This window comes from Halomonas fontilapidosi, assembly GCF_014192285.1.
GTDB lineage: Bacteria > Pseudomonadota > Gammaproteobacteria > Pseudomonadales > Halomonadaceae > Halomonas > Halomonas fontilapidosi.
Map to the genome: position 1 here is coordinate 147,046 of NZ_JACHXQ010000002.1, position 376,706 is coordinate 523,751.

Here is a 376,706-nt window from a genome sequence, read left to right on the forward strand (position 1 = left end):
GTTGGGAAAGCTCACGGCGCGCCCTTCTCATCCAGCGGGCGCACCGCCATACCCGGCGTGAGCAGGTGGGTCCCCAGGCTAATCACCACCTGGCCCACCTCGAGCGCCTCGCCGCTGACCCAGGCATGCTCGCGGGTGATGCGCTCTACGCTCACCGCCAGCGGTTGCGCCTGGCCATCGACGATCTGCCAAAGCTGGGCACTCTCGCCGCGCTCATCCAGCGCCGCCACCGGCACCCGGAAATGCCCGGCAGCCTCGCTGTCCCCCAGCGGGAAACGGGCCTCGACAATATCGCCCAAGCGACGCGCCTCCAGCGGCGCGTCGAGGCGGTAGCGGGCGCGCCAGGTGCGACTGGCCGGGTCGGCGGCACCGGCCACCTCACGACGGGTCAGGGCGATGCGGCGCTCGTCCAGCAGCAGCTCGCCGGTTTCCGGCGGACGCAGCCGAGCGGGAAAATTGACCTCGACCTCGCGCGGGCCCTCCTGGGCCAGCCGAGCCACCGCCTGGCCGACGCCGATCACCTGCCCCGGCTCGCCGCTGACCTCGATCAGCACGCCATCGGCCTCGGCACGCAGGGTCGCGTACGCCAGCGCGTTGCGCGCCTGGGCCACCCGAGCCCGGGCGGCGTCACGGCGGGTGGTGGCCTCGCGCACGCCAAGCTCGGCGCGCTCGAACGCCTGGCGGCTGAGGTAGTCCTTCTCCAGCAGCTGCCGGTCGCGGGCCAGGTCCGCCTCGGCCACGGCCACCGATGCCTCGGCCGCGTCCAGCTCCGCGCGCGCCGCGGCCAGCGCTTCTTCCAGGTCGCTCGGGTCGAGGGTAAACAGCACCTCCCCCTGGCGAACCACCTGCCCGGCATCGACATGACGCGTGGCAATCTGGCCGCTGACCTGAAAGGCCTGGGGGGTTTCATAGCGGGCGCGCAGCACCCCGGTCAGCGAAAGCGTTGGCGCCGTGTCAGCCGCCAGCGCGGTGGTCTTGACCCAGCGCGGCTGGGACGCGGACGGTTCGGGTTCCCCCTGCTGGCAGCCGACCAGCAGCAGGATCGACAGCAGCAGCGGTGTGACGAGTCTGGACATCGTTCATCCCTGACGCTAAGGCGACGGCGCGGCAATGGCGAAGCGAGACGCTTCGCCATACCGGCCCATGAATCAGCCTATTCTAAACGAGACGTTGCCTCGATGCCGTGGGACAAACCGTCGCCGTGCCGGGCGAGCGCCGCCTCACCCTATCGATGAACGATCTCCTCCTTGAGTGAATAGGCAACGCCCAGCACTTCGTTGCAGACCGGCTGTGAGTACTCCATCTCATGCATGGCCTGCAGGATATCGTCGACTACGGCGACAAATTCGGCCGCGCTGACGTTCATTCCGGTGTGCGTCTCGATCATCGAGCGCCCCGTGTACTCCACCGGTCCGCCGGCGCCGGCGGCAAGGAACTCCTTGGTCTTCTCGCGGGCGTGGGCGACTGCCTCCTCATCGAGGGCGTGGTAGCGGGGTCCGGCCACCTCGTTCTCAAGGTGCAGCTCGACAATGCGATTGACGAGCTTGTCGATACCGGCGAAACCGCCGAGTCTGTCATACAGGGTGTCACTCATGGCACTTGCTCCTCTACTTGGGGGGGGTGCTCGCCAGGTGCACTGGGCACCTACCCTGAAGAGCGTGACAATCCTTGTGACAACCGGAACAAGGAGGGCCAAGCGATGACGACAACGGAGCTATCGCCGGTTCGCGCTGCCCTCGACAGCGGCGACTTCGTCCGGGCGCGGGAGCTGCTCGCCGGGCTCTCCGCGCCGCCCTCGGCCGAGCTGCTGGAGCTGCGCGCCCAGGCGGCATACGGGGCCGGCGACCTGGAGGGCACGCTGGCCGCGTATGGCGAGCTCTACCACCTGCACCTGGAAGGCCAGCGGCTTCACGAGGCAGCGTTCGCCGCGGTCATGGTGGCCATGTACCTGATGATGGACACCGGGCTGATGGCGACCGTGCGCGCCTGGCTGTCGCGAGCCGAAACGCTGGTGGCCGACGCGCCCGAGAGCCCGGTCTGGGCGTGGCTCGCCGCGGTGCGCACCTACGAGCGGCTGATGTGTGGTGACATGCCGGGAACGGGGCAATGGGCCCGACGGGCCATGGCGGGAGGCAAGCAGCACGGCCTAGCCCCGCCCTCGATCATCGGCCAGGTGGCCCTGGCCAGGGTCCGCATCCATGACGGCGAACTCGATGAAGGGCTGAGCGCGCTGGACGATGTGGCCGTGGAGCTGAGCTCGGGCAACCTCGACCCCCTCACCACCGGGCAGATGTGGTGCGAACTCATCTGCGCGATGCAGTGGATTGGCCAGCACGACCGCGCGGAAGAGTGGACCGAAGCCATGGAACGCTGGCGCCAGGGTGCCGCGTTCGGGGGCCTCCACGGCCGCTGCCGGGTGCACCAGGCGGAGATCATGCGCCTGCGCGGGCCGTGCGACGCCGCCGAACAGGAAGCCCTGCTGGCCTGCGAGGAGCTGCGTCCGTGGATGCGGCGGGAGTTCGGCTGGCCATTGACCGAGCTCGGCAACGCGCGGCTGCGTAAGGGCGATTTTCCGGGCGCCGAGGATGCGTTCCTGGCGGCCCACGAGAATGCCTGGCTGCCGCAGCCGGGGCTGGCGATGTTGCGGTTGGCCCAGGGCCGCGTCGATGACGCCTTCTCGATGATCGAGAGCGCCCTCGCCTCCCCGTTCGACGTCCCGTCGAAGGAGCGCCCGCCGACAGGCGGCCTGAGGCGGGCGCCCCTGCGCGAGGCCCAGGTGGTGATCGCGCTGGCGGCCGGCGACGACAAGGCGGCGCGAGAGGCCGCCGCCGACCTCGCCGAGATCGCCCGGATGTACCGGAGCCGCACCTTGCAGAACTCGGCGCTCGCCGCGAGGGGGCGCCTGGCAAGGCACGACGGGCGGGCAGGCGAAGCGATCCGGCTGCTCGGCGAGGCCGTCATGGAGTGGATTGCGCTGCGCATGCCCTTCGAGGCGGCGACCCTGCGCGTCGAGCTCGCCGCGGCGCACCGCACGGCGGGCGACGACGGCTCGGCCGAGCTGGAACTCGACGCCGCCTGTCGAGCGTTCGAGGCACTCAACGCCGGGTTCTGGGCGGAGATGGCGCGCGAGCGGCTGCCGACGACGCCCGCGCGGCAGGCGGCTAGCCCCGAGCATTGCGTCTTCCGCCGTGAGGGCGACATGCGAACGGTCACCTACGGCGGCACCACTGTCCACTTAAGGGACCTCAAGGGCATGCGCTACCTGGAACGCCTGCTGACGGCCCCCGGCCGGGAGTTTCACGTTCTCGACCTGGTCTCGGTAGAGCGCGGGGCGCTCACCATCGGCACGCCTCGGGAAGATCTCGGCGTGGCGGCCCCGTGCGGGCTTGAGGTGTTCGATTCCAAGGCGCGCGAGGCCTATCGGCAGCGGCTCGCCGAGACGGAGGAGGACATCGAGGAGGCCGAGGCGAACAACGACCTGCACCGCGCGGAGCTCGCGCGTGCCGATCGCCAGTTTCTGGTCGACGAACTCCGCCGCGGCGTCGGCCTGAACGGTCGGGCCCGCAGCGTCGGGGGTGGCGTCGAGCGCGCACGCACCAGCGCGACCCGTTCGCTGCGCTACGCCCTGGAGCGGATTGCTCAGCACCACGCAAACCTTGGCGAGCACCTGGAGCGGACGATTCGCACCGGCACCTATATCGCCTACGAGCCGGATCCCCGCGCACCGGTGGACTGGACGACCTGACCGCTCTCGCGCAGGCCGCGTGCCGGTGCACTCAAGCCAAGCGCGGTTAGCCCGGCACCCCTTCGGCTCGGGTCACACGAGTCCCACCGGCAGTAGCATGCCGCTTGGCGCGGTGGTCATGCAGCTTCTGGTAGCTCTCGATCAAGCGCTGGTGCTTCTCCAGCCCCTCCAGCGCCATGCTGGTCGGGGTCAGGCCGTGGAAGCGCACGCCGCCGTTCACCGAGCCCACCACGGCTTCCATGGTCGCCTCGCCGAACATGCGCCGGAAGTTGTGCAGGAAGTCGTCCAGTTCCAGCTCGTCATCGAGGAGGACCTCGAGGACCGCGCTCACCGCACGGTAGAAGAGGTTGCGCGCTACGGTGTTGTCGTTGTACTGCAGGAAGATGTCGACCCGCTCCAGCGCTTCCTCGTGCTGGCCCAGCGCCAGGTTGATCAGCAGCTTCAGCTCGAGGATGGTGAGCTGGCCCCACTCGGTGTTCTCGTCGAACTCGATGCCGATCAGGGTGATGATGTCCTGATGGTCGTCGATCTGGGTCTCTTCCAGGCGCTCGAGCAGGTCGGCGAGCTGCGCGTCGCTCAGCTCGTGCAGGTGCAGGATGTCCTCGCGGAACAGCAGCGCCTTGTTAGTGTTGTCCCACACCAGGTCATCCATCGGGTAGACCTCGGAGAAGCCGGGCACCAGGATGCGACACACCGGCGCGCCCAGATCATCAAAGATGGCCATGTAGGACTCGAGGCCCAGTTCGTCGAGGATGCCGAACAGGGTCGCCGCCTCCTCAGCGGTGCTATCTGTACCGCTGCCGGAGAAGTCCCAGTCGACGAATTCGATATCCGAGCGGGCGCTGAAGAAGCGCCAGGAGATCAGTCCGGACGAGTCGATGAAGTGCTCGACATAGTTGTTGGGTTCGGTGACGGCCAGCGAATTGAACGTCGGCGGCGGGAAGTCGTTGAGCCCCTCGAAGCTGCGCCCCTGCAGCAGCTCGGTGAGACTGCGCTCCAGTGCCACGTGAAAGCTTGGGTGCGCGCCGAAGGAGGCGAAGACACCGCCGGTCTTGGGATTCATCAGGGTCACGCACATCACCGGGAACTGCCCGCCCAGCGAGGCATCCTTGACCAGTACCGGGAAGCCCTGGGCCTCCAGCGCCTCGATGCCCTCGACGATCTCGGGGTAGCGCGCCAGCACCTCCTGGGGCACGTCGGGTAGCGCCAGCTCCTCCTCGATGATCTGCTTCTTCACCGCCCGCTCGAAGATCTCCGACAGGCACTGCACCTGCGCCTCGTGCAGGGTATTGCCCGCGCTCATGCCGTTGCTGAGATAGAGGTTCTCGATCAGGTTCGACGGGAAATAAATCGTCTTGCCATCGGAGTGGCGCACGAAAGGCAGCGAGACGATGCCGCGATCCGCCCGACCGGAGTTGGTGTCGACCAGGTTCGAGCCGCGAAGCTCCCCTTCGGGGTCGTAGAGCTCGCGGGTGTAGGCATCGAGAATGCCGTCGGGCAGTTCGTCGTTGGGACCAGGCTGGAACCACTTCTCGTCGGGGTAGTGGACGAAGTCGCTGGCGGCGATCGCCTCGCCGAAGAACTGGTCGTTGTAGAAGAAGTTGCAGCTCAAGCGCTCGATGAACTCGCCCAGCGCCGAGCACAGCGCGCTCTCCTTGGTGGCGCCCTTGCCGTTGGTGAAGCACATCGGCGAGGCGGCGTCGCGGATATGCAGCGACCATACGTGGGGCACGATATTGCGCCAGGAGGCGATCTCGATCTTCATGCCGAGCTCGGCCAGCATCGCCGACATGTTGGCGATGGTCTGCTCCAGCGGCAGATCCTTGCCCTCGATCCAGGTGTCGCCCTCGCCCTGCACCTTGCCCATCAGCAGCGCCTGGGCGTCCTCGTCGATGTTCTCCACCGCCTCGACCTGGAACTCGGGCCCGGTCTGCACCACCTTCTTCACCGTGCAGCGGTCGATGGAGCGCAGGATGCCCTGGCGATCCTTGTCGGAGATGTCTTCGGGAAGCTCCACCTGGATCTTGAAGATCTGCTGGTAGCGGTTCTCCGGGTCGACGATATTGTTCTGCGACAGCCGGATATTCTCGGTGGGGATGTCCCGCGCGTTGCAGTACACCTTGACGAAGTACGCCGCGCACATCGCCGACGAGGCCAGGAAGTAGTCGAACGGCCCCGGCGCCGAGCCATCCCCCTTATAGCGGATGGGCTGGTCGGAGATGACCGTGAAGTCGTCGAACTTGGCCTCCAGCCGGAGGTTGTCGAGATAGTTGACCTTGATTTCCATGGACGGGGCACCGAAGCGTTGGGCGAAGCGAGGGGGAGAAAACCCGCCATTATCCAGTTTTTTGGGCGCCTCGTCTTGGGCAAGCGGTCAAAAAATCGCCAATCCGAGCGCACGTGGGGCCAGCCCCCCACGCCGACGATGCTCAATACCGGTAGCGGAACTCGATCATATGGAAATCCGCCCCGGTCGTGTCAGACCCATTCACACCGGCATCGGAATAGTGCAGAAACCGGTAGCCGAGCCCCAGCTGTCGATATAACGGCCCCCCGATGCCCAGGGTCAGGGCGAACTGGAAGGGCCCACCAAAATCCTGCGTGCCGAAGCGATGCCGACTGAACAGGGCGCCACCCACACCCAGGTCCATGAGCAAGCGCCCATCTTGGCTCCCGAGCGTCACCTCCGGGATGACCGACACGACAAGGGCATTTTCCCCCGCTCCCCGCAACACGCCGGCACTCGCCATCAACCGGGTGCCCATCCCCCAGCCTGACGTGGCGTAGTGCTCCCACGGCAGCGCAACGTTGGCCGACAGGTCGTACTCGTTGAAATCCTCCGGCGCCTCATCCCCCAGCAAGGTCTTCTCCGAGACGCGGGCACGCAGGCCGAGACTCTGCAGCTCCAGGTTATCGGCGGCGCTCGGGGGCGGATCGAGCAGGCTGGCGAGGACGATCGCTGACAGCGCGAGGACTACTGAATGGCGAGGCATTCCGATCACTGGCATCGTCGGCACACCTGAAGGAAAGACTTGCGGATCAGGCTCATGTTAGCGGCGGGAAGCGAACCCGGCGAGTCGATTATTCGTGGGAACCGCGGCCGCCTCGGCCCCCCACAGGTCACGCAGCGGTGGTTTCCCGGCACGCGGCTCAGGCGTAGGCTGGACGGGCACCCGCGCGGAGGAGCACGCTGTGTCTCGATCGAACGATTTCCCTGCACCCGACGAGGCCCGACGACTGCGGCTGGTCTACGATGGCGACTGCCCGATGTGTCGGCGCTATGTGCGCTGGCAGCGCATTCGCCGCGACATCGGCGAACTCGAGCTGATCGACGGGCGCCAGGCCAGCGAGGCACGCCGCGAGCTCAGCGCCCAGGGCATCGACCTGGACCAGGGCTTCGCCCTGCAGGTCGGCGATCGCTGGTATCACGGCAGCGAGGCCCTGCATCGCCTCACCCTGCTCGGCACGCGAAGCGGCGTGTTCAACCGGCTGATGTATCGCCTGTTCGCCAGTCCCCGGCGCGCCGCCCGCCTCTACCCTTGGCTCAAGGCCTGTCGCAATACCCTCCTGCGCCTGTGCCGCATTCCGCCGATCGACAACCTGCGCCGCTGAGCAGCACCGCTCGTGTCAGGCATTCATGGCATCACTGACGATACGTCCATCCACCAGGTTGATGGTGCGGTCACAGGTGGAGGAGAGACGCGGGTCATGGGTCACCAGCAGCACCGCACAGCCGCGCTCACGATTGAAACGCCGAAATAGCTCGAACACCTCGTCCGCCGTGCGCGTATCGAGGTTGCCAGTAGGCTCGTCGGCCAGCAGCAGTGCCGGCTCGGTGATCAGCGCACGGGCGATGGCCACACGCTGCTGCTGGCCACCGGAGAGCCGGTTGGGCCTGGTATCGGCGAAGGTATCCAGCCCAACGGCGGCGAGCAGCTCGCGTGCGCGCTCGATGGCCGCCTGGTCGGGCTTGCCCCGTGTCAACATCAATGGCATCAGCACATTGTCGAGGGCACTGAAGGCCTGTATCAGGTGGTGGAACTGGAAAACGAAGCCGATGGAACTGCCGCGCAGCGTGGTGCGCCCGGCATCCGCCATCCCGCTGGTCGCCTGGCCAAGCAGGGTGAGCTCGCCGCTGCTCGGCGTGTCGAGCAGGCCGATCAGGTTCAGCAGCGTGCTCTTGCCCGAGCCAGAGGGCCCGACCAGGGCGGCGAAATCACTACGGCCGATGACCAGGTCGATTTCATGCAGTACCTCGGCCTCGTTGGGCAGCCCGATATTGTAGGACTTGCTCAGCGCCTCCAGGCGCAGCACCTCGCTTGCCGCATCAGACATAGCGTATCGCCACCACCGGATCCAGTCGCGCGGCACGCCGCGACGGCACGGCGGCTGCCAGCACGCCGGTCAGCGTGGCCAGCAGCAGCGCTGCCGCCACCAGTGTTGTGGACACCGTAATGATGAAAAGTCCCGGCCCGAAAGTGTTGAACACCCACACCAGGAGGTAGCTGACTGCGATACCCATGACCGAACCGAGCAGGCCGAACAGCCCCCCTTGTATCAGGAACACCCGCATGATCTGCCGTCGGGTGGCGCCGGTGGCCCGCAGGATGCCGATTTCCCGAGTGCGCTGCACGACACTCACCGACAGCACGCTGGCAATGCCGAACGCCACCGAGATGGCCACGAAGACGATGATCATATTGGTGGAGAGGCTCTGGGCCGTGAGGGCATTCATCAGCTGAGCGTTGGTTTCGATCCAGCTTTCCGCCTTCAGCGAGGTCAGGCGCCCCACCTGCTCGGCAATCGCCTCCGCCGAGAAGATGTCCGCGACCGTCAGGTCGATGACCGTCACCCCGCCGGGCAGGTCCAGCAGCGATTGCGCTTGCTTGAGATCCAGATACACATAGCGCGAATCCAGCTCGCGAACCCCCAGTTCGAAGATGCCGGCGATGTTCACCACCCTGCTGTTCTGCTGGCCGGTTTCCAGCCGCAATTTCATGCCCACGTTAACGCCCAGATCATCGGCCAGCCGCTTGCCGAGCATCGCCTCGTCCGCCCCTACGCGAAACCGGCCGCTGACCAGGTAACGCTCCAGTGGAATGATCCGTCGGTAACGCGCCACATCGATCCCGGTCAGTGCCACCGACTGCACGGCCTCGCCACGGCGGGCAAATGCCGGCCCCGAAACCACTGGCGATACCGCTGTCAGCTCCGGCAGCCGATCAAGCGTCGTGCTGATCTGCTGCCAGTTGTTGATCGAGCGCAGGCGTTGCCCACGCTTGTCCTCCTGGACCAGCTGCAGGATCCCGGGAGCAGCCGGCAACACTCGATTGACCTCGTCCGGCGACAGCAGGCGGATGTGGGCCTGGGTACCCAGGGTGCGCTCGATGATGTTGGACTGAAGGCCCTGAATCAGGGCCGCGATAAACACGATCACCGCCACGCCCACCGCCACGCCCAGGGCGATCATCAGCGACTGCGCACGCCCCTCGCGCAGGAACGCGATCGCGATGGTCCACTCGGTCCACAAACCTCGCAGCAGGCGCCTCAATTGAAGTTCACCGGCAGTTCGTTGCGGGTGGCGTGGTCCTCGCTGTTGCCGCCCCCAGGCGCCGTTCGTCGGGTGAACCGCACCCGCCTGCCCTCCGCGAGTGACACCGTGGGGTCCGCCAGCACCCTGTCACCTGCCGTCAACCCGTCGAGCACTTCGGACATGGCCAGGCCGCGCAACCCCAGTGTCACCTCTTGGCGGTGCACCCTGCCCTCGCGCACCACCCACACCCGCGCCTGGTCGCCCTGGACGTCAGCGAGGGCATCATTGGGGATCGCCAGCGCCTGCTCACGCCGGCCGGTCTCGATGTTCACCGACACCGTCATGTCCTGGCGCAGGAAGTCGGGGACCGGGTCGACCGCCAGGCGAACCTCCACGGTGCCGCGTTGGGGGTCGATACTCGGTGCGATCACGCTGACGTGGGCGGGAAACGAGCGCTGCGGATAGGCATCGGCAACGACCCTGGCGTCCTGCTGCAAGGCCAGCAGGGAGAGGTTGCGCTCATCGAGCGGCACAAGGATCTCGGTGGCGCCGCTCAGCGCGATGCTGAACAGCACCTGGCCGGGCTGTACCAAGTCACCGGGGGCCACGTCGCGGGTCAGCACCGTGCCGGCTACTTCGGAACGTATCACGGTCTTGGCGAGCCGGGCCTGCAGTGCGGCAAGGCGTTCTCGCAGCAGGGTCTCCTCGACGTTGCCCGGTGCCAGCGCCGTCGCCGTCAGGCGGGCGGTCTGGTAGGCATTTCGCGCCAGCATCTGCGCCTGTTCGGCCTGCTCCAAAGTTTCGGTGGAGAGCAGCGAGCGCTCGGCCAGCGCGCGACGCCGGGCCGTCTCGCGACGGGCCTGGGCCAACTCGGATTCGGCGCGCTCGAGTGCCACCTCGGCCTGCGGGCGCCGTCTGGTGGCAAGCTCCGTCAGCGCCGCCTCGGCCTCACGTACCTGTGCGGCGAGTTCCTCCGAACGCAGCACCAACAGCGTATCGCCGGGCGTCACGATGTCACCTTCTTCGACATGGCGCTCCAGCACGACACCGGTGATTTCACTGCCCACCTGGGCCCGGGAGGGCGTCACGACTCGCCCCGTCGCCACCACCGTTTGCACCAACGGCTGCTTTTCAACCACATAGCCCTCAACCTCGGGTCCCTGCCACCAGCGCAGCGCGCCATAGCCCACGGCGAGTGCCAGGGCTAGTATCACGATCACAGGCGTGTAATACGCGCCACCCAAGGGTTGTCTTCTGGTCAGAACCCCCTCCTGTCTACCCTGAAAACACGCAATAAGCGCAGCTGCTGCGCTGCGCTATCCTGGGCTCGGCAGACGCATACCACCCGGTCAGAACGCCCAGTGACCGATCAGGGCCGTGAAGCCGTTGAGCCGGTAGCTTTCGCGGCGTCGGGTCACCTCAGACTTATCCAGCCAAGTCTCCGGCGAAACGGCCGAGTGCTGCAGCACGGCATCGGCCGGCCGAGGGAGCCAGGGTCACTGCAGGGTGACCGGCGAGACGAACCCCGGCGGCTTCAGTGCCAGCACCGAACACTGCAGTTGCGATATCACCGACTCGGCCGTGTTGCCAATGATAAAACCGGGGATCCCGGTTCGCGCCACCGTCCCCATCACCACCAGATCAGCCTTCAACTTTTCGACCAGCTGGGGAATCTGTTTACGGGCCGACCCCATGGGCAAGTGGACCCGAGGGGACAGGTACTCATAGGCCTCTTCGCCGATGCGCTCGCTAAGCCTGAATGTCATCCTGTGCATGGCGACCTGATGGCGGGAATGTTCTCCCTCGATGATATGGCGCTCCGTCGTGTCGGGGTCATTGGACCACATGCCCACGAAACCGGCCGTCGGTGCATCCCAGGCATGCACGAGATGAAGTTCGGCAAAGTCCGACAACGCCAGGGAACTGGCGAGATCCAGGATGCCGTCATTCAGCACCTGTTCGTCGGGCACGGTTCGCAGAACGTCGACATCGACGGCCGCGACGATGCGTTGATAGTTCGGCTTGTCGTCCGGCTTCATCAGCCAGACCGGACAGGGGCACTTACGCATCAGGTGCATGTCATCGCTACCGAACAACAAGCGGCTCCATTCGGGGTCTTCCGCTGTCTTGATGACGAGATCATGGCCATCCCTCAGCACGGCCCGAATCACCTCGATGAACGTGATTCCGACCAGTACGTCGACCTGGCAGTCAACGCGGTCGGCATGGGGGGCGATCAGCGATTCGATCCATGTCCGGCGCTCGGCCATCACCGCGTCCCTGAGTTCATCGGCCGAGGGGCCCTTTGGCGCCAGGGAGCGATTCAGCATGTCTTCGGGGATGACCTCGATGAGGGTCAACCTTGCCTGGTTGTTCTCCGCTAGCGACACGGCTCGGGCGAGACCCGCCTGCTGGGAGACCGAGCGCTCAATGACATAGAGGATGTTCTCGAAATGTTTCATGCGTTCTACCCTCCCGAGGGCTCGACCGACGATCAGGGGGCCATGACCCGAATGGCCGCTTCTCTTGCAGCGTCTGCGTAAGGCACCAGCACCAGGTCCACCCCCTCCTTCTCAAAGCGTCGGGCGTCTCGATGGTGGGAAACGGCGATCGCGACTTTCCCCGCGAAGCCTTGCTGGCGAAGGCCATGCAGTAGCATGCGATTGACCATGGGGTCGCGGATAGTGCTGACCACCCAGCTCGCCTGTTGCAATGGCAAGGTTGCCACAAATTCAGGATCTTCTGCGTCCCCGTAGCAGACCTGGTAATGACTTCGTGCATGTTGCTCGACCGTGGTGGGATCGAAATCCACCGCCAGCAGACGACAGCCACGCTGCCTGAGGTCTGACGCGAGAGCCGCACCGTAGCGACCCAGCCCGATCAGCAGCACATCCACCGTCTTGTTGGCATCCGCCTGGTTGCCGAGCTCCCGGTGCGGCACCTGGCGCTCGAAGATCGATAACCAGGGCGCGAGGCGCTCATAGATGGCATGCGAGTAGAGGATCATGTAGGTAGACACGCTGATTGTGATCAGGCCCACCAGGGTGATCAGCCCCACCGTCTCCTGCTGCAGGTGTCCCAGGGCCAGCCCCATCGCCGCCAGGATCAGGGAGAACTCGCTGATCTGGGCAACCGTGAGCCCGGCGAGGAACCCGGTACGCTTGCGATAGCCCATGTAGCCCATGATCGCCATGACGATCAGGGGATTGCCGATCAACACGAACAGGGAAAGAAGCGCCGAAGCTCCGAGCTGCGCCCCCAGGGTGCCAAGGTTCAGGGTCGCCCCGAGTTCGATGAAGAAGAACAGAAGCAGGAAATCGCGGAGGCTCACCAGCCGAGAGGCTACCTGTTCCCGGTAGGGTGTCGAGGCAATGGATACGCCGGCAAGAAAGGCGCCAACTTCCTTGCTGAAGCCGAGGGCGTCCCCGACCATGGCGCCAACCACCGCCCAGGCAATGGCGAAGAGCATCAAGAGTTCCGACGAGTGGGCCAGCCGATGTAGCAGCCCCGGCAGGACATAGCGCATCAACAGGGCCACTCCCGAGAGCATGGCGGCGCCTGTCAGCAGGACCTTGAGGGCCTCCCAGCCCATGTTGACGTCGCCGTCGGCTTGGCCGTAAGCGGTCAGGCCGATCATGACCAGCACCACCACGATGTCCTGCACGATCAGAAAACCGACCGCGATCCGCCCATGCAGGGAATCCACCTCACGCTTGTCGGACAGCAGCTTGACGATAATGATGGTGCTGGAAAAGGTCAGGGCCACGGCCACATAGAGGGCGGTGACCGACGACATGCCGAGCCCTAACGCAATGACGTAACCCAATGCCGAGGTGAACAGCACCTGCCCCAGGCCGGAGGCAAGCGCCACCGGCCCCACTGACCGAATGATATGCAGGTCGAGTTTCAGTCCCACCACGAACAACAGCAGGGCAATGCCAAGCCGGGCGAAAAGCTCGATCTCGGTGCGTTGCTCGACCAGGCTGAAGCCCGACGGTCCCAACAGGATGCCCACGCCGATGAAGGCGACGATCAAAGGCTGGCGCAGTTGCTGCGCCAATACGCCCCCCAGCACGGCGAGGCCGAGGATCATGCCTATCTGGGCAAACACGCTCTCGAGCAACTTGACCACCCTCGCAGTTGATAAGACGACATGCTGATTATGCTTGCTTCCCAACCTACGCCTTGTCGATACCTGACACTATCCGCTAGCCCGTGGCGCAGAACGTCGTCTGGAGCGCACGAGAGCCGGCATACACGCCCGCTTGATGCCGAGTTCGTCCATCACGGCGCTGACGTCGTCGACGTTATCACGCTCTCCACCGGACGTCGCAGCGAGCGCGGCATGGCCGGGCCACGGCCGAAGCGTACCACCAGGTCGGGGCGTCCGCCGGCGCGCCCCAGTGCTTTGGCGAACTCGGGGCGCAGGCTTGCCTCCTCTACCGGCTGGTTGACGAAGGCGTTGCGAATGCCCAGCGCCGTGGCCTGCAGGGCGAAGCGCTGGTAGCAGCGGCCGGCTTGCACCCAGTGCGCCCGGTCGTCCGCCGCCGAGACGAACACCGCCAGCCCCGAGGAACTGCGCACCTGGCGGGCCAACTTGGCGTTTTCCGATTTCGGCTTCAGCATGGCGCGCATCAGGAACTTGCCCAGCCAGCGTGGCGCCTGGGGGTTACCGGTCGCCCGGCCACTCAGGCCATCGCCCTTCTTCACCGCCTCAGCGTCATTGAAGCGAATCCAGGCCTCGAGCTCACGCCGAAAGGCGGGATTCTCCAACTGTCGGGTGTTGGCGCGCTGGATGTATTCCAGCGCCCGCTCGATGGCGTCCTGTTCGGTGAGCAGCACCACCGAGACGCCGTCCCCGCTGCCTGCCGCCTCCAGCAGCGCCAGCTCCTCGGCGGAAAGCGTCGTGCCGTCGTAATCGCTGCGCGTGCACTGCCGGTGGGCGATGGCCTCGAATAGCGGCGACACCTCGGCCTCGCCGGGCGTGAGGCTCACGCGGATCGCGCCGTCGCCTTGCGGCCGGAACTCGGCCTGGGCAGAAAGCCCCATCGCTTGGGCGGCCAGGCACAGGTTCTCCGTGGCACAGCCCAGTGACACATAGAGATGATGGTCGTCCGGGTCGACCACTGGCGTGCGCCTGGCCAGGTCCGGCAGAAGGGTAATGGCGTCTTCCTCCACCCGGATCTGCCAGCACTGGGTATTGTGGCCAGAGGGGGCCAGGGTGGCGTAGCGGATGAGCAAGCGCATTCGCTCGGCTTTGTCCCGCGGATGCCCTTCTTCTAGGTTCCAGGTGTGCTTCACTGCCTCGTCGTAGTTCATGATGCCCTCGCGATGGCCGGCCAATCCCCTTCAGAGTATGTCGCAATTCTTTCGCGGTAGTGACCCCCGACAAGACAGCACGCGACATGGCAGGCAAGCTGAGTCCAGGGTAAACAGACGGTGAGAGGAAGCCCCATGACACGCCTGATCGACTTTCAACATGCGGACGAGGCGACGCGCTGGCGCGCCATCAACGATGACGTGATGGGCGGTGTCTCGCGCGGCCACCTGCACATGGAAGACGGCATCGGGGTGTTCAGCGGCGAGACGTCGCTTGAGAACAACGGCGGCTTCGCCTCGGTGCGTCGCGAACCCGAGGCGTTCGATCTGAGCAAGACCGCAGGCCTGCTGCTCAGAGTCCGCGGCGACGGCCGCCGCTACCAGCTGCGCCTGCGCACCGACCGGCTCTTCGATGGGGGGGCCTACCGCGCCCTGTTCCAGCCGGCTGCCGGCGAGTGGCAGCAGTTTGCCCTGCCCTGGCACGAATTCGAGGCCGTCTTTCGCGGCCGACGGCTGGAGGATGCGCCGCCGTTCGACCCCGGGGCGATCCAGCAGGTGGGCCTGCTGATCGCCGACCGCACCGCAGGGCCCTTTCGGCTGGAGGTGGACTGGCTCGATGCGATGGAACGCGACGAGACGCCACGAAGGAAAGCATGACCTGCGCTGTTTTGTCGTCCGCCTCAGCGAGGCCCCCGTCCCCACCTGCGTTATCACGCATATTGCCTATGCTGAGGCCAGGGGGCGAAGAGCGGGAGGCCGATCGCCTGCCTGATATCGCCGATCAGGCAATGGCCTTGCTGTCTCGGCAGTCACCTATCACTAACGCGTCCACAGGAGGCAGGCACGTGATCATCAAGGGAATCGCACTCAGTCTCGCCCTCATCGGCTCCGTTGGCCTGGCCAGCGCCGACTACGCCGAGGGCATGCGCCATTACGAGCAGCAGGCGTACCGTGAGGCACTGCAGGAGTTCGGCGACGCGGCCAGACGCGGCGACGCCGATGCCCAGTACATGCTGGGCCGCTTGCATGAGGCCGGCAACGGGACCGCCCAGGATTTCGTCGAGGCGCACAAGTGGTACAACCTCGCGGCAGCCCGTGGACACCGCCATGCCGCCGACGCTCGGGATTCGCTGGCCGAACGCATGACGGCCGGCCAGGTGGCCGAGGCGCAACAGGCGACACGGGGCTGGCAACCGCAAGCGCCGCCGGAACGGCAGGAACAAACGGCCTCCTCTCAACAGCAAACGGCGACCTCGCGACCCGATATCGAGAGCCTGTCGGATCGGCAAGGCATTGCCGAGATACAGCGCGAGCTCAATCGGCTCGGCTATGATGCCGGCCCGGTGGATGGCGTCATGGGCAGCCGAACCCGAAGCGCGATACGCGCCTATCAGGCCGACATGGACATCGCTCGCAACGGCCGCGCATCGGCTGACCTGCTGAAGCGCCTGCGCCAGACGGAGCAGGAGCAAGTGGCCGAGGTCTCGGAGCCACCCACCATGGCCTCGTCTCGCGTCGCCTTGCAGGACGACTTCAGCGACGGCGATTACCGTCGCAACCCCGCCTGGACGGTATTGAGCGGCGACTTCGAGGTCGATGAAAACGGACTGCGCAGCATCGTGGCAGCCGGTCGGAGAAGCGACCGCGACACTCGCGACCTCAGCACCGACCGCCCGGAGGAGCTGGGCCTGGCCGTACTCGAGCTGATTCTCGAGCAGACCAGCAATAACCGACAGGGCGAGGGCCCTCCGCCGAGCAATCCGGCGCAGATCTTCGTCAATGCGCCCGTCGATAACGCCTTCCGAATGGAGCTCGAACTGGCCTCCCGGCAGCGGCCTGGCAGCCTGCAACTGGGGCTCTTCCAGGGTAACCGGCCCAATGGCACCGGCTATCGGCTGGTCTATACGGCCGGCGCCCGCCCGGGGCTCAGCCTGATCAGGCTGATTTCCGGCAACATGGAAGTGGTGGCCCGCCACGAAGGCCAGCTCGACCTCGAGGATGGCCAATTCCACCGCATTGTATGGACCCGCGACGAGAACGGCCGGATGCAGGTACGCGTGGATGACCAGCGTCTGCTGCGCGTGCAGGACAACGGCCTGCGCGATCCCTTCCAGGGTGTGGTGATGGCCAACCGGCAAGGCGACTACACCCTGCGCCGGATCAGGCTGGAGGAATAGGCGTCTGTGCCGACCCGCTCCAGGCGGTGTCACCTCATCCGCTCACTGGCGAACAGACCGAACACTGCCCGATTCCACCGGCGGGAATCGGTGCCACTCGGTCGAGCTACCGACAATGGGCACCACAAGGATCACGCCGAGCGCGGAAGCACTCACCTGTACTACCAAGGCGCCATCGTTCGCCCTGCGAAAGCGATAGGTCATGGACTCGAAGCCACTCACTTGTTCCGCCACCCAGCGAGACGACTCCAGCAACAGCCACCCGTCCTCGCAGCGATAATCCTCCTGCCGCTGCAGGATGCGTGGCTCGAGGGAAGCGCCCTCGCCGAGCGCTTCGACCATGAGCTCCGCGTTCGCATCGCCCGTGATCCGAACGCGCGTCGCCTGCGCCGCTGCAGCGATATCCGCAAGGAAATAGCTGGAGAGATAAGGCGGGGAATACTGCGGAGAGCCACCCTCCGGTACGGCTCGCTCACCCGCGTTCTGAAACTCCCCCGCAAGCGAGGGGCAGCTATTGCCTGGGGATGCCGAGAGGCCGCCCCATTCGACGGGATAGGCGCCGTATGAAGAACAACCCGATGAAAGGACGGCGGCGACGATCACCGGATACCAGGCAGCATTGACTGAGCACCCCATGGGCGATTTCCTTCAGAGGACAGTGGGAACGCGCCCCAGGTCACGGCAGCGCTCTTTCACGACCGCGATTCCTGCCTACCCCCGCTCAACGCAAGGCACTATCCCTTCTACCCCAACGGGTGGCCATGAGCCTCGACCCGGCGTCTGAGCCAGGCGCCGGTCAACAGCAACAGGGTCAGCGCAACCAGTGGCAGGATAACGTCGAGGCGAACGGCCTCTTGCTTTTCCACCGCTTCCAGGGCGCCATGAATGGCGCTGGCGTAGACCGCCCACTTGATACCCAGACCGAGGATGGCGGCCATCACGAAGGTCGCCAACGGCAGGCGCAGCAGGCCGGCAGAGAAGTTGACCACATAGTGAGGGAAACCCGGCAGCACGCGCAGCGCACACTGCGTCAGGAAATCGCTGCGCTGCTCAAGCTTGTTGGTGATCTTGCGCGTGAGCCCCTTGGGGCTCCAGCGGTCGCTGAAGCGTGACGCGAGGTAGTAGGCCCCCAGAGCACCCGCCACGCTGCCGGCAGTCAACATCGGGGTAGCCGCCAACGGGGTATAGAAGGGGGCGATCAACCACAGCCCGATGCTGCCAGGAAGGCCGAACGTCAGCGTCACTGCCATGACCAGAATCACCGAGATGATCACCGCGGGATGGTGGGAGGCCTCGTCAGCCCAGCGCTGCAGGTCGGCCAGTTCGGGCGAGTACCAGATCCACAGATAGGCCGCTGTCAGCAGTGCAGCGCCGATCGCCACCCAGCGCCAGAGACGGCTTAGCGAACTGTCGTTGGGCATCAAGGGCTCTCGGTCATCAACCAGCTGCCATGGTGCCATGCCACATGCACGGGGTCACGGCGCCCAGTACGCGGCAATGGCATCGGTACAGGATGCCGGAGCGGGTGTGCCATGACGTCGCGCTGGGTCTACTGGTACACCTGAAAAGGTTATAACCTTATATTTCAGGTTGGCGCCAGGTATTTTCGCACGCGCCCAGGACACCTACCCTGTGGCAACCCCCTCACCGCGCACTCCCGGAACCCGTGAACGAGGTCCCCATGGACACTTCCCTCTGGTTTGTCATCGCCGCCGCCATGCTGACTGCCATCATGACCGGGGTCGGCGCACTGCCCTTCCTGTTCGTGAAGCGCCTGGGACAGCGCACCATGGGCTGGTCGAACGCCGCAGCGGCAGGCTTGATGCTGGCCGCCAGCCACAGTCTGATCGCTGAAGGGGTCACGCTGGATATCAGCTTGACCTTTATCGGCGTGCTGCTCGGGCTGGGTGCCATCGTGGTGTCGGATAAGCTGCTGTCCAACAAGGGCGAGGTCGAGGTGGCGGAGCTGAGGGGGGCTAACGCGACCAAGGCCCTGATGATTCTCGGTATCATGACCGCCCACTCCTTCGCAGAGGGCATCGGCGTGGGGGTCTCCTTTGCCGGCAGCGAAGGGCTTGGCACTTTCATCACCACTGCCATTGCCTTTCACAACGTGCCGGAAGGCCTGGCCATTGCGCTGATCCTGGTCCCGCGCGGCACGCCGGTCTGGAAGGCCGGCCTGTGGGCCATCTTCACCAGCCTGCCGCAGCCCCTGATGGCGGCTCCCGCCTATCTCTTCGTGGAAACCTTCCGGCCGCTACTGCCGGTAGGACTCGGCCTGGCCGCCGGCGCCATGATCTGGATGGTCTTCTCGGAGCTGTTTCCTGAGGCGTTGGAGCGGGTAAGCAGCGGCTCGGCTGCCACGGTCGTCACGCTGGCGTTTGCCGCCATGATGGCCTTCCAGATGCTGGTGCTCCCCCACTGACAGGCTCCCCTGCTTCCTCAATCGCCCCGCCAGAGGTTTAGCCTTAGGTCGAAGGTCGTTACAATGCCATCGCTCTAGTCGGCGTCGTGTTCCATCGACGCACACATCCTCAGCAACTAGAGCGTATTCATGCCTTCGAACCAGCCTCCCTCCCCATCCGGAACCTCGGCGCTATCGCGCCTGGGCGACCCCATCGTGCTGCTGCTCACGGTCGGCTTCATCGTTGCCTTCGTCGGCCTGTCGCTTTACGACATCGACCTGGTGGCCGACAGCATCAGCGCCGGTTTCGCCTGGACGGCCGCGACACTGGGCACCTACTTCCAGCTCCTGCTGCTGCTGACCTTCCTGATCGCCATCGGCGTGGCCATCTCCCCGGCGGCCGGGGCGCGGGTCGGTAACCTGGACACTCCACAGATCAGCACTTTCAAGTGGCTGTCGATGATCATGTGCACCCTGCTGGCCGGGGGCGGCGTGTTCTTCGCCGCAGGCGAGCCGATCTACCACTTCGTGGTGACGCCGCCAGCCTTCGACACCCAGGCGGGCAGCGCCGAGGCCGTGGCCGGTGCGCTGGCCCAGTCATTCATGCACTGGGGCTTTCTCGCCTGGGCGGTGCTGGGCTCGCTCTCCGCCATCGTGCTGGCCCACGCTCACTACGTTAAGGGCCAGCCGCTGCAACCGCGCACCCTGCTCTACCCGGTGTTCGGCGAGCGCATCATGAGGGGGGCGCTCGGCAGCCTGGTCGATGCCTGCTGCGTGATCGCGGTCGTGGCTGGAACCGTCGGCCCCATCGGCTTTCTCGCCACCCAGGTGAGCTTTGGCCTGCACGAGCTGTTCGGCGTCAGCGAGGGCTACGCCACCCAGCTCGGCATCCTGGTGCTGCTGGCGGGGGTCTATGTCACCTCGGCGATGACCGGCATCCACAAGGGCATCCAGATCCTGTCGCGCTTCAACGTCTTCCTGGCACTCGCCATCGCCGCGGTGATCCTGCTGGCTGGCCCCACCCTGTTCCTGGTCAACGCCTTCGGACAGGGCTTCGGCGAGTACCTGTCGTCGTTCTTCGCCATGGCCACCATGACCGCCGAAACCGCCCCGGCCTGGTGGATGCAGTGGTGGACGGTGTTCTTCTTCGCCTGGTTCATCGGCTACGCGCCGTTGATGGCGATCTTCGTGGCGCGCATCTCTCGCGGGCGCACCATCCGCGAGATGATCCTGGCCGTGGCGGTGATGGCCCCGGTGGCCACCGCGATCTGGTTCACCCTGCTGGGCGGCTCCGGCATCCACTACCAGCTGACCGGTGTGATTGACCTCACCGAGGCGCTCAACAACTTCCAGTTCGACGTGGCGACCCTTACCGTGGCCCAGGCGCTGCCGGGCGGTGGCCTGATGGCGCTGGCCATCCTGCTGCTGACCAGCATCTTCGTGGCCACGACCGGTGATTCGATGAGCTACGCCATCGCCGTGGTATGCACCGGTCACGACGCACCGAACCGGATGGTGCGCGCTTTCTGGGGGATCACCATGGCCCTGATGGCGGGCATTCTGCTCTACATGGGCGCGGGACAGATCGGCGCGCTGCAGCAGTTCATCGTGATCACCGCCATCCCCGTCTCCCTGATCCTGCTGCCGTCGCTGTGGACCGGCCCACGAGCCGCCTACGCCCTGGCCCGGGAACAGGGCATCATCGCGCCCCATTCGGCGGCCAGCACAGCGACGCGTTAACCCGCCGCAAGCGACGGCAGGCGTTGAGCGCCTGGCGTTTCTTCCGCAAGGAGGGCTCGGCTAGTATGGGGAATCCCTGATACACCGAGCCCCGTCCATGCAAGCCACCCTCGAGCAGCGCGCCCTCAAGCTCTCCATCCTCGTGACCCTGGGGGTCTCCAGCCTCGGGGTCACCTTCGGCCTGCTGGCCGGCTCGCAGTCGATCCTCTTCGATGGCGTCTTCTCCACCATCGATGCCGCCATGTCGGGGCTGGCGCTGCTAGTGGCGCGGCTTGCCGTGCGCGAGGCAAGCGAGCGCTTCCAGCACGGCTACTGGCACCTGGAGCCGCTGGTCGCCGCGCTCAATGGCAGCATCCTGATGCTGCTGTGCTTCTATGCCTTCCTCACCGCCCTGCTCGACCTGCGCGAGGGGGGCCGTGAGCTCGCCTTCGACCTGGCGATCGGCTATGCGGTGGTGGTGGCCATCGTCTGCTTCGCCATGACCGCCTACCAGCGGCGCATCAATCGCACGGCCGACTCGGAGTTCGTGCACATCGACATGCAGGGCTGGCTGATGGCGGCGCTGATCACCACCTCGCTGCTGGTGGCCTTCATCATCGCCCGCGTCCTGCAGGGCACTGCCTGGGCGCATTTTACCCCCTACGTGGACTCAGTGCTGCTGATGGTGCTGACGGCCAGCTTCATGCCGGTGCCCATCGGCATCGTGCGTCGCGCCATGAAGGAGGTGCTGCTGATCGCGCCCAGCGAGATCGACCGCGAGGTGCATGCGGCCATGGCCCCGGTGATGGCGCGCGATGGGCTGCTGCGCTATTACAGCCACGTGGCCAAGGCCGGCCGCGGCCACTACATCGAGATCCATATCGTCACCACGCCCGAGTACGGACAGGGCCAGGGCATCGCGGTACTCGACGAGATCCGCGAGCAGATCAGCGCCGGGCTGAGCCCGCCGCCGGAGCGGCGCTGGTTCACCGTGGCCTTCACCGCCGACGAGCGCTGGGCGTGACGCTAAAGCCACCCCTTAGCTCTCCCTCGGGACCCACTGCCCCGCCTGCTGCACGGCGCGTCCCTCGGCCTCGAGCTTGAGCAGGTGGGCCAGCGCCGAGCGCGCCGCCACCCCCAGCTTCTCCGCCGGCACGTCATCATAGGCGTGGCGCGTCAGTGCCTCCAGGCTCGCCGGGGCGTAACGTGCCAAGGCCCGGCGAACCTTGTGCTCCCGGGCCAGGCGATGGGTGACCAGAAAGTCGATGGCGGCATGGGCCTCGCCGATCAGGAAGCCGTGCCCCGGGGCAATGGTATCGAAGGGCTGCTCGCCCAGGGCCTGCAGGGCAGCCAGATAGTCGGCCATGTCGCCGTCTGGCGGATTGATCACCACCGTGGAGCCCTGCATCACCTGGTCGCCGGCGAACAGCAGCCGCGCAGACTCCAGCAGGTAGCAGAGATGATTAGAGGCGTGCCCCGGGGTATGCAGCACCTTGAGCGCGCCCGCGGGCGTTTCGAGGCGCTCGCCGTGGCGGGGGCAATAATCAGGCGCGAAGTCGGCGTCCTGGCTCTCTCCTGCCGGTGGCGGAAGGCCCACCAGTTCGGCGCCGGTGCGCGCCTTGAGCCAGGTCGCCCCCGGCGAATGGTCGATATGGGTATGGGTCACCAGTACCCGTGAGATCTTGCCCGCGGTCAGTGCCAGCAGCCGGTCCAGGTGGACTGGATTGGCGGGGCCGGGATCGATCACCAGGACGTCATCGCCATCGCCGAGCAGGTAGCTGTTGGTACCGGAGCCCGTCATTGCCCCGGGATTGGGGGCGGTGACCCGGGTGACGCCCGGGGCCAGTTGGACCGCCCGGCCGGGCACGATCTCGGCGCTGGCCGTCCCCTCTCGGTGAGGGTCCAGACGACGCACCTCGGCATAGGCCGGGGCATCGGGCTCTACCTGCCAGGCCTCACCACCCTTGCGGGCCGGCCAGGGCCGGCTGGGGCGCGGCGTCGGCGGATTGGCATGGGCATAGCGCAGCAGCGCCTCGCTGGTGGAAAAGTCGCCCAGCAGGCGCAGGGTGCGCAGGGTGGGATAGCCCAGCGACAGCCGGCCGTCGCGATGATCCGCCAGGGTCGCGGCAGGTGTGCGCCAGGCGTGGGCGATGGTCTCGCTGCCGTCATGCCCCGCCTGCTGGCCCGGCGGCGCCAGGGCCACGAAGAAGCGCGTGTCGAAGCGACGCGGCGCGCCCGGGGGCGTCATCCAGTGGCCCAGATAGGCCAGCCGGTCCAGCGGCAGGCCGAGGCCATGACGTTCACACAGTGCGCGAAAGCTGATTTCCCCGCGCCGCAGCGCCTCGCGCCCTTCGGTCAGCACCGGATGATTCGCCGCGGGCAGGTGTCCGTGGGCGTCCACGGCCAGCAGCAGGCCGGCTTCCTCGAAACACTCCCGCAGGGCCGCGATCATGTAATCGGCCCCGCCCTCGTCGAGGCTAAGGGTCTGGCTGATGGTGGCGTCGTCGCGGCCCGAGGCAAAGGCACGAACCTCTGGGTCCTGGGGGTCCACGGCGCCGCCGGGAAAGACGAAATAGCCGGGCAGGAAGGCTGCCTGCCAGGTGCGCTGCAGCAGCAGGACCTCCAGGCCGCGGTCGCTGTCGCGCACCAGGGCCAGGGTTGCGGCGGGACGAATCTCGATCATGGCCTGCTCCACCTCGACGTGCCAGTCGGCGCAGGTGGAACATGGGGGGGCGTAGCTCATTGGTGGGCTCTCGTCAGTGGGTACGTCTGAGCCCAGAAATACCATGCCGATGGCGAGGCGCCCAGCTCCCGATAAGCGCAGAACGCCACGCTGAAGTTTCGACGGCAGCACGACGACATGACTAGACTCTTCAGGTATCGCGAACCAAAACGAGGGTTTTCATGCCTGACTACCACAACGATTCCACCCTGCCCCTGCCGCTCTTTCCCGGCAGCCACATGGTAATCGACGACGACTATGTCTTCCTGTCGGGACTGACCGCCGCGGATATCCAGGGCGGCGAGACGGTGATCGGCGACATCGTCGAAGAGACCCGCCTGGTGATGCGCAGCCTTCAGCGCATGCTGCGCTCCGCCGGCTGCGACATGGCCGATGTGGTGCGCAGCGACGTCTATATCACCGACCTCGACCTGACCCGCGACATGGACGCTACCTACGCCGAGTTCTTTGCAGACCATCGCTATCCGGCGCGCACCTGCACCCAGACACCACGCCTCTATGGCGGGGGCCATGTCGAGATTACCGTGATGGCACGTCGCCCCGCCGAGCGCGAGGCGTCCGACTCGGAGGCAGAGAAGGAGAGCGACTGACGGCGGCCAGCGCCATGCCCTTATCCGTCGCGCCAGACTTGCTCCCGCGCGCCCGGGAAGCGGACCTCGGTGATCTCGGCGATGAAGAACGGGAAGTAGTCGTGCGTGCCGAAACCGTTTCCGGCCTCCACTCGGAACGGCAGGCGATAGCCGTCGACCTCGCGGAAGTCGGACAGACATCCCCCGAAGGGCTGGCGGCGATAGACCCTCTGGGAATTGGCATCACTCCAGCGCTGGAAGCTCACCCGGACCGGACATCCCTCGGCATCGACACTGACGTCCACGGCCTGGGAGAGCGTGCCCCGGGTCAGCGTGACCCGCGCCGTGTTCGCGTCCACGTCCTCCCAGGCAACGCCCGGCCCCGGCAGCACGGCGGCAGGCGACCAGAACACCGCCTCGGCCGCCTGGCGGCCGTAGGCCGAAAGCGCATGGTCGGCATTGCCTCCCAGGCGCGCCACGGGCAGCAGTCCGAAAAGCCGAAAGCGCGTCCAGCGGCCCGAGTCCGAACCGGAAAGCGGCAGGCCGCTGCGGGTGCGCATCGCCCAGACGAAGCCGTGGGGCGCGGCCAGGATCTGGCGCGCCTGCATGGCCTGGTAGCGCGGCGTGGCGCGGGTACCGAGACCGAACTGACCACGCATGGCCAACTCGACTACCGGCCAAAGCGGTGTGCCGGGCCGGATGACGAAACGAAAATAGCGCTGGGCCGGCTCGGGCAGCCCGTGCAGCATAGCCTTTGAGAAGCGCGCCGGCTCGGCTGGCTGGTGGGCGGCCAGTCGTGCCCATTCGTGTCGCCGGGCGCGGCGGTCGCACAGTGCGAGAACCCCCAACCCCAGTAGGGCGACACCTAGCACTCCCACGGCGCCCCACAGCATCGTCATCGCGACCTCCCTCTCTCACTCGGGCACGGCGAAGGCTTACGCCAGCTCCCGCCCCGCTTTCCGATCGGGCCAGGCGCGATTCGCCGGTCTGCCCATTGCTTGCCGACTTAACCGGATGATGTCTCGCCGCCCTGCGTCGGCGGAGCCTCGACCTCCTCCACCGTGGCCGGTCGTCTGAGCCGTCGCTTGGCCGGGATGTCGCCGCGCGCGATATCGTGCTCGCTGAGCACCACCACGTCGCGGGGCCACCATTCGGGATGCTCGTCGCGGATGAAGGCCATCAGTTTCTCCCGGACCTTGGCCTCGGCTTCCCAGGCGCTCATGGCCTCGGGGCCCATTAGATAGAAGGATATCTCCTGGGTGGCCTGATGCTGACCGGTGACGAAACACGCCAGCTTGTGGTGGTCGATGACCCCTTCCTCGGCCATCGCGAACTCCTTGAACTTCTCCCTGAGGGTTGCCACGTCGGCGCTGAGGTGAAGGGTCAGCTCAATGGTCCGATAAAGCTTGGCATGCTTCGAGGAGAGGTTCTCGTAAGGCTTCGAGACGAAGTACTTCACCGGCACGACCAGGCGCCGCTCATCCCAGGTCCGCAGGCGAATGAAGGTATAGAAGATGGCCTCCACGTAACTCCATTGCCCCTCGAAGACCACCAGGTCACCGATGCGGATCGCCTTGGTCAGCGAGATCTGGAAGGAGGCGAGAATGTTGCCGAGTACTGCCTGGCCGGCGACCCCCACCAGCACCGTCACCACACTGGCCGAGGCCAGCAGGGTCACGCCGAGGGTCTCGAACAGGCTGACCTGGGCGATGACGTAGATCGCCACGACCATCACGGTCATCAGGATCACGGCGCGACGCAGGGCAAAGAGGGTGGTCAGCAGTTTGCGCTCGTCGCGACTCCGGGAGTCGTCGATTTCGCCCACCAGGCGCCGCGTGATCCTGATCAGCAGGGTATCGACGAGGCGAACCGCGACAAGGCCCACGCCCCAGGCCATGATGACGACCAGCAGGCCGCGAAAGATGGCAGTGACCATGCCAGAGAAGGAGACCACATAGTCGAGCAGCCACTGCGCCAACAATGCCATGGCGATGAAGGCCATGGGCAGCCGGATCATCTGCGCAAAGACGCTGGTCAGTCCCGCCGGAAGGCGACTGGCCAGCAGGCCCATCAGCGCATGGATCAACCACCCGACCGAACCGGTGATAAGCAGGAAAACCGGGATGGCGAACCACTCCCAGAGCTTCAGTATGCCGGCGGCGCCCTGGAAACGCTCCGGAATGTGGTCCTCCAGCCAGGAGGGGCCATATTTCTTGTAGAGGGCGGGAATCGCAGCGATCGTCTCCGGCACGATCAGCCAGACAGGGTCCTGCTCTCCCGCCCGGAATCGGGCGGCCCGCACCTCATAGCTCTGACCGTCGATTTTGAGAGTGGCGAGCCTGAGGTTGCGTCGTGACTGGCCGGCACGGGGGCTCTGGCCCGAGGTCGCCTCGACCATGGCATCCCGACGGGAGGAAAGCGTCGAAAGGTTGATCCACTCGCCCCGCTGAAGGACGGCGGCAAGTTGCCTGGCAATCACCGCCCCGCGCTCGGCCTGCTGTTCGGGACTCAGGTCGCGAAGATCGAGGTGATGGGCCGCGGCTGAATAGTTCTCCTCCGCAGACAGCGCCAGGAAGCTGCGTACCGCATCACGAGGCGTCTTGCGATCGACCTCCTCGGGAGGCGGACCGAGGCCGGCATTCACCGAATCGACGCTGAACCAGCGCGTCTCCTCTCCCTCGTTCTGGGCCACGGCGAGGCAGGAGACGATCAGCAGCAGCCATACCGGCAGAATCCGTGCATGCGGAGTCTTCATACGCGTCCTTCCCGAGTTGTCGAAAACGTCCTGTCACGACCGTCGTTACCCCTCCCGGCGAGTCTCCAGCTGACCGTGCCAGGGTCGCATGGCCAGGATCTCGTCGAACCAGCGCAGCGGCTCGGGCGCGGTGACCGCTTCCGGCAGCGGCGCCAGTGCGACCGGCTGCCAGCTGCTGGCCTCCAGCGATTGGCGCAGCCGCGCGTAGTCCACGGCCATATCGGCTGCGGCCTCGTTGGCCTGCAGCTGGCTGAGCGCTTCCAGCAGGTCCCCCATGCCATTCTGCTGATCCGAGAGGGGCTTGAAGGACTGCACGTAGAGGCGCTCGCCCTCCAGCCCCACCTTCACCGGCATGTCGATGAGGTTGACACGCTCACCGACCTCGATACGCGAGAACAGCGCTTCGATGGTCTCCGGCATCATGCGAATACAGCCGCGGCTGGCGCGCATTCCGATACCATCCGGGCGGTTGGTGCCATGGATCAGATAGCCCGGAATATCGAGCATGATGGCATGCTGGCCCAGCGGATTGTCAGGACCGGGCGGCACCACCTCGGGCGGCGGCTCGCCGTTCTCCCTGGCCTCCTGACGGACCGACTCGGGCGGATACCAGGCCGGGGCCTTGAGCTTCATGGTGGTCCTGGTCACGCCCAGCGGGGTATCGAAGCCCTCCCGACCGATGCCGATGGGATAGGTCTCGACACGCGGCGTATCGCCCTCGGGCGTATCCGGATAATAGTAGAGGCGCAGCTCCGACAGGTTGATCACGACACCCTCGCGCTGTACCGGCGGCAGGATGTAACGCGCTGGAATCACCACCTCGGTGTCCGGCGCAGGCGCCCAGAGACTGACCTCGGGGTTGGCGTTGCGGATCTCCTCGTAGCCGACGTTGTGCTCACGGGCAATGTCGAGCAGCGTCTGACCCTCTCGGGTCTCGACGGTATAGACCTCACCGACCATATTGCCGGTCTCGGGCAGCGGGTAATGGCCGCGAGGCCATTGCGGCTCGGCCATGGCTGCCACCGACGGGAGCAGCAATGCGAGAGACAGCGCCAGAGGACGGCAGCGCCTGGCCAGGGGAGCAATCGTAAAAGCGTTCATGGTGCGCAGGGACTCTAGGACGTCATCGGGAAGGGAGTTTTGCGAACAGTGTTCCATGGGGCCCGCGTCACGGCAACAGGCCATGCAAGACCCCGTTTCACCCGCTCCCCAGCCGCTCGATACGCTCCAGCGTCAGCCGCCGCCCCTCGCTTCTCGAGAAACGGAACAGGCCTTCGACGCGCACGGCCTCGCCCAGATAGGGAGCGATCCGCTCGTGGGGGAAGACCTCGACCCGGTTGAGGTCCTCATCCTCGATCCAGTAATGCAGCGGATCCTCGAAGTGGCGCACCACGCCGTGGGTCGCCACCTGGCGCTCATCGTGGGCGGCGGGATTGTTCGCCAGTACCGGCAGCGGTACCTCGCTGACCGGTGCCTCCCCGCCGCAGCCCGTGAGCAGTAGCGCGACAAGCAGTGTCACCGCCGTTGGGTTGGCGCTTCTCCGGCGTGCTTTCATCGTGTTTCTCCCGCTGGTCGAGGGTCGTCCACTATGAACGATGCCGGCGTCAGTATCGCCCAGAGGCTGCGACGCCGTCATGGCCTGAGCGCTTTTCGTCCAGGCGGGCTCGGGGTAACGTGAGCCAACGCCCTTCTATCGAGAGTCGCCAATGTCGCGAATCCGCTCCCTCTCCGTTCGTTCACTGTGCGCCTGGGCCGCCCTGGCCTGGCTGGCCCCGCTGCCGGCCCTGGCCGATGACTGCCCCGCCCCCGGCCAGTGGCAGGTCAACGGCAATGAAACACTGACCACCGCCGACCTGGCGACGCAGCTCGCCGATACGCGCGTGGTGCTGCTCGGCGAGCAGCATGATCGTCTCGATCACCATCGCTGGCAGCTTCACACCCTGGCGGCCCTGCATGCCCATCGCCCATCGATGGTGATCGGCCTGGAGATGCTGCCACGCGAGGCCCAGCCGGCACTGGACGCTTGGGTGGCCGGCGAGCTCGACGAGGCGGCCTTCCTCGAGCAGAGCGACTGGCATCAAGCCTGGGGCTTCGACCCCGAGCTCTACCTGCCGATCCTGCACTTCGCCCGCATGCAGCGCATCCCGCTGCTGGCGCTCAACGTCACCCCCGAGCTGCGCGGCCGGCTGGCCAACGACGGCTGGGCCGCGGTGCCGGAGCAGGAGCGTTTCGGCATCACGCCGCCGGCCCCGGTGCTGCCCGCCTACCGCGCCTCGCTGGAGGCGGTCTATGCCCAGCATGCCAACCGCGATGGCGACCCGGCGGATGTCGAGCGCTTCATCGCCGCCCAGCTGGCCTGGGATCGCGCCATGGCCACGGCCCTGGCCGAGGCCGCGACGGACGGCACCCTGGTGGCGGGGCTGATGGGTGGGGGCCATCTGGCCAACGGTGACGGCGTGCCCTATCAGCTTGACGACCTGGGCCTCGAGAACCACCGCAGCCTGCTTCCCTGGGCACCGGGTGCCGACTGCCAATCCCCGCGGGCCGAGGCCGATGCGTTCTACGTGCTGGGCGACGAATCTGCCTTTCAGCTGCCGGACCCGCCGCGCCTGGGCGTGCTGATCGGCGAGCATGAGGACGGCGTGCTCGTTCAAGGCATTGCGCCGGACAGCGTGGCCGAGAAAGCCGGCCTCGCCGAGGGCGATGTCATCGTCACCGCCGCCGGCCAGCCCATGGCGGCGCCTGCCGACCTCACCACGGTGATCCGACGCCAGGCCCCGGGCACCCTGCTGCCACTGGACATTCGCCGCGACGGTGAGCTCAGGGAAGTGCTGGCACGCTTCCCGAGCCCGGGCGCGTGAATCGCTCGGCTCAACGGCTGGCGAGCGGGCTCTGTGGCCTGCTCTGGCTGGTAAACGTGGGGCTGGCCTGGGGCGAACCGGCAGCCCACACGGCGGCCCGCACCCTGAGCATCCAGTTCGATCCGGCCACGCGCGCCCTGCAGGGTGAACTGCGCCAGCCCCTGCCGGAGGGCGGACACTTCCGCCTGATGGAGGGCCTGACGGTGATCGCTGCCCAGCGCGGCGATGAGACCATCCGGGTCACACAGGATGCCAAGGGACGCTGGCAGCTGCCGCCGGGCGACACCGGCACGGACGACGAGGCCTCGGTAACGCTTCGCTGGCAGGGCACCCTGCCCGAGGCCGGCGAGGGTGATCGGCATCGCGTAAGCGTCGAGGGTAGCCTGCTGCCGACGCGCGCCGGCTGGTACCCGCACCTGGCCGACGCGGCCGTCCCGCTGCGGTTGACGGTGCGAGTGCCGGCAGGACAGCGGGCCCTGGGCAGCGGCTCGCTGCTGGAAGAGCGAGAGGTAGAAGGCGATTACCTGGCACGTTTCCACCACCCCCACACCCGCGAGGTGGAGATCGCCACCGGCCCCTGGCAGCTGCGCGAGCGCGAGACCGAGGGCGTGCGGCTGCGCACCCTCTTCCCGCCGGGCCTGGATGCCGCCTTTGCCGAGACCTATCTGCAACACAGCGCCGAGCACCTGGCCCTCTTCCAGTCGCGCCTGGGACCGCTGCCCTATTCGAGCTTTTCCATCGCCGCCTCGCCGGCACCGGTAGGCATTGCCTTCCCCGGCTTCACCCTGCTCGGCGAACGCGTCATCCCGCTGCCCTTTATCCCCCGGACCTCGCTGGCCCATGAGCTGATGCATGCCTGGTGGGGCGCCGGGGTGAACGTCGACTACGCCAGCGGCAACTGGTCCGAGGCCCTCACTACCTACCTGGCCGATCACGCCCTGGCTGAACAGAGCGGCGAGGCCGAGTCCCTGCGCCGCCGCTGGCTGACGGACCTGGCCGCCCTGCCAGCCGCCCAGGAATCCGCCCTGGTGGCCTTTCGCGGTGACCCCGACCCGGCTGGCCGTCTGATCGGCTACCAGCACGGCGCCCTGCTCTTCCACATGCTGCGCCAGCGCATCGGCGACAAGGCCTTCGATCGCGGCCTACGGCGCCTGGCCGAGCAGTGGATGCACCGCACCGCCGACTGGTCGGCCTTGATCGACGCCTTCGGCGAGGCCGCAGGCGAGCCGCAGGACGCCTTTTTCGCCCCCTGGCTGACACGGCCCGGGCGCCCCTCGCTGCAGCTGGAATCAGTGCGGCTGGACGCCAAGGGCAGCGGCTACCGGCTCCGCGGCGAGCTGGTCCAGCGCGGCCCCCATGCGCCCTGGCCGCTTGAGGTGCCCCTGGTGGCGGAAACCCAGACCGGTCCGGTCCGCGTCATACAACCCATGGAGGGCCAACGACAGGCCTTCGATATAACGTTGAGTTCGTACCCCCTGGCCATGGAGGTGGATCCAGGCGCCGACCTCTTGCGCCATCCCGGCGCAATGCCGGCCATCCTGCGCCAGCTGATGCTGGACCCGACCACCCGGGTGCTGGCCCTGGACGAGGCCCATCGTCCCCTGGCCCGCCAGGTGCTGGGGCGCCAGCCTGATGCGCTCGACGCGTTCGCCGACCGGCCGAAGGATGCGCCTTCGCCGCTGCTGGTGATCGGAACCACCACCGCGCTGCGCGAATGGCGCCAGGCCAACGACCTGCCCGCGCCGCCGAAGCCGCTGGAGACAGCGGGACAGGCCCGCTTCTGGATGATCCCGGAACAGCGGGTCGGCCTGCTCAGCGGCGACGATGCCGGCGCCCTGGCGCGGCTTGCCGGTTCCCTGCGCCATCACGGCCAGCGCAGCTATGTGGTACACGGCGGCGATGGCGAGACCCGTGACGCGGGTACCTGGGAGGTCGAGGAGAATCCGCTACGCGTGACCTTCCCCCGCTGACGGGATAGCCCCGGGGCGCTCGGGCAGGCATCATGGTCGCCCCTGACCATCCATCGTCCACGAGGTTGATGACTGCCGATGAGAATCCTGATTCGCACCTTCTTCCGTGGCCTGCGCGCCGTGCTGGGGCCGGTCATGCTGGCTTCCGAAAAGCTCTCCACCCCCAAGGCCATCGCGCGCAGCCCCGATGAGCAGGCCCGCGTCGACGCGGCATGCCGCAACCTCTCGCTCTACCAGTTCCGCACCTGCCCGTTCTGCATCAAGGTCCGCAAGGAGATCGCCCGCCTGGGACTTGATATCGAACTGCGCGACGCCCGGCTCGACCCCGATCACCGCCGCGAGCTCGCCGAGGGCGGCGGACGCGTCAAGGTGCCCTGCTTGCGGATCGACCACGACGACGGCACCACCGAGTGGCTCTACGAGTCCGACGACATCAATGCCTGGCTGAACCGCCACTTCGGCGAGGCCGACGCCCAGGCCGCCTGACCGTCGCGCCTGCCCCCTGGCGCCGGGCGCGGCGCCCCGGCAATTCGCGGCAGCACTTGCCCTGCCGCGAGTGGCCGCCTAAACCTTGTGCATGGACACCCTTCCGCTACGCCCCGTTTCCCGCCGTGGTCCGATGGCCGTCATCCGCTTCCTGGGGCTGGTGCTGCTGGGGGCCATCGTGGGTGGCGTCGCCGCCCTTCTCGCCGTGGCCTTCGTCAGTGCGGTCTTGGCCCTCAACGATCTGCTGCTGATCTCACCGCGCAGCCGCATGATGTTCGACCATCCCGGCCTGCTGCTGGCCGCGACAGTTGCCGTGCCGGCGCTGGGCGGCCTGGTGGTGGGCCTGCTGCACCGCGCGATCCCCGAACAGCGCCCCCATACGCCGGCCGACGTCATCGCTGCGGTTCAGACGCGCCACGGCCGGCTGCCGGCCCGGGCCGGCGGGCTCTCGGCATTGAGCGCCCTGGTCTCGCTGGGCGCCGGCGCCTCGGTGGGGCAGTACGGTCCCCTGGTGCAGCTGGGTGCCAGCCTTGGCTCGCTGGGGGCGAGGGTGCTGCGGCTGGGGCGCTCCGACGACAACATCACCATCGCCTGCGGGGTCGCCGCGGCCATCGCCACCGCCTTCAATGCCCCACTCGCGGGCATCGTCTTCGCCCACGAAGTGGTACTTCGCCACTATGCGCTGCGCGCCTTCGCCCCGGTGGCCGCGGCGGCGCTGGTCGGCTACGTGATCGCTACCAATGTGCTCGACCAGGGCGCCCTCTTTCACGTTGCCGAGACCGCCGTGCCTCGCCCCTGGGAGTTCATGGCCTTCCTCGCCATCGGCGGCCTGGGCGCCCTGGTCGCCGGGGCCTACATGCACACCATTCTGGGGATGACGCGAATCGCCGGCTCGCTGCCCCTCGCGCCCGCGCTGCGCCCGGCCCTGGCCGGCGCCCTGCTGGGGCTCACCGCCCTCTGGGTCCCCGACATCCTCGGCATGGGCCAGGAGACCCTGCGTTTCGCCACCATCGCCGGGGCCTTCGGCAGTACCGAGCTGCTGCTGGTGCTGGTGCTCAAGATCGCCGCCACCGGTCTCTGTCTGGGAATGGGCTTCAGCGGCGGCGTATTCAGCCCGGCGCTGGTCATCGGCATGCTGTTCGGGGCCCTGTGCGGCAGCCTGGTCGGCCAGCTCAGCGGCGCGCCTCAGGAGACCTTCGTCTTCTACGCCGTTTGCGGCATGGTCGCGGTGACCTCGCCGGTGATCGGCGCGCCGCTGACCAGCCTGCTGATCGTCTTCGAACTGACCGGCAGCTATGCGCTGACCACGGCGGCCCTGGCCAGCGTGACCCTGGCGAGCCCCATCGCGGCCCAGCTATTTGGCCGCTCGCTGTTCGATATCCAACTCGAGGGGCGCGGCCTGGACCTCTCCGCCGGGCGCGGGCGCGCCGTTCTGCGCGCCACCCCGGTGACCGAATACCTGACCAAGGCGTGCGTGACCCTGGACCCGCAGAGCACGGTGGCCGAGGCCGTAACCGCGCTGTGTCAGGCACGCCATGGCGAGGGCTATCTGGTCGACGGCCAGGGGCGCTATCGCGGATGCGTGAGCCTCGCCGACCTGGAAGCCGCGCGGGAGGCGGCAGCGGGGCCGGTTCGCGTCGACGAGGTAGCCCCCCTGGCACGACCGGTGCTAAGGCCGGACACCTCGCTATGGGACGCCATGGCCGAACTGCAGGACGTCACCGGCGAGGCCCTGCCGGTGATCGATCCCCACGCCGATGATGCCTTCCGGGGGGTGGTCTTCGAGTCAAGCATTACCCGCGCCTACCTGGCGCACAGCGACGAACTGAGACGGGAAGAACATGGCACGGGATGACCGGAGCCGCCGTTGGCCGGCAAGCGCACCGGGGTTGGCGCTACTGTGGCTGGCGTTATTCATCGCCATGCCCGTCCAGGCGGAGGACGATACCCTCAGCGTGCTGAGCTGGGGCGGGGCCTATGAGCGCGCTCAACAGGCGGCCCTGTTCGCGCCCTATACCGCCGCCACCGGCATGCGTATCGAGGTGGCACGCTACGACGGGGGGCTCGAGGGCCTGCGCCGTGCCGTGGCCGAAGGCGAGGTGCCCTGGGACCTGATCGACATGACGCGCAGCGAGGCCATGGCCGCCTGCGCGGAAGGGCTGCTCGAGCCGCTCTCCCCCGAACTGCTGGCACCGGCCCCGGACGGCACCCCGGCGGAGCAGGACTTCCTGCCGAACTCCTTCGGCCGCTGCGCGATCACCCACAGCATTTTCGCCACCGTGGTCGCCTACCGCCAGGACGCCTTCCCCGGCACGCGGCCCGAGAGCATCGCGGATCTCTTCGATCAGCAGCAATTCCCTGGGCCCCGGGCGCTGCAGCGCACCCCGGCGGTCAATCTGGAGTGGGCACTGCTCTCCTATCGCGTCCCCCACGAGGAGCTCTACGACCTGCTGAGCACCCGGCGCGGACTGGATCTGGCGTTAGCGCGCCTCGACGAGTTGCAGGAGATCCAGTGGTGGGAAGCCGGAGACACGCCGGTGCGGCTGCTGACCGAGGGCGAGGTGGTCATGGCGTCGGGCTACAACGGCCGCTTCTTCGATGCCATGGTCAATCGCGGGGCGCCCATCGACATCCTCTGGGACGGCCAGGTCCAGGAACACGAGACCTGGGCCATCCCCCGCGGCGCCCCCAACCCCGAGACGGCCCGCGACTTCCTGCGCTTCGCCACCACCACCGAGCGCCTCGCCGACCTGTCGCGGCACATTCCCTACGGCCCGGCCCGTCGCTCGGCAGCGGCGCGCGTCACCACCCATCCCGATAGCGGCATAGACATGCGTCTGCATATTCCCACCCATCCGCTGAACGCCGAACGCGCCCTGGCCAAGGACGAAGCCTGGTACGCACGCACGCTGGGGCGCATCGAGGACTACTTCCGGGCCTGGCTCGAGGAGCGGGAGGGGCCGTAGCACCCTCCGGTCACGTCACTCGTCGAGGGTCTCCCCCGTGCCGCCCAGCTCGGCGGGCACGTCGCGCATCTTGGGCAGGCCATCGGCAATCCGCAGCACCGTCTCCTGATAGTGGACATGCAGGGCCGGCTCGAAGGTCAGGCCGGGGAGGATCGCCGCATAGACGTCGACCAGCCCCATACCGGGATGCTCTGTCAGCACATGGCCGCCGCAGCTGCGACACCACTGGCGCAGGCTGGCCGGCGTCCGCTGGTAGCTCCCCAGCGTGTCGGCCCCCTGGACCACCTCCACCGCCTCCGGCTTCCACAGCGTGAAGGCGTTCACCGGCCCCGCTGACCAGTGGCGACAGTCCTCGCAGTGGCAGAAGCCCATGGCCTCCGGCTCGCCGGTCACCCTCAGCTGGACAGCACCGCAGAAACAGGCGCCGTGATAGGTCTTGGATTCGCTCATCTCACACCTCCAGGGAAGGGTTCTCTCTACAAGAGAATCCCCCTGTAGTGTAGAAGCTACGTCTCTGACCCCGCGAGGCCGCAGCGCGAGAGACAACATGTCGCTGCGAGCGTCGCGGGACGACGCGTCTGCGTCAATACGCCATCAGAGAGTGCACCAGCATGATCTCACAAGCCCCCTGTCCGGTATCGGTGCGCGTGGTGCTGGTCCGCCATGCCCAGTTCTCGCCTTCGATATCCACCAGATGGCCTCGCAGTGTCACCCTATCCCCGGCCTCGAGGCGCTTGAGCGACGCCAGCGTCGTGGCATTGCCGGCCAGCATATGGATGTTGCTGCTGTTCAATGCGATCGCCCGAGCCGGGATAGGGGGCCGTGAGTCGGTGCGCCAGTAGTACCAGCGATTTCGCTGCGAGATCTCCAGCGCCTCAATCACCCGATCCTCGGCCATTGGCCCCCAGCCCAGCGCCAGGTCGAGCGGCGAGAGACGCGCGTCCCGGCCCAGCCGATAATCCTGTACCGACAACACTCTGGCCTTGAGCTCGAAGGTGGCACGGGGCACCACCTGGACGTCATGACCCTCGACGGGCAAGCGACGCGATGCAGCATCGATATCGCCCTGGCGAGGCGGCTCCGTGATGGAGAGCAGCGGCTCACCCGCGGCAAGCGGATGATGCTCAGCGATGGCCGTCGCTACCTGCTCGGCGGGCGGCGCTATCACGAAATGAAAGATCCCCCAGCCGATCAGGCCAATCAGCGCAATACGTTTCCAAGGCATGGTTCAATGCGTCTCCCAATCCGGAGAGGGATGGCGGCTTGTCCGCAGCAGCAGATTGCGCGGCGTCAGCTCGCGGTCGCAGAAGGTGCCGAGCTCGACCCGAAACCCCGCCTCCTCGAGGCGTCGCTGGCGGTCCAGCACCAGCCACACCTCAAGCGGGCGACGGAAGAGGTGGCGCACCAGCTCGAGGCGCGTCACCTCGGCCAGGCGTTGCTGGCCTTGCTGCTCGAAGGCGTGCCAGTCGACGTCAGTCGGCAGCGTCAACCCCTTGCGTTCGGCCGCCCAGCGGCAGAACCCGGCGAAGCTGTCGGGCATGCGACCATAGGCGAGGCTTGGCACCGGCAGATAGGCATCCCGGCCACGAACCTGACGCTGCAGGGCATCGAAGCCCAGCCGCCAGGCATTGGCCCGCTCGCGATGCCGGCGCACATGGCGCGGTGCGGTCACGGTCTCCTGCACCGCCATGGCCAGGTCCTCGCGGGAGAGCGACAGGCCGTGCTCGGCGACCAGCTCGCGCCCCTGCTGCGAGAGGGGCCGATAGTGCGCGTTGGCGGTGCGGTGATAGCAGCAGGGCGCCAGGCTCACGGCGCTGCCCCGCTCGGCGGCCAGCTCGATCAGCCGTTCGTGCAGGTCGCCGCAGGCATGCAGGGCCGCCACCTGGGTGTCTGCCGTCAGCCAGCGGGCGGCATCGGGGGCCAGCACGTCCTGCTGCGCCAGCTGCACCCGGGCCCCCTGTCGCTCGGCCAGCGCCTCGCCATCGCGGCAGAGCGCGGTCTGCCACTCCAGGCCGGTAACATCGCGCTCGAGGTGGCGGGCCAGGGTTCGGGACAGATGGCCCTTGCCCGCACACCATTCCACCAGCCGGACGTTCGGCAGCGCCGCCATGCGGGGGACGAAGGCCGCCACCTGCTGCCATTTACGCCCCCCCATGTGTTCGGCCCACGGTGCTGGCGGGCCAGGGCCCTCGGCCGGCAGCTCGGGTAGCTCGACAAGCGCGGCGAGTTCCGCCACCGGCAGGTGCTCGGCCAGAGGAGAGGCGCAAAAGGGGTCGGCCTGAAGACGCGTGCAGGCGTCGTCGTCAAGAGAGAGCAGCGTGTCGGCGAGGCCGGGGTAGGTCGACCGCCATGGGAGCCGGCGATGCTGGAACGGCATGGGCTGCCACAGCGGCTGCCACTCGGCCAGCAGTTCGGTCAGTCGCGCGAAGCGCTCGGCATGGTAAGAGGTATCGGGCATGGCAAATCGACCTCGGCACAAGCACGCATTGTAAGGGCAACACGACCGGCTTGCATGGCCTGCCCGCAGGCGACAGAGTGCGAACGAGACGTCGAACTCGTCCGCCACCCCTGTCAGGAGCCCCACCGATGCCCTCCTCTCCCGACGCCGCCCGCCGCAGTGTGCTGGTGAGCGGCTGCTCCAGCGGTATCGGCCTCGCCGCCGCCCAGGCCCTGGCCCATCGCGGCTGGCGGGTATTCGCCACCGCCCGGCGCGACTCAGACCTGGCCAGGCTACGGGATGCGGGCCTAGAAGCCGTGGCCCTCGAGCTGGACGACAGCGCCTCGATCGAGGCCTGCGTCGCGTCGGTGCTGGAGGCGACCGGCGGCCGGCTCGATGCGCTGTTCAACAATGCCGCCTATGGCCAGCCCGGGGCCGTGGAGGATCTCAGCCGCGAGGTGCTGCGCGCCCAGCTGGAGACCAACCTGCTCGGCACTCACGAGCTCACCTGCCGAGTGCTGCCGACGATGCGCCGCCAGGGCCACGGGCGCATCGTGCAGAACAGCTCGGTGCTGGGCCTGGCTGCCCTGCCCTACCGCGGTGCCTATGTCTGCTCCAAGTTCGCCCTGGAGGGGCTGACCGATACCCTGCGCCTGGAACTCAGCGGCAGCGGCATCCAGGTCAGTCTGATCGAGCCGGGGCCGATCTCCAGCCGTTTCCGCGAGAACGCCTATCGCGCGTTCAAGGCGCATATCGACACCGCCCACAGCGCCCATGCCGAGACCTACCGGGCCGTGGAGGCGCGGCTGGCCGGCGAGGATGACGGCGGGCGCTTCACGCTCGGCGCCCAGGCGGTGGTCAACAAGCTGGTGCACGCGCTGGAGAGCCCGCGCCCCAGGGCGCGCTACTACGTAACCCTGCCCACCCACCTGTTCGGTACCCTCAAGCGCCTGCTCGGCAGTCGGGCCCTGGACTGGGTGCTGCTACGCTCCACCCGCGACGAGCGCCAGCTTTGAGGACCCGGCAAGACGAGCGCTGATCATTGCCACGCCAACACCATCGGCGATGACGCCGATGCCTTTTGCTAGCACTCGAGGCCCAGGCGCTGATGCCACTCGGCGAGGCTCTCCTCGGGGTAACCGGCAAAGCACTTGTCGTTGTCGTGGGCTTCGACCTCTACCCAGGAAGCCTTGCTGTCGAGCAGCAGATGGACTCGTTCCGGCGGGACCGGCAGCTTGCTATCGATCGCCGAAGCAAAGGGATGTACCAGTTCGGGCCAGCTGGGGTCGAAGACCCATAGCGCGCTGGCGCAGCGGCCGCAGAAGTGACGCTCGCCCGGGCTCTCTTCGCCGTCGATCACCGCATGGTAGATCCGCGTGTGCTCGGCACCTTCCACTTCGAGGGTCTCGGCGAGGGCGCCCAGGTTGATGGCGTAGCCGCCACCACCGGCAGTCTTGCGACAGATCGAGCAGTAGCAGCGCTGGTAGGGATAGGGATGGGGAGAGTCGACGCGAAAATGCACCGCGCCGCAGTGGCAGGACCCTTCGAGCAGCATGTCGATACCTCGTTGGTAAGCACGGGAGGAACGGGCCATCGGGCTCCAGCCGGGCCCTGCCCCTCAGGATGGCCATCCCGCCGGATGGGTGCAATGCATGAGCGAGGCAGCGAGTAACGGGCCGTATCGCTTGTCGTCAGGACAATTGACGCGCGTCAAGGGGCAGCGCGCCTTACGAACTACGCTGAAGAGGAGTTAATGCCGAGAACACGGCGCTACCTGGCGCAGGCAAGACGCTGCGCCGACAACGTTGGTACCCAAGGAGTGACGTCATGAATCTTCGCACGCGGTCGCAGGCCATCGCGCTGGCCCTGATGCTGGGGGCCGCTGCCAGCGGCACCGCCCTCGCCCAGGGCATGATGGGCCAGGGGTATGGCCAGATGGGTCCCGGCATGATGGGGCCCGGGTTCGGGCAAGGCTATGGCCACATGGGGCCCGGCATGATGGGACCCGGGTTCGGGCAAGGCTATGGCCACATGGGGCCCGGCATGATGGGACCCGGGTTCGGGCAGGGCTATGGCCACATGGGGCCCGGCATGATGAGACCCGGGTTTGGGCAAGGCTATGGCTACATGGGCCTGCAGCAGCTATTCGACGAAGAGCAGCGCAATGCGGCACGGGAGCTGATGCAGGAGCACCGTCCCGCCCAGTTCGAGCGCATGAATCGAATCATGGAGTTGCGCGAGGAGATGTTCTCGCTGATGCAACAGGAGCGCCCCGATCCCGACGAGGTGAAAGCGCTGCATGCTCGCATGGCCGACGTGCATGGCGAGATGATGGCCGAGCAGCTGCGTCTGCGTAACCAACTTCAGGACCTGCTCACCGACGAACAGCGACAAAGGCTGCGCGATGCCATGCCGTATAATCGGTAACGTGGCGGCGGCGCGCGAATGACGCGCGCCACTGCGTGCCAGCGGGCCTCAGGGGATCGTGGCCAGCGGGCCGAGCAGGCTTTGCGGCAATCGGGTGCCGCTCAGCCGACGTAGCCCTGCCCACAGGGTCACCTGATTGGCGGTAAGCAGTTCCCGGCCGACCTCGCGGCTCAGGGCCTCGCGCAGGAACAGCGAGTTGACCGCGGTGTCGGGTATCAGCAGCGGACGCGAGGAGTCGGGATAACGGGCGCAGAAGCGACGCACTTCGGTGCCGATATCGGCCCGATGGGAATCAGCGGCATAGGGGCAGTCAAGTGCCTTGTCGTTGACCACGCAGACACCACCTTCACGCAGAAAGCTCGCCAGCCGCAGGGTCACCTCGTCCGGATAGGGGCTGAGCAGGTCCACCCGATCATGACCGAGCGCAGCCAGCGCCTCCTGGAAGGCCAGCGCGGTGCTGGTGACCGGCACACCCAGCCGCGCTGCCAGGGCTGCACTCTGTGCCCGGGCCCACTCGAGCCCGCCGATGAAGCTGGCACTGGTGCAGGCCCATACCACGGCCTCGGCGCCGTCCTGCTCCACCAGCGCCTGGCCGACCGGCGCCAGCCGCTCCACCTCGCCCAGCCTCAGTAGCGCTGCCAGCGCGTGGTGGCCGTCGCTCGGCACCTTGCCCATGCGGATCGGCGGCAGCCCGGGCGCCTCGTCACTGAGGCTATACCACTCGTAATCATCGGGTCCGTCATCGGGCAGCAGGATACCGAGGCAGGGTTGTGGCGACATACGATGATCTCCCGATCTGGCGGTAGATATTTGACGAGTCACGTTTGCACGCGGGACACGTTCCGACCTCAGGCTATCGCAGCACCTCCGGCGTCTGGCAATGCCCCTTAGGGGGCACGACGTTCGTGCTCACAGGTATTCGCGCGTGGCCTCCATCACGCGGCCGTCGACGGTGCGCTGCAGCTTGTCCTCGATATCGCTGCACAGCGACGCCACCTCGCGTGAGGAGGCAGCGGCCACCACGAAACTCCATTCGCTGGCCTCGTGGCGATCCCGGTCGCCGCTCTCGCAGACCGCGATCGACGGATGGCGCCCGAAGCGCTCGTGCAGCCCGCCCATGCGCTGGCGCTTCTCCTTCAGCGAACGACAGCCCGGCAGAGCAATCTTGATGGTGAGGACGGCGATATCCATGAGCTCTCCTTTCACGACGAGGGCGCTGGGGATGCCCCCGATCCAATACGCGCCTACCCAGGCTGCAGGCAGCATAGTAGCCTTTGCCCATGGCCTGCCCCGACGTAGATCAATATCCGCTCAGGAGACCCCATGATTCAGCTCCATCACTGCGTCAGCGCCCGCTCCTTCCGTCCCCTCTGGATGCTCGAGGAACTGGGGCTTCCCTATGAGTTGACCCTTCATGACTTTCCACCACGCGTCCACGATGACGCCTTCCTGGCCATCAATCCGCTGGGTACGGTACCCGCCTTTATCGATGGCGAGGTATGCATGACCGAATCGGCGGCCATCTGCCAATACCTGGCCGAGCGTCACCCCGAGGCCGGCCTGGACGTGGCCAGCGACGAGCCCGCCTATGGCGACTATCTCAACTTCCTGCACTTCGGCGAGGCAACCCTGACCTTTCCGCAAACCCTGGTGCTGCGCTATAGCCAGTTCGAACCCGAGGCGCGCCGCCAACCCCAGGTCGTGGAGGACTACAGTCGCTGGTTCCTCTCGCGACTGCGGACCCTGGAGCCACGGCTGGAAACACGGCACTGGCTTTGCGCCGAGCGCTTCACCGCCGCCGACGTCTCGGTTGGCTATGCGCTGCTGCTGGCCAGCTACCTGGGGCTGGACGAACGCTTCAAGCCGCATGTGCGCGACTACTGGGCTCGCCTGCAGGCCCGCGAGGGCTTCCAGCCTGCCCTGCAGGCGCAGCAAGCCGCCGCCGAGGATCAGGGCATCTCGCCCACGGCCTCCATGGAGGGCCGCTGAGCCTGAAGGTGGGCATGGCACCCGGCCCGGCGCCGACGGTATCCTTGGTAGACCCGACAGCGTTCTGGAGCCGGCCCCCCATGCACACGCCTCCCCTCGCCATCCATCGCACGCCCCTGGTCGCCGTGTACGGCACCCTCAAGCGCGGGCTGCGCAACCACCACTGGCTGGAAGGCGCCGACTTCGTGGGAGCGGATATCCTCACCTCGGCCACGCTCTACGATCTCGGGCCCTATCCCGCGGCCAAGCCCCAGGCATCGAAGGGCATCGAGGTGGAGGTCTTCGAGGTCAGCGCCCGGCTGCTGGCCGGGCTGGATCGGCTCGAGGACTACCGGGTGCGGACGCCCAAGCACGGCGACTTCGAGCGGGTGATCCGTGCTACCGCCTTCGGCCCCGCCTGGCTTTACCTCTATAATCATGACGTGGCCGGCTGCCCGGTGATTCGCCAAGGGGGCTGGCGGCCCCGCTAGCCTCACCACCCAGGAGACGGCCATGGTCCGCTTCATCTTTTATCTTGCCGTACTGGCCGGCCTGGCCTACGGCGGGCTCTACTTCTACTACGGCGTGGAGATCAATCGGGCCCTCGACCAGCGGCTGGACGACCTCGGCCTTACTGCTGTGGAAGTCAGGCGTGTCGACTTCGCCCCCATGGCACCGCTGACCAGCGACAGCCGCGTCACTGCCGAGGTGACCTACGGCGGTGCCGAGGCGAGCCTCGACATTCGCGTCATCGGTCATCCGGTATTCTCCGAACAGACCCGCCTGGAACTCGACAGCCTGCAGGCCCTGCGGCTGACCATCGGCGCCGGCGGCTGAGCCGCGGACCAGCAGGCAGCCACCGTTACCCCGCGCCACCGGAGCAGATTGGCCGGCTCACTTCGCGGGCAGACAGCCGTCGGGACTCGCCCCAGCGGGCAACTCGCGAAGGCGAACCTCCAGGTCGTGGCGCCGGTAGTCAGTATCGAAGGCCATCACCTCGACGACGGTGTCATCGCGCCGGCTGACCAGCCTCGGCGCCGAATGGTACACGAACCGTTCGCCATCCACGGTCAGCTGCAGGCGCGGCAGGTCCTCCTCGTCGTACACCAGGCGCAGCGACGCGAAGCGCCACGTCAACGGCGCATCCACGGCGCAGCTCGGCAGGTCCAGCGGCGTGCCCGGCTCAAGCTCGAGGTTCTGCCGCTCGAGTACCCTGCCCTCAACGTCGGTTACCGTCAGCCGGTAGGCACGCGGGCCCATAAGGGGGGCACCCTCCTCGGGCAGGCTCGCCAGCAGCGCGGCGCGCACCGGCGCCACCGGAAACAGCGGCGGCTGATAAGGCAGCGTCTTGCCGGGGCCGAGACGGTAGACGAAGCGCAGCGAAAGCAGCCGCTCGCTGATGGCATCCAGCCCCGGCACGGAACCCGACATCGCAGTCACCGCGCCGGGTTCCCAGGCGAGCTTGGCGTAGCGATCCTGCGAGGTACTTAGGAAGAGCGTGCCGGGGGTAGCGTCCAGCGTCAGCCGGTCTGCGACAGGCGGCTCGGGGGAGGCATCCACATAGCGCAGCAGGTAGTCATAGGAAGGATGGGCAATCCCCTGCGCCTCGGCCGGCAGGAAGAACAGCCCGCCACCCTCGGCAACGCCAAGGGTGGCACGGAAGGGCTCGCGCTGCATGGCCACGGGATAGAGATCGACCCTTGCCAGATCGCGTGTCGGGGCGTGATCGATGAAGGACCAGCCGAAGGGATCGCCTGCCAGGTCCCAGCCCAAATAGGCAATACCGCCGGGCAGGCGCTCGTCGCGGTTGGCCACCGTCTGCAGGGTAAGCCGTGCGCTGGGGGCCACGTAACCCGCATCGAGGCTCTGGAAGCCTTCAGACTCGACCCGCAATTGGCCAGAGCCCCTGCCAAGCAGCCATGCTGGCCCGGGCATGGGTACCTTAAAGCGCCCGTCGGCATCGGTTGTCGCGGTTGCCGAATAGCGCTTGTCCCAGACCAGCTGGCGATCCGGGCCGCTCAGACCCCAGCCGTGGCGACTCAGGGTCACGGTGGCGCCGGCCACCGGCGCATCACTGTGGTACTCGACCAGTTGTCCCGACACAGGGGGCGGTGTCAGCCGCCACAGCACCAGCCACACCGCCAGTACAAGCCCCGACGCCACTGCGCCCGAGACCACGACCCACCGCCAACGGCGCCTGGAATTCTCGCTCATGCTCCCCCTCCCCTCCTCGCCCTTGGCAGCGTAGCACCCGTGGCATGGACCAGATGTTGCTGCGCTCGACAAGGGATGAGTGGGAGTGACGGCGAACGGCGGTTCTGAGGGCAAGGGCAGCCTACCGATCCAGCCCCCAGTACCTGATCCGGCGGTAGAGCGCGGCGATGGCGCCACTGCCCAGCATCATGCCAAGGCCCGCCACCACCACGAACAGGGCGTCGTAGGCGACGGCACCCGCACCCGTGTAGGCCGCCACCAGCATGCCGACGTGACGCACCACCAGGTATACGCCGATCAGGAACGTGCCGGCCCGCACCAGGTCGTCGTCCGCAATACGCGCGCCCGTCTCGGTATCGCCATGCAGCCTCTCCGCCAGGCGGCCGGCGAAACACCACAGCAGCACGCCGCCAAGCATGGGCACGCCCACCGTTGCCAGATAGACCAGCAATAATTTGCCGACCTCGGGCTCCGCGGCATTGGGTCCCAACAGCGCCAGCGCCGGTACCACCGCGAACAGTGTCTTCAGGAAGAGATAAAGCCCGAGCAGGCGGATCAGCAGGATGGAGAAGGGCTTCATGGTGGCTCCGTGTCAGTCCTCCGCCTCGTCGTCCTCGATGGGCGTGCCCAGCGTATCCACTAGCATGCTGTGGCACTCGACATCGAACCACTCGTCGAAGCGCTTCAGGGTGCGCTTCGGCCACAGCGTGGGGTCGGTGTACCAGCCCTCCAGTTCCGACTCGAACAGGCCGCGCCAGTTGGCCTTGATCCACCGCCTGACCTCCTCCGGCGAATCCGCCACCTCGTCGCTGACCAGATAGACGGTCAGATCGCTGTTGACCTCTGCCAGGGTAACGCTGCTGCCACCCGGCGAGGGATCGGCGTCGTTGATCCACTGCACGGCCGGAGCCTTGTAGCGCAGCAGCAGGGCGGAGCGGTTGAGCATGGAGCACTCCTCTATCGATGGCGGCTCTGAAGTTCAGGTTGAAGGAGGGGTGATGGAACGATGAACGCCCGGCCTGAAGCCAGCCTGCAACGCCCTCACGGTGGACTTCGGCGTCAGCACATCTACCACAGTCCTTGAACCGCAAGGCTCTGCCTGCTGGTAGCCCTCGAAGGTCCAGCTCCAGTGATTGCCATCCCAGACGAGATACGCCTGACCATCATGCTCAAAGATGGCACCATCCGGCAGTGCTGCAACCGGACTCTGCCAGGTCACCTTTCGCCGTCGAGCTATCCGCTCGTGGTGCAGCTGCCTATCCATCTCGGGCATGCGCACAGCATCCGGGTCATCAGGTCGGTTGGCCAGGGCCCAATGGCGCTTGAACTCGAGGGCCCGCTCTCGCTGGCACTCCTGACAGGGTCGATGGCCCGCTGCAAGCGCCGTTGCCTCGTCGAGAAAGAAGAGCTCCGTGTATTTACCAGGACTCATCAGCTCCCTGCTCTGGCCCTTGAACTCCAGCACACAGATGATCCAGCGCTGCACGGAGTGGGTCTTGACCACATTCTTCTCGGCATCATGAAGGGTGCCGCGGTTTCCCATCAGGGTGCCGCGTGCCGGAGATGACAAGATCTGACCAAACGGATCGACTCGGTTTTGTAGTGGCATCGGCTTCACTCACCCTCTTTGCCCGCGGCCTTAAAGACATGCTCACGATGGTGCTGAAGATATTGGCAATGCTCGGGGGTGATTCTCGACAGCTTCAAGCCAGCATCGACACCCAGGCTGGCAGCATCTTCGGGGCTGAGCGCATCGGAGATGATGATGGATCGGTCATCCGCGAAGGTGATGTAACCGGCATCGAAACAGGCATCCAGGGTAGGTGACAACAGCAGGCCGTTGCTGGGATCCAGGCGTTCATCGTTGTCACATCTCGCCCACGGCTTGATATGAGACGCCACCAGTAGGCTGGTATTTGCACAGCTTGTGACGGCACACGCATTACCCCAATCCGCCAGCAGGCTCTTTCGGAAGACACCCTGGCCAATGCGGGACCTGACGATTGACTCCCTTTCTGTCTTCTCGCGACGGCCGAAGTCGCTCACGCTCCGTTCAAGGTCAACTTCCTGGCTCAGCTGTGCCACCAGCATCCAGACGAAGGAGTGGGCATCTAGCAACCTGACCGAGTTGCTCAGCCGCCCTTCCAGCAACAGCCGAACCTGGTTGATCGCATCGAGAAACCCGATGTAGTTTTCCCATGAGCATTTGGCAGTGGTCTTGATATCCACGCCCAGCAGTTCGAACGCTCTGTCAAAGCTTGTTGTCGCGATGGGAAGGTAACGGCTCGAGTCCTTGAGGAACATGAGGTAGGCGAGAAGCGAGTATTTCCTGCCAAGAAGTCTCACCAGCTCATCAAAGCATGCGCCATCCCTATCCTGCCTGTAGAGGTTGTAGAGTGTGCGCTCCACCCCCTCCAGCAGCGCCTTATCATCCAGAGCAAGATGGAGTCCGTGGTGGGGGCGTTGTTCATCTCCAAAGCGTGCCTGCCAGGGCACGGTATTGTTGCCTGAAAGCTCTATGGCCGAAATGACGTTGCCAACGATCTTTCCACTGCCGATATCCGATTCTTTCCATGACTCAACATCCAGCTTCCCTCTCCCTTCGAAATGGAGTTCCTGCTTGTAGCCCTCCTCCCTCTTGAGATACGCGTTATCCTGAAACCCTGTAAACTTCTGGCCCGACTTTTGCTCCACGAAGTCGGAGAAAAGCCCGAAAAGAAACTCGAATCGGTACGGATCGACCTGTATTCCCTGCACGGTTCAACCTCCCTGGTTACCTGGCTCGTTCTTGTTGTCTTGCTTCATGCCTTATGGGATTCATACAGCCTCGCCTGGAACCCGATGAAGACGTCACGGATATTCTCGACGCTGCCGAGCTCGGCGATGGCGTCGGTGGGTGTCTGGTACTTCAGCTGGATCAGGTCCGGTAGCTTGTGCTGGGCGAGTTCGCCGACACCGTTCTGGACGTAGTGGTCCAGGATAAAGCTCAGGAACTCTCGCTGGCGGTAGTCGTACTCCGCGAAAAGCTGGCGGCGGTGGCTGGCGACCCGCTCCTCGCGACTGATCGGCGGTAGCGCGAAGGCGATGTAGGCCAGCACGTCGAAGAGATCGCTGTTCTCGGCATCCACCAGGCGTGCGATATCACGCAGCTGCTCGCCGCCGTAGCCCTTCTCGGCCAGGCGTTCCAGCAGCCCTTGGCGGGTATCCGGCCGGCTCCATAGCGCGCGCAGGGTTGCCTCGTCCTGGAACAGCGCCGGCAGGTCGCCGTAGAGCCGGCGGATGAAGTCGGCGGCGCTGATCGGCGTGCCATCCGGGCTCCAGAAGCTGGTCGCACTCATGTGCTGCAGTTGCCGGACCTTGCCCGGCGCCAGCTCGATCTCCACCACCGGCCTGCCGCCCTCGCCGCCGCACTGGCAGGGCGACTCGCCACACACCGGGCAGGGCTCCGGCGGTTCCTTCTCACAGGTGCAGGGGCGGTTGCCACATGCCTCGCAGAGGGCCGGCGGCGAGACCACGCAGACGCAGGGAGTCTCGCCGCAGCGGCCACAGGGCTCGGGCGCCATGGGCTCGCCATCCCACTCCGGGTCATTGAAGTGCTCGTAGGCGCGCACGAAGTCGAGGATGGTGAAGTGGTCCTTGCCGTCGAACAGGCGCGTGCCGCGACCGATGATCTGCTTGAACTCGATCATCGAGTTCACCGGGCGCATCAGCACGATGTTGCGGATGTTGCGTGCGTCCACGCCGGTGGAGAGCTTCTGCGAGGTGGTCAGGATGGTGGGAATCGTCTTCTCGTTGTCCTGGAAGCGGCGCAGGAAGCGCTCGCCCTCTGCCCCGTCATCGGCCGTCACGCGCACGCAGTAGTTGGGGTCGGGGTGCGTCTTGGCCTGGTTGATCAGGTCGCGCACCGCCAGGGCGTGTTCCTGGTTGGCGCAGAACACCAGCGTCTTCTCGCGCGGGTCGATCATCTCCATGAACACCTGCACCCGATACTGCTCGCGCGCCTTGATCCTGATCAGGCGGTTGAAGTCGGCCTCGGTATAGCGCCTGCCCTGCTCCACCTCGCCCTGCACCACCTCGTCATCCGGGGTGTAGACGTAGTCGTCCAGGGTGGTGGCGATCTGGCGCACCTTGAACGGCGTCAGGAAGCCGTCGTTGATGCCCTCCTTCAGCGAGTAGACGTAGGCCGGCTCGCCGAAGTAGGCGTAGGTGTCGGTATTGGTGGTGCGCTTGGGGGTGGCGGTCAGGCCGAGCTGCACCGCCGGCGAGAAGTACTCGAGGATGGCGCGCCAGCTGCTCTCGTCGTTGGCGCCGCCGCGGTGGCATTCGTCGATGATGATCAGGTCGAAGAAGTCCGGCGGGTAGTCGCCGAAGCTGGGCGCCGGATTGCCCTCCGCATCGCGGCCGCTCATGAAGGTCTGGAAGATGGTGAAGAAGAGGTTGCCGTTCTTGGGCACCCTGCCCTGCTTGCGGATCGCATCGGGGGCAATGCGCACCAGGGCATCCTCGGGGAAGGCGGAGAAGCTGTTGTAGGCCTGGTCGGCGAGGATGTTGCGGTCGGCCAGGAAGAGGATGCGCGGTCGGACGCGAGTGTCATCATCACCCTGCCAGGCCGCCAGGTTCCAGCGGCTGTGGAACAGTTTCCAGGCGAGCTGGAAGGCGATGGCGGTCTTGCCGGTGCCGGTGGCCAGCGTCAGCAGCACGCGCTGGCGGCCGGCGGCGATCGCCTCCAGCGCCTGGTTGATGGCGTTGTGCTGGTAGTAGCGCGCCTGCCACTGGCCGCCGTTGTCGTGGAAGGGGACCTCGCCGAAGCTCTCGCGCCAGGCGTTGGGCTCGGGGAAGCTCTCGGCCCACAGCGCCTGGGGCGAGGGGTAGCCGGCGACCGGGCCTTCCTCACCGGTGTGCATGTCGACCCGGTAGAGGCCCACCCCGTTGGTGGCATAGGCGAAGCGGGCCTGCAGCCGTTCGGCGTAGCGCTTGGCCTGGGCCAGGCCCTCGGTGACGGGAAGGTCGCGCTTCTTGGCCTCGATCACCGCCAGCTTCTGGCCCTGGTAGAAGAGCACGTAGTCGGCGATGTCGCCGCGGGTGCGCTGCCCCGCGCCCTGCAGCCGCCCCAGGGTGATGACCTCGCGCCGAACCCGGCTGCTCTCCACCAGGCCCCAGCCGGCCTCCTTCAGGGCGGGGTCGATCAGCTCGGCGCGGGTATCGGCCTCGTTCATCGGTCATCCTTGTCCGGTCGGTGCGCGATCAGGGGCCTGGCGGCTCGGTAACACTTCACAACATATGGGTTTCTACCGGTCAAAGCCAGTTTCAGCCTTTTCGGGAGCGGTGGTCCGTCAGGCGTCTGCCGGGCTGGCCAGCATGTTCATGATCAGCCGGACCATGGTCTCCTTGTTGGCGGGATCGGACTCGGCGATCAGCAGCGTCAGGGCGGCGAGGCCCACGTCATTGACCACCACCTCGCCGTGGGCATCGAGCAGGCGGTCGTTGCGATGTAGGAAGTCGACGAAAAGGTATGCGGCGCTGCGCTTGTTGCCATCGGCGAAGGGGTGGTTCTTGACCACGAAGTAGAGCAGGTGCGCGGCCTTGGCCTCAACCGAGGGATAGGCCGGCTCGCCGAATACCGTCTGGTCGAGGTTGCCGAGCAGCGCATCGAGGCCGTCGCCCCGCTCGCGGGCGAACAGCTCGGTGGCTTCGCCCTTGGCGATCAGCTCGGCCTTGAGCGAGGCCAGCGCGGCTCGGGCCTCCTCCAGCGTCGGCAACCGGCCGCCGGCCTCGGCGCGGGGTTCTGTGAGCAGGCCCTCGTCGTAGCGCTGCAGCAGCAGGAAGGTCTGGGCGTAGCGGGTGACGATATCCACCAGGCCGCGGCCGCTCGACGCATCCAGCGCCGGGCTGCCGGCGGTCTTGCGCACCAGGGCCATGGCGGCTTCCAACTCGCGGGCGTTCTCCTCGAAGCGCTGGCGGTTCAGCGTCCAGCCCTGCGTCAGATGCTCGCGCAACACCCGAGTGGCCCACTGGCGGAACTGCACGGCGCGCCGGGAGTTGACACGATAGCCCACCGAGATAATGGCATCGAGGTTGTAAAGCTCGATTTGGCGGCGAACCTGCCTGGCACCTTCTTCTTGAACTGTTGCATTTTTTGCAACTGTTGCCCGGCGCTCCAGCTCGCCTTCCTTGTAGATATTACGCAAGTGACGAGAAATCACGGACTTATCGCGACCGAAGACCTCGGAGAGCTGCTGCAGGCTCAGCCAGACGGTCTCGTGTTCAGCATCCAGCCGCACCTCGACCGCCTGGCCGGCCTCCTGGTAGATGACGATGGGGGCCTGGCTCTCGGACCTCATGCCGTCGCCTCCTCTACCGCCGCCTCGGCCTCCCTGGCCGTCAGCTCGCTGGAGAAGGCCTTTTGCAGCAGGGACTGCTTGAGTTCGGCAAGAGCGGTGAGTTTGTGCTGGTAGATGGCCTCAAGCTCCTGGGTCCTTGCACTCATTTCATCCAGCCGCCCGCATATTGTCTTCTGGGTATCAAGACTTGGAAATGCCAAGCGAATATTTTTAAGTGACTTATAGTATATAGCCGACACATTTGTTGTGCCGCTCTTCATGTTTTCCAGCTGCTTCTTTACTTTTGGCGAATGAAAAAGATAGGCAGCGAAATTGGGAGAAATCTCCTCCACAAACCTAATCCTCATAATATTATTATTAAACAACACTGGCTCTTTCTTTTCGATATCATACAGACAGCTTTTCCCGACGAGCTCATAACTATTTCGAGTACTAAACAACAGATCACCTTTTTTAAGGCTATATTTTTCAACCTCTGACTGCTTGGCTTCAACGCGAACTATATTCTTACTGTCAAAATAATTGTTAGGCGTTATGTTGTCCATTTTAACGTAACTATACTCTAAACTATCGCCTTGCTCCTTTCGGTTTCTGACAAGTCCAATTTGTGTTGAAGATGCTATCTCTTCCAGCCTCCTTTCAACCCATACATCACCCCGCTGACTGAACACCGAACTCAGATAACTCTCGAACATCTCGCGGGCGTTGGCGAGGTTCTTTTCGGTATTGGCGACGACCGTATCGATTCCCTCAAAGGCCTCATCAAGGGTGGCGACGATGTTTTTCTGTTCGGGGAGGGAGGGCAAATCGACAAGGATGCTTTTAAATTTTGACTTATTCACAATTGAAACAGTAGTCCCAGATGCCAGCCTGTGTAGTTGGTCACTAAAATGAGGGGCTTGCACAAGATAAAAAACGAACTCGGGAAATGCTTTGCCGGCATTCGGCTTGATCGAATTTATTTGCTGATTAGTCGCGAGTTCAACTTTGGAGATCCCAATTTTCCCCAAATTTCCAATACATGAAACAAGCACAGAACCTACAGGTAGAATTCGAGACGCAGCAGCCCCCTCCTCGCTAAGAAAATCTTCACCCGACTGGACTCCGGCTCCCGTCAACTCAGGGGGCTTTACGAGAGGCATATAGCTTCCATACATCTCTTTCTTAGCTTTGGGAGGCGTTCCACCAGTTACTATTTCAAAGAAATCTCCCAACTGCCCGGTTTGCCAATCAGCCCTCATAATATCCCCCGAATCCCTTCCAGGATCTCCTCGGCCTCGCGGTCCAGCGTCTCAATCTCGTTGATGATCACCTCGGGGTCGCGTAGCGGGGCTTCCTCGACTTTGTTGGGGTTCTTCACCGAGAGATCGAAGGTGTCGCGGTCCAGGTCGTCGACGCTGACCTTCCAGGAATTGTCGGAGTCGGCAAAGCTGGCCTGAAGCGTGACGAACTCGGCCAGGTCGTCGTCATTGAGCGGGTTGGTCTTGCCCAGGCTGCGGCCGGGGTCGAGCTGGTAGTACCAGATATCGCGGGTGGGGGCGCCCTTCTCGAAGAACAGCACCACCGTCTTCACGCCGGCGCCGAGGAAGGTGCCCCCGGGGCAGTCGAGCACAGTGTGCAGGTTGCAGCTCTCCAGCAGTTCCTGGCGCAGCGCCTTGGAGGCGTTGTCGGCGTTCGAGAGGAAGGTGTTCTTGATCACCACCGCGGCGCGGCCGCCGGCCTTCAGGCGCTTGATGAAGTGCTGCAGGAAGAGGAAGGCGGTCTCGCCGGTCTTGATCGGGAAGTTCTGCTGGACCTCCTTGCGCTCCTTGCCGCCGAAGGGCGGGTTGGCGAGGATCACGTCGAAGCGGTCTTTCTCCTGCAGGTCGGCGAGGTTCTCGGTCAGGGTGTTGGTGTGCACCAGGTTGGGCGCCTCGATGCCATGGAGGATCATGTTCATGATGCCGATGACGTACGGCAGGCTCTTCTTCTCCTTGCCGAAGAAGGTGTGGTTCTGCAGGGTGTCGAGCTGCTCGGTAGTGAGACGCCGCGGCTCGTCGCTATTGATGCCATAGCGCAGGTAGTCGTGAGCCTCGCAGAGGAAGCCCGCCGACCCCGCCGCGCCGTCATAGAGGCGCTCGCCGATCCTGGGGCCGATCACCCGGATCATGGCGCGGATCAGCGGGCGCGGGGTGTAGTACTCGCCGCCGTTGCGCCCGGCGTTGCCCATGTTCTTGATCTTGGCTTCATACAGGTGCGAGAGCTCGTGCTTCTCGGCCTGGGAGCGGAACTGCAGGTTGTCGACCAGCTCCAGGGCATCGCGCAGGCTGTAGCCGCTCTGGAACTTGTTGCGCACCTCGCCGAAGATCTCGCCAATCTTGTACTCGATGGTATCCGGCCCGCTGGCGCGTTCGCGGAAGCCCTGCAGGTAGGGGAAGAGCTCGCGATTGACGAAATCCAGCAGGTCGTCGCCGGTCAGGGCGCGGTCGCGATCCAGGTTGCCGTCGCGGTCGCGGGGGGCGGCCCAGGTGGACCACTGGTAGGGCGTGTCGATGATGAAGTCGAAGGACTTGCCAGCCAGGGTGGCGTTGATGGCGCGGCTCTGCTCCAGGTCGTCCAAATACTTGAGGAACAGCAGCCAAGAGGTCTGCTCGGTGTAGTCCAGCTCGGTGGCGCAACCGGCCTCTTTCCACAGCACATCGTCGATGTTCTTGAAGGTCTGCTCGAACATGGGGGTTCGCGGGTCCTTGCGATGAGAATCGTGGGGGCAATGCTACGCCGCGGCGTCGGGAGGCGCCAACTGCTGGTGAAGGAGAATATCGCGCTGCAAGCAGTGCTCCTACGAGACAGTATCGCGCTACAGCAGCGCTCCCACGAAGACCTGCCGAGTGCCCGGGGTGAGTGTCGAGTCGGGGCTTCGCGCTGCGAGCAGCGCTCCCACGAAGATCCGCTATGAATAGGGCCACGCAGGGCAGGACCGGATAGAGCAGGCAGCCTGATTTGCCTCTCCAGCACCCAGGCTCAGAAAAAACCGATTCTTGCGAAAACATGTGAACCGAAATCTGACGAGCGACGACATAGGGGAGAACCAACCACAGAACGGAACCACCACAATGAAAACATTCAACTTCAAAGCCCACGCAACGGCAGTTCTGTCTTCCATGCTCCTGCTGGGTGTGTCCCTGTCCAGCCACGCCCTCTCACCCCAGGCAGCCATGGAACAGGGACTGATGGACGAACCTAGGACGGAGTACAGAATAGAGTGCATGGACGGCACCATATTTTTAACCTTCCACCCGACTTCAACCATCTGTGATGGACATGGCGGTATAAACGCTTCCGGCGGTGGCGGGATTGGCGGAGGCAAAGGGGATGCGGGCACTGTCATCGGCGTCGATAACAACCCCGCCGGTCTTCGGACGAACAACAACCCGATCGGGGTCCAAGCCGATAAAGCACGCCTTCGTACAGCACCGTCACAGGATTACAATTCCAGCCGTTCCAATAAACCCAGCGAGTGATCTCCCCGCTCATCACAGCCCCGGCCACCGCGCCGGGCTTTATGTTTGTGCAGGCAGCGCGTGCTCTCGAACGGCTCCGGGTGCCAACAGTGAGCGCCGCTGGGGAGTCGCGAACCCGCGTTCGCCCCGCGAAAAACCGACGGATGGCATGCTATGCTCGCGAGTACATCAACCGGCCCTTGTGCCGAACATCGAGGAGAGCAACATGGCTCAGGCAAGCGCACGTCATATCCTGGTGGACAGCGAAGCGAAGTGTAACGAACTCAAGGCCGAGATCGAGGGCGGTCGCGACTTCGCCGAGGTTGCCCGCGAGCACTCCTCCTGCCCGTCCGGCAAGCAGGGCGGCGAGCTTGGCACCTTCGGCCCGGGCCAGATGGTGCCGGAATTCGACAAGGCGGTGTTCGAGGGCGACGTCGGCAAGGTGCAGGGCCCGGTCAAGACCCAGTTCGGCTACCATCTGCTGGAGGTCACCGAGCGTAGCTGAACGCGCGTCGCGCCCTGATCAACGCCGTGCATGGCTGCCATGCACGGCTTTTTCTTGTACAACCCCTGTATCATCCGGCCAGTCGCGCTAGGATGGAGCCATCAGCCATCACCAGAAAAGGAGCAGTACATGAACGACGAGGCCTTTCAACACAGCATTCGCAAGCTGCTGAAGAACGTCGGCGTCACCACCCAGCAGGAGATCGAGAAGGCGGTGGAGCAGGCGCTGGCCGATGGGCACCTCAAGGGTAACGAGCGACTGCCGGCACGGGTGACCGTGGAAGTGGATGGTCTGAGCCTGGCGCTTAACTTCGACGGAGACATCACCCTTGAGTGATGCACCGATGATACAGGTCGAGGAACTCTCGAAGACCTTCGGCGATGGCTTCAAGGCGCTGGTGGATGTCGACCTGACCATTCAGCGAGGCGAGATCTTCGCCCTGCTCGGCCCCAACGGCGCCGGCAAGACGACCCTGATCAGCGTGATCTGCGGGCTGGTCAACGCGAGCCGCGGCCGGGTACTGGTGGATGGCCACGACATCGTCCGTGACTACCGCGCCGCCCGTTCCTTGATCGGTCTGGTCCCCCAGGAGCTGACCAACGAGGCCTTCACCACGGTGTGGGACACGGTGAGCTTCAGCCGCGGACTGTTCGGCCAGCCGAAGGACCCGGCGCACATCGAGAAGGTGCTGCGCTCGCTGACGCTGTGGGACAAGCGTAACAGCCGCCTGCTGGAGCTCTCCGGTGGCATGAAGCGCCGGGTGCTGATCGCCAAGGCGCTCTCCCATGAGCCCCAGGTGCTGTTCCTTGATGAGCCCACCGCCGGCGTGGACGTCGAATTGCGCCGCGAGATGTGGGAGGTGGTACGCGGGCTGCGCGATCAGGGGGTGACCATCATCCTCACCACCCACTACATCGAGGAGGCCGAGGAGATGGCCGACCGCATCGGCGTGATTCGCCGCGGGGAGATCGTGCTGGTGGAGAACACCCACAAGCTGATGCGCAAGCTCGGCAGCAAGGAGCTGACGTTGCATCTGCAGGAACCACTGGAGGCCGTGCCGGAATCATTGGCTGGCCATGGCCTGACGCTCGCCGACGAGGGCCATGCGCTGGTCTACAGCTACGACGCGGCGCGCCAGGAAGGGGGCTCGACGATTTCGGGTCTGCTGGCCGATCTCGAGGCGGTGGGGCTGAGGGTCAAGGACCTGCATACCCGCCAGAGTTCACTGGAGGATATCTTCGTCAGCCTGGTCCAGGAGCGTCAGTAAGCATGAAGCGTTTCAACCTGCAATCCGTCAAGACCCTGTACCTGGCCGAGATGGCCCGCAGCCTGCGCACCGTGCTGCAGAGCATCGTCTCGCCGGTGATCTCCACGTCGCTCTACTTCGTGGTGTTCGGGGCGGCCATCGGCACCCGCATAAGCGAAGTGAACGGGGTGAGCTACGGGGCCTTCATCGTGCCGGGCCTGATTATGCTGATGCTGCTGACCCAGAGCGTCTCCAACGCCTCCTTCGGCATCTTCTTTCCGCGCTTCTCGGGCTCGATCTACGAGATCCTCTCGGCGCCGATGTCCTATGTCGAGGTGGTACTGGGCTATGTGGGCGCGGCGGCGACCAAGTCGCTGATCCTTGGCGCCATCGTGCTGGTCACGGCGCGCCTCTTCGTGCCCTACTCCATCGACCACCCGTTGATGATGGCGGTGTTCCTGGTGCTCACCGCGGTGACCTTCAGCCTGCTAGGCTTCATCATCGGCATCTGGGCCGACGGCTTCGAAAAGCTGCAGCTGGTGCCACTGCTGGTGATCACCCCGCTGACCTTCCTGGGCGGCACCTTCTACTCGATCGACATGCTACCGCCCTTTTGGCAGGCGGTGACCCTGGCCAATCCGGTGGTCTACCTGATCAGTGGCTTCCGCTGGAGCTTCTACGGCATCAGCGACGTCAGCCCGCTGATCAGCCTGGGCGTGATCCTGCTGTTCCTGGCCGCGGCGCTCGCGGTGGTCGGCTGGATCTTCCGCAGCGGCTACCGGCTGAAGCCGTAGCGCCAGGTGGCGCAGCAGGGGGCTGATGAGCAACGGGCTTGTCGGCCCCCGTCGAAATGAAGGGGGCACCCTCGGGCTGCTGTTGGCTATGCTGTGCGTTGTCGCAACGCAATCTGGAGGTGCTGTATGGCCCGCTCGAGCCGGCCCTTAACCCTGTTGCCCGCCGCGCTGCTGCTGGGCGCAACCCCTGCCATGGCCGAGCGCGTTGGTGTCATGGTGCTCGATGCCTCGGGCTCGATGTGGAACCGCGTCGAAGGCGATGTCACGCGGATCGAAGTGGCCCGCGAGGTGATCGATGAGTACCTGCAGGGTCGCGACCCCGAGGTCCCCCTGAGCGTGCTGGCCTATGGCCACAACCGTCGGGGCGACTGCGGCGATATCGAGGTCATCGCCGCCATGGAGCGCCAGGACGCGGCGACCCTCGCGAGCCGGATACGGGCCCTGAACCCCCAAGGCATGACACCCATCGCCGAGAGCTTGCGTCTGGCCGCCGAGCAGATCCCGCGTACCGCCGAAGCCGCGGACATCATCCTGGTGACCGACGGACTCGAGACCTGCGACGGCGACCCCTGCGCCGCGGCGGCACGTCTGGCCGAGCAGGGGCTGGCGATTCGGGCCCATGTGGTCGGCTTCGGACTGACCGACAGCGAGATCCAGCAGCTCTCCTGCGTGACGGAGCAGACGGGCGGAGAACTCTTCCAGACTCACTCCGGCGCCGAGCTGGCTAGCGCGCTGAACCAGGTCGAGCAGGTCGCCGCCGCCTCCGTTGCGGAACCTGAGCCCGAACCAGAACCCGAGCCGCCGGCGCCGAGCTGACCGCTCCCGCTGAGGCGCCGGCGGGCTCGGTGATCGAGGTCTAGTGGACGGGACCCGACGATGACAAGGACTACGTCACCATCGTCGAAGCCGGCGCGCCCGAGGGCAGCTACACCGACTACACCCGCACCAGCCGGGGCTCGCCGCTGACCCTCACCGCGCCGGATGCGCTGGGTAACCACGAGATTCGCTATGTGCTCCAGCAGTCCGGGCGCACCCTGGCCTCTCAGCCCATCACGCTCCTCCCGGTGTCCGCCAGCGTCACCGCCCCCGAGGAGGCCGTCGCGGGTTCGGTGATTGAGGTGGAGTGGGAGGGCCCCGACAACCCCAAGGATTACATCACCATCGTCGAGGCCGGTGCCCCTGAGGGCAGCTACACCGACTACACCCGCACCAGCCGGGGCTCGCCGCTGACCCTCACCGCCCCGGATGCGCTGGGCAACTTCGAGATCCGCTACGTGCTCCAGCAGTCCGGACGCACGCTGGCCACTCAGCCCATCCGCCTGACACCCGCCACGGCGCAATTGATGGTCAACGCACCCATCGTGCCAAGCGGCGAATTCCAGGTGGAGTGGACGGGGCCCGATAACCCCAAGGATTACATCACCATCGTCGAGGCCGGGGCGCCCGAGGGCAGCTACACCGACTACGTGCGGACCAGTAGAGGCTCACCGATCACCCTCGAGGCCCCGCAAGAGCCCGGCGACTACGAGGTCCGCTACGTGATCCAGCAATCGGGAAGGACACTCGCCAGCCTGCCGGTCAGCGTGGGGGCCGGCGAGGTCAGCCTGGCCCTCGAGGGAACCCCCGAGGCCGGCGGCGTCGTCACGGTGAACTGGCAGGGACCGGGGCGCTACGAGGATTTCATCCAGATCGTGGCCGCCGATGCCCCCGAGGATGCCGACGCCATACGCGAGGCACGCGCCAGCCAGGGCAGTCCCCTGCAGCTGTTCGCACCGGCATCACCCGGGCCCTATGAGCTGCGTTACAAGGCCAGCGACAGCGGTGAGGTGCTGGCACGCCTCCCCTTCAGTGTGGAATAGCGTACTGCAAGGAGCGGCAAGGTGACGACGGCAAGGCAAAAGCCTCGCCGCTTTTCGACTGCGACAAGTGTGCTCCTATCATTCAGCGTCGTGGCATCAACTTCCGACAGCATTGCCAGTAGGAATTTGGTCAGACTCAGGCCTGGCCCCTGAGCCGCCCTGTTCGCCGGGGAGCGCTACTACCGGTCGTTTGCCACGGCGCGTATCATGCGCCCTCTCGTCCATCACCGCGGGAGGCCACATGCCGATCCTCAACGCCATCGTTCATCGCATCGCAGACGCCGCCGGCGAGGCGTCGATGAGCCTGGTGCCCGCCACGGCGGCACTGCCCGTTTCCTCGGCCCTGGACGACCTGCTGGCGGGCGTCAACGATGCCTTCAATGCCAAGCCCAAGGCCTGGGGTCATTTCGCCGAGACCACGCCCGAGGGCGAGGTGAGTTCTCCCCTTGCCAGCGAACTGGGCGACTATCTCGACGGGGGCCGCGACTTCGTTCGCTTTTCCCGCGACCTGGCGGCTCGCATCGCCGACCTGGTCAGTGCACACCTCTCGCTTTCCGGTGACCTGCTGGTGCTTGACCACCAGGTGGGCGACAACCGCTATCTCAGCCTCGCGCTGCTGCACCACCGCCAGGGCTTCGGCATCGATGACCAACTGGCCGTGGTGCCGGTGCGCCAGCTGAACCTGACGCAGATGAGCCTGGCGGCACGCATCAACATCAGCCAATGGCAGGCCGGCGACGCAAAACCGTACCTCTCCTGGACTCACGACCGCGGCGGCAAGAAGATGGCCGAGGGATTTGCCGCGCTGGTCGGCGCCGAGGAGAGCGTCGACGCCAGCGGCGAGACCCGCACCCTGCTCAAGGCCTTCAGCGATTACGTGGAGCAGGAGGGCCTGCCGGAGGAGGCCAGCCGCGAGAAGACCGATGCACTGATCGACTACGCCAGCGACCAGGTTCGACGCGGCGAGCCGATGACCCTGGAGGCCCTCTCGGAAGTGCTCGATGAGCAACAGCCGAAGGCCTTCTACGACCATATCCGCAACGCCGACTACGGCCTTTCGCCGGAGATTCCGCCGGACCGGAAGACCCTCAACCAGTTTCGTCGCTTCACCGGCCGCGCCGGCGGGGTATCGATCAGCTTCGACTCCCACCTGCTCGGCTCCAGCGTGGAGTACGACGAGGACCAGGACCGGCTGATCATCAAGCAGGTGCCCAAGCAACTACGCGAGCAGCTCACGCGTCAGGGCTGAGACTGGCTCATCCGGCGTGGGCTCATCCCTCGAGGGCCGCAAGCGACTCGTCGGTGTCGATATCCAGATGGATGCCGGGATCAGTGACCGCCAGGGTGCACAGGCATGCCGGATAGCGGCGCAGGATCGGCGAGCCGCCGGTATCGCCCTCGAGCGTTTCCAGCGCTGGCCAGAAGTCGCGGCCAAACAGCACCGGATGCCCCGGCCGACCGTCCTGGCTGGGGCGCAGGATGCACTCTGGCGCGGCAGCATCACGCAACCGCCTGAGGGTAGCCGGGGTGATAGCGGGCATGTCGCCGAGCAGTACCGCCGCCGCCCGTGCATTCGAAAGCCTGGGGTCGCGCCCCAACGCCACGAAGGCGTCGGCCAGACTGGCGCCCAGCCCCGCCTCACCGTGAGGCGCCCGAATGAGGCGCAGTGCCGGGTCAACAAGGCCCAGCGCCACCGGGTCATCCGCCTCGCGCAACACCACCCGGACATCCGCAAACGCCTGCCTGGCCAGCGCGCAGCTGCTCGCCAGCAGGGAGCGACCGTCAGGCAGCACGGCAAGACGCTTGTCGGTGTCGCCGAAGCGCCGCGAGCGTCCGGCCGCCATCACCAGCGCCACCACGTGCTCAGAGGGCATCGCGGGGGCGACCACGCTGCACGCGGACGATATCGGCCATCACCGCCAGGGCGATCTCTGCCGGTGTCTTGCTGCCCAGGGCCAGGCCGATGGGCATGCGGATGCGCTCGAGCGCCGTCTCGTCCAGCCCTCCCGACCGTCGCAACCGCTCGGCCCGGGCCTTAGAGGTGCGCTGCGAGCCCATCACGCCGATGTAGAAGGCCGGGGTGCGCACCGCCTCGATCATCGCCAGGTCGTCGATACGCGGGTCGTGGGTCAGCGCCACCACCGCGGTGGCGGCGTGGCAGGCACCCGAGGCGATGAACTGCGAGGGCAACACGGACTGCACTTCCACACCGGGAACCGCGAAGCCGGCGCGAGCCTCCTGGCGCGGGTCGCAGACGATGACCTCGAAGCCGAGACCGCGTGCGATATCGGCGCAGGCCTGACTCACCGGCGAGATGCCGGCGATGATCAGTCGGGCTGCCGGACCGATGCGCAGGCGCCATTCGCGACCTTCGGCGTCCTGCTCGACCCGCGCGCCCAGGCCGCTGTCCTCGCTCAGGTAGACCCGGCCACCGTCGCGGACCACATGGCGCACCAGCGGCCGGCGGCCCATCAGGCTGGCGTGAAGCACCTCGAGATGCACCAGGGTGGCAGGGTCGGGGTGCAGTCGTTCCACCAGCACGTCGAGGATACCGCCACAGGGCAGGCTCACCCTGGGCCGGCCCGGTTGTTCATCGTCGCCATCCCCGTAGCGGATCTCGCTGAGCGGGGCTTCGAAGGCGCCGTCACGCAGCCGCTCGAGGAAATCCTCCTCCACGCAGCCGCCGGATAACGAACCGACATGGGAGCCGTCACCCCGGGCGGCGAGCAGCGAGCCCGGCTCCCGCGGCGAGGAGCCGAAGGTTGCCAGCACGCTGCACAGCCATACCGGCTCGCCCGCCCTCGCCCATGCCAGCGCCTGCTCGATGACCTGCAGGTCCAGGTGCTGCATGCTCAACTCGCCAGCTGCTTGCCGATCGGCAGGCGCCGGATGCGCTGGCCGTTGCTCATCAGCTTGACCATCCCTCTCTCCTCCTCGTTGCCTCGCTCAGTAATGACTCACTGTAGCAAAGCGAGAGGACCGAGAAGTACATGCCCCCTGCTAACGCGACGCCGACGACGCTCGCAAGTGATTAACCCGCCGAGAGAAGCTGGGCGCCGAGGCAGAATAAACGCTGAGTCCCCCTCTAATACGTGACTCACACTTGCGCTGTAAGCGATCACTTACACACTTCGTAAGCCTGCTGTGACAATTGCGCAAGGTAGCTGGCGGGATGGGCAAATTGTCGCCATGCTTCCCCCGTATCACAGCCGTCCGAACACGCCACAGACGACAGAACATTCACGCAATCACCCACTCAAGGGAGGCGGAATGCCGCCGCCCCTGAAGGAAGAACCAATGGCAACCAACGCAGGGGATAGCAACGACCTGAATTGGCGCGGCGAATTTCGGGACGCCAACCGGGAGGCCCTGTTTCGTCGGACCATGCAGGCCCATGACGCCTGCCAGCTGCGTCACGCCCTGGTGATAGCCGCCGGACTCTTCCTCGCCTTCAGTCTGACCGACTTCAGCCTGCTCGGCTCGAGCCCTGCCTTCATGGTGCTTCTTGGCATGCGTGCCACTGTCGCTACGACCTTACTATTGCTGGCGCTATGGGTATGGCGACGCCCCTCTCTGGCCCAGGCACCGCTGCCGATCAACTTGGTCTGCCTGTTGGCCGTCAGTGGCCTGCTGCTTACCATCCCCTTTCGGCCGGAAGGCACCTTGACCAACCTCGCCTCGACCGTGGCCGCCAGCATGGCCCTCTATCTCTTCGTTCCCAACCGGCTACCCTGGATGCTGATCAGCAACGCCTACCTGATCGGCGGCTTCCTTATTGCGATGGTCATATGGTCACCACTGCCTGGCGGAGTCATGGTAAACAGCCTGATGCTGCTCGGCTTCGTTAATCTGCTGTGCTGGCTGACGGTTTCCCGGATTCATCGGCTACAACGCGCCCAATTCGGAAGCTTGCTGGAGGAGCGCTCGAACAACCGCCTGCTGAAGAATGAGATCGAGAAGCGTACCCAGCTGGAGCAGGGCCTGCGCCATATGGCCAGGACCGACGAGCTAACGGGGATCACCAACCGCCGGCGCTTCTTCGAGCTCGCCGAGCAGGAGCGCCGCCGGGCTCACCGTGACGGCACGCCGCTATCGCTGTGTATGGTGGATATCGACTACTTCAAGGCCATCAATGACGTCCACGGTCATGCCATCGGTGACCTGGCGCTGACGGTTGTTGCCGCCCGCTGCCAGTCGGCACTGCGCGAAAGCGACATCATTGGCCGCTACGGTGGCGAGGAGTTCGTCATCGCCCTCCCCCTGGCCAACCTGATCACTGCCAGGGAGGTTGCCGAACGTCTACGTGAGGCCGTGAGTCTCCGTCCTCTGGAGGTCAACGGTGTGACACTGGACCTGACGGTCACGGTGGGCATCAGTCGGGTCGACGATGGCGAGACCAGCATCGATCCGGGCCTGCTGCGCGCCGATCGTGCCCTCTATGCCGGCAAGGAGGGAGGACGCAACTGTGTGGTAGCCACGCCCCACGGCCCCGAATTGGTTCTGCTGGAAGGCGTACCGGCCACTCTCACGCCAGGTGCGGTTCGAGCCACTGCTTCAGCTGCGGCCCCTGCAGCAGTCCCGGCTGGCGGGCCACTTCCCGACCGTTCCTGAAAACGATCAGGGTGGGAATGCTGCGGATGCCGAAACGCGCCGCCAACGCCTGCTCTGCCTCGGTATCCAGCTTGGCGAAACGCATGCGGGGCTCGAGCTCGCGGGCCAGCTCGGCGAAAATCGGCGCCATCATCTTGCAGGGCCCGCACCAGCTGGCCCAGAAATCCACCACTACCGGCAGCTCACTGCGCTCGACCAGGGTAGGGAAGTTGGCTGAGGTCAATGCCACCGGCTCGCCGCTGAACAGCGGCTGTTTGCACTTGCCGCACGTCGGCCCATGGTCGAGGCGTGTGCGGACGACACGATTGAGGGCACCGCACCGGGGGCAGCCCAGGGTCAGGGATTCGGCCATCTCGCTCTCCATCGGGAAGGAATTTTCTGCACTATGCTGGCCCCCGACCCCACCATCAAGCGGCATGGCGTCGCAGACGCTCCTGCTCGGCCATGCAGCGGCCTCGCGGTGCTGCTATCGTCGCGGCAACACCCGCCGACGATGCCGCCGAGACCCCATGGCCCGACAACCCGACCCCCGCGTGCTGCTGCGCCTGCTGACCCTGCTCCGTCCCTACCGCTGGCGCCTGGTGGGGGCGTCACTCGCTCTGCTCGCCGCGGCCGCCAGCGTGCTGCTGCTCGGCCAGGGACTGCGCCTGGCCATCGACCAGGGGTTCCTGGCCGAGGATCGCACGCGACTCAATCAGGCTATCGGCCTGTTGCTCGTCGTGGTAGCGGGACTGGCAGTGGCCTCGGCGCTGCGTTACTACCTGGTCACCTGGATCGGCGAGCGTCTCGCCGCGGATCTGCGTCGCCAGGTCTTCGACCACCTTCTGGAGCTCGAGCCTGGCTTCTTCGAGAGCAGTGCCGGAGAGAGCGGCGGCGCCGGAGAGATCACATCACGACTGACGGCCGACACCAGCGTCCTGCAGAGTCTGTTCGGCTCCTCGATCTCGCTGGCCCTGCGCAACTTGCTGATGCTGGTCGGGTCGGTGGCGCTGATGCTGGTGACACAGCCGTGGCTCTCGGCCATCGTGCTGCTGGGCATCCCCGCTACGGTGCTGCCGATTCTCTGGCTCGGGCGTCGGGTACGTCGTCTCTCGCGTTTCAGCCAGGACCGGGTGGCCGAGCTCGGCCGCTATGCCGGGGAGGCCCTGGCCGGCATCCGCACCGTCCAGGCCTTCAGCCATCAACGCCATGATCGCCGGGCCTATGGAGCACGCGTCGAGGAGGCCTTCGCCACCGCCGTGGCCCGAACCCGCCAGCGCGCCTGGCTGACCGGTATCGCCATGCTGGCGGTCTTCGCCGCCGTCGGCGTGATGCTCTGGCAGGGCGGTCAGGCGGTGCTGGCCGGCAGCATGACCGCCGGCGAGCTTTCGGCGTTCGTCTTCTATGCCGTGCTGGCCGCGGGTGCCGTGGCGACGCTGGCCGAGGTGGCAGGCGACGTACAGCGCGCGGCGGGGGCCGCAGAGCGGCTGCTGGAGCTGCTCGACACCCGCCCGAGCATTGTCCCGCCGGCCAACCCGGCGCCGCTGCCGGAACCGCTTTCCGGCGAGATTTGCCTGGAGCGGGTGAGCTTCACCTACCCGGGGCGCACGATACCGGCGCTGGATGAGGTCGACCTGACGATTCGCCCCGGCGAGCGCGTCGCCCTGGTGGGCCCTTCTGGCGCCGGCAAGAGCACCCTGCTTTCGCTGCTGCTGCGTTTCCATGACCCCGATACCGGCGCGCTGCGCCTCGATGGAATCGACCTGCGTGACCTGGCCCCCGACGCACTGCGCTCGGCGCTGGGACTGGTGGCCCAGGAACCGGTGCTCTTCACCGGCAGCGTGGCCGAGAACCTGCGCTATGGCGATCCCGAGGCCGAGATCGACGACCTGCGAGAGGCCGCCCGGGACGCCAATGCCCTGGCCTTCATCGAGGCCCTGCCCGAGGGCTTCGACACCTCGCTCGGCCCCGGCGGCGTGCAGCTCTCCGGCGGGCAGCGCCAGCGCCTGGCGATTGCCCGGGCGCTGCTCAAGAAACCTCGCGTGCTACTGCTCGACGAGGCCACCAGTGCGCTGGACGCTGAGAGCGAGCGGCTGGTGCAGCAGGCCCTCGACCGACTGATGGTGGGCCGCACCAGCCTGGTCATCGCGCATCGCCTGGCCACCGTGGTCGCCGCCGACCGCCTGCTGGTGCTGGAAGACGGCCGGCTGGTGGCCGCAGGCCGCCACGCGGAGCTGATGCAAAGCAGCCCGCTGTATCGCCACCTGGCCGAGCTGCAGTTCGGGCGAGCGCCGTCGGACGGTACGCCTGAAGAGCCCGCTTTCCGCTGACACCCCCGGCGGCTCAGAACAGCCACAGCTGGCGGTCGATCAGACGCTCGAAGTCATCGCCGACGAAGGGCAGGATGGCGTCGGCCACCGGCTGCAGCTGGCGGGTCAGGTAGTGGTCGATATCGATGGGGGAAGAGTGCGCTTCAAGGGGCTCGGGGCCGGCCACGGTCATCACGTAGCGGATCCAGCCTCCCCTCTGGTACTGCCGGGGCCGACCCAGGCGGTCGTTTTCCGTATCGGCCAGCCTGGCGGCGCGCACGTGGGGCGGCACATGGCGCGTGTAGTCGGCAAGCGAACGGCGTAGCCGCTTGCGATAGATCAGCCGCTCGTCGAGCCCGGGCTCGCGGGATCGACGGACGAACGCCTGCACATAGTCGCGGATATAGTCCTGCCAGGGCTCTCCGGCAAAGATGCGTCGGTAGAGCTCCTGCTGGAACGCCTTGGCGAGGTCCGTCCAGTCGGTGCGTACGCTCTCGAGCCCCTTGAACACCAGCCGCTCGCTGCCATCGCCCGCCTGCACCAGGCCCGCATAGCGCTTCTTGCTGCCCGCCTCGGCGCCGCGGATGGTCGGCATCAGGAAACGCCGGTAGTGCGTCTCGAACTGCAGTTCCAGGGCGCTTTCCAGGCCATACTCCTCGGCCAGGTGCGCTCGCCACCAGGCGTTGACCTTGGCCACCAGCCGCCGGCCGATCGCCGCGGCGTCGGCTTCCTGATGGGCCCGCCCCAGCCAGACGAAGGTGGAGTCGGTATCGCCGTAGATCACGGTAACGCCCTCGGCCTCGATCAGCGCCCGGGTGCGGTGCATGATGGCATGGCCGCGCAGGGTGATCGACGAGGCGAGCCGGGCATCGAAGAAGCGACAGCCCTTCGAGCCCAGTACCCCGTAAAAGCTGTTCATGATGATCTTCAGCGCCTGAGAAAGTGGCGCATTGCCGTCGCGTTTGGCGGCCTCGCGCCCCGCCCATACGCGTTCGACGATGGCCGGCAGCGCGTGACGGCTGCGCGAGAAACGCGCGCCCAGAAAGCCTGGCACCGAGGCCTCGTCCGTCGGGTCGGCCAGCCCCTCGACAAGCCCCGCCGGATCGATCAGGAAACTGCGAATGATCGAGGGATAGAGGCTCTTGAAGTCGAGCACCAGCACCGAGTCATAGAGGCCGGGGCGCGAATCCATGACGAAGCCGCCGGGGCTTTCGTCCGGCTGCCCTTCCCCGAGGTTGGGGGCCACCAGGCCCAGGCGATGCAGGCGCGGCAGGTAGAGATGCGTGAAGGCCGCCACCGAGCCGCCGCTGCGATCGGCGGGCAGGCCGGTCACGGAGGCTCGTTCGAGCAGGAATTCCAGCAGCTCGGTCGCCTCGAAGATCCGCGTGACCAGCTCGCAGTCCTTGAGGTTGTAGCGGGCCAGTGCCGGCTTGTCCTCGGCGAACATGCGCAGGATATCGTCGAGACGCTGGTAGGGGTTATCGATCGCCTTGCCCTCGCCGAGCAGGGTGCGGGCGACGTTCTCGAGGCTGAACGAGGGAAAGTGCCAGGTGGCCGAGCGCAGTGCCTCGATGCCGTCGATGATCAGCCGCCCGGCGGCCGAGGCGAAGAAATGGTGTGGCGAATGGCCGTGAGCCCGCCACGCCATCTCGGTGCCGTCGCGACCCAGCCGCAGCGGCACGCCGAGCGCGCGAGAATGCTCATGCAGGACACGCAGGTCGAACTGCACCAGGTTCCAGCCGATGATCGCATCGGGGTCATGCTCGGCGAACCAGCCATTGAGCCGCTCGAGCAGTTCGGCGCGCGAGTCGCAGTAGTCGAGTGCGAACTCGGGCTCGCTCACCTCGCCCGAGCGCTTTCCGGGGGATGGCCCCAGCATGAAGACCTGGCGCGCACCACAGCCCTCCAGGGCAATCGACAAGAGCTCGCCTCGGGCGCTGGTCTCGATATCCAGCGACGCCGTGCGCAGCCGCGGACGGTAGTCAGGGGCTGGCTGCAGGCGCGCTTTCATCAGGCCGCCCTCGCCATCCGGGGTGCCGCTTACCGCGACAGGGGCCGTGATGAAGCGCTCCATCAGGTAGCGCTCCGGCGGACGGATGTCGGCCTCGTAGAGCGTCAGGCCGGCCGCCGTGAGGCGTCGCTCGAGGGCACTCAACTGACGGTAGTGAGCACAGTAGAGACCCAGCACCGGACGCTGGTGGAAGTCGCGCAGTTCGAGGTCACGCTGCGTGACGCCCGGCTCGCCCTCCAGCAGCGCCTCGGCGAACGCGCGCTGTTCGGAGGGCAAAAAGGCCACGGCGGGCTGAGCCGGCAGGCGAACCCTGAGCGGTCCCTGGTCGGTGGCCAGCCAGAAGCTGACCTCGGTCCCCCGAGACGTCTCCTCCCAGTGACGGGTCAGGATAAAGCCGTGGCGCATCGACAAGGCGGCTACCCTAGGCCAGCCGACTGGCGGAAGCCCGCCAGCAGATCAGCCGCGATAAGCCGCATCATGGGGTATCTACCTCGATGACCAGGTCAGGAATGAACTGCGGTGGGTCGAATTCGTCGGGATAGCCGCCCGGGTTGGCGACAACCCGCGTTCCCGCCGCCTCGAGATCGACCGGCTCGTGAACATGGCCATGAATCCAGAGATCCATGCGGCCCATCAGCTGGGGCAGATGGGAGGCGAAGGCCGGCGAGAGCACATCGCCCTGGTAGCATCGTGGTATGCACGCCGCCAGGGGCGCATGGTGGCTGATCACTACCCTGGGGCCGGCGAATGGCCGGGCCAGCTCCGCTTCCAGCCAGTCTCGCGCTACCGCATGCAGACGTCCGCTCTCCGCCGGGGTGAATACCCGACCCTCGGGCTGCTCGATGATATGAAAATCCGGCATCATAGCCAGTGCCCGGGCCTCGCTGATCATCGGCTCGAGCCCAGGCTGGCCGTCGTAGAGGGCGAAATCGGTCCACAGCGTGGTGCCATGAAAGCGCACGCCATCCAGGGTCAGCGAGCGATTGTCGAGCAGGTGGATACCCAAGCGTGCCGCCTCGAGAGCCAGCTCCCGCCGCATGGCAGCCATCTCGGTGCCGTAGAACTCGTGGTTGCCGGGCACATAGAGGATCGGGGTATCGGCAAAATGCTCGGCGGCCCAACCGAGCCCCTGGATGCCGGCATGAATGTCGCCGGCGAGAATCACCGCATCGGCGCTCACCGCCGGCAACGCGGGCGGGCTATCGACGTGTTCCAGGTGCAGGTCCGAGAGTATCCTCAGGCGCATCGTCAGTTCTCTGTGTTGCGCGTCATCCGCGCGTCGAATCGCCAACCTCGCCCGGCTGGCCTCATTCGTAGTACACCGCCAGCCAGACGGTCTCCTCGTTGGGGTCGGTCCAGGCGACACGGTGCCGACAATGGGCGGGGATCGTCAGATAGTCCCCCGCCGCGAGCGTCACCGGCTCGCCGTTCTCGAAGGCCACGACGCCTTTGCCCTTGAGCACCAGCACCCACTCATGGTGCGGCTGATCATACCAGCCCTGGGCCGGTGAGGTGTGCCCCCGTGACACGATGCGCTCCACCCGCATCGCCTCACCTATGACCAGTGTCTCGAACATCTCGTCATCGAGATGCGCCGGGATCGCATCGAAGAGGTTCAGCATCGCTATCTCCAGGTAGGACGTTTCATACGTCGATCACCCGATCGGGACGCAGCAGTGATCCGGCCACTCGCCAAGCCCCCTGATACACATCAGATGACCGCTCTGTGGGGACGGCCCACTCCCCGACCATAGCATTCTGGCCTCCGCCCCCTTGCCTGACCTTGGCTAGACTGAACTAAAGGCTAGACAGGAGGTGTCATGACACGACTCAACGTGACTCAGAAACTGATCGACGCCCATCTGCTGAGCGGTCGCTTAGTGCCGGGGGAAGAGATCGGGCTGGCCATCGACCAGACGCTGACCCAGGACGCCACGGGCACCTTGGTGATGCTGGAGTTCGAAGCCATGCAACTCGACCGTGTGCGCACCGAGCTCTCGGCCCAGTATGTCGATCACAACCTCATCCAGGAGGACTTCAAGAACCCCGACGACCATCTGTTCCTGCAGAGCGCCTGCCGCAAGTTCGGCGTCTGGTTCAGCCCGGCGGGCAACGGGGTTAGCCACCCCGTCCATCAGGAACGCTTCGGCATCCCCGGCAAGACACTGGTCGGTTCGGACAGCCATACGCCGGCCGCAGGGGCGCTGGGCATGTTCGCCACCGGGGCGGGCGGGCTGGAAGTGGCCTTGGCCATGGCCGGCAAGCCGCTCTACCTGAAGATGCCCCAAGTGGTGGGCGTGGAGCTGACTGGCGAATTGCCCGACTGGGTTAGCGCCAAGGATGTGGTGCTGGAGATGCTGCGCCGCTTCGACGTCAAGGGCGGGGTGGGCAAGGTATTCGAGTACTACGGCCCCGGCCTCGATAGTCTAAGTGCCATGGATCGCCACGTGATCGCCAACATGGGCACCGAGATGGGGGCCACGACCTAGGTATTTCCCTCCGATGGCGAAGTCAGGCGCTTCCTGGAGCAGCAGGAACGCGGCGACGACTGGCGGGAGCTGCTCGCCGATGCCGGCGCCGACTACGACGAGCATGTGTCGCTCCACCTGTCCACGCTGGAGCCGCTGATCGCCCTGCCCAGTAGTCCCGGCAATGTCCGCCCGATTCGCGAGGTCGCCGGCGAGACGATCTATCAGGCCTATATCGGCTCTTCGGCCAACCCCGGGCTTCGCGATTTCGCTGTGCCGGCGATGATGGTCGAAGGTCGTCAGGTTCCCCCCGGGGTATCATTCGACGTTAACCCCACGTCACGCCAGATCCTGGAGATCCTCTCCAACGAAAGCTACCTGACACGCCTGATTCGGGCCGGCGCCCGCCTGCACCAGGCCGGCTGCAATGGCTGCATCGGCATGGGCCAGGCCCCGGCCAGTGGACGCAACAGCCTGCGCACCGTGCCGCGCAACTTCCCGGGGCGTTCCGGCACCCCCGAGGACTGCGTCTTCCTGTGCAGCCCGGAGACCGCCACCGCCTCGGCCCTGACCGGCAAGATCACCGACCCGCGTGACCTGGACATGGACTACCCGCGCTTTCGCGAGCCCGAACGAGTGGTGGTTAACCGCGAGATGCTGCTCGCCCCTGCCGAGGACAGCGGCCTGGTGGAACTGGTCAAGGGACCCAATGTAAAGTCGCTGCCGGCGTTCGAGCCCATTCCCGCCTCGTTTGCCGGGCCGGTACTGCTCAAGCTCGGCGACGATGTCTCGACCGACGAGATCATGCCCGCCGGCGCCGAGGTGCTGCCGCTGCGCAGCAACATCCCGGCCATCGCCGAGCACGTGTTCCAGGCCGTCGATGGCGACTTCAGCCCGCGTGCCCATGATCTGGAGGGGGAGGGTTTCTTCCTCGTCGCCGGGAAGAACTACGGCCAGGGCTCGAGCCGCGAGCACGCTGCCATCGCCCCGCGCTATCTGGGGCTACGCGCAGTATGCGCGCTCTCCTATGGGCGAATTCACTGGCAGAACCTGGCCAACTTTGGCGTGGTGCCGCTGACCTTCACCGACCCCGAGAATCTCGAAGCGATCGAGCAGGGCGACGAGCTGGCTCTAGACGATATCGTCGCTGCCCTCGATAGTGGTGAGGACATCACGCTCCACAACAGGACGCGCGATCAGCGCTATACCCTGCGCCACGACCTGAGCCGACGCCAGATCGACATGATCCGTCACGGCAGCCTGATCGAGCTGGTACGACAGGAGACCAAATAGGCCTGCGGTGGTGAAAGCAAGCGGCCTGTTCTGCCAGGTATAAAAAAGGCCCCCCGAAGGGGACCAGTTGGAGCACGCCAGCTCACTCGGTGATTCGCCACACGGGTGGCGATCATGTCTTTAATAAAGCTAAAAGCGGGCCAAAAATAAAAAAATTCAGTTAAAACGTGGCGTTGAGAAATACTATTGGATTCTACCCCCTTTCCGAGACGGTCGGCATCATGCCGCACTGCACCATACGGGCGCCTGACAGCAAGGCCATGCGCCATGATGAGGCGGTGCCGAGCTATTGTGCACCTGCTCATTACGACCTCGTCATCGGTCCCTGGCCCTTGCCTGGCTGTCCTTTGCCGACGTGCCGAGTTGCCGAAAAACCCATGCGTCACGCATGCTGCTCTCTCACACCCCCTTTGCCCGGAGACCCTCACATGACCCAGCCTCGCCTCGGCTTTATCGGCATCGGCTTGATGGGTGACCCCATGACGCGACGACTGCTGGCCGCCGGTTTCGACGTGACCGTATGGAACCGCACCCCCGCCAAGGCCGAGGCCCTGAGTCAGGCCGGCGCCCAAGTCGCCGACACCATCGCCGAACTGATGAACGCGGTGGACGAGGTACTGCTCTGCCTGGCCAATACCACCGTGGTGGAAGACGTGGTGTTCGGCGAGGGCGGCGTGGCCCAGCATGGTCGTGCCGGCCAGCGGCTGATCGACCTCTCCAGCAGCGACCCCGCCGCGACGCGCGACTACGCCGAATGGCTCGAGAGCGAATCCGGCATGCGCTGGGTGGATGCGCCGGTCTCCGGCGGTGTGGCCGGTGCCGAGGCAGGCAGCCTGGCCATCATGTGTGGCGGCGAAGGCAAGGACATCGAGGCCATTCGGCCCCTGCTGGCGCCGCTCGCCGCCCGCGTGACCCACATGGGCCCGGTGGGCAGCGGCCAGGTGACCAAGGTATGCAACCAGATGGTGGTCGGCTGCCAGGCGACCGTGATCGCCGAGATGGTAGCCCTGGCCGAGGCCAGCGGGGTGGATGCCGGGCGACTGACCGAAGCGCTGGCCGGCGGCTTCGCCGACTCGACACCCTTCAGGATCCTCACACCCCGCATGGCGGCAAGCGACTTCGCCGACCCGCCCTGGCACCTGCGCACCCTGCTCAAGGACCTGGACATGGCGGTGGCCCAGAGTCAGCGCAGCGGCAGCGCCACGCCCATGAGCGGCCTGGCCGCCCAGCTGATGCGCGCTCATGCCGGGCGCGGCCACGCCGGGCATGATCCGGCGACCCTGGTCGAGGCCTACCGCACCGCTGGCCAGATCGAGGAGGACAACCGATGAACCCGCCAAGCGTGGTGTACCTCACCGGTGGCGCCCAGGGTATCGGCCTGGGCATCGCCGAACACTTGCTGGCCCGCGGCGACTGCGTGGCCCTCACCGACATCGACGCCGAGGCGCTGGCCGAGTGCCGCGAGCGCCTCGGTCATCCGGAGCGCCTGCTGGCCATGGTCTCGGACGTGCGCGACGAACGCCAGGTGGCCGAAAGTATCGCAACGGCAGTGACGCGCTTCGGCCGGCTCGACGGGGTGATCCACAACGCCGGCCTGGCCGATCCCTTCCAGGGCCCGGTGGAGGCGCTGGATCTCGCCACTTGGCAGGCCTACCTCGACACCAACCTCACCGGGGCGATGCTCTGCGCCAAGCACGCCGCGCCCCACCTGCGCGAGAGCCGTGGGGCCCTGGTATTGATGGCTTCCACTCGAGCCCTTCAGTCGGAACCCGATACCGAGGCCTATGCCGCCAGCAAGGGCGGCGTGGTGGCGCTCACTCATGCGCTGGCGATCAGCCTGGGTCCCGAGATTCGCGTCAACGCCATCAGCCCGGGCTGGATCGAGGTCGGCGACTGGCAGAAGGCGGCCAGCCGCATGCCGGTGGAGCACCGAGCGGTCGATCGTGACCAGCACCCGGTCGGGCGCGTCGGCCAGCCGAAGGACGTCGCCGCCATGGCGGCCTTCCTGCTCTCCGACGACGCGGGCTTCATTAGCGGACAGAACCTGGTCGTGGATGGCGGCATGACGCGCCGGATGATCTACGCGGAGTGAGGCCGGCGCGGCCGGCGTGTCGCTCCATGGCCGCGATAGCGCTCACCTCTGGCACAGCGCTCGAGGGTATTCTTGCTAATGCTGATGTCGTCGGCCTACCTTCCTCTAGTACGACGCCGCTATCGAGTCGTCCTCACCAAGGGGCAAGGCCATGAATGACCAGAAACCGTCTTCAGCGAAACAGGGCGATTCGTCTGCATCGTCCCATGAGACGTCGCCCGACGCCTTGGCACAGCGCTATGCCGAGACGCTCGCGCGATTGTCGACCGGCTCATCCCGGGCCTGGCAGGGCTGGCTCGAACGCCAGGCGCGCGGGGACTTCTTCACCCTCCCCGACCCGGCGGTCGCGGCCAAGGCGCTCGGCCGCCTGAGCCAGCAGTTTCTCTACCATCCGCATCAGGCTCTGGAGCTTCAGCAGCAGCTCTGGCAGGGCTATGCGGCGCTGTGGCAGAACACGACACAGCGTCTGCTCGGCGACGCATCACCTCCAGATGCGACGCCCACCCCGCGAGACAAGCGCTTCAAGGGCAAAGGCTGGGAGGAGAACCTGTTCTTCGATGCGCTCCGCGAGGCCTACCAGCTGACCGCCGAGCAGTGGTTGAAGGGAGTGCATGAGGTCACCGAGGAGCTGGACCACGACGAACGGACGAAGGTCGAGTTCTATGCCCGTCAGCTGATCGACGCCCTCGCCCCCAGCAACTTCGCCGTGACCAACCCGGAAGTGATCGAGGCCACGGTTCGCACCGGGGGCGCCAACCTTCTGCAGGGCCTGGCCAACCTGATGGAAGACATGGCCCGCGGCGAGGGCCTGCTGCGCATCAAGCAGAGCGACCTGGACGAGCTGCAACTGGGCGAGAACCTTGCCGTGACCCCGGGCAAGGTCATCTACCAGAACGACTTGATGCAGCTCATTCAGTACGCCCCGACCACCGAGGCGGTCGACCGCCGGCCGCTGCTGATCGTCCCGCCCTGGATCAACAAGTTCTACATCCTCGACCTGACCCCGCAGCGCTCCTTCATTCGCTGGGCCGTGGCGCAGGGCATCACCGTCTTCGTGATTTCCTGGGTCAACCCCGATGAACGGTATGCCGAGGTCGCCTTCGACGACTACCTCACCCAGGGGACCCTCAAGGCCATGGACGTCGTGACCGAGGTCACCGGCGAGGAGACGCTCAACGCCATCGGCTACTGCATCGGCGGCACCCTGCTGAGCTGTACCCTGGCGCACCAGGCCGCGCGGGGCGATGAGCGGGTGCAGAGTGCCACCTTCTTCACCACCCTGCTCGACTTCAGCGATGTGGGGCCGCTGGAGGTGTTCATCGACGAGGAGCAGATCCGCTACATGGAGCAGCACATGGCGCAGCGCGGCTATCTGGAGGGCACGCATCTGGCCAACGCTTTCAACCTGCTGCAGTCCGCCGACCTGATATGGGGGTTCGTGATCAACAACTACCTGCTCGGTCGCGAGCCCAAGGCCTTCGACCTGCTCTACTGGAATTCCGACTCCACCCGCATGCCGAGGCGCATGCAGAGCTTCTACCTGCGCAACATGTATCTGGAAAACCGCCTTGCCGAGCCCGGCGGGATCTCCCTGGCGGGGGAGTCCATCGACCTGGGCAAGGTGCGCATCCCGACGTTCTTCGTGGCAGCCGAGAAGGATCATATCGCCCCCTGGCAGTCCAGTTACCGCGGTGCACACCTGCTGGGCAAACAGCCTCGCTTCCTGCTCGGTGGGTCAGGGCACATCGCCGGGGTCATCAACCCGGCCGACTCCGCGAAATACGGCTTCTGGACCTATGGTCGCCTGCCGAAGGATCCGGAGCGCTGGCTGGCCTCGGCCACCCACCACGAGGGTTCCTGGTGGCCGGAATGGCGCAACTGGCTCAAGCGCCACGCCGGCGGCCAGGTGGCGCCCCGAGCGCCCGGCAACGACCAGTTCCCGCCCCTCGAGGAGGCGCCGGGCTCCTATGTCCGGGTGCGGGTCGACGACACGGGGCCAGCCGGCGAGTGAAAGACCGGCGGCGTGCCATGAGCAGCAACAAACGTTTGCCATGCCCCATTGCCCGTCGCCTTCCCCCCAATTTCTCGAAAGGCGCCGGGAGACCGTATGAACCGAACGAGACAGGTGCGGGTGGGAACGTCAGGCTATCAATACGATCACTGGCGTGGCGTCTTTTATCCCGACACGCTGCCTCGTGAGCAATGGCTCGCGCATTACGCCGAGCATTTCGCCACCGTCGAGATCAACAACACCTTCTACCAACTGCCCGACGCCGCCACCTTCCGCGCCTGGCGCGACGCCGTCCCCGACGGATTCCGCTTTGCCGTCAAGTTCAGCCGTTACGGCAGCCACATCAAGAAGTTGAAGGATCCGCATGACACCATCGGCCGCTTCCTGGAGAGGGCCAGCCTGCTTGGCAATAAGTTGGGGCCAATTCTGGTGCAACTCCCCGGCAAGTGGCACGTCAATGCCGAGCGCCTGGATGCCTTCCTCGAGGCCGCGCCACGCGACCAGCGCTGGACGGTGGAATTCCGTGATGCCTCCTGGCTGTGCGATGAGATCTACCAGGTGCTGCAGGCCCACCGGGCGGCCCTCTGCCGCCACGACAGGCTGCCCGACCACCCGCAACGGCTCACCACCGACTGGACCTACCTCCGCTTTCACGGCGACCCGCAGCGAGGACGCTACACCCCGCAGTATCTGACCGCCCAGGCCCGTCGACTGGTGGCGTCTGCAACGAACGACCCAGACGTCTATGCCTACTTCAACAACGACGAAGCCGGACACGCCATCGAGAACGCCCGACAATTGCGACGCTACCTGGCACACCGAGATCCCCGGCTGCTGGGGTAGATGTCACACACGGGCGTGGAGAATTGTCCCGGCGACGCCGCTTACGTACACTCGTTTGAATTTTCCGAGAACCTTCATGCGAGGCGCATCCATGGCGTTTGATTCGACATCCACCTACGTGGCCAGCGAGGCTCTGAAGCAGGCAGTGAATGCCGCCGTCACCCTTGAGCGCCCGTTGCTGATCAAGGGCGAGCCAGGGACCGGCAAGACCCTGCTCGCCGAGGAACTGGCCGCGTCCCTGGGCACACGACTGCACACCTGGCATATCAAGTCTTCCACCAAGGCCGCCCAGGGGCTCTACGAGTACGATGCGGTGAGTCGCCTGCGCGACTCCCAGCTCGGCGTCGAGGGCGTGGAGAACGTCGCCAACTACATCAAGCCCGGCAAGCTGTGGGAAGCCTTCACCGCCAGCGAGCGGGTCGTGCTGCTGATCGACGAGATCGACAAGGCGGACATCGAGTTCCCCAACGACCTGCTCCAGGAGCTGGATCGCATGGAATTCCATGTCTACGAGACCGGCGAGACGGTTCGCGCCCGCCACCGCCCGATCATCGTCATCACCTCCAACAACGAGAAGGAGCTGCCCGACGCCTTCCTGCGGCGCTGCTTCTTCCACTACATCGAATTTCCCGACCGCGAGACCATGCAGGCGATCGTCGACGTGCACTTCCCCGAGATTGCCCCCCGGCTGGTCGGGGAAGCCCTGGAGGTGTTCTTCGACCTGCGCCAGGCGCCGGGCCTGAAGAAGAAGCCCTCCACCTCGGAGCTGGTGGACTGGCTGAAACTGCTGATGAGTGACGAGCTGGCCAAGGAATCGCTCTACCACCGTGACCCGGCAAAGGCGCTGCCGCCGCTGGCCGGCGCCCTGGTCAAGAATGAACAGGATACGCAGCTACTGGAACGGCTGGCCTTCATGATGCGCCGCCAGAGCAACCAGAGGCGCTGACGCATGTTCATCAGCCTGTTCGAAACCCTCAAGCGCCATGGCGTTCCAGTCTCGCTGCGCGAGCTTCTCGACCTTCACGCCGTGGCCGAGCGCGGCGTGGTATTTGCCGACATTGAAGCCTTCTACCGCATCGCCCGGACCGTGATGGTAAAGGACGAGCGCCACTTCGATCGCTTCGATCGCGCCTTTACCGCCTGGTTCGAGGGACTGGAGAACATGGACGCCGCCATCGAAGCGTTGATTCCCGACGACTGGCTGCGCCGTGAGTTCGAGAAGCAGCTCTCCGAGGAAGAGAAGGCCCGTATCGAATCCCTGGGCGGGCTGGAGCAACTGCTCGAGACCTTCAAGCAGCGCCTGGAGGAACAGCAGGAGCGCCACGCCGGCGGCAACAAGTGGATCGGCACCGGCGGCACCAGTCCCTTCGGCGCCTACGGCTACAATCCCGAGGGCATTCGCATCGGCCAGGACGGCTCACGCCATCGCCGGGCGGTCAAGGTGTGGGACGAGCGCCGCTTCCGCGACTACGACGACTCGCTGGAACTGGGCACCCGCAATATCAAGATGGCGCTGCGCCGGCTCAGGAAGTTCGCCCGTCAGGGGGCCGCGGAGGAGTTCGACGTCGATGCCACCATCCGCGAGACGGCCCGGGACGCGGGCCTGCTCAACGTGCGGATGCGTCCGGAGCGTCACAATGCGGTGAAGGTGCTGCTGCTGCTCGATGTCGGCGGCTCCATGGACGACCACATCCGCACCTGCGAGGAGCTCTTCTCGGCAGCGCGCTCGGAATTCAAGCACCTGGAGCCCTACTACTTCCATAACTGCCTCTACGAGGGGCTATGGCGCGACAACTCCCGTCGCCATCATGAGCGCATTGCGACGATGGACGTGCTGCACACCTATGGCGACGACTACCAGGTGGTCATCGTCGGCGACGCCGCCATGTCGCCATACGAGATCACTCACCCCGGCGGCAGCGTCGAGCATTTCAATGACGAGCCGGGCGCGGTGTGGCTCAAGCGCCTGGTGGACACGTTTCCCCACCTGGCCTGGCTCAACCCCATGCCGGAACGCGCCTGGGAGTTTACGCACTCCACGGCGTTAATCCGCCAGCTGATCGACAGCCGCATGTATCCCATGACGCTGGCAGGGCTGGAGGACGCCATGCGCGAACTGGCCCGGTAGGCTATTTATTGCCCTTATGGGTTATTTGTCGTAAATATAGCCTTTAAAGGCTATTAAATTGATAAATAGCCTTTAAAGGCTATACTAGAGGCGGGTTCCCGGAGGATAACACCATGCCACCGCGCATCGCAGTGCTGACCGGCGACGTGGTCGACTCGCGCAAGGTCGAGGACCGGCCCCGCCTCTACCGGCTACTGGATGATAGCCTGGCCGAGCTGGCCGCCCGGCATGGCGGCCACGGCGAACGCTTCCGGGGCGACGGCTTCCAGCTCGCCCTGCCCCAGGCGGCGCCGGCCATGGAGGCGGCAGTGGTCCTGCGCGCGGCGCTGATCGAGCACTCCGAATCCAACCAGCGCTGGGATGCCCGTATCGCCGTGGCGGTCGGGCCGGCGGAGCGCGGCATCGCGGCGGCCGACGGTTCCACCTTCGTCGCCTCGGGCCGCGCCCTGGATGCTCTGGCCGACACTAGCGCCCACCTGTCACTGACCCGGCTCGAGGCGCCAGAGGATGCCGGACTCACCCTGCTGGTGCGCTTCCTCGACGACCTGCTCGATGGCTGGTCGCCCTATTCCGCCGAGGTCGTCGGCCTGAACCTGCGTCATGATGCCTCCCAGCAGGCCCTGGCCGAGCGTCTCGGCATCCGCCAGCCCAGTGTCCACAAGCGGCTGCGCGCCGCCCGCTGGGCCCTGCTGTCCGACACCCTCGACTACCTGCGAGAGCGCATCGCCGACGCGGAGGGCACGCCATGAGCGCCGATGTCCTGTCGCTGCTGATGGGGCTAATTCTCGCCCACCTGGTCGGCGACTTCCTGCTGCAGCCGCGCGCCTGGGTGGAGCAGCGCTATCGTCTGCGCCACCGCTCCCCGCGCCTGCTTCAGCATGCCGGCCTTCATGGCCTGCTCGTTGCCGGCGTGCTGCTGGTGGCGAGTGCAGGCACGCCCCGGGGCCTGGCCGCGGTGCTGCTCGGCGCCCTGGTGGTCGCCGCCAGCCACTGGCTGATCGACCTGGCCAAGGCCCGGCTACCGGCCGACGAGCTGCGCTGGTTCCTGCTCGACCAGGCGACGCATCTGCTGGTGCTGCTGGGGCTCTGGCTGGCGTGGCTCGGCAGCCTGGCTCCGCTGCGCGAGCTCGCCGACTGGCTCGCCACGCCGACGGTGCTGGGGATGGCGGCCGCCTACCTGCTGGTGACGCGCCCGCTGTCGATCGCCATCGCGCTGGTCATGCAGCGCTGGAGCGAGCAGCTCGAAGAGACAGGCACCCTGGCCAGCGCCGGGGCACGTATCGGCGTGCTGGAACGGCTACTGGTGCTGACCCTGGTGCTGCTGGACCAGCTCACCGCGGTCGGCTTCCTGCTCGCCGCCAAGTCGGTGCTGCGTTTCGGCGACCTACGCGACTCTCGAGATCGCAAGCTCACCGAATACGTGCTGCTCGGTACCCTGCTCAGCGTCTCCACTACCCTGGTGCTGGGCATGCTGGTGCGTCTGCTGCTGCTCGAGGGCTGAACGGGCCGGCGCTCCCGCTCCACGGCTCGGAGAAACACAAGCTTTTGCCGCCTCGGGCGGCGGCCCGTACAATGCTCGGTCATTGCCGCCGCCCTGTGCGGCCCTGCTTCCGTCACCTGCACGAATACGCTCGAGGAATCGCCGGACCCATGCGCGCTAGCCAACTGTTGATCGCCACCCTGAAGGAAACGCCCGCCGATGCCGAGGTCATCAGCCACCAACTGATGCTGCGTTCGGGGATGATCCGCCGTCTCACCTCCGGCCTCTATACCTGGCTGCCGATGGGTCTCAAGACCCTGCGCAAGGTCGAGCGCATCGTGCGCGAAGAGATGGACCGCGCCGGGGCCCAGGAGGTGCTGATGCCAGCAGTGCAACCCGCCGAGCTGTGGCAGGAGTCGGGCCGCTGGGAGCAGTACGGCCCGGAGCTGCTGCGCCTCAAGGATCGTCACGAGCGCGACTACTGCGTCGGCCCCACCCACGAGGAGGTGATCACCGACCTGGTGCGCAAGGAGATCGCCAGCTACAAGCAGCTGCCGGCCAACTTCTACCAGATCCAGACCAAGTTCCGCGACGAGATCCGACCGCGCTTCGGGGTGATGCGCGCCCGCGAGTTCATCATGAAGGACGCCTACTCCTTCCACGTCGACGAGGCCTCGCTGATGGAGACCTACCAGGTGATGTATGACGCCTATGTGCGCATCTTCACCCGCCTGGGCCTCGATTTCCGCCCGGTGATCGCCGACAACGGCGCCATCGGTGGCACCGGCTCCCACGAGTTCCACGTGCTGGCCGACTCCGGCGAGGACGACATCGTCTTCTCCACCGAGTCCGACTACGCCGCCAACATGGAGAAGGCCGAAGCGCTGGCGCCACAGGGGGAGCGCGCCGCGCCTGCCGAGGAACTGCAGCTGGTCGATACCCCGAATGCGCGGACCATCGCCGCTCTGGTGGAACAGCACGGTCTGCCCATCGAGAAGACCCTCAAGACGCTGATGGTCCACGCCGCCGAGGGCGGCCTGATCGCCCTGCTGGTGCGCGGTGATCATGAGCTCAACGAGGTGAAGGCTGAGAACCTCCCCGAGGTGGCCACCCCGCTGACCATGGCCAGCGAAGAGGAGATTCGCGCCGCGGTGGGTGCCGGGCCGGGCTCGCTGGGCCCGGTGAACCTGGAGATGCCGATCATCATCGACCGCAGCGTCGCCCTGATGAGCGACTTCGGCGCCGGCGCCAACGTCGACGGCAAGCACTATTTCGGCATCAACTGGGAGCGCGACGTGGCACTGCCCCGGGTGGCCGACCTGCGCAACGTGGTGGAGGGTGACCTCTCACCGGACGGCAAGGGTGTACTCGCCATCAAGCGCGGCATCGAGGTCGGCCACGTTTTCCAGCTAGGACGCAAGTACAGCGAGGCGATGAACGCCACCGTGCTTGGCGACGAAGGTCGTGCCGTGCATCCCTGGATGGGCTGCTATGGTATCGGGGTGACCCGCGTCGTGGCCGCCGCCATTGAGCAGAACCACGACGATGCCGGCATCATCTGGCCCGATGCCATCGCCCCCTTCCAGATCGCGATGGTACCGATGAACGCCCACAAGTCGCAGCGCGTGCGCGAGGAGTCCGAGCGGCTCTATCATGCGCTAACTGCTGCCGGCTTTGAGGTGCTACTGGATGACCGCGACCTGCGCCCCGGCGTGCGATTTGCCGACCACGAGCTGATGGGCATTCCCCATCGTCTGGTAGTTGGCGACCGTGGCCTGGACAAGGGAGAACTGGAATACAAGGGACGCCGTGACAGTGACGCTACCATGGTACCGGCCGAACAGATCCTCGACTTCCTGGGCGAGAAGGTCGCTCGCTGAGACACGGCGGGCCGCCGTTCTGGCGGCGGCCTGCTGTCTCTGCGCGACCGCGGCGCTGGCCCAGGGCGAAAGGAATTTCATCGCCGCCCTGCCCCACTCGCTCTCATCCGAACCGCCTGCCCCCGTCGTGCGGGCTCTGCCGGAGGTACCCGCCAGCCTGCGCGGCACCCTCGACAGCATCCGCGCCGCACCCGTGGCACCCTCCGAGATCTGGGCCGCCCGCCAATGGCTCAACGACATGGAACCGCGCCTTGCCCGCTATCTGCCGAATCCGGTAAGGCGTCGTGAGCTGCTGGGTCGCGTCCATCATGAGGCACGACTGGCCGGCCTGGCACCGGAGCTGGTGCTGGCGGTGATCCAGGTGGAGAGCGCCTTCAAACCCAAGGCGGTCTCCTCGGCCGGCGCCGTGGGCCTGATGCAGATCATGCCGTTCTGGATTCGTGAGCTGGGGCTGCCCGCCGACGACCTCAAGGACCCGCACCGCAACCTGCGCTATGGCTGCACGATACTGGCGCACTATCTGGCCGTGGAAGGTGGCGACCTGACGCGGGCATTGGCGCGCTACAACGGCAGCCTGGGCAAGACCTGGTACCCGGAACGGGTGATGCGCGCCCTGAACCGTCACTGGTCGACTGCGAGTCGTGCCCCGCTGCACACCACCGCCGAGCGCTGATCTCTGGCCGGAATGAATAGCCCCCTGAGGGTGGCCCTGCTGCTTTCAGATAAAAAAAAGCCGACCCAAGCGGGTCGGCTACTGGGGGGAAGCTCCCCCCTCCCCTGACGACTCTTGAAGCGGCTGGATCAGTGCTTGTTCTTGCGATGATGATCGCGAACGATAAAGGCGATCCAGCCCCCCATGAAAGCGACCATCATCGCGACGGTTACGAGCCCAAAGATTACGGCGTCATCCAGATACATGGTGGTGTCCTCCCGTCCCGATGTGTTGGGAGAACTGTAGCCCGAGGAGCGGAGGGGAAAGCTGACCTGAATCAATTTTGCCCGCGACCACGCCGGGTCGCCGGAAAACCGTTGATCCAGGTCAGTTTTCACGGCATCTTCTTGTCCTCGACCTCACCGGGATCGGTACCCGGGGGCAACGGATGCCCCTTGGCAAGTTCGGCACGGGTGGCCTCGCGCACGTCGAGTATCTCGAGGCGGTAGCGAAGGGTCTGGCCGGCCAGCGGATGATTGGTATCGATGACCACGGCGTCGTCACGGACCTCGAGGACGGTGACGATCTCGGGACCGTCGTCACCAGGGGTCTGAAAGCGCATGCCCGGGGCGACCTCCGCCCCCCGAAAGGCATGGCGGCCAACCTCGCGTACCAGGGCCTCGTCGCGTAGGCCGTAGGCCTCGGCCGGCATCAGGGTAACGGACAGCTGGGCCCCGGCGCCCTGGCCGGCCAGGGCACGCTCCAGGCCCGCCATGAGATTGCCGTGCCCGTGTAGGTATTCGAGGGATTGCCCGCGGGCACGCGAGTCGTCGAGAACGGTGCCGTGCTGATCGCTGAGCACATAGTGCAGGGTCACGACACGTTGGGGGGCGATGGTCATGGGGTCTCCTGAAGCCATTGGGTGAAGCGGGGGAAGTGTCTCGGCTAATCTCGGCGACGCAGCTGGTCGACGGACATCTCCAGGCGCTGCTGCTTTTGCAGCATGTTGAGCAGCACGATGGCGCGCTCCTCGCCCTTGTGACTGGCGAATACGGCCTGCAGGTCCTTGAAGGGACCTCCGGTGATCTCCACCGCCTCGCCAGCACGGAAGTAGACGTTCGCGGTCGCGTCTTCCTCGCCACTGCCGTGGGTGAGCAGCGTCTCGACCAGCGCATCGCTGACCGGCACCGGCAAGTCAAGACCGAAGGTAACGATCTTCAGCACGCCGCGGGTCGAGCGGATGGGCCGCCAGTTGCTGGCCAGGCGATCGAGCCGGATGAACAGGTAGTAGGGGAACAGCGACTCGCCGACCCATTCGAGCTTGCCGCGACGCTTTTTCTGGACACGGAGCACGGGGTGAAAGATCTCGTAGCCCTGATTGGCAAGGTGCTCGGCGGCGCGGAAGGACTCGCCACCCTTGCACTGGATCACGTACCAGCGGCGCAGGGCGTCGTCGGCCTCGGTCTGGCGAATCTCGGAATCGCTCATGTCGCTCCTGATAAGGGTTCCTGCAAGGAGCCTGTCGGATTTGACCGATCGCCGCGGGAGAGAGTCGCATCTCACAGCCGATCAGCGTTAAGTTCGAGAGGCTCCTGGTTTCACTGCCGGGGCTCTGCAACAATCCCGGCGCATGCCAGCCCGGCAGACATTACGTGCATGACAGGGGGGCAAGGAGTGCAAGGCCCGCCTGTAATCGGGAATTTTATCACTGATGGTCGAGACCTGCGTCGCGTCCGAGACAAGCAAGGAGCGCTGAACGAGATGCCATCCCCTATCGCCCAACGCAGCTGGCGTGATGCCCTGGCCGTCTACCTGCGCGCGCCAGTGATCACCATGCTGTTCCTTGGCTTTTCCGCCGGCCTTCCTTTCCTGCTGGTGTTCTCGACCCTTTCGGCCTGGCTGCGCAGCAGCGGGGTCGAGGTGGCGGCCATCGGCTTCTTCGCCTGGATCGGCATGCTCTACTCGATCAAGTTCTTCTGGGCCCCGGTGGTGGACCGGCTTGCGCTGCCGCTGCTGACCCGCACCCTCGGCCAGCGCCGCGGCTGGATGCTGCTGGCCCAGGCAATGATCGCCAGCGGCCTGGTGGGCCTGGCCGGAGTTGACCCGGCGGGCCACCTGCCGCTGGTGGCCGCCTTCGCCCTGCTGGTGGCCTTCGGCAGCGCGACCCAGGATATCGCCATCGACGCCTTCCGCATCGAGTCCGCCCCCGACGATGTCCAGGCGGCCATGGCCTCGACCTACATCATCGGCTATCGCGGCGGACTGCTGGCGGCCGGCGCGGGCGCCCTCTACGTGGCCTCGCTGGCCTCCTGGGAGGCAGCCTATCTGACCATGGCCGCGCTGGTGGGCATCGGCGCGGTCACGGTGCTGCTGCGCCCGGAACCCGAGCGCCTCTCGCTGACCACCCAGCTGATCCATGAACCTCGCGTGCGGGCCTTCCTGAGGGCTTCTCGCGGCCGGTCCAAGCCGCTGCGGCGCCTCGGCGCCTGGGTGATCGGGGCGATCGTCTGCCCCTTCACCGACTTCTTCACCCGTCACCGGCGCAAGGCGCTGTGGCTGCTGCTGTTCGTGGCGGTATTCCGGATCAGCGATCTGGCCATGGCCTCCATGGCCAACCCGCTCTACATCGATCTTGGCTTCACGCTCGCCACCATCGCCAATGTTACCAATGTCTTCGGTATCGCCATGAGCATCGGCGGCGGGATACTCGGGGGGTTGCTGGTGGTTCGCTACGGCATCGGGCCGATCCTGGTATTGGGGGCCACTGCCGCGGCCTTGACCAATCTGCTGTTCACGACCCTGGCGCTGGCCGGAGAGAACCTGCCGCTGCTGGTGATGGCGATCACCGGCGACAACCTGGCCAACGGCCTGGCCAGTGCCGTCTTCATCGCCTTCCTGTCGAGCCTGACCTCACGCGCCTACACGGCCACGCAGTACGCGCTCTTCTCGTCGCTGATGACCCTGCCAGGCAAGTTCCTCAGCGGCTTCGGTGGCCTGGTCGTGGAGATCGAGGGCTATGCCACCTTCTTTCTGGTCTCCACGCTGCTGGGGCTGCCGGCCGTGCTGCTGGCGATCTGGATCAGCCGCGACCCTGAGCTGGTGCCGTCTCCGCGGACGGCCTGACCCCGGGACACGCCGCCTGCTCACTCGGCCAGCCGCACCCGCAGCCAGTCAAGCGCGCCGGGCGTGGCGCGCCACTGATCACGCATCAGGGTGCGGTATTGCCAGGCCTCGGCGCGGGAACCGGGCTCGGCGACACTGTCGACGCCGCCACCGACCGGACGGGGATTGTCGGCACATAGCATGGCCACGGCATGCGGATTGTGGCGGATCACCACGGCCAGCGCCTCGGCCGCCTCGTCACGGCGTTCCAGGCGATAGAGTGCCAGCACCCGCCCCATCAGCAGCCCCAGCGGCGGCGCCTCCTCGTCGCCGTCCAACTCGCGCTCGCTCACGTCCAGGGCCGCGCGATCGCGGCCTTCCCGCAGCAGCTGGTCGAGCACCAGCTCGCGCAGGCCCAGGCTGTCCTGGTCGTCCAGGGTGAGCAGACGTTCGGCGAGTTCACGCGAGCGCGCCCGGGCCCCGCGCTCCATCCCCACCACCAGCGCGAGCCCGGTGCGTAGCAGCAAGGCGTTGTCGGCGCTGTCCCACAGGAAGGCCCCCTCACCCTCGGCGCGAACCTGCTCGAGCCAGCGCTCCAGCCGGCTCGACAGCGGTTCGAACAGGCTTGCCGCCATCCACGGCAGGCTACCGAAGCGGCTGGCCAGCGCCAGCGCCAGGGATTGCACCACAGCGGGAGCATCCAGCCACTCGGGATGGGCGCAGAGCGCCGGCAGCCACTCCCCGGCATGCTGCCAGGGATCCTCGTCGAAGCCCATCGGGGCATCGCTCTCGACCCGCGCCCGGAAGACCTTCTGCCAGGCCGCGAAGAGAGTATCCTCGCGGGCGGTGGTGTGGTACTCCAGATTGTCGTCGTCGCCGCGGCGGATCTCCAGCCGCGGCGCCACCGGCAGCGATTCCAGCAGCGCCTGCAGGGCCACCAGCGGCTCGGCCAGATCCTCTTCGGCACTGAGCAGCTGGTCGGCGAGGGTCGCCCCGGGGTTCTCGGCCAGGTCGGCGAGGAACTGCAGCTGGTCGGGGTCAAGGTCGCCCTGGCGCGCCAGGCGCCGGAACCAGAAGCGCGAGCGCTCGGCAGCCTCCTGCTCATGGCCCTCATGCAGCAGCAACATGGCCTCGATATAGGCCAGCGTCGGCGAGTCGGGCAGGGCCTGCTGGGCACGCACGAAGGCCTCACGAGCGCTGTCGAGGTCGTCGTTGTCCAGGTGCATCAGGCACAGACGCTCCAGTGCCACGCCCCGCAGGAACAGCGGGCCGCGATCGAGCACCGCATCGAGCAGCGCCTCACGCTTGCGGTGAAAGCCGCGCTCCTGATAGAGATCGATCAGGATCTCGAAGGCGGGCTCGGCTTGCTCGGGGAGATTGAGCCAGTCGGCGCGCTCGAACAGCGACTCGAGAATCTGCTGCGCTCGCCCGCGCTGGCCGGACTCGGCCGCGATCAGGCCGGCTTCCAGCAGCGCCTGGGCCGGGGCACGGCCGCTGGCCAGGGCCGCCTTGAGCGTATCGCCCTTCCAGTCGCGCAGCGAGAGCATCCACATCAGGTGGGGCGGAACATGACCGGGCAACCTGACCGCCCCGCAGCAGTGCTTGGTCTTGCGTCCGGAATCACACCAGCAGGGTTCGTTAGGCCCGGGCCTGGCCAGGGGCTCGGCAGCGAAATCGAGCCGCGCCAGCGGCGTCTGCGACCACAGCTCAGGGGCCAGCGCTTGGGCAAGCGACAAGTCGCCGCCGACCAGCGCCGGTCCCTCGTCGCGAGCCCATGCCATCAGCGTAGGGTAGCGCTCATCCTGGCGAATCGCCTTGAGCGCCCCCGAGGCAAAGCCCAGCAGCTGTTCCACCCATACTGCCAGCATCGCGCACTCCAACCTTTGGAAAACGGCATAGTCTACCAGTCCGGCGCCAGGCTGGGCAGGAGGGTCAGGCGCCTGTCCGTGAGGGTCAGGCGCCTGTCCGTGAGGGTCAGGCGTGTCGTCGGGAAAACAGCGGCCGGGTGCGCTCGGCCATGTCGAGCCTCGCGCCAAGGCGTACCAGGTTCCAGTAGTGGCCATTGAGGGTGCGCGACAGCAGCAGCGTGTCCGCCGGGGGCTGCAGGCGGTCCATGGCCGCCCAGACCTTGGGCGACAGGTCACGCAGACGACGGTGAACGCGCACGTCGCCAAAGTCCTGCTCGCCGGGGCGAAACAGCGGTTCCACCGCTTCGGCCGCCTCGCGGTAGAGGGAAAGAGGCGCGCCCTGCCCCTGGCGACCGCCCATCTTGAGCAGCGCCTCGTCCATGGCCATGGGGTCCTTCGCCAGGGTGGCCTCCAGCAGCTGCATCATCGCGGCCAGACGTGCCTCGGGCACCGGAATCACCGCGCCCAGGTCATAGATGACCAACTGCCCCTGGTCGTTGACGGCAAAATTGCCGGCATGGGGGTCGGCATGAAGTTCGCCGTGAGTGAAAAGCTCTTCGGTAATCCAGTCCGCCAGGGTCTGGGCCACGCCCTGACGCAGCGCGTCATTGCCCGCCTCCAGCTCACGTAGGGGCGTACCGGGCTCGTAGCGCATGGCCAGCACTCGTTCGCCGGAGAGGTCCGGTAGCGGCTCGGGGATCACCAGGCTCTCGAGGTAGGCGTAGCGCTCACGGTAACGCGCCAGCGCCTGGGCCTCGGCGTGGTAGTCCAGTTCGCCACGCAGGCTGACCGCCAGCTCCTCGAACAGCGCATCGAGGCGCGCCTGGGGCACCTTGAACCAGCGCCCCAGGCGCATCAGGCGTCGGACCTGCGCCAGGTCGCTCTCCAGCACTTCGGCAAGTCCCGGATACTGCACCTTGAGTACCAAGGTATCGCCATCCCGTGTCGTGGCACGGTGAACCTGCCCCATGGAAGCACTGGCGAACGGCCGTTCCTCGATCTCGGCGAACAGCTCTTCCAGGTCGCCATACTGCGCGACCAGGGTGCGGCGGATGCCTGACCAGGGCATCGGTTCTGCCTGTCGCTGCAGGCGGGAGAGCTCCTCGGCGAGGTCTGGTGGCAACAGATCGTCCCACTGCGACATGATCTGGGCCAACTTCATGGCCGGGCCCTTCAGCTCGGAAAGCCCTTCGAAGAGGGCCTCTCCGAGGGCCCGCCAGTCCGCCTGCCCCCCCATTCGAGTACGAATCAGTGCCCCGCCGGTGCGGGCGCCGAGTCCAAGCAGGCGCCGAGTACGGCCACTTTCGCGCATGTGTTCATTCTCCTGGACGATCTGTTGTACAAGCATTGTACACGTCTCGGTGCAGCTTACACCTGGCGAGTCATGATGAACACTGGAAGAATGTCCATGTCATTCACCACGACGAGCCATCATGCGACTGATCATCGCCGAGAAACCGAGCCTGGCCCGGGCCATCGCCGAGGCCCTGCCCGGCGCGCAAAGCAAGCAGGAGGGTGCCCTGACGGTGGGCGATACCACGGTGACCTGGTGCCTGGGGCATCTGCTTGAACAGGCGCCACCCGATGCCTATGATCCGGCTCTCAAGCAGTGGCGGCTCGATCAGCTGCCGATCCTGCCTGGCCGCTGGAAGCTGATGCCTCGCCCCAAGGCGCGCGGCCAGCTGACGGTGATCCGTTGCTTGCTCAAGAGTGCCCACGAGGTCGTGCATGCCGGCGACCCCGACCGCGAGGGCCAACTGCTGGTGCAGGAGGTGATCGAACATCTGGGCTGGAAGGGGCCGGTGTCGCGGCTGCTGGTCAGCGACCTTAACCGCCCGGCAGTGCAGCGCTCGCTCGCTCGGCTAGAGGATAATGCCCGCTTCGAACCGCTCTATCGGGCGGCTCAGTGCCGCGCCCGGGCCGACTGGCTGTACGGCATCAACCTGACCCGCGCCTGGACGCTCACCGGCCGCCAGGCCGGTCATGACGGGGTGCTCTCGGTGGGGCGTGTCCAGACCCCGGTACTCGGGCTAGTAGTGCGCCGCGATGCGGAGATCCGCGACTTCACCCCCAAGCCCTTCTTCGTGCTCTGGGCCGACCTCAGCGTGGCCCGAGGCCAGCTGCGCGCCTGGTGGGCGCCCGACGAAGCACATCCCCTCGATGACCAGGGGCGATTGCTCGCCCGGGAACCGGCTGCCGCCCTCGCCGAGCGCCTGCCCGGTGCCGAGGGGCGCCTCACGTCAGTCGAGAGCCGCGACAGGCGCCAGACGGCGCCGCTGCCCTACTCGCTCTCGGCCCTGCAGGTGGACGCCGCCCGACGCTTCGGACTCTCCGCTCAGGCGACGCTGGACATCTGCCAGCGGCTCTACGAGCGCCACCAGCTGATCACCTATCCGCGCTCGGATTGCCGTTACCTCCCCGAGGAACATTTCGCCTCGGCCCGAAGCACGCTGGAGGGCGCCTGCCGCCAGGACGACGCGCTGGCTCAATGGCTGGCCGGCGCTGACTTCTCGCGGCGCTCCCGCGCCTGGAATGACAAGCAGGTCGGTGCCCACCACGCCCTGGCCCCCACCGGCAAGCCCGCCGATCTCTCGCGTCTCCAGAAGGCCGAAGCCGATATCTTCCGGCTGATCGTGCGCAACGTTCTCGCGCAGTTCTACCCGCCGCTTGCCACCCGCGAGGTGAAGGCAGCATTCACGATTCTGGCGGAGTGCTTCCGTGCCCGGGGACAGGAGATCCTCGACCCCGGCTGGAAACCGCTGTTCACCACCCGAGACGAGGCGCCACCGCTGCCGCCGCTCACCGAGGGCGAGGCGTGCCGGGTCCAGGAGGCCGGGGTCGAGGACCGCGAGACCCGCCCGCCGGAGCCCTTCACCGACGCCAGCCTGATCAAGGCGATGATGAACATTGCCCGCTACGTCGAGGACCCCAGCGTCCGGCGCACCCTGCGCGAGCACGACGGCCTGGGCACCGAGGCAACCCGGGCCGGGATCCTCGAGACGCTGGTGACGCGCGGCTACCTGGTCCGCCAGGCCAAGGCGCTGCGTGCCACGCAGCTCGGCAGCGCCTTGATCGCCTCGCTGCCGGACGCCGTGAGCCGTCCCGAGCGGACCGCGCTCTGGGAGCAGCGCCTGGGGGCCATCGCCGAGCAGGACGAGGCGCCAGCCCCTTTCCTCGCGGCGCTGGTCGAGGACCTGCAGGGCCTGCTCGGAGCCGCCGACGCGGGGCGCATGCGCGAGGCGCTGCACAGCGCCCAGGGCGAGCAGGCCCCGGCGTCGCGCACGTCTGGTAGCAAACGCCGCGTCGCGCCGCGCCGCAAGGCCGCCACGACGCGACGCACTCGCCGTTCATGACCCCGGAGGTAGCCCTCATGCCCCCAGCGACACACTGGATTGTCGGCCCCGGCGCCATGGGGCGGCTGATCGCCCTGCGACTGGCCGACCAGGTTCCCGTGACACTGATCGGCCGCCGCCGGCTTCCTGCCCGCCAGACTCTGGTGACTCCCGAAGGCGACACCCGGATTGCGCCGCTGGCCCTGGAGCGGATCGATGCCCTACCCGCGGACATCCCGACCATGGTGCATCTGACCACCAAGGCCCACGGTAGCGAAGCGGCCCACGCCGCCCTGGCGGCTGCATTGCCTGATGGCGTGCCGCTGGTGCTGTGGCAGAACGGCTTCGCCTGTCAGCCACGGCTCACCGAGCAACATCGCGGTCCGGTGCTCTGCGCCAGCACCACCGAGGGTGCCCATGTGCAGGGCGATGATCGGGTGACCCATGCTGGCCATGGCCAGACCTTCCTGGGCGCCCTGGATGGCCGTCATGCGCGCCTGGCCAGCTCCCTGGCGCAGACCTTGTCCGCTGCCGGGCTTCCCGCCGAGGCCGTCGACAATATTCACGTGCGGCTATGGCGCAAGCTGGCCGTGAACGCCGCCATCAACCCCCTGGTCGCCCAGTTCGCGATCCGCAACGGCCAGCTTCGCGACCGCCCCTTTCGCCCCATGGTCGAGAGACTGATCGCCGAGGTCGCGGCGACCCTCACCGCTGAGGGCATCACCCCGCCCGGAGGGGGCGGCCTGGAGGGCTGGCGGAAGCTGGTGTGGCAGGTCGTCGAGGCGACGGCGACCAATCGGGCCTCGATGCTGCAGGACGTTCAGGCCGGTCGTCTCACCGAGCATGAGGCGATCCTTGCGCCGCTGCTGGCGGCCGCCTCTCGTCATCGGCTGTCGGTCCCCTGCCTGGCGTGGCATCTGCATGACCTGCGCCGCCGGGCAGCGGCATTGGCGGAACCTCCGGCCGCTTGCTAGGCTGGAGGGGATGACTCCGGATCGGCAGCCATCAAGGACTGCCGCATCAAAGGTCGGGGGAAACATGCAACTGGATTCACCTCTCGTCGCTGTCGTGGCCGCTATGCTGATGTTGGGCGCACTGCCCTCACAGGCCGACTCGACCTCGCCCGCCTACGGGAGCACCGAGCAGAATCTGATGCTCCTCGACAATGGTCTGGTCGTTCAAGGAAACGACGTCGAAACGCCCGACGGCTATACCTCAGGATTTCGCCTGACTGCCGGCTTCACGCCGCAGCGCATGCCACTGCTCGATCTGGGCGCCGAGTTCAGCTATCGCGAAAGCGACGACGTGCCCGTCTCCCTGGCCGACGGCCAGCAACTTCTCGACACCACGAGCCTGGGAGGCAGCCTGATCGCCGGCGTGCGCCTCGGCCCGCTTGGCCTCTACGCCAAGTCAGGCCTGGCCGAATGGCAGGGAGAGCCGGTAAGCGACGGTGACCGGCTACGCGATGGTGGAGGCACGGCCAGGGTTCAAGGGTTCGGTGCTCGCCTGCAGCTGCGTCGTCTGGTCAGCCGCCTGGAATACGAGGAGATTGATGCCCCGGCCATGGATCACCTCAACCTGATGACCGCCTCGCTTCACTTCCCGTTCTAGGTGCGAGCAGCAAGGAGCAAGGAGCAAGGAGCAAGGAGCAAGGAGCAAGGAAGCACGATGGCACTCCCCTACCACAGGCCGCAATAGTTTTCCTTGGCGCTTGCCCCTTGAAGCTTGGCGCTGGCCGAAGGGCTCAGCCCGTATTGCGCAACCCGGCGGCGATCCCGGCCATGGTCACCATCAACGCGCGAGAAAGGTCTGCGCTGATGGCGCCGTCGGCATCGCGATTACGCTGCAGCAGCTCGGCCTGCAGACCATGCAGCGGATCGATATAGGGGTTGCGCACCTCGATTGCCTGACGGATCAGCGGCGTCTTCTCGAGCAACTCCTGCTGGTCGAGCACCTGCAGCAGGCACTCGTTGAGGCGGCCGAAGCGCGTGCGAAGTCGTTCACCCAGCGCCTTGAGGGACGGCTCATCGACCAGGCGGTGCTCATAGTAGGCGGCGATCCCCACGTCGGCCTTGGCCAGCAACATCTCCAGCATGTCCAGGTACGTGCCGAAGAACGGCCACTGGTCGCGCATCTCGCGGAGCATCTCGAGGCCGCCCTCCCCCTCCAGGCGCTGACTGAAGGTCTCGCCACTGCCCAGCCAGGCCGGCAGCATCAGCCGGATCTGGGTCCAGGCGAAGATCCAGGGAATGGCCCGCAGAGTCTCCACGCCGCCGTCCTGCCGCCGCTTGGTGGGCCGAGATCCCAGCGGCAGGCGTCCGAGCGCGCCTTCCGGGGTCACCGAACGGAAATAGGGGACGAAATCGGGATCTTCCCGCACCAGGCCGACATAGGCGCCGTGAGCCACTTTGGCCAGGCGGTCCATCTCCTCGCGCCACTCTGGCCGGGGCGCCGGCGGCGGCAGCAGGCTCGCCTCGAGCACCGCGCACGCATAGATCTCCATGGAGCGCAGGGCGATCTCCGGCTGGCCGAACTTGAAGCGGATCATCTCGCCCTGCTCGGTCACCCGCAGACTGCCGTTCACCGAGCCTGGCGGCTGGGACAGGATGGCCGCGTGAGCAGGGCCACCTCCCCGTCCCACGGTACCGCCGCGACCGTGAAAGAGCGTGAGGTCGACACCGTGGCGATCGCAGACCTCCACCAGCGTCTCCTGGGCCCGATACTGCGCCCAGGCCGCCGCCAGTTGGCCGGCATCCTTGGCCGAATCCGAGTAACCGATCATCACCTCCTGACTGTCGCCCGCCAGGGCGCGATATCCCGGCAGCGCCAGCAGGTGATCGATGACGTCGCCGGCATGGTCGAGATCATCGAGGGTCTCGAACAGCGGCGCGATGGGCAGGCTGACCGTGCCACCCACCTCCTTCATCAGCAGCGCCACCGTAAGCACGTCGGAGGGCTGGGCCGCCATCGAGATAATGTAGGTTCCCAGCGCCTCGCGGTGTTCCGAGGCGATGACCCGGAAGGTCTCGATCACCTCGCGGGACTCCGACGAGCACTCCCAGCGCCTGGGGATCAGCGGGCGCCGGGATGCCAGTTCGGCGAGCAGGAATTCCTGGCGCTTTGCCTCATCCCAGTCACGGTAATGGCCAAGCGCCAGGCCATGGGTCAGTTCCTCCATCACTTGCGCATGGCGACTGGCCTCCTGGCGCAGATCGAGCTTGGTCAGGGTCACGCCGAACACCGCGACGCGACGCAAGGTATCGAGCAACACGCCGTTGGCAATGGTGTCGAGCCCCACGTCACACAGCGAGCGATAGCAGGTCAACAGGGGCGCATAGAGCTGGTCACGGGTCTCGATGATGGGACCGCCCTCGTAGCTGCACCCGTCAAGCTCGGCCTTGGCCCAGTCGCGGGTTGCCTCGACACGGCTCGACAGGCGCTTGAGCAGTTCACGGTAGGGCTCGGCGACATCGCCGACCTCGGCCTTGAGCGCGCTGTTAGCCTTCCACATGGAGAGCTCGGCCTTGAGCTGATCCAGGTCACGCAGATAGAGATCGGCCGCCATCCAGCGGCCCAGCAGCAGCACCTCGCGGGTCACCTTGGCCGTGACGTTGGGGTTGCCGTCACGGTCACCACCCATCCAGGAGGCGAAACGGATCGGCGCGGCATCCAGCGGCAGGCGCTCGCCGGCGGTCCCCAGCAGCAGGTTGTCCAGGTCGCGGTGAAAATCGGGCACCGCCTGCCACAGCGAGTTCTCGATGACCGCAAAGCCCCACTTGGCCTCATCCACCGGCGTCGGTCGCTCATGGCGGATCTCGTCGGTATGCCAGGCCTGGCTGATCAACTCCTCCAGGCGGCCCTGGGCCCGCGCCCCGCGCTCCGGGTAGTCGCCGGAGGACTCGATCGCCGTGAGGCAGTCGTCGATGGCGTCATACTTCTGGATCAGGGTGCGGCGAATGACCTCGGTGGGGTGCGCGGTCAGGACCAGTTCGACGCGCATGCCGGAGAGGGTCTCGACCAGCTTGCGCGGCGAATGGCCCTCGCCCCGAGCCCGCTCGAGCAGCTCGGAGAGCACCGGCTGAGAGCCGGGACGGTAGTCCTCGACCCGGCGGAAGCGCGCGCGATAGTGCTGCTCGGCGATGTTGGCCAGGTTGAGGAACTGGTTGAAGGCCCGAGTCACCGGCAGCAGGTCACGGTCGGGCAGCTTGCGCAGGTACTCGATCAGCGCACGCTGACTGCCGTCCTCGCCCTGGCGACCACGCTTGGCGAAGCCGCGGATGGTCTCGATACGATCAACGAACCCCGGCCCCAGGTCATCGGCGATAGTGCGGCCCAGGCTGTCGCCCAGGATACGGACATTGTCACGCAGTGATTCATGCAGGTCATGGCTCATGCCGGGACTCTCCTTGCGGCGGTTGCTGATCGGGAGGCTCGACGTGCTTGGCGGCCTGCCAGTGGTGCTGCATGGCCGCCAGCCCGGCCTCCTGCAGCGGCACCTCGGCGGCGGCCAGGGCGGCCTCCACATGGCGAAAACGCCGCTCGAACTTGGCATTGGTGGCACGCAGGCACTGCTCGGGATCGGCCTTGAGCGTGCGCGCCAGGTTGGTCACCGCGAACAGCAGATCGCCCACCTCCTCGACGGCATGGTCCCGGTCCCCGTCTGCCAGCGCCTCTTCCACCTCGTCGAGTTCCTCGCGGATCTTGGCCAGCACGCCGCGAGCATCGGGCCAGTCGAAGCCGACACGAGCGGCGCGCTTGGAGAGCTTGGCCGCCCGGGAGAGGGCCGGCAGGGCCCGCGGGACATCATCGAGGACGGATGCCGCCGCGTTATCCTGGGTGTCGCTTGCCCGCTCGGCACGCTCCTCGGCCTTCAGCGATTCCCAGCGGGAGTGGACCTGGGCCGTCTCGACCTCCTCGGCGGAAACGCCCGGCGCGCGGCGCGAGGCCAGGGTGCCGTCGGGGAAGACATGGGGATGGCGGCGCAGCATCTTGGCGGTGAGGACATGCACCACCTCATGGAAGTCGAAGCGCTCTTCCTCGGCCGCGAACTGGCTGTAGTAGACCACCTGGAAGAGCAGATCACCGAGTTCGCCGGGCAACTCGTCCCAGGCCCGCCGCTCGATGACGTCGGCAACCTCGTAGGCCTCCTCCAGAGTATGGGGCACGATGGTGTCCCAGTCCTGCTTCACGTCCCAGGGGCAGCCCTGAGCGGGGTCGCGCAGCACGGCCATCAGCGTGAGCAGGTCATCGAGGTCGTAGCGGTGCTGGCTCATGTCATTTTCCCATTGCGCTTGCCAGACTTGCCCTTTCCGCTGCCGCTGCGCAGCCGACGCACCTCGATGACGTTGGGCAACTGCTGGATCCGCGAGAAGAGGCGTCCCAAGGTCTCCAGGCCGTCGACCTCGACGGTGATCGACATGCGTGCGATGCCGTCCTCGGTATCGGTCAGGGTGCTTACGGAGAGCACGTTGAGGCGGTCGTTACTGAGCACCGCGGTCACATCGCGCAGCAGGCCCGAGCGGTCCCAGGCCTGGATCTCGATGTCCACCGGGTACTGGGTGCGCGCCCGCTCGCCCCACTCCACCTCGATGATGCGTTGGGGTTCGTCCAGGCGCAGCTGCAGGATATTGGGGCAGTCCTGGCGATGCACGGTGACGCCGCGCCCCTGGGTGATGAAGCCAACGATGGCATCACCGGGCACGGGACTGCAGCAGTTGGCCATGCTGGTCTTGAGATTGCCGACCCCGAGCACGGTGATGTCGCTGGCGGTGCCCTTGCCGGGCATCTTGCGGGGCTTGGCCAGCAGGCGGTCGAGCTGCTCCTGGTCATCGCTCTCGCCAAACAGCTGCTGAGCCTGGTGGAGGACCTGGCCGATGCGCAGGTCGCCTGCGCCGAGCGCCGCGTACATGTCGTCCGCGGTGGGGTAGTTGACCTTGTTGGCCAACTTGGTCAGGTCCATGACGTCGACGTCGAGACGCTTCATCTCGCGCTCGAACAGCGCCCGCCCCTCCTCGAGGTTGCGATCGCGGGCCTGCAGCTTGAACCATGCCTGGATCTTGCCGCGCGCCCGCGATGTCCGCACATAGCCCAGGCTGGGATTGAGCCAGTCGCGGCTCGGCCCACCCTTGCTGGCGGTGAGGATCTCCACCTGCTGGCCGGTCTTGAGCCGATAGGTGAGCGGCACGATGCGGCCATCGACCTTGGCGCCCCGACAGCGATGACCCACCTCGGTGTGCACCCGATAAGCGAAATCGATCGGCGTGGCGAGGCGAGGCAAGTCGATCACGTGGCCGTCCGGCGTGAAGACATAAATGCGGTCCGGGGCGACGTCGCTGGTCAGCCCTTCGCGCAGGTCGCCGAAGTCGCCCACCTCCTCATGCCACTCCAGCACCTGGCGCAGCCAGGCGATCTTCTCCTCGTAGCTCGCGCTGCGCGCGCTGGTGTCGTGGCCCTTGTAACGCCAGTGGGCGCAAACCCCGAGTTCGGCTTCCTCGTGCATGGCGAAGGTGCGGATCTGGATCTCGAGGACCTTGTTCTCGGGACCCAGCACCGCCGTATGCAGTGACTGGTAGCCGTTCTTCTTGGGGTTGGCGATATAGTCGTCGAACTCGTTGGGGACGTGATGCCAACGCGAGTGGACAATCCCCAGCATCGTGTAGCAGTCGGCCACCTCGGGCACCAGGATACGCACCGCCCGGATGTCGTGGACCTGGGAGAAGTCGATGTGCTTGCGCTTCATCTTTCGCCAGATCGAATAGATGTGCTTGGCACGTCCGTCGACCTGATAGCGCCTGATGCCCTGGGCGGACATCAGCGACTTGAGGGTCTCCACCACCTCGCTGATGTAGTGGTCGCGGTCCAGACGCTTCTCGGCGAGTTGGCGGGCGATGGCCTTGTACTCCGCCTCATGCAGGTAGCGAAAGGAGAGATCCTCGAGTTCCCACTTGAGCTGTCCGATACCCAGGCGGTGAGCCAGGGGAGCATAGATGTCGAAGACCTCACGAGCCACCTGCATGCGCTTCTCGCGCGGGGCATCGCGCACCTGACGCAGCGCGCAGGTGCGCTCGGCGATCTTGATCAGGGCCACGCGGACATCGTCGATGAGGTTGACCAGCATCTTGCGCAGATTGTCCTGCTGGTCGTGCTGGCTGAGCCCTTGGCTCGGCACTTCGAAGGTGCTGATGGCCGCCATCTGCAGCACGCCGGCGATAAGGCCGGCGACCTCGCCGCCGAAGCGCTTTTCGACCTGCTCCAGGCTGATCAGCGCCTCGCGGACGGCGCGATAGAGCACCGCGGCCTCCAGCGCCGGCTGGTCGAGCTTGAGCTCACCCAGGATATCGGCCATCTCCAGACCCATGCGAAAGCTCGAACCATCCTTGAGCCAGGCCTTGTGAGGTCGGTCGGAAGCCAGCTCCAGCTGCTGCGCCAGCTCGCAGATACGGCGCATCTCCTCGATGTCACGCAGCTTGACGTCTTCCTGCAGGCGCGAAAGCCACTGCTCGATATCGACCCTGCCGTCCCGGGTCAGTGGCTGCTCTTCACGCACTTTAACCATCGCTTGACCCTCCTTGGGCCTGCTGCGGCGAGCCGGAGAACTCGAACAGCAGCATGGATTCCAGGTGTGAGGTGTGCACGAACATGTCGGCAACGGCCGCACGCCGGATGCGATAGCCACCGCGCACAAGATGTGCCGCATCCCGGGCCAGGGTGGCCGGATCACAGGAGATATAGAGCAGCCGCGACACAGGATGTTCCACCAGTGCCCGGCTCACGGCCTCGGCCCCTTCACGCGGCGGGTCCAGGACCACCACCTCGGGGGAGGTTTCCTGAAGCAGCGAGCGCACGGCCGCTGGCCCGGTGAGATCCGCCTGGCGAGCGACGACCTGCAAGGACTGAGCGTGAGCATTGGCTCGGGCATTGTCGCCAAGCCGCGTGACCATCGCCGGGTTGCCCTCGGCCGCCATCACGTGAGCACCGGCAGCTGCCAGCGGCAGGCTGAAGTTGCCCACGCCGGCGAACAGGTCCAGCACACGCTCGCCGCGAGACAGAGGCGACAGCCAGGCAAGCGCCGTGCTTACCATCAGGCGATTGACCTCGCCATTGGCCTGCAGGAAATCCCCCGGGGCGACGCCCAGAGTGAGCTCCCTGTCGGGCCCCGGCACCCGGCACTCGATCGCCGGAACGCGCGTCAACCAGTCAAGACTTGGCGCCTCGCGGCCCAACCAACGCGCCACGTGCACGTCTTGGGCCCGGGCGAAGGCCTGCCAGCGCCGGCTATCGCCGGGGTGGTCACGCAACTGGCGCACCACCACCACGACGGCCCGGTCACTCTCCAGGAGTTCGATATGGCCCACCTGCCGCGGCGCCTCAAGCTCTGCCAGCAGCTGGCGCATCGGCACCAGCAGTGCTTCCAGGGCGGGCACAAGGACGGTACAGGTCTCAAGGTCGACCAGGTAATGGCTGTGGCGCGTGCGAAAGCCCAGGTGAACCACGCCCTCGGCATCGACCTTGACGCCCAGACGAGCACGGCGACGATAGCCCTCTCCCGCCCCGGCAACCAGCTCGGGCGGCGAGGCGAGCGTGATGCCCTGACGCCCCAGCAGCTCTTCCAGTACCGCCTGCTTATGGCGGCGCTGGGCCGGCAGAGCGAGATGCTGAAGATCGCAGCCCCCACAGCGCCCGAAATGCGGACAGGGCGGCACGACACGCTCGGGCGCAGCCTGAACGATGTCGCGCACATGGGCCTCGTCGAAGCGCTTGCGGGTGCGATGAACGGCAACCCTCACCTGCTCGCCCAGCAGCGCGCCCTCGATAAATACCGTCTTGCCCCCGGCGGTGCGCGCCACGCCGCGGCCATCGTGGGCCAGTCCACGTACATCCAAGATGTCCGCCTCCCCGATTCCGGTGGTCTCGCGGGGCTGTTGTCCCTGGCTGCCCTGCAACCCCGACACGCCCGACGAGGCGAGCCTGGGGCGACGCTTGCCCAGCATGGCCATGCTCAGCGCTCCGGGGCAAACAGACCGGTGGAGAGATAGCGGTCGCCACGGTCGCAGACGATAAAGACGATCACCGCATTCTCGACCTCGGCGGCGACCCGCAGTGCCCCGGCAAGCGCCCCGCCGGACGACACACCGGAGAGGATACCCTCCTCACGGGCCAGGCGACGCATGTGCTCCTCGGCCTCCCGCTGGCCAATGTCCAGTACCCGGTCGACGCGGCGTGCATCGAAGATGCTAGGCAGGTACTCCGGGGGCCAGCGGCGGATGCCGGCGATGCTGGCACCGTCTTCGGGCTGCAATCCGATGATCTGCACCTCGGGGTTGCGCTCCTTGAGATAGCGCGACACACCCATGATGGTGCCGGTGGTGCCCATGGAACAGATGAAATGGGTGATGGTGCCGCCGGTCTGTTCCCAGAGTTCCGGGCCAGTGGTGCGATAGTGCGCCAGGGGGTTATCGGGGTTGGCGAACTGGTTCAACGGCTTGCCCTCGCCGCGGGCGATCATGGCTTCGGACAGGTCACGGGCCTCTTCCATGCCGCCGTCCTTGCTCACTTCAATCAGCTCGGCGCCGTAAGCGGCCATGGCCTGCTTGCGCTCAGCGGAAGCGCTTTCCGGCATGATCAGCACCATGCGATAGCCCATGATGGCAGCCGCCATGGCCAGGGCGATCCCGGTGTTGCCCGAGGTCGCCTCGACCAGTGTATCGCCGGGCGCAATCTCGCCACGAGCCTCGGCCTGCTGGAGCATGGAGAGCGCCGGCCGGTCCTTGACCGAACCGGCGGGATTGTTGCCCTCCAGCTTGGCCAGCAGGGTATTGCCGCGCCCGGCGGTGATGCGCTTGAGACGGACCAGCGGCGTGTTGCCGATGGTCTCCTCGAGAGTGGGGAAATGCATGTAACCTTCCTGATGGAAACGCCTTCGCGGCATTATATCCCTGCGGCTGCGCACTGGACAGGCATCTGCCTGCCCTGTGGCATACTGGGTACCGTTTCATCATCCCATGAGCCCGCCGATGTCTCTCAAGACGCGACTGATGCTGCTGATCCTCGGCCTCCCTATGCTGCTGCTGGCTCTGCTGGTCGGCACCGCGCTGACCCTTGAAGATCGCCAGCGCCAGGCGGCGCTGCGCGACGAGCTGACGCGGGGCGTCGAGTTGGTCGCCCCGGCCCTGGCCGAGGCCGCGAGGCAAGGCGATGAGCCTGGCCTGATGCGCCTGGGGGACGGCCTGCTGGCATTGCCGCATGTCCAGGCATTGCGCCTGCAGGATGGGCAAGGCGCGACGCTGCTGGAGCGTGGCAGGATTCGCGATCTGCCGGCACCAGCCGACCACGACGGCATTCAGCTGCGTGAGCACGAGCATCGCTGGCTGCTGTACGCGCCCCTTGGCGTTGGCGAGCCGATACTCGCCTGGCTGGTCCTGGACATCGATACCACGCCCTTGCTGCTGACACGCTATCGCCACCTGGCTATCGGCGGGCTGGCGCTGATGCTCGCCGGTCTGCTGCTGTTCCTGGCGGCCTATGCCACCCTGCGCTGGCTGAGCCAGCCGCTGGAAGACGCCACTCGCGCGCTCGATCGCCTGTCCTTCGGGGTAGTGCCCGAGCCACTGGCCACGCCGCCCACTCCGGAACTGGCGGGACTGGCCCGTCGCGTCAACGCGCTGGCCGCTCATATGGACAGAGCTCGCGAGGAAATGCAGAGCCAGATCGAACAGGCCACCGATGAGCTCCAGGAATCCATGGAGACCATCGAGGTGCAGAATATCGAACTGGATATCGCCCACCGCCGGGCGCTGGAAGCCAACCGCGTCAAGTCGGAGTTCCTGGCCAACATGAGCCACGAGATTCGCACGCCGCTCAACGGCATCGTCGGCTTCTGTCGGCTGCTGGGCCGCTCGCAGCTGGAACCGCGCCAGCAGGAATGGCTGGACCAGGTACAACGCGCCTGCGACAACCTGCTGATGCTGGTCAACGATGTGCTGGATTTTTCCAAGTTGGAGGCCGGCCGCGTGGCGCTGGAGAGGCTGCCGCTGGATATGGTGGGACTGGTCGACGAGGTGCTCGGCCTGCAGGCGCCCCTGGCCCAGCAGAAAGGGCTCCAACTGCTCGGCCTGGTCTATGACGACGTGCCCGCCGACCTCGACGGCGACCCATTGCGGATCCGCCAGGTGCTTACCAACCTGGTCAATAATGCCCTCAAGTTCACTCACCAGGGGGAAGTGATCGTACGGGTCATGCTGGAACAGGCCGAGACCAGCCGAGTGGTGCTGCGCGTAAGCGTCAGCGACACCGGCATGGGCCTCAACGAGGAGGCCCGCCGCCACCTGTTCCAGGCGTTTCACCAGGCCGATATCAGCCATCCCAGGGAGTTCGGCGGCACCGGTCTGGGGCTGGCCATCTGCCGGCAGCTGGTGGAGCAGATGGGCGGGCAGATCGATGTCGAAAGCACGCCCGGCAGAGGCTCGACGTTTTCCTTCACGCTCCCGCTGCCGGGTAGCGCGGAGAACGAGCGCACCCCGGAACTCAGCCTGGACGGGGACGTCGTGGGCATTGAGGAGTCCCATACGCCAACGCGACGCGCCCTCATGCATCTGATGACCCGCTGGGGCGCCTGTGCCACCCCCCTGGCAAAGGTGGAGAGCGATACGGCGCCCGCGCTGGTCGTGGCAGGCCTGAACAGCGACGACCTGGAAGAAGCACGCCTGGCGCGGTGGCGAGGCCGGCTGGAAGGGCTTGGCTGCCCCGCTCTGCTGCTGGTCAACGCCAGCCCCCCCGACCTGCCGACCCTGCCCCTGCCGCATGGCGGCGAGGTCCTCGGCAAGCCGGTCTCCCGCTCGGCCCTGGCCGATGCGGTGTCGCGTCATCTGGTGGCAGCACCGCGGGCGCTGCCGGTAGCGGCGCAAGATCCATCGCCAGCAGCATCGGCACGCCTGCTGGTTGTCGATGATAGCGACGCCAACCGACTGCTGCTGAGCGAGCTGCTGGCCGGGCTGGGCCTGCCGGTGGCCCAGGTGGCAAGTGGCGAAGACGCCCTGTCGCTGGCCCATGACCGGGACTTCGACCTGGTATTGATGGACATCCGCATGGCCGGCATGGACGGCGTGGAGACGACCCGGGCGCTGAGGTGCCTCGGCGGTGGCTGGCGGCGAACACCGATCATCGCCGTCACCGCCCATGTACAGGGTGAACAGCATCAGATGCTGCGCGACAACGGACTCGACGATGTCCTGATCAAGCCGCTGCAGCCCCAGCGCCTCGCTCGGCTGCTGGAGGAATACCTGGGTATCGTGCTGCCGCATCAAGACGCGACGAGCGAACCGGCGGCACACCTTGATACGCCAGGGGAAGAGGGCCAGGAGCTGGCGGTGGTCGACCTGGATCTGGGCGCCCGGCTGGCCGGCGGCCGCGAGTCCCTCGCGCGGGAACTGCTGGCTACCCTAGCCGACTCCCTGTCACACACTGAGCAGGCCATCCGAGATGCCATTGCCCACGACAATGAGGTGGCCCTGCTCGATGCCCTGCATGCCCTCAATGGGGCGTGCCGCTATTGCGGCACGCCGCGCCTGGGCCTACTGGCGGAGACCCTGGAGACCCGGCTGCGATCGCGCGGCATGTCTGCCGTGGCGCCGCTGCTGCCCGACCTGTATACCGCCATGGACGAGCTGCGTGCCTGGCAGGCGGATCAACCCTCGAGCACCACGAAGGCCATGGCCAACGCCTCCTCGTCGGATAGCGACAGATGAACCAGGCGCACGCCGGCCGCCTTGGCCAACTCATGGGCCTTGCCGGAGAGCACCAATGATGGACGTCCCAGGGCATCGTTGACCACCTGGATCTCGGTCCAGCGCATGCCCCGACGCAGGCCGGTGCCCAGCGCCTTGACGAACGCTTCCTTGGCGGCGAACCGCTTGGCCAGGAAGGCTGCCGGCAAGGCATGGCCGCGATACCGTTCGAGCTCCCATTCACCGAGCAGGCGCAGCGCAAAGCGTTCACCATGGCGCCCCATGGCCCGCTCGAAGCGGACCACCCGGGCGAGGTCGGTACCGATCCCGATAATCATCGGTCGTCGTCGACCTCCGCGTGATGGTCATGATCGTGGTCGTGCTCTTCGAGCGATGCCACGAAGCCCGCCTCCTGGCCGGCAATCGCCAGCCGCTTCATATCGGCGACTGCCTCCTTGAGGCCGACGAACAGCGAGCGGGCAATGATCGCATGACCGATGTTGAGCTCATGAATGCCGGGTAACGCGGCGATCGCCTCGACGTTATGGTAGTTGAGGCCGTGACCGGCATTCACGGTCAGGCCCAGCTCGAGGGCCATCTCGATGGAGGCGGCGAGACGCGCGTGCTCGCGACGGGCGGCCTCGCCGGTAACCTCGGCGTAGGCCCCGGTATGCAACTCGATCACTGGCGCACCGGCCCTGGCAGCCGCCTCGATCTGAACAGGCTCGGGGTCGATGAACAACGACACCTCGCAGCCTGCCGAGGAAAGTCGCCGGCAGGCCGCGGCGATGGCCTCGACCCCCCCCGCCACGTCGAGCCCGCCCTCGGTAGTCAGCTCCTCGCGCTTTTCGGGCACCAGGCAGACATGGGCCGGGCGCAGCTCCTCGGCCAGGGCGATCATCTCCTCGGTGACCGCCATCTCCAGGTTCATGCGGGTATTGAGCACATCAACTAGCAGGCGAACGTCGCGCTCCTGGATATGGCGACGGTCCTCGCGCAGGTGCACGGTGATGCCATCGGCACCGGCCTCCTCGGCGAGCAGGGCCGCCTGGACCGGATCGGGGTAGCGGGTGCCACGGGCCTGGCGCAGGGTGGCGATATGGTCGATGTTGACGCCGAGCAGGATACGGGGGGGGTGCATGGGGATCTCCAGGAGTCGAGGGAAAAGTGGCAAGGGGTCAAGGGTAAAGCGATAAGCTGGAAGCTGGAAGCTGGAAGCCAGCATATTGCCACCAACACCTGGGACAAGGCGTTACTTCAAACCCAGGCCGCAATGCGGATGCTGTTCCAACGGCGGGCGAAGCGTGATTCTTAGAGCTTCAAGCTTATGGCTTACAGCTCCTGGCGAAGCCCGGCTCGGCGGCGCTGGGCAAGCTGGCGCATCAGTTCGCGGGAACGAAGTGGACGACTGCCAAGCAGCGGGGCCAGCGCCGCCCGGGTAACCGCCTTGGCGGGGCCGGCCAGCCCGTGCTCGGTCCAGTCGCCGCGCGCCAGCAGGCGCAGGGTGCGCCCGTCGATGCCGCCCTCGCCGGCCACGAAGGCCCGTGAGGCCGGATCGAGCACGTAGCGACGCTGGGGGTCCAGCTCGCCGCCCTCGGGGTCGGTGAAGCGCGGCCAGGCGTCCAGCGCTTCGAGCGCTGCCACCTCGAGCCGACGCAGCGCACCGGCGCGCCCTTCGGGCCGCGGCAGAACATCGAGCATGGCCGTGTAGAAGGCAAACACCTCGTCGACCGGCAGCTCCACCGGCAGCACTCGCGTCAGCAACTCGTTGGCATAGAGGCCACACAACAGTCCCTCGCCGGCGAGCAGGGCCGCACTGCCGCGCCCCTCCATCAGCCGCAGACGCTTGAGCTCACCCTCGCCGACCCAGCTGACATGCAGCGGAGCGAAGGGCTGCAGCCGGCCTCGCGACCGAGACCCGGGGCGCTGAACGCCCTGAGCGACGGCCCTGACACGGCCGTGGTTCAGGGTCAGCAGATCCACCAGGGCGCTGGTCTCGCGGTAGGGCCGCTTGTGCAACAGGAATGCCGGTTCGGGGGTCATAGGGCCTTCGCCAAGGAGCAAGGCAGTTGCCTGCTTCCATCACTGCGGGTCACGAGGGGTTATCCTTGAAGCTTGCCCCTCGTTCCTTGAGCCTTAATCGAGGTCGTAGCCCAGGCTCTTCAGCGCCCGCTCGTCATCGGACCAGCCGCGCTTGACCTTGACCCAGAGGTTAAGCATGACCTTGGCGCCCAGCGCACGCTCCATGTCGAGGCGCGCTTCCCGTCCGATGTTCTTGATACGCTCGCCGTTCTCGCCGATCAGAATCTTCTTCTGGCCGGCCCGCTCGACGAGAATCAGCGCGCTGATATGCACCACGCGCCCCTCGTCGCGGAACTCCTCGATCTCCACGGTCATCTGGTAAGGCAATTCATCACCGAGCTGACGCATAACCTTCTCGCGCACCAGTTCGGCGGCCAGGAAGCGCTGACTCTTGTCGGTGACCTGATCCTCGGGGAAAAAGTGCACGCTTTCAGGCAGATGCTTGGCAACCTCGGCCTCGAGCTCGGGCACGTTGGTGCCATGCTTGGCGGAGATCGGCACGATGGCGGCGAAGTCTCGGCGCGCGCCCACCTGCTCCAGCCAGGGCAGCAGACTGGCCTTGTCCTGCAGGCGATCGACCTTGTTGACGGCCAGGATCACCGGCGCCGCGACGTGCTCGAGGCGCTGCAGCACTACCTGGTCCTCGTCGCTCCAGCGGGTCCGGTCGATGATGAAGACCACGCAATCCACGTCGCGCAGGGCCTGGACGGCGGCCTGGTTCATGAAGCGATTGATCGCTTTGTTGCGATCCTTGGCCATGATATGAATGCCGGGGGTATCGACATAGATGAACTGGGCCTCCCCCTCGGTCTTGATGCCCATCACCTGGTGACGGGTTGTCTGGGGGCGACGCGAGGTGATCGAGACCTTTTGGCCGAGAATCCGGTTCATCAGCGTGGACTTACCGACGTTGGGACGGCCGACGATGGCCACGAAACCGCAGGTGGAGGTCATGGGCGGCTCCCCGTGCTCTTGGACTTGACCGGTTCGAGGCGACTCAGCGCCCGTGCCGCGGCCTGCTGCTCGGCATGGCGACGGCTGGTGCCGACGCCCAGAGTGTGGCCCTCGAGTACCTCGACATGACATTCGACGGTGAAGGTCTGGGCATGGGCTTCGCCCTCCACGGAGGTCACCTCGTAGCGCGGCAGCGGCACCTGGCGTGACTGCAGGAATTCCTGCAGGCGAGTCTTGGGATCCTTCTGGGTATCATCGAGGCTGATGGCCTCCAGGCGATCGGCATACCAGGAGAGCACTCTGGCCCGGGCGACCTCCATGCCGGCATCCAGGTAGATCGCGCCGAGCACCGCCTCAACGGCATCGGCGAGAATCGATTCGCGTCGATGCCCACCGCTCTTCATCTCGCCGGACCCCAGCCGCAGACACTCGCCAAAGGCCATTTCCCTGGCCAGCTCGGCCAGCGTCTGGCCCTTGACCAGGCGTGCGCGGAGCCGTGACAGCTGCCCTTCCCGGGCCTGGGGAAAGCGCTGGAAGAGCGCCTCGGCGATGATGAAGTTGACGATGGAATCACCGAGAAACTCGAGGCGTTCATTGTTCTGACCGCCGTAACTGCGATGGGTCATGGCCAGCTCGAGCAGACCGGGGTCGGCAAACGTATGGCCGAGGCGGCGGCTGAAGGCGTTGAGGGAGTTGCTCACGGAGCTCCTGACTATTCGATGACAAATTTCGGTGTTGATATCGGCGGCGCGTCACCCCGCGTGGGGTGACAGGTCCACAGGCGACCGCTACCGCCGCCCTAATGAATTCGGCGCACACTGGTAAAGCTCGGTAGCCCACCGTCCCACTGCATCCACACGGCGAAGGCCTCGCCGACGATGTTCGCCTCCGGCACAAAGCCCCAGTAGCGGCTGTCGTTGGAATGGTCACGATTGTCGCCCATGGTGAAGTAGTGCCCCTGTGGCACCACCAGCTCACGCACCTGAGGACCGGGGTCTCGAGGATTATTGTAGATACGGTGCTCTCGCTCGCCCAGCTGTTCGGCCAGCAGCAGTTCGGTGGGCGCGGAGACCGGCCCCGCCTCGAGCAGCCGCTTGGGTACTGCCTGGCCGTTGACGAAGAGCTGCTTGTCCTCGTAACGGATCCGGTCGCCTGGCAGGCCCACCACCCGCTTGATGAAGTTTATCGCCGGCTCGTCGGGAAAGCGGAACACCATGACGTCGCCCCGCTCGGGCTCGCCCAGATCGACGATTTCGGTATGTAGCACCGGCAGGCGCAGGCCGTAGGCGAACTTGTTGACCAGGATGAAATCCCCGACCTCGAGGGTCGGGCGCATCGAGCCGGAGGGAATCTGGAAGGGTTCGACCACGAAGCTTCGCAACACCAGCACCACGAGCAGCACCGGAAAGAACGAACGAGCGTAGTCGACCGGCCAGGGCTCCTTGAGCGCCTTCTCACGCGCCCGCTCATTGAGGCCTTCGGTGGTACCGACTTCAGCCGTGTCCAGCCGCTGCTGACGGGCAGGACGCCACCAGAGCAGATCGAGCAGCCAGACCACGCCGGTAACGGCCACCGCCACCACCAGCATCAAAGAGAAATCCATGCGGTTATCCGTCCCTAGTCATTGACCCTGAGCACGGCGAGGAAGGCATCCTGGGGAATTTCCACCCGACCGACCTGCTTCATGCGTTTCTTGCCTGCCTTCTGCTTCTCGAGCAGCTTCTTCTTGCGGCTGACGTCGCCGCCGTAGCACTTGGCGGTCACGTTCTTGCGCAGTGCCTTGACGGTGGAGCGCGCCACCACCTGGCCACCGATGGCGGCCTGGATCGCCACGTCGAACATCTGCCGCGGGATCAGCTCCTTCATCTTCTCAACCAGCAGGCGGCCGCGGCTGTGGGCATGGTCGCGATGGATGATCACCGCCAGCGCATCCACCCGGTCACCGTTGATCAGCACGTCCAGGCGCACCAGCTTGGCCGCCTCGAAGCGCTCGAAGTTGTACTCGAGCGACGCATAGCCCTTGGAGATGGACTTCAGCCGATCGAAGAAGTCCATCACCACCTCGCTCATCGGCAGCTCGTAGGTCAGCTGGATCTGGCTGCCGAGGAACTGCATGTCGAGCTGGGTGCCGCGGCGCTGCTCGCACTCGGTAATGACGTTGCCGACGAAGTCCTGGGGCACCAGGATGCTGGCACGCACGATGGGTTCGCGCATCTCCTCAACGTCGGCCATGTCGGGCAGCTTGGAGGGATTGGCGACGTAGATGATCTCGCCATTCTTCATGGCCAGCTCGTAGACCACGGTGGGCGCCGTGGTGAGCAGGTCCAGGTCGTACTCGCGCTCGAGGCGCTCCTGGACAATCTCCATGTGCAGGGTGCCGAGGAAGCCGACCCGGAAGCCGAAGCCCAGGGCGTCGGAATTCTCCGGCTCGTAATCCAGCGAGGCATCGTTGAGCGCCAGCTTCTCCAGGGCGTCGCGGAAATCCTCGTAGTCGTCGGCACTGACCGGGAACATCCCGGCGTAGACCTGCGGCTTGACCTTCTGGAAGCCGGGCAGGCGGGGGACGTCCGGGGTCTTGGTATGAGTGATGGTATCGCCCACCGGCGCGCCATGAATGTCCTTGATGCCGGCCACGATGAAACCCACCTCGCCGGCGCGCAGGATGCCGGTTTCCTTGCGCAGTGGCGTGAAGATGCCGACGTCGCCGACCGGCCAGTCACGACCGGTGGAGGTCATGCGGATCTTCTCGCCCTTCTTGAGGGTGCCGTCGAAGAGCCGCACCAGCGAGACCACGCCCAGGTAGTTGTCGAACCAGGAGTCGATGATCAGCGCCTGCAGCGGTGCCTGAGGGTCTCCCTTGGGGGGCGGGATGTCGCGCACCAGGCGTTCGAGCAGCGCGTCGACGCCCAGCCCGCTCTTGGCCGAGACCTGACAGGCGTCGGTGGCATCCAGGCCGATGATCTCCTCGATCTCGTGTGACACCTTGTCCGGGTCGGCCTGGGGCAGGTCCATCTTGTTGAGCACCGGCAGCACCTCGAGGCCCTGCTCGATGGCGGTATAGCAGTTGGCCACCGACTGGGCCTCGACACCCTGGCCGGCGTCGACCACCAGCAGCGCGCCCTCACAGGCGTAGAGCGAGCGGGACACCTCGTAGGAGAAGTCCACGTGCCCCGGCGTGTCGATGAAGTTCAACTGATAGATGTTGCCGTCTTTCGCGTGGTAGTCCAGCGTCACCGACTGGGCCTTGATGGTGATGCCACGCTCGCGCTCGAGGTCCATGGAGTCGAGCACCTGCTCCTTGAGCTCACGCTCGGTCAGCCCTCCGCAGGTCTGGATCAGGCGATCGGCCAGGGTCGACTTGCCGTGATCGATATGCGCAATGATCGAGAAGTTGCGGATGTGACTGATTTTGCTACGGCTTTCGCTATTAGACATGCATCATAATCCGGTTCATGTACGCACCCGTCCTTCGGGCTGTAGAAGCTACCCGAGCGAGCACGCGAATAGAGGCTGGCGCCATTGTACAGCGAGGAGACGATGATGTCGTCGGCACCGATTCCCGGGGACCCGGGTGCGAAGCAGGCCTTGCTCACAGTTCGCCAAGAAATTGGCTCAAGGTCGCTTCGTCGGAAAGATCCCCATAGAGCACGGTCCTGGGCCGCTGCTCGCCGGTTCGCAGCAGAGCGGGCGTGGCGAACATGCCGAAGTCAAGCGCCTGACGGGGCTCCTCGAGTAGATCGATCTCACGCGGCCAGCCATCGATACCTGCCTCACTGAGGGCGGCTGCCAGATTGCGGCGAGCACGGCGGGTACGCGGTGCATCACCGGTCACGAACAGGATGAGGTGCCGAGAAAGCAGGTTAGCCGGTGTCGACTTCTGACTCATTGCCCATCCTCCTGGCGCCGCGTCTGCCGTTTCTCCCGGTTCAACGTGTTTTCGGGTTCGCGACGCTGGCGAATGGTCTCATGATGACGTGCCAGTTCCCGGTCACTGCTTCCCTGATACGCCGACTCATCCTCCAGCTCGGCGCGAAGTCTCTGCAGCTCAGTCTCCTGCTCGCTGATCTGAAGGAGGGTCTTGTCGATTTGCCTGCCGAGAAAGCGCCGGCGCTGCTCGCGCTCTCTCTTCTGCCGCTGCCGAGCAGCCTCCTCCTCGCTCTCCTTTTCCACTCGGGCCGTACCCATGAGAACCTCGGTGCCGTACTGGTAGACATCGGCCAGATCGACGCCGCACGAGGAAAGGACAAGCTCACGCACCTGATTGGAGTGCGCCGTACCCCGAGACTTGACGACGGAGAGCGCGCGATTCCGCTCACCGCCGCGGATCTCGTAGCGAAGCACGATCCAGGTATCGGCGAGGGTCGAGACATGGGTCAGGGTCGATTCATCGCTCGGGTCCTCGTCGGACGACAGCGAGGTCAACAGGGTTGTGATGCCGTCGCGTCGCGTTCTGTCGAGAAGGCGCTCCAGGGCAATGTGGGGACTCTGCGCCGAAGAAGCCTTGAGCAGCGCAGAGGCGGGATCGATCACCAGGCAATGCGGCCTGACCTCGTCGATACGCTGTTGCAGGGCCATGAAGTGCTGCTCTGCCAGCGAATGCCACGACGTATGGGTCTGCAGCGCGAGTCGATCGCTGTCGATATGGGGCTGCAAATCGATACCCACGGAGGCCACATTGCGCACGATCCGTGAGGCGAGTTCATCGAAGCTGACAAACAGCGCGCGCTCGCCTCGCTCACAGGCCGCCTCGACGAAAGCCGCGGCGAGCGTGGTCTTGGACGTCCCGGGCTGACCGGAGATCAAGGTCGTGGAACCCTGATAGAGCCCCCCTCCCAGTACATCGTCGAGACGCTCGATACCCGTTCCGATACGCTGTGAGCTTGCCATTACCTCCTCTTCGTCGGCGGTGTTGGCATAGGGAAGATGGATGCCATCATCGTCGATCAGCAACGCCAGCTCATCGGGATCGTGATGGGTGCCACGGTACTTGGCGATACGGAAGCGACGGTGCAGCCGCCGATCCACCAGAATACTCGACAGCACAAAGATCGTCGGCAGCAGAAATTCAATGCCGGCCAGGTGCTCGGGACGGGTGAGCCGATCGCCACTGTGCTTGCCGGTGAGCAACAGAGTATAGCCCTGACGTTCACACCAGTCGTTGATCTGGGCGACCTGCTCGATAGCCTGCTCCTGGTCAGGCTGGTGGCGCAGTAGCTGATCGATACCATCGAGCACGATCCAGGTTCCCTCGACCCGGTTGGCACAGCTCGCAAGCATCGCGAGCAATCCCTCGATATCGAAGGCGCCGGCAAATTCGGCTCCCTTCATTCCCTTGGCATCGATCACCTCGCAGCGCGAGGCGTCATGCAACAGCCCGCCCCAGGAAAAGGTCGCGGCATTGCGCAGTAGCTGGGTACTCGACTCCTCGAACGACATAAAGACGCCCCCCTCGCCACGGCTCAGGGCGCCGGCAAGAATCTGCAATCCCAGAATCGTCTTGCCGCACCCAGGCTCGCCGACAATCAGCGTGGCTCCCCGCGCCGGCAGGCCCCCACGAGTCACCGCGTCGAGACTGCGGATTCCCGTTGCGCGTTTGACGAGCGCAAGCTCTACCTGATCCTTTTGCGTAGGCGTCATCTCATCTCCTGGTGGCTGAATTCGAGGCGGGGAGGGGCTGAATCACCGGCGTTGCTGCTATGTCGCCCCCGACGACGGAGGAAGAGCGGCCTTCTTTTCCAACAACCATTGGAAGTCCTCGGCCGCCAGCGGCACGCTGTAGTAATAACCTTGGCCGACGAAGCAGCCCATATCGAGAAGCATGTCGCGAATTTCCGGGCTCTCGATTCCTTCTGCCACGGTGTCTGTACCGAGCACCCGGCTGATCCCCAGCACGGTATCGACAATTCGCTGACTGTAGGGGTCGTCCAGCATCCGACGCACGAACCCCATGTCGATCTTGATCTCGTCAAACGGGTAGCGTTTCAGATAGAGCAGCGACGAGTAACCGGTACCAAAATCGTCAAGCGACAGGCGTACACCGAGCTCATGTAACTCGTGCATCTGCTCGAGCAGCATCTCAGACTGATGGACGAAGACATTCTCGGTGATCTCCAGGGTAAGACTGCCTGGATCGACACCGTGCGTCGTGACCGCCTGGCGCACCTGGTCGACAAAGCCTCCGAGTTCGAACTGGACCACCGACACATTGACGGCCACCTGCACCACGTCGAGATTGGCGTCCTGCCATTGACGCAGCTGCCGGCAGGCCTCGAACACGACCCAGTCGCCCATCGGGCCGATCAGCTGGCTCTGTTCGGCAACCGGAATGAACACGCCGGGAGACAGCATGCCACGCTCGGGGTGCACCCAACGCAACAGGGCCTCGCAGGCGATCATCTTCCCGGTATGCAAATTCACCTTGGGCTGAAAGTGCAGCTCGAACTGGCTTTCGGCGAGAGCACGCTGCAGATCACGGGCCAACTCGATGCGCTCATGAATTTCTTGATCCAGGCGTTGGGTATATTGACCCCAGTCACGGATGCCACGGCGACGCGCCTCGAACATTGCCAGTTCTGCTTCGTGCAACAGTCTCTCGGCACTGCGCTGCTGCTCACCAAGCAGGGTGAAACCGAAGCGTGCGGACACCTCGATGGCGATGCCGTCGACCTGGAAAGGCTGATGCAGCAAAAGACTCAACCAGTGCCACTGTTCATCGCCGTCTTGCGTCGTACCCTCTTCCCCTGACAGGACGAAGATAAAGGAGTCGCCGTTGATGCAGCCCACCAGCTGGCTGTCCAGCCTCGCCTTGAGGCGATGGCCAATCTGGGTGAGCAGCCTGTCTCCGATTTGATAACCGTGGGCATCGTTGATATTGCTCTGTCCCTTGATGTCCATCACCACGACCTGGTGGTGGGCCTGCCAACCCTCCTCCTGCAGCTGGCGGTTGAACGCCGTGGTGAAACCGGACCGATTCAGCAAGCCGGTAAGCGGATCCTCAAAGGCCAGCTTCTCCAGTTGCTGTTCGGCAAGCTTGCGCTCAGTGATGTCGATGTGCATGACCACGGCACCCAGCGATAGCTCGCTCTCCTCGGTTGAGTCGAGGCGCCTTGCCATCAGGCGAAACCAGCGCTGGCGCGTCGGTGAGTGACAGGGATATTCCAGAGAGAACTCGTCCTGCCTGCCGTTCAACAGGGCGGCTAGCCCCTCCTCTGCCTGCCGCGCATCCCTGGCATCATTACCCGCGACCCCTCGGCAGATGGCAAGATAGTTGCTGTCCAGTCCGAGGTTCTCCTCGCATGCGCCATTTTCTATGCCGAACTGTCGCCACTGGTTGTTGGTATCAAGAATATTGCCCTCGCTGTCAATCATCGCGATGTTCGCCGGAAGGGAGTCGATCAAGGCAGAGCGCATCTTCAATGCGTGATGAAGATGCTTTTTCATCTCGTACTGGGCCGTGATGTCCTGGAAGGCACCCTCGACTTTCACCACGGCGCCCTGATCATCGTGAACCGGGACGCCGATGGTTCTCACCCAGCGACGCTCTCCCTGGGCGGTAATGATCTGGAGTTCCTCGTCGAAGGGGGTGCTCGTCTCGATGCAGGCGAAGAAACACTCACGGATGCGTTGCCGATGCTCAGGCGCATAGAAGCCGATGCCATCCTCCACGCAGGGAGAAAAGTCGTAGGGCATGCCATGGATCTCGGCCACCATGTCGGACCAGTAGATTTGATCGTTGCGCAGATCGACCCACCAGCCCCCGAAACGCGCGATATCGCCGGCGATGTCTAGCAGGCGCGCGCGTTCTTCAAGGCTATCCTGATCCTTCTGCTGCTGGTCGCGCATGCGATTGAAGGTTCTGGCCAGTTCGCTGAACTCGTCATTGCCCCGGGGTTGCACGCGAATGTGCCGATCGCCACTTTCCACCCTGGAAGCGACCCTGATAAGCGACTGCAAGGGGCCATGAATGCGACGGTAGAGCAAGGCAAAGGCCAGCATGCAGAACAGGCCGAACAGCAGAGTGGTCGTGGCGAAACTGGCTACGATCCAGTTGGTACTGTTACTGATGGCTCTTCTCTGCTGATCGGCGATTTCCCTCAGCGCCATGTCGATGGCGATCCCCAGACCGGCCACCCGGGTGGTAATGATCTGGCCTCGCTGTGAGCCACCAATGGGACTGGAGCCAGACAAGACGTCGTCTTTTTCCACATCGTCGCCATCTTCGGCATAGACGGCTTCGAGTATCGTGACGATCTCACCGATGTGATGAATGGCGCGCTGGGCGGCGGGATAGGCTTCCCGCCGCTTCTCCAATTCTTGCTGAAGAACATCGACATCGGCGAGATAAGCCTGCCACAGGGAAGGGTCGGCCCGCTGATTGAGCAGGCCATCACTTGCTGCAGAGAAGTTGTCGATATGATTCTGCAAGACCATGAGGGAATGCATATCCGACTGCCTCGCCCTCATCTTCTGCAGCATGATGCCGCCCGCTAGGGCAATGACCATCAGGCCGATCAGGCAGCCGGCGATACAGGCAAGGGAAAGCCGCGAGAGCTTCATGGTGGTGGCGCCCTCTCTGCCAGGTCGAGCGACGGGATGCCGACATGCAGCGGCAATAGGCGTCGCATCAATTCCGGTTCAATCCAGGAGAGAATATTCGGCGCCTCAAAGCGTTCTGTTTTCCCAGCCTTCTCGGCCCATTGGACCATCTGCTGCAGATCGAAGAGCAGCGACCAGTCCAGATTCAGCCCGAAGTGCGGCAGGCGGGACTCCCTGAGCGCTGTCTCGGGATCGAGATCCATGAATTCAGCATATTTCTCCCGAGACTGGACGGGATGGGTCTGGATGGAGTCAATGGCGTCTCGATAAGCCTGAAGTATCCGGAGGACGGTATCGGCACGCTGCGATGCCGTCTCCCGGGTGCTCACCAGCACCCAGTTCTCGGCGTAGAGCTCACTTCCGGCAAGGGTCTGGATCGCCCCCTCGGCGCGGTTCGCGAGCCTCGACGTCCACGGCTCCCAAGTCACCAGGGCGTCCACCTCACCCGCCATCAGCGCCTCGGGCTGGTCAGCCGCCGGGATGTCGACCACGGTCACCCGAGAGCTGTCGAGGCGATGATAGATGCTGAACAGCCACCACAGGTATTCGCTGTTAGTGCCTTTCATCAATCCTACCCGCTTGCCCTCGAGGTCCGAGGGCTGGCGAATCCTACCGGCCCGTTTCACCACCACGTGATTCAGCCGAGCTGAGTAGACCAGACTCGCCAGGATGACCGGCTCGTTGGGGCGTGAAGGCCCAATCGTAGCGAGCCGATCAAGCACCAGCGGCGAGAGCGCCATGAGTGCGAAATCCGTGTGTCCCGCCTTGAGTGCCTTGAGGTTATCTCTACCTGAATCTCGGCGAATAACGTCGATATCCAGCCCCTGACTCGCGAAGAAGCCTTCCTCCTCGGCTATCAGAGTGGGAAGGTCGCCAAGATAGGTGACGCCCGAAAGCCGAACGCCATCACGGGGATCGCCGGCGGCACTGACAGGCACAACCAAGCAGAGCAGCACTAGCAACAATAACGGGACGCAGGCAGTGCAAATCCATCCACGTTCTTTCAGCGGTAATATGGCGATCATTGCTGAGTAGAGTGCGACCCGAAGTTCGAAGTTTATATGAACTCTCCTGAAGGAAACCGGACAATCAGCGCAACATAATAGCCAATTTCCATCACAAGAAAAGGTGGCTCGATATGCCGTTGAATTCAAGATCAATCCCGGCAGGCAGGGGACGCAGCGAGATCATGCCGTAAAAGTGGTCTTCGCCCAGCGGGCGGAAGGTGTCGGCAACCGTCACTCTCGAGGGGTAACACGGGCGGAGTATGCGGCCTGCGAAAAATGCAATGACCCGATGGCAGGTGCCATCGGGTCACAAGATCACTGCCGTAAAACCCGGCTGCGAGTTCAGTCGCGCGAGAGGCGCAGCGCCACGAACAGCGAGCGGCCGTCACGATAGACACGCACCGGAATCGCACGATCATCGGGCAGATCGGCAACCAGTTCGGTCAGCTGATCAGGCCCCTGTACGGCGCGATGGTCAATGCTGACCAGGATGTCACCGGTACGAATGCCCGCCTGTGCCGCCGTGCCGCGCGGATCGACCTCACGCACTAGGACACCACCCTCGATGCCGAGTTCACGGCGTTCTGCCTCTTCTACCGGGCTCACGGCGATGCCCAACCGCGCCGGCGCTGGATCCTCTCCCGTACCATTCGCCGTCGCGCTCTGGCTGTCGGGCCAGTCACCCACGGTGATGGTCTTCTCGCGACGCTCACCGTCGCGCAGCAGCGTCAGCTCCACCTCGCTGCCCGGGCTGACTGGCCCGATCAGCCGTGGAAGGGTGTTGGAGCTCTCCACCACCTCACCATCGACTTCGAGGATCACATCGCCGGCCTGAAGGCCGCCACGGGCCGCCGGCCCGTCTGGGTCCAGATCGGCGATCAACGCGCCTTCGGCGTTATCCATGCCGAAGGACTCGGCCAGGTCACGGGAGACCGGCTGGATCATCACCCCCAGCCAGCCGCGGCTGACGCGACCGTCATCACGTAGCTGGTCGGCCACATCCAGGGCCACGTTGATGGGGATCGCAAAGGAGAGCCCCATGAAGCCACCGCTGCGGGTGAAGATCTGCGAGTTGATGCCGATCACCTCGCCATCGAGGTTGAACAAGGGTCCGCCGGAGTTACCCGGATTGATCGCCACGTCCGTCTGGATGAAGGGGACATAGGCATCACGCGGCAGGGTGCGATCGATGGCACTGACGATGCCTGCGGTTACCGAGTGATCGAAGCCAAACGGCGAACCGATCGCGGCAACCCACTCGCCGACGCGAAGACCATCGGAATCCCCCAGATTGAGGGTGGGCAAATCGTCGCCGTCCACCTTGAGCAGGGCCACATCCGTCTTGGCGTCGGCTCCGACCAGCTCGGCCAGCAGTTCACGCCGATCGTTGAGCCGCACCAGAATCTCGTCGGCGCCCTGCACCACATGGGCATTGGTCAGGATATAGCCAGCCTCGTCGATGATGAAACCCGAACCCAGCGACTGACGCTCCTCGCTGCGTCCCGGGCCCCCGCCATCGGGCGGCGACGGCATACGGTCGCCAAAGCGATCACCGAAGAAATGGCGAAAGATTTCGGGAATTTCCTGCCCGCCAAAGTCGTGGAAGGGCGATGCCCGGCGTTCCACCGTGCGCGAAGTGGAAATATTCACGACACCGGGCGCGGCCTGGTCGACCAGCTCGGTGAAGTCCGGCAGGTCACGGGCCATGGCCGTCTGCCACGTCAGTAGTGCCGCAGCAAGCAGCACCCACAGAGAAAAGTGTCGAGTCATGCGCTTCATGAAAGACTCCTGCGTCGACAAGAATGGATAAGGGGTGACTACCAGATACCGCCTGAGAGTCGAAAGGTTCAAGGCATCTCGTCTTCGTCGTCGTTCTGCCACTCCACAGAATCGGCCACGCGCAGCAGAACAGCGGGGGGCAGCTCTCCCATCACCACGATCTGGCGGGTTCGGCCGCCGAGTTCACGGTGGCGAACCGCCGCGTGCGAAACACCCAGGCGGTGCATGCCGGGGATCAGCTGATCCGGCCCCTCGACGGGTTCCAGGAAGAGACTGAGGGTGGCAAGCCCATCGCTGTAGACGCGGTGCCCGACGTCTTCGTCATGACGGGCACTCAACGTCTCCACCGGCTGGGGAATGAAGCCAGTCGGCAGCCAAGCGGGATGCCAGGGGTCCTGTGGTCGAGCACGGCGGCGGTCGAGATCCACCTCTCCCAGATAAAGCTGGGGCTGGTGAAGCTCGGTGATCTGGAAGGTTTCCACCACGCGACCCTGCTCATCCAGCAGGATCTGCTTGAGCGGCAGACTCGTGGCGCTGTCGAGCCAGAATCGGTGACCGTAGCGCATGCCGTCCAGCGGCTCGATATCGAGTCGTAGCGTGGTGCGATTGGCCAGACGATCCTCGCCGCTGAGTTGCAGACGATAGAGACCATCGAGGTGCTTGGCGATACCGGCCGGGGAGCTCGCCACCGGGGCATCATCCTCGGCCCAGCTCAGGCGACCGATGCGACCGCGACGCTCGAAGACCACCGACGGGCCGTCCAGGAAGCGCGCCACTTCGCGCTCGACACCCTCGACGACGTCATGGGAGAGCGCCAGGGATCGCACCCCGTCGACGCCAATGCGAACCGCCCGAGCCTGGAACTCATAGCAGTGGTTGGCCCAGAAACTGCGCTCGAGCCACTCAAGAGCGGTCTCGGGTGACGCTCGCTCCTCCAGAGTGCGGCAATCGAAACGTTCGGGCTGGCTGTTGTCGCCCTCCGGCTGTGCCAAGGCAGTTGAGGTGACTACCATCAAGGCCGTGACCAACATCCCGCCTGGCAGGAGGTGAAGACGACCCGCACGCATCACTGCTGCCCCAGAGACTCGCTACCCGAGGCGCGCAGCAGCGGCATCCAGGTATCGCCACTACGATAGGCCGCACCCTCGGCATGGCGATCCAGGTAGGATTGCAGCAGTTGGGCCTGCTGCTGATTGCTGCGAGCCGACTGCCGTGGTGAAAGAAACAGCGGGGTATCAAACTCAGACCCCACCGTCATCGCACCGCGCGTCGCACCAGAAGGCGTCTGGAAAAGCGGGAGCCCGGGCAGAGAGGGCCGGCTTTCCCCACCAGAAGCCACCAGCCCAGACCCGTCGAACGCGGCGGTACTCCCCTGCCCATCACCTGCTGGCAGGGCCTGGGAGGCAACCTCCGGGGTGTCTTGTCCTGAGCCGAAGCCGCCGTTGTAGAACTGCACGCCACTGATGACCATCAACATCACCGCCGCCGCAATGCCGGCGCCCCGTGCCAGCGGCACAGTGCGTCCAGAGACACCACTGCCCTCCATGCGAGGCAACGGTTCGTCCTTCACACGCGCCATGATGCCTGCGGACAGGTCGGTGGCGACATCGACCTCCGGTTCGTGTCGCATCAAGCTTCGCATCAAATGATAACGACGCCAGGTATCGGCCGCATCCGGAGAGTCGTCCAGTGACTGAAGCACTCGACGCAGTTCCAGCTCGTCCCCTTCGTTATCCATCAGGGCAGAAAGCGATTCCCGTGCGTTCTGACTCATTCTTAACACCCTCACACTCGACAAGGCGACCCGATCCGGGTCCTTTGACAGCCTGTTGATCCCGACATCAGCGCATGTCGCCCTGGCCATGTCGGCATGTTGTTGCCCGCTGGTCGCGAGCCAGTCACGGCATATGACGCCACGAATGGCGGACAGTTCAGCAAATCGTCAAAAAGGTTGCAGATCCTGGTTGCGGGACGTGGTCACGAGCGGGCGGATGTGCTGATCCACCGCCTCCCGGGCCCGAAAGATCCGTGAGCGGACGGTTCCGACAGGACACTGCATGATGGCCGCGATGTCTTCGTAGGAGAGACCGTCGAGCTCCCTGAGCGTTATCGCGGTGCGCAGGTCATCGGGCAAGGCCTCGATCGCCTCGAAAATGGCCGACTCGAGCTGGTCGCGGGCCATGGCAGCCTCGGGTGTCTCGGCATCGGCCAGGCGGCCGCTGTGATCGACGATCTCAGCATCCACGATGTCCAGGTCACTGCCTGGCGGTCGCCGCCCCTTGGAGACCAGGTAATTCTTCGCGGTATTGATGGCAATGCGGTACATCCAGGTATAGAAGGCGCTCTCGGAGCGAAACTTGCCCAGGGCGCGGTAGGCCTTGATGAAGGCCTCCTGGGCCACATCCTGCACTTCGGCATGGTCGTGTACGTAGCGGCCGATAAGACCGATGATCTTGTGCTGGTACTTCTTGACCAGCAGATCGAAGGCTCGGGTATCCCCCTTCTGGGCGCGCTCGACGAGTTGCTGGTCGGTTTCCCGGGTGCCCATTCAGGCCCTCCCTGAAAGAGGCGTCGCGAGAGGCAACCCGCTAGCGGGTCGCGAACGAACTGGCATAGCTAGCATAGTGTCAACCTAAGGCCTTGGCGTCGCGGAATAAGCAGGATCATGAATCTCGAGGGGTACAAGTGTTCCTGTTTCTTGAATGTCCATCAAGCTGATTGGCGTGCCCCGCTGCCCGCGATGGGACTATCCGGGGCCCCGCAGGTTCCCGTGGCGATTGAATTTGCGGGCCCCGCGCGCGATAGTAGAGGCCACTGGACATCGCCATCCGCGCAGCCACGAGACAGGAAGCACAATGTCAGATCAGCAGGTCAACAACCTCAACGTTCTCGCCCAGGACGTCCTGGTCACCCCCGAAGCCCTGAAGCAGGAAATTCCTTTGACCGGTGCTGCCGAGCGCACGGTGATCGAGGGGCGCGAGACGATTCAGGCGATCCTCGACGGCCGTGACCCCCGCCTGCTGATGGTGGTCGGCCCGTGCTCCATCCACGACGTCGATGCCGCCCTGGACTACGCTCGCCGCCTGCGCCGGCTGGCCGACGAGGTCAAGGATAGCCTGTATATCGTGATGCGCGTCTACTTCGAGAAGCCGCGGACCACCGTGGGCTGGAAGGGACTGATCAACGACCCCCACCTCAACGGCTCCTTCGAGATCGAGGAAGGGCTGCACATCGCCCGCAAGCTGCTGGTGGAGCTGGCAGAGCTCGGCCTGCCGCTGGCCACCGAAGCGCTGGATCCAATCTCGCCGCAGTACCTGCAGGACTGCATCAGCTGGTCGGCTATCGGCGCGCGTACTACCGAATCCCAGACCCACCGCGAGATGTCCTCGGGACTCTCCTGCCCGGTCGGATTCAAGAACGGCACCGATGGCAGCCTGGACGTCGCGGTCAATGCGCTTCAGTCCGTCTCCCATCCCCACAATTTCCTCGGCATCGACCAGGCCGGCCAGGTGGCCATCATCCGCACCCGTGGCAACGCCTACGGCCATGTGGTGCTGCGCGGCGGCAACGGCAAGCCCAACTACGACAGCGTCAGCGTGGCACTCGCCGAACAGGAGCTGAAGAAGGCCGGTATCCAGCCCAACATCATGATCGACTGCTCCCATGCCAACTCCAACAAGGATGCGGCGCTGCAGCCGCTGGTGCTGGAGAACGTCACCAACCAGATCCTCGAGGGCAACCGCTCGATCATCGGCCTGATGGTCGAGTCCAATATCGGCTGGGGCAACCAGAAACTGACAGAGGATCTCAGCCAGCTGACATATGGCGTCTCCATCACCGACGCCTGCATCGACTGGGATACCACCGTCGAATCCTTCAAGCGCATGAACGAGAAGCTCGCGCCGGTACTGGCCGAGCGACACCAGGCCGCCTGATACCTACCTCGCGTGACGACATGAGCACGGGCCCGCCGAATGGCGGGCCCTTCTGCTGCTGACATCACTCTCCCGAGCGCGATGTTCTCCCTGGCCCCTCCCTCTCATCTCGGGCCTTGGCGCAGAGATTCCCAGGCGCTTGCTGCCTAGACCTCACGTACGCCGTCGATCTCGCGCACGAAGGGGGGCAAGGCATCGAGCAACGCCCGGCCATAGCGGCGGGTCAGCACCCGGCGATCGAGCAGGGTGATGCGCCCACTGTCAGCTTCCTTGCGGATCAGCCGGCCACAGGCCTGCACCAGCTTGATCGAGGCATCCGGCACGCTGATGCGCATGAAGGCATTGCCGCCGCGGCTCTCGATCCACTCCGCCAGCGTCGCCCCGACCGGATCATCCGGCACCGAGAACGGCAGCCGAGTGATTACTACATGGGTGAGGTAGTCACCGGGAAGGTCGATGCCCTCGGCAAAACTCGCCAGCCCGAAGATGATGCTGCCCTCCCCCGCGTCGACCCGCGCCCGGTGGCGGCTGATCAGCTCACGCTTGGGCAGGCGATCCTGGGCCAGCACTCGCTCACGCCGGGCCGTGGAGAGCGCCTTTTCGACCCCCCGCAGCTGAGCGCGCGACGAGAACAGCATCAGCACCGCTTCGTGGTCATCGAGCGCTTCCACGAAGTCGACAATGGCCTGCTCGTGCCCCTCGCGGTCAGCGGGGTCAACGGCTTGGCGGGGCACGCTGAGCACTGCCCGGGAGTAGTCGAAGGGACTGGGGAGGCGCTGGTAGCGATAGCGGTTGGCCAGCCCGGCCCGCTCCTGCAGCCGCTCGAAGCGCCCCAGGGCGGTGAGCGTTGCCGAGGTCACCACGGCCCCGAAGGTGCTACCCCACAGGCTTTTCGCCAGGGTATGGGCCGCCGAGACCGGGCTCGCGGAGAAGGTCAGCTCCGGCTCCCCATGGAATCGCTCCAGAGTCAGCCATCGTGCGCGCGGAGGCTCGCCCTCGGGATCCGTCTCGGCGAAGGCCAACCATAGCGCATGGGCCTCCAGGGCACGCCCGTGGAGCAGCGCCACCAGCGGTAGCCAAACCTCGGCCTGTTCACGCGGCAAGCCGGTGTGCTTGTCGGGGTCAAGGCTCTCGCGCAGGATATCGGCCATGCTCTCAAGGGTGCGCGAGAGCTCGGCGAAGATCACGACCAGGCCCTCCGCCTGCTCGCGCAAGACCTCGGGCGCACGCCCCATCGCCAGGCGGTGGTGGCGGCTCTCCTCGCCATCGGCCAGTCCCTGGGGGCGGCCCGCCAGCTGGTGGCCGAGGGAGAAGGCCTCGCCAAGTCGGGGCTCCAGGGCATTGATCGCCTCCGGGAGCCCCGCCAGCAGCCGTGCGAGGGTCGGCTGTACGGCCAGCGCCTGGTTGAGCTCGGTCAGCGAACTCTTCAGGGTCTTCAGCCAGCGCAGTGCCCCGCCCACGGCGAAACGGTAGGTAAAGTGCTGAAGGGCCTTGTCGGGCAGGTGATGCCCCTCGTCGAAGATGTGGATGCAGTCCCCCGGCGCGGGCAGCACTACGCCGCCCCCCAACGCCAGGTCGGCCAGCACCAGGTCATGATTGGCGACGATGACATCGGCACTCTCGAGGTGGCGACGAGCGCGGAAGAAGGCGCAGGCGCCGAAGTGGCCACAGCGACGATTGGTGCACTGGCGATGGTCGACGGTGAGGCGACGCCAGTGGCCGTCCTCGATGGCCACCGGCCAACTGTCGCGGTCGCCCTCCCAGCGGCCGTTGCCATAGGCATCGCCCAGTTCCTTGACCAGTGCCTGGAAGTCATCACCGCCTCTGGCCAGCGACTGCTCGAAGAGCGACAGCGTCGCGTTCTCTTCGCCGCCGTCCAGCGCCTGGTCGAGGCGCGCCACGCAGACGTAGCGTCCGCGTCCCTTGGCGAGGGCGTAGTCGAAGTCGAGTCCGCTATGGGCCTTGAGCGCCGGCAGGTCCTGATGGAGTACCTGCTCCTGCAGGGCCACGGTGGCGGTGGCGATGACCAGCCGCTTGCCGCGGGCCTTGGCTACCGGGAGCGCGGCGAGCAGGTAGGCCAGCGTCTTGCCGGTCCCGGTGCCGGCCTCGAGCACGCAGACGTGCTCGTTGCTGACGCGTTGGCCGGCCTCATCGGCCTCGATGCCCGCCAGGGTGCGGGCGATCTCGGCAATCATCAGCCGCTGGCCGTAGCGCGGCGTCAGTTCGAGGCCCTCCAGCACCCGTCGATAGGCGTCCTGGATCTCGGCCTTCAGCACGTCTTCAAGCATGGGCCGTCAGAGCAGGCCTTCCGGCGGGTGTTCGCAGGGCAGCTTGTCGTTGACGTAGCGCTCGATCTCGGGCAGGGAAAAGGCATCCTCTTCGCCCACGAAGCTGATCGAGACACCCTTGGCGCCGGCGCGGCCGGTACGCCCGATACGGTGAACGTAGTCCTCGGGGTCTTCCGGCAGGGTGTAGTTGATCACGTGGCTGACATCCTCGATGTGAATGCCGCGCCCTGCCACGTCGGTGGCAACCAGCACCTGGATCTGGCCTTCGCGAAACTTCTCGAGGGTCTCGATGCGCTGGTTCTGGGGCACGTCGCCAGAGAGCATCGCGACGTTGATGCCGGCCTTGTTGAGCAGGTCATCGAGCTTGCGCACCAGGTCGCGACGATTGCCGAACACCATCACCCGGTCGAAACTCTCCTGCTTGAGCAGGTTGACCAGCAGGCGCTGCTTGTCGTCATCGCTAACCAGATAGACGCGCTGATCGATGTCGGCGGCGTTGTCGACGGTGACCTCGATGTCCACGTGAGCCGGTTCATGGGTCCACTGGCTGGCCAGGTTGAGGATGTCCTGACTGAAGGTGGCCGAGAACAGGAAGGTCTGGCGCTGCTCCTTGTTGGGCGTGTGGCGGATGATGCGCTTGACGTCGGGAATGAAGCCCATGGAGAGCATGCGGTCCGCCTCGTCCAGCACCAGCACTTCTACCTGGGTGAGGTCGACGTCGCGCTTTTCATGGAAATCCAGCAGGCGGCCCGGGGTGGCGACCAGGATGTCGAGCTTGCCGCCCAGCGCCTCGCGCTGCTTCTGGTAGTCCATGCCCCCCACTACGCTTGCCACCTTGAGGTCGGTAAAGCGTGCCAGGGCCTTGGCATCCTTCTCGATCTGCAGCGCCAGCTCGCGGGTCGGCGCCACGATCAACGCCCGCGGCGCGCCCGTTTTCTGACCATTGGGCGCCTCCTCCTCGAGGAAGTAGGCAAGGATCGAGATCAGGAAGGCGGCGGTCTTGCCGGTGCCGGTCTGGGCCTTGCCCACCACGTCACCGCCCAGCAGGGTCTGGGCCAGGGCCTCGGCCTGAATGGGCGTGCAGTACTCGAAGCCCAGGGCATGGATGGCCCGCATCAACGGCAGCGGCAAGTCGAAGTCGTGGAAGCGCCACTTGCCTGCCACGGCGGGGACCTGGAACTGGCGCAGGTCCCAGTTCGACTGGCGACGGCGCGGTTTGCGACGGCGGCGCTTGGGCTTGCGATTCTGGGCCGGTGCTGTGGTCTGTTCCGACTCGCTCATAGGCTGTGCTGTCTTGTCCGTATCGATGGATGGGGTGCATGACGCAAACCGCCATTGTACCAGTCTCCGGCGTCGAGAGCGCGCCCCGGACGCCGGCTGGCGGTTCACCGCTTCGGCAAGACCGTCGCGGCTGGTAGAATGGCCGGCATTCATGCAAGGAGTTGCATCATGACACGCCGAAAGAAGACCCGTTCGCTCGCCGACAAGGTGCAGATTCGCACCGGCAAGCGCAAGGATTTCAAGAAGTGGCGCCACGAGAATCCCGATCAGGTGGCGTCGACGACCCGCTTCACCCAGAAGAAGCGCCAGCAGCGCAAGCTCCAGGCGGCCCGCAAGATGGCCCGCCAGGACTCGGGGCAGCCGATCGCCATTCACCCCGAGACCTCGGACAACGACACCCCCGACCGCAGGGACGACTGACGATGCGTCTGGTTTCCTTCAACATCAACGGCATTCGCGCCCGTCTGCATCAGCTTACCGCCCTGGTCGAGACCCACCGCCCTGCGGTGATCGGCCTGCAGGAAACCAAGGTCCAGGACAGCGAGTTCCCGGTGGCGGCGGTGGAAGCACTGGGCTACCGCGTCTTCTACCATGGCCAGAAGGGCCATTATGGGGTGGCGCTGATGGTCGACACGGCCCAGTGCGGCGAGCCCGAGGAGGTGCGCTATGGCTTTCCCGACGACGGCGAGGAAGCCCAGCGTCGCATGGTCGGGGTGCGCCTGCGGCCGGGCGGCGACGCCCCGCTCACGGTGTGGAACGGCTACTTTCCCCAGGGCGAGAACGTCGAGCACCCGGTTAAATTTCCGCACAAGCGCGCCTTCTATGCGCAACTCCAGCATCTACTGGAGAGGCAGCATCGCCCCGACGAGCGCCTGGCGGTGATGGGCGACTTCAATATCTCTCCCGAGGACCGCGATATCGGCATCGGCGAACCCAACCGCAAGCGCTGGCTGCGCGAGGGCAAGACCAGCTTCCAGCCGGTGGAGCGCGAATGGCTGAAGGGCATCAAGGCCTGGGGCCTGACCGACAGCTACCGGACCTGCTACCCGACGGCAGACGACCGCTTCAGCTGGTTCGACTATCGCTCTCGCGGCTTCGAGCGCGAGCCGCGTCGCGGCCTGCGCATCGACCATATCCTGGTCAGCGCATCGCTCGCCGAGAAGGTGTCGGACGCCGGCATCGACTATGATCTACGCGGCATGCAGAAGCCCTCCGACCATGCCCCGGTATGGACCGAGCTCACGCTGTAAGCCGTCAGGCGATTCAGCGGTCATCAATTGACGCTGACGGCCGAGGACTTCCGAGTGGCCGTCGACACCATCGCCTCGAGCCAGCGCTTGGCCTCGGCCACTCCCCGCTCACGGGCTTGGTTCAGTGCCCGCTCGGCCAGCTCCCGATGGCCCCAGGCGTGGGCCAGTTGCCCCAGCCTCAGCCAGTCGTCACCGTCACGGCTCCGCCTGGCCAGGACCTCCCACGCCGACAAGGCACGATCGCGGTCCCGCGCCGCTTCCCAGGCCTGGGCCAACAGGCGGCGATGCGCCTCGCTGTCTTCCAGATACCCTGCCTTCAAGGCGTCTTCGAGGTACTCGGCGGCTCGTGCCGGCGTGCCGCCGGCAAGGTGCAGGTCAATCAGATGCCGCAGGTCATCGCAGCCTTCCAGCACGTCGCGCCGCCAGCCGGCTTCCCAGATGGCAGCGGCGAGGCCGGCATCGCCCACTCGCCGAGCCAGTGCCGCCGCCTCGCGCCAGCGCTCGGGGTCACGACTGCCGGTGAGGTCATCACTGAGCAGGGCGAGCGCGGCCGCCTCGCGGCCGGCGCGGCGCAGTACCGCGGTGGCCAGGACCCGCTGTGTCTCGTTCGGCTCGGGCGTGACAGCCAGGGCATTCTCCAGGCGGTCGGCGGCGGCGTCCCAACGCCCGAGTTCGGCCAGGGCGCGCACCAGGCGCCAGCGGTCCTGTGGCTGAGCCTCGTGGCGCGTGAGCCAATCGGCCAGCAGGGCCGCGCCCCGTTCGGCCTGCCCCGCCGCCAGTCGCAGCCGTGCCTCGTCGCGCTGCCAACGATCCTGCTGCGATGGCTCCACGCCTCGAATCTCGCGCGCGACGCGGAGATAGTCGGCGGCCGTCGCCGGATCGTCGTCGCGGGCGGCGGCCCCGGCGGCCAGTTGCAGATAGAGGGCCCGCGCCCAGCGGTCGGCAGCGTTGCCGCCCGCCAGGCGTTCGGCCTGGGACATCGCCCGCTCGCCGACCGCCTGGACCTCGCCAGCCTCGAGGCGCTGTTGCAGACCCTCGAGGTCATCGATGAACGAAGCCGGCAATGCCGGCGCCGCCCAGCCCGGTGACACGCCAAGCAAACAGCCAACGGCGACGAGGGGAAGGAGTCGAAGAGGCGACATGGGGGCTCCCTGGTGCAGACTATCTCAGCTGGAATTCCAAGCGCTGCCGGGCCCGACGCAATCCCGTCGACGGCTCGAAGCGCCAGCGCGACACGGCCTCTCGCGCCGCCTCATCGAAGACATTCCGCGGCCGGGCGGACAGCACGCGAAGGCTCGAGGCGTCGACACTGCCGTCGGCGCGGATCACGAACGCCAGCTCCACATGGCCCTCAAGGCCGCGGCGCTGCGCGCGGGCCGGGTAGGCGGGCGGCACCTTCTCGGTCGGCGTTAGCTGCCCCACGTCTAGCGGCTCGTTGCTGGCCGGTGAGGCGCTGACTTTCTCGCTGGACGACTCGGCGGGCTCCGCCTGCTGGGCGGGCGACGCGGCTTTCGTCCGGGGCTCGGGCGACGGTTGCGGCTCGGGCTCAGGGTCGGGCTGTGGCTCGAGTTTCGGCTGCTCCTCGCGGAGCTCCGGCAGCTCGCTGTCGAGCTGCGGTGTCTCGGCCAACGTCTGCGGGAGCTCCGGGTCGGGCAGGGCCATCTCGCTCTGTGTCAGTGGCGCGGGCTCAGGCATCGGTGGGGGGACCACGGCCTCTGGCGGCGTCGAGGGCGTGGCCTCGACGGCTGGCTCGGCCACCTCAGGCTCCTCGGGTGCCTCGACGCGGGTCAGCGGCATGCGCATCTCCAGCACCTCGATCTGTGCCTCGGGGGGCGACACCAGCAGCGCCAGCAGCCAGAACAGCAGCAGCGTCATGGCCGCCCCAGCCAGCATCGCGACAGGGATTCGGGTCATGGCCCGCCCCGCGTCGCGGCCACTGCGACCTGCTCGACGCCGGCCTCGCGAATGCGGTCCATGACCTCGATCAGCAGGCCGGTGGTGGCCTTTCGATCGGCCTGGATCACCACCCCGCCGTCGCCGCTGACAAGCGCGGCGACCTCATTGCCGACGCGATGGGCATCCACCGGCTGGCCGTCCACCCAGATGGCGCCCTGCGCGGTGATCGCCACCATCAGCTGAGCATCTGGCTGGGGGCTGGCAGCGCTGGACTCGGGACGCTCGATCTCCACCCCGCTCTCCTTGATGAAGCTGGTGGTGACGATAAAGAAGATCAGCATGATGAAGACCACGTCCAGCATCGGGGTCAGGTTGACCTCGCCGGCATCGCCGCCCTCGGCGGCCAGGCTGCGGCGTCTACGCATGGGATTTCTCCACGGCGCGAGCCAGGCGATCATGCAGCCGCTGGTCCTCGCGTCGAATGATCTGTTCGAGTCGACTGGTAAACAGCAGGCCCACTACCGCCACGGCCATGCCGGCCAGGGTTGGCAGGGTGGCCCGTGCCACGCCGTCGGCCATGGCCCGTGCCTGGCCGGTATCGCTCAGCGCGAGGCTGTCGAACACGGTGATCATGCCGGTGACGGTGCCCAGCAGACCGAGCAGCGGGCAGAGCGCCACCAGCAGCTTCAGCCAGGGTAGCGGGCGACGCAGCCGGGCGATCAGCTCTCGGGTCCAGACCTCACGCAGCGTCAGGGCACTCCAGCTATGATGGTCGAGCCTCGCCGTCCAGCGGGTGATCAGACGACGTCGAGCGCGGCGATAGGTGAGGCGAAAGAACAGCACGCGTTCCAGCGCCAGGCTGAACAGCAATGCCGCCACCCCGGCGATGATCACCAGAACGATGCCACCGGCATCGACCAGCCGCGACAAGGGCTCAAGCCAGAGCGGTAGCACGCGAATTACTCCCAGCGGGATTCGAGGATGGGTGGCGATGCTCGAGCTGTTCAGCCAGGGCGGCACTGGCCTGTCCCTCCATCACGCCGGCCAGGTCGCGGCTGCGCCCCGTCAGGGCCGTATGCGCGAAGAGCAGCGGCACCGCGGTGATCAGGCCCAACACGGTGGTCACCAGCGCCTGACTGATCCCGCCGGCCATCAATTGAGGATCACCGGTGCCGAAGACGGTAATGGCCTGGAAGGTCACGATCATGCCGGTGACCGTGCCCAGCAGGCCGAGCAGCGGCGACACGGCGGCCAGCAGCTTGACCAGCGGCTGGCCACGCTCTAGGCGTGGCAGCTCGGCGAGCACCGCCTCGTCGAGGCGCGCCTCCAGGGCTTCGGGGACCGGGTCGTCGGCGAGTGCTCGGAAGCGCAGCAACACCCGACCCAGGGGGTTGTCCTGGCGCAGCCGACTCAGATCACGCAGTTGGCGGCGCGTTGCCAGGCTAACCCTGAGCAGGTAGGCGTACTGGGCCAGGGCCACCAGCAAGCCGACGGCGCCCAGGCCGACCACCACATAGCCTACCACCCCTCCCTGATGGAAGCGTTCGATGAGGCTTGGCCGCTGGGCGAGGGCAGCGATCACCTCGCCGCGGGTGGGATCCAGCGCCAGGCGCTCGCCCTCTCCGGCCTGGAAATCGACCAGCAGCTCGCTCACATGCGGCGGGGTGCGAGACGCCATGGAAAGCACGCCCTCCTCGGCGCCGCGCTTGAGCAAGCTGCCCTGGCTGAACGCCGCCAGATCGCCAAGCCGCACCACCTCACGGGAAGCGATCTGCCCGTCGACGCCGGCCACTGGCGCATCGAAGGCGATGATCCGACCGGTCTCGGCGGTCAGCGCCATCAGGCGGTCGCCCAGGGTCTCCAGGTGCTCGGGCTTGAGCACATCGGCATCATCCAGACGGGGCGGCAGCTCGGCACGACCTACCGTAACCCAGCTCTCGGCCAGTTCATCGCGCAGCTCACCGCTATGACGCGCCAGGGTGTCCAGCACCGCCGAGAGATCGTCACCCTGCTCGGCCTGGCGGGCGTCGAGAGCCTCGCGCTGTCTCTGCTGTTGCGCCTGCTGCTCTTCCAGCGCCGCGAAGCGTGTCTCCGCCTCATCATGGGCCTCGCGGGCGTTCTCTAGCGCCGCCTGCAGGGCGTCGCGATCCTCGATCAGTTCGGCCAGCCTCGCCGCATCACGGGCCTCGGCCGCCTCGCGCTCGGCACGCAGGGTGAACGGAGCCTCGGGCTCGGACTGCGCCTGGGCCTGGGCAAGCAGTGCCGCCGCCAATATCAGCAACGCCGCGCCGGCGAGCACGGCATACTTGACGCGTATCGTGAAGGCGGCAGTCATAAGGCTTCCCCGACGTCGACCCGTTGCAGGGGGTGGGAGATCGGCAGCGTCAGCAGTTCCGGCGCCCGCTGGTCGCGGGCGATGCGCAAGCCGTGACGCAGCTCGACACGTTCTGCCTCATTCAGCGCCTGCCAGCGCTCGACATCGGCGCGCCAGACGCCGCCTTCCCGGCCGTCCGGCGTCAGGAAGTAGAGTCCGACTCGCCCCAAGCGAAGAAAATCGACCTCGCGGCGGGCATCGCCCTCGTCCCCCTCGTTCAGGATGCCGCGCCAGGCATCCAACTCGCGGCCGTAGTCGAGTTCAGTGCGCCAGGCGGCAAGGAGTCGCTCCAGGCGTTCGGCGGCCGAGGCATCGGGGTCGTCAAGGCCGGCCTCGAGGCTCTCGACGCGGGCCAGGCGTTGGTCCTTGAGGAACGGCAGATCACCCACCACCCAAGTCTCCAGGTGCGACACCAGGGCCTGCTCGAGCTGGGGCAACACGTCACGGGTCTCGGCCAGGGACGCCAGGGCCTCCTCGCGGCGGCTCAGCCGCTCGCCCTGGCGCTCAAGACGTGGTGCCAAGGCATCGCTGCGTTCCTCCAGACGGTGGGTATCGGTTTCCAGCCGGCGCAGCTCGGCCAGCATCTCGCGACGCTCGTCGTCGGCCGCATCGATGCGCGCCTGCAGCTCTGCCTGGGCGCGCTGAGCCCGGCTGGCGTCCTCGATGGCCGCCTCCTCTGCCTGCAGCATGCCGAGGGCCAGCAGACTCAGGACAATGCCGAGCGGCCATTGCCAACAAAATGTCCTCACCATGGCTCTCCGTTCGGGTCTCGGGAAGGGCGACCACCATGCCACCAATACGAACGATTATCAATGCTTACAGCTACCCCTAACCCGGGAGCGTTCGACCAGGGGCATGCTGCAGAAACAGAAAAAGCCGCACCCGAAGGGCGCGGCTTGTCTGGAGCGGGAGGACTTCAGGCCGTGGCGTTGCGGTAGCGGCGCTCGACCTCCTCCCAGTTGATCACGTTGAAGAAGGCCGACACGTAATCCGGACGCTTGTTCTGGTACTTCAGATAGTAAGCGTGCTCCCAGACATCCAGCCCGAGTACAGGCGTATTGCCGTCCATGATGGGGCTGTTCTGGTTGAGGGTATTCTCGACCACCAGCTTGCCTTGCGGCGTCACGCTCAGCCAGGCCCAGCCGCTGCCGAAACGACCCAGCGCTGCCTTGGTGAAGGCATCCTTGAAGTCATCGAAACCGCCCAGCTCCGAATCGATGGCCTTGGCAACCTCGCCCTGGGGCTTGCCGCCACCGCTGGGCGACATCATCTGCCAAAACATCGAATGGTTGGCATGACCGCCACCGTTGTTGATCACAGCCTGACGCTTGTCCTCCGGCACACGGTCGAGGTTGGCAATAAGCTCCTCGACGGGCACATCCTCGAGACCGGTACCCTCAAGGGCGGCATTGAGGTTGTTGACGTAGGTCTGATGGTGCTTGGAGTGGTGGATCTCCATGGTCATCGCATCGATATGCGGTTCCAGGGCATCGTAGGCATAGGGGAGGTCGGGAAGCGTATGTGCCATCTTACGGTCTCCTTAATATCGTGAACGATCATCCTCACCATAGCATGTCGGGACACGCTCGAGGGTTTTCAACCCCGTCTTGGCCCGACGACATTGCAGATGATGCCTAAAGCTTCTGCTCGAGCTCCGGCAGCACGTCGAACAGGTCGCCTACGAGGCCGTAATCGGCCACCTGGAAGATCGGCGCTTCCTCGTCCTTGTTGATGGCGACGATCACCTTGGAATCCTTCATGCCCGCCAGGTGCTGGATGGCACCGCTGATGCCCACGGCGATGTAGAGGTCCGGCGCAACGATCTTGCCGGTCTGCCCCACCTGCATGTCGTTGGGGACGAAACCTGCGTCCACTGCGGCGCGCGAGGCACCGATGGCCGCGCCCAGCTTGTCGGCGATGCCCTCGAGCAGCTTGAAGTTGTCGCCGTTGCCCATGCCGCGACCACCGGAGACCACGACCTTGGCGGCTGCCAGCTCGGGACGATCGGACTCGGCCAGCTCCTCCTTGACGAAGGTCGACATGGCGTTGTCGGCCACGAAGTCTACCGCCTCGACGGCAGCACTGCCACTCTCGGCCACCGCATCGAAGCCGGTGGCGCGCACGGTGATCACCTTCAATGCGTCGTCGCTCTGCACGGTGGCAATGGCGTTGCCGGCGTAGATCGGGCGCTTGAAGGTATCGGCACTCTCCACGGCGACGATCTCGGAAATCTGCGCCACGTCCTTGAGCGCGGCGACGCGGGGCAGCACGTTCTTGCCGGTGGTGGAGGCGCAAGCCAGCACATGGCTGTAGTCGTCAGCCAGCTGTGCGATCAGGGCGGCGGTGGGCTCGGCCAGCAGGTGGGCGTAGGCGGCGTTGTCGGCCACACGCACCTTGTTGACACCGTCCAGCTTGGCGGCGGCCTCGGCGATGGCGCCCACGCCTTCACCGGCGACCAGCACGTCGATATCGCCACCAATGGCCTTGGCGGCGGCCACCACGTGGGCAGTGGCGCCGGCCAGGGTGCCGTCGTGATGTTCTGCCAGAACCAGAATGCTCATGGGATCTGCTCCTTTCAAAGCAACTGTTTTCAAAGAACCTTGGCTTCGTTCTTGAGTTTGTCCACGAGCTCGTCCACCGAGCCCACCTTGACGCCACCCTTGCGCTCGGCCGGTGTTTCGACCTTGAGCAGCTTGACCTTGGAGGCCACCTCGATGCCGAGGTCCGCCGGGCTCTTGATATCCATCGGCTTCTTCTTGGCCTTCATGATATCGGGCAGCTTGGCATAGCGCGGCTCGTTGAGGCGCAGATCGGTCGTGACGATCGCCGGCAGCGTGAGCGCCACGGTCTGCAAGCCACCATCGATCTCACGGGTCACCTGCAGCGACTCGCCCTCGACCGTCACCTCGGAGGCGAAGGTGCCCTGGGGCAGGCCGGTCAGGGCGGCGAGCATCTGGCCGGTCTGGTTGTTGTCGGTGTCAATGGCCTGCTTGCCGAGAATCACCAGGCCCGGCTGCTCCTCTTCCACCAGCTTGGCCAGCACCTTGGCCGCACCCAGCGACTCGACGCGCTCGTCAGTCTCGACGTGAATGGCGCGGTCGGCGCCCAGCGCCAGGGCCGTACGCAGCTGCTCCTGGGCAGCCTTGGGGCCGACGGTGACGGCAACGATCTCGGTTGCCACGCCGCGCTCCTTCAGACGCACCGCCTCTTCCACGGCGATCTCACAGAAGGGGTTCATGGCCATCTTGACGTTGGTGAGGTCGACATCGCTGTGGTCCGGCTTGACCCGGATCTTGACGTTGTAGTCGACGACGCGTTTGACCGCGACGAGTACCTTCATAGTGTCCTCGCTTGGTTCACACTGGGAACCTGATGGTTGGAGAAGCGCAGCCTGACCGGAGTCGGGAAGGCCAGGCTTTTTGAGAACCGGCTCGCATACCCTTATGCGTTTCATGCAAGCGTTTGATAGGCGCAGCACTGTAAAACCCTTTTAATGTGCCATAGCCCTATCCTGGTCAACAATCCCCGGCATGCCGGGAACGCATGACGGCCATGACGCACTGCACCATCGCAGGGGGTGACCCTTTAACGCTATTATGCCTATCATGGGGCATGGCTAGAAGCAAACGACCGTTTTAAATCTTTTCGACGTTGGTCGCATCTTGTGTCAGCGTCCAGGAACAGCAAGGAGAGAGGCAGTGGAAGAACAAGTCGAACGCGATTCCATGGACTTCGATGTGGTGATCGTCGGCGCCGGGCCTGCGGGACTCTCGGCAGCGGCGCGCCTGATGCAGCAGGCAGAGGACGCCGGCCAGGAGCTTTCGGTGTGCGTGGTGGAGAAAGGCTCCGAAGTAGGGGCTCATATCCTCTCCGGCGCCGTCTTCGAACCTCGTGCCCTGGCCGAGCTGTTTCCCGACTGGGAGGAACGGGGAGCTCCGCTGACCACGCCGGCGACCCGCGACGAAGTCTACATGCTCAAGGATGCCGAGAAGGCCCAGAAGCTGCCCAACGCCCTGGTGCCGCCCTCCATGCACAACACCGGTGGCGACACGCCCCGCTACGTGATCAGCGCCGGCAATCTCTCCCGCTGGCTGGCCGAGCAGGCCGAGGCGCTGGGTGTCGAGATCTTCCCCGGCTTCGCCGCCCAGGAAACGATCATCGAGGACGGCGTGGTCAAGGGCATTCTGATCGGCGATATGGGCGTGAGCGCCGACGGCCAGGCCAAGGACAGCTACATGCCGGGGATGGAGTTGCGCGCCAAGTACACGCTCTTCGCCGAAGGCTCCCGTGGTCATCTGGGCAAGCGCCTGATCGAGGAATACCGGCTCGATGACGGCAAGGACCCGCAGCACTATGGCATCGGCCTGAAGGAGCTGTGGGACGTTCCTGCCGAGCAGCATGAGCCAGGGCTGGTGCTGCACGGCTCGGGCTGGCCGCTGGACACGCATACCCACGGCGGCTGGTTTCTCTATCACGGCGAGAACCAGCAGGTAATGGTTGGCCTGATCATGGACCTCTCCTACCAGAACCCCTGGCTGTCACCCTTCGACGAGTTCCAGCGCATGAAGCATCACCCGGCGATCGCTCGGCACCTCGAAGGCGGCAAGCGCGTGGCCTACGGCGCCCGTGCCATCACCAAGGGCGGTCTGAACTGCCTGCCGAAGATGACCTTCCCCGGGGGCCTGCTGATCGGCTGCGACGCCGGCACCCTGAATTTCGCCAAGATCAAGGGCCTGCACACGGCCATGAAATCCGGTCTGATCGCCGCCGAGGCGGTGTTCGAGGCCGTAGCCAAAGGCGACGAGGGTGGCAGCGAACTCACCGCGTTCACCGAGAAGTGGGAATCCAGCTGGGCCCATGCCGAGCTCAAGGAGAGCGCCAGCTTCGGCCCGGCGATCCACAAGTATGGCACCGTAGGCGGCGGCGCCTACAACTTCGCCAACCAGCTGCTGGGCGGCAAGCTCCCCAACCTTCACGATACGACGCCCGACCATGCCGCCCTCAAGCCGGCCGGGGAGTGCGAGAAGATCGACTACCCCAAGCCGGATGGCAAGCTCTCCTTCGACAAGCCCTCGTCGGTATTCCTGTCGAACACCAACCATGAGGAAGACCAGCCCTGTCACCTGAAGCTGAGCGATCCGGACCTGCCGATCCGTGACAATCTGCCCGAGTATGCCGAACCGGCTCAGCGCTATTGCCCGGTGGGCGTCTACGAGGTGATCGAGGACGAGGAAGGCAAGCCCAAGTTCCAGATCAATTTCCAGAACTGCATCCACTGCAAGACCTGCGACATCAAGGACCCGGCCCAGAACATCACCTGGGTGGCACCGGAAGGCGGCGGCGGGCCCAACTACCCCAATATGTAAGCTCGAAGCTCGACGTCACCGGAAACACTACCGCCCCCCTGCATACGCCTGGGGGGCGGTTTTCCTTCCGGCTTCAAGCGTATGGCGTAACGCTCCGGGCATAGCCCGGGGGTCAGTCGCCGGTGGCGATGGGACGTGATGGATCGCGAATCCATTCGCTCCAGGAGCCGGGGTAGAGCCTTGGCACGGAGCGACCGGCCACCGCATAGGCGAGGAGGGTATGACAGGCGGTCACGCCGGAACCACAGTAGACAATCGACGATTCGGCCTCGGGAAGCTCGTTAGCCAGCGCCTCGGGGGATTTGAAGTGGCCGTCACCGGCAAGATTGTCGGCACTGGGACGGCAAACAGCCCCGGGAATGTGTCCCGCCACAGGATCGATGGGTTCTTCCTCGCCCCGGAATCGCGCTTTCGAGCGTGCGTCGACCTTGGTCGCGGCGCTCGACAGCACCGCCGCGGCGGACACATGGCGCTCGTCATGGTAGGCCGGCTGCCAGCCGGAGGCGGCGGGCACAGCCTCGGGATCGCCGTCCTCCAGCATCTCGCCGCCTGCTGCCAGCCAGCCTCCGAGGCCCCCATCAAGGAGGCGCACGTCGGGGTGGCCCGCCCAGCAGGCCAGCATCCACCAGGCCCGTGACGCCGCCAGCTGGCCACCTCTGTCGTCGTAGACCACCACCGGCTGTTGTGGTGTGAGGCCCAGGCGCTGCACCACCTCGGTGAAGGCCGCCGGTGTCGGCAGCGGATGCCGGCCGCCCTCGCCGGCAGGCCCCGCCAGGTCACGGTCCAGGTCGAGATGATAACTGCCCGGCAGGTGCGCTTCCCACCACAGCCGACGGCCGGCATCAGGCTCGCCCAGGCGAGCACGACAATCCAGGACTCGGGGCGGGTTGGGGCCCTCGAGGGCGGCGGCCAGTGCGGTGGCCGAGATCAGCGGGCTGGTCATGCGTTGACTCCCTCCAGCAGTTCGATGGGGGCCAGGCGAGCGATCAGGCGGCGCCGGCCGGCGTGATGGAAGCTTACCTCGATTACCGGGTTGTCCGGATCGCCTTCGACCACGCTGATCCTGCCCTCACCGAACACGGCGTGTCGCAGGCGCTGACCGACACGCAACCCGTCATCACCCCGGGGCTCGCCTGTCCCGCCCTGAGCGACCGGACGCGCGGCCACCACGGGCAACGACCGGCCAAGCGCCGCCAGGTATCGGCGCACGAGCTCGGGGTCGGACACGGGCAGCGGAGGCTGAGCGTCTTCCACTCGAGCAGCGTCGAGCCGGCGTGCCAACTGCTGAGCGTCTTCCCAGGCGGATTCGGCGATAAAGCGGCTGGGACGGTGGTCTCCCCCGTCGTGGAGCAGCACCAGGCGCTCCCGCGCCCGGGTAATGGCCACATAGAAGAGCCGACGCTCTTCCTCCAGGCGGCCCGGGGTCAGCGGGTTGTCGCGCGTATAGTGGGGAAAATCCGCCTCATTGGCACCTGCCAGCAGAACCAGGGGCCACTCCAGCCCCTTGGCACCATGCACGGTGCTGATCAGCACCCCGTCATCACGATTTTTCACCGGTCGAGAGAGCAGCTCGATGAAAGCCTCGGTGTCATTACCCAGTTCACCGGCCTGCTCGACCAGCACGTCGAGCAGGCGCACGTCCTCCTCACCCTTGTCGCGTCGGGCGGCGGCACGCTTGAGCACCTTCTCGGCCTCCACGGCCTCGACCACGTGCTCGAGCAGCTGTGCCGGGGGCCAGGTCGCTCGGCGAGGCAGCTCGCAGAGCAGGGCCCAGCGCTTCTTGAGGGTGCGTCGCTGATGTGGCTTCAGCCCGTCGAGCAGCGGATCATGACGTTCCGGCCAGCGCTGGGTCTCCGCCAGCCGATTGGACAGCGCAACAATCCGCTCCCGGGCCACGAAGGGAGTGGGCTGGGAGAGCAGCATCGCCAGGTGTCCCGGATCCTGGAGCCGGTGCGGCTCGACGGCGAGACGCAGGTAACCGGCCAGGGCCTCGACCAGCGGCAGCCGGAAGACGAAGCGGTCCTCCCGGGCCAGCCGAAACGGAATGCCCTCGCGAAGCAGCGCCAGCTGAAGCGGCACCGACAGCGCCCAGCTGCGCACCAGCAGGCAGGCCTCCTCCAACCCCCGGCCTCGCTTGCGCCAGCCCCCGAGCTCCGCCAGCAATCCCTGACTGCCTTGGCTCACGGCCAGATCGGTCACCGGGTTACCGGGCGCGGCCAGACAGAGCTGGTCGGGACGCCGTCGATTGCCGGCGATGGCGTGATTGGCGGTCAGTGCCAGCGCATGCCCATGCCGGAAGGTCGTCGAGAGCGGGTAGTCGCGGGCCGCCCCGAAGGTGGCGGTAAAGTTCTCCAGCATGGTATCGGGATGGGCCCCCCGCCACTCGTAGATGCACTGGTTGGCATCGCCCACCGCCATGACCTCGGCATCGCGGCCGGCGAGCAGCGCCAGCAGGCGCTGCTGGGCGGTGTTGATGTCCTGGTACTCATCGATGATCACGTGGTCGAGGAAGCCCTGCACTCGGCCGCGCAGGCCGGCATCAGCCTCCAGCGCCAGCAGCGGGCGGTAGAGCAGGTCGGCGAAGGTCATCAGCCCCTGCTCGGCCAGCAGCCGTTCGGCATGCTCGAAGGCAAGTACGAAGTGGCCGGTTTCCTCACCGAAGTCGAGCCTGCGGTGAAGCTCGGCCGGCGAGGCCATCTCGGCCTTCACCAGCCCGCAGAAGTGAGCCAGTGCTTCGAGGCGCTCGGCTTCCAGGGCCGTCTCGCGCGCCTCGGGCGCCTCGGCCAGCGCCGCCAACGTCGCCTGACGCAGCAGCCGTTCGAGCTGCCAGTCGGCGGTAAGTAGCTGGCGTGGGGTCAGCGCCCCCCAGCGGGTCAGGCTGGCGGTCAGCCGGTGGCCGAGCGAGTGGAAGGTGCGCACATCCGGCAGCGCCTGACCAGCCGGGGCCAGCTCAAGCAGGCGCGCCTGGAAGTCTTCACGGGCCGAGCGGTTGAACATCAGTACCAGGAGGCGCGCCGGAGGCACTCCCTGAGCGAGCAGATGCAGCACCCGAGCGACCATCGTCGTGGTCTTGCCGGCACCGGCCACCGCCGCGACGCGGGCGTGTCCGCGATCATGGTCGACCACGGCACGTTGTTCGGGCGTCAGCCGGCGGATCAGGGTCATGGCACCTCGCCCTCGGCCATCGCGCCGGCATCAAGCCGCCCCAGGGGCTGCCAGATGCCCTGGCTGGTCAGGCCAAGCTCGAGGGTACCGTCGCCGAGCTCCCGGGTCTCGGCCTGCTCCACCAGTCGGTAGTAGACGTTGCGCCCCAGCCTCGCCGCGAGCCCGAAGCGCACCCTCACCTCCGGCACCGTCTCGCCGGCCGGGGTCTGGCTGAGTTCCAGACGATGGGCGTCGCCAAGCGCCAGACGGTCGCCGACATTGGTGGTCAGCCACCAGGTGCCGTCCTGCTCCCGCTCGGCATCTACCACCAGGAAAGGCCGGTCCTCGACCCGGATTCGCTGCCACTCGACCGGCGTCACCAGCAGGTAGTCACCGTCGGGTTCGCGGCGCAGGATGGTCGAGAGCAGGCGCACCAGCCGCGGCCGGGCAATGGGCCTGCCCTCGTGAATCCAGCGCCCATCGGTGGCGATGGTGAGGTCCATCTCGCCCCCGTGTTCGGGGTGCCAGCGATCAACGGGAGGCACCTCACCGTCGGGGTCGATCTGAGCCAGCAGCGGGTCGAGTTGCATGATGCGCCCTCCTCCGGGCTTCGGAAGACAGGGGGATGACGATAGTCTAGACCAGCCCGGCGGAGCGTAACGCCTCGCGTACCTCACCGGGAGCGTCCGGTGCCGCGGCACGGAAAAGCCGGTAGAAGTTGGCCGTGGTCTGGGCCGCGACCTCCGCAATGCTGATGCCCCGAGCCTCGGCAATGCACTCGGCAACCTCCACCACCCAGGCGGGCTCATTGGGCTTGCCACGATACGGCACCGGCGCCAGGTAAGGGCTGTCGGTTTCGATCAGCAGACGATCCAGCGGCAGGCGCCGTGCCAGATCGCGAAGCGACTCGGCGTTGCGAAAGGTCACGATGCCGGATAGCGAAATGTAGAAGCCATGGCGTACCGCCTCCCGGGCCATCTCCAGGTCCTCGGTAAAGCAGTGCAGTACACCACCTACCGCCGGGTCAGTATGCTCGCGAATCAAGGCCAGGGTATCGTCACGGGCCTCGCGGGTATGGATGATCACCGGCAATTCGAGTTCATTGGCGGCTATCAGCTGGCAGCGGAACCGCTCGCGCTGCACGTCTCGGGCGGGCACTCTGTCGGGCGCCTTGTCGAGGTAATGGTAATCCAGGCCACATTCGCCGATGGCCACGGCAGCGAAGCGTTCGGCGGCTTCCTTAACCGCGGCGACGCTCGGCTCCTCGGCCAGGTGCTGCAACGGATGGACACCGGCGGAAATCACCACGTCGTCGTGAGACCGCGCGATCTCGGCCAGCGCGGGCATGCCCTCCAGGGTCACCGCGATGGCCAGGAACTGGCGGACGTTCCTGGCGCGGGCGGCATCCAGGACGGCGGACAGGTCGCCGCCATGGGTGCCGGGATCGAGACGGTCGAGATGGCAATGGGAATCGACAAACATGGGATACCGCTTGTTAGGTGTGAGGGGATAAAACGTGACACTGAGCCATCAGGAACTTGCTCCTTGTTCCTTGCTCATCAGAGCGTGTAGGTCGGGGCTCCCTTGTCGAGCTGGCCGGCCAGCAGGGTCTCGATGCGATCGCGTACGGCCTGATCCTCGGCACTGAAATGGATACCGATGCCCGGTACCCGCCGACCGGCGACCCCCTCCGGCGACACCCAGACCACCTGGCCGGTCACCGGGACCCGCTCGGCATCGCCGGGAAGCATGAGCAGCAGGAAGACCTCCTGGCCCAACTCGTAGCGCTCCCGCGTAGGCACGAAGATACCGCCACGCTCCAGCACCGGCATGTAGGCCGAGAGCAGGGTCGGGACGTCCTGGATGGTCAGGGAGAGCGCTTTCTGGGCGGCCATGGAGCCTCCTCATTCAGAGCACAACGGTCAAGAGCGCAGCAGCGTTGACCAGCGGACCAGCCAGGCCTCGAGGGCCAGCTGGGGATTGGGGTTGCCGCCCTCGGCCAGCAGGCGACGCTGTTCGCGGGCATAGTCCAGCAGGCGAAACCAGTCGCGCACCCGGGCATTCTTGACGGCCTGGCGGTAGAGTACCAGCAGGTCGGGGTTGCGCAGCTCGCTAGTGTCCCCCGAGAGCCCCAGGCGAATCAGGTCCTCAAGCCAGGCGATACCGTACCACAGGATGGCGTCGATGGACTGCCGCTCCAGGCGGGCCGCTTCGGCCACCGGCTCGGCCCCTCGGACCAGTGCCTCGAAGGTATCGAGAAGCTGTTGGCGCAGGGCACGTGACGACGGCTCGGCAAGTTCCAGCGCCCGCAGCGGCAGGCCACCCGCGGCACGAAACCAGAAGCGGGCCTCCTCCTCGCCCTCCAGGCGGGCAGCCAGCCAGGCCCGGCAGTCGGCTTCCGCCGGCACCGCCAGGCTCCAGTGCTGGCAGCGCGAGCGGATGGTGGGCAGGAGCCGCGAAGGAATGTCTGAGAGCAGCACGAAAAGCGTCCGCCCGCCGGGCTCCTCCAGGCTCTTGAGCAGCGCATTGGACGCCGCCACGTTCATGGCATCGGCAGGCGAGATCACGATCACGCGATAACCGCCCTGCTGGGCCGTCTGGGCGACGAAGGCATTGACCTCGCGGATCGGCCCGATGCGGATCTGCCGCTTGCCCTCCTCCGGCGCCACGCGCAATAGATCCGGGTGGTACCCCGAGGCCAGCATATGGCAGCCGTGACAGCGGCCGCAGGCGTGCTCGCCCGGTGAGGCACAGAGGGTCCGCGCCACCAGTGCCTCGGCCAGCGAGTGCTTGCCGATGCCATGCGCCCCGGAGATCAGCAGCGCGTGAGGCAACCGCCCTGCCTCGGCCAGACTCACCAGCTCTTGCCAGCGTGCCTGTAACCAAGGCAGCGGACGGGGAACCTCGACCGCGCTCATGACCATGCCTCCAGGCGCTCATTCAGCCGCGCCAGCAGCTCGGCCTGCACCTCGGCCAGGCCGGCTCCGGCAGCGATCACCACCATGCGGTCGGGCGCGGCTTCGGCACGAGCGAGGTAGCCCTGGCGCACCGCCTCGAAGAAGGTGTCGCGCTCCCGCTCGAAGCGATCACGCTCCCCACCCTGCCCCTGAAGACGGCCGTCGAGCCGACGTTGTGCTTCGGCCATGGGCATATCCAGCAGCAGCGTCAGATCGGGCTCCAGGCCCTGCTGGACAAAGGTCTCGAGCCGGGCGATGCGGTCCGCCTCGATGCCGCGTCCGCCGCCCTGATAGGCGTAGGTGGCATCGGTGAAGCGGTCGCAAACCACCCAGGCACCGCGCTCGAGCGCCGGACGTATTACCCTGGCCAGGTGCTGGGCGCGGGCGGCGAAGACCAGCAGCAGCTCGGCATCCGGGTCGAGGGGCTCCTCGCCGGCGGGGTCGAGCAGCAGGCGACGTATCGCCTCGGCCCGCGGCGTACCGCCGGGCTCGCGCGTTGCCACCACTTCGTGGCCATGGGCCCGCAGATGGTCGACCACCAGCGCCAGGTTGGTGGACTTGCCCACCCCCTCCCCGCCTTCCAGAGTGATGAAGCGTCCTCGCGGGATTGTCCGCTCGTTGGGCATGCGTTCTCCGGCTCGATAGTCAGCGATTGCGTATATACCGGTTCACGGCATTGTTGTGCTCGCGCAGGGTCCGCGAGAAGTGATGGGTACCATCGCCCTTGGCGACGAAGTAGAGCGTCTCGCCCTCCTCCGGCTGTACGGCGGCTTCCAGCGCGGCGCGACCCGGCAGCGCGATCGGCGTGGGCGGCAGGCCATCGATCACGTAGGTGTTGTAGGGCGTCGTTTCGCGCAGGTCGGCACGCGTGATATTGCCCTCATAGCGCTCTCCCATGCCGTAGATCACGGTGGGATCGGTCTGCAGTCGCATGCCTCGCTGCAGGCGGCGCGTGAAGACACCGGCGATCTCGGGACGCTCTTCCGGCGCCCCGGTCTCGCGCTCGATCAACGAGGCCATGATCAGCGCCTCATAGGGGCTCTCCAGGGGCAGCTCGTCGTCACGCTCGGCCCAGACCTCGTCCAGAGTGGCCTCCATGCGCTCCAGTGCCTGGCGCAGGATCTCAAGGTCGCTGAGCCCCTTGTGATAGTGGTAGGTATCCGGGAAGAACCAGCCCTCGGGGTGACGCCCCGCACGGTCAAGCCGAGCCATCACGGCGTCGTCGGAGAGGCCTTGGGTGCGGTGCGCAAGTTTCGGTGCCGCATCGAGCAGCTCGCGCATCTGGCGGAACGTCCAGCCCTCGGGAATGGTTAGCGGGTAGGTGATCACGTCATTGCTACCCAGCAGCGAGAGCAGCTCGCGCCCGCTCATGCCAGGCATCAGGCGGTACTCACCGGGCCGCAGGCGTGGCATCGCCTCGGGCTCCAGGCGCGAGAGCAACCGGAAGGCCCACTCATCGACGAGAATGCCCCTTTCGGCCAGCTCCCTCACCACGCGGTGGTAGCCGGCGCCGACGGGCACCTCGTAGACCGCCGGCGCTTCTAGGGCAATGGGTGCCTCGAGCCGCGTCTGCCAATAGCGATACCCGGCGAATGCTGCCAGAGCCACCACGATGCATATAACCAGCAAAATCTTCAGCACACGCCCCATGCGGGTCGTCCTCATTCAGTCATCAAGCCATGCCGGGTACCCCAGCAGCGCATGAGCCACCGCCTGCAGCCGGCGATGCTCCGCGCCGATAGGCCAGCAGTTCAGGACCTCTCCCTCGGCCCCGTCCAGTCGCGCTACCGGCCAGACCCCCTGCAGCGAGTTGCCGATCCAGACGGCCTCGGCACTGGCCATCACGTCGGGCACGGCATCGACTTCCGACATCGGGAGGCGCTCGAGCAGCTCGGCCCGCAGCGTACCAGCAACGCCACAGCGATCCAGGCGCGGTGTCTCCAGATGCCCATTGCGCTGCCAGAAGAGGTTCATGCAGGTGGCCTCTATCAACCGGCCCTCGCTGTCGCAGAGCACTCCCTCGGCAATATCGGCGTCCGTCCACTCACCCCGGGCCAGCACATTTTCAAGCCGGTTGAGGTGCTTGAAGCCAGCGAGGGCCGGCTGAATGCCCAGTTGCAGGCGACAGAGGCGGACTCGCACCCCCGACGCCCAACGGGCTGGAGCGGGCGCAAAAGGTAACAGTTGCCAACGCAGGCGGGGAGTGGGCGCCGCGGGAGGCGCGTAGCCACGGCCGCCACTGCCGCGGCTCAGGATCAGCTTGAGGACCGCGAGCCCCCGGCCCGCCTGGGACAGCGGGCGTTCCAGCATATCCCGCTGCGGCAGGGGAATTCCCAGCACCCGACAGCCCCAGGTCAGGCGAGCCAGGTGGGCCTCCCACAGCTGCGGCTTACCATCCCGCACCAGCACGGTCTCGAAGAGCCCATCGCCATAACCAATGCCACGGTCGTCGAGCGGCCACGCCTCTGACGTGGCCGCTGCCTCGGTGTGTTCCCGCTCGGGGCTCACATCAGGACTCACACCCGCGAGAAGACCAGGGTGCCGTTGGTACCGCCGAAGCCAAAGGAGTTCGACAGACTGACGTCGACCTTCATCTCGCGCGCCGTGTGGGGGACATAATCGAGACGGCAGCCTTCCTGGGGGTTGTCCAGGTTAATGGTCGGCGGTGCGACCTGGTCGCGGATGGCCAGCACGCTGAATACCGCCTCGACGGCCCCGGCTGCCCCCAACAGATGGCCGATCATCGACTTGGTAGAGCTGACGGCCACTGTCTTCGCGGCGTCTCCCATTACCGCCTCGACGGCACGACTCTCGGCCAGGTCGCCGTGCGCGGTCGAGGTACCGTGGGCATTGATATAGTCGACGGCCGATGCGTCAATGCCGGCATCACGGATCGCATTGCGCATGGACCGAGCAGCGCCATGGCCATCTTCCGGTGGCGCCGTCATGTGGTAGGCATCGTCACTCATGCCAAAGCCGGTGAGTTCGGCGTAGATGGTGGCTCCCCTCGCCTTGGCCTGCTCGTACTCCTCGAGGACGATCACGCCGGCCCCATCGGAGAGCACGAAGCCGTCACGCTCACGGTCCCAGGGGCGACTCGCCGCGGCCGGGTCCTCGTTACGGGTGGAGAGCGCCCGAGCCGCCGAAAAGCCCCCCAGGCCCAGCGGCGTGGTCGCCATCTCGGCGCCCCCGCAGACCATCACGTCGGCATCGCCGTAGGCGATGGTTCGGGCACTGTAGCCGATGTTGTGAGTCCCGGTGGTACAGGCCGTGGTGATGGCGATATTGGGCCCGCGAAAGCCGTGCTGGATCGCCAGGTTGCCGGAGATCATGTTGATGATCGAACCAGGCACGAAGAACGGCGAGATCCGCCGCGCCCCACCCTTGAGCAGGGCGCTATGGTTATGCTCGATCATCGGCAGGCCACCGATGCCCGACCCGATGGCCACGCCGATACGATCCGCATTGCCTTCGTGACACTCGATCCCGGCATCCTGAATCGCCTGCCCACCGGCGGCCATTCCGTACTGGATGAAGAGGTCCATCTTGCGGGCCTCCTTGGGATTCAGATAAGGACTGATGTCGAAATCCTTCACCGACCCGCCGAAGCGCGTGCTGAAAGCGCTGACATCGAAGTGTTCGATGGGCGAGATACCGCTCTTGCCAGCCAGGATATTGGCCCAGCTCTCCGTCACGGTATTTCCCACCGGCGTGACCAGCCCGAGACCGGTCACTACAACCCTTCTACGAGACATCAGCTTTCCTCCACACAACCTGGGTGACACGACCCCGACACGGGATCATCATTACGCGCATTATAACCGAGTCTCTCCGACCTGTGCGGGCTCGGCAAGCTTCCGCGCCGCATAGCACGAGAGCCGTCCTGCCTGGGCAGGACGGCTCTCCACGGGGAACAGATCCCCGGACGCCTCAACGAGCGGTATCGACCGCCACCTTACTGGTGGGCGTTGACGTAGTCGATAGCTTCCTGGACGGTCGTGATCTTCTCAGCTTCTTCGTCGGGAATCTCGGTATCGAATTCCTCTTCAAGCGCCATCACCAGCTCGACGGTATCCAGGGAATCGGCGCCGAGATCTTCGGTGAAGGAAGAGGAGTTCTGGATGTCTTCTTCCTTGACGTTCAGACGCTCGGCCACAACCTTCTTCACGCGCTCTTCGATGGTGCTCATTATGACGTACTCCAGTCGTTCACATTGGCCGTTCGGAGAACCAGCCGTTAAAGATCCAGATCCGCTAGCCGGAAGCTGTGGGGTAGTTTATAGACGCCCCCGGGCCGGCGCAACCGCCTCACTCGGGAGGCATCAACGCATGTTCATACCGCCGTTGACATGCAGAGTTTCACCAGTGATGTACCCCGCCGTATCGCCGGTCAGAAAGCCCACTGCCGCGGCGATTTCTTCGGGATCACCGAGCCGTGACAGAGGAATCTGGCCAAGCAATGCCTTGTGCTGCTCCTCCGGCAGGGACCCGGTCATGTCGGTGGCAATAAAGCCTGGCGCCACGGCATTGACGGTAATGGCACGCGAGGCCACTTCACGAGCCAGGGCGCGGGTAAAACCCTCCATGCCTGCCTTGGCGGCAGCATAGTTGGTCTGTCCGAGATTGCCCATGGTAGCGACCACTGAACTGATCGAGACGATACGGCCAAAGCGGGCCCGGGTCATGCCGCGCAGACAGGCCTTGCTGACACGATAGACCGACTTGAGGTTGGTATCGATTACCGCATCCCACTCGTCTTCCTTCATGCGCATCAATAAGTTATCGCGAGTGATGCCAGCATTGTTGACCAGAATGGTCGGCGCACCGAACTCCTCGCTGATCGCCTTGATCAAGGCATCGACGCTGGCCTGATCGGTGACGTCCAGCGGGCGACCGGCTCCCTCGATTCCTGCCTCCGCAAGGTCGGCATCAATGCGCTCGGCACCGGCATCGGTGGTGGCCGTGCCGATCACGATACGCCCCTGGCGACCCAGTTCGTGGGCGATGGCGCGACCGATGCCGCGACTGGCCCCGGTGATCAGGGCGACTCTTCGCTCGATTGTCATGGTCTCTTCCGTCTAGCTCCGGGAGATGGATCAGCCATTGGCCGACGGCGACTGACCGACGGCATCCCTGGCCAGCTCGAGGGCAGCGGAGAGACTATCCGGGTCGTTGACCGCCAGTCCCTTGCTGCCCCTCGCGATTCGCTTGTTGAGGCCGGTGAGCACCTTGCCCGGCCCGCACTCGATGAACACCTCGGCACCATGGGCATTCATCGCCTCGATGCAGGAGGTCCAGCGCACCGGCTGGTAGAGCTGCTCGATCAGCCGGGTGCGCAGCGTCTCGACGTCGGCATGCGCCTGGGCGTCGACGTTCTGGAATACCGTATAGCGGGGCGAACGCAGATCAACCTCCTCCATGGCCGCCGCCAGGCGTTCGGCGGCCGGGCGCATCAGATCGCAGTGCGAGGGCACCGAGACGGGCAGCGGCATGGCACGCTTGGCGCCGGCATCCTGACAGGCCGCAATGGCCCGTTCGACGGCCGCCTTGCTGCCTGCGATAACCACCTGGCCCGGGGCATTGTAGTTGACCGCAGCGACCACGTCGCCGTTGGCGGCTCGAGCACAGGCCTGCTCCACGGCCTCGTCATCGAGCCCGAGAATCGCCGCCATGGCACCCTCGCCGGCAGGAACGGCCGCCTGCATCGCCTCACCGCGCAGCTTCACCAGCCGAACCCCTTGGGCGAAGGGCAGTGCACCGGCACACACCAGGGCACTGTACTCGCCCAGGCTATGACCGGCCATGGCCCCGGGGCGGGGCCCCTCGAGCTCCTGCCAGACGCGCCACACCGCGACGCTGGCGGTGAGCAGTGCCGGCTGCGTGCAGGCGGTGGCATTGAGTGCCTCGCTGGGCCCCTCCTGCACCACCTGCCAGAGGTCGTAGCCCAGGGCATCGGCGGCTTCCTCGAAGGTCGTGCGCACTACGCTATAGCGCTCTGCCAGCTCGCGCAGCATGCCGATCTGCTGGGAGCCCTGCCCGGGGAAGATGAGGGCAAGGGGTTGGGTCATGTCGATCACCTTTGCGCTTGTTGACTATCATCGATGCCGGTCGTGCCCGGCATGATCGGCCCAATGGGCCTGGATCCGCTCTCGGCTCGGCCGCGCACGGCCGAATCGACAGAGGACCGCCGATGGCTCAGTTCTGCGGCCAGCCGAGTAGGCAAGTCGCGCCTGACTTCACTCCCCGCCCGCTGCACCGCATAGCGGAAACCCGTGGCATCGGCGCTGCCATGACTCTTGATCACGATGCCATCCAGCCCCAGCAGGCTGGCACCGTTATAGCGCACCGGATCGAGCTCGCTTTTCAGGCGTCGCAGTGCCGGACGCGCCAATAGCCCGACCAGCCGACTGCCCCAGTGGGCCTCGAACGTCGCCTGGACCCGCTCGACCAGCAGCCGTGCCAGACCTTCACTGGCCTTGAGCACGGCATTGCCGACAAAGCCATCGCAGACCACCACGTCGACAACACCGCTGAAAATGCCATCGCCCTCCACATAGCCCTGGTAGGCAATGCCGGAGTGCTGACGCAACCAGGCATCGGCGTCGCGCACGCTGGCGGTCCCCTTGGTGCCCTCGACGCCGACATTGAGCAGCGCCACTCGCGGCGCGGCGAGGCCATCCACATGGCGAGCCATCACCTCACCCATAAGCGCAAAGTCGATCAGCCGCTCTGCGCTGGCTTCCACGTTGGCGCCCAGGTCGAGCAGATAGCAGCGCCCCCGATTGCGAGTGGGAATGGCAGTACTGATGGCCGGTCGCGGAATGTTCGCCACCGTGCCCAGGACGCTCCGAGCCAGCGCCATCAAGGCGCCGGTATTACCCGCGCTGACGCCAGCCATGGCATCGCCTTCGGCAACGCACTCGAGCATCCGCACCATGCTGGTATCGCCCCCGTACCGCAGCGCCTCGCTGGGACGCTGGGACTGCGGGACGACTGCCGCGGCATTCCCGACCTCCAGACGCGCCGCCGCCGCGGCAAGCTGCCGCGGCAGGCGGGCTATCTCGTCTTCCAGCCGCCCGGCGGGGCCGAACAGGCGGAGCTTGAGATCGGGGTCGGCAATAGCGGCAGCGGCGGCGCCCATCACGGCTGGGCGGGGACCCAGGTCACCGCCCATCGCATCGATGGCAATCCGCACGTCAACGGTCAGCCATTACCACTCGCGAGACCTCGCGTCAGGCGTCGACGACCTTGCGACCACGGTAGAAGCCGTCCGGGGAGACGTGGTGACGCAGGTGGGTGGTACCGGTTTCCTTGTCCTGGGACAGGGCCGGTGCACTGAGGGCGTCGTGGCTGCGACGCATGCCGCGCTTGGAACGGGTCTTGCGGTTCTGTTGAACTGCCATGGGTTAATACTCCAGAGTGAAACGAGGGTGTGTCAGGGTTTGCCCTTGATCTGCCGCAGCACATCGAATGGGCTCGCCGGAGAGTCGTCCGATCCGCCGGGCGCCTCCCCGCTGTTCAGCTGGTCGCGCGAGACCGGGCATTCGGCCTCATCGTGGTAGACCACCTGGGGGAGACTAAGGATGAGCTCATCCTCGACCACCGCCAGCAGGTTCAGCTGTTCGTTTTCCACCAGCACCGGTTCGTGGGTGCTGGGCAACTCGGCAGCCAGCTCATCGCTGGTCACCATGCCCAGGCGGAAGTCGCTCTCGACATGCTGCGCCATGGGCTCAAGGCAACGCCGGCAAGGCAGCTGCAGCTCGGCCTGCAGATGGCCACGGATCTCCCGCCGCCCCTGAGGGTCAATGGCGAAATCCAGCCATACCTGAGCATCGCCGGACTGAGCGCCAACTTCCTCGGCCAGCCGCGCCATCTCAGCGAGCGCCACCAGGCCTTCCAGGTGTTCGGCGCGGGCCACGAGCTTGTAGGGCTCGACCCTACCGGGGAGTCTTGAGGTCAACATAGGCGCGCAATGATAGGCACTCCCCCTGCCCCTGTCAAAGCCGCCATCGTCGCGGGTTACCATGGGGGTATGCGCCGCGATCGGCGTTGGTATCGAGACGCTTCCTGCCCCATTAACCGGAGAATGCTAATGCCCTCCCTGATCCTTGCCTCGGGCTCACCCTGGCGCCGCCAACTGCTTGATCGACTGGCGATTCCCTTTAGCTGGGAGAGCCCTGACATCGACGAGACACCGCGCCAGGGGGAAGCCCCCGAACCCCTCGTCCATCGTCTGGCACTGACCAAGGCCGAGCGACTGGCCGAACGCTACCCCTCGCACCTGATCATCGGTTCCGATCAGGTCGCGCTCTTCGACGGTGAAATTCTGGGCAAGCCGGGCGACGAAGCGACCGCCCGCGCCAATCTGGCCCGCTTCTCGGGGCATCGAGTGCGCTTCATGACCGGCCTGGCGCTGCTCGACACCGGCCGAGGCCGCCATCGCGTCTGTCACGAGACCTACGATGTGGTTTTCCGACAACTCAGCGAGACAGAGATCACGCGCTACGTGGAGCGGGAAAAGCCGCTGGACAGCGCCGGCAGCTTTCGCATCGAGGGGCTGGGCATCACGCTGTTCGAGAAGCTCGAGGGGGATGACCCCAACACCTTGATCGGCCTGCCGCTGATCCGGCTCTGCAAGATGCTGCGCGAAGCCGGGCTGGACCCTCTCGGACCCGACACTTAGTAAGCCGGCGCCGCTGCAGAGAACGGCGCCGGGAAAGCCACGAGCCATGAAGGAGGCGCTAGTAGACCTGATACCGCACCGGCGACTCACCCCGCGGCAGGCCGAGCCACTCCATGGCGACCCGGCCAAATTGACGGGAAATCCGCTCGAAGGGGTCGAGACGCGGCGTGTAGTCACGCAGCCGCGCCTCGCCCAGCCGAGCGCGGGCCACGCCGTCCAGGCTGTCGAGCTCGTCCACGAGACCCAGTTCGAGAGCCTGCTCACCGCTCCAGATCAACCCGCTGAAGAGTCGCTCGTCGTCGGCCAGGCGGCCGCCGCGCCCCTCACGCACGTCATCGATGAACTGGCGGTGGGTCGTGGTCAGCACCTCTTGCCAGAACTCACGCTGCGCCGGCGCGATGTCCGAGAAGGGATCGAGGAACGCCTTGTTCTCACCAGCCGTGAAAACGCGACGCTCGACGCCCAGGCGCCCGATGGCTTCCTCGAACCCGAAGCCGGCGTGAATGACGCCAATCGAGCCGACCAGGCTGGCCGGCGCGGCAATGATCTCATCGGCCGCCGCGGCGACATAATAGGCGCCACTGGCGCCGATATCCTCGATCACTGCCAGCACCGGCTTATCGCCCGATTCACGCAACCGCATGACCGCCGCATAAATGCGCTGGGACTGCACCGGGCTGCCCCCCGGGCTATCGATATGCAGCACCACCGCCTCGGCCTCTTCCGCCCGCCAGGCGCGCTCCAGGCCCTCGATAATGCGCTCGGCACTGGCCGGCGAGTCACTGTCGATGACCCCGCTGACCTCGACGACGCCGAGGTGCGGGCGGCTGGGCGCCCCGGCCCCCGGGGCGCCCAGGATCCCGTAGAGCGATACCGAGAGCGAGGCCAGGATCAGCAGCGCGAAGAAAAAACGAAAGAACAGCTTCCAGCGCCGGGAGCGGCGCTGCTCCACCAGCACCCCACCGATCCAGCGATCCATCATCTCCAACTGGGCCAGACGCTGGCGCTCGCGCAAGGTCTCGGCATCCTCATCAGGCGCCAGCGCTGCGTCAGGCTGCTGCGCCTCACGCTCCCGACGTGCCTGCTCAGGCGTCAATTCCGGTCCGCTCGTCCAGCGGTCGTTGCGCTTGTCGTCATCACTCATGATCATACTGTCCTTTGGTCAGCTAGCGATGCAGCCAGTCGAAGAGCTCGGGCACTGCCTCGGCGGTGAACACCGGACGGCTGGCGGCCAGGCGCGGCGGGGCATGGACGCCCCAGGTCACCGCCACGCTGTCCATACCCAGCGCCCGGGCCATCTCGAGGTCGTACTCGGTATCGCCGATCATCACCGCCTCGTCGACCGCGACATCGAGTTCGACCAGGAGCTCCTCGAGCATGCGAGGATGCGGCTTGGAGCGCGTCTCGTCGGCGGTACGGCTGGCATGAAACCAGTCGCCGCTGCCGCTCTCGCAAAAGATGCGATCCAGGCCGCGGCGGCTCTTGCCGGTGGCCACGGCCAGGCGCTGTTCCGCCCTGCCACGTAGCCGCGCCAGCCCGGCCTCGACCCCGGGGTAGAAGCGCATGGGGCCGGTATCACCCTCGACAAAATGGTAGGCATAGCGGGCCCTCAGCAGCTCGGCGCGCTCGGGATCGATGCCGGGACAGAGGGAGGCGATGGCCTCGGGCAGCCCGAGACCAATGATATTGCGGACCGACTCCGCCTCCAGTTCGCCCCAGCCGGCTTCCCGGGAGGCCGCCTGCATGCTGGAGACGATCCGCGCGATGGAGTCCATCAGGGTGCCATCCCAGTCGAAGATGGCCAGTCGATAGTGCATGAAGCCTCCGTGTCAGCGGGCGTGGCGGGCGCGGTCAAGCACCGCCTCGAGCTCGGCAGGCAGCGGCGCCTTGATCTTCACCGGCCGGCCACTGCTGGGCTCGGGAAAGGTCAGGGCCGCCGCATGCAGAAACAGTCGCGACAGCCCCAGGGTGGCGGAGAGCCGCTGGCTTTCGCGGCTGCCATACTTGTCGTCGCCAAGCAGCGGGTGGCCGGCATGAGCCGCATGTACGCGGATCTGGTGGGTGCGCCCGGTGACCGGCTCGGCCGCGACCAGGGTGGCCTTCTCGTAGGCCTCGCGCACCGCAAAGCGCGTGCGGGCCACCTTGCCCGCAGCCTCGACCCGCACACGCCGCTCGCCGTTGGCGAGCTCGAAGCGGTCGAGGCGGGCACTGACGAAGTCGCGTCGTGCCGGCCAGCGCCCGGCCACCAGGGCCAGGTACTGCTTGTCCATCTGACGCTCCTTGAGCGAGGCGTTGAGCGCCAGCAGCGCCGGCCGCGACTTGGCCAGCAGCAGGCAGCCGGAGGTGTCGCGGTCAAGCCGGTGGACCAGTTCCAGGAAATCGAGGTCCTCGCGCACCTGGCGCAATGCTTCGATCAGGCCAATCTTCACCCCGCTGCCGCCATGCACGGCAAGCCCGGAGGGCTTGTTGATCACCAACCAGTCACGCCCTTCCAGCAGCACACTGCCGGCGAGCAGGTTGCGCAGATTATCGCTCACCTCGCGAACCGCCTCGCGAGGCGTGAGGCGCAGCGGCGGAATCCGCACCATGTCGCCAAGGACCAAACGAGTATCCGCCTTGACCCGTTTCTTGTTCACCCGCACCTCGCCCTTGCGCACGATGCGGTAGATCAGCGCTCGGGGCGCGCCCTTCATGCGACTCAACAGGAAGTTGTCGACCCGCTGCCCGACCTGGCCTTCGGTTACTTCCACCCACTGTACGTCACGCCCTTCGGCCATGCCGCCACTCCACTGAATACCTGCTTGAAAGGCGCATTCTACCGCAGTGCAGGCCATCCTGCGCCAATTGCTGGCCACCCCCTTTGCTGTTATATTGTCAACTCGCTTCAAGGGGTTGTAACAGCCCGCCAGAGCGCCTGCACGACAGACACGCAGGCCGGAGCGAATAGATCAGGCCGCGACGATCCTCGCCAATCCGAGGTCCCGCCGCCGACAAGCAAGCGATACAACGCCACGCCCGGCTTCGCTCGCGCTCCCTGCAGCACGACCGAAGATGACGGGATACGTACAACAACGTGCCGGTGGCCGGCGTTGGCGAATCGATGAATGCCAGGTGTTGGCGGTGACCGCAGGGCCGGATGGGCGCAATCCCACCGAGACATGTCCTGCCTCCGCCCCGTACTCAACATGATCATGCCGTGTCGGTCCCATCGTGCAAGGATGCGCCGGTACGGCCGGGCGCACTCCCGCATCCGCGACATGCGCTGAGCACAAGCACGCAGCAACCAGTGGTTCGCCTCCGTCGTAGACCACCATCCGGCGCGTCCCCATTTGTGAGACGACATGAAACGGATGCTCATCAATGCGACCCAGCCCGAAGAGCTGCGCGTCGCCCTGGTCGATGGACAACGCCTCTACGACCTGGACATCGAGTCCGGTGCCCGGGAACAGAAGAAAGCCAACATCTACCGCGGCAAGATCACCCGGGTCGAGCCCTCCCTCGAAGCTGCCTTCGTCGACTTCGGCGCCGATCGCCACGGTTTCCTGCCCCTCAAGGAGGTATCACGCGACTACTTCCTCAAGGATCCCTCCGGGCGCCCCAGCATCAAGGAGGTGCTCAAGGAGGGACAGGAAGTCATCGTCCAGGTCGACAAGGAGGAACGCGGCAACAAGGGCGCCGCCCTGACCACCTTCATCAGCCTTGCCGGCCGCTTTCTGGTACTGATGCCCAACAACCCTCGGGCTGGGGGCATCTCGCGGCGCATCGAGGGCGAGGAGCGTAGCCAGCTCAAGGAGGCCATGAGCCAGCTGACCGTGCCCGACAAGATGGGTCTGATCGTGCGCACGGCGGGTATCGGCCGCTCCCCGGAGGAGCTGCAGTGGGATCTGGACTACCTGGTGCAGGTCTGGGAGTCGATCACTGAAGAGGCCGGCAAGCGCCCGGCGCCCTTTCTGATCTACCGCGAATCCAACGTCATCATTCGTGCCATGCGCGACTACCTGCGCCAGGACATCGGCGAGGTGCTGATCGACAGCGAGCAGGTGCATCATGAAGCCCTGGCCTTCATCCGTCAGGTAATGCCTTCCTACCAGCAAAAGATCAAGCTCTACGTCGACGAGGTCCCGCTCTTCTCGCGCTTCCAGATCGAGTCGCAGATCGAGACCGCCTACGAGCGTGAGGTCAAGCTGCCCTCCGGTGGCTCGATCGTGATCGACCACACCGAAGCGCTGGTCTCCATCGACATCAACTCGGCACGCGCTACCCGTGGCAGCGACATCGAGGAAACCGCGCTGCAGACCAACATGGAGGCCGCCGACGAAATTGCCCGCCAACTCCGCCTGCGCGATATCGGCGGCCTGGTGGTCATCGACTTCATCGACATGAGCCCGGCGCGCAATCAGCGCGAGGTCGAGAACCGCATGCGCGACGCCCTCAAGCTCGACCGCGCCCGGGTACAGATCGGCCGCATCTCGCGGTTCGGCCTGATGGAGATGTCACGCCAACGCCTGCGCCCCTCGCTTGGCGAGACCAGCGGCGTGGTCTGCCCGCGCTGCGACGGCCAGGGCACCATCCGCGACGTGCGCTCCATCTCGCTCTCCATCATGCGCCTGATCGAGGAAGAGGCGATGAAGGAGCGCAGCGCCCAGATCCGCGCGATCCTGCCGGTGCCGGTGGCCACCTACCTGCTCAACGAGAAGCGCGCCGTGCTGGCCGAGATCGAGCGGCGTCAGGGCGTACGCGTGGTGATGCTGCCCAACCCGGACATGGACACCCCCCACTACGACGTCCAGCGCCTGCGCGATGACCACGTGGACGAAGAGGGAACCGCGCCGCTGTCCAGCTTCGAGCTCTCCACCGACACCGAGGTGGGCAAGGAGCCGGAGGCCGCCTTCGGCAAGCCGGTCCAGCGCGCCGAAGCCGCGGTGAAGACCGTCGTTCACCACGAGCCAGCGCCGGCGTCGCTCCAGCAGGAGCCCCCCGCTCCGGCAGCGCCCAAGCCATCAGCCAAGGTGCCGCCGACGCCACCCGTTCCCGAACCCCAGTCGGGGGTGCTGGGTCGCCTGGTCAAGGGGCTTGCCAAACTGCTCGGCAGCGACGAAGCGCCAGCCACCACTGACGAGAAGACAGCGTCCACCCGCTCGAGTGAATCATCCGCTGACCAGGGCGCACGCAAGCCCGCCCAACGCGACGACGACCGCGGGGGCCGCAACGGTCGCCAGCGCCGGCCGCGCAGCGAGGATCGGCGCAGCTCACCCCGCCAGGAAAGCGAGCGTGGGGAGAACAAGCCGGAGAACAAGCCGGAGAGCAGCGACAATCGCGGTGGTCGTGGTGGCCGTGGTCGCGGCGGTCGTCCTGACGAAAGCCGCCAGACGCGACAGCAGGAGGCACCCAAGCCGCGCGACGACAAGTCTCGCGACGAGAAGCCTCGCGATGACAGAGCGCGTGACCAGAAGGCCCGCGACGGGAAGCCACGTGATGACGCACGCCGCCAGAAAAGCAGCGAGAAGCCGGCAGCCGCCGAGACTCCGGTAGACGACGGCAAGCCCAAGCGTACGCGCAACAATCCACGCCAACGCACGCGCAAGCATGCCATCAACCCGAAGGCCGAGGCCGAGCAGCAGCGCCTGATGGCCGAGGCCGATGATCCGACACAGCCTGCCGACGTGACGTCCGACGCTCAGCCGGCCTCCCCTGCGCAGGTCGAATCAGAAAAAGCCGAGTCGACAAGCGATCAGGCCGACAAGGCCGAACCTAAAGAGGAAACGCCGAAAGCGGAGAAGAAGCCGACCAAGAAGACGACCGAGACCAAGGCAGCGTCACCGAAGGCAGAGAAGAAAGCTGCCGAGCCGAAGGCTGAGCCCAAGCCGGAGGCGGCACAGCCGGAGCAGAAGCCGGCCGAGCAGACCGCCGAGGCGAACGCTGAGCCCACGTCGAAGGCGGCAAAGGCCGAGCAGAAAGCCGCAGAGCAGCCCGCCGAGGCAACGACTGAGTCCAAGCCGGAAGCGGCGGCACAGCCGGAGCAGAAGCCGGCCGACACGTCCGCCGAGGCGAACGCTGAGCCCACGTCGAAGGCGGCAAAGGCCGAGCAGAAAGCCGCAGAGCAGCCCGCCGAGACAACGACTGAGTCCAAGCCGGAAGCGGCGGCACAGCCGGAGCAGAAGCCGACCGAGCAGCCCGCCGAGGCGAACGCTGAGCCCACGTCGAAGGCGGCAAAGGCCGAGCAGAAGCCGGCCGAGCAGACCGCCGAGGCGAACGCTGAGCCCACGTCGAAGGCGGCAAAGGCCGAGCAGAAGCCGGCCGAGCAGACCGCCGAGGCGAACGCTGAGCCCACGTCGAAGGCGGCAAAGGCCGAGCAGACAGCCGCAGAGCAGCCCGCCGAGGCAACGACTGAGTCCAAGCCGGAAGCGGCGGCACAGCCGGAGCAGAAGCCGGCCGACACGCCCGCCGAGGCGAACGCTGAGCCCACGTCGAAGGCGGAACAGCCGGAGCAGCAGCCTGCCGCAGACAGGGCCGAGGCACCGAAGGCAGAGCCGACACCGGAAGAGGCCAAGAGCAAGCAAGCGGACGAGAAGACTCGCACCAATCGCCGCCGTCGCCGCGCTCACAATGACCCGCGGGAAATCCGCCGTCGTGAACAGGAGGCCAAGGCTCAGGAGGGCGGCAAGCAAGGCTAACCTCCCCTACTTGCCTCCACCACTGACAGCGCCCGCAGCCATGGCTGCGGGCGCTGTCGTTTCAGTAAGGAAAACGCCGGGTCGGATCAGGCCGGGGCGACCAGACGGGGTTCGCGCTCCAGCATCACGCCAAAACGTTCGCTCACGATCTCGGTCACTCGCCCGGCGAAATCGAGCAACTCGCCTGCGGTTCCGCCACCGAGGTGCACCAGCACCAGCGCCTGGCGCCCATGCACCCCGAAATGCCCCTGTCGCCAGCCCTTTAGGCCGCACTGGTCGATCAGCCAGCCTGCTGCCAGCTTGACGCGGCCATCGGGCTGGGGGAAGTGCGGCATCGCCGGATGGGCAGCGACCAGACGGGTCGCCAGGTGAGCCGCCACCACGGGGTTCTTGAAGAAGCTTCCGGCATTGCCCAGCACGGCGGGATCGGGCAGCTTCTCGCGGCGGATCGCGCAGACCGCCTCGGCCACTTCCAGGGCACTCGGCGGGGCGCCCACCCGGGCGGCCAGGTCACCGTAGCCGAGTCGGGGTCGCGGCGAGCGCGACAGACGCAGCACCAGCCGGGTGATCACCACGCGGCCCTCCAGTGCCCCCTTGAAGACGCTGTCACGGTAGCCAAAGGCACACGCCTCGGGTGAGAGGACTGCCTCTCGACCATCGTCGAGATGAACCAGATGCACCGCCTCGAGCACATCGCTCAGCTCCACGCCATAGGCGCCGATGTTCTGGATCGGTGCCGCGCCACAGTGCCCGGGAATCAGCGCCAGATTCTCGGTGCCCCAGAGCCCCCTGGCGGCCAGTGCCATGACCAGGTCATGCCAGACCACCGCGGCCTCGGCATGGACGAGAACACTATCGCCCTCGCCCTCTTCCAGCCACCACTCCGCCATGGCCGGCCGAATCACCAGGCCCGCCAGCCGGTCCGGAAGGATCAGGTTACTGCCACCTCCCAGCAGGGTCAGCGGCCAGCCCTCGTGATGGGCCAAGTCCAGTGCGGCGCGCAGCTCGTCGAGGTTTGCCGGTTCGGCGAAGCGCTCCGCTCGGCAGGGCAGGCCCAGGGTATTGGCCCGGGAAAGATCAGCAGAGGCCTGAAGCGTCAGGCTCACGGAGCAGACTCCAGTCGCGCCTCGATCTCGTCAATCAGCCCCCGGGAGGCTGCCTCGATCAGGTCCAGCACCTCGTCGAAGCCTTGCTCGCCACCGTAGTAGGGATCGGGAACGGCGCGATCAGGATACCCGGCGTAGCCAAGAAAAAGCCGCGCCGGCACCCGGCGATGGGGCGGACGCCGCGCCTCGATGGCGGCGAGATTGTCATGATCCATGGCCACCAGCATGTCGAAGTGGTAGAAGTCATCATCGGCAAGCTGCCGGGCGCGCAGTGCCGACAGGTCGACGCCGCGGCGGGCGGCGGCCTCCCGGGCACGGGGATCGGGTGCCTTGCCCACGTGCCAGGGGCCGATGCCGCAGGAATCGACTTCCACCCGTTCGGCCAGGCAACGTTCATCGAGCAGCCGGCGGAAAACGCCTTCGGCGGTGGGGGAACGGCAGATATTGCCCAGACAGACGAAGAGCACGCGCATCAGTGGCCTCCCGAGCGCTGCATCAGTTGACGGACCCGGACCAGATCCTCCTCGGTGTCCACGCCTGCCGGGTGCGACACTCGGGCCAGCGCCACCTGGATGGCATGGCCATGATGCAGGGCACGCAGCTGCTCGAGCTGTTCCAGGCGCTCTAGCGGCGAGGGATGCCAGTCGCGGTAGTCGGCAAGAAAGCCCGCCCGATAGGCATAGAGGCCAATGTGACGCAGCCAGGCGTCAGTCTCGAGCAGCTCGGGACGACGCGCGAAGGCGTCCCTGTCCCACGCCTCTCTATCCCAAGGAACAGGCGCACGCGAAAAATACAGGGCCCGCCCGGAAAGTGCCCGCACCACCTTGACCGCATTAGGATTGAAGAGGGTCTCGACGTCGCTGATCGGCTCGGCCAGGGTCGCGATGGACGCATCGGGATCGTCGAAGAGCCGCGCCGCTACCTGATCGATCAGCAGCGGCGGAATCAGCGGCTCGTCACCTTGCACGTTGACCAGCACGGCATCATCGGCCAGATCCAGCCGCTGGGCCACCTCGGCCAGGCGGTCGGTGCCCGAGGGATGGTCATCGGCGGTCAGCAGTACCTCGGCACCAAAGGGCACCATGGCCTCGACGACGCGGCGATCATCGGTTGCCACGACCACCCGGGCGGCAGCGCTCTCGCGTGCGCGTCGCCAGACATGCGCCACCATGGGCTCGCCGGCAATGTCGGCCAGCGGCTTGCCGGGCAGCCGCGAGGAGGCGAAGCGCGCCGGTATGACGGCGATGAACTCCTGCATGGGACCTCCTCAGGACTCGCCGGTGCGCCCGGGCGAGTCGTGCAGTTTCTCATCGACGTCCATCGCTCGGGCCTCCTCGGGCAGCATCACCGGGATACCGTCACGTATCGGATAGGCGAGCCCATCGAAGCGACAGGCCAGTTCGCCGGCCTCGCGTTGGTACTTGAGCTTGCCCTTGCACAGCGGGCAGACCAGCATTGCCAGCAGTTCCTTGTCCATGACTCCCCCTCGGGTGGGTTTCAGGTGGCGGCGCGGGCTGCTCGCTGCGCCGCCTGGGTTGAGAGTGACATCAGCCGCCTCTGCAGCCAGTCGATAAAGGCGTCGTCGGGCCGGGCCTCCACCTCGAGGACCCAGCTGTCGTCGGCTGCCAGCCCCCGACACTTCACCGCATCCTTGGCCGTCATCACCAGCGGCCGCTCATCGACGAAGGCCAGGTCCGAGGCGGTGAAGCGGTGGTGGTCGGCAAAGGCATGGGGGATCGGCTGCACACCCAACGCCTCCAGCGTGGCGAAGAACCGTGCCGGGTGACCGATACCGGCCAGGGCATGCACCGGCCCCGCAAAAGGGGGCGAGGCGGGCGGCACCCGTCTGCCATCACCGAGGCGACGCCAGGCCGAGGGTACCAGGGCCATGCCATAGGCACCGGCCGGAGGCTCGAAAGCCGGTTCGCCGTTGATCACCACGGCATCCACCTCATCGAGTCGCGACAGCGGCTCGCGCAACGGCCCGGCCGGCAGACAGCGACCATTGCCGAAGCCGCGGCGTCCATCGACCACCACGAGTTCCAGGTCACGGCCCAACGCCAGGTGCTGCAGGCCATCATCGCCGATCAGGATATCGCATCCCGCCGCCAGCAGTCGCCTGGCGCCACGGGCGCGATCCGGGTCGACCACCACCGGCAGCCGCGTCTGGTCGGCCAGCATGCGAGGTTCGTCGCCGCACACGGCGACCGGCGTATCGGCGTCCAGCAGCAGCGGATAGTGGTCGCTGTGGCCGCCATAGCCGCGCGACAGGATGCCGGGTGACCAGCCACGCTCGACAAGAAAGCGCGCCAACCAGGCCACCAGTGGCGACTTGCCCGTGCCCCCCAGGGTGACGTTGCCGACCACCACCACCGGCACCGGCGCCTCCCAGACGGCCCGCCTGCCCGTCGCGAAGGCCGCGGCGTGACGCCGCACGGCCAGGCGATAAAGGGCCTCCAGCGGCCGCAGGGCGGCCAGCCAGGCGTCCCCGCGATAGGCGGCCGCCAGCCAGTGCTCGCCGAGACGCGCCAGCATGGATCAGGCCGGCTCCTGGAACTGCAGCCGATGCAGCGCCGCATAGGCCCCGTCCCGTTCAAGCAGCTCGGCATGACTGCCCTGCTCGACCACCTCGCCCTGCTCAAGCACCAGAATGCGGTCGGCGCGCTCGATGGTCGAAAGGCGGTGAGCGATGACAATGGTGGTGCGTCCCCGGCAGACCTCCTCCAGGGCCGCCTGGATATGGCGCTCCGACTCGCTGTCCAGCGCCGAGGTGGCCTCGTCGAGCACCAGCAGCGGCGCATCCTTGAAGATCGCCCGGGCGATCGCCAGGCGCTGACGCTGGCCGCCTGAGAGCATCACGCCGTTCTCGCCGACCAGGGCGTGGTAGCCCCCCGGCATGCGCTCGATGAACTCGTGGGCATGGGCAGCCCGGGCGGCGGTCTCGATCGCCGCCGGATCCGGGTCATCGATCCCATAGGCGATGTTGTCGGCGATACTGGCATTGAACAGCGTGACCTGCTGGGACACCAGGGCGATCTGGCGGCGCAATGGCTGCAGACGAAAGGCATCCAGGGGCACCTCATCGATCAGGATGCGCCCGGCGGTCGGCTGATAGAAGCGCGGCAGCAGGCCCACCAGGGTCGACTTGCCGCTGCCGGAGCGGCCGACGATGGCAATCATCTCGCCGGGCTTCACCGCCAGGTCGATGCCCTTGAGCACCTCGGGCTGGTCATCGCCATAGGCAAAGCGGACCCCCTCGAAGCAGACACGGCCGGCGAGTCGACCGGGGTCTCGAGTGCCCTCGTCGCTTTCCGGGGGCTCCTCGAGCAGGCCGAAGAGCTCGCCGGCGGCGGCAATCCCCTTCTGGATCTCACTGTTGATCTCGGTGAGCTGGCGAACCGGCTTGGCCATCAGCGCGGCAGCGGTAACGAAGGCCACGAACTCGCCCGGCGTCATTGCGTCAAGCAGGGTCGGCGACATCGCCAGCCACACCAACAGGGCAAGCGACAGCGCCACCAGCAACTGGATGACCGGCGTGCTGATCGCCTTGGTCAACGCCTCCTTCATGCTCTGGCGGCGGTTGACCTCGCTGGCCGCGGCGAAGCGCGACTTCTCGTAGGCCTCGGCGCCGTGGGTCCGCACGACCCGGTAGCCGGAAAGGGCCTCGGAGGCCACATGGGTAACATCGCCCATGGAGCGCTGGATACGCCGCGAGATGCGCCGGAAGCGTTTGCTGGCATAGCTGACCACGCCACCGATCAGCGGGGTCACGGCCAGAAACAGCAGCGTCAGCATCCAGTTGGTCCACAGCAGGTAGAGCACCAGGCCGATCACGAAGAGCCCTTCGCGCAGCAGGATGGTGACCGCCTTGGTGGCGGCCCCGGTGACCTGCTCGACGTGGTAGGTGACCCGCGAGATCAGATGCCCCGTGGAGTGGTCATCGAAGAAACGTCCCGGCAGATGCAGCATATGGTTGAAGACATCGCAGCGCAGGGCATGCACCAGGTTGCGGGCCACGCTGCTCATGAAATAGGTGCCCAGGAAGGTACCGAGCCCGCGGGCCGCGAACATGCCCACCACGAACAGCGGCAGGAAGAGTCGAAAGGCGGCGTCGGGATTCTGGATGCCGTCGATCAGGCGCTTCATCATCTCCGCCAGCGCGGTGCTCGAGGCGGCATAGATAACATAGCCAAGGATCGCCAGGGCAAAGGCCCGCCAGTAAGGTTTCACATAACCCAATAGGCGCTTGTAGAGGGTCCAACCGGAATGTTCGCTCACGGTGTCTCCGCTTGAGTGGTTGCCGCCGCTGCCGTGGCAATCCGTACGCGGCGGATCTCGAGGCCGGCGGCACGATCCAGGACGCGCACCACGGCGGCGTGTGCGGCGCGCCCGTCGGCCTCGATCACCAGCCCGTGCTCGCGAGCCTGTTCGGCCTCGGCGGCCAGCGCGTCGCCCAGCGTCCCGGCGGTGTGGACGCGCTCGCCCAGCCGATAGTCGCCTTCGCCGGTCACCACGACGGTCACCGGCGCCGCCTCCATCGCCTGCCCGCTCTCGCTCTCGGGGAGCTCCAGCTCCAGCGCCTGGCGGGTCTCGAACGTCGTCGAGACCATGAAGAAGATCAACAGCAGGAAGACCACGTCGATCAGTGGCGTCAGATTGACCTCCACCGGGTCGCGTCGCCGCCGGGGAAACTTCACGGCTGTTTCACCCTCGGCGCAATGCGCCCATCGGCCTCCAATGGCTCGTCGCCGCGCTGGCCAGGCCGCGACTCGTCGCCGTGCCGTTCGGCGAGCACCAGCTCGCCCGGATAATGGGCGAGGTACTCGACGACCTGGCCGGCCTGCTCCTCCATGCGCACCGTGATGTCCTCGACCCGACGCTGAAAGTAGCGGTGGAACATCAGCGACGGGATCGCCACGGTGAGGCCCGCCGCGGTGGTGACCAGGGCACGGGAGATGCCGCCGGCCAGGTCGGCGGTGCGGCTGGCACCGTCGCCGGTGACGATCACCGCGAACACCTCGATCATGCCCACCACGGTGCCCAGCAGGCCAATCAGCGGGGTAATGGCGGCGATGGTACCCAGCGGGCTCAGGAAGCGCTCCATGTCATGGATCACGGCGGTGGCCGCCTCCTGCAGACGGGCACGCACCTGCTCGTGGCCGAGCCGGGCATTGCGCAGCCCGGCGGCGAGCACACCCCCCAGCGGTGAGTGCCCCTCGAGCCAGTAGAGGTTGACCTGACCGCGCGCCACCAGGCGACAGACTTCCTGGCCCAGCCCGTAGGGGGCGATGCGACGCGCCCTGAGGGTCCACAAGCGCTCGATGATGATCACCGTGGCCGCCAGCGAGCAACCCAGTAGCGGCACCATCAGCCAGCCGCCGGCGATCAGGGCATCCATCATGTCCATGCGCTTTCCCCTTGCAGATGACCGACCCGAACCGGCCGTCAGTGAGGCGATTCTAACGCAAGGCAGCCTCCTCCGACACCGCTCTGCCGCCAGGCGGCGGGTCGTTCGGTACGGACGTCGAGAGGGGCGTCATCGCCGAGCCACAGGGTCAAGGCACCGTCCAGCGCGGTACTCCAGAGGCAACTGCCGACGTCACGAAAGCGGCGCACGACGGGGCCTGCCGGATGGCCGAAGGGGTTGTCACGCGCCGCGCTGAAGACCACATGCAGGGGTGCCAGATGTCGCACCAGCAGGATGCCGGAGCTGGTAGCGCTGCCATGATGCCCGGCCACCAGCAGCGTTACCGTCGGCGGAAGTCCGCCCAGCAGGCGCCGCTCGACATCACGCCCCACATCCCCGGTGATCAGCAGGTGATCCTCGCCAGCACTTGCCAGCAGCACGCAGGAGCGGTCGTTGGACGAGAGGTCGGCGCTATCGGCCGGTGGCCAGAGCAGGCGGAAGAGCACGCCATCGCGGCGCCACTCACGCCCTGCCTCGCAGGGCTCGAACGGTACGTCGAGTGTCTCGCTGGACGGGGCCAGGAAGCGTTTCACCCGATGCTGCTCGCGCAGGGCCGGCAGGCCGCCCGCATGATCCTGGTCGGCATGACTGATGATGACATCGTCGAAGCGCTGTCCCGGCGGCCACAGGGACGCGAGTGGCATGAAGCCGGAACCGAAGCGCGGCCCGGTATCATAGAGCGCGCGATAGTTGGCGGTACGCAGCTCGACCAGTTGGCCCTGCCCCACGTCGTGGACTCGGACGCGCAGTAACCCGTCGGCAGGCACCGGCGACGACGAGGCGAGGCCGAGCGGGACCAGCAGCAGCAACAGGCTTGTCGCGACCAGCCGCACCCGCGACACCAGGCCCGGCAGCCCCCAGAGCAGGGCCACGAGCCCCAGCGCCAATCCTGACGGGACGACCCGGGACGGTAGCGGTCGCCAGAGCGGCAGCCAACTGGCGGCCAGGCTCAGCAGCGCTGCCAGCCCGTCGGCCAGTAGACCGAAAAGACTCCAGCACAGTGCCGAGAGCGGCGGCAGCCAGGCCGTCAGCCATCCCAGCAGCCCCAGGGGGACCAGCAGGCTGCTGACCAAAGGAACGGCAATCAGGTTGACCAGCGGGGCCGCCGGGGCCAGGCGGTCGAAGGCCAGCAGCACCGCGGCGGCCATCAGCGGCGCCAGCAACAGCTGGGAGCGGGTCAGGGCCCACAGCCAGCCGGTGACCCCGCGCGGGCGTGGCCTCCCTTGCCAGATGAGGATCAGCCATGCCACGGCAGCGAACGACAGCCAGAGCCCGGGACGCCACGCCGACAGCGGATCAGCCAGCAATACCAGTGCTAGGGCCAGCCACCAGGCCTGCCAGGGCGCGGGGGCGTGGCGCCCGCTGGCCACCCATAGCCCTACCAGGGTCATGATCATGGCACGCAGTGCCGGAGGTTCCAGGCCGGCCAGGCCGGCATAGCCCACCGCCGCGACCCCCGCGAGCCACCAGGGCCAGACCGCCAGACGCCATGACCCGGGCATGACCAGGCGCGCCAGCCCCCTTGCCATCCACAGGGCAAAGGCCGCCACCAGCCCCACGTGCAGCCCCGAGATCACCATCAGGTGGGTGGTGCCGGTGGCATTGAGCAGCTCCCAGTCGTGCGTCTCCAGCCGCTCGCTCGCCCCCAGGGTGAGCGCCGCAAGCCAGCGCCGGTGGCGCGGCGACAGCGCCTGTTCGTCGAGATGAGCGAGCGCCAGGCGACGCAGCGAGAAAGGGGCACTGGCCAGGCGGCGTGGGGGTGGCTCACGGCGCACATAGCCGCTGGCCTGGACACCCTCCCGCCACAGCCAGCCGCGATAGTCGAAGGTCCCGGGGTTGGCGAAGCCCGACGGTGGACGCAGGCGCACCGTCAATCGCCAACGCTCGCCGGGCACCATGGCCGGGGCATCGAAGAAAGACAGCCGAACCCGCTCGAGATCCCGGCAAGCAGGCAACTGTTCTGCCAGTGGGCGACATTCGGCGACGTCCAGTACCAGTCGTGAAAGACGCGTGTCGCTATCCACCGAGATCAGGCGCCCTTCCAGCCGCAGATCCTGACGGGTCAATCCGGGAGCAAGCTCGCCACCGCGCATCATCAGCAGCTGGGCCGCCACCAGCGCCACCACCGCCAGCGCCATCGCGAGACCCGGCTGGCGACCGCTCACCGCCAACAGCAGGCCGACTGCCAGGGCCTCAACGGCCCACGGCATTGGCGCTGCGAGATGGCTCCCCAGCACACCGGCCAAGACGGCGAGTGCCAGGGGTATGGCCAGGCCCAACTGCATGACATCGCCCCTGAGCGGCATCCAAGCCGACACACCCGCCCCTGCCGTGTCACATGAGGGGCACCATGGCGAGGCGTGCGACTTGTATGGATAATAGCTCGGGTTTGGAAGCCGCGAGCCTTCGCCAATGCCGCGCCGACTACTGCAGCGCTACCTGCCCCATCCCGATGTCGTCAGGCGGCGACGCTCCCTGCGCTTCATCCGCCACCTGATCGGCAACCCTTCGCTGTGGGTCCTGACGCGACGCAGCGTGGCCAACGCCTTCTCCGTGGGACTGTTCAGCGCCCTGCTGCCGATTCCCTTCCAGATGCTGGTGGCCGCCTTCGGCGCCTGGCTGGTTCGCTGCAACCTGCCGCTCGCCATTGGCCTGGTGTGGATCACCAACCCCCTGACCATGCCGTTGATCTTCTATGGCAACTACCGTCTGGGGGCCTGGCTGCTGGACATGCCGGCTCGCCAGGCGCCGGACCGGATCTCGACCCGCTGGATCGCCGAAAAGCTGGTCGATATCCTGCCCACGCTAGCGCTGGGGTCGCTGGTCGCGGCCGTAACGATTGCCGCCCTGGCCAACCTGGCGATCCGCCTCATCTGGCGTTGGCAGGTGTCGCGAAGCTGGAAGGCACGTCGACGCCGGCGACACCGACGGCCCCCTCGCGACGAGTGACCCTCGGTAGCGGCTCTGGTTGGGACGTGGGCCGAGGCCCCGTAAGACTCGCGACGCCTCAGTCGTCGTCCGGCTGTTCCACCAGGCGACCGCCGTCGAGCCGCAGGACGCGATCCTGATGGGCGGCCAATGCCGGGTCATGGGTCACAATCACGAAGGCACAGGCCGCACTGCTGGCGAGCTCGTCCATCAGCGCCAGGATGCTCGCCGCCGTGGACTGGTCGAGGTTGCCGGTGGGCTCATCCATTAGCACCAGACTGGGGTCGGTGACCAGCGCCCGGGCAATCGCCACCCGCTGGCGCTCGCCTCCCGAGAGTTCACCCGGCTTGTGGTCGGCGCGTTCGGCCATGCCGACCCTGGAGAGCAGCGCCCGGGCGCGCTGCTCGGCCACCCGCTTGCGCTGGCCGCGCACGATCAGCGGCAGGGCGGCATTCTCCAGGGCGGTGAATTCCGCGAGCAGGTGGTGAAACTGATAGACGAAGCCGATGTGGCGGTTGCGGAAGCGCCCCAGGTCGGCGTCACCCAGCGCCAGCAGCGACTCGCCGGCGATGCGCACCTCGCCGTGACTCGGGCGGTCCAGCCCCCCCAGCAGGTTGAGCAGCGTGGTCTTGCCGGAGCCGGAACTGCCGACCACCGCCACGCGCTCGCCGGCCAGGACCTGCATCGCCAGGCCATCGAGCACGGTGAGGTCCCGCGGACCCTCGCGATAGACTCGGGTCAGGTCGCGGCATTCGAGCATCACTTGCCCCGCCCGGGAGCCCGCTTCCTGTCGTGGGGTCATGGCCGTTTCACTCATAGCGCAGCACCTCGGCAGGCTGCACCCGGGCCGCACGCCAGGCCGGGTACAGGGTGGAGAGGAAGGTCAGCACGAAGGCCGCCAAGACGATGTTGCCCACATCGCTCCAGATCAGCCGTGACGGCAGATCACTGATGAAGTAGACCCCCGCGTCGAGGAAGTGGATGCCGAAGGTGCTCTCCACCCAGCCGATCAGGTCCGACACGGTCAAGGCGAGCAGCACGCCCAGGGTCACGCCCACCAGGATGCCGATCACGCCGATCGCCAGACCCTGGACGATAAAGATCCCCATGATCGAGCGCGGCGTGGCACCGATGGTGCGCAGGATGGCGATGTCGGCACGCTTGTCGGTGACCACCATCACAAGGGTGGAGACGATGTTGAAGGCGGCCACGGCAATGATCACCGTCAGCAGCAGCGCGATCATGCGCTTCTCCATCTGGATGGCCTGGAAGAGATTGCCGTGCGAGTAGGTCCAGTCGAGCCCGCGGAAGCCGGCGCCCAGCTCGTCGATGATATCGCGGGTGACGCTACTCGCGGCGAACAGGTCGTCCAGTTCCAGGCGCAGGCCGCCCACGGCGTCGCCCAGCCGTGCCAGGGTCTGCATGTCGTCGATATGGGCATAGGCCAGGGAGGCATCCAGATCCGCGCCGACGCTGAAGATGCCGCTCACGGTGAAGCGTTTGAGCCGCGGAAAGACGCCGGCCGGGGTGATCGAAGCCTCGGGCACCAGCAGCGTCACGCGGTCGCCCACGCCGACGCCCAGGCGTCGCGCCAGGAGCGAGCCGAGCACGACGTTCCATTCACCGGCGGTGAGATCATCCAGGCGACCGCGGCGCATGTTGTCGTCGATGATCGACACCCGGCTTTCCCATTCGGGCTCGATGCCGATGACCATCGCCCCCTCGTTGCGTCCGCCCACCGAGAACATGCCCTGCTGCTCGACATAGGGCGCGGCGCCGACCACCCGCTCGCGCTGCATTAGGCGCTCGGCCAGCGGCCGCCAGTCGGTCAACCCGCCCGGCGCCTCGATCTTGGTGTGCGGCACCATGCCCAGCACCCGGGTACGCAGCTCGTGGTCGAAGCCGTTCATCACCGAGAGCACCAGGATCAGCACCGCGACACCCAGCATGAGCCCCAGCATGGAGGTCAGCGAGATAAAGGAGATGAAGTGATTGCGTCGCTTGGCGCGCACGTAGCGCAGCCCGATCAGGAAGGGGAGACGGTCAAACATGGGCACATTCCTTGTCGGCGGGCGCCCATGGTACGGTTTTTCGGCATCTGCTGCATCGCTGGCACCCGGCGTTTGCGTGATCATTGCATGATTGCCGGCGGCAGCCTACATTGCGCCGGCACGACCCGAGATGACCCGCATGAGACCTGCCCATGGCCCACCGTCTGCTTCCCGAATGGTATCCCCAGGATGCCGTGCAACTCACCTGGCCCAGCCCCGACAGCGACTGGGCCCCGCTGCTCGAGCGTATCGAGGCGACCATGGAAACCCTGGTGGTCGCCATCGCACGCTACCAGATGGTACTGATCGCCGTGCCGGATGCCGCGACCCGCAGCCACCTGACGCATCGCTTCGCCTGCCTGGGTGTCGAGCCCACGCGCCTGACACTGGTGGTCGCGCCTGCCGACGACACCTGGGCTCGTGATCATGGCCCCCTCGGCGTGATGCGAGACGGTTCGCTGCGGCTGCTCGACTATGTCTTTACCGGCTGGGGCGGCAAGTTCGAGGCCGCCCGCGACAACACGCTGACGCGCCGCCTGACGGAGGCCGGCACCTTCGCCTGCCCGATCGAAGCCCGCGATCTGGTCCTCGAGGGCGGCGCTATTGACACCGATGGCGAGGGTACCCTGCTGACCACCGAGGCCTGCCTGCTCAACCCCAACCGCAATCCCGGTCTCGACAGGATGGCCCTTGAAGCATGCATGAACGCGGACCTCGGGGTCACACGGGTGCTGTGGCTGGCCAACGGCCATCTCGAGGGTGATGATACCGACAGCCATGTGGATACGCTGGTGCGCTTCTGCGACCCGACCACGCTGGCCTACGTCAGGTGTGATGACCCGGCCGACCCGCACTACCCGGCACTGGTCGCCATGGAGGACGAGCTTCACGCCCTGCGCCGCGCCGACGGTGCACCCTATCGACTGATTCCCCTGCCCTGGCCGGGTGCCTGCCATGATCCGGTCGACGGCCATCGGCTGCCGGCAACCTATGCCAACTTCCTGATCATCAATGGCGCGGTGCTGGTCCCCGTCTATGGCAAGGACGCCGACAGCCGCGCCCTCGCCGCGCTGGGCGAGGCCTTTCCCGACCGCGACATCATTCCCATCGACTGCCTCAGCGTGATCCGCCAGCATGGCAGCCTGCACTGCCTGACCATGCAGCTGCCTCGAGGCAGCCTCAGCATGCAAGCGACTCCCATGACCTGAACAAGAGGCGCCGGGTTAGCCTCGAGTATGACTACACAAGGAAACCTCATCATGTCCCGTCATCTGAAGGTGGGCCTGGTTCAGCAGCCCGCCTGGCCCGACAAGGCCAGAAGTCTCGACGAGAGCGAGGCCGGCATCCGTGAACTGGCCGGCGCCGGCGCCCAGCTGGTGCTGCTTCAGGAGTTGCATGCCACCCACTACTTCTGCCAGACCGAGGAGAGCGAGGTCTTCGACCTGGCCGAACCTCTCGACGGCCCGACCGGCACGCGGCTGGCGGCGCTGGCCGAGGAGCTCGGCATCGTCCTGGTGGGGTCGCTGTTCGAACGTCGTGCGGCCGGCCTCTACCACAATACCGCGGTGGTCTACGATCGCGACCGCGGCCGAGTGGGCCACTACCGCAAGATGCATATCCCCGACGACCCGGGCTTCTATGAGAAGTTCTACTTCACCCCCGGGGATCAGGACGACGCCCGTCATCAGGGCTTCCAGCCGATCGACACCTCGCTCGGCCGCCTGGGCGTGCTGGTTTGCTGGGACCAGTGGTACCCCGAAGCGGCGCGGCTGATGGCCCTGGCCGGCGCGGAGCTTTTGCTCTACCCCACCGCCATCGGCTGGCACCCGCCGGACGACACCCCGGAGAAGCAGCGCCAGAAAGAGGCCTGGACCCTCATCCAGCGCAGCCACGGCGTGGCCAACGGGCTACCGGTGATCGTCGCCAATCGGGTCGGCCACGAGCCGGACCCCTCCGGCGCCACCCCGGGCATCGACTTCTGGGGCGGCAGCTTCATCTGTGGCCCTCAGGGCGAGCTGCTCGCCCATGCCGGCCAAGAAGCGGAGCGGATGCTGGTCACCCTGGACATGGGCAGCAGCGAGGAGGTGCGGCGGATCTGGCCCTACCTGCGGGACCGCCGGATCGACGCCTATGGCGATCTGACGCGACGCTACCGGGACTGATCGCGCTTCGCGCAGAGCTGAAAGCTGAAGAGAGCGTCAAGAAAACCGCCCACATGGCAAGGCCATGGGGCGGTTTTTCTTCCAGCTTCCAGCTGATGGCTTCAAGCGCCAGCGAAGCCGGTCATTTCCAGAAATCGCGGATCGAGGCGATGCCCTGGGCGCCCACGGCACGGGCATGGTGAGCGTCGAAGCGCGTCATGCCGCCCAGCGCGAAGACCGGCATGCCGGCGTGCTCGACCAGCTGCTGGAAATCATGCCAGCCGATCGGCGCCACATCCGGATGGGAGGGCGTGGTACGCAGTGGCGACAACGTCACGAAGTCGCAGCCGATGCGACGCGCCTGATCCAGCTGCCGACGATCATGGGTCGAGGCGGAGAGCCATTTGCCCTCGGGCAAGGCGCGCCGCTCCAGGCTCATCAGCCGGTCGCTGGTGAGATGAATGCCGTCGGCGGCCACGGCCTCCAGCAGCGAGGGCTCGCCATTGAGCACCAGCCTCGCGCCCCGCTCGTGGCAGAGTGCCAGGGCCCGCTCGGCGCGTTTCAGGTAGTCCAGCTCCCCCAGCGACTTGGCCCGCAGCTGAACCAGGCGGACACCGTCCTCGTCGAGGGCGCGGCCCAGACGCTCCATGAACCGAGCCTCATCGGCCTCTTCCCCGGTGATCAGGAACTCGGTGGGCAGCATGACCGCGCGCAGGATCGGCAGGTTGGCCGCCGGGAAGGGGTAGTTCACCAGTTCCATCATGGGTACCCAGCGTACCGCCTGCCCTTCGCGGCCGAAGGGCTCACCGGCAAAGTCATGCACCTGCCAGACGTCCAGCAGGATGTGCTTGTCGGAGTATTCGTGGTGGATGCGAATCAGCGGCTGTGCCCGCCGGATCTCGACGCCAAGCTCCTCGTGGAGTTCGCGCTTGAGTGCCTCAAGGCCGGTCTCGTAGGGAGCCAGCTTGCCGCCGGGAAACTCCCAGAGTCCTCCATGATCGACGTTGGAGGGACGACGCGCGAGGAGCACCTCGCGTCCGTCGGCACTGATGATGGCAGCCGCCGCTACATGCACCCTTCTCTTCACCATTGCGTTCATTGACTCCTACCCGCTTGTCCACGCAGCCGCGCGGGGTTGCTGTCTGGCACCGACCACTGACGCCGGTCAGCTACGATAGTCGGCGTTGATGGTCACGTAGTCGTGGGACAGGTCCGAGGTCCACACCGTGGCACTCTCCTCACCGCGCCCGAGGGCGATGCGGATAACGATCTCCTCGCGGGACATCACGGCACTACCGGCCTGCTCGGTATAGCCGGAGGCGCGCCCGCCATCCTCGACCAGCCGTACCTCGCCGAGATCGATGGTGACCCGGTTCACGTCGAACGCCTCGACGGGGGCACGCCCCACGGCGGCGAGGATCCGACCCCAGTTGGCGTCACTGGCGTAGAGGGCCGTCTTGACCAGCGGCGAGTGGGCCACGGTGAAGGCGACGTCCAAGGCCTCACGGCGGCTGCACGCCTCATCGACCTGGAGCGTCACGAACTTGGTCGCTCCCTCGCCGTCGCGAATCACCGCCTGGGCCAGCTCAGTCATCACTCGCTGCAGGCCGTTGCGGAAGATCGTCAAACCCGATTCGCCTTCCACCGCGGCGCCACGTCCGGTGCTGATCAGCACGCAGGCATCGTTGGTTGAGGTATCGCTGTCGACGGTGATGCAGTTGAAGGAGCGCTCCACCGCCTCTTGCAGCAGCTGGTCGAGGAGCGCCGGCTCCAGCGCCGCATCGGTGGCCACGAACGCCAGCATGGTCGCCATATCGGGGCGGATCATCCCCGACCCCTTGGCAATACCGTTGATGGTCACGGTTTCGTTGCCAATCGCCAGGGTCACGCTGGCGCCCTTGGCCCGCGTATCGGTGGTCAGGATGCCCTCGCCGGCGTCACGCCAAGCGTCCGCACCATGGTCGAGGGTCTGCAGGGCCGCGGGCAGGCCCGCCAGGAGGCGCTGCATGGGCAGCGCTTCACCGATTACCCCGGTGGAGAACGGCAGCACGCTCTGCTCGCCCACCCCGGCCAACCGCGCCAGCTCGGCACAGGTCGCCCGCGCGTCCTCGAGACCCGTCTTGCCGGTACCGGCGTTGGCGTTGCCGGTATTGATCACCAGGTAACGCGCTCCCTCGCCGTGGGACATGCAGGTGGCCAGGTGCTCACGGGCCACCGTCACCGGCGCCGCGCAGAAGGCATTGCGGGTAAAAACGCCGGATACCCGTGCCCCCTCGGGAATCTCGATCACGACCAGGTCACGGCGATCGGGCTTCTTGATGCCGGCCATGGCGGTGCCCAACCGTAGCCCCTCGATTACCGGCATCGCCGGAAAACGCGTCTCGCCTACTGCCATCGTCTCATCTCCTGTCCTGGCCGGGAGCGCTCCCGACCCATTGCCTCAACTCAGCTTTCCGCAGCACTGCTTGTACTTCTTTCCCGACCCGCAAGGACAGGGATCATTGCGGCCGACCTTGGGGCCTTCGCGGCGCATCGGGCGACCGTCGGCTCCCGGGGCCGGTGCGGACGGGGCATCGTCCTGATCGCCAGCGGCCATCGATGGCGCGTCGTGACGGCTCGCCGCACTGGCCTTTTCGCGCTCCAGTGCCTCGCGGCGCTGACGTTCCAGTGCCTCGACCTCCTCGGGGCGGCGCACCTGGACGTGGCTGAGAATACGCGTCACGTCGGCCTTGATGTTGGTCAGCAGCCCCTGGAACAGCTCGAAAGCCTCGCGCTTGTACTCCTGCTTAGGATTCTTCTGCGCATAGCCCCGCAGGTGAATACCACGGCGCAAATGGTCCATGGACTGCAGGTGCTCTTTCCAGCGGGTGTCGAGCACCTGCAGCATCACCTGCTTCTCGAACCGGCGCATCAGCTCTTCGCCGGCCTCCGCGACCTTGGCCTCATAGGCCTCGCGATGCATCGCCTGCAGCCGCTCGCGCAGCTGCTCCTCGTGGAAGCGCTCGTCCTGCTCGGCCCACTCGACCACCGGCGCATCGAGATTGAACTCGCTCTTCAGGTGGTCCTGCAGGCCGGCCAGGTCCCACTGCTCAGGCAGGCTCTGGGGCGGCACGAACTCGCTGATCGCGAGGTCCAGGACCTCCTCGCGGATACCCATGACGCTGTCGGAGACGTCCTCGGCGGCGAGTATCTCGTTGCGCTGCTCGTAGATGACACGGCGCTGGTCGTTGGCCACGTCGTCGTACTCGAGCAGTTGCTTGCGAATGTCGAAATTGCGGCCCTCGACCTTCTTCTGGGCCCGCTCCACGGCATTGGAGACCATCTTGTGCTCGATCGCCTCGCCATGCTCCAGGCCCAGGGCCTTCATCATGCGCTGCACCCGGTCGGAGCCGAACAGGCGCATCAGGTTGTCTTCCAGCGAGAGGAAGAAGCGTGTCGAGCCGGGATCCCCCTGGCGCCCCGCGCGGCCGCGCAGCTGGTTGTCGATGCGCCGCGACTCGTGGCGCTCGGAGCCGATCACGTGCAGGCCGCCGGCCTCGAGCACCGCCTCGTGGCGGTCCTGCCACTCGGCCTTGAGCTGTTCGATCTGGGCCTCGCTGGGGTTCTCAAGCTTGGCCGCCTCGGCTTCCCAGTTGCCGCCCAGCACGATGTCGGTGCCGCGACCGGCCATGTTGGTGGCAATGGTGACCGCTCCGGGGCGACCGGCCTGGGCGATGATTTCCGCCTCGCTCTGGTGCTGCTTGGCGTTGAGCACATTGAACGTGATCCCGGCCCGCTTCATCAGGTTGGCTAGGTATTCGCTGGTCTCGATGGACGCCGTACCCACCAGCACCGGACGCCCGGCCTCGGTCTGAGCCTTGACGTCATCGATGATCGCCTCGAACTTCTCCTCGGCGGTGAGGTAGACCAGATCGTTGAGATCCTGACGGATCAGCGGCCGGTTGGTGGGGATCACCACCACGTCGAGGCCGTAGATCTGGCGGAACTCGAAGGCTTCGGTGTCAGCGGTACCGGTCATCCCGGAAAGCTTGTCGTAGAGGCGGAAGTAGTTCTGGAAGGTGGTAGAGGCGAGCGTCTGGCTCTCGCGCTGCACCGGCACGTTCTCCTTGGCCTCCACGGCCTGATGCAGGCCTTCCGACCAGCGACGCCCCGGCATGGTCCGGCCGGTATGCTCGTCGACGATCACCACCTGGCCATCGCTGACGATATAGTCCACGTCGCGGTGATAGAGATGACGCGCGCGTAGCGCCGAGTGCATGTGCTGGAGCAGATTGAGGTTTTGGGCGGCATAGAGGGAGTCCTCCTCGCCCAGCAGCCCTTCAGCGCGCATCAGCTCCTCGACCTTGCGGTGACCGGCTTCGGTGACCTCCACCTGCTTCTGCTTCTCGTCGAGGATGAAGTCGCCGCTCTCCGGATCCTCCTCGTCGCTGCACGCCGTGAGGTTCGCCGAGAGGCGGTCGACGACCCGATAGAGCTCGGTGTTCTCGTCGACCGCGCCGGAGATGATCAGCGGGGTCCGTGCCTCATCGATCAGGATGGAGTCGACCTCGTCGATGATGGCGAAATGCAGTCCCCGCTGCACCTTCTCCTCCAGCGAGAAGGCCATGTTGTCGCGCAGGTAATCGAAGCCGAACTCGTTGTTGGTGCCGTAAGTGATGTCGCAGGCGTAGGCGTGGCGCTTCTCTTCCGGGGTCTGCCCGGCGAAGATGACGCCTACCGAAAGGCCGAGAAATTCATAGAGGGGGCGCATCCATTCGGCATCGCGGCGCGCCAGGTAGTCGTTGACCGTGACCACATGCACGCCCTTTCCCGGCAGGGCATTGAGGTAGACGGCCAGGGTCGCCACCAGCGTCTTGCCCTCGCCGGTCTTCATCTCGGCAATGCGCCCACGGTGCAGAGTAATGCCGCCCACCATCTGCACATCGAAATGCCGCATGCCCATGACGCGCTTGCTGGCCTCGCGCACCGTGGCAAAGGCTTCGGGCATCAGCGCATCGAGGGATTCACCACTTTCCAGTCGCTCGCGCAGTGCCGCCGTGCGAGCCTTCAGGGCCGCCTCATCGAGGCCTTCCAGCTCATTCTCCAGGCCCGTCACATCGGCCACCTGGCGGCTCATGCGCTTGACTTCGCGGTCGTTCTTCGAGCCGACGACCTTGCGTAACATGTTGTTGATCATGAAATGTCCCGTTGCAGCGTATCGCATTGCGTCGCGGGCAGCGGACCCGCGACCTCCCTGGGCGGTCTCGTCATTGCAGGCAGGGAGGGCCACGCCGGGTGAGGACGTCGTGTGCGGCCACCGGCTGACAGTGCACTCGATCCCGGTGGACCACAGCTCGCCAAGAGTTCGGCCAGCGGGCGGCGCGCTGGACCCAGCGCACCAGAGCACGACGACGGGCATGCAGGCGGGAGCGAACGCGCAGCAGCGCCGGCGCGAGGATACTGACCTGAGCGGCACGTTCCACGGGGCGCAGGGATTCTACCTGGGCCAGGCTGACCGGCAACAGACAGCCCACCAGCAACCCGGCCAGCCACCAGCGTGTCGAACGGCGCCGGCACCGCTTCCCGTGGGACCCGGCGCCGTTGTCGATGATGGTGTCTGGCATGCTGTCGACGGCCTCCTGTGCGTGCTAGGCTCTACTGTTCAACGGCCACCCCTGCTGGGGTGGCCGACGCGTAACGTCAGGGGCACGGCCCCCGAGAACCAAGCAGATGAGTATAAAGGTTAAGCGGTTCAGAGCACAGCCCATGTCCCGACTGCTGGAAGGTCGCGGCGAACTGGGGTCACTGATGCGCATGGCCACGCTGATCGAGCGCGCCCAACGCCACCTGCGAGATCACCTGCCCGAGGATATACAAGATCACCTGTTCGTCGGCGGCTATCACCAGGGGCGGCTGGCGCTGATTACCGATCGCGCCGTCTGGCTGACCCGGCTGCGCTACGAGCAGCCTCGCCTGCTCCAGCTGCTGCACCAGCTTCCCGGCTTCGAGTCAGTGACCGGCTTCACCCTCAAGGTCCGCCCCGTGCGACCGGCACGGCCTCCCCTGCGCCAGGTACGCCACCTGCCGGAGAAAGCAGCCGACGAGATCTCGAGCTGTGCCAAGGATGTCGATGACCCCGGGCTCAAGCATGCCCTGGAGCGGCTGGCGGCCCACGCCGAACGTAAGCCGTAAAGGCAATGAGGGGGGGCAAGGAGCAAGGCAGGAAAGTCGTATCCCATCATGAAGCAACCCCGCTGGCAGACCCGGCGGGGTTGATGTTCTTACAGTTTCAGGCTTCCAGGCGCAGCGCACCGCTCCTCAAGCTCCAGGTTAGGCCATGGCCGGCGCAGAGTAGGAAATCGGTGCGGTCTCGGTTGCGCCCTCGAAGGTGACGAGCTCCCAGGCCTGTGGCTGAGCCAGCAGCGCCCGACAAAGCTGATTGTTGAGGGCATGCCCGGATTTTACGCCGCGGAATTCGCCGATCAGGCTATAGCCGAGCTGGTAGAGGTCGCCGATGGCATCGAGCACCTTGTGCTTGACGAACTCGTCATCGTAGCGAAGCCCCCCTTCGTTGACGATGCGATAGTCGTCGACCACGATGGCGTTGTCGAGGCTACCGCCTAGCGCCAGGTTGTTGGCGCGCAGATACTCCAGATCACGCATGAAGCCGAACGTTCGGGCGCGAGACACTTCCTTGACAAAGGAAGTGGTCGAGAAGTCCACCATGGCCGTCTGCGACTGGTCCTCGAAGACCGGGTGGTCGAAGTCAATGGCGAAGGAGACCTTGAACCCTTGATGGGGCAGGAAGACCGCTTCCTTGTCGTCCTCACGCACCGCGATCTCGCGCTTGATACGGATGAACTTCTTGGCAGCGGACTGCTCGGCAATACCCGCCGACTGGATCAGGAACACGAAAGGACCCGCACTGCCATCCATGATCGGCACCTCGGGAGCGCTCAGATCGACGTAGGCATTGTCGATACCCAAGCCGGCGAAGGCCGACATCAGATGCTCGACGGTGGCGACCTTCGCCCCGCCGGCAGAGAGCGCGGTGCATAGAGTCGTGTCGGTGACATGCTCGGCCCGCGCCGGAATCTGCACCTCGGGCGTCAAATCGGTACGCACGAACACGATGCCGGTATCCACCGGTGCCGGTCGAAGCGTCAGGTAGACCTTCTTGCCGGAGTGCAGGCCGACGCCGGTGGCGCGGATGACGTTCTTCAGGGTACGTTGTCTGATCATGGTCAGTCGCCAGGCAGTCATTGGTTATCAAACACCGTTCACTATAACACCGAACGGGCGTTTCAACAAAGAAAGCTCACCCGGCGCCCGCTATACCCGAGATAGCCCGGATCAATCGGCCTGCCGTCTCAGGAAGGCCGGAATGTCCAGATAATCATCCAGCTCCTGTGACTTGCGCTTTTCGGACTGCGGCCGTGCCGCCTCCTGGGGCTCAGGCTTGGGCGCCGTGGCCTGACCCCGGCTAACCGCCGCCTGCGGACGCTGGCGATAGCCGCTGGCCTCGGTACGACGCGCGGTCTCTCGGGCTGCGGGCTTCTGCGCCTTGTTGCCTTCGAGCCCTGCCGCCACCACGGTGACACGCAGCTCGTCGGTCATGTCCATGTCGATGGACGTCCCCACCACGATGGTGGCGTCCTGGGAGGCGAACTCCTGGACAGTGGCACCCACATCATTGAACTCGCCGATGGAGAGGTCCGGACCGGCGGTGATATTGACCAGGATCCCGCGGGCACCGTGCAGGTCGATATCCTCAAGCAGCGGACTGCGGATCGCCTTCTCGGCGGCCTCGCGGGCGCGATTCTCGCCGGTGGCGCCACCGGTGCCCATCATCGCCATGCCCATCTCGGACATCACGGTGCGCACGTCGGCGAAGTCGACGTTGATGATACCGGGACTGGTGATCAGCTCGGCGATGCCCTGCACGGCCCCGAGCAGCACGTCGTTGGCGGCACTGAAGGCGGTGAGCAGGGTCGCGCTCTTGCCCAGCACCGAGAGCAGCTTCTCGTTAGGGATGGTGATCAGCGAGTCGACGTGTTCGGAGAGCTCCTTCATGCCCTCCTCGGCGGCGCGCATGCGCTTGGGCCCCTCGAAGGGGAAGGGGCGGGTCACCACCGCCACGGTGAGGATGCCCAGTTCCTTGGCCACCTGGGCGACGACGGGTGCGCCACCGGTGCCCGTACCGCCGCCCATGCCGGCGGTGATGAAGACCATGTCGGCGCCGCCGAGCAGTTCCGCGATGCGCTCGCGATCCTCCATGGCGGCCTGACGGCCGACATCAGGGTTAGCGCCGGCCCCAAGGCCCTTGGTGATCTCGCTGCCTAGCTGGAGTACCGTCTTGGCGGCGACCCGCTTGAGGGCCTGGGCATCGGTATTGGCGCAGATGAACTCGACACCCTCGATGTTGCTCTCGACCATGTGGTTGACAGCATTGCCGCCACCACCCCCGACACCGATGACCTTGATGACCGCACTACTTGAGGGTGCGCTATCTACCAGTTCGAACATAAGTCCCGTCTCCTGGACCGCGGCCGCGGTCCTGTCAGAAATTTCCTTTGAACCAGCCCTTGATCCTTGCCAGCGCCGGAATCCCTTCCCCTGAATCACGCCGGGTGATGTCGTCACGCCTCGGTTGCGCCGGGATAATGCCGCCAGCCCCCTGGCGGCCATGCCCTTGACGGGTTTCCTGTAGAGCGTAATGCAGCAAACCGACACCCGTCGAATAAATCGGGTTGCGAACCACATCCGCCAAGCCGCGCACGTTCTGCGGACAAGCAATGCGGACCGGCATATGGAAGATCTCCTCGGCCAGTTCCACGACGCCCTCCATGCGCGAGGTGCCACCGGTAAGCACCACGCCAGCGGCCACGAGATCCTCATAGCCGCTGCGTCGCAGTTCGTCACGCACCAGGGTGAAGAGCTCCTCGTAACGCGGCTCCACCACCTCGGCCAGTGACTGGCGAGACAGGTCCCGGGCCGGCCGGTCGCCCACGCTGGGCACCTTGATCATCTCGTCGCTGGCGGCCAACTGCGTCAGCGCACAGGCATACTTGACCTTGATTTCCTCGGCATGCTGGGTAGGCGTGCGCAGCGCCATGGCAATATCGTTGGTGACCTGGTCACCGGCGATGGGGATCACCGAGGTATGACGGATAGCACCCTCGGTGAACACCGCGATATCGGTGGTACCACCGCCGATGTCCACCATGCAGACCCCCAGCTCACGCTCATCCTCGGTGAGGACTGCGTGGCTCGAGGCCAGCTGTTCGAGGATGATCGAATCCACCTCGAGGCCACAGCGGCGCACACACTTTTCGATATTCTGAACGGCATTGAGGGCAGCAGTGACCAGATGGACACGCGCCTCGAGGCGCACGCCAGACATGCCCAAGGGTTCCCGAATCCCCCCCTGCGTATCGATGGCAAACTCCTGAGGCAGGACATGCAATACACGCTGGCCTTCCGAAATCGCTCGCGCACGCGCAGAGTCGATGACGCGCTCGATATCCGAGGGGGCCACTTCGCGCTCCTTGATGGCGACCACACCGTCCGAGTTCATCGAACTGATGTGGCTGCCGGCAATGCCCACGTTGACCGAATGGATGTCACAGCCGGCCATCAATTCGGCTTCTTCCACGGCACGCTGGATGGACTGCACCGTGGACTCGATATTGATCACCACGCCTTTCTTCATGCCGCGTGACGGGTGTGAGCCGATACCGGCAATTTCGATCCCACCATCATCGGTGGGCTGCCCCACGATCGCCACGACCTTGGATGTTCCGATATCCAGCCCGACTACCATATTGGACACATTGGATGGACCTGACATGAGCCGGGAAGTCTCCTCGAACCTGACCCCGAAGGGGAAGAATAATCCTGAATAGCAGGCTCGGACCAATTATAGGAACAACTTTACATGTTCCACCAGCCCGATTGCTGAATCATCCGACACGATACGGCGAATTTGTCACGAAAGAAACACCCGAAATGCCGCCCAGACACCCCCAATGTCGCCAGACCCTTCAGCTGTCCGCCGCACTCTCTTCCCCGGGCGGCTCGGTCTGACCATGCCAGGCGACCGCGACACCATTGGGATAGCGCAGGTCGATGTAGCGAATGTGCGATGCCAAGGGCCCCAACTCGCGCTGCCAGGCGGCGGCCAGACGTCCCAGGCGAGCGGCGCGATCATTGCGACCGAGCATCACCCAGACGCCGCTGGCAAGCTGGAAGCGCCAGGCCCCGCGCGGTTCCAGCCGCAGCTGGCGCACCTCGAGCCCCTGGGTGGCAAACTGCGCGGCGAGCCGGGCATGGTAGCCCAGCACTTCGGTCCCGCTGCCGGGTGGGCCGGCAAGGTCCGGCAGGTCCGCGGGCGGTGACACCGGGCCGAAGGTGAAGGGCTCACCCTCGGGGTTGAGCAGCTGCGTGTCGTTCCAGCGCGCCACCGGCACCTGCTCGACCAGCTCGAAGGTCAGCGCATCGGGCCATTCGCGGCTGACGCGCACTTCGGCCAGCCAGCCGATATCCCGGGCCTGCTGGCGCAGCGCGGGCAGGTCCACGGCGAGCCAGGTCTGTCCCTGGATCAGGGGGGCCAGCCGGCTGCGCAGGTAGTCGGCACTGACGTGATGGAGCTCTCCGCCTACCGAAACTCGCTCGATGGGCCGGTCGAGCCAGACCCATAGCGCCCGCCCGCCGGCACCCAGCAGCAGGGCAAGCAGCAGCACACCGACGAAGCCTCCACGTGCCGCCATGGGCTAGTGACGCTCCCCTGCCGTGGCGAGGATACGCCGTACCAGGGCATCGAAATCGATGCCGGCGTGTGCCGCCGACTGGGGCACCAGGCTATGGTCGGTCATGCCCGGCACGGTATTGACCTCGATCAGCCAGAAGCGCCCCTCGGCGTCGCGCATGACATCGACCCGCCCCCACCCTTGGGCCCCGATACCCTCGAAAGCCGACCGGCAGAGTGCGGCGAGTTCGGCCTCCTCGTCGGCGGAGAGGCCGCACGGCAGGTGGTAGCGCGTGTCGTTGGAGAGATACTTGGCCTCGTAGTCGTAGAAGCCGCTGGGCACCTCGACGCGGATCGCCGGCAGAACGTCCCCCGCCAGCATCGATACCGTGTACTCCTCTCCCGCGATAAAGCGTTCCGCCATGACCCTGGCGTCGAAGCGAGCGGCATCATGGTAGGCGGCCTCCAGTGCGTCGCGGCTGTCGACGATGCTGATGCCCAGCGTGGACCCTTCGTGCACCGGCTTGACGATCAGCGGCAGGCCGAGGCGCTCGACCACCGCCGACCAGTCGGCCTCGGGGCCGAGCATCACGCTCTCCGGGGTCGGCAGGCCCAGTGCCTGCCAGACCAGCTTGGTGCGCTGCTTGTCCATGCCCAGCGCCGAGGCCAGCACCCCACTGCCGGTGTAGGGAATGCCCAGCAGCTCCAGCGCTCCCTGCAGCGTGCCGTCTTCACCCCCCCGGCCGTGCAAGGCAATGAAGACCCGGTCGGGGGCCAGGGCCTCCAGTCCGACCAGCCCGCCGTCGGCGGGATCGTAGCCGATGGCCTCCACGCCCGACCGGAGCAGAGCCGCCAGCACGGCGGCGCCGCTCTTCAGCGACACCTCGCGCTCGGCGGAGTCCCCACCGAAGAGCACCACCACTCGACCGACATCCTGGCTCATAGTGTCACCTCCTCGAGCGTCAGGGCCGCATCGGCCAGGTGCTGGGCGATGCCGCCCACGTCGCCTGCCCCCTGGGTGATCAGGATATCGCCGGAGCGCAGCACCCGCTGGAGAAGTGCCGGCAGCTCACTCTTGTCCTGGACGAAGATCGGGTCGACCGTCCCGCGCTGACGAATCGAGCCCGCCAGGGTACGGCCATCGGCCCCGGGCAGTGGCGCCTCACCGGCGCTGTAGACGTCGAGCAGCAGCAGCGTGTCGACGCCGGCCAGCACCCGCACGAAGTCTTCGTAGAGATCCCGGGTGCGCGAGTAACGGTGCGGCTGATAGACCATGACCAGGCGCCGCTCGGGCCAGCCGGCCCGCACGGCGTCGATCACCATGGCCACCTCGCGAGGATGGTGGCCATAGTCGTCCACCAGCATCACCTCCCCGCTGCCCTGGGGCGCGGGGAAGTGGCCATGCACCTGGAAGCGTCGCCCCACCCCCTCGAAGCTCGCCAGGCCCCGCAGGATGGCATCGTCATCGACCCCGGCATCGCTGGCCACGGCGATCGCCGCCAAGGCATTGAGGGCATTATGGCGGCCCGGCATGGCCAAGCGCACCTCGAGCGGCGCCAGCCCTTCGGGGCGCACCGCGCTGAAGTGCACTTCACCAGCCCGCTGAACGAAGCCCTCGATGCGGTAGTCGGCATCGTCGCTGAAGCCATAGGTGACGAACTGGCGACTGACGCGGTCAAGCAGGCCGCGCACGTGGGCATCGTCGATGCACAGGATCGCCAGGCCGTAGAACGGCAGGTTATGCAGGAACTCGATGAAGGTGCCCTTGAGCCGCTCGAAGTCACCGCCATAGGTCGCCATATGGTCCGCATCGATGTTGGTCACGATGGCCACCATGGGCTGCAGGTGCAGGAAGGAAGCATCCGACTCGTCGGCCTCTGCCACCAGGTAGTCGCCCTCCCCCAGCCGTGCATTGGTGCCGGCACTGGTCAGACGTCCACCGATCACGAAGGTCGGGTCCAGCCCGCCCTCGCCCAGCAAGGTCGCGGTGAGGCTGGTGGTGGTGGTCTTGCCGTGGGTGCCGGCCACGGCGATGCCGTGACGAAAGCGCATCAGCTCGGCGAGCATCTCGGCGCGGCGCACGACCGGCACGCGATGCTCGTGGGCCCAGCGAATCTCGGGGTTGGTCTCGTCCACCGCGGTGGAGACCACCACCACATCCGCGCCTTCGGCATGCTCGGCGGCATGACCGATGGCCACGCGGATGCCGCATTGGCGCAGGCGGGCAACGACCGGGGAGGCCTTGAGGTCGCTGCCACTGATCGTATAGCCCTGGTTGGCCAACACTTCGGCGATGCCGCACATGCCGGCCCCCCCGATACCCACGAAGTGGATGCGTCGGATACGACGCATGCCCATCCCCCGCCCGGGATGGGTAGGCGTCACCTGACCGGGAACCGGTCCGAGAGTCTCATCGCTCAAAACCTGTCTCCATGCAACCGGCCACCAGGCGCTCGACGGCATCCAGATGGGCACAGCCACGTGCCCTGGCTGCCATGGTGGCGAGAGTGTCGGGATCCAGCAGCGACGCTAGGCACTCGGCCAGCGCCGCCGCGCTCATTTCCTGCTGGGGCATCAGTCGCGCCGCCTGTCCCTCCACAAGGACCCGGGCGTTGGCCGTCTGATGGTCGTCCACCGCGTGGGGAAAGGGCACGAACAGCGCCGGTTTGGCCGCGGCAGCCAGCTCCGCCACGGTCAGGGCCCCGGCCCGACATACCACCAGGTCGGCCCAGGCATAGGCGCCGGCCATGTCGTCGATGAAGGCCGTCACCTCGGCGACGACCCCCTGCCCGTCGTAGGCATGGCGGGTCGCCGCCTCCTTGTCGCGGCCGGCCTGGTGCCAGACCTCGGGACGATGCGCCTCGGGCAACCGGGCGAGCGCCTCGGGCAGTCGTGCGTTGAGGGCCTGTGCCCCCAGGGAACCGCCCACGACCAATAACCGCAGGCGCCGTCCGGCCATCTCACCGGCGCGTCGCGGGGCTTCGCCCAGCCGTGCGATCTCATCACGCACCGGGTTGCCGACCACTTCGGCCCGGCCGGGGAAGGCCTGGGGGAAGGCCGCATAGACACGGCGCGCCAAGCGTGACAGCACCCGGTTGGTCAGCCCCGCCACGGCGTTCTGCTCGTGGATCACCAGCGGACGGCGGACCAGCCAGGCCGCCAGACCGCCGGGGCCGCTGGCGAAGCCGCCCAGCCCGACCACCAGCTGAGGGTCGACGTCGCGGATGACCCGCCCCGCCTGCCATACCGCCCGGACCAGGTTGAAAGGGGCCAGCAGCCAGCCAGTCAGGCCATTGCCACGCAGCCCGCTCACCGCGATGCGGTGCAGCGGAATGCCGGCCTCGGGCACCAGGCGATTCTCGATGCCGCGCGGGCTGCCCAGCCAGGCAACCTCGACACCCTCGGCCACCAGGCCGCGGGCCAGCGACAGGGCCGGGATGACGTGGCCACCGGTCCCCCCGGCCATGATCAGTGCGCGGTGTCCCTCGCGTCGGCTCATGTTGCGCGTCCTTGTGTGCTGTCGGGCGATGGCGCCCGGGAAGCCGTGGGCCTGGCGCGGCGCTGGGCCAGCCGCGTCTCGATGTCGGCGCGCAGCAGCAGCGCCACCATCGTGCAGCTCACCACCAGGCTCGAGCCCCCGTAGCTGAGCAGCGGCAGGGTCAGCCCCTTGGTCGGCAGCATGCCAGTGCTCACGGCGATGTTGATGAAGGCCTGGGCGCCCAGGACCAGGGCAAAACCGTAACTGAGGTAGGCGGCGAAGCACAGGCCGGCCAGTTCGGCCCGCCGCCCCACCGCCATGGCGCGCCAGATCAGCAGGGCAAAGAGCCCCACCACAGCGATGGCGCCCAGCAGACCGAGCTCTTCGGCCAGCACCGCGAAGACGAAGTCCGTGTGGGCCTCGGGCAGGTAAAACAGCTTCTGCACGCTGTTGCCTAGCCCCATGCCCAGCCAGTGCCCGCGCCCGAAGGCGATCAGCGCCTGAGTCAGCTGGTAGCCGCTGGCAAACTGGTCGGCCCAGGGGTCGGCGAAACTGGTCAGGCGTGCCATCCGGTAGGGTTCGGCGACGGCGGCCAGCAGCCCTAGGGCCCCCACCACCAGCAGCAGCGCCAGGAAACGCCCCCAGGGGGCACCGGCCATCAGTAACATGCCCATCACCGCACCGGTCATCACCACCACGGCACCGTAGTCGGGTTCGAGGATCAGCAAGCCGGCGATCACCGCCATCACCGCCAGGGGCCGCAGGAAGGCGCCCCACTGACGACGCACCTGGGGCAGGAAGCGTTCCAGGTAGCCGGCCAGATAGACGACCAGGCAGAACTTGGCGACCTCGGAGGCCTGAAGGTTGAACGGCACCCCGGGCAGCGAGAGCCAGCGCCGGCTGCCGTTGACCTCGCGTCCGACCAGCAGTACCAGCAGCAGCAGGGACAGCCCTACCAGCAGCAGCAGCGGGCCATTGACCTTCCACCAGGCGAGAGGCACGCGCAAGGCCAGTGCTCCGACTCCCAGCGCCCCCAGCAGGAAGATGCCGTGACGAAGGCTGAAATACCAGGCATTGCCGGTAAGGCTCGAGGCCACCTCGCTGGACGCCGAGGTCACCATGATCCAGCCAATCAGCAACAGGGCAAAGGCCGCCAACACCAGCCAGCCATCGAAAGCCTGTTCGGCGGTGCTCAGTCGCCGGGCCAGGCGGGAGAGTCGCTGCGTCATGTCACCTCCCCGGCCAGTCGCCTCACTGCCCCGCAGAAGGCCGCGCCACGCGCCTGATAGTCGCTGAACTGGTCCAGGCTGGCACAGGCCGGGGACAACAGCACACAGTCCCCGGCCATGGCGATGTCTGCTGCCCTTGCCACCGCGGCCTGCAGATCCTCGACCCGGGTCACCGGTAGCCGGCCACGCAGGGCATCCTCCAAACGCCCGGCATCCCGGCCGAAGAGGATCGCCCCACGACCGTAGCGCGCCAGGGGCGCCGCCAGCGGGCGAAAGTCGGCCCCCTTGCCCACGCCACCGGCCAGCAGGATCAGGCGCCCCTCGAGGGTCGGCCCGAGTCCGTCAATGGCGGCCAGGGTCGCACCGACATTGGTGCCCTTGGAGTCGTTGATCCAGCGCACGCCGTCGACCTCGGCCACCAATTCGCCGCGATGGGGCAGGCCAGGGAAGCGGCGCAGCACCGCGACCATCACCGCCAGCGGCAGCCCCAGGTGGTGGCCCATGGCCAGCGCCGCGAGGGCGTTGGCCTGGTTGTGGCGTCCCGGCAGGCGCATCTCGTCGGCCGGCATCAGCGGCGTGTCGCCGTGCATCAGCCAGTCACGACCATCGCGCCGCGCGATGCCCCATTCATCGCCCTCGGGAAGGCGGGTGGTGAAACGATCCTGGGCCGGCAACGCCGTCGCCGGCCAGGTCGAGGGGTCCTCGGCATTGACCACCGCGTGCCGCGCGCCGCGGAAGATGCCCCGCTTCGCGGCCCGATAGCCCGCCATGTCGCCATGGCGGTCCAGGTGGTCCTCCGAGAGATTGAGAAAGGCAGCTGTCTCGGCCCCCAGACATGGCGTGGTCTCGAGCTGGAAGCTGGAAAGCTCCAGCACGAAGAGCTCGGCGTCAGGTGTCGTCGCGAGCAGGTCGAGCGCCGGCGTCCCGAGGTTGCCGCCCACGGCGACGCGCACCCCGGCCTCGCGAGCCATCTCGCCGACCAGGGTAGTCACGGTGGACTTGGCGTTGGAGCCGGTGATGGCCGCAATGGGCGCCCGTGCCGCGCGAACGAACAGCGCGATCTCCCCGACCAGAACCGGCTCGCCGGTGGCGTCGCGCGTGCGCCCCGCGAGGGCTTCGAGCCCCGGCATTTGCGGATCGACGCCGGGGCTCACCACCGCCTCCTCCACCTCGGCGAGGTCCAGGTCGGTGAGCGGGCCGCAGTGAATCACGACGCCAGGATGAGCCGCCCGGACGTCATCCAGGCCGGGCGGCCTCTCGCGCGTATCGGCGACCATGAAGGGCACGCCGAGACGGCCGAGGTGACGGCAGATGGCCCGCCCGGAGAGCCCGAGCCCGACCACCAGCGTCGTTCCCTTCGGCACCTTGACCATGTTGAGCTCCTTGCGGATGGCGACTCGGCGCCCGGGAATCAGCGGACCTTGAGCGTGGCCAGGCCGATCAGCACCAGCACCACGGTGATGATCCAGAAGCGCACGATGACCCGTGGCTCCGGCCAGCCCTTGAGCTCGTAGTGGTGGTGCAGCGGCGCCATGCGGAAGATGCGCCGCCCGGTGAGCTTGTAGGAGCCGACCTGCAGGATGACCGAGACGGTCTCCATGACGAAGATACCGCCCATGATGAACAGCACGATCTCCTGCCGCACGATCACCGCCACTACGCCGAGCGCGGCCCCCAGTGCCAGGGCCCCGACGTCGCCCATGAAGACCTGGGCCGGGTAGGTGTTGAACCACAGAAAGCCCAGCCCGGCCCCGGCGATGGTGGCACAGAACACGGCCAGCTCGCCGGCGCCGGGGATGAAGGGAATCTGCAGGTAATCGGCGAACACCGTGTTGCCGGTGGCATAGGCGAATACCGCCAGGCCCATGGCCACCAGCACCGTGGGCATGATTGCCAGACCATCGAGGCCGTCAGTGAGGTTGACCGCATTGGAGCTGCCGACGATCACCAGGTAGGTGAGCACCATGTAGAACACCCCGAGGGGCAGCACGAACTCCTTGAACAGCGGCACGATCAAGCTGGTCTCCACCGGCGAGGCGGCGGTGACGTAGAGCAGCACCGCGGCCGCCACGCCGATCAACGACTGCCAGAAATACTTCCAGCGTGCCGGCAAGCCGCGGGGATTTTTCTCGACGACCTTGCGGTAGTCGTCCACCCAGCCGATGGCACCGAAGCCCAGGGTCACCGCCAGCACCAGCCAGACGTAGTGGTTGGTAAGGTCGCCCCACAGCAGGGTGCTCACGGCGATGGCCATCAGGATCATCGCGCCGCCCATGGTCGGCGTGCCGGCCTTGGAGAGGTGGGACTGGGGGCCATCATCGCGCACCGCCTGCCCGATCTGGCGCTCCACCAGGCGGCGGATCATCACCGGCCCCAGCCACAGGCAGAGCACCAGGGCGGTCAGGGTGCCCAGGATCATGCGCAGGGTCAGATAGTTGAAGACGTTGAAGGCAGTCTGGAATTGCGCCAGGAAATCAGCCAGAAAGAGCAGCATGTATCGCGTTCACCTTGAAGCATCCGCACGCAGGGCCGCCACGATGCGTTCCATGCCGGCACTGCGCGAGCCCTTGACCAGTACGCTGGTCGCGGGCGGTAGATGGTGGAGGACGTGGCGCATCAGCGCCTCCCTATCGTCGAAATGTACCCCGCCTTCGCCGAAGGCCCGGCTGGCCGGCCTCGCCGGCTCGCCAAGGGTACCCAGGAAGTCGACTCCCCGTTCCCGCGCGTAGTGTCCGAGCTCGGCATGCAGCCGGTCGGACTCGCCCCCCAGTTCGCCCATGGCACCCAGCAGGCACCAGTGCGGCCCGGGCAGCGTCACCAGGACGTCGAGCGCTGCCTTTACCGCGCCGGGGTTGGCATTGTAGGTATCGTCCAGCAACCGAGAGCCATGCCGGCCCTCGACGACACTCAGACGGCCCGACATCGGCGACACCGCCTCGAGTCCGGCCAACACCTCGGCCTCCGCGAGCCCCATCGCCAGGGCAGCGGCGGCCGCCGCCAGGGCATTGGCCACGTTATGGCGTCCCAGCAGCGCCAGCTGGACCCGTCCGATCTTGCGACCGTCCAGGACAAGCGTGAAAGCATAGCGCCCGAGAGCGTCGCAGGCCAGCGTCTCGCCTCTCAGGCGGGCCCGCCGATCCAGGCCGAAGTCGAGTACCTCGCGAGGCGCCGCCAGGCTCGCCCAGGTGACGAAGAAGGCATCGTCGCGATTGAGCACCGCCACGCCGTCGGGCGGCAGGCCGGCCAGGATCTCCGCCTTGGCCTGGGCGATACGGCCCATGCCGCCGAACTCGCCCACATGGGCCCCGGTGACGTTGGTGATCACCGCCACCCGGGGCGCGGCCAGGGCCGTGGTCCAGGCGATCTCGCCGAGATGGTTGGCGCCCAGTTCGACCACGGCCTGGCGATGATCGGCCTCCAGTGCCAGCAGCGTCAGAGGCGCGCCGATGTCGTTGTTGAGGTTGCCCTGGGTGGCTAGCGTCGGCCCGCTTCGGGTCAGCAGGGTCGCCAGCATCTGCTTGACCGTGGTCTTGCCGCTATTGCCGGTCACGGCGACCAGCGGGCCGCCCCAGGTGCGGCGTCGGGCCCGCCCCAACAGCCCCAGGGCCAGCCGGCTATCGGCCACCACAAGCTGAGGGAGCGGGTCATCGACGGGCCGTTCGACCAGCGCCGCCACGGCTCCTGCCGCCCGCGCCTGGCCGATGAAATCATGCGCATCAAAACGCTCACCCCGCAGCGCCACAAACAGCGCGCCGGGAGCGAGCTGACGGGTATCGGTGACGATCGCGCCGACCGGCAGATCGTCAGCCGGCGCGTCAAGCCCCAGAACGGCGGCGATCTCGCCCAGGTGCTGCAGGCCGACGGTGCTCATCGAGCACCCTTCCCGCTGTCGTGCCCAGCGCGGGCGGCCAGGCCGCGCTCGGCCTCGACCAGATCCGAGAAGGGATGGCGCACGCCGTCAATCTCCTGATAGTCCTCGTGTCCCTTACCGGCAATCAATACCACGTCGTCGGGGCCGGCCTGCGCCAGCACCCGTGCGATCGCCTCGCCCCGCCCGGCCAGCTCGAGAGCGTCGCCGCGCTCGGCGTCATCCAGACCGGCAAGGATCTGGGCACGGATCGCTGCCGGCGACTCGCTGCGCGGGTTGTCGTCGGTGACCACCACGCGGTCGGCCCCCTGGCGCGCCGCTACCGCCATCAGCGGGCGCTTGCCAGTGTCGCGATCGCCGCCGCAGCCAAACAGGCACCAGAGCTCCCCTTTGCCCGGCAGGTGGGCCCGCAACGCAGAGAGGGCATTGTCGAGGGCATCCGGGGTATGCGCGTAGTCGATGACCACCGTGGGGGCTCCCCGCCGGGTCAGGCATTGCATGCGGCCGGGCACCGTCGCGAGCTGGGCCGCCGCGGTGAAGAGCGGCTCCAGGGAGTGGCCGAGGCCAAAGAGGGTGGCCATGGCCAGCAGCACGTTATCCAGGTTGAAGCGCCCCATCAGCCCGAGTTCAAGCTCCCGCTCGCCCTCGGGGGTGGCAATGAGCGCCCGCTGACCCTCAGCATGGGGCATCCAGTCGATGACGCGCAGGGTCACCGCCTCGTCTTCACCCACGGCAAGCACCCGCACGTGGCGATGCACGCCGGCGAGCATCAGGCGCGCCAGGGGGTCATCGCCGTTGACCACCGCCAGCTCGAGCTCATGGCGACGGAAAAGCCGCGCCTTGGCGGCGGCATAGGCCGCCATGCTGACGTGGTAGTCCAGATGATCGCGGCTTAAGTTGGTGAACACGGCGGCCTGCACCCGGCAGCCATCCAGGCGCCCCTGCTCCAGCGCATGGGAGGAGACCTCCATGGCCACCCGCTGCACGCCGCCTGCCACCAGCTCCCCCAGCGCGGCCTGCAGCGCCAGGGGACCCGGCGTGGTCAGTTGGCCGGCCGCCAGCTGGCCCGGTCGGCCGTGCCCCAGGGTGCCGATCAGGGCCGCCTCCACGCCGAGCGCGGTGCTCAGCTCGGCCAGGTAGTGGGTCGTCGAACTCTTGCCATTGGTACCGGTGACGCCGACCAGCTCCAAGCCACGGGGCACGGCAAACAGGATCTGTCCCAGTTCGCCCAGGGTCTCGCGGAGGCCCGTCAGCCACAGCACCCGGGCGTCGTCGGGCCCCGGCGCGCCATCGTCATGGGCCAGCACCAGCGAGGCCCCCGCTGCCAGCGCCTGACCGATAAAGTCACGGCCGTCGGCCGCGCCCCCCGGGACCGCCACGAAGATATCGCCGGGGGCCAGCCGACGGCTGTCGATCACCAGCCTGACGGTGTCGGGCAGGGTGATATCCGCCAGGATACGGCGACAATCGGGCCAAAGCTCGGTCAGGCCGGTCTCGAGTCGCTCGGCGGTCAGCTGCATCGCTTTTTCTCCCTAGGCATTGCGCTCATGTTTCCGGCTCCCGAGCGTCCGGCGGCACATCCAGCAGGCGCAGGGCATTGCCGACAACCCGGGAGAAGACCGGCGCGGCCACCGCCCCGCCATAGTAGCTGTCGCCCCGCGGATGATCGATCATCACCACTGTCACGATGCGCGGATCCGACACAGGAGCGATGCCGACGAACAGGCTGCGATAGGCATTTTCCTGATATCCGCCGGCATCGGTCTTACGAACGGTGCCGGTCTTGCCGGCGACACCATAGCCCGACACCAGGGCCCGACGGGCGCCGGTGCCAGGCTGGACGACCTGATCCATCATCTGCAAGACCTGTCGAGCCACGCCCGGCTCGATCACCGCTTCACCGGCCGGTGCCTCGGCGAGTTTGAGCAGAGAGGGCGGCAGACGTCGACCGTCGTTGGCAATGGCCGTGAAGGCACTGGCCAGTTGCAGCGCCGACACCGACAGCCCATAGCCGTAGGAAAGCGCGGCCCACTGGCTACTCGACCAGCGCACGGGGGCCGGCAGGCTCCCGCCTGCCTCACCGGGAAAGCCCGTGCCCGGCGCCTGATCAAACCCCAGCCGGCGATAGGTCTCGGGCACCAGAGGGTCGTCGAGTTGCAGCGCCAGCTTGGACATGCCGATGTTCGACGACTTCTCGAGAATACCCGCCAGGCTGAGCTTGCCGTAGTTGCGGATGTCCTTGATGGTAAATCGGTCGATGCGCATCCAGCCCGGTGAAGTATCGATCACGATATCCCTGTCAAACTCACCACTCTCCAGAATCGCCGACATGGCCAGCGGCTTGACGACCGACCCCGGCTCGAACGTGTCGACGATGGCCCGGTTGCGCAACCCTTGGGGGTCGAGGCCGGCACGGTTATTGGGGTTGTAGGAAGGCTGGTTGGCCATGGCCAGCACCTCGCCACTGCGAGCATCCATCATCACCACGCTGCCACCATCGGCATCGTGCTCGGCCACCGCCGCCTTGAGCTCACGATAGGCCATGTACTGGAGGCGCTGGTCCAGCGCCAGGGTAAGATCGCCGCCCGGCTGGGCCTCCTTGAGCAGCGTCAGGTCGCGCACCAGGCGACCGCGACGGTCCTTGAGCACGCGGCGCTTGCCGGGCACCCCGGCGAGATACGGCTGATAGGCCAGCTCAAGGCCCTCCTGGCCGGTATCGTCGATATTGGTCACCCCCAGCAACTGCGCGGCCACTTCCCCCGCCGGATAGTAGCGCTTGTACTCCTCCCGGGCATGCACGCCGGGAATGCGCAGGTCCAGCACACTCTGTGCCGCTTCCGGCGTCATGCGGCGCCGCAGATACATGAACTCGCGCTCGGCGTAGCGCGCGATTCGCTCGTTGAGGGTATCGAGTTCCTGGCCAAGGGCCCTGGCCAACATCAGGCGCTGGATGTCGTCGGCCGGGAGGTCCTGGGGGTTGGCCCAGAGCGTCACCACCGGCGTGGAGATCGCCAAGGGTTCACCGTGGCGGTCGGTGATCATCCCACGGTGGGCGGGAATGGTATCGGTACGCAGGGTTCGGGCGTCGCCCTGCCCCTGAAGAAAGGGGCGGTCAAAGACATGCAGGTCGACGATACGCCCCGCCAGCAGAGCCAGCCCCAGCAGCACCAGCGCCATCATCACCCGGTAGCGCGCCTTGCTCATGGGCGCCGTGGGCGGTGGCCGGCGCGGTGTCACACCGCTGCGGGCTTCGGCACTCATGGGCGAATGACCTCGACCTCGTCGATGTCGGGCAACCGCATCTCCAGCCGCTCCTGGGCCAGGCGCTCGATCCGCGCGGGGGAGGACCAGGCACCCTCCTCGAGCAGCAGCTGCCCCCATTCGGTCTGCAGCTGCTGTCGCTCACGCTCCAGCTGCTGCAGCTGAGCATAACGTTCACGGGTCAGGTGGCTGGCGGTGATCACCGCCAGGGCAGAGCCGAGACAAGCGACCAGCAGCAGCATGACCAGCAACAGCCGCGGCGACACTCTCAGGCGAAGGGGCCAACCAAACGAGGAAGCCGCCATGGGTCGTCCTTGTACCATGGACCGTCCTCAGTATCGCTTGCGCGCCACACGCATGACCGCACTGCGTGCCCGGGGATTCTCCATGACCTCCTCGGCACCGGGTCGCCGCGCCTTGCCCAGCGACTCGAGCCGACGCGGCAGCTGATCGTCGCGGATCGGAACGCCGCGCGGCAGGTCGGTGTCGCCGCGCACGTGGTCGCGAATGAAGCGCTTGACCCGCCGATCCTCCAGGGAGTGGAAGCTGATCACCACCAGGTGTCCCCCGGGGGCGAGGGCCTCGAGTGACGCCTCCAGGGCGGCATCGAGCTGATCCAGTTCGCCATTGACCTGGATGCGCAGCGCCTGGAAGACCCGAGTCGCCGGGTGCTTGCCCTTCTCCCACGCCGGGTGAGCAGCCTTGACCACCTCGGCGAGGTCTGCAGTTCGCACGAAAGGACGCTCGAGGCGACGCGTCACGATGGCTCGCGCCAGCCGTTTGGCGAAGCGTTCCTCACCATAGGCCTTGAACACACGCACCATCTCCCCCTCGCTGGCGCGCACCAGGAAACCCGCGGCGCTTTCGCCGCGAGAAGGATCCATGCGCATATCCAGGGGGCCGTCGCGCAGGAAGCTGAACCCCCGCTCGGGGTCGTCTAGCTGGGGCGACGAGACGCCCACATCGAGCAGCACGCCGGCCAGCCGGCCATGCAGGGCATGACGGTCGGCAATCTCGCCAAGGCGGGCGAACTCGCCCTGCTCGATGGCAAAGCGCGGATCATCGATGGCCGAGGCCTCGGCCACGGCCTGGGGGTCGCGATCGATCGCCAGCAGTCGTCCCTGCGGGGCCAGCCGGGCGAGAATGGCACGCGAATGACCGCCGCGGCCGAAGGTGCCGTCCAGATAAGCGCCCTCGGGGTCGTGGACCAGCGCCTCGACGGCGCCATCGAGCAGCACGCTGGCGTGGCGAAAGCCGCAGGCGGGCTGTTCAGGGGCGGATGACGGCATGGGGGTCTCGTTCGAGGAGCCGTTGGAAACGGCGATGTTCGGAAGTAAGGGAGTCGGCCGATAAGCCGGGTTCTGTCGCGGACAGTCATTCCTCTAGGGGCCATGTTACCAGGGCCCTCAAGCGACCTACCCGAACCCGACGCGGGCCACGTCATGGGGTTCCTATTTGGTCTTGCTCCGAGTGGGGTTTACCTTGCCACGCACTGTTACCAGGCGTGCGGTGCGCTCTTACCGCACCCTTTCACCCTTACCGGTCTCCCGAGGGAGACTTGGGCGGTCTGCTCTCTGCTGCACTTTCCGTCGGCTCACGCCGCCCAGGCGTTACCTGGCACTCTGCCCTGTGGAGCCCGGACTTTCCTCCCCCGCTCCGGCCCGAGGGCCGGAGGCGGCGGCGACTGTCTGGCCAACTCCTGCGGCAAGGATACCAGCGCCCTTCCCCCGCCTCAATGCCCGTCCTTGAGGGCCTGCAGTCGTCCGTACCAGACCTTCTTCGCCCCGCCCAGCAGGCGGGCGGCCACCGACGCCGCCTGCTTGACCCCGACGCCCTCGGCGAGCAGCGCCGTCAGCAAGGCATCGGCCTCCACCGTCGAGGCGTCGGGGTCATGACGCTCAGCGGCCCCGGCCACCATCACCACGAACTCGCCGCGGGCCTGGTCCGGATCCTCCTCCATGCGAGCGAGAAGCTCGGCGGCGCTACCATCCAGGAAAGTCTCGAAGGTCTTGGTCAGCTCACGCGCCAGTACCACACGACGCGCCTCGAGGGTGGAAGCCAGATCGGCCAGGGTGTCACGAATGCGATGAGGGGACTCGTAGAACACCAGGGTCTCCTCGCGTGCCGCGAGCGCCTCGAGACGCCCACGTCGGCTACCGCCCTTGGCCGGCAGAAAACCCTGGAAGAGAAAGCGGTCGGTCGGCAGGCCCGCCGCCGACAGAGCGGCTACCAGAGCACAGGGCCCCGGTACCGGCACGATGCGACGGCCACGATCACGCAGCGCGCGCACCAGCACGAAGCCGGGGTCGCTGATCAGCGGGGTGCCGGCATCGGAGACCAGGGCGATATCCTCCCCGGCAACGAGACGGGCATCCAGGGCATCGACTCGCGAAGCTTCGTTATGCTCGTGCAACGAGAGCATCGGCTGCGAAAGTCCCAGATGGCGCAGCAGGCGCCCGCTATGGCGGGTATCCTCGGCGGCGATCACGGCCACCTCTGCGAGCACCCGGGCGGCGCGGGGACTCAGATCGTCCAGATTCCCAATGGGTGTGGCGACCACGTACAATGAACCGGCAGGCGTATCGGACATCTCGGCTCCCTGGGATGCTCTCGGACTCTGGGACAAGGAAGAACTCATGAAGATCTCGTTTCGCGGCCTGCTGGCCGTCGCGCTCAGCGCGCTGCTGCTTGCCGGCTGCAGCGTCCAGCCGGGGATTGTCGAACGACAGCCCGACGTTGACCCACAGCGCCTGCTGCAGCAGGCCGAGCAGCAGCAACCCGGCCAGGCCGCCCTGTCGCGCCTGGAAGCGGCCGACATCCTAGCACGCCAGGGGAACCGCACCCAGGCGCTGGAAGTCGCCAAGGAAATCGACGACGCTCGACTGGATCGCCAGCCACGCATCCGCTGGGCCCTGCTGCTTTCGCAGCTGGGCGCGGAGGCAGAGGATCCCTGGGCGGTGATCCAGGCAGGGCAATTGCTCGACGAGATGAACCTGCCCCGCGAAGCCTCGCTGACACTGCGTGAGCGTCTGGGCATGGCGCTGGCCGAGGTCGACGAATTTCGCGCCGCCGCCCGAGCCCTGATCCAGGTCCAGGCAGGCACCGATCGCGAGGACCTCAACGATCCGATCTGGGATCAGCTCTCGCGGCTCGACAGCGGCTCACTCGCTACCCTGCGCAACGAGGGCGGCGACCTGGCGGAGGGGTGGGTTGCCCTGGCCGAGCTGGTGCGTGCCAGCGGCGGTGACATCCAGCGGCTCTTCGCGCGCCTGGATAACTGGCGAGAGCGCTATCGCGGCCACCCGGCGGCTCGCCGTCTGCCGGGCGAAATCACCGCCCTTCGGGAACTGCGCGGCCAGGAGGTCACCCATATCGCCGTCTTCCTCCCTGAGTCAGGGCCGCTCGACAGCATTGCCGGGGCGATACGGGAAGGGATCCGGATCCATCACCTCGAAGGCGTCGACAGCGGTGCCCGCCTGACCTTTATCGACAGCAGCCAGGGCAATCTGGACGCGCTCTACCGGGAGGCCAGCGAGCTCGGCGCCCAGGTGGTGATCGGCCCGCTGAACAAGGATGCCGTCAGCGAGCTCGAGAGGCGCGATCGGGTCCCGCTGCCGACCCTGGCGCTCAACTACGGCCGCGGTGAGCGTAACCAGGCCCTCGGCCTCTTTCAGTACGGCCTGTCTGCCGAAGATGAGGCTCGCCAGGCCGCCCATCGTGCCTGGATCGATGGCCACCGTCTGGCCTCGCTGCTGGTGCCGGACAACGACTGGGGGCGGCGTGTCGGCGAGGCCTTCTGGAACGCCTGGCGCGACCTGGGAGGGGAAGTCGCCAATGCGGTCCGCTACAACCCCGAAGCCTCGGCCACCGAGAGCACGCGCCGGGCCGTGACCAACCCCCAGCCCGACATGCTCTTCCTGCTGGCCCTGCCGGAGTATGCCCGCCAGGTACCCCCGACGCTTGACTACTACTACAGCGGCGACCTGCCGATCTATGCCACCTCCCATCTCTTCGAGGGCCGCCCGCAGCCTCGCCTGGATCATGACCTGGACGACGTGCTGTTCGTCGATATCCCCTGGCAGATCCCCGATGCCGCCGTGGGCGGCGTGGAAGCCCTGCCCTACCTCGACAGCTACCGACGGCTGCGTGAAGAGTCCGACCCTGCCATGTTTCGGCTGATGGCCATGGGCGTGGATGCCTACGAGCTGGCCAGACGCCTGCCGCAACTGCAGGCGATCAGCGGCAGTGAGCTGTTCGGCGCTACCGGCACCCTGAGCCCGGCGGAAGATGGCCGAATCCAGCGCCGCCTGCCTTGGGCACGTTTCGTCAATGGGGTCCCTCAGCCGGTGCTGACGCCCGGGGTCTTCGGCGATGACCGGGCCCCGTGACGCCCGCGCCAGGGGCGCCGCCATCGAGCAGCTCGGCGCCCGCTGGCTGTCGGCGCGCGGCCTTATCCTCGAGGCCAGCAACCAGCATGCCAAGGGCGGCGAGATCGACCTGGTCATGCGCGATGGCGAGGTCCTGGTGTTTGTCGAGGTGCGCCACCGCGCCGATCGCCGCCACGGCCACCCCCTGGAAACCGTCACCGCCGCCAAACAGCGCCGCCTGATCCGGGCGGCGCGTTTTTATCTCCAACGCAACCGGCTATCATGTCCCTGCCGCTTCGATGTGCTGGCCGTGACCGGCAGCCCCCCGGACATCGAGATCGAGTGGGTGGCGAATGCCTTCGAAGCGCACTGACCGGTCAAGCCCATCTGCGACAAGGACCAGGAACCCCGCATGGATTTCCAGCAGCGCATTCTCGGCCACTTCAATGCCAGCATCGACACCAAGACCTATGCCAGCGAGGTGTTGCCGCCCTTCATCGAGGTGGCCAGCCAGATGATGGTCCAGTGCCTGGTCAACGACGGCAAGATCCTGGCCTGCGGCAACGGCGGCAGCGCCGGCGACAGCCAGCACTTTTCCTCGGAACTGCTCAACCGCTTCGAGCGCGAGCGTCCCAGCCTGCCGGCCCTGGCGCTGACCACCGACACCTCGACGCTGACCTCGATCGCCAACGATTACAGCTACAACGAGATCTTCTCCAAGCAGATCCGCGCCCTGGGCCAACCCGGCGATATCCTGCTGGCGATCTCCACCAGCGGCAATTCCGCCAACGTGATCCAGGCCATTCAGGCCGCTCATGACCGTGACATGACGGTGGTAGCGCTGACCGGTCGCGACGGTGGCGATATGGCCTCGCTGCTGGGCCAGGACGACTGCGAGATCCGGGTGCCGGCGACATCCACGGCGCGCATTCAGGAAGTGCACCTGCTGGCGATTCACTGCCTGTGCGACCTGATCGACGAACAACTCTTCGGTACAAGCGAGTGACTCCCATGACCCGCAAGTCCCTTCTTACCCCCCTGCTGCTGACCCTCGGCCTCGGTATCGCCGGCTGCACCACCGTTACCGGCGTGACCAACCCCGGCACCATCGATGAAAACTACGGTGAGCGCACCTTTGGCACCCAGGTCGAGGACGAGAGCATCGAGACCAAGGTCAGCCACAACCTCGGCCGCACCGATGCCCGACTGGGCGATGCCCGCATCAATGTCGACAGTTTCAACGGCGTCGTCCTGCTGACGGGCCAGGTGCCCAGCGACGAACTCAAGATGAAGGCCACCGAGGTCGCTGAACGGGTCCGCAACGTCCGCGAGGTTCACAACGAACTTGCCATCGCCGCCAACCTGCCCGCCAGCCAGCGACTCGCTGATACCTGGTTGCGCACTCGCATTCGCACCAGCCTGGCGGCCAATGAGGAGATCGACTCGGGCCGCATCCGGGTAGTGACCGAGAACAATAGCGTCTATCTGATGGGTATCGTCACCCGTAACGAGGCGGAGCGCATCGTCAGGGCCGTGTCCGGCGTCGGTGGCATGCAGCGCATCGTCAAGGTATTCGACTACCTGGACTGATCACGTCCCACAACGTGAAACGACAGGCCTGGGCCTGCCGTTTCACCGTGCGACGAGCGAATTCCTGCTTACTTGATGACCCGCAACGAGGGACGCCCCTTGCGCGGCGGCGCATCATCTTCATCGTTCTCTTCCGAGGGAGCGTCATCCACGCTCTCCTCCACCTCGGTAGCACCGGCCGGGATCACCGGCTCATGGCCGAACACCATGCCCACGCCGTTCTCCCGGGCATAGATCGCGATCAGCGCCTCGATGGGCACCATCACCTGCATGGGGCGGCCGCCGAAGCGCGCCGAGAAGCTCACCGCCTCGTTCTCCATGGCGAAGTCGCGAATGGCCGTCGGGGCGAGGTTGAGCACGATCTGGCCATTCTGGACGAACTGGCGGGGCACCTCGACACCTGCCTGCTCGGCATCGACGACGATATAGGGCGTCAGGTCGTTATCCAGCAGCCACTGGTACAGGGCTCTGGCAATATAGGGGCGGCTCGATTGCATCGTTTGGCCCTCCTGGGACGAAGACCCGGCCTTCACCGGGTCGAAATTCAGGGGCGCATCTCGCGTTCGCTTTCACTGAGGGCGGCCTTGAAGCCATCGCGATCGAACAGGCGCTCCATGTAACCCATCAACGGCTTGACCTGTTTTTCAGGCAGTTCGATCCCCAACACCGGCAACCGCCAGAGGATCGGGGCCAGGCAGCAGTCCACCAGCGTGAACTCTTCGCTCATGAAATAGGGCATGTCCTCGAAGATCGGCGAGATGCCGACCAGGCTCTCCCGCAGCTCCTTGCGGGCCTTCTCCACATCCTTCTTCGCGCCACGCTGCAGCTGCTCGACCAGCGGGCACCACTCGCGCTCGATACGGTGCATCCACAGCCGGCTCTTGGCCCGCGCCACAGGATAGACGGGCAGCAGGGGCGGATGCGGGAAGCGCTCGTCGAGGTACTCCATCATTACCTTGGACTCGTAGAGCACCAGATCCCGGTCGAGAAGAGTGGGCACGCTGTTGTAGGGGTTGAGATCGGCGAGTTCCTCGGGGTGCTGTTCGTCGGTCACCTCGACGATATCGACAGCCACGCCCTTCTCGGCGAGCACGATTCGCACACGATGACTGTAATGGTCATCTCCTCCGGAGTAGAAGATCATCGACGACCGCTTGGCCACTACACCCATGTAACAATCCTCGCATCAGTTCGTGCCGAAATGATAACACGACCGGCCCTATCTTGAGGGCCCATCGTGCTGCCCGATATCGGGCAGAGACCACGAGGGGCGCATGGTTGTCCGCCATGCGCCCCTCCTGAATGTCCGTCGTTGACGAATCAGTGGACGTCGCGCCAGTACTCGCGCTTGAGCAGGTAGGAGATGACCCCAAAGATGAAGATGAAGATCAGCACCTTCGGACCCAGCGACTGCGCCTGCAGCTTGGACGGCTCCCCCACGTAGGCGAGGAAGTTGGTGAGGTCGTAGACCGCATCCTCGAACTCGGCCGGTTCCATCGCGCCAGGCTGGGTGACCTGCAGCGTCTCACAGGACTGGTACTTGCCGGTCAGGGGATCGAGCTCGGCCCCCTCCACGGGACGGTCCGTCGCGGCGCACACCTTCTCTTGCACCCCCTGCAGCGGCTCCAGCACATTGGGCATCGAGACGAGGTCGAAGACCACGTTGTTGACGCCGGTGCTGGTGCTGGGGTCCTTGTAGAAGGTCAGCAGGTAGGAGTAGATCCAGTCGGTGCCGCGCAGACGTGACTCCAGGGTCAAGTCGGGCGGTGGCGCACCAAACCATGCCTCGCCATCCTCCTCGCTCATTGCAATGTGCATCTGGTCGTTGAAGGCCAGGTCCGGCGAAAAGATCAGGTTCTCCTCGACAAGGTCCTGGGGAATGTTCAAGTCTTCGGCAGCCCGCGCGAAGCGCTGGTGCTCCAGAGAGTGACACCCCATGCAGTAATTGACATAGAGCTTCATGCCGTTCTGCAGTGACGACTTGTCCTGGAGATCCGGCTCCATGGAGTACGGGACGCTAGCCCCTCCCGCGGCCATGGCCGTGACGGGCACCAGCGCGAAGAGCAGTGCGAACAGTTGCTTTTTCATTAGCCAGTCACCCTTTCCGGAACGGGTTTGGTCTTCTCCAGCCGGGTATAGAACGGCATCAGCAGGAAGAAGGCGAAATAAACGATGGTACATACCTGAGACAACAGGGTACGCCCCTCGGTGACCGGCAGCACCCCGAGCACACCCAGGATCACAAAGCTGATCGCGAACAGCGCCAGCATGGTCTTGGACATCCAGCCCTTGTAGCGCATCGAGCGCACCGGGCTGCGGTCGAGCCATGGCAGCACGAAGAGCACCGCAATAGCTCCACCCATCGCAATGACACCCAGGAACTTGGCGTCGAGACCGAACAGCGAGAAGGTAATGGCGCGCAGGATCGCGTAGAAGGGCGTGAAGTACCATACCGGCGCGATGTGATCCGGCGTCTGCAGCGGATTGGCAGGCTCGAAGTTGGGCTTCTCGAGGAAGTAACCGCCACCTTCCGGGAAGTAGAAGATCACCACGCAGAAGACGAACAGGAACACCGCCACGCCAACGAGATCCTTCACCGTGTAGTACGGATGGAAGGGGATGCCGTCCAGCGGCTTGCCACTCTCGTCCTTCTTCTTCTTGATATCGATGCCGTCGGGGTTGTTGGACCCGACTTCATGCAGGGCGATGATGTGCAGCACCACCAGCGCCAGGATCACGATCGGCAGCGCCACCACATGCAAGGCGAAGAAGCGGTTGAGGGTAATGCCGGAGATCAGGAAATCACCGCGAATCCACTGGGTCAGGTCGGGACCGATGACCGGGATCGCCGAGAACAGCGAGATGATGACCTGGGCGCCCCAGTAGGACATCTGCCCCCAAGGCAGCAGATAGCCCATGAAGGCCTCGGCCATCAAGGCCAGGTAGATGGTCATGCCGAAGATCCACACCAGCTCGCGGGGCGCCTTGTAGGAACCGTAGAGCAGACCGCGGAACATGTGCAGGTAGATGACCACGAAGAATGCCGTCGCGCCGGTTGAGTGCATATAGCGGATCAGCCAGCCGTACTCGACATCGCGCATGATGTACTCGACGGAGGCGAAGGCGCCCTCGGCGGAGGGGTTGTAGCTCATGGTCAGCCAGACCCCGGTCAGGATCTGATTGACCAGCACCAGCAGCGCCAGGGAGCCGAAGAAGTACCAGAAATTGAAGTTCCTCGGCGCGTAGTACTTCGCCATGTGGTCCTGCCACATCTGGGTGGCCGGGAAGCGGTCATCGACCCAGCGCATCAAGCCGCGCTCCGCCTTGACTTTGTTCGGATTACCCATCAGGCAGTCTCCTCATCTTCGCCGACCGTGATCAGCACATCGCTGTCGAAGCGGTAAGGTGGCACTTCGAGGTTGGTGGGCGCCGGCACGTTGACGAACACCCGACCGGCCAGATCGAAGCGCGAACCATGGCAGGGACAGAAGAACCCCCCCGGCCAGTCGTCGGTTCCCACACCCTCGGCATCCGGTTCAGGACGATAGAGCGGCGAACAGCCCAGATGGGTACAGATACCCACGATCACGCCGATCTCGGGCTTGATGGAACGCATCGGACCCTCGATGTAATCGGGCTGCTGCTCGACCAAGGAGTCGGGGTCGGCCAGGCGCGAGGAATCGAAGCCCTTGGTGCGCTCGATCATCTCCTCCGTGCGATTGATGATCCATACCGGCTTGCCCCGCCACTCGACGGTCATGCGCTGCCCGGGCTCGAGCTTGGACACATCCGCCTGGACGGGGGCACCCGCCGCTCTTGCCCTGGCACTAGGCTGCCAGGAAGCCACAAAGGGGACCGCAACCCCGACAGCACCCACCGCACCCACGACGGAGGTGGCGCCTACGAGGAAACGGCGCCGACCCTTGTTTACGCCGTTATCTGCCATTTTCTGGTTTCTCCCATCAGCTTACCCGTTGTTCCATCACGGGCAGTGAATCCCCCGCGACCACGGATACCAAATGCAGTCTATGGTAAAAAATCGTGTCGCCCCGCACAAGGAAAGGTTCCCTGAACCTACCCAAAACCTGTCGACAAATTCTTGATGCGGAACAAAAAACGCCCAGGTCAATGGACCTGGGCGTTTGGGTGCGACAATACGCGACGTATCAGCGCTTGGAGAACTGCGGGCGACGACGCGCCTTGCGCAGACCGATCTTCTTACGCTCAACCTGGCGAGCATCACGCGTCACATAGCCCGCCTCGCGCAGCTGACCGCGGAAATCCTCGTTGTAATCCATCAGGGCACGGGTAATGCCGTGACGAATGGCGCCGGCCTGAGCAGAGCCACCCCCGCCCTTGACGGTGACATAGACATCGAACTGGCCAAGGGTGTCGGTCAGCTCGAGCGGCTGGCGAACCACCATGCGGCCGGTGACGCGACCGAAGTAGTGATCCAGCTCGCGGCTGTTGACAGTGATCTTGCCGGTGCCCGGCTTCAGGAAGACGCGGGCGGTAGAGGTCTTGCGGCGCCCGGTACCGTAATACTGCTGTGTCATGGCGAAGACTCCCTCAGATGTTCAGTGCTTGCGGCTGCTGGGCAGCATGCGGATGCTCGGTGCCGGCGTAGACCTTGAGCTTCGAGTACATGGCGCGACCCAGGGGACCCTTCGGCAACATGCCCTTGACGGCGGACTCGATGACGCGCTCTGGTGAGTGGGCGATCATCTTCTCGAAATTCATGGAACGCAGGCCACCCGGGTAGCCGGTATGGCGGTAGTAGGTCTTGGCGCTGGCCTTGTTGCCAGTGACATGGACCTTCTCGGCGTTGATCACGACGATGTAGTCACCGGTATCCACATGCGGGGTATATTCCGGCTTGTGCTTGCCGCGCAGGCGACGAGCGATCTCGGTGGCCAAGCGGCCGAGCGTCTTGTCCGCAGCGTCGACGACGAACCAGTCGCGCTGGACGGACTGCGGTTTGGCAGTGAACGTCTTCATGGATGAATCACCATTTGATGTGTTGGGTTCTGCCGCCGGGCGTCCGGCATGGAACCATCCCTATTCTTCTTGGTTGCCGGCTCTCGAGAGGCGGGCAACGGTGGAGCGAGCGCGCATTCTACACGACCCCCTGCAGGGATGGAAAGGGGCAACATCGCGTTCAAGGCTTGTGGGGCAGCGCCAGGTAGTCGTGGGACTGCATCTCCTGGAGTCGCGAGAGGGTGCGCTGAAACTCGAACGTCAGGCGACCGTCTCGGTAAAGCTGCTCGGCCGGGACCTCGGCAGACATCAGCAGCTTGACACCCCGGTCATAGAACTCGTCGACCATGTTGATAAAGCGCCTGGCCTGATCATCCGTCGCCCCCGTCATGCGGGTCACGTTGGAGACCAGCACGCTGTGAAACTCGCGGGCCAACTCGATGTAGTCATTCTGGCTGCGCGGACCATCACACAGCTCGGTGAACTCGAACCACACCACGTCGTCGTGCAGCCGGCGGGCGTGCAGCACCCGATGATTGATCTCGATCGGCGCCGCTTCCTCGCCCTCTTGGCCGGCGATCTCGCGGAAGCTGCGGGCCAGCTCGGCCTCGGCCGCATCATCCAGCGGCGCATGGTAGATCTCGGCACGCTCCAGGGCGCGCAGGCGATAATCGATACCCGAGTCCACGTTGATGACCTCGCAGTGACGCTCGAGCAGGTCGATGGCCGGCAGGAAGCGGGCCCGCTGCAGGCCCTCCTTGTAGAGCTCGCCGGGGACGATGTTCGAGGTCGCCACCAGCACCACGCCATGGGCAAAGAGCGACTCGAGCAGATTGGCCAGGATCATGGCATCGGTGATGTCCTTGACAAAGAACTCGTCGAAGCAGATGACACGGGCCTCGGCGGCGAACTTGGCGGCGATCAGGGTCAGCGGGTTGCGCTCGCCCTTGTAGTGCTCCAGTTCGTTGTGCACCCGCTGCATGAAGCGGTGGAAATGGGTGCGCATCTTCTCGGGAAAGGGCAGCGTCTCGAAGAAGGTATCCATCAGGTAGGTCTTGCCGCGCCCCACCCCGCCCCACAGGTAGAGGCCGTGGATCGCCGGCAGCGCCGGCTCGGAGGACGCCTCACGGTCGCGCCGACCGATCAGGCCAGCCATCCGCGACTTTAGCCCTGATCCCCGCTTCGGCGGCACCACGCGGGCAGGCGGCGTGGCCACCAGCTCGTCGTAGAGACGCTGCAGGTGCCTCACCGCCTGCTCCTGGGCGGCATCTGCCTGGAAGCCGTGGCGCTGGATATCCGCCCGATAGCGGGTCATCGGTGTCTCGACGGGCTGCGCGCCGCGGGAAGCTGTGGAGGGGGGCGTCTCGCTCATGGGAATGTCTAAAGCCTTTACTCGGGACGTTCGAGAGGAAAGATTATACGCGTCCCGCCCTGACTTCACATCGCCGACCGCCGCGTTGACCCTGCGCACTGCATCACCCCTATAATGGGAACCCGGCTCGACCCGGACAGACGACGCTCGACGCGTCGAGTCGCCCAACGCTCCAGGGAGAACGCAAGAAGTGGACGAGAGCAACATCAACGGGATGCTGGCCATCGCCTGCCTGCTGGCCGGCATTGGTATCGGAGCACTGGGCTACCACCTGCTGAACGCCAGCGCCGGCAACGCTCAGCGCCTTCGCCAGCGTCTCGCCGAACGCGAGCGGGAATTGGCGGAACTCAAGGACGGCATGGGCGACAGCCTCGAGCGCATTGCTCGGCTTGCCGAGAACCTGCAACGCGAGAGCCTGGAGCTCGAGCAGGAGGCCGAAGACGCCATGGAACATCTCGGCGCTCGCTCACTGGCTCGCCAGGCCATGGACGCCGTCTCCCCCACCGCCGCCGCGACCGCAACGACGAACGAACCCGCCGTGCCTCGGGATTACGCCGACGGCAACCGCGGCACGCTCTCCGAGGACTTTGGACTGAAAAACGGCGAAGCGTCCACCGACAAGCAGCCACCGCGCCACTGACGTCCTGACGCTTCGACAGACCCGCCCCCTAGAGTGAGGGCAGGCCCTCAGCGTCATGCAGGATTATCGATATCGACGAAGCGATGCTCGATATCACACTCCGCCGCAAGCCGTTCGCCCAGGGCCTGCACGCCATAGCGCTCGGTGGCATGATGGCCCGCCGCCAGGTAATGGATGCCCATCTCCCGCGCCAGATGGGTCGTTCGCTCCGAGATCTCGCCGGAGATGAAAGCATCGGCCCCGGCCTCCTGGGCAACGCTGATCATGTCCTGCGCCCCGCCGGTGCACCAGGCGACGCGACGGATATCGCCGCCGCCCGGCGCCTGGATCAGCAGCGGTTCACGATCCAGACAGGCGCTGATATCCCGCGCCAGGCCGGCGGCATCGAGGCCTGGCCGGGACTCGCCCAGCCACACCAGTCCCTCTCCAAGCGCGCCGTCGGCGCAGCCCGTGACGCTGAAGCCAAGCCGGCGGCCGAGCTCGGCATTGTTGCCAAGCTCGGGGTGGGCATCCAGCGGCAGATGGTAGGCCAGCAGATTGATGTCGTGAGCCAGCAGGGTCGCCAGGCGACGGCGCTTCATGCCGGTGATGGTGACCGATTCGTTCTTCCAGAAGTAGCCGTGATGCACCAGCACCAGGTCAGCCTGCCAGGCCACGGCCTCATCGAGCAGCGCCTGGCAGGCAGTCACGCCGGTCATGACCCGCTTGACGTCCTCGGTGCCCGCCACCTGCAGGCCGTTCACGGTATAGTCCTTGAAGCGATGGGGTTCGAGCCATCGGTCGCAGGCAGCGACCAGCTCATCACGATTCGCCATATAGCCTCCGGGCGTGGTCGAGTTGGCAATGTTACAATCCGCCCAGTGTAACCAGCGGGAGGACGCCCCGCGACCAAGCGCCAGCACCCTCGACAAGGACCCCGCTGCATGCGACGCACCCTGCTTCCCTATCTCTGGCCCGTGCTCATCGGTGTGCTGGCGGCCGTTGTGCTGCTCAATGCGTTTCCACAGCTGATTGGCCGACCGGCACCCCCGGCGACGCCACCCGCCACGCCGGCACTGGTGCCGTCCGATGATGCGACACGCGCCCGCGAGGCCCCGGACATCCGTCAGGCCGCCCCCCTCGTCCGCCAGCAGGGTCCAGGCAGCTATGCCGACGCGGTGGAGCGCGCCGCGCCGGCCGTCGTCAACATCTACTCGTCTCGGGTGGTCGAGCGTGAAGAGCACCCGCTGATGTCGGACCCCTTCTTCCGCCAGTTCTTCGGTGACGAGTTGCCAAGCCGCCAGCGGATGCTCTCCAGCCTCGGCTCCGGGGTCATCGTCAGTGACGATGGCTACGTGCTGACCAATCATCACGTAATCCGCGGTGCCGACCAGATCCAGGTCGCCCTGCGGGATGGTCGCGAGACCCTCGCCGAGGTGATCGGTACCGATCCCGAGAGCGACCTTGCCGTGCTGCGCATCGACCTGGAGTCGCTCCCGGTGATCAAGCTGACCGACACCACCCGGATCGCCGTGGGCGATGTCGCGCTGGCCATTGGCAACCCTTTCGGCGTCGGCCAGACGGTGACCATGGGCATCATCAGCGCCACCGGACGCAGTCATCTCGGGCTCAACGCCTACGAGGACTTCATCCAGACCGATGCCGCCATCAACCCCGGCAACTCGGGAGGCGCACTGGTCAACGCCAAGGGCGCGCTGGTCGGCATCAACACCGCCATCTTCTCGCGCTCCGGCGGCTCGCAGGGCATCGGCTTCGCGATCCCCGCCAACCTGGCCCGCAATATCCTCGACGAGCTGGTCACCCGCGGTCGCGTCATCCGCGGCTGGATGGGCATCGAGGCTCAGGAGCTCAACCAGGAACTCGCCGCCTCCTTCGGCCTGCAGACGGCGGCCGGAATGATCATTGCCGGCGTGGTGCCGAACGGCCCCGCCGACCGGGCGGGGCTGCAGCCTGGCGACGTGCTGCTGGAGGTCGATGGCCGGCCGGTGCTCGATCCGCGGCGAACCATGAGCGAGATCGCCGCGGAGGCGCCCGGCACCCGCCTGCCGCTGACCGTGGTGCGGGGCGGCGAGCGCCGGGAAGTGATCATCGAGCTCGGCGAACGCCCGACTCCGGAGGCGCGCCGAGCCGACGGGGCGTGATGCCCTTTCTCAACGACGCGGGCCCCGCCGATCGGCGGGGCCCGCGTCCCTCGAGCCAGCAGGCAGGCCACCCGGCATGCGGAACCTCACGGCGTTAGACGATACTCGGCCGAGCGCGCATGGGCGGTGAGCGACTCCCCCCTGGCCAGCGTCGAGGCCACCTTGCCGAGTTCTCCGGCGCCCTCTGCCGAACAGTGGATGATCGAGGAACGCTTCTGGAAGTCGTAGACCCCCAACGGTGAAGAGAAGCGCGCCGTTCCCGAGGTGGGCAGCACGTGGTTGGGGCCGGCACAGTAATCGCCCAGTGCCTCGGCCGTATAGCGCCCCATGAAGATGGCACCGGCATGCCGGACCTCCGACAGCCAGCCTTCGGGATTGGCCACCGAGAGCTCCAGGTGCTCCGGCGCAATGCGATTGATCAGGGCCACCGCCTCATCACGATCCCGGCAGTGGATCAGTGCACCACGACGGGCCAGCGACTCTCGCACGATAGGGGCACGCTCCAGCGTCGGCAGCAGCCGAGCGATCGATGCCTCCACCGCCTGCAGGTGCTCGAGATCCCAGCTCACCAGCACTGCCTGGGCATCCTCGTCGTGCTCCGCCTGGGAGAACAAGTCCATGGCCAGCCAATCCGGATCCGTACCGCCGTCCGAGATCACCAGGATCTCCGAGGGGCCAGCGATCATGTCGATACCCACCTGGCCGAATACCGCCCGCTTGGCGGTCGCCACATAAATGTTCCCCGGGCCGACGACCTTGTCCACGCGCGGCACCGTCTCGGTGCCAAAGGCCAGCGCCGCCACCGCCTGGGCGCCGCCCAGGGTAAAGACATGGTCGACGCCGGCCAGATAGGCCGCGGCCAGTACCAGCTCGTTGAGGATGCCATCGGGGGTGGGGACCACCATCACGATCTCACGTACGCCGGCCACATGGGCAGGAATGGCATTCATCAGCACCGAGGAGGGGTAAGCCGCCTTGCCACCCGGCACATAAATGCCTGCGCGATCCAGGGGCGTGACCTGCTGGCCAAGCACGGTGCCATCGGCCTCGGTGTAGTGCCAGGAGGCCGGCTTCTGGTGCTCGTGATAGGCACGAATGCGCTCGGCAGCGCTCGACAGCGCCTCGCGCTGCTCCGTCGGCAGCCCCTCGAAGGCCTGGCGCAGCCGGCCCTCGCTCAGGGTCAGCTCGGCCATGGACGTCACGGCGAGTCGATCGAAGCGGTTCGAGTACTCGACCAGTGCCGCGTCGCCCTGCGCCTTGACGGCAGCGAGGATCTCGTCGACACGCCGCTGGACCTCGGCATCGGAGACCCCCTCCCAGGCCAGCAGGTCGGCCAGGCAACGATCGAAATCGGCCTGCGAGGTCGTCAGCCGCGCGATGTCGACGCCGTCGGTAGGGGATGGGCTCATGGCAGTCGCTTCCTCTCGAAAGGGGTTGGTCATCTAAGGACATTGATGCAGCACCGGGCCGCAGGCAATGCCGATCTGGCTATGGCGCCGACACGGCAAGGCTATCGCGACGTACCGCCACCGCCTCGCGCAGGCGCGCGATAAGCGGTTTCAGGCGATCGTGCTTCATGGTCATGGCCGCCTTGTTGACCACCAGCCGCGTACTGACCGGCGCGATCAACTCACGCGGCTCCATGCCGTTGGCCCGCAGGGTGTTGCCGGTATCGACGATATCGACGATCTCGTCGGCCAGGTTCATCAGCGGCGCCAGTTCCATGGCCCCGTACAGCTTGATCACCTCGGCCTGGATCCCCTGCTCGGCATAGTAGCGGCGCGCCACATTGACGAACTTGGTGGCCACCCGCCGGCGAGCCCGGGCCGGCTCGGCCCCGGTGATGCCGGCAGTCATCAGCTTGCAGCGGGCAATCTCCAGATCAAGGGGCTCGTAGAGGCCCTCGACGCCATGCTCGAGCAGCACGTCCTTGCCGGCCACGCCGAGATCCGCCGCGCCGAGTTGTACATAGGTCGGCACGTCCGTCGCCCGGATGACCACCAGCTTGACGTCCGGCAGGTTGGTGTCGAACAGCAGCTTGCGGCTCTTGCCCAGGTCCTCGACCGGGGCGATGCCGGCATCCGCCAGCAGCGGCAGGGTCTCGTCGAGAATACGGCCCTTGGAGAGGGCCAGAATCAGTTGCTTGCTCATGGTCTCGCCTGTTGGTCGACTCAGCCGGGGATGCGCCGGATGCGCGCGCCCAGCAGCTGCAGTTTTTCCTCGATGCACTCGTAGCCGCGGTCGATATGGTAGATCCGGTCGACCAGGGTCTCGCCCTCGGCCATCATCGCCGCGATCACCAGCGAGGCGGAAGCGCGCAGGTCGGTGGCCATCACCGGTGCCCCGGAGAGCGTCTCGACCCCGGTGATCACCGCGGTGTTGCCCTCAAGGGCGATGTCGGCCCCCATGCGGTTGAGCTCCTGAACGTGCATGAAGCGGTTCTCGAAGATGGTCTCCACCACCCGGGCGGTGCCCTCGGCCACCGCGTTCATGGCCACGAACTGCGCCTGCATGTCGGTGGGAAAGGCCGGATAGGGCGCGGTGCGCACGTTGACCGCCTTCGGCCGCCTGCCCTGCATGTCGAGCGCGATCCAGCCCTCGCCGGTGGTGATGGTGGCCCCCGCCTCCTCGAGCTTGGCCAGCACCGCATCGAGGATGTCGGCGCGCGTATTGCGCACCCGCACCTTGCCCCGCGAAAGCGCCGCCGCGACCAGAAAGGTGCCGGTCTCGATGCGGTCGGGCATGACGTCATGGTAGGCGCCGTGCAGCCGCTCGACGCCCTCGACGACGATGGTGTCGGTGCCGTGGCCGCGGATCCTCGCACCCATCTTGATCAGGCACTCGGCCAGGTCGACCACCTCGGGTTCCCGGGCGGCGTTTTCCAGCACCGTGGTGCCGTCCGCCAGGGTCGCCGCCATCAGCAGGTTCTCGGTGCCGGTCACGGTGACCGTATCGAAGAAGATGGTCGCGCCGTGCAGGCGGCCATCGACCCGCGCCCGGATGTAGCCGGCCTCGACGCTGACTTCGGCCCCCATGGCCTCGAGGCCGCGGAGGTGCAGATCCACCGGGCGCGAGCCGATGGCACAGCCGCCGGGCAGCGAGACGTCCGCATGGCCGAAATGCGCCAGCAGCGGGCCGAGCACCAGAATCGAGGCGCGCATCTTCTTGACCAGCTCGTAGGGGGCATGACAGTGGGTGACCTGAGAGCCGTCGAGCTGGATGCACATCCTGTCGCCCATCACGGCCTCGACGCCCATGTGGCCAAGCAGTTCCAGAGTGGTAGTGATGTCCTGCAGATGTGGCAGGTTGCCGATGGTCACCGGCTCGTCGGCCAGCAAGGTCGCACAAAGGATCGGCAGCGCGGCATTCTTGGCGCCGCTGGCCCAGACCTCGCCATCGACGGGGCCACTGCCGGTAATGATCAGCTTGTCCATGTAAGGTCGACCCTCAGGCCCCCTGATTGTCGGTGGCGGCCTGCCACTGCTGCGGCGTGTAGGTCTTGATGCTCACGGCATGCAGGGCACCGGAGGCGATCTCCTCGGAGAGCGCGCCATAGATCATCTGCTGGCGCTTGACCGGCGAGAGCCCCTCGAAGACCTCGCCCACGGCGATCACCTGGAAGTTGCAGCCTTCGCCTTGGATATGGAACTCGCAGCCGTCGAGTCGGCTCTCGAGCAGCGCCTTCACTTCGCTCGGTTGCATGGCACCGGCACTCCTGTGGTTCATCGATTCGTCGCAAGCACCCTGCCGACGGCCATGTCGCGGCCGTCGATGGCAGAGGTTTCATGGCAGCACATGGTAAAGAAAAGCACCGCACTTGGCGATGGGACGACAGGCGTAACTCAGGCGGTGGCCGGCTCAGCGAGCGGCAGCAGGGTATCGAGCCCGGCGACGCGGGTCAGGCGCTCGAGAGGAACCGAGAGCCGCACGGCGGCCACCTCGACGCCGGCGTCGCGAGCCTGACGGGTCCACTCCAGCAGCACGCTCAGCGCGGCGCTGCTGACCCGGCCGACCCCGCTCAGGTCGAAGACCACCTCAGTGCCGGACGGCTGCTCGGCCAGCCAGGCGCTGCCCGCCCCGGCCATCGCCGAGGCGCCTTCGAAACCCACTTCTCCGGTCACGGCAAGGCAGCTGCCGTCGACCTCGAGAGAAGAGCTATGCTGCTCCAGCAGCACGCTCATGCTCGACCGCCCTGCTCCAGTTCCTCGACGTCAAGCTCGGGGGCCCAGCCATCGATGACCGCGTCATAGTCGCGATTATGCTCGCGCATGGCCTGGTCGAACTGATTGCGGAACGTCAGTCCCAGGTTGATGCCGTTGACGATCACGTTGACCACCTTCCACTGGCCGTTATCCAGCCGCAGCGAGTAGCTGACGGGATAGACGCTGCCATCGTTGGCCACCACCTCCATGGCCACGCTGGCCTGGTCCTCATAGCGCGACGCCTGCTGGTTGTCGAGCACGCGTATCTCGCGATAATCGAAGGTGACCAGGCCCTTGGTATAGGTATCGATCAGGGTCTTGCGGAAGGTATCGACGAAGCGCGACCGCTGTTGTGGCGTTGCATTACCGAAGTAGCGCCCCATCACGCTGGCCGCGATGTAACGGAAGTCGGCCACCTCCTCGAGGCTATCGTCGACGATCGCCTTGAGCTCGTCGATGTTGTCGGCGAAGTACGTCTCGCGTCCCTCGATCTGCGTCATGAGATCTTTGATGCTGTCGCGGATCATCTGCTCGGGGCGCTGGTCGGACTCGGCAGCCATCAGCGGCAGCGCCATCAGTGACAGCACGAGCCCGGCGAAAAGCGCGCGAAGGGTCATCATCTTCATCTGGTTCACTCCTTGGTCATGCTGGTCACGAACTGCTGGATCAGCTGTTCCAGCACCAGTGCCGACTGGGTATCGCGCAGGGTATCGCCATCAGCGAGCGTCTCGGGTGCGCCCCCCAACGAGAGCCCGATATACTGCTCCCCCAGCAGGCCCGCGGTGAGAATGGCGGCCGTGCTGTCCTCTGGAATATGGCCCTCGAGCTCTCCATCGAGCTCCATCACCACGCGTGCATCGTACCACTCGGTGTCCAGTTCAATGACCTCGACCCGCCCCACCGTGACGCCCGCCATGGTGACTCGCGCGCGCTGCTTGAGGCTCCCGATATTGGCGAAATTGGCTTCCAGGCGGAAGGACTCGCTGGGCAGCGTGAGACTCAGGCCACTGACCTTCAGTCCCAGGAACACCAGCCCCAGGATGCCTGCCAGCATGAACAGGCCGACACCCAGTTCCATCGTCTTGCTACGCTTCATCCGTTTGCTCCGAACATCAGGAAAGCTCTCCGAACATCAGGGCGGTGAGCACGAAATCCAGGCCCAGTACCGCCAGAGAGGAATAGACCACCGTGCGGGTGGTGGCACGTGAGATGCCTTCCGAGGTGGGAATCAGGTCATAGCCCTGGAACACCGCAATCCAGGTCACCACCAAAGCAAACACCAGGCTCTTGATCATGCCATTGCCGATGTCGTCAATGAACGCCACGCTGGCCTGCATATTGCCCCAGTAGGAGCCCTCGAAGACGCCGAGCCACTCGACGCCGACCAGTTGGCCGCCCCAGATGCCCACCACGCTGAAGCCGATGGTCAGCAGCGGCAGGGCCACGAAGCCGGCCCAAAGCCGAGGGGCCACAACGCGCCGCAGCGGGTCGACGCCGATCATCTCCATGCTGGTCAACTGCTCGGTGGCCTTCATCAGGCCGATCTCGGCGGTCAGGGCAGAACCGGCACGGCCGGCGAACAGCAGCGCTGCCACTACCGGTCCCAGTTCACGCAGCAGGGAAAGGGCGACCATCTGGCCCAGCGCCTGCTCGGCCCCGAAGTCGACCAGGATCGTGTAACCCTGCAGCGCCAGCACCATGCCGATGAACAACCCCGAGACCAGCACGATGGCCAGCGACATGACGCCGACGAAGTGCATCTGACGCACCCAGAGGGCGAAGCCCGCTCGGGAGGGCACCCCGACCGCCGACTGGCCGAGGAAGATGCCGGCCCGGCCCAATGACTCCAGCAGGTCGCAGCCGCGCCGCCCCAGGTGTCGGATCCGCTCGATCATCGTGGCCCCCCACTGCCCAGGATATCGGCGTGGAAATCTATCGCCGGATAGTGAAAGGGCACCGGCCCATCAGGCTCGCCATGCATGAACTGGCTGACCCTGGGGTCGCGGTCCGCGTCGAGATGTTGCGGCGTGCCATGGGCCATCACCTGGCCATCGGCGATCACATAGACGTAGTCAGCGATGGACAGCGTCTCCTTGATGTCGTGGGACACGATCACGGCCGTCAACCCCAGCGCCTCGTTGAGACGCTTGATCAGCTGCACCAGCACGCCCATGGAGATGGGATCCTGTCCGGCGAAGGGCTCGTCGTAGAGGATCAGCTCAGGGTCCAGGGCGATGGCGCGCGCCAGCGCTACTCGGCGCGCCATGCCGCCGGAGAGTTCGGAGGGCATCAGCTCCCGCGCCCCGCGAAGCCCCACGGCCTGAAGCTTCATCAGCACCACGTCGCGGATCATGGCCTCAGGAAGGTCGGTATGCACCCGCAACGGAAAAGCCACGTTCTCGTAGACGTCGAGGTCGGAAAACAGCGCCCCGCTCTGAAACAGCATGCCCATCCGCCGGCGCATCACGAACAGCGCCTTGCGCGACAGCGCATGGACGTCCTGGCCACCGATGGAGACACGCCCCGCATCGGGGATCAACTGGCCGCCGATCATCTTGAGCAGGGTGGTCTTGCCAGTACCGCTGGGCCCCATGATGGCCGTGATCCGACCACGCGGAATCACAAGATCCACGCCGCGAAAGATCTCCATCTCGCCGCGCGAGAAGTGCAGGCTCTCCACTTCCACGAGGGGGGAGTCTTCCATTGGTTAATCTTCCGTCAAGAATGTTATCGAACATCGTATCCTAACCATGGCCAGAGGCGCCAGCGTTCCTCGCGTCTTGCACCGCCAGGGGTCGGCATGTTCAATGTGCGCCCCAAACTCATCGCCTCGGACTGCACCATGCTCCTGCCACTGATGATTGTGATGCTCGGCTTCGTCGGCCTGCTGTGGAGCGCCGACCGTTTTGTCGGTGCGGCCGCGGCCACCGCCTGGCGGGCCGGCATGAGCACCTTGCTGGTGGGGATGACCGTCGTATCACTGGGCACCTCGGCACCGGAGATCGTGGTCTCGGTGATGGCCTCGCTGGAGGGTATCCCCGATCTCGCCATCGGCAATGCGCTGGGCTCCAACATCGCCAATATCGCGCTGGTGCTGGGCGTGACCGCCCTGGTGGTACCGGTCCCGGTGCGTTTCTCCATCGTGCGCCGCGAGCTGCCACTGCTGCTCGGCGCCACCGGCCTTGCCGGCTACGCCCTGGCCAACGGTCACCTCGACCGCCTCGATGGCGGACTCTTGCTGGCGCTGCTGGTGTTCAGCCTGTGGTGGCTGTTCCGTGCCGACACCCCCGACGAGGACAATACCGGCGAAATTCCCGGGATGTCGCTGGGCCAGGCGTTGATCTGGCTGGTGGTCACCCTGGTCATCATGGTAGCCAGTTCGCGCGCCCTGGTGTGGGGCGCCAGCGAGCTGGCCCGGGGGCTCGGCGTCAGCGAACTGGTGATCGGCCTGACCGTAGTGGCCATCGGCACCAGCCTGCCGGAGCTGGCAGCCTGCGTAGCCAGTGCTCTCAAGCGTCACCACGATCTGGCCGTCGGAAACGTCATCGGCTCCAACCTCTTCAACCTGCTGACCGTGCTCCCGGTGCCGGCGCTGCTGGTCCCGGGTGCCACGGACCCCGCCGCCGCGGCTCGCGACTATCCGGTGATGCTGGTGCTGACCCTGGCCCTGGGGGCCCTACTGCTGTGGAACCGCCACGGCCAGCTGGGCCGCCTGGCGGGGGGACTGCTGGTACTGGCCTATGCCGGCTACCTGATCTGGCTCGGCAGCGCCGGCCCCTCCACCGTCGGCTGATGCCCCCTTGAGTGAAACCCCACAACGGGCAACAATCACTGCCATGACCCATGACACCCCCTCAGTGGCCGGCACGTCCCTCCTGCGCGAGAGTGCCCGCCGCACCCTGGACCTGGAACAGCAGGCCATCGCCGCCCTGGCCGCGCGCCTCGACGACGCCTTCGACCACGCCTGCGAGCTGATCCTGGCCTGTCGCGGACGCGTGGTGGTCACCGGCATGGGCAAGTCGGGCCATGTCGCCGGCAAGATTGCCGCCACCCTGGCCAGCACCGGCACCCCCGCTTTCTTCGTGCATCCGGGCGAGGCCAGCCACGGCGACCTGGGCATGATCACCCCCGGCGACGTGGTGCTGGCGCTCTCCAATTCCGGCGAGACCGCCGAGGTCACCGCCCTGCTGCCGCTACTCAAGCGCATGGGCTCACCGCTGATCAGCATGACCGGACGGCCGGGATCGACCCTGGCGCGACACGCCGATGCCCACCTGGATGCCGGCGTCGAGCGCGAGGCGTGCCCGCTGGACCTGGCCCCGACATCATCCACCACCGCCGCCCTGGCGTTGGGTGACGCCCTGGCAGTGGCGCTGCTCGAGTCGCGCGGCTTTACCGCCGAGGACTTCGCCCTCTCCCACCCTGGCGGCAGCCTGGGCAAGCGCCTGCTGCTGCGGGTGGCCGACCTGATGCATGAAGGCCCGCGACTGCCCCGAGTCGCCCTCGGCAGCCCGCTGCGCGACGCCCTGCTGGAGATCACCCGCCAGGGATTGGGCTTCACCTGCGTGATCGATGCCGACGGTTACCTCGCCGGGGTCTATACCGACGGCGATCTGCGTCGCACCCTCGACCAGCACAGCGACCTCTCGGGCCTCTGCGTCGATGATGTCATGACCCGACCGGGCAAGCGGGTGGCCCCCGATACCCTGGCGGCGGAAGCGGTACGCATCATGGAAGACAGCCGTATTTCGGCGCTGGCCGTCGTCGATGCCGACGGCCGACCGGTTGGCGCCCTGCATATGCACGACCTGCTGGCCAGCGGCGTCATCTGACGCCGCTGCCTCCACCCATCCACGCCCCAGACCGCCGGAGACACCATGACCCTCGACTCCCCCTTGCTCGACAGCCACCTCGTCGACCGCCTGCGCCACGTCCGCCTGCTCGCGCTGGACGTGGACGGTGTGCTCACCGACGGCCGCCTCTACTTCCAGGCCGATGGCGTCGAGATCAAGGCCTTTCACACCCACGACGGCCATGGCATCAAGCTGGTGCAGCGTGCCGGCATCGTGGTGGCCTTTATCACCGGCCGCAACTCGCCGATGGTCAGCCGGCGCGCCGCCGCGCTGGGGGTCAAGCATGTCTTCCAGGGGGCCGAGAAAAAACTCAGCGTGCTGCGCGAACTGTGCAGCCGCCTGGAGCTGGACCTTGAACAGGTTGCCTACTGCGGCGACGACATGCCCGACGTGGCCGCCATACGGCGCGCCGGCGTCGGCATCAGCGTGCCTGGCGCCCCGGCCTATATCCGCAAGCATGCCGACTGGGTCACCGAATCCGTGGGCGGCCATGGGGCCGTGCGCGAGATCTGCGACACCCTGCTGCAGACCCAGGGGCACTGGGACGCCGTGCTCGACACCTACCTGCACGGCGCGAGCTGATTGATGCGCCTGCCGCGGCCCGGCTTCCGAAGCACGCTGTTGCTGCTGCTGCTCGCTCTGGGCGGCGGCATGGCGCTGCTCGACCTGGAGCCGCCGGTTCCCGGCCCGGTGCCGGGCGGGGAAGCCGGGGAGCCGGACTACTATCTGGAGGACGCGCGGCTGACCCGTTTCGATGCCCAGGGACGCCCCCATCAGCGGCTCGTCACCCCGCGCCTGACCCATACCCCACATGACGACGTCACGCGTCTGGACCAGCCGGAGGCAAGACTGATCGACAACGCGGGTCGGGGCTGGCTGGCCAGTGGCGAGCGCGGCTCCCTGGGAGCGAACGGCGACCTGCTGACCCTCTCGGGCAATGCGCGGCTCCTGGCCCCCGCCGAGCGCTGGCAGCTCGATACCGAGGTGCTCCACTTCGATGCCGACAGCGGCCATGCCTGGAGCGATACGCCAACTCTGCTGCGCCAGCCACCGCAGCGCATGCGCGGCGAACGCTTCGACGCCTGGATCCATGACAACCGTGTTCGGCTGACCGACAATGTGCGCGGATACCATCCGCCCGACACCCGCGAGGAGCCCGAGTCATGACGCGCCCCCCCTTCGCCCCCTTGCTGACCCTGGGTATTGTCGGCTTGTTGATGGGCAGTGCCCCGACCCTGGCCCTGGAGGGCGATGCCAGCGCCCCGATCGAGGTCGAGGCCGACCGCCTCGACCTTGACGACCGCGCCGGCACCGCCGTCTACCGCGGCAACGTGGACATCCGCCAGGGCAGCATGCAGCTGACCGGTGCCCGGGTAGAAATCCAGCGCAACGACCAGGGCCAGCTGTCCCGTGCCACCGCCAGCGGCGAGCGGGCCTACATCGAACAGCGACCCGCGCCAGACGAGCCCCTGGTGCGTGGCTGGGGACGGACTATCGTCTACCATGTCGCCGAGCGTCGCATCGAGCTGATCGACCGCGCCGAGCTGCACCGGGGCGGTGATACCTTCGATGGCGGCTACCTGGAGTACTTTCTCGACCGTCGCGTGGTCCAGGCCCGCGCCGAGGCCGAGGGCGTCGAGGAACGCCAGCGCGTGCGCATGACCCTCGAACCCGAACAGTCGGGCAGCCAACAATGAAGACCCTGAACGCCCGCCACCTGGCCAAGAGCTACAAGCGTCGCCGGGTGGTGCAGGATATCAGCCTCTCCATCGAGCAGGGACGGATCGTCGGGCTGCTGGGTCCCAACGGGGCCGGCAAGACCACCTCGTTCTACATGATTGTCGGGCTGGTACGGGCCGACGCCGGGGAGGTCCTCATCGACGACCTCGACCTCTCCACGGCGGCCATGCACGAACGCGCTCGTGCCGGCATCGGCTACCTGCCCCAGGAGGCCTCGATCTTTCGCAAGCTGTCGGTCGCCGACAACATCATGGCGATCCTCGAGACCCGCAAGGACCTCGACCGCGCCGCACGCGGGGCCCGGCTCGAGCAGCTGCTCGAGGACTTTCACGTGACGCATATCCGCGACAACCTCGGCATGAGCCTCTCCGGGGGCGAGCGCCGCCGCGTCGAGATCGCCAGGGCCCTGGCAACCGAGCCCGCCTTCATTCTGCTCGACGAGCCCTTCGCCGGCGTCGACCCCATCTCGGTGGGTGAAATCAAGAGCATCATCCGCCAACTCAAGGCACGCGACATCGGGGTGCTGATCACCGATCACAACGTGCGCGATACCCTGGACATCTGCGATACCGCCTACATCGTCGGCGACGGTCGCATCATCGCCGATGGCTCTCCCCAGACGATCCTTGCCGACCAGCGCGTCCGCGAGGTCTATCTGGGCGAGGACTTCCGCCTCTGACCGCAGCCCTCTGATATAACTGTCGTTATCATGCGACGGCATGAAGATTGCGCATGGCACGATTGTTGCAGATTTTGCGCTTGCATGCCCCCTGGCCAGCGGCTAGGGTTGGGGTTTTCGGCAAGTCGAGGGCATTCGTCTCATGGCCATGAAGGCGTCCCTGCAACTGCGCGTCGGCACCCAGCTGACCATGACCCCGCAGCTGCAGCAGGCCATCGCCCTGCTGCAGCTCTCGACCCTGGATCTGCGCCAGGAGATCCAGCAGGCGCTGGAATCCAACCCGATGCTCGAGGTCGAGGACGACTTCGGCGAGCAGGCGGTGAGCGAGGCAGCCGACGAGGAGTGGGCCAGCGAGATCCCCGACCAGCTCAGCACCGACAGTGACTGGTCCGACACCTATCAGGACCTGGGTACCGCGCCCGCCGGCAGCGGTGGCGAGGGCCCTGACTTCGAACGCCAGGCATCAGGCCAGAGCCTCCAGAGCCACCTGGCCTGGCAGCTGGCCATGACCGATCTGGATGCGCGCCAGCAGCGCATCGCCGAGAACCTGATCGACGCCGTCAACGGCGACGGCTACCTGATACAGCCGCTGGAGGAAATCCGTGACGGCCTCAAGGATCAGGGTCTCGAGGGCCTCAAGTCCCGTGAGGTCGAGCAGGTGCTGTTGCGCCTGCAGCAGTTCGAGCCCACCGGCATCTTTGCTCGTGACCTGCGCGAGTGCCTGATGCTGCAGCTGGCCAGCCTGCCCGACGATACGCCGCTGCTGCCGCAGGCCCGCCGCCTGGTCCGCCAGTTCCTCGAGGCCCTCGGCGGCGACGACCGTCGCCTTCTGAAGCGCCGCCTCGGTCTCGACGACGCGGCCCTGGAGACGGTAATCGCGCTGGTGCGCTCGCTGGACCCGCGCCCCGGCAGCGCCTTCACCGACAGCGACAGCTCTTATGTCATCCCCGACCTGATTGCCCGCCACACCCGCGATGGCTGGCAGGTGGAGCTGAATCCCGAGGCCATGCCGCGCCTGCGCATCCAGCCCGACTATGCTGCCCTGATCCGACGAGCCGACAAGAGCGATGACAACCAGTTTCTCAAGGACCACCTGCAGGAAGCACGCTGGCTGATGAAGAGCCTCTCCAGCCGCAACGACACCCTGCTGCGCGTGGGCCGCGAGATCATGGTGCGTCAGCTCGACTTCCTGGAGCACGGTGAGGAGGCGATGAAGCCGCTGATCCTGGCCGATATCGCCCAGGTCGTGGAAATGCACGAGTCGACCATCTCACGCGTCACGACCCAGAAGTTCATCCACACGCCACGCGGCATGTTCGAACTCAAGTACTTCTTCTCCAGCCAGGTGGGGGGCGGCAGCGGCGAGGGGGATGCTCACTCCAGCACCGCCATCCGCGCGCGGATTCGCAAGCTGATCCAGGACGAGCCTGCCCGCAAGCCGCTCTCCGACAGCAAGCTGGTCACCCTGCTCGGCGAGGCCGGCATCAGCGTCGCACGGCGCACCGTGGCAAAGTACCGCGAAGCGATGGATATCCCCTCCTCCAGCGAACGCAAGCGGTTGAAATGACGCCGCTCGTGCGGCTCCTGAATCCCCTCGCCCGAGGGGCTATGCAGAACAGCAAAAAGGGTTACAATCGACCCATCACCCGAAAGAGCAAGGAGCGTGTCATGCAAGTCAACATCACCGGCCATCATATGGAACTGACCGACGCCCTGCGTGACTATGTGCAAGAGAAGCTCGCCCGCGTGGAGCGTCACTACGACAACATCACCACCGTGCAGGTCACCCTCTCCGTGGAAAAGGAGCGCCAGCAGGCGGCCTGCACCCTGCACGCAGCCGGTGCCGACCTCCATGCCGAAGCCATGGATAATGACATGTATGCCGCCATCGATGCGCTGGCCGACAAGCTCGACCGCCAGCTCGTCAAGCACAAGGAAAAAGCCCAGGCCCGCGCCCAGGGCGCCGGCGCTCGCTGATTTCGCCATGACACTGGACGCCATCCTGCCCCCCGAGCGCACCCTCTTCGATGTGCCCGGGGGGAGCAAGAAGCGGGTGCTGGAGTTCTTCAGCACCTTCATTGCCCAGAACACGCCCAGCCTCGACAGTCAGGAGGTCTTCAGCCGACTGATCGGGCGCGAGCGACTGGGCAGCACCGGCATCGGCAACGGGGTCGCCATCCCCCATGCCCGCAATCCCCACTGCAAGGCCCCCATTGCCGGCTTTCTCAAGCTGACCGAGCCGGTGGACTTCGATGCCATCGATGGTGAGCCAGTCGACCTGGTGTTCGTGCTGCTGGTGCCGGAGGAGGCCGACGAGGCCCACCTGGCGCTGCTCGGCCAGGTGGCCGGTGTGATGAACGATGTCGAGACCCGCTCTCAGCTGCGTCAAAGCAGCAGCCAGCGCGAACTCCATGAGCGCCTCACGGAGGCCATCCGACGACAGGCGCCGGCTGGCAGCCAGGGAAGCTGACGCCGTCACCTCGGGCCTGCCCGGCCATTCCACGACCAGGAGACCCGCATGCAGCTTGTGATCATCAGTGGCCGGTCAGGCTCCGGCAAGTCGATCGCGCTGCAGGCGCTGGAAGACCTGGGCTACTACGCGATCGATAACCTGCCGGCCATGTTGCTGGGCCCGCTCATCGATGAGCTCCAGAATGACCGCTCAATGCGCTCCTCGATTGCCGTCAGCATTGACGCCCGCAATCTGCCAGCTGCCCTGGCGCGTTTTCCCGAGCTGCTAGAAGAACTACGGGCCCGCCAGGTCGACTGCCAGGTGGTCTACCTGACCACCGACGCGCGCATCCTCCTCGAGCGCTTCTCGCAGACCCGCCGCCGCCACCCCCTGACCCGCGGCAGCGACATGACCCTCGCCGAGGCCATCGACACCGAGGAGCAGTCGCTCTCCGGCATCCGCGACCTCGCCGACCTGGTAATCGATACCACGCGCCTTTCGGTGCATGAACTCCGCGGTCGCATCACCGATCAGGTCGCCGGCCACCAGGCCGAGCGGATGACGCTGACGGTCGAATCCTTCGGCTTCAAGCGCGGGGTGCCGCTGGATGCGGACATCGTCTTCGATGCCCGCTGCCTGCCCAACCCCTACTGGGACCCGGCGCTGCGCGACGCCACCGGGCGTGATGCCAGCATCATCGCCTTCCTCGACGGCTATCCGGTGGTCACCGAGATGCTCGACGATATCCTCGTCTGGGTGGAGCGCTGGCTGCCGCACTACCGGGCCAGCCAGCGCAGCTACCTGACCTTGGCCATCGGCTGCACCGGCGGCCAGCATCGCTCGGTCTACCTGGCGGAGCGCCTGGCCGACCGGCTGGCAAGCCGACAAGACGGAGTGCGGCTTCGTCATCGTGAACTGGGGGTGCAGATCACCCTCCCCGCTGGCCAGGACGCGGTCGGCAGTCAACCGACCAAGGAAGGAAGCTGAGGCGTGCCGAGTCGCAAGCTGACCCTGACCAACCGGCGCGGCCTGCATGCCCGCGCCGCCACCAAACTGGTGCAGTGCTGCCAGCCCTTTGACGCCCGCGTCACGGTTTGGCGCGGTAACCAGCAAGCCGATGCCGGTAATATCATGTCGCTGCTGATCCTTGCAGCCCCCTGCGGCACCGAACTGGAGATCAGTGCCGAGGGAAAGGATGCCGAGGCAGCCCTCGAGGCGATCACTGCGCTCTTCGAGGCCCGCTTCGATGAGGATGGCTGACGCCGTCAGCTACCGGCCACCATCATCTCGTCGACCAGCCAGCTGCCGGTGTGGATGCTGCCGCGGGTATCGATGTCGCTCCCGACGCCGACCAGGCCCTGGAACATCGACTCCAGATTGCCGGCAATAGTGAACTCCTCCACGGGATAGCGGATCTCGCCATCCTCGACCCAGAAGCCGGCCGCCCCGCGCGAGTAGTCGCCGGTCACAGCGTTGACCCCCTGCCCCATCAGCTCGGTGACCAGCACACCGCGACCCATGCGCGCGAGCAGCGCCTCGCGGCTTTCCAACGGCGCGGAGACGCGCAGGTTGCGCGCGCCCCCGGCATTGCCGGTGGTCTCGAGCCCCAGCCGTCGGGCGCTGTAGGCCGAGAGCATGTAGCTGGCCAGGCGACCATCGCGAATGAAGACGTTGTCACGTGTCTGTACGCCGTCGCCATCGAAGGGCGAGCTTGCCATGGCACCGACCTCCATGGGCCGTTCGCCGAGGCTGAACCACTCGGGAAAGAGGGGGGTGTTCAACCGGTCGCACAGGAAGGACGCCTGGCGATAGAGGGCGCCCCCGGCGATCGCGCCCATCAGGTGGCCCACCAGGCCGCTGGCCAGGCTCGGGTCGAAGAGCACCGGCATCCTGCCGGTGGCCGGGCGCCGGGCGCCCAGGCGTCGCAGGGTGCGCCGGGCGGCGCTCTCGCCCACCGCCTCGGCAGCGGCCATGTCGCGCGGGGCACGTGCGCTGGTGTAGTCGTAATCGCGCTGCATGCCGTTCTCGTCCTCGGCAATCAACATGCAGGAGAGCGAGTGACGGCTGCCACACTGGCTGCCCAGGAAGCCATGGCTGTTGGCGTAGACGCGCACCCCCTCGCCGCTCGAGAGGCTGGCCCCGTCGGAGCTCCTGATGCCCGCCATGCCTCGGCCGGCCGCCTCGCAACGCAGCGCCAGGTCGGTGGCCTCGTCGATGGAGAGCGGCCAGGGATGGTGGACATCGAGGTCCGGCAGCTCGGTCGCCATCAGGCGCGCATCAGCCAGGCCCGAGGCCGGATCCTCGCCGGTGTGACGGGCGATCGCCAGCGCCTTCTCGACCACGGCCCGCACCGACGTCTCGCCGGCGTCGCTGGAGGAGGCACTGCCCTTGCGCTGCCCCACGTAGACGGTTACCGCGATGCCCTGATCCCGGGACAGTTCGACCGTCTCCACCTCGCCCTCGCGAACACTGACGCCGACGCCCTGGTCGACGCTCGCCCCCACCTCGCAGGCATCGGCCCCCAGCCGGCGGGCCAGCTCCAGGGCCATGCGGGCGCGACTCTCCAGCAGGGTTTGCTGCGCGGCGGCATCGAAAGCCTGTGTCATGAACGTCTCTCCTTACTCGGCCGGCCTTCGAACCGGCCCTCAAGATGATGCATTGTCCAGCCCCGTGTCGCGGGCTGATATACTGTTGCGCAATTCGATCCCGACCAACGTGGAACCGGCATGACTCAGGAAGACCTCTCCCCGGCCGACGAGCGGCCCAGCAAGTCCCAGCTCAAACGCGAGATGCAGGCCCTGCAGCAGCTCGGCGAGCAGATCATCGCCATGAGCGACGCCCAGCGCGCCCGCTTCCCGCTCTCCGACGACCTGCTGCGGGCCGTCGAGGAGACCGGACGCATCAAGGCCCGCGAGGCCCGACGCCGCCACATGCAGTATGTCGGCAAGCTGATGCGCGGCGAGGACCTGGACGGCATCCAGGCAGTATTCGACGAGATCGAGAACGAGACCCTACGCCGCGATCATGCTTTCCACCGCCTCGAACAGTGGCGCGACCGGCTGATCACCGAGGGCGACGACGCCGTCGAGGCCTTTGTGGCCGAGTTTCCCGACATCGAGCGCCAGGCCCTGCGCCAGCTGATCCGCAACGCCCGCCGCGAGCGAGAGCAGGGCAAGCCCCCGACCAACGCCCGCCGGCTGTTCAAGCTGATCCGCGACGGCGCCGGCCTCTGAAGCGTGAAGCTTCCCGAAGGGGTCAGGACTGGGTCCCACCCACGGTCAGCTCGTCGAGCTTCAGCGTCGGCTGGCCCACGCCCACCGGCACGCCCTGCCCCTCCTTGCCGCAGACGCCGATGCCGGTGTCGAGTTCCATGTCGTGGCCGATCATCGAGACGCGGCCCATGGCCTCGGGGCCGTTGCCGATCAGGGTCGCGCCCTTGACCGGCGCGGTAATCTTGCCGTCCTCGATCAGATAGGCTTCGCTGGCCGAGAAGACGAACTTGCCGGAGGTGATGTCCACCTGGCCGCCGCCGAAGCTCACCGCATACAGGCCTCGCGACACGCTCTTGAGGATATCCGCGGGGTCGTCGCTGCCGGCGCGCATATAGGTGTTGGTCATGCGCGGCATCGGCAGGTGGGCGAACGACTCGCGCCGCGCGTTACCGGTCGGCGCCATGCCCATCAGCCGCGCATTGAGCTTGTCCTGCATGTAGCCGGTCAGGATGCCGTCCTCGATCAGGGTGGTGCTCTGGCCCGGCGTCCCCTCGTCGTCGACGGAGAGCGAGCCGCGCCGGTCGGTGAGGGTGGCATCGTCGACCACGGTCACGCCACGCGAGGCGACCTGCTGACCGATGCGCCCGGCAAAGGCCGAGCTGCCCTTGCGATTGAAGTCGCCCTCCAGGCCGTGACCCACCGCCTCGTGGAGCAGGATACCCGGCCAGCCCGGGCCCAGCACCACCGGCATCTGGCCGGCCGGCGCGTCGACGGCCTCAAGGTTGACCAGCGCCTGCCTGACGGCTTCCCGGGCATAGCGCTCGGCGACGTTGTCGTCACGCAGCCGCACCATGGCATAGCGGCCGCCACCGCCGGCGCTGCCGCGCTCACGACGCCCGTTACGCACGGCGATCACGCTGACGTTGAAGCGCACCAGGGGACGCACGTCGGCCGCCAGGGTGCCATCGCTGGCACGTACCAGCACCACCTCGTGGACGCCGGAGAGCGAGGCGCTGACCTGCGACACTGCGGGGTCTGCCGCCCGGGCCACCCGGTCGGCCAGCTTGAGCATGGCGATCTTGTCCTCGGCGGAGAGGCCGGTAAGCGGATCGACCCCGGCATAGCGGGACTGACTGGCCATGGCCACGCCCGGCGCCACCGCCAGCCGTTCACCGCGGCGTACGATGCCGGACGCCGTGCGGCCGGTCTCGGCCAGGGCATCGGCGGTGATCTGATTGGAGTAGGCGAAACCGGTCTTCTCGCCGGCCAGGGCGCGTACCCCTACGCCACCGTCGATGTTATAGCTGGCCTCCTTGACCTCGCCATCCTCCAGCACCCAGCCCTCGTGCCAGCTGCGCTGGAAGTAGAGGTCGGCATAGTCGACGCCCGGGCCCATGGCGTGGCCCAGCCCGTCATCCAGGGCCGCGAGGTCGAGTCCCCCCGGCGTCAGCAACAGGTCTGAAGCCTCGTCGAGCATGGCATGAGTCTGTGATGTCATTCGGCACTTTCCAGAGAGATCCGCGGCGAGGTCCAGGGGCCCTGCACGCGGTAGTGGATTCGGGTCACGCGGTCGATGGCGTCGCCGAACAGCTGGTCGGCGATGAACAGGGCGCCGCCGACCACCGGGGCGCCGGCGAGCACTGCCGCAAGGGGCAAGTTGCTGCTCACCGGGACTGTGACGGCCAGGCGCTGGTCGAGTTCCCGACGCGCCAGGTCGACGCTGCCGTCGAGGGTGAAGCGGGTCGCCGGCCCCTCGATCTCCACCGGACCGCGGGTTTCCAGCACTCCACCATACAGGGTCGCGGCACCGGTGACACGATCGAAGGCGGTTCCCCGGCCGGTGACATCGGAGAAGTCGAGCCGCAGCCGACGCAGCAGGTTGTCGACGTTGAGCAGGCCAACGACCCGCGCCGAGGGTGACTCGATGTTGACGAAGCGTCCATCGCGCAGGGCCACCTCGAGACTGCCCCTCGAGCGGGAAAGGGCGAACTGCCAGGGGGCACCCGGCCAGGCCAGCTGACTCTTGACCCGCGTCTCGGCACTGCGCACGGCCACTGGCTGGCCCAGTACCGCCAGCGCGGAACCGAGGTCACCGCCATCCAGGTCGAGCCGCGCCCGGGTCAGGCTGTCGCCGCCGCCGCTCGCCTCCCAGACCAGGTTGCCATGGGCACTGATCTGGCCCAGCGTCAGGCCAACAGGATCGACCACCAGCCGGTCGGCCGCCGTCCGCCAGCGCCCGTTGAAGGGGCCAAGGCGCTGTCCCTGCCAAGCGATCTCGTCGATCCGCAGCCGGCCGTCGGGCACCGCCTCGAGGCCCTCCGGCAGCGGGGCTGCCTCGGGCGGCACATCGAGCTCATCCAGCAATTTACCGCCGCCGGTCGGTGGCGTCAGCAGCGCGTCCAGCGCCAGGCGATCCAGGGCGATATCCATAGGCTCACCCAGGGCCGGCCGATACGACAGGCGGCCGCTGGCAAGACTGCCGCTCACGTCCAGTTCCAAGCCTCCTCCGCGGGCGCCCCCTTCCACGGTCAGCGAGCCCAGGCAGCGGGACTGCACCTGCAGACAGTCGGTACGCAGGGCCAGCGAGGAGAGCGCGGCCGGCGCGGCACGGCCGGCCCGATCGCGGCTTCCTCGATCGACAAGCGGCGACAGCGCACGGGCCCAGTCGGCCACCGGCAGGCGCGGCTGGTAGCCCGTGAGACGCCAGCCGGGCCCACGAGGCCAGACGTCCGACGGGCGTCCCAGCCAGGCCAGCCCCTGCCCGGACGCACCGCCGTCCAACGCTCGCCAGCGCACGCCAAACCGGTCGCCCAGCCGGCCATCGAGGCGGCCCTCGCTCAGATCGAAGCTCAGCTGCAGCGGCAGGCGTGCCTCGCGACCCTTGCCCACCGGATCCGGCAGGTTGATGGCCAGGCCCTCCAGGCTGCTGTCGAGGCGCAGCGAGGGACGCCCATCGCCGACCGAGAGGCGCCCCTGCCAGGGCAGCTGGCCCTCGATCAGCCCACCGAGGCCTGGCATGCCGCTCCACTCGACGAGAGCCTGGGCCTCGGCCCGGCCCGACAGGTCGAGCCCCCCGCCCAGGGTGTCGATCTCGCTGCTCACCGAGCCACCCAGCAGTCGCCCGCTCAATTGCCCCTTCAGGCCGCCTTGCTCGCCGCGCTGATGCCAGGCAAGAGGGCCTTTCAGATCACGCAACACCAGCTGTAAAGGGACGTGGACGAGGCGCGGGAAATCCGCCTCGGCGGTGATGTCGAGCACCAGGGAATCGGGCTCGCCCAGGGCCAGGGCGAGATCCAGGTTGCCGGATGCGCGGCCCTCGGCCTGCCAGTCTTCCAGCGCTTGCATGCCCTCCACGGGCAGCGCCAGCAGATAGCGGCGTAACGCCGCGGCCGAGGCATCGAGCCCGGCGCTGACCTCGAGCCGCTCATCCGCCAGGCGGATCTCGCCGCCGCTGGCCTTGACCCCCAGACTCTCGGCCTCGTCGACGTCCGCCGTCAGGGTGCCGTGAGCCATTCGCAGACGTCCGCTGACGTTTTCGAGAGGCGGCCAACCGGGCGCGAAAGCCAGGCGTCCATCCTCCACCGCCAGGGCCAGTTCCAGGGCCGGCTCGACCTTGGCCTGCTCGCGACTCAGTGGCACATGGAGGCGCAACGACCCCTCGGGTATCCGGCCAGCCACCCCACCGACGAGCCAGTCGGTAAGTTCCGGCCCCAGCACGCCCGCCGGCAGCCAGTCTGCCAAGGGGGTCTCTACGGCATCCAGGTCGCGCATATCGAGCTGGAGACCGAAGCCGCCACGCTGGCCGCCACCCGCCGAGAGTCCGAAACCGCCCTCGATCTGCCCCCCGTTCCAGTCGACCTCGAGCTCGCGCCCGCTGACGAAACTGCGCGGCCCGTCATAGGCCCAGTCGACCACGCCACTGGCGCGAGCAAGCCTCAGCGGCGCGCCGAACACCTGAGGAAAATGCAGCCGGGTGTCGCGGCCAACGAACTCGACGTGGCCCCTCAGGCCCCGCGAGTTCACCCAGACATCCAGGGGACCACCGCCGGGGGCCTGCTGCCAGGGCGATACGGCCACGTCGGTCGCCGAGGCCCGGGCGACCCAGTCGCCGCCCTCGCGCCCCAGCCCCAGGCCGGTCACGCGCCCGCGCGGGTCCAGGCTGTCGATCACTCGCGCCAGGGCCTCGGGCAGCGGCAGCCGATCGCGCCAGGCCGCCAGGGCGCCGAGATCGAACTCGCTGGTGTTGAGCCACCAGCCGTCGTCGCGGCTGCGGGCGTACCAGTAGCGAGGCACGGCCGGCCCGGTGGCCGCCGCGTCGCCCTCGCCCTCGGGTCGGGCCCAGTCGGCACTGCGCGCATCGCCCTCGAGCCAGGTTTGCCAACCCGTCTGTTCACGCAACCACTGGCCGCGGGCCGTCACCCGGTTGAGCACGATGGCCGGGGATGTCGCCTCGTCACCGTTCGACTCGGGCTGGGCCAGCGCCAGCAAGGGGGCATCGACATCGAGGCGCACGTCGGCCAGGCGACCGGCGTGCCAGCGGCCCCACAGGCGCGCCTCGCCGCTGGCGGCCTCCAGGCGCAGGGCGTCGCCATAGCCCAGCACCTCGGAAAGGCCCAGCAGGCTGTCGAGTCGCATCTCCGCCTGCAGGGCCGCACTGAAGTCGCGCAGCCCCGAGGGCCCGGGGACCAGTTCCATCACCGCCCGAATGGCCTGCTCGCGCTGACCCTCTACCAGCACCTCGCCCTCCAGGTGAGTGCGACGCGCATTGCCGGTCATGACCAGCCGGGGCGCCTCGAGCACGGCACGCGTGCGCTGGCCATGCAGCACCAGACTGGCCTGCTCGACCCAGGCACTCTGGCGAAGCAGCATGCCGATCCAGAAGTCGAGGCGATCGAGGTCGAAGGCGGTCTCGGGAACCAGTTCGGGGGGAAGCTCCGCCGGGGCCGGCCAGTGCCAGCGTCCCGATGGATCCTGATAGAGATGCACGGTCACGCCCTGCAACCGGGCGTCGGCCACCAGGGGCACGCCGGCAGCCAGGCTGGCGAGGCTGTCCAGGCGCAGCTGGGCCTGCTCCACCTCGAGCAAGGGGACGTGCCCCAACCCCTCTTGCGAGCGAATCTGCAGGCCATCGATCGCCAGATGCGGATCAAGATGCCGCAGGCCTGCCGTCACTGCGTCCAGCTCCACCACCGCATTGAAGCGGGCCGAGAGCAGGCGTTCCAGCTGCGGTGCCTGCTGCTCGAGCAGCACCGGCAGCAGGCGCAGCATCAGGGTCAGCACCGCCAACAGCGCCAAGATCAGCGCCAACAGCGTCAGCAACCAGCGAGAGACCAGGCGAATCGGGGACATGGGCTCACATCAGCACGATGTCGTACTGCTCCTGGGAGTAGTGGATCTCCACCTGGAAGCGGATCGGCTTGCCGATGAATTCCTCCAGGTCGGCCACCGCGGCGGACTCCTCGTCGAGCAGACGATCCACCACTGCCTGGGAGGCCAGTACGGCATAGGTCTCGGCGCTGTAGGCGCGGTCCTCGCGCAGGATCTCGCGGAAGATCTCGTAGCAGATCGACTCCGGCGTCTTGAGGGTGCCTCTTCCCGCACAGGTCGGACAGGCCTCGCACAGCGTCTGCTCCAGGCTCTCGCGGGTGCGCTTGCGGGTCAGCTGGACGAGACCCAGTTCGGTCACACCCGTGCACTTGGTCTTGGCATGATCGCGCTCCAGCGACTTCTCGAGCATGCGCAGCACCTGGCGCTGATGCTCCGGATCATCCATGTCGATGAAGTCGATGATGATGATGCCGCCAAGGTTGCGCAGCCTCAGCTGGCGAGCGATGGCGGTCGCGGCCTCGAGGTTGGTCTTGAAGATCGTCTCCTCGAGGTTGCGATGGCCCACGTAGCCGCCGGTATTGACGTCGATGGTGGTCATCGCCTCGGTGGGATCGATCACCAGATAGCCCCCGGACTTGAGCTGCACCTTACGCCCCAGTGCCTTCTGTATCTCGTCCTCGACGCTGAACAGATCGAAGATCGGCCGCTCGCCGGCATAGTGCTCGATGCGCTCCACCGCCGTGGGCATGAACTCCTCGGCGAATTCGATCAACTTCCCGTAGTTTTCCCGCGAGTCGATGCGCACCTTCTCGATGTCATCGCGCATGACGTCGCGCAGGGTGCGCATGAACAGCGGCAGGTCGTCATAGATGACGCTCGGCGCCGCTGCGGTCACCATCCGCTCGCTGACTCGCCGCCACAGGCGCAGCAGGAAGTGCATGTCGGCGGCCAGCTCCTCGACGCCAACGCCCTCGGCCGCGGTGCGCACGATAAACCCCCCGGAGACCTCCAGCTGCTGCTCGGCACCGGCCGCCTCGACCAGGCCACGCAGGCGTTCGCGCTCCATCTCGTCTTCGATACGCTGGGAAACGCCGTGATGGGGCGAGTCGGGCATGTAGACCAGGTAGCGCGAGGGCACCGAGAGATGGGTGGTCAACCGCGCCCCCTTGGAGCCGATCGGATCCTTGGTCACCTGCACCACCAGCGACTGACCCTCGTGGAGCAGCGCCGAGATGGACACTTGCTCGTCGGCCGGGGTGCCGGGGGGCATCACCTCGTGAGCATGAATGAAGGCGGCGCGGTCCAGGTCGATATCGACGAAGGCGGCCTGCATGCCGGGCAGTACCCTCACGACCTTGCCCTTGTAGATATTGCCGACGATACCGCGGCGGCGAGCCCGCTCGATGAAGGCCTCCTGCAGCACGCCGTTCTCCACCACGGCGACACGGGTTTCCATCGGCGTCAGATTGATGAGTACTTCACCGCTCATGCGGAAATCCTTGTCCAGAAAAGTCTGCCGCCATTATGACATAGGCCCGCTCGGGAGCGCCCCGTTCCAGAGCGGCACGCCCTGCCGGACCAGCAGCTCGGCGGTCTCGAAGAGCGGCAGCCCCACCACCGCCGAGTGGCTGCCCTCGATGTGCTCGACGAACACCGCCGCCAGGCCCTGGATGGCATAGCCGCCGGCCTTGTCCGCCGGCTCCCCGGTGGCCCAGTAGGCGGCAAGCTCCGCGTCGCTGATCGGTCGCAGGAAGACGCGGGTGGTCACGCAGGCCGTCAGCAGCCCGGCGGGGCCAGTGACGGCCACCCCGGTCAGCACCTCGTGGGCACGGCCGGCCAGCCCCCGCAGCATGGCCGCGGCCTGCTCGCGCCCCGCCGGCTTGCCGAGAATGGCAGCGTCGCACACCACGGCGGTATCCGACCCCAGGACGGGAAGCGCGGAAAGACGCGCACCGGCCAGCGCCTTCTCCCGGGCCAGTCGGACCACATAATCGGCGGGGGCTTCATCGCTCTGCGGCGTCTCGTCGATATCCACGGGGCGCACCTCCAGCGCCACGCCGATCGAGGCGAGGAGGTCACGGCGGCGAGGCGAGGCCGATGCCAGGCACAGCACGGGATCCGGGGTCATGGCAGCTCCAGGGGGGCGCAGGAAGGTCAATCGCGAGCGAGGCGGCGTCCCAATGCCTCGAACAGGGTGGTGAGCCAGGGCCAGAGCACCGCACCGATCAGTGACGGCAGCAGGAAGGAGAGATGCAAGGAAAAAGGCCCGAACAGCGCCCTGAGCCACTGCTCACCGAGTTGCACCATGCCCAGCAGCACGAAGATCAGCACCGCCTGCTGAACCAGCGAATAGGCCCGAAAGCGCGGATAGACCAGCGCGCAGAGGAAGGCCAGCAGCGACAACAGCAAGGCATTCTGGCCGAGCGGAGCCCCTTCGATGAGATCCATCAGCAGACCCAGCACGAAGCCATGAAAGACACCGACCCGCAGCGGCTCGCGCATGCACCAGTAAATCAGCATCAGGCCCAGCCAGTCGGGGCGCCATATCTGCCAGCCATCGGCCAGCGGCATCACCTGAAGGCACATAGAAAGCAGCAGGGTCAACCAGATCCACAGCAGGTTGGCGCGCGGGGGGGTGGCCATCAGGGCGCCTCCTCGTCGACGGCCGCCGCGCCGACGTGCCGGGCCGCCTGCAGGGCGGGGGCGGCCAGTCCATCCTCGGGAGGTGCGGCGGGCGGCGCGGGGGGAAACAGCAGCAGGAAGTGCCGCGAACGCTGCAGCTGTGCCACCGGCGCGGCAGTGACCCGGGCGAAAGGCTGGCCCGGATCATGGACCACCTCCGAGACCCTGGCCACGGGGTAGCCCGGCGGAAAGCGCCCGCCCAGCCCCGAGGTGGTCAACAGGTCACCCTGGCGAATATCGGCCGTGTCGGGCACATGCCGGACGTTGAGCGCCTCGTAGCTGCCCGCCCCCTGGAGGACGAAGCGCAGGCCGTTGCGATTGACCTGTACCGGCAGGGCGTGGCTGGCATCGGCCACCAGCAGCACCCGGCTGGAGTAGGCCGAGGTGGCGGTGATCTGGCCGACAAGGCCCGAGGCATCCAGCACCGGCTGGCCGACATAGACGCCATCGCGACGTCCGCGGTCGAGGACCATCTGATGGGTAAAGGGGTCAGGGTCCAGTGACAGCAGTTCGGCGGTGATGTAAGGCATTTCACGCTGGCGGGTGGCCGCGAGCAGTTCACGCAGCCTGACGTTCTCGGCCGTCAGGCTGGCCATGCGCTGAACGCGGTGCGACAGGGTCAGGATCTGCTCGCGCAGCCGGCGGTTCTCGTCCACCAGGGCGCGCTGGTCGGAGAGTGCCAGCGAGGCCCAGTTGAGCACATCGCTGGGCAGGCTGACGACCCACTGGATGGGGGCCACCAGGGTCGATAGCTGAGCACGCACGGGCTCCATGCGGGTGAAACGCGCGTCGGCGAACATCAGCGCCGAGGCCAGGATCACGCACAGCAGCATGCGATAGCCCGGCAGCGGTCCATGCGAGAACAGCGGCTTGATAGGGCGTCCCCCCGAGTCAGTCGCTGGAAAGCAGCTCGAAGGTGTGCTGGTCGATCATTTCCAGGGCCTTGCCACCGCCCCGGGCCACGCAGGTCAGCGGGTCTTCGGCGACGATCACCGGCAGCCCGGTCTCCTCGGCAATCAGCTTGTCGAGATCGCGCAGCAGCGCACCGCCGCCGGTCAACACCAGGCCACGTTCGGCAATGTCAGAGGCGAGCTCCGGGGGCGACTGCTCGAGGGCACTCTTCACCGCGGCGACGATGGAGCCCAGCGTCTCCTGGAGGGCATCGAGGATCTCATGGGAGTTGAGCGTGAAACTGCGCGGGATGCCCTCGGCCAGATTGCGTCCGCGCACGTCGATCTCGCGCAGCTCGCCACCCGGGTAGGCGCAGCCGATCTCCTCCTTGATGCGTTCCGCGGTCGCTTCGCCGATCAGGCTGCCGTAGTGGCGACGCACGTAGGCCGTAATCGCCTCGTCGAAGCGGTCGCCGCCGACCCGGATGGATTCCGAGTAGACCACGCCGTTGAGCGAGATGATGGCGATCTCGCTGGTGCCGCCGCCGATATCGACGACCATCGAGCCCTGGGCCTCCTCCACCGGCAGGCCGGCACCAATGGCGGCTGCCATCGGCTCCTCGATCAGGAACACCTCGCGGGCCCCGGCACCCTCGGCGGATTCCTTGATGGCGCGGCGCTCGACCTGGGTCGACATGCAGGGCACGCAGACCAGTACACGGGGGCTTGGCGTCAAGAAGGTGCTTTGATGCACCTTGCGGATGAAGTACTGCAGCATCTGCTCGGTGACGGTGAAGTCGGCGATCACGCCGTCCTTCATCGGGCGGATGGCAGTGATGTTGCCGGGCGTCCGGCCCAGCATGCGCTTGGCATCGGCGCCTACCGCGGCCACGCTGCGCATGTTGCCGGACTGGCGAATCGCCACGACCGACGGCTCATCGAGCACGATACCGCGACCGCGGACATAGATCAGCGTATTGGCCGTCCCCAGATCGATCGATAGATCGCTGGAAAACAGCCCCCTCAAGCGTTTGAACATGGAGTCGTTACCTAGTGCAGTCCGGGAACCCTGTGCGGAGGCAAACGGTATCACCGCGGCCCCCCTGCAGCAAGCAAAGTCCCGCGGCGCGCGGCATTCCTGGCCCTGCCAGCGAGGCGTCGGATGTGGTACCTTCTGCGGTCATTTCCCAGACCCCACTGCCTGTCGAGGACATCCGATCATGGCGCTTGAACACGCAGACGTTCTGCGGGCCGCCCACCTGGCCCGACTCGGCCTGGACGACGACGAGGCCGCACACTACCTGGACGACCTGGGCCGCATCCTGGCGATGGTCGACCAGCTCCAGACCCTGGACACCGAGGGTGTCGCCCCCCTGGCCCACCCGCTGGAGACCACCCAGCGGCTGCGCGCCGACGAAGTCACCGAGCCCGACCAGCGCGAGTCCTTCCAGCGCTGCGCCCCGGCGGTGGAGCAGGGCCTCTATCTGGTCCCGCGGGTCGTCGAATGACCCGCACCACTGCCATCCGTTTCCGGCAAGCCATCACGGAGCCCAGGGCCCATGCATGACAAGACTCTGACGGAACTCGCCGCCGGCCTTGCCGCCGGCGAGTTCTCCAGCCGCGAGCTCACCCAGGCGCTGCTCGCGCGCATCGACCGCCTCGATGGCGACCTCAACAGCTTTATCAGCGTGACGCCCGAGCAGGCCCTCGACGCCGCCGACCAGGCCGATGCCGCGCGCGCCGCCGGCAATGCCGGCCCGTTGACCGGCGTGCCCCTGGCGCTCAAGGACATCTTCTGCACCCAGGGCGTCAAGACCAGCGCCGGCTCGAAGATGCTCGACACCTTCGTCGCTCCCTACGACGCCACCGTGGTCGAGAAGCTCAGGGCCGCCGGCACCGTGAGCCTGGGCAAGACCAACATGGACGAGTTCGCCATGGGCTCCTCCAACGAGAACAGCTTCTATGGCCCGGTGCAGAACCCCTGGGACCGGGCCGCGGTGCCGGGCGGCAGTTCCGGCGGCAGTGCCGCTGCCGTGGCCGCGGGACTGGTCCCCGCCGCCATGGGCACCGACACCGGCGGCTCGATCCGTCAGCCGGCCGCCTTCTGCGGGATTACCGGCCTCAAGCCCACCTACGGGCGTGTCTCGCGCTACGGCATCATCGCCTACGCCTCGAGCCTCGACCAGGCTGGCCCCATGGCGCGCACCGCCGAGGACTGCGCCCGCTTGCTCACCGCCATCGCCGGCCACGACCTGCGCGACTCCACCAGCGTGGCCCGCGGCGTGCCCGACTATACCGAGGAACTCGCCGCGCCGCTGGCCGGGCTGAAGATCGGCCTGCCCCGCGAATACTTCGGCGAGGGCCTCGATCCGACGGTAGAGAGCGCCGTGCGCGAAGCGATCGGCGTCTTTGAGACGCTCGGCGCCACGGTGCGCGAAGTGAGCCTGCCGCACACCCACTTCGCCATCCCGGCCTACTACGTCATCGCCCCGGCGGAGGCCTCCTCCAACCTGTCGCGCTATGACGGCGTGCGCTTCGGCCACCGCTGCGACGCCCCCGCCGACCTGACCGACCTCTACAAGCGCAGCCGCGCCGAGGGCTTCGGTGAGGAGGTCAAGCGGCGTATCCTGATAGGCACCCACACCCTCTCCGAGGGCTTCTTCGACGCCTACTACAAGAAGGCTCAGCAGGTCCGCCGGCTGATTCGCCAGGACTTCCTCGACGCCTTCGACGAGGTCGACGTGCTGATGGGCCCGGCCTCGCCGACCCCGGCCTTCGACCTGGGCGCCAAGAAGGACCCGGTCTCGATGTACCTGCAGGACATCTACACCATCGCCATCAACCTGGCGGGCATCCCCGGCATCAGCGTGCCGGCCGGCATTGTCGGCGGCCGCCCCATCGGCCTGCAGATTCTCGGTACCCACTTCGCCGAGGCGCGTCTGCTCAACGTCGCTCACCAGTTCCAGCAGGCCACCGATTGGCACCTGCGTCGTCCCGCGCTTGCCGAGGAGACCCTCTGATGCAATGGGAAACCGTGATCGGGCTGGAGGTCCACGTCCAGCTTGCCACCCGCTCGAAGATCTTCTCCGGCGCCTCCACCGCCTTCGGCGCCGAGCCCAACAGCCAGGCCTGCGCCGTGGACCTGGGGCTGCCCGGCGTGTTGCCGGTCCTCAACGAACAGGCTGTGGCCATGGCGGTGCAGTTCGGGCTGGGGATCCACGCCGAGATCCCCGAGGTCTCGGTGTTCGACCGCAAGAACTACTTCTATCCGGACCTGCCCAAGGGCTACCAGACCAGCCAGATGTATCACCCCATCGTCGGCCCCGGTGAGGTGGAGATCACCCTGGAGGATGGTGCGACCAAGCGTATTCGCGTGCACCATGCCCACCTGGAGGAGGATGCAGGCAAGTCGCTCCACGAGGACTTTCACGGCATGACCGGCATCGACCTCAACCGCGCCGGCACCCCGCTGCTGGAGATCGTTTCCGAGCCGGACATGCGCTCGGCCAAGGAGGCGGCGGCCTACCTGAAGGCGATCCACTCGATCGTGACCTATCTCGGCATCAGTGACGGCAACATGGCCGAGGGCTCGATGCGCTGCGACGTCAACGTCTCGGTGCGTCCCCGGGGGCAGGCGAGCTTCGGCACCCGCGCCGAGATCAAGAACGTCAACTCCTTCCGTTTCGTCGAGCGCGCCATCGCCTTCGAGGTGGAGCGCCAGATCGAGCTGCTCGAGGACGGCGGCGAGGTCGTCCAGGAGACCCGCCTGTTCGACCCCGAGCGCGACGAGACGCGCAGCATGCGCACCAAGGAGCAGGCCAACGACTACCGCTATTTCCCCTGCCCCGACCTGCTGCCGGTGGTGCTCGACCGGGCCTATGTCGACCATCTGCGCGACACCCTGCCGGAGCTGCCCGCCGACAAGCGCGCCCGCTTCCAGGACCAGTTGGGATTATCCGCCTACGACGCCGGGGTACTCTCGGCGAGCCGCGAAATGGCCGAGTACTTCGAGGCGGTCAAGGACGCCTGCGGCGATCCCAAGCAGGCCGCCAACTGGGTGCAGGGCGAGCTCTCCGGCGCCCTGAACCGCGAGGGCCTGCCGATCCAAGACAGCCCGGTCTCGGCGACCCAGCTCGGCGGACTCATCGCGCGGGTAATGGATGACACCATCAACGGCAAGGCCGCCAAGCAGGTCTTCCAGGCGCTGTGGAACGGCGAGGGCGGGGGTGACGCCAATAGTGCCGACGAGGTGATCGAGGCCAAGGGACTCAAGCAGGTCACCGATACCGGCGCCATCGAAGCGATGATCGACCAGGTCATTGCCGACAGCCCCGCCCAGGTGGCCCAGTATCGCGATGCCGAACCCGACAAGCGCGGCAAGATGGTCGGCTACTTCGTCGGCCAGGTGATGAAGGCCTCGCGGGGCACCGCCAATCCCCAGCAGGTCAACGCCCTGCTGAAAGAGAAGCTCGACGCGCTGTGCTGACGGAGCCCGCCTGGCAGCAAGGAGAACCGGATGTCGGATGATGTCGGCGCGCGACTGCGTGCCCTGCGCACCTTCAAGGGCATCTCGCAGCGCGAGCTGGCCAAGCGCTGCGGGGTCACCCACTCCAGCCTGTCGCTGATCGAGCAGGGCAAGGTAAGCCCCTCGGTGAGTTCGCTGAAGAAGATTCTCGACGCCATCCCGATGAGCGTCGGGGACTTCTTTACGATGGACCTCGAGAGCCGCAACCAAGTGTTCTATTCCGCCAGCGAGCTGGCCGACATGGGTTCGGGGGACGTTATCTACAAGCTGGTGGGGGCCAACCGCGCCAGCCGCGCACTGGCCTTCATGATCGAGACCTACCCCCCTGGGGCCGACACCGGCCGCGAGATGATTGCCCACCAGGGCGAGGAAGCCGGCGTGGTGCTGGAAGGCAGGATCGAGATCACCATCGGTGCCGACGCCCGCGTGCTAGGCCCCGGCGAGGCCTACTACTTCGAGACCAACGTCCCCCACCGCTTCCGCAACGCCGGCACTGAGCCCTGCCGGCTGGTCAGCTGCGCGACCCCCGCCCGGGCGTTCTGACAGCGAACGGCGTCAGCCCTGCTTGAGCTTCTCGATCTCCTCACGCAGCGCCTCGGCCTCCTCGGTCAGCGAGGCGTTGGCGCGCATGTCGCCGTTGCGCGCGGCCAGCATGGCCTGCTCGAGCTTCTGCTCATAGGTCTTCTGCAGCTTCTTGGTGGGATCGCTCTTGAAGAGGCCGAACATAGCAATGACTCCTGCCGGGAATGTCATGTCAGGCTACGCGCCTCGACGGCAAAAAGCTATGCAATTACTGTACAGATTTATTTTCCCGTACATGAAAGCGACGAGGCCGGCACTCCGGGTGCCGGCCTCGTCGTATCAGCGTTGCCAACGGGCATCAGGTCGCCAGTGACATCCAGACACTCTTGAGGTCGGAATACTCCTCCAGGGAGTGGTGGGACTTGTCGCGGCCGTTGCCGGACTGCTTGACCCCGCCGAAGGGCATGGTCTGGTCGCCGCCGGCCCAGTTGTTGACGAACACCTGGCCGGAGGCCAGCCGCCGCGTCACCCGCATGATGCGATCGATGTCCTGGCTCCACAGCCCCGCCGCCAGGCCGTAATCACTGTCGTTGGCCATGGCGATGGCCTCCTCCTCGCTGTCGAAGCCGAATACCGCGAGCACCGGGCCAAAGACCTCCTCACGGCCGATGGCCATCGCCGGCGTCACGTCGTCGAACACCGTGGGCGGAATGAACAGCCCCTGGCCCTCCAGCGCCTCGCCACCGCAACGCAGCCGGGCCCCCTCCTCGACGCCCTGGCGAATATAGTCGAGGATGCGGCGATGCTGGGTTGCATCGACGATGGCCCCCATGAAGCTCTGCGGGTCCAGCGGGTCGCCGGGCTGCATCGCCTCGGCTGCGGCCAGCACCTTCTCGACGAAGACCTCGCGGATGCTGTTCTCCACCAGCAGCCGAGAACCGGCGATGCACACCTCACCCTGGTTGTGGAAGATCGCGGCGGCCGCATGCTGGGCGACGCGGTCGAGATCCTTGCAGTCGGCGAAGACGAGGTTGGGACTCTTGCCGCCGCACTCCAGGTAGAGGCGCTTGAGGTTGGACTGGCCGGCATACTGCATCAGCTGCTTGCCGGTGGCGGTGGAGCCGGTAAAGGAGAGGCAGTCCACCTGCATGGAGAGCGCCAGCGCCTTGCCCACGGTGTGGCCGAAGCCCGGCAGTACCTGGAAGACCCCGCGGGGAATGCCTGCCTCCCTGGCCAGCTGAGCGAGGCGCAGCGCCGAGAGCGGCGACTTCTCCGAGGGCTTGAGGATCACGCTGTTGCCGGCGGCCAGCGCAGGAGCGATCTTCCAGGCGGTCATCATCAGCGGGAAGTTCCAGGGCACGATGGAAGCCACCACGCCCAGCGGCTCGCGCAGCACCAGTGCCAGGGCTTCCTCGCCGGTGGGCGCGACTTCGCCATAGAGCTTGTCGATGCACTCCGCCTGGTAGCGGATGCAACCGATGGCACCAGCCATGTCGCCCAGGGAACTGTTCACCGGCTTGCCCATGTCGAGGGTATCGAGCAGCGCCAACTCGTGCTTGTTGGCCTCCATCAGGTCGGCCAGGCGCAGCAGCACCTTCTTGCGCCGCCCCGGCGCCAGGCGCGACCAGACGCCGCCATCGAACGCCGCCCGGGCATGGCCTATGGCAAGCTCGGCATCGGGGCTATCGCAGCTGGCGACACGCGCCAGGCGCTCACCGGTGGCGGGATTGAGGGTCTCGAAGGTCTCGCCACTGGCCGCCTCGACGAAGGTGTCGTCGATGAAGGCACGCGACTCGAGGGTCAGGCCGGCGGCCAGGGCCTGCCAGTCGGCCAGCGTCTTGGGGGGTTCAGGGCGGCTCATGCGGGTCTCTCCTCGGGTTGCGGCTCGTCGGCGAGGCGTGGTGCCAGGCACCGTGCGGTTTCGTCCAGCGCCTCGCGTGCCAGGGTCACCAGGTCATCGATCTGCTCACGGGTGATCACCAGGGGCGGGGCGATGATCATCGTATCACCCACCGAACGCATCACCTGGCCACGGCGGAAGCTGATGTCGCGACACAGGGTGCCGGCGGCAAGCGCCTTGTCGAAGCGCTCGCCGCTGACCGGGTCGATGAGCTCCAGGGCCCCCATCAGCCCTAGGGTGCGGGCCTCGCCGACCAGGGGGTGATCGGCAAGCGTGGTCCAGCGGCTTGCCAGGTAGGGCCCCAGCTCGTCGCGGACCCGCTCGACCACGCCCTCGGCCTCCATGAGCTGCAGGTTCTTCAAAGCCACCGCGGCGCACACCGGATGGCCGGAGTAGGTGAAGCCGTGAAAGAACTCGCCGCCCTCCTCGACCAGGGTGTCGGCAACCCGATCGCCGACCAGCACCCCGCCGATCGGCAGGTAGCCGGAGGAGAGCCCCTTGGCGATCGGCACCAGGTCGGGGGCGAGATCAAAGTGGGCACTGCCGAACCACTCGCCCAACCGTCCGAAGCCGCAGATCACCTCGTCGATCACCAGCAGAATATCGTACTTCGCCAGCACCGCCTTGACCGCCGGCCAATAGCTCGCCGGCGGAATGATGGCGCCACCGGCGCCCTGCACCGGCTCGGCGATGAAAGCCGCGACGTTTTCCTCACCGAGCTCGAGAATTCGTGCCTCGATGGCCGCCGCACACTCGCGACCAAAGGCCTCGGGGTCCTGGCCCTCGGGACGCCCCTCATCAAACCAGTAGGGCTGACGGACATGGGTGATGCCCGGCACGCAGGGCCCGCCCTGCTCATGCATGGGCGCCATGCCGCCGAGGCTCATGCCGGCCACGGTGGAGCCGTGATAGCCGTTCTCGCGGCCGATCACCCAGTGCTTCTGCGGTTTGCCCTTGAGGGTCCAGTAGCGGCGAACCATTCGCAGCACGGTGTCGTTGGCCTCGGAGCCGGAACCGGTAAAGAAGATGTGATTGAGGTGCGCAGGCGCCAGCGCGCAGAGCTTCTCGGCCAGCTTCACCGCCGGCGGATGGGTGGTCTTGAAGAAATTGTTGTAGTAGGGCAACCGGCGCATCTGCTCGGCAGCAGCCGTGACCAGCTCCTCGCGCCCGTAGCCCAGGTTGACGCACCACAGGCCCGCCATGCCGTCGAGGATCCGGTTGCCCGCGGCGTCGAAGATGTAGACCCCCTCGGCATGTTCGATGATGCGGCTGCCCTCCTCGCCCAGCGCCTTGAAGTCGGTGAAGGGATGCAGGTGGTGGGCACGATCCAGTGCCTGAAGCGACTGCGACATGAGGGTAGCTCTCCGGGTCGGGACGACGGCCTCAGGCGCCGAGGGGTTGTGGGGTGCGGGCAACGCGGTGCGCCTGGCAGGCCGCGGCGAAGCCGAGGAACAGAGCATCATGGAGCGGGTGCTCGCGCGGCTTCCATTCGGGGTGCCACTGAACGGCCAGGACGAAGCCTGGCGCACCGGCGACCGAGATCGCTTCGATCTGACCGTCAGGCGCCACGGCCTCGGCGACGAGCCCCGGCCCCAGTTCGGCGATGCCCTGCTGGTGCAGGGAATTCACCCGCGAGGTCGGCGCTGAGTAGAGCGCCGCGAGGCGTCCACCGGGGACCAGGGTAATATCGTGACTCGGCGCATACGTCGTCTCGCGATCGCCCTCGGGTTCGCGATGGTCAAGCCGGCCGGGCACCTGCTGGAGGGCCTGGTGGAGGGTGCCGCCGAAGACCACGTTGAGCTCCTGGAAACCGCGGCAGATACCCAGCAGGGGCAGCCCCAGGTCCAGGGCAGCGGGAATCAATCGCAGTACCGCCGCATCGCGATGCGGGTCATCCCGGGTGTTCTCGGGCGCACGCTCGGCACCGTAGCGCTGCGGCTCGACATTGGTGTAGCTGCCGGTGAGCAGCAGACCATCGAGCGACGCCAGCAGGTCGCGCTCCATGCCGTCCTCCCACACCGGCAGGATCACCGGCGCCAGGCTATAATCGCGCAGGGCGGCGAGGTACTTGTCGGTGACCATGTGGGCGGGGTGGCCTTCCACCTCGCGCCGACAGGCGATCACGCCTACCAGGGGTCGAGTGCGCATGGCGGTCTCCTCGAAACACGCGTGATGTCTGTTATGCTTTGCTCAACATAGCGCGGTTGATTAATCTTGCCAACCCGGCACATGGAGCATCGCCTGAAACGCATCATCAAAAAGTTGTTTTATAGGGTATTTTCATGTCAAACCGGCTAACATCCTGATACTCACCCCCAGGTTTTCGTAAAAGATTTGACAACAAATATGTCCACCGCCAATGATGGCAACCATGCCAACATGCGAAGGAAACAGGTGTCACCATGCCCTCTCACCCCGTCGATGAAGCCCGTGATTTCCTGGCGCGTCATCCCGACGTCGCCAGCATCGACCTGCTGATCAGCGACCTCAATGGCGTGATGCGTGGCAAGCGCATCCCGCGGGCCAACCTGGAGAAGGCCTATCGTGACGGGGTTAACCTGCCCGCCTCGGTCTTCGCCCTGGATATCCTCGGCAATACGGTGGAATCGACCGGCCTGGGGCTCGAGACCGGCGACGGTGATCGGGTCTGTCGTCCCGTGCCGGGCACCCTGATGCCGAGCCCCTGGCTGCGCAACGGCCGCCAGGCCCAGCTGCTGATGACCATGACCGACGCCGACGGGTCACCCTTCTTCGCCGACCCCCGCCAGGTGCTCGACCGTGTGCTGGAGCGCTTTCGCCGCGCCAGGCTGACGCCGGTCGTCGCCGTGGAGATGGAGTTCTACCTGGTCGACCGCCAGCGCGATCCGCTGGGGATGGTGCAGCCCCCCTGCTCGCCGGCCAGCGGTGAGCGTGCCAGCCAGAGCCAGCTCTACTCGATCACTGAACTCGACGAGTATGCGGACTTTCTGGAGGACATCCATGCCGCGGCCCTGGCCCAGCATCTGCCGCTGGACACGGCCCTCAAGGAGTGCGCCCCGGGGCAGTTCGAGATCAACCTGATCCACTGCGACGATGCCCTGACGGCCTGCGACAGCGCGGTGCTGCTCAAGCGCCTGATCAAGGGCGTCGCCCTGCACCATGGCTTCGAGGCCACCTTCATGGCCAAGCCCTATGGCCAGGAAGCCGGCAACGGCACCCATGTGCATATCAGCCTGCTCGACGAGACCGGAAACAACGTCTTCGCGGCCGAGGACGAGGCCCTGCTCGGCACGCCGCAGATGCGCCACGCCGTGGCCGGGCTGCTCGAGCTGATGCCGGCCTCGATGGCACTGTTTGCCCCCAACCTCAACTCCTTCCGTCGCTTCCAGCCGGGCCTCTATGTGCCGATGGCGCCGACCTGGGGCTTCGACAATCGCTCGGTGGCCCTGCGCATCCCCTCGGGGCCCAATGCGGCGCGGCGCATCGAGCACCGCGTGGCCGGCGCCGACGTCAACCCCTACCTGCTGCTGGCCGCCCTGCTCAGCGCCATCGATCACGGGATGCAACGCGCCTTGACGCCGCCCCCGGCCATCACCGGCAATGCCTATGACCAGGTGGCGCCGAGCCTGACCAACAGCTGGTGCCAGGCACTGGCGCTGCTGGAGGAGAGTGAAATCCTCAGCGAGGCGCTGGGGGCAGAATTCGTGCGGGTCTTCGTGGCCAATCGCCGGGCCGAGCGCGAGCAGACCTTGCAGGCCGTCAGCAAGCTGGAGTACGACTGGTACCTCCGCCACGTCTGAGCCCTCGACAACCATAGCGCCCCGGCCAAGAGGGTCTGGCCGGGGCGCTTCATGGGGAACGGCTCTCGGCTCGCTCAGCCTTCCTGGGAGGCGGCCTCATGCCATTGCGGCTGGCCCTCTTCGAGCCTGACGCGATCCCCCTGGGGAGGGTGCTCCAGGCGGCTTGTCTTCACCGTCTCGCCATGGCGCCAGGTCACCTCATACCCTTCGGTCTGCTGACGCGTATCGACCACGGTGCGGCACTCCTGACGGGTCGTGGTGCGCGGCTGGGACTGCGCCGCCTGGGCATGCTGACGTGCCTCCACCCGCTCCTGGACCTCGCGCCCGGCCAGGCCACCGCCGATGGCACCCGCCAGCGTGGCGATCTTCTTGCCGCTGCCGCCGCCGACCTGGTTGCCGAGCAGGCCACCGACGATGGCCCCGGCGGCGGTGCCCAGCACGCGGTGAGGGTCTCGACTGCCTTGCCCCGTCGGCGCCTCCGGTGGCAGTTGCACGACCACCTGTTCACACACCTCACGCGGGGTCTCCACGGTGCGCGTCAGGGTCTCGACGCTGGTGATCTGGGCATACGTCGGGCCACGCTGCTCCTGGATCTGCCAGGCGCCGAAGGCCAGCCCGCCCAGCCCCAGCACGGCCAGCGTAGCGCCCACCACAATCGACTTGCTCATCTGTCACCTCCTGAAGGGACGCACAACGCCACTCGCTGAAACGCTATCGCGCCCGTCGTGAATGGCCACGAGGGCGCGGAGCGATGAGAGGCAGCGCGATCCGGCGCCACCCGACGTGACCCAGTATAGGGCCGACGCCCCCCGCCGGGTGGCAGAGGAAACGGCTTTCACATTGCCTGCATGGCTGTCGCCAGAGGGCGACAGCCAAGCTACTCAGGCCAGCGTGTCCTGGGGCGAGATGACGGGATGGCCTGCCGCCTCATCGACGGCGGGCTCATCAGGCATCAGCGCTTGATGCCCCTCGAGCCAGCGGCGCGTGGCTGCGACCCGATTGAAGGTGAAGACGTGCAGGCCGACGAAGCCGCCCATGGCATTACCCAGGACGGGCTCCAGCCCCTGCAGCAGGCCATCGGGCTGATAGGGCGAGGGCCGCAGCAGCCGCCTCATCCAGCCCGACTGACGGCGCAGCGAACGCACCGAGGGCCCCAGCCCCAGACGCAGGGCGATGGCGAGCAGGCGGGCGGGGTCCATGACCCCGGGAATACCGGCAAAAACCGGCAGGGTTAGGCCCAGCCGCTGCTGCCGCTCGCGCCAGGCACGCAGCGGCGCCGCCTCGAAGCACAGCTGGGTCACCGCATAGTCGGCCAGCGCCGCCTTGGCCTCCAGGTCACGCTGCAGCGCGCCCTCGGTCAGCCGCGGATGCCCCTCCGGATAGGCCGGCACCCCGACCCGCTCGGGGCGTGTCGTCAGGCCCGCCATGTCCTCGAGCAGTGCCAGGCCATGGGGATACTTGCCCAGCGGACGCTCGGCATCGCCGCCCACCACGAAGGCATCCCGGGCGCCCAGTGCCGCCAGGCGATCCAGCAGCCGCTCCAGATGGGCTCGGTCGTGGACAAGCCGGGCGGCAAGATGCGGAACCACCCGAAACTGCCTTGCCATCAGCCATTCGCAGGCCTCAAGCGTGCGCTCGAGACCGTGGCGCGGCGAGCAGGTCACGGTGATCACGGCACCCTCGGGCAAGGTCAGCGCCGCATCCTGCATGCCGGCGATGGGTAGCAGCTCGAAGCGGGTCGCCTGCCTCCGGCGCTGGCCGAACCCCGCTGACAGGGCGGCTCGATTGATATCGTTCATGGCAGCTTACCCCTTGGGTATCTCCTTGCTGGGGTCGTGGAAGGGTTTCTCCACCACGCGGGCCTCCTGCAGGCCGGTATTGGCCTCGATGCGCAGCGGCGTGCCCAGCTCGGCCACCTCGACCGGCACCATGGCGTAGCCGATATTGCGCTCCTGGCGCGGCGAGTGAGTGGCCGAGGTCACCTTGCCGATACGCTCGCCTTGGGTATCGAACACCGGGAAGACATCGATCATCGAGCCGTCGGTGAAGTAGCCAATCGCGGGCCCATCGATCTCCACACCGACCAGCTTGCGCGATACGCCCTCGGCCTTGATGCGCTCCAGCGCGGCACGTCCGATAAAGTCGTCATCGCCGCGCAGATCGATCATCCAGTCGTAGCCCATCCCCACCTCGAAGGGGTTGGTGTCGTACCAGATGTCACAGCCGAAGGCGAGGATACCGCCCTCGATGCGGCGAATGTGGCAGGGGCCGATGACCTGCATGCCGTGAGGCCGACCGGCCTCGTAGACCCGCTGCCAGAGTGCCTCGCCGAAGCGGCTGGCCTCGCGCAGGTAGATCTCGTAGCCGATCTCCCCGGAGTAGCCGGTACGCGAGATCACCACCGACATGCCGTCGAGCTCGGCCTCCATCAGGTGGTAGTAGGGCATGCCCAGCACCGCCTCACCGAACAGGTCCACCATCACTGCCTTGGCCTGGGGCCCCTGGACCTGCACCGGGGCCACATCCACTTCCCGGATGGTGACGTCGAGGCCGGCGTTGAGCGCCAGGCCCTGGCACCACAGCAGGATGTCGCTGTCGGCGAGCGACAGCCAGAAACGGTTCTCCTCGATGCGCAGCAGCACCGGGTCGTTGAGGATGCCGCCATCGGGAGCCGTGACAAACACATACTTGCACTGGCCCACCTGGCAGTGGCGCATATCGCGGGGCACGAGCCGCTGGGTGAAGGTGAAGGCATCGGGCCCGCTGATCTCGATCTGGCGCTCGACGCCGACGTCCCACAGAGTCACGCCCTGCACCAGGGCCCAATACTCGTCTACCGGGTCGGTGTAGAGGCGCGGATGGTAGTGGTGGTTGTAGACGCTGTACTTGCGCACCCCGTGCCGCTGTGAGGCATAGAAGAAGGGCGATTTGCGGATGCGCGGATAGAGCAGGATTTCCGGCGCCGATTGGGTGTGCTGAGTGCTCTGAATGCTCTCGATGGCCTGGGACATGACGACCTCCTCCACTGGCGTTTTACTGGGCACCGGCACCCACCGGTCGCCCTGCCTTCGACACTAGTCCCTGTGCCGAACGCCCATCTCACCATGGGCGTCGAGCTTCTTGGTCTGGACGACAGAGTCACCTCGGGTCTGTCGCCACCGGGCAGGGAGGCGTCGTCGCGTGAAAGCGTGCGGGCAGGGCCCTGTCATATGCTCGAGGGGAAACCCTCGAACTGAGGAGAATCCCCATGGCGGCGCTACCCTCGCAGGCAGACGCGGTGATCATCGGCCTGGGCGGCATCGTTGGTGCCTCGGTCGCTCATCACCTGATCGAACAGGGCTGGACGAACCTGGTAGGGCTCGAGAAGTCCGCCCTGCCCTCGGATATCGGCTCCACCGCCCACGCCTCCGACTTCTGCTTCATGACTTCCCACGACCGCTTGGGTTGCTACACCACCACCTACAGCCAGCGCTTCTTTGCTGCGCTGGGACACTACCGCAAGGTCGGTGGCCTGGAGGTCGCGCGGGTCGGCGACGAGGCGCGGCTGGCCGAGCTGCAGCGCAAGGTCGCCTCGGGCAAGGCCTTCGGTACCCGGGTGCGCATGATCGATGCCGACGAGGCGGTGGAACGCTTCCCGTTGCTGGACAGGGCGCAGGTGCTGGGCGCCATGTGGGACCCCGATGCCGGCCTGGTGGTCCCGCGCTCCCAGCAAGTGGCGGGGGAGCTAGTCGAGCGCGCCGTGCAGAGCGGCCACCTGCGCGCCTTCGCCGAGACCGAGGCGCTGGATATCGATGTCCGGGATGGCCGGGTCCAGGGTGTCGAGACAACCAGGGGCTATGTCGCCACCCCGCGCGTCATCGTCACCTCGGGCATCTGGGGCCCGATTCCCGCGGCCATGGGGGGTGCCGCCCTGCCGCTGATGCCGGTGGAGCATCCGCTGCTGTTCTTCGGCCCCTTCACGGCCTTCGCCGGCACCGGCAAGGAGATCGGCTACCCACTGATGCGCGACCAGGGCAACTCTGCCTATATGCGCGATACCGGCGACCCGAGCTCCACCGAGGGCGGCCAGCTGGAGTGGGGATACTACGAATCGTGTGAGCCAAGGTTGGTCCCCCCACGCGACATCCTCGAACGCCATCAGGCACGCCTCTCCCCGTCCATGCGCGACTTGGGGCTGGAGCAGGTAGAAACCGCCTTCGAACGGGCCATCGAGCTCGCCCCTGTTCTCGGTGAACTGGGCTGGGACGAGAAACACTCCTTCAACGGCCTGCTATCGGTCACCCCGGATGGCGGCTCGCTGGTCGGCGAGGCGCCGGAGACCCGCGGTCTGTGGCTGTGCGAAGCGGTATGGGTCAAGGACGGCCCCGGCATGGGCAAGCTGCTGGCCGACTGGATGACCCGGGGTCACCCTGAGGTCGATCCCTGCGGTATCGACATCGCGCGTTTCTACCCCGTGCAGAAGACGCCCCGCCATGTCGTGGGCCGCTGCGAGGAGATCGCCCGCAAGATCTACGACCCGCCAGTGCATCCCCGCGAGCCCTTCGAGAGCGGTCGCGACCTTCGCCGCGGCCCCTTCTGGCCGCGCGAGCAGGCGCTGGGAGGCTATTTCATGGAGGCTGCCGGCTGGGAGCGCGCCCACGGTTATGCCGCCAACGAGACGCGTCTGGCCGGTTATCTCGAAAGGGTGCCAGAACGCCCCGTCGAGTGGGATGCCCGCCACTTCTGGCGGGTATCCAACGCCGAACAGCTGGCGCTTTCCGACGACGTCGGCATGATCAACCTCTCGCACTTTGCCATCTTCGATATCGCGGGCCGCGATGCCGAGGCCCTGCTGGAGCGGCTCTCGGTAGCCAAGGTGGGCGGCAATACTCCCGTCGGCAAGGGCGTCTATACCCACTTCCTGGACGCCTTTGGCGGCGTCCACTCGGATCTCACCATCGTGCGCCTGGGAGCGGAAGCCTGGCGGGTGGTCTGCGGGGGCGATACCGGCCACCGCGACCTGATGTGGATGCTGCGCCGCGCCGAGGAGTGGGAACTGACCCATTTTCAACTTGAAGATCGTAGCGACGGTCTCGCCACTCTGGGCCTGTGGGGCCCCAACGCCCGACGCACCCTGCAGGCCCTGGCCGACGATCCCGCAGCCCTCGACGATACGCGCTTTCCTTTCGCCACCGCCCGCGAGATCCGCGTAGCAGGGCTGCCGGTATGGGCGTTTCGCATCTCCTACGTGGGCGAGCAGGGCTGGGAGCTCTATGTGCCCGCGAGCTACGGCCTGGCGCTCTGGGACCGGCTGTTCGACGCCGGAGTGGTCCCGGTGGGCATCGAGACCTACGCCAACAGTCGCCGTCTGGAGAAGAGCCTGCGGCTGCAGAACGTCGACCTTCTCACCGACTACAACCTCGTCGAGGCGGGCCTGGCACGCCCCAGGGTCAAGGACGCGGCCTTCCACGGCAAACCTGCCTACCTGGAGCAACGCGAGCGCAACCAGCAGCCTGCCACGCTTTGCACGCTGGTGATGGAGGAACACCACGACAGCACGGGCCGGCCGCGCTTCCCGGTCGGGCAGTCGCCGCTGCTCGACCCCGAGAGCGGCGAGGTACCGGTGGACGCCCTGGGCCGGCGCTCCTACACGACCAGCATCGCCTATGGCCCCTCGCTTGGGCGCAACATTGCCCTGGCCTACCTGCCTCCCGAATATGCCCGGGAAGGCGGATCACTGCTACTCGAATACTTCGCCGAGCACTACCCGATGCGCGTCGCTGCGGTCGGCTATCGCCCCCTCTTCGATGCCGAGAACGCCCGCCCACGGGGCTGAAGACGTCTCAGCCGCCAGGCGACGTGCCCTCTGACGCCGCCAGCTCGGCCATGCGGTCATGGCGGCGCTTGCGCTCGGTACTCGGCGAGTGGCCGAAGTGGTCGTGGTAACACTTGGTGAAGTGGGTCGGTGAGACGAAGCCGCAGGCCAGTGCCACCTCGGTGATCGGCATCCGGGTCTGCAGCAGCAGCAGCCGCGCACGGGCCAGGCGCAGCTCAAGGTAGTACTTGAGCGGGGGGCAACTGACATAGCGCTGGAAGAGGCGCTCCAGCTGGCGACGCGACAGGCCGGCGTAATCGGCCAGCTCATTGAGCGCCAAGGGTTCCTGGAGATTGGCTTCCATCAGGGTGGCGACTTCCTCCAGCTTGGGATGACTATGCCCCAGGCGCACTCGCAGCGGGCTGCGCTGGCGATCGCCAACGCCACGGATGCGTTCATGGATGAACTCCTCGGCGATCGCTTCGGCCAGTGCCAGCCCCTGCTGGCGGCTCACCAGGTTGAGCATCATGTCTAGGGGCGCGATGCCGCCCGAACAGGTATAGCGGTCGCGATCCATGACGAAGAGCTGAGAGGTGAAGGTCACCGCTGGGAAGCGCCGCGCCTCGTGCAGACTGCCGATGTGCTCCCAGTGCAGGGTGCAGCGATACCCGTCGAGCAGTCCCGCACTGGCCAGTGCATAACCGCCCGTGCACACCGCCCCCAGGGGAATATGACGCTCGGCCAGACGCCGTAGCCAGTCGAGCGTCGCACGATCGCAGTGCGCCTGCACGTCCACCCCACCGCACACCAGCAGCAGGTCCAGCTGCGGCATGGGCGCCAATGCCTGGTCCACCGCCGTTGCCAGGCCGCTGCTGGCCGTCACTGCCGTGCCGTCACGGCTCACCAGGTGCCAGGTGTAGAGCGGGCGATCGGCCAGGTGGTTGGCCATGCGCAGCGGCTCCAGCGCCGAGGAGAAGGCGAGCTGGGAAAACCCCGGCAGCAGCAGAAAGCCGATGTCGTAATGGTCCTTGGCCGGTATGGGAGCCTCCATTACCCCTCCTATCTATAGACCGACGCACGACCGCGACGCCCTTGCCTCAGGCATAGCCCATGCCCTCCGCTGTCGGCAAGGATGGCGTGCCGTCTCGGCTGTCGCTGTGCCCAAGGCTCCCGACGCCGGCAGGCAAGACCGACGCGAGAAGCGCGCAATACTGAACCTGACGAGCGGCCTACGTCCAGAGGAGAGATGGCGATGTCACCCCAAGCAACCGAACAGGCCTTGTCCAGGCCCGCCGACAACCTGAGCATCGCCCGCGCGGTGAGACTCTGGCCCATCGAGGAGATCGCCCACCGCCTGGGGGTACCCGGCGAAGCCGTGGAGCCCTATGGCCGTGGCATTGCCAAGCTCGACCTGACGGCCATGACGGCGCTCGCCGAGCGTCCACGCGGACGCTACGTAGTGGTCACCTCGATGACCCCGACGCCGCCCGGTGAGGGCAAGACCACCACCGCCATCGGCCTGGTCCAGGGGCTGCAGCGGCTCGGCCACACCGCTACCGTGGCCCTGCGCCAGCCCTCCATGGGGCCGACCCTGGGCCTCAAGGGAGGCGCCACCGGCGGCGGCTACAGCCAGGTCCTGCCCATGGAACGCATCAACCTGCACCTGACTGGCGACATACACGCGGTGGGGGCGGCTCACAACCTGCTGGCGGCCATGGTCGACAATCACCTCCACCACCGTCTGGAACCCGAGCTCGATCCTCGCGAGGTACGCTGGCAGCGGGTCATCGACCTCAACGACCGCGCCCTGCGGCATCTGGTCATGGGCCTCGGCGGGCGCGGTGACGGCATTCCCCGCCAGGGCGGCTTCGAGATCACCGCCGCCTCGGAGGTGATGGCGGTGCTGGCACTGGCAGACTCGCTGGTCGATCTGCGTCGGCGCCTGGGCCGGGTGATCGTGGGCCTGGACCGCAGCGGCGCGCCGGTCACCGCCGAGCAGATTGGTGCCGCCGGTGCCATGACGGTGCTGCTCAAGGAAGCCCTCAAGCCCAACCTGCTGCAGACCCTGGAACATGCCCCGGCGCTGATCCACGCCGGCCCCTTCGGCAACATCGCGCATGGCAACTCCTCGATCGTCGCCGACCACATTGGCCTGCATGCCGGCGATTTCGTGGTCACCGAGGCGGGGTTCGGAGCCGACATGGGCGCCGAGCGTTTCTTCAACATCAAGTGCCGGGCCTCGGGCCTCGTGCCGGATGCGGCGGTGCTGGTGGTGACCGTGCGGGCCATGAAATACCACAGCGGCCGCCACCAGGTGGTACCCGGCCAGCCGCTGCCCGCCTCGCTGCTGGCGGAATCCCCCGATGAGGTGCGCGAAGGCGGCGCCAACCTGCTCAAGCAGATTGACAACGTACGCGCCCACGGCCTCAACCCGGTGGTGGCGATCAATGCCTTCCCCAGCGACCATGCCAGCGAGGTCGACGCCATTCGCGAACTGGCGGCCTCGGTGGGCGTGCGCGCCGAACTCTCCCGCCATGTGAGCGACGGTGGCGAGGGCGCCCTGGCCCTGGCAGAGGCGGTGGCCGAAGCGGCCGAGGCCGGCGGCGACTTTCGGTTCCTCTACCCCGCCGAGATGCCGCTGACGGCCAAGATAGAGCGCATCGCCACGCGCCTCTACGGGGCGGAAGGGGTCGATTTTGCGCCGGGCGTCCGCGCGCGGCTGGAGGCCTGGGAACATGAGGGATATGGCGACCTGCCGGTATGTATCGCCAAAACGCACATGTCGCTGTCCTCCGACCCGGCCAGGCTCGGTGCTCCCACGGGCTGGCGGCTGCCGGTTCGCGAGGTGCGCCTCTCGGCCGGCGCCGGCTTCGTTTACGCCCTGGCCGGCGATATCCGCACGATGCCCGGCCTCAACGCCTCGCCGGCCGCCACCCGGCTGGATATCGACGACGAGGGCAATACCGTCGGACTCTACTGATCCTATATCCCGAGCTTGTCGCGGGTCTGGTAATACCAGGCGCCGATCGCGGAGAGCGGCACGCGCAGCAGGCGCCCGCCCGGAAACGGCAGCTGAGGCAGGCCGGCGAAGGCGTCGAAGCGCTCCTCGCGACCCGTCATCACCTCGGCGATCAGCCGCCCGGCCAGATGGGTACAGGTGACGCCGTGTCCCGAGTAGCCCTGGGCATAGTAGACGTTGTCGTTGATCACCCCGAACTGTGGCAGGCGATTGAGCGTCATCAGAAAGGTGCCGCTCCAGGCGTACTCGACCTTAACGTCGGCGAGCGATGGGAAGGTCGTGAGCATCTTGGGGCGAATGACGCCCGCGATGTCCGCCGGGTCACTGCCCCCATAGTTGACGCCGCCGCCATAGAGCAGGCGGTTATCATGGGTCAAGCGATAGTAGTCGAGCAGGTAGTTGCAGTCCTCCACCGCCAGGCCATGGGGGATCAGCGCGCGAGCCCGTGCCTCGTCCAGCGGCTCGGTGGTGATGATCTGGGTGCCGCAGGGCATCGAACGGCCCTCGATCTCGGGCAGCACGCCCTTGAGGTAGGCATTGCCGGCCATCACCACCCGCTCGGCCCTCACGCTACCCTCGGCGGTGCGAACCACCACCGGCGTGCCGTGTTCCACGCCGGTCACCGTCGAGTACTCGAAGATGCGCCCGCCCAGCGACTCGACGGCGGCCGCCTGGCCCAGCACCAGATTGAGCGGGTGCAGGTGGCCGCCACCGTGGTCGACCAGGGCGCCCGTGTAGCGCTCGGTATCGACCTCGCGCTTGACCGCCTGCCCTTCCAGCAGTTCGAGCTCCCGATAGCCGTAGCGCTCCCATAGCGCCTGGTGCTCGCGCAGCCCCTGCAATTGCCTGGCGTTGCAGGCGGCGAAGAGGTTGCCGTCCCGGAGGTCACAGTCGATGGCGTAGCGCTCGACGCGCTCGCGGATGATGCGGTTGCCCTCGAAGGCCATGTCGCCCAGCGCACGGGCCGTCTCGGCACCGTACTTCGCCTCGATGACGTCCATGTCGCGGCTGTAGCTGTTGACGATCTGGCCGCCATTGCGCCCCGAGGCGCCATAGCCAACCTTCACCGCCTCGAGCACCACCACCGAGAACCCGGCTTCGGCCAGGTGCAGAGCCGCCGAGATGCCGGTGAAGCCCGCCCCCACCACGCAGACGTCACAGCTCACTTCACCTTCGAGGGCGGCGCGCTCGGGGGCATCGTTGGCAGTGGCGGCGTACCAGGACGCGGCATGGTCACGTTCGAAAGGAACCGGCATTCAGGCCTCCTGAAACAGTTGTTTTTCCCTTGGGGCCCCACAGTCTTGCTACACCCTCAGCAGCAGGTGCTCGCGTTCCCAGGAACTGATGACCTGGAAGTAGGCGCGGTGTTCGGCACGCTTGACGGCCAGGTAGCTATGGGTGAAACGCTCGCCGAGGATATCGGCCAGCGGCTGACAATCGTGCAGCAGATCCAGTGCCGGCCCGATATCGTCGGGCAGCTTGTTGCCGCCTGACCACGCAGAGCCGGTCATCGGCGGGCGCGGTTCGAGACGACCCAGCAGGCCCAGATAGCCGCAGGCCAGCGACGCCGCCATGACCAGGTAGGGGTTGGCATCCGCCCCCGCCAGGCGGTTCTCGACCCGCGTCGCCTCGGGCGATGACACCGGCACGCGCAGACCCACGGTGCGGTTGTCCATGCCCCACTCCACGTTGATCGGGGCCGAGCCGCTGGTCTCGGTGCGCATCAATCGACGGTAGGAGTTGACGTTGGGCGCCAGCAGCGGCATCACCGCGGGCAGGTAGCGCTGCAGCCCGCCGATGAAGTGGTGGAACAGCTGGCTGGGCTGGCCGTCCGCGTCGGCGAAGACGTTGTGCCCGTCCTTGGCGTCGAGCAGGCTCTGGTGGATATGCATGGAGCTGCCCGGCTCATTGGCCATGGGCTTGGCCATGAAGGTGGCATACATGCCGTGGCGCAGCGCCGTCTCGCGCAGGGTACGCTTGAACATCACCACCTGGTCGGCAAGGGTCAAGGGGTTGCCATGCTGGAAGTTGACTTCCATCTGGCCGGCGCCCTCCTCGTGGATCAGGGTGTCGAGGTCCAGGTTCATGGCTTCGCAGTAGTCGTACATCTCCTCGAACAGCGGGTCGAACTCGTTGACCGCATCGATGGAGAAGGACTGGCGGCTGCTCTCCTGGCGGCCGGTGCGACCGATCGGCGGCTCCAGCGGGTAGTCGGAATCGGTATTGGTCTTGACCAGGTAGAACTCCACTTCCGGCGCGATCACCGGCGTCCAGCCGCGGGCGGCGTAGAGCTCCAGCACCCGCTTCAGCACATGGCGCGGCGCCAGTTCGACCGGTTCCCCGGTCAGGTAGAAGCAGTCATGGATGATCTGCGCCGTGGGATCCTCGGCCCAGGGCACCAGGTAGATGGCGCTCGAATCGGGCACCAGTTCCATGTCGCGCTCGGCGGGATTCCAGAAGCGGATGTCCTCGTCATCGGGATAGCCGCCGGTGACGGTCTGGATGAAGATCGAATCGGGCAGCCGCGGTCGGCCGCCGTTGAGGTACTTGCCGGCGGGCATGATCTTGCCCTTGAGGATGCCGGTCAGGTCGCTGACCAGGCACTCGACCTCGGTAATGCCGTGACGCTGGAACCAGTCGTTGAGGAGCGGCTGCTCCTGTCGGTTACTCATGGGGAATTTCCTTGCTCGGGATGGCGGGCCCCCGGCCCGATGCCGGGGGCCCTGCGCTCAGCGAGACTGGACCTCGGACCAGAGCTGCTGGAAGGTCTGCAGGGCATCGCCTTCCAGGCTGGGCGTAAAGCGCAGCCGCTCCATGTCCGCCTCGCTGGGCTGGACTGGCGGCTCGGTCAGCACCGCATCCAGGTAGGGCTCGGCGGCCGCATTGGGGCTGGCATAGTAGTTGTAGTTGGAGAGCTGGGCGCCGACCTCGGCATCCAGAATGAAGTCGATGAACTTGTGGGCCATATCCGGATTGGGCGCCTCGGCCGGAATCAGCATCGAATCCACCCACATCTCGGCGCCCTCGTCGGGGATCATGAAGTCCAGGTGCTCGAAGGTCTCGGGGTCCTCGTCCTTGAAGAAGAGGTAGTCGCCGTTATAGGAGAGGCCCACATGGGTGACGCCACGCGCCAGCTGCTGCAGCGCCGGGGTGCCATCGGTGAAGCCACTGAAGGTGTCGCGTCCCTTGGTGTCGATCAACAGCCGGGCGGCCTCCTTCCAGGCGTTCATGTCGGTGCAGTCATAGCCATGGCCCAGGTAGGCGCAGGCACCGCCCATGCTGACCTGGCCATCGCCCATCAGCGCAAAGGGATGGTCGGGATTAACCTCGGGGTCGAACAGCAGCGACCAGCTCTTGGGGGCCTCCGGGAAGGTCTCGGTATTGTAGACGATGCCGGTGGTGCCCCACTGATAGGGCGCGCTGTACTCGGCCCCCGGATCGAAGGCCGGGTCCCGGAACTGCGCCATGACGTTGTCGAGATTCTCGAGCTTCGACTTGTCGAGCTTCTGCACCAGGCCGGTCTGGATCAGCCGCGGCACGTAGTAGTTGGACGGCACGATGATGTCGTACTGGGAGACCCCGCCGGCATTCAGCTTGGCGAACATCTCGGGCAGCGAGTTGAAGTAGTTCTGCACGACGTCGACATCGTACCTCTCCTCGAAGGCCTCGATGATCTCGGGGTCCATGTACTCGGTCCAGTTGAACAGGTAGAGCTTGTTCTCCTGGGCCTGAACGCTGCCGGCAAGCAGTGCGGCGCCGACAGACAGGGCAAGTGCGGTCTTGTTGATTGTCATCTCGGACTCTCCTGGTTTCCCCTAGGGAAGGCTTGGCCGGCTCATGCCTGCCGGCGACGGCTGAATATCAGACTGATGATGGCGGCAATGGCCACTGCAGCGATCATCAGCGTGGCGATGGCGTTGATCTCGGGCGATACCCCCTTCTTAATCGCGCCCCAGATGTAGATCGGCAGGGTCGCGCTCTCGGGGCCGGCGGTGAAGAAACTGATCACGAAGTCATCCACCGACAGCGTAAAGGAGAGGAAGAAGGCCGAGATCAACGCTGGCTTGATGGTCGGCAGCATGAAGTGCACCACCCGCTTGACCGGCGAGGCGTAGAGGTCCTTGGCGGCCTCGAAGAGGGTCGGGTCCAGGCCCACGAAGCGCGAGTAGACGATCAGCGCCACGAAGGGGATCTGGAAGGTGACGTGGGCGATGATCATGGTCACCAGGCCCGGCTGCAGCAGCCCGGTCAGGCGATGGACCTGCACGAAGAAGGCCATCTCCGAGATGCCGAAGACGATGTCCGGCAGCACGATGGGCAGGTAGATCAGCACGATCAGCCAGCCCAGCTTGCGGTGACGATGGCGATACATGCCATAGCCGATCAAGCAGCCGATGCCCAGCGCGATCACCGAGGAGCTGATGGCAAGTATCATGCTGTTGGCGAAGGCCGAGAGGATCTCCTCGTTGCCCATCAGGCGGCCGTACCAGCGCAGCGAGAGGCCGGTGAAGGTCGCCGCACTGTTGGAGGCATTGAAGGAGAACAGCACCACCACGGCGAGCGGCAGGTAGAGGAAGGCCAGCGTGGCCCACCAGAAGGCGGTCAGGCCGCGCTTGAGCGTGCGCTTTCTCATATCACCACCTCCTCGCCGCCACCCAGGCGCTTGCCGATGCGACGCATGGCAAACAGCCCGATGAAGGTGGCGATCAGCATCAGGATCGCGCCGGCGGCTCCCAGCGGCCAGTTGGCCCCACCGGCGAACTGGTTGGCCACCAGGTTGCCGAGCATCATGCCCTTGCCACCGCCCAGCAGCTCGGGGATCACGTACATGCCGAAGGCGGGGATCGCCACCAGCACGATGCCGGCCAGCAGCCCCGGCAGGGTCTGGGGGAAGACGGCGTGCCAGAAGGCACGCACCGGCGAGGCGAAGAGGTCCTGGGCGGCCTCCACCTGGGCGGTGTCGAGCTTCTCGAAGGCGGCGTAGAGCGGCAGCACCATGAACGGCAGGAAGTTGTAGACCAGGCCCAGAGTCACCGCGAAGTTCGAGGGATAAAGCCCCATGTTGGGGGCAATGAAACCGAGGCCCTCGGCCAGGTTGGAGAGCGGCGTGCCCGGCGCCAGCAGGTTCATCCAGCCGAAGGTGCGGATCACCTGGTTGGTCCAGCTCGGCACGACCACCAGCAGCAGCATGATCGGCCGCCATTTAGCGCGGCAGGTACTGATGTAGTAGGCGATGGGATAGGCGACGATCACCACCAGGCCGGTAGAGACCAGCGTCTGCCACAGCGAGCGCAGCAGGGTGTAGAGGTTGCCGGGGCTCCAGCCCAGAAAGCCGAAGCCCGCCAGGCGCCGGAACGACTCCAGCGACAGCGGCATCTCCGGCAGGCCATAGGGACCGTTGGTCATGAAGGCCACGCCCATCAGGTAGGCGCTGGGCAGCACCAGGAAGATCACGATCCAGGTCGCCCCAGGCGCCACGGTGACCAGCAGGTGCCGTGCCTCGCGCACCATGCCGCGGCTGCGGGCGGAGGGCGTTACGCCGGTATAGGCCATGTGCGTCTCCTCACTCGCTCAGGGTAACCAGATCTTCGGGGGCCACCGACACCGTGACCCGGTCCCCCACCTCGGGCAGGTGCCTGCCGCGGTTGTTGAGGGTCGCCTGCAGGGTGCTCGCGCCGATCTCCAGGCGATACTCGGCATGGCTGCCGCGGTAGAGCCGCTCGCTGACCGTCGCCGGCAGGTGGTTGTCGCCGGCCACCTCACCGGGCAGCAGATCCAGCGTCTCGGGACGGATCAGCAGCAGGCCGCCCTCCCCGGCGTCCTCGGCGGTGAGTTCGCCAAGCGGCGTGGTCAGGCGATCGTGGTGGCGGGCAGTGACCGGATAGAGATTGTCGTGGCCCATGAAGCGGGCGACGAAGGCGTTGACCGGGTGCTCATAGACCTCCCGGGGCGGCCCCACCTGCTGGATCACCCCGCCGTTGAGCACGGCGATGCGATCGGACATCACCATGGCCTCCTGCTGGTCATGGGTGACGAACACGAAGGTCATCCCCAGGCGCTTCTGCACTCGCAAGAGCTCCACCTGCAACTGGCTGCGCAGGCCGGCGTCGAGTGCCGAGAGCGGCTCGTCGAGCAGCAGCACGTCGGGCTCGTTGACCAGCGCGCGAGCCAGGGCGATGCGCTGGCGCTGGCCACCGGAGAGCTGGTCGACGCGGCGGTCCACCAGGTCGCCCAGCTTGATGAACTCGGCGATCTTCGCTACCCGGGCCTCGCGCTCCTCGCGGGGCAGGCCAAGCATCTTGAGCCCGAAGGCCAGGTTCTCGCGCACCGAGAGGTGCGGGAAGAGCGCATAGGACTGGAAGACGGTATTGACGCTGCGCTTGTGCGGCGGCACCTCGGTGATGTCCTTGCCGCCGATCGCCAGGCGGCCGTCGTCGGCCTCCTCGAGGCCGGCAAGGATGCGCAGCAGGGTGGTCTTGCCGCAGCCCGAGGGGCCGAGCAGGGTAAAGAACTCGCCGGCCTCGATGGTCAGATCGACGCCGTCCAGGGCCACGGTGTCCCGCCCGAAGCGTTTGTGAAGCCCCTGCATCTCGATGGAGGAGGCCTCGCGGCTCGCCTCGTCCCCTGCCACTTCCCCGGCCTGTGGCGCGCCCGGTGACGCGATGGCTTCCGCCGCGATGGTGTCGCTCATGGGGGTGCCCTCTCGGTTCTCGATGGCCCGGTTCACAGCCGGTCCCGCAGTTTGTAGAAGTGAGTGGCCAGCACCAGCAGCGGCTTGCGCAGCAGGGCACCACCCGGGAAGTGGCGATGGGGCATGGCGGCAAAGACATCGAAGCGTTCGCTCTGGCCGGCGATGGTTTCGGCCAGCAGCTTGCCGGCCAGCCCCGCCAGGGCCATGCCGTGTCCGGAATAGCCCTGGGCGTAGTAGACATTGCGGCCCAACCGGCCGAAGTCCGGCGCCCGGTCGAGCGTGATGGCCACGTCTCCACCCCAGCGATAGTCGATGCGCACCCCCTCGAGCACCGGGAAGATCCGCGCGATCTTGGCATCCATGCGCGCCTCGAGGCCGCGTGGCTCGCGTCCGTCGTAGCTGACCTCGCCGCCATAGATCAGGCGACGGTCGGCGGAGAGCCGGTAGTAGTCGAGCACGAAGTTGGCATCGGACAGGGCATCGTTGCGGGGCAGCACCCGGGCCGCCCGCTCGGCCGAAAGCGGCTCGGTAGCGATCATGTAGTTGGCGGCGCGCATGACGCGACCCGAGAGTTCGGGCATCAGGCCTGCTTGATAGGCGTTGGTGCCCACCACCACGAAGTCGGCAGTGACCCGACCCGCGGTGGTGCCCACGCTGGCTGGCTGGCCGTGATGGACCTCCACGGCGGCGCTCTGCTCGTGGATCGTCACCCCGGCGCGGCGGGCCGCCCGCGCCAGGCCCAGGGTATAGTTGAGAGGATGCAGGTGGCCGCCCTCGGCATCATGCAGGGCCGCCGGGTAGGCGTCGGTCACCACGTGCTCGCGCAGGGCATCGCCCTGAAGCATGGAAAGCGCCGGGTAGCCGAAGTCACGGGCCATGCGCTCGCGGAAGGCCTCGAGTTCACGCACGTGACGCAGCTTGACCGCGGCATGCAAATAGCCCCAGGCAAGCTCACAGGGGATCGCGTGGCGCTCGACCAGTTCCGCGGTCAGGCGCACCGCCTCGCGACTCATCTCCCAGATATCCCGGGCCCGCTCTCGCCCCAGCGCCTTCTCCACGGTGCTGATGTCGGTACCCAGCCCGGGGAGGATCTGACCGCCGCTGCGCCCGGAGGCGCCATGCCCGATCTGCCCGGCCTCGAGCAGCACCACCGAATAGCCCCGCTCGGCCAGGTGCAGCGCCGCCGAGCAACCGGTGATGCCACCACCGACCACGCAGACATCGGCCCGCACCTCCCCCTCGAGCGGGGGGCAGTCGCCAAGCTCGACGGCGATGGAGTCGCGGTACCAGGAGGCGGGCGGCGCCAGCGGCGGGGTCGTCATGCGGGACACCTGTTGTGTGATGCGCGGTGCGCTGGTTGTTGTTGGCTTCCTCGCCCGGTGAATTCACCCGGGCAGGCCACCTCAGTTTGACACCAGCACGGCAATAACTGTCAAGTATTTAGCACCTGCCAATAAACCGAGCGATGTTGGCGTCAAGGCAATCACTCACAGATATTAATATAGTAATCTGATTATAAAGAAAAAATACGACGAAGCGAAAATACGGAGGTCACGCAGCGCCTCAGGACACCAGTAAACGAGCGTGGTAACGTCAATTAATCACCACCAACCCTCATCACCACCATGGCCGCCCACATGATGAGCGAAGCGGCGCCTTCGCCTCAGAGCTCCTTCATGCAGGCGTCGGCAGAAGAGGCTTGGGTGGCGCCGAGACACCCGTCATGCTTTGGTGAAGAAAAACGCCCCGACCAAGGAGTCCCCCCATGAAGGCGTCGACTGCCCCTGATCCCCATGTCATCGAGAACGGCAAGGGGCCCAGCCCGCTCAACCATCACTACTGGATGCCGTTCAGCGCCAATCGCGACTTCCATGCGCATCCCCGCGTCATCACCGCTGCCGACGGACGCTATTTCATCGATGACCGCGGGCGGCGGCTGTTCGACTCGCTCTCCGGCCTCTGGACCTGCGGCGCCGGCCACAACCGTCCCGAGATCCAGCAGGCGGTGGCGGCCCAGCTGAGCCGGCTGGACTATGCTCCCGGCTTCCAGGTCGCCCACCCGCTCGCTTTCGAGCTGGCCGAACGCATGGCGACACTGACCCCGCCGGGGCTGGACCACGTCTTCTTCACCGATTCCGGCTCCGAGTCCGCCGACACGGCGGTCAAGATGGCGCGTGCCTACTGGCGCCTCCAGGGCCGACCGGAGAAGACCCGTCTGATCGGCCGCGCCAAGGGCTATCACGGCGTCAATATCGGCGGTACCAGCCTCGGCGGAATCGGCGGCAACCGCAAGCACTACGGCCAGCTGATGGACGTCACCCACCTGCCCCATACCCTGCAGCCGACGCACGCCTTCACCCGTGGCCAGGCCGACAGCGGTGCGGAGCTCGCCGACGCCCTGCTCGACCAGATCGCCCTGCACGACGCCTCCAGCATCGCCGCGGTGATCGTCGAGCCGATGTCCGGTTCCGCCGGGGTCATCGTGCCGCCGCGGGGCTACCTGGAGCGGCTGCGCGAGATCTGCTCCGCCCACGACATCCTGCTGATCTTCGACGAGGTGATCACCGCCTTCGGCCGGGCCGGGGCCCGCACCGGCGCCGAGGCCTTCGGCGTCACCCCGGACATCATGAACGTGGCCAAGCAGCTCACCAACGGCGCGGTGCCCATGGGGGCGGTGATCGCCTCGCGTGAGATCTTCGATACCTTCATGGCAGGGGGCGGCCCGGCGCATGCCATCGAGTTCCCCCATGGCTATACCTACAGCGCCCATCCGGTGGCGTGCGCCGCGGCACTGGCCACCCTCGACCTGTTCGAGCGTGAGGACTTCCCCGGCCAGGTGCGGGCCATTGCCCCGGCCTTCGAGGCTAAACTCCACGCCCTCAGGGATCGCCCGCATGTGGTGGATATCCGCAACCACGGCCTGGCCGGCGCGCTGCAGCTCGCGCCCCGCCATGGCGACCCGACCATCCGTCCCCGGGATGCTCACCTGGCGCTCTGGGAAGCGGGCTTTTACGTGCGCTATGGCGGCGACACCCTGCAGTTCGGCCCCCCCTTCGCCAGCACGGAGACGGAGCTCGAGCGGCTCTTCGATGCCGTGGCCACGACGCTGGACCGGCTGGCGTGAGCGGCGAACTCGCGGCTCGACGCCATGGCGGCCGCGCGCGCTTGGCCAGGGCTCTTGTCAATAGGCGGCGCAGACCGGACAGGCGGGGTCGCGCGGCACACCGAAGTGGCGCCACTGGCCGCTGAGGCCGTCGAAGGTGGAGAGTCCGCGATGAGGCGTGCCGGCGCCGCTGACAAGCTTGATCGCCTCCAGGGCCTGGAAGCTGCCGATCAGCCCCACCAGGGGCGCCACCACGCCGCTCTCGGCGCAACTGAGCGCCTCGTCGCCGCTGTCGTCCGGCGGGTAGAGGCAGGCATAGCAGGGTGAATCGGGGTCGCGGGCATCGAACACGGCGAGCTGGCCGGAGAAGCGGATCGCCGCCCCGGAGACCAGCGGCACGCGTGCCGCCCGGCAGGCGGCGTTGATCGCATAGCGGCTGGAGAAGCGGTCGGTGCAGTCGAGCACCACGTCCGCCTCGGCGACGGCTTGCGCCAGCGATGCGCCGTCGAGATGCGCGGTGATCGCTTGAATCGTGCAAGCGGGGTTGAGGGCAAGCGCCGCCTCCCGGGCCGACTCGGCCTTGTTGCGACCGAGGTCGGCGGTGGCGTGGGCGATCTGGCGCTGCAGGTTGGAAAGCTCGACCTCGTCGGCATCGGCCAGCGTCAGCCGACCCAGCCCCGCGGCCGCCAGGTAGAGGGCCACCGGCGAGCCCAGCCCGCCGGCGCCCACCACCAGGGCGTGGCTGGCCAGCAGCCGCTCCTGGCCATCGATGTCGATCTGCTCGAGCATGATCTGGCGGCTATAGCGCAGCAGGGCCTGGTCATCCATCGATGGGCTCACTTCTCCTCGAACTCCTCGATGTCGGGCACGTGGAGGCTGAAGTCCTCCTTGACCTCCTCCATCACCACATAGCTCTTGGACTCCTTCACCCCGGGCAGGGTCAGCACCACGTCGCCGAGCAGCTGGCGATAGGCGGACATCTCGGGAATCCGGCACTTGAGAATGTAGTCGAACTGCCCCGACACCAGGTGACACTCCTGGATCTGTGGCAGCATGGCCACGGCACGACGAAACTCGTCGAACACCGCCGGCGACTGGGTCTCCAGGCTGATCTCGACGAACACCAGCAGGTTGGCCTTGAGCGCCCGAGGGTCGAGCAGCGCCTTGTAGCCACGAATGATACCGGAACGCTCCAGGCGCTTGACGCGCTCCAGGCAAGGCGTGGTGGAGAGGCCAACCTGGGAGGCCAGGTCGACGTAGGAGATGCGGGCATTCTCCTGCAGGCAGCGCAGGATCTTGAGATCGATGCGATCGAGGGTGCGGGTCTTGGCTTTCATGGTCGTGGGCGTGCCGATAGGGATGGGCCGTTCACGTCATCGTGACCGCACGATCACCTGAAAATCACTCCACCGAAGACGCTCCGATGGGTTTCACGAATGCAAAGGCGACGAGACGTGGCGTTTTTTGCTGGCCAAGAAGTACCACATCACGACCGCCCCTCACCAGTCACACTGTCAACGCGGCGTCCCAGACTGACCCGCTCATGCCCCCCCAGATCGCGAAGCGTCGCGATCTCGTCATAGCCGACCGCGGCGAGGGCGTCGCGCACCGCCCTCCCCTGGCCCTGGCCATGCTCCAGCAGCAGCCAGCCGCCGGGCACGAGGTAAGCACGAGCTTCACTGGCCAGGTGGCGCAGGTCGGCCAGTCCCTCCTCGGCGGCGATCAGCGCGCTGGCCGGCTCGAAGCGCACATCGCCCTGCTGCAGGTGGGGGTCGTCCGCGGCGATGTAAGGCGGATTCGAGACGATAAGCGCGAAACGCTCCACGCTATCTGCGTGGTCCAGCGCCGTGAACCAGTCGCCCACGCGAAACTCGACGTTGCCGATGGCGAGGCGCTCGGCATTGTACCGGGCCAGCGACACCGCCTCGGGACGTTGATCGATACCGACCACCGACCAGCCGGGCTGCTCGCTGGCGAAGGCCAGGGCGATGGCCCCGGTGCCGGTGCCAAGGTCCAGCAGATGTCCCTCGGGAGGCGAGGCGTGGGCCAACGCCGCCTCGACCAGACGCTCGGTATCGGGGCGGGGAATCAAGGTATGCGACGAGGTGGCCAGCCGCAGCCCCCAGAACTCTCGCTCGCCGGTCAGGTAGGCCACCGGGTGGCCCAGGGCGCGCGCCGCCAGCAGCGCCTCGAAGCGCGCCCGCTCGAAGACCGGCGGCTCGCGGTCACCCCAGGTGTAAAGCCAGGTGCGGTCGACACCCAGCGCATGGCACAGCAGCACCTCGGCATCGAGCCGAGGGCTCGCTGAGCCGGCCTGGAGAAGACGCTGCGTCGCCCGCGCCAGCAGGGCGTCGAGGATCATCCGGCATCCTGCTGAAGCGCCGCCAGCTGCTCGGCCTGGTACTCGTGGATCAGCGGCTCGATCACGTCGTCGAGTTGCTCGCCGCTGACCACCTCGGAGAGCTTGTAGAGCGTCAGGTTGATGCGATGGTCGGTGATTCGGCCCTGGGGAAAGTTGTAGGTGCGAATACGCTCGCTGCGATCGCCCGAGCCCACCAGGCTGCGCCGGGCATCGGCCTGCTGCTGCCGCTGGCTGGCCACGGCCGACTGCTTGAGCCGCGCAGCGAGCAGCGACATCGCCTTGGCGCGATTCTTGTGCTGGCTGCGCTCCTCCTGGCACTCCACCACCACCCCGCTGGGCAGGTGGGTGATGCGGATCGCGGAGTCGGTAGTGTTGACGTGCTGCCCGCCGGCGCCGCTGGAGCGGAAGGTATCGACTCGCAAGTCGCTTGGGTCGATATCGATGTCGCCCACCTCGTCGGCCTCGGGCATCACTGCCACGGTGCAGGCCGAGGTGTGGATGCGCCCCTGGGATTCGGTGGCCGGCACCCGCTGCACGCGGTGCGCCCCGGATTCGAACTTGAGCCGCGCATAGACGCCCTCGCCCTTGATGCGCGAGATGATCTCCTTGTAACCGCCCTGGTCCCCGTGGCTGGCGCTGACCACCTCGACCTTCCAGCCGTGCTGCTCGGCATAGCGGGAATACATGCGGAAGAGGTCACCGGCGAACAGCGCCGCCTCGTCGCCGCCGGTGCCAGCGCGAATCTCGAGGAAGACGTTGCGCCGGTCGTCGGGATCGCGGGGCACCAGCAGCTGCTTGAGACGGATCTCAAGGGCCGCAAGCCGCTCATGACCCTCGTCCCGCTCGAGTTCGGCCAGTTCGCGCATCTCGGCGTCGGCATCGCCGAGCAGCTGCTCGGCGGAGGTGATATCGGCCTCCACGGCGCGATACTCGCGCCAGGCCTCCACCAAGGGTTCGAGCTCGGCATATTCCCGCGAATAGTCGCGAAAGCGGCTCTGGTCGCTGATCACCTCGGGCTCCGCCAGCAGGGCGGAGAGCTCCTCGAAGCGCTCGACGAAGGCATCGAGGCGCTGGCGCAGGCTGGCTTTCATCGGCGCATCCTATCGAGAGTGGTCGTTGGATTCATCCAGCAGCAGCGCGGTGGCAGCGTCCAGCAGGTCACGACGCTCCCGGGAAGCCGCCTCGCGCATCGCCACGGTGGGACGGTGCATCAGTCGGTTGGTGAGCTGGTGGGCCAGGCGTCGAATCACCAGTTCGGGGTCCTCGCCGCGGGCCAGGCGCGCCAGGGCCTGCTGCTCGGAGAGCTCGCGCATGGCCTCGCCGCGGGCGCGCACGTCGCGGATCAGCTCGCCGCCGCTGCGGATTCGCCGCTCGTGCTGCCAATTACCCACCCCGTGCTCGATCAGCGACTCGGCCTGGTCGGCGGCCACCTGCCGGTGTCGGCGGTTCTCTTCGATGACCTCCTGAAGGTCATCGACGGTATACAGGAAGACATCGCCGAGCTCGCCCACCTCGGGCTCGATGTCGCGCGGGACGGCAATGTCGACCATGAAGACAGGACGGTGGCGGCGTTTCTTCAGCGCCCGCTCGACCATGCCCTTGCCCAGGATCGGCAACGGTGCGGCGGTCGAGGAGATCACGATGTCGGCCTGGACGAGCGCCTCGGGAATGGCATCGAGGGTAATCGCCTCACCGCCCAGTGGCCCGGAGAGGGCCTCGGCGCGCTCGCGGGTGCGGTTGGCCACGGTGAGTTGCCGCACACCCGCCTCGTGGAGGTGGCGCGCCACCAGCTCGATGGTCTCGCCGGCGCCGATCAGCAGCGCTCGCGAGCGGGTGAAGTCGCCAAAGATACGGCTGGCCAGGCTCACCGCCGCATAGGCCACCGACACCGGGTTGCGTCCGATGCCGGTCTCGGTACGCACCTGCTTGGCCACGGCAAAGGTGTGCTGAAAAAGACACTCCAGCTCCTTGCCCAGCCCCTTCTCTCGGCGGCTGGCCTGGTAGGCCTCCTTGAGCTGGCCCAGTATCTGCGGCTCGCCCAGCACCATCGAGTCCAGCCCCACGGCCACGCGCATCAGGTGTCGCGCCGCCTCGTTCTCGTGAAAGTGGTAGGCGCAGCGCGAGAGATCCTCCACCCTCAGCCCGTGAAACCGGCCCAGCCAGTCGAGGATCTCGCGCTCGCCGACAGCATCGGTGACGCAGTAGAGCTCGGTACGGTTGCAGGTGGAGAGAACCGCGGCCTCGCGCACCTCCGGCAGCGCACGCAGCTCGGCCAGCGCCGCCTCCAACTGAGTCGGCGAAAAGGCGACCTGCTCGCGCACCTCGATGGTGGCGGTCCGGTGGTTGATTCCCAGGGCAAGAAGCGTCATGCGTTCGGCGTCTTCGCGAGTCGTGGTTCCGGCAGGGGCGCAGTGAAGATGTCCGCCGACGCGGACCGCCCATCCTCGAAGCGACGCATTCTACCACAGGCCGCCCGCCCGGGGCGCCATGACATGCCGTGATCGGGATCATGCTTTGCCCGGCGGAGTCGAGCCGTTATGCTGGCCACACTCCCTTTAGTACGAGACGCGCATGTCCCGCGGAACGCTCTCCCGAATCAATCGACGCCTCCCCCTGGCGCCGATAGTGCTGGCGACCCTGCTCGCCGGCTGCCAGACGCTACCGGGGTCTTTCACGACGGTCGGCGCCGACGAAGACCCGATGGCGGATGCGCCGCCGGTGACCCGCGGACTGGATGCCGACAGCCTCACCGGGCTGCTGGTGGCCGAGCTGGCCGGACAGCGCGGCGACTACCGGCGTGCTACCAGCCGCTTTCTCGACGTGGCCGAGCGCTATGGCTCCGCCCCGCTCGCCGAACGCGCCACCCTGGCCGCCCGCTTCAGCGAGGACACCTCACTGCTCGAGGACGCCGCACGCCGCTGGCAGACCCTGGCGCCGGAAAGCGATGCGCCCGCGCGCCTGCTCGCCAGCCTCGCCATGCGGCGCGGCGAATGGGATGCCGCCCTGGCGCAACGCCTGGCGGCCATCGCCCGAGGCGCCCAGGAGGAGCTGACCGGCTTCGTGGAGAGCGCCCTCGAGGCCGGTGCCGACCCGGCGCCACTGTTGGCGAGAATGCGTGAGCATCTGGCCAACCTCGACGAAACACGCCACGACAGCGAACTGGCGACTGCCCTGCTGGAAGCCGCCGCCGGCGAGCGCGCAGCCGCCGAACGGCGCCTGTCGCGACTGGCTCGGGTGGCTCCCGAGCTGCCTGAGCTATGGCAGATCCGCGCCCGCCTGGCCCTCGAGGCCGATGACCCGGCGAGCGCTCGATCGGCGGCGCGGCGCGGCCTGGCGTTGACGCCGGGCGACCCGCGCCTGATGCTGCTGCTGGCGCGCGCCGAGATTCGCCTGGGCGGCATCGAGGCCGCAGAGGCCACCACCGACGCCCTGATCGATGATCACGGCGACGACCCCGAGCTGCGCCTCGGCCTGGCACGCCTGTTCCTGGAAGAGGAGCACCTGCCCCCGGCACGACGACTGCTGCTGCCGCTGGTCGGCGACGACGAGGCACCGCCGCTGGCCTTCCTGCTGCTGGGGGCTATCGCCGAGGAAGAGGGCGAAGTGGATAACGCCCTGCTTTACTATCGCCAGGTACCCCCGGGCGAGCAGTTCCTGACGGCCCGCCTGAGTGCGGCACGGATGCTGATCGAGGACGACCGACTGCTCGATGCGCGTGCCTTCCTGCGCCTGGAACGGCTGAGCCATGAGGCCTACCAAAGTCAGCTGGCCTCTCTGGAGGTCGAGCTGCTCGACGAGGCCGGCCTTGCCGAACAGGCCGATGCGCTGCTCGACAGTCAACTCGCCCAGCGCCCCGACGACGAGCAGCTGCGCTATCAGCGGGCAATGCGGGCCTTTGCCGATGGCGATCTCGCCGCCATGGAGGCAGACCTTCGCCATATCATCGAGCAGGACCCAGACAACGCCAATGCCCTCAACGCCCTGGGTTACACCCTCGCCGATGCCGACCTCGAGGGTCGCCTGGAAGAAGCTCGTGAGCTGATCGAGCGGGCCCACGCCCTCGAACCGGGCAACCCCGCGATCCTCGACAGCCAGGGCTGGGTCCGCTATCGCCAGGGCGACCCCGAGGGCGCCCTGCCCTGGCTCGAGCGCGCCTGGTCGGCGATGCCCGACCAGGAGATCGCCGCTCACCTTATCGAGGTGCTCTGGGTGCTGGGCGAAGAGGAGCGCGCACGCAAGCTGCTCGACGAGGCCCGACAGCGCTTCGAGGAGCGCCCCTTGATCGACGAGCTACTGCAACGTTATCCGGCGCTCGGCGCGTCCGGGCGCAACGACTGACCCCCCGACGAACGGAATTCGCCATGACACCCCTGCCGCGACTGCTTGCCCTCCTGCTCGCCCTGGCCCTGCTGGCCGGTTGCGCCGGCCGGGTGCCCGCCCCCGAGGTCGAGCGCGCCGCAGGCCAATGGCAGGCCCAGGCCGAGCGCCTGGCTGAACTCGATACCTGGGTACTGGTCGGCAAGGTCGGCCTGCGCACCCCCGAGGAGTCCACCAGTGCCAATCTGGACTGGAGCCAGCACCCCCACTACTACCGGCTGCTGATCAGCGGACCCTTCGGCAGCGGGCGCAGCACGCTGGAAGGGCGCGAAGGGCGCTTCTCGATGAACACCCCGGACGGGCGCTGGGAAGCCGAGACGCCGGAAGCCCTGATGGAGCAGCAGCTGGGCTGGTCGCTGCCGGTCAGCGCACTCGCCGACTGGATTCGCGGCTTGCCGGCCGAGGACACCCCGCATCGCCTGGAAAAGGACGCGCTGGGCTTCCCCCAGCGCCTCGAACAGGATGGCTGGGAGATCACCTACCGTGACTGGATGCGTGTCGCCGACCTCTGGCTACCCAGGCGCCTGGTCATGACCTATGACGACCTGCGCGTCACGCTGGTGGTCACCGACTGGCGCCCGGCCCTCGACGACTGACATGATACCTGCTCCCCCCCTCCGCGAGGCGCTGGCCCTGCCGGCACCGGCCAAGCTCAACCGCCTGCTGCATATCACCGGTCGTCGGCCGGATGGCTACCACGAACTGCAGACGCTGTTCCAGTTCCTCGATCACGGCGACACCCTGACCCTGCGTGGCCGCGAGGACGGCGAGATCCACCTGACGCCTCAGCTGCCCGGAGTGGCAGCCGAGGACAACCTGATCGTGCGTGCCGCCCGCCTGCTGCAGGTCGAGAGCGGCTGCCGCCTGGGAGCGAACATCCACCTCGACAAGCGCCTGCCGCTGGGCGGGGGGCTCGGTGGCGGCAGCTCGGATGCCGCCACCACGCTGCTGGGTCTCGATGCCCTGTGGGGCCTGGGGCTGTCACTGCAACGCCTGGCACGGCTGGGCTTGACCCTGGGCGCCGACGTGCCGGTCTTCGTGCACGGACACGCGGCCTGGGCCGAGGGGGTCGGCGAACGCCTCACACCGGTCGAACTCGATACTCCCTGGTTCGTGGTCATCCACCCCGGCGTGACGGTCTCGACACCGGCGGTGTTCACGGCGCCGCAATTGACACGCCACACCCCCCCGATTACCATGGCGCGCGCACTGCAGGGGGGAGCGGCGAGCTGGAGCAACGACTGCGAGCCCACCGTCAGGGCACTGTATCCCGAGGTGGCGCATGCACTCGATTGGCTAGCGACCCGAGCGCCGACCATGCTGACCGGCACCGGCGCCTGCGTCTTTGCCCGGTTCGACACCAGGGCACGGGCAGAAGGACTCCTGAGCGGGGTTCCCAAGGGCTGGCAAGCCTTCACGGCTCGCGGTCTGAATCGCTCACCTCTCCATGCTGCGCTGGGTCGATGACCTTCAGCCGCCCACGGGCGCCAAGGCATCCCGGAACGACTCCCCGACCCGAATCCCTGAAGACCCCACACAGCAAAGGTGGCTGCGCGTGTCAAAATTGATGGTTTTCGCCGGGAATGCCAATCCCGAACTCGCCCGAAAGGTCGCCGAGAGCCTGGATACCTACCTGGGCAACGCCACGGTCGGCCAATTCAGCGATGGCGAGGTCGCCGTCGAGATCAACGAGAACGTGCGCGGCAAGGATGTATTCATCCTGCAGTCCACCTGTGCACCGACCAACGACAACCTGATGGAACTGATCCTGATGGTTGACTCCCTGCGCCGTGCGTCCGCTACCCGGATCACGGCCGTAGTGCCCTACTTCGGCTATGCCCGTCAGGACCGCCGGGTACGCTCGGCACGCGTGCCGATCTCGGCCAAGATCGTTGCCGACATGATGGTCAAGGCCGGCGTCGACCGCGTCATGACCATGGACCTGCACGCCGACCAGATTCAGGGCTTCTTCGACGTGCCGGTGGACAACGTCTACGGTTCGCCGATCCTGCTCGACGATATCGAGCGTCAGAACTACGACGACCTGGTGGTGGTATCGCCGGACGTCGGTGGCGTGGTGCGGGCCCGAGCCATTGCCAAGCAGCTCAACGCCGACCTGGCGATCATCGACAAGCGTCGCCCGGCGTCCAACCAGGCCCAGGTGATGCACATCATCGGCGAGATCGAGAACCGCACCTGCGTGGTGGTCGATGACATGATCGACACGGCCGGCACCCTGTGCAAGGCCGGCGAGGCCCTCAAGGCCCGCGGGGCGCGGCGCGTGGTCGCCTACGCGACCCACCCCATCCTGTCGGGTCCGGCCGTCGACAATATTACCGGCTCGGTGCTCGACGAAGTGGTGGTGACCGACACCATCCCCCTCTCCGAGACCGCGCGGCGCAGCGGCAAGATCCGCCAGCTCAGCGTCGCCGGACTGATCGCCGAGGCGATTCGCCGGGTCAGCAACGAAGAATCCGTCAGCGCCATGTTCCACTGAGTCCGACCCCTTCGGGTTCGCCCGGGGGAACAAGGCGCGGGACACACGCCCTGCGGGGCTCCCGGAAACGCCATGGTCTGGTCGCGGGCCACGGCGTTTTCCTTACTTTCAGAAAGAGGCAATTCCATGTCCGATTACACACTCAATGCCAGCGTTCGTAACGACCTGGGGAAAGGTGCGAGCCGCCGCCTGCGTCGTGCGAACGAACAGGTGCCGGCCATCATCTATGGTGGTGAGAAGGCGCCGCAGCCCATTGCCGTCGACAAGACCAGCTTCTACAAGGCGCTGGAAGACGAGGCCTTCTTCTCCTCGGTGATCAACCTCCAGGTGGATGGCCAGGCCCAGCAGGTGGTCGTACGCGACCTGCAGCGTCACCCCTACAAGCCGCTGATCACCCATGCCGACTTCCTGCGGGTCGACGCCACGCATGAGATCACCATGCGCGTGCCGCTGCACGTGGTAGGCGAGGAGCAGTCCAAGGGGATCAAGGACGAGGGCGGCGAGCTTCACGTGCTCTCCAACGAGGTCGAAATCAGCTGCCTGCCGAAGGATCTGCCCGATTTCCTCGAGGTGGACATCACCGAGACCGAACTGGGCACGACCCTGCACCTCTCTGACCTCAGCGTGCCGGCCGGCGTGACGCTGGTGGCGCTCACCCATGGCGCGGATCACGATAACGCCATACTGAGCATCACCAAGCCCAAGGTCCGCGGTACGGAAGAGGACGAAGAAGGCGGTGAAGCCGCCGAGGGCGAGGAAGGCGAAGGCAGCGCCGAGTAATCGGCGCTTGCCCGGGGCCATGCCTGGCATGGCCCTGCCGTCATTGATCAAGCGCCCCGGCGCTTGATTTTTTTTGGAGAGACGCGATGAGTCAGGTCAAGGCGATCATTGGGCTGGGCAACCCCGGCGCCGACTACGCGGCCACCCGCCACAATGCCGGTGCCTGGCTGGTACAGGCCGTGGCTCGAGCGGCGGGCGGAGAGCTGCGCCCCGATAAGAAGTTCCTGGGCCTGCACGCCAAGGTCCACCTGGATGGCCAGGACGTGCACCTGCTCGAGCCCACCACCTTCATGAACCGCAGCGGCGGCGCGGTGGCGGCACTCTGCCAATTCTTCAAGCTGACGCCCGGCGAGTTACTGGTGGCCCACGACGAACTCGACATTCCACCGGGCACGGCACGCTACAAGACGGGCGGCGGCCACGGTGGCCACAACGGCCTGCGCGACACCATTCGCGCCCTGGGCAATGACCGGTCATTCCACCGCCTGCGCATCGGTATCGGCCATCCCGGCGACAGCCGCCAGGTGACGAATTACGTGCTGGGCCGGCCCGGCAAGGCCGAACGCAGCGCAATCGATGCGGCCATCGACGAATGCCTGGCTACCCTCCCCCAGGCCATGGCCGGCGACTGGGCGAACGCCATGAACCGGTTGCACAGTTTTACAGCGCCGAGCTGAAAGCGCGAACGACAAGGGGAACGACGACGGGCCGCCACGCCCGGAACGCTCCTGTCTTGGGCCGCCTCCTGCTGGCATTGCCCTCGGCCCGTCGCTTGGCCGCTTGGCCGCTTGGCCGCTTGGCGCTGGTAGCTTGGCGCTCCGCGCTTCCGTAGAATACTCGCCACTTTCCACTCGCGAACACGCTTTCCAGGACACTCCCATGGGTTTCAACTGCGGTATCGTCGGCCTGCCCAACGTCGGCAAGTCGACCCTCTTCAATGCGCTGACCAAGTCCGGTATCGACGCCGAGAACTTCCCTTTCTGCACCATCGAGCCCAACGTGGGGATCGTGCCCATGCCCGACCCGCGACTCGACACGCTGGCCGAGATCGTCAAGCCGCAGAAGGTGTTGCCCACCACCATGGAGTTCGTCGATATCGCCGGCCTGGTGGCCGGCGCCTCCAAGGGCGAGGGACTGGGCAACAAGTTCCTGGCCAATATCCGCGAGACCCAGGCCATCGCCCACGTGGTGCGCTGCTTCGACAACGACAACGTCATCCATGTCGCCAACCAGATCGACCCGCGTGCCGACATCGAGATCATCAACATGGAGCTGGCGCTTGCCGACCTCGACACCGTCGAGCGGGCCATCCAGCGCCTGGTGCGCGTGGCCAAGGGCGGCGACAAGGACGCCATTGCCACCAAGGCGATCCTCGAGCGCATCCAGCCCCACCTGGCCGAAGGCCTGCCGCTGAGAAGCTTCGGCCTGAGCGATGATGACAAGCACCAGCTCAAGAGCTTCGGCTTCCTGACCCTCAAGCCCACCATGTACATCGCCAACGTCAACGAGGATGGCTTCGAGGCCAACCCCTACCTCGACGTGGTCAATGAGATCGCCGCCGAGGAAGGCGCCGTGGTGGTGCCGGTATGTAACCAGATCGAGGCCGAGATCGCCGAACTCGACGACGAGGAGCGCGCCATGTTCCTCGACGAGATGGGCATGCAGGAGCCGGGGCTCGATCGGGTGATTCGCGCCGGCTATGCCCTGCTCGGACTGCAGACCTACTTTACCGCCGGGGTCAAGGAAGTCCGCGCCTGGACGGTCAAGGTGGGCGCCACCGCACCCGAGGCCGCCGGGGTGATCCATACTGACTTCCAGAAGGGCTTCATCCGCGCCGAGGTCATCGCCTACGACGACTTCGTCACGCTGGGTGGCGAGCAGGGAGCCAAGGATGCCGGCAAGTGGCGATTGGAGGGCAAGGAGTACATCGTCCAGGATGGCGACGTGATCCACTTCCGCTTCAACGTCTGAGCCGCAATACCCTTGACCCGGCGGGGCAAACGCCGTAGAATTCGCCCCCGTTGTTCGGCTACGTAGCTCAGCTGGTTAGAGCACATCACTCATAATGATGGGGTCCCCTGTTCAAATCAGGGCGTAGCCACCAGATACCGAAGACCCGGCGCCCCTGGCGCCGGGTTTTTTCGTTTGAGAACTCTTGCCTATCCTTACTCGAGGCTTACCCGGGAGCAAGTCCCGAAGTGTCGGACCAACGAGGAGGCGCTGTAAAGACCTCCAGGTACGCTACCGATGCCATCCCTGGCATAGCCCCCCTTCGCCCTGCTCCCGGCGCCTCTCGTACTTCACTACTCTAGGCCAGCTCGGGGCGGTCGAAGAAGGCGGTCAGCACCCGCGTCAGTAACTCCACGTCGCGGGCGCCGGCGGTCTCGCGGATCGAGTGCATGGCCCACTGAGGCACGCCCACGTCCAGGGTCGGCACACCAAGCTCGGTGGCCGTAATCGGGCCAATGGTGCTGCCGCAGCCCATGTCGGCGCGGGTCACGAAGGTCTGCACCGGCACCTCGGCCTCGCGACAGAGGTCACGGAACAGCGCCGAGGTAGCACTGTTGGTGGCATAGCGCTGGCTGGCATTGACCTTGATCACCGGCCCGCCGTTGAGTGCCGGGCCGTGGCCGGCATCGTGCTTGTCGGGAAAGTTGGGGTGCAGGGCGTGGGCATTGTCGCAGGAGATCAGCCGCGAGGCCTGGATCAGGCGGATGAAGCCCTCTTCTCCGCCCTCGCCGAGCTGAGCACTCACCCGCCGCAGCACATCGCCGAGGAAAGGCCCCTGCGCGCCGCACGCGCTGGCACTGCCCACCTCCTCGTGGTCGTTGGCCACCAGCACGGCTCCTTGCGTCCCATCGGACGCCAAGAGGGCTTCAAGACCGATAAAGCACGAGAGCAGGTTGTCGAGGCGGGCACTGGCAATCAGTTCTCCCTCGACGCCGACACGCGACGGCGGCTGCATGTCGCGGAAGGCGAGCTCGAAGTCGAGCAGCTCGACGTCCTCGAGGCCATGCTGCTCGGCAAGCCAGCGCTTGAGCAGGCGCTCGAGATCAGGCGTTTCTCCGCCCTGCAGGAAGACCGGGGCCATCTCGGTCTGGGCGTTGATGGCACGACCATTGTTGGCCTCGCGATCCAGATGAATCGCCAGGCTCGGAATGATCGCTATCGGCTGGTCAACATCGAGCAGCACACCTTCGATGCGGCCGTCGGCGTGGCGCAGGTGCACCCGCCCCGCCAGCCCCAGGTCGCGGTCGAACCAGGGCGCCAGCAGGGCCCCGCCGTAGACCTCGACGCCGAGCTGGAGCCAGCCCGCCGCACTCTGGGCCGCGTTGGGCTTGAGCCGCAGGCCGGGGCTGTCGGTATGGGCGCCGATCAGGCGCAGCGCCGCGAGGCGCTCACGCGGTAGCTGCAGGGCGATAAGCGAGGAGTCGTTGCGGGTGACATAGACGCGCTCGCCAGGGACGAGACGCCAGGCCTCGGTCTCGTCGAGACGCCGGTAGCCGGCCTCCTCCAGGCGCCTGGCCATGTTGGCCGTGGCATGCCAGGGCGTGGGAGATCGACGCAGGAAATCGAGCAGGCGCTCGAGGCGGGCATCCTGGGACATGGAATTCCTCTGTTGCGGGGCATTTCAGGGGTCTTGGCGGCACAACCAAGCTGATACAATGAACCTTCGGTCCATGCAACTCGTCAGCCGGGTCGGAGTCTGGATAGAGAGCAAGTGTACACGAATCGGGGAGTGCTTCATCGATGAGCCTGTTTGTCACCCTTGGACGTTCAGCAGCCCTGGCCCTGCTGTTGATCACCACGCCGGTACTGGCCACCGTCGAGCCGAGCGACGCCCAGCGCCAGGTGGCCGTGGAAGCGGCCGAGTCGCTGCGCTACGGCCACTATGCAGACGTCAGCCTGAATGACGACTGGTCACGGCGGGCCTTCTCACGCTACCTGGAGATCCTCGATGGTCAGCGCGCCTACCTGCTCGACCGTGACGTGGACGACTTCCGCGACCTGGCAACTGGTATGGACGAGGCGCTGCTCGATGGCGACCTGTCACGTCCCTTCGACCTCTACCAGCGCTATCACGAGCGCGCCGAATCACGCTTCGAGTGGCTGCTCGAGCGACTCGACGAGGGCGTCGACTTCACCTTCGACAGCGACCGGCGCCTCGAGCTGGAGCGTGAGGATGCTCCCTGGGCGGGTAAAGAGGCGGCGCTGGACGAGCTCTGGATGAAGCGGCTCGATAACGCCGCCCTGACACTCGCCATCAGCGACCAGGAACCCGAGCAGGTGGAAGCCAACCTTCGCCAGCGCTACGAGGGTCAGCTTTCGCGCCTACGCCAGACCAACGAAGAGGACGTCTTCGGCCTCTTCATGGCCGCAGTGACCGGCAGTATCGACCCGCATAGCGAGTATCTTTCACCGCGTCAGGGAGAGTCCTTCGACATCCAGATGCGCCTCTCGCTGGAGGGTATCGGGGCGCTGCTGCAATCCGATGGCGAGTACGTCAAGGTGTCGAGCCTGGTGCCGGGCGGTCCCGCCGACCGGCAGGGGGCGCTGCAGCCGGCCGACCGCATCGTCGGCGTGGGCCAGGAGGGCGAGGAGATCGTCAACGTGGTGGGCATGCGTCTCGACGACGTGGTCGACATGATTCGCGGCCCCAAGGGCTCGGTGGTACGCCTCGACGTGGTGCCCGCCCAGGCCGTCGACATGACACGCTCCAAGGTCATCGAGATCACGCGTGACACCGTGGACCTCGAGGACCAGGCCGCCCAGGGCGAAGTCGTCGAGATCACCCGCGACGACGGCACCCACCGCCTTGGGGTGGTCAAGATTCCCACCTTCTATGTGGACTTCGACGCCTGGCAGGCGGGCGAAGAGGACTACCGTAGCACCACCCGTGACGTGGCCAAGGAGGTGGAGCGGCTGCAGGCCAAAGGCGTCGAGGGCATCGTGCTCGACCTGCGCAATAATGGCGGCGGCGCCCTGCAGGAAGCCAACTCGCTCATCGGCCTGTTCATCGACCGCGGCCCTACCGTCCAGGTCCGCGATGCACGTGGCCGCATCAGCCTCTACGGTGACACCGAAAGCGGCACCCTCTACGACGGCCCCCTGGCCGTGCTGGTCAACCGGCTCTCGGCCTCGGCGTCGGAAATCTTCGCCGGCGCCATCCAGGACTATGGCCGCGGCCTGGTGGTGGGCACCGATACCTTCGGCAAGGGCACGGTCCAGACCCTCAACGAGCTCAGCCATGGCGAGATCAAGCTGACCCGCGCCAAGTTCTATCGCATCTCCGGGGCAAGCACCCAGCATCGCGGCGTGGAGCCGGATATCCGCTTCCCGAGCCTGGTCGACCCTGAACTGATCGGCGAGAGTAGCCTCGACAATGCACTTCCGTGGGACACGGTCCGCGAAGTGCAGTACCGCACCTATGGCCAGCCGCGCCAATACCTGGAAACGCTGCGCGCACGCCACGATGAGCGCGCCGAGCAGCAACCGAACTTCCGTTACCTCGAGCAGCGCTCCGAGCTTGCCAGCAAGCTGCGTGAGCAGCACACCAGCGTCAGCCTCAACCGCGAGCAGCGCCAGCAGGAAGTGGAAGCTCGGGAAGCCGAGCAGCTCGCTCTCGAGAACCAGCGCCGCCGCGCCCTTGGCCTGGAGCCACTTGAGAGCTGGGTCGATGCCCGCGACGAGGAAGAGAGCGACGAGGAACCGATCGATCGCGCCCAGGTGCTGGAAACAGCGCAGATTCTTCTCGACTACGTCCAGCTCGAGGACACCTGGCACTACGCGAAAGGCTACTGATCACCGCGCATTCGTCAGTCGCAGGTACGACCGCCGACGCCGGGCCTTGTGGCCCGGCGTCTTCCTGTGCTCGTCGTTCCAGCGTCAGGCGCGACAGAATCTCAGCCGTTGACGGGACCTGCAGGCCGAGGGTCGCAGTCTGCTGACAAGGCGCATATTCGGGAATTGCCGCGGCTAAACGGGGAACGCGGGCAAGGCAACAACGCTATGAGGGGGAACAGTCGGCGCGGATAACGGCCGGGCAATCCTGGCTCCCCGAACAGGACTCGAACCTGTGACCCAGTGATTAACAGTCACTTGCTCTACCAACTGAGCTATCGGGGAACAACGGCAGGATGATGCGAGGAATGCGACAGGCAATCAGGAGCGGTTGGCTCCCCGAGCAGGACTCGAACCTGCGACCCAATGATTAACAGTCATTTGCTCTACCAACTGAGCTATCGGGGAATGACCGCATGCCGCAATGTGCTTTCAACTTCAACGAGATCTTTCGCTGCAAGAGCGAAGCTGGCTCCCCGAGCAGGACTCGAACCTGCGACCCAATGATTAACAGTCATTTGCTCTACCAACTGAGCTATCGGGGAATGACCTCGAGCACGGGGCGTAGTATACGGATCGGGCCCGCCAGGTCAAGCGGGGATTGGCACCGCGCGCCATCGGGAGGCACGCCGGGCCCATTAAAAAAACGCCCGCCAGGGCGAGGCCGGGCGGGCGTTGTTTGTGCATCCTGGTGGCTACGCCCTGATTCGAACAGGGGACCCCATCATTATGAGTGATGTGCTCTAACCAGCTGAGCTACGTAGCCTTAACAAGGGGTTACCCGACCGTGGGCCGGGCAACGGAGTGGGATTATGCACGCGAGCCCGCCGCATGGCAAGCCCGCGCGGCCCTCACGCCTCGATATCCAGAGCGCGCTTGACCGCCGGCAGTGCCGGCTCGCCGTCACGGGTCTGAACGCCCTCGAGCCACACCTCAAGGACCTCGGGGTTGGCCTGCAGATAAGCACGGGCGGCATCACGAGGGTCGGTGCCCGCGTCCATGATCTCGCCCATCAGCTGGTTCTCCATTTCGAGGGTGAAGGTGAGGTTGTCCAGCAGCGCCCCGACATTGGGACACTCCTCGACGAAGCCGCCACGGGTGTTGGTGTAGACGGTGGCACCGCCCAGCTCGGGACCGAAATAGTCATCGGCGCCTTCCAGGTAGGCCATGTCGTAGTTGGTGTTCATCGGATGCGGCTCCCAGCCGAGGAACACCATCCACTTCTCCTCCGGTACCCGGGCGCGCAGCTCGGCGAGCATGCCGGCCTCGCTGGAATCGATCAGCTGCCAATCGCCCAGGCCGAAGGCATCATCGTCGATCATCTGCTGAATCAGTTCGTTGCCATCGTTGCCGGCCTCGATGCCATGCAGCTGGCTGTCAAACCGCTCGGCGTGTTCGGCGAGATCGGTCACCGAGGTGACGCCGGCATCGTGGACATATTGCGGTACCGCGAGGGTGTACTTGGCGCCCTCGAGGTTGGCCCCCAGGCGGTCGACGTCACCCTCTTCGACGTAGGGGTCGCTGATCGACGCCATGGAGGGCATCCAGTTGCCCAGGAAAATGTCGAAGTCGTCGTTCTTCATGCCCTGGTAGGCAATCGGCACCGAGACGGTGTCGATACGCGTCTGGTAGCCCATGGCCTCCAGCACTTCCGTGGTGAGCGCAGTGGTGGCGGTGATATCGGTCCAGCCGACCTCGGCGAAGTTCAGGGTTTCACAACGCTCGGGCTCGGCAGCCTGCAGCGGCGAGAAGGACAGGCCGAGGGCGGCGGCACCGAGTCCCAGGGTAAGGCGACGATTCAGGTTACGGGTCAGCATGAAGGCATTCCTCTTGTTGGACATGACGTATAGCCGCGGCGATAGCACTACCAGCAGCGGGATCCTTGACCAGGCTCTTTATTGATTGAACGTTCAATAAAGAAATGGCAAGCTGTGCACATGGTAACCACGCTTCATGTGGTGGTTGCAAGATCAATTCCCGGGAAAGGAGCCAGCACGGTGCCCAAGGTTGGAATGGAACCCATCCGTCGCCAGCAGCTGATCAAGGCTACCATGGCGGCGATCGACGAAGTCGGCCTGGACGATGCCACGGTGATGCGTATTGCCCGCCATGCGGGCGTCTCCGCGGGCATCATCAGTCACTACTTTGGCGGCAAGGACGGTCTGCTGGAGGCTACCATGCGCCAGATCCTCAGCGACCTGGGCGGGGCCGTGGCGGCGCGGCGCCGCGAGCTCACCACCACCAGTCCCAGGGACCACATCGGCGCCATCATCGATGGCAACTTCGACCGCAGCCAGGTCACCGGGCCAGTGGCCAAGACCTGGCTGGCCTTCTGGGCCAGCAGCATGCACAAGCCAGCGCTGGCGCGCCTGCAGCAGGTCAATGATCGGCGTCTCTACGCCAACCTCTGCCACCAGTTTCGCCGCCTGATGCCCCGCGACGAGGCTCGCGCCTGTGCCCGTGCGCTGGCGGCCCTGATCGACGGCTTATGGCTGCGCGGCGCCCTGACCCTCGAGGGCCTGGACAGCGACGAAGCGCGCCGCCTGGCCCGGGACTACCTCAATCGCCTGATCGACACCCGAGACACCCTTTCCCCTTCCTGAATGGAGGTCACCATGGCACCCCTCGAGACCCAGAATCTCTACATCGACGGCCGTCGCACGGCCGCCACCTCCGGCGAGACCTTTTCGGTGGTCAACCCCTTTGACGGTTCCCAACTCGCCGAGGTGCAGCAGGCCGCCGAGGCCGACGTGGACGCCGCCGTGGCTGCGGCTCGCCAGGGCCAGCGCGTCTGGGCGGCCATGAGCGGCATGCAGCGCGGCCGCATCCTCAACCGCGCCGTGGCGCTGTTGAGAGAGCGCAATGACGAGCTCGCCGAGCTCGAGACCCGCAACACCGGCAAGCCGATCAGCGAGACGGCCGCGGTGGACATCGTCACCGGTGCCGACGTTCTCGAGTACTACGCCGGCCTGGCGGCGGCCATCGAGGGCAGCCAGATTCCGCTGCGCGAGGACTCCTTCGTCTATACACGTCACGAGCCGCTGGGCGTGATCGGCGCCATCGGCGCCTGGAACTACCCCATCCAGATCGCTTGCTGGAAGAGTGCTCCGGCGCTGGCCGCCGGCAACGCCGTGGTCTTCAAGCCCAGCGAGGTGACCCCGCTGACCACCATGCGACTGGCCGAGATCTTCACCGAGGCCGGCCTGCCCGACGGCGTCTTCAACGTGATCCACGGCGACGGCAGCGTCGGGGCCCTGATGACGACACACCCTGGCATCGACAAGGTCACCTTTACCGGGGAAGTGGGCACCGGCAAGAAGGTGATGGCCGCTGCCGGCGGCTCGACGCTCAAGGACGCGACCATGGAACTGGGCGGCAAGTCGCCGCTGATCGTGTTCGCCGATGCCGATCTCGAGCGGGCCGCCGACGCGGCGATGATGGCCAACTTCTACTCCAGCGGGCAGATCTGCACCAACGGCACCCGCGTTTTCGTGGAAGGCGCCGTCAAGGCGGATTTCGAGGCGAAGATTGCCGAGCGCGTGGCCCGCATCAAGGCCGGCGACCCGCTGGACCCGAGCGTCAACTTCGGCCCCCTGGTGAGCTTCGAGCATCAGGCCAAGGTGCTCAGCTACATTGCGCTGGGCAAGCAGGAAGGCGCGACGCTGCTGGCCGGCGGCGAGACCTGGGCCTCGGACGTGCAGGGCGGGGGCGAGCAAGCCGGCGTGGCATGGAGCAAGGGCGCCTGGGCGGCCCCCACGGTATTTACCGACTGCACGGACGAGATGCGCATCGTGCGCGAGGAGATCTTCGGCCCGGTGATGGCGATCCTGGCCTTCGATGACGAAGAGGAGGTGATCCGCCGCGCCAACGATACCGAGTACGGCCTGGCCGCCGGGGTCTTCACCGAGCATCTCAACCGCGCTCACCGGGTGATTCACCGCCTGGAAGCCGGCATCTGCTGGATCAACACCTGGGGCGAATCCCCCGCCGAGATGCCGGTGGGCGGTGTCAAGCAGTCCGGCGTGGGCCGTGAGAACGGCCTCGAGACCCTGGCCCACTACACCCAGACCAAGTCGGTGCAGATCGAGATGGGCCCCTTCGAGTCGGTGTTCTGAGCGCTGCGCTACCGCCCTGCTACCCCCACCTGTCGGGGGCGCCGGGGGCAGGTCGTAGTGAGGGTACGTTCTTAGCGCCCTCGCGAAGGCCTGTCGCCGGAACAGCCCCGTACTGATGTTGCCTCGGGAGACCTCATGTCCCAGATCCGTGAATTTGACTACGTTATCATCGGCGCCGGTTCGGCCGGCAATGTGCTCGCCACCCGCCTCACCGAGGATGCTGACGTCTCGGTGCTGCTGCTCGAGGCCGGTGGCCCCGACTACCGCTTCGACTTCCGCACTCAGATGCCGGCGGCGCTGGCCTATCCCCTGCAGGGCAAGCGTTACAACTGGGCCTTCGAGACCGACCCCGAGCCGCACATGGATGGCCGCCGCATGGAGTGTGGCCGCGGTAAGGGGCTGGGAGGCTCTTCACTGATCAACGGCATGTGCTACATCCGCGGCAACGCCCTGGACTATGATCATTGGGCCGAGGCGCCGGGCCTGGAGGACTGGAGCTACGCCGACTGTCTGCCCTACTTCCGGAAATCCGAGACCCGCGATATCGGCCCCAACGCCTACCATGGCGGCGACGGGCCGGTCAGCGTTGCCACGCCCAAGGCAGGCAACAATCCGCTCTACCGGACTTTCATCGAGGCGGGCAAGCAGGCCGGCTACCCGGAGACCGAGGACGTCAACGGCTACCAGCAGGAGGGCTTCGGCCCCATGGACCGCTTCGTCACGCCGAACGGCCGGCGCGCCTCCACCGCCCGCGGCTACCTCGACCAGGCGAAGCCGCGCGAAAACCTCACCATCGAGACCCGTGCCATCACCGACGTCATCGAGTTCGAGGGCAAGCGGGCGGTAGGCGTGCGCTATAAGCACAAGGGCCAGGCGCAGCGGGTCCAGGCCCGCCGCGAGGTGCTGCTGTGCGGCGGAGCCATCGCCTCGCCGCAGATACTGCAACGCTCCGGTGTGGGCCCGCAGGCGGTGCTGGACGAGTGCGGCATTACCCCGGTACACGTCAACGACAACGTCGGCGCCCACCTCCAGGACCACCTGGAGATGTATATCCAGTACGAGTGCACCCAGCCAATCTCGCTCTATCCGGCGCTGAAGTGGTGGAACCAGCCGAAGATCGGTGCCGAATGGCTCTTCCTGGGCAAGGGGGTGGGAGCGAGCAACCAGTTCGAGGCGGCGGGCTTCATCCGCAGCAATGACCAGGAAGCGTGGCCCAACCTGCAGTACCACTTCCTGCCCATTGCCATCAGCTACAATGGCAAGAGTGCGGTCCAGGCACACGGTTTCCAGGCCCACGTGGGCTCCATGCGCTCCGAAAGCCGCGGCCGCATCCGTCTGACCTCCCGTGCCCCGGATGCCGCGCCCAGCATCCTCTTCAACTACATGTCTACCGAGAAGGACTGGCAGGAGTTTCGCGATGCCATCCGCCTGACCCGCGAAATCATCGCTCAGCCCGCCTTCGACGACTATCGTGGCCGGGAAGTCTCGCCGGGACCGGAAGTCCAGTCCGACGCTGAGCTGGATGCCTTCGTCAAGGCCCATGCCGAAACCGCCTATCATCCCTGCGGCAGCTGCCGGATGGGCGAAGGTGACGATGCCGTGGTGGACGGCCAGGGCCGGGTGCACGGCGTGGAAGGGCTGCGGGTAGTGGATGCGTCGCTGTTCCCGGTGATTCCCACCGGCAATCTCAACGCGCCGACCATCATGCTCGCCGAGAAGATCGCCGACCGCATCCGCGGGCGCGAGCCGCTGCCGAGAAGTGACGCCCCCTACTACGTGGCGGGCGACGCCCCGGCCCGCGATGAGCCCCAGCGCCGTCTCGACTGACAACGCCCGAGCCGCCACACGAATGCGCCCCGCGCTGCCCTGCAGCGCGGGGCGTTTGCATGGGCACTGGCCGGTTGCAACATAGTGAGCTAGTCTGCAAGAATTCAAACATCTGTTCGAATCCTTCGCCTTCCATCACAACAACCGGAGTCGCTCCATGCTCACCCTGATCCTGCTGATTGTGGCCGTTGTCGGCCTGCTCGCGGTGATGCGCCGTGAGGCGGGCGCCCTGCCTGCACTGGTCGTGCTCGCCGTCACCGGGTTGATAAGCCTGCTCGCCGCCTCCGCGGTGCTCGGCGTCATCCTGCTCGCCGGCGCCCTGGCGATAGCCGCGGCCGGCCTTCCGGCCCTGCGCAGCAAGTGGCTGACCCCTCGCCTCTTCGCCCTGTTCAAGAAGGTCTCGCCGAAAGTCTCCGACACCGAACGCACGGCACTCGAGGCCGGCACCGTGGCCTGGGACGGTGAGCTCTTCACCGGGCGTCCCGACTGGGAGACGCTGCTCGGCTACCGTGACGAGGGGCTCACGGAGCAGGAACGGGCCTTCCTCGACCACCAGTGCAGCGTGGCCGCCGGCATGTGCAATGCCTGGGAGATTGCCCGCGAGCGCGCCGACCTGCCTCAGGCGCTCTGGGACTACCTCAAGCAGGAAGGCTTCTTCGGCATGATCATCCCCCAGGCGTATGGTGGCCTCGGCTTCTCGGCCAAGGCACAGTCGCTGGTCCTGCAGAAGCTCTCGGTCAGCGAGACGCTGATGGTCACGGTGGGCGTGCCCAACTCCCTGGGCCCGGGCGAACTGCTGCTCAAGTACGGCACCGAGAAACAGAAGGACTACTACCTGCCGCGGTTGGCGGACGGCCGGGAAATCCCCTGCTTCGGCCTCACCGGCCCGCGCGCCGGCAGCGACGCCACGGCCGTTCCCGATACCGGCGTGGTCTGCCGGCAGGAGGTCGACGGTAGGGAAGTGCTGGGTCTGCGCCTGAACTTCGAGAAGCGCTGGATTACCCTGGCCCCGATTGCCAGCGTGGTGGGCCTGGCCTTCCGGCTCTTCGACCCCGACCACCTGCTGGGCGAGGAGAGCGATCGCGGCATCACCCTCGCGCTGATCCCGCGCGATACCGACGGCATGGAGATCGGACGCCGCCACCACCCCATCGGCAGCCCGTTCCTGAATGGACCGATCAAGGGCCGGGATGTCTTCGTGCCACTCGATACCATCATCGGTGGGCCCGAGATGATCGGCCAGGGCTGGCGAATGCTGGTGGAGTGCCTCTCCATCGGACGCTGCATCACGCTGCCCTCCGGCGCCACCGGGACCGCGCGCTATGCCCTGGGCTGGAGCGGCGGTTTCGCTCGTATCCGCCGCCAGTTCAATGTACCGGTGGCCGAAATGGAGGGTATCCAGGAGCCCCTGGCGCGCATGGCGGCACTCGCCTATGTCGCCCGGGCGGCGGTCTATCAGACGGCCAACACCATCGACCATGGCGAGAAACCGGCGGTACCCTCGGCGATCCTCAAGAGCCAGCTCACCGAGTTCCAGCGCCAGATTCTCGGCGACGCCATGGACATCCACGGTGGCAAGGCCGTGACCCTGGGGCCACGCAACTACCTCGGCATCGGCTACAGCGCCAACCCGGTGGCGATCACCGTGGAAGGCGCCAATATCATGACACGCAACCTGATGATCTTTGGCCAGGGGGCGATCCGCTGCCACCCTTACGTGCTCGACGAGCTGGCGGCCAAGGAGGCCGACGACCTCAAGGCCTTCGACCGCGCCTTCTTCGGTCACGCCGGACTGATCTTCGGCAATGCCGCCCGTGCCTTTACCCAGGGCCTGGGGCTTGGTCGGGCGAATGTGCCCTTCGACGAGGTCGCCGCGCCCTATGCCCGCGACATCGCCCGTCTCTCCGCCGCTTTCGGGCTCTGCGCGGATGCCGCCATGGCGAGCCTCGGCTCGTCGCTCAAGAAGCGGGAAATGCTCTCGGCCCGCCTCGGTGACGTGCTTTCCAACCTCTTTCTGGCCTCGATGACGCTCAAGCAGTGGCACGAGGGCGACAAGGTCGAGGGCGAGGCCGCCCTGCTCCACTATGGCTGCCGTTTCCTGCTGGGTCGCGCCGAACAGGCCCTGGACGAGCTCTTCGACAACCTGCCGAACCGAGCCCTGGGCCGTCTGCTGCGCGTTGTCGCGATGCCGGCAGGTCGCCGCTGGAAGCGCCCTCAGGATGACCTGACCCGCGAGATCGCCCAGGCCGTCTCCCGTGACACGGCACTGCGCCGTTACCTGCTTGAGAGCACTTGGCAGGAGAACGACGGCAGCCGGGACAATCCGCTCGCCCACTACAACGCCCTGCTCGCCACCCAGGACCGCGCCGAGACGCTCTACCGCACGGTCAACAAGGCCCATGCCAAGGGGCAGCTGCCGGCGGATGCTCTGCATCCCGAGCAGCAAGTGGAGGCCGCGCGCGAAGCGGGCATCATCAGCGAAGAAGACGCTACCTTCATGCGTGAGCGCGAGGCCGAGGTGCTGGAGCTGCTCACCGTCGACGACTTCGCCTACGATGCCTTCGTCATCGACAAGAGCAAGGTGCTACGCCATAACGCTGCCTGACGCCAGCGTCTCGTCTTCCCCACTGCCCCGGCCATGTGCCGGGGCGTTTTTTCTATAGTGGCCAGACCAGCAGGATCATGGGAATCGCCACGGCCAGCACCACCAGCGACAAGGGCAAACCGAGCTTCCAGAAATCGCCGAAACGATAACCGCCCGGGTTCAGGACCAGGGTGTTGGACTGATGGCCGATGGGCGTGAGAAAAGCACAGGAGGCGCTGACGGCCACCGCCATCAGGAAAGGATCCACCGAGGCATCGAAACCCTGCGCCAGGCTCGCGGCAATGGGGGCCATCAGCACCGCCGCCGCCGCATTGTTGACGATGTTGGAGAGCAGCATCGAAAGCAGGAAGAGTCCTGCCAGGGTGACCACCACCGGCCACTGTCCACCGAAGGCCTGCAGGGCATCGGCAATCAGCGCTGCCCCACCGCTGGTTTCCAGCGCCTCGCCCACCGGGATCATGGCGCCGAGCAGCACCAGCACGGGCCCGTCGATCGCCTGGTAGCCCTCGCGTAGCGGCAGCACGCCCACCATCAACGAGACGACGGCCGCCGTGGAGAGCGCCACCGCGGCGGGCAGCATACCCAGCAGGATGGCCAGAATCGCAGCGGCAAAGATCAGCAGCGAGACCACCATCATGCGGGGCTGCCCCAGGGAGAGATTGCGGCTGGCCAGCGGCAGGCAGCCCAGGATCGCCAGGTTCTCGGAAAGATCGCTCTCGCCGCCCTGCAACAGCAGCACATCGCCCGGACGAAAGCGGATATCACGAAGCCGCTGCTTGAGACGCCCCCCGTCACGGGCCACCGCCACCAGGTGCAGGCCAAACTGGTTCTGCAGGCGCAACTGGCTGACGGTGCGATTGATCATCATGGAGTCGTTGCGTACGACCGCCTCCAGCAGCTGAAGGCCTTCGGTATCAACGTTCTTGATCTTCTCCTTGGCTTTTTTTCTGGCTTTCTTGCCTTTGGACTCAGATGCCTCGTGCGACGACGCCTCTGCTGTCTCCCGGGCCTCCTCGCCGTCCTCGTCGCTCTCCTCGGGCTCCTTGCCCACGCGAAGCCCGGCCTTGTCCTCGAGCAGCTTCATGTCATCGGGGCCTGCCTCCATCAGCAGGATGTCGCCCGTGCGCAGCGCACCGTGGAAGGCATGGCCGGCGTGACGCTTGTCGTCGCGCACCACGGCAAGCACCGGGACGGTCTCCTCCAGGGCCTCTTGCAGTTCACGCAGCGTCCAGCCATTGGCCTTCGCCTGCTCATCCACCTCGAGTTCGACCAGATAGTTAGAGGTGTCGAACATCTCCTCGGTGGAGGCCTTGCCGGCACGCTGAGGTACCAGCCGCCAACCGACCAGCAGGATGAAGGCCAGCCCGACCAGGGCGACGGCCACGCCCACGGGAGAGAAGGAGAAGAGCCCGAAGGACTCGCCGGTGACCGAGCCCCGATAGCTGGCGATGATGATATTGGGCGGGGTGCCGATAAGGGTGGTCAGCCCGCCCAGCAGCGAGCCGAAGGCCAGCGGCATGAGCAACAGCGACGGCGAGGTGTCATGCTCACGTGCCAGGCGCATGGCCACCGGCAGCAGGAGCGCCAGAGCGCCGACGTTGTTCATGAAGCCAGAGAGCACCACCACGGTCCCGACCAGCGCGGCCAGCTGAAAGAAGAGCCGTTCGCCGACCTTGAGCACCTGCTCGGCGATGAGGTCCACCACCCCGGAGCGCTCGAAGGCACGACTGAGCACCAGCACTGCGGCCACGGTGATCACCGCCGGATGACCGAAGCCGTGGAAGGCCTCGTCGCCCGGCACCAGGCCGAGCATCACCGCCCCCAGCAGTGCCGAGATCGCTACCAGATCGTAACGAAAGCGCCCCCAGACAAAGGCGGCCAGAGTCAGCCCCAGGACGATGAAGACCAGCGTGCTATCGGCCATGACACCTCCGTGTGTTGATTCGTAGAGACTCAAGCACACCAGCCGCAGGGCAGAAAAGCCAGCCCTTTACTCCACCCGGACGCACGAAACCCGGCCTTGGCCGGGTTCCGAGCAGAGGCAAGGATCTCGACGGCTACTTCCTGGCCATCTTCTCCAGCATGGCGTTCACGGCCTCGAGATGCTCGGGTTCGTTATGGCACATGCCCTGGAAGGTTGCGCAGAGATCCAGGAAGTCGGGCAGTTCCATGCGGCTGCCCATCTTCATCAGTCGCTTGGTCAGGCGCGTTGCCTTGGGCGGCTGGCCCGCCATCTGCCCGGCCATCTCGCCGACCCGCTCCATCAGCGCCTCGGGCTCGGTGACCTCCAGCACAATGCCATATTCCCTGGCCTCCTCGGCATCGATCACTCGGCCGGAAAGCGTCAGCTCGAAGGCGCGCTGATAGCCGATCAAGCGCTGCATGAACCAGGCGCCACCATCACCGGGGATGATGCCCAGATTGAGGAAGGTCTCACCGAACTTGGCCTTGCGAGAGGCGATGCGCACATCGGCCATGTTGGCCAGGTCGAAACCGGCGCCGATCGCCGGGCCGTTGACCGCGGCGATGATCGGCACCTCCACGCCCTGCAGCGCCAGGGGGATACGCTGAATGCCCCGCCGGTAGCGGCTGGCGACTTCGGCCACGTCACCGGCAAAATCGCCGCCACGCTCGGCCATGTCCTTGACGTTGCCCCCAGCAGAGAACGCCGAGCCCTCTCCGGTGATGACCAGCACGGAGACCTCGTCGCTGGCATTGACCCAGTCGGCCACGGCCACGATGTCATCCACCAGGGCGGTGCCCGTCAGGGCATTGCGAACGTCGTGCCGATCCAGGGTCAGGGTGGCCACCCTATCCTCCAGGGTCAGGCGGGCATCGGTCAGTTGTGGTTGGGTCAGGCTCATGGGTGGGCGTCCTTGTCGATGGCATTGCTGTCACGCTCGACGATAACCCGTGCATCGACCACCGCATAGCCGTCGGCGTTGACGATCACCGGGTTGAGGTCGAGCTCCTTGAGATCCGGGTAAGCGGCGACGATGCTCGACACCTTGAGCAGCAACTCGATCAGTGCCTCCTTGTCCACCGGCGACTCGCCGCGCACGCCCTCGAGGATTCGTTTCGCCTTGATCTGCTCCACCATGGAGCGGGCATCAAAGCGCGACAGCGGGATGGCGCGGAAGGCCACGTCCTCGAGGATCTCGACGAAGATGCCACCGAGGCCGAACATCAGCACCGGACCGAAGATCGGGTCGCGGATCACGCCGACGATCACTTCCACACCCTTCTGCGCCATGGGCGCCACCAGCACGCCCTCGACCTCGGCGTGGGGATCATACTCGCGGCAGGAGTCGAGGATCGCCTCGCGGGCATCCTGCATGGCCGCGGCGCCCACCACGTTGAGCTTCACGCCCCCCGCGTCGGACTTGTGCAGAATGTCCTTGGAGACCACCTTCATGGCCAGCGGTGTGTCACCGAGCACTGCCGCGGCCGCGGCCAGCTCGGCCTCGTTCCTGACGACGCGCTCCTCCGGGACCTCGACGCCATGGTCGCGCAGCAGCTGCTTGGCCTCGTACTCGAAGAGGTCACGACCCTCGGCCTGGGCCTGTCGGAACATGGCGGTAAGCTCGGGACGGGCATCCACCGGCGTCTCGCGGGTGTGGCCGTGGTATTGCGCCAGATACTGGCCGCGCTCGCCCAACGCGGCGAGCACCCGAACCGACTGCTCGATGGACGCGTAGACCGGCAGTCCCGCCTCGTGCAGACGGCGCAGCGCCGGCGGCTTGATCGGGGTATAGAGGCTGTAGACGACCAGCGGCTTCTCGGTAGCATTGGACAGATCCACCATCGCCTCGGCACCACGCATCTCGTCACCCAGCAGTGACTCGGCAAAACGGATGCTGTAGCCGCCGAACATGCCCACCAGGAAGACGCTGTCGACCTCGTCATCGGCGGCAACGATCTCCATGCAGGTGGCGAGCAAGGAGGGGTTGGCGTCAGTGGAGCCGGCCACGTCGACCGGGTTGACGGTAGAGGCCTGCGGGAAGAGCACCTCGCGCAGTTTCTGGCGCGTGGCGTCGGAGAGCTCGGCGAGCTCAAGGCCCGCCTCGGCCAGGCGATCGGAGGCAATGGTCGCCTGGCCGCCACCATCGGAGATGACCGCTACCCGCTTGCCACGGGACTTCTGCAACAGTCCAAGCCCCTCGGCCACCGGGAGGATCTCGTCGGAGTACTGCACCACGCTGACCCCTGACTGCCTGAGCAGGTCGACGGTCATGGCGTAGCTGCCGGCCAGGGCCCCGGTGTGGGAGCTGGCGGCCTTCTGGCCCTGCTCGGTGGAACCCGACTTGTAGACCACCACCGGCTTCATGGCGGTGACGTCGCGCGCCACCTCGAGAAACTTTCGCCCGTCGCGGAAGCCCTCGACGTAGAGCGTCGCAACACGGGTGTGCTCATCCTCGCCCAGGTAGCGAAGGTAGTCGTTGAAGCCAATATCACTCTGATTGCCGGGGCCCACGTAGGTGGAGAACCCTACCTGGCCGTTGTGCTGGGCCTCCAGGGCAAGCGACAACAGCATGTTGCCGGACTGGGAGATAATGCCCACGTCGCCGGCCTTGACGTTGTCCAGCGCCAGCAGGTTGATCCGGTGGTGCAGGTTAAAGATGCCCGAGGTGTTCGGTCCGATCAGGCGAACCCCGTGAGCACGGGCCTTCTCCATCATCTGGCGCTCGAGTTCGGCACCTTCCCCACCGATCTCGGCGAAGCCGCTGGCGAGTATCACCGCTCCCTTGATGCCGCGACGGCCGCATTCGGCGATCAGCCCCGGCACCGAGGAGGCCGGGGTGCAGATCAGTGCCAGTTCCGGGTTACCGGGAATGGCGGTGACCGACGGCCAGGCCTTGACCCCGAGGATCATGTCGGCCTTGGGGTTCACCGGATAGATGTCGCCACGATAGCCATCCTTGATCAGGCCGACCATGGCCTTGTAGCCACGCTTGGTGGGGTCGGCAGAGGCGCCGACCACCGCGATGCCGGCCGGCGCCAGGATGTCATGCAGCGGGCTGCGAACGGGAAGGTGTCCTTCAATGGGATTCATGTGCTGCTGACCTTGACCGCAAGGGTCGTTGAACGGTGACAACGGGCCCGATGACTCACCGGGCACGGAAGATCGGGGAGATGGCGTGCCCTGGGCTCATTTTCCTTTAAACAAGGGCGCACGCTTCTCGGCAAAGGCATCGACGCCCTCCTGCCAGTCCTCGGTGGTGGAACAGGTGAAGACGGCATCAAGTTCCTGCTGCAGCTGACTCTCGAGGTGGGTGTCGCTGCCCTGGTTGACCAGGCGCTTGAGCATGGCGATGGAGACCGGGGCCTGCTTGGCCAGCTGGCCTGCCAGGGCGCGGGCCTCGTCGAGCAGGGAATCGGCCGTCCAGCTGGAGGTCGCCAGGCCGATACTGGCCGCTTCCTCGCCATCGATGCGCCGACCCGTGAAGAGCAGCCGGCGCGCCTGGGCCAGACCCACCAGCTCGGGCAGGAGCTTGGAGACGCCACCGCCCACGCAAGTACCGATGCTGGTCTCGGGGAAGCCGATCTGGGCATCCTCCGCCATCAGGATGAAGTCGCAGGAGACCGCCATCTCGGCGCCAGCCCCCAGCGCATAGCCGTTGACGGCGGCAATCACCGGCTTGTTGAGGCGCAGGATCACCTCGCAGACATCGTTGCCCAGCTGCAGGTACTGGCGGCGCTGGAACAGCGAACGCTTGGCACTGCCATGCTCCTTCATGTCGGCACCGACACAGAAGGCGCGACCCTCACCGGTGAGAATCACGGCACGGATGTCGACATCGCTGGAGGCAACGGCGAGCGCATCGAGCAGTTCGGTATACAACGCCTCGACCACCGCATTGAGGCGATGCGGGCGGTTGAAGCGGATTTCCAGTACCTGGCCGTGGCGCTGGGTGATCAGGGTCTCGTAGGCAGAATGCTTCGCGGAGTGGCTCATGGCGGGGTCGGGGTTCCTGACGTGGCGGACGACAACTGAAACAAACGTATCACTCATAGAGATAAAAAGGTACGTCTGTTGTGCGAGCATTCTAGACGAAGGCTCCGCCAGGCGTCAATACAGATGTGCCATTTTCTTTATCATAAGATACATTTGTTTCATTCATGCCGATCCACATGCGTTACAATGCCCGCCCGCGCAATTGAGCGGATGCCATCAACATGATCAGCTGAGGAGAATCGCGTGCTGGAACCGCAGACCCCGAGCCCGGCGGTGCCGGCTGAGGCCCCGGCAGGCCTGGATGCCGTCAACCAGCAGCTGGCTGAGGCGTATCCGGAGCTGAGCCCACAGCTCAAGCTGGCCGCCGGCTACGTGCTGGAACACCCGGTGGAAATCGCCTTCCAGTCGATCCGCAAGTCGGCCGCTGCCGCCGAGGTCACCCCCTCGACGCTGATGCGGCTGGCCAAACGGCTCGGGTTCGAGAGTTATGAACAGTTCCGCGACGTCTTCCAGTCGGCGGTACAGGCCGGTCCGGTGGAGCTCTCGGGACGCGCCAGCCAACTGCGCAGCCTGGCCAGCCAGACCGACGATCAGGTGTTCCTCGACGTCGGCGATGCGGCCTTCGATAACATCGGGCGGCTGTTCACCGCCGACAACCAGAAGAAGGTCCGCGAGGCGGCGCAGCTGCTGCTCGGTGCCGGCAAGGTAGCCGTGGTCGGCTTTCGCGACACCTTCGCCTGCGCCTACCACTTTGCCTACGTGGGGCGCATCGCCATGCCCGACATTCACCTGATCCGCGGGCAGGAAGGGGGCCTGCTCACCGAGCTGGCCCCCTTCGGCGAGGGCGACGTGGTGATCGCCTTTGGCTTCGAGCCGTACTGTGCCGAGACCATGCGCGCCCTGGAGATCACTCGCGCCAATGGCGTGAACGCCATCGTGGTCACCGATACCATGCGCTCGCCGCTGGTCCCCGGGGCCAGCATCACCTTTCCGGTGGCCAACGCCACGCCGCACTTCTTTCCCTCGATCCTCTCGGCGATCACGCTGATCGAGGTGCTGCTGGCGGAGTGCGTGGCCTTCGGCCCCGACGATCTGGTCGACAACGTGGCACGCTTCGAATCACGGATGCGCGAGATGGGCGCCTACATCGATATCGATTAGCCGCTGAGCGCTTCCCGGCGATGGCGGTAGGGGCCGAACAGACAGGCCAGCAGCAGGAAGCCGCCGGAGAGCGTGGCGATCATGCCGGCCGCGCTCAGCGAGACCTCGAAGCCCATCCAGCCCGGGCCGTAGCCCGCCAGCACATAGCCCAGTAGCGCCGATACCGCGGCGATCAGCTGGCTCAAGGCCACCTGAGTGGCGAGACGGTTGGTTATCAAGCGGGCCGTGGCGGCGGGACAGATGAACATGGCAATCACGATGATCGCCCCGACCGCCTCGAAGGCGGCAATCGCGGCCACGGCCACCATCAGCACCAGCAACAGGCCGACCAGCGACGGGCGAGCACCGACGCTGGCGGCGAAGTCCGCATCGAAGCTGGCCATCACCAGGCCGCGGCGGAAGGCCACGACGAAGCCAACCACCAGGGCCCCCATCCAGGCGGCCCGGCCAAGTTGCGGTGGCAGCGTGGCGAGGGCCTGCGGATCCACCAGCGAGGCGAGGCTGGTGCCTTCAAACCAGATCAGGCTTTCCAGGTTGCCGTAGAGGGCGTGCTCCACGTCCAGGTGGACCGTGCCCACCTCGTTCCATTCCAGCATCAGCACGCCGAGGGCAAACAGGCTGGTGAAGACCACCCCCATGGCCGCGCTGTTCTCCACCCGCCCCAGACGCCGGATCAGTTCGATCATCGCCACCGTGAACAGGGCCGAGACCCCCGCTCCCAGCATCATCGCCGAGGACGCCAGCGTCCCAGTGAGCAAGAAGCTCGCCACGATACCCGGCAGCGCAACGTGGCTGATGGCATCGCCGATCAGGCTCTGGCGTCGCAGTACCAGGAAGTTGCCGAGCAGGGCACAGGATAGGCAGATGAGCAGGGCGACGGCCATCGGGACCAGGCTGAACATCAGAAAATCGCTCATGGGGTCCCCTCCCGCCCCTTCATCAGACGGCTCTCGAGTGCCATGATCGTGTCCGGCGAAAGCACGCGTTCGATCGGCAACAAGCCGCGATGATCGAGCTGGGCGGAGTCCTCGGGATACTCGCGCCGGAAGAGCGCCCAGAGCCGCTCCTCGTGTTCGGCGTCCCGCGCCGCCGCCCAGCCGGACGGGGTCGCCACCCCATCGCGGCGGATATAGCCCTGCCGCCGCAGCACCTTCACGGTCAGGTCGTCGAAGATCGCTTCGTCTCGCGCCAGCGCCAGCAGCCCCTGGCGTAGGTGGACCCGCCGCTTGAAGTGCTGATGGGCGATCAGGGTGGCCAGGATGCCGCGTCGCGGCGAGACCAGGAAGGAGACGAGGAACAGCACGAAGGCGGCCAGCACCACCAGCGGGCCGGTGGGCAGCCCCTCCCGAACGCTGGACAGGGTAACGCCAAGATACCCGGCCAGCATGCCGAGCAGCGCGGCCAGCGTCACCACGCGCAGTGGCCGGTCGGTCCAGAAGCGCCCGGTGACCGGCGGGATAATGGTCAGCGCCACGATCAGGATCAGGCCGGTGATTCGCAGCCCGATCACCACCACCGCCAGCAGCAACAGCATCAGCAGCATGTCGATGCGCTGAACCCGCACCCCGTTGGTGGCGGCGAAGACGGGATCGAAACAGACCATTAGGAAGTCGCGACGCATCACGATGATGCCGGCCGCCAGCAGCAAGGCGCAGAGCGCGATCAGCTGTGCCTCGGCGGCCAGCATGCCGGCAGTGGAGCCGACCAGATAGCCGGTCAGGCCCGCCTGGCCGGACACCGCCATCGACTGGATGACGGTGAGCAAGACGACGCCCAGGCCGAAGAAGGTGGAGAGCACGGCGCCGATCGCGGCATCCTCGCCCAGTCGCGTGCGGTGGCTGATGGCCTGCACCGCCCACAGCCCGGCGGCGGCACTCAAGCCGGCGCCGATCAGCAGGCCGGGCATCCAGCGCCCATCGCCGAAGATCAGCGCCATCAGGATGAAGGCCAGGGCCAGGCCGGGAAGGGTCGCATGGCTGATGGCATCGCTGACCAGGGAGCGCTTGCGCAGCAACACGAAGCTGCCGATCATCCCCGCCCCGCCCCCGAGCAGCATCGCCCCCAGGGTCACCAGGCTGGTGTTGTAACCGGCATCAAAGATCAGGGCACGCCACCAGGCTTCCACGCTCAGCACTCCCGTGATCCTCGCGGGGCCTCGTCCAGCAGCTGCATCAGCTGCACATCACCGAGTCGCCCCCCGTAGGTCTCCTGCAGGTTCTGTGCGGTAAATGTCGTCGCCACCGGTCCGGCGGCGATGCGGCGCACGTTGAGCAGCAGGAGATGATCGAAATAGTCGCGTACCGTAGCCAGGTCGTGATGCACGCAGAGCAGCGTCCTGCCCTGGCGGCGCAAGGTCTTGAGCACCTCCACGATGGCCTTCTCGGTGGCTGCATCGACCCCGGCAAACGGCTCGTCGAGGATGGTCAGATCGGCCTCCTGGGTCAGCGCGCGGGCCAGAAACACCCGCTGCTGCTGGCCGCCGGAGAGCTCGCCGATCTGGCGCTGGGCAAAGGCTTCCATGCCGACGCGGCCCAGGCTCTCCATGGCCTTGTCGCGGTGGTGCCGGCGAGTCAGCTGCCACCAGCGCAGGTCACGGAAGAGCCCCATGGTGACCACGTCGATCACCGTTGCCGGAAAGTCCCAGTCGACGCTGCTGCGCTGGGGGACATAGGCCACACGACGGGAGCGACCGTCGTAGGGCTCACCGAACACTCGGACATCGCCGGTCAGTCGCCGCGTGATGCCCAGAACCGCCTTGAGCAGGGACGACTTGCCGGCCCCGTTGGGCCCCACGATGGCGGTCAGGCTGCCCGGCGGGGTAATGAAGTCCACCGAGTGCACCACCGGGCGATGGTCATAGCTGACGGTCAGGCCATGGATCGCCAGCGGGCTTGCGACCACCGCGTCGGAGAGCTGCAGGGCGTCGTTCATTCGTTCTCACCTTGCTGGCCCAGTCGACCCAGCCTCCCCTCGGCAGGCGCCTCACCGCCCAGCGCGCGGGCGATCAGGGTGACGTTATGATCGAGCATGCCAAGCCAGGTGCCCTCGTAGGTGGCGGCCGGTCCCATGGCATCGGAATAGAGTTCACCTCCGATCTCTACCGCCCAGCCCTCGGCGGCCGCGCCCTCGACCAGCGCCTGAACATTGCGATCCGACACCGAGGACTCGATGAAGATGGCACCGATGCGGCGCTCCACCAGCACGTCGACCAGTGACTCGATGCGCGCCAGGCCGGCTTCGCTCTCGGTGGAGAACCCCTGGATGCCCAGCACCTCGTAGCCATAGGCGTCACCGAAGTAGCCGAAGGCATCATGCGCCGTGACCAGGACCCTCGCCGAGGCCGGTACGCTGTCAAGCACCCCGACAGCGTAGCGATCCAGCGCCTCGAGTTCGGCCAGGTAGGCCTCGGCGCGCGCCTGGAATTCCGAGGCATGCGCGGGGGCCAGCTCGACCAGGGCATCACGCATGCCCTCCACCACCCACCGCCAGCGGCCGGGATCCATCCACACGTGGGGGTCGGGCTGGTCCTGATACGCTTCGTCGGCCAGGCGCTGCTCGGCCGGCACCGCCTCCCCCGCGGCGAAGACAGGCTTGCGCTGTGCCAGCCGTGACAGGAAGTTGCGCAATTGCGCCTCGAGGTTGAGGCCATTCCAGAACACCGCATCCGCCCGGGTCATGGCGGTAACGTCGCGGCGGGTCTGACGATAGAGGTGCGGATCCACCCCGGGGCCCATCAGGCCCTGGACCTCGACCCGTTCGCCGCCCACCTCGCGCAGGACATCGGCGACCATCGCGGTCGTGGCGACCAGTTGCAGCGGCGCCTCGGCCTCGTCGGCCAGCACGGGGCCGGACAGCATGCCCGACAAGGTGAACAGCAGGAGGCTCAGCGCGGACCTACCTCGCGGGAAAGCTTTCATCGACGCTCCTCGGGGAGTGATAGTGACCGACTCACGGCAACAGGATGGTGGACCCGGTGGTCCTGCGGCCCTGCAATGCCTGCTGGGCCTCACCGGCCTCGGCCAGCGGGAAACGCTGGGCAATGTCGACCGTCAGCTTGCCGCTCTCCAGCATGTCGAAGAGCTCACCAGCCATCCACTCCAGCCGCTCTCGGGTGTCGGCATAGCCGTTGAGGCTCGGACGGGTGACGAACAGCGATCCCTTCTGGTTGAGGATACCAATATTGACCCCTTCCACGGCACCCGAGGCGTTGCCGAAGCTGACCATCAAGCCGCGCTTCCTCAGGCAGTCCAGCGAGGTTTCCCAGGTGTCCTTGCCCACCGAGTCGTAGACCACGTCGCACATTTCGCCTGCAGTCAGCTCGCGCACACGCTCGACGACGTCCTCCCGCGTGTAGTCGATGGTCGCCCAGGCGCCGTTGCGCTCGGCCAGCGCCGCCTTTTCCGCTGAGCTGACGGTGCCGATCAGCTTCACGCCCAGCGCCCTCGCCCACTGGCAGGCAATCGAGCCCACCCCCCCGGCGGCAGCGTGCCAGAGGATCGTCTCGCCGCCCTTGAGCCCATAGGTCTGGCGCATCAGGTAGTGAACGGTCAGCCCCTTGAGCATGCTGGCCGCGGCGGTCTCGACGCCGATGGCAGCGGGCAGCACCACGACCTTCTCCGCCGGCAGTACATGCTGCTCGGCATAGGCCCCGAGCGGCCCCTGGGCATAGGCGACGCGATCTCCCACCTTGAGGTGGGCAACGCCCTCGCCCACCGCATCGACCTCGCCGGCCCCCTCGGTGCCGAGCCCGGAAGGCAGCGACGGCGCCGGATAGAGGCCGGTGCGAAAGTAGATGTCGATGAAGTTGAGCCCGACGGCCTGATTCGTGACGCGAACCTCGCCGGGTGCCGGCTCGGCCGGGGCGACGTCGGCGAGCTCGAGGACCTCGGGTCCGCCGGTACGGGCAAACTGGATGCGCTTGGCCATGGGGGGTGCTTTCCTTCTGCTGCCTGCGAGATGAGCCACCCAGTCAAGCGCCGTGGCTCCGCGGGGTCAAGTCACGCCACTCGTCAGAGGGTCGCGGGAAAGGACTCCAGGCCACGAATGAAGCGCGCCTTGTAGTCATCGAACTGCGGGCGGTCACGCTTGAAGGACTGGATCACCGCCGCCTCATCGAAGGTCAGCGCCCGAGGCAGGTCCTCGAGAGAGGTGGCTGGATGCTTGGGGCCCAGCCCGATCCGCACACCCGCCTTGCCCTCCAGCCAGCGCGTGATGCCGGCTTCACGGAAACGTGCCTCCTGCTCGGCATCCCGGGCATCGACACGCAGGGGGGCCTTGAGCGCCAGTTCGGCGACCAGGCGCTCGGCCGGCCGCGCCACGTGCTGGTGTTCCCGGTCCTGGTCAAGCTCGGCCAGCAGCATCACGGTCATGCTGCTGCCAACCTCGTCGAGCACCAGCAGGGCCAGCGCCAACGGACGCGACCCGTCATCCACCAGCGCCAGCACCCTGGCCGCCTCCTGCTTGACCAATACCCCCAGGGTACCGGCAAAGGTCGCCAGCGGCCTGAGGCCCGCTTGCTGGCCATAGGCCTCGGCGCACAGGCGGGCCAGGCAGGCCTCGCGCTGCTGGGGATTCTTGATATGTACGACTCTCATCTCGCGGCCCTCGCTTGGTCAGCGCCGGCACCATCTCCGGCGTCGAAATCGCGCAGCCTACCATATCCAGCCCATGGCGGATGGCGATACGCTATAGGCCGATTTCTCGCCGCCGGTGGACGGCACCCCGCAGACCAGGACGACCGTGCATGCCCCATCCCGACATCTCCTTGCCCCGCCTGATCGCCCATCGCGGCCTCTCCGCCCATGCCCCGGAGAACACGCTTTCCGCCGTACGCGCCGCCCACGCCGCGGGCATCGCCTGGGTGGAACTGGACGTGCAGCTACTTGGCGACGGGACGCCGGTGATCTGGCACGACGCCACGATCCGGCGCTGCTCCGATGGCCGCGGACGCCTGGCCGAGCTGGACCTGGCCGCGGTCCGCCGGCTCGACGCGGGCAGCTGGTTCGGCGACGTCTTCCTGGGCGAACGCATGGCCACCCTCGCCGAGATGCTCGCGCTGCTCGACGAACTGGCGATGGGCGTAAACCTGGAGCTCAAGGTGAATCGCGGCCGCGACCCGCTGGCCCTGGTGGAGGCCACCCTGCCCGCGGTGATGGACGTCCTGCCACCCGAGCAACGGCTCGTCTCCTCCTTCAACGACACGGCCCTGGCTCGAGCGCGCGACCTAGCCGGGCCAGACTCGCTGGCGCTGGGCGTGCTCTTCGAAGCGGTCGGCCGTGACTGGCGCCGACGCTGTGAACCAGTGCAGGCCTTGAGCGTGCATGCCGACTGGAAGCGCCTCAGTCGGATGCGCGCCAGCGAGGTCGTCAACGCAGGCTATCGGCTGCTCTGTTACACGGCCAACGATCCCACCGCCTTCGCCCCGCGCTGGCACTGGGGCGTCGAGTCGGTGATCAGCGATGACCCGGCGCGCTTCCTCGGCCATCTGCCCGAGGCCTGATCCCTTACCCCACAACAAGGCGGGCCGCCCCAAAAGGCGGCCCACCGCGTGGCAAGGCTGGCGTGCGCGATCAGCGCGTGACGGGCCCCGGCGCGAGGCTCTCGTCCGCCTCTACCGCCATGTCGTCCTCCACCGCGATCGGCTCCTCGGGTTCGGCGGCGCGCGCCCGGCGCGAGCGGTGCTCGACCATGAAATAGAGCACCAGGCCGACACCCAGCCCCCAGGCGGCCCCGTGGGTTGCCAGCACTACCCCCATGATGCCGGCCACGCCCATGGCCGTGGCATTGCGAATCTGCTCCACCGCCACGGCGATGCACAGGTAGCCGGTGATCAGCAGGGTGATCGACAGGGCGATGGGCAGCACCGGCCGGAACAGCGTGATCAGCGGCAGCATGAACAGCGCCAGGAAGCCCACGATCCAGAACACCGAGGCACCGGAGTAGATGGTATCCATCGCCTTGCGACCGTAGCGGTAGCGCTCGGCGATGGTCGCCATGGCACCAGTGAAGAGCGGGCCGGCGCGGCAGGAAAACCGACGGGGTTGAGGCCAGCGCCGTGCGGCGGACACGACCAAAGTACAAGGTTCAGGGCACGGCGACGAACACCCGCGAGCCCTCCACCTCGGCACTGGCCAGGCGCTGACCATAGACATGAAATAGAGCACCAGGCCGACACCCAGCCCCCAGGCGGCCCCGTGGGTTGCCAGCACTACCCCCATGATGCCGGCCACGCCCATGGCCGTGGCATTGCGAATCTGCTCCACCGCCACGGCGATGCACAGGTAGCCGGTGATCAGCAGGGTGATCGACAGGGCGATGGGCAGCACCGGCCGGAACAGCGTGATCAGCGGCAGCATGAACAGCGCCAGGAAGCCCACGATCCAGAACACCGAGGCACCGGAGTAGATGGTATCCATCGCCTTGCGACCGTAGCGGTAGCGCTCGGCGATGGTCGCCATGGCACCAGTGAAGAGCGGGCCGGCGCGGCAGGAAAACCGACGGGGTTGAGGCCAGCGCCGTGCGGCGGACACGACCAAAGTACAAGGTTCAGGGCACGGCGACGAACACCCGCGAGCCCTCCACCTCGGCACTGGCCAGGCGCTGACCATAGAGGCGCTCGAGGGCCGCCGGGACCAGCATGCGATCGGTCGGGCCCCAGCAGGCCTCGCCGCTTGGATAGAGCAGAAGCAGGTGATCGCACCAGCGAGCGGCCAGGTTGAGGTCATGCAGGCACATCATGACGGCGCGGCCGCCGGCCGCCTGCTCGTCCAGCAGCCGCATCACCGCCACCTGGTGGTGCAGGTCCAGATGATTGGTGGGTTCGTCGGCGAGCCAGACGCCCGGCTCCTGTGCCAGCAGGGTGGCGATCGCCAGCCGCTGGCGTTCGCCGCCGGAAAGGGTAGCCACCTGACGCCCCCCCAGCTCGGCCAGGTCGAGTCGCGCCAGGGCGCAATGGGCCAGCGCCAGGTCCTCGGCGGTTTCCATCTGCCACGGCGACAGCCAGGGGTGGCGGCCGATCAGGGCGGTCTCCTCCACCGTGGCAGGAAAGCCGTCGTGATGCTCCTGGAAGACCAGCCCCAGGCACTGGGCCACTCGGCGACGCCGCAGGCGTGTCAAGGGCACCCCGTCCACCTCCACCCGGCCGGCGCGCGACGGGCGCAGGCCAGCCAGGGTATGCAGCAGGGTGGTCTTGCCCGCCCCGTTGGGGCCCAGCACCCCCCAGACCTGACCCGGCAGCAGCGCGAGATCCAGAGGGTCCCCGCCGCTGCGGCCCGGCACGTCGATGACCAGTCCGTGGGTCTCCAGGCGACTCATCAGCGACTCCGATGCAGCAGGAAGAGGAAGACCGGCACGCCGAGCAAGGCGGTGATCACCCCCACCGGAAGCTGCTCAGGGGCAATCACCGTGCGCGCCAAGGTGTCGGCCAGCACCAGCAGGGTGCCGCCGGCCAGGGCGCAGGCGGGAAGAATCAGCCGCTGGTCATTACCCAGCACCAGGCGTAGCAGGTGCGGTACCACCAGCCCCACGAAGCCGATGCTTCCGGCCGTGGTCACGGCCACCGCGGTCATCAGGCTCGCCAGCAGGTAAACCAGCCACTCCAGGCGCCGTACCGGCACGCCCAGGGCCGCCGCCTGCAGCCCGCCACGAGCCAACACGTTGAGGCTTCGCCCGAGCGGCACCACCAGCAGGCAGACCAGCACCAGCAGGCCCAACGCGACGCCGGGGCCCCGCGCATGGGCCAGGTCGCCCATCAGCCAGTAGAGCATGCCTGGCAGCTGCCGGGCCGGGCTGAGCGACAGGATCAGGGTGATCACCGCCCCCCAACCGGAGGCGACGACCACGCCGGTGAGCAGCAGCCGCGAGGGGGTCCAGCTGCCGGTGCCATGGGCCAGGCCAAATACCAACAGGGTCGCCGTCAGGGCGCCGACAAAGGCCGACCCCGACACCAGCGCGCTGCCCAGCCCCGCCAGCATTGCAAGCAAAGCGCCCACTGCCGCGCCGCCGGAAAGCCCCAGCACATAGGGGTCCGCCAGCGGGTTACGCAGCAGCACCTGCATCAGGGCACCGGCCACCGCCAGCAGGCCGCCGGTGGCGAAGGCGGCCAGGGCACGCGGCAGGCGCAGCTCAAGGATCAGGGTGCGCGACATGTCATCCCCCCCACCCACAAGCACGGCGAGGCTATCCGTGAGGGGCACGGCGGCGCTGCCCAGGGCGACGGCGACGATCAGGGCCGCCAGGGCGGCCGCCGCCAACAGGCCCAGGGTCAATGCCAGCTGGCCAAGCGTCGGATGGCCATGAGCACAGACGCGCAGGCTAGCGCCGGCCACGCGCCACCTCCAGTCTGTCGCAGAGGCGCCGGCTGCCCTCGAGCAGGCGCGGCGTGGGCCGCTGGAGCAGCGACGGGGGGATGAAGAAGAGGTTGTCGCGGGCCACTGCGGTCAGCTCGGGAAAGCGCTGCCAGTCTTCCAGCCAGCGGCGATTCGCCTCCCCCCTCCCTCCGGCGAGTATCACCTCGGGGTCGGCCACCAGCAGAGCCTCCTCGTCGATGCGCGGCACCAGCCGCGCGAGGCCGCCAAAGACGTTCACACCCCCGCACAGCGTCACCACCTTGCCGATCAGGTGCTCGTCGTTGACGGTCATCAGCGGCGAATCCCATACCTGGTAGAACACCGGCACCGGGGGCGCATCGGCATAGCGCGCCGCCAGTTCGGCGAGCCCCTGGCGAAAGCGCTCGGCGGCCAGGCGTCCCTGCGCCTCGCGGCCCGCCAGTAACGCCAGCCGCTCGAGGGCCGTGGCGATACCCTCGAACGTTCGTGGCTCGATACGGAACACCGGAATGCCCAGCCGCTCGAGGCGCTCCATCTGTCCCGCCGGATTGCCGGTGACCCAGCCGATCACCAGGTCGGGCTGCAGCGCCACCAGCCGCTCCAGATCGAGACGATCATGGCTGCCCACCAAGGGCAGCTCGGACGCTTCAGGCGGATAGTCGCTGTGATCCACCACCGCTACCACCTGCTCCCCTGCTCCGGCGGCGAAGAGCAGCTCGGTCGCACCGGGCGACAGGGCGACGATGCGCTCGGCCGGAACGGTCAGGCAGATCTCCTGCTCGGCATCGTCGATGGCGCAGGCCTCGTCGGCAGCGGCCTGTTCGACGAGTCCGGCCATCAGCATGAGCAAGAGCCCGACCACGCCGGGCAGACGCTGTGTCACTCGCGGCTCCTTACGGGCCAAAATGGACGCTGACAAAGGCCGCGCGTCCCGCGTTGACATAGTCAAAGGGGATAGACGCGAAGGTTTCGGGATCGAACTCGGTGCCACGCGCGGTTGCATAATCCTTGTCCAGCGCATTGTCCAGCGTCAGGCGCGCGGACCACATCGGCGCAAAATCCCAGCCGGCGCGCAGATTGACGATGCCATAGCCGGCCAGGCGCTGCTGGTTGGCGCTGTCGTTGTAGCGATGGTTCTGAGCCACCCAGGACGCTCCCAGCGACCACTCCCCCAGCTCGCGATCGATATCGAAACGCAGACCCTGGCTGGCGCGGCGGGCAAGCCGGTTGCCGGTCTCTCGGTCCTCGGGGTCGGTATAGGTCAGTGCCGCTCCCAGCGTCCAGCCCTCGAGCTCGGCGCCGGCGGAAAGCTCGGCGCCGCGAATCCTGGCCTCATTGACATTGACGGGCCGAAAGCTGGCATCCAGGGCGATAAGGTCATCCACCTCGGTCTGGTAGGCGGCCAGGTCCCAGTACCAGGCGTCGTGCTGACCGCGGACGCCCAGTTCCAGGGTCCCGGAGGTTTCGGCTTCCAGTTCGGGGTTGCTGGAACCGGCGAAGGGGAAATAGAGCTCATTGAAGGTCGGGGCACGAAAGGCCGTTCCGTAACTGGCCCGCAGGGTATGACGGCCATCCAGCGCATAGCCCAGCGCCAGGCTGCCCGTCAGTTCTTCGCCGAACGCCTGATTGTCATCATGGCGCAGACTCAACTGGGTCGTTAGCGGCTGGAAATCCAGCAGCCCCTGGGCGAACACCGCCCGGTTGTCGCGACGCTCTTCCTTGAAGGCCAGCCCTGAGGTCTGGCTGTCGCCGAGGTCGTCCTCGCTGTACTCGGCGCCAAATACCACTTCATGGGGGCCCAGCGCCAGGGTGTTCTGCCAGTGGGCGGTCCGGGTCCGGGTCTCGAACCGCGAGCGGTAAGTCGGCGCGACGGTGTCGCGCTCGTCACGGGCGTCGCTCAAGGTCACCCTGCTGGTCCACAAATCGGTCACGGGCGCTTGCGCATAGACCGCTGCCACCTGCTGAATGAAGTCGTCCTCGGCCGGCCCGGAGGCATCGAATTCCGTGCTGCCACGGCCGCGCAGCGCCAGCATCCCGACCTCGGCCCGGCCCTCGAAGGTGTGGGAGAGTCGCACCAGGCCGGTGGTATTGTCATAGCCCTTGTCGTCGCCGTCACGGCGTACCGGTGCGCCCTCTGTATCGAAACGGCTGGCGGCGACATGGTAGCGCGTACCCCCCTCGGCACCCGAGAGGCTGGCGCTGACACGCTGGGACTCGAAGGAACCACCGCCGACGGAAATGCGCGGCCGGGGACCGCCCTCTTCGCCTTGCGGCGTGAACAGTTGGACCACGCCGCCCACCGCGTCGGCGCCGTAGAGGCTGCCGCGCGGTCCGCGAACGATCTCGGCGCGCTCGAACATTCGCGGATCCAGGAACTCCCAGGCCGCGGCCCCCGTGGTTGCCGCGCGCAGTCGGATGCCGTCGATCAGCAACACATTGGCATTGCTGCCGGTCCCGCGGATGAAGACGCTGCTCTGCTTGCCGAAGCTGCCCTGGGTGGTAACGTCCACGCCCGGCTGACCACGCAGCGCTTCGGCCACACTGACCGGATCCTGGCGGCGTAGCGCGGCCTCATCAATCACGGTGACTGACGAGAGGCTCTGGTCGGCGGTGCGGGGGGCCAGAGCGGCGGTCACGACCATCGGGTTGAGTTCGACGGCGGCAGACGCCGGGTCGGCGGTGTTCGACTGGGCGTGGACGGCCAGCGGGAGAGCAGCGAGGCCAAAGACAGCCAGGCCCTGGGCGGCGTGGTTTATGGTTTTCATGGTGTGTCCCTTGCTCACCGTGCTCACCCGCACGGCGTGATGGCGTATTGAGCGCCGAGGCGGCAAGGGGTCGAGGAAGAAGGACGAACGGAAAAGCGGCGCCGGTCCTGCCTCGAGGTCGCCCACCGCAACTCGGCATGAACTCTCGGGCCGGTCTCCGGGCTGACGAGTGCGTGCCGGGCATGAACAGACCCGACGTCCTGAACGACCGCCTTCCCGTGCCGCAGCACAGTGGCGTAATGGCCGCTCTTTCCTCGATCACCGTTGCGGGGGCAGCGTCGGAGTGCAATCACCGACTTCCCGTTTCACTGGTGGACGCATCCACCAGCACCTGAGAGTGCGCGTAAGCTAGCAACCCCCCGCCGAAGCGTCAACGCGCATCATGGGCCAGGTTGACCTGGCGCAGCTGACCGGCCGACAGGCTGAGCATGATCCACGCCCTCGCCGGCACCCCCGGTGGGTACGCTGGTCCCACCGGTGATTCCCGGCCTCACCGACCATGAGCTGGAACGCCTGATCGAGGCTTATAGTATCTCCTCGATGGGGTAGACGTAGACCAGGTAGAGATAGAAGAACAGCAGCGAGAGGGTGAGGATGATGACGCCGAGCACCGGCGAGCTGAGCTTGATACCGCTCGGGCTTGCCTCGAGGGTCGTGCGCGTATCGGCGTCACTGCCCCCCTTGAAGCCTTGGCGAAACTGCAACCAGGAAAAGTAGATGCCCACCCCCACCAGGCTGACCACCAACAGGAAGATGATCTTCGACGAGAGGAGTTGCCAGGCGAAGACGCGACGACGGTGATCAAAGCCTTCGCTGCGATAGTCGTAATAGGCCTGCAGCGCCCGACGCTGTGAGGCGCGTCCCTGCTCGTCGAGTCTGGCCGGGTCGATCATCACCGGAGCGAAGCGCGTCTCCTCCTCATCCAGTGCCTTGACCATCTCGGCGATACGGCCATCTGGCGCCACCGACGCTTCCTGGCCCATGGCGAGTGGGACACAGCACAATCCCATCAGCAGCATGACCACGACCGGTCTCATGGCCCACCTCCTACTGCGACGCCGTCAGGAAGTTCAGACTGCGCAGCCGCCAGTCGATCCGGTTGTAATAGTCCTTGCCCGCCTCGGTCTGCCGATAGGCATCGAACTCGGCCTCGCTGAGGATATTGCGCAACAGGCCCAGGAGTTGATCGCCAATCTCCTCCCCCCAGCCACTCAGTTCCTCCGGTAGCAGTGGGAGGTCGGCTCCGGGTACCTGAATCATCAGCGCCACGGACACTGTGCCGTCGGGAGCAACAGTCTCGATGCTGCCGTCGGGCCGCTGGCGACGAATCCGACCATCCGGGTAACGCGTCTCGAAGGTACCGTCCTCGAGAATCCGACGCTGTATCCCGGTCTCCTCGGGAGGCGCCACGGCCTCAGGCAGGGGGCGCAAACGGTCCTCGCCGAGGACCCGCAGATCCCCCAGGGTGAAGCGAGAGGAGAGCTGAGCAGACGGCAAGATCGCCTCGCGAACCGGACGTCTCTCCAACATCCGCGGCTCCACGGGGAGTTGCTCCCGAGGAGCCGCAATGATCGTCAGTGAATCGCTCTGCTGGGCAAGGGCAGAAGTCACGAAAAGCGGGCAAAGGCAGAGGGCCAATATCCACCAACGGAATGAACAGCACTGACGCAGAGACCAAGGCATGATCACCTCCCACCGCCGAGCGGTATCGGGTGTCAACTCCGCAAGCAAGAGAGGGGAGCTGGCGCGTGCATGAGCAAACATCTTGAGTCTAGCAGACCCCCACGTCGTAGCCGGTGAATGTGCACCGGTTGATCGCCGGGATGGCGACTCCTAACAGGCCCCTCCAAAAGGGCCTGTGCTGGTTGATGGAGGGAGAAAAGATCTCACGAAACGGGCTCAGGGAATCAGCACCGCGGCGCCGGAAAGCCGCCCCTCGCGCAGATCGTCCAGTGCCTGGTTGGCCTGTTCCAGCGGGTAGGCCTGGGTCTCGGTATTGATGGGCACCTCGGGCGCGAGCGTCAGAAACTCCTCGCCATCGCGACGGGTAAGGTTGGCTACCGACTTCACCGAGCGCTCCTCCCACAGCAGGCGGTAAGGGAAGCTCGGAATATCGGACATGTGGATGCCGCCGGAAACCACCGCGCCGCCAGGTCGAACCGCGGCCAGCGCCGAGGGCACAAGCGCCCCCACCGGAGCGAAGAGCAAGGCGGCATCCAGGCGTTCGGGCGAGGCTTCGTCGCTGCCGCCGGCCCAGACGGCACCGAGCCGGCGCGCGAAGTCCTGGGCCTGGGTATCACCGGGTCGGGTGAAGGCATAAATCTCCTGCCCTCGAGCGACGGCCAGCTGAGCCAGGATATGCGCCGCGGCGCCAAAACCGTAGATGCCAAGCCGGCGGTTCGACTCTCCGCCGGCCAGCCGCCAGGTGCGATAGCCGATCAGGCCGGCACACAGCAGCGGCGCTGCGGCCTGGGCATCCTCGACGTCCAGGGGAAAGCAGTAGCGAGCATCGGCCACACAGTACTCCGCATAGCCACCGTCGCGGGTGTAACCGGTGAACTCGGCCCGTTCACAGAGGTTCTCGCGACCAGCCCGGCAGGACTCGCACTCGCCGCAGGTCCAGCCCAGCCAGGGTACGCCGACCCGTGTGCCAGGGGCCGGCGTCTGGACGCCCTCCCCCAGCGCCGTGACCTCACCCACGATCTCATGACCGGGAATCAGCGGGAGTCGGGGCTCGGAGAGCTCGCCGTCGAGCACGTGAAGATCGGTCCGGCAGACCCCGCAGGCCAACACGCGAACCTGGACGTCGCCAGGGCCCGGGGTGGGGCGTGCAACGTGTTCAAGTTCAAGGGGCTTGCCCGCAGCATGCAGGCGCATGGCGCGCATGGAATCGCTCATCGATCATTCTCCTGCTGATGCATGTATTCACTGCCAGCAGGATAGTCCAGGCCTCAGGCGGCGACCTTGACCTCGTACCCGGTAAACTTGCGCAGATTGATCACGCCGCTGTCGAGGATCAGGTACTGACCCTTGATCCCCAGCAGCGTGCCGGCAACGCTGGGATTCTTGTCCAGGTTGTGGGAAACCACCTTGGTGGGAAACGCCAGCACCGGATAGTTGAAGCTCAGCGGCGCCTCATCGAGACAACGGATGGCGTCGGCGCCGAAGCGCTCGCGAAGGTTATCGAGGCCGCTTTCCAGGCGCGCCATCAGGCGATCACGCTCGGTGGCCAGGTCGAGGCGTTCGGTCGTGCCCTTGAGCATGGCGCGCCAGTTGGTGCGATCCGAGACCTGCTCCTTGAACAGCACCTCGACGAAGCCCGACTGCTGGCGAGTATCGACCTCGAGGATCGGCAGCGCCTGCACCGCCCCCTGGTCGAGCCAGCGAGTCGGCATCTGGCTGGCTCGGGTGATGCCGACCTTGAGCCCCGAGGCGTTGGCCAGGTAGACCACGTGGGGCTGGAAGCAGTGGCGCTCGGCCCAGTCGGGCTCGCGACAGGTGCCCTCGAAGAAGTGGCAGAGTTCGGGCTTCATGATGCAGGTATCGCACTGGGCGAGACGCTTGAAACACGGATAGCAATGGCCCTGGGCGAAGCTCTTGCGGGTCGCTCGGCCGCAGTGCGTGCAGGCGATGGCACCGGTCCACTCCAGTCGAAAGGGCTTGCCGAGGCAGGCGTTGAGGTCGATTCTCGCCTCGCCGGCGCGCAGCACATAGCGGGCCGGATCCCCCGCTTCGACGGCCATCTTGCTCAGGCAGCCCTGCAGCACCGTGGCGGCCTCGATCGACTCAGTCACGGCTGGCATCCCGCGCCAGGCCGGCCCGCTCGGGGGGCACGTCGCTGCCGCTGCTGGCGCTACCGCAGGTGCGTCGCTGCAGGTAGCCGACCCGCTGCTCCTCGGGCACCTGATTTTCCACCTCATAGCGCATCACCGCCTCGAGGCACAGCTCGGTCTGCTCGGCCGTCAGCATCCGGCCATCCGGCCACTTGCGCAGTGACACGGCCCGCTTGAGGCTCTCATAAATCGACGGGGTCATCTGCTGGATCATGCGATCGAAGGACATCTCGCTCATGACGGGTTCTCTCAGGATTGACGGCGGGCACAGCCCGAATGATACCAGCCCAGCGCCAGGCCCACGACCAGCCCACCCAGGTGCGCCTCGTTGGCCACGTTGCCGAACCCCACCGTGGCGGCCATGTCGGTCATCGCGAAGACCAGCCAGCCCAGCATGAAGACCACCAGCATCTGGGGCACGAAGAAACCGCTGCGCGGCGCGCGCCACGACATCAGCCAGACATAGGCCAGCAGCGCGAAGTCGACGCCGGACATGCCGCCGAACAGCACGGTTCCGGTGGCGTACTGGGCCAGATTGGCACCGAGGCCGGCGAAGAGCAGCAGGGTCAGCATCCGTCGGCTGCCCTGAAGCGCCTCCACCTGGCGACCGAAATACCACAGCCACAGCATGTTGAAGATCAGGTGCATCCAGCCGAAGTGCAGGAAGGCCGGGGATAGCAGCCGCCAAAGCTGGCCCGAGGCGAGCGCATCGCCGAGGTTGCCAAAGGCCAGGCCGCCATTGGCGACCACCACCGGCACGATGGTCAGCGCCGCGATCACGCGATCGCCGAGCACCCCGATGGCAGCGAAGACCACCAGGCAAAGTCCCAGCGCCAGGGAGGTCACGGGCACCTGACGAAAGGGACCGAGCAGCTCGGCGTGGGAGCGCCTCGCGGCCGGCTCTCGTTCGGGCATCAGCGGCTCACCCTGCCGCCAGCGCTCGAGCAACTTGAGCATCGGGTCATGCTGCTCGGGGTCAACCAGCCACAGCACCTGCCCATCAGCCTCCTCGGTAATGCGGTGGCCGATGCGATGGGCCCACAGGGCGCGTCGCAGTTCACGGGTATCGACATCGTGGGGCAGCTGAATTACCCGATACATGGCGTCTCCAGGAGGTGGCGAAACCGGGCTGACGGCGCATTCGAACCACGCAAAGAAAAAGTCCGGCGGAGGGGGCCGCCGGACAAGAGCAAGGGATCATTCAAGGGAACACCTACTCTGACGGCGGGGGTTGTCGGGAGTTCAATCCGGTGTGGCATCTTTGTTGTAACAAATTGTATCAATCGAAATCGATCTCCCAGGGCTGCGGCCGGGCTTCTTCCTCGCGAGGTACCCGTATCCACACGAAGTGATCGGCATCGAGCGTGGCCTCGCCGCTCCAGCGGTAGGCCACCAGGCGACCGAACTTGACCGCGCTATAGTCCAGGCAGGCGACATTGACGGCGGGTAGCGCCGGAATTCCCTCGCACCAGTAGTGACCGATGAACAGCGGCGGCTGCTCGGGTCCATAGAAGCTCAGGCGCGAGCGCTGCTCATCGGTGAGTTCGCGCTGTTCCAGGTCGTCGGGCAAGTTGTCGGGCTGGAAGATCACATCGCCCCAGGTCTGCGGCTGCCGAGCCCAGAAGTGAGCACGAAAGCTGCGTCGGGTGAAGCCATCGCCCGAGTGGAGCTCAACGCCTTCCGGCAGGGGAAGGTGGGTGCCCCGCGTCAGGCGGTCGAGGATACGGAACGCCTGGGTGCCCGGCACCACCGAGTCGACCAGGAAGTCCCTGTCGATACGCGCATCGGGGCGCACTCGGCGCAGGGCGTCCACGAGCGGCTGATCCCAGCACGCATGCACCACGCGCAGACCGTCAAGCTCCAGGCACAGCGGAATGTCCAGGAACCAGGCAAGCGTCTCCTCCCACTCCTGGGGGTGGTCGTGATACTGCTCCAGGGTCTCCTTGATGATGCGGTTGTGGCGCGGTGTGTGCTCACGCAACCACTCTCGTCCCAGACTCGCCGGAGCGCGATGGCAGTAGGCCAGGGCATTGTATTCATGGTTGCCCATGACAATATGGGCCTCGCCCTCTTCCACCATCCGCCGGGCAATGGTGACGGCAAGACGGATGCGCGGACCTCGGTCGATCAGGTCGCCCAGGAAGATCACCTTGCGGCGCGGATGGCGATAGACGCCGCCACGCTGGTGGTAGCCAAGGCGCTCGAGCAGTGAGCCCAGTGTTGCGCCGCAACCATGGACATCACCGATCAGGTCGTAGCCTTCGAGGCCCCCTTGCATGCTCACGTCGCTCTCCTCACCTCAGTCCCCCAGGCGGTTGCTCCAGCCCAGCTTGCTGCGCAGGACCTCGTAGAAGTTGTGGCCCAGCGGATGAACCAGCTGCACGCGCCGGGGCTTGCGCCGGATCACCAGCACATCATCGGGCTTGGCCACCGCGCGAGTCTGGCCATCGCAGCTGATATGCGGATAGGTCTGATTGGTCTCACCGATATGGATGCGGATCTCGCTGGCCGCATCGATGGCAATGGGACGACTCGACAGGGTATGCGGGAACATCGGTACCAGGGTGATGACATCGAGCTTGGGATGCATGATCGGTCCGCCACCGGAGAGTGCATAGGCCGTGGAGCCGGTGGGGGTGGCGATAATCAGGCCATCGCTGCGCTGGCTATAGACGAACTGGTTGTCGATGAACAGCTCGAACTCGATCATGCGCACCGCCTTTCCGGGGTGCAGCACGATCTCGTTGAGGGCATCGCCATTGCCGACCTGAACGCCCCCTCGATAGAGCTCGGAATCCAGCAGGAACCGCTCCTCGAGTTCAAAGCGGCCCTCGAGCACCTCGCCGACCCGGGCCTCGATCTCGTCAGGCGAAATATCGGTGAGAAAGCCCAGGCGACCCCGGTTGACGCCCAGCACCAAGGTGCCACTGTGGCAGAGGGTCCGGGCGGCGCCGAGCAGACTGCCATCACCACCGACCACGATCACCAGGTCACAGAGTTCGCCGAGCAGGCGGCGACTGGCCTCGGGATGGCCATGGTCGAGCAGGACCGTGGCGGTCCTGTCCTCGATGATGACATGATAGCCACCGGCGTCGAGGAAGCGGATCAGGCGCTTGAGGGTGTCGACCACCTTGGCACTACCCAGGCGACCGATCAGACCAATGTTCTTGAAGGTTGGCATGCGCAGGCCTCTCGCTTCGCGGCCGGTCATTATGGCGACTGGCCGCGAGGCGGGCAAACCGGCTCAAGCCGCCCTGAAGTCGCGGCGTTTCAGCCACCACTCATTGAGCACCAGCGAGCCGAGGATGATGGCACCCCCCAGTCCCAGGCGCACGAGGTCGGCATCGCGATTCCAGATCGCCAGATTGACCAGCAGGCCCGCGGGAACCAGAGCGTTGTTCATGATCGCCAAGGCACCGGCGTCGACACGCGTGGCGCCCAGGTTCCAGAGGAAGTAGCCGAGGCCTGAGGCGACCAGCCCCAGCCACAGCAACACGCCCCATTGGACGCCGGTGGTGGGCATCGCCGCGGCATTGCCCAGCAGTGCGAAAACGGGTAACGCCACCGCCAGGGCGCCGAGGTAGAACCAGCCGAAGACGCTGTAACGGGGCAGTGAATCGGGCAGGCTCGACGATAAGCGCCGATAGCCCACCTGGCCGAGGGCGAAACAGAGGTTGGCGCCCTGAACCACCAGAAATCCTGTCCAGAAGCCGCTGTCGAGACCCTGATAGCGGATGACGGCCGCCCCCAGCACGGCCAGCGACGCGGTAAGCAAGTAGAAGGGCGTGAAGCGCCCGAAAAGCGCATCGTCGAGCAGGGCGATGTAGATCGGCGTGAAGATGGTGAACAGCAGCACCTCCGGCACCGAGAGCAGCAGGAAAGACTGGTAGAAGAAGAGGTACATGATGCCGAGCTGCACGGCGCCCAACCCCATCAGCGCAATACGCTGACGACCGCGCAACAACGAGGGCCGCAGGAAAGGCAGGAAGACCAGTGCTGCCAGGCCGATCCGCATCAGGACCGCAAAGTAACTGTCTACCTGTCCGGCCAGGTAGACGCCGATTAACGAAAACGAGAACGCCCAGAGGACGGTAACACCGACGAGAAGGCCCAAGGTCAACTCCTGATAGGTGAAAAGTTGACAGCGATTATACCTATCGTGGTCACCAAGCAAAGCCTACCGGACGCGAAGCGCCCATCACCGCCGGGCAACGCGCAGCCACCAGAATGCATGCACGACCCCGGGCAGCCAGCCCAACAGGGTCAGCACCAGGCTTACCGCCACTCGCCTCCCACCCCCGTGGGATAGACCGACGGCCATCGGCGGCAGCAACAGCGCCAGCCCATGCAGGGCGTGCCGCGGCGCAACGGCCGCTACCTTTTCTGCCTGATCCACGCTCGCTGGCGAAGCCGGCTCGGCGTGACCGGAAGCCGCCGTTTCGCGGTCCACCCGGACCCGAGCGCCCGCGGCGGGGGTAAAGTGTTGAACGGCGTCACCGGCGTCGTGCTCGAGCGCTCGGCGATGCGCTTCGTGGTCGATCTTCTGGTCGAGCGCTTCGGCGCCCTCGGCCAGCGTATCGTGGTAACGTTCCCAATCCTCCCAGTCGAAGGGGGTGCCCGCCCGGGGGCGATGCTCCCCGGCTTCGCGCGCCCGCGCCCAGGCCTTCTCTTCCAGGGTATTGGGGCGCTCCTGATCACGCTCGCCGTCCAGCCCCTTCTTGGCCATGTACTCCCGAGCATCCATGGTGCTACTCCCATTGATCAATGCACGCCGGCGGTATCGCCGGCCCGTCGTATCCCGCTGTCACTGATTGGAACCACGAACCGGTGCCGGGTTCCTGACCCGTTGTCGAGCCCCCGCCAACGTGGAGAAACGTTGGCAGCTAGCGTATCGGGGTATCTCGCGAGTCGGCTATGCTGGGAACGAGATATGGCTGCGGTCCGTGCCCGGCATTGCGAACGTCGGCTGCAGCTCACGACATTACTGTCCGGCACAAGGAGACACACCATGCCCAACAAGGCCCCTACCATCGTGCGCGAGATCATGTCCCGCGACTGCTACCGGGTCAACGGCAAGACCTCGGTCTCCACTCTGGCCGAGGGCCTGGCGCTACATCGCCTGCCCGGGGTGCCCGTGGTTGACGAGCGAGACCACCTGATCGGCTTCATTTCCGAACAGGACGTGATGGGCAAGGTGCTGGAAAGCTCCTACCTCAATGATGAGCCGCCGCTGGTGCGGGAACTGATGCGTAACGAGGTACTCTCTGTAGCGCCCAACAAGAGCATCACCGACCTGGCCCAGGAGATGCTTGGCGCCAAGCCGAAGGTCTACCCGGTGGTGGAGCAGGGACGACTGGTGGGGATTGTTACTCGCCGCGACGTACTCAGCGCGCTGTTGCGCATGCGTCACGCCTGAGCCCACCCACCTGACGCTCTCGACACCCGGCCTTGCGCCGGGTGTCGTCTTTGCATGGCGCCGATGTCAAAGGACCGATGCAAAGAAAAGCCGCCCCATGTGTCATGGGGCGGCAAGATCGAAAGTGCTAGCCAAGGCAACAGTGTTAGCGACTGCTATCGCGTTGCTGCCTATGACCATTCAGACAGCATCACGGAGAAAAGTTCGCCAGAGCCAGAAAAAATATTTGAGCCGGGTCGCATCTCGGGCAATCTGCCGCCTCCAACCTGCCGGCAATAAAGAGAAAAACAGCGACTTAGCGGCGCCATGGGGAAAAAGGCCGGGCATCGCTTGCAAAGGCTAACCGATTGGTTTTACTATCGAAACGCTCTTGCGGGTGTAGCTCAATGGTAGAGCAGAAGCTTCCCAAGCTTAAGACGAGGGTTCGATTCCCTTCACCCGCTCCAGCCTCGCGTCGCACAGCCTCGATGCACGACTGCCCTCCCCGCAAGCGCCTGATTCTTGTGAACAAGCTATCATTCAACGTCAACCGACATGGTCACGCATTAGTGAACATCGTGTCGGCCAATGTGTATGCTCCCACGAGAGTCCTGATCGACGTGCTCGAACGCAGCGACAGCAATCAGGTACCGCCACAGCGGGCTCGGCACGGCCGGTCCCGGCCACCCGGAGTCGCATATCATGGCCCTGTTCCTGCTGGTTCTCATCGTCTGCCTGGTCATCTTCGGCAGCATGATCGCGCTGCTGATGCTTTCCGGGACCTCGCGCTACCGCACTGAGCCCGAGCAGCTGCTGACACTGTTCGACAAGGCACTGGAGAGTCGGGTCGGCGAGACCGAATGGAACACCATCATCGGCTATCCGATCCGCCACGACGACTACCTGGAAGGTATCCGGCGCCGCGCTCAGCGGCTGATGGACGAGCATGGCCGCCATGGCCGCGTCACCCGCGGGAAGCCGCTGCTCGACGCCACCGGCCAGGAAGAACTCGCGGCTCTGCGCGACCATCTGGCGGCACATACCTCCCTGCAGCGCGGCCAAAAATAAACTCAGGTTAACGTTGAAGACCCATCTGGCAGAATGTGGTGTCATGTTCTTGACATGCACAGCCGGAGGCCGTCCATGACCAGTGCCATCCGCCAGATCCCGCTCGATACTGCCATTCACCATCATGCCCACGATTTCCACCAGATCGTGATCGGCCTGCGCGGCGAGGCGGAATTCGAGATCGAGGGGCTGGGGGGTTCCATCTCGGCCTTTTCTGGCTGCATCGTGCCGGCCAATCACATGCACTACTACGCCGGGACCGGCGACAATCGACAGTTGATCCTCGATCTGCCCCGTGATGCCTTTGCGGTCACCGGGCATCACCACGCGCTGGTGAACCTGTTCGATGCCCCGCGCTTCTTCGCGCTCGACACCTCACTGCGCCACTATCTGGACTTCCTGCTCCAGGAACTGAGCCTGCTCTCTCGCCAGGCGCCCATCGATCCCCTACACAACGAACGCCTGGCCAGCACCCTGCTGGGCTCACTGCATGCCCGCCTGGCCAACGAGCCGACAGCGCTCGGTCGCGCCATTGACCTGGCCGCCCTCGACCGCTTCATCGATCACCGCTTGGGCAGCCGCCTGCGCGTGGCCGACCTGGCCGCCGAGGCCTGCATGAGCGAGGCGCACTTCAGCGAACGCTTCCGTCAACGCACCGGTGTATCCCCATGGCAGTACGTGATGCGTCGACGGCTGAACTGCGCCAGACAAATGCTGCAGCAGAGCCACCTGCCACTTTCAGAGATCGCTGCCCTGACCGGCTTTAGCAGCCAGAGTGCCCTCTCTCGTGCCTGCCGTCAGTCCTTCGGTCATCCCCCCAGTCAACTCCGCCGGGCCACAAGCCAACGGCTCGCTTCGCCCACCTCATGAGCTTGGACGAAAATCGAATTTGTCGCCGTCGTGCGTTCAATATCCGCGGAATCGTTAAATCGGCCCGGGAATCCGACAAGCAAGACATCACGCGCCGCCCTACCCTCTATAGATGCCCCGAGCTGGACCGCGACTTTATGTCGCGGCGGCCGGGACCCGCCCTCTAACAATGGGTTACAACCGGGGGACCTAGATGCTCAACGCCCGCAACATGCTCGACGCCAGCACCTGGCGCCAGGATCTCGACCGACTCTTCGCCCGCATCAGTGACCACTATGTGGTCGACGAGAACGCCTTCATCGGTGAAATGGTCAAGGTTCTCGATGCCAACAGCGAGGATTTCCGGCGCATCGCCGGCAAGACCGCCGAACTGGTGCGCGAGGTCCGCGAGATGGACACCGCCGTCGACACCATCGACGAGCTGCTTCAGCAATACAGCCTGGACACCCATGAGGGGCTGATGCTGATGTGTCTGGCCGAGGCCATGCTGCGCATACCCGACAAGGCCACCGCTGATGCCTTGATCGAGGACAAGCTGGGACCGGCCGACTGGAAGGCCCATGTTGGCAAGAGCGAGTCCTGGATGGTCAACGCCTCGACCTGGGGCCTGCTGATGACCGGGCGCGTTGTGACCCTGGACAAGCCGCGCGAGGGGCGGCCCTCGGGCTTCATCAACAAGATGGTCAACCGCATGGGCGAGCCGGTCATCCGCCGCGCCATGTATGAGGCCATGAAGATCATGGGCAAGCAGTTTGTGCTCGGCCGTGACATCGATGAAGCACTGAAGCGCTCGAAGCCGCTGTTCAGCAAGGGCTACACCTACTCCTATGACATGCTCGGTGAAGCGGCGCGCACCCGGGGCGACGCCAAACGCTACTTCGACGACTATGCCCGCGCCATCGAGCAGGTCGGCAAGACCAGCAAGACGCTATCGTCGAAGACGCCGTCGCCGTCGATCTCCATCAAGCTTTCAGCCCTGCACCCACGCTACGAGTTCGGCCGACGCGAGCAGGTGCTGCGCGAGCTGGTCGGCAGCGTCCGCGAGCTGGCTGCCCTGGCCCGCGAGCGTGACGTCGCGATGACCATCGACGCCGAAGAGGTCGACCGCCTGGAGATCTCGCTGGAGGTCTTCCGCGCTGTCTACGAGAGCGAGACCTGCCAGGGCTGGGGCCACTTCGGGCTGGTCGTACAGGCCTACGCCAAGCGTGCCTTGCCGGTGCTGCACTATATCAATCGCCTGGCCGAGTCCCAGGGCGACGAGATTCCGCTGCGCCTGGTCAAGGGCGCCTACTGGGATACCGAGATCAAGGAGTCCCAGCAGCTTGGCGTCGACGGCTACCCCGTCTTCACCCGCAAGGCCTCCACCGACGTCGCGTACCTGGTCTGCGCCCGTTTCCTGCTCTCCGATGAAACACGGGGGCGCATCTTCCCCCAGTTCGCCACCCACAACGCCCACACCATCAGCACCATCCTCGAGCAGGCCAACGACGCCAGCCGCGCCTTCGAATTCCAGCGCCTGCACGGCATGGGTGAAGCCCTATATGACGCGGCTCTGGCGCGTGCGCCCAAGGGCACCTATTGCCGTATCTACGCGCCGGTGGGAGCCCACAAGGATCTGCTGCCCTATCTGGTGCGCCGCCTGCTGGAGAACGGTGCCAACTCTTCCTTCGTCCACCAGCTGGTGGATCCCAGGGTACCGGTCGAGTCGCTCTGTGTGCATCCGGTGGAGACCCTGCGCCAGTATGCCAGCTATGCGAACCCGCAGATCCCGCTTCCGGCCGACATCTATGGTGGGCAGCGTCGCAACTCGCTCGGTTTCGATCTCAACATCCGCAGCCAGTATCAGCCGCTGGTCGATGCGATGGCAAAGACCATGGACAAGACCTGGAAGGCGGGCCCCCTGCTGGCCTTCGAGGTGAAGCCCGACCCGGCCAATACCCATGAGGTGACCTGCCCCTTCGACCGCCGTCAGCAGGTTGGCACCATCCAGTGGACCACCCGAGAACAGGCCGGCAAGGCCCTCGACGCGGCCTGGGCAGCGTTCCCGCGCTGGGAGGCCACGCCGGTCGCCGAACGCGCCGCCATCGTGCGTCGTCTCGGCGACCTGATGGAAACGCACATGGCCGAGTTGATGACCCTCTGCTCACGGGAAGGCGGCAAGCTGCTGACCGATGGCATCGACGAGGTGCGCGAGGCGGTAGACTTCTGTCGCTACTATGCCATGAAGGCCGAGGAGCTGTTCGCCGGGCCGACTCGCCTCCCGGGACCGACCGGCGAATCCAACGAACTGATCATGGGGGGCAAGGGCGTGTTCGCGGCCATCAGCCCCTGGAACTTCCCGGTGGCCATCTTCTGCGGTCAGCTGGTTGCTGCCGCCGTGGCCGGCAACACCGTGCTCGCCAAGCCCGCCGAGCAGACCTCGCTGATCGCCCACCGGGTGATCGAGCTGCTTCACGAGGCCGGCATGCCCCGTGACGTGGTGCAGCTACTGCCGGGTGACGGGCCTACCGTGGGCAGCGTGCTGACCAGCGACCCGCGCATCACCGGCGTGGTGTTCACCGGTGGCACCGACACCGCCCAGATCATCAACCGTGCCCTGGCCGCGCGCGACAATGCCCCGCTGCCCACGCTGGTTGCCGAGACCGGCGGCATGAATGCCATGATCGTCGATTCCACTGCCCTGCCCGAGCAGGTGGTCGTGGACGCGGTTCGCTCTGCCTTCCAGAGTGCCGGCCAGCGCTGCTCGGCGTTGCGCGTGCTCTACCTGCAGGAAGACGTTGCCGACCGGGTCATCGAGATCCTCGAGGGCGCCATGGATGAACTGCAGGTCGGCGACCCTCGCGATCTGGGGACGGACGTGGGGCCGGTGATCGACGAGGACGCTCGAAAAGGCCTCACTGCCCATATCGAAAAGCTCAAGGGTGAGGGCCGCCTGCTGGCCGAGACACGACTCGACCCGGAACAGACCGCCGATGGCACCTTCATCGCTCCAGTGGCCTTCGAGATCGACGGCATCGAGGCACTCGAGCGCGAACAGTTCGGCCCGATCCTGCACATCGTGCGCTACAAGTCGAGCCAGATCGACCAGGTCATAGACGCTATCAACAGGCGAGGCTATGGCTTGACCTTCGGCGTTCACAGCCGCAATGAATCTTTCGCAGAGGAGATCGCACAGAAAGTTCGTGTTGGCAATGTCTATGTCAACCGCAATATCATCGGTGCCGTGGTCGGCGTTCAGCCGTTCGGCGGACAGGGGCTCTCAGGTACAGGCCCCAAGGCCGGCGGACCGCACTACCTGCTGCGCTTCGCCACCGAGAAGACAGTGACGATCAACACGGCCGCCCTGGGTGGCAACGCGTCACTGCTCGCGCTGGGAGACGAGTGAACTCACTCATCATCAACAATAAGATTGAAGGAATCCCCTGATGGATAAACACAATACTGCTATCGGCTCAACCGCCGACAACCTCACCACAACCTACTGCAACGTAAGCCTTGGACGCCGCTCGTGGACGCCAGTCACGTGACGGTGGTTAACAACAACAAGACAGTGCCATTACCCGATTCTTTCCGGTAAGCGCACTGATCGGTCGGAGCTTGCTCCGTCCTAATGAACTGGAGAAATTCTATGGCTACTGGTGTCTGGATTAGTCTCATCGGTTACTTTGCGCTCATGATCGCCATCGGCTTTTATGCAATGCAAAAAGCCACATCTACGTCTGAAGATTACATGCTGGGTGGCCGCGGCCTCAGTCCGCAGGTGGCAGCCCTATCGGCCGGTGCCTCGGACATGAGTGGCTGGTTGCTGCTGGGGTTGCCCGGGGCGATGTTTGTCTCGGGTTTGGGGTCCGCCTGGATCGGTATCGGCCTGCTCGTGGGTGCGTTCTTCAACTGGACGCTGGTCGCACCTCGCCTTCGCGAGCAGACGCTTCACTATAATGATGCGATAACCATTCCGGAATTCCTGGGGAATCGATTCCCGACTCAGGCCATTCCGCTGAGAACGGTATCCGCTGTGGTCATCGTGGTCTTCTTCGCGGTGTACACGGCCTCGGGCCTGGTGGCAGGTGGCAAGCTGTTCGAAAGCGCGTTTGGCGGTATTCTCAACATTGGCGGCATGAGCGACTACGCGTCGGGCGTCATCATCACACTAGGCGTGGTACTTGCCTATACGGTCGTCGGCGGCTTCCTGGCCGTGAGCATGACGGACTTCGTGCAGGGCTGCATCATGATGCTGGCCCTGGTGATCATGCCGGCGGTTGTGCTCTTTGGCGAAGGGGGTGGGGGTTTCGCCCAGGCCTCACAGACCCTGAATGAGGTAGATCCTACGTTACTCTCGTGGACAGAGGGGCTGACCTTTATCGGCTGGCTGTCCGCAGTAACCTGGGGGCTGGGCTATTTCGGGCAGCCGCACATCATCGTGCGCTTCATGGCCATCCGGTCTCAGAAGGACGTCCCTGTTGCTCGTAACATCGGCATGAGCTGGATGCTCATCTCGCTGATCGGCGCAATCGCCCTTGGGGTGTTCGGTCGGGCCTATGCCGTCCGCAATGGCATGAGTGTCGAAGACCCGGAAACCATCTTCATCATCCTGGCGAATTTGTTGTTCCACCCGCTGGTGACCGGCTTCCTCTACGCGGCACTGCTTGCGGCGATCATGAGCACCATTTCCAGCCAGCTTCTGGTGTCGTCTTCCTCACTGACCGAGGACTGCTACCGCCTGTTCCTGCGTAAAGAAGCCTCGGAAAAGGAGACCGTCGCCATCGGCCGGGCTTGTGTCGTACTGGTGGGCCTGGTTGCCGCAGTCATCGCGTCTGATCCGAACTCCAAGGTTCTGGGGCTGGTCAGTAACGCCTGGGCAGGCTTTGGTGCAGCATTCGGCCCGCTCATCATCCTGTCACTGATGTGGCCGCGCACCAACGGCGCTGGCGCTCTCGCCGGCATGGTGGTGGGTGCCCTCACCGTCATGCTGTGGATTTCACTGGGCTGGAACGCCGAGTTCATGGGAGGTCCCGGCGTGTACGAGATCATTCCTGGCTTCATCGCTTCCTTCATTGCGATCCTGGCAGTAAGCAGTGCGACGGAAGATGCAGGGGAGTATCAGCACATCAATCGCTGACAGAACACGTCTAGCGCACCCAAGATCGTGAAGATCGTTAAAGGGCTCCTACGGGAGCCCTTGCCATTATGGGTTCGTCGATCAGCAAACGGACAAGCCGCCCTCGGGGCGGCTTGTCTTGTTGCTGGCCGGCCGTGTGCCCTAGGGTGGCGCCCTCTCGTGACGCGTCAGGTCATGGCCGCCCGAAGCAGCAGCAACAGGGTGAAGACGCCAAGGACCACCAGGCTGCATGGCGGCGTGGTCATCTGCCGCAGCCAGTGTCGCCGCGCCTCCAGCCCCATGGCCGACATGAAGGCCGCCCCCAGTGCCCAGACCCCCAGTGCAATCAGCGGCAGCCGCAGCGCCATCGGCAGCGTGCTGATCAAGGTAGGCTGCCACAGCAGCCAGAGCGCCAGTATCGCCGCCAGCAACAGCACCCCGACGTTCACGCCCGGCAGGCGTCGACGTATCTTGGTCAGCATCTCGGCTCTCCTTGTGGCTTGCCACCAGTCAAGACGATTCCGTGAGATCTGGCGAGCCGCCGATAGCGCCTCGCAGAAGGGTCTGGACATGCGCCGCGGCTGGGCCTCACCTGCTGGGCCATCGAGCCCGACGGCGGGCCCTCCGGACGAGCGGCTATGAAGCTCATCGGAAAACTTTACAGGACTTTTACCGATACCTCGCTTAGTATAATAAATGTACAACTTTGCGGCACAATGCTTGGCCAAGGTGCCGTCATCAGAGAGCGAGGAGTGCCCCGATGAATACATCCACCCTCCTGGGCGTCATCACGGTAACCGCCGGCTTCACTCTGGCGAGCCAGAGCGTTCTGGCCCTGAGCGCCGGCGAGCCCCTGATGCGCAGCGACGTCGATCAGGCCATTATCAAGGCCCATCACGGCGACCTTGTGCCAGACCAGCGGCGTGTGAATATCTTCGATACACGAATCCGCTACTACGGCGCGATATACCTCTTCAGCGACAACCTCGGTATCGGCAACCGTGGCTGGTACGGGGCCGAAGTCGAGCGCGACCCGAACGCCAACATGCGCCGGGGGAACAGCGACGCTGGCCGGATCGAAGGCGCTCCGCCCCCCCCAGGGGGCAGAACAACCTATCACTTCTGACGAATGACCGCGCAATGCCCACGCAAAGAATCGTCACTCGATATGATGGGCTGTTACCCACCCCTTCAACCTGGTGACGGCATTCCCTTGCGCTGGATCAATATCGACTTACCCCAGGCGCATTACACTATCGGCAGTTCTGACGCGGCACCAGGCCGCAGACCGTGAAATCAGGAGTCGACCCATGCGCAAGACCGCTCTCCCCACCCTGCTCGCTGCCGGCATTGCGGCAGCTGCTTTCACCACCAGCACCCAGGCCTTTGCCTATGGCGCAGGTGACTTCTTCACTCGCGTGGGCGTGGCCAAGGTCGAGCCCAAGAGCGACAACGGGTCACTGGCTGACGGGGCCTTCGACGTCGATGTTCAAGACGACAGCGCCTTTGCCTTTACCCTAGGTTATCGCTTTACCGATAAGCTGGGCGTCGAACTGCTGGCCGCCGAGCCCTTCGACCATGATGTCTACCTCAACGATGCCAACCTGGCATCCACGGATCATCTGCCGCCGACCCTGACCGTTCAATATTATCCGCTGGGCGGGACCAGTGCCCGCGTTCAGCCTTACGCAGGCATCGGCGTCAACTACACCCGCTTCTCCGATGAGACGATTGCCACCGGCGACGACCTCGACCTGGACGATTCCTGGGGGGCTGCCGGCCAACTGGGCATCGACCTGCTGATCGATGAGAACTGGGCGCTCAACGCCGCTGCCTGGTACCTGGATATCGATACCGACGCCAGCCTGAACGGGAACGATATCGGCACGGTCGAGATCGACCCGGTGGTGGTGATGGCGGGCCTCAGCTTCCGCTTCTGATCCGCTCCGCCAACCAGCACAAGGCCCGCCATCCGGCGGGCCTTGTCGTGCCTACCGCTCAAGGGGCTAGCGTGGCGTGTCACGCGAGAGACCCAGCGCCGCCAGGGTCGCCTCATCGAGCCCGGCGACGGCCTCCACCGCCGAGAGACGCGCATGATAGGCGGCACTGAGGAAGGCCTCTCCCGCCAGCAGATGCTCGAGGTATTCCCGCGCCGGACGCAGCGATGCAGCAGTCGTGCCCGGCGCAGCGATATACACCCAGGCGTCGATGCTGCCTTCATGAGTCACGACCGGCAGGCGGTGGCGGTCGTACTCATCGGGGTAGCCCTCGAAGGGATCCATGTGTCGGATCTGCCCGGCGTGCTCGAGCTCGAACAGCGCGCCCTCAACGCGCTCGCCCTGCACAGGCGCCACGTTGGCATGGGCAATACCCGCCACCCGGGACGCCTTATCGAAGCGCAGCGCATGGTCGTGCAGTACGCCCGCCAGCGACCGGCGCACCGGACCGATGCGGGCCGCAACACGGGCGGGATTCATGTTGCTGCCGTAGGCGAAGTACCAGGGCATGGCTCAGTTCTCGGTAACCAGGCGGTCGATCTCCTCGACCACCTTGCACATCAGCAGGCGGTCGCTGGCACGCGCGCCCTCCTGCTTGAGCCAGGCATCCACTGCCGGGGCCACATCACAGGTCGCCGGCATCGGCGCGCGCGACTCCACCAGGGCTTCCAGGCGCACGATGAACACGAAGCGCAGCCACTGGGGCAGCGTCATGGTGTCAACGCAGAACGGCTGGACGCTGCGGAAAGCGTCCGGGTCGGGCCGCTCCATGCGCCACAGGCTGGCGGCCTTCATGGTGGCCTCGAGCTCGCGCAAGGCGGTGCCGAGTTCGTCGTGAGCGGTCATGGACAATGTCTCCGATAAATGTAGGACCATTATCCCTGTTCGGCCCCGCCGCTGGCCACCCCGCGGGTCCTTTCACCACCCCGCCCGTCCTGTTGTGCACAGTGCACAGATATCCTGAACGGGCCTGTGGATAAACGTTGGAAAGGTTCCCGCCAGCCGCTTCCCATGGGCCATGGGGCGGACTGGTCAACAACTGACCAACGGCGGATCGCGACGAGGACCCTCTCGGCGGCTGACAGCACCCCGACACCACGGTAGAGTGCACGGTTCCTGACTCGGAGACAGCATGCAACCGATCCACAGCCTTCATGACTTCTTCCTGCGCAGTGGTGCCGAGATACGGCTTTACCACCTGGGGCGCCGGGTCGAGCCCTGCTCGCTCGACACCCTGGCCGCCTTCGAGACCGGCGAGCTGGCGTGGCCGGCGCCCTGGCAGGGCACGGCACGCCTGGCGATGGTATTCCGCCTGGGTGATCTGGAGGACCCGCTGATCTGGTTCCTGGCCCTGCCGCTGGATGAGCAGGGCCACCTCGACCCGGCCCCGCGGGACGCCTTCGTGCAGCGCCTGCTCGAGACCCTGGGCCGCGGCGTGCGGGGCCTGGGGCGCAAGGAGAGCGCCGGGATCGACAACCTGATGAAGGACAACCCTCTGGCCTTCACCCCCGCGCTGCCCTTCCAGGCCGTGCTGCATGCGCGTGCCAGCCAGGACGCGGGCCTGCCCGCCAGCCAGCACCTCGAGCCGGTCGAGGCCTACCTGAGCGGACAACAGGCGATCGACTGGCGCGCCCTGGGCCTGCAGGGCCTGGCCGATTTCGCGGTGCGTCTTGACTCGGCATCGAGCGAGACACTGGCCGCACGCCTCGAGACCCTGCCCGGCGAGGTGCTGACCTCGCTGTGCTACTGTCTGGAGCATGTGGCGATCGCCGACGCGCTGGCTCACGCCCTGCGTCGCCGCGGGGAGGCGGCGGGCCGCACCGGGGATATCGAGACCTTCTGCGCCTGCGTGCGGGCCATGGGCGGGGCCTCGCGCGAGCTGGCCGGGGCCTGGTTCGACGCGCTGCTCGATGACCCGGACGCCTGCGGCCCCGACCTGCTGGCGGCGATCGCCGGACGCGGCTGGCAGCACCTGGAGGATGCCGAGCGCCTGTCCCGCTTCCTCACCCGGCTGGCCGAGACCCGCGAGGCCGACTTCACGGCCGTGGCCCGAGACCTGGCGCTGGTCCCGCGATTGCGCCTGCCACTGCTGATGACGCTGCGCGATGCCGGGCCGGACTCCGCCATCGGCCGTCGCCTGGCCGGCCTGTCACGCTGAGCGTAGAGACCTGGGAGCGAAGATGATGAAAGAACTGCCCTACACGCCCAAGGCGGTGATCGGCCGCCGCGAGATGGTCACCCTGCCGGAACTGCACCTGACGCTATGCGCCAAGGCCGATACCGGCGCCCGGACCTCGGCCCTGCATGCCGAGGACATCGAGTCCTACGAAGAGGATGGTCATCTGTGGGTCAGCTTCACGACCCGCAGCGGCGGCCCCGGCACGCCGGCCCACGTCCATCGCATGCACCTGCATGACCGCCGGCGCGTGACCAGTTCCAACGGCCAGGCCGAGTGGCGCTTCGTGATCCGCACGCAGATGCTGCTGGGCAGCCTGCAGTTTCCGGTAGAGCTGAGCCTGACCGACCGACGCGACATGCGCCACCCCATGCTGCTCGGCCGACGCGCCCTGCGTCGCCTGCTGGTGGCGCCTGGCGTGGCCTTCCTGCATGGCGAACCCTGACCCACACCGCCACCGACCCTGGAGTCCCGAATGCATATCGCGCTGCTGTCCCGCAACCGCAACCTCTACTCCACGCGGCGCCTGATGGAGGCCGCCGAACAACGCGGCCACACGGCACGGGTGGTGGATACCCTGCGCTGCTACATGAGCATCGCCTCGCACCACCCCTCGATCCATTACAAGGGCCAGGAACTTGAGCCCTTCGATGCCGTGATTCCGCGCATCGGCTCCTCGATCACCTTCTACGGCTGTGCGGTACTGCGCCAGTTCGAGATGATGGGCACCTATGTGCTCAACGACAACGTCTCCATCACCCGTTCCCGCGACAAGCTGCGTTCGCTGCAGCTGCTGTCGCGCAAGGGGCTCGGTCTGCCGATCACCGGCTTTGCCCACTCTCCTGACGACATTCCCGACCTGATCACCATGGTCAGGGGCGCGCCGCTGGTCATCAAGCTGCTGGAGGGCACCCAGGGCATCGGCGTGGTACTGGCCGAGACCAACCAGGCCGCCGAGAGCGTGATCCAGGCGTTCATGGGCATGAAGGCCAACATCATGGTGCAGGAGTACATCAAGGAGGCGAAAGGCGCCGATATTCGCTGCTTCGTGATCGGTGACAAGGTGGTCGCCTCGATGAAGCGCCAGGCCGCCGAAGGCGAATTCCGCTCCAACCTGCACCGCGGCGGCAGTGCCAGCGTGATCCGTATTACTCCGGAGGAACGCTCCACGGCGATCCGCGCCGCCAAGGCCATGGGCCTGCGGGTCGCCGGTGTCGACCTGCTGCGCTCCAACCACGGCCCGGTGATCATGGAGGTCAACTCCTCGCCGGGGCTTCAGGGCATCGAAACGGCTACCGGCAAGGACATCGCCGGGCTGGTCATCGAGCACCTGGAGAAGAATGCCGCCCCGCGGCAGAAGGTCCCGCCCCGCCCCAAGGGGTAATCCTTCAGCCCAAAGGCTAACGACCAAGCGGCAATTTATTGCCCCCCGGGGGTGGCAAATGGGCAGCGACAGCCCCACAATCTGCGTCACCGGAGGAGGTGACCGCTCATGTTTCTCGACAATCGCCAGGTGGCGATGGACAGTGCCCTCGAGGCGATGGCCGACAGCATCGACTATTTTCAGGACAATCTGGAGCGCCTGCGCCCTTCGCTGCGCGACACCCTGAAACCGCACTACGAGGGCCGGGCGAAATGTATGCACGAGCTCCAGGAGCTGTCGCGCAAGCACCTCAACCTGCTGCCCCGCGACGCCGACGTCGAGCGCGATGACTACATGTGGCTGTGGAGCCGGCTGAAAAGCTTCGTGGGCAACGAGAGCCAGGTGGTGATCGGCGAGCTTCTGGAGCAGGAGCGGGTGCTGATGCAGTCCCTGTCGACGCTGTTTACCCATCCCCTGCCCGAACCGATCGAGCCGATCATCGAGGAGTGCTGGAAGGGCTGCCGCGCGCTGATTCGCGAGCTGTATCGCCTTCAGAAGCAGCGTCAGAAGCGTTGAACACCTCCGGCGGGAGCAGCAGACGGTCACGCTCTCGCGGCATGATCTGCAAGGGCTCCAGCGGTCCCAGAAAGTGCGGCTGTCGCTCCCACAGGTAGAGATCCCCCAGCGTGGCCACCCGCGCCACCCACTCGCGCAGCTTGAGCCGCCAGACCCCGTCCGTGGCAGTCTCTGCTGCCGCACAGCCCATCACCTCGAGCCCCAGCGCCTCGCCGATGAACAGCGCCCGCGGCAGATGCCAGCCCTGAGTAATCAGCAGCGCCCGCTCCACGCCGAACACGTCTCGTGCCCGCGCCAGCGTATCGAAGGTACTGAAACCGGCATAGTCCAGGGTCATGTCCTCATCGCGCACGTCGCGTCCGCGCAGGTCACGCCACATGGTCACGGGCTCGTTATAGTAGCGGGTGCTGTTGTCACCGGAGATAAGCAGGTGGTCGACCCGTCCGAGATGGATCAGGTGGGCAGCGGCGCCCATGCGCCCCTCGAAGTGCGGATTGCGCGCCCCGCTGCGGGTCCAGTGAGAGGTGCCGAAGACGATGCCCACGGGTTCGCTGCCGCATTGCGCCAGCTCGCTCTCGATCTTTCCCTGGGTGCGACCCAGCACATAGACGTTGGCCAGCACGAACAACAGCGCCGCCAGGAGCGCAAGCGCCCCCAGCACCATCAGTACCGCCTTGAAGACCTTCCAGAATGGCCGGTGCATCACGCTCCCCGGAAGAGTCGCTAGAACATTCCCAGTTCCAGCTTGGCCTCGTCGCTCATCATCTCACGACTCCAGGGGGGGTCGAAGACGATCTCGGTGTGAACCTTGCTGATCTGCGGGGCGCCGAGGATCTTGTTGCGGGCATCGGCGGCAATCACGTCACCCATGCCACAGCCGGGCGCGGTCAGCGTCATGCGGATAGTGACGATGCGCTCGCCGCTGATCAGCCGCTCGATGCGACAGCCATAGACAAGCCCCAGATCGACGATGTTCACCGGAATCTCGGGGTCGAAGCAGGTGCGCAGCTGATCCCACACGAACTGCTCGATCTCGTCATCCGAGGCATCCTCGGGCAGGGTCGGGCGTGGCAGCGCCTCGAGCCCCAGGGCATCGAGGTTGGCCCCCTCGATCAGGTAGAGACGCCCTTCGAAGCCGACGCTGACCGTGCTGCCCTTGGCCTGCATCACGCTGACGATACTGTCTTCCGGCAGCGTCACGGTCTTGCCGAAGGGAATGGAGATTGCCGCCACGTCACGCTGCAGAGGCAACTCCTGCCCCTTGTGGAGGGTGGCAATCTGCTCGATATCGCTCATATCGCTCCTTGATAGGCTTCAGCGCAGCATGCCGACGACGCGCTCGAGACCCTCGACGAAGACCTCGATCTCCTCGGGCGTATTGTAGGCGGCGAACGAGGCTCGGCAAGTGGCATCCAACCCGAACTGGGCCAGCAGCGGCTGGGCGCAGTGATGGCCGGTGCGGATCGCCACCCCGAGCTGATCGATCAGCAGCCCAATGTCCTGAGAGTGCGCCCCGTCGACCACGAACGACAATACGCCGGCCTTGTCGGGGGCGGTACCGAGGATGCGCAGGCCCTCGATGCTGCGCACGCCTTCGGTGGCGTGCTCGAGCAGTCTCGCCTCCCAGGCACCGATCAGCGACAGGCCGATCTGCTGGACCCACTCCAGGGCGCGCCCCAGGGCAATCACCTCGGCGATGGCCGGGGTACCGGCCTCGAACTTGTGCGGGATGTCGGCAAAGGTAGTCGGCGTCTCGAAGGAGACCGTGCGGATCATCTCGCCGCCGCCTTGCCAGGGCGGCATCGCCTCGAGCAGCGCCGCCTTGCCGTAGAGCACCCCCACCCCGGTCGGCCCATAGACCTTGTGACCGGAAAAGGCATAGAAGTCGGCATCGATGTCCTGCACATCGATGGCCTGATGGGGTGCAGCCTGGGCACCGTCGATCAGGATTCGCGCGCCGTGCTCGTGGGCCACCTGGGTCATCTCGCGCACCGGGTTGACGGTGCCGAAGGCGTTGGAAACATGGTTCACCGCCACCAGCCGCGTCCGTTCGGAGATCAGGTCGCGATAGGCCGTCATGTCCAGCACGCCGCGCTCGTCCACCGGGATCACCTTGATCGCGAACCCGAGCTCGCCGGCCAGCAGTTGCCAGGGCACGATGTTGGAGTGGTGCTCGAGACGCGAGATCAACACCTCGTCACCGGGACCAAGGTGGGTTCGCCCCCAGCTGTTGGCCACCAGGTTGATCGCCTCGGTGGTACCGCGGGTAAAGACGATCTCGCGGGCCTCGCCCGCGTTGAGGAAGGCGCGCACCGTCTCACGGGTCCCCTCGAAGGCCGCCGTAGCCTCGTCGGCCAGGGTATGTAGCCCGCGGTGGATGTTGGCGTTGTAGCGCCCATAGTACTCGTCGAATGTCGCGATCACCTGACGCGGGGTCTGGCTGGTGGCGGCATTGTCCAGGTAGACCAGCGGCTTGCCGTGGACAACCCGATCAAGGATCGGGAAGTCGCGTCGCACCTTTACCACATCCAGCGTCAGGTCGCTGAAGTCGGCCATGGATCACTCCTCGCTCAGGGCAGCGGCGGTTTCCACCAGACCGGCCAGGTTGAAGCGCTCGGGAAGCTTGCCCGCCACGGCCAGCTCGACCCGCTCGGCGATGGCGTCGAGACCGACCTGCTCCAGCACCTCACCGGCAAACGCCAGGGTCAGCAAGCCACGGGCTGTCTGCTCGTCGATACCGCGGGTGCGCAGGGCGAACACCGCCTCCTCGTCGAGCTGGCCGGTGGTGGTGCCGTGGGAACACTTGACGTCGTCGGCGTAGATCTCGAGCTCGGGCTTGGCATCGATCTCGGCGCGATCGGAGAGCAGCAGGTTGGCGTTGCTCTGGAAGCCTTCGATCTTCTGGCTGTCGCGCTTGACCACCACCTTGCCGTTGAACACGCCATGGGCGCGATCGTCGAGAATGCCCTTGTAGTTCTCGTTGGAGAACGTCAGGGGGGCATTGTGGTTGGCCAGGGTATGGTTATCCACATGCTGCCGCCCCTGGCCGTAGAAGAGGCCATTGAAGTTGGCCTCGGCTCCCTCGCCGTTGAGCTCGGTGATCAGGTCCGTGCGAACCAGGCCACCGCCCAGGTTCAGGTTGAACGAGGTGTAGCGGCTATCGCGTGCCTGTTCGACGTGGATGCTCGACACGTGCAGGTCGGCCAGCGGCGCCTCCTGCAGCTTGTAGTGGGTCAGGATCGCGCCGCGGTCGAGAATGACCTCCTCCACCAGGTTGGTGAAGTTGGCGGCCTGCTCCTCGCCCACGTGATGCTCGATCACCGTGGCCTGGCTGCGCCCGGCCATCTCGATCAGGATGCGGGGATGACTCATCGCCGGCGCCTCGCCCGCGCGGGAGAGGAACTGCAGGATGATCGGCTTCTCCACCACGGTGCCCGGCGCCAGGCGCAGCACGGCGCCCTCTTCCATAAAGGCGGTGTTGAGCGCCGCGAAGGGCGAGAATTCAACACCGGTGAGCCGCCCCAGGGGACCGCCCACCGCCTCGTGGTTCTCCTCGAGCGCCCGGGAGAGCGGCACCAGCTGAGCGCCGGCGGGCAGGTCGTCCAGCGTCGACAGGGCCGGCGCAAAGACGCCATCGACAAAGGTCAGACGGTGGGCCTCGATCGGCAGGGTCAGCCGCGCCGCCGTGGCCGGCGAGAAGTCGGCATTCGTGGCCAGCTGAAAATCGCCGCGGGCGATGCCGCGCACGTCGGTGTACTTCCACGCTTCGTCACGGCGGGTCGGGAAACCCAGCGCCTCGAAGCGGGCCGCGCCCGCCTGTCGCCGGGCGGCGATCCAGGTCGGCTCGGGGCCTTGGGCTTCCGCTCGCCCGGCAGCGTGCTCGCCCAGCCGCTCGAGGAAGCGTTGCACGTCGCTCTGCACGTCACTCATGCGGCGGTCTCCTCCTGTACCCAGTCGTAGCCACGGCTCTCGAGCTCGCGGGCCAGCTCGGCGTCACCGCTCTTGGCGATGCGGCCGTCGACCAGCACGTGAACGCGATCCGGCACGATGTAGTCGAGCAGGCGCTGGTAGTGGGTCACCAGCAAGATGGCGCGATCCTCGGCGCGCAGCGAGTTGACGCCATCGGCAACCACCTTCATGGCGTCGATGTCGAGGCCCGAGTCGATCTCGTCGAGCATCGCCAGCTTCGGCTGCAGCACCAGCATCTGCAGGATCTCGTTACGCTTTTTCTCGCCGCCGGAGAAGCCTTCATTGACGGCACGCTGCAGGAAGCTGGTGTCCATCTTCATGGACGCGACCTTTTCCTTGATCAGCTTCATGAACTCCGGTGCCGGGATCTCGCCCAGGCCCTGCGCTTCACGCTGGGCGTTCAGAGCCGCCTTGAGCAGGTAGATGTTCTTCACCCCCGGGATCTCGACCGGGTACTGGAAACCCAGCAGCAGGCCGGCCCGGGCCCGCTCCTCGACCTCCATCTCCAGCACGTCCTGGCCCTCGTAGGTGATCGAACCCTGAGTCACCTCGTACCCCTCCTTGCCGGCGATCACCGCCGAGAGGGTCGACTTGCCGGCCCCGTTGGGGCCCATGATGGCGTGGACTTCACCGGCGTTGATGGTCAGGTCCAGACCCTTGAGGATCTCGGAACCCTCGACCGTGACGTGCAGATCCTTGACTTCGAGCATGTTGACACCCTTTGATTCGTTTCGCGCCGCCGCGGCGGCATCGGGAGATTCGTTGATCGGTTCCGCTAGGGCGGCTTAGCCGACGGCGCCTTCGAGCGTGACATTCAGCAGCGCCTCGGCCTCCACGGCGAACTCCATCGGCAGCTCCTGGAAGACATCCTTGCAGAAGCCGTTGACGATCATGCTCACCGCATCTTCCTCGGAGATGCCCCGGCTCTGGCAGTAGAACAGCTGGTCCTCACCGATCTTGGAGGTGGTCGCCTCATGCTCGACGGTGGCCGTGCTATTGCCGATCTCCTGGTAGGGGAAAGTGTGGGCGCCGCAGGTATCGCCGATCAGCAGGGAATCGCACTGCGTGAAGTTGCGCGCGCCCTTGGCCCTTGGCCCCACTTTCACCAGGCCGCGATAGGACTGGTTGCTGCGCCCGGCGGAGATGCCCTTGGAGATGATGCTCGAGCGAGTGCCCTCGCCGATATGGATCATCTTGGTGCCGGTGTCGGCCTGCTGACGGCCGTTGGTCACCGCCACGGAGTAGAACTCACCGATGCTGTGCTTGCCGCGCAGCACGCAGGACGGGTACTTCCAGGTGATGGCGGAACCGGTCTCGACCTGGGTCCAGCTGATACGCGAGCGGTCACCGCGGCAGTCGCCACGCTTGGTCACGAAGTTGTAAATACCCCCCTTGCCATCCTCGTCGCCGGGGTACCAGTTCTGCACCGTGGAGTACTTGATGTAGGCATCCTCGAGCGCTACCAGCTCGACCACCGCCGCGTGCAGCTGGTTCTCGTCACGCTGCGGCGCCGTGCAACCCTCCAGGTAGGAGACCTGAGCGCGGCTCTCGCAGATGATCAGGGTACGCTCGAACTGGCCGGTGTTGGCAGCGTTGATGCGGAAGTAGGTGGAGAGCTCCATGGGGCAGGTCACCCCTTCCGGCACGAAGACGAAGGAGCCGTCGGTGAACACCGCCGAGTTGAGCGCCGCGAAGTAGTTGTCGCCTTGCGGCACCACGCTGCCCAGGTACTGCTTGACCAGCTCCGGGTAGTCGCGGATCGCCTCGGAGATGGAACAGAAGATCACGCCCGCCTCGTGGAGCTTCTCCTTGAAGGTGGTGGTCACCGAGACGGAGTCGAAGACCGCATCCACCGCCACGCCGGCCAGGGCCGCCCGCTCGTGCAGGGGAATGCCCAGCTTCTCGTAGGTCTCGAGCAGCTTGGGATCGACCTCGTCGAGGCTCTGGGGCTTGTCCTCCTCACGCTTGGGCGCGCTGTAGTAGGAGATCGCCTGGTAGTCGATGGGCGGGTAGTCCAGATGTGCCCAGGAGGGCGACGTCATCTTCAGCCACTGGTGGTAGGCCTTGAGGCGCCACTCCAGCATCCACTCCGGCTCGCCCTTCTTGTTCGAGATGAAAGCGATGGTGCTCTCATCCAGGCCGGGCGGTACCGTGTCGCTCTCGATGTCGGTCACGAAACCTTCCTTGTACTCGCGACGGACAAGCTGTTCCATTTCCTGACTTGCCATGATGTATCCCCTCCCGGGCGGTTGGGTCGGCGAGCAAGGCTCGCATCGGGTAGTGAAATGCTCGGAAATCTCAGGCCTCGGCGGCCAGACTCACACTCTGTATGGGCAATTGCACCGGCAGCTTGATCGGGCTGGTGTCGGCGAGGTGGGCCAGGGTCACGCTGTCCAACAGGGTGCGAATGGCCAACGAGACCCGCTGCCAGTTGTCAGCGACCCCACAGGTGGCGGCCAGATCGCAGTCGCCATCGGCGTGACTGCATTCGGTCATCGCCACCGGCCCTTCGATGGCCGAAATGATGTCGGTGGCGGTGATACGCGATGCGGGGCGTGCCAGGGAATATCCTCCCTGGGCGCCGCGACGTGACTCGAGAAGACCGGCGCGGACCAGCATCTTCAGGGTCTTGCTGACCGTGGGATGGGGAAGCTGAACCGCGTCGGCAAGCTCCGCGGCAGCATGGGGCTGCTCAGGATGCCGGGCGATCTGCGCCATCACCACGGCGGCGTAATCGGTCAGCCGCGAAAGCTTGAGCAAGGCCGGACTCCCCAGGGGATGCATCCCCTCCTGTTCAATTGAGGACCATTTTAGTCCTGTATCATTTTGATGTGAAGACCTGGCGCCCAATCGAACGGATCCCGGCACGTTTGCGGACGTTATCGGCAAAATAACAATAATCACTCTCATTTAAGGAGGCTATCAGGCGCCCTCGGACGCCGGTAAGGCATCAGCACTGCCAATTCTTACCATTGCGCATCCTCATCCATGGAAAAACAAAGTGATAGGCAGCTCTGATAAGCTGCAAAGCCTCGCAGGGGCAGCACGTGGCCCCGCGCCCCTTCCCGCGACAAGGTCACATACCCGACGCACAGAGCCGTCGTCAGGCGGCTATGCTTGCCAAGGGACAGGGCTTGCAAGGAGAAACGACTTGGAACTGATTCAGTACGCACTGGACAACATCGACCTCTTGGCCACGCGCACCGTGGAACACATCGCGCTGGTTGGCGTGGCCGTCGGTATCGCCACTCTGACCGGAGTACCGATCGGCATCGCCATCACCAAGAACGAGCGCATGGCCCAGGCCGTGCTCTATGCCGCCTCGATCATTGTCACCATTCCGTCGATTGCGCTGTTCGGCATCATGATCCCGGTGCTCTCGCTGATCGGTCAGGGCATTGGCTATCTGCCGGCGGTGATCGCCGTGCTGCTCTATTCCCAGCTGCCGATCATCCGCAACACCTATACCGCGATCAACAACGTCGATCCGGCGTTGCGCGAGGCCGCCCGGGGGATCGGCATGAGTCCCAACCAGCGCCTGCGCCTGGTGGAGATTCCCCTGGCGGTGCCGGTGATCATGGCCGGGGTGCGCACGGCCGTGGTGCTCAACATCGGCGTGATGGCGATTGCCGCCTATATCGGCGCTGGCGGCCTGGGCACCTTCATCAGCCGCGGCATCTCCCAGTCCGACCCGCGCCAGCTGATCGTTGGCGCCGTGGCGGTGAGCCTGCTGGCGATCATCGTCGACTACACCCTGCTCTACGTTCAGAAGCGCCTGACGCCCCGCGGCATGGAACTCGACACCTCCACCGCCTGATAGCGAGCCCCTGACGACCGAGACGACAAGGACACCCGAATGATCCAACTCGATAACCTGACCAAGGTCTTCGACACGCCCAAGGGCGCCGTGGTCGCCGCCGACCACATCAGCATGGACGTCCCCAGCGGCGAGATCTGCATCCTGCTCGGCCCCTCGGGTTGCGGCAAGACCACCACCCTGAAGATGATCAACCGCATCGTGAAGCCGACCTCCGGCAAGGTGTTCATCAACGGCGAAGACACCACCGGCATGAACACCCAGGATCTGCGCCGCAACATCGGCTACGTGATCCAGCAGATCGGACTGTTCCCCAACATGACCATCGAGGAGAACATCACGGTGGTGCCCAAGCTGCTGGGCTGGAACAAGGCCCGCTACAAGGAGCGTGCTCGAGAGCTGATGGCGATGATCTCCATGGAGCCCGATGCCTTTCTCAAACGCTTTCCCAGCGAGCTTTCCGGCGGCCAGCAACAGCGCATCGGGGTGGCCCGGGCGCTCGCCGCCGACCCGCCGGTGATGTTGATGGACGAACCCTTCGGCGCCATCGACCCCATCAACCGGGCGGTGATCCAGGACGAGTTCCTCAAGATGCAGCAGGAACTGAAGAAGACCATCATGTTCGTCAGCCACGACATCGACGAGGCGATCAAGATGGGCGATCGGGTGGCGATATTCCGCGAGGGCAAGCTAGTGCAGCACTCCGCGCCCGACGACCTGCTGGCCGCGCCGAAGAACGCCTTCGTCGAATCCTTCCTCGGCGAGGACCGTGCGCTCAAGCGCCTCAACCTGGTCAAGGTCAAGGATGTGGTCTCCGACGAAATCGCCACGGTCAAGCCCGGCGACACCCTGGAGACGGCACTGGCGCGCATCGACGACTACGGCTACCAGAACGCCATCCTGATGGTGAACGACCAGCGCCAGCCGGTTGGCCTGATCACCCGGGCCAAGGCACGCACCACCAAGGGCTACTGCCGGGACCACTTCGAGAATGTGCCGGCCACGGTGACTCTGGAGGACGACCTGCGCAAGGTCGCCTCGCTGATGTTTTCCCAGGATGCCACCTGGCTACCCTGCGTGGATGATGACGGACGGGTCTGCGGCCAGATCACCCAGCGCGCCATGACCCACCATCTGGGGTCACGCTTCCGTGCCCGCGAGGCAGCTGCCCGGAATCCCGACAGCACCGTGGAGGAGTGAGCCGATGCCGATCCAGAGCCTGAATGGGGCCCTGCGCGCACTCCTGCTGGTGGCGATCTTCTTCGCCGGGGTATGGAGCCAATCAAGCGGGGTCATCGAAGACTTCCTGTGGTACCTGCCCGACGTGCAGTACCTGGCCGTCCAGCACCTGTGGCTGACGGCGATTTCCGGCGGCCTGGCGATTCTGGTGGCTATCCCGCTGGGGGTCGTGCTGTCGCGCCCGAGCATGGCCCGCTGGGCGGAATCGCTGATGCAGGTGCTCAATGTCGGCACCACCATCCCGACCCTGGCGGTGCTGGCGCTGTCGATGAGCTTCCTGGGTATCGGCACGGTGCCGGCGGTCTTCGGGCTGTTCGTCGCCACCCTGCTGCCGATCACCCGCAATACCTATGCCGGGCTCAAGGGCGTGGACCCCGCGCTGATGGAGGCGGCCGCCGGCATCGGCATGTCGGCGACCCAGCGCCTGCTGCGGGTGGAACTGCCTAACGCCCTCTATGTGATCTTCGCGGGCATGCGTACCGCCCTGACCATCAACGTAGGCACCGTGCCGCTGGCCTTCCTGATCGGTGCCGGCGGGCTGGGGGAGCTGATTTTCACCGGCATCGACCTGTACGACCCCGTGATGATGCTGTCCGGCGCCATTCCCACCGCGCTGCTGGCGATCGTCGTCGATGCCCTGATCGCCACCGTCGCCTTCCTGGTGGTGCCACGCGGGGTCAATCCGGCACGGGCCTGATCGTTCGACCCGTGCTAGACCATTTGACATCACAAGGAGAAGCACCCATGAAACGTCTGATGACCACCCTCTCCGGCCTGGCCCTGGCCGGTGCCATGACCACCGCCGGTGCCGCCGAGATCACCGTCGGCGGCAAGAACTTCACCGAGCAGCAGATTCTCTCCAACATGACCACCCAGTATCTGGAGGGCCTGGGCTACGATGTGGAGAATCGTGCCGGCATGGGCTCTGCCGTGCTGCGCCAGGCGCAGGAGAACGGCCAGATCGATCTCTACTGGGAGTACACCGGCACCTCGCTGATCAACTACAACGATGTCACGGAACGCCTCGGGCCCGAAGAGACCTATGAACGCGTCAAGGAACTCGACGCCGAGAAGGGCCTGGTGTGGCTAGAACCGTCCGCGGCCAACAACACCTACGCGCTGGCCATGCGGGAAGAGGACGCCGAGGAGCGCGGCATCGCAACCCTCTCCGACCTGGCCCAGGCGGTCAATGAGGGTGAAGACCTGACCTTCGCCCTGAACGCCGAGTTCTATGCGCGCGAAGACGGCTGGCGGCCGCTGCAACAGGCCTATGACTTCCGCGTCGACCGTGAAGATGTCAAGCGCATGGATTCCGGCCTGGTCTATCCGGCCCTGCGCGACGGCGATGTCGAAGTGGGCCTGGTCTTCGCCACCGACGGCCGCATCCCGGCCTTCGATTTCCGCGTGCTCGAGGACGACCAGGGCTACTTCCCGGCCTACGCCCTGACCCCGGTCGTGCGCGAGGAGACCCTCGAGGCCAATCCCGAGCTGGCCGAGCAGATGAACACCCTCTCCGGCCTGCTCGACGACGAGACCATGGCCGAGCTCAACGCGCGGGTCGACGTCGAGCGCAAGACCATCGAGGACGTGGCCCAGAACTTCCTCGAGAACAACGACCTGCTGTGACCAGGCCATGACATGCCACAGACCCGCTCCCTAGGGAGCGGGCATTTTCTATCAAGGGCTAATGCGATTCTATGCGACACATCTTGAAAACAGTCATGACCGGCACCGTGATGGCTGCCACATCAGTGATGGCGCAAGCCGAGACAATTACCGTCGGCGGCAAGAACTTCACCGAACAGCTGATCCTGGCCGACATGACGGTCCAGTACCTCGAGGCCAAAGGCCACGATGTCGATGAGCGCTCGGGAATGGGAACGTCCGTGCTTCGTCAGGCTCAGGAAAGCGGGCAGGTAGACCTGTATTGGGAGTACACCGGCACCTCACTGATCAGCTATAACAAGGTGACCGAGAAGTTAACACCTGAACAAACTTATCAGCGCGTCAAGGAACTCGATGCCAAGAAAGGCCTAGTGTGGCTTGAGCCCTCCGAGGCCAACAACACCTACGCGCTGGCCATGCGCGAGGACCATGCGAAAGAGCTCGGCATCAGCTCTATTTCTGACCTTGCCAAAACCATCAATTCAGGCAATGAATTGGTACTCGCTTCTAATGCCACGTTCTACTCCCGTGATGATGGGCTCCGCCCGATGCAGAATACCTATGGTTTTGAGTTCGGCAGACGCAATGTCAAGCGTATGGACCAAGGGCTCACCCTCTCTGCGCTTGACCAGGGTGAAGTCGACGTAGCCATGACCACCGCAACCAATGGCCGAATCCCGGCACTGGACTTGACGGTACTGAAAGACGACCGACAATTCTTTCCCGATTACGCCCTGACCCCGGTGGTGAGCGAGGAGACCCTCGAGGCCAACCCGGAGCTGGCCGAGCAGATGAACACCCTCTCCGGCCTGCTCGACGACGAGACCATGGCCGAACTCAATGCGCGGGTCGACGTCGAGCGCAAGACCATCGAAGACGTGGCCCAGAACTTCCTCGAGAACAACGACCTGCTGTAAACGTTCCCACCCTGACTGGCAGGCCAGTCATTGACGATGCACACAAGGCCGCCCACGGGCGGTCTTCGTGTCTGTGACCCGAGACCGACACCGAGCTTACGATGACCGCCTACCCTGCGTCCGTGGACTGGATCCGCGATGCCGATCTTGCCGCCTTCGACCCTGCCCTGGTCCACCAGGCCAAGCGCTGCCTGCTGGACCTTTGTGGCGTGGCGGCGGGCGCAACGCGCACCGAGCTTGCCGACATGGCTCGTCGCTTCGTGACCACGCAGCACGGCGGGGATCAGCCTCTGCTCTTCGCCGCCGGACGGTCCTCGCCGACCGGCGTGGCCTTGCACGGTGGCTGGCTGATCGACGCCCTGGACGCCCATGACGGCCAGGTATTGACAAAGGGACACGCCGGTGTCGCGCTGCTGCCGGGCCTGATCGCCCTGCCCGAGGCAAGGCACCTCTCCGGCCGTGACTTCCTTGGCCTGTTGATCCTGGGCTACGAAGTGGCAACCCGGGCAGGTATCGCCCTGCACGCCAGCAGTCCCGACTACCACACGTCCGGGGCCTGGAACGCCCTGGGCGTGGCCGCCGTGGCCGGCCGACTGATGGGTCTCGACCCTGACCGCCTGCATCATGCGCTGGGTATTGCCGAGTTCTATGGACCTCGCAGCCAGATGATGCGCTGCATCGACCACCCCACCATGCTCAAGGATGGTTCCGGCTGGGGCGCCATGACCGGTATCTCCGCGGCCCTTCTGGCGCGAGACGGCTTCACTGGCGCTCCCGCGCTGACCATGACCGCCCCGCAGGTCGAGGCGGTGTGGGGCGACCTGGGTCAACGCTGGTACCTTCATGAACAGTACTTCAAGGCCTATCCGGTGTGTCGCTGGGCCCAACCGGCAGTGGAGGCGGTTTTGACCCTGCGCGAGCGGGTCGACGACCCGAGCACCATCTCACGTATCGAGGTTGTGACCTTTCACGAAGCCAGGCGGCTGCATGTGGTGCACCCGGTCTCCACCGAGCAGGCCCAGTACAGCCTGCCCTGGTCGGTAGCCTGCGCCCTAGGCCGCGGCACCCTGGATGCCGAGGCCGTCACCGCCTACGACACCCCGGAGCTGCGCAAGCTCGCCTCGCGGGTCGAGATCATAGAAAGTGACGCCTTCAACGCCTGCTTTCCCGCCGAGCGCTGGGCGACAGCACGGCTCCATCTGAACGACGGCCAGATCGTCGAGAGCATGCCCTGCGAGGCCCGCGGCAACCCCCACAACCCGCTCTCCGACAAGGAGCTCACCGCCAAGTATCATGCGCTCGCCGACCCCTTGCTCGGCGACCGGACTGCCACGCTGTACGACACTGTCATGACCCTGGAGGAGCGCCCGGCTAGCGACCTGCTGGGACTGCTGACATCGGCCGAGGCCGATTGACCCGAGGCGGGCGGGCATCGACGCCCGGCCCCCACCTCGCTAGCATGAGGCAAAATTGCTGGAGAGCCCCAACCATGCACTATCAGGACCGCTTGCGCGTCGGCGCCGCCCAGATCAACGCCACGCTCGGCGACGTGGATGCCAACCTGTCCCAACATCTCGACACTATCCGGGAGGCCTGCGCCCTGGGCATCGAGCTGCTGGTCTTTCCCGAACTATCGCTGACCGGCTACGGCCTTGGCAGCCGGGTGATGCAGGTGGCGATGCCGCTGGAAGACCCGCGCCTGCGCGAGCTGGCGCTGGCCTGCCAGGAGATGCAGACCGTGGTGGGTTTCGTCGAGGAAGCCAGCCCGGGCGAGTATTACAACGCGCTCGCCATCCTCCAGGACGGCGAGATAGCCGCCGTGCACCGCAAGCTGAACCTGCCCACCTACGGCGGCCTCGAAGAAGGCAAGTGGTTTACCCACGGCAGCCAGCTCACCAACACCCCCGTGCGCCCCGGCTGGTCGGCCACCCAGCTGATCTGCGCCGACCTGTGGAATCCGGCATTGGTGCACGCCGCGCTGTTGTCGCGTCCTACAGTGCTCTGCGCGCCGATCAACTCGGCCTCGGGCATCGTTAGTGACGACTTCTCCAACGAGCAGAACTGGGCGCTGAACGTGCGCTTCTACGCCATGACCTACGGCACGCCGGTGATCATGGCCAATCGCTTCGGACCGGAGAACGGCAGCCACTTCTGGGGCGGCTCGCGCATCCTCGGCCCCCGCGGTGAACTGCTCGCCGAGGCCGAGGACGGCGAGATGCTGATCACCGCCGAGATGTCACGCACCGCCATTGCCCGAGCCCGTTTCGAACTGCCCACCCACCGCGATGCCGATACGCCGCTGGTGCGCGAGCTGATGGCCGGCTACCGATGAGCGGCCTCGGTGGAGAGAGGTGATGCGCCAGGGCCCGGTCACGGTCTTCGGCGGCACCGGCTTTCTGGGTAGTGCCGTTGTCCGCGAATTGGTCGAGACCGGCCGCGCGGTGCGCATCGCCAGCCGGCACCCGGCCCTGCCCGCCTGGCTCGAGGACGGTGACCCGGTGGAGCTCGTCACTGCCGATATTCGTGACGAGGCGAGCATCGACGACGCCCTCAAGGGCGCGAGCGCCGTGGTCAATGCCGTCAGCCTCTATGTGGAAACACGCGAGGCCAGCTTCGAGACCATCCATGTCGCGGGTGCCGGGCGACTGGCCAGCCGGGCGCGGGCGGCAGGCATTGACCGGCTGGTGCTGGTCTCGGGGATCGGCTCTCGTCGCGACTCGGCCTCGGCCTACGTGCGGGCCCGCGCCCGGGGCGAGGACGCGGTACTCGAGGCCATGCCCAAGGCGATCATCGTGCGACCCAGCGTGCTGTTCGGCCCGGGTGATGCGTTTCTCTCCGGCCTGGAGGGCTTGACCCGGCTGCCGCTGATTCCGCTTTTCGGTCGCGGCACGACCCGGCTTCAGCCGGTGTACGTGGCTGACGTGGCGCGCGCCATCGCCCGACTCACCGGCCATCCCGGCACCGAACGCCGCCTCTTCGAACTCGGCGGCCCCGAGGTGCTCAGCTATCGCGAGATTCTCGAGATGCTGCTCGCCCACCTGCAGCGCGAGCGGCCCCTGGTGCCCCTGCCATTCCCGGTCTGGCGGCTGATGGCAGCGCTGGCCGCCTGGTTGCCCGGGCCACCGCTGACCCGTGACCAAGTGATCCTGATGCAGCGCGACAACGTCGCCGACAGCGACGTCGGCGGCTTCGAGGACCTGGGCATCCTGGCCCATTCGCTGCGCGAGAGCCTGCCGAACTGCCCAGGATCTTCCGGCTCCTGACCCATCTTCCTCGCCAGAGTCGGAACCCAGCGTCTATGCTGCAAAGCATGAAACTCTTTACCCTGAATCCCAGCAGAGCGTTCGGCGAGAAGGTGGCCAAGGAACTTGGCATCTCGCTGGCCGAACACGAGGAACGCGACTTCGAGGATGGCGAGCACAAGGCGCGACCGCTCGAAAGCGTGCGCGGCGAAGATGTCTTCGTGCTGCAGAGCCTCAACGGCGACCCGACGCAAGGGGTCAACGAGCGACTCTGTCGGCTGCTGTTCTTCCTGGGCGCCGTCCGCGATGCGGGCGCTCAGCGAGTTACCGCCGTGATCCCCTATATGGCCTATGCCCGCAAGGACCGCCGGACCAAGTCCCGCGACCCGCTGACCTCGCGCTATATGGCCATGCTGCTCGAGGCCATGGGCATCGACGCCGTCATGACCCTCGATGTGCATAACCCCGCGGCCTTGCAGAATGCCTTCCGTTGCCCCACCCATACGCTGGACACGCGCCGGCTGTTCGCCGATTACATGCGAGATCGCTGCGGCGATGGCCCGGTGGTGGTGGCCTCCCCCGACCCGGGCGGCGTGAAGCGCGCCCAGGGCTTCAGGGAGATGCTCGAGCCCATGCTGGGTCGCGAGGTCGGCTCGGCCTACATGGAGAAGCGCCGCAGCGAGGGCAAGGTCAGCGGCACCCTGCTGGCCGGCGAGGTCGAGGATGCTACCGTGCTGGTCGTGGATGACCTGGTCAGCTCGGGCGGCACCCTGCTGCGCGCCGCGCAGGCCTGCCTGGAGCGAGGCGCAAAACGGGTCTATGGCCTGGCGGCACATGGGCTCTTCGTCGGCGATGCTGACCAGGTCGTCAGTGACCCACAACTGACGAAGCTGATCGTTACCGACACGGTCCCGCCAACCCGCCTCGATGCCGAGGTGGTCGACCAACACCTGGAAGTGGTCAGCGCCGCCCCGCTCTTTGCCGAGGCGATCCGCCGCGTTCACGAGAATGGCTCGCTGACCGAACTGCTCGAGGGCCCGGGGTAATGGCAGCAGTTCGCGAGTGGCCGGAGTATCCGGCACATCTCCTGCTAGTCGAGTTCGCGACACGCCCTTAGCCCCAGTGCCAGGTACTCCCTGGCCCGGGGCTCCCACTTGTCCGGCGTGCGCGGGTTCGGCTCGAGCAGGTGGGCGAGCGACAGGCGGGCCCTGAGACAGGCACGATACGCCGTATAGAAGGCCAGCAGTCGCCTGTCGGGCCGGTCCTGGAGAATGTCGGCACACTCGCTGACCAGACACTCGCCTATCCAGGCGGCCCCGAGTCGCTGGCACTCGAGCCCCAGAAAACAGAGTTCGTCGAAGGGGTCCACCAGCCGCAGGGGCCGGCTAAATTCGAGGCAATCGATGATCACCGGCGGATCGGAAAGACACACATGCTCCGGACGCAGGTCACCATGCCCCTCGACGATCCGCCCCTGGCGAGGACGATTGCCCAGCAGCTCAGGCGCCTCCTCGAGCAGGCGATCGAGACGCTCGAGCATGGACGCCACGCCGTCACCCGCCACGGAGAATTGGCGGTCCGCGATGACCTCACGGTTCCTGTCGAGTTCGCGCTGGAAGCGTTCCAGGTAGGTGTCGACCGACATCTCGACGGGCTCGAGCCCCTGGTAGAAGGTTGCTAGCCGCCGGGCGACCCGAAGGATCCGGTCTCTGGTGACATCCCCCCGCGACAGCGCCACATCCAGCATGAGGTGCTCGGGTAGCCGCTTCATCACCACCAGCCAGTCGACTACCGGCCCCTCACCTTCCAGCACAAGGCCGCCATGATCATCGAGCCGTAACGCTGCCACCCCGAGATAGACATCCGGGGCCAGGCGGCGGTTGAGGCGCACCTCCTCGTGGCAAAGCATCTCGCGGTCGCCCAGAAAGTGGCAGTCACGATGGGTGTACTCGACGGGCTTCTTGAGCTTGTAGACGCGCTCTCCCACCAGAAAGACCCAGGCCATATGGGTCTCCACGACATCCACTTCGCCCGCGAACCCGGAGTAAGCCCGAGCGCTCGACAGGAACGCGACCTTGTCCCTGAGTGAGACGTCGTTGGCAGCCGCGGCAGCGTTGTGGGAAGAATCCTTGGCCATGAGTCCTCTACTCCCGACATGGCGAGAGCGTATCACACCTTCTTGACGAACCCGGACGTGCGCTTCATCAATCCGACCTCATGATCACCGCCGTCCCCGTCGATCATCGCCGACGCGCGCCCATGGCGGTATGCTCCGGGGAAGCATCACCGACAGCAAGGAGAGAGGATGAAGATCGCGATCATGGGCAGTGGCGGCGTGGGGGGCTACTTCGGCGCTCGTCTGGCACAGGCTGGCGAAGAGGTCACCTTCATAGCCAGGGGCGAGCATCTGGCGGCCATTCGCCACCACGGCCTGGCGCTGTCGAGCATCGAGGGCGATGTAACGCTCGACGCGGCAAGAGCCACCGACGACCCGGCCGAGGTGGGCGTCGTGGACGCGGTGATCGTGGCGGTGAAGGCCTGGCAGGTTGGCGAGGCCGCGGAGGCGATCAGGCCGATGGTCGGACCCAAGACCCTGGTGCTGCCACTGGAGAACGGCGTCGAAGCGGCCGACATCCTGGCCGACGTGCTCGGCGCGGCGCCAGTGCTCGACGGCCTGTGCGGCATCCTCGCCTGGCGAGAGAGCCCGGGCCGCATCCGTCATGCCGGCGTCGCGCCCTTCGTGCGCCTGGGCGCCCGACACCGCGGTCAGGACGACGCCGCCCGGCGCCTGCGGGACGCCCTGCAGCGTGCCCCGGGCGTCAGCGCCGAGATGCCGGATGACATCCAGGCCGCGGTATGGAGCAAGTTCCTGTTCATCTGCGCGATGAGCGGTATCGGCGCCGTCACCCGCGCGCCCATCGGGGTGACCCGCGCCCTCCCCGAAACGCGCTCGCTGACCGAGCGCCTGCTCGCCGAGATCGAGGCGGTGGCCCGGGCCCGAGGCGTGAACCTGCCGGAGGATGCGGTGACGCGCGCCCTGGCATTCATCGACTCGCTGCCAGCCGAGAGCACCGCCTCCATGCAGCGCGACATCATGGCAGGGCGTCCCTCGGAACTGGATGCCCAGAACGGCGCCGTGGTGCGGCTGGGTCGCGAGGTCGGCGTCGCCACCCCGATCAACGACATGATCCATGCCGCCCTTCTACCCCAGGAGCGAGCGGCACGCGGCGGCGAGCCCCCCGCGTGAACCGACCTTCGTCGCCCACTGGCCGGGGCCGCCGTGGCTGCCTTCTCCCGCCATGTCCTGCGCGGCGACCCGCTGTTACCCTTGCGGGCCCTGCCGCATCGCCACAGGAGGCACCCGATGACCCGGCCACGCATCACGCTTGATGTCTTCAGCGACTACGTCTGTCCTTTCTGCTATCTGGAAGCCCCTGAGCTCGATGCCCTGGCCCAGCGGTTCGGTGGCGAGGTGGCCATCCGCTGGCGCGCCTTCGAGCTGCGCCCCGAGCCCGAGCCGACCCTCGATCCGGATGGCGATTACCTGCACGACGTCTGGCAACGCGCCGTCTACCCCATGGCCGCGGAGCGCGGCATGACCCTGCGCCTGCCCCGCCTCCAGCCCCGTTCGCGGCTGGCCCACGAGACCGCGGCCTGGGCGGAAACGCAGGAAACGGCCCGCCCCGGAGCCACCGGCGCCATGCGTTCGGCGCTGTTCCGTGGCTTCTTCGAGGAGAGCCTGGACCTCGCCGACCCCGAGGCACTCGTCCGGGTAGCGCAGAGGCTCGACCTGGATGGCCAGGCCTTGCGCCGGACGCTGGCGCAGGGCGATTTCCGCTCACAGGTAGAAGCAGATCAGCAGACCGCCCGGGAACTCGGTATCGGCGGCGTGCCGGGCCTGCGCTTCTCGCTGGACGGCGAGCACGCCGGCGTGCTCGAGGGCGCCCAGCCACGCCGTCAGCTGTTCCTGGCGATGGAACGTCTGCTCGACGCCATACGCTAATATGACGGGCCACTCTCCCGCCCCGCTGCCGTTACCCTGATATGCTGTTGTGAGGTCTGGCTGGTGCATTGCGCACAATGGGGAGTCTTACAGTGGCCAAACAGAACAGCGTGATCGCCTTCTACGACGAGCGGATGCTCGCCCATGAGCCGAATATCGACGTCCCCTTCCTGCCCGGACGCATGGACAAGCGAGTCCGCTCATTGCTGTCGGGGCTGGGGGTGCCCTGGAAGTATCCCGAACACCCCGCTCGGCTCTCCGCCATCCGGCACCTGCTGGAACTCGAACCGGTCCCCGGTGTGACCTTCGAGGCCGGCATGCCGGCAACTCGCGAGCAGCTGGGGCGCGTCCATACCAGCTCCTATCTGGACAGCATCTACCACCTGCGCGGGAAAAGCGCCTGGCTGGATGTGGACACCACGGCGGTGTCGCCCGGCAGCGTCGAGGCGGCGGAAGTGGCTGCCGGCACGGCAGTCGCTGCCGTCGAGGCGGTAGTGGCGGGACGCGCCGAGAGCAGCTTCGCGCTAGTCAGGCCCCCCGGTCATCATGCCGAACCGGTCCGCGCCCGCGGCTTTTGCCTGTTTAACAATGTGGCGGTCGCTGCCGCCCATGCCAGGGCGGCGCTGGGATGCCAGCGGGTCATGATCATCGACTGGGATGCCCATCATGGCAACGGTACCCAGGACATCTTCTGGGCCGACCCGGATGTGCTGTTCTTCGATATCCATCGTGCCTCTCCCTTCTATCCCGGCACGGGAAGTCTCGAAGAGGTCGGGGTAGGCCTCGGGGATGGCACCAACGTCAATGTACCCCTGCCTGCCGATGCCGGTGACATCGCCTATCTCAAGGCGTTCCGCGAGATTCTGGTACCGGCGGCCGAGTGGTTCCGTCCCGACCTGATCCTGGTCTCGACAGGGTTCGACCCCCACAGCCATGACCTGGCGCTGAATGTGTCCTATGACGGTTTTTCCGCCATGACCGGGATCCTGCAGAGCCTGGCACGCCGGCAGTGTGGAGGAAGGCTGGTCTTCGTGTTGGAAGGCGGCTACAACCTGATATCGCTATCGCGCGGGGTCAGGTCAGTGCTTCAGGTGCTCGCCGGCGACGAGCCCCACGAGCCCGGCCTGCGCGGCCTTGCCGAGGTGGAGGCCGCAGCGGCCTTCCATCGCAGCGCCTTCGTCGCCGAACCGGATGCGTCGGACACGCAATCCGACGCCGGTTCGGACGAACCATCGGGCGCGACATGAATTCAACGGCGTCACCGCTCGCCTGGCCACGCTAGCGCCCCTGTCAAACAACGGGTGATGTCGACCGTCGTCGTACGCCGGTTCCTACCCGCCCACTGGCTCTCAAAGGAAAGGAGTGCCCGGGACAACCGCCAAGGGTTACTTGACCTCGACCTTGCGGCGGTTGGCCTTCTTGCGTTTCGGCAGGGTTAGCTCGAGGACGCCGTTCTTGAAGCTGGCCGCCGCCTTGTCACCGTCGATCTCGCTGGGCAGTGAGACCGTCCGCGTAAAGGAGCCGCGGGAAATCTCGGAGTGGACGTATTCGTCCTGCTCTTCCTTGCTCTCCTCGCGGTGGTCGCCCTTGATGGTCACCGCACCGTCGGTCACCGAGACATCCAGCTCGTCGCGCTCGAAGCCCGGCACCTCGGCACGCACCACGACTTCGGCATCGCGTTCGATGACGTCGACCTTCGGCATGCCCTTCTCGAAGGCGGCGAAACGTTGCCAAAGGGGGTTCTGCTCCCAGCGTGAGGGCATTCCACCCCGATCGAAGAGCGTATCGAGCATGCGCTCGAACTCCCGGAACGGACTCATCGACCGGGCTTCCGCCGGTTGGGAAGGTGTCTCGGTGGAGACCGGAACATCCTTGGACGATTTCTTGGCCATGACGGTGACTCCTCTCTTGCTGGTCAGGAATACAGGTCGAAGATGACGAGGTCAGCAGGTGCATCCTGATGCCACGAATGCCGTGCCTCGTGCGACGCCGCCTCATCATCAAGCGTAGTCCAGCCCTGCCCGACCGACTTGACCCAGATCAGCCGGCATCGCCACATGCACGATGGCCACACCGCGCTACTCGCCGATGTCCTCGTGCCACAGCTCGGGCGAGGCGGCGATGAAGTCCTCCATCAGCGCGATGCACTCGGGCTCCTGCAGCACCTCGACCTCGACGCCGCGCTCCTTCAACAGCGCCTCCTCGCCCAGGAAGGTGCGATTCTCACCGATCACCACCTTGGGGATGCCGTAGAGCAGGATGGCACCGCTGCACATCGAACAGGGCGAGAGGGTGGTATAGAGGATGCTCTCACGGTAGGCCTCGGCCGGGTGGCGTCCCGCGTTCTCCAGCGCATCCATCTCGCCGTGGAGCACCGCACTGCCCAGTTGCACGCGACGGTTGTGGCCGCGGCCGATGATCACCCCTCGATGCACCAGCACCGAGCCGATGGGGATGCCGCCCTCATCGCGCCCGTGGCGGGCCTCTTCGAACGCGGCATGCATGAAGCGATCCATTCACTGACTCCCTTGCGTGACGGTGCGGCCCAGCTTACGTTACCACCCCCGGCCCTCGCCATCGCCGTGCCATGTTGCGCCGATTCGCCAGGCATTAGCGGTCAGCATCGCAACGTTGGATCCCTGGCCGGCGCCGAGCGTTAACGTCACGGCGCCACGCCGAACAGTGACTGCGCCAGGTGGCCGGTGAGAAACGCCAGCCCCGCGGCGGCCCCGCCGATCAGCAGGGTCCGCAGCCCCGACTTGAGCAGCGGCTGGTGATAGACCAGGCTCTTGCCCATGCCGATCAGGAAGAACATCAGCCCGGCCACCGCCAGGCTCGTCAGGAATTGCCGAGTGGTATCCAGCCCCGGCACCGCATAGGGCAACAGCGGCATGGCGCCCACCATCAGGAAGGCGACGAAGGTGGCCAGCGCCGAGCGCATCGGGCTCAACCCCACGGTCTGCAGGCCGTGCTCCTCGGCGACCATGGTTTCCACCCAGGTCTCGCGGTTGCTGCAGATGGTCTCGACCACCTGCTCCAAGACCTCCCCCTCGAACCCCTTGCGCCGAAAGATCTGACGGATCTCCTCGCGCTCCCCCTCGGGCACCACATCGATATGGTGATTCTCGCTGCGACGCACACCGTCGACGTGCTCACGCTGGGCCTGGATTGCCTCATAGTTGCTGACCGCCATGCTGAAACCGTCTGCCAGCAGATTGGCAACGCCCAGCACCAGCGCCACCGTGGACGAGAAGCCTGCACCGAAGGCACCGGAGACCACCGCGAAGGTGGTCACGCAGCCATCGATGCCGCCGAGGATGGCATCGGGCAGGTGTCGGAGCCTCGAGGGGGCGCGCAGCCGTTTCTCGATCACTTCCGGGCGATGTTCGTGTTCCAGCGCCTCACGCCGCCGATCGTTCATGGGGCCTCCCATCGCTGCGTGATGCATCCTGGCCCAAGCTTGGCACAACCGGCCCGAGACGGGTAAGACCCGGCACCGACGTCCCCTTCCCGAAGGATGCACCATACTGACAGCGTAAAACGGCACGGCGAGGCATCGGCATGACCCATGACACGCTCAACGGCCCCTTCCGCCACCGCTACCTGAGCCATGAGGCGCTGACCCGCCAGCTCGAGAGCTGGGCCCGAGACCACCCGCAGCTGGCGCGTCTGGAGAGCATCGGCACCAGCCAGCAGGGACGCGAACTCTGGGTGCTGACTGTCGGCCACGAGCCCGACAGGCGGCGCCCCGCAGTCTGGGTGGACGGCAACATGCACGGCACCGAGCTGGCCGGCTCCAGCGTGGCCCTGGCCGTGGCGGAGATGGTCCTGGCCCTGCACCTGGACCCCGCGTTGCTTCCCGGGGGGTGGCCAGAGCATCAGTGCCGAGCGCTGCGCGAGGTGCTGTTCTACATCTGCCCGCGACTCTCGCCGGACGGTGCCGAACAGGTACTGAGCCAGGGTGGCTTCGTGCGCTCCGCGCCTCGGCGCACCGCCGGCAGTCCCGACTGTCCCCGCTGGCACGCCGAGGATCTGGAGGGCGACGGCCGCTGTCGTTACCTGCGCCGACATGACGAGGCGGGCGACTTCGTCGCATCCCCCGACCATCCGGGGCTGATGCTGCCGCGCCGGGTGGAGGATCCGCCGCCCTACTGGCGGCTCTACCCCGAAGGGGTGATCGAGCACTGGGACGGCGAGACGATCCCTGATCCCGACTGGCTGGTCGACACCCCGGACTTCAACCGCAACTTCCCCTGGGGCTGGCGGCCCGAACCGGAACAGGTTGGCGCCGGCCACTATCCCGGTGACGCGCCCGAGACCCGGGCCGTCATCGACTTCGCCCTCGCCCACCCGAACCTCTACGCCTGGCTCAACCTGCACACCTTCGGTGGTGTCTTCATCCGTCCGCCGGTCGATGCCCCGGACAGCGACATGGACCCACAGGACCTCGCGCTCTACCGTCAGCTGGCCGCCTGGGGCCAGTCGTTCACCGGCTACCCCACGGTGAGCAGCTACGAGGAATTCAGCTACCAGCCCAAGACCCCGCTGCATGGCGATCTCATCGAGTTCGCCTATCACCAGCGCGGCTGCGTGGCCCAGGTGTGCGAGCTCTGGGACCTCTTCCAGCGCCTCGGCCTGCCGCGTCCCGAGCGCTTCATCGACCACTACACTGCCCTGGACCGCGAGCAGATGGAGCGGCTGGCGCAATGGGACCGGATCAGCAATGGCCAGCGGCTGTTCGGTGACTGGCGACCGCTGACGCATCCCCAACTGGGCGAGGTGGAGGTCGGCGGGCTGGACGCGAGCCTCGGTATCTGGAACCCGCCGCCGGAAATCCTGCCGGCGATCTGCGACGGCCTGGCGGCCTACTGGCTTCAGGTCGCCTCAATGATGCCGCGGCTGGTGATCGAGGCGGTGCACTGCACGCCGCTGGCCGAGGGTGTCCATGCGCTGGCCGTGACGGTGGCCAACCACGGCTACCTGCCGAGCTATGGCGTCCAGGCTGCCCAGGCGCGCCCCTGGAACAGCGGCGTGGAGGCCGAGGCCTGCACCCGAGACTGCTGGCTGCATGAACCCGACCGGGCCCGACGGGTGCTGGGGCACTTGGAGGGCTGGGGCCGTGGCCTCGGTGACGCCGCCCAGATGCCCTGGTTCCAGCGCTCCCGGGGCAACAGCCACCAGGCCCGTGTATGCTGGGTAGTCCTGGGCGAGGGCGAGGTGACCGTGCGGGTCGGCAGCCCGCGGCTGGGTGAGGTGCACCGCACGATCCCGATCCCCGCGGAGCCCGGTGCCACGGGCCCTGACTGAGCCGCCGCGACGCCTCACCCCATGCAGCGGGTCATGCCCCCAACGGGAGGAGCAGTCGATGGACATAGCACTGAAGGACGTCACCCGCGAGAACTTCGAGGCCGTCATTGCGCTGGAGGTCGCGGCATCACAGCGTGGCTATGTCGCTGACAACCTCTACTCCCTTGCCGAATCGAGCTTGCATCCGACCTACCGGCCTCGCGCCATCTATTGCGACGGGGAGGTGGTCGGCTTTCTCATGTACGAATCCTTCGACCACGACGACCGGCCGCCGGCCTACAACATCTTCCGTCTCATGATCGACCGACACCATCAGGGAAGGGGCATCGGGTACGGGGCCATGCAGTGCGTGCTGGATGAGATCCGGGCGCAAGGCCCCTTCGAGCGGATCGCGATCTGCTATGTGGCCACCAACCAGGTCGCCCGGGACTTCTACGCCAGCTTCGGCTTCCAGGAGGCGGGAATGAGCGAGGAGACCGGCGAGGTCATCGCCGAGATACGGGGGTAACGGGGCGCGCATTGCGCCCCCGGCGTGCAGCACGCTTGACGGAGGGGTAACCGGCAGCCCCAGAATAGATCATTCCCCCCCGAGGAGTGCCCGATGTCCCTGCTCAACGCCATCCTGGCCGTCGCCCTCTCCGCCGCCCCTTGGCTGCTGCTGGGGTTGGTGATGGCCGGCCTGATCAAGGCCCTGGTTTCCGAGGCCTTGCTCAACCGCTGGGTGGGCGGCCAAGGCCTGGGCAGCATCGCTCGCGCGGCGGTGATTGGCGCCCCGCTGCCGCTCTGCTCCTGCGGGGCCATCCCGACGGCGCTGGCCATGTATCGCGGCGGTGCCTCGCGTGGCCCCGCCACCGCCTTCCTGATCGGCACGCCGGGCATCGGCGTGGACTCCCTGGCCATTACCTACGCCCTGCTCGGCCCCTTCATGGCCGTGGCCCGGGCCATCAGCGCGGTGCTGACCGCCATCGTCACCGGCCTGCTGGTGGGCCGAACGGCCCCCGCAAGCGCACCGGCCGGCACCGTGCAGGCCTCCGGGAGCGAGGACGAGACCGAGAGTGGCTGCGGAAGCGGCTGCGCCAGCGGCTGTAATGATACGTCAGAGGCTAATAACGGGGCCCCGGCACAGAGGCTCAGCGCCCGCCTGGCCGGCGGGCTGCGCTACGCCTTCACCGACATCCTCGACGATATCAGCCTGTGGCTGCTGGTGGGCCTGCTGGTCGCCGGCGTACTGATCGCCCTGGTGCCACCGCAGCAGCTGGGCGAGCTCGGTAGCGGTCTCTGGGCCATGCTACTCATGGCGGTGATCGGGATACCGCTCTACATGTGCGCTACTGCCGCCACGCCGATCGCCGCCGGGCTACTGCTGGCCGGCGTCTCGCCCGGCACCGTGCTGGTCTTCCTGGTCGCCGCGCCGGTCACCAGCCTGGCTACGCTGGGTGTCTTCCGCCGCGAGATGGGCAACCGGGCCCTGCTGGCCTATCTCGCCGGCATCCTGGCGGGCGCCGTGCTGCTGGGGCTGGGCGTGGATGCCGTGGCACGCTGGTGGCAGCTCGACGTGACCCGCCAGATCGAAACGGTAGGTGAACTGCTGCCGGCCTGGATCGAGTGGCTGGGGCTCATCGTACTGGTCGGCCTGGCCGTCAAGCCGCTGCGCCGCGCGCTCGCCAGCCACCTGCCCCGCCTGGCCTGAATGTATCGCCCGGGCAGGGGTCTCACGACGAGCAAGCCCCGGCCACGAAAGCAATATTGTCTGAAGGAGCCCCTATGACGGACCGCCAGCCCCACCCCCGCATTCTGGTCTTCGCCGGCAGCAGCCGCGCCGGCTCGTACAACAAGGCGCTGGCGCGCCTGGCCGCCGAGCGCATCGAGCTGCTGGGTGGCAAGCCCACTTTTATCGACCTGCGTGACCACCCCATGCCGCTCTATGATGGCGACCTGGAGGCCGAGCAGGGACTGCCCGAGAATGCCCTGGTACTGCGTCGCGGCCTGGCCGACCACGAGGGCCTGCTGATCGCCTCGCCGGAGTACAATGGCTTTATTACCCCGTTGCTCAAGAACACCATCGACTGGCTGACCCGCCCTCATGAGGGCGAGAGCGGCCTGGCGCTCTTCGAGGGCAAGCTGGCCGCCCTGGTGTCTGCCTCACCCGGCGGACTGGGCGGTATCCGCAGCCTGGCGCTGGCCCGCCAGCTGCTGGCCAACATCGGGGTGACGATGCTGCCTGACCAGCTCGCCGTGGCCCGCGCCATGGAGGCCTTCGACGAGAACGGCCGGCTGCGCGACGAGGCGCAGATGGAAAAGCTGGATGCCATCTGCCGGCGGTTGATCGACAGCCTGCACCGGCTGCACGGCTGACGCCCACCCCGCTAGCCATCGCGCCTGCCATCCACGCCTGATACCCCCAAGGGACGCCATGCCCACCGGAACGCAACGATCCTGGCAAAGCCGCATGCAGAACAGCGTGCAGACCCTGCTGATCATGGGGGGCCTGGCGCTGGTACTGAGCGTGCCCGGCTACCTGCTGGCTGGCGGCCTCGGCGTCGGCGTCAGCCTGGGCGTGGTGACGGCCGTGGCCTTCGCCAGCAGTTGGGTGCCGGCACGCTACATCCTCGCCGAGGCCGGGGCCGGCCTGCTCGACCGCCACCAGGCGCCGACGCTCTATCGGCTGCTCGATGCCCTCTACCATCGCGCCGGGTTGACCAGCCCCCCACAGCTCTTCTATGCCCCCTCGTCCGACCTCAACGCCTTCGCCGTGGGCACTCGGCAGGACGGCGGCATTGCCGTCAGCGAGGGCCTGCTGCGCACCCTGACGCTGCGCCAGCTGACCGGCGTGCTGGCCCACGAGGTGAGCCACCTGCAGCATGGTGACACGCGCGTGATGTCGATGGCCGCGGCCATGACCCGCCTCACCCTGTGGCTAACCACGGTCTTGCAGATCAGTCTGCTGCTGATGGTGCCCATGATTCTGGCCGGCGACATTCGCCTGCCCTGGGGCATGCTGCTGGTGGTGGCCTTTGCGCCCAGCCTGAGCACCCTGCTGCAGCTGGCCCTGTCCCGCAATCGCGAGTACACCGCGGATCTGGACGCCGTGGCCCTGACCGGCGATGCTGATGGGCTGGCCTCGGCGCTGGACACCCTGGAGCGCCACCAGGGACGCTGGCTGGAGACCCTGTTCGGCCGTCATCCGCCGGCAGGACTCGACTGGCTGCGCACCCACCCGCCGACCGAGGAGCGCATCCGCCGGCTGGCGGGCCTCAAGGAGCCGCCGGAAGCTTCCCTGCATCAAGACCTCGAGGACGACGCCCACGCGCCAGCGGAGATCATCGAGCGCCCGGGCCCCGTGGCCCGGCGCTACTGGATACGCCGCCGGCGCTGAGGCGCCGCCCCTTGCTATACCCCCCACTGACTGACACACGAGAGAGCACACCATGAGCGATACGTCGAAGCCCTGGAACAGCCCCATGCCCAACCCGCAGTTCGACCTGATGCGTCGCATCCTGTCGGCGCCCAGCCCGGTGGGGCTGGAGGGCGCCATGACCTATGGCGTCCTCAAGCCGCACTTCGAGAGCTTCGCGCCCGCCGACTGGCAACTGCAGCAGTTCATGGGGCATGCCGGGGTGGTGCTGGACACTCACCCGGGCCGCGACGACCTCTTCAAGGTGATGATCATCGGCCATGCCGACAAGATCCGCATGCAGGTCCGCTCGATCGGCGAGGATGGCAAGATCTGGATCAATACCGACTCCTTCCTGCCCACCGTGCTGATTGGCCACGAGGTCACGCTGTTCAGCGAGGATCCCGAGGCCCCCGGCCGCTACCGTCGCATCGACGGCGGCACCGTGGAGGCGCTGGGCGCCATCCATTTCTCCGACCCCGCGCAGCGCTCCGGCGAGAAGGGCATCAAGAAGGAGCAGATCTATCTCGACCTGCAGATTCACGGCGAGAACAAGAAGCAGCAGGTCGAGAACCTGGGCGTGCGGCCTGGCGATTCGATCATCCTCGACCGGCCCATCCGCCCCGGCTTCAGCCCGGATACCTTCTACGGCGCCTACCTGGATAACGGCCTGGGCTGCTTCGTCACCGCCGAGGTGGCCAGACTGATTGCCGAGGCGGGCGGCACCGAGCAGGTGCGCGTGCTGTTCACCATCGCCAGCTACGAGGAGATCGGCCGCTTCGGCAGCCGCGTCATGGCCGGCGAACTGCGCCCCGATGCGATCATCGCCGTGGACGTGAACCACGACTATGTGGCCGCGCCGGGTATTGGTGACCGGCGCATGCAGCCGCTGGAAATGGGCAAGGGCTTCACCATGTCGGTGGGCGCCATCGCCAGCGAACAGCTCAACCGGATCATCGAGACCACCGCGCGGGAACATGACATTCCCATGCAGCGCGACATCGTCGGCGTGGATACCGGCACCGACGGCATGGCCGGGGTGCTCGCCTCGGTGGACTGCGCGGCGACCTCCATCGGCTTCCCGATCCGCAACATGCACACCATCTCCGAGACCGGTTACACCAAGGACGTGCTGGCGGCGATTCACGTCATCACCCGGGCCGTGAAGGCGCTGGACGCCCTGCCGAACCCGCACCAGGAATTCCGCAACAACCACCCGCGCCTCGACCAGGCCGGGCCGCTGGCGCACCAGGGCAGCGACAAGCCCGAGAAGACCGACAAGTAACCGCGTACGCGCTTGAAGGCATGCAGCAGGGCGGGCCTCGGGCCCGCCCTGCTGCGTTTGGCAACGCTAGCCGAGCCCGGCGAGCGCCTCAGCCAGCAAAGGCGCCATGGAAATGGTGTTGCTCTCGTGGGCGATGCAGTCGGTGCTCCACACCTCGCCGACCCCGGCCGCCTGGATCACCGCCAGGGCGTCATCGGCAAACAGCGCATGGGTGATCGCCACGTCCACGGACGCTGCCCCGGCGCCGAGCAGCGCCTCGGCGGCGCGGGCGAGCGTGTGACCGGAGCTCGCCACGTCATCCATCAGCACCACCTGGCGGCCGGCGAGCGCGATGTCTGGCAGTTCGACCTGCACGTTGCGGTCGCCGTTGCGAGTCTTGTGGCAGGTACCGACATCGAAGCCGGTCATCTCGCCAGCCTGGCGGACCCACTGCAGGGCCTCCTCGTCCGGCCCCAGCAGCAGGGGATCCTGGCGTTGCTCGGCAATCAGCTCGGCCAGGCGCGGGGCGCCGGAGAGCGCGATGGCGAAGTCGAGGGGGATCGCCTGGTCGAGGCGCTCTATGCGGTGCAGGTGCGGGTCGACAGTGATCACGGCATCGAACAGCTCAGCGAGAAAGCCGCCGACGATGGTCTGGCTGACGATCTCGCCGGGGTGGAAGGCGATATCCTGGCGCATGTAAGCGAGATAGGGCGCGACCAGGACCAGGCGCTGAACGCCCTGCCGGCGGGCATGACGCGCCAGCAGTAGCAGCTCGATGAGCTTCTCGTTGGGCCGGTCGAGGCTGCGATAGAGCACCAGGGTGTCGGGAAACTTCCCGGTCTCGGCGAAGGGCAGCGTGAGCTTGAGCTCCTGGTCGGGAAAACGGTGGCATTCCACCGCCTGGGCGGGCAGGTCGGCCGCCGCGGCGAGCCGCCGCGCAGGGGCCTCCTCGTCCAGAAAATACAGCAGCGCGCGCGTCATCGAACCTCCCTGTTCAGAACTCGACGTTGAGCCGGATGATCTCGTCGGGCCCGCCAATAGCGATGCCGGGGTCCCGCTCGGTGGCCTGATGGGCGAAGGTCAGCTCATTGCGATAGGCGGCATGAACACGATAGAGCGGCTGGCCCCGGGTCACCGGGTCGCCGATGCGTCTGAGCAGGTCGACGCCGGCCCCCGCCGCCTTGGGAGCCCCCGCCAGGCGGGCGATGCGTGCCAGCTGCAGATTGTTGATGCCGGTCACCACGCCGTCCGCCACGGCCAGCACCTCGAAACTGTGGGGGGCCAGCGGCGGATTGTCCGGATCGAAGGGCTTGGCCCCCTGGGCCTCGATGATCGCCCGCATCTTCTCGGCCGCCCGGCCGTCATCGAGGATGTCGCGGGCGATACCGAAGCCGGCGCCGCCGCGCACATCGGGGTCGAACTCCAGCATCCGCCCGGCCAGACGCAGCGCCTTGAGGCGCAGATCCATGGGCGCCTCGGGGTGGTTGGTGAGCACTCGCATCACGTCGCGGCCCTCCAGCACGGGGCCGATACCGTGCCCCACCGGCTGGCTGCCATCGGTGATCACCACGTCCAGGGTCAGGCCCATGCAGCCGGCCACAAACTCGAAGAGCCGGCGCAACTGGCGTGCCTCGGGCATGGAGCGCACCTTGGCGTTGGGGCCAACGGGGATATCGAGCAGCAGGTGGCTGGAACCGGCGGCGACCTTCTTGGAGAGAATGGAGGCGACCATCTGGCCCGGCGAATCGATGGAGAGCGGGCGCTCCACCGAGATCAGCACGTCGTCGGCCGGCGACAGCTCGCTGGTGCCGCCCCAGGCCAGGCAGCCGCGATGAGTGCGCACGATCTCGCCCAGCACGTCGAAGGGCAGGTCGACATTGGCCAACACCTCCATGGTATCGGCGGTGCCCGAGGGTGAGGTGATGGCTCGCGACGAGGTCTTGGGGCACAGCAGGCCGTGGGCGGCGACGATGGGCACCACCAGCATGGAGGTGCGGTTGCCCGGGATGCCGCCGATACAGTGCTTGTCGACCACCGGATGCTCGTGCCAGTCGAGGCGGCGCCCGACCCGGCTCATGGCATCGCTCAGGTAGAAAACCTCCTCACGGTCGAGCTCGCCGCGATCGCAACCCACCACGAAGGCGGTCAGCTCGATCTTGGAGTAGCGCAGCTCGGCGATGTCGCGAATGATGTGCCGGAAGTCATCGCGCGACAGCCGCTCGCCGGCGAGTTTGCGATGCAGGGCGGGAATCGAGGCCGGGGGCTCCGCCTGGGAGACGCTCACCGGATGGCCCTCCGCCACGCCCAGGGCCTCGAAGGCGTCCTCGGAGAGGCCGAGCTGCTGGCAGTCGACGATAGTGGCATCGTCCACCACATTGAGGCTTGCCAGGATGCGCTGGCCGTTAGCACGGACCTCCACCTTGGAGAGCGCCTGGAAGCCCTCGGCGCGATAGAGGTCGCATTCGCGATGCAGGTAGGCCACGTTCTCGCGGTAGGTGTCGATGCCGACCCGCTTGAGAGAGAGCGGCGAGAGGGTATCATCCAGGGCTTCCGCCCGAGTGGCATCAGTCGTCGTCATGGCGGTCTTCCTTGTGACGGCCTGCCGGCCTGCCGACCTCGCGTCACGCAGGTGACGAATGGGTCCATCCTAGCAGCGCCCCGCCAGAGCGTCATTCGGCACGGCTCGGGCCGTGACGGCAGTCACGCGATCGCGATAGGCTTGCGGTATCTCGGCAGAAGGACCACCGCACGTGCTCGATGCTACCCTGGATGTCGGCCACTTCTGGGCTGTGGCCATCACCTTGATCGCCGTCGTGGCCTGCGTGCTGCTGCATTACGAGGTCTCGCTACGGCTCTGGCAAGGCCTGGAGCGCTCACACAGCACCCTGCGTCGGCGCTTCCTCAAGCTGAGTTTCGGCCTGTTCGCCGCCCATATTGCCGAGATCTGGCTGTTCGCCGTGGCCATGGCCCTGCTCGGAGAGCACCCGCTGGCTGGAGGCCTGTCAGGCATCGGCGCCGTCAACTTCCTCGACTACGTCTACTTCTCGGCGGTCAGCTTTACCACGGTCGGCTATGGCGACCTCTTCCCCACCGGGCCGATTCGTTTCATGGCAGGCACCGAGGCACTGCTCGGCTTCATGCTGATCACCTGGTCGGCGTCGCTTACCTTCCTCGAGATGCAGCGCCACTGGTCACGGCGCGAACGCTGAGCCGCGAGCGCTGAGTCGAGCGCGCTGAGCCAGACCCGGAGAAGAGGCAATCCCACGATGTCACCGGCTGGCCATACGTTCTGATGGCATAAGGCGACAAGGTATTCCACGAATACGGGAGAGGCGGGAAGCTACTCCTGGGCCGAGGCCGTGCAGACCCGGTCCCGCCCCTGGCGCTTGGCGCGATACATCGCCTGGTCGGCCGTCTTGAGCAAGTTTTCCAGGCTTACCTCGCCACAGGAGGCCGCCGCCACCCCGATACTTGCCGTGCCATGGATGGACTGCCCCGCATAGGCGAATGGCGACGCATGCAGCGCCAGACGCAGGCGTTCAGCCAGCGCCGTGGCATCACTCAAGGAAGTCCCCGGCAGCGCCAGGGCGAACTCCTCGCCACCGAAGCGGCAGAGGATATCGCTGTCGCGCAGCTCAGCCCGGAATATTCGGGCCACCTCGCGCAGGACATGATCCCCCGCGGCATGACCATGGGCATCATTGATCGCCTTGAAGTGGTCGAGATCAATCAGCAGCACGGCGAAAACGTGCTCGGCCGGAAGGCACGCCAGCTGCTCACGGCAGGCCGCAAAGAAGGCACGTCGATTGAGCAGCTGGGTCAACTCATCGCGGTAGGCCAGCCGCTCGACGCGGTGATGCGAAGCCTTTAGGGCATCCTCCAGCGCCTTGCGCTCAGTGATATCGGTAGCGATCTCGACCCTCGCCAGACGCCCATCGCTCCACACGATGGCCTGGTCGCGGCACTGGTACCAGCGACCATCCTGGGTGTTCTGGAACTCCCACACTACGGCAGCCCCGGGCCGCCCCTGAGCATCGAGCAGCCGGGGGTTGTTGCAGAACTCGCAGGGCCCGCTCTGGCCCTCCTGCAACACCTGCCAGCATTTGCGCCCGTCCGGCTCGCCCCACTGCTGACGTCCATAGGCGTTCAGGAACAGCAGATCATGGGAGTGCATGTCACTGACATAGACCGCCGCATCCAGGCTATCGAGAATACGCAGCAGATCCTCGGCGCCGGGCGACGCCGTGGTGTTCTCGGAAACCTGGAGGGTAGGCAACTTGCGGGTCATGAGAGGCTCGAGGGCATGAAGGCCATGGGCCAGCGTGGATGGACGAGTCCACTATGGCAGCCCGAATCGGCGATAGCCATTGGACCTCAGGGCAAACGTCCTTCTCGGGCCAGGCGACGCCGCACCCAGCGGTCGTAATACCAGCGCAGCGCGGGCTTGATTCCCGGCAGGCCGACCAGCCAAGCCAACGGCTTGAGGCGCGGCACCCGGCGCATCAGCAGGATATAGGCGTCGATCCCTTCCTGAATCGACCCGCCCTCCTCCTCCACATGCAGGGAGAGCAGCGCGGCCTCAGGGTCGACGCCCTTCTCGCCCAGCGTCTGCTGGTGCTCGTTCACATCGCACCATGCCACTTGGTCGCCGGCCTCCCCCGCCCAGCGTTCGTAGCGGGCACGATCCCGCTGGCAGATGGGGCAGGCACCATCGTAGTAGACCTTCAGCGGTGGCAGATCGGACATGGGGGTCTCCTTTCTGACGTGGCTCACCGCGGCAGACGCCGTTCGGCCGCGAGAGGTTCAACGCAGGATGCCAGACGCCGCGAGCCCCTTGCCCGAGCAGATGGAGAACCCTTGTCTCCAGCGGTGAAAAGCTGACCTGACACATGGCTGTCACGCTTGCGCGCCAAGCTCGGTAAAAGTGCCAATGGAGGCCGCCGGCATGCCCCACCGCGAACCGCTCAGCGCAGCCGAACAGACGTTCCTCATGCGGCTGGCCCAGGGTAACGCGCTGAGCCTGCAACGTCAGGCCGAATGCGATACGCAGCGAGGACTCACTTCGCCCTCGCGGGCTGCGACTGCCGCACCTGGCGCCGAGACCCGCACCCTGACGATCCTGATGATCTCGGACGTCTACCTGCCGCGAGTGAACGGGGTCTCCACCTCCATTACCAGCTTCTGCGCGGCGCTGGAGCGCCTCGGCCATTCGGTGACGCTGATCTGCCCCGCCTATCCGGTGGGTCAGACGGATCGGCCCGACGTGCTGCGCATTGGCTCCCGCGGCGTGCCCGGCGATCCCGAGGACCGGATGATGCGCTATCGCGAGGTGCTGGCGCTGGCCCCGCAGCTGCTGGCCCAGGCATTCGATCTGATCCACGTGCACACGCCCTTCGTGGCGCACAGCGCCGGCATCGCCCTGGGGGAGCGCTTGGGCATTCCCGTGGTGGCGACCTACCACACCCTCTTCGAGGAGTACCTGCACCACTATGTGCGCTGGCTGCCGCGACGCTGGCTGCGCTTCGTGGCCCGGCGTCTCTCGGTACGCCAGTGCCACCAGCTGGATGCCCTGGTCGTGCCCTCCTTCGCCATGCGTGATGTCTTGAGCCGCTATGGCGTGACAGCGCCCATGGCGGTCATTCCCACCGGCCTGGCCCTCGAGGCGTTCACTCAACCCCAGACGACGGACGACTTCCGTGCCCGCTACGGCCTGCCGCCGACGGCTCGGCTACTGCTCTACGTGGGACGCGCCGCCCATGAGAAGAACATCGGCTTTCTGATCGCGTTGCTGCCGCGAATACTGGCCCAGCATCCCGATGCGCACCTGGTCATTACCGGCGAGGGCCCGGCGCGAGCGGCGCTGGCCCGGCAGGCTCGGGCGACGGGCGTTGGCGAGTCGGTCCACTTCCTGGGCTACCTGGATCGCGACGGCCCCTTGCAAGCCGCCTACCGCGCCGCCGACGCCTTCGTGTTCGCCTCGCGTACCGAGACCCAAGGCCTGGTACTGCTCGAGGCCCTGGCCCTGAGCACGCCCGTGGTCTCCACCGCGGTGATGGGCACCCGCGACATCCTGGCGGATGGCGAAGGCTGCCTGATTGCCGAGGAGACCCACGATGACTTCGCCGCCAAGGTCAACCGGGTACTGAGCGACCCGGCACTGCGCGAGAGGCTTGCCCGCCGCGGCCAGATCCACGCCGCCCGGTGGCACGAAGACACCCAAGCCGCCGAGCTGGTGACGATGTACCTCACCAGTAGGCGGGATCGTCGAACGTCGTGACACAGCGTGGGACACCGACCAGGGACTCAAATGTCAGCCTCGAGAAGAAGAGGCTGCCCACGATCCGGCCCCTCTCCATGGCCACGACCCCCAGAACATCCCGCGAGTCGGTATCGGCCTGCAGGTAGCGCTCATGGGGCCTCCGACCAGAGGCGAGCAGAGGCTCAGGCCGTCCAGGGCAGTGGCGGCGCAGTCAGCCGCGGGCCGTCGAACGCGGGAATGCTGCCGAAACGGGAGCTTTCGGCCTCCCAGTCGCGCTGGGCCTCGCTGATCTCCGCCTTGCTGTGGCCGACGAAGTTCCACCAGATCAGGATCTCCTCGCCCAGGGGTTCGCCGCCCACCAACAAGACCCGGCTGCCGGGCGGCAGCGTCACTGTCACCTCGTCGCGGCCGCGGCCCAGGTAGGCCAGCTCATGGGTGGCGAAGGTGTCGCCCTCGATCTCCAGATCCCCCTGAAGGGCGACCAGGCCGTACTCGAAGTCCTCGCGCAGCGACAGCCGCAACGGGCCGCCCTGTGGGCTGGCCAGGTCCAGGGCCACCAGCGGCGAGAAGGTCAGGGTCGGCGCCCGATATCCGGCGAACTCGCCCACCAGCAGGGTCAGCTCAGTGCCCTCCTCCTGCCAGCTGGGCAGGGTTGGGTAATGGTCGAAGCGCGGGTCGGTGGCGCGATCCGCCTCAGGCAGGGCAATCCACAGTTGGGCGGCATGCAGGGTCGCCTCGTCTGACAGCGACTCCTCGGTATGGCTAATGCCGTGGCCGGCGGTCATCAGGTTGACCTGGCCGGGGCGGATCACCTGGGCGGTGCCCAAGCTGTCACGGTGGAGGAGCTCGCCCTCGAGCATCCAGGTGAAGGTCTGCAGGCCGATATGCGGATGGGGGCCGACCCGAAGGCCGGGATCGTCCGCCGCGAAGTCGGCGGGGCCGATATGATCGAAGAAGCACCAGGCGCCAATCAGCCGGCGCTGGCGGCGGGGCAAGGCGCGGTTGACGGGGATGCCGCCCACCTCGGCGCTATGCGGCGTGACGTGCTGCACCTGGCGCTGGCCGTCGATGATGGGGCAGTCGAGGGAGCGGGCAAGTTCGCGTTGGTTGACGAGATTGCTCATGGTCTAGCGCTCCTGGTGGGAAAAGAAGGGACCGGCCCTCGCATAGGCTTTGAAGAGCCGTGCCAGGGCCGGGCCCTCGGCGCGCTACCCATAGCGTCGAGACAGTCAGCGGTGCCTGTTCGAGGCGTGTCGCGTGGCCGACGCCATGGGTTCGTATCGGGTCGGCGCCTTAGTTCAGTTGGCTTTGCTGATTATAACTCTGCATCAGGTTGGCGTAGGCGGGCAGGTGGCCGGCCAGCAGGCCGCCAAAGCCCTCGATATCGTTGCGCCAGTCACGGTGCAGTTCGCAGCCCACGCCGAACCAGGTCATCAGCTGGGCGCCGGCCTGGGACATACGATCCCAAGCGGCGTCCCGGGTGGTCTGGTTGAAGGTCCCAGAGGCGTCGGTGACCACGAAGACCTCATAACCTTCCTCCAGGGCCGAGAGCGCCGGGAAGGCCACGCACACCTCGGTGACCACCCCAGCGATCAGTAACTGCTTCTTGCCGGTGGCCTTGATGGCAGCGACGAACTCTTCGTTGTCCCAGGCGTTGATCTGCCCCGGGCGGGCCAAATAAGGCGCCTGCGGGAACGTCTCCTTGAGCTCCGGCACCATGGGGCCGTTGGGGCCATCCTCGAAACTGGTGGTGAGGATGGTGGGAATTTCGAAGAACTTGGCGATATCGGCCAGGGCCAGGACATTGTTCTTGAAGTCGTCCGGGCTGAAGTCGCGCACCAGGGAGAGCAGGCCGGCCTGGTGGTCCACCATCAGCAGGGCCACGTTATCCTTGTCGAGCCGATTGTAGGTAAAGGACATGGTCATTCTCCTTTCGCTGTCGTTGGCAGTCAGGGGCTGCCCGACGACCATCGCCGGGCAGGACTAGACGCATGAGTCGATTCATGCACCTCTCGGGTTGCCGAACCTCCCGGCTTGGAAGTCGGCAAAGGCCTGGTGGAGCTCGGCCTCGTGATTCATCACGAAGGGACCCTGGCCGGCCACCGGTTCGTCGATGGGCTCACCGCCCAGCAGTAGCAGCTTGGCGTCGTTGTTGGCCTCCAGGTGAAGGGCCTCACCGCGACGCTCGAAGGCGACGACGCTCTCGTCGCGGACGATACGCTCGCCGTTGACCAGCACCGTGCCCTCCAGGAGGACCAGCAGGGTGGTATGGCCCTCAGGGACGTCGAGCCGCACATCGCCGCCGGCCACCAGGCGCAGGTCCCAGACATTGATGGGGGTAAAGGTGTGCGCCGGGCCTTTCCGATCAAGATAGCTGCCCGCCACCACTCTGAGCTGGCCGGCATTGCCCTGCAGGTCGACTCGGGGGATATCGCTGTCGAGCAGGGTCTGGTAGGCCGGCGGGGCGGACTTGTCCCGGGCCGGCAGGTTGACCCACAGCTGCACCATGTCCAGCAGGCCGCCCCCTGCGGCGAAGGCTGGAGCGTGGTACTCCTCGTGGACGATGCCGGCGCCGGCGGTCATCCACTGGACATCACCCTCGCCGATCTGGCCGCCATGCCCCGCCGAGTCGCGGTGCTCAAGGGCTCCCTGGTAGACCAGCGTCACGGTCTCGAAGCCCCGATGGGGATGAGCCCCCACGCCTCGCCGGTAACGCGTCGGGCTAAAGCGATGTGGGCCGGCATGGTCGAGCATCAGGAACGGGCTGATGTGCTCAGCCCCCAGGCGGTCGTAGCTGAGCAGGGAGCGCACCGGAAAACCGTCGCCGACCCAATGGCCGCGTGGGGCACCGTATACTGCCTGGATCTTCTTCATCGTCGGCTCCTGTCATGACGAGGGAGGGTCACTTCCCGATGCAAGAAGCCTACTCCTTGAACAGTGGTGCCGGTATACGCTGAAATTGGCACTCAGCGTTTCACTGATGGAACGAAGGCATGCAGGACCTCAACGACCTTTTCTATTTCGTTCAGGTGGTGGACCACGGTGGCTTCGCCCCGGCCGGGCGCGCCCTGGGCATTCCCAAGTCGAAGCTGAGCCGGCGCATCACCCAGCTTGAAGAGCGCCTCGCCACGCGGCTGATCAACCGTTCGACACGTCACCTCTCGGTCACCGAGCTGGGGCAGGGCTACTATCGTCACTGCCTGGCCATGCTGGTGGAAGCGCAAGCCGCCGAGGAGCTGATCCAACGCCATCATGCCGAGCCTCAGGGCACGGTGCGGCTGAGCTGCTCGCCCAGCGTGCTGCACTACCTGATCACGCCTCTGTTGGTGCGCTTCATGGCGCGCTGCCCCAAGGTGGAGGTTCAGGTGGAGGCCACCAGCCGGCGGGTGGACGTGATCAAGGAGGGCTTCGATCTGGCGATCCGCGTACGCTTCCCGCCGCTTGAGGACAGCGACCTGACCATGAAGGTACTGGCGTCGAGTCCGCAGCGGCTGATGGCCGCCCCTGCCCTGTTCGACGAGCGGACACGACCCCGCAGCCCGGCGGACCTCGCCGGGTTGCCGAGCCTCGACTTCGAACAGTACGACCATCGCCACTGCTGGGACCTGGTGGGGCCAGAGGGAGCCAGCGCACAAATCCCCCACTGGCCGCGGCTGGTCACCGACAGCGCCGAGACCCTGCATGCCGCCGCCCTGGAAGGGCTAGGGGTAGTCAAGCTGGGGCTACTGGTGGGCGCTCGGGATATCCAGGCCGGGCGCCTGGTCGACGTCCTGCCGGGCTGGGAGCCCAGGGGTGGGATCCTGCATGCTGTCTTCCCCTCGCGGCGGGGTCTGCTGCCGGCGGTGCGCGCGCTACTCGACTTCCTGGACGAGCGGATCGCCGAGGAGGACTTCGCTACCCAGGAAGCGCTGATCAACGCGCAAAGTACTTCTTGATGCTGGTGGATAAATGCCGACTCCCCCTATAGACATCCACGATACCGCCCACGGCGGCTATGACGTCTGCGGATTCGTACAATAAGAAAATCCCCACTTTTCCTATACGTAGACAGGTTTACGCGATTTCTTTACGCGAAACCGCCCCTACAGGGCTTCCTGAAGGGGCGCTCGGCGTGCGTAAAGAAAACGACCATATTGCGCACAGCTGCTACCGGCCAAGAGCGGACCCGAGTATGGCTGCTTTCCCTGGTTGCTACCCCACCGCACAGCTAAGAAACCTGGGTTTCATGAATTCAGCTATAGCATGGCGACAGAGTTCTGCCCGGGTGAGGCATCACCCGGGCAGTTGGCATCACCTGGAGACGTTAAAGCGTCATGAAGGGCTGAGCCTCACCGGCGCGAAACTGGTAGACATTCCAGTCATCCTGCTTTGGTCCAGGCATACCCGGCGTGCCGATGGGCATGCCGGCCAAGCCGATGCCATCGGTGTCGGGGCGCTCCTCAAAGAGTTTCTCCACCGCCGCGAAGGGCACGTGGCCCTCGATGACATACTCGCCCATCTCGATGGTGTGGCAGGAGCCCAGGCCATAGGGCAAGCCGGCGCGTTCCTTGACTTCGCCCACTGGCACGTTGTCGACGATGGTGACGTCAACGCCGAGCGCCTCTAGCTGGCGTGCATAGGCGTCGCAGCAGCCGCACTGTGGGTTCTTGTAGAGGGTCGCCTCATCGGGCAAGGCCGCCTGGGCGGTGCCCGCGGCGAATAGCAGCCCGGTAGTGACAAGCAGGGTGGGGACAAAGCGGTTCATGAGCGATCCTCCCGGGAGTGACGCGAAGTGACGAGATACTTGACGAGGGCGGCGATAGCGAGGCCGAGCAGCAGCATGGCGCTCAGAGGCATCAGCCAGCCCATCCAGCCCATTGAGCCCATCAGGGCAAAGCAGTCGTTGGCGTACATAGGGTGTGGTTCCTGACGTGAGAATGGGAGCCGATAACGAGCAGCTAAGTCGTTACCGGGAAACCGGCAGTCGTCAGGTTCTGGGAGGATACCGAGGTGGCGAGGCGATAAACTCGATCACAGCCGGATCGGCGAGGTCGGCCAGGACGTCCGGTGGGACGCAGGGCAGGACGGGGGCCGCGGTCAGGGCCGCGCAGGCACCACAGTCGGCGCTGGAATGATCCACCATCTCGGCTTGGGGCGCGCCGCAGTCGATGGCACAGCTGTCGTCCATTACCGCATGGCCAGGCAGGCTGACGACCAGCAGTACCGCGAGCAGCAGCGCCATCAGGCGTGCAACTCGAGTGGGCTGTGGGTAGCTGGCCTTGCTGGTCATGGGGAGGTCCTCATTATCGCCGTATCATTCTGCCCTGGATGCAGGGTCGGTCGACATGACCCAGGGCAAGAGACGGTTCGCTGATCTAACCCCAGCCCGGTGTCGGGTGACGGGCTATCACGGCGAGCTATTGGGTGAGCCGGCCCCCCACCGCAGCTGCTGGCGCTGCTCGTCGGTGAGCAGGTCGAGCATGCGGCCGCGCATACGTACCATCTCGGCCATCATCTCACCGCGCAGCTCGCCCATCTGACCATGCAAGGCCTGAACCTGCTCGGGGTCGGGACGTTCAGCGTGCATCACCTCCATCATCTCCTGACGAAGGTCCATCATTTGCCCCATGCGCTCGAACTGGGTGGAGCGATGCTGCTGCATCAGCTCGCGCATCTGGCGGCGCTGTTCGGGCTCGAGGTGCTGCATCATGCCGGGGCTCATGCCGCCCTGGCCGAAGCCCATCATGCCGAGGCCCATGCCGCCCTGGCCGTAGCCCATCATGCCGGGCCCCATGCCGCCCTGGCCGTAGCCCATCATGCCGGGCCCCATGCCGCCCTGGCCGTAGCCCATCATGCCGGGCCCCATGCCACCCTGGCCGTAACCCATCATGCCGGGCCCCATGCCGCCCTGGCCGTAGCCCATCATGCCAGAGCCCATGCCGGCCTGCGCCGTGGCCGCACCACTGGCCGCGATGCCCAGGCCAGCGGCCAGTGCGATGGCAAGAATCCGTGTTTGCTTGGCCATGATCGTTCTCCTCATCATTTCCGTGGCAGAATCACATTCCCAACTGAGGGCGTGTTCCAAGCTTGCATTATGAGCTTACAACCTTGGGGTGGCCCAAGGGTCAAGGCGTTTTGCATTTTGTCTCAGTTCAGCTTACTGCCGTATAACGAAGGCTCCCCTGAAACGATCGAAGAGGTTTGTGGATTATGCGCAAGTCACTGCTCACCCTGGCACTGAGCCTTGCTACTGCCCCGGCCTTCGCTGCCGGTGAGCATGCCGGTTCTCACTCTACAAAGACCGATGCCGAGGTCGACCGTACCGTCCAGGTCGAAGCGGGCGATATGTGGTTTGGCCCCGAAGAACTCAACATCACGGCGGGAGAAACCGTTCGCTTCTTGGTCGCCAACACCGGCAACCTGCAACACGAGTTCGTGATCGGCGATGCCGAGGCACAGAAACAGCACCGTGAGATGATGCAAGCCATGGGAGAGGGTCATGGCGATGGCCACGATGGTCACGGCGGTCATGACATGGCGGAGGGCGCGCATGGCGGTGAGATGCCGTCCATCACCCTGGCGCCCGGCGAGACCGCGGCGCTGGTATGGACCGCACCCGCTGACGTGGATACGCTCATCTATGCTTGCAATATCCCGGGCCATTTCGAATCCGGGATGGTCGGCGAGATCCACCTCGGCGGCTGAGCCTGACGCATGAAATGCTTGCTGCTCGAAGAGGACGACGTGCTGGCCGAGCGCCTAGCCGCTGGCAGGCGGCACTGTTGTCATTGCTCGACCGGAAAGACACGCTAAGCGTGTTCGATGGCCACGGCGATGGCTGTTGTGGCCGGAGTGCCATGTGGCCTCGTTCACGTTTCTGCTGAACGTGCCCTGAGAGTTCCTGCAGGCGCCCCCTGCCCTGACTGGGGACCGGCCTCATGCCCTTGCTGCAGTGGCGGGTCCTGCCCCCGCTTATCCTGTGGCTCTCATCCCGCCATTTCATCGGCACCGCCGCCCTCATGACACCCTACATGAAAAGTTCCGATTGACCTTTGGGTAACCCAAGGGTTCTAGGATAGGAAGTGCTTACCCTTGTCGGGGCGATCGCCCTGTGCGTGGTGATCTATGCGCGGGGCTTCGCCGTCGTCAGCAATCTATCGCTGACGGAGAGCATCGCGACGACGGATGACTCGCCGCCGACCACCATGGCCAATCGCATGATGCGAAGGGGAACCGCAACAGGGAGGAAGGAGCATGACCCAGGAACACGCGCATGAAGTGACAGATCCCGTCTGCGGGATGAACGTCGACCCTCACCACACCGAACACCGCGCCTCCCACGAGGGAAACACCTGGTACTTTTGCTCGGCCAGGTGTCGACAGAGGTTCGAAGAGGCCCCAGACACGTACCTCCAGGAGCAGGACACGCCCTCCGAGCCCGCGCCGCCCGGCACGATCTACACCTGCCCGATGCACCCCGAGATTCGTCAGGAGGGGCCGGGCGACTGCCCCATCTGTGGCATGGCGCTGGAGCCCGAGACGGTGTCAGCCGATACCGGCCCTTCCGACGAGCTGAAGGACATGACGCGGCGCTTCTGGATCGGGCTGGCCCTGGCACTGCCGGTGCTGATACTGGAAATGGGCAGTCATGTGGTCAGCCTCGATCACCTGATCGCGCCCCAGGTCTCGAACTGGATCCAGCTCATCCTGGCCACGCCAGTGGTGGTCTGGGCCGGCAGGCCCTTCTTCGTGCGCGGCTGGCGCTCCATCGTGCACCGCAGCCTCAACATGTTCACCCTCATCGCCATCGGCACCGGGGCGGCGCTGGTCTACAGCCTGCTGGCGACCATCGTGCCGGGCATCTTCCCCGAGACCTTCCGACAGGCCGATGGCTCAGTGGCCGTGTACTTCGAGGCAGCGGCGGTCATCGTGGTGCTGGTCCTGCTGGGCCAGGTCCTAGAGTTACGTGCCCGGGAGAAAACCTCCGGGGCCATCCGCGCGCTGCTTGACCTGGCCCCGGCCACGGCGCGTCGCATCGACGATAGCGGCGACGAGGAGGAGGTCTCCCTGGATCACGTCCAGGTGGGCGACCGTCTGCGCGTGCGCCCCGGCGACAAGGTGCCGCTGGATGGCGAAGTGCTGGAGGGACGCTCCAACATCGACGAATCGATGGTCACCGGCGAACCGCTGGCGGTGCGCAAAGAGGCCGGCAACGAGGTGATCGGCGGCAGCATCAACGGTCAGGGTTCCTTCATCATGCGCGCCGACAAGGTGGGTCGTGACACCATGCTGTCGCAGATCGTGCAGATGGTGGCCAGCGCCCAGCGCAGTCGCGCGCCCATCCAGGGGCTAGCCGACAAGGTGGCCAGCGTCTTCGTGCCGGCGGTGATCCTGGTGGCCGTGGTAGCCTTCATCGCCTGGTCGCTGTGGGGACCGGCGCCGCCCATGGCCTTCGGCCTGATCGCCGCGGTCAGCGTGCTGATCATCGCCTGCCCTTGCGCGCTCGGGCTGGCCACACCGATGTCGATCATGGTGGGGGTCGGCCGTGGCGCCCAGGCCGGCGTGCTGATCCGCGACGCCGAGGCGCTGGAGCGACTGGAGAAGGTCGATACCGTGGTGGTCGACAAGACCGGCACGCTCACCGAAGGCAAGCCCCGTGTGACCGAGTGGCAGCCGGCAGAAGGCGTCAACGCGCACGAGCTGCTGAGGTTGGCCGCAGGACTGGAACGCGGCAGCGAACACCCGCTGGCCCAGGCGATCGTCGAGAAGGCCAAAGAGGAAGGCGTAACGCTCTCGGAAGCTACGGAGTTCGACGCCCCCAACGGCAAGGGCGTGACCGGCCAGATCGACGGCCAGCGCATCGCACTCGGCAATCGCCTGCTCATGGAAAGTGAAGAGGTGAATCTGGCCGAACAGGAGGAACAGGCCGAACAGCTGCGCGCCGATGGCGCCACCGTGATCTTCGCCGCCGTGGACGGCCGCCTGGCGGGGCTACTGGCCATCGCCGACCCGGTCAAGGAAACCACCGAGGCGGCCATCCAGGCGCTTCAGGCAGACGGCATCCGGGTCGTCATGCTGACCGGCGACAACCGCACCTCCGCCGAGGCGGTGGCGCGCCGCTTGGGAATCGACGAGGTGGAGGCGGAGGTGCTGCCCGAGGACAAGGGGCGCGTGGTGCAACGCCTGCGTGACGAGGGTCGTGTGGTGGTAATGGCCGGCGATGGCGTCAACGACGCCCCTGCCCTGGCCACCGCCGATGTAGGCATCGCCATGGGCACCGGCACCGACGTGGCCATCGAGAGCGCCGGCGTGACCCTGCTGCGCGGCGACCTCACCGGCATCGTCGAGGCGCACCGGCTGTCGCGGGCCACCATGCGTAACATCCGCCAGAACCTGTTCTTCGCCTTCGCCTACAACGCCGCAGGGGTGCCGATCGCCGCCGGTATACTCTACCCCTTCACCGGCCTGCTGCTGTCGCCGATCATTGCCGCCGCGGCGATGTCGCTCTCCTCGGTGAGCGTGATTACCAATGCGCTACGCCTCAGGCTGGTGAAACTGACCTCTGCTGACTGACGCGCCTGAGGCGTCGCCCGTGTCTCGTCAGGGAGTCGGCACCCGCCCACAAGCGCTTGAGGCAGTAGAGCGCCCCGTTGGCGCCATCGCCACGGGGCCGAGATATTCGGGGGCGGATTCAGACTAAGATACAAGTGTGAACCAGGCCTTGAGTGCCGCAATGAATAAGGACCTCGAGTGACGCCCCAAGACCGCTTATTTCCCGCCACGGCCATGCCGAACGAGGACTGGTGGCACGCCCTGTGGCCCGACCCTGATGGCGTCGTCAGGGCCTTGCGCATCGGGCAAGGGATGACGGTTGTCGATCTCGGCTGTGGCGATGGGTATTTCACCGCCGCCATCGCCCGGCAGGTGGCGTCGGGGCGCGTCATCGGTGTCGACCTCGATCCGGACATGCTGGAACAAGCGCAAGCGGCGTGCGCGGGGATGCCGAATAGCGACTGGCTGCTCGGAGACGCCATGGCGCTGAGCCGTCTGCTGAGTGCGCCGGCCGACTATGTGCTGATCGCCAATACCTTCCACGGCGCGCCGGACAAGACGGCGCTGGCCCGAGAGGTCGCGGCGGCGTTACAGCCAGACGGCCGCTTCGCCATCGTCAATTGGTACCCCCTTCCCCGTGAGGAAACGACGGTTCTCGGCCAGCCGCGGGGCCCCAAGACAGACATGCGTATGTCGCCGGAGCACACCCGAGCGGACGTCGAACCGGCCGGCTTCACGCTCGAGAGGCTGGTCGAACTGCCGCCCTACCACTACGGCGCCGTTTTCATCCGTACCCACTGATTCAGGAGTGAGCCATCGTCGGCCAATCCCCCTAATCAGTCACCAGGAGGTTCAATATGGACCCCGAAGCACAAGACACCCAGGCAAGCCAAGACGCGCCGCCCGAACACGGTTGCGCTTGCAACCCGATGATGAGGGGCATGATGCAAAACATGATGCAAAAGATGAGGGCGCAGATGGGCCCGGGCGGCGAAGACCCCATGGCCATGATGCAGAAGATGATGGAACAGAGGGAAAGTCAGCCCGGCGGTGAGGCCGGCAACCCCATGCCGCAGATGATGGGCATGTGCATGAGCATGTGCTCAGAAATGCTGACGGCCATGCACAAGACCACGTCGATGGCCGCCTTTGCCACGCCCGAACTTCACACCCTATTCGGCGAGTGGATGGAAGGCCTGGAACGTGAAGCGCTCGCCGTGCTGAACGACCAAGGCGAAGCCGATGCAACGTTCCTGGCGACCCAGCTCAACATCAGCGAGGCAAGCGCCATCCATCTTATTGGGCACCTTGCCGATAAGGGCAAGGTAAGGCTGAGCGTCCAGGCCACCGGGAAGGGGGAACCGTGAGTACCGTCGTACTGGAGTCCGTGTTGACGTGCCCCCACTGTGGCCATGCCCAGCAGGCAACCATGCGGACCAACGCCTGCCAGTTCTTCTACGAATGCGGCAACTGCAAGGCTCTGCTGCGACCCAAGCCCGGCGACTGCTGTGTGTTCTGTTCCTTCGGCTCGGTGAAGTGCCCGCCGGTTCAGGCGCAGCCAGGGTGTTGCGAGTAGCATTCCGTTTTCGCGGTCATCATTGACAACGCACCCTCGGACCGGCGGTGTGCAGTGTGAGGCGACGACAGACTTAGGTTTTGTCCGAAAAGTCGAATCTGCTAATGTCGTCGATGCCGAAGCAGCATAGGTGACCCATGGCAGGACGCTACGAGATCTCCGACAACGGCTGGGCCCTCATTGAGGACATCGTGTCGCCGCCGCAGAGAACGGGGCGTCCC

The 376,706-nt window shown here is 66.3% G+C and carries 354 protein-coding genes, 6 tRNA genes, 1 other RNA gene, 1 pseudogene and 1 riboswitch (1 of these 363 running past the window's edge); of the genes and pseudogenes, 134 read left to right on the forward strand and 228 right to left on the reverse strand.

What is annotated here, in order from left to right:
- The 3 genes from FHR95_RS04290 to FHR95_RS04300 all read right to left on the reverse strand — a co-directional run.
- A protein-coding gene (locus tag FHR95_RS04290) for an efflux RND transporter permease subunit (protein ID WP_183313502.1) crosses the window boundary here: on the reverse strand, positions 1–15 show its start. It extends 3,030 nt beyond the left edge of the window; 15 of the gene's 3,045 nt are visible here — the first part of the coding sequence; it begins with the start codon at positions 13–15; its stop codon lies off the left edge, out of view.
- A complete protein-coding gene (locus FHR95_RS04295; RefSeq protein WP_183313503.1) occupies positions 12–1,076 on the reverse strand; it encodes an efflux RND transporter periplasmic adaptor subunit in 1,065 nt (354 codons plus the stop codon). The genes FHR95_RS04290 and FHR95_RS04295 overlap by 4 nt, the downstream gene beginning before the upstream one ends.
- Positions 1,077–1,225: 149 nt before the next feature.
- Positions 1,226–1,594, reverse strand: a complete 369-nt coding sequence (locus FHR95_RS04300) for a truncated hemoglobin (protein WP_040187297.1) — start codon at positions 1,592–1,594, stop codon at positions 1,226–1,228.
- A 105-nt stretch (positions 1,595–1,699) separates the two neighbouring features.
- Between FHR95_RS04300 and FHR95_RS04305 the strand changes: the two genes are divergently transcribed.
- Positions 1,700–3,745, forward strand: a complete 2,046-nt coding sequence (locus tag FHR95_RS04305) for an ATP-binding protein (RefSeq protein WP_183313504.1) — start codon at positions 1,700–1,702, stop codon at positions 3,743–3,745.
- 46 nt (positions 3,746–3,791) lie between these two features.
- On the opposite strand, the gene FHR95_RS04310 is transcribed toward FHR95_RS04305, so the two are convergent.
- Together FHR95_RS04310 and FHR95_RS04315 are read right to left on the reverse strand one after the other, a co-directional pair.
- Positions 3,792–6,032 (reverse strand): OsmC domain/YcaO domain-containing protein, encoded by a 2,241-nt coding sequence (locus FHR95_RS04310; RefSeq protein WP_052448876.1) that lies wholly within the window; start codon positions 6,030–6,032, stop codon positions 3,792–3,794.
- Positions 6,033–6,174: 142 nt separating this feature from the next.
- Positions 6,175–6,753, reverse strand: a complete 579-nt coding sequence (locus FHR95_RS04315; protein ID WP_052448877.1) for an acyloxyacyl hydrolase — start codon at positions 6,751–6,753, stop codon at positions 6,175–6,177.
- A gap of 184 nt (positions 6,754–6,937) precedes the next feature.
- Between FHR95_RS04315 and FHR95_RS04320 the strand changes: the two genes are divergently transcribed.
- Complete coding sequence (locus FHR95_RS04320; protein WP_052448878.1) at positions 6,938–7,357, forward strand: DCC1-like thiol-disulfide oxidoreductase family protein; 420 nt, start codon at positions 6,938–6,940, stop codon at positions 7,355–7,357.
- Between the two features lie 15 nt (positions 7,358–7,372).
- Here FHR95_RS04320 and FHR95_RS04325 read toward each other — a convergent pair whose 3' ends face one another.
- The 6 genes from FHR95_RS04325 to FHR95_RS04350 form a co-directional block, all read right to left on the reverse strand.
- Entirely contained in the window at positions 7,373–8,080 is a 708-nt protein-coding gene (locus FHR95_RS04325) for an ABC transporter ATP-binding protein (RefSeq protein ID WP_040187307.1), read from the reverse strand.
- The gene (locus FHR95_RS04330) at positions 8,073–9,296 is read right to left on the reverse strand and encodes an ABC transporter permease (protein ID WP_221199208.1); all 1,224 of its coding nucleotides are present in this window, start codon (positions 9,294–9,296) and stop codon (positions 8,073–8,075) included. The genes FHR95_RS04325 and FHR95_RS04330 overlap by 8 nt, the downstream gene beginning before the upstream one ends.
- The gene (locus FHR95_RS04335) at positions 9,293–10,492 is read right to left on the reverse strand and encodes an efflux RND transporter periplasmic adaptor subunit (RefSeq protein ID WP_221199209.1); all 1,200 of its coding nucleotides are present in this window, start codon (positions 10,490–10,492) and stop codon (positions 9,293–9,295) included. The genes FHR95_RS04330 and FHR95_RS04335 overlap by 4 nt, the downstream gene beginning before the upstream one ends.
- A 282-nt stretch (positions 10,493–10,774) precedes the next feature.
- Positions 10,775–11,740 (reverse strand): universal stress protein, encoded by a 966-nt coding sequence (locus tag FHR95_RS04340; protein WP_183313506.1) that lies wholly within the window; start codon positions 11,738–11,740, stop codon positions 10,775–10,777.
- Positions 11,741–11,772: 32 nt separating this feature from the next.
- Positions 11,773–13,389 carry a cation:proton antiporter gene (locus tag FHR95_RS04345; protein WP_343065175.1) on the reverse strand — a complete coding sequence of 539 codons (1,617 nt, stop codon included), beginning with the start codon at positions 13,387–13,389 and terminating at the stop codon, positions 11,773–11,775.
- A gap of 173 nt (positions 13,390–13,562) precedes the next feature.
- A complete protein-coding gene (locus FHR95_RS04350) occupies positions 13,563–14,597 on the reverse strand; it encodes an Acg family FMN-binding oxidoreductase (RefSeq protein WP_183313507.1) in 1,035 nt (344 codons plus the stop codon).
- 135 nt (positions 14,598–14,732) lie between these two features.
- Here FHR95_RS04350 and FHR95_RS04355 point away from each other — a divergent pair, with 135 nt between their 5' ends.
- Both FHR95_RS04355 and FHR95_RS04360 read left to right on the forward strand, forming a co-directional pair.
- On the forward strand, positions 14,733–15,254 hold the full coding sequence (locus FHR95_RS04355) for a CIA30 family protein (RefSeq protein ID WP_183313508.1): 522 nt from the start codon (positions 14,733–14,735) through the stop codon (positions 15,252–15,254).
- A gap of 188 nt (positions 15,255–15,442) precedes the next feature.
- Positions 15,443–16,774 (forward strand): peptidoglycan-binding protein, encoded by a 1,332-nt coding sequence (locus FHR95_RS04360; protein WP_183313509.1) that lies wholly within the window; start codon positions 15,443–15,445, stop codon positions 16,772–16,774.
- A 42-nt stretch (positions 16,775–16,816) separates the two neighbouring features.
- Here the strand turns inward: FHR95_RS04360 and FHR95_RS04365 are convergent, their stop codons facing one another.
- On the reverse strand, positions 16,817–17,410 hold the full coding sequence (locus FHR95_RS04365) for a hypothetical protein (RefSeq protein WP_183313510.1): 594 nt from the start codon (positions 17,408–17,410) through the stop codon (positions 16,817–16,819).
- A 107-nt stretch (positions 17,411–17,517) separates the two neighbouring features.
- The gene (locus FHR95_RS04370; protein WP_183313511.1) at positions 17,518–18,195 is read right to left on the reverse strand and encodes a TVP38/TMEM64 family protein; all 678 of its coding nucleotides are present in this window, start codon (positions 18,193–18,195) and stop codon (positions 17,518–17,520) included.
- Positions 18,196–18,455: 260 nt separating this feature from the next.
- On the opposite strand from FHR95_RS04370, the gene FHR95_RS04375 reads away from it, so the two are divergent.
- The 3 genes from FHR95_RS04375 (at position 18,456) to FHR95_RS04385 (ending at position 21,921) form a co-directional block, all read left to right on the forward strand.
- The gene (locus FHR95_RS04375) at positions 18,456–19,199 is read left to right on the forward strand and encodes a ZIP family metal transporter (RefSeq protein ID WP_040187317.1); all 744 of its coding nucleotides are present in this window, start codon (positions 18,456–18,458) and stop codon (positions 19,197–19,199) included.
- A 129-nt stretch (positions 19,200–19,328) separates the two neighbouring features.
- Positions 19,329–20,918 (forward strand): BCCT family transporter, encoded by a 1,590-nt coding sequence (locus tag FHR95_RS04380; protein ID WP_052448882.1) that lies wholly within the window; start codon positions 19,329–19,331, stop codon positions 20,916–20,918.
- Between the two features lie 97 nt (positions 20,919–21,015).
- The gene (locus tag FHR95_RS04385) at positions 21,016–21,921 is read left to right on the forward strand and encodes a cation diffusion facilitator family transporter (RefSeq protein WP_183313512.1); all 906 of its coding nucleotides are present in this window, start codon (positions 21,016–21,018) and stop codon (positions 21,919–21,921) included.
- A 15-nt stretch (positions 21,922–21,936) separates the two neighbouring features.
- On the opposite strand, the gene FHR95_RS04390 is transcribed toward FHR95_RS04385, so the two are convergent.
- The gene (locus tag FHR95_RS04390; RefSeq protein ID WP_221199210.1) at positions 21,937–23,640 is read right to left on the reverse strand and encodes an MBL fold metallo-hydrolase; all 1,704 of its coding nucleotides are present in this window, start codon (positions 23,638–23,640) and stop codon (positions 21,937–21,939) included.
- 161 nt (positions 23,641–23,801) lie between these two features.
- Between FHR95_RS04390 and FHR95_RS04395 the strand changes: the two genes are divergently transcribed.
- The gene (locus tag FHR95_RS04395) at positions 23,802–24,230 is read left to right on the forward strand and encodes a RidA family protein (RefSeq protein WP_040187319.1); all 429 of its coding nucleotides are present in this window, start codon (positions 23,802–23,804) and stop codon (positions 24,228–24,230) included.
- Positions 24,231–24,250: 20 nt separating this feature from the next.
- Here FHR95_RS04395 and FHR95_RS04400 read toward each other — a convergent pair whose 3' ends face one another.
- The 4 genes from FHR95_RS04400 to FHR95_RS04415 all read right to left on the reverse strand — a co-directional run bounded on the left by FHR95_RS04400 (position 24,251) and on the right by FHR95_RS04415 (position 28,519).
- Positions 24,251–25,108, reverse strand: coding sequence for a DUF6544 family protein (locus FHR95_RS04400; RefSeq protein ID WP_183313513.1), 858 nt, complete (start codon positions 25,106–25,108; stop codon positions 24,251–24,253).
- 107 nt (positions 25,109–25,215) lie between these two features.
- Positions 25,216–26,964, reverse strand: a complete 1,749-nt coding sequence (locus FHR95_RS04405; RefSeq protein ID WP_183313514.1) for a mechanosensitive ion channel family protein — start codon at positions 26,962–26,964, stop codon at positions 25,216–25,218.
- Between the two features lie 45 nt (positions 26,965–27,009).
- Positions 27,010–27,978 (reverse strand): L,D-transpeptidase family protein, encoded by a 969-nt coding sequence (locus FHR95_RS04410; protein ID WP_343065176.1) that lies wholly within the window; start codon positions 27,976–27,978, stop codon positions 27,010–27,012.
- A 184-nt stretch (positions 27,979–28,162) separates the two neighbouring features.
- Positions 28,163–28,519, reverse strand: a complete 357-nt coding sequence (locus tag FHR95_RS04415; protein WP_183313516.1) for a hypothetical protein — start codon at positions 28,517–28,519, stop codon at positions 28,163–28,165.
- A gap of 151 nt (positions 28,520–28,670) precedes the next feature.
- Between FHR95_RS04415 and FHR95_RS04420 the strand changes: the two genes are divergently transcribed.
- The 5 genes from FHR95_RS04420 to FHR95_RS04440 all read left to right on the forward strand — a co-directional run bounded on the left by FHR95_RS04420 (position 28,671) and on the right by FHR95_RS04440 (position 35,247).
- On the forward strand, positions 28,671–29,825 hold the full coding sequence (locus FHR95_RS04420; RefSeq protein ID WP_082042730.1) for a ChaN family lipoprotein: 1,155 nt from the start codon (positions 28,671–28,673) through the stop codon (positions 29,823–29,825).
- Entirely contained in the window at positions 29,822–31,795 is a 1,974-nt protein-coding gene (locus FHR95_RS17255) for a M1 family aminopeptidase (RefSeq protein ID WP_183313517.1), read from the forward strand. Before FHR95_RS04420 ends, FHR95_RS17255 begins: the two co-directional genes overlap by 4 nt.
- 78 nt (positions 31,796–31,873) lie before the next feature.
- Positions 31,874–32,281: a glutaredoxin family protein gene (locus FHR95_RS04430; RefSeq protein WP_040187321.1), complete on the forward strand. Its 408-nt coding sequence runs from the start codon at positions 31,874–31,876 to the stop codon at positions 32,279–32,281.
- A gap of 133 nt (positions 32,282–32,414) precedes the next feature.
- Positions 32,415–34,136, forward strand: a complete 1,722-nt coding sequence (locus FHR95_RS04435) for a chloride channel protein (RefSeq protein ID WP_221199211.1) — start codon at positions 32,415–32,417, stop codon at positions 34,134–34,136.
- The gene (locus tag FHR95_RS04440) at positions 34,123–35,247 is read left to right on the forward strand and encodes an extracellular solute-binding protein (RefSeq protein ID WP_246378375.1); all 1,125 of its coding nucleotides are present in this window, start codon (positions 34,123–34,125) and stop codon (positions 35,245–35,247) included. The genes FHR95_RS04435 and FHR95_RS04440 overlap by 14 nt, the downstream gene beginning before the upstream one ends.
- A gap of 15 nt (positions 35,248–35,262) precedes the next feature.
- Here FHR95_RS04440 and FHR95_RS04445 read toward each other — a convergent pair whose 3' ends face one another.
- The 3 genes from FHR95_RS04445 to FHR95_RS04455 all read right to left on the reverse strand — a co-directional run bounded on the left by FHR95_RS04445 (position 35,263) and on the right by FHR95_RS04455 (position 37,705).
- A complete protein-coding gene (locus FHR95_RS04445; RefSeq protein ID WP_183313519.1) occupies positions 35,263–35,697 on the reverse strand; it encodes a GFA family protein in 435 nt (144 codons plus the stop codon).
- Positions 35,698–35,830: 133 nt separating this feature from the next.
- Entirely contained in the window at positions 35,831–36,472 is a 642-nt protein-coding gene (locus FHR95_RS04450) for a hypothetical protein (RefSeq protein WP_183313520.1), read from the reverse strand.
- Positions 36,473–36,475: 3 nt separating this feature from the next.
- Positions 36,476–37,705 (reverse strand): methyltransferase, encoded by a 1,230-nt coding sequence (locus FHR95_RS04455; protein WP_183313521.1) that lies wholly within the window; start codon positions 37,703–37,705, stop codon positions 36,476–36,478.
- Positions 37,706–37,833: 128 nt separating this feature from the next.
- Between FHR95_RS04455 and FHR95_RS04460 the strand changes: the two genes are divergently transcribed.
- On the forward strand, positions 37,834–38,700 hold the full coding sequence (locus FHR95_RS04460) for an SDR family oxidoreductase (RefSeq protein WP_183313522.1): 867 nt from the start codon (positions 37,834–37,836) through the stop codon (positions 38,698–38,700).
- A gap of 68 nt (positions 38,701–38,768) precedes the next feature.
- Here the strand turns inward: FHR95_RS04460 and FHR95_RS04465 are convergent, their stop codons facing one another.
- A complete protein-coding gene (locus tag FHR95_RS04465) occupies positions 38,769–39,239 on the reverse strand; it encodes a GFA family protein (RefSeq protein WP_183313523.1) in 471 nt (156 codons plus the stop codon).
- A 272-nt stretch (positions 39,240–39,511) separates the two neighbouring features.
- On the opposite strand from FHR95_RS04465, the gene FHR95_RS04470 reads away from it, so the two are divergent.
- Positions 39,512–40,111, forward strand: a complete 600-nt coding sequence (locus tag FHR95_RS04470) for a Spy/CpxP family protein refolding chaperone (RefSeq protein ID WP_183313524.1) — start codon at positions 39,512–39,514, stop codon at positions 40,109–40,111.
- A gap of 48 nt (positions 40,112–40,159) precedes the next feature.
- Here the strand turns inward: FHR95_RS04470 and FHR95_RS04475 are convergent, their stop codons facing one another.
- Together FHR95_RS04475 and FHR95_RS04480 are read right to left on the reverse strand one after the other, a co-directional pair.
- On the reverse strand, positions 40,160–40,891 hold the full coding sequence (locus FHR95_RS04475; RefSeq protein ID WP_183313525.1) for an aspartate racemase/maleate isomerase family protein: 732 nt from the start codon (positions 40,889–40,891) through the stop codon (positions 40,160–40,162).
- Positions 40,892–41,020: 129 nt separating this feature from the next.
- Positions 41,021–41,302, reverse strand: a complete 282-nt coding sequence (locus tag FHR95_RS04480) for a DUF503 domain-containing protein (RefSeq protein ID WP_040187351.1) — start codon at positions 41,300–41,302, stop codon at positions 41,021–41,023.
- A gap of 132 nt (positions 41,303–41,434) precedes the next feature.
- Here FHR95_RS04480 and FHR95_RS04485 point away from each other — a divergent pair, with 132 nt between their 5' ends.
- From FHR95_RS04485 to FHR95_RS04495, 3 genes are all read left to right on the forward strand, one after another.
- Complete coding sequence (locus FHR95_RS04485; RefSeq protein ID WP_183313526.1) at positions 41,435–42,100, forward strand: glutathione S-transferase family protein; 666 nt, start codon at positions 41,435–41,437, stop codon at positions 42,098–42,100.
- A gap of 80 nt (positions 42,101–42,180) precedes the next feature.
- Positions 42,181–42,570, forward strand: coding sequence for a gamma-glutamylcyclotransferase family protein (locus FHR95_RS04490; RefSeq protein WP_183313527.1), 390 nt, complete (start codon positions 42,181–42,183; stop codon positions 42,568–42,570).
- Positions 42,571–42,592: 22 nt separating this feature from the next.
- Positions 42,593–42,916, forward strand: coding sequence for a hypothetical protein (locus FHR95_RS04495; RefSeq protein ID WP_040187353.1), 324 nt, complete (start codon positions 42,593–42,595; stop codon positions 42,914–42,916).
- A gap of 57 nt (positions 42,917–42,973) precedes the next feature.
- Here FHR95_RS04495 and FHR95_RS04500 read toward each other — a convergent pair whose 3' ends face one another.
- The 9 genes from FHR95_RS04500 to FHR95_RS04540 all read right to left on the reverse strand — a co-directional run bounded on the left by FHR95_RS04500 (position 42,974) and on the right by FHR95_RS04540 (position 53,344).
- Entirely contained in the window at positions 42,974–44,293 is a 1,320-nt protein-coding gene (locus FHR95_RS04500; RefSeq protein ID WP_183313528.1) for a carboxypeptidase-like regulatory domain-containing protein, read from the reverse strand.
- A 121-nt stretch (positions 44,294–44,414) separates the two neighbouring features.
- Entirely contained in the window at positions 44,415–44,873 is a 459-nt protein-coding gene (locus FHR95_RS04505; protein WP_183313529.1) for a hypothetical protein, read from the reverse strand.
- A gap of 12 nt (positions 44,874–44,885) precedes the next feature.
- Positions 44,886–45,239 carry a hypothetical protein gene (locus FHR95_RS04510; RefSeq protein WP_183313530.1) on the reverse strand — a complete coding sequence of 118 codons (354 nt, stop codon included), beginning with the start codon at positions 45,237–45,239 and terminating at the stop codon, positions 44,886–44,888.
- Between the two features lie 33 nt (positions 45,240–45,272).
- Positions 45,273–45,911: a hypothetical protein gene (locus FHR95_RS04515; protein ID WP_183313531.1), complete on the reverse strand. Its 639-nt coding sequence runs from the start codon at positions 45,909–45,911 to the stop codon at positions 45,273–45,275.
- Entirely contained in the window at positions 45,908–47,050 is a 1,143-nt protein-coding gene (locus tag FHR95_RS17335) for an HNH endonuclease (protein ID WP_183313532.1), read from the reverse strand. The genes FHR95_RS04515 and FHR95_RS17335 overlap by 4 nt, the downstream gene beginning before the upstream one ends.
- 44 nt (positions 47,051–47,094) lie before the next feature.
- On the reverse strand, positions 47,095–49,509 hold the full coding sequence (gene hsdR / locus FHR95_RS04525; protein WP_183313533.1) for an EcoAI/FtnUII family type I restriction enzme subunit R: 2,415 nt from the start codon (positions 49,507–49,509) through the stop codon (positions 47,095–47,097).
- A gap of 117 nt (positions 49,510–49,626) precedes the next feature.
- Positions 49,627–50,634 (reverse strand): virulence RhuM family protein/type II toxin-antitoxin system death-on-curing family toxin, encoded by a 1,008-nt coding sequence (locus FHR95_RS04530; protein ID WP_183313534.1) that lies wholly within the window; start codon positions 50,632–50,634, stop codon positions 49,627–49,629.
- Entirely contained in the window at positions 50,631–51,875 is a 1,245-nt protein-coding gene (locus tag FHR95_RS04535; protein WP_183313535.1) for a restriction endonuclease subunit S, read from the reverse strand. The genes FHR95_RS04530 and FHR95_RS04535 overlap by 4 nt, the downstream gene beginning before the upstream one ends.
- Positions 51,872–53,344, reverse strand: a complete 1,473-nt coding sequence (locus tag FHR95_RS04540; RefSeq protein ID WP_183313536.1) for a class I SAM-dependent DNA methyltransferase — start codon at positions 53,342–53,344, stop codon at positions 51,872–51,874. The genes FHR95_RS04535 and FHR95_RS04540 overlap by 4 nt, the downstream gene beginning before the upstream one ends.
- Positions 53,345–53,726: 382 nt before the next feature.
- Between FHR95_RS04540 and FHR95_RS04545 the strand changes: the two genes are divergently transcribed.
- From FHR95_RS04545 to FHR95_RS04575, 8 genes are all read left to right on the forward strand, one after another.
- On the forward strand, positions 53,727–54,134 hold the full coding sequence (locus FHR95_RS04545; RefSeq protein WP_183313537.1) for a hypothetical protein: 408 nt from the start codon (positions 53,727–53,729) through the stop codon (positions 54,132–54,134).
- Between the two features lie 205 nt (positions 54,135–54,339).
- The gene (locus FHR95_RS04550; protein WP_040187362.1) at positions 54,340–54,618 is read left to right on the forward strand and encodes a peptidylprolyl isomerase; all 279 of its coding nucleotides are present in this window, start codon (positions 54,340–54,342) and stop codon (positions 54,616–54,618) included.
- A gap of 129 nt (positions 54,619–54,747) precedes the next feature.
- Positions 54,748–54,954, forward strand: a complete 207-nt coding sequence (locus FHR95_RS04555) for a DUF6494 family protein (protein WP_040187363.1) — start codon at positions 54,748–54,750, stop codon at positions 54,952–54,954.
- 7 nt (positions 54,955–54,961) lie between these two features.
- Complete coding sequence (locus FHR95_RS04560; RefSeq protein ID WP_183313737.1) at positions 54,962–55,885, forward strand: ABC transporter ATP-binding protein; 924 nt, start codon at positions 54,962–54,964, stop codon at positions 55,883–55,885.
- A 2-nt stretch (positions 55,886–55,887) separates the two neighbouring features.
- Complete coding sequence (locus tag FHR95_RS04565) at positions 55,888–56,658, forward strand: ABC transporter permease (protein WP_040187366.1); 771 nt, start codon at positions 55,888–55,890, stop codon at positions 56,656–56,658.
- A gap of 126 nt (positions 56,659–56,784) precedes the next feature.
- Complete coding sequence (locus FHR95_RS17015; protein ID WP_221199212.1) at positions 56,785–57,474, forward strand: vWA domain-containing protein; 690 nt, start codon at positions 56,785–56,787, stop codon at positions 57,472–57,474.
- Positions 57,475–57,668: 194 nt separating this feature from the next.
- Positions 57,669–58,517, forward strand: coding sequence for a hypothetical protein (locus FHR95_RS17020; protein ID WP_221199213.1), 849 nt, complete (start codon positions 57,669–57,671; stop codon positions 58,515–58,517).
- A 241-nt stretch (positions 58,518–58,758) separates the two neighbouring features.
- Positions 58,759–59,766, forward strand: a complete 1,008-nt coding sequence (locus FHR95_RS04575) for a nucleoid-associated protein (RefSeq protein WP_040187369.1) — start codon at positions 58,759–58,761, stop codon at positions 59,764–59,766.
- 22 nt (positions 59,767–59,788) lie between these two features.
- Here the strand turns inward: FHR95_RS04575 and FHR95_RS04580 are convergent, their stop codons facing one another.
- Positions 59,789–60,391, reverse strand: coding sequence for a nucleotidyltransferase family protein (locus tag FHR95_RS04580; RefSeq protein ID WP_183313538.1), 603 nt, complete (start codon positions 60,389–60,391; stop codon positions 59,789–59,791).
- Positions 60,381–61,367: an XdhC family protein gene (locus tag FHR95_RS04585; protein ID WP_183313539.1), complete on the reverse strand. Its 987-nt coding sequence runs from the start codon at positions 61,365–61,367 to the stop codon at positions 60,381–60,383. The genes FHR95_RS04580 and FHR95_RS04585 overlap by 11 nt, the downstream gene beginning before the upstream one ends.
- Positions 61,368–61,814: 447 nt before the next feature.
- Between FHR95_RS04585 and FHR95_RS04590 the strand changes: the two genes are divergently transcribed.
- Positions 61,815–63,128 (forward strand): GGDEF domain-containing protein, encoded by a 1,314-nt coding sequence (locus tag FHR95_RS04590; protein ID WP_183313540.1) that lies wholly within the window; start codon positions 61,815–61,817, stop codon positions 63,126–63,128.
- Here the strand turns inward: FHR95_RS04590 and trxC are convergent.
- Complete coding sequence (gene trxC, locus FHR95_RS04595) at positions 63,043–63,480, reverse strand: thioredoxin TrxC (protein WP_183313541.1); 438 nt, start codon at positions 63,478–63,480, stop codon at positions 63,043–63,045. The two genes, FHR95_RS04590 and trxC, sit on opposite strands and share 86 nt — an antisense overlap.
- A gap of 157 nt (positions 63,481–63,637) precedes the next feature.
- On the opposite strand from trxC, the gene FHR95_RS04600 reads away from it, so the two are divergent.
- Positions 63,638–65,437: an ABC transporter transmembrane domain-containing protein gene (locus FHR95_RS04600; RefSeq protein ID WP_183313542.1), complete on the forward strand. Its 1,800-nt coding sequence runs from the start codon at positions 63,638–63,640 to the stop codon at positions 65,435–65,437.
- A 13-nt stretch (positions 65,438–65,450) separates the two neighbouring features.
- Here the strand turns inward: FHR95_RS04600 and FHR95_RS04605 are convergent, their stop codons facing one another.
- The 3 genes from FHR95_RS04605 to FHR95_RS04615 all read right to left on the reverse strand — a co-directional run bounded on the left by FHR95_RS04605 (position 65,451) and on the right by FHR95_RS04615 (position 69,049).
- A complete protein-coding gene (locus tag FHR95_RS04605; protein WP_183313738.1) occupies positions 65,451–67,832 on the reverse strand; it encodes a DNA polymerase II in 2,382 nt (793 codons plus the stop codon).
- Positions 67,833–67,902: 70 nt separating this feature from the next.
- Positions 67,903–68,673 (reverse strand): metallophosphoesterase, encoded by a 771-nt coding sequence (locus tag FHR95_RS04610; protein WP_183313543.1) that lies wholly within the window; start codon positions 68,671–68,673, stop codon positions 67,903–67,905.
- Positions 68,674–68,734: 61 nt separating this feature from the next.
- A complete protein-coding gene (locus tag FHR95_RS04615; protein WP_183313544.1) occupies positions 68,735–69,049 on the reverse strand; it encodes a cupin domain-containing protein in 315 nt (104 codons plus the stop codon).
- Between the two features lie 198 nt (positions 69,050–69,247).
- Here FHR95_RS04615 and FHR95_RS17105 point away from each other — a divergent pair.
- The 12 genes and pseudogenes from FHR95_RS17105 to FHR95_RS04670 form a co-directional block, all read left to right on the forward strand.
- Positions 69,248–70,459, forward strand: a pseudogene (locus tag FHR95_RS17105) (aconitate hydratase); the annotation flags it as partial.
- 240 nt (positions 70,460–70,699) lie between these two features.
- Positions 70,700–71,188 (forward strand): hypothetical protein, encoded by a 489-nt coding sequence (locus FHR95_RS17110; RefSeq protein ID WP_246378403.1) that lies wholly within the window; start codon positions 70,700–70,702, stop codon positions 71,186–71,188.
- Between the two features lie 428 nt (positions 71,189–71,616).
- A complete protein-coding gene (locus FHR95_RS04625; protein WP_183313545.1) occupies positions 71,617–72,519 on the forward strand; it encodes an NAD(P)-dependent oxidoreductase in 903 nt (300 codons plus the stop codon).
- Positions 72,516–73,280, forward strand: coding sequence for an SDR family oxidoreductase (locus tag FHR95_RS04630; protein ID WP_183313546.1), 765 nt, complete (start codon positions 72,516–72,518; stop codon positions 73,278–73,280). The genes FHR95_RS04625 and FHR95_RS04630 overlap by 4 nt, the downstream gene beginning before the upstream one ends.
- 151 nt (positions 73,281–73,431) lie before the next feature.
- The gene (locus tag FHR95_RS04635) at positions 73,432–75,291 is read left to right on the forward strand and encodes a PHA/PHB synthase family protein (protein ID WP_183313547.1); all 1,860 of its coding nucleotides are present in this window, start codon (positions 73,432–73,434) and stop codon (positions 75,289–75,291) included.
- 96 nt (positions 75,292–75,387) lie between these two features.
- Positions 75,388–76,134 carry a DUF72 domain-containing protein gene (locus FHR95_RS04640; protein WP_183313548.1) on the forward strand — a complete coding sequence of 249 codons (747 nt, stop codon included), beginning with the start codon at positions 75,388–75,390 and terminating at the stop codon, positions 76,132–76,134.
- Between the two features lie 91 nt (positions 76,135–76,225).
- On the forward strand, positions 76,226–77,080 hold the full coding sequence (locus FHR95_RS04645) for an AAA family ATPase (RefSeq protein WP_183313549.1): 855 nt from the start codon (positions 76,226–76,228) through the stop codon (positions 77,078–77,080).
- 3 nt (positions 77,081–77,083) lie between these two features.
- Complete coding sequence (locus FHR95_RS04650) at positions 77,084–78,262, forward strand: vWA domain-containing protein (RefSeq protein ID WP_183313550.1); 1,179 nt, start codon at positions 77,084–77,086, stop codon at positions 78,260–78,262.
- A 113-nt stretch (positions 78,263–78,375) separates the two neighbouring features.
- Positions 78,376–79,011, forward strand: coding sequence for a hypothetical protein (locus FHR95_RS04655; protein ID WP_183313551.1), 636 nt, complete (start codon positions 78,376–78,378; stop codon positions 79,009–79,011).
- Entirely contained in the window at positions 79,008–79,763 is a 756-nt protein-coding gene (locus FHR95_RS04660; protein WP_183313552.1) for a DUF3307 domain-containing protein, read from the forward strand. The genes FHR95_RS04655 and FHR95_RS04660 overlap by 4 nt, the downstream gene beginning before the upstream one ends.
- A gap of 149 nt (positions 79,764–79,912) precedes the next feature.
- Complete coding sequence (locus FHR95_RS04665; protein ID WP_040187395.1) at positions 79,913–81,622, forward strand: proline--tRNA ligase; 1,710 nt, start codon at positions 79,913–79,915, stop codon at positions 81,620–81,622.
- 127 nt (positions 81,623–81,749) lie between these two features.
- Positions 81,750–82,295 (forward strand): lytic transglycosylase domain-containing protein, encoded by a 546-nt coding sequence (locus tag FHR95_RS04670; RefSeq protein WP_343065178.1) that lies wholly within the window; start codon positions 81,750–81,752, stop codon positions 82,293–82,295.
- A gap of 128 nt (positions 82,296–82,423) precedes the next feature.
- On the opposite strand, the gene ccoM is transcribed toward FHR95_RS04670, so the two are convergent.
- Genes ccoM through rfaH form a run of 3 tightly spaced genes read right to left on the reverse strand, consistent with a single transcriptional unit; the run spans position 82,424 to position 83,762 of the window.
- Positions 82,424–82,672, reverse strand: a complete 249-nt coding sequence (gene ccoM, locus FHR95_RS17340; RefSeq protein ID WP_183313751.1) for a cytochrome c oxidase subunit CcoM — start codon at positions 82,670–82,672, stop codon at positions 82,424–82,426.
- Positions 82,669–83,175, reverse strand: a complete 507-nt coding sequence (locus tag FHR95_RS04680; protein WP_183313553.1) for an FKBP-type peptidyl-prolyl cis-trans isomerase — start codon at positions 83,173–83,175, stop codon at positions 82,669–82,671. The genes ccoM and FHR95_RS04680 overlap by 4 nt, the downstream gene beginning before the upstream one ends.
- Positions 83,176–83,219: 44 nt before the next feature.
- Positions 83,220–83,762, reverse strand: coding sequence for a transcription/translation regulatory transformer protein RfaH (rfaH, locus tag FHR95_RS04685; RefSeq protein ID WP_183313554.1), 543 nt, complete (start codon positions 83,760–83,762; stop codon positions 83,220–83,222).
- Between the two features lie 273 nt (positions 83,763–84,035).
- Here rfaH and FHR95_RS04690 point away from each other — a divergent pair, with 273 nt between their 5' ends.
- The gene (locus tag FHR95_RS04690) at positions 84,036–85,397 is read left to right on the forward strand and encodes an AmpG family muropeptide MFS transporter (RefSeq protein ID WP_183313555.1); all 1,362 of its coding nucleotides are present in this window, start codon (positions 84,036–84,038) and stop codon (positions 85,395–85,397) included.
- Positions 85,398–85,417: 20 nt separating this feature from the next.
- On the opposite strand, the gene FHR95_RS04695 is transcribed toward FHR95_RS04690, so the two are convergent.
- Complete coding sequence (locus tag FHR95_RS04695; protein WP_183313556.1) at positions 85,418–87,244, reverse strand: SEC-C domain-containing protein; 1,827 nt, start codon at positions 87,242–87,244, stop codon at positions 85,418–85,420.
- Positions 87,245–87,350: 106 nt separating this feature from the next.
- Positions 87,351–88,595, reverse strand: coding sequence for an ABC1 kinase family protein (locus FHR95_RS04700; protein WP_040187401.1), 1,245 nt, complete (start codon positions 88,593–88,595; stop codon positions 87,351–87,353).
- 121 nt (positions 88,596–88,716) lie between these two features.
- On the opposite strand from FHR95_RS04700, the gene FHR95_RS04705 reads away from it, so the two are divergent.
- The 3 genes from FHR95_RS04705 (at position 88,717) to FHR95_RS04715 (ending at position 92,226) form a co-directional block, all read left to right on the forward strand.
- Positions 88,717–90,636, forward strand: coding sequence for a DNA topoisomerase III (locus FHR95_RS04705; RefSeq protein WP_183313557.1), 1,920 nt, complete (start codon positions 88,717–88,719; stop codon positions 90,634–90,636).
- A 17-nt stretch (positions 90,637–90,653) separates the two neighbouring features.
- Positions 90,654–91,589: a ketopantoate reductase family protein gene (locus tag FHR95_RS04710; protein ID WP_183313558.1), complete on the forward strand. Its 936-nt coding sequence runs from the start codon at positions 90,654–90,656 to the stop codon at positions 91,587–91,589.
- Positions 91,590–91,653: 64 nt separating this feature from the next.
- Positions 91,654–92,226 (forward strand): hypothetical protein, encoded by a 573-nt coding sequence (locus FHR95_RS04715; protein ID WP_246378376.1) that lies wholly within the window; start codon positions 91,654–91,656, stop codon positions 92,224–92,226.
- A gap of 133 nt (positions 92,227–92,359) precedes the next feature.
- Here FHR95_RS04715 and ppc read toward each other — a convergent pair whose 3' ends face one another.
- The 5 genes from ppc to cysM are packed head-to-tail and all read right to left on the reverse strand — an operon-like array spanning position 92,360 to position 100,510.
- Complete coding sequence (ppc, locus tag FHR95_RS04720; protein WP_183313559.1) at positions 92,360–95,008, reverse strand: phosphoenolpyruvate carboxylase; 2,649 nt, start codon at positions 95,006–95,008, stop codon at positions 92,360–92,362.
- Positions 94,998–95,888 carry a nucleoside triphosphate pyrophosphohydrolase gene (gene mazG, locus FHR95_RS04725; RefSeq protein ID WP_183313560.1) on the reverse strand — a complete coding sequence of 297 codons (891 nt, stop codon included), beginning with the start codon at positions 95,886–95,888 and terminating at the stop codon, positions 94,998–95,000. The genes ppc and mazG overlap by 11 nt, the downstream gene beginning before the upstream one ends.
- Positions 95,885–98,170: a GTP diphosphokinase gene (relA, locus tag FHR95_RS04730; RefSeq protein WP_183313561.1), complete on the reverse strand. Its 2,286-nt coding sequence runs from the start codon at positions 98,168–98,170 to the stop codon at positions 95,885–95,887. Before relA ends, mazG begins: the two co-directional genes overlap by 4 nt.
- On the reverse strand, positions 98,163–99,611 hold the full coding sequence (locus FHR95_RS04735) for a TRAM domain-containing protein (RefSeq protein ID WP_183313562.1): 1,449 nt from the start codon (positions 99,609–99,611) through the stop codon (positions 98,163–98,165). The genes relA and FHR95_RS04735 overlap by 8 nt, the downstream gene beginning before the upstream one ends.
- 2 nt (positions 99,612–99,613) lie before the next feature.
- Positions 99,614–100,510, reverse strand: a complete 897-nt coding sequence (gene cysM, locus FHR95_RS04740; protein ID WP_183313563.1) for a cysteine synthase CysM — start codon at positions 100,508–100,510, stop codon at positions 99,614–99,616.
- A 118-nt stretch (positions 100,511–100,628) separates the two neighbouring features.
- Here cysM and FHR95_RS04745 point away from each other — a divergent pair, with 118 nt between their 5' ends.
- The gene (locus FHR95_RS04745) at positions 100,629–103,358 is read left to right on the forward strand and encodes an ATP-binding protein (protein WP_183313564.1); all 2,730 of its coding nucleotides are present in this window, start codon (positions 100,629–100,631) and stop codon (positions 103,356–103,358) included.
- Here the strand turns inward: FHR95_RS04745 and acpS are convergent.
- The 15 genes from acpS to rpoE all read right to left on the reverse strand — a co-directional run bounded on the left by acpS (position 103,298) and on the right by rpoE (position 120,302).
- Positions 103,298–103,675: a holo-ACP synthase gene (gene acpS / locus FHR95_RS04750; RefSeq protein ID WP_183313565.1), complete on the reverse strand. Its 378-nt coding sequence runs from the start codon at positions 103,673–103,675 to the stop codon at positions 103,298–103,300. The two genes, FHR95_RS04745 and acpS, sit on opposite strands and share 61 nt — an antisense overlap.
- Positions 103,672–104,478, reverse strand: coding sequence for a pyridoxine 5'-phosphate synthase (gene pdxJ, locus FHR95_RS04755; protein ID WP_183313566.1), 807 nt, complete (start codon positions 104,476–104,478; stop codon positions 103,672–103,674). Before pdxJ ends, acpS begins: the two co-directional genes overlap by 4 nt.
- A 191-nt stretch (positions 104,479–104,669) precedes the next feature.
- A complete protein-coding gene (recO, locus tag FHR95_RS04760; RefSeq protein WP_183313567.1) occupies positions 104,670–105,380 on the reverse strand; it encodes a DNA repair protein RecO in 711 nt (236 codons plus the stop codon).
- 93 nt (positions 105,381–105,473) lie between these two features.
- A complete protein-coding gene (gene era / locus FHR95_RS04765; protein WP_040187430.1) occupies positions 105,474–106,373 on the reverse strand; it encodes a GTPase Era in 900 nt (299 codons plus the stop codon).
- Entirely contained in the window at positions 106,370–107,074 is a 705-nt protein-coding gene (gene rnc / locus FHR95_RS04770) for a ribonuclease III (protein WP_040187431.1), read from the reverse strand. The genes era and rnc overlap by 4 nt, the downstream gene beginning before the upstream one ends.
- Positions 107,075–107,172: 98 nt before the next feature.
- Positions 107,173–107,976 carry a signal peptidase I gene (gene lepB, locus FHR95_RS04775; RefSeq protein WP_183313568.1) on the reverse strand — a complete coding sequence of 268 codons (804 nt, stop codon included), beginning with the start codon at positions 107,974–107,976 and terminating at the stop codon, positions 107,173–107,175.
- A 14-nt stretch (positions 107,977–107,990) separates the two neighbouring features.
- A complete protein-coding gene (gene lepA / locus FHR95_RS04780; RefSeq protein ID WP_040187434.1) occupies positions 107,991–109,808 on the reverse strand; it encodes a translation elongation factor 4 in 1,818 nt (605 codons plus the stop codon).
- A 154-nt stretch (positions 109,809–109,962) separates the two neighbouring features.
- On the reverse strand, positions 109,963–110,259 hold the full coding sequence (locus FHR95_RS04785) for a circadian clock KaiB family protein (RefSeq protein ID WP_183313569.1): 297 nt from the start codon (positions 110,257–110,259) through the stop codon (positions 109,963–109,965).
- Positions 110,256–112,010, reverse strand: a complete 1,755-nt coding sequence (locus FHR95_RS04790; RefSeq protein ID WP_183313570.1) for a DUF7125 family protein — start codon at positions 112,008–112,010, stop codon at positions 110,256–110,258. The genes FHR95_RS04785 and FHR95_RS04790 overlap by 4 nt, the downstream gene beginning before the upstream one ends.
- Before the next feature lie 57 nt (positions 112,011–112,067).
- Positions 112,068–114,929 (reverse strand): EAL domain-containing protein, encoded by a 2,862-nt coding sequence (locus FHR95_RS04795; RefSeq protein WP_183313571.1) that lies wholly within the window; start codon positions 114,927–114,929, stop codon positions 112,068–112,070.
- Positions 114,926–115,993, reverse strand: coding sequence for an ABC transporter substrate-binding protein (locus FHR95_RS04800; protein WP_183313572.1), 1,068 nt, complete (start codon positions 115,991–115,993; stop codon positions 114,926–114,928). Before FHR95_RS04800 ends, FHR95_RS04795 begins: the two co-directional genes overlap by 4 nt.
- Positions 115,994–116,317: 324 nt before the next feature.
- Positions 116,318–117,754, reverse strand: coding sequence for a DegQ family serine endoprotease (locus tag FHR95_RS04805; RefSeq protein ID WP_183313573.1), 1,437 nt, complete (start codon positions 117,752–117,754; stop codon positions 116,318–116,320).
- A gap of 68 nt (positions 117,755–117,822) precedes the next feature.
- Positions 117,823–118,767: a MucB/RseB C-terminal domain-containing protein gene (locus tag FHR95_RS04810; RefSeq protein ID WP_246378379.1), complete on the reverse strand. Its 945-nt coding sequence runs from the start codon at positions 118,765–118,767 to the stop codon at positions 117,823–117,825.
- Positions 118,768–118,820: 53 nt separating this feature from the next.
- Positions 118,821–119,528, reverse strand: coding sequence for a sigma-E factor negative regulatory protein (locus FHR95_RS04815; protein WP_183313575.1), 708 nt, complete (start codon positions 119,526–119,528; stop codon positions 118,821–118,823).
- 168 nt (positions 119,529–119,696) lie between these two features.
- The gene (rpoE, locus tag FHR95_RS04820) at positions 119,697–120,302 is read right to left on the reverse strand and encodes an RNA polymerase sigma factor RpoE (protein ID WP_040187443.1); all 606 of its coding nucleotides are present in this window, start codon (positions 120,300–120,302) and stop codon (positions 119,697–119,699) included.
- A gap of 307 nt (positions 120,303–120,609) precedes the next feature.
- Between rpoE and FHR95_RS04825 the strand changes: the two genes are divergently transcribed.
- Positions 120,610–121,689 (forward strand): 3-deoxy-7-phosphoheptulonate synthase, encoded by a 1,080-nt coding sequence (locus tag FHR95_RS04825; protein WP_040187445.1) that lies wholly within the window; start codon positions 120,610–120,612, stop codon positions 121,687–121,689.
- A gap of 146 nt (positions 121,690–121,835) precedes the next feature.
- Here the strand turns inward: FHR95_RS04825 and dinG are convergent, their stop codons facing one another.
- Entirely contained in the window at positions 121,836–123,977 is a 2,142-nt protein-coding gene (gene dinG, locus FHR95_RS04830; RefSeq protein ID WP_183313576.1) for an ATP-dependent DNA helicase DinG, read from the reverse strand.
- Between the two features lie 6 nt (positions 123,978–123,983).
- Positions 123,984–125,258 carry an ATP-dependent RNA helicase RhlB gene (gene rhlB / locus FHR95_RS04835; protein WP_183313577.1) on the reverse strand — a complete coding sequence of 425 codons (1,275 nt, stop codon included), beginning with the start codon at positions 125,256–125,258 and terminating at the stop codon, positions 123,984–123,986.
- Between the two features lie 168 nt (positions 125,259–125,426).
- Between rhlB and FHR95_RS04840 the strand changes: the two genes are divergently transcribed.
- Positions 125,427–125,678, forward strand: coding sequence for a hypothetical protein (locus FHR95_RS04840; RefSeq protein ID WP_183313578.1), 252 nt, complete (start codon positions 125,427–125,429; stop codon positions 125,676–125,678).
- 2 nt (positions 125,679–125,680) lie between these two features.
- Complete coding sequence (xthA, locus tag FHR95_RS04845; protein ID WP_183313579.1) at positions 125,681–126,508, forward strand: exodeoxyribonuclease III; 828 nt, start codon at positions 125,681–125,683, stop codon at positions 126,506–126,508.
- Positions 126,509–126,531: 23 nt separating this feature from the next.
- Here the strand turns inward: xthA and FHR95_RS04850 are convergent, their stop codons facing one another.
- The 9 genes from FHR95_RS04850 to FHR95_RS04890 all read right to left on the reverse strand — a co-directional run bounded on the left by FHR95_RS04850 (position 126,532) and on the right by FHR95_RS04890 (position 134,118).
- Positions 126,532–127,650 (reverse strand): hypothetical protein, encoded by a 1,119-nt coding sequence (locus tag FHR95_RS04850; RefSeq protein WP_183313580.1) that lies wholly within the window; start codon positions 127,648–127,650, stop codon positions 126,532–126,534.
- A gap of 19 nt (positions 127,651–127,669) precedes the next feature.
- Positions 127,670–128,422 (reverse strand): energy transducer TonB, encoded by a 753-nt coding sequence (locus tag FHR95_RS04855; protein ID WP_183313581.1) that lies wholly within the window; start codon positions 128,420–128,422, stop codon positions 127,670–127,672.
- A complete protein-coding gene (locus tag FHR95_RS04860; RefSeq protein ID WP_183313582.1) occupies positions 128,419–128,829 on the reverse strand; it encodes an ExbD/TolR family protein in 411 nt (136 codons plus the stop codon). The genes FHR95_RS04855 and FHR95_RS04860 overlap by 4 nt, the downstream gene beginning before the upstream one ends.
- Positions 128,822–129,364, reverse strand: coding sequence for a MotA/TolQ/ExbB proton channel family protein (locus FHR95_RS04865; RefSeq protein WP_183313739.1), 543 nt, complete (start codon positions 129,362–129,364; stop codon positions 128,822–128,824). The genes FHR95_RS04860 and FHR95_RS04865 overlap by 8 nt, the downstream gene beginning before the upstream one ends.
- A complete protein-coding gene (locus FHR95_RS04870) occupies positions 129,339–130,739 on the reverse strand; it encodes a MotA/TolQ/ExbB proton channel family protein (protein WP_183313583.1) in 1,401 nt (466 codons plus the stop codon). Before FHR95_RS04870 ends, FHR95_RS04865 begins: the two co-directional genes overlap by 26 nt.
- Entirely contained in the window at positions 130,736–131,530 is a 795-nt protein-coding gene (locus tag FHR95_RS04875) for a DUF3450 domain-containing protein (RefSeq protein ID WP_183313584.1), read from the reverse strand. Before FHR95_RS04875 ends, FHR95_RS04870 begins: the two co-directional genes overlap by 4 nt.
- A 164-nt stretch (positions 131,531–131,694) precedes the next feature.
- Positions 131,695–132,306 carry a superoxide dismutase gene (locus FHR95_RS04880; protein ID WP_040187466.1) on the reverse strand — a complete coding sequence of 204 codons (612 nt, stop codon included), beginning with the start codon at positions 132,304–132,306 and terminating at the stop codon, positions 131,695–131,697.
- A gap of 106 nt (positions 132,307–132,412) precedes the next feature.
- The gene (locus tag FHR95_RS04885) at positions 132,413–133,339 is read right to left on the reverse strand and encodes an electron transfer flavoprotein subunit alpha/FixB family protein (protein ID WP_183313585.1); all 927 of its coding nucleotides are present in this window, start codon (positions 133,337–133,339) and stop codon (positions 132,413–132,415) included.
- A 29-nt stretch (positions 133,340–133,368) separates the two neighbouring features.
- Positions 133,369–134,118 (reverse strand): electron transfer flavoprotein subunit beta/FixA family protein, encoded by a 750-nt coding sequence (locus FHR95_RS04890; RefSeq protein WP_040187470.1) that lies wholly within the window; start codon positions 134,116–134,118, stop codon positions 133,369–133,371.
- A gap of 385 nt (positions 134,119–134,503) precedes the next feature.
- Here FHR95_RS04890 and FHR95_RS04895 point away from each other — a divergent pair, with 385 nt between their 5' ends.
- The gene (locus FHR95_RS04895; RefSeq protein WP_183313740.1) at positions 134,504–136,144 is read left to right on the forward strand and encodes an electron transfer flavoprotein-ubiquinone oxidoreductase; all 1,641 of its coding nucleotides are present in this window, start codon (positions 134,504–134,506) and stop codon (positions 136,142–136,144) included.
- A gap of 112 nt (positions 136,145–136,256) precedes the next feature.
- Here the strand turns inward: FHR95_RS04895 and FHR95_RS04900 are convergent, their stop codons facing one another.
- The 16 genes from FHR95_RS04900 to FHR95_RS04975 all read right to left on the reverse strand — a co-directional run bounded on the left by FHR95_RS04900 (position 136,257) and on the right by FHR95_RS04975 (position 150,207).
- A complete protein-coding gene (locus FHR95_RS04900; protein ID WP_183313586.1) occupies positions 136,257–137,087 on the reverse strand; it encodes a sulfurtransferase in 831 nt (276 codons plus the stop codon).
- Positions 137,084–139,309: an ATP-dependent helicase gene (locus tag FHR95_RS04905; RefSeq protein WP_183313587.1), complete on the reverse strand. Its 2,226-nt coding sequence runs from the start codon at positions 139,307–139,309 to the stop codon at positions 137,084–137,086. The genes FHR95_RS04900 and FHR95_RS04905 overlap by 4 nt, the downstream gene beginning before the upstream one ends.
- Positions 139,306–139,878 carry a DUF1285 domain-containing protein gene (locus FHR95_RS04910; RefSeq protein WP_183313588.1) on the reverse strand — a complete coding sequence of 191 codons (573 nt, stop codon included), beginning with the start codon at positions 139,876–139,878 and terminating at the stop codon, positions 139,306–139,308. The genes FHR95_RS04905 and FHR95_RS04910 overlap by 4 nt, the downstream gene beginning before the upstream one ends.
- Positions 139,879–139,924: 46 nt before the next feature.
- Positions 139,925–140,770 (reverse strand): TatD family hydrolase, encoded by an 846-nt coding sequence (locus FHR95_RS04915; RefSeq protein WP_183313589.1) that lies wholly within the window; start codon positions 140,768–140,770, stop codon positions 139,925–139,927.
- A gap of 77 nt (positions 140,771–140,847) precedes the next feature.
- The gene (locus FHR95_RS04920) at positions 140,848–141,183 is read right to left on the reverse strand and encodes a PilZ domain-containing protein (RefSeq protein WP_040187478.1); all 336 of its coding nucleotides are present in this window, start codon (positions 141,181–141,183) and stop codon (positions 140,848–140,850) included.
- A 27-nt stretch (positions 141,184–141,210) separates the two neighbouring features.
- Positions 141,211–142,206 (reverse strand): DNA polymerase III subunit delta', encoded by a 996-nt coding sequence (locus FHR95_RS04925; RefSeq protein WP_098180673.1) that lies wholly within the window; start codon positions 142,204–142,206, stop codon positions 141,211–141,213.
- Positions 142,203–142,871, reverse strand: a complete 669-nt coding sequence (tmk, locus tag FHR95_RS04930; RefSeq protein WP_040187480.1) for a dTMP kinase — start codon at positions 142,869–142,871, stop codon at positions 142,203–142,205. Before tmk ends, FHR95_RS04925 begins: the two co-directional genes overlap by 4 nt.
- 19 nt (positions 142,872–142,890) lie before the next feature.
- On the reverse strand, positions 142,891–143,895 hold the full coding sequence (gene mltG, locus FHR95_RS04935) for an endolytic transglycosylase MltG (protein ID WP_183313590.1): 1,005 nt from the start codon (positions 143,893–143,895) through the stop codon (positions 142,891–142,893).
- A gap of 15 nt (positions 143,896–143,910) precedes the next feature.
- Positions 143,911–144,753, reverse strand: coding sequence for an aminodeoxychorismate lyase (pabC, locus tag FHR95_RS04940; RefSeq protein WP_183313591.1), 843 nt, complete (start codon positions 144,751–144,753; stop codon positions 143,911–143,913).
- A gap of 8 nt (positions 144,754–144,761) precedes the next feature.
- The gene (gene fabF / locus FHR95_RS04945; RefSeq protein WP_040187483.1) at positions 144,762–146,000 is read right to left on the reverse strand and encodes a beta-ketoacyl-ACP synthase II; all 1,239 of its coding nucleotides are present in this window, start codon (positions 145,998–146,000) and stop codon (positions 144,762–144,764) included.
- 200 nt (positions 146,001–146,200) lie between these two features.
- Positions 146,201–146,434, reverse strand: coding sequence for an acyl carrier protein (gene acpP / locus FHR95_RS04950; protein WP_008956801.1), 234 nt, complete (start codon positions 146,432–146,434; stop codon positions 146,201–146,203).
- Positions 146,435–146,566: 132 nt separating this feature from the next.
- Positions 146,567–147,310 carry a 3-oxoacyl-ACP reductase FabG gene (fabG, locus tag FHR95_RS04955; protein ID WP_183313592.1) on the reverse strand — a complete coding sequence of 248 codons (744 nt, stop codon included), beginning with the start codon at positions 147,308–147,310 and terminating at the stop codon, positions 146,567–146,569.
- Positions 147,311–147,340: 30 nt separating this feature from the next.
- The gene (gene fabD, locus FHR95_RS04960; protein ID WP_183313593.1) at positions 147,341–148,312 is read right to left on the reverse strand and encodes an ACP S-malonyltransferase; all 972 of its coding nucleotides are present in this window, start codon (positions 148,310–148,312) and stop codon (positions 147,341–147,343) included.
- A 5-nt stretch (positions 148,313–148,317) separates the two neighbouring features.
- Entirely contained in the window at positions 148,318–149,439 is a 1,122-nt protein-coding gene (gene plsX, locus FHR95_RS04965; protein WP_040187493.1) for a phosphate acyltransferase PlsX, read from the reverse strand.
- 37 nt (positions 149,440–149,476) lie between these two features.
- Positions 149,477–149,647 (reverse strand): 50S ribosomal protein L32, encoded by a 171-nt coding sequence (gene rpmF / locus FHR95_RS04970; protein ID WP_023005526.1) that lies wholly within the window; start codon positions 149,645–149,647, stop codon positions 149,477–149,479.
- 32 nt (positions 149,648–149,679) lie between these two features.
- The gene (locus FHR95_RS04975) at positions 149,680–150,207 is read right to left on the reverse strand and encodes a YceD family protein (RefSeq protein ID WP_040187495.1); all 528 of its coding nucleotides are present in this window, start codon (positions 150,205–150,207) and stop codon (positions 149,680–149,682) included.
- 129 nt (positions 150,208–150,336) lie between these two features.
- Between FHR95_RS04975 and FHR95_RS04980 the strand changes: the two genes are divergently transcribed.
- Entirely contained in the window at positions 150,337–150,927 is a 591-nt protein-coding gene (locus FHR95_RS04980; protein WP_183313594.1) for a Maf family protein, read from the forward strand.
- Between the two features lie 58 nt (positions 150,928–150,985).
- On the opposite strand, the gene sppA is transcribed toward FHR95_RS04980, so the two are convergent.
- Genes sppA through FHR95_RS04995 form a run of 3 tightly spaced genes read right to left on the reverse strand, consistent with a single transcriptional unit; the run spans position 150,986 to position 153,704 of the window.
- Positions 150,986–152,071, reverse strand: coding sequence for a signal peptide peptidase SppA (sppA, locus tag FHR95_RS04985; protein WP_183313595.1), 1,086 nt, complete (start codon positions 152,069–152,071; stop codon positions 150,986–150,988).
- Positions 152,072–152,093: 22 nt separating this feature from the next.
- Positions 152,094–152,744 carry an HAD family hydrolase gene (locus FHR95_RS04990; RefSeq protein ID WP_183313596.1) on the reverse strand — a complete coding sequence of 217 codons (651 nt, stop codon included), beginning with the start codon at positions 152,742–152,744 and terminating at the stop codon, positions 152,094–152,096.
- Between the two features lie 12 nt (positions 152,745–152,756).
- Positions 152,757–153,704 carry an RluA family pseudouridine synthase gene (locus FHR95_RS04995; RefSeq protein WP_183313597.1) on the reverse strand — a complete coding sequence of 316 codons (948 nt, stop codon included), beginning with the start codon at positions 153,702–153,704 and terminating at the stop codon, positions 152,757–152,759.
- 564 nt (positions 153,705–154,268) lie between these two features.
- Here FHR95_RS04995 and rne point away from each other — a divergent pair.
- On the forward strand, positions 154,269–157,601 hold the full coding sequence (rne, locus tag FHR95_RS05000) for a ribonuclease E (protein ID WP_183313598.1): 3,333 nt from the start codon (positions 154,269–154,271) through the stop codon (positions 157,599–157,601).
- 86 nt (positions 157,602–157,687) lie between these two features.
- Here the strand turns inward: rne and murB are convergent, their stop codons facing one another.
- Genes murB through FHR95_RS05045 form a run of 9 tightly spaced genes read right to left on the reverse strand, consistent with a single transcriptional unit; the run spans position 157,688 to position 166,459 of the window.
- On the reverse strand, positions 157,688–158,707 hold the full coding sequence (murB, locus tag FHR95_RS05005) for a UDP-N-acetylmuramate dehydrogenase (RefSeq protein ID WP_183313599.1): 1,020 nt from the start codon (positions 158,705–158,707) through the stop codon (positions 157,688–157,690).
- The gene (locus FHR95_RS05010; protein WP_183313600.1) at positions 158,704–159,180 is read right to left on the reverse strand and encodes a low molecular weight protein-tyrosine-phosphatase; all 477 of its coding nucleotides are present in this window, start codon (positions 159,178–159,180) and stop codon (positions 158,704–158,706) included. The genes murB and FHR95_RS05010 overlap by 4 nt, the downstream gene beginning before the upstream one ends.
- A complete protein-coding gene (gene kdsB, locus FHR95_RS05015) occupies positions 159,180–159,965 on the reverse strand; it encodes a 3-deoxy-manno-octulosonate cytidylyltransferase (RefSeq protein ID WP_183313601.1) in 786 nt (261 codons plus the stop codon). Before kdsB ends, FHR95_RS05010 begins: the two co-directional genes overlap by 1 nt.
- A 9-nt stretch (positions 159,966–159,974) precedes the next feature.
- Complete coding sequence (locus tag FHR95_RS05020; protein ID WP_040187517.1) at positions 159,975–160,184, reverse strand: Trm112 family protein; 210 nt, start codon at positions 160,182–160,184, stop codon at positions 159,975–159,977.
- A gap of 20 nt (positions 160,185–160,204) precedes the next feature.
- Positions 160,205–161,242: a tetraacyldisaccharide 4'-kinase gene (lpxK, locus tag FHR95_RS05025; RefSeq protein WP_183313602.1), complete on the reverse strand. Its 1,038-nt coding sequence runs from the start codon at positions 161,240–161,242 to the stop codon at positions 160,205–160,207.
- Positions 161,243–161,245: 3 nt separating this feature from the next.
- Positions 161,246–162,985, reverse strand: a complete 1,740-nt coding sequence (gene msbA / locus FHR95_RS05030) for a lipid A export permease/ATP-binding protein MsbA (RefSeq protein ID WP_183313603.1) — start codon at positions 162,983–162,985, stop codon at positions 161,246–161,248.
- Positions 162,982–163,404, reverse strand: a complete 423-nt coding sequence (locus FHR95_RS05035; protein WP_040187523.1) for a biopolymer transporter ExbD — start codon at positions 163,402–163,404, stop codon at positions 162,982–162,984. The genes msbA and FHR95_RS05035 overlap by 4 nt, the downstream gene beginning before the upstream one ends.
- A complete protein-coding gene (locus FHR95_RS05040; RefSeq protein ID WP_246378381.1) occupies positions 163,401–164,114 on the reverse strand; it encodes a MotA/TolQ/ExbB proton channel family protein in 714 nt (237 codons plus the stop codon). Before FHR95_RS05040 ends, FHR95_RS05035 begins: the two co-directional genes overlap by 4 nt.
- Before the next feature lie 38 nt (positions 164,115–164,152).
- Positions 164,153–166,459 carry a DNA internalization-related competence protein ComEC/Rec2 gene (locus FHR95_RS05045; protein ID WP_183313604.1) on the reverse strand — a complete coding sequence of 769 codons (2,307 nt, stop codon included), beginning with the start codon at positions 166,457–166,459 and terminating at the stop codon, positions 164,153–164,155.
- A 127-nt stretch (positions 166,460–166,586) separates the two neighbouring features.
- Between FHR95_RS05045 and FHR95_RS05050 the strand changes: the two genes are divergently transcribed.
- On the forward strand, positions 166,587–167,123 hold the full coding sequence (locus FHR95_RS05050; protein ID WP_183313605.1) for a DUF2062 domain-containing protein: 537 nt from the start codon (positions 166,587–166,589) through the stop codon (positions 167,121–167,123).
- 58 nt (positions 167,124–167,181) lie between these two features.
- On the opposite strand, the gene FHR95_RS05055 is transcribed toward FHR95_RS05050, so the two are convergent.
- Together FHR95_RS05055 and FHR95_RS05060 are read right to left on the reverse strand one after the other, a co-directional pair.
- Positions 167,182–167,904: an ABC transporter ATP-binding protein gene (locus FHR95_RS05055; protein WP_425485265.1), complete on the reverse strand. Its 723-nt coding sequence runs from the start codon at positions 167,902–167,904 to the stop codon at positions 167,182–167,184.
- Between the two features lie 7 nt (positions 167,905–167,911).
- Positions 167,912–169,153, reverse strand: a complete 1,242-nt coding sequence (locus FHR95_RS05060; protein WP_040187528.1) for a lipoprotein-releasing ABC transporter permease subunit — start codon at positions 169,151–169,153, stop codon at positions 167,912–167,914.
- A 152-nt stretch (positions 169,154–169,305) separates the two neighbouring features.
- Between FHR95_RS05060 and FHR95_RS05065 the strand changes: the two genes are divergently transcribed.
- Together FHR95_RS05065 and FHR95_RS05070 are read left to right on the forward strand one after the other, a co-directional pair.
- Complete coding sequence (locus FHR95_RS05065; RefSeq protein ID WP_183313606.1) at positions 169,306–170,361, forward strand: agmatine deiminase family protein; 1,056 nt, start codon at positions 169,306–169,308, stop codon at positions 170,359–170,361.
- 51 nt (positions 170,362–170,412) lie between these two features.
- Complete coding sequence (locus tag FHR95_RS05070) at positions 170,413–171,315, forward strand: carbon-nitrogen hydrolase (protein ID WP_183313607.1); 903 nt, start codon at positions 170,413–170,415, stop codon at positions 171,313–171,315.
- Positions 171,316–171,436: 121 nt separating this feature from the next.
- On the opposite strand, the gene FHR95_RS05075 is transcribed toward FHR95_RS05070, so the two are convergent.
- The 4 genes from FHR95_RS05075 to FHR95_RS05090 form a co-directional block, all read right to left on the reverse strand.
- Positions 171,437–172,384 (reverse strand): Nudix family hydrolase, encoded by a 948-nt coding sequence (locus FHR95_RS05075; protein WP_040187532.1) that lies wholly within the window; start codon positions 172,382–172,384, stop codon positions 171,437–171,439.
- A 75-nt stretch (positions 172,385–172,459) separates the two neighbouring features.
- Positions 172,460–173,689: a bifunctional glutamate N-acetyltransferase/amino-acid acetyltransferase ArgJ gene (gene argJ / locus FHR95_RS05080; protein WP_183313608.1), complete on the reverse strand. Its 1,230-nt coding sequence runs from the start codon at positions 173,687–173,689 to the stop codon at positions 172,460–172,462.
- A 45-nt stretch (positions 173,690–173,734) separates the two neighbouring features.
- Positions 173,735–176,470 (reverse strand): preprotein translocase subunit SecA, encoded by a 2,736-nt coding sequence (secA, locus tag FHR95_RS05085; protein ID WP_183313609.1) that lies wholly within the window; start codon positions 176,468–176,470, stop codon positions 173,735–173,737.
- Between the two features lie 70 nt (positions 176,471–176,540).
- Positions 176,541–176,897, reverse strand: a complete 357-nt coding sequence (locus FHR95_RS05090; RefSeq protein ID WP_183313610.1) for a hypothetical protein — start codon at positions 176,895–176,897, stop codon at positions 176,541–176,543.
- A gap of 142 nt (positions 176,898–177,039) precedes the next feature.
- On the opposite strand from FHR95_RS05090, the gene FHR95_RS05095 reads away from it, so the two are divergent.
- Positions 177,040–177,465, forward strand: coding sequence for a DUF721 domain-containing protein (locus FHR95_RS05095; RefSeq protein ID WP_082042737.1), 426 nt, complete (start codon positions 177,040–177,042; stop codon positions 177,463–177,465).
- Between the two features lie 138 nt (positions 177,466–177,603).
- Here the strand turns inward: FHR95_RS05095 and lpxC are convergent, their stop codons facing one another.
- From lpxC to rsmI, 17 genes are all read right to left on the reverse strand, one after another.
- Entirely contained in the window at positions 177,604–178,515 is a 912-nt protein-coding gene (gene lpxC / locus FHR95_RS05100) for a UDP-3-O-acyl-N-acetylglucosamine deacetylase (protein WP_040187579.1), read from the reverse strand.
- 111 nt (positions 178,516–178,626) lie between these two features.
- Positions 178,627–179,799, reverse strand: a complete 1,173-nt coding sequence (ftsZ, locus tag FHR95_RS05105; RefSeq protein ID WP_040187539.1) for a cell division protein FtsZ — start codon at positions 179,797–179,799, stop codon at positions 178,627–178,629.
- A 34-nt stretch (positions 179,800–179,833) separates the two neighbouring features.
- Positions 179,834–181,123, reverse strand: a complete 1,290-nt coding sequence (gene ftsA / locus FHR95_RS05110) for a cell division protein FtsA (RefSeq protein ID WP_183313611.1) — start codon at positions 181,121–181,123, stop codon at positions 179,834–179,836.
- Between the two features lie 193 nt (positions 181,124–181,316).
- Positions 181,317–182,042 (reverse strand): cell division protein FtsQ/DivIB, encoded by a 726-nt coding sequence (locus FHR95_RS05115; protein WP_183313612.1) that lies wholly within the window; start codon positions 182,040–182,042, stop codon positions 181,317–181,319.
- Positions 182,043–182,045: 3 nt separating this feature from the next.
- Positions 182,046–182,963: a D-alanine--D-alanine ligase gene (locus tag FHR95_RS05120; RefSeq protein ID WP_183313613.1), complete on the reverse strand. Its 918-nt coding sequence runs from the start codon at positions 182,961–182,963 to the stop codon at positions 182,046–182,048.
- Complete coding sequence (gene murC, locus FHR95_RS05125; protein ID WP_246378408.1) at positions 182,960–184,378, reverse strand: UDP-N-acetylmuramate--L-alanine ligase; 1,419 nt, start codon at positions 184,376–184,378, stop codon at positions 182,960–182,962. Before murC ends, FHR95_RS05120 begins: the two co-directional genes overlap by 4 nt.
- Positions 184,379–184,430: 52 nt before the next feature.
- Positions 184,431–185,519, reverse strand: coding sequence for an undecaprenyldiphospho-muramoylpentapeptide beta-N-acetylglucosaminyltransferase (gene murG, locus FHR95_RS05130; RefSeq protein ID WP_183313614.1), 1,089 nt, complete (start codon positions 185,517–185,519; stop codon positions 184,431–184,433).
- Positions 185,516–186,727, reverse strand: coding sequence for a putative lipid II flippase FtsW (gene ftsW, locus FHR95_RS05135; protein WP_040187545.1), 1,212 nt, complete (start codon positions 186,725–186,727; stop codon positions 185,516–185,518). Before ftsW ends, murG begins: the two co-directional genes overlap by 4 nt.
- Positions 186,724–188,100, reverse strand: a complete 1,377-nt coding sequence (murD, locus tag FHR95_RS05140) for a UDP-N-acetylmuramoyl-L-alanine--D-glutamate ligase (RefSeq protein WP_183313615.1) — start codon at positions 188,098–188,100, stop codon at positions 186,724–186,726. Before murD ends, ftsW begins: the two co-directional genes overlap by 4 nt.
- A 38-nt stretch (positions 188,101–188,138) precedes the next feature.
- Positions 188,139–189,221, reverse strand: a complete 1,083-nt coding sequence (mraY, locus tag FHR95_RS05145) for a phospho-N-acetylmuramoyl-pentapeptide-transferase (protein ID WP_040187547.1) — start codon at positions 189,219–189,221, stop codon at positions 188,139–188,141.
- Between the two features lie 9 nt (positions 189,222–189,230).
- Positions 189,231–190,598, reverse strand: a complete 1,368-nt coding sequence (locus tag FHR95_RS05150) for a UDP-N-acetylmuramoyl-tripeptide--D-alanyl-D-alanine ligase (RefSeq protein WP_183313616.1) — start codon at positions 190,596–190,598, stop codon at positions 189,231–189,233.
- Positions 190,595–192,115: a UDP-N-acetylmuramoyl-L-alanyl-D-glutamate--2,6-diaminopimelate ligase gene (locus FHR95_RS05155; protein WP_183313617.1), complete on the reverse strand. Its 1,521-nt coding sequence runs from the start codon at positions 192,113–192,115 to the stop codon at positions 190,595–190,597. Before FHR95_RS05155 ends, FHR95_RS05150 begins: the two co-directional genes overlap by 4 nt.
- Before the next feature lie 25 nt (positions 192,116–192,140).
- Complete coding sequence (locus FHR95_RS05160) at positions 192,141–193,856, reverse strand: peptidoglycan D,D-transpeptidase FtsI family protein (RefSeq protein WP_183313618.1); 1,716 nt, start codon at positions 193,854–193,856, stop codon at positions 192,141–192,143.
- Positions 193,853–194,179 carry a cell division protein FtsL gene (gene ftsL, locus FHR95_RS05165; RefSeq protein WP_052448902.1) on the reverse strand — a complete coding sequence of 109 codons (327 nt, stop codon included), beginning with the start codon at positions 194,177–194,179 and terminating at the stop codon, positions 193,853–193,855. Before ftsL ends, FHR95_RS05160 begins: the two co-directional genes overlap by 4 nt.
- 9 nt (positions 194,180–194,188) lie before the next feature.
- Positions 194,189–195,145 carry a 16S rRNA (cytosine(1402)-N(4))-methyltransferase RsmH gene (rsmH, locus tag FHR95_RS05170; protein ID WP_040187553.1) on the reverse strand — a complete coding sequence of 319 codons (957 nt, stop codon included), beginning with the start codon at positions 195,143–195,145 and terminating at the stop codon, positions 194,189–194,191.
- Between the two features lie 45 nt (positions 195,146–195,190).
- An RNA gene (gene rnpB, locus FHR95_RS05175) (RNase P RNA component class A) lies at positions 195,191–195,556 on the reverse strand.
- 32 nt (positions 195,557–195,588) lie between these two features.
- Complete coding sequence (gene rsmI, locus FHR95_RS05180) at positions 195,589–196,446, reverse strand: 16S rRNA (cytidine(1402)-2'-O)-methyltransferase (RefSeq protein ID WP_040187554.1); 858 nt, start codon at positions 196,444–196,446, stop codon at positions 195,589–195,591.
- Between the two features lie 46 nt (positions 196,447–196,492).
- Between rsmI and FHR95_RS05185 the strand changes: the two genes are divergently transcribed.
- Genes FHR95_RS05185 through FHR95_RS05200 form a run of 4 tightly spaced genes read left to right on the forward strand, consistent with a single transcriptional unit; the run spans position 196,493 to position 199,813 of the window.
- Complete coding sequence (locus FHR95_RS05185; RefSeq protein WP_183313619.1) at positions 196,493–198,244, forward strand: penicillin-binding protein activator; 1,752 nt, start codon at positions 196,493–196,495, stop codon at positions 198,242–198,244.
- The gene (locus FHR95_RS05190; RefSeq protein ID WP_183313620.1) at positions 198,228–198,596 is read left to right on the forward strand and encodes a YraN family protein; all 369 of its coding nucleotides are present in this window, start codon (positions 198,228–198,230) and stop codon (positions 198,594–198,596) included. Before FHR95_RS05185 ends, FHR95_RS05190 begins: the two co-directional genes overlap by 17 nt.
- 39 nt (positions 198,597–198,635) lie before the next feature.
- On the forward strand, positions 198,636–199,229 hold the full coding sequence (locus FHR95_RS05195) for a phosphoheptose isomerase (protein ID WP_040187557.1): 594 nt from the start codon (positions 198,636–198,638) through the stop codon (positions 199,227–199,229).
- A gap of 5 nt (positions 199,230–199,234) precedes the next feature.
- Complete coding sequence (locus FHR95_RS05200) at positions 199,235–199,813, forward strand: BON domain-containing protein (RefSeq protein ID WP_183313621.1); 579 nt, start codon at positions 199,235–199,237, stop codon at positions 199,811–199,813.
- Between the two features lie 68 nt (positions 199,814–199,881).
- Here the strand turns inward: FHR95_RS05200 and FHR95_RS05205 are convergent, their stop codons facing one another.
- From FHR95_RS05205 to zapE, 8 genes are all read right to left on the reverse strand, one after another.
- The gene (locus FHR95_RS05205) at positions 199,882–200,310 is read right to left on the reverse strand and encodes a ClpXP protease specificity-enhancing factor (RefSeq protein ID WP_040187560.1); all 429 of its coding nucleotides are present in this window, start codon (positions 200,308–200,310) and stop codon (positions 199,882–199,884) included.
- A gap of 47 nt (positions 200,311–200,357) precedes the next feature.
- Entirely contained in the window at positions 200,358–200,984 is a 627-nt protein-coding gene (gene sspA, locus FHR95_RS05210) for a stringent starvation protein SspA (protein ID WP_040187562.1), read from the reverse strand.
- Between the two features lie 149 nt (positions 200,985–201,133).
- Positions 201,134–201,901, reverse strand: a complete 768-nt coding sequence (locus FHR95_RS05215; RefSeq protein WP_183313622.1) for a cytochrome c1 — start codon at positions 201,899–201,901, stop codon at positions 201,134–201,136.
- Entirely contained in the window at positions 201,901–203,160 is a 1,260-nt protein-coding gene (locus FHR95_RS05220; RefSeq protein WP_040187566.1) for a cytochrome b, read from the reverse strand. Before FHR95_RS05220 ends, FHR95_RS05215 begins: the two co-directional genes overlap by 1 nt.
- Complete coding sequence (petA, locus tag FHR95_RS05225) at positions 203,160–203,759, reverse strand: ubiquinol-cytochrome c reductase iron-sulfur subunit (RefSeq protein ID WP_040187567.1); 600 nt, start codon at positions 203,757–203,759, stop codon at positions 203,160–203,162. The genes FHR95_RS05220 and petA overlap by 1 nt, the downstream gene beginning before the upstream one ends.
- A gap of 220 nt (positions 203,760–203,979) precedes the next feature.
- Positions 203,980–204,369: a 30S ribosomal protein S9 gene (rpsI, locus tag FHR95_RS05230; protein ID WP_040187569.1), complete on the reverse strand. Its 390-nt coding sequence runs from the start codon at positions 204,367–204,369 to the stop codon at positions 203,980–203,982.
- Between the two features lie 13 nt (positions 204,370–204,382).
- Complete coding sequence (rplM, locus tag FHR95_RS05235) at positions 204,383–204,811, reverse strand: 50S ribosomal protein L13 (RefSeq protein WP_040187570.1); 429 nt, start codon at positions 204,809–204,811, stop codon at positions 204,383–204,385.
- A 160-nt stretch (positions 204,812–204,971) separates the two neighbouring features.
- Positions 204,972–206,162, reverse strand: a complete 1,191-nt coding sequence (zapE, locus tag FHR95_RS05240) for a cell division protein ZapE (RefSeq protein ID WP_183313623.1) — start codon at positions 206,160–206,162, stop codon at positions 204,972–204,974.
- 190 nt (positions 206,163–206,352) lie between these two features.
- Here zapE and FHR95_RS05245 point away from each other — a divergent pair, with 190 nt between their 5' ends.
- A complete protein-coding gene (locus FHR95_RS05245) occupies positions 206,353–206,802 on the forward strand; it encodes a ZapG family protein (RefSeq protein ID WP_183313624.1) in 450 nt (149 codons plus the stop codon).
- A gap of 53 nt (positions 206,803–206,855) precedes the next feature.
- On the opposite strand, the gene FHR95_RS05250 is transcribed toward FHR95_RS05245, so the two are convergent.
- Complete coding sequence (locus tag FHR95_RS05250; RefSeq protein ID WP_183313625.1) at positions 206,856–207,617, reverse strand: Nif3-like dinuclear metal center hexameric protein; 762 nt, start codon at positions 207,615–207,617, stop codon at positions 206,856–206,858.
- Between the two features lie 108 nt (positions 207,618–207,725).
- Here FHR95_RS05250 and FHR95_RS05255 point away from each other — a divergent pair, with 108 nt between their 5' ends.
- Positions 207,726–208,943 carry a Do family serine endopeptidase gene (locus tag FHR95_RS05255; RefSeq protein WP_183313626.1) on the forward strand — a complete coding sequence of 406 codons (1,218 nt, stop codon included), beginning with the start codon at positions 207,726–207,728 and terminating at the stop codon, positions 208,941–208,943.
- A gap of 86 nt (positions 208,944–209,029) precedes the next feature.
- On the opposite strand, the gene hisD is transcribed toward FHR95_RS05255, so the two are convergent.
- The 9 genes from hisD to FHR95_RS05300 form a co-directional block, all read right to left on the reverse strand.
- Complete coding sequence (gene hisD / locus FHR95_RS05260; RefSeq protein WP_040187583.1) at positions 209,030–210,352, reverse strand: histidinol dehydrogenase; 1,323 nt, start codon at positions 210,350–210,352, stop codon at positions 209,030–209,032.
- 79 nt (positions 210,353–210,431) lie between these two features.
- The gene (gene hisG / locus FHR95_RS05265; protein WP_040187584.1) at positions 210,432–211,094 is read right to left on the reverse strand and encodes an ATP phosphoribosyltransferase; all 663 of its coding nucleotides are present in this window, start codon (positions 211,092–211,094) and stop codon (positions 210,432–210,434) included.
- 20 nt (positions 211,095–211,114) lie between these two features.
- Positions 211,115–212,377, reverse strand: coding sequence for a UDP-N-acetylglucosamine 1-carboxyvinyltransferase (gene murA / locus FHR95_RS05270; RefSeq protein ID WP_040187585.1), 1,263 nt, complete (start codon positions 212,375–212,377; stop codon positions 211,115–211,117).
- 13 nt (positions 212,378–212,390) lie between these two features.
- Positions 212,391–212,645 (reverse strand): BolA family protein, encoded by a 255-nt coding sequence (locus tag FHR95_RS05275; protein ID WP_183313627.1) that lies wholly within the window; start codon positions 212,643–212,645, stop codon positions 212,391–212,393.
- Positions 212,646–212,785: 140 nt separating this feature from the next.
- Positions 212,786–213,124, reverse strand: coding sequence for an STAS domain-containing protein (locus FHR95_RS05280; protein WP_040187587.1), 339 nt, complete (start codon positions 213,122–213,124; stop codon positions 212,786–212,788).
- Positions 213,121–213,762 (reverse strand): MlaC/ttg2D family ABC transporter substrate-binding protein, encoded by a 642-nt coding sequence (locus FHR95_RS05285; protein ID WP_183313742.1) that lies wholly within the window; start codon positions 213,760–213,762, stop codon positions 213,121–213,123. The genes FHR95_RS05280 and FHR95_RS05285 overlap by 4 nt, the downstream gene beginning before the upstream one ends.
- Positions 213,763–213,776: 14 nt before the next feature.
- Entirely contained in the window at positions 213,777–214,241 is a 465-nt protein-coding gene (mlaD, locus tag FHR95_RS05290) for an outer membrane lipid asymmetry maintenance protein MlaD (protein WP_040187588.1), read from the reverse strand.
- A 16-nt stretch (positions 214,242–214,257) separates the two neighbouring features.
- Positions 214,258–215,040 carry a lipid asymmetry maintenance ABC transporter permease subunit MlaE gene (gene mlaE / locus FHR95_RS05295; protein WP_183313628.1) on the reverse strand — a complete coding sequence of 261 codons (783 nt, stop codon included), beginning with the start codon at positions 215,038–215,040 and terminating at the stop codon, positions 214,258–214,260.
- Complete coding sequence (locus tag FHR95_RS05300; RefSeq protein ID WP_183313629.1) at positions 215,037–215,849, reverse strand: ABC transporter ATP-binding protein; 813 nt, start codon at positions 215,847–215,849, stop codon at positions 215,037–215,039. The genes mlaE and FHR95_RS05300 overlap by 4 nt, the downstream gene beginning before the upstream one ends.
- Before the next feature lie 138 nt (positions 215,850–215,987).
- Here FHR95_RS05300 and FHR95_RS05305 point away from each other — a divergent pair, with 138 nt between their 5' ends.
- The 11 genes from FHR95_RS05305 to FHR95_RS05355 all read left to right on the forward strand — a co-directional run bounded on the left by FHR95_RS05305 (position 215,988) and on the right by FHR95_RS05355 (position 224,129).
- The gene (locus FHR95_RS05305) at positions 215,988–216,938 is read left to right on the forward strand and encodes a calcium/sodium antiporter (protein WP_183313630.1); all 951 of its coding nucleotides are present in this window, start codon (positions 215,988–215,990) and stop codon (positions 216,936–216,938) included.
- A gap of 43 nt (positions 216,939–216,981) precedes the next feature.
- Entirely contained in the window at positions 216,982–217,977 is a 996-nt protein-coding gene (locus tag FHR95_RS05310) for a KpsF/GutQ family sugar-phosphate isomerase (RefSeq protein ID WP_183313631.1), read from the forward strand.
- Between the two features lie 45 nt (positions 217,978–218,022).
- Positions 218,023–218,580 carry a KdsC family phosphatase gene (locus FHR95_RS05315; RefSeq protein ID WP_040187591.1) on the forward strand — a complete coding sequence of 186 codons (558 nt, stop codon included), beginning with the start codon at positions 218,023–218,025 and terminating at the stop codon, positions 218,578–218,580.
- A 3-nt stretch (positions 218,581–218,583) separates the two neighbouring features.
- Positions 218,584–219,165 carry an LPS export ABC transporter periplasmic protein LptC gene (gene lptC / locus FHR95_RS05320; protein WP_183313632.1) on the forward strand — a complete coding sequence of 194 codons (582 nt, stop codon included), beginning with the start codon at positions 218,584–218,586 and terminating at the stop codon, positions 219,163–219,165.
- A complete protein-coding gene (gene lptA / locus FHR95_RS05325) occupies positions 219,162–219,695 on the forward strand; it encodes a lipopolysaccharide transport periplasmic protein LptA (RefSeq protein ID WP_040187592.1) in 534 nt (177 codons plus the stop codon). The genes lptC and lptA overlap by 4 nt, the downstream gene beginning before the upstream one ends.
- On the forward strand, positions 219,692–220,417 hold the full coding sequence (lptB, locus tag FHR95_RS05330; RefSeq protein ID WP_040187593.1) for an LPS export ABC transporter ATP-binding protein: 726 nt from the start codon (positions 219,692–219,694) through the stop codon (positions 220,415–220,417). Before lptA ends, lptB begins: the two co-directional genes overlap by 4 nt.
- A gap of 142 nt (positions 220,418–220,559) precedes the next feature.
- The gene (locus FHR95_RS05335) at positions 220,560–221,984 is read left to right on the forward strand and encodes an RNA polymerase factor sigma-54 (protein ID WP_183313633.1); all 1,425 of its coding nucleotides are present in this window, start codon (positions 220,560–220,562) and stop codon (positions 221,982–221,984) included.
- A 101-nt stretch (positions 221,985–222,085) separates the two neighbouring features.
- Positions 222,086–222,394, forward strand: coding sequence for a ribosome hibernation-promoting factor, HPF/YfiA family (gene hpf, locus FHR95_RS05340; RefSeq protein WP_040187595.1), 309 nt, complete (start codon positions 222,086–222,088; stop codon positions 222,392–222,394).
- 7 nt (positions 222,395–222,401) lie between these two features.
- Positions 222,402–222,887: a PTS IIA-like nitrogen regulatory protein PtsN gene (ptsN, locus tag FHR95_RS05345; protein ID WP_040187596.1), complete on the forward strand. Its 486-nt coding sequence runs from the start codon at positions 222,402–222,404 to the stop codon at positions 222,885–222,887.
- Positions 222,888–222,935: 48 nt separating this feature from the next.
- Complete coding sequence (gene rapZ, locus FHR95_RS05350) at positions 222,936–223,856, forward strand: RNase adapter RapZ (RefSeq protein WP_183313634.1); 921 nt, start codon at positions 222,936–222,938, stop codon at positions 223,854–223,856.
- Positions 223,857–223,859: 3 nt separating this feature from the next.
- On the forward strand, positions 223,860–224,129 hold the full coding sequence (locus FHR95_RS05355) for an HPr family phosphocarrier protein (protein WP_183313635.1): 270 nt from the start codon (positions 223,860–223,862) through the stop codon (positions 224,127–224,129).
- Between the two features lie 5 nt (positions 224,130–224,134).
- On the opposite strand, the gene pmbA is transcribed toward FHR95_RS05355, so the two are convergent.
- Complete coding sequence (gene pmbA / locus FHR95_RS05360) at positions 224,135–225,475, reverse strand: metalloprotease PmbA (protein ID WP_183313636.1); 1,341 nt, start codon at positions 225,473–225,475, stop codon at positions 224,135–224,137.
- Between the two features lie 120 nt (positions 225,476–225,595).
- On the opposite strand from pmbA, the gene yjgA reads away from it, so the two are divergent.
- A complete protein-coding gene (gene yjgA, locus FHR95_RS05365; RefSeq protein ID WP_183313637.1) occupies positions 225,596–226,102 on the forward strand; it encodes a ribosome biogenesis factor YjgA in 507 nt (168 codons plus the stop codon).
- Between the two features lie 22 nt (positions 226,103–226,124).
- Here the strand turns inward: yjgA and tldD are convergent, their stop codons facing one another.
- The 7 genes from tldD to FHR95_RS05400 are packed head-to-tail and all read right to left on the reverse strand — an operon-like array spanning position 226,125 to position 236,020.
- On the reverse strand, positions 226,125–227,579 hold the full coding sequence (gene tldD, locus FHR95_RS05370) for a metalloprotease TldD (protein ID WP_040187601.1): 1,455 nt from the start codon (positions 227,577–227,579) through the stop codon (positions 226,125–226,127).
- Positions 227,576–231,430: a YhdP family phospholipid transporter gene (locus FHR95_RS05375; RefSeq protein WP_183313638.1), complete on the reverse strand. Its 3,855-nt coding sequence runs from the start codon at positions 231,428–231,430 to the stop codon at positions 227,576–227,578. The genes tldD and FHR95_RS05375 overlap by 4 nt, the downstream gene beginning before the upstream one ends.
- A 4-nt stretch (positions 231,431–231,434) precedes the next feature.
- A complete protein-coding gene (rng, locus tag FHR95_RS05380) occupies positions 231,435–232,898 on the reverse strand; it encodes a ribonuclease G (RefSeq protein ID WP_040187609.1) in 1,464 nt (487 codons plus the stop codon).
- 33 nt (positions 232,899–232,931) lie between these two features.
- A complete protein-coding gene (locus FHR95_RS05385; RefSeq protein WP_183313639.1) occupies positions 232,932–233,537 on the reverse strand; it encodes a Maf family protein in 606 nt (201 codons plus the stop codon).
- A 26-nt stretch (positions 233,538–233,563) separates the two neighbouring features.
- Positions 233,564–234,052, reverse strand: coding sequence for a rod shape-determining protein MreD (gene mreD, locus FHR95_RS05390; RefSeq protein ID WP_183313640.1), 489 nt, complete (start codon positions 234,050–234,052; stop codon positions 233,564–233,566).
- A complete protein-coding gene (mreC, locus tag FHR95_RS05395; RefSeq protein ID WP_343065188.1) occupies positions 234,052–234,966 on the reverse strand; it encodes a rod shape-determining protein MreC in 915 nt (304 codons plus the stop codon). The genes mreD and mreC overlap by 1 nt, the downstream gene beginning before the upstream one ends.
- A 16-nt stretch (positions 234,967–234,982) precedes the next feature.
- Positions 234,983–236,020 carry a rod shape-determining protein gene (locus tag FHR95_RS05400; protein ID WP_040187615.1) on the reverse strand — a complete coding sequence of 346 codons (1,038 nt, stop codon included), beginning with the start codon at positions 236,018–236,020 and terminating at the stop codon, positions 234,983–234,985.
- Between the two features lie 181 nt (positions 236,021–236,201).
- On the opposite strand from FHR95_RS05400, the gene gatC reads away from it, so the two are divergent.
- Genes gatC through FHR95_RS05420 form a run of 4 tightly spaced genes read left to right on the forward strand, consistent with a single transcriptional unit; the run spans position 236,202 to position 240,049 of the window.
- Positions 236,202–236,489 (forward strand): Asp-tRNA(Asn)/Glu-tRNA(Gln) amidotransferase subunit GatC, encoded by a 288-nt coding sequence (gatC, locus tag FHR95_RS05405; RefSeq protein WP_040187616.1) that lies wholly within the window; start codon positions 236,202–236,204, stop codon positions 236,487–236,489.
- 51 nt (positions 236,490–236,540) lie between these two features.
- Positions 236,541–238,001, forward strand: coding sequence for an Asp-tRNA(Asn)/Glu-tRNA(Gln) amidotransferase subunit GatA (gene gatA, locus FHR95_RS05410; protein ID WP_183313642.1), 1,461 nt, complete (start codon positions 236,541–236,543; stop codon positions 237,999–238,001).
- Positions 238,001–239,467 carry an Asp-tRNA(Asn)/Glu-tRNA(Gln) amidotransferase subunit GatB gene (gene gatB, locus FHR95_RS05415; RefSeq protein ID WP_183313643.1) on the forward strand — a complete coding sequence of 489 codons (1,467 nt, stop codon included), beginning with the start codon at positions 238,001–238,003 and terminating at the stop codon, positions 239,465–239,467. Before gatA ends, gatB begins: the two co-directional genes overlap by 1 nt.
- A 30-nt stretch (positions 239,468–239,497) precedes the next feature.
- Positions 239,498–240,049 carry a cupin domain-containing protein gene (locus FHR95_RS05420; protein WP_183313644.1) on the forward strand — a complete coding sequence of 184 codons (552 nt, stop codon included), beginning with the start codon at positions 239,498–239,500 and terminating at the stop codon, positions 240,047–240,049.
- Positions 240,050–240,061: 12 nt separating this feature from the next.
- Here FHR95_RS05420 and FHR95_RS05425 read toward each other — a convergent pair whose 3' ends face one another.
- The 4 genes from FHR95_RS05425 to FHR95_RS05440 all read right to left on the reverse strand — a co-directional run bounded on the left by FHR95_RS05425 (position 240,062) and on the right by FHR95_RS05440 (position 244,076).
- Positions 240,062–240,232: a DUF6435 family protein gene (locus tag FHR95_RS05425; protein WP_143422526.1), complete on the reverse strand. Its 171-nt coding sequence runs from the start codon at positions 240,230–240,232 to the stop codon at positions 240,062–240,064.
- A gap of 154 nt (positions 240,233–240,386) precedes the next feature.
- Positions 240,387–241,889 (reverse strand): aldehyde dehydrogenase, encoded by a 1,503-nt coding sequence (locus tag FHR95_RS05430; protein WP_183313645.1) that lies wholly within the window; start codon positions 241,887–241,889, stop codon positions 240,387–240,389.
- Positions 241,886–243,280 (reverse strand): aspartate aminotransferase family protein, encoded by a 1,395-nt coding sequence (locus FHR95_RS05435; protein WP_183313646.1) that lies wholly within the window; start codon positions 243,278–243,280, stop codon positions 241,886–241,888. Before FHR95_RS05435 ends, FHR95_RS05430 begins: the two co-directional genes overlap by 4 nt.
- Positions 243,281–243,311: 31 nt before the next feature.
- A complete protein-coding gene (locus FHR95_RS05440; protein ID WP_183313647.1) occupies positions 243,312–244,076 on the reverse strand; it encodes a gamma-glutamyl-gamma-aminobutyrate hydrolase family protein in 765 nt (254 codons plus the stop codon).
- Positions 244,077–244,330: 254 nt separating this feature from the next.
- Between FHR95_RS05440 and FHR95_RS05445 the strand changes: the two genes are divergently transcribed.
- Positions 244,331–245,707, forward strand: coding sequence for a glutamine synthetase family protein (locus tag FHR95_RS05445; RefSeq protein ID WP_183313648.1), 1,377 nt, complete (start codon positions 244,331–244,333; stop codon positions 245,705–245,707).
- A 74-nt stretch (positions 245,708–245,781) separates the two neighbouring features.
- Here the strand turns inward: FHR95_RS05445 and FHR95_RS05450 are convergent, their stop codons facing one another.
- The 3 genes from FHR95_RS05450 to FHR95_RS05460 all read right to left on the reverse strand — a co-directional run bounded on the left by FHR95_RS05450 (position 245,782) and on the right by FHR95_RS05460 (position 248,718).
- Positions 245,782–246,375 (reverse strand): glycine zipper 2TM domain-containing protein, encoded by a 594-nt coding sequence (locus tag FHR95_RS05450; protein WP_183313649.1) that lies wholly within the window; start codon positions 246,373–246,375, stop codon positions 245,782–245,784.
- A gap of 213 nt (positions 246,376–246,588) precedes the next feature.
- On the reverse strand, positions 246,589–247,506 hold the full coding sequence (locus FHR95_RS05455; protein ID WP_183313650.1) for a methylenetetrahydrofolate reductase: 918 nt from the start codon (positions 247,504–247,506) through the stop codon (positions 246,589–246,591).
- A gap of 6 nt (positions 247,507–247,512) precedes the next feature.
- The gene (locus FHR95_RS05460) at positions 247,513–248,718 is read right to left on the reverse strand and encodes a glycine cleavage T C-terminal barrel domain-containing protein (RefSeq protein WP_183313651.1); all 1,206 of its coding nucleotides are present in this window, start codon (positions 248,716–248,718) and stop codon (positions 247,513–247,515) included.
- A 236-nt stretch (positions 248,719–248,954) separates the two neighbouring features.
- On the opposite strand from FHR95_RS05460, the gene FHR95_RS05465 reads away from it, so the two are divergent.
- On the forward strand, positions 248,955–251,522 hold the full coding sequence (locus tag FHR95_RS05465; RefSeq protein ID WP_183313652.1) for a GcvT family protein: 2,568 nt from the start codon (positions 248,955–248,957) through the stop codon (positions 251,520–251,522).
- 7 nt (positions 251,523–251,529) lie between these two features.
- On the opposite strand, the gene FHR95_RS05470 is transcribed toward FHR95_RS05465, so the two are convergent.
- The gene (locus tag FHR95_RS05470; protein WP_183313653.1) at positions 251,530–252,552 is read right to left on the reverse strand and encodes a GlxA family transcriptional regulator; all 1,023 of its coding nucleotides are present in this window, start codon (positions 252,550–252,552) and stop codon (positions 251,530–251,532) included.
- A gap of 201 nt (positions 252,553–252,753) precedes the next feature.
- Between FHR95_RS05470 and FHR95_RS05475 the strand changes: the two genes are divergently transcribed.
- Positions 252,754–254,481, forward strand: coding sequence for a formate--tetrahydrofolate ligase (locus FHR95_RS05475; RefSeq protein ID WP_221199215.1), 1,728 nt, complete (start codon positions 252,754–252,756; stop codon positions 254,479–254,481).
- 2 nt (positions 254,482–254,483) lie between these two features.
- On the opposite strand, the gene FHR95_RS05480 is transcribed toward FHR95_RS05475, so the two are convergent.
- Genes FHR95_RS05480 through FHR95_RS05510 form a run of 7 tightly spaced genes read right to left on the reverse strand, consistent with a single transcriptional unit; the run spans position 254,484 to position 262,533 of the window.
- On the reverse strand, positions 254,484–255,776 hold the full coding sequence (locus FHR95_RS05480) for an NAD(P)/FAD-dependent oxidoreductase (protein ID WP_183313654.1): 1,293 nt from the start codon (positions 255,774–255,776) through the stop codon (positions 254,484–254,486).
- 48 nt (positions 255,777–255,824) lie between these two features.
- On the reverse strand, positions 255,825–257,192 hold the full coding sequence (locus FHR95_RS05485) for a glutamine synthetase family protein (RefSeq protein WP_183313655.1): 1,368 nt from the start codon (positions 257,190–257,192) through the stop codon (positions 255,825–255,827).
- A gap of 57 nt (positions 257,193–257,249) precedes the next feature.
- On the reverse strand, positions 257,250–258,314 hold the full coding sequence (locus FHR95_RS05490) for an ABC transporter substrate-binding protein (RefSeq protein WP_183313656.1): 1,065 nt from the start codon (positions 258,312–258,314) through the stop codon (positions 257,250–257,252).
- Positions 258,315–258,355: 41 nt separating this feature from the next.
- The gene (locus FHR95_RS05495) at positions 258,356–259,153 is read right to left on the reverse strand and encodes an ABC transporter permease (protein ID WP_052448912.1); all 798 of its coding nucleotides are present in this window, start codon (positions 259,151–259,153) and stop codon (positions 258,356–258,358) included.
- A complete protein-coding gene (locus FHR95_RS05500) occupies positions 259,150–260,073 on the reverse strand; it encodes an ABC transporter permease (RefSeq protein WP_183313657.1) in 924 nt (307 codons plus the stop codon). Before FHR95_RS05500 ends, FHR95_RS05495 begins: the two co-directional genes overlap by 4 nt.
- Positions 260,074–260,083: 10 nt before the next feature.
- A complete protein-coding gene (locus FHR95_RS05505) occupies positions 260,084–261,211 on the reverse strand; it encodes an ABC transporter ATP-binding protein (RefSeq protein WP_082042746.1) in 1,128 nt (375 codons plus the stop codon).
- A gap of 32 nt (positions 261,212–261,243) precedes the next feature.
- Positions 261,244–262,533, reverse strand: coding sequence for an NAD(P)/FAD-dependent oxidoreductase (locus tag FHR95_RS05510; protein ID WP_183313658.1), 1,290 nt, complete (start codon positions 262,531–262,533; stop codon positions 261,244–261,246).
- A 443-nt stretch (positions 262,534–262,976) separates the two neighbouring features.
- Between FHR95_RS05510 and aptA the strand changes: the two genes are divergently transcribed.
- Entirely contained in the window at positions 262,977–264,335 is a 1,359-nt protein-coding gene (gene aptA / locus FHR95_RS05515) for an omega-aminotransferase AptA (protein ID WP_183313659.1), read from the forward strand.
- Between the two features lie 57 nt (positions 264,336–264,392).
- On the opposite strand, the gene FHR95_RS05520 is transcribed toward aptA, so the two are convergent.
- The 5 genes from FHR95_RS05520 to hemA all read right to left on the reverse strand — a co-directional run bounded on the left by FHR95_RS05520 (position 264,393) and on the right by hemA (position 269,045).
- Positions 264,393–265,142 (reverse strand): HesA/MoeB/ThiF family protein, encoded by a 750-nt coding sequence (locus FHR95_RS05520; RefSeq protein WP_183313660.1) that lies wholly within the window; start codon positions 265,140–265,142, stop codon positions 264,393–264,395.
- Positions 265,143–265,150: 8 nt separating this feature from the next.
- Positions 265,151–265,651, reverse strand: coding sequence for a winged helix-turn-helix transcriptional regulator (locus FHR95_RS05525; protein WP_040187639.1), 501 nt, complete (start codon positions 265,649–265,651; stop codon positions 265,151–265,153).
- 149 nt (positions 265,652–265,800) lie between these two features.
- Complete coding sequence (prmC, locus tag FHR95_RS05530) at positions 265,801–266,676, reverse strand: peptide chain release factor N(5)-glutamine methyltransferase (protein WP_183313661.1); 876 nt, start codon at positions 266,674–266,676, stop codon at positions 265,801–265,803.
- Positions 266,673–267,767: a peptide chain release factor 1 gene (gene prfA, locus FHR95_RS05535; protein ID WP_183313662.1), complete on the reverse strand. Its 1,095-nt coding sequence runs from the start codon at positions 267,765–267,767 to the stop codon at positions 266,673–266,675. The genes prmC and prfA overlap by 4 nt, the downstream gene beginning before the upstream one ends.
- Positions 267,768–267,776: 9 nt before the next feature.
- Positions 267,777–269,045 (reverse strand): glutamyl-tRNA reductase, encoded by a 1,269-nt coding sequence (gene hemA, locus FHR95_RS05540; RefSeq protein ID WP_183313663.1) that lies wholly within the window; start codon positions 269,043–269,045, stop codon positions 267,777–267,779.
- A 202-nt stretch (positions 269,046–269,247) separates the two neighbouring features.
- On the opposite strand from hemA, the gene FHR95_RS05545 reads away from it, so the two are divergent.
- From FHR95_RS05545 to FHR95_RS05580, 8 genes are all read left to right on the forward strand, one after another.
- The gene (locus tag FHR95_RS05545) at positions 269,248–271,014 is read left to right on the forward strand and encodes a tetratricopeptide repeat protein (RefSeq protein WP_183313664.1); all 1,767 of its coding nucleotides are present in this window, start codon (positions 269,248–269,250) and stop codon (positions 271,012–271,014) included.
- Positions 271,015–271,037: 23 nt separating this feature from the next.
- Positions 271,038–271,649 (forward strand): lipoprotein insertase outer membrane protein LolB, encoded by a 612-nt coding sequence (lolB, locus tag FHR95_RS05550; protein ID WP_183313665.1) that lies wholly within the window; start codon positions 271,038–271,040, stop codon positions 271,647–271,649.
- Between the two features lies 1 nt (position 271,650).
- Complete coding sequence (ispE, locus tag FHR95_RS05555) at positions 271,651–272,520, forward strand: 4-(cytidine 5'-diphospho)-2-C-methyl-D-erythritol kinase (RefSeq protein WP_183313666.1); 870 nt, start codon at positions 271,651–271,653, stop codon at positions 272,518–272,520.
- A gap of 88 nt (positions 272,521–272,608) precedes the next feature.
- Positions 272,609–273,550, forward strand: coding sequence for a ribose-phosphate pyrophosphokinase (locus FHR95_RS05560; protein WP_179862062.1), 942 nt, complete (start codon positions 272,609–272,611; stop codon positions 273,548–273,550).
- A gap of 126 nt (positions 273,551–273,676) precedes the next feature.
- Positions 273,677–274,330, forward strand: a complete 654-nt coding sequence (locus FHR95_RS05565) for a 50S ribosomal protein L25/general stress protein Ctc (protein ID WP_040187650.1) — start codon at positions 273,677–273,679, stop codon at positions 274,328–274,330.
- 86 nt (positions 274,331–274,416) lie between these two features.
- Complete coding sequence (gene pth, locus FHR95_RS05570; RefSeq protein WP_183313667.1) at positions 274,417–275,007, forward strand: aminoacyl-tRNA hydrolase; 591 nt, start codon at positions 274,417–274,419, stop codon at positions 275,005–275,007.
- Positions 275,008–275,209: 202 nt separating this feature from the next.
- On the forward strand, positions 275,210–276,301 hold the full coding sequence (ychF, locus tag FHR95_RS05575) for a redox-regulated ATPase YchF (RefSeq protein ID WP_040187652.1): 1,092 nt from the start codon (positions 275,210–275,212) through the stop codon (positions 276,299–276,301).
- A 56-nt stretch (positions 276,302–276,357) separates the two neighbouring features.
- A tRNA-Met gene (locus tag FHR95_RS05580) sits at positions 276,358–276,434 on the forward strand.
- Positions 276,435–276,638: 204 nt separating this feature from the next.
- Here the strand turns inward: FHR95_RS05580 and FHR95_RS05585 are convergent.
- Positions 276,639–277,937, reverse strand: a complete 1,299-nt coding sequence (locus FHR95_RS05585) for a M18 family aminopeptidase (RefSeq protein ID WP_183313668.1) — start codon at positions 277,935–277,937, stop codon at positions 276,639–276,641.
- Positions 277,938–278,080: 143 nt separating this feature from the next.
- Here FHR95_RS05585 and FHR95_RS05590 point away from each other — a divergent pair, with 143 nt between their 5' ends.
- Positions 278,081–280,132, forward strand: coding sequence for a carboxy terminal-processing peptidase (locus FHR95_RS05590; protein ID WP_183313669.1), 2,052 nt, complete (start codon positions 278,081–278,083; stop codon positions 280,130–280,132).
- Between the two features lie 248 nt (positions 280,133–280,380).
- On the opposite strand, the gene FHR95_RS05595 is transcribed toward FHR95_RS05590, so the two are convergent.
- From FHR95_RS05595 to FHR95_RS05615, 5 genes are all read right to left on the reverse strand, one after another.
- Positions 280,381–280,456: transfer RNA gene (locus tag FHR95_RS05595), tRNA-Asn, on the reverse strand.
- Positions 280,457–280,503: 47 nt separating this feature from the next.
- Positions 280,504–280,579, reverse strand: a tRNA-Asn gene (locus tag FHR95_RS05600).
- Positions 280,580–280,640: 61 nt separating this feature from the next.
- A tRNA-Asn gene (locus tag FHR95_RS05605) sits at positions 280,641–280,716 on the reverse strand.
- 144 nt (positions 280,717–280,860) lie between these two features.
- Positions 280,861–280,937: transfer RNA gene (locus FHR95_RS05610), tRNA-Met, on the reverse strand.
- An 85-nt stretch (positions 280,938–281,022) separates the two neighbouring features.
- Positions 281,023–281,988 carry a choline ABC transporter substrate-binding protein gene (locus FHR95_RS05615; RefSeq protein ID WP_040187657.1) on the reverse strand — a complete coding sequence of 322 codons (966 nt, stop codon included), beginning with the start codon at positions 281,986–281,988 and terminating at the stop codon, positions 281,023–281,025.
- 180 nt (positions 281,989–282,168) lie between these two features.
- Here FHR95_RS05615 and betI point away from each other — a divergent pair, with 180 nt between their 5' ends.
- The 4 genes from betI (at position 282,169) to FHR95_RS05635 (ending at position 288,718) form a co-directional block, all read left to right on the forward strand.
- The gene (gene betI / locus FHR95_RS05620) at positions 282,169–282,774 is read left to right on the forward strand and encodes a transcriptional regulator BetI (protein ID WP_179862063.1); all 606 of its coding nucleotides are present in this window, start codon (positions 282,169–282,171) and stop codon (positions 282,772–282,774) included.
- A gap of 12 nt (positions 282,775–282,786) precedes the next feature.
- On the forward strand, positions 282,787–284,286 hold the full coding sequence (betB, locus tag FHR95_RS05625) for a betaine-aldehyde dehydrogenase (RefSeq protein WP_183313670.1): 1,500 nt from the start codon (positions 282,787–282,789) through the stop codon (positions 284,284–284,286).
- 135 nt (positions 284,287–284,421) lie between these two features.
- A complete protein-coding gene (betA, locus tag FHR95_RS05630; RefSeq protein ID WP_183313671.1) occupies positions 284,422–286,113 on the forward strand; it encodes a choline dehydrogenase in 1,692 nt (563 codons plus the stop codon).
- A gap of 157 nt (positions 286,114–286,270) precedes the next feature.
- Positions 286,271–288,718: an acyl-CoA dehydrogenase gene (locus FHR95_RS05635; RefSeq protein ID WP_183313672.1), complete on the forward strand. Its 2,448-nt coding sequence runs from the start codon at positions 286,271–286,273 to the stop codon at positions 288,716–288,718.
- A 52-nt stretch (positions 288,719–288,770) separates the two neighbouring features.
- Here the strand turns inward: FHR95_RS05635 and FHR95_RS05640 are convergent, their stop codons facing one another.
- From FHR95_RS05640 to FHR95_RS05655, 4 genes are all read right to left on the reverse strand, one after another.
- A complete protein-coding gene (locus tag FHR95_RS05640; protein ID WP_183313673.1) occupies positions 288,771–290,642 on the reverse strand; it encodes an SLC13 family permease in 1,872 nt (623 codons plus the stop codon).
- 133 nt (positions 290,643–290,775) lie between these two features.
- Positions 290,776–291,582, reverse strand: coding sequence for an enoyl-CoA hydratase-related protein (locus tag FHR95_RS05645; RefSeq protein ID WP_183313674.1), 807 nt, complete (start codon positions 291,580–291,582; stop codon positions 290,776–290,778).
- Positions 291,579–293,771, reverse strand: a complete 2,193-nt coding sequence (locus FHR95_RS05650) for an acetate--CoA ligase family protein (protein WP_183313675.1) — start codon at positions 293,769–293,771, stop codon at positions 291,579–291,581. The genes FHR95_RS05645 and FHR95_RS05650 overlap by 4 nt, the downstream gene beginning before the upstream one ends.
- 96 nt (positions 293,772–293,867) lie before the next feature.
- Positions 293,868–294,674 (reverse strand): enoyl-CoA hydratase/isomerase family protein, encoded by an 807-nt coding sequence (locus FHR95_RS05655; RefSeq protein WP_183313676.1) that lies wholly within the window; start codon positions 294,672–294,674, stop codon positions 293,868–293,870.
- A gap of 243 nt (positions 294,675–294,917) precedes the next feature.
- Here FHR95_RS05655 and FHR95_RS05660 point away from each other — a divergent pair, with 243 nt between their 5' ends.
- A complete protein-coding gene (locus FHR95_RS05660; RefSeq protein ID WP_052448914.1) occupies positions 294,918–295,835 on the forward strand; it encodes an SIS domain-containing protein in 918 nt (305 codons plus the stop codon).
- On the opposite strand, the gene FHR95_RS05665 is transcribed toward FHR95_RS05660, so the two are convergent.
- From FHR95_RS05665 to FHR95_RS05690, 6 genes are all read right to left on the reverse strand, one after another.
- Positions 295,832–296,752: a metal ABC transporter permease gene (locus FHR95_RS05665; protein ID WP_040187665.1), complete on the reverse strand. Its 921-nt coding sequence runs from the start codon at positions 296,750–296,752 to the stop codon at positions 295,832–295,834. The two genes, FHR95_RS05660 and FHR95_RS05665, sit on opposite strands and share 4 nt — an antisense overlap.
- Positions 296,749–297,969: a metal ABC transporter permease gene (locus FHR95_RS05670; protein WP_221199217.1), complete on the reverse strand. Its 1,221-nt coding sequence runs from the start codon at positions 297,967–297,969 to the stop codon at positions 296,749–296,751. The genes FHR95_RS05665 and FHR95_RS05670 overlap by 4 nt, the downstream gene beginning before the upstream one ends.
- Positions 297,963–298,766: a metal ABC transporter ATP-binding protein gene (locus FHR95_RS05675; protein ID WP_052448915.1), complete on the reverse strand. Its 804-nt coding sequence runs from the start codon at positions 298,764–298,766 to the stop codon at positions 297,963–297,965. The genes FHR95_RS05670 and FHR95_RS05675 overlap by 7 nt, the downstream gene beginning before the upstream one ends.
- Positions 298,763–299,752: a metal ABC transporter solute-binding protein, Zn/Mn family gene (locus tag FHR95_RS05680; RefSeq protein ID WP_183313677.1), complete on the reverse strand. Its 990-nt coding sequence runs from the start codon at positions 299,750–299,752 to the stop codon at positions 298,763–298,765. Before FHR95_RS05680 ends, FHR95_RS05675 begins: the two co-directional genes overlap by 4 nt.
- 31 nt (positions 299,753–299,783) lie before the next feature.
- The gene (locus FHR95_RS05685; protein ID WP_183313678.1) at positions 299,784–300,761 is read right to left on the reverse strand and encodes an NADPH:quinone reductase; all 978 of its coding nucleotides are present in this window, start codon (positions 300,759–300,761) and stop codon (positions 299,784–299,786) included.
- Between the two features lie 83 nt (positions 300,762–300,844).
- Positions 300,845–301,429 carry a hypothetical protein gene (locus FHR95_RS05690; protein WP_040187668.1) on the reverse strand — a complete coding sequence of 195 codons (585 nt, stop codon included), beginning with the start codon at positions 301,427–301,429 and terminating at the stop codon, positions 300,845–300,847.
- Between the two features lie 149 nt (positions 301,430–301,578).
- On the opposite strand from FHR95_RS05690, the gene FHR95_RS05695 reads away from it, so the two are divergent.
- On the forward strand, positions 301,579–302,334 hold the full coding sequence (locus FHR95_RS05695; protein WP_183313679.1) for a glycerophosphodiester phosphodiesterase family protein: 756 nt from the start codon (positions 301,579–301,581) through the stop codon (positions 302,332–302,334).
- 70 nt (positions 302,335–302,404) lie between these two features.
- Here FHR95_RS05695 and FHR95_RS17115 read toward each other — a convergent pair whose 3' ends face one another.
- The 15 genes from FHR95_RS17115 to FHR95_RS05775 all read right to left on the reverse strand — a co-directional run bounded on the left by FHR95_RS17115 (position 302,405) and on the right by FHR95_RS05775 (position 316,503).
- Positions 302,405–303,292 carry a hypothetical protein gene (locus FHR95_RS17115; protein ID WP_246378382.1) on the reverse strand — a complete coding sequence of 296 codons (888 nt, stop codon included), beginning with the start codon at positions 303,290–303,292 and terminating at the stop codon, positions 302,405–302,407.
- Positions 303,293–303,380: 88 nt separating this feature from the next.
- The gene (locus tag FHR95_RS05710; protein WP_183313680.1) at positions 303,381–304,148 is read right to left on the reverse strand and encodes an ABC transporter ATP-binding protein; all 768 of its coding nucleotides are present in this window, start codon (positions 304,146–304,148) and stop codon (positions 303,381–303,383) included.
- On the reverse strand, positions 304,148–305,095 hold the full coding sequence (locus FHR95_RS05715; protein ID WP_221199237.1) for a FecCD family ABC transporter permease: 948 nt from the start codon (positions 305,093–305,095) through the stop codon (positions 304,148–304,150). Before FHR95_RS05715 ends, FHR95_RS05710 begins: the two co-directional genes overlap by 1 nt.
- 52 nt (positions 305,096–305,147) lie before the next feature.
- Positions 305,148–306,005 (reverse strand): cobalamin-binding protein, encoded by an 858-nt coding sequence (locus FHR95_RS05720; protein WP_040187717.1) that lies wholly within the window; start codon positions 306,003–306,005, stop codon positions 305,148–305,150.
- Between the two features lie 49 nt (positions 306,006–306,054).
- Complete coding sequence (locus FHR95_RS05725) at positions 306,055–307,926, reverse strand: TonB-dependent receptor domain-containing protein (protein ID WP_183313681.1); 1,872 nt, start codon at positions 307,924–307,926, stop codon at positions 306,055–306,057.
- Positions 307,927–308,057: 131 nt separating this feature from the next.
- Positions 308,058–308,276, reverse strand: a riboswitch (cobalamin riboswitch).
- A gap of 174 nt (positions 308,277–308,450) precedes the next feature.
- Positions 308,451–308,963, reverse strand: a complete 513-nt coding sequence (locus FHR95_RS05730; protein WP_183313682.1) for a hypothetical protein — start codon at positions 308,961–308,963, stop codon at positions 308,451–308,453.
- 10 nt (positions 308,964–308,973) lie between these two features.
- Positions 308,974–309,456 carry a T-complex 10 C-terminal domain-containing protein gene (locus FHR95_RS05735; protein ID WP_040187674.1) on the reverse strand — a complete coding sequence of 161 codons (483 nt, stop codon included), beginning with the start codon at positions 309,454–309,456 and terminating at the stop codon, positions 308,974–308,976.
- A 369-nt stretch (positions 309,457–309,825) separates the two neighbouring features.
- Complete coding sequence (locus FHR95_RS05740) at positions 309,826–310,824, reverse strand: zinc-dependent alcohol dehydrogenase family protein (RefSeq protein WP_098180677.1); 999 nt, start codon at positions 310,822–310,824, stop codon at positions 309,826–309,828.
- A gap of 53 nt (positions 310,825–310,877) precedes the next feature.
- The gene (locus FHR95_RS05745; protein WP_040187675.1) at positions 310,878–311,729 is read right to left on the reverse strand and encodes a DUF2797 domain-containing protein; all 852 of its coding nucleotides are present in this window, start codon (positions 311,727–311,729) and stop codon (positions 310,878–310,880) included.
- Positions 311,713–311,997, reverse strand: a complete 285-nt coding sequence (locus tag FHR95_RS05750; protein ID WP_183313683.1) for a YeaC family protein — start codon at positions 311,995–311,997, stop codon at positions 311,713–311,715. The genes FHR95_RS05745 and FHR95_RS05750 overlap by 17 nt, the downstream gene beginning before the upstream one ends.
- Positions 311,998–312,008: 11 nt before the next feature.
- On the reverse strand, positions 312,009–312,860 hold the full coding sequence (locus FHR95_RS05755) for a rhomboid family intramembrane serine protease (RefSeq protein ID WP_040187677.1): 852 nt from the start codon (positions 312,858–312,860) through the stop codon (positions 312,009–312,011).
- Positions 312,861–313,038: 178 nt separating this feature from the next.
- Positions 313,039–314,037 (reverse strand): metallophosphoesterase, encoded by a 999-nt coding sequence (locus tag FHR95_RS05760; RefSeq protein WP_183313746.1) that lies wholly within the window; start codon positions 314,035–314,037, stop codon positions 313,039–313,041.
- A 21-nt stretch (positions 314,038–314,058) separates the two neighbouring features.
- Complete coding sequence (locus FHR95_RS05765; protein ID WP_040187719.1) at positions 314,059–314,940, reverse strand: NAD(+) kinase; 882 nt, start codon at positions 314,938–314,940, stop codon at positions 314,059–314,061.
- A 63-nt stretch (positions 314,941–315,003) separates the two neighbouring features.
- Positions 315,004–315,873 (reverse strand): DMT family transporter, encoded by an 870-nt coding sequence (locus tag FHR95_RS05770; protein WP_183313684.1) that lies wholly within the window; start codon positions 315,871–315,873, stop codon positions 315,004–315,006.
- Between the two features lie 84 nt (positions 315,874–315,957).
- Positions 315,958–316,503: a YqaE/Pmp3 family membrane protein gene (locus tag FHR95_RS05775; protein ID WP_183313685.1), complete on the reverse strand. Its 546-nt coding sequence runs from the start codon at positions 316,501–316,503 to the stop codon at positions 315,958–315,960.
- A 264-nt stretch (positions 316,504–316,767) separates the two neighbouring features.
- Here FHR95_RS05775 and FHR95_RS05780 point away from each other — a divergent pair, with 264 nt between their 5' ends.
- From FHR95_RS05780 to putP, 6 genes are all read left to right on the forward strand, one after another.
- A complete protein-coding gene (locus FHR95_RS05780; protein WP_040187681.1) occupies positions 316,768–317,175 on the forward strand; it encodes a CBS domain-containing protein in 408 nt (135 codons plus the stop codon).
- A 372-nt stretch (positions 317,176–317,547) separates the two neighbouring features.
- Positions 317,548–317,621 (forward strand) — tRNA-Gly (locus FHR95_RS05785).
- Between the two features lie 235 nt (positions 317,622–317,856).
- Entirely contained in the window at positions 317,857–318,222 is a 366-nt protein-coding gene (locus FHR95_RS05790; protein WP_040187682.1) for a hypothetical protein, read from the forward strand.
- A gap of 75 nt (positions 318,223–318,297) precedes the next feature.
- The gene (locus FHR95_RS05795; RefSeq protein ID WP_183313686.1) at positions 318,298–319,092 is read left to right on the forward strand and encodes a helix-turn-helix transcriptional regulator; all 795 of its coding nucleotides are present in this window, start codon (positions 318,298–318,300) and stop codon (positions 319,090–319,092) included.
- A 193-nt stretch (positions 319,093–319,285) separates the two neighbouring features.
- Positions 319,286–322,477, forward strand: coding sequence for a bifunctional proline dehydrogenase/L-glutamate gamma-semialdehyde dehydrogenase PutA (gene putA / locus FHR95_RS05800; RefSeq protein WP_183313687.1), 3,192 nt, complete (start codon positions 319,286–319,288; stop codon positions 322,475–322,477).
- A gap of 243 nt (positions 322,478–322,720) precedes the next feature.
- Positions 322,721–324,211 carry a sodium/proline symporter PutP gene (gene putP / locus FHR95_RS05805; RefSeq protein ID WP_040187685.1) on the forward strand — a complete coding sequence of 497 codons (1,491 nt, stop codon included), beginning with the start codon at positions 322,721–322,723 and terminating at the stop codon, positions 324,209–324,211.
- A gap of 167 nt (positions 324,212–324,378) precedes the next feature.
- Here putP and FHR95_RS05810 read toward each other — a convergent pair whose 3' ends face one another.
- A complete protein-coding gene (locus tag FHR95_RS05810; protein ID WP_040187686.1) occupies positions 324,379–324,672 on the reverse strand; it encodes a cyd operon YbgE family protein in 294 nt (97 codons plus the stop codon).
- 278 nt (positions 324,673–324,950) lie between these two features.
- Between FHR95_RS05810 and FHR95_RS05815 the strand changes: the two genes are divergently transcribed.
- Positions 324,951–325,316 carry a hypothetical protein gene (locus FHR95_RS05815; RefSeq protein WP_183313688.1) on the forward strand — a complete coding sequence of 122 codons (366 nt, stop codon included), beginning with the start codon at positions 324,951–324,953 and terminating at the stop codon, positions 325,314–325,316.
- Positions 325,317–325,500: 184 nt separating this feature from the next.
- Complete coding sequence (locus FHR95_RS05820) at positions 325,501–326,130, forward strand: OmpW/AlkL family protein (protein WP_040187688.1); 630 nt, start codon at positions 325,501–325,503, stop codon at positions 326,128–326,130.
- 66 nt (positions 326,131–326,196) lie between these two features.
- On the opposite strand, the gene FHR95_RS05825 is transcribed toward FHR95_RS05820, so the two are convergent.
- Both FHR95_RS05825 and FHR95_RS05830 read right to left on the reverse strand, forming a co-directional pair.
- On the reverse strand, positions 326,197–326,697 hold the full coding sequence (locus tag FHR95_RS05825) for a gamma-glutamylcyclotransferase family protein (RefSeq protein ID WP_183313689.1): 501 nt from the start codon (positions 326,695–326,697) through the stop codon (positions 326,197–326,199).
- 3 nt (positions 326,698–326,700) lie between these two features.
- On the reverse strand, positions 326,701–327,033 hold the full coding sequence (locus tag FHR95_RS05830) for a YqcC family protein (RefSeq protein ID WP_183313690.1): 333 nt from the start codon (positions 327,031–327,033) through the stop codon (positions 326,701–326,703).
- Between the two features lie 286 nt (positions 327,034–327,319).
- Here FHR95_RS05830 and FHR95_RS05835 point away from each other — a divergent pair, with 286 nt between their 5' ends.
- From FHR95_RS05835 to FHR95_RS05850, 4 genes are all read left to right on the forward strand, one after another.
- Entirely contained in the window at positions 327,320–328,345 is a 1,026-nt protein-coding gene (locus FHR95_RS05835) for a DUF3549 family protein (protein WP_183313691.1), read from the forward strand.
- A gap of 25 nt (positions 328,346–328,370) precedes the next feature.
- On the forward strand, positions 328,371–328,808 hold the full coding sequence (locus FHR95_RS05840; protein ID WP_040187720.1) for an ATP-dependent zinc protease family protein: 438 nt from the start codon (positions 328,371–328,373) through the stop codon (positions 328,806–328,808).
- Positions 328,809–328,838: 30 nt separating this feature from the next.
- Positions 328,839–329,747 carry a 30S ribosomal protein S6--L-glutamate ligase gene (gene rimK / locus FHR95_RS05845; protein WP_040187692.1) on the forward strand — a complete coding sequence of 303 codons (909 nt, stop codon included), beginning with the start codon at positions 328,839–328,841 and terminating at the stop codon, positions 329,745–329,747.
- Between the two features lie 108 nt (positions 329,748–329,855).
- A complete protein-coding gene (locus FHR95_RS05850) occupies positions 329,856–330,302 on the forward strand; it encodes a hypothetical protein (protein WP_040187693.1) in 447 nt (148 codons plus the stop codon).
- On the opposite strand, the gene FHR95_RS05855 is transcribed toward FHR95_RS05850, so the two are convergent.
- The 7 genes from FHR95_RS05855 to FHR95_RS05885 all read right to left on the reverse strand — a co-directional run bounded on the left by FHR95_RS05855 (position 330,223) and on the right by FHR95_RS05885 (position 337,031).
- The gene (locus FHR95_RS05855; protein ID WP_246378383.1) at positions 330,223–331,005 is read right to left on the reverse strand and encodes a SanA/YdcF family protein; all 783 of its coding nucleotides are present in this window, start codon (positions 331,003–331,005) and stop codon (positions 330,223–330,225) included. The two genes, FHR95_RS05850 and FHR95_RS05855, sit on opposite strands and share 80 nt — an antisense overlap.
- A gap of 20 nt (positions 331,006–331,025) precedes the next feature.
- Entirely contained in the window at positions 331,026–331,598 is a 573-nt protein-coding gene (sufT, locus tag FHR95_RS05860) for a putative Fe-S cluster assembly protein SufT (protein ID WP_040187695.1), read from the reverse strand.
- An 18-nt stretch (positions 331,599–331,616) separates the two neighbouring features.
- Positions 331,617–332,858, reverse strand: coding sequence for a cysteine desulfurase (locus FHR95_RS05865; RefSeq protein WP_040187696.1), 1,242 nt, complete (start codon positions 332,856–332,858; stop codon positions 331,617–331,619).
- A gap of 3 nt (positions 332,859–332,861) precedes the next feature.
- Positions 332,862–334,232: a Fe-S cluster assembly protein SufD gene (gene sufD / locus FHR95_RS05870; RefSeq protein WP_040187697.1), complete on the reverse strand. Its 1,371-nt coding sequence runs from the start codon at positions 334,230–334,232 to the stop codon at positions 332,862–332,864.
- Positions 334,229–334,981 (reverse strand): Fe-S cluster assembly ATPase SufC, encoded by a 753-nt coding sequence (gene sufC / locus FHR95_RS05875; RefSeq protein ID WP_040187698.1) that lies wholly within the window; start codon positions 334,979–334,981, stop codon positions 334,229–334,231. The genes sufD and sufC overlap by 4 nt, the downstream gene beginning before the upstream one ends.
- A 75-nt stretch (positions 334,982–335,056) precedes the next feature.
- Positions 335,057–336,499: a Fe-S cluster assembly protein SufB gene (gene sufB, locus FHR95_RS05880; RefSeq protein WP_040187699.1), complete on the reverse strand. Its 1,443-nt coding sequence runs from the start codon at positions 336,497–336,499 to the stop codon at positions 335,057–335,059.
- A 70-nt stretch (positions 336,500–336,569) separates the two neighbouring features.
- A complete protein-coding gene (locus tag FHR95_RS05885; protein WP_040187700.1) occupies positions 336,570–337,031 on the reverse strand; it encodes an SUF system Fe-S cluster assembly regulator in 462 nt (153 codons plus the stop codon).
- Between the two features lie 391 nt (positions 337,032–337,422).
- On the opposite strand from FHR95_RS05885, the gene FHR95_RS05890 reads away from it, so the two are divergent.
- The 9 genes from FHR95_RS05890 to FHR95_RS05930 all read left to right on the forward strand — a co-directional run bounded on the left by FHR95_RS05890 (position 337,423) and on the right by FHR95_RS05930 (position 346,197).
- Positions 337,423–338,088, forward strand: a complete 666-nt coding sequence (locus FHR95_RS05890; protein ID WP_183313692.1) for an ABC transporter permease — start codon at positions 337,423–337,425, stop codon at positions 338,086–338,088.
- 39 nt (positions 338,089–338,127) lie between these two features.
- Complete coding sequence (locus tag FHR95_RS05895; RefSeq protein ID WP_183313693.1) at positions 338,128–339,288, forward strand: ABC transporter ATP-binding protein; 1,161 nt, start codon at positions 338,128–338,130, stop codon at positions 339,286–339,288.
- A gap of 4 nt (positions 339,289–339,292) precedes the next feature.
- The gene (locus FHR95_RS05900) at positions 339,293–340,024 is read left to right on the forward strand and encodes an ABC transporter permease (RefSeq protein WP_040187703.1); all 732 of its coding nucleotides are present in this window, start codon (positions 339,293–339,295) and stop codon (positions 340,022–340,024) included.
- Positions 340,025–340,071: 47 nt separating this feature from the next.
- Entirely contained in the window at positions 340,072–340,953 is an 882-nt protein-coding gene (locus FHR95_RS05905; RefSeq protein WP_183313694.1) for a glycine betaine ABC transporter substrate-binding protein, read from the forward strand.
- 95 nt (positions 340,954–341,048) lie between these two features.
- A complete protein-coding gene (locus tag FHR95_RS05910; RefSeq protein ID WP_425485266.1) occupies positions 341,049–341,909 on the forward strand; it encodes a glycine betaine ABC transporter substrate-binding protein in 861 nt (286 codons plus the stop codon).
- 101 nt (positions 341,910–342,010) lie between these two features.
- Positions 342,011–343,324 (forward strand): MmgE/PrpD family protein, encoded by a 1,314-nt coding sequence (locus FHR95_RS05915; RefSeq protein WP_183313696.1) that lies wholly within the window; start codon positions 342,011–342,013, stop codon positions 343,322–343,324.
- 74 nt (positions 343,325–343,398) lie between these two features.
- Entirely contained in the window at positions 343,399–344,241 is an 843-nt protein-coding gene (locus FHR95_RS05920) for a nitrilase-related carbon-nitrogen hydrolase (RefSeq protein ID WP_183313697.1), read from the forward strand.
- Positions 344,242–344,263: 22 nt separating this feature from the next.
- Complete coding sequence (locus tag FHR95_RS05925; protein ID WP_183313698.1) at positions 344,264–345,172, forward strand: complex I NDUFA9 subunit family protein; 909 nt, start codon at positions 344,264–344,266, stop codon at positions 345,170–345,172.
- A 47-nt stretch (positions 345,173–345,219) separates the two neighbouring features.
- On the forward strand, positions 345,220–346,197 hold the full coding sequence (locus tag FHR95_RS05930) for a ribose-phosphate diphosphokinase (protein ID WP_179862064.1): 978 nt from the start codon (positions 345,220–345,222) through the stop codon (positions 346,195–346,197).
- 44 nt (positions 346,198–346,241) lie between these two features.
- Here FHR95_RS05930 and FHR95_RS05935 read toward each other — a convergent pair whose 3' ends face one another.
- Positions 346,242–347,288: a hypothetical protein gene (locus tag FHR95_RS05935; RefSeq protein ID WP_221199218.1), complete on the reverse strand. Its 1,047-nt coding sequence runs from the start codon at positions 347,286–347,288 to the stop codon at positions 346,242–346,244.
- 168 nt (positions 347,289–347,456) lie between these two features.
- Here FHR95_RS05935 and FHR95_RS05940 point away from each other — a divergent pair, with 168 nt between their 5' ends.
- The 3 genes from FHR95_RS05940 (at position 347,457) to FHR95_RS05950 (ending at position 350,401) form a co-directional block, all read left to right on the forward strand.
- Positions 347,457–348,398: a 2-dehydropantoate 2-reductase gene (locus FHR95_RS05940; protein WP_183313699.1), complete on the forward strand. Its 942-nt coding sequence runs from the start codon at positions 347,457–347,459 to the stop codon at positions 348,396–348,398.
- Positions 348,399–348,515: 117 nt separating this feature from the next.
- On the forward strand, positions 348,516–349,154 hold the full coding sequence (locus FHR95_RS05945) for a DsbA family oxidoreductase (RefSeq protein WP_183313700.1): 639 nt from the start codon (positions 348,516–348,518) through the stop codon (positions 349,152–349,154).
- A gap of 92 nt (positions 349,155–349,246) precedes the next feature.
- Positions 349,247–350,401, forward strand: coding sequence for a histone deacetylase (locus FHR95_RS05950; RefSeq protein ID WP_257125559.1), 1,155 nt, complete (start codon positions 349,247–349,249; stop codon positions 350,399–350,401).
- A gap of 138 nt (positions 350,402–350,539) precedes the next feature.
- Here FHR95_RS05950 and FHR95_RS05955 read toward each other — a convergent pair whose 3' ends face one another.
- From FHR95_RS05955 to FHR95_RS05965, 3 genes are all read right to left on the reverse strand, one after another.
- Positions 350,540–351,046, reverse strand: coding sequence for an Hsp20/alpha crystallin family protein (locus FHR95_RS05955; RefSeq protein WP_183313701.1), 507 nt, complete (start codon positions 351,044–351,046; stop codon positions 350,540–350,542).
- Between the two features lie 186 nt (positions 351,047–351,232).
- The gene (locus tag FHR95_RS05960) at positions 351,233–351,670 is read right to left on the reverse strand and encodes a nucleoside deaminase (RefSeq protein WP_040187727.1); all 438 of its coding nucleotides are present in this window, start codon (positions 351,668–351,670) and stop codon (positions 351,233–351,235) included.
- Positions 351,671–351,816: 146 nt separating this feature from the next.
- Entirely contained in the window at positions 351,817–352,575 is a 759-nt protein-coding gene (locus tag FHR95_RS05965; RefSeq protein ID WP_183313702.1) for a VIT1/CCC1 transporter family protein, read from the reverse strand.
- A 140-nt stretch (positions 352,576–352,715) separates the two neighbouring features.
- Here FHR95_RS05965 and FHR95_RS05970 point away from each other — a divergent pair, with 140 nt between their 5' ends.
- From FHR95_RS05970 to FHR95_RS05995, 6 genes are all read left to right on the forward strand, one after another.
- Positions 352,716–354,461 carry a M14 family metallopeptidase gene (locus FHR95_RS05970; protein WP_183313703.1) on the forward strand — a complete coding sequence of 582 codons (1,746 nt, stop codon included), beginning with the start codon at positions 352,716–352,718 and terminating at the stop codon, positions 354,459–354,461.
- Between the two features lie 58 nt (positions 354,462–354,519).
- Entirely contained in the window at positions 354,520–354,969 is a 450-nt protein-coding gene (locus tag FHR95_RS05975; protein ID WP_183313704.1) for a GNAT family N-acetyltransferase, read from the forward strand.
- Between the two features lie 93 nt (positions 354,970–355,062).
- Positions 355,063–356,151, forward strand: coding sequence for an SO_0444 family Cu/Zn efflux transporter (locus tag FHR95_RS05980; RefSeq protein WP_183313705.1), 1,089 nt, complete (start codon positions 355,063–355,065; stop codon positions 356,149–356,151).
- 74 nt (positions 356,152–356,225) lie between these two features.
- Positions 356,226–356,816 (forward strand): NADPH-dependent FMN reductase, encoded by a 591-nt coding sequence (locus FHR95_RS05985; protein ID WP_183313706.1) that lies wholly within the window; start codon positions 356,226–356,228, stop codon positions 356,814–356,816.
- A gap of 94 nt (positions 356,817–356,910) precedes the next feature.
- On the forward strand, positions 356,911–357,837 hold the full coding sequence (locus tag FHR95_RS05990; RefSeq protein WP_246378384.1) for a zinc metalloprotease HtpX: 927 nt from the start codon (positions 356,911–356,913) through the stop codon (positions 357,835–357,837).
- A gap of 52 nt (positions 357,838–357,889) precedes the next feature.
- Positions 357,890–359,140: a M20/M25/M40 family metallo-hydrolase gene (locus tag FHR95_RS05995; protein ID WP_040187733.1), complete on the forward strand. Its 1,251-nt coding sequence runs from the start codon at positions 357,890–357,892 to the stop codon at positions 359,138–359,140.
- A gap of 66 nt (positions 359,141–359,206) precedes the next feature.
- On the opposite strand, the gene FHR95_RS06000 is transcribed toward FHR95_RS05995, so the two are convergent.
- The gene (locus FHR95_RS06000) at positions 359,207–360,100 is read right to left on the reverse strand and encodes a ribose-phosphate diphosphokinase (protein WP_183313708.1); all 894 of its coding nucleotides are present in this window, start codon (positions 360,098–360,100) and stop codon (positions 359,207–359,209) included.
- A gap of 13 nt (positions 360,101–360,113) precedes the next feature.
- Entirely contained in the window at positions 360,114–361,697 is a 1,584-nt protein-coding gene (locus FHR95_RS06005; protein ID WP_183313709.1) for a thymidine phosphorylase family protein, read from the reverse strand.
- Positions 361,698–361,869: 172 nt separating this feature from the next.
- On the opposite strand from FHR95_RS06005, the gene FHR95_RS06010 reads away from it, so the two are divergent.
- Positions 361,870–362,328 carry a potassium channel family protein gene (locus FHR95_RS06010; protein WP_343065185.1) on the forward strand — a complete coding sequence of 153 codons (459 nt, stop codon included), beginning with the start codon at positions 361,870–361,872 and terminating at the stop codon, positions 362,326–362,328.
- A gap of 131 nt (positions 362,329–362,459) precedes the next feature.
- Here the strand turns inward: FHR95_RS06010 and FHR95_RS06015 are convergent, their stop codons facing one another.
- Both FHR95_RS06015 and FHR95_RS06020 read right to left on the reverse strand, forming a co-directional pair.
- The gene (locus tag FHR95_RS06015; protein ID WP_183313710.1) at positions 362,460–363,407 is read right to left on the reverse strand and encodes a GGDEF domain-containing protein; all 948 of its coding nucleotides are present in this window, start codon (positions 363,405–363,407) and stop codon (positions 362,460–362,462) included.
- An 86-nt stretch (positions 363,408–363,493) separates the two neighbouring features.
- On the reverse strand, positions 363,494–363,865 hold the full coding sequence (locus FHR95_RS06020; protein ID WP_183313711.1) for a thiol-disulfide oxidoreductase DCC family protein: 372 nt from the start codon (positions 363,863–363,865) through the stop codon (positions 363,494–363,496).
- 199 nt (positions 363,866–364,064) lie between these two features.
- Here FHR95_RS06020 and FHR95_RS06025 point away from each other — a divergent pair, with 199 nt between their 5' ends.
- Positions 364,065–365,396 (forward strand): glycosyltransferase, encoded by a 1,332-nt coding sequence (locus FHR95_RS06025; RefSeq protein ID WP_246378385.1) that lies wholly within the window; start codon positions 364,065–364,067, stop codon positions 365,394–365,396.
- A 164-nt stretch (positions 365,397–365,560) separates the two neighbouring features.
- On the opposite strand, the gene FHR95_RS06030 is transcribed toward FHR95_RS06025, so the two are convergent.
- The 3 genes from FHR95_RS06030 to FHR95_RS06040 form a co-directional block, all read right to left on the reverse strand.
- Positions 365,561–366,502, reverse strand: coding sequence for a pirin family protein (locus FHR95_RS06030; protein WP_183313713.1), 942 nt, complete (start codon positions 366,500–366,502; stop codon positions 365,561–365,563).
- Between the two features lie 169 nt (positions 366,503–366,671).
- Entirely contained in the window at positions 366,672–367,298 is a 627-nt protein-coding gene (gene ycaC / locus FHR95_RS06035; protein ID WP_040187742.1) for an isochorismate family cysteine hydrolase YcaC, read from the reverse strand.
- An 81-nt stretch (positions 367,299–367,379) separates the two neighbouring features.
- Positions 367,380–368,252 carry a pirin family protein gene (locus FHR95_RS06040; protein ID WP_183313714.1) on the reverse strand — a complete coding sequence of 291 codons (873 nt, stop codon included), beginning with the start codon at positions 368,250–368,252 and terminating at the stop codon, positions 367,380–367,382.
- A gap of 119 nt (positions 368,253–368,371) precedes the next feature.
- Between FHR95_RS06040 and FHR95_RS06045 the strand changes: the two genes are divergently transcribed.
- Positions 368,372–369,313 carry a LysR substrate-binding domain-containing protein gene (locus FHR95_RS06045; protein ID WP_183313715.1) on the forward strand — a complete coding sequence of 314 codons (942 nt, stop codon included), beginning with the start codon at positions 368,372–368,374 and terminating at the stop codon, positions 369,311–369,313.
- Positions 369,314–369,681: 368 nt separating this feature from the next.
- On the opposite strand, the gene FHR95_RS06050 is transcribed toward FHR95_RS06045, so the two are convergent.
- The 4 genes from FHR95_RS06050 to FHR95_RS06065 form a co-directional block, all read right to left on the reverse strand.
- Positions 369,682–370,122, reverse strand: coding sequence for a DUF411 domain-containing protein (locus tag FHR95_RS06050; protein ID WP_183313716.1), 441 nt, complete (start codon positions 370,120–370,122; stop codon positions 369,682–369,684).
- Complete coding sequence (locus FHR95_RS06055; RefSeq protein ID WP_183313752.1) at positions 370,119–370,271, reverse strand: hypothetical protein; 153 nt, start codon at positions 370,269–370,271, stop codon at positions 370,119–370,121. The genes FHR95_RS06050 and FHR95_RS06055 overlap by 4 nt, the downstream gene beginning before the upstream one ends.
- Positions 370,272–370,344: 73 nt before the next feature.
- Complete coding sequence (locus tag FHR95_RS06060) at positions 370,345–370,647, reverse strand: hypothetical protein (protein WP_183313717.1); 303 nt, start codon at positions 370,645–370,647, stop codon at positions 370,345–370,347.
- 117 nt (positions 370,648–370,764) lie between these two features.
- A complete protein-coding gene (locus FHR95_RS06065) occupies positions 370,765–371,382 on the reverse strand; it encodes a Spy/CpxP family protein refolding chaperone (RefSeq protein ID WP_183313718.1) in 618 nt (205 codons plus the stop codon).
- A 185-nt stretch (positions 371,383–371,567) separates the two neighbouring features.
- Here FHR95_RS06065 and FHR95_RS06070 point away from each other — a divergent pair, with 185 nt between their 5' ends.
- From FHR95_RS06070 to FHR95_RS17265, 5 genes are all read left to right on the forward strand, one after another.
- A complete protein-coding gene (locus FHR95_RS06070) occupies positions 371,568–372,062 on the forward strand; it encodes a cupredoxin domain-containing protein (protein WP_183313719.1) in 495 nt (164 codons plus the stop codon).
- A 549-nt stretch (positions 372,063–372,611) separates the two neighbouring features.
- Positions 372,612–374,930: a heavy metal translocating P-type ATPase gene (locus FHR95_RS06075; RefSeq protein WP_183313720.1), complete on the forward strand. Its 2,319-nt coding sequence runs from the start codon at positions 372,612–372,614 to the stop codon at positions 374,928–374,930.
- A 177-nt stretch (positions 374,931–375,107) separates the two neighbouring features.
- The gene (locus tag FHR95_RS06080; RefSeq protein ID WP_221199219.1) at positions 375,108–375,710 is read left to right on the forward strand and encodes a methyltransferase domain-containing protein; all 603 of its coding nucleotides are present in this window, start codon (positions 375,108–375,110) and stop codon (positions 375,708–375,710) included.
- 56 nt (positions 375,711–375,766) lie between these two features.
- On the forward strand, positions 375,767–376,276 hold the full coding sequence (locus tag FHR95_RS06085; protein WP_183313721.1) for a MarR family transcriptional regulator: 510 nt from the start codon (positions 375,767–375,769) through the stop codon (positions 376,274–376,276).
- A gap of 20 nt (positions 376,277–376,296) precedes the next feature.
- Positions 376,297–376,485: a GDCCVxC domain-containing (seleno)protein gene (locus FHR95_RS17265; RefSeq protein ID WP_425485269.1), complete on the forward strand. Its 189-nt coding sequence runs from the start codon at positions 376,297–376,299 to the stop codon at positions 376,483–376,485.
- The last annotated feature ends 221 nt before the right edge of the window (positions 376,486–376,706 follow it).

Bases quoted from the DNA above. Each gene is read 5' to 3' on its own strand.
- FHR95_RS04295 (WP_183313503.1), bottom strand. From the start codon at position 1,076: ATGTCCAGACTCGTCACACCGCTGCTGCTGTCGATCCTGCTGCTGGTC.
- FHR95_RS04300 (WP_040187297.1), bottom strand. From the start codon at position 1,594: ATGAGTGACACCCTGTATGACAGACTCGGCGGTTTCGCCGGTATCGAC.
- FHR95_RS04305 (WP_183313504.1), top strand. From the start codon at position 1,700: ATGACGACAACGGAGCTATCGCCGGTTCGCGCTGCCCTCGACAGCGGC.
- FHR95_RS04310 (WP_052448876.1), bottom strand. From the start codon at position 6,032: ATGGAAATCAAGGTCAACTATCTCGACAACCTCCGGCTGGAGGCCAAG.
- FHR95_RS04315 (WP_052448877.1), bottom strand. From the start codon at position 6,753: ATGCCAGTGATCGGAATGCCTCGCCATTCAGTAGTCCTCGCGCTGTCA.
- FHR95_RS04325 (WP_040187307.1), bottom strand. From the start codon at position 8,080: ATGTCTGATGCGGCAAGCGAGGTGCTGCGCCTGGAGGCGCTGAGCAAG.
- FHR95_RS04340 (WP_183313506.1), bottom strand. From the start codon at position 11,740: ATGAAACATTTCGAGAACATCCTCTATGTCATTGAGCGCTCGGTCTCC.
- FHR95_RS04350 (WP_183313507.1), bottom strand. From the start codon at position 14,597: ATGAACTACGACGAGGCAGTGAAGCACACCTGGAACCTAGAAGAAGGG.
- FHR95_RS04355 (WP_183313508.1), top strand. From the start codon at position 14,733: ATGACACGCCTGATCGACTTTCAACATGCGGACGAGGCGACGCGCTGG.
- FHR95_RS04365 (WP_183313510.1), bottom strand. From the start codon at position 17,410: ATGGGGTGCTCAGTCAATGCTGCCTGGTATCCGGTGATCGTCGCCGCC.
- FHR95_RS04370 (WP_183313511.1), bottom strand. From the start codon at position 18,195: ATGCCCAACGACAGTTCGCTAAGCCGTCTCTGGCGCTGGGTGGCGATC.
- FHR95_RS04375 (WP_040187317.1), top strand. From the start codon at position 18,456: ATGGACACTTCCCTCTGGTTTGTCATCGCCGCCGCCATGCTGACTGCC.
- FHR95_RS04380 (WP_052448882.1), top strand. From the start codon at position 19,329: ATGCCTTCGAACCAGCCTCCCTCCCCATCCGGAACCTCGGCGCTATCG.
- FHR95_RS04385 (WP_183313512.1), top strand. From the start codon at position 21,016: ATGCAAGCCACCCTCGAGCAGCGCGCCCTCAAGCTCTCCATCCTCGTG.
- FHR95_RS04390 (WP_221199210.1), bottom strand. From the start codon at position 23,640: ATGAGCTACGCCCCCCCATGTTCCACCTGCGCCGACTGGCACGTCGAG.
- FHR95_RS04395 (WP_040187319.1), top strand. From the start codon at position 23,802: ATGCCTGACTACCACAACGATTCCACCCTGCCCCTGCCGCTCTTTCCC.
- FHR95_RS04400 (WP_183313513.1), bottom strand. From the start codon at position 25,108: ATGACGATGCTGTGGGGCGCCGTGGGAGTGCTAGGTGTCGCCCTACTG.
- FHR95_RS04405 (WP_183313514.1), bottom strand. From the start codon at position 26,964: ATGAAGACTCCGCATGCACGGATTCTGCCGGTATGGCTGCTGCTGATC.
- FHR95_RS04410 (WP_343065176.1), bottom strand. From the start codon at position 27,978: ATGGCCGAGCCGCAATGGCCTCGCGGCCATTACCCGCTGCCCGAGACC.
- FHR95_RS04415 (WP_183313516.1), bottom strand. From the start codon at position 28,519: ATGAAAGCACGCCGGAGAAGCGCCAACCCAACGGCGGTGACACTGCTT.
- FHR95_RS04420 (WP_082042730.1), top strand. From the start codon at position 28,671: ATGTCGCGAATCCGCTCCCTCTCCGTTCGTTCACTGTGCGCCTGGGCC.
- FHR95_RS04430 (WP_040187321.1), top strand. From the start codon at position 31,874: ATGAGAATCCTGATTCGCACCTTCTTCCGTGGCCTGCGCGCCGTGCTG.
- FHR95_RS04435 (WP_221199211.1), top strand. From the start codon at position 32,415: ATGGCCGTCATCCGCTTCCTGGGGCTGGTGCTGCTGGGGGCCATCGTG.
- FHR95_RS04440 (WP_246378375.1), top strand. From the start codon at position 34,123: ATGGCACGGGATGACCGGAGCCGCCGTTGGCCGGCAAGCGCACCGGGG.
- FHR95_RS04445 (WP_183313519.1), bottom strand. From the start codon at position 35,697: ATGAGCGAATCCAAGACCTATCACGGCGCCTGTTTCTGCGGTGCTGTC.
- FHR95_RS04450 (WP_183313520.1), bottom strand. From the start codon at position 36,472: ATGCCTTGGAAACGTATTGCGCTGATTGGCCTGATCGGCTGGGGGATC.
- FHR95_RS04455 (WP_183313521.1), bottom strand. From the start codon at position 37,705: ATGCCCGATACCTCTTACCATGCCGAGCGCTTCGCGCGACTGACCGAA.
- FHR95_RS04460 (WP_183313522.1), top strand. From the start codon at position 37,834: ATGCCCTCCTCTCCCGACGCCGCCCGCCGCAGTGTGCTGGTGAGCGGC.
- FHR95_RS04465 (WP_183313523.1), bottom strand. From the start codon at position 39,239: ATGCTGCTCGAAGGGTCCTGCCACTGCGGCGCGGTGCATTTTCGCGTC.
- FHR95_RS04470 (WP_183313524.1), top strand. From the start codon at position 39,512: ATGAATCTTCGCACGCGGTCGCAGGCCATCGCGCTGGCCCTGATGCTG.
- FHR95_RS04475 (WP_183313525.1), bottom strand. From the start codon at position 40,891: ATGTCGCCACAACCCTGCCTCGGTATCCTGCTGCCCGATGACGGACCC.
- FHR95_RS04480 (WP_040187351.1), bottom strand. From the start codon at position 41,302: ATGGATATCGCCGTCCTCACCATCAAGATTGCTCTGCCGGGCTGTCGT.
- FHR95_RS04485 (WP_183313526.1), top strand. From the start codon at position 41,435: ATGATTCAGCTCCATCACTGCGTCAGCGCCCGCTCCTTCCGTCCCCTC.
- FHR95_RS04490 (WP_183313527.1), top strand. From the start codon at position 42,181: ATGCACACGCCTCCCCTCGCCATCCATCGCACGCCCCTGGTCGCCGTG.
- FHR95_RS04495 (WP_040187353.1), top strand. From the start codon at position 42,593: ATGGTCCGCTTCATCTTTTATCTTGCCGTACTGGCCGGCCTGGCCTAC.
- FHR95_RS04500 (WP_183313528.1), bottom strand. From the start codon at position 44,293: ATGAGCGAGAATTCCAGGCGCCGTTGGCGGTGGGTCGTGGTCTCGGGC.
- FHR95_RS04505 (WP_183313529.1), bottom strand. From the start codon at position 44,873: ATGAAGCCCTTCTCCATCCTGCTGATCCGCCTGCTCGGGCTTTATCTC.
- FHR95_RS04510 (WP_183313530.1), bottom strand. From the start codon at position 45,239: ATGCTCAACCGCTCCGCCCTGCTGCTGCGCTACAAGGCTCCGGCCGTG.
- hsdR (WP_183313533.1), bottom strand. From the start codon at position 49,509: ATGAACGAGGCCGATACCCGCGCCGAGCTGATCGACCCCGCCCTGAAG.
- FHR95_RS04530 (WP_183313534.1), bottom strand. From the start codon at position 50,634: ATGAGGTCCGAGAGCCAGGCCCCCATCGTCATCTACCAGGAGGCCGGC.
- FHR95_RS04535 (WP_183313535.1), bottom strand. From the start codon at position 51,875: ATGAGGGCTGATTGGCAAACCGGGCAGTTGGGAGATTTCTTTGAAATA.
- FHR95_RS04540 (WP_183313536.1), bottom strand. From the start codon at position 53,344: ATGTTCGAGCAGACCTTCAAGAACATCGACGATGTGCTGTGGAAAGAG.
- FHR95_RS04545 (WP_183313537.1), top strand. From the start codon at position 53,727: ATGAAAACATTCAACTTCAAAGCCCACGCAACGGCAGTTCTGTCTTCC.
- FHR95_RS04550 (WP_040187362.1), top strand. From the start codon at position 54,340: ATGGCTCAGGCAAGCGCACGTCATATCCTGGTGGACAGCGAAGCGAAG.
- FHR95_RS04555 (WP_040187363.1), top strand. From the start codon at position 54,748: ATGAACGACGAGGCCTTTCAACACAGCATTCGCAAGCTGCTGAAGAAC.
- FHR95_RS04560 (WP_183313737.1), top strand. From the start codon at position 54,962: ATGATACAGGTCGAGGAACTCTCGAAGACCTTCGGCGATGGCTTCAAG.
- FHR95_RS04565 (WP_040187366.1), top strand. From the start codon at position 55,888: ATGAAGCGTTTCAACCTGCAATCCGTCAAGACCCTGTACCTGGCCGAG.
- FHR95_RS17015 (WP_221199212.1), top strand. From the start codon at position 56,785: ATGGCCCGCTCGAGCCGGCCCTTAACCCTGTTGCCCGCCGCGCTGCTG.
- FHR95_RS04575 (WP_040187369.1), top strand. From the start codon at position 58,759: ATGCCGATCCTCAACGCCATCGTTCATCGCATCGCAGACGCCGCCGGC.
- FHR95_RS04580 (WP_183313538.1), bottom strand. From the start codon at position 60,391: ATGCCCTCTGAGCACGTGGTGGCGCTGGTGATGGCGGCCGGACGCTCG.
- FHR95_RS04585 (WP_183313539.1), bottom strand. From the start codon at position 61,367: ATGCAGCACCTGGACCTGCAGGTCATCGAGCAGGCGCTGGCATGGGCG.
- FHR95_RS04590 (WP_183313540.1), top strand. From the start codon at position 61,815: ATGGCAACCAACGCAGGGGATAGCAACGACCTGAATTGGCGCGGCGAA.
- trxC (WP_183313541.1), bottom strand. From the start codon at position 63,480: ATGGCCGAATCCCTGACCCTGGGCTGCCCCCGGTGCGGTGCCCTCAAT.
- FHR95_RS04600 (WP_183313542.1), top strand. From the start codon at position 63,638: ATGGCCCGACAACCCGACCCCCGCGTGCTGCTGCGCCTGCTGACCCTG.
- FHR95_RS04605 (WP_183313738.1), bottom strand. From the start codon at position 67,832: ATGCGCCACGGCTTTATCCTGACCCGTCACTGGGAGGAGACGTCTCGG.
- FHR95_RS04610 (WP_183313543.1), bottom strand. From the start codon at position 68,673: ATGCGCCTGAGGATACTCTCGGACCTGCACCTGGAACACGTCGATAGC.
- FHR95_RS04615 (WP_183313544.1), bottom strand. From the start codon at position 69,049: ATGCTGAACCTCTTCGATGCGATCCCGGCGCATCTCGATGACGAGATG.
- FHR95_RS17110 (WP_246378403.1), top strand. From the start codon at position 70,700: ATGCCCGCCGGCGCCGAGGTGCTGCCGCTGCGCAGCAACATCCCGGCC.
- FHR95_RS04625 (WP_183313545.1), top strand. From the start codon at position 71,617: ATGACCCAGCCTCGCCTCGGCTTTATCGGCATCGGCTTGATGGGTGAC.
- FHR95_RS04630 (WP_183313546.1), top strand. From the start codon at position 72,516: ATGAACCCGCCAAGCGTGGTGTACCTCACCGGTGGCGCCCAGGGTATC.
- FHR95_RS04635 (WP_183313547.1), top strand. From the start codon at position 73,432: ATGAATGACCAGAAACCGTCTTCAGCGAAACAGGGCGATTCGTCTGCA.
- FHR95_RS04640 (WP_183313548.1), top strand. From the start codon at position 75,388: ATGAACCGAACGAGACAGGTGCGGGTGGGAACGTCAGGCTATCAATAC.
- FHR95_RS04645 (WP_183313549.1), top strand. From the start codon at position 76,226: ATGGCGTTTGATTCGACATCCACCTACGTGGCCAGCGAGGCTCTGAAG.
- FHR95_RS04650 (WP_183313550.1), top strand. From the start codon at position 77,084: ATGTTCATCAGCCTGTTCGAAACCCTCAAGCGCCATGGCGTTCCAGTC.
- FHR95_RS04655 (WP_183313551.1), top strand. From the start codon at position 78,376: ATGCCACCGCGCATCGCAGTGCTGACCGGCGACGTGGTCGACTCGCGC.
- FHR95_RS04660 (WP_183313552.1), top strand. From the start codon at position 79,008: ATGAGCGCCGATGTCCTGTCGCTGCTGATGGGGCTAATTCTCGCCCAC.
- FHR95_RS04665 (WP_040187395.1), top strand. From the start codon at position 79,913: ATGCGCGCTAGCCAACTGTTGATCGCCACCCTGAAGGAAACGCCCGCC.
- FHR95_RS04680 (WP_183313553.1), bottom strand. From the start codon at position 83,175: ATGACCATCGCCCCCCAACGTGTCGTGACCCTGCACTATGTGCTCAGC.
- rfaH (WP_183313554.1), bottom strand. From the start codon at position 83,762: ATGAGCGATTCCGAGATTCGCCAGACCGAGGCCGACGACGCCCTGCGC.
- FHR95_RS04690 (WP_183313555.1), top strand. From the start codon at position 84,036: ATGCCATCCCCTATCGCCCAACGCAGCTGGCGTGATGCCCTGGCCGTC.
- FHR95_RS04695 (WP_183313556.1), bottom strand. From the start codon at position 87,244: ATGCTGGCAGTATGGGTGGAACAGCTGCTGGGCTTTGCCTCGGGGGCG.
- FHR95_RS04700 (WP_040187401.1), bottom strand. From the start codon at position 88,595: ATGCGCGAAAGTGGCCGTACTCGGCGCCTGCTTGGACTCGGCGCCCGC.
- FHR95_RS04705 (WP_183313557.1), top strand. From the start codon at position 88,717: ATGCGACTGATCATCGCCGAGAAACCGAGCCTGGCCCGGGCCATCGCC.
- FHR95_RS04710 (WP_183313558.1), top strand. From the start codon at position 90,654: ATGCCCCCAGCGACACACTGGATTGTCGGCCCCGGCGCCATGGGGCGG.
- FHR95_RS04715 (WP_246378376.1), top strand. From the start codon at position 91,654: ATGCAACTGGATTCACCTCTCGTCGCTGTCGTGGCCGCTATGCTGATG.
- ppc (WP_183313559.1), bottom strand. From the start codon at position 95,008: ATGAGCCATGACCTGCATGAATCACTGCGTGACAATGTCCGTATCCTG.
- mazG (WP_183313560.1), bottom strand. From the start codon at position 95,888: ATGAGCCAGCACCGCTACGACCTCGATGACCTGCTCACGCTGATGGCC.
- relA (WP_183313561.1), bottom strand. From the start codon at position 98,170: ATGGTTAAAGTGCGTGAAGAGCAGCCACTGACCCGGGACGGCAGGGTC.
- FHR95_RS04735 (WP_183313562.1), bottom strand. From the start codon at position 99,611: ATGGCCATGCTGGGCAAGCGTCGCCCCAGGCTCGCCTCGTCGGGCGTG.
- cysM (WP_183313563.1), bottom strand. From the start codon at position 100,510: ATGCATTTCCCCACTCTCGAGGAGACCATCGGCAACACGCCGCTGGTC.
- FHR95_RS04745 (WP_183313564.1), top strand. From the start codon at position 100,629: ATGTCTCTCAAGACGCGACTGATGCTGCTGATCCTCGGCCTCCCTATG.
- acpS (WP_183313565.1), bottom strand. From the start codon at position 103,675: ATGATTATCGGGATCGGTACCGACCTCGCCCGGGTGGTCCGCTTCGAG.
- pdxJ (WP_183313566.1), bottom strand. From the start codon at position 104,478: ATGCACCCCCCCCGTATCCTGCTCGGCGTCAACATCGACCATATCGCC.
- recO (WP_183313567.1), bottom strand. From the start codon at position 105,380: ATGACCCCCGAACCGGCATTCCTGTTGCACAAGCGGCCCTACCGCGAG.
- era (WP_040187430.1), bottom strand. From the start codon at position 106,373: ATGACCTCCACCTGCGGTTTCGTGGCCATCGTCGGCCGTCCCAACGTC.
- lepB (WP_183313568.1), bottom strand. From the start codon at position 107,976: ATGGATTTCTCTTTGATGCTGGTGGTGGCGGTGGCCGTTACCGGCGTG.
- lepA (WP_040187434.1), bottom strand. From the start codon at position 109,808: ATGTCTAATAGCGAAAGCCGTAGCAAAATCAGTCACATCCGCAACTTC.
- FHR95_RS04785 (WP_183313569.1), bottom strand. From the start codon at position 110,259: ATGAGTCAGAAGTCGACACCGGCTAACCTGCTTTCTCGGCACCTCATC.
- FHR95_RS04790 (WP_183313570.1), bottom strand. From the start codon at position 112,010: ATGACGCCTACGCAAAAGGATCAGGTAGAGCTTGCGCTCGTCAAACGC.
- FHR95_RS04795 (WP_183313571.1), bottom strand. From the start codon at position 114,929: ATGAAGCTCTCGCGGCTTTCCCTTGCCTGTATCGCCGGCTGCCTGATC.
- FHR95_RS04800 (WP_183313572.1), bottom strand. From the start codon at position 115,993: ATGATCGCCATATTACCGCTGAAAGAACGTGGATGGATTTGCACTGCC.
- FHR95_RS04805 (WP_183313573.1), bottom strand. From the start codon at position 117,754: ATGAAGCGCATGACTCGACACTTTTCTCTGTGGGTGCTGCTTGCTGCG.
- FHR95_RS04810 (WP_246378379.1), bottom strand. From the start codon at position 118,767: ATGGTAGTCACCTCAACTGCCTTGGCACAGCCGGAGGGCGACAACAGC.
- FHR95_RS04815 (WP_183313575.1), bottom strand. From the start codon at position 119,528: ATGAGTCAGAACGCACGGGAATCGCTTTCTGCCCTGATGGATAACGAA.
- rpoE (WP_040187443.1), bottom strand. From the start codon at position 120,302: ATGGGCACCCGGGAAACCGACCAGCAACTCGTCGAGCGCGCCCAGAAG.
- FHR95_RS04825 (WP_040187445.1), top strand. From the start codon at position 120,610: ATGTCAGATCAGCAGGTCAACAACCTCAACGTTCTCGCCCAGGACGTC.
- dinG (WP_183313576.1), bottom strand. From the start codon at position 123,977: ATGCTTGAAGACGTGCTGAAGGCCGAGATCCAGGACGCCTATCGACGG.
- rhlB (WP_183313577.1), bottom strand. From the start codon at position 125,258: ATGAGCGAGTCGGAACAGACCACAGCACCGGCCCAGAATCGCAAGCCC.
- FHR95_RS04840 (WP_183313578.1), top strand. From the start codon at position 125,427: ATGACACGCCGAAAGAAGACCCGTTCGCTCGCCGACAAGGTGCAGATT.
- xthA (WP_183313579.1), top strand. From the start codon at position 125,681: ATGCGTCTGGTTTCCTTCAACATCAACGGCATTCGCGCCCGTCTGCAT.
- FHR95_RS04850 (WP_183313580.1), bottom strand. From the start codon at position 127,650: ATGTCGCCTCTTCGACTCCTTCCCCTCGTCGCCGTTGGCTGTTTGCTT.
- FHR95_RS04855 (WP_183313581.1), bottom strand. From the start codon at position 128,422: ATGACCCGAATCCCTGTCGCGATGCTGGCTGGGGCGGCCATGACGCTG.
- FHR95_RS04860 (WP_183313582.1), bottom strand. From the start codon at position 128,829: ATGCGTAGACGCCGCAGCCTGGCCGCCGAGGGCGGCGATGCCGGCGAG.
- FHR95_RS04870 (WP_183313583.1), bottom strand. From the start codon at position 130,739: ATGACTGCCGCCTTCACGATACGCGTCAAGTATGCCGTGCTCGCCGGC.
- FHR95_RS04875 (WP_183313584.1), bottom strand. From the start codon at position 131,530: ATGGTGAGGACATTTTGTTGGCAATGGCCGCTCGGCATTGTCCTGAGT.
- FHR95_RS04880 (WP_040187466.1), bottom strand. From the start codon at position 132,306: ATGGCACATACGCTTCCCGACCTCCCCTATGCCTACGATGCCCTGGAA.
- FHR95_RS04885 (WP_183313585.1), bottom strand. From the start codon at position 133,339: ATGAGCATTCTGGTTCTGGCAGAACATCACGACGGCACCCTGGCCGGC.
- FHR95_RS04890 (WP_040187470.1), bottom strand. From the start codon at position 134,118: ATGAAGGTACTCGTCGCGGTCAAACGCGTCGTCGACTACAACGTCAAG.
- FHR95_RS04895 (WP_183313740.1), top strand. From the start codon at position 134,504: ATGGACTTCGATGTGGTGATCGTCGGCGCCGGGCCTGCGGGACTCTCG.
- FHR95_RS04900 (WP_183313586.1), bottom strand. From the start codon at position 137,087: ATGACCAGCCCGCTGATCTCGGCCACCGCACTGGCCGCCGCCCTCGAG.
- FHR95_RS04905 (WP_183313587.1), bottom strand. From the start codon at position 139,309: ATGACCCTGATCCGCCGGCTGACGCCCGAACAACGTGCCGTGGTCGAC.
- FHR95_RS04910 (WP_183313588.1), bottom strand. From the start codon at position 139,878: ATGCAACTCGACCCGCTGCTGGCTCAGATCGACCCCGACGGTGAGGTG.
- FHR95_RS04915 (WP_183313589.1), bottom strand. From the start codon at position 140,770: ATGTTTGTCGATTCCCATTGCCATCTCGACCGTCTCGATCCCGGCACC.
- FHR95_RS04920 (WP_040187478.1), bottom strand. From the start codon at position 141,183: ATGGCCGCCCAGAAAGCGCTCTCCCTGACCATCCAGGACGTCCCGACC.
- FHR95_RS04925 (WP_098180673.1), bottom strand. From the start codon at position 142,206: ATGAGCGCGGTCGAGGTTCCCCGTCCGCTGCCTTGGTTACAGGCACGC.
- tmk (WP_040187480.1), bottom strand. From the start codon at position 142,871: ATGCCCAACGAGCGGACAATCCCGCGAGGACGCTTCATCACTCTGGAA.
- mltG (WP_183313590.1), bottom strand. From the start codon at position 143,895: ATGGGGCGTGTGCTGAAGATTTTGCTGGTTATATGCATCGTGGTGGCT.
- fabF (WP_040187483.1), bottom strand. From the start codon at position 146,000: ATGTCTCGTAGAAGGGTTGTAGTGACCGGTCTCGGGCTGGTCACGCCG.
- acpP (WP_008956801.1), bottom strand. From the start codon at position 146,434: ATGAGCACCATCGAAGAGCGCGTGAAGAAGGTTGTGGCCGAGCGTCTG.
- fabG (WP_183313592.1), bottom strand. From the start codon at position 147,310: ATGACAATCGAGCGAAGAGTCGCCCTGATCACCGGGGCCAGTCGCGGC.
- fabD (WP_183313593.1), bottom strand. From the start codon at position 148,312: ATGACCCAACCCCTTGCCCTCATCTTCCCCGGGCAGGGCTCCCAGCAG.
- rpmF (WP_023005526.1), bottom strand. From the start codon at position 149,647: ATGGCAGTTCAACAGAACCGCAAGACCCGTTCCAAGCGCGGCATGCGT.
- FHR95_RS04975 (WP_040187495.1), bottom strand. From the start codon at position 150,207: ATGTTGACCTCAAGACTCCCCGGTAGGGTCGAGCCCTACAAGCTCGTG.
- FHR95_RS04980 (WP_183313594.1), top strand. From the start codon at position 150,337: ATGCCCTCCCTGATCCTTGCCTCGGGCTCACCCTGGCGCCGCCAACTG.
- sppA (WP_183313595.1), bottom strand. From the start codon at position 152,071: ATGAGTGATGACGACAAGCGCAACGACCGCTGGACGAGCGGACCGGAA.
- FHR95_RS04990 (WP_183313596.1), bottom strand. From the start codon at position 152,744: ATGCACTATCGACTGGCCATCTTCGACTGGGATGGCACCCTGATGGAC.
- FHR95_RS04995 (WP_183313597.1), bottom strand. From the start codon at position 153,704: ATGGCCGAAGGGCGTGACGTACAGTGGGTGGAAGTAACCGAAGGCCAG.
- rne (WP_183313598.1), top strand. From the start codon at position 154,269: ATGAAACGGATGCTCATCAATGCGACCCAGCCCGAAGAGCTGCGCGTC.
- FHR95_RS05010 (WP_183313600.1), bottom strand. From the start codon at position 159,180: ATGCGCGTGCTCTTCGTCTGTCTGGGCAATATCTGCCGTTCCCCCACC.
- kdsB (WP_183313601.1), bottom strand. From the start codon at position 159,965: ATGCAGGAGTTCATCGCCGTCATACCGGCGCGCTTCGCCTCCTCGCGG.
- FHR95_RS05020 (WP_040187517.1), bottom strand. From the start codon at position 160,184: ATGGACAAGGAACTGCTGGCAATGCTGGTCTGCCCGCTGTGCAAGGGC.
- lpxK (WP_183313602.1), bottom strand. From the start codon at position 161,242: ATGCTGGCGCGTCTCGGCGAGCACTGGCTGGCGGCCGCCTATCGCGGG.
- FHR95_RS05040 (WP_246378381.1), bottom strand. From the start codon at position 164,114: ATGGACATGATGGATGCCCTGATCGCCGGCGGCTGGCTGATGGTGCCG.
- FHR95_RS05045 (WP_183313604.1), bottom strand. From the start codon at position 166,459: ATGCAGTTGGGCCTGGCCATACCCCTGGCACTCGCCGTCTTGGCCGGT.
- FHR95_RS05050 (WP_183313605.1), top strand. From the start codon at position 166,587: ATGCCGCGCCGACTACTGCAGCGCTACCTGCCCCATCCCGATGTCGTC.
- FHR95_RS05055 (WP_425485265.1), bottom strand. From the start codon at position 167,904: ATGACCCCACGACAGGAAGCGGGCTCCCGGGCGGGGCAAGTGATGCTC.
- FHR95_RS05060 (WP_040187528.1), bottom strand. From the start codon at position 169,153: ATGTTTGACCGTCTCCCCTTCCTGATCGGGCTGCGCTACGTGCGCGCC.
- FHR95_RS05065 (WP_183313606.1), top strand. From the start codon at position 169,306: ATGGCCCACCGTCTGCTTCCCGAATGGTATCCCCAGGATGCCGTGCAA.
- FHR95_RS05070 (WP_183313607.1), top strand. From the start codon at position 170,413: ATGTCCCGTCATCTGAAGGTGGGCCTGGTTCAGCAGCCCGCCTGGCCC.
- FHR95_RS05075 (WP_040187532.1), bottom strand. From the start codon at position 172,384: ATGGTGAAGAGAAGGGTGCATGTAGCGGCGGCTGCCATCATCAGTGCC.
- argJ (WP_183313608.1), bottom strand. From the start codon at position 173,689: ATGGCAGTAGGCGAGACGCGTTTTCCGGCGATGCCGGTAATCGAGGGG.
- secA (WP_183313609.1), bottom strand. From the start codon at position 176,470: ATGATCAACAACATGTTACGCAAGGTCGTCGGCTCGAAGAACGACCGC.
- FHR95_RS05090 (WP_183313610.1), bottom strand. From the start codon at position 176,897: ATGCCAGACACCATCATCGACAACGGCGCCGGGTCCCACGGGAAGCGG.
- FHR95_RS05095 (WP_082042737.1), top strand. From the start codon at position 177,040: ATGTCCCGACTGCTGGAAGGTCGCGGCGAACTGGGGTCACTGATGCGC.
- lpxC (WP_040187579.1), bottom strand. From the start codon at position 178,515: ATGATCAGACAACGTACCCTGAAGAACGTCATCCGCGCCACCGGCGTC.
- ftsZ (WP_040187539.1), bottom strand. From the start codon at position 179,799: ATGTTCGAACTGGTAGATAGCGCACCCTCAAGTAGTGCGGTCATCAAG.
- ftsA (WP_183313611.1), bottom strand. From the start codon at position 181,123: ATGTCAGGTCCATCCAATGTGTCCAATATGGTAGTCGGGCTGGATATC.
- FHR95_RS05115 (WP_183313612.1), bottom strand. From the start codon at position 182,042: ATGGCGGCACGTGGAGGCTTCGTCGGTGTGCTGCTGCTTGCCCTGCTG.
- FHR95_RS05120 (WP_183313613.1), bottom strand. From the start codon at position 182,963: ATGAGCCAGGATGTCGGTCGAGTGGTGGTGCTCTTCGGTGGGGACTCC.
- murC (WP_246378408.1), bottom strand. From the start codon at position 184,378: ATGGGCATGCGTCGTATCCGACGCATCCACTTCGTGGGTATCGGGGGG.
- murG (WP_183313614.1), bottom strand. From the start codon at position 185,519: ATGAGCCGACGCGAGGGACACCGCGCACTGATCATGGCCGGGGGGACC.
- ftsW (WP_040187545.1), bottom strand. From the start codon at position 186,727: ATGACGCAGCGACTCTCCCGCCTGGCCCGGCGACTGAGCACCGCCGAA.
- murD (WP_183313615.1), bottom strand. From the start codon at position 188,100: ATGGTCAAGGTGCCGAAGGGAACGACGCTGGTGGTCGGGCTCGGGCTC.
- mraY (WP_040187547.1), bottom strand. From the start codon at position 189,221: ATGCTGCTCTTTCTGGCTGATTTCCTGGCGCAATTCCAGACTGCCTTC.
- FHR95_RS05150 (WP_183313616.1), bottom strand. From the start codon at position 190,598: ATGAGCACCGTCGGCCTGCAGCACCTGGGCGAGATCGCCGCCGTTCTG.
- FHR95_RS05155 (WP_183313617.1), bottom strand. From the start codon at position 192,115: ATGCAGCTGACCGCCGAGCGACTCGAGACCGGCCTGACCGAGCTTTGG.
- FHR95_RS05160 (WP_183313618.1), bottom strand. From the start codon at position 193,856: ATGAGTGCCGAAGCCCGCAGCGGTGTGACACCGCGCCGGCCACCGCCC.
- ftsL (WP_052448902.1), bottom strand. From the start codon at position 194,179: ATGGTACAAGGACGACCCATGGCGGCTTCCTCGTTTGGTTGGCCCCTT.
- rsmH (WP_040187553.1), bottom strand. From the start codon at position 195,145: ATGCCGTCATCCGCCCCTGAACAGCCCGCCTGCGGCTTTCGCCACGCC.
- rsmI (WP_040187554.1), bottom strand. From the start codon at position 196,446: ATGTCCGATACGCCTGCCGGTTCATTGTACGTGGTCGCCACACCCATT.
- FHR95_RS05185 (WP_183313619.1), top strand. From the start codon at position 196,493: ATGAAGATCTCGTTTCGCGGCCTGCTGGCCGTCGCGCTCAGCGCGCTG.
- FHR95_RS05190 (WP_183313620.1), top strand. From the start codon at position 198,228: ATGACCGGGCCCCGTGACGCCCGCGCCAGGGGCGCCGCCATCGAGCAG.
- FHR95_RS05195 (WP_040187557.1), top strand. From the start codon at position 198,636: ATGGATTTCCAGCAGCGCATTCTCGGCCACTTCAATGCCAGCATCGAC.
- FHR95_RS05200 (WP_183313621.1), top strand. From the start codon at position 199,235: ATGACCCGCAAGTCCCTTCTTACCCCCCTGCTGCTGACCCTCGGCCTC.
- FHR95_RS05205 (WP_040187560.1), bottom strand. From the start codon at position 200,310: ATGCAATCGAGCCGCCCCTATATTGCCAGAGCCCTGTACCAGTGGCTG.
- sspA (WP_040187562.1), bottom strand. From the start codon at position 200,984: ATGGGTGTAGTGGCCAAGCGGTCGTCGATGATCTTCTACTCCGGAGGA.
- FHR95_RS05215 (WP_183313622.1), bottom strand. From the start codon at position 201,901: ATGAAAAAGCAACTGTTCGCACTGCTCTTCGCGCTGGTGCCCGTCACG.
- FHR95_RS05220 (WP_040187566.1), bottom strand. From the start codon at position 203,160: ATGGGTAATCCGAACAAAGTCAAGGCGGAGCGCGGCTTGATGCGCTGG.
- petA (WP_040187567.1), bottom strand. From the start codon at position 203,759: ATGGCAGATAACGGCGTAAACAAGGGTCGGCGCCGTTTCCTCGTAGGC.
- rpsI (WP_040187569.1), bottom strand. From the start codon at position 204,369: ATGACACAGCAGTATTACGGTACCGGGCGCCGCAAGACCTCTACCGCC.
- rplM (WP_040187570.1), bottom strand. From the start codon at position 204,811: ATGAAGACGTTCACTGCCAAACCGCAGTCCGTCCAGCGCGACTGGTTC.
- zapE (WP_183313623.1), bottom strand. From the start codon at position 206,162: ATGAGCGAGACGCCCCCCTCCACAGCTTCCCGCGGCGCGCAGCCCGTC.
- FHR95_RS05250 (WP_183313625.1), bottom strand. From the start codon at position 207,617: ATGGCGAATCGTGATGAGCTGGTCGCTGCCTGCGACCGATGGCTCGAA.
- FHR95_RS05255 (WP_183313626.1), top strand. From the start codon at position 207,726: ATGCGACGCACCCTGCTTCCCTATCTCTGGCCCGTGCTCATCGGTGTG.
- hisD (WP_040187583.1), bottom strand. From the start codon at position 210,352: ATGAGCCCATCCCCTACCGACGGCGTCGACATCGCGCGGCTGACGACC.
- hisG (WP_040187584.1), bottom strand. From the start codon at position 211,094: ATGAGCAAGCAACTGATTCTGGCCCTCTCCAAGGGCCGTATTCTCGAC.
- murA (WP_040187585.1), bottom strand. From the start codon at position 212,377: ATGGACAAGCTGATCATTACCGGCAGTGGCCCCGTCGATGGCGAGGTC.
- FHR95_RS05275 (WP_183313627.1), bottom strand. From the start codon at position 212,645: ATGCAACCGAGCGAAGTGAAGGCGCTGCTCGAGAGCCGACTCGACGGC.
- FHR95_RS05280 (WP_040187587.1), bottom strand. From the start codon at position 213,124: ATGAGCGTGCTGCTGGAGCAGCATAGCTCTTCTCTCGAGGTCGACGGC.
- FHR95_RS05285 (WP_183313742.1), bottom strand. From the start codon at position 213,762: ATGACCCTTCGCGCGCTTTTCGCCGGGCTCGTGCTGTCACTGATGGCG.
- mlaD (WP_040187588.1), bottom strand. From the start codon at position 214,241: ATGAAGCGTAGCAAGACGATGGAACTGGGTGTCGGCCTGTTCATGCTG.
- mlaE (WP_183313628.1), bottom strand. From the start codon at position 215,040: ATGATCGAGCGGATCCGACACCTGGGGCGGCGCGGCTGCGACCTGCTG.
- FHR95_RS05300 (WP_183313629.1), bottom strand. From the start codon at position 215,849: ATGGAAGACTCCCCCCTCGTGGAAGTGGAGAGCCTGCACTTCTCGCGC.
- FHR95_RS05305 (WP_183313630.1), top strand. From the start codon at position 215,988: ATGCTCCTGCCACTGATGATTGTGATGCTCGGCTTCGTCGGCCTGCTG.
- FHR95_RS05310 (WP_183313631.1), top strand. From the start codon at position 216,982: ATGACCCATGACACCCCCTCAGTGGCCGGCACGTCCCTCCTGCGCGAG.
- FHR95_RS05315 (WP_040187591.1), top strand. From the start codon at position 218,023: ATGACCCTCGACTCCCCCTTGCTCGACAGCCACCTCGTCGACCGCCTG.
- lptC (WP_183313632.1), top strand. From the start codon at position 218,584: ATGCGCCTGCCGCGGCCCGGCTTCCGAAGCACGCTGTTGCTGCTGCTG.
- lptA (WP_040187592.1), top strand. From the start codon at position 219,162: ATGACGCGCCCCCCCTTCGCCCCCTTGCTGACCCTGGGTATTGTCGGC.
- lptB (WP_040187593.1), top strand. From the start codon at position 219,692: ATGAAGACCCTGAACGCCCGCCACCTGGCCAAGAGCTACAAGCGTCGC.
- FHR95_RS05335 (WP_183313633.1), top strand. From the start codon at position 220,560: ATGGCCATGAAGGCGTCCCTGCAACTGCGCGTCGGCACCCAGCTGACC.
- hpf (WP_040187595.1), top strand. From the start codon at position 222,086: ATGCAAGTCAACATCACCGGCCATCATATGGAACTGACCGACGCCCTG.
- ptsN (WP_040187596.1), top strand. From the start codon at position 222,402: ATGACACTGGACGCCATCCTGCCCCCCGAGCGCACCCTCTTCGATGTG.
- rapZ (WP_183313634.1), top strand. From the start codon at position 222,936: ATGCAGCTTGTGATCATCAGTGGCCGGTCAGGCTCCGGCAAGTCGATC.
- pmbA (WP_183313636.1), bottom strand. From the start codon at position 225,475: ATGACACAGGCTTTCGATGCCGCCGCGCAGCAAACCCTGCTGGAGAGT.
- yjgA (WP_183313637.1), top strand. From the start codon at position 225,596: ATGACTCAGGAAGACCTCTCCCCGGCCGACGAGCGGCCCAGCAAGTCC.
- tldD (WP_040187601.1), bottom strand. From the start codon at position 227,579: ATGACATCACAGACTCATGCCATGCTCGACGAGGCTTCAGACCTGTTG.
- FHR95_RS05375 (WP_183313638.1), bottom strand. From the start codon at position 231,430: ATGTCCCCGATTCGCCTGGTCTCTCGCTGGTTGCTGACGCTGTTGGCG.
- rng (WP_040187609.1), bottom strand. From the start codon at position 232,898: ATGAGCGGTGAAGTACTCATCAATCTGACGCCGATGGAAACCCGTGTC.
- FHR95_RS05385 (WP_183313639.1), bottom strand. From the start codon at position 233,537: ATGACCCCGGATCCCGTGCTGTGCCTGGCATCGGCCTCGCCTCGCCGC.
- mreD (WP_183313640.1), bottom strand. From the start codon at position 234,052: ATGGCCACCCCCCCGCGCGCCAACCTGCTGTGGATCTGGTTGACCCTG.
- FHR95_RS05400 (WP_040187615.1), bottom strand. From the start codon at position 236,020: ATGTTCAAACGCTTGAGGGGGCTGTTTTCCAGCGATCTATCGATCGAT.
- gatC (WP_040187616.1), top strand. From the start codon at position 236,202: ATGGCGCTTGAACACGCAGACGTTCTGCGGGCCGCCCACCTGGCCCGA.
- gatA (WP_183313642.1), top strand. From the start codon at position 236,541: ATGCATGACAAGACTCTGACGGAACTCGCCGCCGGCCTTGCCGCCGGC.
- gatB (WP_183313643.1), top strand. From the start codon at position 238,001: ATGCAATGGGAAACCGTGATCGGGCTGGAGGTCCACGTCCAGCTTGCC.
- FHR95_RS05420 (WP_183313644.1), top strand. From the start codon at position 239,498: ATGTCGGATGATGTCGGCGCGCGACTGCGTGCCCTGCGCACCTTCAAG.
- FHR95_RS05425 (WP_143422526.1), bottom strand. From the start codon at position 240,232: ATGTTCGGCCTCTTCAAGAGCGATCCCACCAAGAAGCTGCAGAAGACC.
- FHR95_RS05430 (WP_183313645.1), bottom strand. From the start codon at position 241,889: ATGAGCCGCCCTGAACCCCCCAAGACGCTGGCCGACTGGCAGGCCCTG.
- FHR95_RS05435 (WP_183313646.1), bottom strand. From the start codon at position 243,280: ATGTCGCAGTCGCTTCAGGCACTGGATCGTGCCCACCACCTGCATCCC.
- FHR95_RS05440 (WP_183313647.1), bottom strand. From the start codon at position 244,076: ATGCGCACTCGACCCCTGGTAGGCGTGATCGCCTGTCGGCGCGAGGTG.
- FHR95_RS05445 (WP_183313648.1), top strand. From the start codon at position 244,331: ATGCCCTCTCACCCCGTCGATGAAGCCCGTGATTTCCTGGCGCGTCAT.
- FHR95_RS05450 (WP_183313649.1), bottom strand. From the start codon at position 246,375: ATGAGCAAGTCGATTGTGGTGGGCGCTACGCTGGCCGTGCTGGGGCTG.
- FHR95_RS05455 (WP_183313650.1), bottom strand. From the start codon at position 247,506: ATGAACGATATCAATCGAGCCGCCCTGTCAGCGGGGTTCGGCCAGCGC.
- FHR95_RS05460 (WP_183313651.1), bottom strand. From the start codon at position 248,718: ATGTCCCAGGCCATCGAGAGCATTCAGAGCACTCAGCACACCCAATCG.
- FHR95_RS05465 (WP_183313652.1), top strand. From the start codon at position 248,955: ATGGCGGCGCTACCCTCGCAGGCAGACGCGGTGATCATCGGCCTGGGC.
- FHR95_RS05470 (WP_183313653.1), bottom strand. From the start codon at position 252,552: ATGGAGGCTCCCATACCGGCCAAGGACCATTACGACATCGGCTTTCTG.
- FHR95_RS05475 (WP_221199215.1), top strand. From the start codon at position 252,754: ATGTCACCCCAAGCAACCGAACAGGCCTTGTCCAGGCCCGCCGACAAC.
- FHR95_RS05480 (WP_183313654.1), bottom strand. From the start codon at position 255,776: ATGCCGGTTCCTTTCGAACGTGACCATGCCGCGTCCTGGTACGCCGCC.
- FHR95_RS05485 (WP_183313655.1), bottom strand. From the start codon at position 257,192: ATGAGTAACCGACAGGAGCAGCCGCTCCTCAACGACTGGTTCCAGCGT.
- FHR95_RS05490 (WP_183313656.1), bottom strand. From the start codon at position 258,314: ATGACAATCAACAAGACCGCACTTGCCCTGTCTGTCGGCGCCGCACTG.
- FHR95_RS05495 (WP_052448912.1), bottom strand. From the start codon at position 259,153: ATGAGAAAGCGCACGCTCAAGCGCGGCCTGACCGCCTTCTGGTGGGCC.
- FHR95_RS05500 (WP_183313657.1), bottom strand. From the start codon at position 260,073: ATGGCCTATACCGGCGTAACGCCCTCCGCCCGCAGCCGCGGCATGGTG.
- FHR95_RS05505 (WP_082042746.1), bottom strand. From the start codon at position 261,211: ATGAGCGACACCATCGCGGCGGAAGCCATCGCGTCACCGGGCGCGCCA.
- FHR95_RS05510 (WP_183313658.1), bottom strand. From the start codon at position 262,533: ATGACGACCCCGCCGCTGGCGCCGCCCGCCTCCTGGTACCGCGACTCC.
- aptA (WP_183313659.1), top strand. From the start codon at position 262,977: ATGAAGGCGTCGACTGCCCCTGATCCCCATGTCATCGAGAACGGCAAG.
- FHR95_RS05520 (WP_183313660.1), bottom strand. From the start codon at position 265,142: ATGGATGACCAGGCCCTGCTGCGCTATAGCCGCCAGATCATGCTCGAG.
- FHR95_RS05525 (WP_040187639.1), bottom strand. From the start codon at position 265,651: ATGAAAGCCAAGACCCGCACCCTCGATCGCATCGATCTCAAGATCCTG.
- prmC (WP_183313661.1), bottom strand. From the start codon at position 266,676: ATGATCCTCGACGCCCTGCTGGCGCGGGCGACGCAGCGTCTTCTCCAG.
- prfA (WP_183313662.1), bottom strand. From the start codon at position 267,767: ATGAAAGCCAGCCTGCGCCAGCGCCTCGATGCCTTCGTCGAGCGCTTC.
- hemA (WP_183313663.1), bottom strand. From the start codon at position 269,045: ATGACGCTTCTTGCCCTGGGAATCAACCACCGGACCGCCACCATCGAG.
- FHR95_RS05545 (WP_183313664.1), top strand. From the start codon at position 269,248: ATGTCCCGCGGAACGCTCTCCCGAATCAATCGACGCCTCCCCCTGGCG.
- lolB (WP_183313665.1), top strand. From the start codon at position 271,038: ATGACACCCCTGCCGCGACTGCTTGCCCTCCTGCTCGCCCTGGCCCTG.
- ispE (WP_183313666.1), top strand. From the start codon at position 271,651: ATGATACCTGCTCCCCCCCTCCGCGAGGCGCTGGCCCTGCCGGCACCG.
- FHR95_RS05565 (WP_040187650.1), top strand. From the start codon at position 273,677: ATGTCCGATTACACACTCAATGCCAGCGTTCGTAACGACCTGGGGAAA.
- pth (WP_183313667.1), top strand. From the start codon at position 274,417: ATGAGTCAGGTCAAGGCGATCATTGGGCTGGGCAACCCCGGCGCCGAC.
- ychF (WP_040187652.1), top strand. From the start codon at position 275,210: ATGGGTTTCAACTGCGGTATCGTCGGCCTGCCCAACGTCGGCAAGTCG.
- FHR95_RS05585 (WP_183313668.1), bottom strand. From the start codon at position 277,937: ATGTCCCAGGATGCCCGCCTCGAGCGCCTGCTCGATTTCCTGCGTCGA.
- FHR95_RS05590 (WP_183313669.1), top strand. From the start codon at position 278,081: ATGAGCCTGTTTGTCACCCTTGGACGTTCAGCAGCCCTGGCCCTGCTG.
- FHR95_RS05615 (WP_040187657.1), bottom strand. From the start codon at position 281,988: ATGCTGACCCGTAACCTGAATCGTCGCCTTACCCTGGGACTCGGTGCC.
- betB (WP_183313670.1), top strand. From the start codon at position 282,787: ATGGCACCCCTCGAGACCCAGAATCTCTACATCGACGGCCGTCGCACG.
- betA (WP_183313671.1), top strand. From the start codon at position 284,422: ATGTCCCAGATCCGTGAATTTGACTACGTTATCATCGGCGCCGGTTCG.
- FHR95_RS05635 (WP_183313672.1), top strand. From the start codon at position 286,271: ATGCTCACCCTGATCCTGCTGATTGTGGCCGTTGTCGGCCTGCTCGCG.
- FHR95_RS05640 (WP_183313673.1), bottom strand. From the start codon at position 290,642: ATGGCCGATAGCACGCTGGTCTTCATCGTCCTGGGGCTGACTCTGGCC.
- FHR95_RS05645 (WP_183313674.1), bottom strand. From the start codon at position 291,582: ATGAGCCTGACCCAACCACAACTGACCGATGCCCGCCTGACCCTGGAG.
- FHR95_RS05650 (WP_183313675.1), bottom strand. From the start codon at position 293,771: ATGAATCCCATTGAAGGACACCTTCCCGTTCGCAGCCCGCTGCATGAC.
- FHR95_RS05655 (WP_183313676.1), bottom strand. From the start codon at position 294,674: ATGAGCCACTCCGCGAAGCATTCTGCCTACGAGACCCTGATCACCCAG.
- FHR95_RS05665 (WP_040187665.1), bottom strand. From the start codon at position 296,752: ATGAGCGATTTTCTGATGTTCAGCCTGGTCCCGATGGCCGTCGCCCTG.
- FHR95_RS05675 (WP_052448915.1), bottom strand. From the start codon at position 298,766: ATGAACGACGCCCTGCAGCTCTCCGACGCGGTGGTCGCAAGCCCGCTG.
- FHR95_RS05680 (WP_183313677.1), bottom strand. From the start codon at position 299,752: ATGAAAGCTTTCCCGCGAGGTAGGTCCGCGCTGAGCCTCCTGCTGTTC.
- FHR95_RS05685 (WP_183313678.1), bottom strand. From the start codon at position 300,761: ATGGCCAAGCGCATCCAGTTTGCCCGTACCGGCGGACCCGAGGTCCTC.
- FHR95_RS05690 (WP_040187668.1), bottom strand. From the start codon at position 301,429: ATGAGAGTCGTACATATCAAGAATCCCCAGCAGCGCGAGGCCTGCCTG.
- FHR95_RS05695 (WP_183313679.1), top strand. From the start codon at position 301,579: ATGCCCCATCCCGACATCTCCTTGCCCCGCCTGATCGCCCATCGCGGC.
- FHR95_RS17115 (WP_246378382.1), bottom strand. From the start codon at position 303,292: ATGGCGACCATCGCCGAGCGCTACCGCTACGGTCGCAAGGCGATGGAT.
- FHR95_RS05710 (WP_183313680.1), bottom strand. From the start codon at position 304,148: ATGAGTCGCCTGGAGACCCACGGACTGGTCATCGACGTGCCGGGCCGC.
- FHR95_RS05720 (WP_040187717.1), bottom strand. From the start codon at position 306,005: ATGCTGATGGCCGGACTCGTCGAACAGGCCGCTGCCGACGAGGCCTGC.
- FHR95_RS05725 (WP_183313681.1), bottom strand. From the start codon at position 307,926: ATGAAAACCATAAACCACGCCGCCCAGGGCCTGGCTGTCTTTGGCCTC.
- FHR95_RS05730 (WP_183313682.1), bottom strand. From the start codon at position 308,963: ATGAGACCGGTCGTGGTCATGCTGCTGATGGGATTGTGCTGTGTCCCA.
- FHR95_RS05735 (WP_040187674.1), bottom strand. From the start codon at position 309,456: ATGTTGGAGAGACGTCCGGTTCGCGAGGCGATCTTGCCGTCTGCTCAG.
- FHR95_RS05740 (WP_098180677.1), bottom strand. From the start codon at position 310,824: ATGAGCGATTCCATGCGCGCCATGCGCCTGCATGCTGCGGGCAAGCCC.
- FHR95_RS05745 (WP_040187675.1), bottom strand. From the start codon at position 311,729: ATGCCAGCCGTGACTGAGTCGATCGAGGCCGCCACGGTGCTGCAGGGC.
- FHR95_RS05750 (WP_183313683.1), bottom strand. From the start codon at position 311,997: ATGAGCGAGATGTCCTTCGATCGCATGATCCAGCAGATGACCCCGTCG.
- FHR95_RS05755 (WP_040187677.1), bottom strand. From the start codon at position 312,860: ATGTATCGGGTAATTCAGCTGCCCCACGATGTCGATACCCGTGAACTG.
- FHR95_RS05760 (WP_183313746.1), bottom strand. From the start codon at position 314,037: ATGCAAGGGGGCCTCGAAGGCTACGACCTGATCGGTGATGTCCATGGT.
- FHR95_RS05765 (WP_040187719.1), bottom strand. From the start codon at position 314,940: ATGCCAACCTTCAAGAACATTGGTCTGATCGGTCGCCTGGGTAGTGCC.
- FHR95_RS05775 (WP_183313685.1), bottom strand. From the start codon at position 316,503: ATGGATGCTCGGGAGTACATGGCCAAGAAGGGGCTGGACGGCGAGCGT.
- FHR95_RS05780 (WP_040187681.1), top strand. From the start codon at position 316,768: ATGCCCAACAAGGCCCCTACCATCGTGCGCGAGATCATGTCCCGCGAC.
- FHR95_RS05790 (WP_040187682.1), top strand. From the start codon at position 317,857: ATGGCCCTGTTCCTGCTGGTTCTCATCGTCTGCCTGGTCATCTTCGGC.
- FHR95_RS05795 (WP_183313686.1), top strand. From the start codon at position 318,298: ATGACCAGTGCCATCCGCCAGATCCCGCTCGATACTGCCATTCACCAT.
- putA (WP_183313687.1), top strand. From the start codon at position 319,286: ATGCTCAACGCCCGCAACATGCTCGACGCCAGCACCTGGCGCCAGGAT.
- putP (WP_040187685.1), top strand. From the start codon at position 322,721: ATGGCTACTGGTGTCTGGATTAGTCTCATCGGTTACTTTGCGCTCATG.
- FHR95_RS05810 (WP_040187686.1), bottom strand. From the start codon at position 324,672: ATGCTGACCAAGATACGTCGACGCCTGCCGGGCGTGAACGTCGGGGTG.
- FHR95_RS05815 (WP_183313688.1), top strand. From the start codon at position 324,951: ATGAATACATCCACCCTCCTGGGCGTCATCACGGTAACCGCCGGCTTC.
- FHR95_RS05820 (WP_040187688.1), top strand. From the start codon at position 325,501: ATGCGCAAGACCGCTCTCCCCACCCTGCTCGCTGCCGGCATTGCGGCA.
- FHR95_RS05825 (WP_183313689.1), bottom strand. From the start codon at position 326,697: ATGCCCTGGTACTTCGCCTACGGCAGCAACATGAATCCCGCCCGTGTT.
- FHR95_RS05830 (WP_183313690.1), bottom strand. From the start codon at position 327,033: ATGACCGCTCACGACGAACTCGGCACCGCCTTGCGCGAGCTCGAGGCC.
- FHR95_RS05835 (WP_183313691.1), top strand. From the start codon at position 327,320: ATGCAACCGATCCACAGCCTTCATGACTTCTTCCTGCGCAGTGGTGCC.
- FHR95_RS05840 (WP_040187720.1), top strand. From the start codon at position 328,371: ATGAAAGAACTGCCCTACACGCCCAAGGCGGTGATCGGCCGCCGCGAG.
- rimK (WP_040187692.1), top strand. From the start codon at position 328,839: ATGCATATCGCGCTGCTGTCCCGCAACCGCAACCTCTACTCCACGCGG.
- FHR95_RS05850 (WP_040187693.1), top strand. From the start codon at position 329,856: ATGTTTCTCGACAATCGCCAGGTGGCGATGGACAGTGCCCTCGAGGCG.
- FHR95_RS05855 (WP_246378383.1), bottom strand. From the start codon at position 331,005: ATGCACCGGCCATTCTGGAAGGTCTTCAAGGCGGTACTGATGGTGCTG.
- sufT (WP_040187695.1), bottom strand. From the start codon at position 331,598: ATGAGCGATATCGAGCAGATTGCCACCCTCCACAAGGGGCAGGAGTTG.
- FHR95_RS05865 (WP_040187696.1), bottom strand. From the start codon at position 332,858: ATGGCCGACTTCAGCGACCTGACGCTGGATGTGGTAAAGGTGCGACGC.
- sufD (WP_040187697.1), bottom strand. From the start codon at position 334,232: ATGAGTGACGTGCAGAGCGACGTGCAACGCTTCCTCGAGCGGCTGGGC.
- sufC (WP_040187698.1), bottom strand. From the start codon at position 334,981: ATGCTCGAAGTCAAGGATCTGCACGTCACGGTCGAGGGTTCCGAGATC.
- sufB (WP_040187699.1), bottom strand. From the start codon at position 336,499: ATGGCAAGTCAGGAAATGGAACAGCTTGTCCGTCGCGAGTACAAGGAA.
- FHR95_RS05895 (WP_183313693.1), top strand. From the start codon at position 338,128: ATGATCCAACTCGATAACCTGACCAAGGTCTTCGACACGCCCAAGGGC.
- FHR95_RS05900 (WP_040187703.1), top strand. From the start codon at position 339,293: ATGCCGATCCAGAGCCTGAATGGGGCCCTGCGCGCACTCCTGCTGGTG.
- FHR95_RS05905 (WP_183313694.1), top strand. From the start codon at position 340,072: ATGAAACGTCTGATGACCACCCTCTCCGGCCTGGCCCTGGCCGGTGCC.
- FHR95_RS05910 (WP_425485266.1), top strand. From the start codon at position 341,049: ATGACCGGCACCGTGATGGCTGCCACATCAGTGATGGCGCAAGCCGAG.
- FHR95_RS05915 (WP_183313696.1), top strand. From the start codon at position 342,011: ATGACCGCCTACCCTGCGTCCGTGGACTGGATCCGCGATGCCGATCTT.
- FHR95_RS05920 (WP_183313697.1), top strand. From the start codon at position 343,399: ATGCACTATCAGGACCGCTTGCGCGTCGGCGCCGCCCAGATCAACGCC.
- FHR95_RS05925 (WP_183313698.1), top strand. From the start codon at position 344,264: ATGCGCCAGGGCCCGGTCACGGTCTTCGGCGGCACCGGCTTTCTGGGT.
- FHR95_RS05930 (WP_179862064.1), top strand. From the start codon at position 345,220: ATGAAACTCTTTACCCTGAATCCCAGCAGAGCGTTCGGCGAGAAGGTG.
- FHR95_RS05935 (WP_221199218.1), bottom strand. From the start codon at position 347,288: ATGGCCAAGGATTCTTCCCACAACGCTGCCGCGGCTGCCAACGACGTC.
- FHR95_RS05940 (WP_183313699.1), top strand. From the start codon at position 347,457: ATGAAGATCGCGATCATGGGCAGTGGCGGCGTGGGGGGCTACTTCGGC.
- FHR95_RS05945 (WP_183313700.1), top strand. From the start codon at position 348,516: ATGACCCGGCCACGCATCACGCTTGATGTCTTCAGCGACTACGTCTGT.
- FHR95_RS05955 (WP_183313701.1), bottom strand. From the start codon at position 351,046: ATGGCCAAGAAATCGTCCAAGGATGTTCCGGTCTCCACCGAGACACCT.
- FHR95_RS05960 (WP_040187727.1), bottom strand. From the start codon at position 351,670: ATGGATCGCTTCATGCATGCCGCGTTCGAAGAGGCCCGCCACGGGCGC.
- FHR95_RS05965 (WP_183313702.1), bottom strand. From the start codon at position 352,575: ATGAACGATCGGCGGCGTGAGGCGCTGGAACACGAACATCGCCCGGAA.
- FHR95_RS05970 (WP_183313703.1), top strand. From the start codon at position 352,716: ATGACCCATGACACGCTCAACGGCCCCTTCCGCCACCGCTACCTGAGC.
- FHR95_RS05975 (WP_183313704.1), top strand. From the start codon at position 354,520: ATGGACATAGCACTGAAGGACGTCACCCGCGAGAACTTCGAGGCCGTC.
- FHR95_RS05980 (WP_183313705.1), top strand. From the start codon at position 355,063: ATGTCCCTGCTCAACGCCATCCTGGCCGTCGCCCTCTCCGCCGCCCCT.
- FHR95_RS05985 (WP_183313706.1), top strand. From the start codon at position 356,226: ATGACGGACCGCCAGCCCCACCCCCGCATTCTGGTCTTCGCCGGCAGC.
- FHR95_RS05990 (WP_246378384.1), top strand. From the start codon at position 356,911: ATGCAGAACAGCGTGCAGACCCTGCTGATCATGGGGGGCCTGGCGCTG.
- FHR95_RS05995 (WP_040187733.1), top strand. From the start codon at position 357,890: ATGAGCGATACGTCGAAGCCCTGGAACAGCCCCATGCCCAACCCGCAG.
- FHR95_RS06000 (WP_183313708.1), bottom strand. From the start codon at position 360,100: ATGACGCGCGCGCTGCTGTATTTTCTGGACGAGGAGGCCCCTGCGCGG.
- FHR95_RS06005 (WP_183313709.1), bottom strand. From the start codon at position 361,697: ATGACGACGACTGATGCCACTCGGGCGGAAGCCCTGGATGATACCCTC.
- FHR95_RS06015 (WP_183313710.1), bottom strand. From the start codon at position 363,407: ATGACCCGCAAGTTGCCTACCCTCCAGGTTTCCGAGAACACCACGGCG.
- FHR95_RS06020 (WP_183313711.1), bottom strand. From the start codon at position 363,865: ATGTCCGATCTGCCACCGCTGAAGGTCTACTACGATGGTGCCTGCCCC.
- FHR95_RS06025 (WP_246378385.1), top strand. From the start codon at position 364,065: ATGCCCCACCGCGAACCGCTCAGCGCAGCCGAACAGACGTTCCTCATG.
- FHR95_RS06030 (WP_183313713.1), bottom strand. From the start codon at position 366,502: ATGAGCAATCTCGTCAACCAACGCGAACTTGCCCGCTCCCTCGACTGC.
- ycaC (WP_040187742.1), bottom strand. From the start codon at position 367,298: ATGTCCTTTACCTACAATCGGCTCGACAAGGATAACGTGGCCCTGCTG.
- FHR95_RS06040 (WP_183313714.1), bottom strand. From the start codon at position 368,252: ATGAAGAAGATCCAGGCAGTATACGGTGCCCCACGCGGCCATTGGGTC.
- FHR95_RS06045 (WP_183313715.1), top strand. From the start codon at position 368,372: ATGCAGGACCTCAACGACCTTTTCTATTTCGTTCAGGTGGTGGACCAC.
- FHR95_RS06050 (WP_183313716.1), bottom strand. From the start codon at position 370,122: ATGAACCGCTTTGTCCCCACCCTGCTTGTCACTACCGGGCTGCTATTC.
- FHR95_RS06055 (WP_183313752.1), bottom strand. From the start codon at position 370,271: ATGTACGCCAACGACTGCTTTGCCCTGATGGGCTCAATGGGCTGGATG.
- FHR95_RS06060 (WP_183313717.1), bottom strand. From the start codon at position 370,647: ATGACCAGCAAGGCCAGCTACCCACAGCCCACTCGAGTTGCACGCCTG.
- FHR95_RS06065 (WP_183313718.1), bottom strand. From the start codon at position 371,382: ATGGCCAAGCAAACACGGATTCTTGCCATCGCACTGGCCGCTGGCCTG.
- FHR95_RS06070 (WP_183313719.1), top strand. From the start codon at position 371,568: ATGCGCAAGTCACTGCTCACCCTGGCACTGAGCCTTGCTACTGCCCCG.
- FHR95_RS06075 (WP_183313720.1), top strand. From the start codon at position 372,612: ATGACCCAGGAACACGCGCATGAAGTGACAGATCCCGTCTGCGGGATG.
- FHR95_RS06085 (WP_183313721.1), top strand. From the start codon at position 375,767: ATGGACCCCGAAGCACAAGACACCCAGGCAAGCCAAGACGCGCCGCCC.